At 42.2% G+C, this 461,373-nt stretch carries 403 protein-coding genes, 11 tRNA genes, 3 rRNA genes, 8 pseudogenes, 5 riboswitches and 1 other annotated feature (2 of these 431 only partly in view); of the genes and pseudogenes, 124 read left to right on the top strand and 301 right to left on the bottom strand.

Annotated elements, in window-relative coordinates:
• From NST65_RS03685 to NST65_RS03630, 12 genes are all read right to left on the bottom strand, one after another.
• Positions 1 to 368, bottom strand: partial view of a M14 family metallocarboxypeptidase gene (locus NST65_RS03685; protein WP_111927619.1) — the 5' portion only. Its footprint begins 1,264 nt before the window's first position; the window shows 368 of its 1,632 coding nt (coding positions 1-368); it begins with the start codon at positions 366 to 368; its stop codon lies beyond the left edge, outside the window.
• A 177-nt stretch (positions 369 to 545) separates the two neighbouring features.
• Positions 546 to 1,844 (bottom strand): citrate:proton symporter, encoded by a 1,299-nt coding sequence (locus NST65_RS03680; protein ID WP_065215116.1) that lies wholly within the window; start codon positions 1,842 to 1,844, stop codon positions 546 to 548.
• A 347-nt stretch (positions 1,845 to 2,191) separates the two neighbouring features.
• A complete protein-coding gene (locus tag NST65_RS03675) occupies positions 2,192 to 3,169 on the bottom strand; it encodes a tripartite tricarboxylate transporter substrate-binding protein (protein ID WP_034283665.1) in 978 nt (325 codons plus the stop codon).
• A 3-nt stretch (positions 3,170 to 3,172) separates the two neighbouring features.
• On the bottom strand, positions 3,173 to 3,868 hold the full coding sequence (locus NST65_RS03670) for a response regulator (RefSeq protein WP_024424602.1): 696 nt from the start codon (positions 3,866 to 3,868) through the stop codon (positions 3,173 to 3,175).
• A 3-nt stretch (positions 3,869 to 3,871) separates the two neighbouring features.
• Positions 3,872 to 5,467, bottom strand: a complete 1,596-nt coding sequence (locus tag NST65_RS03665) for a sensor histidine kinase (RefSeq protein ID WP_061110555.1) — start codon at positions 5,465 to 5,467, stop codon at positions 3,872 to 3,874.
• Between the two features lie 140 nt (positions 5,468 to 5,607).
• Complete coding sequence (locus NST65_RS03660) at positions 5,608 to 8,445, bottom strand: exosporium glycoprotein BclB-related protein (RefSeq protein ID WP_342489313.1); 2,838 nt, start codon at positions 8,443 to 8,445, stop codon at positions 5,608 to 5,610.
• A 112-nt stretch (positions 8,446 to 8,557) separates the two neighbouring features.
• A complete protein-coding gene (gene ribD, locus NST65_RS03655; RefSeq protein WP_034282725.1) occupies positions 8,558 to 9,640 on the bottom strand; it encodes a bifunctional diaminohydroxyphosphoribosylaminopyrimidine deaminase/5-amino-6-(5-phosphoribosylamino)uracil reductase RibD in 1,083 nt (360 codons plus the stop codon).
• A gap of 283 nt (positions 9,641 to 9,923) precedes the next feature.
• Positions 9,924 to 11,681: a WD40 repeat domain-containing protein gene (locus tag NST65_RS03650; RefSeq protein WP_081124085.1), complete on the bottom strand. Its 1,758-nt coding sequence runs from the start codon at positions 11,679 to 11,681 to the stop codon at positions 9,924 to 9,926.
• A gap of 4 nt (positions 11,682 to 11,685) precedes the next feature.
• Positions 11,686 to 12,489: an SUMF1/EgtB/PvdO family nonheme iron enzyme gene (locus NST65_RS03645; protein ID WP_081124084.1), complete on the bottom strand. Its 804-nt coding sequence runs from the start codon at positions 12,487 to 12,489 to the stop codon at positions 11,686 to 11,688.
• 32 nt (positions 12,490 to 12,521) lie between these two features.
• Positions 12,522 to 13,247 (bottom strand): GTP cyclohydrolase II, encoded by a 726-nt coding sequence (locus NST65_RS03640; protein ID WP_081124083.1) that lies wholly within the window; start codon positions 13,245 to 13,247, stop codon positions 12,522 to 12,524.
• Between the two features lie 281 nt (positions 13,248 to 13,528).
• Positions 13,529 to 14,185, bottom strand: a complete 657-nt coding sequence (locus NST65_RS03635; RefSeq protein ID WP_034282731.1) for a methyltransferase domain-containing protein — start codon at positions 14,183 to 14,185, stop codon at positions 13,529 to 13,531.
• A 955-nt stretch (positions 14,186 to 15,140) separates the two neighbouring features.
• Complete coding sequence (locus NST65_RS03630; protein WP_034282732.1) at positions 15,141 to 15,488, bottom strand: general stress protein; 348 nt, start codon at positions 15,486 to 15,488, stop codon at positions 15,141 to 15,143.
• A 221-nt stretch (positions 15,489 to 15,709) separates the two neighbouring features.
• Here NST65_RS03630 and NST65_RS03625 point away from each other — a divergent pair, with 221 nt between their 5' ends.
• Together NST65_RS03625 and NST65_RS03620 are read left to right on the top strand one after the other, a co-directional pair.
• Entirely contained in the window at positions 15,710 to 16,087 is a 378-nt protein-coding gene (locus NST65_RS03625; RefSeq protein WP_041108602.1) for a YfmB family protein, read from the top strand.
• Between the two features lie 121 nt (positions 16,088 to 16,208).
• Positions 16,209 to 17,213: an NADP-dependent oxidoreductase gene (locus NST65_RS03620; RefSeq protein WP_098676667.1), complete on the top strand. Its 1,005-nt coding sequence runs from the start codon at positions 16,209 to 16,211 to the stop codon at positions 17,211 to 17,213.
• A 52-nt stretch (positions 17,214 to 17,265) separates the two neighbouring features.
• On the opposite strand, the gene NST65_RS03615 is transcribed toward NST65_RS03620, so the two are convergent.
• The 3 genes from NST65_RS03615 to NST65_RS03605 form a co-directional block, all read right to left on the bottom strand.
• Complete coding sequence (locus NST65_RS03615; RefSeq protein ID WP_065215112.1) at positions 17,266 to 19,686, bottom strand: ABC transporter permease; 2,421 nt, start codon at positions 19,684 to 19,686, stop codon at positions 17,266 to 17,268.
• Positions 19,687 to 19,960: 274 nt separating this feature from the next.
• Positions 19,961 to 20,398 (bottom strand): hypothetical protein, encoded by a 438-nt coding sequence (locus NST65_RS03610; protein WP_039177079.1) that lies wholly within the window; start codon positions 20,396 to 20,398, stop codon positions 19,961 to 19,963.
• Positions 20,399 to 20,552: 154 nt separating this feature from the next.
• On the bottom strand, positions 20,553 to 21,683 hold the full coding sequence (locus tag NST65_RS03605) for a DEAD/DEAH box helicase (RefSeq protein ID WP_044335035.1): 1,131 nt from the start codon (positions 21,681 to 21,683) through the stop codon (positions 20,553 to 20,555).
• Positions 21,684 to 21,835: 152 nt separating this feature from the next.
• Between NST65_RS03605 and NST65_RS03600 the strand changes: the two genes are divergently transcribed.
• The gene (locus tag NST65_RS03600) at positions 21,836 to 23,389 is read left to right on the top strand and encodes an ABC-F family ATP-binding cassette domain-containing protein (protein ID WP_342489312.1); all 1,554 of its coding nucleotides are present in this window, start codon (positions 21,836 to 21,838) and stop codon (positions 23,387 to 23,389) included.
• 228 nt (positions 23,390 to 23,617) lie between these two features.
• Here NST65_RS03600 and NST65_RS03595 read toward each other — a convergent pair whose 3' ends face one another.
• Together NST65_RS03595 and NST65_RS03590 are read right to left on the bottom strand one after the other, a co-directional pair.
• A complete protein-coding gene (locus NST65_RS03595; RefSeq protein WP_070326791.1) occupies positions 23,618 to 24,808 on the bottom strand; it encodes an MFS transporter in 1,191 nt (396 codons plus the stop codon).
• 56 nt (positions 24,809 to 24,864) lie between these two features.
• Entirely contained in the window at positions 24,865 to 25,290 is a 426-nt protein-coding gene (locus tag NST65_RS03590; RefSeq protein ID WP_024424586.1) for a MerR family transcriptional regulator, read from the bottom strand.
• Positions 25,291 to 25,433: 143 nt separating this feature from the next.
• Here NST65_RS03590 and folE2 point away from each other — a divergent pair, with 143 nt between their 5' ends.
• The gene (folE2, locus tag NST65_RS03585; protein ID WP_041116146.1) at positions 25,434 to 26,330 is read left to right on the top strand and encodes a GTP cyclohydrolase FolE2; all 897 of its coding nucleotides are present in this window, start codon (positions 25,434 to 25,436) and stop codon (positions 26,328 to 26,330) included.
• Positions 26,331 to 26,362: 32 nt separating this feature from the next.
• On the opposite strand, the gene NST65_RS03580 is transcribed toward folE2, so the two are convergent.
• The gene (locus tag NST65_RS03580; RefSeq protein WP_342489311.1) at positions 26,363 to 28,246 is read right to left on the bottom strand and encodes an ABC-F family ATP-binding cassette domain-containing protein; all 1,884 of its coding nucleotides are present in this window, start codon (positions 28,244 to 28,246) and stop codon (positions 26,363 to 26,365) included.
• Between the two features lie 132 nt (positions 28,247 to 28,378).
• On the opposite strand from NST65_RS03580, the gene NST65_RS03575 reads away from it, so the two are divergent.
• Both NST65_RS03575 and NST65_RS03570 read left to right on the top strand, forming a co-directional pair.
• Positions 28,379 to 29,452: a glycosyltransferase family 2 protein gene (locus NST65_RS03575; protein WP_111927651.1), complete on the top strand. Its 1,074-nt coding sequence runs from the start codon at positions 28,379 to 28,381 to the stop codon at positions 29,450 to 29,452.
• A 180-nt stretch (positions 29,453 to 29,632) separates the two neighbouring features.
• The gene (locus NST65_RS03570; RefSeq protein ID WP_342489310.1) at positions 29,633 to 31,024 is read left to right on the top strand and encodes an amino acid permease; all 1,392 of its coding nucleotides are present in this window, start codon (positions 29,633 to 29,635) and stop codon (positions 31,022 to 31,024) included.
• A 36-nt stretch (positions 31,025 to 31,060) separates the two neighbouring features.
• On the opposite strand, the gene NST65_RS03565 is transcribed toward NST65_RS03570, so the two are convergent.
• Together NST65_RS03565 and NST65_RS03560 are read right to left on the bottom strand one after the other, a co-directional pair.
• Entirely contained in the window at positions 31,061 to 31,294 is a 234-nt protein-coding gene (locus tag NST65_RS03565; RefSeq protein WP_034282744.1) for a hypothetical protein, read from the bottom strand.
• A gap of 6 nt (positions 31,295 to 31,300) precedes the next feature.
• The gene (locus NST65_RS03560) at positions 31,301 to 31,558 is read right to left on the bottom strand and encodes a hypothetical protein (protein ID WP_003213975.1); all 258 of its coding nucleotides are present in this window, start codon (positions 31,556 to 31,558) and stop codon (positions 31,301 to 31,303) included.
• Between the two features lie 65 nt (positions 31,559 to 31,623).
• Between NST65_RS03560 and NST65_RS03555 the strand changes: the two genes are divergently transcribed.
• Positions 31,624 to 32,103, top strand: coding sequence for an Hsp20/alpha crystallin family protein (locus NST65_RS03555; RefSeq protein ID WP_024424582.1), 480 nt, complete (start codon positions 31,624 to 31,626; stop codon positions 32,101 to 32,103).
• Here NST65_RS03555 and NST65_RS03550 read toward each other — a convergent pair.
• Positions 32,084 to 32,311 (bottom strand): hypothetical protein, encoded by a 228-nt coding sequence (locus NST65_RS03550; protein WP_039177063.1) that lies wholly within the window; start codon positions 32,309 to 32,311, stop codon positions 32,084 to 32,086. The two genes, NST65_RS03555 and NST65_RS03550, sit on opposite strands and share 20 nt — an antisense overlap.
• Positions 32,312 to 32,403: 92 nt before the next feature.
• Here NST65_RS03550 and NST65_RS03545 point away from each other — a divergent pair, with 92 nt between their 5' ends.
• Positions 32,404 to 32,751, top strand: coding sequence for a hypothetical protein (locus NST65_RS03545; RefSeq protein ID WP_046314051.1), 348 nt, complete (start codon positions 32,404 to 32,406; stop codon positions 32,749 to 32,751).
• Positions 32,752 to 32,867: 116 nt separating this feature from the next.
• Here NST65_RS03545 and NST65_RS03540 read toward each other — a convergent pair whose 3' ends face one another.
• From NST65_RS03540 to NST65_RS03530, 3 genes and pseudogenes are all read right to left on the bottom strand, one after another.
• Positions 32,868 to 33,500: a type 1 glutamine amidotransferase family protein gene (locus NST65_RS03540; RefSeq protein ID WP_034282747.1), complete on the bottom strand. Its 633-nt coding sequence runs from the start codon at positions 33,498 to 33,500 to the stop codon at positions 32,868 to 32,870.
• Between the two features lie 74 nt (positions 33,501 to 33,574).
• A complete protein-coding gene (locus NST65_RS03535; RefSeq protein WP_065215106.1) occupies positions 33,575 to 34,537 on the bottom strand; it encodes a YafY family protein in 963 nt (320 codons plus the stop codon).
• 63 nt (positions 34,538 to 34,600) lie between these two features.
• Positions 34,601 to 34,853 (bottom strand): annotated as a pseudogene (locus NST65_RS03530) (recombinase family protein); the annotation flags it as partial.
• Positions 34,854 to 35,069: 216 nt separating this feature from the next.
• Between NST65_RS03530 and NST65_RS03525 the strand changes: the two are divergent.
• Together NST65_RS03525 and NST65_RS03520 are read left to right on the top strand one after the other, a co-directional pair.
• Positions 35,070 to 37,109: a penicillin-binding transpeptidase domain-containing protein gene (locus NST65_RS03525; RefSeq protein WP_065215105.1), complete on the top strand. Its 2,040-nt coding sequence runs from the start codon at positions 35,070 to 35,072 to the stop codon at positions 37,107 to 37,109.
• Between the two features lie 147 nt (positions 37,110 to 37,256).
• Complete coding sequence (locus NST65_RS03520; protein ID WP_034282755.1) at positions 37,257 to 38,495, top strand: MFS transporter; 1,239 nt, start codon at positions 37,257 to 37,259, stop codon at positions 38,493 to 38,495.
• Positions 38,496 to 38,696: 201 nt separating this feature from the next.
• Here NST65_RS03520 and NST65_RS03515 read toward each other — a convergent pair whose 3' ends face one another.
• Genes NST65_RS03515 through rfbF form a run of 5 tightly spaced genes read right to left on the bottom strand, consistent with a single transcriptional unit; the run spans position 38,697 to position 43,478 of the window.
• Positions 38,697 to 39,626, bottom strand: coding sequence for a putative nucleotide-diphospho-sugar transferase (locus tag NST65_RS03515; protein ID WP_065215104.1), 930 nt, complete (start codon positions 39,624 to 39,626; stop codon positions 38,697 to 38,699).
• Positions 39,627 to 40,817 carry a glycosyltransferase family 2 protein gene (locus NST65_RS03510; protein WP_041116131.1) on the bottom strand — a complete coding sequence of 397 codons (1,191 nt, stop codon included), beginning with the start codon at positions 40,815 to 40,817 and terminating at the stop codon, positions 39,627 to 39,629.
• Positions 40,814 to 41,725 (bottom strand): putative nucleotide-diphospho-sugar transferase, encoded by a 912-nt coding sequence (locus NST65_RS03505; protein ID WP_024426658.1) that lies wholly within the window; start codon positions 41,723 to 41,725, stop codon positions 40,814 to 40,816. Before NST65_RS03505 ends, NST65_RS03510 begins: the two co-directional genes overlap by 4 nt.
• A 12-nt stretch (positions 41,726 to 41,737) precedes the next feature.
• Positions 41,738 to 42,709, bottom strand: coding sequence for a GDP-mannose 4,6-dehydratase (locus NST65_RS03500; protein WP_041116129.1), 972 nt, complete (start codon positions 42,707 to 42,709; stop codon positions 41,738 to 41,740).
• Positions 42,710 to 42,713: 4 nt separating this feature from the next.
• The gene (gene rfbF / locus NST65_RS03495) at positions 42,714 to 43,478 is read right to left on the bottom strand and encodes a glucose-1-phosphate cytidylyltransferase (protein WP_034282763.1); all 765 of its coding nucleotides are present in this window, start codon (positions 43,476 to 43,478) and stop codon (positions 42,714 to 42,716) included.
• A 354-nt stretch (positions 43,479 to 43,832) separates the two neighbouring features.
• Between rfbF and NST65_RS03490 the strand changes: the two genes are divergently transcribed.
• Both NST65_RS03490 and NST65_RS03485 read left to right on the top strand, forming a co-directional pair.
• Complete coding sequence (locus NST65_RS03490) at positions 43,833 to 43,982, top strand: DUF1540 domain-containing protein (RefSeq protein ID WP_072367870.1); 150 nt, start codon at positions 43,833 to 43,835, stop codon at positions 43,980 to 43,982.
• 200 nt (positions 43,983 to 44,182) lie between these two features.
• On the top strand, positions 44,183 to 45,262 hold the full coding sequence (locus tag NST65_RS03485) for a DUF3900 domain-containing protein (RefSeq protein ID WP_034282768.1): 1,080 nt from the start codon (positions 44,183 to 44,185) through the stop codon (positions 45,260 to 45,262).
• 63 nt (positions 45,263 to 45,325) lie between these two features.
• Here the strand turns inward: NST65_RS03485 and NST65_RS03480 are convergent, their stop codons facing one another.
• The gene (locus NST65_RS03480; RefSeq protein WP_342489309.1) at positions 45,326 to 46,528 is read right to left on the bottom strand and encodes an MFS transporter; all 1,203 of its coding nucleotides are present in this window, start codon (positions 46,526 to 46,528) and stop codon (positions 45,326 to 45,328) included.
• Positions 46,529 to 46,630: 102 nt separating this feature from the next.
• On the opposite strand from NST65_RS03480, the gene NST65_RS03475 reads away from it, so the two are divergent.
• The gene (locus NST65_RS03475) at positions 46,631 to 47,539 is read left to right on the top strand and encodes a LysR family transcriptional regulator (protein ID WP_065215101.1); all 909 of its coding nucleotides are present in this window, start codon (positions 46,631 to 46,633) and stop codon (positions 47,537 to 47,539) included.
• Positions 47,540 to 47,573: 34 nt separating this feature from the next.
• Here the strand turns inward: NST65_RS03475 and NST65_RS03470 are convergent, their stop codons facing one another.
• Positions 47,574 to 48,053 carry a YbaK/EbsC family protein gene (locus tag NST65_RS03470; protein ID WP_034282772.1) on the bottom strand — a complete coding sequence of 160 codons (480 nt, stop codon included), beginning with the start codon at positions 48,051 to 48,053 and terminating at the stop codon, positions 47,574 to 47,576.
• A gap of 145 nt (positions 48,054 to 48,198) precedes the next feature.
• Between NST65_RS03470 and NST65_RS03465 the strand changes: the two genes are divergently transcribed.
• Positions 48,199 to 49,398, top strand: a complete 1,200-nt coding sequence (locus NST65_RS03465) for an MFS transporter (protein WP_046314073.1) — start codon at positions 48,199 to 48,201, stop codon at positions 49,396 to 49,398.
• A 17-nt stretch (positions 49,399 to 49,415) separates the two neighbouring features.
• Here the strand turns inward: NST65_RS03465 and NST65_RS03460 are convergent, their stop codons facing one another.
• A complete protein-coding gene (locus NST65_RS03460; protein WP_034282778.1) occupies positions 49,416 to 50,147 on the bottom strand; it encodes a MurR/RpiR family transcriptional regulator in 732 nt (243 codons plus the stop codon).
• Positions 50,148 to 50,344: 197 nt separating this feature from the next.
• Here NST65_RS03460 and NST65_RS03455 point away from each other — a divergent pair, with 197 nt between their 5' ends.
• Positions 50,345 to 51,673, top strand: coding sequence for a 6-phospho-beta-glucosidase (locus NST65_RS03455; protein ID WP_024424565.1), 1,329 nt, complete (start codon positions 50,345 to 50,347; stop codon positions 51,671 to 51,673).
• Between the two features lie 34 nt (positions 51,674 to 51,707).
• Here NST65_RS03455 and NST65_RS03450 read toward each other — a convergent pair whose 3' ends face one another.
• A complete protein-coding gene (locus NST65_RS03450; protein ID WP_070326794.1) occupies positions 51,708 to 52,355 on the bottom strand; it encodes a DUF3885 domain-containing protein in 648 nt (215 codons plus the stop codon).
• 113 nt (positions 52,356 to 52,468) lie between these two features.
• Here NST65_RS03450 and NST65_RS03445 point away from each other — a divergent pair, with 113 nt between their 5' ends.
• The gene (locus NST65_RS03445) at positions 52,469 to 52,675 is read left to right on the top strand and encodes a hypothetical protein (protein ID WP_070326795.1); all 207 of its coding nucleotides are present in this window, start codon (positions 52,469 to 52,471) and stop codon (positions 52,673 to 52,675) included.
• Positions 52,676 to 52,685: 10 nt separating this feature from the next.
• On the opposite strand, the gene NST65_RS03440 is transcribed toward NST65_RS03445, so the two are convergent.
• Both NST65_RS03440 and NST65_RS03435 read right to left on the bottom strand, forming a co-directional pair.
• Positions 52,686 to 53,597: an NAD(P)/FAD-dependent oxidoreductase gene (locus tag NST65_RS03440; RefSeq protein WP_111927652.1), complete on the bottom strand. Its 912-nt coding sequence runs from the start codon at positions 53,595 to 53,597 to the stop codon at positions 52,686 to 52,688.
• A 64-nt stretch (positions 53,598 to 53,661) separates the two neighbouring features.
• A complete protein-coding gene (locus NST65_RS03435; RefSeq protein WP_034282786.1) occupies positions 53,662 to 54,099 on the bottom strand; it encodes an Rrf2 family transcriptional regulator in 438 nt (145 codons plus the stop codon).
• A gap of 184 nt (positions 54,100 to 54,283) precedes the next feature.
• On the opposite strand from NST65_RS03435, the gene NST65_RS03430 reads away from it, so the two are divergent.
• Positions 54,284 to 54,655, top strand: coding sequence for a hypothetical protein (locus NST65_RS03430; RefSeq protein WP_046314086.1), 372 nt, complete (start codon positions 54,284 to 54,286; stop codon positions 54,653 to 54,655).
• 113 nt (positions 54,656 to 54,768) lie between these two features.
• Here NST65_RS03430 and NST65_RS03425 read toward each other — a convergent pair whose 3' ends face one another.
• Positions 54,769 to 56,094, bottom strand: coding sequence for a 6-phospho-alpha-glucosidase (locus NST65_RS03425; RefSeq protein WP_111927653.1), 1,326 nt, complete (start codon positions 56,092 to 56,094; stop codon positions 54,769 to 54,771).
• A gap of 17 nt (positions 56,095 to 56,111) precedes the next feature.
• Positions 56,112 to 57,701 carry an alpha-glucoside-specific PTS transporter subunit IIBC gene (locus NST65_RS03420; RefSeq protein WP_335370548.1) on the bottom strand — a complete coding sequence of 530 codons (1,590 nt, stop codon included), beginning with the start codon at positions 57,699 to 57,701 and terminating at the stop codon, positions 56,112 to 56,114.
• Positions 57,702 to 57,849: 148 nt separating this feature from the next.
• Between NST65_RS03420 and NST65_RS03415 the strand changes: the two genes are divergently transcribed.
• Entirely contained in the window at positions 57,850 to 58,614 is a 765-nt protein-coding gene (locus NST65_RS03415; RefSeq protein WP_111927655.1) for a MurR/RpiR family transcriptional regulator, read from the top strand.
• Positions 58,615 to 58,757: 143 nt separating this feature from the next.
• On the opposite strand, the pseudogene NST65_RS03410 reads toward NST65_RS03415, so the two are convergent.
• The 4 genes and pseudogenes from NST65_RS03410 to NST65_RS03395 form a co-directional block, all read right to left on the bottom strand.
• Positions 58,758 to 59,201: pseudogene (locus NST65_RS03410) on the bottom strand (SMI1/KNR4 family protein); the annotation flags it as partial.
• Positions 59,202 to 59,307: 106 nt separating this feature from the next.
• Positions 59,308 to 60,282, bottom strand: a complete 975-nt coding sequence (locus tag NST65_RS03405; RefSeq protein WP_111927656.1) for a tRNA-dihydrouridine synthase — start codon at positions 60,280 to 60,282, stop codon at positions 59,308 to 59,310.
• A 250-nt stretch (positions 60,283 to 60,532) separates the two neighbouring features.
• On the bottom strand, positions 60,533 to 61,912 hold the full coding sequence (rlmD, locus tag NST65_RS03400; RefSeq protein ID WP_111927680.1) for a 23S rRNA (uracil(1939)-C(5))-methyltransferase RlmD: 1,380 nt from the start codon (positions 61,910 to 61,912) through the stop codon (positions 60,533 to 60,535).
• Positions 61,913 to 61,973: 61 nt separating this feature from the next.
• Entirely contained in the window at positions 61,974 to 62,882 is a 909-nt protein-coding gene (locus NST65_RS03395; protein ID WP_024424554.1) for a diacylglycerol kinase, read from the bottom strand.
• Between the two features lie 181 nt (positions 62,883 to 63,063).
• Between NST65_RS03395 and NST65_RS03390 the strand changes: the two genes are divergently transcribed.
• Complete coding sequence (locus tag NST65_RS03390; protein WP_061110519.1) at positions 63,064 to 64,017, top strand: nucleoside hydrolase; 954 nt, start codon at positions 63,064 to 63,066, stop codon at positions 64,015 to 64,017.
• Positions 64,018 to 64,249: 232 nt separating this feature from the next.
• On the opposite strand, the gene NST65_RS03385 is transcribed toward NST65_RS03390, so the two are convergent.
• The gene (locus tag NST65_RS03385) at positions 64,250 to 67,456 is read right to left on the bottom strand and encodes an efflux RND transporter permease subunit (protein WP_111927657.1); all 3,207 of its coding nucleotides are present in this window, start codon (positions 67,454 to 67,456) and stop codon (positions 64,250 to 64,252) included.
• Positions 67,457 to 67,587: 131 nt separating this feature from the next.
• On the opposite strand from NST65_RS03385, the gene NST65_RS03380 reads away from it, so the two are divergent.
• Positions 67,588 to 68,433 carry a TetR/AcrR family transcriptional regulator gene (locus tag NST65_RS03380; protein ID WP_065215092.1) on the top strand — a complete coding sequence of 282 codons (846 nt, stop codon included), beginning with the start codon at positions 67,588 to 67,590 and terminating at the stop codon, positions 68,431 to 68,433.
• Between the two features lie 179 nt (positions 68,434 to 68,612).
• Here the strand turns inward: NST65_RS03380 and gatB are convergent, their stop codons facing one another.
• From gatB to gatC, 3 genes are read right to left on the bottom strand one after another with little or no spacing between them, the layout of a single operon-like run.
• Positions 68,613 to 70,043, bottom strand: a complete 1,431-nt coding sequence (gene gatB, locus NST65_RS03375; protein WP_024424551.1) for an Asp-tRNA(Asn)/Glu-tRNA(Gln) amidotransferase subunit GatB — start codon at positions 70,041 to 70,043, stop codon at positions 68,613 to 68,615.
• Positions 70,044 to 70,056: 13 nt separating this feature from the next.
• A complete protein-coding gene (gene gatA, locus NST65_RS03370; RefSeq protein ID WP_024424550.1) occupies positions 70,057 to 71,514 on the bottom strand; it encodes an Asp-tRNA(Asn)/Glu-tRNA(Gln) amidotransferase subunit GatA in 1,458 nt (485 codons plus the stop codon).
• 14 nt (positions 71,515 to 71,528) lie between these two features.
• A complete protein-coding gene (gene gatC, locus NST65_RS03365) occupies positions 71,529 to 71,819 on the bottom strand; it encodes an Asp-tRNA(Asn)/Glu-tRNA(Gln) amidotransferase subunit GatC (protein WP_024424549.1) in 291 nt (96 codons plus the stop codon).
• A gap of 423 nt (positions 71,820 to 72,242) precedes the next feature.
• On the opposite strand from gatC, the gene putP reads away from it, so the two are divergent.
• Together putP and NST65_RS03355 are read left to right on the top strand one after the other, a co-directional pair.
• Positions 72,243 to 73,724, top strand: a complete 1,482-nt coding sequence (gene putP / locus NST65_RS03360) for a sodium/proline symporter PutP (RefSeq protein WP_034282812.1) — start codon at positions 72,243 to 72,245, stop codon at positions 73,722 to 73,724.
• 161 nt (positions 73,725 to 73,885) lie between these two features.
• The gene (locus tag NST65_RS03355) at positions 73,886 to 74,584 is read left to right on the top strand and encodes an MgtC/SapB family protein (RefSeq protein ID WP_169510856.1); all 699 of its coding nucleotides are present in this window, start codon (positions 73,886 to 73,888) and stop codon (positions 74,582 to 74,584) included.
• A gap of 43 nt (positions 74,585 to 74,627) precedes the next feature.
• Here the strand turns inward: NST65_RS03355 and NST65_RS03350 are convergent, their stop codons facing one another.
• The 6 genes from NST65_RS03350 to NST65_RS03325 all read right to left on the bottom strand — a co-directional run bounded on the left by NST65_RS03350 (position 74,628) and on the right by NST65_RS03325 (position 82,697).
• Entirely contained in the window at positions 74,628 to 75,635 is a 1,008-nt protein-coding gene (locus NST65_RS03350) for a phosphotransferase (protein ID WP_034282815.1), read from the bottom strand.
• A gap of 127 nt (positions 75,636 to 75,762) precedes the next feature.
• Complete coding sequence (locus NST65_RS03345; protein WP_258521799.1) at positions 75,763 to 76,932, bottom strand: CamS family sex pheromone protein; 1,170 nt, start codon at positions 76,930 to 76,932, stop codon at positions 75,763 to 75,765.
• Between the two features lie 42 nt (positions 76,933 to 76,974).
• On the bottom strand, positions 76,975 to 78,981 hold the full coding sequence (gene ligA / locus NST65_RS03340) for an NAD-dependent DNA ligase LigA (protein ID WP_024426682.1): 2,007 nt from the start codon (positions 78,979 to 78,981) through the stop codon (positions 76,975 to 76,977).
• 40 nt (positions 78,982 to 79,021) lie between these two features.
• Complete coding sequence (pcrA, locus tag NST65_RS03335; RefSeq protein ID WP_024426683.1) at positions 79,022 to 81,244, bottom strand: DNA helicase PcrA; 2,223 nt, start codon at positions 81,242 to 81,244, stop codon at positions 79,022 to 79,024.
• A 57-nt stretch (positions 81,245 to 81,301) separates the two neighbouring features.
• Positions 81,302 to 81,994, bottom strand: a complete 693-nt coding sequence (locus tag NST65_RS03330) for a heptaprenylglyceryl phosphate synthase (RefSeq protein ID WP_024424529.1) — start codon at positions 81,992 to 81,994, stop codon at positions 81,302 to 81,304.
• 187 nt (positions 81,995 to 82,181) lie between these two features.
• Positions 82,182 to 82,697 (bottom strand): hypothetical protein, encoded by a 516-nt coding sequence (locus NST65_RS03325; protein ID WP_111927659.1) that lies wholly within the window; start codon positions 82,695 to 82,697, stop codon positions 82,182 to 82,184.
• Positions 82,698 to 83,257: 560 nt separating this feature from the next.
• On the opposite strand from NST65_RS03325, the gene NST65_RS03320 reads away from it, so the two are divergent.
• Complete coding sequence (locus NST65_RS03320) at positions 83,258 to 83,623, top strand: DUF2283 domain-containing protein (protein ID WP_034667492.1); 366 nt, start codon at positions 83,258 to 83,260, stop codon at positions 83,621 to 83,623.
• A 23-nt stretch (positions 83,624 to 83,646) separates the two neighbouring features.
• Here the strand turns inward: NST65_RS03320 and NST65_RS03315 are convergent, their stop codons facing one another.
• Positions 83,647 to 83,877: a hypothetical protein gene (locus tag NST65_RS03315; protein WP_024426686.1), complete on the bottom strand. Its 231-nt coding sequence runs from the start codon at positions 83,875 to 83,877 to the stop codon at positions 83,647 to 83,649.
• Between the two features lie 139 nt (positions 83,878 to 84,016).
• On the opposite strand from NST65_RS03315, the gene NST65_RS03310 reads away from it, so the two are divergent.
• On the top strand, positions 84,017 to 85,597 hold the full coding sequence (locus NST65_RS03310) for an FMN-binding glutamate synthase family protein (RefSeq protein ID WP_044335249.1): 1,581 nt from the start codon (positions 84,017 to 84,019) through the stop codon (positions 85,595 to 85,597).
• A gap of 244 nt (positions 85,598 to 85,841) precedes the next feature.
• Here the strand turns inward: NST65_RS03310 and NST65_RS03305 are convergent, their stop codons facing one another.
• Together NST65_RS03305 and NST65_RS03300 are read right to left on the bottom strand one after the other, a co-directional pair.
• Positions 85,842 to 86,156 (bottom strand): YerC/YecD family TrpR-related protein, encoded by a 315-nt coding sequence (locus tag NST65_RS03305; RefSeq protein WP_024424524.1) that lies wholly within the window; start codon positions 86,154 to 86,156, stop codon positions 85,842 to 85,844.
• Between the two features lie 561 nt (positions 86,157 to 86,717).
• Positions 86,718 to 88,460: an adenine deaminase C-terminal domain-containing protein gene (locus NST65_RS03300; protein ID WP_087976810.1), complete on the bottom strand. Its 1,743-nt coding sequence runs from the start codon at positions 88,458 to 88,460 to the stop codon at positions 86,718 to 86,720.
• 125 nt (positions 88,461 to 88,585) lie between these two features.
• Here NST65_RS03300 and NST65_RS03295 point away from each other — a divergent pair, with 125 nt between their 5' ends.
• On the top strand, positions 88,586 to 88,807 hold the full coding sequence (locus NST65_RS03295; RefSeq protein WP_024424522.1) for a DUF2892 domain-containing protein: 222 nt from the start codon (positions 88,586 to 88,588) through the stop codon (positions 88,805 to 88,807).
• Between the two features lie 30 nt (positions 88,808 to 88,837).
• Here the strand turns inward: NST65_RS03295 and NST65_RS03290 are convergent, their stop codons facing one another.
• From NST65_RS03290 to NST65_RS03275, 4 genes are read right to left on the bottom strand one after another with little or no spacing between them, the layout of a single operon-like run.
• On the bottom strand, positions 88,838 to 90,103 hold the full coding sequence (locus tag NST65_RS03290) for a peptidase (protein ID WP_342489308.1): 1,266 nt from the start codon (positions 90,101 to 90,103) through the stop codon (positions 88,838 to 88,840).
• 14 nt (positions 90,104 to 90,117) lie between these two features.
• Complete coding sequence (locus tag NST65_RS03285) at positions 90,118 to 90,783, bottom strand: 3-oxoacid CoA-transferase subunit B (protein WP_111927662.1); 666 nt, start codon at positions 90,781 to 90,783, stop codon at positions 90,118 to 90,120.
• Positions 90,759 to 91,445, bottom strand: a complete 687-nt coding sequence (locus NST65_RS03280) for a CoA transferase subunit A (RefSeq protein ID WP_025092629.1) — start codon at positions 91,443 to 91,445, stop codon at positions 90,759 to 90,761. The genes NST65_RS03285 and NST65_RS03280 overlap by 25 nt, the downstream gene beginning before the upstream one ends.
• A gap of 12 nt (positions 91,446 to 91,457) precedes the next feature.
• Positions 91,458 to 92,822 carry an aspartate aminotransferase family protein gene (locus NST65_RS03275; protein WP_065215087.1) on the bottom strand — a complete coding sequence of 455 codons (1,365 nt, stop codon included), beginning with the start codon at positions 92,820 to 92,822 and terminating at the stop codon, positions 91,458 to 91,460.
• Positions 92,823 to 93,013: 191 nt separating this feature from the next.
• Between NST65_RS03275 and NST65_RS03270 the strand changes: the two genes are divergently transcribed.
• Positions 93,014 to 94,672: a PucR family transcriptional regulator gene (locus tag NST65_RS03270; RefSeq protein ID WP_111927663.1), complete on the top strand. Its 1,659-nt coding sequence runs from the start codon at positions 93,014 to 93,016 to the stop codon at positions 94,670 to 94,672.
• Here the strand turns inward: NST65_RS03270 and ablB are convergent.
• From ablB to NST65_RS03165, 21 genes are all read right to left on the bottom strand, one after another.
• Positions 94,667 to 95,512 carry a putative beta-lysine N-acetyltransferase gene (gene ablB / locus NST65_RS03265; protein ID WP_111927664.1) on the bottom strand — a complete coding sequence of 282 codons (846 nt, stop codon included), beginning with the start codon at positions 95,510 to 95,512 and terminating at the stop codon, positions 94,667 to 94,669. The genes NST65_RS03270 and ablB overlap by 6 nt on opposite strands.
• A gap of 14 nt (positions 95,513 to 95,526) precedes the next feature.
• A complete protein-coding gene (locus NST65_RS03260; RefSeq protein WP_111927665.1) occupies positions 95,527 to 95,727 on the bottom strand; it encodes a hypothetical protein in 201 nt (66 codons plus the stop codon).
• 111 nt (positions 95,728 to 95,838) lie between these two features.
• Positions 95,839 to 97,113, bottom strand: coding sequence for a phosphoribosylamine--glycine ligase (gene purD, locus NST65_RS03255; protein ID WP_111927666.1), 1,275 nt, complete (start codon positions 97,111 to 97,113; stop codon positions 95,839 to 95,841).
• Positions 97,114 to 97,125: 12 nt separating this feature from the next.
• Positions 97,126 to 98,664, bottom strand: coding sequence for a bifunctional phosphoribosylaminoimidazolecarboxamide formyltransferase/IMP cyclohydrolase (purH, locus tag NST65_RS03250; RefSeq protein ID WP_025092624.1), 1,539 nt, complete (start codon positions 98,662 to 98,664; stop codon positions 97,126 to 97,128).
• Positions 98,665 to 98,679: 15 nt separating this feature from the next.
• Positions 98,680 to 99,249, bottom strand: coding sequence for a phosphoribosylglycinamide formyltransferase (gene purN, locus NST65_RS03245; RefSeq protein ID WP_041108687.1), 570 nt, complete (start codon positions 99,247 to 99,249; stop codon positions 98,680 to 98,682).
• Positions 99,246 to 100,286 carry a phosphoribosylformylglycinamidine cyclo-ligase gene (purM, locus tag NST65_RS03240; protein WP_024424511.1) on the bottom strand — a complete coding sequence of 347 codons (1,041 nt, stop codon included), beginning with the start codon at positions 100,284 to 100,286 and terminating at the stop codon, positions 99,246 to 99,248. Before purM ends, purN begins: the two co-directional genes overlap by 4 nt.
• A gap of 96 nt (positions 100,287 to 100,382) precedes the next feature.
• Positions 100,383 to 101,813 carry an amidophosphoribosyltransferase gene (purF, locus tag NST65_RS03235; protein ID WP_024424615.1) on the bottom strand — a complete coding sequence of 477 codons (1,431 nt, stop codon included), beginning with the start codon at positions 101,811 to 101,813 and terminating at the stop codon, positions 100,383 to 100,385.
• Positions 101,789 to 104,020: a phosphoribosylformylglycinamidine synthase subunit PurL gene (purL, locus tag NST65_RS03230; protein WP_044335226.1), complete on the bottom strand. Its 2,232-nt coding sequence runs from the start codon at positions 104,018 to 104,020 to the stop codon at positions 101,789 to 101,791. Before purL ends, purF begins: the two co-directional genes overlap by 25 nt.
• Positions 104,004 to 104,687: a phosphoribosylformylglycinamidine synthase subunit PurQ gene (gene purQ, locus NST65_RS03225; protein WP_024424510.1), complete on the bottom strand. Its 684-nt coding sequence runs from the start codon at positions 104,685 to 104,687 to the stop codon at positions 104,004 to 104,006. The genes purL and purQ overlap by 17 nt, the downstream gene beginning before the upstream one ends.
• Positions 104,684 to 104,938 carry a phosphoribosylformylglycinamidine synthase subunit PurS gene (gene purS / locus NST65_RS03220; RefSeq protein ID WP_003214349.1) on the bottom strand — a complete coding sequence of 85 codons (255 nt, stop codon included), beginning with the start codon at positions 104,936 to 104,938 and terminating at the stop codon, positions 104,684 to 104,686. The genes purQ and purS overlap by 4 nt, the downstream gene beginning before the upstream one ends.
• On the bottom strand, positions 104,931 to 105,653 hold the full coding sequence (gene purC, locus NST65_RS03215; protein WP_025092620.1) for a phosphoribosylaminoimidazolesuccinocarboxamide synthase: 723 nt from the start codon (positions 105,651 to 105,653) through the stop codon (positions 104,931 to 104,933). Before purC ends, purS begins: the two co-directional genes overlap by 8 nt.
• Positions 105,654 to 105,725: 72 nt before the next feature.
• The gene (gene purB / locus NST65_RS03210) at positions 105,726 to 107,021 is read right to left on the bottom strand and encodes an adenylosuccinate lyase (RefSeq protein WP_008355754.1); all 1,296 of its coding nucleotides are present in this window, start codon (positions 107,019 to 107,021) and stop codon (positions 105,726 to 105,728) included.
• Complete coding sequence (gene purK / locus NST65_RS03205) at positions 107,018 to 108,160, bottom strand: 5-(carboxyamino)imidazole ribonucleotide synthase (RefSeq protein WP_111927667.1); 1,143 nt, start codon at positions 108,158 to 108,160, stop codon at positions 107,018 to 107,020. Before purK ends, purB begins: the two co-directional genes overlap by 4 nt.
• Complete coding sequence (gene purE / locus NST65_RS03200; protein WP_024424506.1) at positions 108,153 to 108,641, bottom strand: 5-(carboxyamino)imidazole ribonucleotide mutase; 489 nt, start codon at positions 108,639 to 108,641, stop codon at positions 108,153 to 108,155. The genes purK and purE overlap by 8 nt, the downstream gene beginning before the upstream one ends.
• A gap of 169 nt (positions 108,642 to 108,810) precedes the next feature.
• Positions 108,811 to 108,912, bottom strand: a riboswitch (purine riboswitch).
• A 79-nt stretch (positions 108,913 to 108,991) separates the two neighbouring features.
• Positions 108,992 to 109,192, bottom strand: coding sequence for an NETI motif-containing protein (locus NST65_RS03195; protein ID WP_012009137.1), 201 nt, complete (start codon positions 109,190 to 109,192; stop codon positions 108,992 to 108,994).
• Positions 109,189 to 109,743, bottom strand: a complete 555-nt coding sequence (locus NST65_RS03190) for a DUF2179 domain-containing protein (RefSeq protein WP_024424505.1) — start codon at positions 109,741 to 109,743, stop codon at positions 109,189 to 109,191. Before NST65_RS03190 ends, NST65_RS03195 begins: the two co-directional genes overlap by 4 nt.
• A gap of 204 nt (positions 109,744 to 109,947) precedes the next feature.
• Entirely contained in the window at positions 109,948 to 110,739 is a 792-nt protein-coding gene (locus tag NST65_RS03185; RefSeq protein ID WP_034623017.1) for a hypothetical protein, read from the bottom strand.
• A 222-nt stretch (positions 110,740 to 110,961) separates the two neighbouring features.
• A complete protein-coding gene (locus tag NST65_RS03180) occupies positions 110,962 to 111,141 on the bottom strand; it encodes a YezD family protein (protein ID WP_024424503.1) in 180 nt (59 codons plus the stop codon).
• A gap of 11 nt (positions 111,142 to 111,152) precedes the next feature.
• The gene (locus tag NST65_RS03175; RefSeq protein WP_166644707.1) at positions 111,153 to 111,314 is read right to left on the bottom strand and encodes a hypothetical protein; all 162 of its coding nucleotides are present in this window, start codon (positions 111,312 to 111,314) and stop codon (positions 111,153 to 111,155) included.
• A 208-nt stretch (positions 111,315 to 111,522) separates the two neighbouring features.
• Positions 111,523 to 112,848: an NCS2 family permease gene (locus tag NST65_RS03170; RefSeq protein ID WP_024424502.1), complete on the bottom strand. Its 1,326-nt coding sequence runs from the start codon at positions 112,846 to 112,848 to the stop codon at positions 111,523 to 111,525.
• A gap of 145 nt (positions 112,849 to 112,993) precedes the next feature.
• Positions 112,994 to 113,095: riboswitch (purine riboswitch) on the bottom strand.
• A gap of 115 nt (positions 113,096 to 113,210) precedes the next feature.
• Positions 113,211 to 114,107, bottom strand: coding sequence for a LysR family transcriptional regulator (locus NST65_RS03165; RefSeq protein ID WP_024426705.1), 897 nt, complete (start codon positions 114,105 to 114,107; stop codon positions 113,211 to 113,213).
• A 100-nt stretch (positions 114,108 to 114,207) separates the two neighbouring features.
• Between NST65_RS03165 and NST65_RS03160 the strand changes: the two genes are divergently transcribed.
• Entirely contained in the window at positions 114,208 to 115,395 is a 1,188-nt protein-coding gene (locus NST65_RS03160; protein ID WP_111927668.1) for an MFS transporter, read from the top strand.
• An 18-nt stretch (positions 115,396 to 115,413) separates the two neighbouring features.
• Here NST65_RS03160 and NST65_RS03155 read toward each other — a convergent pair whose 3' ends face one another.
• Positions 115,414 to 116,859 (bottom strand): DUF4179 domain-containing protein, encoded by a 1,446-nt coding sequence (locus NST65_RS03155; protein WP_041116057.1) that lies wholly within the window; start codon positions 116,857 to 116,859, stop codon positions 115,414 to 115,416.
• Positions 116,828 to 117,373 (bottom strand): sigma-70 family RNA polymerase sigma factor, encoded by a 546-nt coding sequence (locus NST65_RS03150; RefSeq protein WP_041116055.1) that lies wholly within the window; start codon positions 117,371 to 117,373, stop codon positions 116,828 to 116,830. Before NST65_RS03150 ends, NST65_RS03155 begins: the two co-directional genes overlap by 32 nt.
• A 179-nt stretch (positions 117,374 to 117,552) precedes the next feature.
• Here NST65_RS03150 and NST65_RS03145 point away from each other — a divergent pair, with 179 nt between their 5' ends.
• Positions 117,553 to 117,726, top strand: coding sequence for a hypothetical protein (locus NST65_RS03145; RefSeq protein WP_061418171.1), 174 nt, complete (start codon positions 117,553 to 117,555; stop codon positions 117,724 to 117,726).
• Positions 117,727 to 117,771: 45 nt separating this feature from the next.
• Here NST65_RS03145 and NST65_RS03140 read toward each other — a convergent pair whose 3' ends face one another.
• Positions 117,772 to 118,341, bottom strand: a complete 570-nt coding sequence (locus tag NST65_RS03140) for a hypothetical protein (protein ID WP_111927669.1) — start codon at positions 118,339 to 118,341, stop codon at positions 117,772 to 117,774.
• Positions 118,342 to 118,482: 141 nt separating this feature from the next.
• Here NST65_RS03140 and NST65_RS03135 point away from each other — a divergent pair, with 141 nt between their 5' ends.
• The 5 genes from NST65_RS03135 (at position 118,483) to NST65_RS03115 (ending at position 122,305) form a co-directional block, all read left to right on the top strand.
• Positions 118,483 to 119,049, top strand: a complete 567-nt coding sequence (locus tag NST65_RS03135; RefSeq protein WP_029707591.1) for a GNAT family N-acetyltransferase — start codon at positions 118,483 to 118,485, stop codon at positions 119,047 to 119,049.
• Positions 119,050 to 119,797: 748 nt separating this feature from the next.
• Positions 119,798 to 120,727 carry a S8 family serine peptidase gene (locus NST65_RS03130; RefSeq protein ID WP_024424495.1) on the top strand — a complete coding sequence of 310 codons (930 nt, stop codon included), beginning with the start codon at positions 119,798 to 119,800 and terminating at the stop codon, positions 120,725 to 120,727.
• Between the two features lies 1 nt (position 120,728).
• A complete protein-coding gene (locus tag NST65_RS03125) occupies positions 120,729 to 121,577 on the top strand; it encodes an SAR2788 family putative toxin (RefSeq protein WP_111927670.1) in 849 nt (282 codons plus the stop codon).
• A complete protein-coding gene (locus NST65_RS03120; RefSeq protein ID WP_024424493.1) occupies positions 121,553 to 122,023 on the top strand; it encodes a hypothetical protein in 471 nt (156 codons plus the stop codon). Before NST65_RS03125 ends, NST65_RS03120 begins: the two co-directional genes overlap by 25 nt.
• A gap of 72 nt (positions 122,024 to 122,095) precedes the next feature.
• On the top strand, positions 122,096 to 122,305 hold the full coding sequence (locus tag NST65_RS03115) for a hypothetical protein (RefSeq protein WP_024424492.1): 210 nt from the start codon (positions 122,096 to 122,098) through the stop codon (positions 122,303 to 122,305).
• Between the two features lie 809 nt (positions 122,306 to 123,114).
• Here the strand turns inward: NST65_RS03115 and NST65_RS03110 are convergent.
• Positions 123,115 to 123,306: pseudogene (locus NST65_RS03110) on the bottom strand (GMP synthase (glutamine-hydrolyzing)); the annotation flags it as partial.
• Between the two features lie 104 nt (positions 123,307 to 123,410).
• On the opposite strand from NST65_RS03110, the gene NST65_RS03105 reads away from it, so the two are divergent.
• From NST65_RS03105 to NST65_RS03090, 4 genes are all read left to right on the top strand, one after another.
• Positions 123,411 to 124,298, top strand: coding sequence for an AraC family transcriptional regulator (locus NST65_RS03105; RefSeq protein ID WP_111927671.1), 888 nt, complete (start codon positions 123,411 to 123,413; stop codon positions 124,296 to 124,298).
• Between the two features lie 225 nt (positions 124,299 to 124,523).
• Positions 124,524 to 124,788: a binding site (T-box leader), on the top strand.
• A 57-nt stretch (positions 124,789 to 124,845) separates the two neighbouring features.
• On the top strand, positions 124,846 to 126,507 hold the full coding sequence (locus NST65_RS03100) for a 2-isopropylmalate synthase (protein WP_111927672.1): 1,662 nt from the start codon (positions 124,846 to 124,848) through the stop codon (positions 126,505 to 126,507).
• On the top strand, positions 126,508 to 127,563 hold the full coding sequence (locus NST65_RS03095; RefSeq protein ID WP_328699484.1) for an AraC family transcriptional regulator: 1,056 nt from the start codon (positions 126,508 to 126,510) through the stop codon (positions 127,561 to 127,563). It abuts the gene before it with no gap.
• A gap of 18 nt (positions 127,564 to 127,581) precedes the next feature.
• A complete protein-coding gene (locus tag NST65_RS03090) occupies positions 127,582 to 128,091 on the top strand; it encodes a YbaK/EbsC family protein (RefSeq protein ID WP_111927674.1) in 510 nt (169 codons plus the stop codon).
• Positions 128,092 to 128,146: 55 nt separating this feature from the next.
• Here the strand turns inward: NST65_RS03090 and guaA are convergent, their stop codons facing one another.
• From guaA to NST65_RS03065, 5 genes are all read right to left on the bottom strand, one after another.
• Positions 128,147 to 129,688 carry a glutamine-hydrolyzing GMP synthase gene (gene guaA, locus NST65_RS03085; protein ID WP_024424487.1) on the bottom strand — a complete coding sequence of 514 codons (1,542 nt, stop codon included), beginning with the start codon at positions 129,686 to 129,688 and terminating at the stop codon, positions 128,147 to 128,149.
• A gap of 186 nt (positions 129,689 to 129,874) precedes the next feature.
• Entirely contained in the window at positions 129,875 to 132,076 is a 2,202-nt protein-coding gene (locus NST65_RS03080) for a transglutaminaseTgpA domain-containing protein (RefSeq protein ID WP_111927675.1), read from the bottom strand.
• A 9-nt stretch (positions 132,077 to 132,085) separates the two neighbouring features.
• Positions 132,086 to 133,171 carry a DUF58 domain-containing protein gene (locus NST65_RS03075; protein WP_252050200.1) on the bottom strand — a complete coding sequence of 362 codons (1,086 nt, stop codon included), beginning with the start codon at positions 133,169 to 133,171 and terminating at the stop codon, positions 132,086 to 132,088.
• 101 nt (positions 133,172 to 133,272) lie between these two features.
• Entirely contained in the window at positions 133,273 to 134,235 is a 963-nt protein-coding gene (locus NST65_RS03070; RefSeq protein ID WP_048240035.1) for a MoxR family ATPase, read from the bottom strand.
• A 102-nt stretch (positions 134,236 to 134,337) separates the two neighbouring features.
• Entirely contained in the window at positions 134,338 to 135,237 is a 900-nt protein-coding gene (locus NST65_RS03065; RefSeq protein ID WP_024426719.1) for a cation diffusion facilitator family transporter, read from the bottom strand.
• Between the two features lie 480 nt (positions 135,238 to 135,717).
• Here NST65_RS03065 and gabP point away from each other — a divergent pair, with 480 nt between their 5' ends.
• The 3 genes from gabP (at position 135,718) to NST65_RS03050 (ending at position 139,381) form a co-directional block, all read left to right on the top strand.
• The gene (gabP, locus tag NST65_RS03060; RefSeq protein ID WP_024424482.1) at positions 135,718 to 137,106 is read left to right on the top strand and encodes a GABA permease; all 1,389 of its coding nucleotides are present in this window, start codon (positions 135,718 to 135,720) and stop codon (positions 137,104 to 137,106) included.
• 97 nt (positions 137,107 to 137,203) lie between these two features.
• Positions 137,204 to 138,736 carry a multicopper oxidase domain-containing protein gene (locus NST65_RS03055; RefSeq protein ID WP_024424481.1) on the top strand — a complete coding sequence of 511 codons (1,533 nt, stop codon included), beginning with the start codon at positions 137,204 to 137,206 and terminating at the stop codon, positions 138,734 to 138,736.
• A 273-nt stretch (positions 138,737 to 139,009) separates the two neighbouring features.
• On the top strand, positions 139,010 to 139,381 hold the full coding sequence (locus NST65_RS03050; RefSeq protein WP_095407866.1) for a carboxymuconolactone decarboxylase family protein: 372 nt from the start codon (positions 139,010 to 139,012) through the stop codon (positions 139,379 to 139,381).
• A gap of 214 nt (positions 139,382 to 139,595) precedes the next feature.
• On the opposite strand, the gene NST65_RS03045 is transcribed toward NST65_RS03050, so the two are convergent.
• A complete protein-coding gene (locus tag NST65_RS03045; protein ID WP_041116021.1) occupies positions 139,596 to 140,645 on the bottom strand; it encodes a hypothetical protein in 1,050 nt (349 codons plus the stop codon).
• A gap of 73 nt (positions 140,646 to 140,718) precedes the next feature.
• Positions 140,719 to 141,087, bottom strand: a complete 369-nt coding sequence (locus tag NST65_RS03040; protein ID WP_024424478.1) for an RlpA-like double-psi beta-barrel domain-containing protein — start codon at positions 141,085 to 141,087, stop codon at positions 140,719 to 140,721.
• A 209-nt stretch (positions 141,088 to 141,296) separates the two neighbouring features.
• Between NST65_RS03040 and NST65_RS03035 the strand changes: the two genes are divergently transcribed.
• The 3 genes from NST65_RS03035 to NST65_RS03025 all read left to right on the top strand — a co-directional run bounded on the left by NST65_RS03035 (position 141,297) and on the right by NST65_RS03025 (position 143,052).
• Positions 141,297 to 141,971 carry a hypothetical protein gene (locus NST65_RS03035; protein ID WP_070326851.1) on the top strand — a complete coding sequence of 225 codons (675 nt, stop codon included), beginning with the start codon at positions 141,297 to 141,299 and terminating at the stop codon, positions 141,969 to 141,971.
• A 124-nt stretch (positions 141,972 to 142,095) separates the two neighbouring features.
• Complete coding sequence (locus NST65_RS03030) at positions 142,096 to 142,563, top strand: hypothetical protein (RefSeq protein ID WP_070326852.1); 468 nt, start codon at positions 142,096 to 142,098, stop codon at positions 142,561 to 142,563.
• Between the two features lie 138 nt (positions 142,564 to 142,701).
• Entirely contained in the window at positions 142,702 to 143,052 is a 351-nt protein-coding gene (locus NST65_RS03025; protein ID WP_025092751.1) for a DUF4064 domain-containing protein, read from the top strand.
• 30 nt (positions 143,053 to 143,082) lie between these two features.
• Here the strand turns inward: NST65_RS03025 and NST65_RS03020 are convergent, their stop codons facing one another.
• The gene (locus NST65_RS03020; protein WP_024426725.1) at positions 143,083 to 143,517 is read right to left on the bottom strand and encodes a hypothetical protein; all 435 of its coding nucleotides are present in this window, start codon (positions 143,515 to 143,517) and stop codon (positions 143,083 to 143,085) included.
• A 244-nt stretch (positions 143,518 to 143,761) separates the two neighbouring features.
• On the opposite strand from NST65_RS03020, the gene NST65_RS03015 reads away from it, so the two are divergent.
• Complete coding sequence (locus NST65_RS03015; protein WP_024426726.1) at positions 143,762 to 144,298, top strand: hypothetical protein; 537 nt, start codon at positions 143,762 to 143,764, stop codon at positions 144,296 to 144,298.
• Positions 144,299 to 144,408: 110 nt separating this feature from the next.
• On the opposite strand, the gene NST65_RS03010 is transcribed toward NST65_RS03015, so the two are convergent.
• The 6 genes from NST65_RS03010 to groES form a co-directional block, all read right to left on the bottom strand.
• Complete coding sequence (locus tag NST65_RS03010) at positions 144,409 to 145,047, bottom strand: FMN-binding negative transcriptional regulator (protein WP_070326853.1); 639 nt, start codon at positions 145,045 to 145,047, stop codon at positions 144,409 to 144,411.
• 20 nt (positions 145,048 to 145,067) lie between these two features.
• On the bottom strand, positions 145,068 to 145,586 hold the full coding sequence (locus NST65_RS03005) for a GNAT family N-acetyltransferase (RefSeq protein WP_024426728.1): 519 nt from the start codon (positions 145,584 to 145,586) through the stop codon (positions 145,068 to 145,070).
• Between the two features lie 20 nt (positions 145,587 to 145,606).
• On the bottom strand, positions 145,607 to 146,059 hold the full coding sequence (locus tag NST65_RS03000; protein ID WP_041116013.1) for a MarR family transcriptional regulator: 453 nt from the start codon (positions 146,057 to 146,059) through the stop codon (positions 145,607 to 145,609).
• 108 nt (positions 146,060 to 146,167) lie between these two features.
• Entirely contained in the window at positions 146,168 to 146,299 is a 132-nt protein-coding gene (locus NST65_RS02995; protein ID WP_255290936.1) for a hypothetical protein, read from the bottom strand.
• A 138-nt stretch (positions 146,300 to 146,437) separates the two neighbouring features.
• Entirely contained in the window at positions 146,438 to 148,072 is a 1,635-nt protein-coding gene (groL, locus tag NST65_RS02990) for a chaperonin GroEL (protein WP_024424467.1), read from the bottom strand.
• A gap of 54 nt (positions 148,073 to 148,126) precedes the next feature.
• Entirely contained in the window at positions 148,127 to 148,411 is a 285-nt protein-coding gene (gene groES / locus NST65_RS02985; RefSeq protein WP_024426730.1) for a co-chaperone GroES, read from the bottom strand.
• Positions 148,412 to 148,640: 229 nt separating this feature from the next.
• Between groES and NST65_RS02980 the strand changes: the two genes are divergently transcribed.
• The 3 genes from NST65_RS02980 to NST65_RS02970 are packed head-to-tail and all read left to right on the top strand — an operon-like array spanning position 148,641 to position 150,249.
• A complete protein-coding gene (locus NST65_RS02980; RefSeq protein WP_034283019.1) occupies positions 148,641 to 149,375 on the top strand; it encodes a CPBP family intramembrane glutamic endopeptidase in 735 nt (244 codons plus the stop codon).
• Positions 149,372 to 149,566, top strand: a complete 195-nt coding sequence (locus NST65_RS02975; protein ID WP_003213897.1) for a YdiK family protein — start codon at positions 149,372 to 149,374, stop codon at positions 149,564 to 149,566. Before NST65_RS02980 ends, NST65_RS02975 begins: the two co-directional genes overlap by 4 nt.
• Positions 149,567 to 149,622: 56 nt before the next feature.
• Positions 149,623 to 150,249, top strand: coding sequence for an NUDIX domain-containing protein (locus NST65_RS02970; RefSeq protein ID WP_046314200.1), 627 nt, complete (start codon positions 149,623 to 149,625; stop codon positions 150,247 to 150,249).
• Between the two features lie 38 nt (positions 150,250 to 150,287).
• On the opposite strand, the gene tatC is transcribed toward NST65_RS02970, so the two are convergent.
• Genes tatC through moaC form a run of 4 tightly spaced genes read right to left on the bottom strand, consistent with a single transcriptional unit; the run spans position 150,288 to position 152,420 of the window.
• Positions 150,288 to 151,046, bottom strand: coding sequence for a twin-arginine translocase subunit TatC (tatC, locus tag NST65_RS02965; protein WP_098676753.1), 759 nt, complete (start codon positions 151,044 to 151,046; stop codon positions 150,288 to 150,290).
• Between the two features lie 6 nt (positions 151,047 to 151,052).
• Positions 151,053 to 151,232 (bottom strand): twin-arginine translocase TatA/TatE family subunit, encoded by a 180-nt coding sequence (locus tag NST65_RS02960; protein WP_008355689.1) that lies wholly within the window; start codon positions 151,230 to 151,232, stop codon positions 151,053 to 151,055.
• Between the two features lie 27 nt (positions 151,233 to 151,259).
• Entirely contained in the window at positions 151,260 to 151,913 is a 654-nt protein-coding gene (locus tag NST65_RS02955) for a redox-sensing transcriptional repressor Rex (protein WP_008355687.1), read from the bottom strand.
• Positions 151,914 to 151,928: 15 nt separating this feature from the next.
• On the bottom strand, positions 151,929 to 152,420 hold the full coding sequence (gene moaC, locus NST65_RS02950; protein ID WP_024424463.1) for a cyclic pyranopterin monophosphate synthase MoaC: 492 nt from the start codon (positions 152,418 to 152,420) through the stop codon (positions 151,929 to 151,931).
• Between the two features lie 138 nt (positions 152,421 to 152,558).
• Here moaC and NST65_RS02945 point away from each other — a divergent pair, with 138 nt between their 5' ends.
• Positions 152,559 to 154,481, top strand: coding sequence for an ABC-F family ATP-binding cassette domain-containing protein (locus NST65_RS02945; protein ID WP_034283021.1), 1,923 nt, complete (start codon positions 152,559 to 152,561; stop codon positions 154,479 to 154,481).
• Between the two features lie 270 nt (positions 154,482 to 154,751).
• Here the strand turns inward: NST65_RS02945 and tsaD are convergent, their stop codons facing one another.
• From tsaD to NST65_RS02885, 12 genes are all read right to left on the bottom strand, one after another.
• Positions 154,752 to 155,780: a tRNA (adenosine(37)-N6)-threonylcarbamoyltransferase complex transferase subunit TsaD gene (gene tsaD / locus NST65_RS02940; RefSeq protein ID WP_342489307.1), complete on the bottom strand. Its 1,029-nt coding sequence runs from the start codon at positions 155,778 to 155,780 to the stop codon at positions 154,752 to 154,754.
• Positions 155,773 to 156,201, bottom strand: coding sequence for a ribosomal protein S18-alanine N-acetyltransferase (gene rimI, locus NST65_RS02935; RefSeq protein ID WP_024424460.1), 429 nt, complete (start codon positions 156,199 to 156,201; stop codon positions 155,773 to 155,775). The genes tsaD and rimI overlap by 8 nt, the downstream gene beginning before the upstream one ends.
• Positions 156,202 to 156,226: 25 nt before the next feature.
• Positions 156,227 to 156,916: a tRNA (adenosine(37)-N6)-threonylcarbamoyltransferase complex dimerization subunit type 1 TsaB gene (tsaB, locus tag NST65_RS02930; RefSeq protein WP_212052882.1), complete on the bottom strand. Its 690-nt coding sequence runs from the start codon at positions 156,914 to 156,916 to the stop codon at positions 156,227 to 156,229.
• Complete coding sequence (gene tsaE, locus NST65_RS02925) at positions 156,897 to 157,373, bottom strand: tRNA (adenosine(37)-N6)-threonylcarbamoyltransferase complex ATPase subunit type 1 TsaE (protein ID WP_034622161.1); 477 nt, start codon at positions 157,371 to 157,373, stop codon at positions 156,897 to 156,899. The genes tsaB and tsaE overlap by 20 nt, the downstream gene beginning before the upstream one ends.
• Positions 157,374 to 157,386: 13 nt before the next feature.
• The gene (gene thiL, locus NST65_RS02920; RefSeq protein ID WP_342489306.1) at positions 157,387 to 158,364 is read right to left on the bottom strand and encodes a thiamine-phosphate kinase; all 978 of its coding nucleotides are present in this window, start codon (positions 158,362 to 158,364) and stop codon (positions 157,387 to 157,389) included.
• A 272-nt stretch (positions 158,365 to 158,636) separates the two neighbouring features.
• A tRNA-Asp gene (locus NST65_RS02915) sits at positions 158,637 to 158,713 on the bottom strand.
• Between the two features lie 4 nt (positions 158,714 to 158,717).
• Positions 158,718 to 158,794 (bottom strand) — tRNA-Met (locus NST65_RS02910).
• An 18-nt stretch (positions 158,795 to 158,812) separates the two neighbouring features.
• Positions 158,813 to 158,928, bottom strand: a 5S ribosomal RNA gene (gene rrf, locus NST65_RS02905).
• Between the two features lie 61 nt (positions 158,929 to 158,989).
• Positions 158,990 to 161,920: ribosomal RNA gene (locus NST65_RS02900) — 23S ribosomal RNA — on the bottom strand.
• Between the two features lie 182 nt (positions 161,921 to 162,102).
• Positions 162,103 to 163,651: ribosomal RNA gene (locus tag NST65_RS02895) — 16S ribosomal RNA — on the bottom strand.
• Together the 16S, 23S and 5S rRNA genes with 4 tRNA genes alongside form the textbook arrangement of a ribosomal RNA operon.
• A 134-nt stretch (positions 163,652 to 163,785) precedes the next feature.
• Positions 163,786 to 163,859 (bottom strand) — tRNA-Gly (locus NST65_RS02890).
• 11 nt (positions 163,860 to 163,870) lie between these two features.
• Positions 163,871 to 163,947 (bottom strand) — tRNA-Arg (locus tag NST65_RS02885).
• A gap of 369 nt (positions 163,948 to 164,316) precedes the next feature.
• Between NST65_RS02885 and gltP the strand changes: the two genes are divergently transcribed.
• On the top strand, positions 164,317 to 165,567 hold the full coding sequence (gene gltP / locus NST65_RS02880; protein ID WP_024425437.1) for a glutamate-aspartate/proton symporter GltP: 1,251 nt from the start codon (positions 164,317 to 164,319) through the stop codon (positions 165,565 to 165,567).
• 35 nt (positions 165,568 to 165,602) lie between these two features.
• On the opposite strand, the gene NST65_RS02875 is transcribed toward gltP, so the two are convergent.
• Together NST65_RS02875 and NST65_RS02870 are read right to left on the bottom strand one after the other, a co-directional pair.
• The gene (locus tag NST65_RS02875) at positions 165,603 to 166,622 is read right to left on the bottom strand and encodes a S66 peptidase family protein (protein WP_024427786.1); all 1,020 of its coding nucleotides are present in this window, start codon (positions 166,620 to 166,622) and stop codon (positions 165,603 to 165,605) included.
• Between the two features lie 76 nt (positions 166,623 to 166,698).
• A complete protein-coding gene (locus tag NST65_RS02870) occupies positions 166,699 to 167,574 on the bottom strand; it encodes a DMT family transporter (RefSeq protein ID WP_024425435.1) in 876 nt (291 codons plus the stop codon).
• 297 nt (positions 167,575 to 167,871) lie between these two features.
• Here NST65_RS02870 and NST65_RS02865 point away from each other — a divergent pair, with 297 nt between their 5' ends.
• Together NST65_RS02865 and NST65_RS02860 are read left to right on the top strand one after the other, a co-directional pair.
• On the top strand, positions 167,872 to 168,597 hold the full coding sequence (locus tag NST65_RS02865; protein ID WP_046314011.1) for an AzlC family ABC transporter permease: 726 nt from the start codon (positions 167,872 to 167,874) through the stop codon (positions 168,595 to 168,597).
• On the top strand, positions 168,594 to 168,920 hold the full coding sequence (locus NST65_RS02860) for an AzlD domain-containing protein (RefSeq protein ID WP_034284067.1): 327 nt from the start codon (positions 168,594 to 168,596) through the stop codon (positions 168,918 to 168,920). Before NST65_RS02865 ends, NST65_RS02860 begins: the two co-directional genes overlap by 4 nt.
• Before the next feature lie 36 nt (positions 168,921 to 168,956).
• On the opposite strand, the gene NST65_RS02855 is transcribed toward NST65_RS02860, so the two are convergent.
• Together NST65_RS02855 and NST65_RS02850 are read right to left on the bottom strand one after the other, a co-directional pair.
• On the bottom strand, positions 168,957 to 169,619 hold the full coding sequence (locus tag NST65_RS02855) for an O-methyltransferase (protein ID WP_111927684.1): 663 nt from the start codon (positions 169,617 to 169,619) through the stop codon (positions 168,957 to 168,959).
• A gap of 148 nt (positions 169,620 to 169,767) precedes the next feature.
• Positions 169,768 to 169,953 (bottom strand): CsbD family protein, encoded by a 186-nt coding sequence (locus NST65_RS02850; protein ID WP_034284069.1) that lies wholly within the window; start codon positions 169,951 to 169,953, stop codon positions 169,768 to 169,770.
• A gap of 126 nt (positions 169,954 to 170,079) precedes the next feature.
• Between NST65_RS02850 and NST65_RS02845 the strand changes: the two genes are divergently transcribed.
• Positions 170,080 to 170,631, top strand: a complete 552-nt coding sequence (locus NST65_RS02845) for a GNAT family N-acetyltransferase (protein WP_111927685.1) — start codon at positions 170,080 to 170,082, stop codon at positions 170,629 to 170,631.
• A 4-nt stretch (positions 170,632 to 170,635) separates the two neighbouring features.
• Here NST65_RS02845 and NST65_RS02840 read toward each other — a convergent pair whose 3' ends face one another.
• Positions 170,636 to 171,223 (bottom strand): LysE family transporter, encoded by a 588-nt coding sequence (locus NST65_RS02840; protein WP_075622433.1) that lies wholly within the window; start codon positions 171,221 to 171,223, stop codon positions 170,636 to 170,638.
• A gap of 109 nt (positions 171,224 to 171,332) precedes the next feature.
• Here NST65_RS02840 and NST65_RS02835 point away from each other — a divergent pair, with 109 nt between their 5' ends.
• Positions 171,333 to 171,896: an XRE family transcriptional regulator gene (locus NST65_RS02835; protein ID WP_342489305.1), complete on the top strand. Its 564-nt coding sequence runs from the start codon at positions 171,333 to 171,335 to the stop codon at positions 171,894 to 171,896.
• Positions 171,897 to 171,929: 33 nt separating this feature from the next.
• Here NST65_RS02835 and NST65_RS02830 read toward each other — a convergent pair whose 3' ends face one another.
• From NST65_RS02830 to NST65_RS02805, 6 genes are all read right to left on the bottom strand, one after another.
• Positions 171,930 to 172,223, bottom strand: coding sequence for a hypothetical protein (locus tag NST65_RS02830; protein WP_041116804.1), 294 nt, complete (start codon positions 172,221 to 172,223; stop codon positions 171,930 to 171,932).
• A gap of 350 nt (positions 172,224 to 172,573) precedes the next feature.
• Positions 172,574 to 173,626 carry an LLM class flavin-dependent oxidoreductase gene (locus NST65_RS02825; RefSeq protein ID WP_024425426.1) on the bottom strand — a complete coding sequence of 351 codons (1,053 nt, stop codon included), beginning with the start codon at positions 173,624 to 173,626 and terminating at the stop codon, positions 172,574 to 172,576.
• A gap of 17 nt (positions 173,627 to 173,643) precedes the next feature.
• Positions 173,644 to 174,267: a nitroreductase family protein gene (locus NST65_RS02820; RefSeq protein ID WP_070326732.1), complete on the bottom strand. Its 624-nt coding sequence runs from the start codon at positions 174,265 to 174,267 to the stop codon at positions 173,644 to 173,646.
• Positions 174,251 to 174,724, bottom strand: coding sequence for a MarR family transcriptional regulator (locus NST65_RS02815; protein ID WP_041116800.1), 474 nt, complete (start codon positions 174,722 to 174,724; stop codon positions 174,251 to 174,253). The genes NST65_RS02820 and NST65_RS02815 overlap by 17 nt, the downstream gene beginning before the upstream one ends.
• A 109-nt stretch (positions 174,725 to 174,833) precedes the next feature.
• Positions 174,834 to 175,376: a dihydrofolate reductase family protein gene (locus tag NST65_RS02810; RefSeq protein WP_327825469.1), complete on the bottom strand. Its 543-nt coding sequence runs from the start codon at positions 175,374 to 175,376 to the stop codon at positions 174,834 to 174,836.
• A gap of 77 nt (positions 175,377 to 175,453) precedes the next feature.
• Complete coding sequence (locus tag NST65_RS02805; RefSeq protein ID WP_144496834.1) at positions 175,454 to 176,005, bottom strand: TetR/AcrR family transcriptional regulator; 552 nt, start codon at positions 176,003 to 176,005, stop codon at positions 175,454 to 175,456.
• Between the two features lie 149 nt (positions 176,006 to 176,154).
• Between NST65_RS02805 and NST65_RS02800 the strand changes: the two genes are divergently transcribed.
• From NST65_RS02800 to NST65_RS02790, 3 genes are all read left to right on the top strand, one after another.
• Positions 176,155 to 176,778 (top strand): GNAT family N-acetyltransferase, encoded by a 624-nt coding sequence (locus NST65_RS02800; RefSeq protein WP_342489304.1) that lies wholly within the window; start codon positions 176,155 to 176,157, stop codon positions 176,776 to 176,778.
• Positions 176,779 to 176,846: 68 nt separating this feature from the next.
• Positions 176,847 to 177,242 (top strand): VOC family protein, encoded by a 396-nt coding sequence (locus NST65_RS02795; protein WP_024425420.1) that lies wholly within the window; start codon positions 176,847 to 176,849, stop codon positions 177,240 to 177,242.
• Positions 177,239 to 177,778: a GNAT family protein gene (locus NST65_RS02790; RefSeq protein WP_211043804.1), complete on the top strand. Its 540-nt coding sequence runs from the start codon at positions 177,239 to 177,241 to the stop codon at positions 177,776 to 177,778. Before NST65_RS02795 ends, NST65_RS02790 begins: the two co-directional genes overlap by 4 nt.
• On the opposite strand, the gene NST65_RS02785 is transcribed toward NST65_RS02790, so the two are convergent.
• On the bottom strand, positions 177,775 to 178,044 hold the full coding sequence (locus NST65_RS02785; RefSeq protein WP_034284090.1) for a YesK-like family protein: 270 nt from the start codon (positions 178,042 to 178,044) through the stop codon (positions 177,775 to 177,777). The two genes, NST65_RS02790 and NST65_RS02785, sit on opposite strands and share 4 nt — an antisense overlap.
• Before the next feature lie 41 nt (positions 178,045 to 178,085).
• Between NST65_RS02785 and NST65_RS02780 the strand changes: the two genes are divergently transcribed.
• Positions 178,086 to 178,559: a GNAT family N-acetyltransferase gene (locus NST65_RS02780; RefSeq protein ID WP_342489303.1), complete on the top strand. Its 474-nt coding sequence runs from the start codon at positions 178,086 to 178,088 to the stop codon at positions 178,557 to 178,559.
• Here the strand turns inward: NST65_RS02780 and NST65_RS02775 are convergent.
• The 3 genes from NST65_RS02775 to NST65_RS02765 form a co-directional block, all read right to left on the bottom strand.
• Complete coding sequence (locus tag NST65_RS02775) at positions 178,551 to 179,339, bottom strand: GNAT family N-acetyltransferase (protein ID WP_342489302.1); 789 nt, start codon at positions 179,337 to 179,339, stop codon at positions 178,551 to 178,553. The two genes, NST65_RS02780 and NST65_RS02775, sit on opposite strands and share 9 nt — an antisense overlap.
• 140 nt (positions 179,340 to 179,479) lie before the next feature.
• Positions 179,480 to 180,682, bottom strand: a complete 1,203-nt coding sequence (locus NST65_RS02770; protein ID WP_034284096.1) for a tetracycline resistance MFS efflux pump — start codon at positions 180,680 to 180,682, stop codon at positions 179,480 to 179,482.
• A 31-nt stretch (positions 180,683 to 180,713) separates the two neighbouring features.
• Entirely contained in the window at positions 180,714 to 181,319 is a 606-nt protein-coding gene (locus tag NST65_RS02765; RefSeq protein ID WP_342489301.1) for a TetR/AcrR family transcriptional regulator, read from the bottom strand.
• A 419-nt stretch (positions 181,320 to 181,738) separates the two neighbouring features.
• Here NST65_RS02765 and NST65_RS02760 point away from each other — a divergent pair, with 419 nt between their 5' ends.
• Complete coding sequence (locus tag NST65_RS02760) at positions 181,739 to 182,191, top strand: MarR family winged helix-turn-helix transcriptional regulator (RefSeq protein WP_268480586.1); 453 nt, start codon at positions 181,739 to 181,741, stop codon at positions 182,189 to 182,191.
• Between the two features lie 56 nt (positions 182,192 to 182,247).
• Positions 182,248 to 183,159, top strand: a complete 912-nt coding sequence (locus NST65_RS02755) for an alpha/beta hydrolase (RefSeq protein WP_342489300.1) — start codon at positions 182,248 to 182,250, stop codon at positions 183,157 to 183,159.
• Positions 183,160 to 183,177: 18 nt separating this feature from the next.
• Here NST65_RS02755 and NST65_RS02750 read toward each other — a convergent pair whose 3' ends face one another.
• The 7 genes and pseudogenes from NST65_RS02750 to NST65_RS02720 all read right to left on the bottom strand — a co-directional run bounded on the left by NST65_RS02750 (position 183,178) and on the right by NST65_RS02720 (position 189,541).
• Positions 183,178 to 184,326 (bottom strand): type II asparaginase, encoded by a 1,149-nt coding sequence (locus tag NST65_RS02750; RefSeq protein ID WP_111927690.1) that lies wholly within the window; start codon positions 184,324 to 184,326, stop codon positions 183,178 to 183,180.
• Between the two features lie 642 nt (positions 184,327 to 184,968).
• Positions 184,969 to 185,118: a hypothetical protein gene (locus tag NST65_RS02745; RefSeq protein ID WP_157840126.1), complete on the bottom strand. Its 150-nt coding sequence runs from the start codon at positions 185,116 to 185,118 to the stop codon at positions 184,969 to 184,971.
• Positions 185,119 to 185,204: 86 nt separating this feature from the next.
• Complete coding sequence (locus tag NST65_RS02740; protein ID WP_342489299.1) at positions 185,205 to 185,966, bottom strand: SDR family NAD(P)-dependent oxidoreductase; 762 nt, start codon at positions 185,964 to 185,966, stop codon at positions 185,205 to 185,207.
• 166 nt (positions 185,967 to 186,132) lie between these two features.
• A pseudogene (locus NST65_RS02735) lies at positions 186,133 to 186,261 on the bottom strand (MmcQ/YjbR family DNA-binding protein); the annotation flags it as partial.
• Positions 186,262 to 186,362: 101 nt separating this feature from the next.
• Entirely contained in the window at positions 186,363 to 187,256 is an 894-nt protein-coding gene (locus NST65_RS02730; protein ID WP_342489298.1) for an alpha/beta hydrolase, read from the bottom strand.
• Positions 187,257 to 187,449: 193 nt separating this feature from the next.
• The gene (locus NST65_RS02725; RefSeq protein ID WP_065215272.1) at positions 187,450 to 188,889 is read right to left on the bottom strand and encodes a DHA2 family efflux MFS transporter permease subunit; all 1,440 of its coding nucleotides are present in this window, start codon (positions 188,887 to 188,889) and stop codon (positions 187,450 to 187,452) included.
• A gap of 79 nt (positions 188,890 to 188,968) precedes the next feature.
• Entirely contained in the window at positions 188,969 to 189,541 is a 573-nt protein-coding gene (locus tag NST65_RS02720; protein WP_342489377.1) for a TetR/AcrR family transcriptional regulator, read from the bottom strand.
• Between the two features lie 271 nt (positions 189,542 to 189,812).
• On the opposite strand from NST65_RS02720, the gene NST65_RS02715 reads away from it, so the two are divergent.
• Entirely contained in the window at positions 189,813 to 190,541 is a 729-nt protein-coding gene (locus tag NST65_RS02715) for a glycoside hydrolase family 16 protein (protein ID WP_342489297.1), read from the top strand.
• Positions 190,542 to 190,584: 43 nt separating this feature from the next.
• Here the strand turns inward: NST65_RS02715 and NST65_RS02710 are convergent, their stop codons facing one another.
• A complete protein-coding gene (locus NST65_RS02710; protein WP_008346757.1) occupies positions 190,585 to 190,986 on the bottom strand; it encodes a MerR family transcriptional regulator in 402 nt (133 codons plus the stop codon).
• 218 nt (positions 190,987 to 191,204) lie between these two features.
• Between NST65_RS02710 and NST65_RS02705 the strand changes: the two genes are divergently transcribed.
• Together NST65_RS02705 and NST65_RS02700 are read left to right on the top strand one after the other, a co-directional pair.
• Positions 191,205 to 192,254, top strand: a complete 1,050-nt coding sequence (locus NST65_RS02705) for an NAD(P)-dependent alcohol dehydrogenase (RefSeq protein ID WP_111927695.1) — start codon at positions 191,205 to 191,207, stop codon at positions 192,252 to 192,254.
• Positions 192,255 to 192,581: 327 nt separating this feature from the next.
• A complete protein-coding gene (locus NST65_RS02700) occupies positions 192,582 to 193,043 on the top strand; it encodes a CarD family transcriptional regulator (protein ID WP_111927696.1) in 462 nt (153 codons plus the stop codon).
• Positions 193,044 to 193,320: 277 nt separating this feature from the next.
• Here NST65_RS02700 and NST65_RS02695 read toward each other — a convergent pair whose 3' ends face one another.
• Positions 193,321 to 193,524, bottom strand: coding sequence for a cold-shock protein (locus tag NST65_RS02695; RefSeq protein WP_003214229.1), 204 nt, complete (start codon positions 193,522 to 193,524; stop codon positions 193,321 to 193,323).
• A 312-nt stretch (positions 193,525 to 193,836) separates the two neighbouring features.
• Positions 193,837 to 194,343 carry a GrpB family protein gene (locus tag NST65_RS02690; protein WP_111927697.1) on the bottom strand — a complete coding sequence of 169 codons (507 nt, stop codon included), beginning with the start codon at positions 194,341 to 194,343 and terminating at the stop codon, positions 193,837 to 193,839.
• Between the two features lie 808 nt (positions 194,344 to 195,151).
• On the opposite strand from NST65_RS02690, the gene NST65_RS02685 reads away from it, so the two are divergent.
• Positions 195,152 to 196,609 carry a competence protein CoiA family protein gene (locus NST65_RS02685; RefSeq protein ID WP_181566873.1) on the top strand — a complete coding sequence of 486 codons (1,458 nt, stop codon included), beginning with the start codon at positions 195,152 to 195,154 and terminating at the stop codon, positions 196,607 to 196,609.
• 6 nt (positions 196,610 to 196,615) lie between these two features.
• Here the strand turns inward: NST65_RS02685 and NST65_RS02680 are convergent, their stop codons facing one another.
• On the bottom strand, positions 196,616 to 196,831 hold the full coding sequence (locus tag NST65_RS02680) for a cystatin-like fold lipoprotein (RefSeq protein ID WP_309300295.1): 216 nt from the start codon (positions 196,829 to 196,831) through the stop codon (positions 196,616 to 196,618).
• Positions 196,832 to 196,836: 5 nt separating this feature from the next.
• Positions 196,837 to 197,013, bottom strand: coding sequence for a hypothetical protein (locus NST65_RS02675; protein WP_309300296.1), 177 nt, complete (start codon positions 197,011 to 197,013; stop codon positions 196,837 to 196,839).
• A 9-nt stretch (positions 197,014 to 197,022) separates the two neighbouring features.
• Here NST65_RS02675 and NST65_RS02670 point away from each other — a divergent pair.
• From NST65_RS02670 to NST65_RS02660, 3 genes and pseudogenes are all read left to right on the top strand, one after another.
• Positions 197,023 to 197,328 (top strand): annotated as a pseudogene (locus tag NST65_RS02670) (ImmA/IrrE family metallo-endopeptidase); the annotation flags it as partial.
• Positions 197,329 to 197,340: 12 nt separating this feature from the next.
• A pseudogene (locus tag NST65_RS02665) lies at positions 197,341 to 198,448 on the top strand (site-specific integrase).
• Between the two features lie 66 nt (positions 198,449 to 198,514).
• The gene (locus NST65_RS02660; RefSeq protein WP_142675318.1) at positions 198,515 to 198,772 is read left to right on the top strand and encodes a hypothetical protein; all 258 of its coding nucleotides are present in this window, start codon (positions 198,515 to 198,517) and stop codon (positions 198,770 to 198,772) included.
• A 131-nt stretch (positions 198,773 to 198,903) separates the two neighbouring features.
• Here the strand turns inward: NST65_RS02660 and NST65_RS02655 are convergent.
• From NST65_RS02655 to NST65_RS02595, 13 genes are all read right to left on the bottom strand, one after another.
• A tRNA-Leu gene (locus NST65_RS02655) sits at positions 198,904 to 198,987 on the bottom strand.
• Between the two features lie 48 nt (positions 198,988 to 199,035).
• Positions 199,036 to 199,118 (bottom strand) — tRNA-Leu (locus tag NST65_RS02650).
• A gap of 7 nt (positions 199,119 to 199,125) precedes the next feature.
• Positions 199,126 to 199,201: transfer RNA gene (locus NST65_RS02645), tRNA-Lys, on the bottom strand.
• A 30-nt stretch (positions 199,202 to 199,231) separates the two neighbouring features.
• Positions 199,232 to 199,306 (bottom strand) — tRNA-Gln (locus NST65_RS02640).
• Positions 199,307 to 199,326: 20 nt separating this feature from the next.
• A tRNA-Glu gene (locus NST65_RS02635) sits at positions 199,327 to 199,398 on the bottom strand.
• A gap of 9 nt (positions 199,399 to 199,407) precedes the next feature.
• Positions 199,408 to 199,498, bottom strand: a tRNA-Ser gene (locus NST65_RS02630).
• Between the two features lie 4 nt (positions 199,499 to 199,502).
• Positions 199,503 to 199,577: transfer RNA gene (locus tag NST65_RS02625), tRNA-Asn, on the bottom strand.
• 223 nt (positions 199,578 to 199,800) lie between these two features.
• A complete protein-coding gene (locus tag NST65_RS02620; RefSeq protein WP_111927700.1) occupies positions 199,801 to 201,648 on the bottom strand; it encodes a sigma-54-dependent Fis family transcriptional regulator in 1,848 nt (615 codons plus the stop codon).
• Positions 201,649 to 201,751: 103 nt separating this feature from the next.
• A complete protein-coding gene (lpdA, locus tag NST65_RS02615; RefSeq protein ID WP_111927701.1) occupies positions 201,752 to 203,131 on the bottom strand; it encodes a dihydrolipoyl dehydrogenase in 1,380 nt (459 codons plus the stop codon).
• A gap of 16 nt (positions 203,132 to 203,147) precedes the next feature.
• Positions 203,148 to 204,278 carry a dihydrolipoamide acetyltransferase family protein gene (locus NST65_RS02610; protein ID WP_111927702.1) on the bottom strand — a complete coding sequence of 377 codons (1,131 nt, stop codon included), beginning with the start codon at positions 204,276 to 204,278 and terminating at the stop codon, positions 203,148 to 203,150.
• A 17-nt stretch (positions 204,279 to 204,295) separates the two neighbouring features.
• Positions 204,296 to 205,333 (bottom strand): alpha-ketoacid dehydrogenase subunit beta, encoded by a 1,038-nt coding sequence (locus NST65_RS02605; protein ID WP_024427383.1) that lies wholly within the window; start codon positions 205,331 to 205,333, stop codon positions 204,296 to 204,298.
• 19 nt (positions 205,334 to 205,352) lie between these two features.
• Positions 205,353 to 206,330, bottom strand: coding sequence for a thiamine pyrophosphate-dependent dehydrogenase E1 component subunit alpha (locus NST65_RS02600; RefSeq protein WP_111927703.1), 978 nt, complete (start codon positions 206,328 to 206,330; stop codon positions 205,353 to 205,355).
• Positions 206,331 to 206,531: 201 nt separating this feature from the next.
• Positions 206,532 to 207,005 carry a SprT family protein gene (locus NST65_RS02595; RefSeq protein WP_024427381.1) on the bottom strand — a complete coding sequence of 158 codons (474 nt, stop codon included), beginning with the start codon at positions 207,003 to 207,005 and terminating at the stop codon, positions 206,532 to 206,534.
• Between the two features lie 99 nt (positions 207,006 to 207,104).
• On the opposite strand from NST65_RS02595, the gene cmpA reads away from it, so the two are divergent.
• Positions 207,105 to 207,239, top strand: coding sequence for a cortex morphogenetic protein CmpA (gene cmpA, locus NST65_RS02590; RefSeq protein ID WP_008346893.1), 135 nt, complete (start codon positions 207,105 to 207,107; stop codon positions 207,237 to 207,239).
• A gap of 20 nt (positions 207,240 to 207,259) precedes the next feature.
• Here the strand turns inward: cmpA and NST65_RS02585 are convergent, their stop codons facing one another.
• From NST65_RS02585 to acpS, 14 genes are all read right to left on the bottom strand, one after another.
• The gene (locus tag NST65_RS02585) at positions 207,260 to 209,419 is read right to left on the bottom strand and encodes a Tex family protein (protein WP_144496841.1); all 2,160 of its coding nucleotides are present in this window, start codon (positions 209,417 to 209,419) and stop codon (positions 207,260 to 207,262) included.
• A 76-nt stretch (positions 209,420 to 209,495) separates the two neighbouring features.
• Positions 209,496 to 210,095, bottom strand: a complete 600-nt coding sequence (locus NST65_RS02580; RefSeq protein WP_034283944.1) for a PP2C family serine/threonine-protein phosphatase — start codon at positions 210,093 to 210,095, stop codon at positions 209,496 to 209,498.
• Positions 210,095 to 210,883, bottom strand: coding sequence for an RNA polymerase sigma factor SigB (gene sigB / locus NST65_RS02575; protein WP_024427378.1), 789 nt, complete (start codon positions 210,881 to 210,883; stop codon positions 210,095 to 210,097). Before sigB ends, NST65_RS02580 begins: the two co-directional genes overlap by 1 nt.
• Positions 210,849 to 211,337, bottom strand: coding sequence for an anti-sigma B factor RsbW (rsbW, locus tag NST65_RS02570; protein ID WP_034283945.1), 489 nt, complete (start codon positions 211,335 to 211,337; stop codon positions 210,849 to 210,851). Before rsbW ends, sigB begins: the two co-directional genes overlap by 35 nt.
• Positions 211,334 to 211,663, bottom strand: a complete 330-nt coding sequence (locus NST65_RS02565; RefSeq protein ID WP_024425392.1) for an anti-sigma factor antagonist — start codon at positions 211,661 to 211,663, stop codon at positions 211,334 to 211,336. The genes rsbW and NST65_RS02565 overlap by 4 nt, the downstream gene beginning before the upstream one ends.
• Positions 211,664 to 211,722: 59 nt before the next feature.
• Complete coding sequence (locus tag NST65_RS02560) at positions 211,723 to 212,730, bottom strand: PP2C family protein-serine/threonine phosphatase (RefSeq protein WP_024427377.1); 1,008 nt, start codon at positions 212,728 to 212,730, stop codon at positions 211,723 to 211,725.
• Between the two features lie 10 nt (positions 212,731 to 212,740).
• Positions 212,741 to 213,142 (bottom strand): anti-sigma regulatory factor, encoded by a 402-nt coding sequence (locus NST65_RS02555; protein ID WP_024427376.1) that lies wholly within the window; start codon positions 213,140 to 213,142, stop codon positions 212,741 to 212,743.
• Between the two features lie 2 nt (positions 213,143 to 213,144).
• Positions 213,145 to 213,513: an RsbT antagonist protein RsbS gene (rsbS, locus tag NST65_RS02550; RefSeq protein WP_003214235.1), complete on the bottom strand. Its 369-nt coding sequence runs from the start codon at positions 213,511 to 213,513 to the stop codon at positions 213,145 to 213,147.
• Positions 213,514 to 213,517: 4 nt separating this feature from the next.
• A complete protein-coding gene (locus tag NST65_RS02545) occupies positions 213,518 to 214,348 on the bottom strand; it encodes an RsbT co-antagonist protein RsbRA (RefSeq protein WP_098677664.1) in 831 nt (276 codons plus the stop codon).
• Positions 214,349 to 214,465: 117 nt separating this feature from the next.
• Positions 214,466 to 214,816 carry a type II toxin-antitoxin system endoribonuclease NdoA gene (ndoA, locus tag NST65_RS02540; protein ID WP_024425388.1) on the bottom strand — a complete coding sequence of 117 codons (351 nt, stop codon included), beginning with the start codon at positions 214,814 to 214,816 and terminating at the stop codon, positions 214,466 to 214,468.
• A gap of 4 nt (positions 214,817 to 214,820) precedes the next feature.
• Positions 214,821 to 215,102 (bottom strand): hypothetical protein, encoded by a 282-nt coding sequence (locus NST65_RS02535; RefSeq protein ID WP_003214273.1) that lies wholly within the window; start codon positions 215,100 to 215,102, stop codon positions 214,821 to 214,823.
• Between the two features lie 294 nt (positions 215,103 to 215,396).
• Complete coding sequence (gene alr / locus NST65_RS02530) at positions 215,397 to 216,578, bottom strand: alanine racemase (protein WP_342489296.1); 1,182 nt, start codon at positions 216,576 to 216,578, stop codon at positions 215,397 to 215,399.
• A gap of 127 nt (positions 216,579 to 216,705) precedes the next feature.
• A complete protein-coding gene (locus NST65_RS02525; protein ID WP_098677666.1) occupies positions 216,706 to 217,722 on the bottom strand; it encodes an outer membrane lipoprotein-sorting protein in 1,017 nt (338 codons plus the stop codon).
• Between the two features lie 160 nt (positions 217,723 to 217,882).
• Positions 217,883 to 218,248, bottom strand: coding sequence for a holo-ACP synthase (gene acpS / locus NST65_RS02520; protein WP_041116756.1), 366 nt, complete (start codon positions 218,246 to 218,248; stop codon positions 217,883 to 217,885).
• A 94-nt stretch (positions 218,249 to 218,342) separates the two neighbouring features.
• Here acpS and NST65_RS02515 point away from each other — a divergent pair, with 94 nt between their 5' ends.
• A complete protein-coding gene (locus tag NST65_RS02515; protein ID WP_041116754.1) occupies positions 218,343 to 218,948 on the top strand; it encodes a rhomboid family intramembrane serine protease in 606 nt (201 codons plus the stop codon).
• Between the two features lie 54 nt (positions 218,949 to 219,002).
• Here NST65_RS02515 and NST65_RS02510 read toward each other — a convergent pair whose 3' ends face one another.
• The 7 genes from NST65_RS02510 to NST65_RS02480 form a co-directional block, all read right to left on the bottom strand.
• A complete protein-coding gene (locus NST65_RS02510) occupies positions 219,003 to 220,499 on the bottom strand; it encodes a PH domain-containing protein (RefSeq protein ID WP_065215282.1) in 1,497 nt (498 codons plus the stop codon).
• Positions 220,489 to 220,968 carry a PH domain-containing protein gene (locus NST65_RS02505; protein ID WP_024425383.1) on the bottom strand — a complete coding sequence of 160 codons (480 nt, stop codon included), beginning with the start codon at positions 220,966 to 220,968 and terminating at the stop codon, positions 220,489 to 220,491. The genes NST65_RS02510 and NST65_RS02505 overlap by 11 nt, the downstream gene beginning before the upstream one ends.
• A gap of 114 nt (positions 220,969 to 221,082) precedes the next feature.
• Positions 221,083 to 222,582: a DEAD/DEAH box helicase gene (locus NST65_RS02500; protein WP_034283956.1), complete on the bottom strand. Its 1,500-nt coding sequence runs from the start codon at positions 222,580 to 222,582 to the stop codon at positions 221,083 to 221,085.
• A 165-nt stretch (positions 222,583 to 222,747) separates the two neighbouring features.
• Complete coding sequence (locus NST65_RS02495; RefSeq protein ID WP_046313963.1) at positions 222,748 to 223,086, bottom strand: glutamate synthase; 339 nt, start codon at positions 223,084 to 223,086, stop codon at positions 222,748 to 222,750.
• A gap of 127 nt (positions 223,087 to 223,213) precedes the next feature.
• Complete coding sequence (locus NST65_RS02490) at positions 223,214 to 223,906, bottom strand: alpha/beta fold hydrolase (RefSeq protein WP_024427369.1); 693 nt, start codon at positions 223,904 to 223,906, stop codon at positions 223,214 to 223,216.
• A gap of 18 nt (positions 223,907 to 223,924) precedes the next feature.
• Complete coding sequence (gene murF / locus NST65_RS02485) at positions 223,925 to 225,289, bottom strand: UDP-N-acetylmuramoyl-tripeptide--D-alanyl-D-alanine ligase (protein ID WP_111927706.1); 1,365 nt, start codon at positions 225,287 to 225,289, stop codon at positions 223,925 to 223,927.
• An 80-nt stretch (positions 225,290 to 225,369) separates the two neighbouring features.
• Entirely contained in the window at positions 225,370 to 226,452 is a 1,083-nt protein-coding gene (locus tag NST65_RS02480; protein ID WP_041107469.1) for a D-alanine--D-alanine ligase, read from the bottom strand.
• Positions 226,453 to 226,636: 184 nt separating this feature from the next.
• Here NST65_RS02480 and NST65_RS02475 point away from each other — a divergent pair, with 184 nt between their 5' ends.
• Complete coding sequence (locus tag NST65_RS02475) at positions 226,637 to 226,957, top strand: thioredoxin family protein (protein WP_034283964.1); 321 nt, start codon at positions 226,637 to 226,639, stop codon at positions 226,955 to 226,957.
• Positions 226,958 to 227,272: 315 nt separating this feature from the next.
• Positions 227,273 to 227,422, top strand: coding sequence for a Fur-regulated basic protein FbpB (gene fbpB / locus NST65_RS02470; protein WP_065215285.1), 150 nt, complete (start codon positions 227,273 to 227,275; stop codon positions 227,420 to 227,422).
• A gap of 97 nt (positions 227,423 to 227,519) precedes the next feature.
• On the opposite strand, the gene NST65_RS02465 is transcribed toward fbpB, so the two are convergent.
• The 8 genes from NST65_RS02465 to NST65_RS02430 all read right to left on the bottom strand — a co-directional run bounded on the left by NST65_RS02465 (position 227,520) and on the right by NST65_RS02430 (position 236,184).
• Positions 227,520 to 227,855 (bottom strand): hypothetical protein, encoded by a 336-nt coding sequence (locus NST65_RS02465; protein WP_017366657.1) that lies wholly within the window; start codon positions 227,853 to 227,855, stop codon positions 227,520 to 227,522.
• Between the two features lie 117 nt (positions 227,856 to 227,972).
• A complete protein-coding gene (locus NST65_RS02460; protein ID WP_041116743.1) occupies positions 227,973 to 228,740 on the bottom strand; it encodes an ABC transporter permease in 768 nt (255 codons plus the stop codon).
• On the bottom strand, positions 228,733 to 229,644 hold the full coding sequence (locus NST65_RS02455; RefSeq protein ID WP_046313956.1) for an ABC transporter ATP-binding protein: 912 nt from the start codon (positions 229,642 to 229,644) through the stop codon (positions 228,733 to 228,735). The genes NST65_RS02460 and NST65_RS02455 overlap by 8 nt, the downstream gene beginning before the upstream one ends.
• A gap of 127 nt (positions 229,645 to 229,771) precedes the next feature.
• A complete protein-coding gene (locus NST65_RS02450; RefSeq protein WP_034283966.1) occupies positions 229,772 to 231,013 on the bottom strand; it encodes a dicarboxylate/amino acid:cation symporter in 1,242 nt (413 codons plus the stop codon).
• Between the two features lie 76 nt (positions 231,014 to 231,089).
• Positions 231,090 to 231,223: riboswitch (cyclic di-AMP (ydaO/yuaA leader) on the bottom strand.
• A 63-nt stretch (positions 231,224 to 231,286) separates the two neighbouring features.
• Positions 231,287 to 232,309: an AI-2E family transporter gene (locus tag NST65_RS02445; RefSeq protein ID WP_024425375.1), complete on the bottom strand. Its 1,023-nt coding sequence runs from the start codon at positions 232,307 to 232,309 to the stop codon at positions 231,287 to 231,289.
• A 197-nt stretch (positions 232,310 to 232,506) separates the two neighbouring features.
• The gene (gene dctP, locus NST65_RS02440) at positions 232,507 to 233,775 is read right to left on the bottom strand and encodes a C4-dicarboxylate transporter DctP (protein WP_041107478.1); all 1,269 of its coding nucleotides are present in this window, start codon (positions 233,773 to 233,775) and stop codon (positions 232,507 to 232,509) included.
• 124 nt (positions 233,776 to 233,899) lie between these two features.
• The gene (locus NST65_RS02435; RefSeq protein WP_034283970.1) at positions 233,900 to 234,583 is read right to left on the bottom strand and encodes a response regulator; all 684 of its coding nucleotides are present in this window, start codon (positions 234,581 to 234,583) and stop codon (positions 233,900 to 233,902) included.
• Positions 234,580 to 236,184 carry a sensor histidine kinase gene (locus NST65_RS02430; RefSeq protein WP_342489376.1) on the bottom strand — a complete coding sequence of 535 codons (1,605 nt, stop codon included), beginning with the start codon at positions 236,182 to 236,184 and terminating at the stop codon, positions 234,580 to 234,582. Before NST65_RS02430 ends, NST65_RS02435 begins: the two co-directional genes overlap by 4 nt.
• 82 nt (positions 236,185 to 236,266) lie before the next feature.
• Between NST65_RS02430 and NST65_RS02425 the strand changes: the two genes are divergently transcribed.
• On the top strand, positions 236,267 to 237,364 hold the full coding sequence (locus NST65_RS02425) for a DctP family TRAP transporter solute-binding subunit (RefSeq protein ID WP_340891595.1): 1,098 nt from the start codon (positions 236,267 to 236,269) through the stop codon (positions 237,362 to 237,364).
• 26 nt (positions 237,365 to 237,390) lie between these two features.
• Here NST65_RS02425 and NST65_RS02420 read toward each other — a convergent pair whose 3' ends face one another.
• Entirely contained in the window at positions 237,391 to 238,221 is an 831-nt protein-coding gene (locus tag NST65_RS02420) for an EcsC family protein (RefSeq protein ID WP_034283975.1), read from the bottom strand.
• A gap of 155 nt (positions 238,222 to 238,376) precedes the next feature.
• On the opposite strand from NST65_RS02420, the gene NST65_RS02415 reads away from it, so the two are divergent.
• From NST65_RS02415 to NST65_RS02400, 4 genes are all read left to right on the top strand, one after another.
• Entirely contained in the window at positions 238,377 to 238,637 is a 261-nt protein-coding gene (locus NST65_RS02415) for a GlsB/YeaQ/YmgE family stress response membrane protein (RefSeq protein ID WP_024427360.1), read from the top strand.
• Between the two features lie 221 nt (positions 238,638 to 238,858).
• Positions 238,859 to 240,136, top strand: a complete 1,278-nt coding sequence (locus NST65_RS02410) for an Nramp family divalent metal transporter (RefSeq protein WP_111927709.1) — start codon at positions 238,859 to 238,861, stop codon at positions 240,134 to 240,136.
• Between the two features lie 71 nt (positions 240,137 to 240,207).
• Positions 240,208 to 240,777: a GNAT family protein gene (locus tag NST65_RS02405; RefSeq protein WP_034283978.1), complete on the top strand. Its 570-nt coding sequence runs from the start codon at positions 240,208 to 240,210 to the stop codon at positions 240,775 to 240,777.
• A 98-nt stretch (positions 240,778 to 240,875) separates the two neighbouring features.
• Positions 240,876 to 241,139, top strand: a complete 264-nt coding sequence (locus tag NST65_RS02400; protein ID WP_008346966.1) for a hypothetical protein — start codon at positions 240,876 to 240,878, stop codon at positions 241,137 to 241,139.
• A 40-nt stretch (positions 241,140 to 241,179) separates the two neighbouring features.
• Here NST65_RS02400 and NST65_RS02395 read toward each other — a convergent pair whose 3' ends face one another.
• The 18 genes and pseudogenes from NST65_RS02395 to NST65_RS02310 form a co-directional block, all read right to left on the bottom strand.
• Positions 241,180 to 241,404, bottom strand: coding sequence for a hypothetical protein (locus tag NST65_RS02395; protein ID WP_111927710.1), 225 nt, complete (start codon positions 241,402 to 241,404; stop codon positions 241,180 to 241,182).
• A gap of 240 nt (positions 241,405 to 241,644) precedes the next feature.
• Entirely contained in the window at positions 241,645 to 241,998 is a 354-nt protein-coding gene (locus tag NST65_RS02390; protein WP_024425366.1) for a hypothetical protein, read from the bottom strand.
• 14 nt (positions 241,999 to 242,012) lie between these two features.
• On the bottom strand, positions 242,013 to 243,773 hold the full coding sequence (locus tag NST65_RS02385) for a T7SS effector LXG polymorphic toxin (RefSeq protein ID WP_342489375.1): 1,761 nt from the start codon (positions 243,771 to 243,773) through the stop codon (positions 242,013 to 242,015).
• A gap of 192 nt (positions 243,774 to 243,965) precedes the next feature.
• Complete coding sequence (locus tag NST65_RS02380; protein WP_111927506.1) at positions 243,966 to 245,687, bottom strand: pyruvate oxidase; 1,722 nt, start codon at positions 245,685 to 245,687, stop codon at positions 243,966 to 243,968.
• Positions 245,688 to 245,754: 67 nt separating this feature from the next.
• A complete protein-coding gene (locus NST65_RS02375; RefSeq protein ID WP_111927507.1) occupies positions 245,755 to 247,581 on the bottom strand; it encodes an APC family permease in 1,827 nt (608 codons plus the stop codon).
• 113 nt (positions 247,582 to 247,694) lie between these two features.
• Positions 247,695 to 247,839, bottom strand: a riboswitch (cyclic di-AMP (ydaO/yuaA leader).
• Positions 247,840 to 247,908: 69 nt separating this feature from the next.
• Positions 247,909 to 249,996: a cellulose biosynthesis cyclic di-GMP-binding regulatory protein BcsB gene (locus tag NST65_RS02370; protein ID WP_111927508.1), complete on the bottom strand. Its 2,088-nt coding sequence runs from the start codon at positions 249,994 to 249,996 to the stop codon at positions 247,909 to 247,911.
• Between the two features lie 4 nt (positions 249,997 to 250,000).
• Positions 250,001 to 251,269, bottom strand: coding sequence for a glycosyltransferase (locus NST65_RS02365; protein ID WP_111927509.1), 1,269 nt, complete (start codon positions 251,267 to 251,269; stop codon positions 250,001 to 250,003).
• Positions 251,262 to 252,974, bottom strand: coding sequence for a DUF2334 domain-containing protein (locus tag NST65_RS02360; protein ID WP_111927510.1), 1,713 nt, complete (start codon positions 252,972 to 252,974; stop codon positions 251,262 to 251,264). Before NST65_RS02360 ends, NST65_RS02365 begins: the two co-directional genes overlap by 8 nt.
• Positions 252,964 to 253,815 (bottom strand): diguanylate cyclase, encoded by an 852-nt coding sequence (locus NST65_RS02355; RefSeq protein WP_111927511.1) that lies wholly within the window; start codon positions 253,813 to 253,815, stop codon positions 252,964 to 252,966. The genes NST65_RS02360 and NST65_RS02355 overlap by 11 nt, the downstream gene beginning before the upstream one ends.
• Positions 253,796 to 254,878, bottom strand: a complete 1,083-nt coding sequence (locus NST65_RS02350) for a glycosyl hydrolase family 8 (RefSeq protein WP_034283849.1) — start codon at positions 254,876 to 254,878, stop codon at positions 253,796 to 253,798. Before NST65_RS02350 ends, NST65_RS02355 begins: the two co-directional genes overlap by 20 nt.
• 197 nt (positions 254,879 to 255,075) lie before the next feature.
• Positions 255,076 to 256,170, bottom strand: a pseudogene (locus tag NST65_RS02345) (DNA topoisomerase); the annotation flags it as partial.
• 79 nt (positions 256,171 to 256,249) lie between these two features.
• The gene (locus NST65_RS02340; RefSeq protein WP_342489290.1) at positions 256,250 to 257,518 is read right to left on the bottom strand and encodes a hypothetical protein; all 1,269 of its coding nucleotides are present in this window, start codon (positions 257,516 to 257,518) and stop codon (positions 256,250 to 256,252) included.
• Between the two features lie 77 nt (positions 257,519 to 257,595).
• A complete protein-coding gene (locus NST65_RS02335) occupies positions 257,596 to 259,557 on the bottom strand; it encodes a hypothetical protein (RefSeq protein WP_111927513.1) in 1,962 nt (653 codons plus the stop codon).
• A gap of 205 nt (positions 259,558 to 259,762) precedes the next feature.
• A complete protein-coding gene (locus NST65_RS02330; protein WP_111927514.1) occupies positions 259,763 to 260,101 on the bottom strand; it encodes a hypothetical protein in 339 nt (112 codons plus the stop codon).
• Between the two features lie 200 nt (positions 260,102 to 260,301).
• Positions 260,302 to 262,491 carry a DNA topoisomerase III gene (locus NST65_RS02325; RefSeq protein WP_342489288.1) on the bottom strand — a complete coding sequence of 730 codons (2,190 nt, stop codon included), beginning with the start codon at positions 262,489 to 262,491 and terminating at the stop codon, positions 260,302 to 260,304.
• A gap of 72 nt (positions 262,492 to 262,563) precedes the next feature.
• On the bottom strand, positions 262,564 to 263,619 hold the full coding sequence (locus NST65_RS02320; protein WP_024427347.1) for a tartrate dehydrogenase: 1,056 nt from the start codon (positions 263,617 to 263,619) through the stop codon (positions 262,564 to 262,566).
• 98 nt (positions 263,620 to 263,717) lie between these two features.
• A complete protein-coding gene (locus NST65_RS02315) occupies positions 263,718 to 264,650 on the bottom strand; it encodes a DMT family transporter (protein WP_342489287.1) in 933 nt (310 codons plus the stop codon).
• Complete coding sequence (locus NST65_RS02310; RefSeq protein WP_340891575.1) at positions 264,640 to 265,467, bottom strand: AraC family transcriptional regulator; 828 nt, start codon at positions 265,465 to 265,467, stop codon at positions 264,640 to 264,642. The genes NST65_RS02315 and NST65_RS02310 overlap by 11 nt, the downstream gene beginning before the upstream one ends.
• 153 nt (positions 265,468 to 265,620) lie before the next feature.
• On the opposite strand from NST65_RS02310, the gene NST65_RS02305 reads away from it, so the two are divergent.
• Positions 265,621 to 266,295: a GntR family transcriptional regulator gene (locus NST65_RS02305; RefSeq protein ID WP_034283860.1), complete on the top strand. Its 675-nt coding sequence runs from the start codon at positions 265,621 to 265,623 to the stop codon at positions 266,293 to 266,295.
• 129 nt (positions 266,296 to 266,424) lie between these two features.
• Positions 266,425 to 266,721: a DUF3817 domain-containing protein gene (locus NST65_RS02300; protein WP_034664017.1), complete on the top strand. Its 297-nt coding sequence runs from the start codon at positions 266,425 to 266,427 to the stop codon at positions 266,719 to 266,721.
• 61 nt (positions 266,722 to 266,782) lie between these two features.
• Here the strand turns inward: NST65_RS02300 and NST65_RS02295 are convergent, their stop codons facing one another.
• Positions 266,783 to 269,032 (bottom strand): hypothetical protein, encoded by a 2,250-nt coding sequence (locus tag NST65_RS02295; protein ID WP_342489284.1) that lies wholly within the window; start codon positions 269,030 to 269,032, stop codon positions 266,783 to 266,785.
• Positions 269,033 to 269,190: 158 nt separating this feature from the next.
• Here NST65_RS02295 and NST65_RS02290 point away from each other — a divergent pair, with 158 nt between their 5' ends.
• On the top strand, positions 269,191 to 269,409 hold the full coding sequence (locus tag NST65_RS02290) for a hypothetical protein (protein ID WP_041116719.1): 219 nt from the start codon (positions 269,191 to 269,193) through the stop codon (positions 269,407 to 269,409).
• Positions 269,410 to 269,422: 13 nt separating this feature from the next.
• Complete coding sequence (locus tag NST65_RS02285) at positions 269,423 to 269,605, top strand: hypothetical protein (RefSeq protein WP_046313932.1); 183 nt, start codon at positions 269,423 to 269,425, stop codon at positions 269,603 to 269,605.
• 620 nt (positions 269,606 to 270,225) lie between these two features.
• Here NST65_RS02285 and NST65_RS02280 read toward each other — a convergent pair.
• Both NST65_RS02280 and NST65_RS02275 read right to left on the bottom strand, forming a co-directional pair.
• On the bottom strand, positions 270,226 to 270,648 hold the full coding sequence (locus tag NST65_RS02280; protein ID WP_034283831.1) for a pyridoxamine 5'-phosphate oxidase family protein: 423 nt from the start codon (positions 270,646 to 270,648) through the stop codon (positions 270,226 to 270,228).
• Between the two features lie 294 nt (positions 270,649 to 270,942).
• Positions 270,943 to 271,812 carry an SDR family oxidoreductase gene (locus NST65_RS02275; RefSeq protein WP_034283829.1) on the bottom strand — a complete coding sequence of 290 codons (870 nt, stop codon included), beginning with the start codon at positions 271,810 to 271,812 and terminating at the stop codon, positions 270,943 to 270,945.
• A gap of 156 nt (positions 271,813 to 271,968) precedes the next feature.
• Here NST65_RS02275 and NST65_RS02270 point away from each other — a divergent pair, with 156 nt between their 5' ends.
• On the top strand, positions 271,969 to 272,580 hold the full coding sequence (locus tag NST65_RS02270) for a class I SAM-dependent methyltransferase (protein WP_046314021.1): 612 nt from the start codon (positions 271,969 to 271,971) through the stop codon (positions 272,578 to 272,580).
• A gap of 16 nt (positions 272,581 to 272,596) precedes the next feature.
• On the opposite strand, the gene NST65_RS02265 is transcribed toward NST65_RS02270, so the two are convergent.
• From NST65_RS02265 to NST65_RS02255, 3 genes are all read right to left on the bottom strand, one after another.
• Positions 272,597 to 274,684, bottom strand: coding sequence for a transcription antiterminator (locus tag NST65_RS02265; RefSeq protein WP_101677065.1), 2,088 nt, complete (start codon positions 274,682 to 274,684; stop codon positions 272,597 to 272,599).
• Between the two features lie 128 nt (positions 274,685 to 274,812).
• Positions 274,813 to 275,895 (bottom strand): C45 family peptidase, encoded by a 1,083-nt coding sequence (locus NST65_RS02260; RefSeq protein WP_111927519.1) that lies wholly within the window; start codon positions 275,893 to 275,895, stop codon positions 274,813 to 274,815.
• Between the two features lie 88 nt (positions 275,896 to 275,983).
• Positions 275,984 to 276,616 carry a GDSL-type esterase/lipase family protein gene (locus NST65_RS02255; protein WP_111927520.1) on the bottom strand — a complete coding sequence of 211 codons (633 nt, stop codon included), beginning with the start codon at positions 276,614 to 276,616 and terminating at the stop codon, positions 275,984 to 275,986.
• Positions 276,617 to 277,022: 406 nt separating this feature from the next.
• On the opposite strand from NST65_RS02255, the gene NST65_RS02250 reads away from it, so the two are divergent.
• Positions 277,023 to 277,658, top strand: coding sequence for an FMN-dependent NADH-azoreductase (locus NST65_RS02250; protein ID WP_024425558.1), 636 nt, complete (start codon positions 277,023 to 277,025; stop codon positions 277,656 to 277,658).
• Between the two features lie 33 nt (positions 277,659 to 277,691).
• On the opposite strand, the gene NST65_RS02245 is transcribed toward NST65_RS02250, so the two are convergent.
• From NST65_RS02245 to NST65_RS02210, 8 genes are all read right to left on the bottom strand, one after another.
• Positions 277,692 to 278,465: an IclR family transcriptional regulator gene (locus tag NST65_RS02245; protein ID WP_034283816.1), complete on the bottom strand. Its 774-nt coding sequence runs from the start codon at positions 278,463 to 278,465 to the stop codon at positions 277,692 to 277,694.
• Positions 278,449 to 279,495 carry a biotin-dependent carboxyltransferase family protein gene (locus NST65_RS02240; protein ID WP_111927521.1) on the bottom strand — a complete coding sequence of 349 codons (1,047 nt, stop codon included), beginning with the start codon at positions 279,493 to 279,495 and terminating at the stop codon, positions 278,449 to 278,451. The genes NST65_RS02245 and NST65_RS02240 overlap by 17 nt, the downstream gene beginning before the upstream one ends.
• Positions 279,492 to 280,238 (bottom strand): 5-oxoprolinase subunit PxpB, encoded by a 747-nt coding sequence (gene pxpB, locus NST65_RS02235; protein ID WP_111927522.1) that lies wholly within the window; start codon positions 280,236 to 280,238, stop codon positions 279,492 to 279,494. Before pxpB ends, NST65_RS02240 begins: the two co-directional genes overlap by 4 nt.
• Before the next feature lie 18 nt (positions 280,239 to 280,256).
• The gene (locus tag NST65_RS02230) at positions 280,257 to 281,048 is read right to left on the bottom strand and encodes a putative hydro-lyase (RefSeq protein ID WP_111927523.1); all 792 of its coding nucleotides are present in this window, start codon (positions 281,046 to 281,048) and stop codon (positions 280,257 to 280,259) included.
• 5 nt (positions 281,049 to 281,053) lie between these two features.
• Positions 281,054 to 282,271: an NRAMP family divalent metal transporter gene (locus NST65_RS02225; RefSeq protein ID WP_041116696.1), complete on the bottom strand. Its 1,218-nt coding sequence runs from the start codon at positions 282,269 to 282,271 to the stop codon at positions 281,054 to 281,056.
• A 26-nt stretch (positions 282,272 to 282,297) separates the two neighbouring features.
• Positions 282,298 to 283,056 carry a 5-oxoprolinase subunit PxpA gene (locus NST65_RS02220; protein WP_111927524.1) on the bottom strand — a complete coding sequence of 253 codons (759 nt, stop codon included), beginning with the start codon at positions 283,054 to 283,056 and terminating at the stop codon, positions 282,298 to 282,300.
• Positions 283,057 to 283,239: 183 nt separating this feature from the next.
• Positions 283,240 to 283,995 (bottom strand): Cof-type HAD-IIB family hydrolase, encoded by a 756-nt coding sequence (locus NST65_RS02215; RefSeq protein ID WP_024425552.1) that lies wholly within the window; start codon positions 283,993 to 283,995, stop codon positions 283,240 to 283,242.
• A gap of 127 nt (positions 283,996 to 284,122) precedes the next feature.
• Positions 284,123 to 284,392: an excalibur calcium-binding domain-containing protein gene (locus NST65_RS02210; RefSeq protein WP_080769491.1), complete on the bottom strand. Its 270-nt coding sequence runs from the start codon at positions 284,390 to 284,392 to the stop codon at positions 284,123 to 284,125.
• 184 nt (positions 284,393 to 284,576) lie between these two features.
• On the opposite strand from NST65_RS02210, the gene NST65_RS02205 reads away from it, so the two are divergent.
• The 3 genes from NST65_RS02205 to NST65_RS02195 are packed head-to-tail and all read left to right on the top strand — an operon-like array spanning position 284,577 to position 285,535.
• Positions 284,577 to 284,954, top strand: coding sequence for a VOC family protein (locus NST65_RS02205; RefSeq protein ID WP_081123991.1), 378 nt, complete (start codon positions 284,577 to 284,579; stop codon positions 284,952 to 284,954).
• Between the two features lie 25 nt (positions 284,955 to 284,979).
• A complete protein-coding gene (locus tag NST65_RS02200; protein WP_041116690.1) occupies positions 284,980 to 285,273 on the top strand; it encodes a DUF5316 family protein in 294 nt (97 codons plus the stop codon).
• 25 nt (positions 285,274 to 285,298) lie between these two features.
• Complete coding sequence (locus NST65_RS02195) at positions 285,299 to 285,535, top strand: DUF2651 family protein (protein WP_041116688.1); 237 nt, start codon at positions 285,299 to 285,301, stop codon at positions 285,533 to 285,535.
• A 196-nt stretch (positions 285,536 to 285,731) separates the two neighbouring features.
• Here NST65_RS02195 and NST65_RS02190 read toward each other — a convergent pair.
• The 5 genes and pseudogenes from NST65_RS02190 to NST65_RS02170 form a co-directional block, all read right to left on the bottom strand.
• Positions 285,732 to 286,125 (bottom strand): annotated as a pseudogene (locus NST65_RS02190) (RidA family protein).
• Positions 286,126 to 286,351: 226 nt separating this feature from the next.
• The gene (locus tag NST65_RS02185; RefSeq protein WP_111927525.1) at positions 286,352 to 288,100 is read right to left on the bottom strand and encodes a methyl-accepting chemotaxis protein; all 1,749 of its coding nucleotides are present in this window, start codon (positions 288,098 to 288,100) and stop codon (positions 286,352 to 286,354) included.
• Positions 288,101 to 288,199: 99 nt separating this feature from the next.
• On the bottom strand, positions 288,200 to 289,321 hold the full coding sequence (locus tag NST65_RS02180; RefSeq protein WP_111927526.1) for a mannitol-1-phosphate 5-dehydrogenase: 1,122 nt from the start codon (positions 289,319 to 289,321) through the stop codon (positions 288,200 to 288,202).
• Between the two features lies 1 nt (position 289,322).
• Entirely contained in the window at positions 289,323 to 289,757 is a 435-nt protein-coding gene (locus tag NST65_RS02175; protein ID WP_012008933.1) for a PTS sugar transporter subunit IIA, read from the bottom strand.
• Positions 289,758 to 289,852: 95 nt separating this feature from the next.
• The gene (locus NST65_RS02170; RefSeq protein ID WP_034283798.1) at positions 289,853 to 291,295 is read right to left on the bottom strand and encodes a PTS mannitol transporter subunit IICB; all 1,443 of its coding nucleotides are present in this window, start codon (positions 291,293 to 291,295) and stop codon (positions 289,853 to 289,855) included.
• Positions 291,296 to 291,802: 507 nt separating this feature from the next.
• Here NST65_RS02170 and NST65_RS02165 point away from each other — a divergent pair.
• From NST65_RS02165 to NST65_RS02155, 3 genes are all read left to right on the top strand, one after another.
• Complete coding sequence (locus NST65_RS02165; protein ID WP_041116678.1) at positions 291,803 to 293,437, top strand: copper resistance CopC/CopD family protein; 1,635 nt, start codon at positions 291,803 to 291,805, stop codon at positions 293,435 to 293,437.
• A 15-nt stretch (positions 293,438 to 293,452) separates the two neighbouring features.
• Positions 293,453 to 294,067, top strand: coding sequence for a DUF1775 domain-containing protein (locus NST65_RS02160; RefSeq protein ID WP_041106532.1), 615 nt, complete (start codon positions 293,453 to 293,455; stop codon positions 294,065 to 294,067).
• 189 nt (positions 294,068 to 294,256) lie between these two features.
• Complete coding sequence (locus NST65_RS02155) at positions 294,257 to 294,853, top strand: NAD(P)H-dependent oxidoreductase (protein ID WP_034283793.1); 597 nt, start codon at positions 294,257 to 294,259, stop codon at positions 294,851 to 294,853.
• Positions 294,854 to 294,897: 44 nt separating this feature from the next.
• Here NST65_RS02155 and NST65_RS02150 read toward each other — a convergent pair whose 3' ends face one another.
• From NST65_RS02150 to gabT, 3 genes are read right to left on the bottom strand one after another with little or no spacing between them, the layout of a single operon-like run.
• Positions 294,898 to 296,292, bottom strand: a complete 1,395-nt coding sequence (locus tag NST65_RS02150; RefSeq protein ID WP_065215310.1) for an NAD-dependent succinate-semialdehyde dehydrogenase — start codon at positions 296,290 to 296,292, stop codon at positions 294,898 to 294,900.
• Positions 296,267 to 297,655, bottom strand: coding sequence for an APC family permease (locus tag NST65_RS02145; protein WP_034283791.1), 1,389 nt, complete (start codon positions 297,653 to 297,655; stop codon positions 296,267 to 296,269). The genes NST65_RS02150 and NST65_RS02145 overlap by 26 nt, the downstream gene beginning before the upstream one ends.
• 21 nt (positions 297,656 to 297,676) lie before the next feature.
• Positions 297,677 to 298,993 carry a 4-aminobutyrate--2-oxoglutarate transaminase gene (gene gabT / locus NST65_RS02140; protein ID WP_065215311.1) on the bottom strand — a complete coding sequence of 439 codons (1,317 nt, stop codon included), beginning with the start codon at positions 298,991 to 298,993 and terminating at the stop codon, positions 297,677 to 297,679.
• A 109-nt stretch (positions 298,994 to 299,102) separates the two neighbouring features.
• On the opposite strand from gabT, the gene NST65_RS02135 reads away from it, so the two are divergent.
• Positions 299,103 to 300,527 (top strand): PLP-dependent aminotransferase family protein, encoded by a 1,425-nt coding sequence (locus NST65_RS02135; RefSeq protein ID WP_342489277.1) that lies wholly within the window; start codon positions 299,103 to 299,105, stop codon positions 300,525 to 300,527.
• Between the two features lie 31 nt (positions 300,528 to 300,558).
• Here the strand turns inward: NST65_RS02135 and NST65_RS02130 are convergent, their stop codons facing one another.
• Positions 300,559 to 300,870 (bottom strand): metalloregulator ArsR/SmtB family transcription factor, encoded by a 312-nt coding sequence (locus tag NST65_RS02130; protein WP_034283858.1) that lies wholly within the window; start codon positions 300,868 to 300,870, stop codon positions 300,559 to 300,561.
• A gap of 317 nt (positions 300,871 to 301,187) precedes the next feature.
• Here NST65_RS02130 and NST65_RS02125 point away from each other — a divergent pair, with 317 nt between their 5' ends.
• From NST65_RS02125 to NST65_RS02110, 4 genes are all read left to right on the top strand, one after another.
• Positions 301,188 to 302,054 (top strand): TetR/AcrR family transcriptional regulator, encoded by an 867-nt coding sequence (locus tag NST65_RS02125; protein WP_231293950.1) that lies wholly within the window; start codon positions 301,188 to 301,190, stop codon positions 302,052 to 302,054.
• A gap of 16 nt (positions 302,055 to 302,070) precedes the next feature.
• Positions 302,071 to 303,507: an MDR family MFS transporter gene (locus NST65_RS02120; protein ID WP_046313897.1), complete on the top strand. Its 1,437-nt coding sequence runs from the start codon at positions 302,071 to 302,073 to the stop codon at positions 303,505 to 303,507.
• Between the two features lie 174 nt (positions 303,508 to 303,681).
• Positions 303,682 to 305,058 (top strand): aspartate kinase, encoded by a 1,377-nt coding sequence (locus NST65_RS02115; RefSeq protein ID WP_034283784.1) that lies wholly within the window; start codon positions 303,682 to 303,684, stop codon positions 305,056 to 305,058.
• Positions 305,059 to 305,222: 164 nt separating this feature from the next.
• Positions 305,223 to 306,068, top strand: coding sequence for a GAF domain-containing protein (locus tag NST65_RS02110; protein WP_034283782.1), 846 nt, complete (start codon positions 305,223 to 305,225; stop codon positions 306,066 to 306,068).
• 60 nt (positions 306,069 to 306,128) lie between these two features.
• On the opposite strand, the gene NST65_RS02105 is transcribed toward NST65_RS02110, so the two are convergent.
• The 8 genes from NST65_RS02105 to NST65_RS02070 form a co-directional block, all read right to left on the bottom strand.
• Positions 306,129 to 307,463 (bottom strand): MmgE/PrpD family protein, encoded by a 1,335-nt coding sequence (locus NST65_RS02105; RefSeq protein WP_111927531.1) that lies wholly within the window; start codon positions 307,461 to 307,463, stop codon positions 306,129 to 306,131.
• Positions 307,454 to 308,611, bottom strand: coding sequence for an amidohydrolase (locus NST65_RS02100; RefSeq protein ID WP_111927532.1), 1,158 nt, complete (start codon positions 308,609 to 308,611; stop codon positions 307,454 to 307,456). The genes NST65_RS02105 and NST65_RS02100 overlap by 10 nt, the downstream gene beginning before the upstream one ends.
• A gap of 34 nt (positions 308,612 to 308,645) precedes the next feature.
• Complete coding sequence (locus NST65_RS02095; RefSeq protein WP_025093644.1) at positions 308,646 to 309,392, bottom strand: amino acid ABC transporter ATP-binding protein; 747 nt, start codon at positions 309,390 to 309,392, stop codon at positions 308,646 to 308,648.
• A 12-nt stretch (positions 309,393 to 309,404) separates the two neighbouring features.
• Positions 309,405 to 310,079 carry an amino acid ABC transporter permease gene (locus NST65_RS02090; protein ID WP_024427305.1) on the bottom strand — a complete coding sequence of 225 codons (675 nt, stop codon included), beginning with the start codon at positions 310,077 to 310,079 and terminating at the stop codon, positions 309,405 to 309,407.
• A gap of 24 nt (positions 310,080 to 310,103) precedes the next feature.
• The gene (locus tag NST65_RS02085) at positions 310,104 to 310,895 is read right to left on the bottom strand and encodes an amino acid ABC transporter substrate-binding protein (RefSeq protein WP_034283775.1); all 792 of its coding nucleotides are present in this window, start codon (positions 310,893 to 310,895) and stop codon (positions 310,104 to 310,106) included.
• Between the two features lie 21 nt (positions 310,896 to 310,916).
• Positions 310,917 to 311,420 (bottom strand): GNAT family N-acetyltransferase, encoded by a 504-nt coding sequence (locus NST65_RS02080; RefSeq protein ID WP_024427303.1) that lies wholly within the window; start codon positions 311,418 to 311,420, stop codon positions 310,917 to 310,919.
• Positions 311,421 to 311,437: 17 nt separating this feature from the next.
• A complete protein-coding gene (locus NST65_RS02075; RefSeq protein ID WP_034283773.1) occupies positions 311,438 to 312,763 on the bottom strand; it encodes an LLM class flavin-dependent oxidoreductase in 1,326 nt (441 codons plus the stop codon).
• 195 nt (positions 312,764 to 312,958) lie between these two features.
• Entirely contained in the window at positions 312,959 to 314,746 is a 1,788-nt protein-coding gene (locus NST65_RS02070) for a right-handed parallel beta-helix repeat-containing protein (protein ID WP_111927533.1), read from the bottom strand.
• A gap of 263 nt (positions 314,747 to 315,009) precedes the next feature.
• On the opposite strand from NST65_RS02070, the gene NST65_RS02065 reads away from it, so the two are divergent.
• Positions 315,010 to 316,503, top strand: coding sequence for a peptide MFS transporter (locus NST65_RS02065; RefSeq protein ID WP_065215321.1), 1,494 nt, complete (start codon positions 315,010 to 315,012; stop codon positions 316,501 to 316,503).
• 46 nt (positions 316,504 to 316,549) lie between these two features.
• Here NST65_RS02065 and NST65_RS02060 read toward each other — a convergent pair whose 3' ends face one another.
• Positions 316,550 to 317,941, bottom strand: a complete 1,392-nt coding sequence (locus NST65_RS02060; protein WP_258521795.1) for an amino acid permease — start codon at positions 317,939 to 317,941, stop codon at positions 316,550 to 316,552.
• 356 nt (positions 317,942 to 318,297) lie between these two features.
• The gene (locus NST65_RS02055) at positions 318,298 to 318,912 is read right to left on the bottom strand and encodes a dienelactone hydrolase family protein (RefSeq protein ID WP_111927535.1); all 615 of its coding nucleotides are present in this window, start codon (positions 318,910 to 318,912) and stop codon (positions 318,298 to 318,300) included.
• A gap of 313 nt (positions 318,913 to 319,225) precedes the next feature.
• Between NST65_RS02055 and tcyA the strand changes: the two genes are divergently transcribed.
• From tcyA to NST65_RS02040, 3 genes are read left to right on the top strand one after another with little or no spacing between them, the layout of a single operon-like run.
• Complete coding sequence (gene tcyA, locus NST65_RS02050) at positions 319,226 to 320,041, top strand: cystine ABC transporter substrate-binding lipoprotein TcyA (RefSeq protein WP_024424285.1); 816 nt, start codon at positions 319,226 to 319,228, stop codon at positions 320,039 to 320,041.
• Entirely contained in the window at positions 320,028 to 320,720 is a 693-nt protein-coding gene (locus tag NST65_RS02045) for an amino acid ABC transporter permease (RefSeq protein WP_024427294.1), read from the top strand. Before tcyA ends, NST65_RS02045 begins: the two co-directional genes overlap by 14 nt.
• A gap of 12 nt (positions 320,721 to 320,732) precedes the next feature.
• On the top strand, positions 320,733 to 321,476 hold the full coding sequence (locus tag NST65_RS02040; RefSeq protein ID WP_024424287.1) for an amino acid ABC transporter ATP-binding protein: 744 nt from the start codon (positions 320,733 to 320,735) through the stop codon (positions 321,474 to 321,476).
• A gap of 40 nt (positions 321,477 to 321,516) precedes the next feature.
• On the opposite strand, the gene NST65_RS02035 is transcribed toward NST65_RS02040, so the two are convergent.
• From NST65_RS02035 to NST65_RS02025, 3 genes are all read right to left on the bottom strand, one after another.
• Entirely contained in the window at positions 321,517 to 321,801 is a 285-nt protein-coding gene (locus tag NST65_RS02035) for an AbrB/MazE/SpoVT family DNA-binding domain-containing protein (RefSeq protein ID WP_034283768.1), read from the bottom strand.
• A gap of 105 nt (positions 321,802 to 321,906) precedes the next feature.
• Complete coding sequence (locus tag NST65_RS02030; RefSeq protein WP_034283766.1) at positions 321,907 to 322,467, bottom strand: class D sortase; 561 nt, start codon at positions 322,465 to 322,467, stop codon at positions 321,907 to 321,909.
• Positions 322,468 to 322,473: 6 nt separating this feature from the next.
• Positions 322,474 to 326,076, bottom strand: coding sequence for an isopeptide-forming domain-containing fimbrial protein (locus NST65_RS02025; RefSeq protein ID WP_111927536.1), 3,603 nt, complete (start codon positions 326,074 to 326,076; stop codon positions 322,474 to 322,476).
• Positions 326,077 to 326,621: 545 nt separating this feature from the next.
• Here NST65_RS02025 and NST65_RS02020 point away from each other — a divergent pair.
• The 3 genes from NST65_RS02020 (at position 326,622) to NST65_RS02010 (ending at position 328,690) form a co-directional block, all read left to right on the top strand.
• A complete protein-coding gene (locus NST65_RS02020; RefSeq protein ID WP_111927614.1) occupies positions 326,622 to 327,266 on the top strand; it encodes a YitT family protein in 645 nt (214 codons plus the stop codon).
• Between the two features lie 82 nt (positions 327,267 to 327,348).
• Positions 327,349 to 327,936, top strand: a complete 588-nt coding sequence (locus NST65_RS02015) for a hypothetical protein (protein WP_111927537.1) — start codon at positions 327,349 to 327,351, stop codon at positions 327,934 to 327,936.
• A gap of 61 nt (positions 327,937 to 327,997) precedes the next feature.
• Positions 327,998 to 328,690, top strand: a complete 693-nt coding sequence (locus NST65_RS02010; protein WP_111927538.1) for a 4'-phosphopantetheinyl transferase superfamily protein — start codon at positions 327,998 to 328,000, stop codon at positions 328,688 to 328,690.
• Here the strand turns inward: NST65_RS02010 and NST65_RS02005 are convergent.
• A complete protein-coding gene (locus tag NST65_RS02005; RefSeq protein ID WP_111927539.1) occupies positions 328,687 to 330,024 on the bottom strand; it encodes a PLP-dependent aminotransferase family protein in 1,338 nt (445 codons plus the stop codon). The two genes, NST65_RS02010 and NST65_RS02005, sit on opposite strands and share 4 nt — an antisense overlap.
• 130 nt (positions 330,025 to 330,154) lie before the next feature.
• Here NST65_RS02005 and NST65_RS02000 point away from each other — a divergent pair, with 130 nt between their 5' ends.
• From NST65_RS02000 to NST65_RS01975, 6 genes are all read left to right on the top strand, one after another.
• Positions 330,155 to 331,069: a DMT family transporter gene (locus tag NST65_RS02000; protein WP_065215325.1), complete on the top strand. Its 915-nt coding sequence runs from the start codon at positions 330,155 to 330,157 to the stop codon at positions 331,067 to 331,069.
• A 348-nt stretch (positions 331,070 to 331,417) separates the two neighbouring features.
• Positions 331,418 to 331,717, top strand: coding sequence for a hypothetical protein (locus NST65_RS01995; RefSeq protein ID WP_024427284.1), 300 nt, complete (start codon positions 331,418 to 331,420; stop codon positions 331,715 to 331,717).
• Between the two features lie 64 nt (positions 331,718 to 331,781).
• Complete coding sequence (locus NST65_RS01990) at positions 331,782 to 333,206, top strand: hypothetical protein (protein ID WP_111927540.1); 1,425 nt, start codon at positions 331,782 to 331,784, stop codon at positions 333,204 to 333,206.
• 8 nt (positions 333,207 to 333,214) lie between these two features.
• On the top strand, positions 333,215 to 333,904 hold the full coding sequence (locus NST65_RS01985) for an ABC transporter ATP-binding protein (RefSeq protein WP_065215327.1): 690 nt from the start codon (positions 333,215 to 333,217) through the stop codon (positions 333,902 to 333,904).
• The gene (locus NST65_RS01980) at positions 333,861 to 334,394 is read left to right on the top strand and encodes a stage II sporulation protein M (protein ID WP_061110382.1); all 534 of its coding nucleotides are present in this window, start codon (positions 333,861 to 333,863) and stop codon (positions 334,392 to 334,394) included. Before NST65_RS01985 ends, NST65_RS01980 begins: the two co-directional genes overlap by 44 nt.
• 20 nt (positions 334,395 to 334,414) lie before the next feature.
• Complete coding sequence (locus NST65_RS01975) at positions 334,415 to 334,954, top strand: hypothetical protein (protein WP_041116633.1); 540 nt, start codon at positions 334,415 to 334,417, stop codon at positions 334,952 to 334,954.
• 30 nt (positions 334,955 to 334,984) lie between these two features.
• Here NST65_RS01975 and NST65_RS01970 read toward each other — a convergent pair whose 3' ends face one another.
• From NST65_RS01970 to NST65_RS01915, 12 genes are all read right to left on the bottom strand, one after another.
• Entirely contained in the window at positions 334,985 to 335,725 is a 741-nt protein-coding gene (locus NST65_RS01970) for an alpha/beta fold hydrolase (RefSeq protein ID WP_065215329.1), read from the bottom strand.
• 6 nt (positions 335,726 to 335,731) lie between these two features.
• Positions 335,732 to 343,927, bottom strand: coding sequence for a non-ribosomal peptide synthetase (locus NST65_RS01965; protein ID WP_111927541.1), 8,196 nt, complete (start codon positions 343,925 to 343,927; stop codon positions 335,732 to 335,734).
• Between the two features lie 14 nt (positions 343,928 to 343,941).
• Entirely contained in the window at positions 343,942 to 354,075 is a 10,134-nt protein-coding gene (locus NST65_RS01960; RefSeq protein WP_342489268.1) for an amino acid adenylation domain-containing protein, read from the bottom strand.
• A gap of 63 nt (positions 354,076 to 354,138) precedes the next feature.
• On the bottom strand, positions 354,139 to 357,975 hold the full coding sequence (locus tag NST65_RS01955; RefSeq protein WP_342489267.1) for an amino acid adenylation domain-containing protein: 3,837 nt from the start codon (positions 357,973 to 357,975) through the stop codon (positions 354,139 to 354,141).
• A 43-nt stretch (positions 357,976 to 358,018) separates the two neighbouring features.
• Entirely contained in the window at positions 358,019 to 368,713 is a 10,695-nt protein-coding gene (locus NST65_RS01950) for an amino acid adenylation domain-containing protein (RefSeq protein ID WP_342489266.1), read from the bottom strand.
• Between the two features lie 22 nt (positions 368,714 to 368,735).
• Entirely contained in the window at positions 368,736 to 379,448 is a 10,713-nt protein-coding gene (locus NST65_RS01945; protein WP_342489264.1) for an amino acid adenylation domain-containing protein, read from the bottom strand.
• A 145-nt stretch (positions 379,449 to 379,593) separates the two neighbouring features.
• A riboswitch (cyclic di-GMP riboswitch) is annotated at positions 379,594 to 379,687 on the bottom strand.
• Positions 379,688 to 380,055: 368 nt separating this feature from the next.
• Entirely contained in the window at positions 380,056 to 380,859 is an 804-nt protein-coding gene (locus NST65_RS01940) for an ABC transporter permease (protein WP_024424298.1), read from the bottom strand.
• Positions 380,852 to 381,721 (bottom strand): ABC transporter permease, encoded by an 870-nt coding sequence (locus tag NST65_RS01935; RefSeq protein WP_111927545.1) that lies wholly within the window; start codon positions 381,719 to 381,721, stop codon positions 380,852 to 380,854. The genes NST65_RS01940 and NST65_RS01935 overlap by 8 nt, the downstream gene beginning before the upstream one ends.
• Positions 381,721 to 382,812 carry an ABC transporter ATP-binding protein gene (locus NST65_RS01930; protein WP_111927546.1) on the bottom strand — a complete coding sequence of 364 codons (1,092 nt, stop codon included), beginning with the start codon at positions 382,810 to 382,812 and terminating at the stop codon, positions 381,721 to 381,723. Before NST65_RS01930 ends, NST65_RS01935 begins: the two co-directional genes overlap by 1 nt.
• Before the next feature lie 8 nt (positions 382,813 to 382,820).
• Positions 382,821 to 383,906 carry an ABC transporter substrate-binding protein gene (locus NST65_RS01925; protein ID WP_070326677.1) on the bottom strand — a complete coding sequence of 362 codons (1,086 nt, stop codon included), beginning with the start codon at positions 383,904 to 383,906 and terminating at the stop codon, positions 382,821 to 382,823.
• Positions 383,903 to 385,891 (bottom strand): hydantoinase B/oxoprolinase family protein, encoded by a 1,989-nt coding sequence (locus NST65_RS01920; RefSeq protein ID WP_111927547.1) that lies wholly within the window; start codon positions 385,889 to 385,891, stop codon positions 383,903 to 383,905. The genes NST65_RS01925 and NST65_RS01920 overlap by 4 nt, the downstream gene beginning before the upstream one ends.
• The gene (locus NST65_RS01915) at positions 385,881 to 387,950 is read right to left on the bottom strand and encodes a hydantoinase/oxoprolinase family protein (protein WP_070326675.1); all 2,070 of its coding nucleotides are present in this window, start codon (positions 387,948 to 387,950) and stop codon (positions 385,881 to 385,883) included. The genes NST65_RS01920 and NST65_RS01915 overlap by 11 nt, the downstream gene beginning before the upstream one ends.
• Before the next feature lie 367 nt (positions 387,951 to 388,317).
• Between NST65_RS01915 and NST65_RS01910 the strand changes: the two genes are divergently transcribed.
• The 3 genes from NST65_RS01910 to NST65_RS01900 all read left to right on the top strand — a co-directional run bounded on the left by NST65_RS01910 (position 388,318) and on the right by NST65_RS01900 (position 391,078).
• Positions 388,318 to 388,746: a NucA/NucB deoxyribonuclease domain-containing protein gene (locus NST65_RS01910; protein ID WP_024424305.1), complete on the top strand. Its 429-nt coding sequence runs from the start codon at positions 388,318 to 388,320 to the stop codon at positions 388,744 to 388,746.
• Positions 388,747 to 388,873: 127 nt separating this feature from the next.
• The gene (locus tag NST65_RS01905; RefSeq protein WP_046313811.1) at positions 388,874 to 390,571 is read left to right on the top strand and encodes a methyl-accepting chemotaxis protein; all 1,698 of its coding nucleotides are present in this window, start codon (positions 388,874 to 388,876) and stop codon (positions 390,569 to 390,571) included.
• A 120-nt stretch (positions 390,572 to 390,691) separates the two neighbouring features.
• Complete coding sequence (locus NST65_RS01900; protein WP_046313809.1) at positions 390,692 to 391,078, top strand: competence protein ComJ; 387 nt, start codon at positions 390,692 to 390,694, stop codon at positions 391,076 to 391,078.
• Between the two features lies 1 nt (position 391,079).
• Here NST65_RS01900 and NST65_RS01895 read toward each other — a convergent pair whose 3' ends face one another.
• A complete protein-coding gene (locus tag NST65_RS01895) occupies positions 391,080 to 391,886 on the bottom strand; it encodes an AAC(3) family N-acetyltransferase (protein ID WP_034283301.1) in 807 nt (268 codons plus the stop codon).
• Between the two features lie 28 nt (positions 391,887 to 391,914).
• Positions 391,915 to 392,331 (bottom strand): Lrp/AsnC family transcriptional regulator, encoded by a 417-nt coding sequence (locus tag NST65_RS01890; protein WP_181566871.1) that lies wholly within the window; start codon positions 392,329 to 392,331, stop codon positions 391,915 to 391,917.
• A gap of 115 nt (positions 392,332 to 392,446) precedes the next feature.
• Between NST65_RS01890 and NST65_RS01885 the strand changes: the two genes are divergently transcribed.
• Positions 392,447 to 393,211 carry an MBL fold metallo-hydrolase gene (locus NST65_RS01885; protein ID WP_111927549.1) on the top strand — a complete coding sequence of 255 codons (765 nt, stop codon included), beginning with the start codon at positions 392,447 to 392,449 and terminating at the stop codon, positions 393,209 to 393,211.
• 43 nt (positions 393,212 to 393,254) lie between these two features.
• On the opposite strand, the gene NST65_RS01880 is transcribed toward NST65_RS01885, so the two are convergent.
• Entirely contained in the window at positions 393,255 to 393,584 is a 330-nt protein-coding gene (locus tag NST65_RS01880) for a YckD family protein (protein ID WP_024424311.1), read from the bottom strand.
• Positions 393,585 to 393,765: 181 nt separating this feature from the next.
• On the opposite strand from NST65_RS01880, the gene NST65_RS01875 reads away from it, so the two are divergent.
• Both NST65_RS01875 and NST65_RS01870 read left to right on the top strand, forming a co-directional pair.
• Positions 393,766 to 394,638, top strand: a complete 873-nt coding sequence (locus NST65_RS01875; protein WP_041116601.1) for a transporter substrate-binding domain-containing protein — start codon at positions 393,766 to 393,768, stop codon at positions 394,636 to 394,638.
• Between the two features lie 12 nt (positions 394,639 to 394,650).
• Positions 394,651 to 395,328 (top strand): amino acid ABC transporter permease, encoded by a 678-nt coding sequence (locus NST65_RS01870; RefSeq protein ID WP_034283291.1) that lies wholly within the window; start codon positions 394,651 to 394,653, stop codon positions 395,326 to 395,328.
• Positions 395,329 to 395,369: 41 nt separating this feature from the next.
• Here the strand turns inward: NST65_RS01870 and NST65_RS01865 are convergent, their stop codons facing one another.
• From NST65_RS01865 to NST65_RS01845, 5 genes are all read right to left on the bottom strand, one after another.
• Positions 395,370 to 396,668, bottom strand: a complete 1,299-nt coding sequence (locus NST65_RS01865; RefSeq protein WP_034283290.1) for an arsenic transporter — start codon at positions 396,666 to 396,668, stop codon at positions 395,370 to 395,372.
• A gap of 132 nt (positions 396,669 to 396,800) precedes the next feature.
• Positions 396,801 to 398,033 (bottom strand): helix-turn-helix domain-containing protein, encoded by a 1,233-nt coding sequence (locus NST65_RS01860; RefSeq protein WP_034283288.1) that lies wholly within the window; start codon positions 398,031 to 398,033, stop codon positions 396,801 to 396,803.
• 126 nt (positions 398,034 to 398,159) lie between these two features.
• Positions 398,160 to 399,707, bottom strand: a complete 1,548-nt coding sequence (gene pruA / locus NST65_RS01855; protein WP_024424316.1) for an L-glutamate gamma-semialdehyde dehydrogenase — start codon at positions 399,705 to 399,707, stop codon at positions 398,160 to 398,162.
• A gap of 23 nt (positions 399,708 to 399,730) precedes the next feature.
• Positions 399,731 to 400,648, bottom strand: coding sequence for a proline dehydrogenase (locus NST65_RS01850; RefSeq protein WP_101677031.1), 918 nt, complete (start codon positions 400,646 to 400,648; stop codon positions 399,731 to 399,733).
• A gap of 161 nt (positions 400,649 to 400,809) precedes the next feature.
• A complete protein-coding gene (locus tag NST65_RS01845; protein ID WP_041116835.1) occupies positions 400,810 to 401,580 on the bottom strand; it encodes a nucleotidyltransferase domain-containing protein in 771 nt (256 codons plus the stop codon).
• A 92-nt stretch (positions 401,581 to 401,672) separates the two neighbouring features.
• Here NST65_RS01845 and NST65_RS01840 point away from each other — a divergent pair, with 92 nt between their 5' ends.
• On the top strand, positions 401,673 to 401,987 hold the full coding sequence (locus tag NST65_RS01840) for a hypothetical protein (RefSeq protein WP_034283282.1): 315 nt from the start codon (positions 401,673 to 401,675) through the stop codon (positions 401,985 to 401,987).
• 35 nt (positions 401,988 to 402,022) lie between these two features.
• On the opposite strand, the gene NST65_RS01835 is transcribed toward NST65_RS01840, so the two are convergent.
• Positions 402,023 to 402,979 carry an acetylxylan esterase gene (locus tag NST65_RS01835; RefSeq protein ID WP_111927550.1) on the bottom strand — a complete coding sequence of 319 codons (957 nt, stop codon included), beginning with the start codon at positions 402,977 to 402,979 and terminating at the stop codon, positions 402,023 to 402,025.
• A gap of 210 nt (positions 402,980 to 403,189) precedes the next feature.
• Here NST65_RS01835 and NST65_RS01830 point away from each other — a divergent pair, with 210 nt between their 5' ends.
• Positions 403,190 to 403,975: a carbon-nitrogen family hydrolase gene (locus NST65_RS01830; protein WP_111927551.1), complete on the top strand. Its 786-nt coding sequence runs from the start codon at positions 403,190 to 403,192 to the stop codon at positions 403,973 to 403,975.
• Positions 403,976 to 404,166: 191 nt separating this feature from the next.
• Here NST65_RS01830 and NST65_RS01825 read toward each other — a convergent pair whose 3' ends face one another.
• Positions 404,167 to 405,084 (bottom strand): LysR substrate-binding domain-containing protein, encoded by a 918-nt coding sequence (locus tag NST65_RS01825; protein ID WP_111927552.1) that lies wholly within the window; start codon positions 405,082 to 405,084, stop codon positions 404,167 to 404,169.
• 116 nt (positions 405,085 to 405,200) lie between these two features.
• On the opposite strand from NST65_RS01825, the gene NST65_RS01820 reads away from it, so the two are divergent.
• Complete coding sequence (locus tag NST65_RS01820) at positions 405,201 to 405,974, top strand: class I SAM-dependent methyltransferase (protein WP_111927553.1); 774 nt, start codon at positions 405,201 to 405,203, stop codon at positions 405,972 to 405,974.
• Positions 405,975 to 406,196: 222 nt separating this feature from the next.
• Here NST65_RS01820 and NST65_RS01815 read toward each other — a convergent pair whose 3' ends face one another.
• From NST65_RS01815 to NST65_RS01795, 5 genes are all read right to left on the bottom strand, one after another.
• Positions 406,197 to 407,573, bottom strand: a complete 1,377-nt coding sequence (locus NST65_RS01815) for an MFS transporter (protein ID WP_111927554.1) — start codon at positions 407,571 to 407,573, stop codon at positions 406,197 to 406,199.
• Positions 407,574 to 407,693: 120 nt separating this feature from the next.
• Complete coding sequence (locus tag NST65_RS01810; protein ID WP_111927555.1) at positions 407,694 to 408,701, bottom strand: LacI family DNA-binding transcriptional regulator; 1,008 nt, start codon at positions 408,699 to 408,701, stop codon at positions 407,694 to 407,696.
• 77 nt (positions 408,702 to 408,778) lie between these two features.
• The gene (locus NST65_RS01805) at positions 408,779 to 409,726 is read right to left on the bottom strand and encodes a dihydrodipicolinate synthase family protein (protein WP_342489258.1); all 948 of its coding nucleotides are present in this window, start codon (positions 409,724 to 409,726) and stop codon (positions 408,779 to 408,781) included.
• 344 nt (positions 409,727 to 410,070) lie between these two features.
• Positions 410,071 to 410,628 carry a shikimate kinase gene (locus tag NST65_RS01800; RefSeq protein ID WP_003214270.1) on the bottom strand — a complete coding sequence of 186 codons (558 nt, stop codon included), beginning with the start codon at positions 410,626 to 410,628 and terminating at the stop codon, positions 410,071 to 410,073.
• An 85-nt stretch (positions 410,629 to 410,713) separates the two neighbouring features.
• A complete protein-coding gene (locus NST65_RS01795) occupies positions 410,714 to 411,487 on the bottom strand; it encodes an IclR family transcriptional regulator (protein ID WP_024427257.1) in 774 nt (257 codons plus the stop codon).
• Positions 411,488 to 411,635: 148 nt separating this feature from the next.
• On the opposite strand from NST65_RS01795, the gene NST65_RS01790 reads away from it, so the two are divergent.
• On the top strand, positions 411,636 to 412,994 hold the full coding sequence (locus NST65_RS01790) for a hypothetical protein (RefSeq protein ID WP_025092800.1): 1,359 nt from the start codon (positions 411,636 to 411,638) through the stop codon (positions 412,992 to 412,994).
• A gap of 46 nt (positions 412,995 to 413,040) precedes the next feature.
• Here NST65_RS01790 and NST65_RS01785 read toward each other — a convergent pair whose 3' ends face one another.
• The 9 genes from NST65_RS01785 to NST65_RS01745 form a co-directional block, all read right to left on the bottom strand.
• Positions 413,041 to 414,354, bottom strand: coding sequence for an MFS transporter (locus tag NST65_RS01785; RefSeq protein ID WP_111927557.1), 1,314 nt, complete (start codon positions 414,352 to 414,354; stop codon positions 413,041 to 413,043).
• A gap of 45 nt (positions 414,355 to 414,399) precedes the next feature.
• Positions 414,400 to 415,602, bottom strand: coding sequence for a CoA transferase (locus NST65_RS01780; RefSeq protein ID WP_080701232.1), 1,203 nt, complete (start codon positions 415,600 to 415,602; stop codon positions 414,400 to 414,402).
• A 125-nt stretch (positions 415,603 to 415,727) separates the two neighbouring features.
• Positions 415,728 to 416,108 carry a cupin domain-containing protein gene (locus tag NST65_RS01775; protein ID WP_041116575.1) on the bottom strand — a complete coding sequence of 127 codons (381 nt, stop codon included), beginning with the start codon at positions 416,106 to 416,108 and terminating at the stop codon, positions 415,728 to 415,730.
• Positions 416,109 to 416,131: 23 nt separating this feature from the next.
• On the bottom strand, positions 416,132 to 417,892 hold the full coding sequence (locus NST65_RS01770; RefSeq protein WP_111927558.1) for a thiamine pyrophosphate-binding protein: 1,761 nt from the start codon (positions 417,890 to 417,892) through the stop codon (positions 416,132 to 416,134).
• 38 nt (positions 417,893 to 417,930) lie between these two features.
• Positions 417,931 to 418,704 (bottom strand): type I 3-dehydroquinate dehydratase, encoded by a 774-nt coding sequence (aroD, locus tag NST65_RS01765; protein ID WP_111927559.1) that lies wholly within the window; start codon positions 418,702 to 418,704, stop codon positions 417,931 to 417,933.
• Between the two features lie 9 nt (positions 418,705 to 418,713).
• Entirely contained in the window at positions 418,714 to 420,147 is a 1,434-nt protein-coding gene (locus NST65_RS01760) for an aldehyde dehydrogenase family protein (RefSeq protein ID WP_111927560.1), read from the bottom strand.
• Positions 420,144 to 421,001 (bottom strand): citryl-CoA lyase, encoded by an 858-nt coding sequence (locus NST65_RS01755; RefSeq protein WP_111927561.1) that lies wholly within the window; start codon positions 420,999 to 421,001, stop codon positions 420,144 to 420,146. The genes NST65_RS01760 and NST65_RS01755 overlap by 4 nt, the downstream gene beginning before the upstream one ends.
• 317 nt (positions 421,002 to 421,318) lie before the next feature.
• On the bottom strand, positions 421,319 to 422,140 hold the full coding sequence (gene nadE / locus NST65_RS01750; protein WP_087978378.1) for an ammonia-dependent NAD(+) synthetase: 822 nt from the start codon (positions 422,138 to 422,140) through the stop codon (positions 421,319 to 421,321).
• A 198-nt stretch (positions 422,141 to 422,338) separates the two neighbouring features.
• Positions 422,339 to 422,935: an urea carboxylase-associated family protein gene (locus tag NST65_RS01745; RefSeq protein ID WP_034283248.1), complete on the bottom strand. Its 597-nt coding sequence runs from the start codon at positions 422,933 to 422,935 to the stop codon at positions 422,339 to 422,341.
• A 112-nt stretch (positions 422,936 to 423,047) separates the two neighbouring features.
• On the opposite strand from NST65_RS01745, the gene NST65_RS01740 reads away from it, so the two are divergent.
• The gene (locus tag NST65_RS01740) at positions 423,048 to 424,364 is read left to right on the top strand and encodes an amino acid permease (RefSeq protein ID WP_034283246.1); all 1,317 of its coding nucleotides are present in this window, start codon (positions 423,048 to 423,050) and stop codon (positions 424,362 to 424,364) included.
• Here the strand turns inward: NST65_RS01740 and NST65_RS01735 are convergent.
• From NST65_RS01735 to NST65_RS01705, 7 genes are all read right to left on the bottom strand, one after another.
• The gene (locus NST65_RS01735; RefSeq protein WP_034283243.1) at positions 424,359 to 425,117 is read right to left on the bottom strand and encodes a YqcI/YcgG family protein; all 759 of its coding nucleotides are present in this window, start codon (positions 425,115 to 425,117) and stop codon (positions 424,359 to 424,361) included. The genes NST65_RS01740 and NST65_RS01735 overlap by 6 nt on opposite strands.
• A 192-nt stretch (positions 425,118 to 425,309) precedes the next feature.
• A complete protein-coding gene (locus NST65_RS01730; protein WP_111927562.1) occupies positions 425,310 to 425,693 on the bottom strand; it encodes a UPF0715 family protein in 384 nt (127 codons plus the stop codon).
• A gap of 104 nt (positions 425,694 to 425,797) precedes the next feature.
• The gene (locus NST65_RS01725; protein WP_111927563.1) at positions 425,798 to 426,427 is read right to left on the bottom strand and encodes a LysE family translocator; all 630 of its coding nucleotides are present in this window, start codon (positions 426,425 to 426,427) and stop codon (positions 425,798 to 425,800) included.
• 103 nt (positions 426,428 to 426,530) lie between these two features.
• The gene (locus NST65_RS01720; protein WP_111927564.1) at positions 426,531 to 427,721 is read right to left on the bottom strand and encodes an MFS transporter; all 1,191 of its coding nucleotides are present in this window, start codon (positions 427,719 to 427,721) and stop codon (positions 426,531 to 426,533) included.
• 54 nt (positions 427,722 to 427,775) lie between these two features.
• Entirely contained in the window at positions 427,776 to 428,822 is a 1,047-nt protein-coding gene (locus NST65_RS01715) for a Gfo/Idh/MocA family oxidoreductase (RefSeq protein WP_103132600.1), read from the bottom strand.
• Positions 428,819 to 429,685: an HAD-IIB family hydrolase gene (locus tag NST65_RS01710; protein WP_111927565.1), complete on the bottom strand. Its 867-nt coding sequence runs from the start codon at positions 429,683 to 429,685 to the stop codon at positions 428,819 to 428,821. The genes NST65_RS01715 and NST65_RS01710 overlap by 4 nt, the downstream gene beginning before the upstream one ends.
• Positions 429,660 to 430,985 (bottom strand): DegT/DnrJ/EryC1/StrS family aminotransferase, encoded by a 1,326-nt coding sequence (locus NST65_RS01705; RefSeq protein ID WP_056765018.1) that lies wholly within the window; start codon positions 430,983 to 430,985, stop codon positions 429,660 to 429,662. The genes NST65_RS01710 and NST65_RS01705 overlap by 26 nt, the downstream gene beginning before the upstream one ends.
• 109 nt (positions 430,986 to 431,094) lie before the next feature.
• Here NST65_RS01705 and NST65_RS01700 point away from each other — a divergent pair, with 109 nt between their 5' ends.
• A complete protein-coding gene (locus NST65_RS01700; RefSeq protein WP_024424341.1) occupies positions 431,095 to 432,084 on the top strand; it encodes a LacI family DNA-binding transcriptional regulator in 990 nt (329 codons plus the stop codon).
• Positions 432,085 to 432,128: 44 nt separating this feature from the next.
• Here NST65_RS01700 and NST65_RS01695 read toward each other — a convergent pair whose 3' ends face one another.
• The 3 genes from NST65_RS01695 to NST65_RS01685 all read right to left on the bottom strand — a co-directional run bounded on the left by NST65_RS01695 (position 432,129) and on the right by NST65_RS01685 (position 436,390).
• Positions 432,129 to 433,751, bottom strand: a complete 1,623-nt coding sequence (locus NST65_RS01695; RefSeq protein WP_111927566.1) for an L-lactate permease — start codon at positions 433,749 to 433,751, stop codon at positions 432,129 to 432,131.
• Positions 433,752 to 433,794: 43 nt separating this feature from the next.
• The gene (locus tag NST65_RS01690) at positions 433,795 to 434,742 is read right to left on the bottom strand and encodes an L-lactate dehydrogenase (protein WP_111927567.1); all 948 of its coding nucleotides are present in this window, start codon (positions 434,740 to 434,742) and stop codon (positions 433,795 to 433,797) included.
• A gap of 217 nt (positions 434,743 to 434,959) precedes the next feature.
• Complete coding sequence (locus tag NST65_RS01685) at positions 434,960 to 436,390, bottom strand: YfcC family protein (RefSeq protein ID WP_024424344.1); 1,431 nt, start codon at positions 436,388 to 436,390, stop codon at positions 434,960 to 434,962.
• A gap of 153 nt (positions 436,391 to 436,543) precedes the next feature.
• Between NST65_RS01685 and NST65_RS01680 the strand changes: the two genes are divergently transcribed.
• Positions 436,544 to 437,671 carry a M20 peptidase aminoacylase family protein gene (locus tag NST65_RS01680; protein ID WP_111927568.1) on the top strand — a complete coding sequence of 376 codons (1,128 nt, stop codon included), beginning with the start codon at positions 436,544 to 436,546 and terminating at the stop codon, positions 437,669 to 437,671.
• A gap of 48 nt (positions 437,672 to 437,719) precedes the next feature.
• Here NST65_RS01680 and NST65_RS01675 read toward each other — a convergent pair whose 3' ends face one another.
• The 15 genes from NST65_RS01675 to NST65_RS01605 form a co-directional block, all read right to left on the bottom strand.
• Positions 437,720 to 438,442, bottom strand: a complete 723-nt coding sequence (locus tag NST65_RS01675) for an SDR family oxidoreductase (RefSeq protein ID WP_034283231.1) — start codon at positions 438,440 to 438,442, stop codon at positions 437,720 to 437,722.
• 110 nt (positions 438,443 to 438,552) lie between these two features.
• Positions 438,553 to 439,305, bottom strand: a complete 753-nt coding sequence (locus NST65_RS01670) for an alpha/beta hydrolase (protein ID WP_065215364.1) — start codon at positions 439,303 to 439,305, stop codon at positions 438,553 to 438,555.
• Positions 439,306 to 439,412: 107 nt separating this feature from the next.
• Positions 439,413 to 440,294, bottom strand: coding sequence for a glycine betaine ABC transporter substrate-binding protein (locus NST65_RS01665; protein WP_034283229.1), 882 nt, complete (start codon positions 440,292 to 440,294; stop codon positions 439,413 to 439,415).
• Entirely contained in the window at positions 440,294 to 441,139 is an 846-nt protein-coding gene (opuAB, locus tag NST65_RS01660) for a glycine/proline betaine ABC transporter permease subunit OpuAB (protein WP_034283343.1), read from the bottom strand. Before opuAB ends, NST65_RS01665 begins: the two co-directional genes overlap by 1 nt.
• 10 nt (positions 441,140 to 441,149) lie before the next feature.
• A complete protein-coding gene (gene opuAA / locus NST65_RS01655; RefSeq protein ID WP_034283228.1) occupies positions 441,150 to 442,418 on the bottom strand; it encodes a glycine/proline betaine ABC transporter ATP-binding protein OpuAA in 1,269 nt (422 codons plus the stop codon).
• A gap of 399 nt (positions 442,419 to 442,817) precedes the next feature.
• Complete coding sequence (locus NST65_RS01650) at positions 442,818 to 443,912, bottom strand: toxic anion resistance protein (RefSeq protein WP_034283225.1); 1,095 nt, start codon at positions 443,910 to 443,912, stop codon at positions 442,818 to 442,820.
• 14 nt (positions 443,913 to 443,926) lie between these two features.
• Positions 443,927 to 445,543, bottom strand: coding sequence for a YceG family protein (locus NST65_RS01645; RefSeq protein WP_041116552.1), 1,617 nt, complete (start codon positions 445,541 to 445,543; stop codon positions 443,927 to 443,929).
• Between the two features lie 70 nt (positions 445,544 to 445,613).
• Entirely contained in the window at positions 445,614 to 446,429 is an 816-nt protein-coding gene (locus NST65_RS01640) for an HAD family hydrolase (protein ID WP_111927569.1), read from the bottom strand.
• Positions 446,426 to 447,535 (bottom strand): cysteine protease StiP family protein, encoded by a 1,110-nt coding sequence (locus NST65_RS01635; protein WP_111927570.1) that lies wholly within the window; start codon positions 447,533 to 447,535, stop codon positions 446,426 to 446,428. Before NST65_RS01635 ends, NST65_RS01640 begins: the two co-directional genes overlap by 4 nt.
• The gene (locus NST65_RS01630) at positions 447,528 to 448,859 is read right to left on the bottom strand and encodes a phosphoribosyltransferase family protein (protein ID WP_046313743.1); all 1,332 of its coding nucleotides are present in this window, start codon (positions 448,857 to 448,859) and stop codon (positions 447,528 to 447,530) included. Before NST65_RS01630 ends, NST65_RS01635 begins: the two co-directional genes overlap by 8 nt.
• Entirely contained in the window at positions 448,849 to 450,036 is a 1,188-nt protein-coding gene (locus tag NST65_RS01625; protein ID WP_111927571.1) for an HpcH/HpaI aldolase/citrate lyase family protein, read from the bottom strand. Before NST65_RS01625 ends, NST65_RS01630 begins: the two co-directional genes overlap by 11 nt.
• A gap of 99 nt (positions 450,037 to 450,135) precedes the next feature.
• The gene (locus tag NST65_RS01620) at positions 450,136 to 450,915 is read right to left on the bottom strand and encodes a TerC family protein (RefSeq protein WP_034283214.1); all 780 of its coding nucleotides are present in this window, start codon (positions 450,913 to 450,915) and stop codon (positions 450,136 to 450,138) included.
• A 139-nt stretch (positions 450,916 to 451,054) separates the two neighbouring features.
• Positions 451,055 to 451,633, bottom strand: coding sequence for a TerD family protein (locus NST65_RS01615; protein WP_007498343.1), 579 nt, complete (start codon positions 451,631 to 451,633; stop codon positions 451,055 to 451,057).
• Between the two features lie 39 nt (positions 451,634 to 451,672).
• Entirely contained in the window at positions 451,673 to 452,254 is a 582-nt protein-coding gene (locus NST65_RS01610) for a TerD family protein (protein WP_039176267.1), read from the bottom strand.
• Between the two features lie 20 nt (positions 452,255 to 452,274).
• Positions 452,275 to 452,877, bottom strand: a complete 603-nt coding sequence (locus NST65_RS01605; protein ID WP_034283211.1) for a TerD family protein — start codon at positions 452,875 to 452,877, stop codon at positions 452,275 to 452,277.
• A 406-nt stretch (positions 452,878 to 453,283) separates the two neighbouring features.
• Between NST65_RS01605 and NST65_RS01600 the strand changes: the two genes are divergently transcribed.
• Positions 453,284 to 454,276: an LLM class flavin-dependent oxidoreductase gene (locus NST65_RS01600; protein ID WP_034283209.1), complete on the top strand. Its 993-nt coding sequence runs from the start codon at positions 453,284 to 453,286 to the stop codon at positions 454,274 to 454,276.
• A gap of 210 nt (positions 454,277 to 454,486) precedes the next feature.
• Positions 454,487 to 455,527: an acyltransferase family protein gene (locus NST65_RS01595; RefSeq protein ID WP_098677396.1), complete on the top strand. Its 1,041-nt coding sequence runs from the start codon at positions 454,487 to 454,489 to the stop codon at positions 455,525 to 455,527.
• A 20-nt stretch (positions 455,528 to 455,547) separates the two neighbouring features.
• Here the strand turns inward: NST65_RS01595 and NST65_RS01590 are convergent, their stop codons facing one another.
• Positions 455,548 to 456,327, bottom strand: a complete 780-nt coding sequence (locus NST65_RS01590; RefSeq protein ID WP_111927572.1) for a glucose 1-dehydrogenase — start codon at positions 456,325 to 456,327, stop codon at positions 455,548 to 455,550.
• 119 nt (positions 456,328 to 456,446) lie between these two features.
• Positions 456,447 to 456,875, bottom strand: coding sequence for a cell wall hydrolase (locus tag NST65_RS01585; protein ID WP_024424361.1), 429 nt, complete (start codon positions 456,873 to 456,875; stop codon positions 456,447 to 456,449).
• A gap of 526 nt (positions 456,876 to 457,401) precedes the next feature.
• On the opposite strand from NST65_RS01585, the gene NST65_RS01580 reads away from it, so the two are divergent.
• The 4 genes from NST65_RS01580 to NST65_RS01565 form a co-directional block, all read left to right on the top strand.
• Entirely contained in the window at positions 457,402 to 458,463 is a 1,062-nt protein-coding gene (locus NST65_RS01580) for a DUF4352 domain-containing protein (RefSeq protein WP_098677395.1), read from the top strand.
• A gap of 885 nt (positions 458,464 to 459,348) precedes the next feature.
• Positions 459,349 to 460,236: a S8 family serine peptidase gene (locus NST65_RS01575; protein ID WP_111927573.1), complete on the top strand. Its 888-nt coding sequence runs from the start codon at positions 459,349 to 459,351 to the stop codon at positions 460,234 to 460,236.
• Between the two features lie 15 nt (positions 460,237 to 460,251).
• Positions 460,252 to 461,118: an SAR2788 family putative toxin gene (locus NST65_RS01570; RefSeq protein WP_073978645.1), complete on the top strand. Its 867-nt coding sequence runs from the start codon at positions 460,252 to 460,254 to the stop codon at positions 461,116 to 461,118.
• Between the two features lie 16 nt (positions 461,119 to 461,134).
• Positions 461,135 to 461,373: the 5' end (the start) of a hypothetical protein gene (locus tag NST65_RS01565; protein ID WP_025092776.1), read on the top strand. Its footprint extends 313 nt past the window's final position; 239 of the gene's 552 nt are visible here — the first part of the coding sequence; its start codon is at positions 461,135 to 461,137; its stop codon lies beyond the right edge, outside the window.

The following is a 461,373-nucleotide window of genomic DNA, read 5'->3' as shown; positions in this document are numbered from 1 at the left end:
CAGATGGTTGGCTTTTTTGAAAGTGGCGTGATGGAGCGATCCTTTGTAAAGTACAGAGCCGGAATAGATCTGCCTTCAATGGATGTTCCAATCTGTCTCTGCGTGGCGTAAGGACTTTTGCGGACAATGTCTCGTAAGAAAGTTTGTAGCTCTTCTTGGGTCGTAAATGCTTCTCCTTTTTTCTGAAAGGCAGGGGTATCAAACGTCTCGTCAGGCTCAGGGTATAGCTTTTTCACTGAAGCCGGCTGTTCATAACTCTTTCCATAATAAGGAGTTTCTGCATGAGCTGAAGCTGGGCTCACCATCGACAAACTGCCTGCTAAGAGGCATGCAGCAGCAAAAAGAATCGTGCCTTTTCGTTTGGACATGCTATCCTCTCCCTTCGTTGATTTGCATTATAAAGAAAAAAACAGCAAAAGTGTCAGTATTTTTCAAAAATAAATCTTTTGGAGGAACAGGCTTGTCTTTGTCTAGGGCAAATGAATGGAGCCTGGTCGGCAATATGACCTAAAAAAAGTGCCTGCCCGCAGCAGACACTTTTTTATTTACCAGATGGAAATGGCCCCAATGAGAACCGCCATGACGGTCATAGCGACGACTGCCAGCACAGCCCATTTCATCCCAAATTTCTGATGCTGATCCAGTGATACCCCAACAAGTCCAACAAGTAAATGAGTCGATGGAACAAGTGGACTTAACATATGAATCGGCTGACCAATAATAGAAGCTCTGGCAATCTCAATTTTATCGACACCGTATGCTGCCGCTGTTTCTGATAGGATCGGCAGTACGCCGTAAAAGTATGCATCATTCGGCATAAAGAAAGTAAAGATCCCGCTTGTTAATGCGACAATGACTGGAATAAAGCCGCCCAGCTGCTCTGGAATTGCAGATACAATCGAAATCGCCATTTCATCGACCATTTTCGTTCCAGTTAGAATACCTGTAAAAACACCTGCCGCAAAAATCATCGAAGCAATGGCTAAAACGTTTGTTGAGTGAGCCGCAATTCGCTCACGCTGCTGGTCCAAGTTCGGATAGTTCACGATAATCGCCACACAGAAAGCAAGAACAAATAGAACAGTTAAGCTGACTTTACCTGATACAAGCAGCAGCACCAATAACAAAGTCAGCGCCAGGTTAAACCACCAAAGCTTCGGCCGTTTGATGTCATCTTGCAGTGCCGCTGCCATTTCATTTGCATGAATCGGCTGGTCAAGTTCAATCACACCAAGGCGTTTTCTTTCGGCTTTTCCAAGAAAATAAGCAACAATAATCATACTGAAAACCCCTGCACCAATGACTGGAATCATTGGTCCAAATAAAAGTGAAGGATCGACGCCAAGTGCACTCGCCGCTCTAGGTGTAGCTCCTCCCCATGGAATTGTATTCATAATTCCCATGCCGACCCCGGCAATACCCGCTAAAATAATTGGACGGATGCCAAGCAGCGTAAATAGTGGAAGCATCGCTGTTGTTGTAATCATATACGTTGTCGTTCCATCACCATCAAGTGCAACAAGCATCGTCAAGACAGCTGTTCCGACAACGATTTTTAATGGATCGCCTTTAACGATTTTTAAAATTTTCGCCACCATTGGGTCAAATAAACCCGCATCAATCATAATGCCAAAGTACAAAATCGCAAACATGATCATGACTGCTGTTGGTGCGACTTGCTGCACACCTTTGACAATCATGTCTGAAATTTCAGTAAAATGAAAACCTGCAATAAGAGCAAATGCAATTGGTGTTAACACCAATGCCGTTAAAACAGACATACGTTTCGTCATAATCAAAACCATAAATACAATCATCATAAGAAATCCTAAGATTGCTAACATATTGTTCACCCCTTATGTTGTATACGCTTTCATTAATGTGTTGGTATCCCATTTCCAACCCTTTTTGTCATCATATCTGAGGTGAGAATTGAAGTAAATATTATGAATTTTAATTCTTTTTCGGTCGATAAATGCTTTTTGTTCATTTTGTTCAAACATTGGGCTTTTTAATTCCATGAAAAAAACAAAGGGTTTATTTAAGCCCTTTGTCTTCTTTTCAGTGTGATAGAAAACCTTTGCAGTCTAGGAAGGATGAGTACTGGAGCGGAGCGAATATGAGATTCGTGAGCACCAGCACACAGAACCGGCACCGAATGCAAGGGTTTGTCTACACGCTGGAAGCGGTCTCACTCGATCGCTTGTTCTCCTTGTATCAATTGCTCATATTGCCTTAATTGATCTTCCATAAAGACCTTTGCCTCTTTGCTGTTCATATAACGACTTGTCCAGCCCTTTTGCTTTAATCGCTTTTTCCAGGACTTCGTTTTCGTCATTTTTTGAAGAAGCTGATCCCATTCACGAACCTCATGCTGACTCATTTGTTTTGGGCCCATCACACCGCGCCAATGGGAAAAGATGAGCGGAATGCCCTGCTCTTTCCATGTCGGCACATCTTCAAATCCATCTAAGCGCTGGCTGGTTGTCGTCGCTACGAGCTTCAGCCTCTTTTTTTCATAATCATGACGAACCTCTGTAATGGTAGTCGTTGCTGCATCCACCTCATGGTCGATGAGCGCCTGAAATAAATCATCTGCACTGTCAAATTTCAAAAATTGAATGCGATATGGATCAATTCCTGCCATTTCTGCTGCCCGGGCGAATGAGATTTGATCATCATTTCCAAAATCAGGGGCAAATCCAATTTTTAAGGAATCTGGTTTTTTCTTAAGTGCGTGTAACAGCTCCTTCCCATTTGAAAAAGGAGAATCCACTGGGACTGCGACGACCTGCCACTCTTCTGCAAGGATTGCCAGCGGTGTCACATCATTCATCGTCACGTTACTGCTGCCAAGCAAATTACGGCTTAACAATAAGCTTGAATTTAAACTGATATAGTTGGCTTCTCGCTCCATCATGTATGTCCATCCTTTATCCACCGTTCCGCCTCTTTGATAAAGAATGTTCACAGGCCGGTTCACCAGCTTCTCTTGTTCAAGCACTGATTTCATCACCTGAGCCGTTTGGTCAAATCCCCCCTCTGGTACACCCGACACCACAATATATAAGGAGCTTTGCTGCAGGAAAGAATCACCGGCCTTTTTTTCATTAAAGGTGAGCGTCATACAAAGGCAGAGCACGATCACAAAAAGTATTCCTTTTTTCATCTTTTATGACTCCGCTTGTTTGGCAGGGTAATATTTACGTTCAGGTCTGCCAATGATTCCGTATGCAAGCTCTGCCCGGCATTCCCCTGTTGTCACGAGATACTCTACGTACCGTCTCGCCGTTGTACGTGATGCGCCCATCTTTTCCCCGAGTTCTTCTGCTGTAATTCCGCTATTCTCTGATGCCATCAATGTTTTCACTTTATCCAAGGTCAGTGAATTGATGCCTGTAGGAAGATCTCTGTCATCCCTTTGTTTTGGCTCTTCCTGCATCTGCCCAAAAAACAGATCGATCATCGTTTGATTGACTTCATCTTTTGAATTGATGATGTCTTTCTTCTCTTTATATTCGGTTAAAACTTGTGCAAACTTTTGTGCGGTCACCGGTTTGATTAAATAATGAACCACTCCGTAATGAAGCGCATCTCTTAAAAGCGTCGTTTCCGTTGCAGCCGTGATAATGATCACATCTACTTCAGGATAGCGTTCTCTTAAAAGCGGGAGCAGGTTTGTACCGAGCTCATCAGGCATATAGACATCAAGCAAGATGAGATCCACTTGTTCCCTCTGGAGCGCCTCCCACATATCCTTTGCACTCTTTGCCTTTCCAGCGACCTTAAATCCTTCTATCTTTTGTATATAAGATTCATGAATGGCAGCGATTCGAAAATCATCCTCCGCAATGAGTACCTTAATCACCATCTATTCCCCCTTTGTGCCTTTCGGTATGTATACAGTGAAGATGGCACCGCCTTCTTTTTGGTTCGCAACTTCAATCCAGCCCCCAAGCTCGTCCAACACTTCTTTCACATTTGCAAGCCCATAGCCTCGTCCTTCTCCCTTTGACGAATGGCCTCTTGTGAAAATCTGTGAGAGCTCCTCTTCATTCACTCCATCACCTGAATCTGACACTTCTATGATAATATCAAACCCAATATCTGTGATGAACAGGTCTACCTCGCGCTTCTCCTTATTTAATACAGCTTCAAAAGCATTATCTACGAGATTGCCAATGATGGTGATAAAGTGAGATAGGCTTAAATGAGCTGGGAGCGGCTCTAGTGAGCTATTTTCATCAATGTGGAAATGGACTTTTTTCTCAGATGCTTTCCCTAACTTGCCAAGTAAGATGGCTTGTATTTTAGGAGAACGAATCTGCTTCATGAGTAAATCGTGCTGACGGTTTTGCAGATGATATTCTTCTTTAATTAAGTCGATGGCTTCATCGACTTGCTTCAGCTCAAGCAGGCCTAAGATGGCGTACAGCTTATTTGAGAATTCGTGCGTTTGTGCCCTCAGGTCTTCTGAATATTGACTGACCTCTGTTAATGTATCCAGCAGCTTCGTCAGCTCTGTTTTCTCCCTGAAGCTCACAATCCCTCCGAATACTCGATTCTCCTGCATTACTTTTTTCACATTTAAGACATAGGTTTTATCATTGACGACGGTTTCGATGTTAGGTTCAATCGTCTCTGACTTTAAATAGAGAAGAAGTTTGGCATTTGGCAAGACTTGATCAATATGAAGGGGCAGCTCTGATGAGACGCGCAGCATGTGCTCAGCTGATGTATTCATCATCGTAATCGCGCCTTTCTGGTCAAACGCAATGATCCCTTCTTTTATAGCGAGCAGCATCGCTTCTCTTTCTCGATACAACGAAGCTATTTCATGCGGCTCAAGCCCTAATGTATCTTTGCGAATACTCTTCGTTAAAAAAATCGCACCGAATATGCCCGGCAAGAGCACAAGAAGGGCAATATAGCTAAGCTTCAATAGCTGATGAGCTGTCGCTTGATCGATTTCTTTTTTTAAAAATTCGACGGTGACTGTGCCGATAATTTCTTCATGCCCTTCTGTTTCTTTCATAATGGGTGCACTGCCTCTGACAACGGTTTCACCATTAGAATCATCAGTTGATATGGAAGTTCCTCCAAATAAGAGAGTACTTCTTCCTTCCGATACACTGATGGTCTTTCCTACGTCCTCATGATTCGTATGAACAAGGACCTTTCCTTTTCGATTGGTAATGAAGATGGCATGTGCTCTTACTTGCTCCTTCATTTGCTCAAGCACTGCCTGTTCTTCATTTTGGGACGCTGATAGAGCCACCGATGCTTTAATGGGCGGCATATATGATATCGTTCTAGCGGTCTGCACCGCCAGCTGTTCAGCTTGTCCCTGCCTTTCTGATGTCTGCAGAAAACCAAAACAAATGGTTAATAACGCAATGACAACAAGCAAAAGCCCGATAATTAACCCCAAAATTTTCGTTTGTAAAGTGACTTTCCTTTTGCCCATCCTCACCGCTACAACCCCTAATTCAGTAGATTCACCCGAATAGACTCTATGAAAATGATATCATTTTTTCTGACTAAGTTAAGAGAAAATTCTTTCAAACAAAAAAGACGACTCAAAATCGAGTCGTCCCTGTATGCCTATTACGTGATCGATAAACCAGCACTCGCATAGCCTGCTACAGTATTCACTAAGGATAGACCTGTAGCTGATGCGGAGAATACAACAAGCAATCGTGTTTCCGGTGTGACTGGTACATTTAGACCAGTCGCAATACCGTTTGCAATCGCACCCAGCGTTAAAACACCGGTTAAAGCTGGTGCTAATGTGACACTCGCTACTTGAGTGAAACTGTTATTTGGTGTCGGTGAAGCGAATAGACTAGCCGTTACGGTAATACTCGTGCCGACTAAAGAAAGAGCTGCTGTTGTGCTGAAATAGCCTGCAAATGACGTGATCGTCCCAGCTCTCGGAACTGAGAACGCCATGTTGAGTAAAGTGCCTGCAGCGCCTGTTAAATCAATTACTCCGCCTAAAATACTGACACCTGTCGCTGAGTTACCAAATCCGATCAAGCTGGATGTTCCAACAAGACCGCCTGCAATTGTTGTCAGGACAGCAGGTGTACCTGATGCAAACGGAATGATCGCACTCGATCCTGTCACTCCTGTTGGACCGGTGGCTCCTGTGGCTCCTGTACCTGTGACTCCGGTGGCTCCGGTGGCTCCTGTGACTCCGGTGGCTCCGGTAACTCCTGTTGCTCCCGTAGCTCCGGTAACCCCTGTTTCTCCCGTGGCTCCGGTTATTCCAGTTGCACCGGTTGCTCCGGTAACCCCTGTTTCTCCCGTAGCTCCGGTTATTCCAGTTGCACCGGTCGCTCCAGTAACTCCTGTAACTCCCGTCGCTCCTGTGATCCCGGTTGCACCTGTTGCGCCCGTATCACCAGTTACCCCAGTTGCACCTGTGACACCGGTGGCTCCGGTTGGACCAATTTCCCCCGTTGCTCCTGTAACGCCAGTAACTCCGGTTGGACCAATTTCCCCCGTTGCTCCCGTGACGCCAGTGACTCCGGTTGGGCCAATTTCTCCTGTTGCTCCCGTCGCTCCTGTGATCCCGGTTGCACCTGTTGCGCCCGTATCACCAGTTACCCCAGTTGCACCTGTGACACCGGTGGCTCCAGTTGGGCCAATTTCTCCTGTTGCTCCCGTGACGCCGGTGGCTCCGGTTGGACCAATTTCCCCCGTTGCTCCTGTGACGCCAGTAACTCCGGTTGGGCCAATTTCTCCCGTCGCTCCCGTGACGCCGGTGGCTCCGGTTGGACCAATTTCCCCCGTTGCTCCTGTGACGCCAGTAACTCCGGTTGGACCAATTTCCCCCGTTGCTCCTGTAACGCCTGTTGCTCCCGTCGCTCCTGTACCGGTTGCACCTGTAACGCCAGTCGCGCCTGCGGCTGCTAATAACGTATAATCTGGTGACGTATCTGGTGTGCCTGTTGGCGGTGCCGTATTCACGATATAGGTTCCACCTTCATACGTGACCACTTGACCTACTGGATATGTCGGTGCTGCCGCTGGATCAAACGCTGTGACGCCGGCTAAGCCGACTCCCGTCGCTCCTGTGATCCCGGTTGCACCTGTTGCGCCCGTATCACCAGTTACCCCAGTTGCACCTGTGACACCGGTGGCTCCGGTTGGTCCAATTTCTCCCGTCGCTCCCGTGACGCCGGTGGCTCCGGTTGGGCCAATTTCTCCCGTCGCTCCCGTGACGCCGGTGGCTCCGGTTGGACCAATTTCCCCCGTTGCTCCCGTGACGCCAGTAACTCCGGTTGGACCAATTTCCCCCGTTGCTCCCGTCGCTCCTGTACCGGTTGCACCTGTAACGCCAGTCGCGCCTGCGGCTGCTAATAACGTATAATCTGGTGATGTATCTGGTGTTCCTGTTGGTGGTGCTGTGTTCACGACATAGGTTCCACCTTCATACGTGACCACTTGACCTACTGGATACGTTGGGGCTGCCGCTGGATCAAACGCTGTGACGCCGGCTAAGCCGATTCCCGTCGCTCCTGTGATCCCTGTTGCACCTGTTGCTCCCGTATCACCAGTTACCCCAGTTGCTCCCGTAACGCCAGTGACTCCGGTTGGGCCAATTTCTCCCGTCGCTCCCGTGACGCCGGTGGCTCCGGTTGGACCAATTTCCCCCGTTGCTCCCGTGACGCCAGTAACTCCGGTTGGACCAATTTCCCCCGTTGCTCCAGTTGCACCCGTACCGGTAGCGCCTGTAACGCCAGTCGCGCCTGCGGCTGCTAATAACGTATAATCTGGTGATGTATCTGGTGTACCTGTTGGTGATGCTGTGTTCACAAGATATGTTCCACCTTCATATGTCACCACTTGCCCAAATGGGTATCCTGGCGCTGCTGCAGCATCATACGGTACGACTCCCGTTAAACCCACGCCGGTGGCGCCTGTGGCTCCAGTTGGACCTGGATCTCCTGTGACACCTGTTGGCCCTGTACCTGTTTCCCCCGCTGCAGCTAATAATGTATAATCCGCCGACGTATCCGGCGTACCTAATGGCGGTGCTGAATTGACCACGTACGTACTGCCATCGTATGTCACCACTTGACCTACTGGGAAGGTTGGTGCTACTGCTGGATCAAATGCCAAGATGCCTGTTAAACCTACGCCCGTTGGACCGATTGGACCTGCTGGACCTGCTGGGCCTGCCGGACCCGCTGCACCAGCCGGACCGGCTGGGCCTCTTCTTCCTCTCCCGCCTGGCGGACCTTGAATCACACAAACACAAGGATCTTTTCCGCAGCAAGGATTTTTCACTGGTTTCCTTGGCTTTTCTGATATCCCTTTCTTACAACTATCACATTCCCAGCCATCGTCCTTGTACGCATCATACCAGCTTCCTTTTTGGTAGTGGTCTGTCGAATGAGTTGGATATGTCTTACCACATTGCCTACATTTTTTCATGGAATCACCCCCATCCATCGTATTCATCATGACTGGGAATGGTGTATGTACACTTTTATTTTTTAAAATAATCAAAAGACCTTGCACTTTCTTGCACAAGGTCTTTCTTTCATTAAAGTCTCATCGTCATTTTTAAATCTTTTCCTACCATACTATAATCCATATCTACCGGCCGGATGGCTTCTTTTAATGTTTTCGTACCTTCTCCTTCAAAGAAAGTAGGTGCATCTTTCCCTCCAATTAATAATGGTGCCATATAAATAATGACTTCGTTCACAAGGGACGCTTCTAAAAAGGATGCGCTCACACTGCCTCCCGCCTCTACAAGCACCGACATCACAGAGCGCCTTTTCAGCATACGTAACACAGCATGAAGATCTGTCCGATTTTCTCCGCTTGTGACAAATACTTGATGTCCTTTTTGCACCAGTTGATGGTATTTTTTTTGATCGTACTTGTTTGAGGTACAAATGATGGTTTCTGCCATATGATCATTTAAACATTTCGCATGAAGCGGAATCCTTAAGGTGGAATCTAAAATGACACGAATAGGCTGTGTCACGATTGAATCTTTCACAATAAGACCTGCATCATCTTGAATAATGGTTTCGACGCCTGTTATCACAGCATCTGCTTCTTGACGTAATTGCTGCACTTCATTCCTCGCTTCTGTCCCTGTAATCCATTTGCTTTCTTGATGAGCTGTTGCAATTTTCCCGTCTAATGAAATGGCTGTTTTTAATATGACATACGGAAGGTCTGATTGTATCGAATGAAAAAAAGGAAGATTTAAGCTGTCCGCTTCCCGCTTACATACCCCTTCTTCTACTTCTATCCCTGCTTGTTTCAACATCGTGACCCCTTTACCTGCTACAAGTGGATTTGGGTCCCCAGTGGCAATGACCACACGTTTCACCCCGCTCTTTATAATGGCTTCTGAGCAAGGACCTGTTTTTCCATGATGCGAACAAGGTTCAAGCGTCACATATAGATGAGCTCCCTTCGCCTTTTCTCCTGCCATTTGCAGCGCAAGAATTTCAGCATGCGGTTCGCCCGCCTTCATGTGAGCACCAATTCCAACGATTTCACCTTTATTGACTACCACTGCTCCGACAAGCGGATTTGGCGAGGTTTGTCCTTTCATGGCCTTTGCGTTGGCAATCGCTAGCTTCATATAAAAAACATCGTCTTTCATGTAAATCTCCTTTCCTCTCTTTCAAGGGAAAGAACTCCTTCAGGGAATGAAGGAGTTCTATTCTCATGTGCTATATTTTTTCCATCCGTTTCTTTTCAGATCGATCATAGTAAGGCAAGGAATAAAAAAGTTTATAAGATGCTCGTTGTTTACAAAAACAGCATTTGCGACATTCATATTTATTAATGAGGAGCACATGCGGACAATTGAGTACAGACAGACCTTTTTTCATATGTTCCTTGCAAACACTTATCATGAGAATCCCCCGCTTACATTCTTTTTCTTAATGAGAGATTACTTCTTTCGGAAATTGTTCAAATAAGCGTAGTACTTCGGTATGCGTTCCATCTTCTCGAACGTGATAAATCCCGCCGTCATATGAGCTTGCATATACATCATTGCCTAATTGTCTGATGGCACTAATCCCATTTTGGGCAATTCTAATTGGGCCGGTGTTGACATCCATCTCTGGATTCCACACAACGATATAGCCCCAATAATCACCGCTTACAATATAGCCTGAGTCTGTGACTGTGACCGATTTAATCGAATACTGGTGTTCGTTATGCTGGTCTAAAATTCTTCCTGTATGCAAATCAAACAATCTCACATTCTTGTCGCGGCTGACAATGGCGATACGGTCTCGTTTACTATCAATAAAGACATCATTTAACAGCTCTGTCGCACCAATGTACTCCGCTTTTAAGGACAAACTCTTTTTATCTAAAAGACAAATGGTTCCTTCAACTGCTGCTGTGATGATAAGATCTCCTTCTACCTTTAATGCTTTAACTGCACAATCGTGTGCTTTGGAACGGCCGATTTCCTTTAAGTGTTCTGTCGAAATGACATGTACATAACCGCCGTAAGTTCCAATATAAAATTGACGATCCTCCTCGTGGAAATACACGCTGTTGACCGGACCTGTGTTAAGATCAAACGAAACCATTTGCTGTAATGACTCATGAACAATATGCACCTGACTTGCATGGTCTCCCCACGCATAATAGCTTCCATCCCGTGCAACAGCTACTCCATTTGTTAAAACGCCCGTCGATTTGGCAATTTCAATCCCATTTTTTCTGAATTTTCCATCATCGGATGCGGTAATGATATCACCCGCATCAGTCAGCGCAATATCATTGATAGATGGTGTCGCCATTTCGATCTCATCTGATACGACTTTGCCCTTTTCGATCGACCATTCACAATATGTTTTTCCAAAGCTGGCTCCTAGTATTGACTTCTCATCCTCTGTCCAGACAAGTGAGCGCTCCCACTGATATTTATGAGGCAGCAGTGTATCGACTAAATCACCTGTTTCATAATTCCACAGCTTAATTAAATGGTCGTAGCCTGCTGTCAGCAAGTAATTGCCGCTTGGGGAAAAATTCACGCGCTTGACGCCCTGTAAATGGGCTTTGATGATTTTCTTCTCCTGTAAAGTAGCTGCATCGTAAATAATGACGGTGCCATCATCTCTGCCAAGTGCGAATACTTCTTTTTGATTGCTGCCGCTGATCGTATCGAGCTCATAATCAAACGGGCCGATTTCCCCTACAATTTCTCCGGTTTCATACAGCCATACAAGGACATATCCATCATCACCTGTTGTATAAGCTTTATCACCATGTATCCATACAGCTAATACATCTTTGCTATGGCCATGGAATTCTCTTAAAATAGCGCCCGTTTCGATATCCCAGACTAAGCATCTTCTATCTCTGGACACGGATACAAGCAAAGTATCCTGCTTCGCAAAAGCGACGGCTTCTACATCATCTGCATGACCAAACAACGTGCGGATTCGGGTATTTGTGCCTGTATCATACAATTGAATCGTATAGTCTGACGATGCACTCGCTAAATACTTTCCGTTTTCAGAAAGAGATATAGAATTAATGATATGCTCGTGACTGCCAATAAACGTTCCTTCTCCCGTCGCCCGGTTCCACTGATAAATACAGCGGTCATAGCCGCCAGTGTAAACAATTTGGTCGTGCTGAGTTGATAAAACAGATGTAATTGGTCCTCTATGCATGGTTTTACACTCCCACCTTTATATGTTGTTTTTGACGAGTCACTAAACGAAAACCAGTAAATCGAAAAACGGGATCTGGGTGCTTCCCGTGTCTTCTTGCGACTCTGCATAAATCTCCGCCTCTTGCGAAGGAGCCGCCCTTTAAAATGTAGTAATCATTTCCGAGTGTTTCCGTTAAATCATCGACGACCTCGATGCCGCCTTCATATACGTGATATTTGGTGTTGACCCATTCCTCGACGTTGCCTCCCATATCATAAAGACCAAATAAGGATCGGCCCTTTTCGTAATGACGGACAGGGGTCGTTTTTTCAATATTTGATTCGTGCGTATTGCAGTAAGAAGGATCAAACTCATCTCCCCACGGGTATTGATTCCTCGTGTTTCCCCGGGCAGCATACTCCCATTCTTCTTCAGTAGGAATCGAAACATCAATCCCAAGTTTCCCGCTCAGCCACTGACAGAACGAGAAGGCTTCCTCAATGTCCATGCCCCAAGCTGGATGATCTTTTCCTCCGCCAAGCTCTTCGTTCGTTAAACTCTCTGGGTATGTCTGGCCTGTTTCATCACAATAGCTTTGATACAATTCATTGCTGACGACCGTATCTGAGATAAAAAATTCGTTGATATACAACTGATAGGATGGAAATTCTTTGTACAGCCACTTTTGAAATTTTTTCTCACGGCCGTAGGTTGGATTGAGCAGCTTGTCCTTCCAGAATTCTGCTGCCTTTTTCATATCTTCTTCATTACTTCCAATCGTTGCATAGCCGCTTGGGATTTGAATCCAATTGATATCAGGTTTCACGCTTTTCTCCCGCCTTCTTTCAATAAACTCGTCTATTGATTAATTAATTTCTTCTCATCGACCATATGCCCTGAGGCTGCTTTTGCCTTTAAATAGGCTTCATTGTAGAGAGAGGCTTCGACCGTATGATCAAACCGCAAAACAGGAAGACCGTAAGCTGCAATAGAATCGACTTTTTCTGGATTGTTCGTTAGTAAATGCAAAGGTTTCCCTTTGTTTAAATAGTGCAAAACAGCTGCTGCTTCCTCGTAATGCCGATCATCATCCCCGCAGCCGATCAGGCGGTTGGCTTCAAAAGTATCCAGCTGCATCTCCTGTAATTTATACGTCAACGCTTTTGCCATGAGCCCAATAGACCGACCTTCTTGATTGGCCATATACACAAGCATGCCTTTTCCGTAATCGGTGATTTTCTTCAGCGATAATGCAAGCTGTGGACCACAATCACATTTCAGTGACCCAAACACATCCCCTGTTTGGCAGACACTATGGATTCGCACAAGCGGCGGCCGTTCATTTTCAAAGTCGCCAAATAAGAGACAAGAGGAAAAGGTTTGCTGCGCGGTACTCATTTGGACAATAGATTCGATCGTTGGTTTTGTATCCCGTTCAACAGGCGCAAAGGCATACCACTTAAATGGCACTTCTTCATGTTGAATGGAAATTGGCAGATTCACAGGCCCCACGAGCAAATAGTGTTTTTCTTGAAAGGTAAAATGATGAATCATTGATTGTAATTCATCTACAAACTTGTTCATTTGTCTCCCCCCTATTCATCACTGCACCCAAATCGACTCCCATAGCGCAGTGATGGAGTGATGAATATGTGTACGCACTCCCTCAGCTTGTGTGCTCCCGCAGAAAGAAATGGATGTGCAGTGTCTCTCATCGCTTTAGACCTTGTCCTTTTCCAGTACAAAGGAGCAGAAATCTTGGTTCATATGCTTTATTTTCTGTCAGAGCAGCAAACGTCCTTGATTGATAGATGCTCTTTCTTCCCATGAACACCTCTGCTAGCTTTGAATCACTCACCTTTGTACTAGATTTTGACGGCAATGACATGATGCTGGCTTATTCCGGCCTTCGCTTGTAACGGTGATATGGATACAAGCTCAAGACCTGATGTACAAATTTTTTCGCCAAGCTGAGAATCTGAAAATGAAAAATGGAAACGGCCATCTTCTCCGATTAATCCTGTTTTCCACTGTTCTCCCCAGACAACAAGTGAAAAGACACCGCCTTCATGAAGTAAAGAAGAGACCTGTTTTAAATAACGTTCATGATCATCAGGATGTTGATGATGAAAGCAGCCATGATCTAAAATTAAATCAAACTGCATCCCGCGTCCCTGATCCATGGACCATGACATAAAATCTTGATGAACAAAATGGACAGGAACTGTTTCTCTTTTCTGTAACCCTTCCCACTCCTCATGCTCATACAGGTCGATACCGACATATCCGGAAAGCCCGCTTAAATGTTCTAGTGCACGGCCGTTGCCGCACCCGATATCCAGCACAGAAGCAAGTGCATTCTTTTCCCTTGAACGCCATGCCTTTAATGACATCACTGCTGCGTCTGTTAAGGATGGATCAGTAGACCACATATCTGTTCTTTGCTCATAATGCTCTTGGAATGCCATGCGCATCTTTTCTAAATACAATCCACTGTCTTCATGGTACAAAGCCTTTTTCATCATGAAACCTCCTTCAATTCACAATCTTCTTTTCGGGCAAAGGTGGTTTTCAAGCCAAAAACCTTATGATAAAATGAAAGATGGATTTTTTAGGAAAATCTGTTTTTCTGAAAAAGGAGAGAAGCACCCCACATGTTCACTCTTCTTTTTCAGCATTCATCCTCATATGCAGCCGTTCGAAGGCCGCATCGCCTCAGCTTGTTCTCTCTTTTTTTCATATGAGTTCACCTCCTTTACCGTTCGATCAACTCACATTTCTTATTGAAACCGCTTTCTCTTTTTTATAAGGACTTAACGTCTTTTTCAATCTCTTACACTATGCTTTTAGTAGAAAGATCAATCTACTGTTTAGAATGACGATCATTTTTTCTTCAAGTAAACGACGATTTGTTCTGTTCTAGTAGACATTTTTGTACCTAAGAGGCGCTTACGCTTTGGTTCTTGCCACCCCCTTTCACTAGATTATGCTTGGAATAAACCCGCCAGAAATTTAACAACTAATTCCATAATGACTGGATTAAGCCAAATATATTGTTTTTAGTTTATTTTGTCAACAAATTATTTCCTAAACATTAAAATGAATTTCTAATTGAAAATACAGGTATTTTTCGTGGTTTTTTGACCTTAAAACACTTATTTCTACACAAAAATACAACTTAAACCAATAGAACTAAGAAATTTATCTACTAAATTACACAAGTTTTTATTTAATTTTAAATCAAAATAGAAAGATACAATGATTATTTCCCGAATGGTTTTTTGTGATATTTCGACTATTTTTTTTGATTCTCCATGATTTTCATTGGTATAACGGCATTTTCAATTAGAGAGTTTACTATTTATTCCATACTTCTGTATTTACTTATTATCGTAAAAAAGATATATGTCTCTCTTTCAGACATGGAAGCATGAAAAAAAGCCCCTTACAAAAGTAAGAGGCTTTTTCGGTTGGCGTTTACGCCCAGTTTTTCACTTTTTCATGATCTGTGACAAAGAGAAGGACTTTCCCTTCGTCTAAATGTTCTTCAAATGTCTCAGCTTCTTCTTTTGAGAAACCAATTTCATGAATTTTATTGCGGAGCTCATCACCCTTTTTACTAAAGATGTTCCCAACCGCATGTTTGAGTCCAACTTCTCTTGAGCCAATCGTATTGGCATCTGCATTATTTGCAATACGCTCTGTTCGATCATCGTCATGGGACAGAACATAAATGTCCTCTCTTGCAACACCGAGTGCCTTTAATTGCTCTACATCTTTTTGAAGTGTTTCATCATTTGAATACTCTCTTACAACAGGTTTCATTTTATATTCCTCCTTTAACGTCTTACGAATCTTTTACCCGTCACTTTTGACATTAAACCTTCCACGAGCACATCCAATTTTCTTGAAAGACGTACCATGTCTATCGACTTATTTTTGACAAAAATCCTGTAAAAATGACTAAATTTTCTGAATTATTATGTTCAATCCTGTTGATTTGTTGTACAATTCTTATACTGGAGGCTAGAAATGAGGGAGAGCTGATGTATTACTTTTCAGCGGAGCAGCAGTTTAATGCTTGGGTTGTCAGTGATTTGGTGAAACAGCTTTTTCAAAAGTGGAATCCTGAAGAAGCAAATACAAAGCCGCTTACATTGTTTGCCGAACAGCACTTTCGCATCTCAATTGATTATCTCTTTTCCATCATTATTAACATTGGAGATATTGAGTCAATTGAACAAGATCCACAAGACATGTTGTCCTCATACTTGAATATCCTTTTTCCTTTTGTGACGCGCGATATGATGAAAGCCTCCATGCAAAATGCAAACGAATATTTGTTAAAAGAACGTGATGCGGATGTGTATCAGCTGTTTGGCTGTCTCCCGCCGCTCCTCTCTGTATCTTTTCAGAAAAAGTAGTCCCCTTCGACAAGATGGCGGCTGCTTTTTTGTATGTGTTTTGAAAAGACCGTATGTTTTGAACGAAAAGAAGCATCATGTTAATGTAAATCTAGGCTGTAAGTGAAAGGGAGGATTTGACATGAGTCAACAAAAGCAAATTCAATTAGCTAAACGTCCTAAAGGATTACCTACAAAAGATGTTTTTCATTTTGAAACAGTCGATATACCTGTGCCGCAAGATGGGGAGGTCTTGATTCAAACGAAATATGTTTCTGTAGATCCTTATATGAGAGGGCGAATGCAGGATACAAAATCCTATACACCTCCGTTCAAGCTAAATGAAGTGATTCAGGGCGGTGTTGTCGGAGAAGTCATTGAGTCGAAATCGCCTCAATTTGAAAAAGGTGATTTTGTCCTTGGATTCCTTGGATGGCAAGAATACTCCACTGCCAAAGCTGAATCTCTGACTAAAATTGATCCGTCCATTGCGCCATTGTCCTATTATTTAGGGATTTTGGGCATGCCAGGGCAAACCGCTTACTTCGGCCTGCTTGCGATTGGCCAGCCAAAAGAAGGCGAGACGGTTGTCATTTCTGGAGCAGCAGGTGCCGTTGGTTCTGTTGTGGGACAAATCGCTAAGATCAAAGGCGCACACGTCGTGGGAATTGCCGGATCTGACGATAAACTCGCTTATTTAAAAGAATTGGGCTTTGATGAAACGATTAATTATAAAACAACAAATGATTTAGATGATGCCATTGCAAAAGCCTGCCCTAACGGCGTTGATGTGTATTTTGACAATGTAGGCGGCGAGATTTCAGATGCGGTGATGAATCATTTAAACCGTTTTGCACGCATTCCAGTGTGCGGCGCCATTTCTTCTTATAATATTAGCGCAAGCGAGGACATCGGACCGCGTGTGCAAACAAAACTCATCAAAACAAGCGCATTGATGCAAGGCTTCATCGTTGCCAACTATTCAGACCGTTTTGAAGAGGCAGCGAAGGATCTCGCACAATGGGTAAAAGAAGACAAACTCACATATAAAGAAACAATCATAGAAGGCTTTGACAACATTCCTGACGCATTCCTTGGACTATTCAAAGGAGAAAATGTCGGAAAACAGCTTGTCAAAATTTCATAACAAAAAGGACCCTGCCATTTGGCGGGGTCTTTTTTTATTCCATATACATTTATTAACAACCGGTATTTTTTTTGGATTTCTTATCTTGAATAAATAAAAGAAAAGCTAAACCAACTAGAATTGCGCTGACAATGGCATAACTTTTCAACAAAAAGGATATTTTTGTAGAAAGCAGCAAATCTGAACTATAATTCACTTCAATCAGATATATAAAGAGCAAACCTATAAAAAAAGAATACATGAAACATATAAATAATTCTTTAAATACACCCCATAATGTCCAATTAGGTGGTTTCAACGATGATGGTTTATTCACAGAATTGAATTGTTGTTTTTCTCTTAATTTGAAATTCAATTTAGTCATTAACACGATAACTAGATTAATAATAATACTGAAAATTAGAATGTTACTCAGTTTATTAATAAAACTTAGTAGTGAAAGTTGTTTTTCAATTTGTTCATGTTTATTTTCGTGGTTACTCTCCTGATTATTATCATACATTTTCTTAATAGATAATTGTGTCTTTTCATATGCTTTGGCACTTACTTTTTCTTTTAGATAAATGTATAATTCTAAATAACCTTCGAATATCTTTTCCTTTTTCACTAGCCTTTCCGGTATAGCAATAGACAAACCACTGTTCTCTATATGTATACCATTAAAGTTTAAAGTATAACTTTTATTAATAACTTTTCCAACTTTCAAATCCCAATCTTTATATTTAATTTCGTTTTTTTCATCTAAATCTATTCTCTCTAACTTTATACTATCTCCATATTTAATTTTGTCCTCTTTCATTCCATTAATTGAAGGGAAGAACATAAGAATGGAGTCACTTTGATACTTATTTTTCAACTTATATTTACTTGTTAAACTAGTCCACTCTTTTTTATTTAAAACATAGTAGTTCACATTAGGTATTTGCGTCAGCTTCTTTTTTATCGGTAATTTTTTTATTTTATTTTCGAGGTCAATAGGTGTTTGATATGTATCATCTTTTTCACTCATATTACTAACCCAACTTTTTAAATATCGAGATAGATTTCTCTCATTTACAGATAGAGAAGTTCCAATTGTATAAGGAACCTTTTCTATATAATTTATGGTATCATCCTTCTCTAACTTTTCAACATCTCTAAATTTAAACGTGTTTGCTTTTTGATCTTCAATAACGTAATTGTTAACTAAATCATATGCTACTGTTTGTTTTGCAAAAAGACTAAAGTCCGGCTCATTTTTAAGTTTTTTAGGAGTGTTTTCTTCTACTATTAGGTTCGAAATATAATATACCGGTATAAAAATCGACACAATAACAATAATTATTAAATTTCCTTTCCAGGAAAATGTATTATTTTCTACAAACTTCTTTGGAATATTGACACTTTCTTTACCACCATATATCCTATTGAAGAAAGAAGTAGATTGTTTCATAATATAAATAATATCAACACAGAATAATATTATTAACCAAGATAAGATACCTAAAAAATCGACTTGAAAAAAACCATTAATAAAAATATTTGTCAAAAAGAATATAATAGCACCAAAACCTGTTAATAGAATAGCTTGGCTTAATAAATAAAATATAATCTTTTTTTTGTTAAAGCCATATGATTTAAATATTTCTTCAATTTCATTCTCTTGCTTCCTAAAATGAACACTCTTCGTATAAATTAAACTAATTAAAATTATAAATAATGAAATTATAATAAAGGAAAGTCGCAAAGTAGGGATGGATTGTTTAAAAATAAATTCTTCCTCAAAAAATTTAGTATTCAGATACACATTTTCTGACTTATCAAAAAGATCATTTATAACCTTAACTGCTTCATCAAAGTCATGATATTCATTTAGCTCTATCAGTGCACTAGTGTTAAGCTGCGTTTTATTCATTAAATTATTGTTAAATATAACATTAGGATAGCTTGTTTTTCCTATTTTATAGTTATTTGGAGTTGTCCAATTTGAGGAGTAATTTTTTATAACGCCTACTATTTTATAGTATTTTTCTGAGTTGTTTATTTTTATTTTAACTTTTTCTCCAATTGCATTTCCATTAAACGCCTCTTGTAGATATGATTCAATAGTTACTTCGTTATTCCTTTCTGGATATCTTCCCTTTTCAATTATTATATGGCCCATTTCTTTAGCCTGAAAATCCATGGTACCGAAAGTTGCAGGCAATTTAGTATTGTTAAAAGAATTTGTATAGCCCATGTTTTTTATAATACCGTAATGCTTAATACTCTTTTGAGATTTTATATAATCTTCTTCATTTTGATTAATACCATTGACCACTGCATGAAAGGCTCCATACTTATTAGTTGTATTCCTTTCCAACTTTTCAATTAATTTATTTGCTTCTGCCTCACCGAAGGTTATTATAAACATAGATAATGTCATTAAAATGATTACCGACGCTGAAAACCATTTTCTCGATAAAATTGCTTTAAAAGCTAGCTTGAATATCATTCTATGCACCTCGAATAAATAACATCATGTCAATGAAATACTATATTAGTTATAGTATAAAAACAATCATTCATACCTTATCACATTCATACTTTAAATGTAATCTCTTACATTTAAAGTATGAATATATAACTAGTTTATAAATTGAGCTTCTTGTTATTAAGCTAATAAATTATACATACAAATGAAAAGAAGCGAGAGATCTCCTCAATCAATAAATTGAGGCGAACCCATGCTTCTATTGTTATGCCTAATATACTCACTTCTTTAGAAATTACTGTCTAATTTCTCCAGACCCATTTAGGCCAACTCCATCTTTTGTTTGAGTATGTTTCGTTACAATAACTCTATAATTTCCTTCTTGAACCTTGCCAATTGATTTTGTACTTTTATTAGGGGTTTTAAAGTTTTCAGCAATGTATTTCTTACCGAAACCAATAAAATTCTTTTTCTGAACAGCCACACTATAACGGTGTACGCTATTACTGTAATTCCCTGTGATTTTATTATATATTCTAGCATTTGAATAAATCTTTGTAGCTTTATTTTTAAGCTTATATTTTACTGGTCCTTTTACTTCTGCTCTTACTATATCGTTTTTTCCTCCTATAACAAACCTTTGGCTACTTGCTTCTCCTAGATGAGCAAAACTAAAAATAGTAACAAATCCAATTACCACAAGTGCAGTTATTTTTTTAAAATGTTTTTTCAATTTTCCTACCTCCTATATTTTATACATTTATAGATTAATACATTTTTTTCTACATATCAATATATATTCCAAAAAAATTATTTTTAACCAAAAAAAAAAAAAAAACGATCCCGAGATCATTGGATCTTAAGTAATCGTTTTTTCCTGTATTTTTTTATATAGAAAAAATTCTACCTTGCTTATACACAATTTCTTCAAGCGAAAGATTCAGCTTTTTCGCCATTTTTTTCAGCATTGATTGCTCTTGAGGTGTGACAAGGCTGATGACTGCGCCTTCTTTTCCTGCTCGTCCGGTTCTGCCTGAACGGTGGATGTAGCCCTCTTCATTTGGCATATCTGCATGAATCACATATGGCAGATCATCAATATCGATTCCTCTTGCTGCAATATCTGTTGCAAGGAGGAGCGGGAATTCACGCTGTTCAAATGATTTCAAGATCACAGCACGTTCAGCTTTTTTTGCTTCACTATGAAGGACACCAAGGTCGACATGATGGTACGCTAATTTCTCTGCATAAATGCTTAAGTTCGTAATGTCACGCACAAAAACGAGCGCCTGCATGTCCTCAAGCCGTGATAGCTTTTGCAGCAGTTTCACTTTGTCACGCTGATCACATAACAGATAATAGTGACCCACTTTCTGCGCTTCTTCCTCGCTTCTAGCAATTTTCAATACTTCTGGTTCAGATGTCATTTCTTTGATCAGCTGAACGGTTTCTTCTTTCAACGTTGCAGAAAAACAAAGGATTTGTCTTTCTTTTAATGTGGACTTAATGATCCCTTGGATCGTTTTCATATGCTCTGGCACAAGAAGCTGATCTGCTTCGTCTAATACAATCGTTTTGACTTCATGCATTTTCAGTTTCTTGATTTTGATTAATTCTTGTACTCGGCCCGGTGTCGCCACAACGATGTTCGGATGTTTCTTTAGTTTTTCTTGCTGCTTCTTGATGTTCGCTCCACCAATCAAGGAAACCGCTTTGATGTCTGATCCTTGTTTGAACTCTTGCACGACATCAAAGATTTGCATCACAAGCTCTCTTGAAGGTGCCAAGATTAAGACTTGCGGATGCTTGATATTGACATCAATTTTATTTAAAAGCGGCAGTACATACGCAAGTGTCTTCCCCGTCCCAGTTGGCGATTCTGCGATCACATCACGCTTCTCCGTAATCCACTCTGCTGTTTTTTCTTGTATAGCTGTTGGTTTTTCGAAGCCAGCCGCTTGAAAATTTTCCTGAATAAATGGCTTTGCTTCTTTCAAAAATGCCCAATTTTCCGTCATGTCGATCTCCTTTATCCTCATTCAATCTATCCTTTAGTATCTCAAAATCAGCTTTGAAACGCAATTTTTCTTTTGATGCTTTTATCGAGCCGGACAGTTCGATATAATCATGAGAGGCACTAGCCGTTTTGAATCTATTTGAGGTGTAAAAAATGATATTATCTGTTAAAGATTTAAGTCATGGCTTTGGCGACAGAGCCATTTTCCACGAAGTGTCCTTCCGTTTATTAAAAGGCGAGCATGTCGGCTTAATCGGCGCCAACGGTGAAGGAAAGTCAACGTTTATGAATATTATTACTGGCAAGCTGGAGCCAGATGCAGGAAAAGTCGAATGGGCGAAAAATGTCCGTGTCGGCTACCTTGATCAGCATACCGTGCTAGAAAAGGGCAGAACGATCCGTGAAGTCCTTCAGGATGCATTCCATTATTTATTCTCCATGGAAGCCGCAATGAATGACATTTATGGCAAAATGGGTGAAGCCGATCCTGATGAGCTGGAAAAGCTGTTAGAGGAAGTTGGCGTCATTCAGGACGCACTGACAAACAATGATTTCTATATCATTGATTCTAAGGTCGAGGAGATTGCAAGAGGTCTTGGGTTAACGGATCTTGGACTGGACCGTGATGTGACGGAGCTCAGCGGCGGTCAGCGTACGAAGGTCCTGCTAGCAAAATTGCTGTTAGAGAAGCCAGAAATTCTCCTTCTCGATGAGCCGACCAACTATTTGGATGAGCAGCATATTGAATGGCTGAAGCGTTATTTACAGGAATATGAAAATGCGTTTATCCTCATTTCACATGATATTCCGTTTTTAAACAGTGTTATTAACTTGATTTATCATGTTGAAAATCAAGAGCTCTCGCGCTATGTTGGTGATTACGACCAATTTAAACAAGTGTACGAAGTCAAAAAGCAGCAGCTCGAAGCAGCCTATAAAAGACAGCAGCAGGAAGTGGCTGAACTAAAGGATTTTGTCGCAAGAAACAAAGCACGTGTCAGCACAAGAAATATGGCGATGTCCCGTCAAAAGAAATTGGATAAGATGGATATGATTGAACTGGCAGCAGAAAAGCCAAAACCAGAATTCCACTTTAAACCGGCACGTACGTCTGGGAAACTGATTTTTGAAACGAAAGATTTGGTCATTGGTTATGATGAACCGCTCTCCCGCCCATTGAATTTGAAAATGGAACGCGGGCAAAAAATTGCGCTGTACGGTGCTAACGGTATCGGAAAAACGACGCTGCTCCGAAGTCTTCTTGGGGAAATCACACCTATTTCTGGTGAGGTGGAACGTGGAGAATTCTTGCATATTGGCTACTTTGAGCAAGAAGTAAAAGAGCAAAACAGCAATACTTGTATTGAAGAAGTATGGAGCACCTTCCCTTCTTACACGCAATATGAAGTCAGAGCCGCTCTTGCAAAATGCGGATTAACGACAAAACATATTGAAAGCCGTGTGTCTGTATTAAGCGGAGGAGAAAAAGCAAAGGTCCGTCTTTGTAAGCTGATCAACGAAGAAACCAACTTACTTGTTCTCGATGAGCCGACAAACCATTTAGATGTCGATGCAAAAGAAGAACTAAAACGCGCCTTAAAAGAATATAAAGGCAGCGTCTTATTGATTTCTCACGAGCCTGAATTTTATCAAGATGTGGCAACTGAAACATGGAATTGCGAATCTTGGACGACAAAAGTATTATAACGACAAAAAAGCCTTATATCTTCAAAAGATATAAGGCTTAGATGATTGTGACAAAGGGCTAAAATGATCTTTATTTTAGCCCTTTGTCTTCTTTCAGCGTGATAGAAAACCTTTGCAGTCTAGGAAGGACGGCTACCTTTGCGGAGCGAATTTGACATTCGTGAGCATCGGCGCACAGGAACTGACACCGAATGCGAGGGTTTGTCTACACGCTGAACTTTTTTCTAATTAATGACCTGCTTGGATATTCACCAAATGCTTACGTCCAAGGAGCAGAATAATCATGCCTAGAAGAACAACACCAGCCCCGACATAGTAAGGTGTACTTGCTGTATAGGATTCAGCGAGAACTCCGGCAATCCAAGGAGCGATCGCGCCTCCAATAAACCGTACAGCGCTGTAAGAGGATGAAGCAATTGAACGTTCAACCGGTGCTGACCCCATCACAGCTGTCGTGAGCACCGTATTGATCATACCGAGAATTCCCCCAGCAATGACAATTCCGCAGATCACGACCACAACATGAGACGTCCATATTCCAATGCCGAATAAAATCACAGCAAACGAAGCAAACAGAACCACAAGAGAGGTCAATGTCCCAAGTTTGCGATGAATGACCGGCGCGGAGAAGACGGAGGTCACAGCCAAAAATAGTCCCCAACCAAAAAAGACATAACCAAGTCCATGCTCATCAAGATGGAGCACAAATGGAGAATACGCTAAAAGCACAAAGAAACCAAAATTGTATAAGAAAGCGGCAGATGCCATCGTTAAAAGTCCTTTATATTTTAATGCTCCGACAGCTTCGAATAATTTCACCTTTTTTTGAGGCTTTTGTATAGGTGGAAGCATAAAGGTAATCGCTAAAAGAGCAATAAGCATTAACACGGCAACGCCAAAGAAAGGCCCGCGCCAAGAAATTGTTCCAAGCTCACCGCCAAGCAGCGGTCCAACCGATATCCCAAGACCTAGTGCTGCCTCGTATAAAATAATGGCCTTCGCACTTCCCCCAACAGACACACCGACAATGACAGAGAGTGCAGTTGAAATAAATAAAGCATTCCCAATGCCCCATCCGCCTCTAAAGCCAATTAACTCATTAATCGTTGAAGAAGTACCTCCTAAAGCAGAAAAAACAATAATAAAAATGAGTCCTACTAATAACGTCCATTTCGCACCAATCCGGCTAGAAATAAAACCGGTAAAAAACATCACAAAGCCGGTCACAAGTAAGTAGCTAGTAAATAAAAGAGAGACCTGGCTTGGAGATGCATGTAATTGTGATGCAATGGCTGGCAGGATCGGGTCAACGAGTCCTATTCCCATAAACGAAATCACACATGCAAAGGCAACAGCCCAAACGGCTTTTGGCTGCCTAAGCAGACTTGTACGCTGTTTCAACACTTCTTCTTCCTTCATTCCATCAGAACCTTTCCTTCAAATGTTGACAAAATAAAATAAACACGCAGAGGTGTTTATTTTTGTAATTGCTCAATTGCATGAGCCGCTCTTTCTTTCATCGCTTCAAGATCCTTTTTAAAGGATTGAATGGTTTCAAGCTTTTTTGAAATCAATTGATGCTGCACAGTCAGCTGCGCCTCAATATCTAACAGCTTCTCTAATCGTTCCTTCGGATCAAGCGACAGCAAGTAGCCTTCTTTATTCAGCTCTAGCTGCTTTCCGATTTCCATAAACGATTGAAGCTCCTGTAAAGAAAAGCCGAGTACCTCTTTTGCCTGCATCACTTTCTCTAGCTCTTCCATGTCGTCCTCTGAGTAAAGTCTGACTCCGCCCTCTGTCCGCTTTGGTGCTGATAATAAACCAATCTCTTCATAGAAACGAATCGTCCGTTTTGTCAGTCCGCTTCTTTTCGCCACTTGATCAATTTTCATCCATTCCATCACCAGTGCCTCCTGCTCATCAATTCATGTTTTATTATACACCTTTATAACCTTAACGTAAACGTCAAAGTTTTAACCCTTGATTTCCTTCGTGTTTTATCGCAAAATAAATAGGAATAATTACGATTTAAAGGAGGTACTATATGCGCTCATTTCCATCTAAAGAAGAACGGCATCAGCTATTCGGATCTGTACCGCCAAGTCTTGGCACAAAGCCTTGGCAAAAAGAGGACATGACGGACATTCAAAAAACAGAGCAAAACTTTTATTTTCATCTTGAACAAGTCGGGATCTGCCGCATGTCCTATCCGGTGCATATCGTATCTAAAACAGCACCACAACGCCAGACAACTACAGCTGAGTTTACACTGAGTACATCCCTGCCAGCTCATCAAAAAGGCATTCATATGAGCCGTCTCACTGAACAGCTGCACTCGTTTTATGAGAGCAGCAAGCCGCTTAATGTGAATGCCCTAAAAGAATGGACGGCAGCGCTCGCCCGGAAAATGGATCAGCCCTCTGCTTCCATTCAAGTTGCCTTTCCATGGTACATGGAAAAACAGAGCCCAGTCACCGGTCAGTCAGGCTTGATGCATGCGACCGTCCAATATGACGTCCATTTTCATGAAAAGGACGGATGGACCTGTCACGTTGGCTGCGATGCACAGGTCACGACATTATGTCCTTGTTCCAAAGAAATCAGTGAATATGGTGCACATAATCAGCGCGGATCTGTTTCCATTCAAGTAGGGTTATTTGAACAAGCATCGCATCCTGACGACATCAAGGCCGCTCTTTTACATATCATCGAGTCCAATGCGAGCGCACCGCTTTATCCCGTGCTCAAAAGACCTGATGAAAAGAAAGTGACGGAAGAGGCTTATGAAAATCCGCGCTTTGTAGAAGATATCACAAGATTAATTGCCATCGAATTATATGAGCAGCCATGGATTAAAAGCTTTCAAATCGAGTGCCGTAATGAGGAATCCATCCACCAGCATGATGCGTATGCCAAATGCTCCTATCAAAAAAACCTGTAGAGCGATTCTACAGGTTTTTTATTTCCACATCTTTATTCATTCAATTCCTCAATCATAAGCGACAATTCTGTCCAGCGGTCCATTGCTTGTTCTAGTTCTTCCGCAACGGCTTTTTGTTCGTCCATCAGCTCTTGAATTTTTCCAAAATCACTTCCTGCTTCTACAATGCTGGTTTCGAGCTGCTGATGTTTTTCCTCTAATGCCTGTATCCGGTCTTCAATCCCGTCCCATTCAAGCTGATCTTTATAAGAAAGTTTTTTTCTCTTTTTAGGTGCGGCTTCTACTTGTTTCTCAGCAGGCTTTGTCTCTGTCCGCTTCTGCTCTTTTTCCTGTTCCATATAATCGCTGTAAGCACCTTGGAAGTGTGAAATGCGCCCATTTCCTTCAAAGACAAGCAGACGGTGAACCACTCGGTCTAAGAAATAACGATCATGGGACACGGTGATGACGACGCCAGGGAACTGCTCTAAATAATCCTCTAAAATACTGAGGGTCTCTGTATCAAGGTCGTTCGTCGGCTCATCTAAAAAGAGAACATTCGGCTCTTCCATTAAGACCTTCAATAAATACAATCTGCGGCGTTCTCCCCCTGACAGCTTACGAATATACGTCCGCTGCATCGATCTTGGAAAAAGGAACCTCTCCAGCATCTGCTCTGCTGTGACAATAACGCCATCAGACGTCTTGACGATCTCAGCTGTTTCCTTGATATACTCAATGATGGTCAGCTCATCATTCATTTCCTTGTGATCCTGCGTGTAATAGCCAATACGAGCGGTTTGTCCAATGGTCAATTGTCCTGAGGTCGGTTCAATCTTACCCGCTAGACAGTTCAGCAGAGTGGTTTTGCCGACTCCATTCGGTCCGATGAATCCGATACGATCACCCGGCACGACTAAATCTGTAAACCGCTCCACAAGGGTCTGGCCAGCAAATGAAATTGATAAGTCTTCTGCCTCTATCACTTGTTTCCCCAAGCGGTGCGAGCCGATGGCAAAATCAAGCTCTCCCTTCGCATCAGGTCCTTTTTGATCTTTCAGCTCTTCGACTCTGCCGATACGTGCTTTCTGCTTTGTCGTTCTTGCTTTTGCTCCTCGTCTCAGCCATGCAAGCTCTCGTCTAAGCAAGTTTTGACGCTTCGTTTCTTTCACCTGAGCCTCTGCTTCCCGCTCCGCTCTTTTTTCTAAAAAGACTTCATAATTTCCTTTATACGTATAAAGCTGCCCTTGATTTAACTCATAAATCCGATTGACCACCCGGTTTAAGAAATAACGATCGTGCGTCACGAGAATGACAGCACCGCTATATTGGCTTAAGTATCCTTCAAGCCATTCAATGGTGGCATTATCAAGGTGGTTGGTTGGCTCATCTAAAATCAGCAAACCTGCAGGCTGAATTAAATTTTTAGCAATGGCGACACGTTTTTTCTGTCCGCCAGATAATGCATGTACAGAGCGGCTCACATCTTTCACGCCAAGTTTTGTCAAAATCGTTTTAGCTGAAAGGTTCGCATCCCAAGCGTCTTCCTGATCCATACGATTTTGCATGCGCATCAGCGCCTCTTGTTTTGCCTCATTTTGCGGGTCATGCTCTAAATCGGCGAGTGCCTGTTCATACGCCTTCATCGTTTGAATCATTGGTGCCGTTCCAGAAAAAATGTAGTCAAGAATCGTTTCATTTCCGGTCATTTCAGGATCTTGCTCAAGAAATTCGATATCAAGTGTCCCTGCTTTCGTGATGTCACCTTCCTCAAACGATTCAAGTCCCGCGATGACCTTTAGAAGTGTTGACTTCCCTGTACCATTTGGTCCAATCAATCCGATGCGTTCCTTCGGTTCTATATGAAACGAAATATGATCAAACAGCGTTTTCTCGCCATAGGTTTTATATAATCCTTCAACATTCAATAAACTCATTTTATCAGCCCTTACATAGATTCTTCCTTTATTTTAAATCAGCCAGTAGCAGAAAACTAGTTTTAAAAAACCCGCTGCTGAAAAGAATGTTTCCTTTTGATGCTCGATACACTATGAAGAGGTGATCTAAAGATGATAACCATTAGCTTATGTATGATTGTGAAAAATGAAGAGGAAGTGCTGGCGGAATGCCTTTCTTCTGTTCAAGACATTGTCGATGAGATAATCATCGTTGATACGGGATCAACAGATCAAACAAAAGAGATCGCTCATTCCTTTTCAGCAAAGGTGCTGGATTTTGAATGGGTGCAGCATTTTGCAAAAGCACGTAACTTTGCTTTCTCACATGCAGCGAAAGAGTATATTTTATGGCTCGATGCTGACGATGTTCTGCTTGAAGAAGACCGCCAAAAACTGCTTCAGCTCAAGCAGACACTTGATCCCTCAGTGGATGCCGTTTCGATGTTTTATCATGTGGGCTTCGATGAAAGCGGTCAAGTCAATTTCAAATATAGAAGAAATCGCCTTGTGAAGCGTTCCTTAAACTTTCAGTGGTACGGGGCCGTTCATGAGTTTCTTCAAGTGTATGGAAACATCTTTCCAGCAGATATCGCCGTCACACATCAAAAACGCAAGAAAACAACTCTTGGTGAGCCTGGGCGCAACTTGCGAATTTATGAAGACATGCTGGCAAAAGGAGAGGACATGACGTCCCGTGATCTCTTTTATTTTGCCAATGAATTAAGAGACAATGGGCAGCATGTCAGAGCGATTCGTTTTTATCATGAATTTTTAAACACAAAACAGTGCTGGATTGAGGATGAAATTCGCACATGCCAATATTTAGCGGACTGCTATTATGCGGCAGGCTTTGAGGAAGCGGCCTTATCCTCCTTATTACGTTCCTTCTTATATGATCAGCCCCGGCCAGAATTTTGCTGCCGGATCGGGGATCATTTAAAAATACAAAATAAACATCAGGCAGCCATCTTTTGGTATGAGCAGGCGCTGAAGGCTCCTGAAAACGAAACAGCCTTCACACTTACACAATATAAAACGTGGTATCCTCACCTTCAGCTTTGCTACTGTTATTATCAGCTCGGTGACCTGGAGCAAGCCAAAATACATCACCATGCCTCCTCCGCCCATCATCCGACTCATCCGAGTGTGCTGTACAATGAAAAAATATTTGCTGATCAGACATAGATCGTCTGACACCACATCCGCCTTCGATCTCACGGCGGATGTCTCTTTTTATACACTTATTCGGTTGTGACGTTTAACACTTTAGTGATTTAAAGCGTTTTTCAACCAATTGACTAAATTGTCATTTGCGCATATACTAACATTCGTCTTACGAAAAGATTTATCCATTAGGAGGTCAACATGAGTTCTTTATTTAGAAAAAAATCTCTCGACCAGCTCATGCTTGAAAGTCAAACAAAGCGGCTCAGCCGTTCGTTAAATACGTTTGATTTAATCTTGCTTGGCATTGGCTGTGTGGTCGGGACTGGAATCTTTGTCATTACGGGGGTTGCTGCGGCAAATGATGCGGGACCTGCGATTATTATATCTTTTATTTTGGCTGCAATTGCATGCGCCCTTGCTGCTTTTTGCTACGCTGAATTCTCCTCATCCATTCCTGTGTCAGGCAGCGTTTATACGTATTCCTACGCAACACTTGGAGAATTTCTCGCCTATTTAATGGGCTGGGATCTCATGCTTGAATATGTCATTGCGCTCTCTGCTGTAGCAAGTGGATGGTCGTCCTATTTTCAATCACTGCTCAGCGGATTTGGCCTGCACATACCGAAGGCTTTATCAGCTGCACCTGGAGCCGCTGACGGGGCCGTCTTTAACCTTCCAGGCGCACTCATTATTTTGCTCATCACCTTTATCGTCTCAAGAGGCGTCAAAGAAAGCACAAAGCTGAATAACATTATTGTGCTGATCAAAATTGCCATCGTCCTTCTCTTTATCATTTCAGGCTTTGCTTACGTCAAACCTGAAAACTGGACACCGTTTATGCCAATGGGATTTGAGGGCGTGATCGCAGGCGCAGCAACAGTCTTTTTTGCTTACCTCGGATTTGATGCAATCGCCAATGCATCTGAAGAGGTCAAAAATCCGCAAAAGGCAATGCCGATTGGGATTATGGGAGCGCTCGGTGTTTGTACCATTTTATACATCGGGGTTTCCTTTGTCTTAACAGGCATGGTTCACTATACGAAGCTGAATGTTAGTGATCCTGTTGCATTTGCTCTTCAAGTGGTCGGTCTGAATAGTGTGGCGGGTATCATATCAGCCGGTGCCATTATTGGGATTACAACGGTACTCATTGCCTTGGTCTATGCACAGGTTCGCTTAACCTTTGCGATGAGCCGCGATGGACTTATGCCAAAGGTTTTCTCAAAGGTTCATCCAAAATCTCAAACACCTGTTGCCAACACTTGGCTGACAGGGGCAGTCGCAGCATGTATCGTAGGTTTTGTGAATTTATCGACGCTTGCGAATTTAGTCAGTATCGGTACACTTGCAGCCTTTACGGTGATTTCCATTGCGGTCATCATTTTGCGAAAAAAACACCCGAATGTTAAAGCAGCGTTTAAAGTGCCATTCGTGCCTGTGCTTCCAATTATCAGCGCGATCATTTGTATCACACTTGCGACAACACTTTCTTGGGTCACATGGAGAGCCTTCCTCATCTGGATCGCCATCGGTGTTGTTGTCTATTTCACCTATGCAAGACGAAAAAGCCATCTCAATGAAACACATTAGAAAAGAGACACGGGGATTCCCGGTCTCTTTTTTTGCTTAAATCACGCTGTTTTTGACTGAATTTGAGTCCACCATATCTGGATCTAGCACGCTTGAAATCGGAATGACAAGCGGTGAACAATCTCCATTGTCCTCACCAAAACCTTGGTTCATTTTCATTGAGAGAAAATAATCAATCTGCTGATAAGGTCCTAGCGTCAGTGATGCACCCCGATCCATTGCATTGATTTTAAAAGCACCGACATTGACGACTGAGGGTGAGAATAACATCACACGTCACTTCCTTTGAATGGGTTTAGCTGCTGGTGAAAAAGAGGCAGGTGAGTCCACTTGATCTCGATCATCTACATGGCTTTTTGTACCGACAAAACCGCTGGCATCTCCAAAATTCTGTCCGTAACCCTGATTTTTTTTATCTGAGTTTTGCCACTCTGCTAACAAATTTTGTCCGACATTCACCGCCGACGCATTTTCAAAGGAATTAATTTTTAACATGAAAATATTAATATTGATATACGGAGTTGGTTGAACCACAGATAAACCTCCTTTTTATAGGTATATGCAAGCACCCATCAAGTATGTTAACGGGAGGTCTTCACATGGACTTCGAAAAAATGAAGCAGTGGATGGATATTGCCCAGCAAATGCATGGAGATGATTTTTGGAAAATGATCTTCGATGATGAGCAAAGATCCCCCTTTATGGCAAACGGTCCATCTCCATTTACATTCACACAGCAGGATCAGCGGGGTTCAGATGCGTCGTTTCCTCCAATCGACATGGTGGAAACCCATGCAGAAATTCAATATTTAATTTATTTGCCTGGCTACCGAAAGGAAGATGTTCAGGTGTTATCATATGGTGAATATTTGGTTGTGAAAGGACAGCGTTTTTCCTTTTTTAACGAACAGGACTTTCGCCAAAAGCAAGGGAAGTATGGTCCGTTTGAAAAGAAAATCCGCCTTCCAGAAATGATTCTTGGTCAAATGAATGCTGCCTTTAAAGACGGTGTACTTTACATCCGCCTGCAAAAGGATGAAGGAAAAGCGACGGCTATCATCATAGATGACGAATATTGATACTCACTGCGTCTATTTGATCACGATCATCAATTGTTTCAATTGGCAGGATCGTGATCACGCCATCAGCATTCTGTTCCCCAAAGCCATTGTTTCGTTTGATCGTACTGCAATGATTGCGAACAAACGTCGAGCCAAACGTCATAGATGATCCTGTGCCAATCGAATTCGTTTTCATATGGGCAATGTGAATCTGAGTAGGCAGCATATGCTTCTCCCCTTTCTTGTCATCTCTATAAGTATATACGGGGCAGCTTTTCCATAGACTAGAGTAAGGCGGAAGAAAAGGTTGTGGTCTACTTGAAACATTTCATTCAATCACTCTTTAAAAAAATTGAATCCAATCCATCCCCATCTGTCATTGAGCTAGAAAAAAGACTCGCCGCTCTTGAGCAAAAAATGTCTGCACCAGCTGCTCCTGTCTCAGAGGATACACACATCCATATCGAATCCCTGCGCGTGGACAAAATTGACTACCATTTAGAATTTGGGGAGCTTTCTATTGACCAGCTTCAAGGCAGGCTCAATATTGGGGCAACCTATTACACGCCAAAGGACACATGCATCAAAAAATCAACACAAACACCGAAGCCAAAAGAAACAAAAACACCGGTTGTCTCGATTCGATCAAAGCCTTCATCTTCTTAATGTGCTCGGCTTTTTAGTACAATCGGGGCAGTATCACAAACGATAAGACAAGTCCAAAATAAAAAGCTCCACTTCTCTACAAATCAAAGTAGTGAAATTGAGCTTTTTCCGTTACCTCATTTATTTATTGAATTCATCAATCGGAAGAAATATTCAGATTGATGTGTCTTATTCAGGTTATACCAAGAATGTAAGGCATCTGGTGCAAATACTTCTATTTTTTTCAGCACTTCCATTGCAAATTCTAAAGGAGCTATTCCTGATGCAGTAACTAAATTCGCATCAGATACCGCAGGTGCCAACTCATAGAACTTCTCTCCTTTATAGTTAGGACAAACCATTTTAGTATATTCTAAGTTATTACTTGTATGCCTTCTAGTATTTAAGTATCCCATATTCGCGAGCCCGTCAGTTGCACCACAAATTGCAGCAACAATTGTGCCAAGCTCTAAAGCTTGACCAATTCTTCCCAAGATAGGTTGGTGAATTTTTTCACCCCAAGTCGTCCCTCCTGGTAAAATCAAAAGATCTTTGCTCTCAAGATTACATTCTTCAAGGGAAATATCTGGTTTTATGCTCAAACCTCCCATAGTAGTCTTTATTTCTTTATTAACTCCTACTGTAATTACTCTTAAAGGTGCTAAATCTTTTTTGAAATATCTACCTGAGTTTAGTTCAGCGATTAAATATCCATATTCCCAGTCAGACATCGTATCAAATACATATAGATAAACTTTTTTTGTTTGCATCCAATCACCTTCCATTCACAATTGATATAGCTATTATAAAATAACTTCCCTGACAGTTAACGTCAGGGAAGTTATCATACTTGGTAAAATTTTATTAAATCCGACAAAACTTCAATAACTCTTTTCTTAAGACTAATTGGCTCAACAACTTTAATAGATTTATTGTAAGGTAAAAGTAAATAAGGTACATATGTATGTATCATATCTTTTGGAAGAAGAAAAACTGCTTGATCTGAAGTCCGTTCTTGTAAATAATGTCCTAAAAACCAATGTTGGCAAATATCAGCCAATACATTTTTATCCCCATGAATCACCAAAGAAATAATCTCTTCCTTATCTTCTAAAGTTGGTAGGAGACTGTTTATAAAAAAGTCACGTGCTGAAAAATTTTCTTTCTGGTCAAAATGATTTACTGTCAGCATTAGACTTTCAATTCGATCTACTCTAAAACTACGCATATCATTCCTAAGATGACAAAATCCAATCACATACCACTTATTATTCCAATAGATTATTCTGTATGGATCGACACACCTATGATGTAATTGCTTTTCTCCACTTTTATTGTAAAGAATTTTCACCGTGTATGCGTCTGCTATGGCCTTTTCCAACTTCTTTAAAGAAGGTTCCAAAGAGATTGAAGGGGTTCGACTTATTACTTCAAGACTAGTTAAATGTTGGTTTACCTTTGTTTCTTGCTCTTGATTTGAGTGTTTACTAAGTTTTGAAATGGCCCTTTTTAGCGCTTCATCTCCATAATATCCGGCTTCTTCTGCAAAAACAGCAGCGTGAAATAGTGAAGTCATCTCCTCAAAATCAAAAAATAGAGGGGCCTCTATAAAATTGTTCAATAAACTATATCCACCGTTATGTCCTGGTTCTGAAATAATAGGTACACCACTCGTTGAAAGTGTATCAATATAACGATACACAGTTCTTATATTCATCTCTAACTTTTCTGAAATTTGTTTTGCAGTTATTTTTTTATCCGAACGAAGCATCCATAAAATGGATAACAAATTGTCTACTTTAGGCATATAATTCCACCTTTATATGAGTTTTATTTCCGATGATATACTTGTGATTTTTGGTATAACTCATCAATTTCTTTCCGATATCTTTCTAATTGAAGCTTTACACAGATTTGTCATTTCACACATTTGATTTACAATTTTATTTTCCTCTTTATAAAGCTTTACTGCATCATGGTATCTCAAGCAGACCTTAAGCATTGGATAATATCACGTTCTAATTGGCTTACACCCGCCATAAATGTAAATTAAGAATTGGCTGTAAGGATTATCTTCTGATATCTAGCTACGTATCTTTTAAGAATTTTAAATTTGTCTTTTTACTGTGAGTAATACAGGGCTAGGTCTGTACCATAAATGATTTCACCTTTTTCTTCAATAGAGGACTTAGATATTATTAATAAAATTGGGTATCCTAAACGATAAATCACAGGTCGTTTTTCTTATCTATTTAGCTAGGTTTCTATGAGAAACTATACAAATCACGACCAATCACTGTAAAATATAGAGGATCTAATCAAAAATTGAGGTGTTTTCATTGTATACGGGTCAAAAAAAATCATTTTGGAAACAGAAAAAAGTCATCATCTCTCTTCTTAGCATCATCATCGTTGCTGCTGCTTTCTTTTTCTTAAAAGATACTCTTTTCTCAAAAGAAAAAGAGGCTTTAAAAGCCGCTCAAAGCTTTACGAAACATATGGAGAAGAAAGACTTTACGAAGCTGGCAGATGAGGTGACAAGTGCATCTTTGAAAGCCAATGACTTTTCAAAAAAACAACTAGCCGAAAAATACGACAATATTTTCAACGGCATTGGTGCTTATGATCTGAACATATCAAAGCTCAACGTTGAAAAACAGGACAAAGGAAATGGGTATCAATTTTCCTATGATGTAACGATGAAAACGTCTCTTGGCAAGCTGCATAAGCTGTCTTACAAGGGCATTCTCTCCGAAGAAGATGACAAGTGGAAAGTGGACTGGAAACCAAATCTCATCTTCCCGCAAATGGAGAAAGGAGATACCATCAAGGTCAAATCAGACCCTGCTGTCCGCGGAAACATTGTCGACCGAAAAGGACGTACTCTGGCAGAAACAACTGGTGGAAACGCCCTTGGCATCATCCCGGGCAAGCTCGGAACAGGAGAAGAAAAAGAACGCAATATCAAAAAAATCAGCAAGGCTTTTGATATAGAGGAAGAACTAATCAACAATCAGCTGAAACAAGCATGGGTCACAGACGACACGTTTGTCCCGCTCAAATCGATGTTAAAACAAAAGCCAATTCCAAAGGACGTCAATGGCGTTACCTATCAATCAAAGGAAATGCGCTACTATCCATATAACAAAGCCGCCGCTCATCTCACCGGATATGTAGGAAAAGCAAATGCGGATGATATCAAAAGAAATCCAGCATTAAAGGCGGATCAAATCATCGGCAAAACCGGCCTTGAATTCACATTTGACAAAAACTTACGCGGACAAGATGGCGGAAGCATTCTCATCGTCCATGATGAAACAGGCATTGAAGAAACATTGCAAAAATCAGCTCGAAAAGATGGAAAAACAGTGAAGCTGACGATTGATGCTTCTTTACAGAAAAAAGCCTATGATCAGCTGAAAGGTGAAAAAGGGGCCGTCACGATCATGAATCCATCATCAGGTGATCTATTAGCACTTGTCAGCACCCCTTCCTACGATGTCAATCTCATGACAAACGGGATTACACCTAAGCAATATCAGGCATACAGTGAAAATCCAGACCTTCCATTCCAAGCTCGATATGCGAGCCGGTATGCACCAGGGTCCACATTCAAAACCATTACAGCCGCCATTGGGCTGGAAACAGGTGTCACAAAGCCTGACAAAGTGCGCACCATTCACGGACTGAAATGGCAAAAGGATCAATCTTGGGGAAATTATCGCATCACCCGGGTTCACGATAAAGAAAAAGTAAATATGGTCGATGCCCTTGTGTACTCAGACAATATTTATTTTGGACAGGAAGCACTCGAAATAGGCAAAGACACCTACGAGAAAAAAGTGAAAACATTTGGATTTGGCGAAGACTTACACATGCCATTTACAATGAAGCCTGCACAAGTATCGAACGATGGCATTCAATCGGATATCTTACTGGCTGACTCGGCGTATGGGCAAGGCGAATTACTCATGTCACCGATTGAACAAGTACATGCCTATTCTCCATTTGCTACAGGAGGCAAGCTTGTCTATCCTCGAGTGATTCAAGATGAAAAAACAGCTTCACCAAAACAAATCATCAAAGAAGGCTCGGCAAACACAGTGAAAGATGCATTGACTAAGGTCGTGACCAGTCCAAACGGAACAGCCCACTCCTTACAAATCGAAGGAGCGGATATTGCCGCTAAAACGGGAACGGCAGAGTTAAAAAGCAAACAAGGTGCAACAGACGGCACCGAAAATGGATTTTTACTTGCGTTTAATCCTAAAAAAGAAGATTACGTCCTCGTCGGCATGATCGAAGGGGTAAAAAACCGCGGCGGCAGTGGGCTTGTCGTTCAAAAAATGAAGCCTGTGATTGCTTCTTTTTACAAATAACTCTTTAGAGACACAAGCTCAATCAAATGCTTGTGTCTCTTTTTTTCTAAATCATGACAATTTGCTATTGTTTTATAGTTCACCTTATGAATAAAATGAGAAGAATGCAAAAATCAGAAAACAGATAAATGAAGGGAGGAAGTCTCATTGGCCATTGCTGCTCGTACAAAGGATAAACCTCAACATTCTGTTACCGGCTCAACGGTTTATCCCATCTTATTGATTATTGGTATTTGTCATATGCTGAACGACACATTACAAGCTGTTATTCCTGCGATGTTCCCTATTTTGGAACGCTCAATGGGGCTGACCTTTACACAATTAGGGCTGATTGCCTTTACATTAAATATGGTCTCCTCCGTGATGCAGCCTGCTATTGGGTGGTACACAGATAAACGGCCGATGCCTTATGCACTTCCGATTGCTTTATTTTCAAGTGCTGTCGGTATATTCGGACTCGCGTTTGCTCCGTCCTTTGCCACCATTCTGCTTTGCGTTGTCTTTATCGGACTCGGCTCTGCGATCTTCCATCCAGAGGGCTCCCGTGTTGCCAACATGGCAGCTGGTCCAAGACGAGGTCTTGCCCAGTCCATCTATCAAGTAGGCGGGAATACAGGTCAAGCCTTTGCTCCGCTTATCGCTGCATTAATGCTCGTCCCGCTCGGTCAGACAGGCGTGGCTTGGTTTACGATTGTTGGAATGTTGGCGGTTGGTTTCCTTCTTTATATTTCAAGATGGTACGCAGGAAGGCTTCAAACCATTCGGGCCCAAGCGAAAAAAACACCTACAAAAGCGGCTAGATCTGATATTCATCGTAAATCAGCACTCATTGCACTTGGCATTATCGTCTTTCTCATCTTCGCCCGCTCTTGGTATGGAAATGCCATTTCGAATTTCTATGCATTTTATGCGATTGAACAATACGGTTTGACGATTAAAGAATCACAGACTTATATCTTCTTATTTCTCATTCTAGGTGCAATTGGGACATTTTTAGGCGGTCCGCTTGCAGACCGCTTTGGCAAGAAAAACGTGATTTTAGTTTCCTTATTGGCATCCTTCCCGCTTGCCCTGCTGCTGCCATTTGCCGGACCCGTTTTTGCTTATGTTTTACTCGGGCTGATTGGGCTCATTTTGACATCAAGCTTCTCTGTTACCGTGGTTTATGCCCAAGAACTATTTCCCGGGAAAATTGGCACAATGTCTGGTTTAACTGTTGGGCTTGCGTTTGGTATGGGTGCAATCGGATCGGTTGCCCTCGGCTCATTCATTGATGCCTTCGGCTTAACGCCTACCATGATCGGTGTTGCCTTTTTACCGATATTAGGCATCCTAGCCTTCCTACTTCCTAGCGACCAAACCATTTCTAAATGGAATGAATCATAAAAAGAAAACCGCTCAATCAATGAGCGGTTTTTTTCGATTGTTGACAAAGTGCTAAAATGATGTGTATTTTAGCACTTTGTCTTCTTTTCAGCGTGATAGAAAACCTTTGCAGTCTAGGAAGGGCGAGCACCGGAGCGCAGACCTGACAAAGAATGCGAGGGTTTGTCTACACGCTGAAACCGCTCATAAATGAGCGGTTTTTCATCTCTCATAAAAATGCGTGTCAGGCACATGCTTCTTCGCAATAAATCCTTGCTTAAATTCTGGAAATACCTTTTGCACCTGCTTAATCTTTTGATGAACCAAGTCGGCATACGGAATATACAAATGATCCACAAGCTTCTGTTCTTTCATATAGTAATACCAATTAAGGTTAAAGGTATTCTCGTCAATGATCGTAAAGGCAGAAAAATGATAGAACAAGAGTGGACATTCGTCGAGATACATATCTCCTTTTACAACTGAAAGCTTGTAGTTTTCAATGTTCCAAATCGCCGCATTGGCTCCTTTAGATGCAACGATATGAACCCCTTCAAAATCATCAACCCATCTTTCCACATACCGCTGATCTCCGTACGTCTTTTTTTCTGTATCCATTTCTACTGTACAATGGGCAAGACAATTTTCTTTCCATTGCGTGACTGCCTGTATGGCAACATCTGTGTTACGACAGCCTACAAACCCTGTATTAAAGCGGCCAGACAACTCATAAAAATGATAGAACCGCTTGGAATTCATATGATCCGTCAAAAATAAATGAGCGCTTGGATTCTCTGCAAAAATCGCCTCCGGATCATGATAAAAATACAAATCCGTATCCAGATGGGCAAGATAATCCGCATCTGAGGACTCAAGAATTTTGAGCAGAAAAGCAGGCTTTAACGTCCAGCAATACTCATGAAACGTTCGATCTTCTTTTGCCTTTCGCAGCGTATCATCTTCAATGTCCTCAAGCTGTTCATATTGAACATGCGGGTGAGGGAACTCCTTTAATACATTAAAAGCCAAAGGGTCTGCACATAAAACGGACAGCTTAAAGGCATGAGCGTTTTGTTCAAGCGAATGAATCAGCGCCAAAAGCTTAAAAACATGGGTATTCGACACAATGGTTGTAAAGTGATAAGACGCCATTTACAACACATCCACTTGGAACAAATCAACGCGCAACAGCTCTTTCGTCAGCCCTTGAATGGCTTCTACAAGCACCATGCAGCCATACTCCTCACGTGCAAGCTGCGCCGCTTCTGCCAGCTTTTTCAAAGGAACATGCTTGGCTGTCAGCATATCTTTTTTATCCCGCTTGATGCCTACATTCCGCTCTGTGATCAAATGAAGCAGCTCTAAAAAATAGGATAACAGGTCATCAAATGCTGGATTCTCACGCAGCTGCCGAACTTCTTTCACAATATCATTTGTCACAGTGTGAGAAAACGGACCAGAGAAAGCCAAATGGACATCAATGGAATCAATATTGTTATACTTCTCACACATATACAAAATGTTGTATTTGATGTCATCAAATGACGTTAAATTACTTGGATGCTCTTGATGCACACTCATAATATCCTCTCGCAATTCAAAGGAGAGACCAAGCTGATTCAGTCGAATTCCTAAATCATAGTCCTCAAATCCGTACCGAACGATATTTTCATCAAACATCCCTAGTGCCATGACATGCTTACGTTTAACAGAGGAGTTATTTGTAATAAAAAAGCGCCATGGCAGCTCATAAGAACCTAAATCATAGTGGTACGTTTCCAAAATATCTTTCAGAATATCAATAAACTCAGACTGCAAATCGAAGCTTTTCTCTAGAAATGCACCATTTTCGACTTCTTCCAATGATAAAAGAGGCGTTTTGTCCTCCATTTTCCGTTTATACAGTCCTTGCTTTTTCAACCGCTTCATATGATCCTTATCAAAAGCTGTGTAAAAATAGCGATAAATCCGCTTCCAGCACACACCGCAAATGACAAGATTCTCCCTGTCAGCATGAGCCTCTGCATGTTTTTGAATAAATCTCGGTTCTGCCAGCATATCACTGTCATGAAAAATGAGCAGATCCCCCTCCGCCTCGCGAATGGCATGATTACGTCCCTTTGCAATCCCTTGATTGACAGGAATGCGCACTTTTTTAAACGGGAAGTTCACCTCAATATTCTCAAGCATTTCCATCGTGCCATCCGTTGAGCCATTATCAGCAACAATGACTTCAAATGGAATATCTGTTTCCTGAAGCGTTAAAGAAAAAAGGCTTCCCTCTAAACGCTCTTTGGCATTATAGCTTGGAATAATGACGCTTACCTTTGGCTTTTCATTCATGCGTCATCCTCCTCCCGTTTGGCATAGCCGTTAAACAGCGGATCGACCTGCTCCACAGATTCAATCACGTGGCGAAGCACTTGCCGATAGGCTTCTTGAAAAAACGGCAGGTCATTTCGTCCTTTTTCATGAATTTGCTGCATCTCATCCTTGCTCACAATCCGAAAGCCGCTGTAATGATAGCAAATGAGCGGGTGCCCATCCTCCAGAAGAATACGTCCATTCTCCTCCCGATAAGAATGCTGCCCATAGTTCCAATGACCAATATTCACGCCTTTTGTCTCAATATCTTCTACTTTGTCAAACAGTCTCGGCATATGATCTAGATATCCTTGATCGCCAAACTTGCCTTCTCCCGGTGCATTTTTACATTCTTTTAAGCATTCTTCTTTCCACCAGCTGAGGCATTTTCGTCCGGCTTCATCTCCTTTAAAATGCAGAAAGCCTGAGTTATAGCGTCCTAAAAGCTTCTGAAGCATCTTCACTTCCTCTGCATCAAAGCTTGGAATGACAATATCCCCTCTCGAAATTAAAACAGAAGCATTCGGCTGATGTTGAAAAATCACCTGAGGGCTCTCATAAAAGAACAAATCCGCATCAAGATAGGTCACACTCTCTGCCTGCTCCTGTTCAAATAACCACTCAATCCAAATCGGCTTTAAGGTCCAGCAATATTCCGATGCATCCCGTTCCTCTTTTTTCTCCAGCAGCTCTGGTGTTTCGAGCTCCCGTACATGAACAAGATCCACATGCGGAAAATTCATTTGATGAAGCAAATCAAATGCAGCATCATCCATACATAACGTCTTGATGACAGCATCATCTTCTACTTGCTTCAACGATAAGAAAAACGCAATGGCTTGATAAAGTCTTCCACTTGAAAGAACCGTACAATATATGCTGTTCATCTATTTACACCTCTATTTTTGAAAGAATTCGCGGTACCATTCAATCGTCTTCTCTAAGCCTTCATCAATGGAGTAATCAGGCTTCCAATCAAGCAGCTTTCTCGCTTTCTCTGCTGACAAATATTGATGCTTAATTTCATGTGTTCCTTGATTCAAAATACGAGGCTTCAGTTCACTTCCCATTGCCTTTAAAATCTTATCCACAAGCTCTAGCACTGTCAGTTGAATTTCGTTACTAAAGTTAAAGGCTTCTCCCACCAGCCCTTTTTCCTCCATCTTCTCAGCTAGCAGCAAATAAGCCTTCACTGCATCTTCAATGTAGAAATAATCACGAATAAATGTCCCGTCACTTCTAATTTCCGGCGCCTTTCCTTCTAACACAAGCTGAATGGTTTGCGGAATGATTCTGTTGAAATTCAAATCCCCGCCTCCATATAAATTACCGCAGCGTGTAATACAAACTGGAAGACCGTATGTGTTGTAGTACGTATGAGAAATGAGATCTGCACAGCTCTTTGAGACATCATACGGATGTTTCCCGTTTAACGGCATGTCTTCATCATATGGAAGCTGCTCTTGATCACCGTAGGCTTTGTCACTTGATGCCACGATCACTCGTTTGATGAGCGGCTGTCTTCTGCAAGCCTCCAGCACATTCCATGTCCCTAAGATATTCGCTTCAAATGTAGAAACAGGATGTCTATTCGCGACCCCAACAATGGCTTGGGCAGCCAAATGGAAGACGGTGTCAATTTCATATTCTCCTAACGCACGTTCAATCGTCTGCATATCCTCTAATGCGCCTTGCACCACATTCATTTTTTCAAATTGACTGCCTTGATATAAATTCGACCTAGGCACCTGATCACGCACAAGTCCAGTCACGTTTGCCCCTTGATCAATCAATTCCTTAACGAGATAGCTCCCTAACAGCCCTGTACATCCAGTTACAAATACGTTCTTTCCATTCCAAAATCCGCTCATGCTGTCACCAAACCTTCCATGGTTGTTTTCCATCTGTCCACATGTCGTTGATTTCCTTCAGGTTTTTATACGTATCAATTGCTGTCCAAAATCCGTGATGCTCATAAACGGCAAGCTCTCCATCATCCGCCAGGTTTTGAAGAGGCTCTGCTTCAAACACGCATTGATCATCGTCTGTCAAATAATCAAATACCTTTGAAGACAACACAAAAAATCCTCCATTGATCATCCCGATACTGTCTGTCTTCTCAGAGAAGGATTGTGCCATCCCGTTATACACCTTCAGTGTCCCGTACTGGGACTTCTTTTCAATGCCTGTGACAGTCGCAGCTGCTCCAAGATCCTGATGACGTTTCAGCAAATGAAACATATTGATATTAGCCAGTCCATCACCATACGTCATCATAAAGGTCTCATCACCAATGTAATCCTGTGCCTGCTTTAAACGTCCGCCTGTCATCGTATTTTCACCTGTATCTAAAAAGGTGATTTTCCAGTTTTCCGATTTACCTAAAAGCTTCATTTCTCCTGTCGCCATATCGAGCTGCATGCTGTGATGCTGCCAGTCGTAGTTCAGAAAGTACTCTTTGATCTTCTCTCCTTTATATCCAAGCAATAGGATAAATTCGTCTACACCGTAATACTGATAGATTTTCATAATATGCCATAGAATAGGCCGGTCTCCGATCATAGCAAGTGGTTTAGGAAGCGCTTGTGTGACCTCACTCATTCTCGTTCCCTTTCCTCCGCAGAGAATGACTGCTTTCATCTTCTCCCCTCATCTCTCTATGAAGATTTTTGATTAAAACCCTATCTTTATGCGGAAAATCAGTACATGTACCCTCATACTTTGTCCGACATCAGGTTTTGAATCTACTCTATTCATATGTCGAAATGAGAGAGTGTGCCACCTAGCATTTAACTATTTTTACAAATAAAAAAAGAGCGAGATTCATATTCTCGCTCTTCCAAAGTTTAAATTGTATATTTTCAGGGTAGATGGTATGATAAACATGTGCATAATCAGCACAAACAGCCTCTTTCTACAAAGAGACTACTAGATTGAATGAATTCAAGTGGCAGCTTGCTTCATTCTCAATATGAATCACGGAGGTGAATTCCCATGGCACAAAACGTTCTTTGTGAAGTGAACTCTTGCCGTTTTTGGGCTGAAAACAGCTGTACCGCTTCTACCATTAAAATTGGTAAAAACACGATGACTGAAGTGACTCGTAATACTGAAACTGATTGCGAAACATTTGAAACAAAATAATCTATTTTTCTCTGAGATGAAGGAACTGGCAGGTTCCTTCTTTTCTTTTATCATTCTATCAAGAATGATAATTATTATCAAGTGTTTTTCAATAAACATTTCTCGGGAAATAATGACACGATATTTCTCCATTCGTTGACGATTTTCACTCCTTTTTCTATACTCAACATATCCGAAGAAGAAAAAGTGGTGACCAATCAATGGATTTTACGATACGTTTTCTATCATTCTTTGTCGTGGAAATCGAAGGCAAAGATGAACAAGCAAATAAACGGTTTAAACATTATCAAACACTAGATCAAGAAGAATTTGAACAAAGTGAGCTGAAGGACTTTTTAGACGGTGAGTTGAAAAAAATCGTCAAACGAAAAGTGGACAGGCACCCTAAATCTGAACAAGTACCGACCAAAATTGGCCGATTTATTGTAGAACCCGGTCATGAGCTCGATTCAAATCCCAACTACAACCTATTTCATCAAACGAGATTTGCAGATACAAAAGAATTGTTTAATGAATGCAGTGAACAGTTTGTTCGCACATATTTAGATACAAGTGCTGTCAGAGGCGGCGTTTTTTTAGTTGCTTCTGCTGTTCCAAAAAAGTATTTCGATGATTCCTTTGTCTTTATTATGAAATGCGATTTCGAACAGAAAGTGGCTTCTATCGCTGATACATCTACCTTGATTAGAAAAGTCGAAATGGCCATTACGACAAAAAACATGAAATCAATTCAATACCCGTTTATGCCAGAAGAGGGCATGACTGAGGAAGCTGAAGTGAAAATTCATCAATCTTCACACGCTCGTTATTTTGAGGACTTTTTGAAATTCGTCGAATACGGTGAATCCATGCCTGAAATCATGAAATCACAGGTCATGAATATGGTACAGGAACAGGTTTTTGAAACATTACAGGATGAAAGTGAAGAATTAAAGCAGTTTGAAGAGGATCTTGAAATATGGGAAGCGAGTGAAAAGCGAGAAATTAGAGAAACACTCGATACAGAACAGGTCACACAAGCGGCCTCCCATATTGTTGAACAAACCCCTGATATCACAATGAAAATGCGTCTAGGCGAAACGGAAATCAAAGGTCTTCTAGCAGACTTCGGCCAATCAATCCATATTGCAAAGCTCAACAATCGATATGTCGTGCTCGTTGAAGCAGATCAAATCGTCTTCGAAAAGGGAAGCACACCTGTTGAGTTTCATAAACCAAATGGGTTAAAAGAGGTGGTCAGCCAGCTGACGCAAAAAGCCTATGATTCAGATCTAGAATAAAAAAAACATGACTGCCTCTTGCATTCAGCGCATGAGGCATTTTTTTGTATAACGCTTGATTTATTACGCTGGATCAGAAGAAACATGCAGCTCCCTGCCTCTTGCCCACATGCTGACAAGCAATAAGCTTATGATGAGCATCAGCCAAAAGACGCTGCTTGATCCAAAAAACTGAATCATCGTATACCCGCACAAGGGTCCTAAAGCCGCTCCCATATCTTGAACAAAGGAATAGCTTGCGAGGAAGCGGTTTTTATCTGTTTGAGCAGACGCTTTTTGAAAAGCAAGCGTGTCCGTTAATGTCGTTAAGATTGTTGAGAGCAGCTGGATCAAAAGCAGCATCACAAGAAACCAGCCGCTTACCTTCAGCATGACCGCCAGAAAACTGAGACCTCCAAATGAAAGAAACATCCAGCAAAGCGTTCGTTCCTTCATCACAAGCCCATCAAACCATCTGCCCGTTTTCGGTGCTACAAATGGTTCCCACCCCCATCTGAGCGCTTGAATGATTCCACTTAAAGCCGAAGCTCCGATAACAAAGCCGAACAGAGCAAATTCACCATGACCGATCCTTGCTTCAATGACATGACTGAGTGTTGATGCGAATAACCCTTGTATCACAAGTGCGATCAGCATACCTGTCATTAATACTTTTACAACATCCCGTGTAAGCCACCTCTGTTTGATGACTTGATACACCTGCCTCTCTTCTCCCTTTTCAATCTCATCCAAAGAGACATAAAAAATGACCCCTAGTAATGTGAGTAAACCAAAAACTAACGTCATGGACTGGAAGCCCATCAGGCTGGCGAATATTCCGCCAAATAACATGCCGAATAAACTGCCAAGCCGGTAAAGCCCATTATAAATGCCCGTATAATGCCCTTGAGAGCTTTCCTCCATCTCAGCAATTAATCTCATTCCACTCATACGCAATAACGTCCATGCCAGCCCCCAAGCGCAGCGGCAAATCAGCAGCAGCCAAAAACCACTCACACCATATAGCATCGTGGTCACTGAAGCAATCAAAATAGCGATCAATACACCAGTCTTCATTGGGACAAACCGATAGAGCCACCAAACGACAGGCGTTAGCGGGATGCGGATGAATCGGTTAATGGACAGCAGCAGCCCGACCTCCCAAATAGACGATAAACCAATCTCTTTCCAATAAATCGGAAGAACAATATAAAGCATTGAATCCCCAATCAGTGCAAATGCTGTGATAAGCGATATTGACACCACTTGCTTTCGACGATGATCCATTTCTCTTCCCCCTTCGCTATCTTTACAATAAGGGATGCCTTATAATAAATCTAATGAATGTTTTTGATTAAACCATCAAAATAATTGATAGGTGGTGTAAAGTTGAATTTACATGCCCTTCGGATTTTTGCAAAGGTCGCAGAGACAAAAAGCGTTACACAAACAGCAGACGTACTGTCATTGACACAGCCTGCTGTGACGGCTCAGCTTAGAAGCATTGAAAGTGAGATCGGTTTCCGTCTTTTTAAACGAAATGGCAGAGGCATTACACTTACGGAAATGGGGAAAATTCTATACCCTTATGCCCGGCAAGTGTTCGAGGCTGAAAAAGAAGTAGAATATCAGATCACACTTTTAAAAAACGGAAAAAAGGGGCGGCTCCGCATCGCTTCTACCTATGTACCACTTAACTTTTTACTGCCAGATTGGCTTGCTGCCTTTAAAACATCTTCACCACAGACAGAAATTGAATTAAAAAGCGGAAACTCCGCTCAAGTTTTAGAGAGCCTGCTTCAATATGAATCAGATGTGGCCATCGCTGTGATCGAGGATCTGCACCATGAGGAGATTCTCACCTCTCATTTAACGAATTTAAGCTATGATTTTATTGTGCCGGCAGACCATCCGTTGAACGGAAAAACTGTCCCGCTAGAGCGCCTGAGTCAGGAGCCTTTTTTGATGCGTGAAGAAGGCAGTTCCACAAGAGATAAACTCTTTTCTCTTTTTACCTCGAAAGGGATCAAAAAACCAACCGTTGATTTACAATTCAGCGGTGTTCATGAAGCGATTCAAATGATCAAAGCTGGATATGGCATCACACTTGTTCCCCGTGATGCGGTTCATGGCAGTCTCAAGCGGCAAGAAATTGGGCGCGTGTACATTGAAGGCATTGAGATCGTCAGACCGGTTGTTGTGTGCAAACGGGCGAATGATCTTGAAGAAAATAGAACCGTGGATGCCTTCCTGCAAATGAAAGGTATCGGTCCATTTACTACGCCTGCTGCCAATTAAAAAAGTGCCTGCTTCTGAAACAGGCACTTTTTTTCTATTCGGCTGGCTGCACGATGTCAAACGGTACAGCTTTTGAGGCTTTCACTAATTGTTCTGGGGTGATGAGGATTTCATTTCCCCATTCGCCTGCCCCAACACCTAATATCTCCTCTTCTAATAACGAAGCCTCAATAATGGTGCGGAATCCTTCTGGCTGCCAGCAAAACGGCGGAATCGAGCCAATTCGATAGCCCGTCACTTCAAGAACCTTCTCCGGTGAAGCCATTTTAATATTACGGGAGCCGGCGGCTTTCTTTAGTTTCCCTGACTTAATATGCTGGTCAGCACCAACCATCACAAGCAGCTGCTCTCCTTCTCCTGTTTCAAAAATCAATGTTTTAATCATTTGTCTTTCACGAAAACCAAGAGCTGCCGCTACATTTGCTGCTCCCTTCTCTGTTTCGGCAGAAAATGTTTTGATCTCATATGGGATCTCGTGTTTGTCCAAAAAGTCATGAGCCGGTAATTTTTTCAATCGATTGAACCCCTTTCCTTACAATGTCCTTCATTTAGCTTATCACAATCTTCTCATCCTTAAGATGTATTTTTCAATGGAAAGCCTATGGACCCTTCATCACCATGCTATACTAAACTTGTTTTTGAAAAGGAGCCGGTTTGATATGGGAAACAAGTTTTGGTGTTATACAAGCAGTAAAAGCCTTCTCATGCTGAGTGATATTTTATTTGTGATGACGATCACGTTTGTCATTTATCAAGATACACAATCTGTTGCCTATGCGGCTGTATTTCCGCTGATTAGAACAATATGCCAGCTATTGGCTGGGCTCTTCTCTCCTGTTTTAACCGATTACTTTCAAGCTGGCCGCCTATTAAAATGGGTCCCGCTTTTACGTCTTGGGATGCTCATCGTGTTTACAGCCCAATTTCATTTGTTTCAGCAGCACATGGTCTGGTTGTTTAGTGCGCTTATTTTGATTTCCCTCACAGGCGGGTTCATCAGTCCTTTAATGCAGGCCATCATGCCGATGCTTGTGAAAGCAAATCAGCTTGTGAAAGCAAACAGTACAGCCTCCATTTTACATCAAATGATTCAAATCGCCGGCTATTCGTTCACTGGAATGCTCGTCCTATGGATCGGGCCATTTTATTTAATGTGGATCACTTGTGTCATGATTGTGTTGTCTTATCTATTATTCATCCCTGTCTTTCCTCTTCTCAAGCAAGAAGAGACGGTTCGAAAGGCAAATAAGATGAACAGCTTCAAAGATGGATGGACGATCATTTGGAGAAATAAAACGGTGCGCACCCTGACATTTATGGATGTTTGTGAAAATATTGCGGGTGCTGTGTGGATCGGAGCAATTACGCTTGCTTTTGTCACCCATGATTTAAAGCAAGGTGAGGAATGGTGGGGATTTATCAATGCCGCTTATTATACAGGTGCCATCATAGGCGGGCTCTTAGCTGCATGGATGAGTCAGTTTATCCAAAAACAGCTTCTCCTCTTTATGGCAGCTGGTTCATTCATTTATGCAGTGCTGACCATTGTCTATTCACTGAACAGCCTCCCGTGGCTTGCTTTGCTGCTTTGTATTTTGATGGGGCCTGCTTATCAAATCCGAGATGTTTCGCAGCAAACCATTCTTCAAACGGAAACGCCAGTACGTGATTTATCAAAGGTGTATTCGGCTCACTACGTCCTTTCTTCAGTATCGGTCGGTTTGTCTATTTTCTTTGTTGGATTGATTGCAGATGTATACGGGGCGAGGTCTGTGTATTTGCTAGGCGGTCTGTTTGTGCTCGTCTGTTCCGGCATTGCCATCCTTGCTTTTATGAAGCAGAAAAAAGAGAGCAGCTGATGTATGCAGCGGCTCTTTTACTTTTCTTTTAACATCGCAAACATGTCACGGGCCATGGCTTCTAAAATATACACAACTGGCGTCTGTGTGGTGATATTGGCTCTGTGGACCCGTTCATCTGTGACGTAGTAGGCAATATTTAAATCTGAAATGCGCGAAATCGTGCAGTGCTGGTTATTCGTAATACTAATGATTGTGCTGCCTTCTCTTTTTAACTTCGAAATATGATCAATCGTAATACTGTTCTCCCCTGATACAGACAGCACAATGGTGACACTATTGTCTAAATACTGCATATTCATCGGGAAAAACGGATCGTTGATGTAAAATGAAAATTTCTCAAGACTTGAAAAGTACCTCGCCCCATACTGCGCCAAAATGCCAGAACTGCCAGTCCCAATAAACAGCACATTTTTTGCCTCAGCAATGAGCTTCGCTGCCTCCTTAATTTTCCCCTCAAAGTCTCCCTTTAATGTTCGTTCAATAAATTCATATAGAAAGTGCTGTGTGCTTTTTAAAGAAGGTGTCTGCTCTGATTCTAAATACATTTTGAGCTTCACTTTAAACTCTGAAAAGCCATCACAATTTACTTTTCGGCAAAAGCGAAGGACAGACGAGGTGGAAATATGTGCAGCATCTGCAAGGTCTCGAATTCTCATGTACACGACCTTTTCACTGTTTTCCATGATATATCGGTATAAAGCGCTTTCTAGTTCATTAAAGCTGGAAATGACCTCACTTGAAAACATCTGACTTCCCCTTTCTCCAACAACATGTCACAATGTGTTTCTTTTATGTAACAAATCTCTAAATAGGGCACCCTTGCCTAAAGACGCTGAAGTCATTTACGCACGCGATGCTCTCACGATAAGCTATTGATGTACACAATAAAAAAGACTTTTCTCTATTATAACATTGCGCGTTACATTATTCGGAGGTGCAGAGCATGGCAAAAGGATTAAAGGTTGTCACAATTGGCGGAGGATCAAGCTATACACCAGAGCTTGTAGAAGGATTTATTAAACGATACGATGAATTTCCGATTAGCGAACTTTGGCTCGTTGATATTGAAGCGGGAAAAGAAAAGCTTGAGATCGTCGGAAATCTTGCAAAACGCATGGTCAAAAAAGCAGGGCTTCCAATCGAGGTTCATTTAACATTAGATCGCAGGAAAGCACTTGTAGATGCTGATTTTGTCACAACACAATTCCGTGTCGGACTTCTTGAAGCACGTATGAAGGATGAACGCATTCCTTTAAAATATGATGTCATTGGTCAAGAAACAAATGGTCCAGGAGGTCTATTCAAAGGACTTCGCACCATTCCTGTCATTCTTGATATTGTCAAAGATATTGAAGAGCTTTGCCCGAATGCATGGCTTGTGAATTTCACAAATCCAGCTGGTATGGTTACTGAAGCCGTTCTTCGTTATTCAAACCATCGCAAAGTCGTTGGTTTATGTAACGTGCCGATCGGCATTCGCATGGGAATCGCCAAAGGGCTTGGTGTCGACGCAAGCAGAGTCGAAGTCAGCTTTGCTGGATTAAACCATATGGTCTTTGGACTCAATGTATTCTTAGACGGCAAGAGCATCATGGATCAAGTCATCGAAGACATGGCTGATCCAAACTCCAGCATGTCGATGAACAACATTCAAGCGATTCCGTGGGATGCTGATTTCTTAAAAGGGCTTGGCGTCATTCCTTGTCCGTATCACCGCTACTACTACAAAACAAGTGATATGCTGGCTGAGGAAAAGAAAGCAGCAGCAAATGAAGGAACTCGTGCTGAGGTCGTTCGCGCATTAGAAAATGATTTGTTCGAGCTTTACAAAGACCCTGATCTCGACATCAAGCCGCCACAGCTTGAAAAACGAGGCGGTGCCTACTACAGTGATGCCGCTTGTAACTTAATTGCATCCATTTATAACGACAAGCATGACATTCAGCCTGTAAACACCATTAATAATGGGGCTATTAGTGACATTCCAAATGATTCTGCGGTTGAACTCAACTGTGTTATCACAAAAGACGGTCCTAAACCAATTGCTGTTGGTGAAATGCCAGTCGCTGTCAAAGGACTCATTTCTCAAATTAAATCCTTTGAACGCGTAGCTGCTGAAGCAGCCGTGACAGGCGATTACAACACAGCTCTTGTCGCAATGACCATCAACCCGCTTGTCCCATCAGATGCCATTGCAAAAAGCATCCTAGATGAAATGCTAGAAGCACACAAAGAATATTTGCCGCAGTTCTTCAATAAAGTAGAAGCATAAAAAGAAGCCGCACTTGTCGAAAGTGCGGTTTTTCTTATTTCGCTGCAAACACGCGGTCCATCTGAGGGCGATCATAGTCTAATAGCCAGTGCTGTAAGCCTTCATAGACTGGTCTTAAACGCTCTGGATCTGCCGCAATGAGATCACAGCCTCGATCATCATATAAGTGAAAAATCATTTTTTTCGAGAGATTCATTAGGTAAATTTCATAACCATGCTTCCCCTTCAAGATTTGATTCGGTGCATAGAAGTCTTCCTGGCAGATCGCATGGAGAAGCGGACGCAATCGAATGTCTTGCAGCTGGCATTTGAGTGTAAATCTCTCTATTGTCAGTGAATCTTCTATTTCTGGACGTACATAGGTCAAAAGCTCATGACGCAATCGGTAACGCATTTTCCGATTGACATATTTTTGATAAACCAAGAGCTGACGCTTCGTTAATTCATGTTCATGTTCTGTATACACATCCGTTACAAGCAGCATCTCGTCTTCTGGATCAAAAGCATATTTCACAATCTCTAAAGCACGATCCCCCGCTTTTTCTAATACAATCGATTCTTTTCCTAATGACCAATCTGCCAATTCAAACCGAAGCCCAATAGGCCACTCATAAAAAAGCGGCGGCGTGAGGATAAGATGAGGAAAATGACTTTTTAGAAACATATTTGTTTGATCACTCATTTGCTTTCCTTTCACTCGTTTTATTTTTCATTTTACCGTTGAAACATATAGGAAAACAATTGGAAATGAACTGTCATTTCTTATATGATAGAAAGAGATGGAGGTGTGGCCAATTGAAAACATCAAAATGGTTTTTACAAGTGTTCCTTACAGCACTGATCACCATGTGGATACAGGCTGGACTTGATCAAGCGAACATCATTCAGATCACCAATGTATGGGTCGATGTCAGCAGCTGGATCCTGATCTTCTTTGTCATCTATGCACTTTTTGAATGGACAGCTCACGTCTTAGCAAAACGAAAAACCGCTCTCCGCTGAACATCTCTTTTCATAGAGATGTTTTTTCTTGAAACTCTTCTTGCACAAGTTCATGAATGACGCCCATTCCTGCCTGGCTTCCAGCTGCTGCTGCGAGAACTAACTGAGCAGGACCGCCTAAATTATCACCACATGCAAAGACACCACTGACGGTTGTACGTCCAAGAATATCTGTTTCAATACCCGCATTCTTCGTCATTTGACAGCCAAGCTTTTCGGCAAATGGGGCTGACTGCTTGAATTCACTTGCGACAAAACCGCCTTCCCTATTCACTATCTCCCCATTCGCAAGCTGTAGAGAGCGCAGCTGCCCATTGTCATGATCAATCGACACAATTGGCACATCAATGACTTGAATAGAATGTGCCGTCAGAAGCGTCTTGTCTTCTTCAGCTAACATGTGCCCATTCGTAAACACGATCAAATCCTTTGTCCAATTGGAAAGAAGTTTAGCCATGTGCAAGGCTCGCTGATTCTCTGCAATGAGGGCAAGTGCTTTCTCCTTTAATTCCCATCCATCACAGAAAGGACAACTAAACAATGTTTTTCCGTACACATCATGAATTCCTTCGATCTCTGGCAGTATATCCTGCAATCCAGTTGCCAAAATGATTTTTTTCGCTTCGAATGCATCCCCCTCGTGTGTTAGTAACGTAAAGTTTTCCTCTTGCTTTTGTATATCAACAATTCTACATCGGTTGATTTGGATATGAGGGTATTTTTGAAGGTCTGCCTCTCCCGCTTGTCTGATTTCAAACGGTGTCATTCCATCATTTGTAATAAATCCATGTGATTCCTGCGTCACTCGATTTCTTGGCAGCTCATCATCAAATACAACGACCTGCTTTCTGCCTCTTCCTACAACAAGTGCTGCACTTAATCCGGCTGGCCCGCCTCCGATAATGGCACAATCTAATAACATATCAATCTCTCCCTTTTATCAAAGACTTTAAAGACTCTTAATATCTATAATCAGTTCAAAAAAATCACACGTTGAAAAATGGATTTTTTTCTGTTTGCTCAAGTTGGTTCGCAATATCAATTAACCGTTTTTGACTTAATGTCTCCTGCATTTTCGTTTCAACATCCTGCATAACTTGTTCAATCAAACAGCCATCATGAGGCATGAAGGAGTCATGCTCTAAAGAGCAGCGAAATAAATTCGTTTGCCCTTCTACAGCCTGAATGACATCTAAAAACGAAATGTCTTCCTTTCGTTTGATAAGGGTGTATCCTCCCTTTGCACCAGGTGTTGATTCAATCAGTCCCGCCTTCACAAGCTTTGTTAAAATTTTGGATAGATAGGTTGGTGAAAGGTCTTGCATCTTAGCAAGAGGCTCAACGCCAATCGCTTTACCCTTTGGCGCAAGAGTTAAAAACACCATCGTATGCAGCGCATAGTTGGTTGCTTTAGAATATTTCATGAGGAAACTCCTTTCTATCTATTATAGACCTTTTATATCTGTAATTGATCATAGATGATTCAAGAGAAAAAAGCAAGAGTTGTGAATCTGCTCCACTTTTCATTCCACATTTCACATTTCCTTCCGATAATAGAAGTAAGCACGAAATAAAGTTTTGATTGAGAACGAGAAGGAGTGAAGAAAAATGTCAGATCAGCAGCACAATGCAGCACACGAAGAAGAAGAGGAATTTAACGTATACGACATGCTTCCGCCGGCAGGTACAATCATCGGAGAAGCAACAGAAGAAGAAATGGAAGCCGCAGCAGCACTTGAAGTGAGACACGTCGCGTTCATGCGCCTTCAAGATATGTTCATTCAATTTGATGGCTCGTCTTACAAAGACTTATTAAAAGACTTCCAAGAATTCGAATTGGATTCCACAAAGTTCTGGAGAGCCATTGCTAGACGACTTCAAATCCCATACGAATGGCCAATCCGAATCGACCACGCAAACGGCCCTATTTATATTGGTGAAACAGAGGATAGCCGTGAGGTTGAGGAGAGCGCAGAGTAAGGAATGGCGGCCCCCTTTTGGTAAGGGGGCTTTTTGTCTCCATTACAAAACATCGGTTGAAAAAACAAATAAGCAATATGAGCGCTGTCACGCCCATATTGCTTATTCTCGTGTTATGTTAACTCTGGCCAAAATGCTTGATTTGCCACAATTAAGTCGTCTAAAATATCTTTTGCTACTTTAGCACTTGGCACCGTTTTCGATAATGTGATGGCCTGCCATAGTTTTTGATAGGACCCTTCTTCAAATGCTTCTACTACTAATTTTTCTACGCCCACTTGCTGCTCCATGAGACTTTTTTGGAATCTAGGAATCTCTCCAACTACTAATTTTTCTGGACCGCTGCTGCCAACGATACAAGGAATTTCGACCATGGCTGTTGGATCAAAGTTCCTAATGGCGCCATTGTTCTCTACGATCATCAGCATCCGTTCCTTTTTATTAAAAGCAATGGCTCGTGCCAAATCAACAATATAAGAAGCGTGCTCATCAATGGTCAGCTTTGTTTCCTTTGCAGTTCCTTTATCAATGATGGCCTGACATTCACTAAAAACAAAAGCTTCCCGCCCCTCCATCACTTCATTGGCACGCGTGAACTCAATATTTGAATGTGCCACTTCTTCATCTGGAAATAGATAGTATTTCAAATACGTATTCGGTACCGTTTTTGGATCAAGTGCTTGAATATCTTTGGCCTTTTTTAATGTGCTGTTCCAGCTCTTCTGCTGTTCTAGCTCAGATGTTCCATCTGTTGCATAACCATGCTGGCTTACATGCTTAATTACCTCAGGCATTAAGCTATTTCCAGCTTTATCTCGAATATCTGTCCACCAGCCAAAATGATTTAAACCATAGTAATCGACTTCTAGTTCTTTCCGCGAAGATAAGCCTAAATTTTTTGCAATTAATTCTTCGATACCAATTGGCATATCACATATGTTTAAAATCTTGGCATTCGGCCTTAGCTTACGTGTTGCCTCTGCTACTATCGCTGCAGGGTTCGAATAGTTTAACATCCAAGCTTCAGGTGAGTATTTTTCCATATAATCGACAAGTTCTAATACACCTGGAATGGACCGCATTCCGTAAGCTATTCCGCCTGGGCCGCATGTTTCCTGTCCGACGACTCCATGCTTCAATGGAATTTTCTCATCTAATTCACGCATTGCATATTTGCCGACACGAATATGTGCCATCACAAAATCGACTTGAGTAAAGGCTTCTTCTGGGTCCGTGCTTGCCAGTAATCGTACTTCTGCTGCTCGTTCTTTTAACATAATCTCACATGCATCTGCAATCGTCTTTTGTCTAGCTTCATCATTATCATAGAGTTTAATTGTATGAATTGGGAACTCCTCTAGATAGTCTAACAGCATCAAAATGATTCCCGGTGTAAATGTACTTCCGCCTCCAGCGATGGTAATATTAAATTTTTTCATCATATCCAGCTCCTTTTTCAATCTAATGAAAGTTTTGTCTCAAAGGACTCTCTTACTTGCGGTACACTTAAGCCAACAATGATTTGAATGCTTTGACCACTTTTCGCCATGCCGTGTGCCCGTTTATTTTTTGTAAAGTAGTCCCTATCTTTCACCAAGCTAGGGTCAATCACTGTAATACGCAGACGCGTGGCACAGTTTGTCACATCTTTAATGTTTTCTTTACCGCCAAGGCCTTCTAAGAAATAAACGGCTTTCTCTTCATACTCAGACGCATAAACGGGGCCTTCTTTTTGGTCATGACCTTTTTTATGAGCATTCTCATAATCTTGTTTTGTATATAGCCTCGTCTCCTCCTCGTGTTTTCGTCCTGGTAATGGAATATCAAATTTCACAATCATCCATCTAAAGATGACAAAATACACTGCTGTAAAGAGAAGTCCAATCATCGCTTGGATCAGATAAGTCCCTCCATGATTTGAAGAGAGCGGAATCCAGTTCAATGCAGCTATTTCAATAAGCCCGGAACCCATCATTCCAACAACACCAAACATATTCATAATTGTCACCATGGTCGCACCAAGAAGTGCATGTATCACAAATAAATAAGGCGCGAGAAATAGGAATGTAAATTCAAGCGGTTCTGTAATTCCGGCAAATATGGCTGTTAATGTGGCCGGTAATACCAATGCCAAAACCTTTTTTCTGTTTTCTTTCGGTGTAGAAAAATACATGGCTAAAGCTATCCCTAAACAGCCGAACATCTTAATATTCCCATGCAATAAAAATCCGTATGGATAAAGATCCTTCAAATCGGAAGTGGAGGACGCAAATTCATTTAAGTGAGCAATCCAATATGGTTTTAACCCCCCATTTACAGCCGCTGGACCAAACTCAAAAGGTGTATAAATAAAATGGTGAAGTCCTGTTGGAATTAACACCCTTTCCAAGAAATGAAACAGCCAGACACCAATATAACCAGACTGTGCCATAAACCCTTGAAGAGATTGAATCCCCTGCTGAACATAGGGCCATACAAAAGCAACGATAAAAGCAATAGGAATCATCACAAAGAATCCGATGATGACAACAAATACAAGCCCCTGGAAAATTCCAAGCATTTCAGGCAGCTTTTGATCATAAAAACGATTATGGATCCAAATGACGATTCCAGATATCATCACCGCACCAATGATACTTGTATCCAGCGTAGGTATACCCGCTATTTCTTTTACTCCCGCTACGTTTTCGGCACCTTGCGATAAATCAACGCCAAAAGTAGACGGCCAAAGTGTCAAAATAGCATGAATATAATTGTTAAATACAAGATAAATCATCAAAGCTGCGAGCGTCGCACGTGCTTGCGCTTTTTTTGCAAGTGAGATGGGCAATCCAATCACAAAGGCTAATTCCATATGATTGAAAATCGTCCATCCTCCGCTTTCAATCAGTGACCAAACCTTATACCACATCGTACCTTCTCCAGCCATTTCCCCCATAATCGCCGGATTCTTACATAAAGTCGCGAGGCCGACAACAATACCAAAAAACGCGAATAAAAGTACAGGAACTACCATAGCACTGCCAAACCGCTTGATTGCATTCATAAGCATAACCCCTTTGCTTGATCCATAACACCACTGTAAAGGGAGCGCTTACAAAAACCAATAGGTTTGACGTATTTAGAAATCAAGTTGTAACATTAGATTATATTTTCACAGGAAGAAAATATTTTCATGTTGGAGGGCACATCGCATGATACTCGACAAGCTGGTAAATGAATACTTCGAAGACTTAAATAAGAATGACTTGCACATTATTAAAACAATCCATGATCATCTTGAAGAAATGAAGACAATGAAAATTCAAGACCTTGCCCGTTATGCTCATACTTCCATCTCATCCATCCATCGGCTTGCTAAGAAAATAGGGTTCGACGGCTACAGTGACTTAAAGTCTTATGTGAAATTAAATGCTTTCACTGAAGAGACAACACAAGATTTAATGAAGCTGCTCGATCAAGATATCCAGCAGACAAGAAAATATATGGAGCAGCTGGACTTTCATCAATTAAATGTACTGATTGATCGTGCACCGTATATTTATATTTATGGGACAGGAACAGCACAGCTCGATTTGGCCAATGATGTACAGCGGCAGCTATGGTCACTGCATAAGAAATCTCAAGTATTACGAAGCAAGCGGGACTTAACAGATGGAATCATTGAATTTGGTGAGGATGACCTTTTATTTATCATTTCCTTATCAGGTGAATCGAAGAATTTAGATGAAATCATTCAATTGGTGAAAACAAGACATATCAAATTTATCAGCATGACCACTTTAAGGAATAATCTCCTTGCACAAAATGCCATGTTTAACATCTATGTAAGCAGCACCCCGTTTCCCTTATATAACAAAGTGGACAACTCCAGCTTTCTGCCATTTTACATTGTGGCAGATATTATCGTCAGGAAATTTAGTGAGTGGAAAGTGAACCAATTGAATAATAGGACTTAAACATAACTGGTACAGTTTTGGAGAGAGAATCCATATTGCTTCGCAAAAAAAGAGAGACTCTTTTGTCTCTCTCAAAAAATACTGTATAACAACGGTTTTAATGAAATATATCTACTCGCGGCTGCCTTTTCCTTTTCATGTTATTCAGCAGTATAATGCCCAGCAATCAGTTCATCAAACGAATCCGCTAATTTGAAATCCGTCTCATCTTCTAGATCAAAGTAGTGAATCGGCGGCTGCTCCTTTGTTTCTCTATAATCCAATGCAATCCACGTATGACCATCCCCACAAATGAGCACAAGTCCCTCAGGCAATTCCCATTCTTCTATTAAATAATCACTATCCATAATACCTTCATCTTTGGCAATTCCTCTTAAATGATCAAATGACACATGATCCTCTGCCCATCCATTCGGCTGATCTGTTGGAAAAGCATTATGCAATGTATACCCGCCATTTTGTTCGAGAATCAGTTGCTTATATGTATCCGGCAGGATGACGCCTAGCTTCTTTTCCGCTTTTGCAATGCCTTTCTCATTGATTTTCTTAAATGTTTCTTCGCTTTCTCTATCCCAAAATGGTTTCAAACAAAATACCTCCAATTGTTATTTCTATCTCATTTTACCATTTATAATAACTAGTTTAATAGTCCTATTTATAAAAAAAGAGAAGGGTTCCCCCTCCTCTTGTTGGTCATGATTGTTCTTGATTTCTCGCTTCAAATTCATCCAGCATTGCACGCACTTCACCTGTTGATGATGTGTTCATTAATTGATTTCTCAAGAAACTCGCTCCCCTGAATCCTTTCACATAAATCTTAAAGAAGCGGTGCAGTGCCTTGAATGGACGCAAACCTAGTGATGAGTATTGATCATGGAGATCAAGATGTAATCTTAAAAGACCGAGCAGTTCATCACTTGTATGTTCCTTCGGCTCTTTTTCAAAAGCAAATGGGTTATGGAAAATCCCTCGTCCAATCATCACGCCGTCTACTCCATACTGCTCAGCGAGCTTTAAGCCTGTTTGACGATCAGGAATATCACCATTGATTGTCAAAAGCGTATCAGGTGCTACTTCATCACGAAGTTTTTTAATTTCAGGAATGAGCTCCCAATGCGCATCCACCTGGCTCATTTCCTTTCTTGTGCGAAGGTGGATCGATAAATTCACAATGTCTTGCTCCAAAATGTGTCTAAGCCACCCGCGCCATTCATCGACTTCAGTAAAACCAAGTCTTGTTTTGACGCTGACAGGTAATCCCCCAGCTTTTGCCGCTTGAATCAGCTCTGCGGCAACGTCTGGGCGAAGAATCAAGCCGCTGCCCTTCCCGTTTTGCGTAACATTTGGGACAGGACAGCCCATATTAATATCAAGCCCCTGAAATCCTAACTCCGCCATTCCAATGCTCATCTGTCTAAAGTTCTCAGGCTTGTCTCCCCAAATATGAGCAACAATCGGCTGCTCATCCTCTGTAAAGGTTAAACGCCCCTTCACACTTTGAATACCATCAGGGTGGCAATAACTCTCACTGTTCGTAAACTCTGTAAAAAACACATCCGGTCTCGCCGCCTCACTCACAACATGACGAAACACAACATCTGTCACTTCTTCCATTGGTGCTAATATAAAAAATGGCCGCGGTAAATCACGCCAGAAATTTTTACTCATCTTTCATCCAATTCCTCTCATGACATAGTGCCTTAAGGGCATGTCCATCTATAAAGTCTTTCAGCAATTTTTATCATTATATACTTTAATATGAACCGGGCAAAATTGCAAAAAAGGACTTTTGGTGATGAATTGCGCGGCGAAAATATTAATTCCACTTCCAAATATCATTTTTTAGGCCGATTGAACATACAAAAATAAAAACATCCCGATATCGATGTTTTTCACAGAATCGGGATGTCACAATACATTACTGATTAATCACAAGACTTGCTACACATTCTACATGGTTGGTATGCGGAAACATATCCACAGGCTGCACTTCCTCTGTCACATACCCGCCATCTTCAAGAATACACAAATCACGGGCAAGCGTCCCTGGGTTACAGGAAACATAAACAACACGGTTTGGTTTCATCTTTAAAATGGTGTCAAGCAGTGCTTCGTCACAGCCTTTTCTAGGCGGATCGACAACTAGTGTGTCTGCTTTGATACCTTCTTTGTACCAGTTTGGGATGACCGTTTCTGCTTCGCCGACTGCAAATTCGACGTTGTTGATTCCGTTTAAGGCAGCGTTGCGTTTTGCATCTTCAATCGCTTCTGGGACAATTTCAACCCCATATACTCTGCCTGCCTTTTTTGCGAGAAATAAAGAGATCGTCCCGATTCCGCAGTATGCATCAATCACGGTTTCTTCGCCTTGCAGCTCTGCATATTCAAGCGCTTTGTCGTAAAGCACCTTTGTTTGAGCTGGGTTCACTTGATAAAATGAGCGGGCCGAAATGGCAAATTTGATGTCGCCAATCGTGTCATAAATATATTCTTCCCCCCATAAAACGGTTGTTTCGTCTCCGAAAATGACATTTGTTTTCTTTGAATTCACGTTTTGTACAATTGACCGAACATGTGGGAAGCGTGCTATAATCTGCTCAATCACCTGCTGCTTTTGCGGGAAATCAGCCGTTCTAGTCACAAACACAACCATCATTTCACCTGTTGCAATACCGTAGCGAACCATCACATGACGCAGCCAGCCTTTGTGCCGCTCTTCGTTATATGCTTTGATGCCAAACGCATTGCATATGTCTTTTACTGCCTGTACCACTTCGTCGTTTTCTGACTGCTGAATCAAACATTTTTCCATATCAATGATTTCATGGGTACGCTGCTGATAAAATCCTGCAACAAGTCCGCCTTCGCGTTCGCCAATTGGAACTTGTGCTTTGTTTCGGTAATTCCAAGGGTCATCCATGCCGAGTACAGGATGAACTTTTACACGGCTCATATCAAGCTTGCCGATCCGCTCTAAAACGTCCTTTACTTGTTTCTGTTTAAAAAGCAGCTGGCCTTCATAGCTCATATGCTGAATTTGACAGCCGCCGCACTGCTTGTAAATAGGACATGGCGCATCTTGCCTGTGCTGACTTTCCTTTGTCAGCTCCATGAGTCGTCCAAAAGCAAATCCTTTTTTGACTCGTGTGACTTTGATTTTCCCTTGTTCGTCAGGAAGGGCATTCGGTACAAAGACAGGGAATCCTTCAATTTTTGCTACACCTGCACCTTCATGCGTTAAGTCTTCGAAGGTTACATTGTAGTATTCATTCTTTTCAACAGGCGGTTTCATTTTCACCAATTTTATCACCTCATTTGCAAAGAAAAACTTGGCCGCCATCAGGAACCAAGTTCAGTCTTCACCCTATTTTTTCAGCTGTTGCTTTTGGCACAATAAATTCAATATGGCGATACAGGTTTTCAAATTCACCTGGCAGCATGCCGCCGTATTCACCATCTAAATTCAATTGCATTTTATCTTTTACATCTACCTTCACGCGATTCGCTTTTGCGTAGATGACATTGTTATCATGAATATGCTCGCCTCTGAGTGCAAGGCTGACCACTCGAATGGCTTCTGCTAGATTGACCTTCTTTAGAATGATCAGGTCAAACATCCCATCATCTAAAATGGAATCTGGCGCTAGTTTTTCAAAGCCGCCTACTGAGTTTGTGAGTGAAACAAGAAACAGCATGATTTCTCCATGAAACAATTTGCCGTCATATTCAATTTCGACTTCTGTCGGGCGGATAGAAGGAAGCATCTCCATGCCTTTTAAATAATAAGCAAGCTGTCCAAGCATGGTCTTCAGTTTACTAGGCACCTCATAGGTGAGCTCTGTTAACCGGCCGCCGCCAGCAATATTAATAAAATAATGGCCATTGACTTTACCGATATCAAGCGGTTTCGCTACACCCTCAATAATGGCATCTGTCGCTTTCAAAACACCTTCTCGTGGAATTCCAAGTGCTCTTGCGAAGTCATTTGTTGTTCCAACTGGAATAATTCCTAGTTTTGGTCTTTTTTCAAGCGGTGCTAGTCCGTTGACGACTTCATTGATCGTGCCGTCTCCACCTGCTGCTACAATTAAATCAAAATCTCTCTGTGCGGCTTTTTCTGCTGCTTGCGTGGCATCTCCTGCACATGTCGTCGCATGACAAGAAGTTTCATAGCCAGCTTGTTCAAATTTTTGCAAAACCTGCGGTAAATTCTTCTTGAAGAGTTCACGCCCAGATGTCGGATTGTATATAATTCGAGCACGTTTCATTCATCATCATCCTATATTCATTATGCAATCTATTTTCACCACTAACAACCTTTAATTATACTATGAGATTTAAAAATGGCAACAAAACAACCACCTAATATGTGAAATCTCCTACCACATTTCCCGCAGCAAGAAAGCATTCTGATAAGATAAAAGAAAACGCTGTAAAGGATGATATGCGATGAAAAAGCCTGTCTATTTTAATCATGACGGCGGTGTTGATGACCTCGTCTCTTTATTTCTTCTCCTTCAAATGGAACATCTGAAAGTCATCGGAATGTCTGTGATTCCTGCTGATTGTTATTTAGAGCCTGCTCTCAGTGCATCTCAAAAAATCATTGATCGATTCAGCCCTTATGAAATTGAAGTTGCTGCTTCAACTTCTAGAGGCGTCAATCCGTTTCCGAAGGAGTGGCGGATGCATGCTTTTTATGTAGATGCTCTGCCAATTTTAAATGAAAAAGGCACTGTTGATACAAAAGTGTCCAAGCTGCCAGCACACCTTCATCTGATTGAAACGGTTAAGAAGGCAAAAGAACCTGTCACCCTGCTCTTTACTGGTCCGCTCACAGATCTTGCACGCGCTTTAGAAGAAGATCCTTCGATCTCTAATAAAATTGAGAAATTGGTGTGGATGGGCGGCACGTTCCTTGAAAAAGGCAATGTTGAAGAACCCGAGCATGACGGGACAGCAGAATGGAATGCATTTTGGGACCCTTATGCTGTGAGCACTGTCTTTCAGGAACCTTTCCCTATTGAAATGGTCGCACTTGAAAGTACAAATCAAGTCCCGCTTACACTTGATGTACGTCAGCGCTGGGCTTCTCTTCGTTCTCATATTGGAATAGATTTTATCGGTCAGTGCTACGCCTTTTGCCCGCCGCTCATTCATCATGAAACGAACTCGACGTATTACTTATGGGATGTGCTGACAACGATTACTCTTGCATCTACATCATTTACCCGTTCGAAAGAAGTTAATGCGATCGTTTATACCGAGACGCCAAAGCAAGGACGCACCGAAGAGCATCCAGATGGAAAATCAATTCAAGTGATTGACCATGTCGATCGTGATGCCTTTTTCCACGCATTTGAAGAGCTTATGAGAAAAGCTGTTTGTCAGATTTCAAAATAAAAAAAGCCCCGCCAATACACGGGGCTTTCAAATAATTGACAAAGGGCTGAAATGATCTTTATTTTAGCCCTTTGTCTTCTTTTCAGCGTGATAGAAAACCTTTGCAGTCTAGGAAGGACGAGTACCGAAGCGGAGCGAATTTAATATTCGTGAGCACCGGCACGCAGTCCTGACAAAGAATGCGAGGGTTTGTTTACACGCTGAAAGCCCCGCCAATGAGCGGGGCTTCCTCTTATTCTTCTTCTGCGTACTTTTTCTTACGTCTAAACTTGCTTAACATTTCATACACGATTGGGACGATGACCAATGTGAGAAGTGTAGAACTTGTTAAACCGCCAATTACGGTTACGCCAAGTCCTTTTGATACGATCTGGCTTCCGCCTTCAAATCCTAATGCGAGTGGCAGCAGTGCACCGATCGTCGCAAGTGCCGTCATTAAGATCGGGCGTAATCTTGTTGTTCCAGCTTCAAGTAATGCTTCTCTTGTTGAGAGACCTTCTTTTTCTTTATGAATCACGCGGTCAATCAAGACAATGGCATTTGTTACAACGATACCGATCAGCATGAGCAATCCAATCATGGCATTTAAGCTGATGGTTTCTTTTGCTATAAACAATCCAAGCAGTGCGCCAATAATCGTAAATGGCAGTGAGAAGAGAATCGCAAATGGTGCAAGTCCTCCGCCAAATGTGATGACGAGAACGAGATACACAATGGCAATCGCTGCAAGCATTGCAAGGCCAAGCTGTGTAAAGGATTCCTCAATATCCGCACTTACGCCGCCTGTGTCAATCGTTACGCCAGATTTTAGATCAAGCTTGTCGACTTTCTTCTGAACATCCTGCGTTACACTTGAGACGTCGTCTGTTGTCATGTCACCAGACACTTCTGCGTAGATTTTCCCATCACGTTTTGTCACCGTATTTGCTGTCGTACCATCTTTTACTTTGACGACATCACCAATACGGACTTCTTGCCCTGTTGGTGTGGTGATCTTTTTATTTTCTAAATCTTTTTTGCTCTTATATTCATCTTTTTCCGTTTGAAGCTTCACATCAAGTTCTTTGCCGTCCTCTGTGACTTTCGTCAGTGTTGTTTCACTATTTTGAGGTGCAATCGCTTGAGCGATTTGTGAAGCAGTTAGACCTAGTTTCGCTAGTTTTTCTTGATCTGCATTAAACGTATATTCGTCGTATTTCTCAGATAAGCTTGTGCTGACATTTTTCAGGTTTTTCTCATCTTTTAAGATGTTCTCAACATCTTTTACTGTGCCTTCAATATCACTTGCTTTATCCCCGTACACATAGTACGTCACCGTATTGCTTGCACCAGCAGATGAGAAGTCTTGTGATTTCCATTCCCCTTTAGATGCTTTATCTTGCAGAGCTTTGACCACGCGATCTTTTTCTTTATCAAAGTTTGGCGTGTCATCATCATATTGTACGAAGAATAATGCACCGTTAGAGTTACCGCCAACACTTGCTGTCATGGCATTTGAAGAGCCTAGTGAATACTGAACTGTATTGACATGATCACGTTTCATCAAATAATCTTCAGCTTTTTTCGTTTCATCAATTGCTTGCTCTCTCGTTTGTCCAGGCTCTGGCGTGTATGTCACCATGGCCGTTTTCTCTGCTTCCTGTGGTAAGAAGCTGACACCGACAAGTGGTGCTAAGAATAAGCTTCCGACAAGCATAAGAATGGCAATTCCTGATGTGATCCATTTATGGTTGAGTGTCCAATTAAGTACACGTCTATAACCGCCAGCAAGTTTGCTTGGTTTATGTTCTTTTACTTTTTTCGCTGTGCCGTAGAGATTCTTTTTAAATAGACTGTGTGCCATCATTGGAACAATTGTAATGGCGACAAGCAGTGAAGCAAGTAACGCAAACACAATCGTTAGGGCAAATGGGATGAATAGTTCACCAATCATTCCACCTACTAATGCTAACGGTAAGAATACTGCAATAGTCACAATGGTCGAAGACATAATCGGGATAAACATTTCTTTTGTGGCTTCTCTGACGAGTGCCTTGCCTTTTAATGGTTCATCCTTTAATGCCATTCGTCGATAGATGTTTTCTATGACCACTATCGAGTCATCGACAACACGCCCAATGGCGACAGTCATGGCACCAAGTGTCATGATATTTAATGTAATATCCAGCTGATTTAATAATAAAACAGCAATCAACAGAGATAACGGAATGGAAATGACCGAAATTAATGTTGATTTGATATCTCGAAGGAACAACATAATGATAATGATCGCAAAGATTGCTCCGATGATCGCCTTGTTCAGCATTGTGCTGACAGACTCTTTAATCGGTCCTGCTTGATCATATGTGGTACTTACTTTGATGCCTTTGTTGTCTTTTTTAAATTTCTCAAGCTCTTTTGTCACTTCTTCTGCTACACTCACTGTGTTGGCATCAGAACCTTTAACAATTTGCAGACCGATACTGTCTTTTCCGTTCGTTCTAGAGATCGATTCTGCATCTTTTACGACTTTAATATCTGCTATCTCAGATAGCTTGATCGTCGGCAGCTCTACAGATTGACTGCTTGCTGCACCTCCACCTGCTTGCTGCTGACTTGCACTTCCAGCCTGCTGCTCCGCACCTTGCGCACCTGGGTTTTCTGAGCCGTTAGAAGGTGCTCCAGCTCCAGCGCTTCCCGCACCGCCGCCTGCACTTGGTGTGACTGGAATACGCATGTTTTTCAAATCTTTGACGCTTAAAATATTGCCGTCCACGACAACTGATTTTTGTTTGTTGCCAAATGTGTATAGACCTAATGGTACATTCACATCAGAGCCTTTGATCATGTTTTGGACGGTATCTTCATCTAGACCGTATTCTTTCAATTTCTTTTGTTTAAACGAAAATTCTACTTCTTTGATTTGCTGTCCTGAAGTTTCGACAGAAGAGACACCGTCTAATCCTTGAAGTGAAGGAACGAGATCATTTTCTACTTTTTGTGTAAGGTCTTGTAATGATTCTTTATCACCAGAGACACTAAGAGCTAGGATTGGAATCGCATTAATACTAAAGCGTGCGATTTTAGGTTTTTCTGCATTTTCAGGGAAATCGATATTGCTAATCGCATCTTCAATTTCCTTTTTTGCTTCATCCATGTCTTTGTTGTAATCGTACTCGATTTGAATGGATGATGCATTTTCAAATGAATTAGAAGTGACCACGCTGACCCCATTGAGGTTTTGAATCGATTTTTCAATTGGATCTGTCACCTTATCTGATACTTCGTCCGGCGTTGCGCCAGGGTACGTTGTAGAAACCGTAATGACTGGCGTGTTGATATTAGGGATTGATTCTTGTTTCATATTCAATCCGGCATATAGACCAGCAACTGTTACGATAATCGTCATGAGCCATACAGCGAACTTATTCTTTAATACAAAATTGATGATCGAATTCATTATATCCTCCATTTTCCTTTATGTATTGACTGACTGGTCATTCTATATCATAATAAACGGTGATATACAATGCCGTCAACCATTTCACTTGCGTTTGACGTAACATTCTAAAGCTGAAGGGGCCTTATTTCATGAACGAAAAAAAAGAAAAAATCATTAAAGCAAGCATCCAATTGTTTGCGAAAAAGGGTTTTTCTTCTACGACCATTCAGGAAATTGCAGATGAATGCGGAATATCAAAAGGCGCATTTTATTTACATTTCAAATCAAAAGAACAGCTTTTCAACCGAGCGTTTGAATATTATATCGACACTTCGATGCAAACTATCGAAATGATTCGAAAAGAGAATCAGCATCTCGCGCCGAGAGAGATCTTTCAGAAACAAATCGCTGAACAGTTTCAGCATTTTGCTGAGAACAAGGATTTTATCATTCTGATCCTCAGCGAGAACATTATTCCGGAAAACCAGCAGATTAAAAAGTATTCAAAAACTGTGAAAAAGCAAATGAACGATGAAATTCAAATTTCCATCTTGACCACTTATGGACAGGAAATCGAACCATATATAACTGACCTGTCAGTCATGATTCAAGGAATTATCCAATCCTATGTGCAGGTTCTGCTTTTACAGGATCAAATGAAATTATCATTTGATGAGCTCTCATCCTTTATACTCGAACGGTTTGATGATCTGGTTCACGGCTTGCTTCGTTCTCAGACGAAGCCGATTTTGAAGCAAAGCATTTGGGATGATGAAGCGCCGAGTGCTGTTTCCCTTCAAGAGGAGCTTCGCTTGTTAAAGCTTGAGCATCTGCTTTCAGATGATACCGTTGTATCCATTGAAGTGATTGAAGAAGAGCTGGCAAAAGCTGAGCCTCGTAAGCCAGTCATCCAAGGAATGCTGACAAATTTAGAAAAGTGTGAGGAGCCTGCTGTTCTAAGAGCAGTGGAGCAATTGAAGCTGTTTCTTCAGTAACATGACGTTCTGTTTTTCGATTTAGCTCACCTTTCCCCCTTCGAATGTGCACTTTCGCTTATGCTTCATTATAAGAAAAGATTCTCTAAATTGATATACGGCGGTGGTCTGAATCTATGTTAAGACCCTGTCATTTCAAGCAAAAAAACCGCCTGTTTCATCAGGCGGTTTTTTGCGATTTAGCGTTTTTTGATTTCTTCAAGGAGAATCTTGTTCACCATCGGCGGGTTAGCTTGGCCCTTCGATGCTTTCATGATTTGTCCGACTAAGAAACCAATCGCGCGGTCTTTACCATTTTTAAAGTCTTCAATGGATTGCGGGTTGTTATCAAGTGCTTCTGTGACAAGTTTGAGCAGTGCACCTTCGTCAGAAATTTGGACAAGTCCTTTTTCTTTGACGATTGTTTCTGCATCTCCTCCATTTTCAATGAGCTCTTTGAATACCTTTTTCGCAATCTTAGAGGAAATTGTTCCTTTTTCAATAAGCTTGATCATGCCAGCAAGTCCTTGCGGCGTTAGCTTTGTATCGTCCAGCTCTTTTTGAGCAGAGTTTAAGTAAGCAGATACTTCACCCATGAGCCAGTTCGATGCTTGCTTCGCTTCTGCACCTTCTGAAATGGTCGCTTCAAAGAAATCAGACATTTCTTTCGTCAGCGTGAGTACCATTGCATCGTATGCAGGGAGTCCAAGCTCATCGATATAGCGTTTGCGGCGCTCGTCTGGAAGCTCTGGGATCGATGCTCTTACACGTTCTTTCCACTCGTCATCAATGTACAGTTCCACCAAATCCGGTTCTGGGAAGTAGCGGTAATCATCAGATCCCTCTTTGACACGCATCAGGATCGTCTTTTTAGACGCTTCGTCATAACGGCGGGTTTCCTGTTCGATCAAGCCGCCAGAAAGCAATACTTGCTCTTGACGCTTTTCTTCGAATTCAAGGCCTTTTTGTACGAAAGCGAATGAGTTCAAGTTTTTGAGCTCTGTCTTTGTACCAAACTCTTCACGGCCGATTGGGCGAAGAGAAATATTGGCATCACAGCGAAGTGAGCCTTCTTCCATCTTACAGTCAGAAACGCCTGTATATTGAATAATGGATTTTAATTTTTCTAAGTAAGCATACGCTTCTTCTGGCGTGCGAATGTCTGGCTCAGATACGATTTCAACAAGCGGTGTGCCTTGACGGTTGAAATCGACGAGTGAGTAACCGTCGCCTGTGTGCGTCAGTTTCCCAGCATCCTCTTCCAAATGGAGACGCGTAATACCGATTCGTTTTGTTTTGCCTTCTACTTCAATTTCAATCCAGCCGTTTTCACCGATCGGTTTATCAAACTGAGAAATTTGATACGCCTTTGGGTTATCAGGATAGAAGTAGTTTTTACGGTCAAATTTTGTATCTGTTGCGATTTCACAGTTCAGCGCCATGGCCGCTTTCATCGCAAAGTTCACCGCTTCTTTGTTCAGTACAGGCAGTACGCCAGGATAACCAAGGTCGATGACACTTGTTTGCGTGTTGGCAGCTGCACCAAAAGGTGTCGGCGAGCTTGAGAAAATTTTCGATTGTGTTTTTAGCTCTACGTGGACTTCAAGTCCAATTACCGTTTCAAAGTTCATTCTGATTCACCCCTTACAGTTCAGGTTTTGCTTTATGATGATCTGTTGCTTGCTCAAAAGCGTGAGCCACGCGGTACACTGTTCCTTCGTCAAAGTGCTTGCCGATGATTTGCAGTCCTAACGGAAGGCCATTTGCAAACCCACAAGGCACACTGATTCCTGGAACGCCTGCAAGGTTAACAGGGATCGTTAAAATATCGTTTGCATACATGGTTAGCGGGTCGCTTGTCTTTTCACCAATGTTAAATGCAGGAGTCGGCGTTGTTGGTCCTACAATGACATCATACTTTTCGAAAACATCTTCAAAGTCTTTTTTGATCAATGTACGGACTTTTTGCGCTTTTTTATAGTACGCATCGTAATATCCTGAGCTTAGCGCGAATGTACCAAGCATGATGCGGCGCTTCACTTCGTCTCCGAAGCCTTCAGAACGAGTATTTTTGTATAAATCAATCAGGTTGTCTGCATTATCTGTACGGTAGCCATAGCGGATGCCGTCAAAACGTGCAAGGTTTGCAGATGCTTCTGAAGAAGACAGTAAGTAGTAAGTCGCAAGCGCGTATTTAGAATGCGGAAGAGACACTTCTTCCCACGAAGCACCAAGTCCTTCTAATACTTTTAACGCTTGAAGAACAGATTCTTTTGCTTCCTCGCCAACACCTTCGCCAAGGTATTCTTTCGGCACAGCAATTTTCAAGCCTTTGATGTCGCCAGTTAATGAAGAAAGAAAATCTGGGACATCGACATTTGCGCTTGTTGCGTCCATTTGATCGACACCTGCAATTGCTTGAAGAACATATGCGTTATCCTCTACATTACGTGTAATCGGACCAATTTGGTCTAATGATGAAGCAAATGCGATTAATCCGTATCTGGATACACGGCCATATGTCGGCTTAAGACCGACAACCCCGCAGAAAGATGCCGGCTGACGAATAGAACCGCCAGTATCTGAACCAAGTGAGAACGGTACTTCACCTGCTGCAACAGAAGCTGCTGATCCACCGCTTGATCCGCCTGGAACGGTGTTTAAATTCCATGGGTTTTTCGTCGCTTTGTAGCCTGAGTTCTCCGTAGAAGATCCCATTGCGAATTCGTCCATATTTAATTTACCGATTGTGACTGCTTCTGCGTCTCTTAAGCGGTTCACAACGGTTGCATCATAAATCGGATCAAAGTTTTGCAGGATTTTACTTGAAGCTGTTGTACGCAAATCCTTTGTAACAATGTTATCTTTCACACCGATCGGCATACCGAACAATAGACCAAGCTCGTCCTTTTCACCAACCGCCTCGTCCAATTCCTTTGCATACGCACGTGCTTTTTCTTCGTCCAGTGCAAGGAATGCTTGTACTTTCCCGTCTACTTCATTGATTCGTTTATAAGACTCGTCCACTAAATCAGAAACAGACAGTTCCTTTTTATGTAAAAGCTCTTTTAATTCAGAAATTTTGTGATCAAACAGTGACATGTCTCGGGCCTCCTTTAGTCCAAAATTGATGGCACACGAATATAACCGTCTTTATGATCAGGCGCGTTTTTGACGACTGCCTCAATGGAAAGACCTTTATTCGGAACATCTTCTCTCATGACGTTTTTCATTTTTAATACGTGTGTAGTAGGTTCAACGTTTTCCGTATCTACCTCGTTTAACTGCTCTGCAAATGAAATGATGCTATCAAGCTGTTCTGTAAACATCTCAGCTTCTTCTTCTGTAATCGCAAGCCTTGCTAAATGGGCAACGTGCTTGACTTCTTCTATTGAAATTCTTGACATGCAGGTTCACCTCCAAAAATGATGCGTACTCGTGGTCATGATCATAAGTCATATACACTTTATCATATCAAATTTTACTGTTCTAAAGCAACTTTACGAAGGTGCGGTGAAAGGTTCGTTTTCTTGAAAACGTCTTCTTATCAAACCAATAAATGAAATATTCATCAGGTGACTTTTTATTTTTCAGAAAATTTTTACTTTTGTTTATTTTTGTAATCGCTTACATACTGGTTCTTATCACCGATCTGTCCATTTTTTCTTCAAAATGAAGAGGTTTAGGCAGGTTGATCACTTGGGAATACTCTGTTAGGTTAAGTAACCATAGCAGTGAGCGGGACAGTCAAGCAAAAAAGCTGCCATCGCTCTTCTGTATATTTTGATTGAGGTGATGTCAAATTAATACGAAAAAGGTGAGAACACAAAATGAGTATTGAAGTTACAATTTCCTTATCTATTTATTTTATCGGGATGCTTGCCATTGGCTGGTATGCATTCAGGAAAACACATGATTTAAATGATTATATGCTTGGCGGACGCGGGCTTGGCCCATTCGTTACGGCCCTTTCAGCAGGTGCTGCGGACATGAGCGGATGGATGCTGATGGGTGTGCCAGGTGAGATGTATAAAACAGGTTTATCGACAGCCTGGCTTGCGATTGGTTTAATCGTTGGTGCTTACTTGAACTACCTCATTCTTGCACCTCGTTTACGTTCTTATACAGAGATTGCGGATGATGCGATTACGATTCCTGATTTCTTTGATAAACGATTCAAAGGATCATCTGCTTTATTAAAAGCTGTTTCAGCCGTCATCATTTTAATTTTCTTTACGCTGTATACATCGTCTGGGATGGTATCAGGCGGACGTTTATTTGAGTCAGCATTCGGTGCTCACTACATGTTTGGACTGATTTTGACGTCAAGTATTGTCATTTTGTATACATTGTTCGGCGGATTTTTGGCAGTGAGCTTAACGGACTTTGTCCAAGGAGCTATCATGTTTTTAGCATTAGTGCTCGTGCCGATCGTTGCCTTTACACAATTAGGCGGACCTGTTGCTACATTCCAAGATATTCAACAGATTGACCCTAAATTGCTTGATATTTTTAGAGGAACGAGCGTCATTGGCATTATTTCCTTCCTTGCCTGGGGACTAGGTTACTTTGGACAGCCGCATATTATCGTGCGCTTTATGGCCATTACGTCTGTTAAAGATTTAAAACCAGCACGCCGAATTGGAATGAGCTGGATGATTATTTCAGTGATTGGATCACTGTCTGTCGGTTTAGTGGGTGTTGCCTATGTTCATGAAACGGGTATGAATCTTGCTGATCCTGAAACCATCTTTATCGTTTTTTCTAAAGTATTGTTCCATCCATATATCACTGGATTTTTACTTTCTGCCATTTTAGCTGCGATTATGAGTTCAATTTCGTCTCAGCTGCTTGTCACAGCAAGTGCCATGACAGAAGATCTATACAGAACGTTCTTTAGAAAAACAGCATCAGACAAAGAGCTCGTCATGATTGGCCGGATGTCTGTACTCGTTGTCGCTGTGATTGCTCTCTGCCTTTCACTTAACCCAAGTGACACCATTCTTGACCTTGTCGGTTATGCTTGGGCAGGATTTGGTTCTTCATTTGGTCCAGTCATCTTGCTTTGCCTATACTGGAAACGAATGAATCATCACGGTGCCCTAGTTGGAATGATCGTTGGTGCAGTTGTGGTTCTGACATGGATTACAACAGGCCTCAACCATGCCACAGGTATTTATGAAATGATTCCAGGCTTTACCCTTAGTGGATTAGCTGCCATTATTGTGAGCTTATTGACAAGTAAGCCGTCAAAAGCATCAAAACAGCTATTTCACAAAATGGAAGATCATCTTGAAGAAGAAACAAAATAAAGAATTGAAGAGTCATCTGCCCTATGCGGATGACTCTCTTTTTAAATAAAATAAAAAGCTTTTCTTTCTTCAGAAACTGAATAAAATAAGAGTTGTGCAGCCATATGGGCTGTGAGAAGATCATATACATGTTGTGAAACGTACATGAAGTGAAAGGAGCGATACGCATGTTTTGGACAATTGAATGGGATACAGTCTTAAAATTAGCCGTGGCCACCTTAATCGGTCTGATTATCGGGCTTGAACGAGAGCTGAAGAAAAAGCCCCTCGGCTTAAAAACGTGTATTGTCATTGCTGTCAGCTCCTGCGTCTTAACCATCATCAGCATTGATGCAGCCTACAATTTCCCTCGAGTCTCTAAGCTTCAAATGGACCCACTCAGGTTACCGGCGCAAATTATATCTGGTGTTGGTTTTATTGGAGCAGGTGTGATTCTTCGAAAAAGCAATGATGTCATCTCAGGACTCACGACTTCTGCGATGATATGGGGAGCAGCAGGACTTGGGGTTGCAACAGGTGCAGGATTTTATAAAGAAGCCTTCCTCAGTCTTTTCTTTATTCTCATTAGTGTCGAATTCCTGCCATGGCTCTTCCAGCGGATCGGACCGATTCGTCTGCAGGAAAAAGAAATCCGCATCAGAATGTCTCTTTCTGACCGAAACCGCATGACCGATATTTTAAAAGAAATGAAAGCCCTCAATATCCGCATTCATTCTGTACGAATTGATGATTTAAAAGAAAAGGACTATCCGATCATGGAAGTACGTGTACGAGTGCATAAAGACCGCTATACAACCGATGTGTACTTTGATATTAAAGATCTAGAAGGCGTCGTTGGCGTGAAGTGTGATACGGTGTAGTCATAAAAAACCCCTTGCTGTTTGACACAGCAAGGGGTTTCTTTTATCGGGCCAGCTGTTGAAAGTCAAAAGGAGTAATTGGTGTTTTTTGCTCAATTTCCTTTCGAAAACATGACAGCATGGCTTTTTGGTCAGAAGTCATTGTTTGGAGATCAAATGCTTGATGTAAAAGCCCATAAATAAGCATATGACGCAGCATGAGAAAATCAGGGATTGTTGCCAGCCACGCGTCATCAAGCTCATTCTCCTGTCGATAGCCTTTTAAAAAATGACTCATAAATTCTGCCGTAAATTCAGCTTTATCATCATATGGAATCACTGGATACCAAAGAACATTGTATAGCAAAATACTAATATCATTGATAAACCAGTGATATCCAATATCATCAAAATCGAATGCGATAATCTCTCCTTGATGATAATGGAAGTTCCCGTGATGCAAATCGGCATGCACCAGCCCATACACATCCTTCGAAATTCGGAGCTGGTGAAGCTTTTGCATCAGTTCATCTTTTCTTCGCAAAACAACCGTTTGATCAGACGGAATATATTGATCAAGCTTTAATTGCTCCTCTTCATACCACTCTTGACGCTTATAAAGAGGATCTTTTACTTGATATCGTTTTGTTATTTGATGCATTCGTCCTGTATAGGACCCTAACGCTTCAAACAGCTCCCCATTCCAATCTCCTTCATTCACTTTTCTCCCCGGTGCTTTTTCATACACACGGAGTAAAAATGCGCCTCCGGCTTGATCAGGAATGGTTTCAACGTCTTTTCCTCTTGCTGATGAAATCGGCTTTGCTACGGAAATACCATGATGAGACAGGAATCGAATCCAGTCCATTTCTCCTAAAATATATGTGGGTGAACGACGAATGGTATGGGTGATTTTTAATATATAATTCTCCCCATTCATTGCCTTATATTCATACACATAATTTTCTGCATCGGCTAGAAATGTGACTTGGTCAAGCTGAAATTTATACAAGTGAGCCGCTTTCTTTAAGACTTTCTGTTCATCGTATCGTGCTTTTACTTCTTTATGCATGCTGATTCTCCTTTATCGTCTTTTTAAATGTTCTTGACGGTAATCAGCATTATACGAGCATCAACATACCTGCCTTTCTTCTTGGTTTCTACTAATATTTTGACAAGAGTTTGGAAATCCCTCTTATTTAGTCATATATATGAACAGTCGGTTCTTTGTCTTCAGCATTTTTCGTAATCAAGGCTTCTTGTTGATCAGAAGATGTAATGTTGATTTCGATATTGGTACTCTTGTAGTAATCCATGACTTCACCGGTTAAATATTGTGTGAAGGCTACGACTTCCGTTTTTCCATAGAACTGCATTGGAATTTCGATTTTCATTTTTTGCAGGTTGCCGTTTTTGTAAAAGCCTTTTCCTACAACACCAGTGTAATTCGGGAAGTAGTCTTCGACCTTTGTCTTGAAGCGGTCAAATCGCTCTGAATCATCTTTGTAGCTGCTTTTCGCATTATCTGAAGGGAAGAATACATTCTCCTCATCGATCGTATCCCAATTTCCGATATCAGCGGAGCCTGCTTTTACATCCGTTTTGGCGATAAAGTTACCTGGAACGATAGATGATTTTGGTGCTTGCTTATAAAGGGCAATCATGACAGGCACTTTTTGCAGTCCGTCCATTTGACGAATGCGCTTGATCACTTGTTCAGCGATTTTTTCACCCTCTGCCAAAAGTTTCTTTGAATTTTTCGATGAATCGATGGTCACCTCTTGCTGCGGGTCACCAATCTTTTCACGGTAATAATAAACAGAGTTCAGTGCAAGACCAATGACAACTCCGCCAAGCTGTAAGCTGTTTTTGTCTTTTCTAATTAAGTAATTATGCTCTAGCATCGAAGCTAAGTAGATGGGACTATTTTCATTTTTAGACTTTGTTGAACCTGAGTTTGGAAGAGCAGGATTTAAGCCTAGATTCTTAAAGTTTTTATCATCTTTTTCTGCCTTTTTCAGATCACTGCCTGTTTTTTTGCGTGCCAGCCAGCTGAGAACGGTATCCTCATCTAAATGCTGTCCTTCTTGGAAAAGATAGTCGTTTGTATTAAATGACTCTGTTGCAAGGCGCATGAGTCCTGTTTCAAATTCATCAATGTCCAAGCGTGTGTTGAGACGCTCCGCTGTTAAACCTCTCGCAGCTCCTTGTTTAAACGGCAGCACCATTTTGTAATAGGAGTCTGAGATATTGTACATCGGGATGATGGCTGTTTCCTTTGTTTCCTTCGTTTCATCCGTTTTTTGTGTGACCTCTTCCTCTTCCTTTCCCCCAAAAGGTGCACACGCTGACAATACCAGTGTGAGCATTGTCAGCAGCAATAACAACTTTTTCAATAGAAAACACTCCTCTTATTTCTTTAGCTCCTCGAGCATTTTAGCTTCGTCCCAAATTTCAATATTGAGTTCTTCTGCCTTTGTCAGCTTACTCCCCGCTGCTTCTCCGGCAATGACTAGATCTGTTTTTTTACTCACACTGCCTGCCAGCTTGCCGCCTAACGCTTCGATCGCTGCTTTTGCATCGTTTCGCGCCATTTCTTCTAACTTTCCTGTCAGCACAATGGTTTTTCCTGCAAAGTAGGAATCACTTTCTTCTGCTTTTACCGGCTTTGGCCCTGTATAGGTCATATTGACTCCAAGCTCTTTTAGTTCGTTCAGCAGATCGAGTATTTCTTCTTTCTCAAAGTACGTGACGACGGCATCAGCCATTTTTTCACCAATTTCGTCGACTTCAAGTAATTGTTCTTTCGTTGCTTGCTTTAATTGATCGATGTTTTCGAAATGCATCGCCAAGGTCTTTGCCGCTTTTGATCCAATAAATCGAATGCCGAGTCCAAATAGTAAACGCTCAAGAGAGTTTTCTTTCGACTGCTCAATTGAACGCAGTAAATTGTCGACAGATTTTTCGCCCATTCGTTCAAGCTGAATGAGCTCTTCTTTCGTTAAACGGTAAAGGTCGGACACACGAGAGACTAGCTGTTCCTTAAAGAGCTGTGTAATGACCCGCTCGCCAAGCCCATCAATATTCATTGCATTACGGGAAACGAAGTGAATGAGTCCCTCACGTATTTGGGCAGGACACTCTGGATTGATGCATCGTAAGGCCACTTCGCCTTCGATTCGCACCAGCTCACTATGACACTCTGGACATTCAGTTGGCATGTGAAACGGCTTTTCTTCGCCTGTACGCTGATCGACAAGGACACCTGCGACTTCAGGAATAATATCGCCGGCTTTTTTCACAATCACTTGATCAAACAAGCGAATATCCTTTTCTTTGATCAAATCTTCATTATGAAGAGATGCACGCTGCACTGTCGTCCCTGCTACTTTGACAGGCTCAAGAATCGCTGTTGGTGTAATCACGCCTGTTCGCCCAACGCTTAGTTCAATATCAAGCAGCTTCGTTACGACCTCTTCAGCCGGAAACTTGTACGCAACCGCCCAGCGCGGGCTTTTTGCTGTAAAGCCGAGTTCTTCCTGCTGAGCCAGTGAATCGACTTTAATGACAATTCCATCGATTTCATATGAAAAATCGGCACGCTTTACTTTTAATGTTTCAATAAGGTCGATGACTTCTTCGATCGTTTGGCACATCCGTCTTTCTTTGTTTGTTTTAAAGCCAAGTTCGTCGAGAAGATCAAGTCCTGCGCTTTGCGTTTCAACACCAATTTCATCAAGCTCCGCTATACTGTAGACGAATATATCAAGGTTTCGTTTCGCTGCAATTTTCGTATCAAGCTGACGAAGTGAACCTGCAGCCGCATTACGCGGGTTTGCAAACGGCTCTTCTTCGTTTTGTATTCTTTTTTCATTTAATGCTTCAAAAGAAGGTTTTGGCATAAATGCCTCGCCTCTCACTTCAATCGACAGAGGGCGTTTGATTTTAAGCGGGATGGAACGAATCGTTTTGAGGTTTTCAGTAATATCCTCCCCCGTTGTTCCATCTCCGCGTGTCGCTCCTCGGACAAACACGCCATTTTCATAACGGAGAGAAACAGCGAGTCCATCAATTTTCAGCTCGACATTGTATGCGATATCGTCACCGACTGCTTGACGAACCCGGCGGTCAAAATCAAGAAGGTCCTGTTCATTAAACGCATTCCCAAGGCTGAGCATCGGTGTGCCGTGACGCACTTTTTGGAAGGCGTCTAAAACAGCGCCGCCTACTCTTTGTGAAGGTGAATCCGCTGCTTTTAAGTCAGGGTGTTCTTCCTCCAGAGAGATCAGCTCACGCATCCGCGCATCATATTCAGCGTCAGGAACACTTGGACGATCAAGTGTATGATATTCGTAGTTGTATTGATTCAAAATCTGGTGCAGTTCCTCGATCCGGCGTTTCGCTGCTTCTTTATCCATCTGCTTCTTCCTTTCAATTCATCCGTTTTGTCCTATCAGTTTATTGCTTCTCGATTGGTGCAAATGCTGCGAGAAGACGCTTAATGCCTGTAGGGCTTGGGAACGCAATATCAAGCTCTGTACTGTCTCCGCTGCCTTTCACACTGACAACCGTACCAACGCCCCATTTTTTATGGGCCGCTTTATCGCCCACAGCCCAGCCAATACTGCCGCCGCCTGTGTTTTGAATCGTTTGTGTTTGCGGACGTGAGACAGGTCCCCGTCTTTGCGGTCTTTCTCTTGTTTGGCCAAACGGTGTTTTTGTTTCTTTTTTCTCATTTAGGTTGTCCAATAAATCGGCTGGTATTTCTCGAATGAATCTAGATTCAAGGTTCATGTTCGTCCGGCCGAAAAGTGTTCTCATTTTCGCACTTGATAAATAAAGCTCTTCTTCAGCCCGTGTGATGCCAACATAAGCGAGGCGGCGCTCTTCTTCCATCTCTGCATCTTCCATTAATGAACGGCTGTGCGGGAAGACACCTTCCTCCATTCCCATTAAGAAAACAACAGGGAATTCTAGACCTTTTGCGGCGTGAAGTGTCATTAAGATAACGGCATCCTGATCTTCTTCTTCATTCTCATCCAGCTTATCAATGTCTGCGACGAGGGCGAGATCTGTCAGGAAGGTCACAAGTGACTTGTCTTCATTTTGTTCTTCAAAGTTCTTAGTGACGGATAGAAACTCGTCAATATTTTCTAAGCGGCTTTGTGCTTCAATCGTTTTTTCGAGCTTCAGCGCTTCACGATAGCCTGTTTTCTCTAGAATTTCTTCTGTTAATTCAGTGACAGATAAATAGTCCTGCATGTTCGTCATTTGATCAATGAGCTGTTTGAACTCATCAAGCGCATTGGCTGCCCGTGCACTCAGTCCAATGAAATCCACCTGACCAAGTGCTTCAAACATAGACAGGTCATTCATCTCCGCATATGCTGCAATTTTATCAACAGATGTCGCACCGATTCCGCGCTTTGGTACGTTGACAATTCGCGCAAAACTAATATCGTCATCTGGGTTTGCCACTAGGCGTAAGTATGCCAAAATGTCCTTGATCTCTTTTCTGTCATAGAACTTCGTGCCGCCGACAATGTTGTATTGAATGTTGGCTTTCATTAACGTTTCCTCTATGACACGAGACTGGGCATTTGTCCGGTAAAGGATCGCAAAATCGGATAATTTGCGCTTTCCGCTCTGATGAAGCTGACGAATCTTTCCTGCGACAAATTGTCCTTCACCGAATTCATTATCTGCACGGTAATAGGCGATCTTCGCTCCTTCATCATTTTCTGTCCAAAGATTTTTCGGCTTCCGGTTTGCATTGTTTTGAATGACCGTATTTGCGGCATGCAAAATGCGTTTCGTCGATCTGTAATTTTGCTCAAGCAGAATCACTTCACTGGATGGATAATCTTTTTCAAAGGAGAGAATGTTTGTAATATCCGCTCCGCGCCAGCGATAAATAGACTGATCCGAATCACCGACAACACATATATTTTGAAAGCGCTGCGCGAGCAGTTTCACAAGCATGTACTGTGCTCTGTTCGTATCCTGATACTCATCCACATGAATGTATTGGAATTTCCGCTGATAGTGCTCTAATACTTCAGGAATGCGCTCAAACAGACGAATTGTCATCATAATTAAATCATCAAAGTCGAGTGATTGGTTTTTCAGTAAACGCTTTTGATAATCTGTATAGACATCGCTGACCACTTGATCATAGAAATCACCAGCTGTTTTGGCGTATTCCTCTGCGTCAATGAGTTCGTTTTTTGCACTGCTGATTGATCCTAAAATACTGCGCGGGTCGAACTTTTTAGGATCGATATTCCGTTCTTTTAAAATGTTTTTGATGACTGAAAGCTGGTCAGATGTGTCTAAAATAGAGAAGTTGCGATTCACACCAATGCGGTCAATATCACGTCTTAAAATGCGGACACACATGCTGTGGAACGTAGAGATCCAGATGTCATCAGCGCCAGGCCCTAAAATAGCTTGGACACGTTCACGCATTTCACGTGCTGCTTTATTTGTAAATGTAATCGCTAAAATGTTCCACGGAGCCACATGCTTTTCTGCCATTAAGTAGGCAATTCGATGTGTGAGCACCCGTGTCTTCCCGCTTCCTGCTCCTGCCATCAACAATAAAGGACCGTCTGTTGCTTTGACTGCTTCTTTCTGCGCGTCATTCAGCCCTTCTAATAGATGATTCGATATTTCATTCATTCCATTCACCGCCAATTCGAACTTATGTTCTATTTTAACCCGTTTCGTCTTATTTGACTATGATGACTTTTTGACTGCATCCACTGTCTTTAATGCTTCTTTGAAATTGTCATAAATGACGTTTCCTACAACCACGACGTCTGCATGCTGGGAGAAGTCTTTTGCCTGCTTAGCGTTCTTAATGCCGCCGCCATAAAAAAGAACTGTTTCATCAAGCACTGCTTTTGTTTCTTTGACAAGCTCTATGTCTCCAAGCGTTCCGCTGTATTCCAGATAAAAAATGGGCAGCTTCATCAAATGCTCTGCCACTCTTGCATATGCCCTGACGTCATCGATATCCAGCGCTGTATTTGCCTCTGTGAGCTTGGCCGCTTTACAATCTTCATTTAAGATGACATAACCTTCAGGCACAATCTCTTCCATTGACATCAAATCACCGAATTCCTTCATCGCGTCTTTATGAAGCCCAACAATCCAGTCAGGGTGAGAGCTGTTTAAAACGGTTGGGATGAAATACAGATCAAAGCCAGGCACAATCATCTCATGTGTGGAGATTTCGAGCACACATGGCACTAGAAACCGGCGGACCTTTGACATCAATTGAAGCACGTTGTCCTCTGTCACATGATCACTTCCGCCAATCAATATGGCATCCGTCCCAGATTCGCAAATCGCTTCTAGCTGTTCATCGGAAATTTCTTTATTTGGATCGAGTTTAAAGACATGCTTCCACTCGGTAACATCATACATGAAAAACGTTCCTCCATTCGTTTCATTCCATTTAAATATTATAACAAAATCAGTGTCTGCAAAAAATGGGTAACCTCCTTTAGCTAAAAGTTTCATTCTTTTGAAAATGGGTGGCGTGATTTAAAGATTTAGAAACAAAAAAGCAGATGCTTAGCATCTGCTTTCTTAATAAATGAACACAGTTTTTTTATTTTTCAAGTGGAGCAACTTGTGCTGTTGGTGCACCACATAGCAAGAAAAAGCCAAATAATACAGGAGGTGATACCGCAATTCCAGTTAAAGTTAGGAACCCTAGAACACTTAACCATTCACCTTTTTCAATAGCCTTTTGAACCTGATTTAAAGCCCCCTTGGTTATACCAAGAGCATCTTCAAGACAACGTTGAACAGTGTTTTTTTGTGTAGTAGCAATACCTTTTTGTTGATTCATATAGTTCGCAAAAGCGATCATGCCTTCTTTTTGATAAACTGGGTATGAAGCTTTTTCTAATTCCTTTTCGTTAACAACATAACCTACTTCGTCATCAAAAACTAGAATTTCAGTAAAGATATACTCTATTTCAGCTACAGATTTTTCAATTTGTTCTTTTGTTAACCCTTTCAATCCAGCCTCAGGATTTACTAAATTTTCAGCTGATGCTACTGGCACTATTGTTGCAATAGAAAGTAATAAAGCCAATGTGAATACAAATAATTTTTTCAATGTATAAACTCCCCTTTTTCTTAAAATAACCTAACAAAAAACCATAAATTTGATTTTATGGTCATTTTTGATAATAAAATATAGTGTTAGTTTGGTTTTCATTTTAAGGTAGAAATAATTTGTTTTTACATAAATAGTGCTAATTCGACTTTTTTCGCAGAATTATGAGACTGTTAAAACCACAAATGAGATTCCCCAAGTTAATACTCCAAATAAAATAAAATATTTTAGAAAAAGTTCAAAATTAGTGAGCTTCCTCTCATTTCTAGTTTTCTTAAGTCTCCAATAAAAAGCATATGCGCACAACACAAGTACTATATGGCTCAGTTCAGACATTTTTTCAAAAAAATACAAAACCGCCATTTATAATTCATCTCCAATATAGTTAATTTATCCCATTAAAGTATATACAAATATACATTCGTTGCACATCCTGCTATGTTCTTAATTTTAGTTTATTATAATAATTGATATTCTTTAATTTATCTTCGATACCCATTCATAATTTCAAATCTCGTTAATTAGCTACAGTTAAAATTAAAATGAAGCAGGTTACCCCATTGAAAAGAACGATCACATATGAACAAAATATAGACATCGGATACATCTATATCACCCCACAAGCGGAGCATATGAAAATCAAAGAAACCATTGAATTAGATGTCAATGAATGTGTCAATGTAGATATCGATCAAGAGGGCCGAGTGGCTGGCTTGGAGTTATTTGCACAAGAATCCGAAGTGCTGCGGAACGTACCGGTTTATGAGGATGAGCTTTCTTTACGTTTGACGGATCAGGAAATTCTCTCAACCTATCAACTGTCAGGCGTTGAATTCCAATTCTCAACACCTGATCACAATGAGCTGATCGGTTTTACTATTGTCGATCCTCTTCGCTATAACATCACAAGAAAAAAACCGTTTTGATCTTTCAAAACGGTTTTTTCAAACTATTGTCTCGCTTCATTAAAATAATGGACGGATGTCATGGCCCCTTCGTCGACCATTTTGTTGTCTTGGATATCTAATGGATCTGGGTGGCCGGCTTTTTCAGGAATCTTTTCATCTGACCGGAACATGCTTGCCCATTTTTTCAGATGCTGTTTATTTTTTACCGCTAATAACACAGCTCCTCCAACCCCTAATCCTGCAAGTACATACGCATTTGGACGCTTATTCATGTATGTTCCCTCCCCTTATGATCTTATTTGTAAGTTACCCCGCCTTTTCATTTCTAAACGTCACAATATGCTGGTGTGGTTTCTCTTTCATTAAAAAGTGGAATAACAACAGCAATGAAAGAGAAAAGAGGGGATCTTCGTGACAACAACTTTAATTGTCATCGGCGCATTGCTAGTCATTTGTTTGATCATCCCAATCATTCTATTGATCTGGATTTGGATGAGGGATGAAAAACAAGAGGAACATTCAGTTCTGCGAAATTATCCGGTCATTGGAAAGCTGCGGTTTATCTTTGAAAAAATAGGACCTGAGCTTCGCCAATATCTGTTTCTGAATGACCGAGAGGAGCTGCCCTTCTCAAGAAGAGAATACGAGCAGGCGGTCATGTCTGGGAAGTACAAAAGCCGGACGATGGGCTTTGGATCAAAACGTGATTTTGACAAGCCAGGCTATTACATTCGAAACGTCCTGTTTCCAAAGCAGCGAGATGAACTACGAATCGATCAATCAGAAAAAATCAAAACAAAAGTGTATCAGATTGATCAAGACAATTTACTGCGAAGAAGTGAACATTTCAAAGAAGTCGAAGCAAATCCTTACTTTCTCCATCAAGAGGATGTACAAGTCATTGGCGAACACACATGTCAAAAGCCTTTCCATGTGAAAGGACTGATCGGTCAATCTGCCATGAGCTACGGCTCCTTAGGCGACAGGGCGATTACAGCTCTATCCTCAGGATTAAAAATGGCCGGCGGGACGTGGATGAACACAGGTGAAGGCGGGCTTTCTCCTTATCACCTCAAAGGCGGCGCAGATATCATTTGCCAGATTGGGCCCGGTTTATTTGGCGTTAGAACAGAGGATGGCGCATTTTCCTTTGAAGAATTCAAGAAAAAAAGCGAACACGAGGAAGTCAAAGCCTTTGAACTCAAGCTGGCACAAGGAGCAAAAACACGCGGCGGTCATATTGACGGCGAAAAGGTGACGGAAGAAATTGCGAATATCCGTAAATTACCGCCTCACCAATCCATTGACAGCCCAAACCGCTTTGAGATGTTCCACTCCATTCCTGACATGTTTGATTTCATTGAACAGCTTCGGAGTATAGGCGGAAAGCCAGTTGGAATCAAACTTGTTGTCGGACATAAAGAAAATATTGAAGAGCTTGCCAGCTATATGAAAAAAAGCGGAAAACACCCTGATTTCATTACAGTTGATGGCGGAGAAGGCGGTACAGGCGCGTCCTTTCATGAATTGGCGGATTCTGCCGGGCTTCCCATTTTCACGGCACTCCCCATGGTTCATCAAATATTGAAAGAATACGGTGTCAGAGATCAGGTGAAGCTCTTTGCTTCTGGCAAGCTTCTCTCGCCTGATAAAATTGCGATTGCCCTTTCAATGGGAGCTGACTTTGTGAATATTGCCAGAGGTCTCATGTTTTCAGTCGGATGCATTCGCGCCCAAGTCTGCCACACGAATAAATGCCCAGTCGGGGTCGCCACGACTGATCCAAAGCTGCAAAAGGGTTTATCGATTGAAGAAAAAAAATACCGAGTGTGCAATTATATCCTGTCTCTTAGAGAAGGTTTGTTTAACTTATCCGCAGCTGCGGGAATAGAATCGCCTATTCATTTTAATGAAAAACATATTATTTTTAGACAAGAGAATGGCCAGACAAGCGAAGTGCCTATGTTCTCAGGCACACAGCCATCTGTCTAGCTCGAAATGGTGCGGAAACGCACCTTTTTTTATAGACATTTTTCGTATAAAGTTAGCAAGCAGTAGAGATTAAGGAAATCTTCTCAAGTGAAGATGGCATCTCCTATGAGGGATAAAGATGGTTTATGGGCGAGCTAAAGTAAAAAACAGAGGCACTTTATCAGCCCCTGCCCGCCTTTTTTCATAAAAAAACTGCAAACAAGTCCATTTTTCGTAAAAAGGATTGTTTACAGTGAAAGCTGCTTTATTTTGTTTCGTTATTTTCCTGCTGTTCTGCTACGCGGTCAAGAGCCATCGTATAGGCATCGTTTCCGTAGTTCAAGCAGCGTTTGACACGTGAGATAGTTGCAGTGCTTGCACCTGTTTCCGTCTCAATTTTATGATACGTGTTTCCCTCGCGAAGCATACGCGCTACTTCAAGACGCTGTGATAAAGATTGGATTTCATTGATGGTACATAAATCATCAAAGAATCGATAACATTCTTCCAGGTCTTTAAGGGATAAGATGGAGTTGAATAACTGATCTAAGCTTTTGCCCCTTAATTTATCAATTTGCATCTTAATACATCTTCTCCTTTACTATTGCCACACCGCTTCGCACGATCTTCTTCTAAGAAAGCGGTATCTTTCCTGACTAATTTTTTTAAAACCTCAGCAATGAGCTTTGAACAGATCATGACAGGTTTGGGTCTACGCTGAAAATGCCGTCAGGTTCTTTCGTAAGCCGAAGCTTCTTTATCGTAAACAAATTCGACAAGTTCTGTCATTTTCCTTGTATGACAATCTGACAAACTTGTTTGCTTCCAGTATAAAGATGACTTCTGCTTGGTTAGGTCTTCTGCCCTCATATACAGGCTTTGCAGAAAGCTCGGCGAGACCACAAATATGCGCCCCGCCTTGCTCGGGTTATTCAAAATATGTTGGCCGGTCAGCGTAACCGGCAAATTCATTTTACAATTAGAGTACTTCATTCGTCATGTCAAAGCCCTCTGCTTTGTCAACAGCTCCACATAAGATCACGATCACTTACATGGCAGTGAAGAGAACCATGGCTCACTTCTGCCCTATAACAGCAGTCAGAAATGCAGCAAAGATGATACAGCTCCACTCTGTTATATTTTAACGCATTATAGACGGAAAGAGTACAGTTTTTTTCATGACATCAAATATTCCTCTTGGTGTCACTCGAATATACGGCAAATGTGTACTTTGGAAAAAGACAAGTGTATCAATTGGGCAGTCAAATGGATAGCCGCGCTCAATGAGCAGCTCGCGTAATGTTTGTTCCTGCTGAAGAACAGTCTCAAATGGTTCAGCCGATGCACAGCCTGATAATTGCAGCGGGATTTCGTGCAAAATTTCCCCGTTCTCTGTGAGTACGATTCCCCCGCCAATTTCTTTCATCCGCTTATGTGCCAGCATCATATCTTCTTTATTTTTCCCGATCACTAAAATGTCACCCGTGAGCGAAAATGAGCTAACAAAGCCCTGCACTTTATTTGCGAACCCTTTTAGCATCGTATTCACACGCCACTCACCTTTTCGGTCAATCAGGCTAAAGAAGCTTTGATCATGGTCACATGAGAGCTGGTTGATGGAGTTATCAATTTCCACTGTATAAGGCTCCATAATAACGGCATTTCTCATCTTGACACCTAGCGGCATAGAAAATTGCAAATCACTCATCGTGAGGTCGTAGCCTAAATCTAATGGAGCCAGCCCGCCATTTTCCCATTTTGTTTCTTGGAATTGATGCTGGTTCTCGCCATCTAATTTGAGGATAATCCCTTTAGATATGACCGTTTCTGGATTTGGGTTCATTGGATCATCTAAAATATTCAAAGAAGCCAGCCGGCCTGGGCCAACAACGCCTAGTAAATCATCAATTTGATAGTATTTTGCAATGTTAAATGTCGCCATATTATACGCATCAATGATCGGCACGCCTTCTTCAAGGGCAATCGAAATCAAACGGTTAATCATGCCTTCCTCATAAAAGTGAGGAGCAGCACCATCTGTTGTATAGAAAAAATGGTCATAGTGTCTAAAGTCACGCTCATGCAGTTCTCTTAAAATGTTCACTAAATCTGGACGGATGGAAGAATGCCGCAATGAAACATGATAGCCAAGGGACAATCGTTTTAACACATCGTCCGCATTCATCGCTTCATGATCACTGTCCGCGCCAAACAGCTTCATTTTTGTTAGCGTTTTCTCAGAAGCTCCTGGGAAATGCCCTTCAATTCGTTTTCTCTGCTTCTTCGTTTCTTGCATGCAATATAAAATGAGATCATCACCGTCCATCAATCTTGGCCAGCTTGTTAATTCGCCGCCTTGGAGGACGTCAGGATGATCAATCCATTCCTTCCGGTAGTTAACTGGCAGCATCTCATCTTCATATCTGACTTCCGTTTGAAGATCGTATCTGGACCACCAGAAATACTGAAATGGCTGCTTTTTTAATTCACATAGAGTGGAAAGCGCTTTCTTTTCATTGCTTTGCAAAAGAAGAAATAAGTTATCGCTGACCATCGTTGTTGTGCCAAATTGAGACACATATTCTGCAAGTGATTGGGGATTATAAATATGGAACGGATGCGCGTGAGGCTCTATATACCCAGGCACAATGTATTTCCCTTCACAATCAATCACACGTTTAGCTGATTTATTTTGAGGAAGCTCTGCTCCGACATAAACAATTCGATCATCATGTATCCAAATATTTGCCTTCACCCATTGCTTCAAAAACGGGTTAAGCACGAGTCCATTCGTTAAAAGGAGTGTTGGAACTATTTTTGAGTCGACTACATCGATTTGTGTGCGGATGTCATTGTTTCTCCAATTAAAAGTACGTTCGGACATTCACATACTCTCCTTCATTTGTATTAGCCCTATCGTAACATAACGAACTACGTTACGCATTAATGAAACGTTACAATTTCTTGAAATCACACTTAAAATAATTTAAAAAAGGAGATTCACCTTCAATGAAACCTAATCTCGGCTTAATGGAAGCGCTCATTAGAATTGCCTGCGGAATGACGATATGTACTGTGGCTGGATCCTTATATGCTAGAAAACCATGGAGTAAAATGCTGCTTTTGGGCATCATGTTTGGCGGTATGAAACTGGGATCTGGCATTCTTCGTTTTTGTCCAGTGACATATATGTGTGAGCAGCAGGACACACATAAAGAGAAGGCTGAGTAGGCAGCCTTCTTTTTTGTGATCATTTTCATCTCATTCCGCTGCTTCACACCATTCTACAATTGTACCTGCAATAATTTCTGCTGCTTCAATCACATGTTCAATGTCGATGGATTCATTCGGAAAATGGGCAAGCTCCGTTGTTCCAGGTCCAAACACGATGATCGGAATACCAGCCGCCTGTGACAGTAATCCGCCGTCCGTTCCCCAAGGGGCTGCTTCGATCTTCGGCGGCTGCTTCATGACCGCTTCATATTGTTCCTTCAATAAACCTAAAAGCGGATGATCTGTATCGATTGAACCCGGAAGCCACCTTGCACCAAACCATTCGACCTCAACAGGATGTTCTTGGAACCATTCATCTTTTTCTCCGAGTCCTGCCATCCAATTTTCTAATTCCTTCTCTGCCTGTTCTACCGTTTCACCCGGCATCACCCCGAGCCTGCCTTCCATTGTGACAAGGTCTGCTACGGAGGATGGCCAATCACCGCCTTGAATTTTCCCGATATTGATTGGGATCGGGGTTGGGATATGCTGAAACAGCGGCTCAGTGATTCGCTGATTTCTTTTTTCTTCAAGTGCCGCTATATGTGAAAGGACTATCGTGCTCTTTTCAATAGCAGAAACGCCGTGATATCTTGTTCCGCCATGAGCAGCCCTTCCTTTAATATGCAGTCTGAACCATTTAGATCCTTGCTGAATCGGAAAGATTTTCATATGACTTGGCTCTGGAATGATGGCTGCATCTGCTGTATATCCTCTCAGTATGGCTGCAAGGGTGCCTGCGCCGCCGCTCTCTTCTTCGACAACACTATGAAACACGACATCTCCCTTCAGCGGAATTTGTAGCGCATGCAGTGCTTCAAGTGCAAAGAGTAAAGAAACGTTTCCACCTTTCATATCTGTTGCCCCGCGTCCATAAAGTCTCCCGTTTATGATATGCCCGCTGTAGGGCGGATATGTCCATTGTTTGTGATCACCTGCCGGGACAACATCCACATGCCCATTTAATAAAATAGATTTACCTCCGCCTTTACCTTTCAATCGTCCGGCGACATTGGGACTCCCTTTAAAGGAACGCCTCGGGGAATAAAAATACGGGTGGTTCAGCAAGTCATCTCCGCCAATGTCCCATACGTCAACATCAAAGCCAATGGCAGAAAGTTTATTTGCTACGATTTGCTGTACTTCTTGCTCATTTCCTTGTGTGCTGTCACATTGCACCATTTGCTGAAGAAGCGTCACGGCTTCCTCCTTATGCTCTTTCATCCAGTTTCTGATACGTGTGGTTGGCTGCAAGTCGGTCATCCTTTCTACACAACAGATTTGACATCAGGCGCTAAAATGAGCGGCGCCTCTGTCGCCCTCATGACATCTTCCGGCTGAAACGGCGGCATGACTTCACGCAAAATGAGCAGCTGTGATTTGACCTCAATGACTGCCATATCCGTAATAATCAGATCCACACAAGACTTAGCAGTTAAGGGCAGCGTGCAGGCTGCTTTTATCTTAGATTGTCCATGTTTATCAAGGTGGCTCATCACAACCACCACCTTTTTCGCTTTTTGCGCAAGTTCAATGGCTCCACCCATACCCGGCACTCGTTTCCCTGGCACAATCCAATTGGCAAGATCCCCATGACTGCTGACTTCAAGTGCACCTAAAATGGTCATATCCAGCATCCCTTTGCGAATGATGCCAAAAGCGGTTGTGCTGTCCATATATGATCCGCCTTTTGTTAACGTAATAGGAAAACCCCCGGCATTGCACAAATTCGGATCTTCTTCCCCTCGTGCTGGTGAAGCGCCTGCCCCCATAATGCCGTTTTCTGCATGCAGCCAAACGTTGTAATGCGCTGGAATGTAATCAGCCGCAAGGGTTGGGATTCCGATCCCAAGATTCACAATCATGCCATCTTCAATTTCCTGTGCCGCGCGTTTGGCTATGCGGTGTCTTAAATCGATGTCTCCCATGCCCATGTCCAGTTCACTCCTTTTGATTGCACGATCTGGTTCACAAATACGCCTGGTGTGACGATTTCCTCTGGATGAAGCCCGCCCACAGGCACAATCTCTTCTACTTCCGCAATGGTCCAGTCTCCTGCCATCGCCACAATCGGGTTTGTATTCCGTGCACTTTTATCAAAAATCAGGTTGCCTGCTTCATCTGCTTTGAGGGCATTCACAATCGCGATATCCGCAGTCAGTGCAGGCTCAAGAATATACTTCTTTCCATCCAGCTGAACCAATTGTTTCTCATCAAGATTGAGGCTATCCATGCCGACATCTGTCACAATGCCCGCTAAACCCATCCCGCCTGCCCTGATCTTTTCTGCTAGGATGCCCTGCGGGTAAAAAAGAACATCTAGTGTACCCGCCTGCATTTTCTGCCCGGCAATTGGATTTGAGCCAATATGAGAGGCAATGATTTTCTTCACTCTTCCTTCTGTGATCAGCCTGCCAACACCGATTTGCGGGAAGCCTGCATCGTTTCCGATCAATGTCATGTCTTTAATATTGGCTTCTAGGATGGCATCGATCAATGATGGCGGGGACCCCACACCGCCAAAGCCGCCAAACATAATGGTCATTCCGTCTCTAAAATGCGTGATGACTTGATCTAAGTTCGCTGTTTTGTTCATCATCTTTCCTCCCTACATGGCAGATGGGAAAAACCCTCGATTGATGACTTCTTGCTCGACCTGCGTCATTGTCTGCCCGAATAAATGAATCAGTTCATCCATCTCCTGCTGCGTAATGGAAAGCGGCGGTGCGATCATGACCGCTGCACCTCCTACACCATCCTCTCCAGCGCTTGCTGGGTAAACAAGCAAACCATTTTGCTTGGCCGTCTCCACAACTAAATGTGTCATTTGAGCATGAGCAGGAAATGGTGTTTTCGATAATCGGTCTGCGACAAATTCAATGCCAATGAGCAGCCCCTTTCCTCTCACATCTCCTATGATGGAATGATTTGTTTGCAAATCCTTTAAAGCATTCATTAAATATCGGCCAGACAGATCAGCCCGTTCTGAAAGCTGGTGTTTTTTCATATATCGAATGACAGCCAGTGAGACGGCTGCTGAAAGCGGGTTGCCACTATAAGTGTGGCCTGCCATCACAGAGCCCGAACCGCTGAGAATCGGTGCAATCACATGATCTGCTGAGACAGCTGCAGCAATCGGTGCATAGCCGGCGCTCATGCCTTTTCCGAGTACCATAATATCTGGTACGACGCCCCAATGTTCCATGGCAAACATTTTCCCAGTTCGTCCAAAGCCTGTCATGACTTCATCTGCAATCATTAAAATATCGTTTTCCTCACAAACTCGCTTCATCGCCGCAAAATATCCATCTGGCGGAACAAGCGCCGCGCCCGCTGCTCCAACAATCGGCTCTGCAATAAAAGCCGCAATCCTCTCTTTTCCTATACGCTGGATGACGGTTTTAAATTCCTGTACATACCATTCGACCTGCTTGCTTTCTTCCTTTGGCAGCCACGAACGATAGCTGTATGGCGGAGACAGCACCGGGTGTTTTTCGAGCAGTGGTTCAAAGCGCTCTCTCCTTGCAATATGTCCTGACATCGACAGCGCACCGAGTGTGATGCCGTGATAACTCATCCATCTTGAGATGATGTGATTCTTCTCAGCCTTCCCCTGCTCCTGCCAATGCTGAATGGCTATTTTCATGGCGGTTTCTGTTGCCTCTGATCCGCTTCCGACAAAAAAAGACCAGTTCAGGTTCCCTGGGCAGAGCGTACTCAATTCATAGGCAAGTTCTTCCGCTGGTTCATTTGTAAATTGTGATCTGTACGTAAAGCTCACCTTTTCCGCTTGCTCTGTCATGGCATCAATGATGTCTCGTATGCCATGTCCAATACTCGCCGTGACAGCACCCGATGAGCCGTCTAAATATTTTTTCCCGTCCCGATCATATAAATAAATCCCCTCTCCTTTCACAGCCACAGGATAATGCTGATTCAACATCGGTTTGATTAAGTAATCCCGGGTCTCCACTTTGTCATTCCTCCCTCTCTCGTCAGCAGCTGCATCTTTCTTTTTTCATGAATCGCAAGAAAATTTTGTATACTTGTTATAAGATTAGCTTAATCAAGAGGGCAGTCATCCTCCATTCGCCACATGCCCGAATTTCACACACATTTTTTATACATCGTGTATAAGAGTGTTCAAAAGGAGGTCATGAGTCTATGGCGATTCTCGTCAAAGATGCACTCTCGCTCGATATCATGAAGGAAACAAAGCTGCTTGCTGGGGAAAATGGACTGGACCGCCTCATTCAGTGGGTGACCATCGTGGAAATTATCGAAGATACTTCAAGGCTTTCAGAAGGGGAACTGCTCGTCACAACCGGTTTTGGGCTTGCAGACAATCAGGAAAGGCGCACCCGGCTTGAGGAGCTGATTCAATCTCAACGTCTATCGGCCATTGCGATTTATAAAGGCGTATACTTAACGGAAATTCCGGCATCACTGATCGAAGCTGCCAAAAACAGCGGCATTCCACTCATCGAGATTCCTTCACATGTCAACTTCTCAGACATTACAAAAGCCGTCCTAGAGCAAATCGTCAGCAGTCAGCTCCATCAGCTTAAATATTCTTCAGCCATTCACCAAAGACTAACCCATTTAAATGTCAGCAATAAAAATGTCACCCAAATTACAGATGAGCTGGCCCATCTCACTTCGGCGAACATCGTTGTGCTTGATGTTTTTTTACATCAAACAGCAGCTCATCTCATCAAAGATAAAGTGACGTACTCTCCTGCTTTTGGCTTTCTGACAGATCGTGAACCAATCGAAACGACGCCTCTTCTCAAGCAGGCTGAGGAGAAAGGAAGGCTCGTTTATGACACGTGCGGTGCGTTTGTCCTCGCTGCATGTCCGGTGATTGCGATGGGCGATATTTTCGGATTTATTGTATCTTTAAAGAAAAAGGATGCGTGGCATCATCTCGACGCGATTGCCATCGAGCATGCCGGGGCGGTGTATGCGATTGAATGGCTGAAGCAAAAAGCCATTCAAGATACAGAAAACCAAATGCAAGGTCATTTGTTAGATGATATTTTGCAGCAGCAATACACAGAAGAAAGCTATGTGGTCGAACAGGCAACAAAGCTGCAATACGATATGAGCGATGAGCAGGTGGTCATCTACTTTCAATTTCAGCATCAGCACACACAGCTCGATCACCAAATGATGCAGCGTCTATCTCAATTGCTCACGTCGATATTTGAACGCAGACATATTCCTTTTTTACTTAAGACAAGGCTAGATTCCATTTTTGTTCTTACACCAGCAGGAAAAAAAGCGTTTCAAGAAGCGGAGTGGTATCGCGCAGCAGAAGAGTGCCGGAGCACTTGGTCTTATTTTTTTCCCGTCCATCCGATTGTGATTGGCATTGGGAGAGCCTATGACCAGATCGGTCTCTTTTCAAAAAGCGCGAAGGAAGCGCAGTATGCAGCAAGGCTTCTTCCGCTTTTAAAGACAGACGAATGCATCATTCATTATCAGAAGCTCGGCTTATACGGGATGCTGCTTGAAATGAATGAAGCGGGTATGAATTTGCATGACTTTTACGTGGAGCTGTTAAGTCCTTTGCTTTATACGAAAAAACAGGGAGCAGACCTGATCCATACACTCGAAGTGTATTTGGCCCACAATGAAAATATTCAAAAATCTGCGGGGGAATTGTTTATTCATAGGCATACATTAAGCTACCGGCTGAAACAAATTGAAACGAGAACAGGCTGCAGCCTCAAATCCACGGATGATCGAATGAAGCTACAGCTCAGTATCATGGCGTACCGCCTATCTGGTCTGCTTGATCAGATGAGAACCATTTCATGATTCATTCGGCGTTTTCACCCATAGATTCATATCTTCAATTTTGTCAAAAATATAACAGTTGTTTTGGAAACGCCCGGTATACGTATAGCCGAGCTGATAAAACACTTGGTTCATTCCATAGGACAGTGCACGTGCGAGAGAATAAAAGACATAGATGTGCATGGATTGAAGTTCTTTTTCGAGTGCTAGAATCAAATGATGCATGAATCCTAGTTTTCTGTATGATGGAAGGGTCGCACAATCTGTTAATTCCGCATGACCATACGGCGCATTGATTTCAGCGGATGCTGCACTCACAATGTGACCGTCATGTTCAACGGCATAAAAGACGGTCCCTTCCTCCATCACCTTTTGGATGTAATCTGGCTCATTCATTGGCGTAGGATACGTTTCAAAAACGGTATCATAGAGCTTTGCCAGCTTGTGAATATCCTGCGTATCTGCTTTCCTCATCACAAACTCATCCTGCCACGTGCCTTGGTCTTTTTTGAGAGGCTTTTCCTGAATAGACGCAACAATTTCATCTTCCTTCAGCCAATACGGGCTGTTCATCCGATCCTCCGTCAGAAAGAGCGACATGCCGTACGCATCACTTCCAAGAAAATAATGAGAAAACACGCCTTCAAGCCGAAAGCCTTTTTCTAAAAAAAGAGACATATGCTCACGCCTGACTTTCACAATGACCTTAGAAGCCTTGCAGTCTGCCGCTTCCTTAAGAACCGACTGAATCACATCCCGCACCCTGCCGCTGTAGTCATCCAAACGGATTCGCTCATTAAATGAATCAATACAGATCGAGGCAGAAAAACGCTCGTTCGCAAGTTCCTTCAATTGCACCATATACTCATCCTCTCTTATAAATCAGCTAATAAAAAAATCCAAATGGAAAATGAAACAATGACGATACCAGAAAAAATCGACATGATCATATACCGAATGGCTGAGCCTTTTTTGGCTTTGTTTTGCTTTCTCGCTTCATACATGATGAGATTTGAGAACAGTATAAATAAAATAAGTAACACGATTGCAAATAGAATAATTCCTTGAATGACCATGCTGCCTCCTCATAAACTCGTCATCCCATACTACTTCTTCATATTCGAGCATCATCCCTTCTCATGAACAAAAAACACCTTTCCATCTCATCAGATAGAAAGGTGTTTTGATTAAACGTTTTTCCCCGCAGCCTTCAGCGCACGGGCACCGATGTCACGGCGATAAAATAGACCTGGCTGTATGATTTCTTCAACCGCTTCATACACTCTTGATCTTGCCGCTTCAAATGTGTCGTCAAATGCGGTCACATTCGCTACACGTCCGCCATTTGTGACGAATTGATCGTTTTCTTTTTTTGTTCCTGCATGGAAGGTCACGACATCAGAGACAGTCGTTTGCAAGGCACCGATCGGTGTGCCTTTTGCATAGTCTTCTGGGTATCCTTCTGATGCAAGAACCACACTGACAGCCGCAGTGTCTTTCCACTGTAAGTCCACATCTTTTCCATCAAGAATATCGAGGAATACTTGGACTAAATCTGATTCAAGACGAGGGAGAACCACTTGCGTTTCAGGGTCGCCAAAGCGTGCATTGAATTCAATCACCTTTGAGCCTTCTGGTGTCAGCATTAAACCTGCATATAAAATGCCTGTAAATGGACGCCCTTCCTGCACCATCGCGCGAGCTACCGGTTTCACAACATCTTCCACGGCTTTCTGAACCACTTCATCTGAAATTTGCGGAACTGGTGAATAAGCGCCCATTCCGCCAGTGTTCGGCCCTTTGTCATCTTCAAAGGCCCGTTTGTGATCCTGCGCAATCACCATCGGGTACACCTTTTCTCCGTTGACAAAGGCCATGAGTGAAAATTCTTCGCCTGTTAAAAATTCTTCGATGACAACAGATGCACTTGCATCGCCAAACTTTTCATCCTCTAAGAAATCATGCAGACAATCGACGGCCTCTTCAAGCGTCATGGCCACTGTGACGCCTTTTCCTGCGGCAAGCCCGTCTGCTTTAATGACAATCGGCGCACCCTTTTCTTCTACATATGCTTTTGCTTCTTCAAACGAGGTAAAGGCAGCGTAAGCGGCTGTTGGGATATCGTAGTTCTTCATTAAGTCTTTTGCAAATTCCTTTGAGCCTTCAATGACCGCAGCTTTTGCATTCGGTCCAAATACTTTTAGACCTGCTTCTTCAAATGCATCAACGACACCTGCGATTAAAGGAACCTCTGGACCGACAATGGTTAAGCCGATTTCGTTTTCTTTTGCAAAACGAATTAATGACTCATGATCGCCTTCGTCGATTGGTACAAGCTTCGCAGCATCTGTCATTCCATCATTGCCGGGTGCGACAAATACTTGGCTGACAAGTTCACTTTGATTCACTTTCCATGCGATGGTATGCTCTCTTCCGCCTCTGCCGATAATTAATACGTTCACACTGTCATCCCCTTAATGTTTGAAATGTCTAACGCCAGTGAAGACCATGGCGATGCCGTATTCATCTGCTTTTTGAATCGATTCTTCATCACGAATAGATCCGCCTGGCTGAATGATCGCTGTGACGCCTGCCTTTGCAGCAGCTTCCACTGTATCGCCCATTGGGAAGAATGCATCAGAGCCTAGTGCGCTTCCTTTTGCCTTTTCACCAGCTTGCTCAATTGCAATGTTAGCTGAGCCCACGCGGTTCATTTGACCAGCACCGATTCCTGCTGTCATTTGATCTTTCGCAAGGACAATAGCATTTGATTTCACATGCTTGACTACTTTCCAAGCAAGCTTTAAGTCTTTCCATTCGTCTTCTGTTGGTTCTCTTTTCGTTGGAATAGAAATCGTTGCTTCCTCTAAGCCGTACGTGTCAATATCCTGAACAAGCAGTCCGCCATGAACACTTGTCAGCTGTTTTTCTTTTTTCCCAAGATCTGCTTCTACATCTAATGTTAATAGACGAAGATTCTTTTTCGCTGTTAACACGTCAAGTGCTTCTTGGCTGAACGATGGGGCGATGACAATTTCTAAGAAAATCGTATGCAGCACCTCAGCCGTTTGTTTGTCTACTTCACGGTTAAGTGCCACAATGCCGCCAAAAATAGACGTCTCATCTGCTTTGAATGCTCTGTCAAATGCTTCTGCAATTGTTTCTCCTGTACCAACGCCGCACGGGTTCATATGCTTCACAGCAACAGCTGCTGGCTCCGTGAATTCACGTACAATTTGAAGAGCGGCATCTGCATCTTTGATATTGTTGTAGGAAAGTTCTTTTCCATGTAATTGCTTTGCAGTAGCCAATGAACCTTTGGCTGGAAGAGCATTTTCATAGAAAGTCGCCGCTTGGTGCGGGTTTTCTCCATAACGAAGGGATTGTTTTTTCTCAAACGTGACAGTGAACTGTTCTGGCTCTGTTTCGCCCACAAAGTTTGTTAAGTAATCCGCAATCAGAGCATCGTAAGCAGCCGTATGACGGAATACCTTTGCAGCGAGCTCACGTTTTTTCTCGAGTGACACGCCGCCTTCTTTGATTTGCTGGATGACTGTATCATAGTCACGAGGATCGACAATCACTGTGACGTCTTGGTGGTTTTTTGATGCTGCACGAAGCATTCCCGGTCCGCCAATATCAATGTTTTCAATCGCTTCTTCATACGTCACATCGTCTTTTGAGATCGTCTCTTTGAATGGATAGAGATTCACGACAACAAGATCAATCGGCTGAATGCCATGCTTCTCAATCTGTGCCATATGCTCATCGTTTTCTCTCACTGCTAAAAGCCCGCCATGAATGTTCGGGTGAAGTGTTTTGAGTCGTCCGTCCATGATTTCAGGGAATCCAGTGACTTCTGAAATTCCAATGACATCAATGCCGTTCTCTTGAAGAAGCTTATGTGTACCTCCAGTTGAAATCACTTCAACGCCAAGTTCTGTTAATTCTTTCACAAAAGGTACAAGATTCGTTTTATCGGAAACACTGATTAATGCGCGTTTGATCGTCATGCCTTCGTCACCTCATTAAGATAATTCTAAAAGTGATTTGATCACTTTTGGATATAGTGTGTGTTCTAGTTCATGCATTCTTTTTTCAATCGATTCAAGCTCTTCCCCTTGTTCGATGTAAATCGACGCTTGGTCAATGATCGGACCTGTATCCATGCCTTCATCGACAAAATGGACGGTGATACCCGCCACTTTGACGCCTGCTTGATAGGCTTGTCCAATGGCATCCAGCCCTGGGAAGGCTGGCAGCAAGGACGGGTGAATATTGACAATTTTCCCTCTGAATGCTTCAAGTAATGTTGGACCAATCAGTCTCATATACCCAGCAAGGAAAATCCATTCCACTTCATGCAGCCTAAGCTGTTCAATGATCGTTTGTTCAAAAGCGGCTTTATTCGGAAACGCCTTCGGGGTAAAGGCAAAGGAGGGAATGCCCTCTTTCTCAGCACGCTCCAGCACCTTTGCACCCGGTTTATCACAAATCACAATGGCGGCCTCTGCCTGCCACTGTTCTTTTTTTAATGTATCCATAATGGCTTGAAAATTCGTCCCGCTTCCAGAGGCGAAGATCGCAAACTTCTTCATGAGAGGCTTCCACCGCCGAATGTGACACCTTCTCCTTTTTGAACACGGCCGATGAGAAATGCTTTCTCTCCGTCTTCTTCAAGTCCTCTGATCACTTCGACAAGGTCATCTTCTTTTACCGCTAAGACAAAACCAATGCCCATATTAAACACGTTGAACATTTCTTCTGCCTTTAACTGTCCTTTTTCTTGAATAAAGGAGAAAATTGGCGGTACTGGCCATGAGCCGTTATCAATCTCAACGCCAAGCCCTTCAGGCAGCATACGCGGTAAATTTTCAATAAAGCCGCCGCCTGTCACATGTGCCATGCCGTCAATCTTGCCGGCTTTCACTTGTTTGAGAACAGGCTTCACATAAATTTTGGTCGGTTCAAGAAGCTCTTCTCCAAGCGGTCTTGTAAAAGGTTCATACGTTTGATGCAGATCCAGACCAGCGTCTTCCAACAATACTTTACGAACGAGAGAGTACCCATTGCTATGAATTCCGCTTGAGCTGAGTCCAATAAGCAAGTGCCCCTCTTTGATGCTCTCTCCTGTCACGATTTCATCCTTTTCAACGACGCCTACTGAAAAACCAGCAATATCATATTCATCTTCTGTGTAAAGACCCGGCATTTCTGCTGTTTCTCCGCCGACAAGCGCTGAACCAGACTGCTCACAGCCGTCAGCCACACCTTTGACGATTGATTCAATTTTTATCGGATCTGCTTTACCAACTGCTAGGTAATCTAAGAAAAAGAGCGGCTCTGCCCCTTGTGCCAGCACATCGTTCACACACATTGCCACGGCATCAACACCGATCGTATCGTGTTGATCCATTAAAAAGGCAAGCTTTAATTTTGTTCCGACACCATCTGTTCCTGAGACAAGAACGGGCTTTTTGTATGGCAGCTCAGATAAATCAAACATACCGCCAAATCCGCCTAGAGCACCCATGACGCCTGCTCTTTTTGTACGTTCTACGTGTGTTTTCATTCGTTTGACGGCTTCGTATCCTGCTTCGATGTCGACACCGGCGTTTTTATATGCTTCTGACATCCCATTCACTCCTTTTAGCTGCTTCTCTTCCATTTATTTTCAGCAGAATGAAAGAGCAGCATATCAAATCATCTTGACTGCTGCTCCTTTATTCGATTATTTCGTCAGTGCTGTTTCCTTCACATGCGGAAGAACAGTATCTTCATAAATTTCAGTCGGGTATTTCCCAGTAAAGCATGCTAAGCATTGACCGCGCTGCGGATCATCATACTTCCTGCCAATCCCGTCCATTAAACCGTCTACGGATAAAAATGCAATGGAGTCTGCACCGATTTCCTGTCTAATTTCTTCCACTGAATGAGAAGAAGCAATCAGCTCTTCATGTGTGGACGTATCAATTCCATAAAAACATGGATGTGCGATAGGCGGTGAACTAATGCGTACATGGACTTCCGTCGCACCCGCTTCTCTTAGCATCGTCACAATGCGGCGGCTCGTAGTTCCGCGTACGATGGAATCATCCACCATCACGACACGTTTTCCTTCGACGACCCCGCGCACAGCTGACAGCTTCATGCGCACGCCCTGCTCACGCAATGCTTGAGACGGCTGGATAAAGGTCCGTCCGACATAACGGTTTTTAATTAAACCGAGCTCATATGGAATACCTGTTGCTTCGGCATATCCAATCGCTGCAGAAATACTCGAATCTGGTACACCTGTCACGACATCTGCTTCGACATGCGCTTCCTCGGCAAGCTTTTTGCCAAGGTTCTTTCTCGCACTATGCACGTTGATGCCGTTGATATTGCTGTCAGGTCTTGAGAAATAAATGTATTCCATGCTGCACATGCTGCGGTTAATGTTCATGGAGAAGCGTTCAGATTTCAGGCCTTCATCATTAATGATCAGCATTTCTCCAGGCTCTACATCTCGTAAATACGTGGCACCGACAACATCAAATGCACATGTTTCAGAAGCAACAACATACGCATCCCCAAGCATACCAAGTGAAAGCGGACGTAAGCCGTTCGGATCAAGAGCCACAATCATTTCTGTTTCCGTCATAATTAAGAAAGCATATGCGCCTTTAAGCATGGATAGGGCATTTTTGATCTGCTCTTTCAATTCAACATAGCCGCTGCGCTTAATTAAATGAGCAAGCACTTCAGTGTCAGAAGATGTTTGGAATATACTCCCCTGGTTCTCTAGCTGCTGCTTTAATTGCGTTGCATTCACTAAGTTCCCATTATGAGCAAGGGCAAGACTGCCGTTGTTTTGCGAGCGGAAGAAGAGGGGCTGCACATTTTCAAAGCCGCCTCCGCCTGCTGTCGCATACCGAACGTGTCCGATCGCACCTTTTCCTTTCAAATCCTTTAGCTCACCGTTTTGAAAGACTTCCGTAATCAGTCCAAGGCCTTTATGTGCCGTCAGGTTTTCACCATCTGTTGCAATGATTCCCGCACCCTCTTGTCCTCGGTGCTGAAGACTATGCAATCCGTAATATGTGATTTGCGGGGCTTCTTCGTGTCCCCAAACCCCAAAGACGCCACACTCTTCGTTTAAGCCTCTGATTTCAGCAAGCATGGGATCGCTCCTTTCCATGCGCGTTCAAGCTCGTTGACCGCTGCATGAATCCATTGTTGTCCTTCTTGATTTTTGACAGTAAATACCCCATCATTTGTGACCGTTCCAACTTCTTTCGCATCTTTGACAGCCGCAGCAAACGCTTCGCGGTGCTCTGGTTTCACTGTGACGACAAAACGTGACTGTGTTTCACTGAATAATGAAGCTTCGCTGTTTAAATCAATTTGGATATGAGCGCCAAGACCGTCTGTTCCAAATGTACTTTCAGCAAGTGCAACACCAAGACCGCCTTCAGACACATCGTGTGCTGATTGAACAAGTCCGTTTTGAATCGCAGCAAGAAGGGCTTCCTGACGAGTGAGCTCTACATCCAAATCAATTTCTGGTGCTTTTCCGTAAATACGGCCTTCTGTCATCTTTTGAAGCTCACTGCCTGCGAATTCTTCCTTCGTCTCACCAATGACGAAAATCACATCGCCAGCCTGCTGGAACGACTGCGTCGTAATATGAGCTGTATCTTCCACCAAACCAACCATCCCAATGACTGGTGTTGGGTAAATCGCTGTTCCATTTGATTCGTTATATAAAGAGACGTTACCACCGATAACCGGTGTGCTTAGCTTGCGGCACGCTTCGCTAATACCGTCAGCAGATTTTTCAATTTGCCAGAAAATTTCTGGTTTTTCTGGGTTACCGAAGTTCAAGTTGTCTGTTACTGCAAGCGGACGAGCGCCTGAGCACACAATGTTACGTGCTGCTTCTGCGACTGCGATTTTCCCGCCGACCTCTGGATCAAGGTAGAGATAACGTGCGTTACAATCGGTTGTCATCGCAAGGGCTTTTTTCGTTCCACGGATTCTTAAAACGCCCGCATCAGAGCCTGGTGCAACGACTGTATTTGTCCGAACCATGTAGTCATATTGATCATAAACCCATTCTTTACTTGCAATTGTCGGCTGCTGGAGAAGCTGCTTTAACGTGTCGGCTGCATCTGTGATAGCAGGTGCTTCAACTTTTGTTTCTAAAAACTCACGATAGTATGCAGGCTCACTTGATGGCTTGTGATAAACCGGCGCTTCTTCTGCAAGGGCATCAACAGGAAGCTCACATACTACTTCACCTTGATGAAGTAAACGAAGCATTTTATCGTCTGTCACATGACCGACTGATACCGCTTCAAGATCGTATTTTTCAAAAATATCAATGATTTCTTGTTCACGGCCTTTTTCAATGACCAGAAGCATTCTCTCTTGAGATTCAGACAGCATCATTTCGTATGCTGACATGCCTGTTTCACGCTGCGGGATAAGATCTAGATTCATCTCGATACCAGAACCTGCTTTACTCGCCATTTCCGCACTTGAGCTTGTTAAGCCAGCCGCTCCCATATCCTGAATTCCAACGAGTGCATCGTTTTTGATGACTTCAAGGCACGCTTCAAGCAGCAGTTTTTCCATGAATGGATCACCGACTTGAACTGCTGAGCGTTTTTCTTCTGATTCATCAGAAAATTCCTCAGATGCAAATGTTGCACCGTGAATTCCGTCACGTCCCGTTTTGGCACCAACGTACATGACCGTGTTGCCGACACCTTTTGCCTGCCCTTTTTTGATGTCTTCATGGTTGATTAATCCAACACACATTGCATTTACGAGCGGGTTGCCTTCATAGCTTTGATCGAAATGAACCTCTCCGCCGACTGTTGGAATTCCGATACAGTTTCCATAGCCTGCGATCCCTGCCACTACTTCTTCAAACAAGTACTTCACGCGCGGTGAAGTCAGTTCACCAAAACGAAGAGAGTTTAATACAGCAATTGGACGCGCACCCATGGAGAATACATCACGGATAATTCCGCCGACACCTGTCGCCGCTCCTTGATACGGTTCAATCGCAGATGGATGGTTATGTGATTCGATTTTAAATACAACCGCTTGGTTGTCTCCAATATCAACGATTCCAGCGCCTTCCCCAGGACCTTGAAGGACGTGCTCTCCTTTTGTCGGGAATTTGCTTAAAACAGGCTTTGAGTTTTTATAACTGCAATGCTCTGACCACATGACAGAAAAAATGCCCGTTTCTGTGTAGTTTGGCAGCCTGCCAATAATGGATTCGATTAAAGCGAATTCTTCATCACTCAATCCCATTTGCTGATACAATTTCTCTTCTTTAATTTGCTTGTGACTTGGTTCAAGCAGTAGTGACATGAGTGTCCCTCCAATTTTTCACGATAGATTGAAACAATTTAAGTCCGTCTGCGCTGCCTAGTAATGAATCAACCGCGCGCTCAGGGTGCGGCATCATGCCGAGTACATTGCCCTCTTCATTCGTTACACCTGCAATACGATTCACACTGCCGTTAATATCGTCTCCGTAAGTGAAAGCGATTTGGCCGCGTTCAATGAGCTTCGCTAAAGTGTCTTCGTCACAGTAGAAGTTGCCTTCACCGTGCGCTACAGGAATCGTAATGGATTCGCCTTTTTGATAACCGCTTGTAAATTGCGTTTCGTTGTTTTCTACAATGAGTTCAACTGGACGACAGATAAATTTCAAGTCTTTATTTCGTCTCATCGCACCCGGAAGAATGCCAAGCTCCTGAAGAATTTGGAACCCGTTACAAACACCAAGAACAGGTTTTCCTTCCTCAGCTGCTTTTTTCACTGCCGGCATGATGTTTGAGAAGCGGGCGATCGCACCACATCTTAAGTAATCCCCATAAGAGAAACCGCCTGGTACGAGTACACCGTCAAATCCGTCAAGACTCGTTTCGTCGTGCCATACATATTCAACTTGTTCACCTAACTCATCTTGAATCGCATGGTACATATCGATATCACAGTTAGAGCCAGGCAAGACGATCACTGCAAACTTCACTGTGCGACAACCTCCTCCACCTCATAGCGGTAATCTTCAATCACCGTGTTGGCAAGTAATTTTTCACACATTTCTTTGACGACTGTGTCTAAATCACGATCTGATTTTTCAATGACAAGCTCCATGTATTTCCCGATACGGACATCCTTTACTTCCTGATAAGACATACTGTGCAAAGCATGCTGCACGGCACTTCCTTGTGGATCAAGAACGCTCTCTTTTAAGCTGACAAAAATTTTCACTTTATACATGTTTATGGCCTCCAAGTCTTTTGAAAATTTCTTCGTATGCATTCGTTAAGCCGCCCAGGTTTCGTCTGAACACGTCTTTATCAAGCTTTTCGTTTGTATCTTTGTCCCAAAGCCTGCACGTATCAGGTGAAATCTCATCAGCTAGCAAAATACGATTCTCGTGATCTATTCCGAATTCAAGCTTGAAATCAATTAAATTCACATGGCAGTCTGAGAAGATTTGTTTTAACTCTTCATTCACTTGTCTTGTGATTTGTTTCATTTCCTCGACCTGCTCTGGTGTCGCTGCATCTAAAATGCGGATATGATCTTCTGTAATGAGCGGATCGCCGAGCGCATCATCTTTGTAGTAAAACTCAATCAAAGGTGTGTCCAGTTTCGTTCCCTCTGGAATGCCGAGGCGTTTTGACATACTGCCTGCCACCACATTACGTACAACCACTTCAAGCGGAACAATCTGCACCTTTTGAATGAGCTGCTCTGTTTCAGAAAGACGTTTCACAAAGTGATTGTTGATCCCCTTATCATGCAGCATTTGAAAGATTAAGCTCGAAATTTCGTTGTTCAGTCTGCCTTTGCCTTCAATTTCGGCTTTCTTTTCTCCGTTAAATGCTGTAGCTGAGTCTTTATATTCGACATATAAAATATGCTCGTCATCGGTCTGATAGATTTTTTTCGCTTTGCCTTCGTAGAGAAGTTCTTGTTTCACAGTCATTCAGGTTAGCCTCCTAATTTGAATGTTGGCAATTTTCAGGATTGGGCGCCTGGCAAGCAGGCGGCCCATTTCTTACGCAAGACCTAGACGTTCGAAAATCATATCGACATTTTTCAAATGATAGTTGTAATCGAAGCAGTCAGCGATTTGTTCAGGTGTTAAGCGTGACGTGATTTTTTCTTCTGCTTCTACTAATGAACGGAACGGCACTTGTTTCTCCCACGCTTCCATCGCCTTTGGCTGAACTGTGTCATATGCCTCTTCACGTGCCATGCCTGTATCGATTAATGCAAGAAGAACGCGCTGTGAGTAAATTAAGCCAAGTGTGCGGTCCATGTTGCGTTTCATGTTCTCAGGGAAAACCGTTAAGTTTTTCACGATGTTTGAGAAACGGTTGAGCATATAGTTCAGTGCAATCGTTGCATCTGGTAAAATGATGCGCTCAGCAGATGAATGAGAAATATCACGCTCATGCCAAAGCGGTACATTTTCATAAGCTGTCAGCATATATCCACGGATCACGCGGGCAATTCCCGTCATATTTTCAGAGCCGATTGGGTTACGCTTATGCGGCATCGCTGATGATCCTTTTTGTCCTTTGGCAAAGAATTCTTCTACTTCACGTGTTTCACTCTTTTGAAGACCACGAATTTCAACAGCAAATTTCTCAATGCTCGTTGCGACTAAAGCAAGAGTAGCCATGTAATCTGCATGGCGGTCACGCTGCAAGGTTTGGGTTGAAATTGGTGCAGCTTTGATGCCAAGTTTCTCACATACATATTGCTCAACAAACGGGTCGATGTTCGCATATGTGCCAACAGCTCCAGAGATTTTGCCATATTCAATGCCAGCTTTTGCTTGTTTAAAACGTTCTAAGTTACGCTTCATTTCCTCGTACCAAAGAGCAAGCTTCAGGCCAAATGTTGTCGGTTCAGCGTGTACACCGTGTGTACGGCCCATCATGACGGTATATTTGTGCTCTTTTGCTTTTTCTTTTAGTATGTCAACAAATCTCTCAATGTCCTTGAGCAGGATATCGTTCGCCTGTTTTAATAGATATGAAAGCGCCGTATCCACTACGTCTGTCGATGTTAATCCGTAATGAACCCACTTTCTTTCTTCTCCTAGAGATTCAGAGACAGCACGCGTAAAGGCAACCACGTCGTGGCGCGTGTCTTGTTCAATCTCTAAAATACGTCCAATATCAAAGCTTGCATTTTTGCGCATTGTCACAACGTCTTCTTTCGGAATGACGCCAAGCTCTGCCCAAGCTTCACAAGCGAGAATTTCTACTTCAAGCCATGCATTAAATTTGTTTTCCTCTGTCCAGATTGCTGACATTTCTGGTCGTGCGTAACGTTCGATCATTTCCCGTTTCCTCCATCTCTTTCAGTCCATATCTTTGTGATGTTTGTCATCCACTCATCATCGAGCTGTTTCATAAACGTCATATGCCCCATTTTGCGGCCGGCTTTTACTTCATGCTTTCCATATAGATAAAGCTTCGCTTCTTTGAGTAGCTCAGGATGCTCTTTTGGAATGTCCACTTCATCGCCTAATAAATTCACCATCATTCCCTCTGATAAAAGGGCTGTACCGCCAAGCGGCAAACCACATATAGCGCGGACATGCTGTTCAAACTGACTTGTCTCACATAAATCGAGTGTATAATGACCAGAATTATGCGGGCGTGGTGCCAGTTCATTGACGAGCAGCTTTCCGTCATTTGTCAGGAACAGTTCTACAGCAAGAGTACCAACCAGCCCCAGCTTTTCAGCCAGTGTTGTTGCCAGTTCTTTCGCTTTCTCCTGAATGCGGTTCTCTACCCTTGCAGGTACAATGCTTTGGAACAAAATATTATGCTTATGAATGTTCTCAGCGACTGGGAATACTGCAATCTCTCCATGAACAGAACGAGTGACGATCACTGATAGCTCCATTTGGAATGGAACCCAGCTTTCTAAAATACAAGTTCCATGTGTGAGCAGTGCAGCTGCTTCCTGAAGCTGTTCTTTTTCTTTAATGACGTACTGTCCTTTTCCGTCGTAGCCGCCTCTGCATGTTTTCAGCACGGCTGGCAAACCAAGCACGTCCACTGCGTCTTCCAGCTCTTTTTCATCATGAATGATGCGGTAAGGCGCTACTTCACAGCCTGCGTCTACAATTCCTTTTTTCTCGGTCTCACGATTTTGAGTTAAAAGGAGAAGGTCGCTTCCTTGTGGTAAATAGGCTTCTTCCTTCAGCTGATTGAGTGCATCATAATCAATATTTTCAAACTCATAAGTCACCACATCGCTGATGTCTGCCAGCTTTCGAATCGCTTCAAGGTCACTATATGCGGCTGTGATTTCTTTATCGGCAACCTGTCCGCAAGGAGATTGTGCGACTGGGTCTAGAACTGCTGCCCGGTACCCCATTTGCTTTGCGCTGACAGCCATGTATCTGCCAAGCTGTCCGCCGCCAATGATCCCGATGGTTGCGTTTGGAAAAATGGTCTGCTTAGCCAAGCTGATCACTGCTTTCTAGTACAGTCTGTTTTGTCTGCTCTCTTCTTTCTTCAAGGCGAGCTGCGACCTTTTCATCAAATGCTGAAATCATTTGTGCGGCAAGAAGGCCTGCATTTGTTGCACCGGCTTTGCCAATTGCTACTGTAGCAACTGGTACACCGCCTGGCATTTGAACGATGGATAATAAGGAATCCAGCCCGTTTAGTGCCTTTGATTGTACAGGCACACCAATGACCGGCAGTGTCGTTTTTGCTGCGACCATCCCCGGTAAATGTGCTGCGCCTCCAGCACCGGCAATGATGACCTTTAGTCCTTTACCTCTTGCTTCAGTCGCATATTCAAACATCAAGTCAGGTGTCCGGTGTGCGGATACTACCTGTTTTTCGTACGGAATGTTTAATTCCTCTAAGATGTCGCACGCATTTTTCATTGTTTCCCAATCAGATGTACTTCCCATGATGACACCTACAAGCGGCTTCATTTTGTCCCCACCTTTAAGCTGATATTCGATTTTGTATCGTTTGACACGCTTCCCAAACCTAAGCAGCTTGTCAAACGCCGAACAAAAAGGCCCGATTTGCATTGCATTGTTAGGAAGCAACACAAACCGGGCCATGGTAAGCGCTGTTCGCTTTTGAATTGCCATGTCAGTTTTGTTCACTATCCTGCATAGTCCAGTCATTTACGGTAACTGGGTAGAAACTTATGGGCCATATTCCCAAGATTATATGAGGCTCGTGTTTTGATTTCATGTTTATCTTAACAACGGATGTTCATGATGTCAACGGATTTATCGAACAATCTATGAAGTCGTCGTTTTAATGTTCGGATTTAGACTATTTTTCCTTCAAATACGATTTTTTTCCCAATCGGAATGATCTGAATCGACCCATTTTCCTTCTTTTCTTGAAAAATCGGTTCCTCCATTCGACGGACAGGCGAGTAGCCTTCCGCTGCCATCTGGGACAACACTTGATCAATCGTCATGTTGTCTTCCACATAGAATTTTTTCTTCTTTGGTTTTGCGGTCATTCTTTAATTCTCCTTTTCTTCACAGCCTTCACCCAGAAGCCGCCGTGAATCGATTTGGGCTCATATGAAATGATAAACGCCTTTGAATCCAGCGTCTTAATCGTTTCATATAATTGCAGTTCATATTTTCTCGGTGTTAAAATTTGCAATGCTGTCCGGTCTCCTTCAAGACCGCCTGCTACCCAGCTGGTGACACCATATCCTTTTTCTCTCAATTGTCTTGGGAGATCGACATCCAATTCTTTTGTGATCACGTTAACAGTTGTGTAGCCAAGTGCCAGCTTCTCTTCAATTTTCATCCCGACAATGATCCCCATCCCATAACCTAGCGCATACGCAATGACATTTTGTATTTGATCTAAGTTATCTAAAACGATACTTAGCCCAATGACATAAATGAGCATTTCGATCGTACCCGCAAAAGCAGCTGCGTACCGTCTGCCTTTCATCGTTAAAATCAAACGCATGGTGGAAAAAGAAACATAAACAATATTAATCACTAAAATGATTAAAACCATGGTGAACGCATTGGATAAAAGTTGTTGAAGCACGATTCGAACCCCCTGCACTAAAAAATCAAATAAAGCACCCCATATTCTACTAGAGAACATACCTTGATACAATCAAATTTACGCGATCAAAACACATATATCTTTCGACAACAAGGATGGTGTTTGTTACCAAGAGTTTACCCGTTTTTTTCTTTTCTCAACATGAAAACCCCCTTTTTCAAAAAAGGAGGTTTTCAGTGTGTTTTATCCAAATCGAACAGGAACAAGTGATGGAATCAAATACTCCCCGACTATGCCCCAGAGCAGCGCAATGATGACAAGCTCAACCAATAAAAAGACCCAGCCTGCATACATCAAATCTCCACGTACGGCATCATGCTCCGATTGAATCGAGCGAAAGAGCACGACCGCAATCAACTGGAGGCCGACAAACATCATCACAGATATTATGACGGTCACATATGGAATATTCAGCATGGCAAATACAAGCCAAAGGATGGATAAAACCAACACCGGCACAAGCGCAGCACCAAACTTCATGATCACTTCTTTCAGTGATATGTTTCCTTTTAGCATGTACTTTCCGAGCAGCCAGACGGTAAGCATCATCAATGTCAACACAATGAGTGTAAAGACTGCCACTCTCAAAAAGGCGTCACCAAAAGAATAATGAATGCCAAAGCCTAATAAACGGGTCTTTGACGCCTTTAATTGAACATAGTTGCCTAAAGCAAAAAACACGCTGAATAACACAATCGAGATCCAGGCGTACTTCATACGCAATGTTTCCGCTTGATTAATGGCCCGGCTCGGTGATTTTAACATCGCCAGTCCATATGAACCATAACGCTTAAACGCGCCTCCTACACCTTGCAGTATACGCTGGATAGCTGAACGCTCATCATCCGCAGTTTTTGAGGTTCTTCCTCGTTTTGCAGCGCTGCGGCTGAGGCGGGATTGCCTTGTTTCTTGATCTATTGATGACTCTTCGTTTTTCTTTTCAGATGTCCCCTGATCTTGATCTTTCTCTAACATCTCATATCAACTCCTATCCAATCCTTACAGTGCTAAAAGTGCATGAACTGTTCGGATGACTCCTCTTAAAGTAGCGGAGTCTCTCTATTCAGTCAAGATTCCTTGACGTTCATACGAATAGACGGATAAAAGGCAGCAGAGGTTTTAAAATGGAGAGAAAATAAGACAAAACAAAAAAGCTGACGGCCTCCATCAGCTTTTTATCAATGTTGAAATTCATGGTCAACGATATTGACTCCGCTTTCCTTGCTGGACCCGGAGATTCTCCTGATGAGCGGGGAACCGAGTCTTTTTGGTCGTATCAACCTGTGTAATATGTCCATTATGAATGGTGATGACCACTGATCCATAGTCGATCCCTTTTAAGGCAGATAAAATATAATTCAGCTTTTGTTCATCCATCGCTCATCCCCCTATTTTTGTTTTCGCTCTTTTAAATAGAGAACCTCATTTTCCAGCTCATGAATTGTATAATGCATGAGCGCTTCCTGCTTTTCTTCATGCCCCCATAAAAGGAGCTTTTGAATCAGCACCTGCTTTTTACGTTCAATCACCTGTCGAAGCCAGCGTGACAAAAGGCATCTCCTCCCCTTTTGAATGTCTGCAAGAAAAAAAGGCACCCTGAAACCTTCTATTAAAAAAGGAAATCAAAGCGCCTTTGGTGATCCAATCAGCGAATTATGTCTTTTTATCATAAACACATAATTCCTATAAGTCAACTATGTTTTGATTTTTTTAACAAAAAAACAGCAGCTTCTATGAGCTGCTGTTTCAAATGTTCAATTAATGATTTAAGAAAGCAAAATATAGAATAAAGATGACAAACAATCCGTACATAATTGGATGTACTTCTTTCGCTTTCCCTTTAAAGATCATGGTGATCGGGTAGAAAATAAAGCCAACCGCAATACCTGTTGCAATACTGTAAGTCAGTGGCATCATAATCATCGTTAAGAAAGCTGGTACCGCAATTTCAAAACGATCCCATGCAATCTTCGCCAGCGGAGCGACCATCAGTGCACCGACAATGATTAAAGCAGGTGCTGTTACATTCGATGTAACGATGGATAAAAGTGGTGAGAAGAACATCGCAAGCAAGAAGAAAATCCCTGTGACGACAGCTGCAAAACCAGAACGCGCACCAGCAGCAACACCTGAGCTAGATTCAACATAAGATGTTGTTGTAGATGTACCAAGAATAGAACCTACAACAATAGAAGAAGAATCCGCCAGAAGTGCTCTTCCTGCACGAGGCAGCTCATTATTCTTCATTAAACCAGCCTGTGTTGCCACAGCCACAAGTGTACCAGCTGTATCAAAGAACCCAACGAATAAGAACGTTAAAATCACGACAAGCATTTGAATAGAGAAAATTTCTGGTAAGTGAATCAAGGCTTGACCAAAGGTTGGAGACAAGCTTGGAATACTTCCCACAATTTGAGATGGTACTGGCACAAGACCAAAAATCATCCCTGCAATAGCTGTCACAAGCATCCCAATGAAGACACCTGCATTCACTCGAAGTACCATTAAAATGACCGTCACAACGATACCAAACACCGTTAACAGAACCGGACCACTATGAATATTTCCAAGCGAAACGAGCGTATTATCATTATTGGCGATAATGCCAGAGCCTTGAAGACCGACAAACGTAATGAACAAACCAATACCCGCACCAACTGCCAGCTTCAGCTCAGCCGGAATGGCATTGATGATTTTTTCACGGAAACCTGTTAAAGAAAGAGCAACGAAAATCAATCCTGAAACAAACACACCTGAAAGTGCAGCTTCCCATTTGATGCCCATGCCAAGTACAACCGAAAAGGCGAAGAACGCATTCAGACCCATACCGGGTGCAATCGCAATCGGATACCTGGCGATCAATCCCATCAGAATACACCCTGCAGCAGAAGCTAACGCCGTCGCTGTAAAGACTGCCCCCTGATCAATTCGTAATTTATCTGGAAAATCCGGCACAGACACTAATGCAAGTGTGATCGGATTAACAAACAGAATGTAAGCCATCGACAAAAATGTGGTTAAACCACCGATGATCTCTCTGCGGTAATTCGTACCTAATTCATCAAACTGAAAAAACTGTTTCAAGCCAACTGACTCCCTTCATGTCCTTTTGCTTTAGCCTGCCCCATTCACTAGTCAAATAAAAAACGCCCCAACAATTTTGGGACGCTTGACTACCATATGTGAATTCAGACTGTGACATAAAACAAGAACAATGCATGATTTATATCAAACGAGTGTGAATTGACGTAGTCAAGCCATTTACGGTAGCTTGGTAGAAACTTGCGGGCCATATCCCCGCGATTATACGACTTCTATCTATTTGATTTCTGTGTCTATTGTACCAACTTCATTTTTAAAACACAATACGAAAAGCGAACATTTTTCAAAGAAATGTCCGCTTCATTCGTCTTATTACACGAATTTGGAAATTCACATGTAGTTCTTTATACACCCTTCCCCAAATCCTTCTCTTTTGCAAAAACCGCTTCGGCTACATGGAAAAACTCTTTCACTGCCGGCGAAGCTTGAGAGAGCGACGGACAGGCGAGCGCAACCTCACGATGATGAGAGACATTCAGCTGGCGAATATGCACAAGCTGCTGCGTTTTTAAAAATAACTCCGGACCTATCGTGACGCCAAGTCCTTCCCCGACCATACGGGCAATGGTCGTACAATCATGAACTTCAAATAAAACAGCCGGCTTCATTTGCGCCTCTGAAAAAATATCCTCTACATGTGATTGATACATGCCAGTCGGCATAATAAATGGTTCACCCGCCAAATCTGTTATATCCACAATGGGCTGCTGTTCATATCGATGATTTGGGTGATAGGCGACGACCATCTCATCTTTCATAAGCGGCATTAAATCAAAGGCTTCATCCGCATGACCCTTTACAACGAATCCAACATCAATGATGCCAGAATCCAGCCACTCCAATATTTCTTCATACGTTCCCTCATAGAATTTAAATTCGATTTTCGGATGTTTTTTCTGATAGCTCACAAGCAGTTTAGGCAATAAACAAGCAGAGGCACTGGCAAATGTGCCGATACGAATCAGGCCCGTTTCAATATTTTTCGTTAACGCAATTTCTTGCTGGATTTTCTCCACTCTATTTAACACTTCTCTAATATGCGGGAGAAGCGTTTGACCAATCTCCGTCAGCATAATACCTTTTTTTCGGTCACGAATGAATAAAGACACGCCCCACTCTGACTCTAAATTTGCCACTGCATGACTGACAGCTGACTGCGTCATGTTTAATGCTTCAGCTGCTGCTGTAAAACTGCCAAGCTCCACAACTTTTGCGATAATATCAAAGCGAACAAAGCTCATGAGTATTTACTCATCTCCTTCATGAAAAACATCAATTTTACTTATGTTAGCACGGAATTTAAACTAAAGACAACGTATCAACATGAAGGAAGGGTTCAAAATGAAAAACACATCTCATCAGCTATTGATCATTCTTTTAGCTGTCGGTTCATTTGTCACAGGCACGTCAGAATTCGTTGTGTCAGGCATTCTAGATATCATTGCTGTTGATTTACACATCTCTATTCCTGCTGCCGGACAGCTCATCACCGTCTATTCTCTTTTTTATGCAGTAGGCGCTCTCTTTTTAGTCATGGCAACGTCGAAGCTGAATCGAAAAAAGGTTTTGTTATCAGCTATTTTTGTGTTTATTTTAGGCAATATGCTCGCCTTTTTCAGCCATCATTTTGTGCTGCTCCTGCTCTCTCGTGTCATCATGGCCATGAGCGGCGGTTTATATATTGTCGTCGCCACGAATTATGCAGCGCAGATCGCCCCGCCAGAAAAAAAGGGAAGCGCAATGGCGACTGTCATCACTGGATTCACTGTTTCACTCGTACTTGGTGTGCCGATTGGAACATTTCTATCAGGCCACGTGGATTGGCACTATATTTTTCTCATCATTGCACTAGGTACTGCTTGTCTCTTCTTGCTTCTTTATCAATTGCTGCCACGCATAGAGGGACATTCACATCTGCCATTAAAGCAGCAATTACACATTCTTCAAGATCTCAGAGTGATCAGCGGCTTAGCCACGACGGTCTTTTGGATCTTAGGCTACACGATGGTCTTTGCTTATATCTCTCCTTTATTACGACAGACCGCCGGCTTTTCAATTGAAATGACAAGCATGGCCTTGCTCGTCTTAGGCATTTCTGCTTTTATCGGCTCACGCTTTGGCGGCTTCGCCGTTGATCAATGGGGACCAAACCGAACCATCTCGATCAGCATCATGATCCAGATGTTCGCTCTCTTTGCCTTATTCTTTACGCAATTCTCTACAATTAGCGTCTTGATCACACTCGCCATTTGGGGCATCGCCACATGGACAACAACACCAGCGAAGCAATTTTATCTGATCTCCCTTAAACCCCAAGCATCAGAAACCGTGCTAAGCTTTAATACAGCGATTATGAACATCGGCATGATGCTCGGATCGTCAATGGGCGGTGTGATTATACAGTATACAAATGTGACTAATTTAAGTTGGATTGGCGGATTAGCTAGTTTTGTGGCGTTGATGTTGATTCGGTATTCGTTCAATCGTCATCGACTGGTGGAACAACAGACAAAAAGCGAACATGTATAACCATGTTCGCTTTCTTATTTATCGACTAGCTTTTGAAGTTTCTTTTTTGACTGGAATGGTTACCTTTATCGCTTTCTGTGGTGCCAACATGTTCAGTTCAGTCAAATCAAGATAAAGCCCATATTCTTTAAAAGAAAAATGGTTTAATGATAAAGTCTCTAAATTCTTATCATCAAATTCAAAGGTGGATTGCATGGAAGCTGTCTTTAAATTCGTCACCTTCGCATGGTTCCCCTTCAAGTAATATCCGCTTTCATAGTCTGCTTGTGGATCGGGCCATGATTTCATCTTTTCAACATCGCCTAATCCAATGAATTCACCTATATTCTCCATCACATCCTGATCTAATTCTTTTTGATCTACTCCAGTAAATTGATAATCAACAATCACAGAACGGTCTTTTTGCTCTATCTTAATGATTTTGATTCCGATGCCATGGTGTTTTGTTTTGAACTGAACAGGCAGCTTTGTCTTGAGAGGAATGATGTGGCTGTATTCTCGTTCGTATCTCACATCTGTGTAAAATGTCAATTCAGTCGCCTTTGGATTGATCGGCTGATTCAAAATTGTCAAATGATCTTTTCTAGTTTTGTCAGAAGTCAGTTGTTTTTTTCTTAAAACGGTTCCAATCTCAAGCTCATACTCATTCCCTAAATTATCCTTCATTCTATCAATACTAACTCTATCATCTTTGGCAAAACCATTGTAATCAATGGCATATTGAATAGCAGAGCCATTCACTCCATTTTCTACCTTTACGTTTCTTATTTGATAACGTCCATTTAAAATAGACACGTCTTTTTGTCCCGCTAGTAAGGTGGTTTTTTGCTTGACCACAGGTAACTTGAAACGCCAATTCCCTGCAATATCCCCAATCTTCGAAATGACAAGTGGCACTTGCTGACCTTGTTTGATCGTTTGTCCATTTGTATAGACTTCCGTCTGCCCAACATAGCGGCCATCTTTTAATTTTTTCAACTCTGTTTTATCATAATTAAGTTGGAAGTTTCCATCGATTTTTTCTGCATTCACTCTGAACGATACAGAATCTTCTTTTGTATGGAGATTCTCCACCGTAAACGTATAAACAAGCCGCCCGGCATCATAGTACACGCTGTTTACTTTCACAGTCACCCCTCTTGATTCAGCCCCTTCATTGACATGCTTCACCAAATCACTCTGAAAAAGAGACATTCCTACTTTATCGTGAAACATCATATAAAACTGCCCAATAATCGGTACACGTGCCATTGCTGTATTAAGAGAAGGAAAAAGAAAACCTGAAGAAAAATAAAGGACGATGAGAACAATGACAGAGTATATTGGCGTTCTCCAGTTCCATTTGAACCAATGTCTTTTCTGTTCCGCTTTTACATCTCCTATTGCTTGGCGAATCGCAGAGGTTACTTCAACCATTGGTACATCAATCTCATCATAAAGCTTTTTCATTTCTTTTCGTTTCATCGACACTCTCCTCCTTCTCCAATGTTTGCTTTAATAACTTTCTTGCTCGATACAAATGAGTTTTAACCGTTCCTTCAGGCACACCCATCTGCTCAGAAATCATCGAAATTGAATAATCTTGAAAATAAAACAACTGAATGACCACCTGGTATTGCTCATCTAACACTTCAAGTGCATTTTTTAAATCGAGCTTGTCTTCCAAAAAATCATGACGCTCCACGCTTTCGTGTTGCTGTTCAAACGGAACAACATCTTGCTGTTTTTTCTTCATCGCAAAAATTGTATGAATCAAAATTCTCGTCAGCCAGCTAGAAAAATAAGCCGGTTCTTTCAAACCAGATAGATGCTTAAACGCTTTAAATACCGTCTCTTGAACAGCATCTAACGAATCCTCTTTATTTCTTGTGTAGAGAAAAGCCGTTTTATATAAACGCTCCTGATACATCAGCATTAATTTCTCAAATGCCGGGACATTCCCTTTTTGTGCTTTTTTAATTAGACGCACTTGCTTCATCTCATCCACACCTCCTACACCTGTTAGAGCAAGGTTTCTCTCAAACGGTTTCAACAAATGGAAATTTCTTTTCCTTAGCATATGTCGGACAAAAATAGAAAAAGTGAATAACGGGCCGCAAAGAACATGTCGAACATTTGATATAATGGAAGAAATATGTACAAAAAGGAGTAAGTCGATTGTTTCTATTTGAAGAACCCACGTGTACTAGCTGTCAGAAAAAGATAGAAGGAAACGAAGAAGTGTACGTCAAGCTGGTCTATCCAAAGAGACGAGGAATGACAGAGGTAAAGGCTTGGCTCAGGAATGAAGGGGTTTTTTATTGTAAGACATGTTATGGAAAAGAAACATAAAAACAAGCATTTCAATTGAAATGCTTGTTTTTACTTTCTACTTTTTTATTTCCGCTTACTACGAAGTTCAATGAGTGCTAGTTTATTGTCATTGAAAAAGAACTCCAGAATGATACCGTTTGATTGATCTTGATATTGTATACCTTTGCTATACCCTTCGACAAACCAGAGCTTCTTGAATTGATCTCCATATGTTTGTAGCACAGATGAATAATCGTCTCCAATAGTGATTCCCTTAGATGTTTTGAGTTTTTTCTGTTTTGACTGATTGTAAATAGATGTAACTCGATGATGTTGATCAACTGATACTACAAAATCTTGACTTTCTTTTTCCATATAGACCCTCTGTTTAGGATGGGAGAATTGAGTATTCTCCACAAAAGTATGATCTCTCTCAAATTTTTCACCAATCTTAAAATGACCTAGCGATTCATTTGTTAAAGATACAGAGTGAAAATTAAAAAACATAGCCACCCAAACAAATAGTGCGGTTCCTCCTAAAACAGAACCTACAATCACTAACACTTTAGAATGGATGATTCCCTTTTTAAACAAATAGATCGCTAAAGATACGATGATCATCACGATGACGATCATAATTAGAAAAATACCCATTTCAATTATCCTCTTTTGCTTTTAATCGAATTCTGTTTGTGAATTATCCCCGCAATCACATTCTCACATATTATACCAAAGCATTACACAAAATCGACCAGTACAGGTATAATTTAAATAAAATTGCACGAGGAGAAAAATATGTATAGACATAAACTGATATTCCCGCAATCATTTCCAACCATACATACCGAAAGACTAATCTTAAAACAAGCAACAATCGAAGACGCTGAGGATATGCACATCTACTTATCCAATGAAACCGTGTGCCGCTACATGGGCATTGATGCTCATGAAACGATTGAAGACACAAAAGGAGAAATCAAGTGGTATCACGACATCTTCAAAGAACAAACAGGCATCCGCTGGGGCATTTCTCTAAAAGATGATCCTGCGATCATCGGCAGCTGCGGCTTTCTCAATCTAGAAAAACAGCACTGCCGCACGGAAATCGGCTATGAATTACACCACGATCATTGGAGAAAAGGCATCATGAGCGAAGCAATTGCTGCGGTGTTACGATATGGGTTTCAGGAAATGTATCTGAATCGGATTGAAGCGATTATTGATCCAGCAAATACGTCCTCTGTTCAATTATTGGAGAATGTTGATTTTGTTCGAGAGGGTTTATTAAGGGAGTATGATCTTGGTCAGAATGGGTTTGATGATGTGTTTATTTATTCGATTTTGAAGAGGGATTTCAAATAAACTGAATGATTTTTAAACAGAAGCGTTAAAGTGAATGAATTAAAATTGCACAATTACCCAGTAAGAAACCTCTAGTCAAGTTTATGACTAGAGTTTCTTTGCATGGTAACCCTTCTAATTTACTTACAATTCCAGCAATATTCAACACCCTTTCTATAATTATAGTATCAGTAATAGTAAAAATTTTTGAACAAAATGCAGATCCACACTTAAGTAATTACACTATTTCACTTACTTTTCTTTTCTAAGTACAAGATTCAAATAAAAATAGCCTATTCTTTAATCTGTTTTAGTTGGAATAATTCATATTCCAAAAAAAGAGCTTTTGTCCATTTGCAATTTCACTGATTAATTTAGATTTTTCATTTTCAAAATCTATTTTAGTGACATTATTTTTACGTTTACTTGTTTCGCTTTCAATTTTGGAGAACGTTGGACATGTGGAGTTGGAGTGAGGTTACAACAAGTAATGAATAAACTCATTGTGTTATCAGGTCATAGTTGGCAGTGGCAAAACATTTTTAATCAAAAAATCATAGATAATTATTAAGTAAACGAGTCAAGAAGAAGAACTGGCATATTTACAGTAGTACACGCATGGGAAATTTTAAATATATAAGGATATATTACCTTAAATAACATTTACATCAAAATAAATATAGGTTAATATATTCTTGTATTTCATAAAAAGGGAAGGGAGGTATATTCTGTATTAATTCTAAATACTGCATGTGAGAAGGAAGCTTGAATGAAAAAGTCAAAAGCCTTATTACTATTTGTTTCGTGCCTAGTGATTCTTGCAATTGTATTATGTTGGGGACTATCTGGCGATGTTTCTGAGGATAATAGTAAATCATACAAGACAGAGAAGGAAAAAGACCTGCTATGGGGATATAAAGTTATAGGTCATGAAAAACCTAATAATCATAAGAATTATGTCAAAATTGCTATCCTTGATAGCGGTATTAATAAGTCACATAAAGAGTTTAAAGATTTAACTTTTTATGAGTACAATGCTATTAAACCAAAAAAATCTATCGAAGATGATTATGGTCATGGTACAGCAATTGCCGGAATAATCGCTGCAACTGGTGAAGAAATAAAAGGTATTTCACAGAATCCCATTATTTATGATGTCAAGGTACTAAATAAAAATGGCAAAGGAAAAGTTGAAGATGTTGTCAAAGGGATTAAATGGTGTATTGAGCAAAAGGTAGACATAATTAATATAAGTTTCGGATTTGGAAAAGACTACGATGAATTACGAAATGTTATAAAAATTGCTTTAGATAACAATATAACAATTACAGCTGCTTCTGGAAATACATTAGGTCTAACTGTTGAATACCCTGCAAAATATGAAGGCGTCTTATCGATATCCTCACTTAACGAAAAACTAAAAATTGATCCAATTTCAGCAAAAGGAAAAATTGACTTTTCTGCGCCTGGAGTAAATATTAAAACAACTGATATACACGGAGGATATACAAAGGTAAAAGGTACATCCTTTGCAACTGCGTTTGCAACAGGTGCTATAGGCTGTTTGTATTCTAAAAAATACAAATCTAAAGAGAATGTTCATCAAACACTCAAGAAAAATACAGTTGATCTTGGAAAGCTAGGTTATGACAGAGAGTATGGCAATGGGATGATTATTTGTAACAAGGGAGAGAATTAGATTGAAAAAGGTTTTAATAAAAATTCTTGTGTTAACATTGTTTTTGTGTGGAGTTGTTCCTGAATTTGCAAGTGCAAAATCAGGCGAAATTGATTCTGATGCTTTAAGAATAGAAGAGAATGCTAGTAAAGAATATGAAGTGAATGTTGAAAAAGAATTGGGGATAGAGCTAGAACAAGATATGTTAATGGAAGTTAAGGAAAGCCTAGATGAAGTTAATATATCTACTCAGCTTGAAGCTGAGAGTATGAATGTCCAAACTGACATGAAAATTAATCATGAGACAGGTGAAATCACAGTTGATGGTATTACAGAGTTAGAAAATGGGGAAAAAGAAACTAACAAATTCAACGTGTTAATTGAAGAGATTGAAGGAAATGATTTTACAGCAACCTTTGTGGATGATGAAACAGGAAAAGAGTATAAAGTTAGCACCATAGAAGCTCAGTCATCAATTGTTCCAGCAATAATAGTTGGAATTGTTTCTAGGTTTGGTATTCAATATGCTATTAAAAAATACGGAAAGAAGCTAATAATAAAAACTTTTAAAAAACAGGTAATTAAACAAGGTATAAAAAAAGTTGCTAAGTTTTCTGTTAGCAACAAACATCTTAGTAATGCAAAAGGTAGATACAGAAAATTTGATACCAAAAGCAAGAGCACAGTAAATAAATGGATAAAAGAAGCTTTACAATCTAAAAATGTTTCGTTTACTATAAACAATAATAAAAAACTATCCTTTGTCATCACTGCAAATCTGAAAAAGAAAATCGGAACAAAAGGTGAGACAAAAATAAAAATAGTTATAGGTTGGGATGGTAAAATATGGACAGCTTATCCAATCAAGTAGAATTTGATTATATGTTCACATCTGATGAGAAAGATATTCCAAAGAACATGAAGAAAGATCCATCAACAGCTCTAAGAGTAGAGGGAGAGTTTAAAATAGTTATAAATGGCGAAGTATATTTTGAAGAAAATATCGCCTTATTAGAATTTTATGCATCTTTGCACGACTGGATTAAAAAGATAAAGAAAAAAAACAAAGTTACAGAGTATAGATATTACACAATGGAGTATGAGGAAGACGACCCCATTATTTCAGTAATACCATTTGATAATAAGGCTCGACTCACCACTATTTGGGAAACTCAACAGTTATATAATGTATTCGATCTTAATTATATAATTGAACAAATGAAGGTATTACATGAAAACCTTGGACGTGACATTGAACAACATTATAAAATTTCACTAAAAAACTTTATTGGAAATATCCCATTAAGAAAATATTGAATAGAGAAAGGAACTCCTGGTTAGGGGTTCTTTTCAATGTTTTAGTAGGATGTTTTTAGAGGAGGTGTATTTTTGATTTTATATTTCTTAGCTGGTTTTATAGGAATCATAATAGCCACAATTATGCTAGGTATTGAAATCGAAGGATATACATTTTTGACAAGTTTTATTTTAAAGATGTTTGGGATGTCTATATTTGTAGGATCGATATGGCTAATAAATCAAAACAGAGAAGAATGCCCAAAAATAGCAATAAAAATGAAGAATGAAAGCTCATTGTAAAATTCGTCGTTACAAATATCTTTTATACCTATATCTCGAATTGCAAGCGGTCTTCCATCATTAATTACAAAAACCTTTATTTGATTTATTTTAGATAACTCATTAAAAGCATCATCTCTTGAACTGAAATTATGATAAAAATATCTCTTCCTTATTACTATTATCTATAAAAAAAGATTGTTCTATTAATCTTACATGGTAAATATCCCAAACTGTATTTAAAATGGGCTCAACAGTTTTTTTAGAGTACCCTCCAAATATTCTTATCAACACCACTTATATCGGACATTGAGCGTTCCATTAATGCAGTAGTAATATTATAATTGAATTGATTATTTTTAAAAAAATTTAGATAATCGAGAAATTCATTCTTCTGAATATTTTGTCTATAATCATTTAATAACCTGTTTAAATACGTCAAAATATTCAAATCAAAATGTACAACTTTACCAACTTTTATTTTCGGTAATCCCCTCCAATATAATTACTATCAAGAATCCACATTTTTGTATAGTCAGGAGAAATATTTTATAACCGTTAATTTCCCTATTTTTAAAACTTTCATTAATATTTGAATATTTTTATATGATCTGATTTATTAAAAAATTTTTCGAATATGATATTCTTTTCAATTGTATTATCTGCTTTAATTATGAGATCAATAATAATTTTAAGTTGTTCATTCATTGTATCCCCTTCACATCTGATTTTCCTTCAATATCCCTCAACCTACATTTATCTAATTAAATATTTTTTGCAGTTCTGCTGAAACTGTAATTAATCAAAGTGATAGCACCGATACCAATTGTTTAGTCGTATATTCTGGCGTCATCCATGGCACCTTTGTTGTGGATGTCTGGGAGAACCTCAAAATATTGTCAGATGTCTCACTCAAAGCCTAAGATGGAAATTTCTTCGAGTAGAATTAAATCTTATTCCCGGATGATTTCTAGATTTTCTTCAGAAACTCCACCCAGTACACGGATACCCAGTCCTGAACCTAGGACTATAAGGTCCATTCTATAATTGCAACACAGCACAAAAAGTCAAGTTTCCTAAAGAGCATTTCCGCTATACTAAACTCGTAAGGCAAGGAGGTGCTCGGTTGTCCTATCAAGAACATGAGAAAACGATTCAAGAAACATTGAATTATATTGAACAGCATCTGAAAGATGATTTACCGCTTCAAACTCTAGCGAAACACGCTGGTTATTCTAGGTTTCACTTTCACCGTATATTCAAGAAAGTGATTAAGAAGTCAGTTGTCGATTATATAAGGGAACGTCGGATGACCCAAGCGGCGAAGGATTTAATTCATACGGATCAACGGGCGATTGACATTGCATTGCAGTATCGATTTAGTTCACAGGAATCCTTCACTAGAGCCTTTAAGAAGATATATGATATGTCACCCGCACGTTATCGGAGATTACTAAGGAATGTCATTGATAAGGAGGAAACGAATATGGCTGCAAATAAGAACACACCTACTGGCTGGATTATGACGGGAGAAACACCATCTGATTATGAAACAGGTCTGGATGGCAGAATTGTACACAGTGGTACTACCTCAGCTTACCTGAAATCCAAGGATGAAAAAGCTCGAGGTTTCGCGACATTGATGCAGCAAATTAAGTCTGATCGTTACCGTGGAGAACGCCTTCAATTTTCTGCTTTTGTCAAAAGCGAAGATGTGAAAAGTTCAGCTGGTTTATGGATGAGGATTGACCATTCTTCAGGTGAAGTTCTTGCGTTTGACAACATGATGAACCGCCCCATTACAGGAACAAACGGCTGGAATCATTTTAGTGTAGTATTGGATGTTCCAGTCAAAAGTGAAGTCATTGCGTTTGGCATATTACTACATGGACAAGGTCACATTTGGATGGACGAACTTAGTTTTAAAATTGTAGATGAAAGTGTGCCAGTGACAGAACAAAATACTGTGGATCATTTAGAGGATGAACCAGTGAATTTAAATTTTGAAAGCTAGCAGACTGAATTTAAGAGGAGGTTCATTGCCATGAAAAAAATTGGTGCGATTTTATTGTTCGCTATGAATTCACTCACCTTTATTTGTGGCCTCGGAATTTTATTTGGTGAAGAGGATTAAAGATAAGCACCCATAGAACAAAAAAAATCAATTAAAAAAGATATCCCTATCCCTATCCCTATCTCTTTTTTGTAGACTTGGTATAATAGAAAAAATCAGAAAAATGAGAATGCAATGATAAGGAATAGTACTTGCCGAAATGTTTTCAGAAAGTTGCTGGCTGATGAGAAGCAATAACAAAAAAGCAGGGAACTCACCTTAGAGTAGCCTTAGTGAAATGAAAAGTATTGATGTAGTTAAGGTCGGCACCCCACCGTTATATGGGAAGGATATAAGATCAAACAATCTATATCCGAATAAGGGCATGATAATGTTTGTTTATCATGAAACAGGGGTGGTACCGCGTAAGAAGAAGTCTTTCGTCTCCAAGTTAAATCTTGGGGATGAAAGGCTTTTTTTATATTCTATTTTCTAGGAGGAATCGATGATGTTTAACCACAAAAAATACGAAAAGAAATACTTTTTGCCACCGAAGCTTACTTATGATTGGGTGAAGAAAGAAACATTAGAAAGTGCTCCGATATGGTGCAGTGTGGACTTGCGGGATGGTAATCAAGCATTACCTATTCCTATGAACTTAGAAGAAAAATTGGAAATGTTTCAGTTATTAGTAGAGATAGGTTTTAAAGAAATTGAGATCGCATTTCCAGCTGCTTCTGATACGGAGTTTAGGCTGTTACGGACACTGATTGATCATCATATGATTCCAGACGATGTCACAATTATGGTGATCACACAAGCGAGAGAGCATATTATCCGCCGAACCTTCGAAGCCATTAAGGGAGTACCGAAAGCGATTGTTCATTTATATAATTCGACTTCAGAAGCGCAGCGCAGACAAGTATTTAAGAAAACAAAAGATGAAATTAAACAAATTGCCATTGATGGAGCTATTTTAGTAAAAGAACTTGCCGAAAAAACAAATAGTGATATTTATTTTCAATATAGTCCAGAAAGCTTTCCAGGAACAGAAGTTGATTATGCGTTAGATATTTGTAATAGTGTTTTAGATATTTGGAAACCGACACGAGCTCATAAAGCCATCATCAATATTCCGACAACAGTTGAATATTCAATGCCTCATATCTTTGCAAGTCAGATTGAGTATATACACAAAAATCTGTCTTACCGAGACAGTGTGACATTATCTGTTCATCCTCATAATGACCGCGGCTCTGGGGTGAGTGATGCAGAATTTGGTGTTCTAGCTGGCGCAGAAAGAGTCGAAGGTACATTATTTGGTATCGGTGAACGTACAGGGAACGTTGACTTGATTACCTTGGCGATGAATATGTATTCACAAGGTTATGATCCAAAATTGAATTTCAATAACCTAGAAGCGATTCGTAAAAAATATGAAAAACTAACAAGAATCACTGTTCCTGAGAGACAGCCATATTCTGGCGAGATGGTTTTCACCGCATTCTCTGGGTCACATCAAGATGCTATATCTAAAGGTATGAAATATAGAAAGGAAAATAATGTTGATAAATGGGACGTTCCTTATATCCCAGTAGATCCAGTTGACTTGGGAAGGAATTATCAAACAGATGTGATTCGAATCAACAGCCAGTCTGGAAAAGGCGGCATAGGCTATATACTAGAAACAAATTATGGCATTCAACTTCCATATAAAATGAATGAAGCCATGGGTTATGAAGCGAAGAAAGTATCTGATCAGACAAGTAGGGAATTGTCTGTCGAAGAAATATATCATGTTTTTAAAGAACAGTATGTTGATTATCACCCTCATTTCCAGCTGCTTGATTATCAATTTCATAAAGGAGAGAAGCAGGAAGTTACCTTAACTTTGCTGAGAGATGATCAACAAATTGAAATACAAGGAACTGGCACTGGAAGTTTAGATGCCATCAGTAATGCATTAAAAGCATATTTTCATCTCGAATATGTTTTGGAAGTCTATGAACAGAATTCTTTGGGCAAGGATTCCCAAGCAAAAGCCTGTGCACAGATTGGAATTTCATATCAAGGAAACATGCATTGGGGTGCTGGAATTGATAAAGATATTATAGAAGCAACAGTGAAAGCCCTGGTGGTTGCAGTAAATAAACTAGAGGTTTGGATGTAGATGGAAAAAGATAAACTTGAAAAACATGAAGTGATGCAATATTTAAGAGAATATAACGAGCAAGAAATCTTTTATCAACAATACCAACAGAAAAAGCATGACAATCAATCATTGCAATTATTTTTGAAGGATTATGATAAACACAATTTAATGCATAAGCAAATATATATAGAAGAATTTTTGCAAAAAGGGCAGAACGAATTTGAAAAGGAAGATACCATGTGGTTAGGTCAGGAGAAAGATATCGAAGTGAGAAAGTATAGCCGTTTTATGCCTCAATTGTCGGCTATCCATGATTTCTTTGAAATGATCTATGTTCTGGAAAATGAGATGTATGTAGAAGTGGAAGATAAAAAAATGACTTTGAAATCAGGAGATATTGCCTTTATTCCTCCTGACACCATACACAAGCCAATTGTAATGGAGAATACAATCGCCATGCAAATCATGATCCGTAAGAGTACTTTTCAAAAAGTGTTTTTTAAAATGTTAAAAGGAAACAATGTCATTTCAGAATTCTTTTTGAATGCATTGTATATAAAAGAAAATAAAAATATTCTTATTTTCCATAGTCACTTGGATAAACATTTGCTAGACTGCTCTCTTCAACTATTTACAGAAAATTATAATCGGTTTCCTAGTTACCAGTTGATTATGAATAATTTGTTTGAGATATTATTATGTCTCTTATTAAGATTCAAACCAAGTCATATGAACGTAAATCAGGTCAAACAATATCGTGATATACGTATTATTGAAATGCTCCAATATATTCAGCAATGTTGTGAGCATATCACCATCCAGGAGATGGCAGAGGAATTTAACCTTTCACAGTCTTACCTGTCAAAATATATAGCTCGTAAGCTTGGCAAATCATTTAGTGAGATTCGACAAGAAATAAGATTGGAAAAAGCCTGCGAAATGCTCACTGGCAGCAATTCACAAGTAGATCATATTGCGGCAGCCGTAGGTTATCAAAATGTAGAGCATTTCATTCGTTTATTTAAGAGAAAGTATCACCTAACACCACATCAATATCGATTAAATAATAGATAATAAAGAGGAGAAATGATAATGTCAATCAAACAAGTAAAAGATTATTTTAAACAATATGATATGGATACTCGAATTCAAGAATTTTCAGTATCTAGTGCAACTGTAGACTTGGCTGCTTCTGCATTGGGCTGTGAACCTGAAAGAATCGCAAAAACACTATCCTTTCTAGTAAATGGACAAGCTATTTTAATTGTGACCTCTGGCGATGCAAAAGTTGATAACAAAAAATTCAAGGAATATTTTAAAACAAAAGCTAAAATGCTTTCTCCTCATGAGGTCGTTGACTTGGTCGGTCATGAAATTGGCGGAGTATGTCCTTTTGCTATAAAGAATGGCGTTTCTGTTTATTTAGATATTTCACTCAAACGTTTTGAGACAGTCTATCCAGCCTGCGGGAGCAGTAACAGTGCTATTGAACTCACAATAAAACAATTAGAAAAACACTCCGGTTATTCACAATGGATTGATGTGTGTAAGGGATGGAATGATTCATTAACACATGAAGACGGAAGGAAAAAGTGCAGTTAAAAATAAAAAAGAGCTAGAAACCCTTGATACACAAAGGTTTTTAGCTCTTTTACATTTATTCCCATTCTATCGTAGCAGGCGGCTTACTCGTAATATCATACACCACGCGGTTAATATGCTTCACTTCATTGACGATACGAGTTGAGATCTTTTCAAGCACGTCCCAAGGGATTCTTGCCCAGTCACTCGTCATACCATCAATAGAAGTAACAGCACGGATACCGATTGTGTAGTCGTATGTTCTTGCGTCACCCATGACACCTACGCTGCGGATGTCTGGGAGAACCGTGAAGTATTGCCAGATGTCGCGCTCAAGGCCGAAATTGGCAATTTCTTCGCGTAGAATCGCATCCGATTCACGGACGATTTCTAGTTTTTCTTCAGAAATTTCACCTAGTACACGGATACCTAGTCCTGGACCTGGGAATGGCTGTCTCCAGACGATGTCATCAGGAATGCCTAGCTCTGAACCTAAAGCACGGACTTCATCTTTGAATAGCGTATTGAGTGGCTCAATCAATTCGAACTGCATGTCTTCTGGAAGACCGCCTACGTTGTGGTGAGATTTGATTGTTTGTGCCGTTGCTGTTCCGCTCTCAATGATGTCTGTGTAAAGTGTTCCTTGTGCTAAGTAGTCGATTCCTTTTAGCTTGTCCGCTTCGTCATCGAATACATAGATGAATTCGTTACCGATGATTTTACGTTTTTGCTCAGGATCAGACACACCTTTTAGCTTGTTTAAGAAACGATCTTTCGCATCTACTTTAATCACGTTCATGTTGAAACCTTCGCTAAATGTTTTCATAACCCCTTCTGCTTCGCCTTTGCGAAGAAGACCGTGGTCAACGAAAATACATGTCAGCTGATCGCCGATGGCTTTGTGGATCAATACCGCCACAACAGATGAATCCACACCGCCGCTTAGTGCGCACAATACTTGCTTGTCGCCTACTGTTTCACGGATTTTCTGCATTTCGATTTCAATGAAGTTCTCCATTGACCATTTGCCATCGCAATCACACACGCCGAAGACAAAGTTTTTCAATAGGTCATTTCCGTACTCAGAGTGACGAACCTCTGGATGGAATTGAACGCCATAGAAATTCTTCTCAGCTAAGCTCATGGCTGAGTTTGGACAATGTGCACTTGTTGCATCGACTGTAAAGCCTTCTGGTACTTCAACAACGAGGTCACCATGGCTCATCCAAACGACTTGATCAGTCGGAAGGTCTTTGAATAAAGCAGGTGTTCCGTTAATATGGATATCTGCTTTTCCATATTCACGCTGGCTGGCCGCTTCTACTTTCCCGCCTAAATAGTGAGTCATGAGCTGCATGCCGTAGCAAATGCCTAGAACCGGAATGTCTAGATCAAAGATCTTTTCATCACAGCGGAAAGATCCTTCATCATAAACACTGTTTGGTCCACCAGAAAGGATGATTCCTTTAGGTGCCATTTCTTTAATTTCTTCAGCAGTTAAAGTGTGCGGATGAAGCTCACTGTACACACCAAATTCACGAATACGGCGTGTGATCAGCTGATTGTACTGACTGCCGAAATCGAGAACCAAAATCATTTCATTTACTAAATTTGTCATGGTGTCACCTCTATGTCCAATATAGTTTTTTATAAACGCACAGAAAAAATGAGAGGAGAAAACCTGCTCTCAGTGTGAATCACGCTTTTGAAGCGCCCAGACTCACATCCGAACGCTTCAATTTCATGTATTTTAGAAGGTTTTAATATTCACCTATTCTAACAACAGGAAGGTACGCGGTCAAGACTATCTCCTGTTTATTAAATTTTCCCATAACTTTGCCGATTGCTGCCAAAGCGCCGAGGCATCCTCTCGCCGGTAGAGCGCACGTTCATAAAGCTGCGTCAGCTCTGACATATGATGATCTCCATTCTTCTCATCAATCAACGAAGCGAATTCTCTTAGCGTCATACCTGGCTTTTTCTCGATTCCTCTGCGCCCTAGCTGCTTTAATAGAGCTGCATACGCATAGAAGAATGCTTCATCCTCTGGCAGACGTTTCACCTTTCTTACAATAAAGAATGGCAGCCATCTTGTTCTGAATCGATAAAGCATCCAGCTGATGAAACCAAGCAGGACAATAGCTACTGCCGCATAACCTATAACCCAACCAACATGCACCATATTTGGCTTTGCCTGCGCTGTTTGTTCCTTTGGTTGTGCAGGCTGCTCTGTCTCCTGCTGCTTCGGCTGGTCTTGCTGCTGATCTTCACTTGCATCAGAACTAGACTGATCTTCTTCTTTTTGATCATCCGTTTGATCGCTTGAAACAGCTTCATTCGTAAAAGTCTCTGGGTTTGTAAATCCTTTTGTCGGTTCAAAGGTGACCCAGCCTCTGTTTGGAAAATAAACCTCTACCCATGAATGCGCATTGTTATTGGTCACTTCATACACATTGTTTCCATCCATTTGTGTTTCATATAACTGGCCAGACGTATACCCTTTCACCCATCTCGCCGGAATCCCAATCGATCGAAGCATTACAATCATAGATGTTGAAAAATTATCACAATAGCCAATCATCGTATCAAATAAAAATTGATCCACATAATCTTCATTACGACCAGGCACAGCGACATTCTGCGTTTCATATGAAAACTTCGCAGATCCTAAATAATCCTCGATTGCTTTGGCTTTATCATACATATTGTCCTTCGTTTCCGTTAAGCTGTTTGCCAAAGTTTTCACACGCTCTGGAAGTGAAGATGGAAGCTGCAAGTATTCACGGCCAACCTGCTGATTCACCTGCTTCTTTGTCGGTACTTTGATTCTCTGCAAATCCTCCAGAATAAATGTAGGAGATAAAAAGCTGACTTGATAGTTCCCTAAATTTTTGGGTGGGTTTTGCATAGACGGGACAATTTTCTCCGTTTTGCCCATGATTTGCAGCGGAATGTTTTCCATTGGCGTCAGCATGATCGTTCCAATAGGATAAACAGCATGATTAAATCGATAATCCGATTCTATATCAATTCTTGTTTCATGCTCCTCTGTTTTCACTCGCTCAGTAAACCACCGATTCGGCACAGTGTCGTCCTTTAGCCGAGTAGGCTTCGTATCATTTGAAGCATCCTCCCAGCCCTTTCCTGTGTAAATACTTTTTGTTTCTACACGAAAGTATGATGGCTCCTTTCCGCTCCATTTAAAAACAGGTGTGCGGTCCTCACTAAACGGTCCGCCTAGCGCCGAATCATCTGCACTATATCCCACTTTATTCTGCCCGGCTGTCCCATCTTGATTCGTGACCGCCTTAAAAAACGGAACAGGATCGGGCCATTTCGGATCAGACTTTGGCAAAGAAGCACCCAGTGACGCTGATAGAAGGACAAGCGCCAGCATAGGCAAAAACCACTTTAGACGTGTTTTCTGTGACACCCGAACGCCCTCAGCTGAACGCAGTCGATCAAAATACAGCAACCCAAGCAAACAAAAGCCAAATACCATAATACGAACGATTGCAAAAGTCGCATCATATGGCGTAAACGTATCAAGAATCGTGACATACACAATCGTCATCAGTAAAAAGAAAAAGATACGCTGCTGATAGACCACCCAATAATGTAGCAAGTAGACAAGCAGCCACAGCAAAATATAAAACAACAATGTGCGGAAAGACGGGTACATATCACTCCACATGCCCATACTCATTAACGTGATATTATCCTTGATATCAGCAAACAAAGCAGCCGGATAACCTGGCGCTGATTGATAAAAGATCAAATATAAGGCGAGCAAAATCAGTCCAGCACAAATAGGAAACGTCACATACCACTTCAGACGAAAGAACGTAAACAAACACGTAAGCCCGATAAAAATGATGAAATAAGACGTATGGCTCGTCTCTGTAAAATCTTGAAGCGGACGAAGCCACTCCCATAGCAGCAGAAAAGCTACAGCATAATAGATGAACAATTCAAAACGGCTTTGCCGCAGATGCGAATGCAGCATAAATGTTTGTCACCTCACAGTTCTTTCGTGCAGCCGGTCTTCAAATAAAAGGGTGATGCGTATTCCAGAGGCCTTGAGCCGGTCTACAAGCTGTTTTTCTTTTGTCGTGAAATGGTCAACGGCTTTCTTCACTAAAAGCACGGTGATGTTCTTCCTGTTTCGATTTCCAAAGAGACTTGCCGCAAGCTCCTCCTGCAGCTGACCCGTGACGACATATTTTCCTGAGTGCTGGTACTCACTCGCTGCTAACGGTTTATATTCTAGTGCGCGGGAAGGCTGAAGCTGCACCCTTGTTAAATAATAAAGCATGTCCTGTAAATGAAGTTCTCCTTGATCGACTCGAAAGGCATGCTGATCTCCTAGAGGGACAAGACCTGACGGCACTCCTTTTTTCACAGCCGTTTGAAGAACAGATGCCGCAATAGAGACGACTGTTTCAAAAACAGCTTGATCAGTAAAATCAGCAAACACAACAAGGTCCTTTGCTTGATTCTGTTCAAATTCCTTCGTCATCAGCTGGCCTCTTCTGGCCGTCGTCTTCCAGTCCACCCAAGCAAAACGGTCTCCTTGCTGATATTCCCGTACGCCTGTTGTCACATGGGCCGGTTCATTGAACCACGAGTGAACCGCTTTGCCTCCATTTTCACTCACTGACTCAGCAGGCTCTACAGGGATATCCAGCACTTTTGGGTAGACAAGCAGCTTTTTCTCTAACGGAATGATGATTTCTTTTTCAACAAACCCAAACATATCACCCGTTTTGATTCTAACGGCTGTCAAATGATGCTCTCCCCGCATGACATCATTCAATTGATAGGAAAATCGCCATGTTTTCCGAAACCAGGGAAAAAGCATTTGCTTCATTTCAATCTGTTCCTGTAAGTGAAAGGTATCTGGCGGAGCATCCTCTATCATGACGTAAACGTACGGAAATGGATGTGTCCGCTTGATTTCAAGGTCAACGGACAGCACATCCCCCGCCTTTAAGCGTGTTTGCTGTATTGTCCTCTTGGCTGTCGCGCGAAGCGGAACAAGTGCAAACAGCAAAGCATACAAAGCATATGGTAAAAATGCATAAAAAAGGAACCAGCTCACAAACCCTCCCTGAAACATGGCATAACAAAAGGCTGCCGCAGTGAGAATGATGAGCATCATCACCCTTAACCATAATGAAATTGTTACACGATGACGTGACTTCATTGAGTCATCGACTTTTGAACTGGCACGCCAATTTGCTCAAGCATTTGCCGCAGCAGTGTCTCCGCCTTCTTCCCTTCATATGTCGCTTCTGATGTCAAAATCATACGATGCGGTAATGTATAAGGCGCCAAATACTGTACATCATCAGGAATCACATAATCGCGCTGATTCAAAAGTGCATACGCCTGTGCCGCTTTCATCAAGGCGATCGATCCCCTTGGACTCACACCTAGATAAACAGATGAGTGTTTACGCGTCGCTTGAGCAATTTCAACAATATATTCTTTAATGGATGCATCCACATGAATGGTCTGAACAGCCTGCTGCAACGCATGGATATGTTCCTTTGTCATGACAGCTTGGAGCGTATCAATCGGGGATTGCTTCTCCTGCAAGTTGAGCACCTCCAGCTCCTCGAGCATGGTCGGATATCCCATCTGCAGTTTGAATAAAAACCGGTCCATTTGCGCTTCTGGCAGCGGATAAGTCCCTTCATATTCCACTGGGTTTTGTGTCGCCATGACGAAAAAAGGATCCGCAAGCGGCATCGTTTCTCCGTCCACTGTGACACTGCCTTCCTCCATCGCTTCAAGCAATGCTGATTGTGTTTTAGGAGAGGTCCGGTTGATCTCATCAGCTAAAATAATCTGCCCCATGATCGGTCCTTGCCTAAATTCAAATTCATTCGTCTTTTTATTGTAAATCGACACGCCTGTTACATCTGAAGGCAAAAGGTCAGGAGTGAATTGGATTCTCTTAAACTCACAGCCAATGGATTTTGCCAAAGCACGAACCATCATCGTCTTCCCTACACCAGGCACATCCTCGAGCAGCACATGCCCCTTCGCCAAAATCGCAACAAGGCTTAATATCGCAATGTCTTTTTTCCCAACCATGACTTTATTGATGTTATCTACGATTTTTTGTAAATCTGAATGCATCGGTTCATCAAATGCCATCCTGATCCTCCTATCACGTTTCTGTCAAATTTCATATAGTCTAACTTTACCATACAACGTGCATTTACATATAACATCAGCACGTATAAAAAAGAAGCCTTTTCACGATGGGAAAGACTTCTTCTCTTCTTTTGACTTACTTGCCGGCTCCATATGAACATGAGAGTGTAAAATATCATGCTCCTGCTTCATTCTTCGTTCAATTTCATCTGCAATATCATGGCTTTCTGCTATGTTCAAGTTAGGCTCGACCTCAACCACTACATCCACATGGACTGTACTTCCAAGATAACGCGCTTTTATATCCTTTAAATCGCCTACTCCTGGTGTTGCTTCAATGGTCTCTTTATATTTAGACATATCTTTGATATGAAAACCGTCTGTTAACGAATGAGAGGCATCTCTGAAAATCTCCCACGCAGTTTTACAAATAATTAAGCCAATGACAAAGGCTGCTAGCGTATCAATCCATGCCAGCTGAAATTGAGAGGCCATAATTCCTACAAATGTTCCAATACTCACATACGCATCTGATTTATTATCAGCAGCTGCCGCATGGAGAGCCTGGCTATTAATTCGTTTGGACAGATTGCGGTTATAAATATACACACCGTACATCACAACAGCACTTCCTGCTGCTGTCCAAGCCGCGATCATATCCGGCGTTTGATGCTCAGATGAGAAGAACGACTGGCCTGCACTCAGCAAAACTTGAAGTCCAACAAGCATCATGATAAAGGAAGCCACAAGAGACGCAATATTTTCCGCTCTAAAATGACCATACGGATGATCTTCATCAGGCGGCTTTTGAGAAATACGCAGCCCAATCAACACAGCAAGGGATGCAATAATATCCGTCGTGTTATTCAATCCATCTGCTGAAAGAGCCTCTGAATGAAACACATACCCAATAATGAGTTTGACCGCAGATAAGATCACATAGGCAATGATGCTGACCCAAGCACCTGTTTCACCTTGTCTTAATTCGTTATAGCGCTCCATGTCGCCGCGCCTCCTCACACATCACTTTTCTATTATTTATCTTACAAAGCAAAGCCCGTGTGGGTCTACAGCAACATGATTCGCTCATGTCAGCAAAATAGGATAAATAGAAATGTGTTGACCTAAGCAAACTTATTTTTACAAGGTCAAATGACCTCAAGACCTACTCCCATCAACCTTTTTCCAATTCTCTTCGAAATGGCCATATCGTCAAATCACTCTTCTTTGGAAAATTATCAGAATAATTTTATTTTGAGACACAACTTCCCTCCTTCCTTTTTTATGCTATTTTAAAAATAAACAGAGGGAAAAGAGGGAACATAATCTCTCAAATCCTTTCTACTTTTTAACATCATGTTAAGAGGTTTGAAATGTCAGTTTGATAACCTGTCCAATGCTGAATGACAATTCAGTATGATAAAATTTAAAATATTCTAAAAACAAATTCTCTATTCATGAGAAATGTTTGGAGGTAAAGAAATGTCCAACATGACAAACGGTCTTCAAAAAAACCTTAAAACAAGACATATTTCGATGATTTCCATTGCTGGGGTCATTGGGGCAGGGCTATTTGTTGGTAGCGGCGCTGTCATTCATTCTGCAGGGCCTGGATCCATTCTTTCCTATTCTTTTGCCGGACTTCTGGTGATCTTTATTATGAGAATGCTTGGAGAAATGGCATGTGCCTATCCGACAAGCGGTTCTTTCTCACAATATGCGAGCGATGCCATCGGTCCATGGGCCGGGTTTACAATCGGCTGGCTTTACTGGTTCTTCTGGGTGATCGTCATCGCCATCGAAGCCATTGCCGGTGCTGCCATTATTCAATATTGGTATGGAGATGCACCTGTTTGGCTCACAAGCCTTATCCTCACAATCCTCTTAACATTAACAAATATCTTTTCTGTTAAATCTTTTGGCGAATTTGAATATTGGTTTTCATTAATTAAAGTCGTCAGCATCATTCTCTTTCTACTCATTGGTTTTGCATTTATCTTTGGTTTTGGCGGTCATCATACTTCAGGTCTTGCCAATCTAACAGGGAACGGCGGTTTTCTTCCAAATGGATTCAGCTCTGTGTTACTCGGAATCGTCGTCGTCATCTTTTCCTTCATGGGAACGGAGATTGTGGCCATAGCGGCCGGTGAATCAGCAGACCCAGTCAAATCTGTGACGACAGCCACCCGCTCTGTTGTATGGCGTATTATCGTATTCTATGTCGGATCAATTGCTGTCGTTGTCACCTTGCTTCCTTGGAATTCCGCAAGTATTTTAACAAGCCCGTTCGTTGCGGTATTAGAATACATTGGTGTTCCATCAGCCGCTCAAGTCATGAACGTCATTGTCTTAACAGCTGTTCTATCTTGTTTAAACTCCGGTTTGTACACAACGTCCAGAATGCTTTATTCATTAGCAGAAAGAGGCGAAGCGCCGAAACGCTTTATGAAAATCAGCAAACGTGGTGTTCCTGTAGCGGCTACAGTCGCAGGTACCTTCTTTTCCTACATTGCTGTCATGATGAACTACTTTTATCCTGAAACCATCTTTTTGTTCTTAGTCAATGCATCTGGCGCCATTGCTCTTCTTGTTTACTTGGTCATTGCCGTTTCACAATTAAGAATGCGACGCAAAATCGAAAAAGAAAATCCAGAACAGCTCAAAATCAAAATGTGGCTGTTCCCATACCTCACGTACTTTACCATTTTGGTCATTTGCGCCATCTTGGCATCGATGCTGTTTATCGAATCCATGCGGCCACAGCTCATTTTGACGAGTATCATTACCTTTGGCGTACTGGCTGCTTATTTCATCTTTAAACCGAATAAAAAAGTGCCTGCAAATGCGGCGCTTGAAAATAAACACCCTTAATTCTCCCGCTGAAAAGCGGGTTTTTTTATTTTATTCACCTATTTGGATGTCCGCACTTATACTGTATCAAATTGAATTTAAGTGAGGATTAGTCAACATGAACCTAGAAAAATTTGTTGACGAGCTTCCAATTCCAGAAGTCGCGGAGCCCGTCAAAAAGAACCCAAGACAAACGTATTATGAAATTGCTATGGAGGAGGTATTCTTAAAAGTTCATAGAGACCTGCCGCCAACCAAGCTATGGACCTATAATGGCAGCTTGCCTGGTCCAACCATTAAAGCCAATCGAAATGAAAAGGTCAAAGTGAAATGGATGAACAAATTGCCATTGAAACATTTTCTGCCTGTCGATCACACCATCCACTCCGGTCATCACGATGAACCAGAGGTCAAAACAGTCGTTCATCTGCATGGCGGCGTCACACCAGCAAGCAGTGACGGCTACCCAGAGGCCTGGTTCTCACGGGACTTTGAAGCAACCGGTCCTTTTTTTGAAAGAGAGACTTACGTCTACCCAAATCATCAGCAAGCCTGCACATTGTGGTATCACGATCATGCAATGGCACTGACACGACTAAATGTGTACGCCGGTTTAGCTGGGTTTTATTTGATCTCAGATGCATTTGAAAAGTCTTTAGAGCTTCCGAAAGATGACTACGACATTCCTTTAATGATTATGGACCGGACGTTTCAGGAGGACGGCTCACTGTTTTATCCTAGCAGACCAAACGACACACCAGAGGACAGTGACATACCAGACCCATCCATCGTGCCCTTTTTTTGTGGAGAAACAATTTTAGTCAATGGAAAAGTATGGCCGTATTTAGAAGTAGAGCCGCGAAAATACCGTTTTCGTATTTTAAATGCGTCCAATACTAGAACTTACGAGCTGCATCTAGATAATGACGCTACAATCTTGCAAATCGGTTCCGATGGGGGCTTTTTGCCAAGACCTGTTCGCCATCAATCATTTAGCATCGCGCCTGCTGAACGTTTCGATGTCATCATCGACTTTTCAGCTTACGAAAACAAAACGATCACTCTCAAAAATACAGCCGGCTGCGGACAGGATGTGAATCCTGAAACAGATGCGAACATTATGCAATTCAAAGTCACACGTCCACTAAAAGGGAGAGTACCTAAAACATTACGTCCGATTTTCAAACCGCTGCCACCGCTTCGGCCAAGTCGAGCTGATAGAGAGCGTACACTCACACTTACCGGCACACAGGATAAATACGGCCGCCCTATCCTATTGCTCGATAACCATTTTTGGAATGATCCTGTCACGGAAAATCCTCGTCTTGGCAGTCTAGAGGTATGGTCTATCGTCAATCCAACCAGGGGTACACACCCTATTCATTTGCACCTTGTTCAATTTAGGGTTTTAGACAGAAGACCATTTGATACAGAAGTCTATCAATCGACAGGAGAAATCGTATATACAGGACCAAACGAAGCGCCTCCTTTACATGAACAAGGCTACAAGGACACCATTCAGGCGCATGCAGGTGAAGTCATTCGGATCGTTGCTCGTTTTGTTCCATACAGCGGCCGATATGTGTGGCATTGTCATATTTTAGAACATGAAGATTATGACATGATGAGGCCGATGGATATCATTCAGTAAAAATGAAACCACTCTTCCACTAAATGCGTAGAACTTATGAAACTGCTGATTACAAAGGGGCTAACGGACATCCATTCATTAGCCCTTTTATGATCCATTTCAAAATGGAAAAATAAATCGCATGAATCATTCCTTTGAAGAGCGTTCCATACTTAAAAAGTTGACGCAGCAAACCGATAATACTACTATATACCCATTACATCTATCAAAAGGCACATAAGCCATAATGAACGAACAAATGGAAAATTGCGATAAAAAACGGAGGAGTTCAATTTGAATGAAGAAAAAGAGACTTGCCAGGTCAAACAAGAAACAGCGGCAGGTAACAGAGAGAAGCTTTCAATCCATGAGAACGAGAGCATTCGGTCAAACATTGAACAACTAACCATTGAACTCAGTGAACAAAAAGAATTCAATCACTTCATATTAGATGAAAAACAAAAGGCCATCAGCACATTATCTTCCCTCATCACAAAAGGCAATTGTGATGAAGACTTAAAGACTCATTTTGAACAAGCATTACATATCGGACTTTCTGTTATAGAGATTATGGAGATTATTAAACACTGTACAAAGGTTGCTGGTTTCCCTCACTCCATTAATGCCCTGTTTATCTTTCAAAACTTATTAGATGAAAACAAATAAAACAGAGAAAACGAGATGTCAACAATCCTCTCGTTTTTTTATGTTCACTCATACTACTCTTTTTCTTTTCTTCTGTCACATAAGTAAAATATGAAAATAGCCCTCGTATCCCTGCTTAAAAACTGATTTTCCATCTATAAACCCACCATTTCTTCAGCATTTCAAATGACAAAATAAAAAAACGTCCAGTTATATAAATAACTGAACGTTTCCTTTATCGATTGACAGTGAAATTGTTAACGATTCCGCCATCCTTCTCCCAAGCGGCTTCCACTGTTTTCTTCTTCATATTGTATTCAAAAATCGTTCTTACCTTCGCCTTTCGTCCGGTGTCATCCTTTAATTCTTTTGCGTTTTTTGCAACACCTAAGAAATAAACAGACGACCCGTCCGTAGAAAATTGCGGCTGTGCAGCACTTAAAATATGAACATCCTGGCTGTTTTTAACGAGTGTCGTCGTTTTTCCTGTTTCTACATCAAGCATCTTAATCGAGGATATTTCTTTTTCTTTACGAACCTTTACTTCTGTATAAATCAATTTCTTATGATCTGGAGAAAATGAAATATCATTGATCGTTTGTGAGATACGTGCAATGCGTTTCCCCTTCTCACCTGTTTGAAGGGTGATCTTCATGGTCGTTGGTTCAGGATCTCTTCCCTTTTCATTCGCTTCATCGGTTTTTTGATAATCTTCTTTTAAAGAATAATGCTGGATCGCCAAATCATTTGAAGTCGGATCATATGCAAAAGAACTCACCGTATCATCCTTGCTTTTTTCTGGATACAGCTCCTTCATTTTGTGTGTGTTCAAATCAAAAGACGCGACAAAAAATTGCTCTCCAGAATCCTTGTTATACCTTAGAAATAACTTCTTTCCGTCACCAGACAGCCTCATACTGTCGATAGAATCATCACTCGTAAACAGTGTTTTTTCTTCTTCAGATTTCACATTTAATTCCCGAATACTCACCTTTTGCGTGTCTTCATCCGTATACGTGTAATATAAAACTTGTTTCGTAGAATCATAAGCAATCGAAGGATATGCTGTCAGTTTCTCCGTATGAAGCGCCCGATCATGCAAGTAATAAGTATTGTTTAACTTTTGATCTGTAAATGAAACGAGCAATTCGTCTTTTGCATCTTGATTTGTTTTGACTTTTCCTGTATGTTTCGCCTCTTGCCCAGGCTTCATCATGAAGAAAATAACTGCCGCAATCACTGCGACGCCAATGACTGTGATGATCCACCATGTTGATTTTTTCATTGCCTTTCAGACCCTCTCTACAAGAAAAGAAGCCAGAAAATGAACTTTTCCCGCTTCTTTGCATGCCTATGTATTAATAAGTGTAATGCCCTTTTACGACACCTTTACTTGTTTTATACCCAAGTGCTTTGAATGCTTTTGGACTTACGTCTAGTACAGCATTTGGCATTCTGCCTACATCATATTTATATACTGTAATCACTTTATGTGGTTTCGCTTTTGTTGTCACTCTTAGTTTTGTACCTTTTTTCGGTACGTCAAAGCCCATTTTAGTTGCTGCATCCCAATGACCGAGTTTTTTTCCATCTGCGCCTTTTTTGCCGACACCATTGTACCAAGTAATATTGCCGCTTACTTTTTTTGCACTTGCTCCATGTGAGAAACTGAATGCTAAAAATAAACTAGCTACTGTTACGATTGTCGTGATAAGCTTTTTATTCATTAAGAAATCCTCCGTTTTTGGTTTCTGCACTCATTATACATGAAGATGAACCCAGTTATTTTACAGACACATTACAATTCAAATACAAGTTGACCACTTTATGACCGATAAAGTTCATAAATACTACCATAAACAGCCAGAACATTGTAAGCAGCCCCCCTCCTTCATTTTATATAATGAAAGTGAATCAAATTTAAGGAGGAATTTTCATGAAAAAGTGTTTCACCGTTTTGATTGTAAGTTTGGCCTTCGTTTTGATGTTTTCAAGTCTTCCTGCCTCAGCGGCTAGTCCTCGTCACGGCGCCATTGTGACGCAAACAGATGAAGCCAAATGGTCAGGTATCTATGCTGATATTGTCCTGCCGAAAACAGCCACCATTAAAAATGGCTATGCGGACTGGTATCTCGGTCTCGGCTCTGCTGTTGTAGAGAGCGGTATTTCAAAAACGTCTTCTGGCTATAAGGTTTTTCTGGGCAGCGGCTCACAAGGCGGCAGTAAATACTGGAACAGCGAATACGATACAAGTATTAAAGATGGCGCACGGGTCAACTTAAAGCTCATCAACAATGGTGATGGCACGGTGTCACTATATGTCAATGGGAAATTGCGCTATAAGCAGCCTGTTTACAACCCTAGCCGTCTGAAAAACCTTGATGTTGTCAAAATGGTACATGGCGTACAGGATAATGGAACAAACAGCTATTCACAAGCAAGCTTTTCGAATGTACAGCTTCGTGCAAATACATCAGGAAGTGTCTATAAAAATTGGGACGGGTCAATCAAATCGTCACTTTTACGTAAAAATTTAGAATCCGGTGCCGCAGCTCCTAAATTCACCGTCATTTCTTCTATCCCATTAAGTACAAGCCTTTCAGCACAATAAGAAAAAAGCACCCTCCATTGGGTGCTTTTTATTGTTCACAGCTTATCAACACTTCTCTTTTAATCAAAACAAGGATTCGTGGTAACATAAACATACAACATTCGACGAAAAAAGGAGAACGAACGTGAAAAAAAGTCTACTTGTTTTCATGAGTCTAGTTGCAAGTCTCTCCATTCTAGCAGCTTGCTCAAATACGACAAAAGAACAAAAACCAGAATCTAAAGCACTTCCAACGATTAATGAACGCACTCAAAAGGAAACGAAAGAAGTGATGGAGCAGTCTAAGCTCATCAAAGACACTGACATCACCGTTGATCAAAAGAAAAAAATCATTTCTTTAAACGTAACGGCTTCCTCTGATACCAATAGTGATTACGCTGAAGTCATCGGTTTAAACTTTGCAAAAACGCTGGCCATTGGTGCATCAACTGAAAAAGAAAACAATCTGCATAAACCTGAAAATGACAGCCTCGGCGCCCTCTATTCCTTCTATGACCTAAACATCACCGTGAAACAAGAAAACGGCAAGGTGCTGGCAAAGGGAACGAAAAAAACAAATGAAACAAAAATCACTTGGGAAAGAGCCCAATAATTGGACAAGAAAATCCTTTATGGATTTTCTTGTTTTTTTTAACAAAACTATTAACTTTATGAAAAGAATGCCGATTAGTAAGATTGTGTTGGTTCTTAAGTACCAATAATTCTTATTTACATATCGGAGGAAAGTATCATGAAAAGAACAACTGAATTTGTTTTAGGTTTAATTGGAGGTATTTTTGGATTTTTCGGCGCAATGTTCGCTCTTGCTTTCGGAGGAATCGATGCAGCATTTAGCGATTCAGGCACGAGTGAAATTACAGGATTAGGCTGGGCAGCAATGCTTTTCTCTATTCTTGCCATTGTCTCATCTGTCATTGTAAAGAAAAAAGCAAAGCTTGGTGGAATTTTATTATTAGTATCTGCTGTAGGCGGCATTATTTCTATTTCTATGTTCTTCATCCTTCCAGCTGTATTAATCATCATTGCAGGCTGCATGGGCGTGTTTAGAAAAGAGCCTGTCGTCAATAACACAACTGCATAAAAATAGAGAATAAAGCTTGTAGAGATTGCTCTACAAGCCTTTTCTCTCTACTCTTTGTAATTCATATTGAATCGCATCAACTAACTCTATTATGTTTTCATCTGTCCAAAGATCCAACATAAATAATATATCATTCACCATGTGTGACAAATCTTCTTGGCTCATCAATTCTTCTTTGTAAGCAGGGACAACAAAGAAATAGAGTAGATCAGCCAATTCAAGAACGACACGTACATCTTTTTCATCCATGATGGCTTTATGCAAAGAATGAATCAGCCATTTGAGGTCTTCATGAATCTCAATAGGAACATACATCAATTGGTGTATTTCATCGGTATCCCTCTCACTTAGAATCCTCTCAGCAGATTCCTTTGAAAGAGCCCCAACTGTATTTGAAGATATATTCAGAAACAAGAATTCATGTTGATCCTCTCTATTAACCGTCTTGATTGACGAACCTTCCATCTCAATCACTCCCAATCCCTTATAATAATTCTATTATAAGGAAATTTAAGTTCGTTTTAAGTCACAAGAAGTGGATTTTATGTAATTTTAAGCTAACTGGTTTATAAAAAACTCTCCAAAACAATTATTTTCTATTTTTATCATTTTTTGTTGATTTACAAGTACTTTTATCCTATTATAATAGTCATGATCAATATATAAGCACAGGACGCTTATATAAATTAAAAAAAAGGGGATTTTCATTTTGAAGAAATTCTATGCTTTATTTTTAGCTTTAGGGCTGACATTTACACTGGCTGCTTGCGGCTCAACAGAAGATGTGTCTACAGGTGCATCTAAAGAAAAAGAGTCTACAAGCACAAAAACACAATCAAAAAACAAAAAAGACGATGGTTCAAAGAAAATAAATGCGAGCAAACACAAAACAACTGCTCAAGGAATGAAAGTAAACCTTGGCGAGATTAAAATTATGAAGGATAGAATCAATGTTGGGATGAATATCGAAAATACGACAGATAAAGTTCTAAACTTCTATCCAGATCAAGGTAAAGTTGTAGCTGGAAGCATGCAATTAGATGCCAATATGTTTATGACTGATGGTGATATTGGTGGCGAAGTTGAAGGTGGCGTTAAACAAGATGGTGTTATTCAATTCTTAGCTCCTGAGGGCAAAGAGATCAACATTAAAAATATCAAAGAATTAAAGCTGAAATTTGGAAATGTCACAACTGACGATTACATGAATAGTAAAGATGTAACCTTCACAGTTAAAGTAAAATAATTTGTTTCATTAAAGCCCTTGAATGATGAGGGCTTTTTTATTTATCATCACAAAAAAACACTTTCCTAGAAGAAAGTGTTTAAGTAACGTTCTCATTCATTTTTAGCGCTTCATAAGAATAACTGATCTTTCGAGAAGCCTCTTACACGGAACTCTCTTTTCATCGCCTCAGCCATTTCCACTTCACCCTCTGCCTCCAGCTTTTCAATGATGCGGTCATAATCCCTTTCGTGGCGATTTTGGCTTAATTTGAAAGCAGCCTGAACTTCATCAATGATGATTTTAAAACCTACAATGCCTTTCATTTGCTTCTCTAACAGTTCCTCAGACAACGTATCCCATAACACCGGCTGTTCCCTGCGAGTTTCGTATGTCTCCAGCATTGTGGTTAATTCCTTAACCAGTTCCGATTTTTCAAGCAGTTCCGCCTTTCCATAAACATGAACAGCCTGGTAATTCCATGTTGGTACTGCTTCTTTTTCATACCATGAAGAGGATATGTAGGCATGCGGCCCTTGAAAGATGACGAGCGTCTTCTCGCTCTCTTCAAACGTTTTCCACTGAGGATTCCCAATCGCCATATGCCCTGAGATCACATACGAATCGTCAACTTGATGAAAACTCACCGGAATATGTGTCGCAATGGGCTTTCCATTCGATGTCGTCACAACTGTTGCAAATGAATGAGATTGAATAAATGATTTGATTTTCTCTATATCTTTCACTCGAAAAAATGATGGGATATGCATGTACCCTTCCTCCTTTTTGATCAGCTCAAAGTTTTGGTCATAATGAAATCCATTTGCTCTTCGTCCCCCATGAGAAAGGCGTGCACCCCTGTTTGAACAAATCCATGCTTTTGATAGAAAGCGATGGCCGCTCTATTGTGCTCCCACACCCCAAGCCAAACATCCCGTTTATGATGATTTTTCGCAATTTCAATGGCTTGATCGATTAAATATTTGCCTAATCCTTGCTTTTGAAAGGATTGCTTGATATAAATTCTTTCAATCTCTAACGCGTCATCGCCCATCTCTTCTGATTGGGCATCATTCATATTGATCTTCAAATAACCAGCTACTTCCCCATTCACTTGAACAAAATAAAACTGTGAAGAAGGGTGCTGTAATTCCTTTAACAGCTGGTTTAGGTGAAAAGCTGTCTTCACGTAAGCTTCGATATGTTCCACTTTGTTTTGATCCAGAAAGGTTTCTTTAAACGTATTGATCCCTATTTTCTGTAGCTCCTTTACATGTTGTACATTGCACCGAATGAAATTGACGGTCATAAAGTCGCCCTCCTTATTAATTAGTAGCTTCTCTTTATCCCTTTTTTCACATCTTCCCAGTCCTTTTCTATATTCTTTCGCACCCTTAGAAGATACTCATAAATCTGTTCCGCTTCTTCCTCAGAAAACCCACTGAGCGCCACTTGATTCGAATAATCATGTTCTCGTTTGATCATTGGGTAGACCGTTTCCCCTTTTTCAGTTGGAAACAGCTTTTTGATTTTTTTATTCACACGATCCTCTTTTTTCTCAATAAACCCATGCAGTTCTAGCTTTTTGATAGCCCGAGCCGCCGTAGTTCGATCCACCTTAATCATTTCCGCCAGCTTTTCCTGAATGATACCAGGCTCCTCACAAATACGCACAAGATACAAATACTGCCCCTTCGTTAAATCGTACTCTTTAAATTCAATATTACTTATGGAATCAAGCGCGCGAGCAATCACGCCGATCTCCCGCAAAATCTCTTTCATGTACCTCGACTCCTTTTGTTGCATTTACAACAAACAACTAAAATTAGTATAACCAATTAATGTTGTATTTGCAATAAAAAACCCACCCTCCAATTGGAAGTGGGTTTTTTATTTATCACGCTTCTTTGATCCAAACACTCCAAACACAACGGCCAGTGCAACAATAATCGCTACCCATGTAGTGAAGCCCATATGATCACCGCTTTTCTTTTTAAAATACCGTATCGGGTAAAAACCCATGAAATCACTTGCTCTTATTTTAACGGTTGAAAAGCAGTAAAGGTTTCAATTCAGCAGCCCTGATACTTTTTATTGCATGTGATCAAATTCATGAAGACATAACAAAAACCCCTATATTTCAAGGGGTTTTCGAGGGTGTTACATCATTCCGCCCATTCCACCCATGCCGCCCATATCCGGCATTCCGCCGCCTGAGCCGCCTTCTTCTGGTTTGTCAGCAACGACTGCTTCAGTTGTTAGAAGCATTGCTGCTACAGAAGCTGCGTTTTGAAGTGCAGAGCGAGTTACTTTTGTTGGGTCAACGATTCCTTTTTCGATCATGTTTACCCATTCGTTTGTTGCTGCGTTGAAGCCTACGCCAATTTCTTCGTTTTTCAAGCGCTCAACGATAACAGATCCTTCAAGACCTGCGTTGTGAGCGATTTGACGAATTGGCTCTTCAAGAGAACGTAGAACGATGTTCACACCTGTTTGAACGTCACCATCAGCTTCGATTGAAGCGACTTTGTTGTATACATTCACAAGTGCTGTACCACCACCGGATACGATACCTTCTTCAACTGCTGCGCGAGTTGAGTTCAGTGCATCCTCGATGCGTAGTTTACGCTCTTTTAGTTCTGTTTCAGTTGCAGCACCAACTTTGATGACAGCGACGCCGCCAGCTAGTTTTGCAAGACGTTCTTGTAATTTTTCTTTATCGAATTCAGAAGTTGTTTCTTCTACTTGAGCACGGATTTGGTTCACACGTGCTGCAATTTGAGCAGAATCTCCTGAGCCCTCTACGATTGTTGTGTTTTCTTTTGTCACAACAACTTTAGACGCGCGGCCAAGCTGACCGATTTCAGTTGATTTCAGGTCAAGTCCTAGGTCTTCTGTGATTAATTCTCCGCCAGTTAGAACAGAGATGTCTTCAAGCATTGCTTTACGACGATCACCGAATCCAGGTGCTTTTACTGCCACTGCGTTGAATGTACCACGAAGTTTGTTCACAACAAGAGTTGCAAGTGCTTCGCCTTCTACATCTTCAGCAATGAGCAATAATGGTTTTCCTTGTTGTACAACTTGCTCAAGTACAGGAAGGATTTCTTGAATGTTTGTGATCTTTTTATCCGTAATTAAGATGTAAGGATTTTCAAGAACCGCTTCCATCTTATCAGAATCCGTCACCATGTATGGTGAAGCATATCCGCGGTCAAATTGCATACCTTCAACCACTTCAAGCTCAGTTGTGAATCCTTTAGATTCTTCAATTGTGATAACTCCGTCGTTACCTACACGTTCCATAGCTTCTGCGATTAGGCTGCCGACTTCTTCATCTGCTGCAGAAATAGCCGCAACTTGAGCAATTGATTCTTTGCCTTCGATTGGTTTAGAAATCTCGTGCAAGCCTTCAAGTGCTACTTTCACTGCTTCTTCGATCCCTTTACGCACGCCAACAGGGTTTGCACCAGCTGTTACGTTTTTCAGACCTTCACGGATCATCGCTTGAGCTAGAACTGTTGCAGTCGTAGTACCGTCACCAGCTACGTCGTTTGTTTTGCTTGCAACTTCAGCCACAAGTTTTGCACCCATGTTTTCAAATGCATCTTCTAATTCGATTTCTTTTGCAATCGTTACACCATCATTTGTGATAAGTGGAGAACCGAATTTTTTCTCAAGAACCACGTTACGTCCTTTAGGTCCTAAAGTTACTTTTACAGCATCTGCAAGTGCATCTACACCGCGTAACATCGCGCGACGTGCTTCTTCACTGAACTTAATATCTTTTGCCATAATAACGAAACCTCCTCAGTCTTTTTAAAAATTTATCTCAATTTTTTTATGTGATTAGCCAATAACGGCTAAAATGTCGCTCTCACGAAGGATTAAATATTCTTTGCCTTCATATTTCACTTCAGTGCCTGCATATTTTGAGAAGATAATGCGGTCGCCTGTGCTTACTTCTAACGCAACGCGCTCACCACTTTCAAGTACACGCCCTGAACCTGCTGCAACAATTTTACCTTCTTGCGGTTTTTCTTTTGCAGAATCCGGTAAAACAATACCGCTAGCGGTTTTTTCCTCAGATTCAACGAGTTCAATGATTACGCGATCGCCTAATGGCTTTAACATAAGAAACAACCTCCTCAATTTTTATATGTAGTCTTTTTTAGCACTCATCACCAGAGAGTGCTAACACATTTATTATAATAAAGAATGTCTTCTGCAATTTCAAGTAAAAACCTTTAAAAATTTTTACGCTTTCACGATCTTTTTTGATCTCAGATTCTTTCCTTTTCATCGAAAAAGGAGACTTGTGTTACAATAAATCTAGTTCTTTTAGTAAAGGGGTTTTCGTTACTTGAAAAAACAATATTGGTACATCATCTTAACGTATATATTGGTGCAGGTTTCTGCGTTTCCTTATGTGCTCATTATGAAATGGCTGGGATTCATTCAATCACCGATGACTCAAACAGAGCTTTCAAAATTATCAGGAACGTGGACAATCATCAGTTTTTGTATCGGATTGATCATTATTCTGCTCATCCTTCGAACCGTCCCAAAAGCTTCACTGCGAAATGAAGCGCCAGTTTCAATCGGTTCTGCTATCGCATGGATCATTGGCGGTTTCTTTCTTTCTCTCTTTGCACAATCGATTGCGGGGGCGATTGAACAATATGGATTCGGCATTGGCCGTGAGTCAGAAAATACGCAAACCATTTTATCCATTATGGATGCCGTTCCTTGGCTTGTCATTGTCATCGCCCTGATTGGTCCAATCTTAGAGGAAATCATTTTCCGTAAAATCATCTTTGGTGTGATTTATGAAAAAACGAATTTCTTCATTGGAGCACTTGCCAGTTCAGTGGTTTTCGCTGCTGTACACTATGATTTTCCCCATATCTTGCTCTATACCGCAATGGGCTTTACCTTTGCCTTTTTATATGCGAAAACAAAACGAATCATTGTTCCAATCGGCGCTCACATGCTGATGAATTCACTTGTCGTTCTTGTGCAGATTGAGCCAGTGAAAAAAATGATTGAAGAACAATCTCAAACCATGCAAATGATTATTGGAGGCTTTTTCTCATGAGAAACCCAGTCGTATGGGGCATCATTTATTTTGCCGTAGGTGTGGCTTTCACCTATATGGCCATTCAAAACCCAGGTGACATGTGGTCATTTTACAGTATTTTGCTGATGGTGTTTGCGGCCTATAATATCAATATCGCGCTTAAAATGTTTGCCTTCTCTGTCAAACTCAAAAAACAGCAGCAAAAATAAATTAAAAACCATTTTCCACTGTTGGAAAATGGTTTTTTTATGGAGGATGTATCTTCATGGAACATGAAAAACTTCGTATATTCAATGATCAGCATGAAACAATTGGAGCTGCCGCTCGTTCAGTTGTCCACGCCCAAGGCCATTGGCATGAAACATTTCATTTCTGGCTTCTTAAAAAAGAGCATAACACCGTATATCTCTATTTTCAGCTAAGAAGTCCCGCAAAAAAGGATTTTCCTTCTCTGTTTGATATCACCGCAGCGGGCCATCTTCTCGCAGATGAACAGCCTTCTGATGGCTTAAGAGAGGTAGAAGAAGAACTTGGTCTTTCCATCCCTTTTGAGAACCTCACCTTTGCAGGTGTCATACAGGATGAAATCCATATGCCTTCGTTCATCGATCGTGAGTTCTGCCATGTGTACCTTTATATGAATCAAGTTGAGCACATGGAAGTTCATCTACAGAAAGAAGAAGTCGCTGGTCTCTACAGAGCAAAGCTGCTTGATGCGCAGCAGCTGTTAACAGGGACATTTGAAAGAATTCGAATCGAGGGCTTTCAAGTTGATGCAAATGAAGAACGACGTGAGAAAAGCATCGAAGTGGGTGTTCATGATTTTGTCCCGCATGTGCCCGCCTATTATGAGCACCTCTTTCACGCGATCAATCAATTTCTTATACAATAGAAAAAGCATCGTGATCCTCATTGGATCATGATGCTTTTTTATGAAACATAATGTTTTTCTTTCTCCTCTGTTTGCTGCATTTTGCGGTAGGTCACTCTCGAAATGATAATGCTCACTTCATATAAAACGAGCATTGGCAAGGTGACCATGAGGTGAGAAACAAGCTCTGGCGGTGTAATAAGTGCGGCAATGACAAGGAGGACAAAATAGGCATACTTCCGTATTTTTGATAAAAACATCGGTGTGATGATACCAAGTCTTGTGAGAAACATCAACACGACGGGCATCTGAAACAAAAAGCCAAATGGAAGTGTTAACTGCATCAGAAATGTAAAATACTCATGAATCCCAATGACTTGCTCTACATTTAAATCATTCGACATTCGCATCATAAAGTCGACGACAAACGGAAACAAAATAAAATAAGAGAAAGCCACACCGCTCAAAAATAAAAGCAGTGCAATCGGAATGTAAGCAAGTGTCACCTTTCTTTCTTTTTCATATAAGCCAGGACTCACAAACGCCCACAGCTGATATAAAATAACGGGACACGTCAAAACCAAAGCAATGACAAATGCGAACTGCATAAACACGTACAGTGGATCTGTAAGCTTAAATGCGTTCAGCGTGAGTGTTGCCGCTTCATCGGTATTTTGTAAATACACAATGACCGGCTTCGCGAGAAAAAAACCAGCCACCATAAAGGCGACAAAAAACATCGCAATGATCACTAAACGTTTTCGCAGTTCCACAATATGCTCCATAAGCGGCATATCTTTGACATTCATGAAGCTCATCCTATTCTACTGATCTTCTTTTTTCTTTTTTTCTTCCTGATCATCAGCTAAGCCTTTTGTGGCATTTTTGAATTCACGTAGTGTATCTCCTGCTGCTCTTCCTAATTCAGGAAGCTTTTTCGGCCCAAAAATAATGAGCGCTACAATCGCAATCAGAATCAAACTCCCAGGACCGATCGGACCCATTTGCTCCACCCCCTTTACCCCTTTTCGTCAGTCCTCCTGCGTAACAGAGTAATGCTTTAAGAAATACACAAGAGACTGAAGTTCAACCGCCAAATCTATATGATGAATTCGAATGTGTTCCGGCACATTCAATCGAGCCGGCGTAAAGTTAAGGATTCCTTTGATGCCAAGGGCAATCAAACGATCTGTAATGGATTGAGCTGCTACGGCAGGTACTGTCAAAATCGCAACAGGGATATCTCCTACCTCTTGAACATGCTCTTCAAGCTTATCCAAATCATAGACAGGCACGCCGCCTATCTCACTTCCTATTTTACTCTCATTGACGTCAAAAGCCATTGAAATTTTTGTATTATTATTTTTTATGAAATTATAGTGTAAAAAAGCAGTCCCTAAATTCCCGACACCGATGAGCATGACATTGGTCATTTCATCTTGGTCAAGGGTCTTTCTGAAGAAGGTCAAGAGATAATCGACATTATAGCCATACCCTTTCTTCCCAAGTGCACCAAAGTACGAAAAATCTCGGCGAATGGTGGCAGAATCCACTTTGACTGCATCACTAAGCTCTGCCGATGACACCCTTTGTTTTCCTGATGCATGCAGATTTTTTAAAAAACGGTAGTATAGCGGCAAACGTTTGGCTGTCGCTTGTGGAATTTTTGACTGATCTATATTCATATAAGGTCCTCCAACTTAAATATCAGATGCTCTGTGAAAATCACCGTTTTTCCCGCCTGTCTTTTCAATTAGATAGGTAGGACCGATGATCATGCCTTTATCAATCGCTTTGCACATGTCGTAAACGGTCAGTGCACATACTGAAGCAGAAGTGAGCGCTTCCATCTCCACACCCGTACTTCCTTTTGTTTTTACCTGTACTTGTATGTTCAGGATGTGCGCATTTCCGTCTTCCTCCCAATGAAAGGAGATATCCACGCCTTTTAGTGCAAGCGGATGACACATTGGAATGATGGTAGATGTTTGCTTTGCTGCCATGATGCCAGCAACCTGTGCAACAGACAGCACATCTCCTTTTCCAATTTCACGTTGCTCTATTTTATGAAACACTTCTTTTATCATACGAACACTTGAAACAGCAACGGCGGTTCTCACTGTAGACGATTTGTCACTAATGTCGACCATCTTTGCTCTTCCCTGTTCGTTAAAGTGGCTAAATTGACTCATCTTTCAACGCTCCCTCACTCAAATGATACACTATTTTTTCCTATCTGTCTTTCATTTGAATATGGCGATTGTATGTAACATTTGCCGGTTTACTGCTGATAAGCTACACTTAACATATTATAGCAGAGGTGAAGTTACATGATGATTCTACAAGTGAATCAGCTGTCCAAATCGTTTGGCGCTGATACCGTTTTAACGAATATAAAATTGGAAGTCAAAGCAAGGGATCGCATTGCCATTGTAGGTCGTAACGGCGCAGGCAAATCCACGCTTTTAAAAATCATTGCCGGTCAAATGTCTTACGAGCAAGGTGAGATCATCAAACCAAAAGACCTATCGATCGGCTATTTAGCACAGCATACCGATGTAACGTCTACACGTACGTTAAAAGACGAATTATTATCGGTTTTTGATCATTTAAAAGAGATGGAACAAGAAATGAGAACCATTGAGGAGAAAATGGCTTCTTCCACAGGTTCTGAGCTGGATGCCCTTATGAAAACCTATGACAGGCTGCAGCAGGAATTTAAAGATCAAGGCGGCTATCAATATGAAGCAGATGTCCGCTCCATTCTTCATGGACTCGGCTTTAGTCATTTCGAAGATGAGACAACCGTCCAATCCTTAAGCGGCGGCCAGAAAACCCGTCTAGCGCTTGGAAAGCTCTTATTAATGAAACCAGAACTCTTAATTCTGGATGAGCCGACCAACCATTTAGATATTGATACCTTATCATGGCTGGAGCAGTATTTGCAAAATTATACAGGTGCCATTCTCATCGTGTCCCATGACCGCTATTTCTTAGACAAAGTCGTAAACCACGTCTATGAAGTCTCAAGAACTTCGATGAAAAAGTTTGCAGGAAACTATAGTAAGTATCTTGAGCTGAAAGCAGAGCAGCTAGAGCGTGATATGAAACTCTACGAAAAGCAGCAAGAAGAGATCTCAAAGCTTCAGGATTTCGTGGATCGCAACCTGGCAAGAGCCTCGACCACAAAGCGCGCTCAAAGCAGACGCAAGCAGCTCGAACGGATGGATCGTTTAGATAAGCCTTTAGGAGACGAAAAATCCGCAAACTTTCATTTTGATATTACGAGACAAAGCGGCAATGATGTGCTGAAGGTGCATGATCTCGATATTCGTTATGATGAAAAAACACCGCTCCTATCCTCTCTTTCTTTTCAGATTAAACGAGAGGATAGTGTGGCACTCATTGGTCCTAACGGGATCGGGAAATCAACCCTTTTAAAAACGTTAACAAACACATTAACACCAGTAAAAGGCGAGATCACTTTTGGATCTCATGTCACGATCGGCTACTATGACCAAGAGCAAGCCAAACTGACATCCTCGAAAAAAGTGCTCAATGAGCTTTGGGATGATTATCCTCATATGAATGAAAAAGAAATTCGGACATGTTTAGGAAACTTCCTATTTTCCGGTGATGACGTTTTAAAGCCTGTCCATGCATTAAGCGGTGGAGAAAAAGCACGCCTTGCACTAGCAAAGCTGATGCTCCAAAAAGCCAACTTTCTTATTCTCGATGAGCCTACAAACCATCTGGACTTAGATAGTAAGGAAATTTTAGAGAATGCACTAATTGATTATCCAGGAACCATCTTATTTGTCTCGCATGATCGTTATTTTATCAATCGTCTCGCCACGAAAGTATTTGAGCTTTCGCCTACAGAAACAAGAGAATATCTCGGTGATTATGATTACTATCTTGAAAAGAAAAATGAACAACTAGAGCTGGAGGCACTTCAAGAAAATGAACCGCTTAAAATACAAGCTGCACAGCAAGCAGAAAAGGCAAAGCTTTCTTATGCGGAAGAAAAAGAGCTGAAAAAGAAAGAAAGACAAAAGCAGCGCAGAATCGAAGAAATTGAAGAACGTATTGCTGTCATTGAAGAAAAGCTCAGTGAAAATGAAAAGCTTCTATGTGATCCTGAAATTTTTCAAGATCACGAAAAGGTCCAAGACATTCAGACAGAAAATGATACGCTCAATCAAGAGCTGGAATCACTTTTTGCGGAGTGGGAAGAGCTGTCAGAAGCTTAAAGAGTGCCCTAAGGGTACTCTTTTTTCTTTCAATGAAAATTTATTATCCACAACGATACCCACAATAACTTCTTGATTATTCTTAAATACTTTGGACTTATCCACTTTATCCACAGAGTTTTAATCACATATCCACAAAAAAGATCATATTTATACACACCCTCTTCATTTTAAAACAAAATTTTCTAACAATTGTGGATATATAACGTTTACATGTGAATAAATCGCTTTCATCGAAAAATAAAAAACCCCTGTAATCCACAGGAGTTTTCATTCATATGAGACTAGTGATAACCCTGGCTGGCCATTCATCGTCATATCGCCTCTGATTCCTTTTTCAAATGCAACGGTTCCAGCAGCAGCGATCATGGCTGCATTGTCTGTACAAAGAGATAATGGCGGAATAATGACCTTCACGTCTGGCAGCTTCGTAAATGCTGAGGTTAAAGCTTCTCTTAGTCCTTTATTGGCAGCGACTCCTCCAGCTAGAACAACTTGCTTCACACCATAGGCTTCTGCTGCTTTCAATGTTTTCCCAACAAGCACCTCAATGACGCTTGCTTGAAAACTTGCGGCCAAATTCTCTGGGGCAATCGTTTCACCCTTTTGTGACGCATTGTGTAAGGTGTTGATCACAGCTGATTTTAAACCACTGAAGCTAAAGTGATAGGATCCTTCTTCAAGCCATGCACGAGGAAGCTTAATTGTCGGCTCCCCTTCATGCGCTAACCGATCAATGTGAGGTCCGCCTGGATACGGGAGACCCATCGTCCGGGCCACTTTATCGTACGCTTCTCCAGCTGCATCATCTAATGTTTCTCCGATGACCTCAAAAGATCCGTGCTCCTTCATTAAAACAAGCTCAGTATGTCCGCCAGAGACAACAAGAGCTAAACACGGAAACTCCAATTCATCAACAAGCTGGTTTGCATAAATATGCCCTGCAATATGATGAACACCTACAAGAGGAATTTGATGGGCAAAGCTCAGTGCCTTTGCTGCATTGACACCAATCAGCAAAGCACCCACGAGGCCAGGTCCTTCTGTGACAGCAATCGCATCTAAATCCTTAAAGCTCATACCCGCCTGTGCCATCACTTCTTCTAATACGATGGTGACTTGCTCCACGTGATGCCTTGAAGCAATTTCGGGTACAACTCCGCCAAATCGTTTATGACTGTCTATTTGCGAGGCGACCACATTCGCCACGATTTCCTTTCCATTTTTGACAATGGACGCAGCTGTTTCATCGCAGCTTGTTTCTATACCTAATATGAATCGATCTGTTTGTTCACTCATTTATATTCACCCACATGACTAATGCATCTTCTCCATTATCCGTATAATAATTCTTTCGAATAGAAGCTGGTCTGAAACCGAGCTTTTCATAGAGGGATTGTGCTGGTGTATTTGAAACCCGCACCTCTAAAGAAAGATGATCTGTCTTTTTTTCTTTGCAAAATTCCATGACATATCGAAGCAATGCTTCCCCGTAGCCTTTTCCTCTATGCTCAGGGAGAATCGCAATGTTCGTAATTTGTGCATCGTCCATGACAATCCAGACCCCGCAATACCCAACAGGCTGCTTATCTTCTTCAATGAGGAAATAATGGCTGTATTGGTTATGAAGAATCTCATAGACAAACGATTCCTTTTTCCAAGGCGCTGTAAACGAATGCACTTCAATCGTATACACCTCTGGAATATCCGCTACTGTCATTTGTCGTATCTCTGCTATGTGAAGATTATTTTTGTCCTTCAAGCCATTTCACTTCCGCTTCTGCCAAACGAATATAGTTAGGAACAAGCTGATGGACATCTTCAGCAGGACGATCTGCGCCTAAAAATGCAAGCACTGAAGGTCTTGGGTTATGAAATGTCCCCTCTGCCAGTACAGCCGTTTCTCCTAAAATGGAGCGAATGCTCTCTTCATGAAGATGCACATCTTGTCCAAGAAATAGAACAGGCTTTCCTGTCTGCTTCAGTTCATGAAGCCAATCCGTGAGCAGGATATTTTGATCTGGTTCTACCTCTTTGATCTTACCCTTTTCAAACATATATAGTCCGGTATAAACTTGGCCTCTTCTCGCATCAAATAAAGGTGAGATATATCCATCAAAATATTGGCCATTTGCTGCAAGTGTTTCTAAACTCGAAACAGCTGATATCGGGATAGACAGCGTCCACGCAAGTGTTTTTGCGATGGTAACACCGATTCTGACGCCAGTGTAAGAACCAGGTCCTTTTGCTACAACGATTTTGCTTAGTTCGCTTGGTGATACACCACATTCTTTCATCAATGCTTCAACAGTAGGCATCGCTCGGACGGAATGGTTCTTTTTTATATACGTAATGCTCTCCCCAATCACAGTGAAGTCTCTTACAAGAGCAATTCCTAGTGTATGGTTTGATGTATCAATGGCCAGTATGGTCAAATTTTTTCATCTCCTTACAAAGGGTCTCATAACGCTCCCCTTTTGCATCAAACGTGAGATGCCGTTCTTCTTCACGTTCTGTTCTCAGCATTTCAATTTTTAAATAGGAAGAAGGCAATTGAGGTTCAATAAGATGTGCCCATTCAACCAAGCATACACCTTCACCCTCAAAATATTCTTCGAGGCCGATCTCTTCTTCTGCATCTTCCATGCGGTACACGTCCATATGATATAGTGGCAGTCTGCCATCGGTATATTCTTTAATAATTGTAAAGGTGGGGCTGTTGACGATACGGGTAATTCCTAAGCCTTCCGCAAAACCTTTTGAAAAAGTGGTTTTACCTGCACCTAAATCTCCTTCTAATGTCAATACATCGCCTGGCATCACAAGTTTGGCCAATGCAGCGGCAATTCGTTTCGTCTCATCCGCACCTTTTGTCGTCCATGTTAATTTCACCGTTGATGTCACCTCATTTCTTAAAATGATTATATCCTTTTTTCATTAACATTGTTTGTTGATCATTGTCTTTTAACATAACACTGGCTGCTTGATCATCTTTGACTTGTCCAATACGTGTGATCTGAATGCCTTCTTTTTGACATTGCGATCCAAAGCTTTCCCAATCACATTCTGGTATCGTACCAGTTAAAACAAAATCTTCTCCCCCAAACAACACCCATTCAAGCCAGTCTTTGCGCAGCACCTGTAAATCTGGATGAATTGGAAGCTTATCAGCTTCTATCTCGATCATCACACAGCTCGCTTCGGCTATCTCATTCAACTCACTCGCTAATCCATCACTCACATCATTCAAGGTAACCCGCGGGAAACTTGAACAAATGTGTCCAGCAGCAATATGAGGCTGAGGCATTTTATGACGCTTAAGAAAAAAATCAGCATCGACCGCCTTAGAAGGGGCTGCTTCGTTCATTAAGATTGATAACCCAGCAGCTGATGAACCAAGTTCACCTGTGACAAAGACAATGTCTCCAGTCTGAGCACTGTGGCGATAACAAGCTTTTCCCTTTGAAACCTCACCAATGACCGTCACGGTAATGACAAAGTCACTGCGGGTGGCCACTGTATCTCCACCAATCAAATCCATATGATAAGAGTCAGCCAACGCTTTCATTCCCTCGTAAAGCTCCGTAACAATTGTCTCATCACCATGAGGAGGGATCGCAATTGAAACAAGATAATATTTTGGGGTCCCTCCCATTGCAGCGATGTCACTGACATTGACTGCCAGTGCTTTAAAGCCAACTTCAAATGGTGTTGAAAAGTCAAAACGAAAATGAACATGCTCCACCATTGTATCAACACAAACGACCTCTTCACAATGTGAATGAGGTTGATAAACACTTGCATCATCACCGATGCCCATGATCAAAGAGCGCTGATATGTATCTTTTGGTGTGATTCGGCGAATAAGATCAAATTCATCCATAAAAAGACAGCCCCTTCTTGCAATCAATTGGTTAAGTAGACATGAGGTCAAACACATTTAGTATTAGTGTAGCGAATATAAGTCTCAGTTCCAACTAAAAATGATATAAAGAAAGCCTGGTGTGAAAAAACCAGGCTGAGTTGAAATAATCTATCTTTTCTTCTTATATTGTAGCCAAACACATATCATTTCATTGCATCTTGGGTACTTCTAGAAAGAAAAAGACATAAAAAAAAACGAAACTATACGTTTTCGTTTACAAGTCATAAAAATGGCGGTCCGGACGGGACTCGAACCCGCGACCTCCTGCGTGACAGGCAGGCATTCTAACCAACTGAACTACCGGACCATTTTGGTTGCGGGGGCAGGATTTGAACCTGCGACCTTCGGGTTATGAGCCCGACGAGCTACCGAACTGCTCCACCCCGCGATGATATAAAGATAACAAGCTTGGCGGCGTCCTACTCTCACAGGGGGAAACCCCCAACTACCATCGGCGCTGAAGAGCTTAACTTCCGTGTTCGGTATGGGAACGGGTGTGACCTCTTCGCTATCGCCACCAAACCTGATGGAGAGAATGTTCTCTCAAAACTAGATAACAATGTTCAAACTTCACAATAGAATATAGGTTAAGTCCTCGATCTATTAGTATCTGTCAGCTCCACGTGTCACCACGCTTCCACCTCAGACCTATCAACCTGATCATCTTTCAGGGATCTTACTTCCTTGCGGAATGGGAAATCTCATCTTGAGGGGGGCTTCATGCTTAGATGCTTTCAGCACTTATCCCGTCCGCACATAGCTACCCAGCGATGCCCTTGGCAGAACAACTGGTACACCAGCGGTGCGTCCATCCCGGTCCTCTCGTACTAAGGACAGCTCCTCTCAAATTTCCTGCGCCCGCGACGGATAGGGACCGAACTGTCTCACGACGTTCTGAACCCAGCTCGCGTACCGCTTTAATGGGCGAACAGCCCAACCCTTGGGACCGACTACAGCCCCAGGATGCGATGAGCCGACATCGAGGTGCCAAACCTCCCCGTCGATGTGGACTCTTGGGGGAGATAAGCCTGTTATCCCCGGGGTAGCTTTTATCCGTTGAGCGATGGCCCTTCCATGCGGAACCACCGGATCACTAAGCCCGACTTTCGTCCCTGCTCGACTTGTAGGTCTCGCAGTCAAGCTCCCTTGTGCCTTTACACTCTGCGAATGATTTCCAACCATTCTGAGGGAACCTTTGGGCGCCTCCGTTACATTTTAGGAGGCGACCGCCCCAGTCAAACTGCCCACCTGACACTGTCTCCCTGCCCGATAAGGGCAGCGGGTTAGAAGGTCAATACAGCCAGGGTAGTATCCCACCGATGCCTCCACCGAAGCTAGCGCTCCGGTTTCCAAGGCTCCTACCTATCCTGTACAAGCTGTACCAACATTCAATATCAGGCTGCAGTAAAGCTCCACGGGGTCTTTCCGTCCTGTCGCGGGTAACCTGCATCTTCACAGGTACTATAATTTCACCGAGTCTCTCGTTGAGACAGTGCCCAGATCGTTGCGCCTTTCGTGCGGGTCGGAACTTACCCGACAAGGAATTTCGCTACCTTAGGACCGTTATAGTTACGGCCGCCGTTTACTGGGGCTTCAATTCGCACCTTCGCTTACGCTAAGCGCTCCTCTTAACCTTCCAGCACCGGGCAGGCGTCAGCCCCTATACTTCGCCTTACGGCTTCGCAGAGACCTGTGTTTTTGCTAAACAGTCGCCTGGGCCTATTCACTGCGGCTTCTCGGGGCTTTAACACCCTAAGAAGCACCCCTTCTCCCGAAGTTACGGGGTCATTTTGCCGAGTTCCTTAACGAGAGTTCTCTCGATCACCTTAGGATTCTCTCCTCGCCTACCTGTGTCGGTTTGCGGTACGGGCACCTCTCACCTCGCTAGAGGCTTTTCTTGGCAGTGTGGAATCAGGAACTTCGCTACTAAATTTCGCTCGCCATCACAGCTCAGCCTTTACGGGAAACGGATTTGCCTATTTCCCAGCCTAACTGCTTGGACGCGGATATCCAATACCGCGCTTACCCTATCCTCCTGCGTCCCCCCATTGCTCAAATGGTGAGGAGGTGGTACAGGAATATCAACCTGTTGTCCATCGCCTACGCCTTTCGGCCTCGGCTTAGGTCCCGACTAACCCTGAGCGGACGAGCCTTCCTCAGGAAACCTTAGGCATTCGGTGGACGGGATTCTCACCCGTCTTTCGCTACTCATACCGGCATTCTCACTTCTAAGCGCTCCACCAGTCCTTCCGGTCTGGCTTCACAGCCCTTAGAACGCTCTCCTACCACTGTTCGTAAGAACAGTCCGCAGCTTCGGTGATACGTTTAGCCCCGGTACATTTTCGGCGCAGAGTCACTCGACCAGTGAGCTATTACGCACTCTTTAAATGGTGGCTGCTTCTAAGCCAACATCCTGGTTGTCTAAGCAACTCCACATCCTTTTCCACTTAACGTATACTTTGGGACCTTAGCTGGCGGTCTGGGCTGTTTCCCTTTCGACTACGGATCTTATCACTCGCAGTCTGACTCCCAAGGATAAGTCATCGGCATTCGGAGTTTGACTGAATTCGGTAACCCGGTAGGGGCCCCTAGTCCAATCAGTGCTCTACCTCCGAGACTCTTACCTTGAGGCTAGCCCTAAAGCTATTTCGGAGAGAACCAGCTATCTCCAGGTTCGATTGGCATTTCACCCCTACCCACACCTCATCCCCGCACTTTTCAACGTGCGTGGGTTCGGGCCTCCATTCAGTGTTACCTGAACTTCACCCTGGACATGGGTAGATCACCTGGTTTCGGGTCTACGACCACGTACTCATGCGCCCTATTCAGACTCGCTTTCGCTGCGGCTCCGCATCTTCTGCTTAACCTTGCACGGGATCGTAACTCGCCGGTTCATTCTACAAAAGGCACGCCATCACCCGTTAACGGGCTCTGACTACTTGTAGGCACACGGTTTCAGGATCTATTTCACTCCCCTTCCGGGGTGCTTTTCACCTTTCCCTCACGGTACTGGTTCACTATCGGTCACTAGGGAGTATTTAGCCTTGGGAGATGGTCCTCCCGGATTCCGACGGAATTTCACGTGTTCCGCCGTACTCAGGATCCACTCTGGAGAGAATGACATTTCAGTTACAGGGCTGTTACCTTCTTTGGCGGGCCTTTCCAGACCTCTTCGCTTATATCATTCCTTTGTAACTCCGTATAGAGTGTCCTACAACCCCAAGAGGCAAGCCTCTTGGTTTGGGCTGTTCCCGTTTCGCTCGCCGCTACTCAGGGAATCGCATTTGCTTTCTCTTCCTCCGGGTACTTAGATGTTTCAGTTCCCCGGGTATGCCTTCTCATACTCTATGTATTCAAGTATGGATACTACTCCATTACGAGCAGTGGGTTTCCCCATTCGGAAATCTCCGGATCAAAGCTTGCTTACAGCTCCCCGAAGCATATCGGTGTTCGTCCCGTCCTTCATCGGCTCCTAGTGCCAAGGCATCCACCGTGCGCCCTTTCTAACTTAACCATTTCTTACTTTAGAAAGAATCACTATGTGTGATGAACTTTGCATTGCATTCAATGTGAATGTATTACTTATTGTTATCTAGTTTTCAAAGAACAATCCTGTCTCGCTAGAGACATGTTTTGAAGGAATGATCCTTCAAAACTAAACAAGACGAAAACGTACGCTGCTCCATATATCCTTAGAAAGGAGGTGATCCAGCCGCACCTTCCGATACGGCTACCTTGTTACGACTTCACCCCAATCATCTGCCCCACCTTCGGCGGCTGGCTCCATAAAGGTTACCTCACCGACTTCGGGTGTTGCAAACTCTCGTGGTGTGACGGGCGGTGTGTACAAGGCCCGGGAACGTATTCACCGCGGCATGCTGATCCGCGATTACTAGCGATTCCAGCTTCACGCAGTCGAGTTGCAGACTGCGATCCGAACTGAGAACAGATTTATGGGATTGGCTAAACCTTGCGGTCTTGCAGCCCTTTGTTCTGTCCATTGTAGCACGTGTGTAGCCCAGGTCATAAGGGGCATGATGATTTGACGTCATCCCCACCTTCCTCCGGTTTGTCACCGGCAGTCACCTTAGAGTGCCCAACTGAATGCTGGCAACTAAGATCAAGGGTTGCGCTCGTTGCGGGACTTAACCCAACATCTCACGACACGAGCTGACGACAACCATGCACCACCTGTCACTCTGTCCCCGAAGGGAAAGCCCTATCTCTAGGGTTGTCAGAGGATGTCAAGACCTGGTAAGGTTCTTCGCGTTGCTTCGAATTAAACCACATGCTCCACCGCTTGTGCGGGCCCCCGTCAATTCCTTTGAGTTTCAGTCTTGCGACCGTACTCCCCAGGCGGAGTGCTTAATGCGTTAGCTGCAGCACTAAGGGGCGGAAACCCCCTAACACTTAGCACTCATCGTTTACGGCGTGGACTACCAGGGTATCTAATCCTGTTCGCTCCCCACGCTTTCGCTCCTCAGCGTCAGTTACAGACCAGAGAGTCGCCTTCGCCACTGGTGTTCCTCCACATCTCTACGCATTTCACCGCTACACGTGGAATTCCACTCTCCTCTTCTGCACTCAAGTTTCCCAGTTTCCAATGACCCTCCCCGGTTGAGCCGGGGGCTTTCACATCAGACTTAAGAAACCGCCTGCGAGCCCTTTACGCCCAATAATTCCGGACAACGCTTGCCACCTACGTATTACCGCGGCTGCTGGCACGTAGTTAGCCGTGGCTTTCTGGTTAGGTACCGTCAAGGTGCGAGCAGTTACTCTCGCACTTGTTCTTCCCTAACAACAGAGCTTTACGATCCGAAAACCTTCATCACTCACGCGGCGTTGCTCCGTCAGACTTTCGTCCATTGCGGAAGATTCCCTACTGCTGCCTCCCGTAGGAGTCTGGGCCGTGTCTCAGTCCCAGTGTGGCCGATCACCCTCTCAGGTCGGCTACGCATCGTCGCCTTGGTGAGCCATTACCCCACCAACTAGCTAATGCGCCGCGGGTCCATCTGTAAGTGACAGCCGAAACCGTCTTTCATCCTTGAACCATGCGGTTCAAGGAACTATCCGGTATTAGCTCCGGTTTCCCGGAGTTATCCCAGTCTTACAGGCAGGTTACCCACGTGTTACTCACCCGTCCGCCGCTAACATCCGGGAGCAAGCTCCCTTCTGTCCGCTCGACTTGCATGTATTAGGCACGCCGCCAGCGTTCGTCCTGAGCCAGGATCAAACTCTCCGAAAAAGTACAAAACCGAAGTTTTGTTTTTCATCAGCGTTTGACTGACTACCTATGAAGTATCATAGGATTTTTTTATAAAAACTCGAATTAACAGGTACGTTTTGTCTTGTTTAGTTTTCAAAGATCATGTTCAAAAATGGAGCGGGTGATGAGAATCGAACTCACGACATCAGCTTGGAAGGCTGAGGTTTTACCACTAAACTACACCCGCGTGGTTTGTATTGGCGCGCCCGAGAGGAGTCGAACCCCTAACCTTTTGATCCGTAGTCAAACGCTCTATCCAATTGAGCTACGGGCGCTTAATCAGGCGACTTAATTATCTTAACATATCGTTTTTATTAAGTCAACATCTTTTTGAAATTTGTTTGCCGCATGTGTGTGAACGTCTGTGTTTCAAATACGTCATCAGCGACGAATAAAAATATACCATGAATCATATAAAAGGGTCAATACATTTTTCTAAAAAAGTTTCATGTTTTTTAAAATTGATTTTTTCTTAGATCAATAGACATGTAATAGCCCTATTTTCTTCTCTTTCTTCATAATTCCAATGATTCTTAAATAAAATCTTTCTAAATACAAAGGAGGACAAAACATGGCCACATAGAATTTTTATTTATTGGAAAATTCTTAATATTTTTCCAAGCATTTAAAGGAGGTAAGAGATGATGAAAAAGTTTATCGCTTTTCAAATCATGATCGCTTTGGTGATAGGAGCTCTTATCGGCCATTTCTTCCCTGACTTCGGAATGGCCCTCAGGCCAATTGGAGATGGATTCATCAGGCTGATTAAAATGATCGTTGTTCCAATCGTGTTCTCTACCATTGTTATTGGTGCAGCCGGCAGCGGCGGCATGAAGAAAATGGGCAGCCTTGGATTAAAGACGATCATTTGGTTTGAGGTCATCACAACCATTGTTCTTGGGATCGGGCTATTATTGGCAAATGGGCTAAAGCCTGGCGTTGGCCTCGATTTCTCTAAATTAGCTAAGAAAGATATTGGGGAATTAGATGGTTATACGGAGAAGGTCGTTGACTTTAAACAAATGGTATTAGATATCATTCCAACCAATATCGTCGATGTTATGGCTCAGAATGATTTACTTGCTGTCATTTTCTTCGCCATCTTATTTGGTGTAGCGGCAAGCGGAATCGGTAAAGCCTCTGCTCCTGTTCTCACCTTCTTTGAATCAGTGGCACAAATTATGTTTAAGCTCACACAGATGGTGATGGTGACAGCACCTATTGGGGTTCTTGCATTAATGGCTGCTTCTGTCGGCCAATATGGCATTGTTTTATTAATCCCAATGATGAAGCTTGTCGGAACAGTATTTTTAGGATTATTCATTATTCTCTTTGCTTTATTCCCTCTGGTCGCACTGATCTTCCGTTTTAACTACTTCGAAGTATTAAAAATGATTTGGGATTTGTTCCTTGTTGCCTTCTCTACTACGAGTACTGAAACTGTCCTTCCTCAATTGATGGAACGAATGGAGAAATACGGGTGTCCAAAAAGAATCGTTTCCTTTGTGATTCCATCTGGTCTTTCTCTCAATTGCGATGGATCAAGTTTATATTTATCGGTTGCCTGCGTATTTCTTGCACAAGCGTTTGGTGTCGACATGAGTCTGTCACAGCAGCTTTTAATGATGCTTGTTCTTGTGTTAACGAGTAAAGGTATTGCAGCTGTGCCATCCGGTTCACTCGTTGTTCTTTTGGCAACCGCTCATGCTGTCGGTCTTCCCGCAGAAGGCGTTGCCATCATAGCCGGTGTTGACCGAATTATGGATATGGCACGAACAGGCGTGAATGTTCCAGGGCATGCCGTTGCATGTATTGTTGTATCTAAATGGGAAAAAGTATTCCGTGAGTCGGCGTGGGAAGTTCCAAAAGCAGGTGAAGAAACAAAAGGGATGTAATGTGATATGAAGGAAAGGGTTCGCCCTTTCCTTTTTTATGCTAAAAATGTTTGCTTTAGTACGGCTTTTCCTTGAGGATGCAGCTGTACTTCTGCATATGCCCCATTAATCAGCGTCATTTGCGGCGGGACATGCCCACAATCTATGTCGTAAAAAATGGGGATTTGTAATTCCTTTTGTAATTCTTCATATACATCCTGATACTGATACCCTTCAACAGGCACATTTACTGCACTACGCCCAAACATCATACCTGAACAGTGATCAAACCAACCTGCTAGTTTTAATTGAACAAGCGATCTCTTCACGCTTGCAGCATTTAATTCGCAGTTTTCGAAATACCAGAGAATCGGTTCATCTTTTATGAATGTTTTCTGAAAAGTTTTGACGTCCCCATAAGGTGTCCCTGCTAAATGACGTATGACATCAATGCAGCCACCTAGCAGTCTGCCCTTTACCATCTTTTCTTGTTGATCAACCGTATGCCAAGCGGTAGGTTCTGTTAAATGAAAGACATGTTTACTCGGGTTGTCATGCTGCCATTCCTTTTGATACATAGATGAAGAAAACTGGGTTATCTCCGTCTCCCCTTTTGCGGAAAGTGTTCGCTCCCACATGGCAGTCGTTTGATCAAGCTCTTCTCCTCTTAGATCGACTAAGTTCGGTCCATGCGCTGTGGCAATGCCTGTTTTTAATGTGAGCGCCAGCAGGAGTGCACTCGTATCTGAGTAACCTAGAATCCACTTTTTTTGCATGGATGAGAAATCAAGGTGCTCTAACACTTCCATAAGCAGCTGTCCTCCCCATGGTGGGATGATGTGGTCAATCTCCTCACATGTCATCATGTACTGAAGTTCGTTTGCTCGTTCTATCGCAGGGGCAGATTTTGCCTTTTCCTGCTGCCAGACAGTCTCTCCACATATGACATCGTATCCTCTATGTTTCATTCGTTCACATGAAAGCTGAAACATGTCATGCAAAGATGGCTGTACACCTGAGGAAGGTGCTGTGACGCCAATTGTTTGTCCTTTTTGCAAATGCGGAAATTGTATCATTCTGCTTCCCCCCAACCTCTACTCTCTTCCCTGTCCATTTTAAAGAAAATGCCCCTTTTATAAGGGACATCTCTTCTTATTCCTTTTGACGCAGTACAGTATAGACTCCTGCAAAGATACATAGAATCCCAATGAATGAGCGTATCCCCATCTCTTCACCTAAAAGCAGCCAGCCGAGAGCTGCCCCTACGATCGGTTGAAAGAAAAAGAACAGACCGCCGCTCGAGGCATCCATCAATTGAAGCCCTCTATTCCACAAAAAGAATGCTAGAGCTGTTGAGATGATGCCTAGATAGAGAATGCCGCCCCAAATCTCTGGCCTTGCCATCTGCTCCACATCTAGATGAGGTAAGCGAAATAAAACAGCTGGTGTTAAGACAATGAATGCAATGATGATCGCATATGTGGTCGTCACAACTTGAGGGTATTTTCCTGGAACTCGTTTCAGCAAAACAGACATCAGTGCCCAAGTTAAAGCAGCGAAAACTAATGAAAGACCGCCAACAAATTCATCTGAGTGCACTGCGACTGGTCCAATCATGAGCCATACACCTGCTGTAGCAAGCAGGATGGATGCGCACTTTCGAACAGTCATGGCTTCTTTTAATAGAAAGAAAGCAAACAGCACCATAAAAGCAGGGGTCGCAGATGTGATCACAGCCCCCATTTGTGCCGACGTATACATGGTGCCAATTTCTTGGGTCACAATTGATAGGAAATTTCCGATCAATCCGATCATGACAACAAGCGGGATATCTTTTTTATCTAATCGAAAGGAATAGCCCAAGCGCCAAATGGTGCACACCAGCACGATTCCTGCTACAGCATATCTCATCCATACAAGCTCAAGCGGCGGAACCACCGCTACTGTTACTTTGACAACAACGTACATGCCGCCCCAAATACTTGCAGCGATTGCTAGGTAAAGGGCGCCTATATATTTTTCCTTCATCTTTTCCCCTCCGTTACTGGATATATTGATCGCCATATCCACAAACGGAGATCACTCTCCGTTATGGACGGAGGGTGTTTGGTACATCATGTTCAAATAAAGGCTTCCATAGCATTGTCGTCACCTCATTTATTTTTATTTTCAGACTACTTTATAACAAATTCTGGTTGACTTCAATCCTTTTTTGTCACCATTTTTCTTCATATAATAGAAGATAAACGGGTATTGACATGCTGAATTCGTTTTCATATAGTAAGTAAAACTATAGGTGGCCACGGAGAAAAGGAGTAGAGGACGTTGGATATTGAAGCGAGGAAACACATTCCCAGCACGGAACATGAACCGTTTCTTGAGGGAATAAAAGATTGTGTGCCAACCCTGCTCGGTTATATGAGTATTGGGTTTGCCTTCGGAATTGTTGGAATTAGCGCCCAGTTAAGTATATGGGACATTGCGCTTTTATCGATTTTTATTTACGCAGGTGCTTCACAGTTTATTATCTGTGCACTGCTTGTGACAGGGAGTCCCCTTTCTGCTATTATTTTCACCACATTTATTGTGAATCTGCGTCATTTATTGCTCAGCCTGACGCTTGCTCCTCATTTTACACGCTACTCTGTGAAACAAAATATTGGGTTCGGTCTTTTGCTGACTGATGAATCCTTCGGTGTAGCGATGAATAAATTAGCGCAGCAAGGAAAGCTGAATAACAGGTGGATGCACGGACTGAACATAACGGCGTATTTATGCTGGATTGCAGCCTGCATAATTGGCGGCATTTTTGGACACTGGATTTCAAATCCTGAAGCGCTTGGTCTTGATTTTGCTTTATCAGCGATGTTTGCCGCACTGCTAGTCCTTTCGTTACAGACAGTACCCAAAAATAAGTTAACTCATCGCCTGTCGCTTGTCTTGTATATGGTCGTTGCCATGTTTGTTCTGCTTCATTTTGTTCCATCACATGTGGCTGTTCTCATAGCTACTGTACTTGTCGCAACCATTGGGGTGGTGACAGATAAATGATCAGCAGCTTTATGTTATGGCTCATTGTTGGTTGTATGATCGTCACCGTCATTCCGAGAGTCGTACCCTTTATATTTGTACGGAGTATTCAGCTGCCTGAAGTGGTGCTGAAATGGTTATCGTTTATTCCTATTTGTATCTTTGCAGCTTTGATTGCAGAGCATCTCTTCATCCATACAACAACAGGCACAGGCGTCACTATCCACTGGATGTATCTGGCTGTCTTGACTCCTACTGTACTCATTGCTGTTTGGACAAAAAGCTTGTCACTTACTGTTCTTGTCGGCGTCATGCTGATGGGCACTGCTAGATGGTTTTTCTAAAAGAAAAAGCTTAACCACATGTGGTTAAGCTTTGTTTCATTTGACGATTCCGTATACAAATCCATCATAACCTTTTTCCCCAACAGTTTGAATCGCTGTTGCCTCTATTCTCGGCTCTTGTTTGAGTAAATCGAAAAATTCACGAGTTCCTTGTACTCGTTCATCCTCATCAGAGTCATGAAGGACTGCACCATTTCTGACGACATTGTCTGCAATAATGACTGTTCCCTTTTTCGAGAAATCTAACGCCCACTTCAGATATTTCGGATTGTTCGGTTTATCTGCATCAATGAAAATGAAATCGAATGGAAGCGCAGCCTTCTCTTTTAACTGAGATAACGTATCTAATGCCTTTCCTTCCAAAATGCTCACCCGTTCCGATAAGCCCGCTCTGCTGATGTTTTGCTGTGCGATCTGTACATGATGGCTGACAGCCTCTAACGTGATGAGTTCCCCATCCTCCTCAAGAGCACGTGCCAGCCAAATAGTACTGTATCCACCGAGTGTCCCGATTTCTAAAATGCGCTTTGCATTCTTCGTTTTTGCTAATAAATAAAGCATTTTCCCTTGGGCTGGTGACACATCAATTTCTGGCAGACCCGCTTGCTTATTATGAGTAAGGGCTTGCTCCAATACATCATCTTTAGGAATCAACTTGTCTGTGATATACTCGTCGACTTTCTCCCACACGTGCTCCATTTCATCCATCTCCCTTGATTATGTCTTCTCTCTCAAGTCTACATGATGATCGTGAGAGCGTATAATCAATTCTTTTCACATATCTATTCATTTTTTTGATGAAAGACATGTGATGAGAAATACATGAAGCAACCTACTAGTTTCGGTTCTACTCGTTCAGCTTATTTTTGACATCCCCTTTTTTATCTTGAAGCTTTCCTTTTGCTTGATCCTTTTTCCCTTCTGCTTTCAAGTTTTGATGATCGGCTGCTTCACCAAGCTTTTCTTTGACTTGACCTTTGACTTGATTTGTTTTTCCTTTCGCTTTATCCATATGTCCTTTTTCTTTACTCATTTTTTCCACCTCCACGTTTGATACTATTCATTTAGCCTTTTTGAAAGATACAAAACATCTGAGTGTGCGATGTACACGTTTCAGGTATGATAGACATACTGGAAAGAAGGGTGGGTGTTCTCATTAATGATCATCTCTAAAAAGATTTTCACAGTTCGTGGGTTGACCTATCATATTCGGTCCGCTTCAGCGGCTGATGCCAAGCAGTTATCAGCTCTCAGACTGAAAATCGATGGTGAAACAGAATATTTAGACCGTGAACCAGGCGAAGCCTTTCTTGATGAAAAAGCATTTGAGGCTTTGATTCAAGAGGATACTAAACAAAGCCGGCATTTATTTTTGGTCGCTGCTATTGAAGGAAAAATTGTCGGTTTTTCAAGATGCGAGGGCCATTTACTCAAGCGATCTGCTCACAAAGTGACATTTGGCGTCGCCATCCAGAAAGATGCTTGGGGCTATCACATCGGGAAAGAGCTTTTAGCCGCTTCGATCGACTGGGCAGATCAGCAGGGTATTCAGAAGATGTCACTTCAAGTGCTGGAAACGAACAAAAAAGCCATTCGGTTATATGAGAACCACGGCTTTTTGATTGAAGGCGTATTAAAAAACGATAAACGGCTGAATGACGGATTATATTATGATACTGTTGTGATGGGCAGACAGCGGCCAAGCTCCTGACTACTTACATCACATAGCCCCATATCATTGAAATCGCACTGTATATCAGAAGCAGCCCCATCACATACTGGAACGGTTTTTCGTAAGCAGTCAAAAAACGCTTATACAAAGAGCCAAATAAGCTCCAGCTGAATGTACCGAGAAAGCCAATGAGTGCGAGAATCAGCGTCCATATGACATACTGCATATTAGATTGTCCATATGGCAAAACAAATGTTGAAATCACAGTCAATCCATACAAGATCGCTTTTGGGTTGATAAATTGCAGCATCATACCAGGGATAAAATGATTGTAGCGATCAAGTGTTTCGTCATCCCCGCCTTTACTTTTCATGATTTTGACCGCTAAATAAATCATGTATGCAGCTCCGATGAACGCCATAACCCAGCCTATTTTCGGCATCACTTGATAAAGAATGATATTAAAGAAACAGCTCAAACACAAAATAACGAGAAATCCGATCCCCACACCTAAACAAAAGCGAAATGTTTGCTTGACCCCATATTTATTCGTAAAGACCATGGCCATGATGTTGTTGGGCCCTGGGGTAAAGCTGCTAACAAAAGCATAAATCAACATAGATACAATCAAAATGCCGCCTCCCTTATACGTTATATAGACTTTAATTACTTTATTGCGTATGTTGCGTTTTATTGTAACGTTCGGTCTTTATAAAGTAAATAGAGAAAGGAGTTTTTTCATGGAAGACGTACAATCGATTATTTCTAAAAATGTGAGGCTACTTAGAGATCAAAAAAAATTGAGCCTCGAAAAGATGGCAGAATTAACTGGTGTCAGCAAGACCATGATTGGACAAATTGAAAGAGGAGAATCAACCCCTACCATCACGACTTTGTGGAAAATCGCCAACGGATTAAAAGTATCTTTTAGTGAGCTCATTCACTCACCGCAGCCTGAAATCAAGGTAGTACGCAAGGAAGATGCACAGGTTTTAACTGAGGACGACGGCCGATATCGTGTGTACACGACTTTTCCTTTTGATGACCGGGGGAAATTTGAAATGTACCGAGTGGAAATTGATCGAGGCGGGTCACTTCGTGTGAGTGAACACATTGGGGGAACAGAGGAATTGATCACTGTTTTTGAGGGAGTCCTTGATTTATCCATTGGTGATGAACAATACACCTTAAAAGCCGGAGACTCTATTCGTTTTAAAGCGGACCGGACGCACACGTATCAACAAACCGGGGAACAAATGGTCCGAATGCAAATGATTCTTTATTATCCTCATGAAAAAAGCTGACAGGCTTGTCCACCTGTCAGCTTTGCGTTTTATTTAATTAAATCCCGGATCGCGTACCACTGTTCCAGTAAATGTGACACTATATTTTCCTAATCCTAATTCTTTAATAGAGGTTTGTTTTAAAATCCCCACCCAGCCATCCTCTGCATATACAATACTTTCTGGGATGTTTGATGTCGTATATGTTCTTGTTACTGAAACAGTTCGACTGGCCTGAGCCGTTATTTCACTGTTTGTTCGCTCCTTTGCTTCCACTGGAGCAGTTGTGACTCCAGCACCCGTTAAGACAATTGCTCCAACCAAAACAGAAGACATGACCTTTTTCATAAAAAAATCCCTCCCTTTTTTGTTGAACGTATAAACTATACCATAATTTAGAACTTTTGTAAGTTTATTTTTTCATTCTTTTGAAAATTATGATATCATTGTCTTATGCTGGATAGAGCGTGTTACATACTTCTATGCTTTTATCCTCATCTCAATCTAGTGAAACAATTGTGAACGGAGGTGATTTCATGAAAAAATGGCTCATCTGTTTTCAACTTGTTTTCCTCTTCACTTTGACGACCACACCATTTGCTTCTGCCGCCTCATGTCCTACAGTGAAACCATGTGTCATTGATCCTTAAGCATAAGAAAAAGCCGATCAAGCCTATTCTCTTGATCGGCCTTTTTATTTATTTTTGCTCTGCTTCCCAGCGGGCAACCTCTTCTCTTACTTTAGGAGCCACTTCTTTTCCAAATAGCTCAATGGCTTTTAGCACTTGATCATGCGGCATTGAACCAACCGGTACATGAAGCATAAAACGTGTGATGCCTACATTTTTTCTAAGGTGAATAACTTTCTCTGCCACGGTATCTGGATCTCCTACATACAGCGCGCCTTCTAAAGTTCTGGCTGCATCAAACGTAGAACGAGTATAAGGTCCCCAGCCTCGCTCTCTCGCTAATGTGTTCATCACATGCTGTGTAGATGGGAAGAATTGATCTGCTGCCAGGTCTGTTTCTGCCGCAACAAATCCATGAGAATGTGATGCTACAGTTAATTTCTCAGGGTCATGTCCAGCGTGCACTGCCGCTTGCTTGTACAGCTGAACGAGCGGTGCGAACTGTCTAGGACTTCCGCCAATGATTGCGAGTACAAGCGGTAACCCTAGTAATCCAGCACGTACAACAGATTCACGGTTACCTCCACTGCCTATCCAGATTGGAAGCGGATCTTGAACAGGTCTTGGATACACGCCAACATCCTGAATGGATGGGCGATGCTTTCCGCTCCATGTGACACGCTCTGACTGCTGTAATTTGAGCAGCAAATCAAGCTTTTCTTCAAATAATTCTTCATAGTCATCCAGGTCATAGCCAAAGAGCGGGAATGATTCAATAAATGAACCACGGCCTGCCATAATTTCTGCACGTCCGTTTGATAGTCCATCCAGCGTTGCAAAATCCTGAAATACACGAACAGGATCTGCTGATGAAAGAACTGTCACTGCACTTGTCAGACGAATATTTTTTGTTTGTGTGGCTGCAGCCGCTAAGACGACAGCTGGATTCGATGCGGCGAAATCCTCACGGTGATGCTCACCTACGCCAAATACATCGAGACCGACTTGATCTGCTAAAATAATTTCTTCTACTACTTCTCGAATACGCTGTGCGTGACTGACTGTTTTTCCTGTTTGAAAATCGGGTGTTGTTTCAACAAATGTACTAATTCCTAGTTCCATGATGGGAACCCCCTATCTTATAAATATGTCACAAATTCAGAAACTGGTTTTCTATAGCCTCTCGCTTGTCTGCTCTCTACTTTTTCTTTTCCGAGTGTAATCATTAACACAGGAACCAAATCTGATTGAATGTTTAATACCTTTTTCATTGCTTCGGGATCAAAACCGATCATCGGGCAAGTATCCCAGCCTTTATTTTTAGCGGCAAGCATAAACAGCATGGCAGATAATGAAGCATTGCGGATCGCCTCTTCCTTCTGGAAATCGGCTCCTCTCTGCACATAAAAGCTCACGGTCTCTCTGACCATTTCTTCATATTGCTGCGCATTGATAATGCCTAGCATTTTTAGGCCTTCATATATGTTCCCTGCGTGCTCATAAGCTTTTGGATCTCCGAGTACGATGATCGCTGCTGAAGCAGAGTGCACTTTATATTGTCCAAATGCCGCTTCTCTTACTTGTTCTTTCAGCTCTTCTGTTTGGACGACAATATATTGTGTATGCTGTAAGTTAAAAGCGGATGGTGCCAGCTTGACCTCTTCAAATATGCTGTTAAGCTCTTCTCTCGAAATCGAGATATTTGGCAAAAAATTTGATGCGGATCGTCTTTCACGTACCAACGTATCAAAGCTGAGTGTCATCTTGTTTCCCCTTTTCGCGAAGTTGTTTTGCACCTAAACCGATTTTTTTCAGTAATTCAATGAGCTGCTCTTTTTCTTCTTTTTCAATAAAGGCTAGATTTTGTGAAATGACCTCTGTGTGTTTAGGGAAAATGTCGTCAAACAATTGCTTCCCTTTTTCCGTCAGCCGTACATGAAAGACCCGCTTATCTGAAGGCGCACATTGTCTTTTCACCAGTTCTTGTTTTTCTAGTTTGTTCACGACATATGTCATGCTTCCACTTGGGATTGACAGGATGTCGCTAATTTTTTGAACAGGCTGAGGCCCTTTACTGTAAAGCAATTCAAGGATCTGAAAGTTTTCAAATCCGATATCATAACGTTCAATGTCTTTTTGGATATTTGTAAAAAGGGCTTGATAGGCTTTCATCCACACGCGGAATAGCCTTAAATCTAATTCATGATCATGCTGCACCATGGCAACTACTCCTTTTTCAAGAAATCCTAAAACTAGGATAAATTTATCCTAACACTAGGATATTTTCTTGTCAACGAGTTTATTTCATAAAAAAAAAGACCACCTTGATTCAGTGATCCTCTTCTTTTAAGATAAAATGCATTTCAGCAATTTGCTTGTATTGATGTACTCCCTGTAATGAAAACCTAAATTCCAGATCCGCCGGTGAAAATAGAGGAATTCCTCTTCCAATCATGACAGGTACGATTTGAAGAAAAAGCTCATCAACCAATCTTGCTTGTATGCAAGATTGAAGCAGTCCCCCGCCGCCGACAATCCAAATATTCCGGCCTGTTTCATTCTTTAATTTTTTCACAAATGATAAGACATCTTCGCGAATGATATGGGTTCCTTCCAGACTGTCTTGTAAAGTACGTGACATGATATAACATGTCTTTCCTTCATAAGGAAACTCATCTGGTGACAGCTGAAGAACTTGTTCATATGTATTGCGCCCCATAATCAGCGTATCGACTGACGCATAAAAGGTGTCATAGCTCGTTTCTTCTTCGCCCTCTGTCCCTATCAGCCAATCGAGCCGGTGATCCTCTCTCGCTAAATATCCATCGATACTCATCGCCCCATAAAAAAGCAGCTTCCTTTTCTCACTCAATCCCACCACTCCCTCACTTCAAATAAGAACATATATTCTATTTTATCAAAAAGGAAAGACAAAGGCTACATAACTTTTTACGATTTCTGTTCCACCTTGAGGAGAAGCTCGTATAATTTATGCGCGAGCTTGCCGGCATCAATGGTCATTTCTTCGTGAATCCATTCCTCGAGTACACCCACGACACCAGACACGACAAAAGAGGCCTCTATTTGCTCATTCTCTGTAATCGGCCGCTGATCAAGCTGCCACTCTTTCATGATTTTTTCTTTGAAAAATGCTTTGAATTGGTTTGTCGTTGGGCCATTTGGTTTTACAAATAACGTCAACATATATTGATTCTCTTTCAAGTACTCAGTCGTTTTGTTTAAAAAGGAAAGCATATCAAGAGGGTCCTGACTTGGAAAGGTTTCATCATATAATCCCCCGAGCTGATCGAATAGTTCTTTCTCAAGCTGTTCATATAAATCAAACACATCTTGATAGTGCAAATAAAAGGTTCCCCTGCCTAAATCCGCTTTCCTTGATAGCTCTGATACCGTAATCTGCTGCACTTCCTTTTCCTTTAACAGCTCAAGAAAGCTTTCCCGAATGGCTCTTTTTGTTTTGATTGTTCGTCTATCCTTCATGACATCCCCTCCATTGCTGAACAATCAGGCGCCAAATGTCTATTTATGAACAGGATTTCATCCATTGCCGATGTTCGATTGGTTTACTTCTTATTATAATCAACACATGTTCAATAATCTATATGTGTTCAGTAAAGGAGGACCATCATATGTTTCATTTCAGACTTGCTAGAGAGGATGAACTGCCTCAAGTGGCAGAGTTGTTAGATGATTCGTTTCAGGACTATTCATTTTTTGACCTATTATGTGAAAAGGTCAAAAACCGGTCTGCTTTCGCTCGTCAGCTGCATTTGGTCAATACAAAGGTGTATTTTCAGCATCAAATCTGTTTGGTCGGGGTTGAGAACGAAAAAATTGTGACTGCTGCCCTTTTAAAGCATCCGCGTCTTCCTGAACCAGGTGTCATGGATTATGTGCTGTCAGGTGGGTTAAAGCTGCTCTTCACTGGCGGTATATCGGCGATTCAGCATGTGTTCCGTGTGTTAAAAGAGGCCAAAAAAGCGTGTTCTTCCTTAAAGCAGCCTTACTGGTATTTAGAAGCACTTGTCGTGGCAAAAGACCAGCAAGGAAAAAAACTCGGAAGCCGCATGTTAAAGCAATGCCTTTTTCCCTTTATCGCCCGGCAAGGCGGCGGACTGTTCACACTGATGACACACAACGAGGCCAATCGTCAGTTCTACCGGAAAAATGGCTGGATGGAGTTTGATGAAAGGGTACTGCGCGGAAAGGAAATGTCCTTGGAAAGCTGGAGCTATAAAACCGTGATTAAATAAGGTATCCTCGTCAGGTGATGATATAATAGAGTCAGTTCAATCAATGATCATACTTGGAGGAGAGACTGATGATACGACGACTTGATCATATCGTGTTGACTGTACAACATATGGAGGACACCATTCGCTTTTATACAAACGTATTAGGGATGAAGGAAGAAACTTTTGGTGAAGGCCGTAAAGCGCTTCGTTTTGGTTTACAGAAGATCAACCTCCATGAAGCTGGTCATGAATTTGAGCCAAAAGCGGCTCATCCTCTTCCTGGATCTCATGATTTGTGCTTTATCACCGATTTAGACATGGACAGTTTACTGCTGCACCTCCGGAAGCAAGTGGTCCCCATTGAAGAGGGGCCGGTCAGACGCACCGGTACATTAGGTCCTATTGAATCTGTTTATATCCGTGATCCTGATCTGAATTTAATTGAAATCTCTCGATATATAGAGGAGGGTGATCCGTCATGACTCGTATATTTTTGAGACCGATTGAAGAGCAAGATTATCCTGGTATTCAAAGAGGATGCCAGCATGCAGAGACACTTTATATGACTGGCACACGCAAAACGTTCACACTAGAAGAAATCCGCTCCGCCTATACCCGCTTTTTGCAAGATGACAGCAGACGAGATTTCGCTATTTGTCTGCTAGACACGAAAGAGATGATTGGGGATGCGGCGATTGTGGACATTGATCCATTCAATCATACGGCAAGCTTCCGCATTGCGCTTCACGCACCGGAGCATTTTCAAAAGGGCTATGGCACTGAAGCGGTTCGTATGGTTCAAGCATTTGCCTTTGACACATTAGAACTCAACCGTCTTGAGCTTGAAGTCTTTTCCCACAATCCAAGGGCCTTTCGAAGCTATGAGAAAGCCGGATTTCAATATGAAGGAAAAAGACGCCAAGCGCTCTATTTCAACGGTACATACTCAGATGTCATCATCATGGGCATCCTTCGTGAAGAATATAACCACATGATGAATACAGATGCTCCTGTTTAAGAAAAGTCGTCTTTTTTAAAAAATTGAATCCCAGTGACGATGATTAAACAAATAATGGAAGATAGAACGATAGAGACACTCGCTAGACTAAGCGCCATGCCTTCCCATCTTCCAATAAAAAAACTGACAATCAATAAAACCAAACCAAATAAAATCAAGCATATAGGGACAATGAACCCCGCATGGCGCTGCCGGCGTCTTTTCCCTGCCCACCATGAGAGACACAAGACAACGATTGTAAAAAAGGCGGTTTGCAGCCAGAACATGTGATATCAACTCCTAATCCATAACAATGGAGGTACTTCAAATGAACATTAGACCCATTGAGCAAAAAGACAACCCGTATATCGCAGCGATTATCCGCAGCTCACTAGAATCAGCGAATCTAGCGATTGAAGGAACAGCCTACACTGACCCCCAACTTGACCAGCTTTTCGAATACTATCAATCATTGACTCATGCAGCCTATTGGATTGCTGAAGAGCAGGGTGAGATTGTGGGCGGTGTAGGGATTGCTCCATTTACAAATGGAGTATGTGAATTACAAAAGCTTTATTTAAGTCCAAAAGCACAAGGAAAAGGTGCGGGCAAAAAACTGATGGATACGGCGCTGGAATATGCCTCTACATACTACGAAGCGTGTTATTTAGAAACCCGCCGGGAATTAACAGCGGCTATAGGCCTTTATCAGCGGTATGGCTTTTCTCTTCTTTCAGAACCGCTTGAAGGCTCTGAGCATTCTGCAATGGATGCTTGGTATCTCAAAACCTTCTCATCTTGAACCATAAAACAATCGATAGGTTTTGAGCCTCTGAAAGCCTAACTTCTCTGCTAGTTTGATTGAAGCTAGGTGATGGACATCGCAATCCCAGTGCAGTGTCCTCTTTTTTTCAAGACAGATGCTGATCATATGCTGAGCTGCCAGCAGTGCCAAACCTTTTCCTCGATATGTTTCATCTGTCCAAATATCTATCTCCGCACGATCCTTACTTGAAAAAATAGAGACACATTCACTTACCACGTTCTCTCCATCTAAAATGGCAATCCCGATTCCCATTGATAGAAAACGAGCTGTTTCTCCCCAATAGGCTTCGTAATAGCTGGGAGGAAAAGTCCTGCTTGCAGTCATCACCTGCTCATTTGTCCGCTCTACTCTATAGCCTTGATGAGGCTGAGCGGCATGAGAATATGCCTGTGAATAAACGTACGCATGTCTTTCCATTTCATTCAGATGTGACCCAAGACATTTTTTCATCATCGCATCTGTTAATGGATTTGCTGAAAATATGGTAAATCGGCCGTTTTGTCTTTTCTGCCTTTCGTACACATCCACGATAAAGGCTGAGCAGCGTAACAGCTCCGCTTCACTCCTTCCTGCTACATAATAAATGCCGCATGAAGCTTCGAGAAAATAAACAAGCGGATGCGCTTCATTATCTACATAAAGATTTCCTTGAATAAAACCATCCATGACCGCATCTACAAACACTGGATATGCCGGATCAATCTGCCGAATTCCTTTTTTCATTGATGGTGTCTTTTGCCGTTCTAAGAGATGCACGATTTCTCCTCCTTTCCTTCCATTATAAAGAAAAAGCTGCTGACATTCAGGTCTCTTTTCAGCAAAAGGAATTCTTCTGCATCAATAACGCAATTAAAAAAAGAGACCTTAGTTAAAAGGTCTCTTACTTCTGCATGACATTATTCTGCCGCTGCCTCTTCTGACACTTTTCCCTTCCAAATCAGGGTTAAGCCTAATCCAAGAAATAAGACAACACCTGCGAATAGAAATGGGAAGTGAATATTTTGGTCAAATAAGATGCCGCCAAGTGCCGGCCCGAAAATCGTACCTAGGCTTGTGTAGGTGGAGTTCATTCCTGCGACAAATCCTTGCTGGTTGCCAGCGATTTTAGATAAGAAGGTCGTTAATGCTGGACGTAATAAATCAAAGGCAAGGAAAATGACACATGTGACAATCAGAACAACCAAAAAGCCTGAAACAACAGTTGAAACGAAAGCAAGGACAGCCCCGATAATCAGACATAGCTGAATGACTCTTTTTTCTCCTAGGGCATTTACCAGTTTACCAAACACAAGTACTTGTATGATGACAGCCACAATCGAGCTGACGGTAATGATCACGGCAATATCTTTTGGACCAAATCCAAACTTATGATTTGTGAACAAGCTAAAGACTGTTTCATATGCAGATAGTCCAAATGCGAGGACAAACACAATGATAAAGGCGATGAGGTAGCTTGGATGAATTGATTTTTTCAAATCTTTAAAGAAAGTCGATTCTTTCACTTCATTCATTTGCTTCGCTCGCTCTTCTTTTGTTAAAGGCTCCTTCAGCATAAACATAGACGAAATAACGGCAATAAACGCAATCCCTGCCGCAAAGAAGAATGGCAGGCGTACGCCGTATTCTGCAATAAACCCGCCAATTCCCGGGCCAATGATAAAACCGGTACTAATGGCTGCAGAGACATAACCCATCGCCTTTGATCTTTCTTGAACGGTCGTAATATCTGCGACATACGCAGTGACAGCCGGCATAATAAATGCCGCACTAATGCCGCCTAGAAGCCTTGCAACATACAGAACATACACGTGTGTACCAAGACCAAAAACGAGTTCTGATAACGCGAATAGAAACAGCCCAGACACAATCATAATCTTTCTTCCGTAGCGGTCTACCCATCTACCTGCAATAGGTGATGCGATGAGCTGAGCAACGGCAAACGCCGCCACAAGGTATCCCATTGTACTTCCTGTTAGATGCATGACATTCATGAATAGCGGCATGACAGGAATAATGAGACCGATGCCTAAAAACGCAATAAATATATTACTTAATAAAATAACGAGTACTGCTTTTTGCTCACGAATCGGTTTTTGCATGATGTTTGTTTCCCCTTTACTGACTCACTTGTTACTCATGATGGTTGATTCCGTGAATAAACAATGAGATCGCCTCTTTTTGTAACTCTTTCTTCTGCTCGATGGTGTCATTTTTATATAACACGTCTAATCCATAAAAAACGGAAAGTAATATTTTCACTTTTGACTCCACATGCTGGATTGACCAGCTGCCATCTTTGTTTCCTTCAAGTAAGATATCTCTCATCACATCATCAAAATCGACATCAATCTTGTTCAGCCGTTCCATGACTTCGTCTGATGTAAAGGCACTGGCACAAAATTCCTCACTCGCTCTCATTAATGGGTAGTTAATCCCCATTTGACTGAGCAGTTCTGCAAACCCGGCAAGCTTGTCGATAGCTCGGTTCAGTGTTTTCTTCTCCTCTTGCCACGTTTCCATCATCAAACGATGATCCTCTTCCATAATATGAAGAAACAAAAACTCTTTTCCTTTGAAATGATGATAGAGATTGCCTTTACTCACCTCAGCAGCCTCTAAAATATCACGCACGGATGTTTCTGAATAACCTTTTTTCGCAAATAAATCACGAGAAGCGGTGACGATTTTTTGCTTCGTCTTCTCACTCTTTCCAGCCCCGCTTTGTGTACTTTTCATGTGTCACAATCCCTTTCTACCCTGCATTTCTTCATGCAGACTAAATAAAACCGACCAGTTGGTTTATTTTTAATTATAAATGGTTTTTCCTTATAATACAATGAAAAAGTCATCGACTTCATAAGGAGTGATTCATGTGAAAACAAACAGAACAGTCATTTGCGCTATCACCAAAAAGGACTTATATGTATTTTTCTTCTGCGACCTTTTCATGGCTGCTTTGGCGTACTACGTGTTCAAATTCAAACCAACCACATTTTATGAATGTGCAGGGGTCATGGGAAGTATACTATGTCCCTTTTTGATGAAAAAGTGGATATACCGGTGATCTCCTTTCAAATATATTCGTCATTCATTTAATTCTTCTTTATATTTAACTTCACTTAAATATAAAGATTGCCTATAATAGAAGAGAGGTGATGTCATTGGATGAGGAAATCATTCATTACGGTAAAAAGATCATTGAATACTCGAATGCTCTAGGCTCAATTTATGTAGAAGAGTATCAACGATTTTTAAAACATGAGTATGCAAATTTATCAGCCAAACAAGAGCTGACGCTTGAGCTGCTGCGCACGAAAACGAGAACAATCAATGAATTAGCTGATTACTTTTCGATTTCTGCCAGCGCAGCTAGCCAGCTTGTATCAAAGCTTGAGCAGCTCGGCTATGTCAAACGAGAAATTAATCCACATAACCGAAGAGAAATCATTGTTGATTTTGCTCAAAAGGGCCATGACTACCACAAGAATACGGAAGACATTCAATTGCACCTTATTCAAAAATATTATGCAAAGCTTCCAAAAGAAGATTTAAAAACATTACTATCTCTATACGAAAAAATCTATCAGATTGCAAAAGAAGCGCCTTAATACGGTGTTTCTCTCACTGATATTTAAGTTATCTAAACTATTAAGGGGATGAAAATATGCAAAGCATTCATTTACAAGATGGCCGGTACATTGGTTTGACTCAATACGGTGATCTTGAGGGGTTTCCAATTTTCTTTTTTCATGGAACACCTGGATCAAGAGTGATGTTTTTAGATGATGATCCAATCTCTCAAAAGCTCGGCATTCGTCTCATCTGTTTGGATCGACCTGGATTCGGTTTATCCACCCCTCTACCTGACCGCACAATTTTAGACTGGACAAAAGACGTGCTGGAAGTGGCAGATAATCTTGGCATTCAACATTTTTCAGTGATGGGTGTATCTGGAGGCGGCGCATTCGCAGCTGGTTGTGCCTATCAATTGCCGCATCGCGTCCTTTCAGCCGCTCTGATCTCAAGCACAACCCCTTTTCAAGGCGGAAAACCGCCAAAAAGCATGCTAAAAGAAAATAAATTAGCCTTTTTCCTTAGTAAGAAGTTTCCTTGGCTATTGAAAGCAAGCTATCGTTCCCAGAAAAAAATGATTGAGAACAAACCAGAGAAATTTAAGAAGCTGGCCAAAAACGGGAACAAGCATTTACATCCGTGGGATCGGCAATTCCTTCAAACCGATGAGCAGTTAGAGATGATGATGACACATTTATACGAAGCGACTCGTCAATCAGTGGATGAATGTATTCGTGAACCCATTTTACTCTCAAAACCATGGGCATTCGATATGAAAGATATTCAAATCCCTGTTGATGTCTGGCACGGAAAAGAAGATACAATGGCTCCATTTGTAGAAATAGAAAAAATAGCTCAGGCGATTCCAAACGTCAAAACCCATTTTATAGATCAAGCGGGGCACTTTCTTACTGATGTAGACGATATTTGGCGAGATATTTTACTCTCTTTAAAGGAACGTGCTGAACATCAGAAACAATGCATAAAAAAAGACCCAATATGACTTGGGTCTTTTTCTTCATTAATACTGTTCATAATACCTTTGCACTTTAACTGGATCTTTTGTCTTCGTCAGTGCCAGCATCAGCAGAATACGTGCTTTTTGCGGGTTTAATGAATCAGAGGACACAAAGTGATGTTCATCATCCGTTTTTTCGCGGGTGACAATTCCATTCCCCGTACGGCTTGATCTCACAAGAACCACATCTTTTTTCACTGCATCTGTTGCCCCTTTGATGGCTTCTGTAGACATCGTTCCATTTCCTGCTGCAGCCACGACAATCCCTTTCGCACCTGCTTTTACTGCGGCATCATACATATATTTTTGATCATTTTGATAGCCGTATAAAATATCAACTTGCGGCAATTCTTTTATCTTTGATACATCAAATTCACTTTCAGTCGTATGTTTTCTTGTCGGTTCGTTATAAAAGGACACCACTTCACCAGTAACTTCTCCGATGTACCCTTGCTCAAGTGACTTGAAGGCATCGGTTGTGGTCGTGTTTGTTTTCGTAACAAATCGAGCTGATGCAATTCGGTCATTTAATGTGACCATGACCCCTTTGCCCTTTGCTTCTTTGGCTGATGCAATTTTCACCGCATGATACAAGTTAAGCGGACCATCCGCACTGATTGCCGATGCTGGTCTCATTGAGCCAACGACCACCACAGGCTTATCACTTTTAACAACCAGATGTAAAAAGTAAGCTGTTTCTTCAAGTGTATCTGTTCCATGCGTGATGACAATGCCATCTACTTGATCATCTTTTAATAGTTCATTCACTCGCTTGGCTAATTTTAAAAGAAGAGCGTTATCAACATTTTCACTGCCGACATTCGCAACCTGCTCACCCGTGACATTTGCAATATCCTTCAGCTGTGGAACGGAAGCAATGACTTTATCAATGCCGAGTGAACCAGATTTATAGCCCGTCGTATCTGTATCACTGTCTGAACTGCCAGCAATCGTCCCGCCTGTAGCTAATACCTTAATATTTGATAAGGACTTATTCCCTGTTTCAACGACCTTGTTTTTCTCTTTTGTTTCATTGGATGCGTTTTCTTTTTCGCTTTGAGTATTTTCTTGAGTTCCCGTGTTCGCACAGGCTGCTGTCACCAGTAATAAAACAGAAAGAAGGACAGCACCTAACCATTTTGTCATGTTCATTGGATCATCTCTTTTCCTCATTTGATGGATTTCATGGCTAAATCTCTTTCTATAGGCTTTACTTTATACCATACCTTCATTCATCGGCATGAGGCTAAAGATACAGAACCAAATAAAGGTAAAAAGGGCATTATATTAATGATTTATTCAATTCTTATTACCTAAATTTGCTGTAATTAAGTTGAGTATTGAAGGTGGCGTATTTTAAAAATAACTGATGCTTGTTAATGAATTTATGATAAAATATAGTAAATTTTACAAAAAAGGAGTATACATTTTGCATTCGCTTCAACCCTTTTACAAAATCCTAATCACTCTATTCATCAGCTCTATTTTACTCGGCTTGTTTGTCTGCTTATTTCCACCTATTCAAGCTGAGCCTACGTTTCTGATATTTTATATTCCTATCTTTTTTGTTTTTTATTTCGTCTTTGCGGTTCCTTTGCAGTTATTGTTTTCTTTGCAGCCAAAGGCTTTCCATCCTCTTTATTTAGCTGCGTATTTACTGATTGCAATGGTTGTCATGCTCTTTTTCATTGATGGAATTGGGAGTCAAGCGTCTTTACCCATCATCATCATGAGCAGTCTTATCTACTGGACTTGTGATTCTTTGTTTTATCAAAGAATGCATGAAAAAAACACCTAACGCGAAGGTGTTTTTTTCATTAGTTTCTTTAAAGCATTTTTCTCATCAAATAATCGGTATCCATTTTGAGCGATCTTCCTAGGACGTACAAAATCCTTTTCTGTAAAGTGACAAAGGGCAATTTTGTAATGCTTAATCGCCTTCACTTGTTACATTTCTCCTATGCTTGACCACACAGCCAATCATGCCATAAAAAAATCACTGAGGAAATCTACCTCAGTGATGGGAATCGTTATTTCATACTTGTACCAGCATGTGAAAAGATCGGATCTTTCAATTCAAATTCGAATGTCTTTCCGTCCACAATACCGACTGTTTTTTCACTGTCATAAAGCTCAAGCAGACAAGCTGCCATTTCTTTTGATGTATGATATTTCTTGAAATTGCCTTCATATTCAAATTCGTCTACATCCAATGAACGCTTTGCAAATTCTGATTCTGTCGCGGAAGGTGCTAATATTTTTGCCTGTAACTTAGCTCCCTTTTCTTTCAACTCTAGTGCCAGTCCTTCTGTAAAGGCACTCACGTAAAACTTCGTGGCCGAATAGGTGACGGCATTGCCGACGACTGTATAGCCGGCTCGTGAAGAAATGTTAATGAGCTGCGCTCCCTCTACTTGCTCATAATCACGAACAAATAAGGTGGATAGAATCGTTAATGCTTCGATATTCAGATGAAGCATATCCCCTATTTTACTTAAATCTTGTTCTCCTATAGAGCCAAAGTGACCAAACCCTGCATTATTAATGAACGTATCCAGCTCATAATCTGACAATGATTCATAAAATGAATACACTTGCTCTATGTTTGTTAAATCGACTGACTGTATGACTACTTTGATATCGGGATATTGATCATGAATCTTCTCCTTCAATTCTTGGAGTTTATCGAGCCGGCGTGCAGCTAATATAAGATTTTTCCCTCGTGCTGCAAAGGCGAGAGCCGCCTCATATCCAATACCTGAGCTTGCTCCTGTAATGACTGTATAACTCATTTTATATCCCCCTATTCGCGTCTTCTAACTGGTTAAATTATAACGACAGCGTTTCGCTCAAGTCAATTTTGAAGAGAGTCAAAGGGCAGCATGTCTAACTTAGGACAGCTCCTCAGTCATTTCCTTTTGAATCATTTTGGAGGATATCATGTTGAGATTTTTTTGTTCATTTTTGAAAAACCAATTGGTAGGAATGTTCGATTAACTCCTCTACAAATGAGGATGGAATGTCTGCATCAAGGTAAATGGAATTCCAATGAGTCTTATTCATATAGTAGCCAGGGATAATTCCTTGAGGAAAGATATCTGACCCTTTTTACATTCACTTTTTTTTCAGAAACAGTAATAAAAGCACAGGCCCATTGTCTCCTGTGCTTTTGAATCACTCTACTTTTCTTATTCAAACGCCTTCTTCAATTGATCACTCATCAGATGCCAAGCTTCTTCAGCTATGGCTAAATCTCCGGCGTGCGTGAAGCCGTGTGGAACGCCTTTAAATTGTTTGTACGTGACGTCTACCCCAGCTTCTTTTAACTTGGCAGCATATTGTTCGGCTTCTTCAGCCAGCGAATCCCTCTCTGCTGTGATGACGAGAGCTGGAGGCATTTGTGCTAAGGATGAACGATCTGCAAAAACCGGAGAAACGAGCGGATTGTGCGGATCTTGGCCTTGCAGATAGAAGGCATTAAAGAGCCTCGCCAATTCAACTGGGATCGCTTCTTCAAACGCTGGCTTTTGTGCTGGATCAGTGGCTAGATCAAGCGGCGGATAATCAAGCACTTGATAGGCAATTGGGAGTGTATTTCCTCTTTGAATATTCAATAGACAAGCAGCCGTTGCCAAATTTCCTCCTGCGCTATGTCCGCCAATGGCTAATGCATTCCGATCGATTTGAAGCTCCTCAGGATGTTCATACAGCCACTTCAGTACATCGTAGCATTCATGAAGAGCGGCTGGGAAAGGGTGCTCGGGTGCAAGCTGATACTCGACATTGACGACGATACATTGCGCCCGGTCTGCAATGACTGGACACCAGGGATTATCCATTTCAGCACTGCCCATGATAAATCCGCCGCCATGTAAATTCACAAAAACAGGAAGCAGCTGTTTTTGTGTGTTCACTGGCTTAAATACCCACACCTTTGTTTCGCCAGCACTTGTTGGAATGTCATATTCCATTTTGTTCACTTCAGGAGGATTTACTGGCTTTAGTTCCGATTGACTCGCTAATGAACCTTCAGATGGCTGGCGTAATGAAGCAGCGATTTTGATTTGTTCTTCTAAGTTCATGATCTCAGACTCCTATCTTATTCATTTCTTAGTTACTCATTCGTTTCCTTTTCCTCTTTTCCTCCTACCGAATCAACAGCAACTTATATTGGTTCACTTTTTACCTATCTCCCCTTTTTCCCTCTCTTTGAAACAAGCATTGAGCAAATAAAAAAGCACTGCGGCGCTATGTCCTCAGTGCTTTTGATTTCTCTTATGATACTTGCTGTTCTACCTTCACTCGTTTAATGAAGAAAGCAATAATTAAACCAACGATGGTCATTATTACTGCAAAGATAAATGCATGCTGGACGCCATTTGTAAAGGCGAGCAGCTGATTCACCGGATTTGCGGGATCAGACACATTTTCCATAAAGCTGCGGGCGCCTGAAGAAAGGATCGAGATACCGACCGCTGTACCAATGGCTCCTGACACTTGCTGCAATGTATTCATAATCGCTGTACCATGCGGATATAGCTCTGGCGGCAGCTGATTCAATCCATTTGTTTGAGCAGGCATCATGATCATCGCGATTCCGATCATTAATGTAATATGAAGGGTGACAATGAATCCAATCGACGTATTCACACTTAGATTCGTAAAGCCAAACATCGTCGCTGCGACAATGACAAGACCTGGAATGACAAGCCATTTTGGACCAAACTTATCAAATAGACCACCCATGATTGGAGATAGGAGTCCGTTGATAATTCCACCTGGCAACAGCATTAAACCTGCTGTAAATGTAGAAAGCGCCAAGGATGTTTGCAGATACAATGGCAAAATCATCATAGCAGACAGCATCACCATCATACACACTAAAATTAGAAGCAACCCAATGACAAACATCGGATATTTAAACGGGCTTAAGTTCAGCATTGGTTCTTTCATGTTCAACTGTCTTAAAGAGAACACAAGAATCCCAATGACACCTACTACAATTGCCACGATCACATGCATACTGCTCCAGCCGCCGCCTTCACCGGCACTGCTAAAGCCATACACAATTCCGCCGAAACCAATGGTTGAAAGCACAATTGATAAGATGTCGATTTTCGGTCTTGTTGGTTCTGTAATATTTTGCATAAAGATATAACCAAATACGAGTGCAGCCATTAATAAAGGAAGTGAAATCCAGAAAATCCAATGCCACGTCAGCGATTTCAGAATAAGACCGGAGACGGTTGGACCGACTGCTGGTGCAAACATGATCACAAGACCAATAATCCCCATCGATCTGCCTCGTTTATGAGGCGGGATGATGACCAAAATCGTATTAAACATCAATGGCAGAAGCAATGCTGTACCGACTGCCTGCACGACACGTGCTACCATTAAAATACTAAAGACCGGCGCAACCGCCGCAATAAATGTTCCGATGATTGAAAAGACGAGCGATGTAATGAAAAGCTGTCTTGTCGTAAACCATTGAAGAATGAGTCCTGAAATCGGTACGAGAATACCAAGTGTTAATAAATATCCTGTTGTCAGCCACTGAGCAGTCGTCGCTTCAATTCCAAAGTCTAACGTTAAACTTCTCAGCGCCATGTTTAATGCCGTTTCACTGAACAGGCCAATAAATCCAGCCGTGATAAAAGAAATAATTATGGGCAGCGTTCGAATGTCAGAAGCTGCTGCTTTCTGTTTGTTCATATTAAGTTGGCTCCTTTTCTTTTTCAATTTAGATGAACCTTAGGAAGTCAGGGTGGTCAGAAATGAGCCACTTTCATGTCTATTGAAAGACGGATAAAATCTGTTTTTCTGCAGCAAATTGAGCGATTCTTTCGATTGAATAGCCGGATTCATGTATATAAAACATGAGCTCAGGCGTCATTGGAGAGGACATACATAACGTTGTCAGTTCTATATCCTGTATGTTCGCTTCTCCCTTTTCTCTCGCTTCCTCAAGCAAATCACGAATGATTTGTCTAAGTGATTGACTGTAATGACTATCATACACTTTACTTGTCTGCTCTAAATTCCCAGATATTGTAAGTATCCGAATCCAGTCTAGATGGTGACCGACGATGAGATGAATTTCTTCGATAACATAGCGCAAACGTTCACGGACCGGCTGATCACTTATTTTGCTCAAGTAAAGATGCAAAGCTGGGATCAGCTGTTCAAATCTCTCCCCAAGGATAGAAAGGCACAAATCACTTTTATTGGCGTAGCGGCGGTAAAGAGTACCCTGCCCAACACCAGCTGTTTTCGCAATTTTATGCATGCTGACATTTTCTACACCAAATTCTTGAAACAAGGAGAATGCGATCTCTTCAATTTCCTCCCCAATATCCTTTTCCACCATGCTCACCTTCTTTACCTTCATCCACATGTCACTTATCTCTATGTGTTAAATCAAAACACTTTAGGTTTTTCTTAGGACAATTGTCCCGATATTATCTTACGGACAACTGTCCGCAATGTCAATCATTATTTTTTACTTATGATTCTTCTTTCAATTCTATTAAATAATACACGCTGTTTATCATTATTTAGACCGATTTTCCCTTTTGAAAGAATCATGTATGATCAATAAAGAAAGCGCTTCCGTAAAAGGAGAGGAGAATGCGAATATGTACCGTATGAAACGAATGTTGATGCTGCTTGTCACTGGATTAGTCTTGAGTTTGTCCACATTTACTGCGGGTGCCTCGGCACAAACGGGTGGATCGTTTTATGAACCTTTTAACAACTATAATACGGGGTTATGGCAAAAAGCCGATGGATACTCGAATGGAAACATGTTTAACTGTACGTGGCGTGCAAATAACGTGTCGATGACCTCATCAGGTGAAATGCGTTTATCGCTCACAAGTCCCGCCTATAACAAGTTTGACTGCGGAGAAAACCGCTCCGTTCAAACGTACGGCTATGGGCTATATGAAGTCAACATGAAGCCAGCCAAAAATGTGGGGATCGTCTCTTCTTTCTTCACTTATACGGGACCGACTGATGGCACGCCTTGGGATGAGATTGACATTGAATTTCTAGGAAAAGATACGACAAAGGTACAGTTTAACTACTATACCAATGGTGTAGGGAATCATGAAAAGATCGTCAACCTTGGTTTCGATGCAGCGAACTCTTATCACACGTATGCATTTGACTGGCAGCCAAACTCTATCAAATGGTATGTCGATGGACAATTAAAACATACCGCCACCACTCAAATGCCTCAAACACCAGGGAAAATTATGATGAACCTGTGGAATGGTGCAGGTGTCGATGAATGGCTCGGCTCCTACAACGGTGTTACCCCGCTCCACGCACATTATAACTGGGTGCGTTACACAAAAAGATAACTCTATCAAAAAAACCTGTGATTTTTCACAGGTTTTTCTTCGTTTAATTAGAATGAGTTTTCAGCTGATGAGCGAGTTTTTTCTCATGATTGTGGATAATATCTTCATAACTTTCTATTTTGAAATCCAATCGTTTAATGGTCTCTTCGATTTCCTTTTGTTTTTGGACGAGTCTTTCTCGTTCATTGACCAAAATGTTTTTTCGCGAAGATAACGTATGATCATCATCCTCAAAAAATAAGGCTGTATATTCTCTAAGCGCATCAATCGAGAGCCCTGCATTTCTCATACACTTGATAAATTCGATCCATTGAAGATCATCCTCCGTATAATCACGAATCCCATGATCGTCACGTTTGATTTCCCTAATCAAACCAATATTTTCGTAATATCTAAGTGTCGCAGTAGATAAATCGAGCTGTTTTGCTGCTTGTGCTATTTTCATTGTGCCCTCCTTCTTTCTCTTACCTTCCGATCTCCCTTTCCTCATCATCTCCATTTTGAAAAAGAAAGCAAGATGCTTTTGGCTCAATTCTTGATTCAGGAATGTTGTAAAAGCCTGAATTCGTTATCACAGAAGGTTTTCTGTTGACTTATAGTTCACTTTAAGAAGTACAGTATAGAGGAAAGAATCGAATCTTATATTTGAAAGGATGATCAAGAATGTGTCAGACGCACCAATCAAATGTTTTAAGTGTTTCACACGCCAAAGCAAACTTTGAACGGACGACCATTGAACGAAGAGCGCTTCGTCCACATGATATTTTAATTGATATTCAATTTAGCGGGATCTGTCATTCAGATATCCACAGCGCTTTTGATGAATGGGGCGGCGGCATTTTCCCGATGGTTCCAGGTCATGAGATTACTGGGGTCGTTGCAGCTGTAGGGGATGATGTGACGAAGTTTCAGATCGGAGACCGTGTAGGCGTTGGCTGCTTTGTGGATTCCTGCGGCACCTGTGAGTATTGTCAAAATGGAGACGAGCAGTATTGCACAAAAGGGGTCGTCCAAACGTATAACAGCCGTGACTATGACGGGGAGCCGACTTATGGCGGCTACAGTCAAAAAATTGTCGTGACTGAACGATTTGTCGTCAGCATTCCTGATCAACTGCCCCTTGATGCCGCAAGTCCTCTTCTCTGTGCTGGCATTACAACTTATTCACCATTAAAGCACTGGAAGGCAGGCCCTGGCAAAAAGGTTGCTATCGTCGGAATGGGCGGGCTCGGCCATGTTGCTATTCAATTCGCGAGTGCTCTAGGCGCTGATGTGACGGTATTGAGCCGCTCTTTGAATAAAAAAGAAGAGGCGCTGTCATTTGGCGCAAAAGACTACTTTGCTACAAGTGATCCTGATACGTTTCAGACACTAGCCGGTCAGTACGACCTTATTCTCAATACGGTCTCTGCCAACATTAATGTGGATGCCTATTTGTCCTTACTCCGTGTAGATGGAACCTTGGTGAACGTCGGTGCACCGCCTAAGCCGGATCAATTCCACGTCTTTTCATTAATTTCCGGCCGCCGCAGCATTGCTGGTTCACTCGTTGGCGGCATCCAAGAAACACAAGAAATGCTCGATTTCGCAGCTGCTCATAACATTGCACCACAAATTGAAGTGATCAATGCGAATCAAGTTGATGAAGCGTATGAACGGGTGCTGAAAAGTGATGTGCGTTACCGGTTTGTGATTGATATTTCGACGTTATGATCGGATTCCATTTTGAAAGACTAGCTCAATGGCTGGTCTTTTTTTAACATGATTTCCTCATAAACAGCTTTTTACGTTTGAATGACTGGATACGGATATAAAGGCTGGCTCCCGAGCTGTAATTGTGGATATCCTGTTTTTCTTATAGCGAGGAGGATATGTTCAAATGAAAAAAATCACATCCAAAATTCCCACAAAATAACCTCCCTTTTTTAGAACAAAATTTATTGACAACAAATAAATAAACATGTTATTATTGAAAATTTGATTATTTTACCCATAAGTGTGGTACCCTTAAAGTAGATACATTATATGGAGGTGGATGATATGTTTCAAATTGGTGATAACATTGTTTATCCAATGCACGGAGCAGGTATAATTGAAGCCATAGAAGAAAAAGAATTCTCTGATGAAAAACAACAGTATTATGTGATTAAAATGTCAATCAGTCATATGAAAGTAATGATTCCAACACGGAAAATGTCAGGTTCACGTATTAGACCTGTTACAGATATACTGACTTTAAAGAATGTAATGCACATTTTCCAGCATGGCAAATCAGATCAATTACTGACATGGAAAGAACGGCATACAATTAACACAAACAAAATAAAAACGGGTAACATCCAAGACGGTGCTGAAGTTGTGCGTGATCTGATGCGTATGAAGAAAGAGAAAGCACTCAATGCAAGTGAAAAGAAAATGCTGGATGATGCCCATGAATTTTTGCTAAGTGAATTAGAAGTCATCAAAGGAATTACAGAAAAACAAATCAAAAGTTTCTGTTAAGAACCTCTTCCACACTCACCATTTTTGAATACAAGTTCTCTACGAACATGTCCATCCTTCAATTTATTAAAGAAAAAAAGAATTTATTTAGGCAAATTCCGCATATTGTAAATCCAATATGCTATACTGTTGATAAACCTTTGAAGCATGAATTTTTTTACGATTACCTTGTAACACCTCCCTACTTGTACGCTGAGTAGGGTTTTTTATTGAAAAAATGCGTGAAAGCATAAAAAAACAGGCTCTCTACAGAGAACCTGTTTTAAAAGGATGAAGATTAAGCAGTTTTTTGAACGTTAGCAGCTTGAGCTCCACGAGAACCTTGCTCTACGTCAAATGTTACTTTTTGACCTTCGTCTAAAGATTTGAATCCGTCACCTTGGATAGCTGAGAAATGTACGAATACATCGTCGCCTTCTTCACGTTCGATAAATCCAAAACCTTTTTCTGCGTTAAACCATTTTACTGTACCTTGTTCCATGTTTGTTGCCTCCTCGTGCGTATACCACACAATGTATTATACTATCCTTGCCCAAAGTATCCTCAAGACGAAAAGTCTTTCTTCATGCTATCCTTTACGCCGAACAAAAATAATTATTCTTATTGTAGCATGAATCGGAAATAATTGCAATTTAGGATTTAAAAGAACACCACACATGAAATATCGTGACACTAATTAGGCAGGAGGAGCTTAATGATGGAATGATTTTGGTTAAAAAGAAGAAACCCTCCTTTGTAGCGCGTCCCCTTGTGCATAAAATTAGTTTTTTCAGCTCCAAAAGGGAGTCTTCATCTAAATTCTCTCTAAAATCGACTTAACAAAATTTGTTTTTTCCTCTGCATATTTGTGTTTGTCATTTTTATTTTCATTTGATAGGTTAAGTTTAAGCTGTTGGTACTCACTTCTTGCTAGTTCGTTACTTCTAAGGTAATCCCTAAAATTTATTTGTTCGAGTAGATATCTATTGCCCGTTTGATACATATGAATTTGATGTGTACGTGGTTCTCCTTTGCTGAAATAGTGTCTTTCAGGTAACACATTGATGCCTCTATATGAATAACCAATCCCTTGCAAAGCTGTTACGCACTGTTCTCCGTCAAGAAAATGATTGATTTCAATCGCAATATCAATAATAGGTTTCGCACTCAAACCATTTACTGCTGTACTTCCAATATGGTGTACATTCACTATGTACTTTCCGATAACTTCTATTATTTGTTTCTTTTCACTTTCAAATTCTTTGACCCATTCAATAGACCAAGGTACTAAAAAAACTTCCCCTCTTGGTAATCCAAGCATTTTATCACCCCACTTTATGATTTTGTTGTTTATTGGAATTATACGTCACATTGATAGAGAATACCTTACTAATAGTTGTGTAGGATTTAGCAATATAACCTTTTAAACGTTATTAGTATGATTGGACTCTTTTATAATCTCCTTTTTAATACATTGTTTAGAGTAAATCCCATCTGAGAGGCAAAGCCGTTTTTCTTTAAATAAGAGAGATACTCATGTATATCACCTATTACCTAGTTTAAAAAACTTGTTATAATTCTTGATCTTGAAATATCCTAACAAAATCCGAATTTTCATCCTCTTCAATAGCTCCTCAAATAAAATAGTCTCTGTTTAAATTATAGATCTCTCTTGGGTACTCCTATTTTTTAATGCTTCTTCTAAATTCATAGCATACCCCCTGTTATATTCCACCTACCTTATTAACCAATCTAAAAAAATATATTCAACTAATAAATAAACTTTTCAGGCTTTTAGTTCCTTCAATGCCTCTTCTCACTTCAAACGACAAGGATCATTTTCCTGAACGGAATTTTATTTTATCTAAGAAAAATACCACGCAAGAAATCCCCTATTCTTATATTAATGATGTAAATATTCAAATAAATTTTATTGTGTCGGAACACCCTTTATTTTTCAAAGACGAATTACAAAAAGGATATTATATCTACACTTTTGCGGTTTTTTACGGTCATAGGAGTATGGTTACTTGAAATAACACAAGCTTTTTTTCCTAATATCACTTGAAAAATGCTATAATTCGGTTGTAAAAAATAGTTTTTTCCAATTTTTCATTGAGGTGATCTATTTGTTAAGATGTATCACTACTACTGGTGAAGCATTAAATTCACTAACTGTTGAAGAACAAATCGCACGAAAATTATCAAAGAATAAAAGCATTTTATGCCCACACTGTCGTAATTCAGTAATATACAAAAAAGGAAGATCAATAAGAGCTCACTTTGCTCACCATAATTCAGATTGTGTAGTTTCAAATTATGAGCCTGAAACAGTATCACATATCTTAGGAAAAGAAATACTGTTTAACTGGTTAACAAAGCAATTTCCTGATGCAGAAGTACAATTTGAAGTTTATATTCCTGAAACAAAACAAATTGCAGATATCCTTGTAAAACATAATGGCGACGAAAGCCTGGATAACATTCAATGGGCATTTGAATTTCAACATAGTCAATTATCTGTCCGAGACTGGGAGAAACGACATTTATCTTATGAATCTGAAGGTATTCAGGATTTTTGGATACTTGATAAAGCTACCTTTATGAAATTTTCCAGAGCAGAAGGTTTTACTGATTGTCGGAAAAGAAGCAACTTAGAAAAAGAGATTTTCACTAAAACAGGACTCTGTTATTTTTTGGATACCAAAAGTGCAGAGTTAACAATAGACTTTAACTTTAGTAAAACATGGGATACAGGTATATATAATAGGAAAAGAGTTAGTACAGAATATACTTATCATAGCCCCATGGAGCATTCCAGTCATATTGATTCAGTTCGTGTAAGAATCAACGAAGAATTTAAATATGGTGTATTAACGTTTGACAAAATTGAAAAACTAATGGAGGAAAAACTTAGCTGGATACTTGTAAAGCTTAGAGATGCAGAAGAAAAAAAATTTAATGAAGAGCTCCAAAGTCAAGCTCGTAAGAAGAAAGAATATTTAGAGACATTATATGAAAAAGAAACATTAAATAAGATTTGGGAGTTTATTAGAGGAAACAGAGAAGAATTCATTGAGGATATAAAGCAGATGAGTGACGAAGAATTTTATGAATTTCATAAAATAAAATTCGAAAAATTCCTCATGAACCTCCAAGAATATGAGAATTTCGAAAAGAGCGAAGAGTTAGTAAAAAGGTTACTCTCAAAAATAGTATACCGATTTAAAGATTTATATGATATGTCTTTTCTTGCTAATCAAGCTGAACAATCACTTGAAGAATTTTTAAGGCTTATATATCAAGAAAAAATCGAGCAAGTTATCTACGTATATGAAACTTATAAAGAAACCCTAGAAAAGCTAGCATCAAAACATCCTAAATTTGTGAATAAAGATTTAGACAATATAAACTTTAAATTAAAAGTTTCTAGTTCAATACGCAATCCCTCAGCTATTGATTATGCCATTCAATATCATCATGTTAAAAATAAAGATGAAATTGACGATTATATGAAACAAATCAATGATAGCATTATTAATCATGACCCTTTTAAAAGTCTATTGGAATCTATACAAGAGGAGTAGGATGGTCTACTCCTCTAATTTTGTCTCTTTTCCCTTTACTTCCTCATAGTCTGGGGCTTTCTTTAATAAACCTAGTCTATCATTCTCTCCGTTTCCAGGCATGCTATCCATTTCATCATATTTATCACCTAGTTTTTCAAAGTAATCATATGGTGAAAGTTCACGCGAATGATCTTCTGGAAGATAAAAAGCAACTTGAATATACTTTCCCCCATCATACACACGAATTAAAGCATTATTAAAGCATTTTCTCTTGTATATATACTGGTATCAGCGCCCAATTCTTTTGCACTTTTTTTGTCTAGATCAATAACTCCATTAATCGCATCATCATACTTGTTGCCACCACATGCAGTTAAAACGAACATCATCATCAAACTAAGGAAAATAAAAAGGTTTTTCATAAACATTACCTTCAATATCAACAATTTGTAATCGCCCATGAATTAGGGCATTACTTTCTCCATAAAAGATTGAATACTTTCAAAATTGTTAATTGCTATAAAGTTCTAAAAGATAAACTTGAACATCAAGCAAGCCTATTTGCATCAGAATTAATACTGACAGATAAAATGCTTAATGAAGCCCTTCCATATATACAGGGTTTTAGCAAAGAACAAATAGCAGCATACTTCAACGTACCATTATTTGTTACTGATTATAAACTTTCTCAAATTGGCTTATTTAGTAACAGAATCTATTCACACGAAATTGGTTAAAGGAGAAATAAAATGTCTGTAAAAAAACTTGAAAATGGTCAATATCAAGTTGACGTTAGCTTTGGATTTGACCCGATTACTGGAGAAAAAATTAGGACGAGACCAGTAGCCTCAACCAAAAAAGAGGCTTTAGAATTAGAAGCAAAATTAAGAAGAGAATTTCAAGAGGAAAGAGCAAGAAAATCCAGATCAGTAAGCTTTCCGACTCTAATTTCAATTTATTTAGCTAGTTGTGTAATAGATAGTAAACCAAACTATTATCAGAATCAGAAATACATTATAAACAATCATATATCTCATTACTTTTTGAAATCTGATATACAAAAAATCACACATAGAGAAATAACTCATTTTAGAAAACATTTAATGGAAACAGGTCTAAGCAATAAATCGTTTAATAATATAATGACTAGTCTAAGCAAAATTTTTGATACAGCTGTACATGAAGAAATCTTAAAAAGAAATCCGTGTGACAACGTTAAACGATTACCCTTAACAAGAAAGAAAATGAAGTTTTGGAGACCAGAAGAATTCAAAAAATTTATTAGTTTAATTCCTCAAGATCAATTATTGTTTAAAAACCTTTTATACTGTTGCTTTTTTAACTGGACTAAGATGTGGTGAAATGCTCGCCTTGCAATGGAAAGATATTGACAAAATCTTATTAGAAATAGATATACTTAAATCGTGTACCTGGCTTGATGGTCAATTTGTTGTTACTGCCCCGAAAACCAAAAATTCGATTCGACGAGTTAGTATCAATAAAAAATTGCTTAAGCTAATAGAACGTTGGAGAGAAGCACAAGAAGAGTTGTTTAATGAATTAGGTATTAGACATTCACATGACACCTATATCTTCCAATATAAAGATACACCCTCAAGAAAAGATATTTTCAGTCGGAAGATTAAATACTTTTGCAGGGACAGCGATCTTACTCCTATACGTCTACACGATTTTAGACATTCACACGTTGCGTTATTAATAAACCAAGGAGAGGACTATATAACAAATAAAGAACGTTTGGATCATGGTTCTGTTAAAACAACAATTGATGTCTATGGACACTTATATCCAAATAAACAAAAAGAAATGGCTGATAAACTGGATATGTGGATTTAAAAAAAGAATTGTAAATCCTGTTTATTTTTCTACTTAAGTGATAACTCTAAGAATGAAGTATCATTAATGGCTAAAGGAGAAATTACATTGGATTTTACAAATGGTAAGGGTGACAGAAAAGATCTAGTCCTAAAAAGCGATCCAGGGTATAAAGCTCATTGTCCTGAATGCAACTGGGATGGAAATTGCTTTACTAACATCTCAACAGGAACTGCAAAAAAAAATGCTCAACAAGAAGCTAATTCTCATAATAAAAACACAATACATGACAGCGGAAATAGAACTCCGGCAACAGTTGTCTCATGTGTTGGCGGAATAGATTAAAATTGAAATGCAGTTAGACCAATTAAATCCAACTATAACTTACTTTAGGTAAGTGGGCAGTTTGTGGGCAGTAAATCATTTGAAAATAAACAAAAAAATACCAAGGGCGTCAAAACCCTTGGTATAATTGATGCGGCCGAGAGGACTTGAACCTCCACGGGTTATTCACCCACTAGGCCCTCAACCTAGCGCGTCTGCCATTCCGCCACGACCGCGTGTATGATGTGCTCATATATTCATAAGTGCACTGTTTGGAAAAACAATGCGGGTGAAGGGACTTGAACCCCCACGTCATAAAGACACTAGATCCTAAGTCTAGCGCGTCTGCCAATTCCGCCACACCCGCGTGACAATGGTGAGCCATGAAGGACTCGAACCTTCGACCCTCTGATTAAAAGTCAGATGCTCTACCAACTGAGCTAATGGCTCATCTGCTATGCAGAAAAACATATAAAAAAATGGCTGGGCTAGCTGGATTCGAACCAACGCATGACGGAGTCAAAGTCCGTTGCCTTACCGCTTGGCTATAGCCCAACGAATCAAAAAACAAAACATGACCCGTACGGGATTCGAACCCGTGTTACCGCCGTGAAAGGGCGGTGTCTTAACCGCTTGACCAACGGGCCATACAATAATGGCGGAGAAGGAGGGATTTGAACCCTCGCGCCGCTCGCGCGACCTACACCCTTAGCAGGGGCGCCTCTTCAGCCACTTGAGTACTTCTCCATTATGGCTCCGCAGGTAGGACTCGAACCTACGACCGATCGGTTAACAGCCGATAGCTCTACCACTGAGCTACTGCGGAATAATAAGACATGTTTCATTATATCTATGCCAGAAAAATGTGTCAAGAATTTTTAAGTGTTTCATTCCTGTCTCATTAGCGACGGCTTTTATAATTTAACATATACTAATATAACAGTCAAGCCTTTCTTCCTTCCTTTTTGTTTTCTGTTTAGACATGACAGAAAGACCCCGACCTCTAATTGAAAGACCAAGGCCTCCTTGCTGCTGCGCTCTCTATGGGTTCATGACAGCTTATACTTCCGCATCCACTTGTAAAAGGTGCTTCTTGGCACGCCTGCTGACCTCGCTGCTTCTGATACATGGCCCTTCGTTTTGTGAAGTGCGTCCATCACTGTTTGCTTTTGAATGCGTTCCCTAAACGTGAGTTCTTTTGGATTCTCGGTATACTCTGGTAGATGCAGCTTCTGCTTTTTCTGATCCATCGCCTCTAATACCGCCGCATATTGCGATTCACCAATCCATCCTCCTTTAGGAAACAGTACCCTTATATGTTCAAACAGATTAAAAAGCTCTCGTATGTTTCCTGGCCAATGGTACGCTTCAAGCTTACGAAAAAATGATTCAGGAAATGCTGCATTCCATTGGTGTTTCTTTTGGTAGTAACGATATAAATCAACAATGTCTTCTTTTCTTTCCCTAAGCGGCGGGATGTTGATTGGGTAGACATGAAGTCGGTAATACAAATCTTCTCGTATTTTACCTTCCTTCAACAGTTCGTTCATATTTCGGTGTGTCGCTGTAATGATTCTAATATCCAAAGGGATTTCGTGTGTCCCGCCGAGCGGTACGACTTTCCTTTCTTCAATGACCCTAAGAAGCGCCACTTGCATCGCATAAGGGATTTCTCCAATTTCGTCTAAAAAGAGCGTTCCTTTTTGCGCCTGTTCAAACTTCCCCTTTGCTCCATGACGTTTTGCCCCTGTAAAAGCCCCTTCAGAATAACCAAATAGTTCGCTTTCTAACAGGCTTTCAGGTATGGCTCCACAATTAACGGCAATAAACGGTCCTTCATGTCTTTCACTAGCTAAGTGAATCGCTCGAGCGGCCAGTTCTTTCCCTGTACCTGTTTCTCCCCAAATATATACATTTGCATCTGTTTGTGCCGCTCGTTTTATTTTGCTGAGCGTCTGTTGAAATACCGTACTTGTTCCAGATTCCCCGGGAAATTGAGCAAAAGAAACGGTTATATTGCTCTTTGCTGCTTCTTCAAGCGAAAAAGACATCCCAAGCAGCTTTCCGTCCTGTTCTGACTGAATGATCTGCTTGTCCCGTGTAAAAAATGTATCACCCGTGAGCAGCTCAACATCCATTCCATACCAGTCTGAAAATCGGTCTCTAATTGGCTTACTTGCCAAAACAATCTGCTTTTTCTCATTACAGACAACATACGGCTCGTCATCTTCCACCTGCTGGAGACGATGACTGATCAGCTCCATCTCTTTCCTTTTTTGCTGGACCTGAATTTCTCTCTCTATGGCATATGCAACTGTTGAAGCCATCCCAAGCATAAAAGGATGCCTTTGATCCGCCATACAGGAGATATCAATCACTCCTATTATCGTGTCATCTGCATCACGAATAGGGGCCGCTGAACAACTCCAATGGTGGGAAGCGACTGAAAAATGCTCAGTTCCGTTGATCGCTACAGCTTCCCCAATGACCAGTGCCGTTCCAATAGCGTTCGTCCCCACATCGGCTTCGGTCCAGCGCGCGCCCTCCATAAAATTTATTTTTTTCGCTTCTACCAGCGTCCTTTGGCTTCCTGTCAGACTTAGCACATAACCATCTGCATCGATGAGTAAAGCCATCATGTCAGATTCTTTTAATTGCTGACTGATTTTATTTAAGTAAGGAAGAGCGGCATTTAGAAATAGTGAGTACTTCTTTTTTTGAACACTGAATAATTCCTTTTCTAACAACGACTGTCCTTTATCTAAATACGGGTTCACATTTGCCTGTTTACATCTGTGCCATGACTCCATCACTCTCTTATCCAGACGAGACCTATCAAGCAAACCTTCATGAACAAAACGTTTCCAAGTATTTAAATAACAAGGCGTCGGATTCATTCCATCCTCTCCTCTGGGGGCTTTTTATCCATTATAGATAATTATAAAAGCGCTTTCAATTATTGGCTGACCCAGGAAGTCATTCGGATAGAAGGTTTCTCTATCAGCAGTGCACCGCTCGCCCATTTGTTTGCAGCAAGGCTTCGTGTATCGCCTCAGAGAGTGTCGGATGTGCCGCAATAAACTGCTCTAATGTATCAGCTGTCAACTCTGTATGCATCATCACCGCCGCTTGTCCAATCAGTTCTGTTGCATTCGGCCCGATAATGGATACACCTAAAATTTCTTGATATTGCGGTTCGACAATGACCTTTACTTGACCAGCTGGCTGATTTAAAATTAGTGCTTTTCCATTTGCAGAGAATGCAAATGTCCCTATCCGAATCTCCCCATATTGTTTTCTAGCATTCTCTTCATTTAAACCGACACTAGCGATTTCTGGAGACGTGTAGATGCACCTTGGAATCACGTGTTCATTGACCTTTACATCTTCCCCTGATGCATGTGATGCCGCAATCGTTCCTTCATGAAAAGCAGCATGAGCAAGCTGAACGCCGCCTGTCACATCACCGCACGCATAGATATGCGGGAGATTGGTTTGCATATGCTCATTCACGCAGATGCCGTTCCTGTCAAATTCAATGCCGATCTGCTCAAGATTCAGCTCTTCCAGCCTCGGCTTTCTGCCAATGGCGACTAAACAATGATCAGACTGGATGTCACAGCGCTCCCCATGAACCTTCTCAACGACCACTTTTTTTGAGCTTGCATCAAGCTGTTTGACTTTTGCTGATGTCAAAATCTCTACACCTGCTTTTTGAAGCTGATCGTAAAGACAGTTAGCTGTATCGTGATCTTCTTCAGGTAAAATGTGTGCTGCCTGTTCCACCATGACAACCTTTGATCCCATTCTGCTAAAGATGCTTGCAAACTCACAGCCGATCACCCCTCCACCAATGATACAAAGCGAATCTGGTATTGAAGGGAGCGTCATGGCATCCTTACTATCAATGATCCACTCTCTGTCAAATGGGGCGAAAGGTAAAGCAGCAGGTTCTGATCCCGTAGCAATAATGAATTGTTTGGCTTGAATGATTTCAGATTTCCTTTCACTTTCTATCAATAGCTCATGAGCTGAAAGAAATGATGCTTTCCCATTTAACACGCTGATTTTGTTTTTATTCATCAAATAACGAACGCCATCAGTCAACTGCTTGACGACTGACCGTTTCCGCTTTTGAACGGCCTCCCAATGAATAACAGGCTCCTTTTCTGAAAGCTCAATTCCAAAATGTCCAGCTGATTTCACATGCTCGTACATATCAGCGCTTTGCAAAAGTGCTTTCGTTGGAATACAGCCTTCATTCAGGCAGGTACCTCCTAACAGGCCTTGGTCGATTAATACAACCTCTCTGTCAAAACGGGCGGCTGTTATTGCCGCCACATATCCTGCTGGCCCGCCTCCTATAATGACAAGCGTCATTCATTTCACCTTCTTCCTATAAAAGAATGGATACTGGATTTTCTAAATAGGCTTTAACAGTTGATATAAATTGTGATGCCGGCGCTCCGTCCAGCACGCGATGGTCAAATGTCAGACTGAGTGGCAGGATCGTCCCTTTACATAATTCATTCCCATGATAAACAGGCATTTGATCCGCTTTGCCAACGCCAAGAATACCTGCTTCCGGCGGATTCAAAATCGGTGTAAAATGTTCCACACCATAGGCGCCTAGGTTAGTGATTGTAAAGGTAGAGCCTTCAATTTCATCGTGGAGAAGTCTGCCTTCACGTGCTTTTTTGCCATACGATTTGATGCTCTTCGCCAGCTCAATAAGTGAAAGTTTTTCCGCATGCCGAATAACAGGCACTGCCAGCCCGTGATCTAAAGCAGCAGCGATTCCAAGGTGAACATACTCAAAAGTTTCGACTCTATCATTCTGATATTGACTGTTCATTGCAGGATGCTCTAGCAGGGAAAGAACCACTGCTTTGGCTACAAAATCGGTCATGGTTAATTTCATATTGTGTCGTGCTGCGGCTGTTTCGTTCAACTCAGACTGTAATGCTGTCAGCTTTGTCACATCCGCTTTCATCGTTATTGTTAATTGTGCACTTGTTTGCAGGCTCTCCATCATTCGCGAGGCAATGGTTTTCCGCATCATGCTGACTGGCTGATGCTTTGGTTCATTTTGTTGGTTTTCTTTTTCATCAGGAAGTGCCCGAAGCACATCCGCTTTCGTGATTCTCCCATCTGGACCTGTTCCCACTAGTGTATGAATATCCAGATTAGCGCTTTGAGCAATCTTACGTGCCACTGGGGAGATTTTCTTTCTCTCTTTCTTTTGTTTTGGCGGCAGGTCTTTTTCTTTCTTTTCCTCGACCTGTTCATTTCCTTCTCCGATATAGCAGATGACCGTGCCAGGCGGCACACCTTCTCCCTCAGGCACTTTTATATCCAATATGGTTCCTTCTGCAGGTGATTCGATCTCCATTTCAATTTTTTCAGAGTTGATGCTTGCAATGCTTTCCCCTTTATTTACGGTTTCTCCGACCTCTTTATTCCAGACAGATACCGTTCCTTCTCTCATTGACATGCCCAATTTCGGCATCACAACCTCGACAGCCATCTCCCTCTCTCCTTTCTTTAGTTCAAGATCTTGTCATGACTCTTTCCAACCATCTCTAATACGGTGTTCACAACCTTATCAGGTGTCGGCAAATAGATATCTTCAAGCGGTGGTGAAAACGGGACCGGTGTATGAGGAGCCGTCACTTTTTTGATTGGAGCGTCAAGTAAATCGAATCCTTTATCCGCAACCAGAGAAGAAATATCTGCGGCAATTCCGCACCTCGGATTTGCTTCATCTACAATGACAAGCCGATTTGTTTTTTCTACTGAAGTTAGAATGGCCTCTTCATCGAGCGGTGACAAGCTTCTTGGATCAATCACCTCTGCTTCAATTCCACGTGCAGTTAATTGCTCGGCCGCTTCGAGTGCTGTATGAACTTGTTTGCCTACTGCAAAAATGGTCACATCTGAGCCCTCTCTTTTCACATCTGCTTTGCCAAGCGGCAGCGTGTAGTATCGCTCTGGAACATCTCCTGTGATATTGTAAAGCGTTTTGTCTTCAAAAAAGATGACAGGGTCCTGATCCTCGATGGCTGCCAGCAGCAATCCTTTGGCATCGTATGGTGAAGAAGGCACCACTACTTTCAATCCAGGGATGCTTGTAAATAGCGCATACAAGCTTTGCGAATGCTGAGCAGCTGCTCTAAAACCCGCCCCATGTGTCGTTCTGATCGTGATCGGCACCTCTGCTTTTCCGCCAAACATATATCGGAATTTTGCTCCTTGATTCAGCACTTGATCCAGACAGGTGCCGATAAAATCATTAAACATGAGTTCTGCAATTGGCCTTAACCCTGTGGAAGCTGCTGCCATGGCCGCACCTACATAGCCAGCTTCACTAATCGGTGTGTCAAGAACTCGCTCACGTCCAAACTCCTGAACGATTCCTTTCGTTACACCAAGCACACCGCCCCATGCTTCATCATCCTGTAAGTGATCGACATGAGCACCTCCAGCAACATCTTCCCCCATTAAAATGACATCCTCGTCTCTTCTCATGGCAAGTTTAATCGCTTCATTTAATGCACTAGACATGCTGATTTCTCTTGTCATTTTCCTCTCCCCCTTTGATTTATTGATACGAAACATACACGTCGGTCAATAATTCGGTCTGATCTGGATATTCACTTTCTTCACTGAATGTAACGGCTTCATCTATCGCTTCTGCTACAGCCGCTTCAATCTTTGATAGCTCCCCATTCGTCAGCAGCTGCTGCTTGATCAATTCATTTTTAAAAAGAGCGATCGCATCTCTCTCTTCTTGGTGTTCTGTTTTTTCTTGATTGGTTTTATAACGCTGGGCATCTCCTTCGAAATGGCCATAATTTCGATATGTCATGCATTCAATTAATGTCGGACCTTCTCCATTTTTTGCTCGTTCAATTGCTTGTTCTGCGGCTTGATAAACGGCCATCACATCTTTTCCATCTACTTGAATCCCAGGAATGTCATAACCGGCCGCTCGATCCACGATTGATTTGCAGCTTGAAGCATAAGAAAATGGTGTCGCTTCCCCGTACCCATTGTTTTCTGCAATGAAAATGACGGGCAGTTTCCAGATGGCCGCGAGATTGATTCCTTCGTGGAAAGTCCCTTGATTGTTTGCACCATCTCCAAAAAAGCAAACGCTTACATTTTCTGTCTTTTTATATTTGGCTGTGAGGGCTGCCCCGCACGCAAGAGGAAAGCCGCCTCCAACAATTCCGTTGGCACCGAGCATTCCTTTATCAAAATCTGCAATGTGCATGGATCCGCCTTTTCCTTTACAGAGACCCGTGTCTTTTCCATAGATTTCTGCCATCATTCCTTTTAGATCACAGCCCTTAGCTATACAATGACCGTGGCCGCGGTGGGTACTTGTAATACTGTCTTTTTCATTCAGATGAGCACAGACTCCTACGGCAACAGCTTCTTCGCCAGCATAAAGATGGACAAACCCCGGCAAAATTCCTTTTGTAAAAAGCGTGTGCACCCGGTCTTCAAATTGGCGGATTTCCTGCATCTTTTGATACATCCATACGGCTTTTTCTTTACTCAATGCCATTTCCATTTAGTAAAACCTCCTATCCTTTTTTGCTTGCACTTCTATACAAGCAAAAATCGTGCCAACATGAAGACACATGAACACTTAGGTTTTGACCGAATCACACTGATGAAAAAAGAGACAAAATGAGACATGCGTCTCTTTTTGTCTCAATATGTCCACACATCAATTGGAACAAAAAAAAGCATCCCCGTAGAGGAATGCTTATCACAATGAATCGATTGTGCGCAGCCACTTTAATTTTCCTTTGCAGACGCCGCATACATAACGAGAGGTATCAAACCGTCTTTTCCTTATAAAAGACCGGCCGCATCCTGTGCAAATATATTCATGGCGTTTCCCCGCACGGCGCTTATTTTGTACGGTCTTTAGCGGTGTACAAAAACGCGGGGCTCCTACTTGCTTTAATAACGCTTTAAAATCACGGTCGCGATGCTGATAGCCCTTTCCTTCAAGATGCAGATGATAATGACACAGCTCATGCTTGATGATTCCGATTAATTCTTCTCGTCCATGCTCCTCTAGGTATCGGCGGTTTAGTTCAATGTTGTGTGTACCAAGTAAATATCGCCCGCCTGTCGTTTTTAACCGGTCATTAAAAACAGCCTGATGGCGGAATGTCTTGCCAAAGAACTGCTGGGAAATGTGCTCTGTTAACTGCTGTAATTCTCTCTCGTTCAATCAAGATCGTTCCTTTCTATAAAAACCTCGAACGGGACAATTTCCCCTAAGCATACATTGAAGGTACATCCACTGTTTCGATCAAAGGAGGAATGGGCGATGCCCAACTGGCTGAAAAATCAGATGCAGAAGGCATTTTATGAGAAAAATCATTATCAAATCAAATTGCTGAATCAATGCTGGTACTTCTATAGAAAAAAACATTCAGTCACATCAAGGCACACCCCATCCTAAGGTGCGCCTCGTTTTTTTGTTTACTCTGGTTTCAGCATGGTGAGGGCAACGCGGCCTTTTGCCTGGTCAACGGAGTCCACCCATACGGTCACAATGTCACCAACTGATACAACATCAAGCGGATGCTTCACAAAACGGTTGCTTAGCTTGGAAATATGCACAAGCCCATCCTGCTTTACGCCAATATCAACGAATGCACCGAAGTCTACAACGTTTCTCACCGTTCCTTGCAGCTCCATTCCTTGCTTCAAGTCTTCCAATTTCAACACATCTGTTTTGAGCAGCGGTTTTGGCACTTCATCCCGCGGATCACGCTCAGGTCTAGTCAGCTGATCAATGATATCTCGAAGTGTAATGGTCCCAATGTCAAGCTGCTGGGCTGCTTCGTCCAGTTTAACTTCAGCAATCTTCTCTTTTAACTGCTCTGTGCCAAGATCGTCTGGCGTCATGTTGATCATGCGTAAAAACTGTTTTGTTTCTTTATAGCTCTCAGGGTGAATACCTGTACGATCAAGCGGGTCTTGTCCATCTGTAATGCGAAGGAAACCGATACACTGCTCATATGTCTTAGCACCGAGCCTTGGAATATCCTTCAATTCTTTTCTGCTTGTGAATCTCCCAATCTCTTCGCGACGCTTGATGATATTCCCTGCGACGGCTTTTGAAAGGCCTGATACGTATTGCAGCAGCGCCTGTGAGGCTGTATTGACGTTCACACCGACTTGGTTGACGACTGTCTCAACAACGAAGGTTAACGAGCTGTTTAATTGCTTTTGACTCACGTCATGCTGGTATTGGCCCACACCGACAGACTTCGGATCAATTTTCACGAGCTCTGCTAAAGGATCTTGTAATCTTCTAGCGATTGAGATGGCGCTTCGTTCTTCGACTTGCAGATCTGGAAACTCTTCTCGTGCCAGCGCTGACGCGGAGTAAACACTTGCTCCAGCTTCATTCACGATCAAATAAGACACCGGCTGATCCAGCTCTTGAATCAAGTCTGCAATGAATTGTTCTGTCTCTCTTGAGGCTGTTCCGTTTCCAATCGCAATGACTTCGATGTTTGATGATTGAATGATCTCTTTGACTTTTTGTTTCGCTTCCGCTTTTTTCTGCACGGGCGGATGCGGGTAAATGACGCCAATATGATGGACTTTGCCTGTATCATCCACGACAGCTAATTTACAGCCTGTCCGAAATGCGGGGTCGACTCCAAGTACACGCTTCCCTTTCATCGGCGGCTGAAGCAGCAGTTTTCTTAAGTTTTCAGCAAAAATATGAATCGCTTGTTCCTCTGCTTTTTCTGTCAGCTCTTTTCTTATTTCTCGTTCGATGGAAGGCTGAATGAGACGTTTATACGCATCATCGATTGCCGCTTCAATAAACGGTCTCACCGTTGTCTGTCTGCCTTTTAGAACTTGTTTGTCGAGATAGAAGCGAATATTTTCAGCAGGTGGTTCGATGGCTGCCTTTAAAATGCCCTCTTTCTCCCCGCGGTTGACCGCTAGTACACGGTGCGGAACAATCTTTTTGATTGGCTCTTGATAATCGTAATACATTTCATAGACGTTTTTCTCATCGCTTTCGACGTCTTTTCCTGATGTGACCAGACTGCCCTTTTGGTACGTTTCGCTGCGAATCCATTTCCGCATATCAGGATCATCTGCCAGCTGTTCAGCAATGATATGCTGAGCGCCTTCTAGTGCCTCTTCTACACTTGTTACTTCCTTTTCTTCGTTGATAAAAGAAGCGGCCTTCTTCTCGATCTCATCACTTGGCAGCGTGAGTATATATTCTGCCAGCGGCTCAAGCCCTTTTGCTTTGGCTACATTCGCCTTTGTTTTACGTTTTTGTTTGAATGGACGGTATAAATCTTCGACCTCTTGCAGTTTATGAGCTTGTTCAATTTTCTGTTTTAATTCATCGGTTAGTTTGTCTTGTTCAGCAATTAAGCGAATGACTTCTTCTTTTCGGTTCGTGACATTTTGGATATATGTATAGCGCTCTGAAATGGTTTGAATTTGCACCTCATCCAGTGAGCCTGTCTGCTCTTTCCGATAACGGGCAATAAAGGGGACGGTGTTGCCATCCTCTAAGAGCTTGATCACACTTTCAATTTGTTTTGTTGAAAGCTTTAATTCTGTCGCAATTTGTTTCAATAAAAAGTCAGATGTCTTCATACTTTGCATCCTCTCACTGTGTCTTCTCTTTTAGTGTATCAAAAAAACCGGCAAAACAGAAAAAAGGTCAGCTATTTTACGTGAGCTGACCAAGTACATAGGTGAGATCGTCCTTTTTGTCTTGTGTGTATGTTTCAAGCTGTTTGGCGATGTCTTCAACTGAATGTCCATGCTTTAAACACATGCGCATGTTTGGCACATTCAGTCCGTCTGAATACATAATGAATATCGATCCTTTTTCGTATGAATAGGTGTATGTTTTATATTTTCTAGGTTTCCCTGATAAGTATCCTGATGTCGGAAGTGGATAAATATAGTCGCCAGAAGGTGCATTCAAGATAAACCGAATATTGCCAACCGAACAATAGGTAAATTGCTGCTGGGAAAAATTCACCTTTAATATGGCCACAGTGGCCCCGCGTTTATTTTTCATAGCCTGATTGCATCTGTCGATGAGGGCCGCCACATCCTCATGTCCATATTCTTCGACAATTTCGCTGACTAAAGAAGATGATTCATTGGCGTACTGGCCGCTGCCCAATCCGTCTGCTACAGCACAAATTAGTTCTTCATCATCTGCTTTAATAAAAAAACTGTCCCCGCAGCATGGTTTTCCTTCTTTATTCGATTGATAGATAATGGCGTTTACATGCTCATGCTGTTCAATCTGTTTCATTACCCTAGCTCCATAGACGCATCTTCTGATAATGCATCTCGCAGTTTTTTCACTGCCTTCCGCTGAAGTCTCGATACATGCATTTGAGATATGCCAAGTAAATCGCCTGTCTCTTTCTGACTCTTATTTTGCAAGTAAGTCAGATTGATAATCTCTTTTTCTCTATCCGACAGCACATGAAGCACACTCTCAAGCATCATTTTTTGATTCACACGTTCGTAGCCCTCTTCCTGTGAGCCGACAACGTCTAAAATCGTCACAGTACTTCCTTCAGAATCAGCCTCTACGCCTTGGTCAACAGACAGCGCTTGATAGCTTTTGCCCATCTCCATGGTTTCAAGTACTTCTTCTTCTGTTACATCTAAGTATTCTGCAATTTCTTGGACTTTAGGTGATTTCTGTGTCTCTGTTGTCAAATGATCAACTGCCATTTTGATTCTTGGTCCAAGCTCTTTAATCCGCCTTGGTACATGGACACTCCATGTCTTATCTCGTAAAAAGCGTTTGATTTCCCCGATGATGGTTGGAATGGCAAAGGCTTCAAATGATTTACCGACGAGCGGGTCGTATCGTTTAATAGCGCCAAGTAAACCTATCATTCCAACTTGTCTGAGGTCCTCATGAAAGCTTTTTCCTTTAGAATATTTTTTCGCCAGCATATCAACCAAGTTTGTATAGCATTCGACCAGCGTGAGCTGCGCCTGCTCGTCTTGATTGGTTTGATAGCTTTGGATGAGGCGGTCTACTTCATCTTTAGTTAGTTTCATAGTTTTGGATGGTTGTGTCATGGTCAACTCGCTCCCTGTTTAAAAACTTTGTCATCGCCACGGTAACTCCGGAGTTTGCTTGCACCTCGACTTCATCCATCAATGTTTGCATTAAGTATAAACCAAGACCTCCTTCTGCCAATTGATCCACCGTATGAGCAGATGTGTACGGTCCCAAGTCTTCCTGTTTTTGCTTAAAGTCAAAGCTACCGCCTTTGTCAGCGACAATGATTTCTAGACGATCCTCGTAGACAAGAAAGCGAACAGCCACCTCTCCATCTTCGCCGTCTTCACCTTTGTAGGCATGCTGAACTGCATTTGTACAGGCTTCACTGACGGCTATTTTTAAGTCTTCAATTTCTTCATAGACATATCCCATCCGGCTCGCTACGCCTGACAGAGTCAAACGAATGATGCCTACATATTCTGGTTTTGCCGGTATTTTCATCTCGATTCGATCTACTGATTCGTTCATTGTACCCCACCCTCTGACTTTGCAGAAATGTCAATGATGTCCTTTAATCCAGTGATTTCAAACAACCTTACAAGCCGTTCTGACAAGTTCTCAAGCTTTAATGTGCCACCTGCTTTTTGAGCCGCTTTAAACAGCCCAACGAATACACCTAAACCTGTACTATCCATATACGTAACATCCTTTAGACAGATTTCAAGATGCTCTCCCGCCTCAGCTTTAGGCATGAGCGTTTCTCTTAGCTCAGGAGCGGAGTACACATCAATTTCACCGCTGACACTGATTTTCGTTTTTTGATCTATTTGATGCTCTTTTACAGACATATTCATTATGCATTCACCTCGAAATTCTTGTTTCCTAAAGTTTTATATACCCGCATGTTCACTTTCTAAACCTTTCTTTTGAGAACAAGTAAAGTAAAGTCATCGTGCAACTGAAAATCCTGCAGTTTGAGTAAGCTGGCGTAGATGGCATCCACCATTTCTTGAGCTGAGTAGGATAGGTGCTCTGATATGAGTGTTTTGATGTCCTCCCTCTCTAAGAAACCATCCTCTGACTTGGATTCTGTGACCCCATCAGAGAATAAGATCACCATGTCTCCTGCATCCAAATGCTTCTCGTACTGTCTGTAGTCAAATTCTGGTGCGATCCCAAGGACAAGCCCTTTTGCGTCTAAATCGTAAAATGTGTTCTCTTTTTTGCAATAGAAAAAGCCCGGCTCATGACCAGCCGATGCGTATTTAAACTCATGCGTTTCTTTATTATAGCTGCCATAGAACATCGTGATAAACATACTTGGGTCTACGTTTTGCTCGACTACACGATTCAGGGTTTTCAGCACCTTTGTTGGGCCGCTCCCTGACTCTGGCAAGGAATCCATCGCATATTTAATCATCGACATACAGAGCGCAGCCGGGATTCCCTTTCCAATGACATCTGCGATCGCGATATTGATTGTATCGTGATCCGTCACAAAGTGGTAATAATCTCCACTCATCTGTTTTGCCGGTACACTAATTGCACCAATATCAAAGGTATCTCCTTCTGGAATTTTCGTTTCCAGAAGGGTTTGCTGAACATTTGCAGCAATTTCAATTTCAGATTTTATTTCTTGCTGGATGCCTCTGAGTGTTAAATGTTCTTGGTAGGCAAGTCCGTACCCAATCATGACTTCAATTAAGAAGTCTAGTGAATGAAAAACATCTTCCGGCAAATCAGGGTAAAGCTCCTGAATCACTTTTCGGTGAACACTCACTATTTCTTCAGGAGGTATTTGATGCTCAATGGTTTTACGGCTAAATTTTTGAGCTTGATAAAGCGATGTTTCAGTTAAATCACTGATATAACGACTGAGCAGCTGATGGTACCGCTGCTCCATTACCTCCTTAAAATCCATGGTTTCCCTCCTAGCGAAGCCACTTAACAGCTTGTATCTCCGTTCCTTGTTCTGGTGCAGAATCTAATTTAAATTCATCCATCAGCCGTCTGACGCCCGGAAGACCTGCTCCGAGTCCGCCTGATGTTGAAAATCCGTCTTCCATTACTTTACGTATATCCATGATACCCGGCCCCTCATCGGCTGCGATGACTTTGAGTCCACGCTTTCCGCGCTCCATCACTTCTTCTATACAAATCTGACCTTTACCAGCGTATAAATAGATGTTTCGAGCTAATTCTGAAATGGCCGTCGTAATTCTTGCTTGGTCAACTGTTCCAAATCCAAGTTCTTTTGCAACATTGCGCCCCAATTGTCTTGCTGCGACTATGTCCCATTCCGTCAATATTCTTACACAGGATTGGTCTTTCATATCTATTCCCCCAATTCCCGCTTCAGTGTCTCAAGCCCTTGTTCAAGATCTAGTGCTGTCTGAATTTCTTCAAGCGATATTCCAAGTTCAATCAGCGTCACAGCGACTGCCGGCTGTATTCCTGTTAATACAACTTTCGCCCCCATGAGCTTGGACATCGTGATCACATCACCTAATACCTTTGCAATAAAGGAATCAATCATATCAACGGATGTGAGGTCAATGACAACACCGTTTGCTCCTGTTTCATGAATTTTATTCAGCAAGTCTTCTTGAAAGTGGAGAGCTGTTTGATCATCAAGCTCCCACTGTATCGAAATCAGAAGACAGTTATATAGTTTTAAGATTGGAATCTTCGGGTGATTTCTCACTGGGTTATCCCTCCAATGAAACAATTTTTCGATTTGTCATTTCCAAAGCAGTTTGAATTCCTTTTTGAAGGGTATTCTTTGTTGTAACTTGAGATAAATCAATTCCAAGGTTCACAATGGTTTGGGCTATTTCTGGACGAATACCGACAAGCAAGCACTTCGCACCTACTAATCTCACAGCCTCTGATGCTTGAATGATATGATGCGCTACCATTGTGTCAACGACAGGTACACCCGTAATATCAATTAAGACGACTTGTGAGCGATGTTTGACGACACCGTTGAGCAGATTCTCCATAATTTTTTTGGCACGTTCTGTGTCAATTGTTCCAACAAGCGGCATGACGGTAATGTGCTCAAATACTGGGATCAGCGGGGCAGAAAGTTCCTGCAGCGCGATTTTTTGAAGGTTGACTGTTTTCTCCCATGAGATGGAATACTGGTTTAAGATCTCGTTATGAATAGGTGTGATGAATCGATCAATTTGCCAGATGAGGTCATGACTTTCTTCTGTTGTATCTTTGTCATCGTTCATTTTTTGATATAAATGTGAACGGATTTCTGTTAGACCATTTGCCAGTAACTTAAGTGATATACCCATTTGAACAATTTTTAAAGCAAAAGTTTGCACTTTTTCTTCAAAATCTTCAGCATACCCTTCTGAAAGAGATGTAATGATTAATTGAACATATTCCGAACAGATGGTTTCATACATATTGTCGTTCAGCATCATGTCCGTTTCTTTTTCTCCGAGTCGTCTAAAAATGTCCGTCCACTCTTTTTGTAATTCCTCTCGATGCTCTCTTGCAAAAGCTAACACGATATGATTCGACATGTTTTACCCCCTACGTACATAAACAGCACTTCTTTTTAGTCTTTCTTCATTATAACGTTAATAAAAATTGAACACAAAAAAAAGTTGCTCCCAAGAGAGCAACCAAATCTCACCATATTAAAAATCAATAAGAGCCAAACTAACTTGTAAGGCTTCATCAACCTTCTCCATCATCTCATCATCAAGATGTGTGATTTTATCTGTCAATCTTTGTTTATCGATTGTACGAATCTGCTCCAAGAGAATGACAGAATCTCGTTCAAAGCCGTAGCGCTTTGCATCAATTTCGACGTGAGTCGGTAATTTCGCTTTTTGTATTTGGGCTGTTATGGCTGCAACGATAGCAGTCGGGCTGAAGCGATTTCCAATGTCATTTTGAATCACCAATACTGGGCGAACCCCGCCCTGCTCGGAGCCAACAACAGGAGATAAATCAGCAAAGTAAACATCACCGCGTTTAACAATCAAATGTTTAACCCCCGCTGACTAATCGCTCAACTGTATTCTCAGCCTCAAATTCTGCGTATTGTGCCTCTGAAGAGATATTCAGATTAATTTTCGCCATCTCCATGTAGCCGCGTCTCATCGATTCACGATTTTGTCGAATATTGCGTTCACGAATATACGTTTTTGTCGCTCGGTAGATCAATTCATTTCTTGTTACCTTATCCTGCTCTGCTACTCGTTCGATTTCAGACATCAAAGCCTCCGGTAGTCGAATCTTCATTTCGTTTGTTGCGCTGGATTCAGACAAAAAACATACACCTCCACAAAACTTACGGATACCGTTTCGATCCATTCCAAGACTAATCATACCATTATTCAATGCGCAAGCAAAGCTGTTTTTTCATGATTTCTTATTAGAACATGAAGCGGCTGTTCACCCGTAAATCAAAGATGATAATGGAGTTCCTCTTTCACATTATACGCTTTTTTCCGAAAATCATACGGTATTTCCAAAATCTCTAAAAAAGGGAGAATGTTTACGCCTTCTTTGTAGAATAAAAAGGAACGATGTCAGTTTGACGATCGTTCCTGTGAAAGCTGTTTAGAAAAAGCTGGACCCGCCTTGAAGAAGCGGATTCCGCACATGCACCCTTTTGCCGTCCTCTATATAAACTCTTGGGACGCGGTGGCCAATGGAGCAAGTGACTTCATAGTTAATGGTTTCAAGCCTTTTTGCAATTTCATCGACTGATACCATTTCTTCACCTTGTCCACCAATCAAAACGACTGGCTCCCCTGCCGGAAGGTTATCTTTCAGTTCAACCATGAATTGATCCATACATATCCTTCCGGCAATCTTCCGGCGCTTACCGCCAACAAGTACTTCCGTGCCTGCCAGCTTCCGGATCCATCCGTCTGCATAGCCGACTGGTACCGTACCGATCCATGTATCTTGATTAGCTGTATACGTCGCCCCATAGCTGACACTCTCACCCTTTTGAATGAGCTTCACATGGGCAAGCTTTGTATGAAGAGACATGGCTTCTTCCAGCTTGAAAGGAAGTTCATCTTTGATTTCCTCTGATGGTGACAGCCCGTACATACTGATGCCGAAGCGAACCATATTAAACAACACTTCTTTAAACCTCAAACCTGCTGCACTATTGGCACAATGAACGAGCAGCTTTTCCGTATGAAGCGGCTGAAGCAGGGTTTGAAAGGTGTCGACTTGCCGCTCAAAATAGTTCTCATCCTTTTCATCTGCTGTCGCAAAGTGAGTAAATACACCTTCCAGCTGTAAATAAGAATGCTCGCTGACAAGCTTCTTTACTTCATTCACTTCCTCTAACGTTTTCACACCTAAACGGTTCATTCCGCTGTCTATTTTCAAATGAAAACGAATGGGTTGTCCCATCTGCCCTTTCATCATATCGACGACTTCCCTCAGCCAGCTGGTGGAGTAAGCGGTCATGACCACATTGTATCGAACAGCGGTTTTGACATACTCCGGCGGCACAGCGCCGAGTACAAGAATCGGTGCTTTAATGCCTTGATTTCTTAAAGAAATGGCCTCATCTAAAAAGGCTACAGCTAACAAGTCTGCACCTGCTTTGAGGGCAGCTCTTGCCACTTCTATATCTCCATGTCCATATGCATTGGCTTTCACAACAGCCATCAATTGAACATTTTGACCGATATGATCTTTCATATGTGAAACATTGTGCTTGATTGCTGTTAAATTAATTTCTGCCCATGTGTCTCTATAAAAGGCATTTGTGTCCATCAGTCACACTTCCCTATTGAATGATTCAATCCCCTCATATGATACTAAAAATCAAGAATAATGTGAAACAAATCAAAGAAAATCAGCCCTTGCACAGGGCTGATATGTTGTTTTTTAAGGCTCTCGCCTATTTAGCTGACTGGCCTTCTACACTCTTTGCAACCATCAACAGCTCTTCCTTCGATAGATCACTTGAGGAAATTAAATAGTCAACTCCGTCAGATGTCCATGAGAGGGATTGATCTGTCAGAACCCCTACTGTCATGCCAAGATCGACCGGCTCGCCGTTCATCGTGACAGGCGTAGATGCTTCAGCTACTCTCGCTTTTTCCTGGATGAGTGTGAAGGATTTCTTGCCGCCGTAAGTAATCACATAACGCTTCCCAGCATCTGTCGTCATTTCTTTTTCTTCCATCTTCTTCACGCCTTCTGGCATATCAACTGGTGTTTTCACCGCAAAGCTGTCAGATGGGTCTGCACTTGTGGCAACATCCATTTGAGAGAGTGTCATGTTTTTCTTCTCATCAAATGCATCTTTGTCAAAGGATTTATTGAATTCAAAGTGAGAGAATTCCACTTTCACCATTGGCTTTTTGTCGCTATCCAGCACTTTCACACTGGCAGGCGCCATTGTTTTCTTATGAAAGGTAATCTCTTGGGTAGGCAGCATTTGGTTGTGCTGATAATTGGTCTTCGTTTCGAACACATACTTTGACTCTTTCGCTTTGAACTGAGCTGCACTGTCATTTTTAATGTCCTTCACAAGTGATTCGAATAAATAGACCTGACTGCTATTATTCGGCCAATCACTATGGAAACGGAAGCTCTTGTTCAATGAAGGTGTCAGCACAAACACACCATTGCCATTTCTTAAAATGACTTGACTCTGATCCTTTTTCGGATTTTCTAAATAGACACGGTAAAGCTCCGGCTTTTTGTACCAAATTTCTACCTGGTACTCCTGCGGGTCATTTCCTGTCTCAATGGTCATTTTTGCTTTGGCTTTGTATGATGTCATTTCCTCTGCCTTTTTGTTTAAATCTCCAACGATATCCTTCTGAGATTTTTGACCGCATGCGGAGAGAATCAGTACAAAAAGGATTCCCGTTACAAGCAAAACAAAGCTTTTTCTCACCCTTTTCAACCCCTTCGTTAATTGTGTTAAAAGGAAGAAACCGCTTGTTTGACTTTAACAGTACGCCTCAAGAGTTAACTGCGTACCGCGAACCATCAAAGCCTGTTAGCAACTCGCCCTTCCTTATCGCACTACCCAATATATGAAGGGGGGACAAACAATATGCAGACTAGCTTGACAACCTTTCAATTAAAACTTGTGCAGCAGCATATTCCTTTGTATGGGTTATCGACACATGGACCTGATCTCCCTCTGCTTTCTCGCTTTTGATGAAGGGTTTCCCCTTATCGTCTTTTTGAATGTCTATGTCATGAAAGCTTAAATGCTGACCGATTCCCGTTCCGTATGCTTTAGCGAAGGCTTCCTTTGCCGCAAAGCGTCCTGCCAAAAATTCCAGCTGTCTTTTTTCACTGAGTGTAAGAAAGACGTCCTGTTCACTTAAAGTCAAAATTCGTTCCGGTAAACGGGGCTGTCTGCTGAGCACCCGCGAAAGACGGTCGATCTCTACAATATCAATGCCTATTCCTTTGATCATGAGGTACCTCCTATGATACTCGTACTAATTTGAGTGTTCGCTTCATAAACGTGTTACTATAAACTTACCATTATCTAGTCAAAAGGGGTTTGTTATGTTTATTCGAACGGAGAGCTTTCAACAATTTATTAGATCGTATCCAATCGTAACAGCGATCCTTGCTTTACAAATCGGCCTGTGGCTTATATTTGCGGTTCCTATCCCTATTATACAGCTTGGACAGGATCATCTCGTCGGTTTCAATTATGGTGTAGCAGCTGGGGAATGGTGGCGTCTCGTCACACCTATTTTTCTGCACGGGAGTCTCACGCATATTTTATTCAATTCCATGTCCCTTTTCTTGTTCGCTCCAGCGCTTGAACATTTGCTTGGGAAGGTTCGATTTCTAATCATTTATCTCGGTGCAGGATTCATTGGCAATCTCGGAACCTATTGGGTGGAGCCTTTAGAGTATGTACATGTTGGCGCTTCTGGTGCGATCTTCGGTTTGTTTGGGGTTTATCTATACCTTGTCCTGTTTAAACCGCACATGATGGACCGCGGGAATTCACAAGTGATTTTAACGATTCTTGCTGTTTCTGTCATCATGACGTTCGTCAATTCGAACATCAATATCATGGCTCACTTATTTGGATTGATCGGCGGTATGATTCTAGCACCGATTACGCTGCTTTTCCATTCGAAAAAAAGACGCTATTAATCTCATAAAAAATGTCGATCACTCCTCAAGCAGGAGCTGATCGACATTTTTCGTTTAAGACGATTGATTTTTTTCATACGAATACCAATCAAATACACGTGCCGCATCTTCTTCCTCAAGGTGATGCACACCAAAGGAATCAAGCAGCGCAGAGGATTTCACAAAGGTGTGAATACTGGCGACCCGGCCTTTCTTTTGGAAAAAAGATTGCGTCATCGTATAGTTTTGCATTCGTTTTCTCAAGACAATGCCAGTGGTCTTGCCAATTCCTCTTGATGTCATTTGAATCAATGAATCTTTGATTGTATATCCTGATTGTTTATAAGCTAAATAGCCAAAGAATAGAGCAAGCGGTAACGGAATGAGTCCCAAATATCCCCATGGCGGAAAGCGTACCGACAGGATGATACCTACAAGTAACGGCACAAAGCCATATGAGATCAGGTAGCGCTTGAGCGAACGTTTTGGCACTTTTTTCAGCTCTGTTTCTGGTGCTACATGATAATGATCGGTGAATTGTGACAGCAATTCATTTATTTTTTTCTTCCGAATGAGCGGAAATAAGACGGAAGAGGTTTCTTTTTCTGTAATCGAACCTCCTGCACTAACAAGCATCACCGTCGCAAAACCAAAAGGCTCACGGATCATATTCTCTTTGATTTTCACTGCTTGAATTCTCGCAAGTGGAATGGTCATTTGATGTCTCTCGATGAGCCCTCTTGTAATGATGATGTCATTCCCTTTCCGCTTTGCAGCAAAATTCGCATACTGAAGTGCTGTTACCCCAACACTCAAGATCCATGCGATCAATACAGCAAGAAATATCAAAATCGCATAGATTTCAATGCTCGCATGGCTTAAAAAAGAGAACTGCTTGAAGAACCCGTCCAAAGGGAGAATTTCATCTATTTGCGTGTAGATGGCGAGACACCCTGAGATAATGACACCGATACCGCTTGAAGTGGTCGCAGCCAAAAGCAATTCTGGCACACCCATACGATAGGAGACATTGATTTCTTCCTGCATAGGTTTTTGCGCAGTCAAATGGCCATTCAGATCACCTGCTTCATCCGTCATTTCTTCTTCCTGCAAGCTTTTCTTCCGGTTGAAAATCGACTTTTTTAATTGTTCCGCTTCTGCTTTTGTAATCGCGGTCAGGCTCACTTCTGGACCATCCGTTCCGCCTGCCGTTTCGATTTGAACCCGCACTAAACCGAAAATCCGCTGGAAAATACCTTCACTTGTATTGACCGTTTGAATTCGTTCTAACGAGATATATTTTTTCTTTTTCGTAATCACACCCGATTCCACACGAAATTCATCGTCTTCCATCCGGTAAGTGAATCGTCTCCATTCTAAAATGGTAAAAACAGCTTTCCATAAAAGAAGCACACCAAGAATGATAAATGCATAAAAGCGAATGCTTGAATTCGAGTTCACAAAAATCAACACGAAAAAAGGGATAATGAAGTTTTTGATCATGGATACAGCATCTGATATAAAATCAATGAACATCGAAATGGGGTGTACACGTTTTGGTTCAGACATCATCTTCCGTCACCCTTGCTAAACGAGATATGTAATCACGAAGCTCATCTGCCTCTTCTAATTCTAGCGCCGGTATATCATGAACTGTGGCAGCAGTCGAAATTTGAACAGAGGCCAAACGGTAGCGCCTTAAAAGCGGTCCTTGAGATGTATCAACATGCTGAACACGAACCATTGGCACAATTACACGTGTGACGCGAATGAGTCCATGCTGTATTTCAATTTCATTTTCGAATACTTCGTAGCGCCAGATGTGGTGGCGGATTTTTGGTATGAGCCAAATGCCAAAAATGACCTGTAAGACCCATAAACCAGAAAGAATCGCTCCAATCCAATATGGCCATTGAAAATAGTAGCTGGCAACAAATACCCCAATGATGATGAGTAAGAAAATCAATGAGATAATTCCATTTTGAAGACGCCATACCTTTAAACCATTTAAACTAATTTGACGTTGCGGCTGTTTTCTCACATTCTTCCCCCATTCTCATACTTTTCTATCAATATATTACGTAACAAAGCCTAAAAAGTTTCAATTTCAGCCTGTTAAAAAAAGCGAACCCTGCAAAGGATTCGCTCTTGTATGTTAGTTGTTATAAGATTTCTTTTGACGACGATCGTTAGAAGAACGATTGCGGTCATTTGAAGAACGCTTTTTATCACCATAAGATGAACGGGTGTTCTTGCCTTTTCCACGGTAGCCTCCGCCACCGCCGCCGTCTCTGCGTTTAGAAGAGCTGCGGTTGTTACGATGACGTTTAGAAATCATCGGTGCTTCATCTGTTAAACGAACTGGCGTTGCATCCGGCTCTTTTGTCATCATTTTAATCGCAGCTGCAACCACTGTCACAGAATCATGATCTTCCAACAATTCAGCAGCAGCTGTCATATAGAAGTTCAAGTTGTTTTCACTGATGATCGTGCGTAGACGGTCAACTGTTACTTGCTGTTGTCCTTCAATCGCCTCATCTAGTGTAGGTTCTTTCATACGATCCATTTTACGTTTAGTCGTTTGCTCAATCGCACGAAGCATATCTTTTTCACGTGGTGTGATGAATGTCATCGCCATACCTGTACGTCCAGCACGTCCTGTACGTCCAATACGGTGCACGTAGCTTTCTGGATCTTGCGGTACGTCAAAGTTATACACGTGTGTTACGCCTGAGATATCAAGTCCACGTGCTGCAACGTCTGTTGCGACAAGCACATCGATTGAACCCTCTTTGAATTTACGAAGCGCAACCATACGTTTTGCTTGAGTCAGGTCACCATGAATTCCTTCAGCTGTATAACCTCTAAGGTTAAGTGCTTCAGTCAATTCGTCAACACGGCGTTTCGTACGGCCGAAGACAATTGAAAGCTCAGGTGATTGAATGTCAAGAAGACGAGTCAATGTATCAAACTTTTTACGTTCGTGAATATCCAAATAGAACTGTTGGATGTTAGATACAGTCATTTCTTTCGCTTTTACTTTTACGTGTTCTGGGTTTGTCATGAAACGCTCTGCAATGCGCTTAATTGGTGCAGGCATTGTCGCAGAGAATAAAAGTGTTTGGTGTTCACTTGGTACATTTGAAAGGATCGCTTCAATGTCTTCGATGAAACCCATGTTTAGCATTTCGTCTGCTTCATCTAGCACAACTGTTTCAACGTTTTGAAGACGCATTGTACGACGGTTAATGTGATCGAGTAAACGTCCTGGAGTCCCTACGATGATATGAGGATTTTTCTTGAGCGAACGGATTTGACGGCCGATATCTTGTCCACCGTAAATAGGAAGTACGCGTGCACGCTTGTCTTGGCCGATTTTATATAGCTCTTCAGATACTTGAATCGCTAATTCTCTTGTTGGCGCAATGATAATCGCTTGGATATTTGGAGACGCTGGGTCGATTTTTTCTACAAGAGGAATACCAAATGCTGCAGTTTTTCCTGTTCCTGTTTGTGCTTGTCCGATGACATCTTTATTTTGAAGACCGAGAGGAATCGTTTCTGCTTGAATCGGTGTTGCTTCTTCAAATCCCATGCGGTTAATAGCCTTCATGAGACTTTCGCTTAATTGAAAATCTTGAAACGTTATAGTCAATTTATTCAAACTCCTTCTAATTGCTGTTTCAGTAATCTCGTGAATGATCATTAAAAACTGCCCTTTTCTGAAAGGACAGGTCCATTATATACAAAGCCCGAATTACCCTACCTTATATCTTACCATTACACTATTTGTTTTTCAACAAGACAGAAATGGATATATCTACTGTTCTACAATGACAGATTCACCTTCACTTTGATCTCCGTCCATCCATTTCCACTTTTCAAACAGTTGAATTTTTCCGTTATCCAGCTGCTTTGGAGTGGAATTGCAAGTCCCGCTTCTCATGCTGCCGTCCTTGCTTACATGGTGATATCTAAAATGAAGTGTTCCATCCTCATTCACAGTTCCTACAAGTACGCCAGATATAATACTGCCGCCTTGATATGTGCCCGTTAATATATTCCCGTCCTGACGATATTGAAATATGGTTCCTGCTGATACTTCTCCGTTACTCGAATTAGACTGCGGGATAAAGGTTTTTCCGTCATATTGAAACAACCGAATCGACCACCTTTTCTTTCCTATTGTACCATAGGCCTGTCACACATTCGACAAAAATGATGCAAATTTTAACAAGTGGGATTCAATTTATATTAGTTTAGCCACATTTTAGCTTTTCTATATATTAAATTGCTTTTTTTAGAAAATGTTCTACTTTCTCAAACAATTGCTGGGCACATGGCTCATGACAAACATGATGTTTACAATCGGGCAAATAAAACATTTCTTTCTGGCGAGACGGGACTTTATGATAAATAAATTCTGCACTTGAAGCAGGCACAATCCCGTCGCTTTCCCCTTGAACAATTAACACAGGCAGATGAAGCTTCTCAAGCGAATTCTTCGTTTGCTTTACCAGCTTCATAAATTCTATCGCAGCTGACAGCGGCGTGCTTGTGAGCTTATGGCGATATCGATCATATAAAGGGTTTGTATCAATGATCCCTGACAGGGACTCCTTTACCATCTGCCTTGTGTCTTGCATCATTTGTTTTGGGTTCACATATTTAGCCGCAGCACTTAATAGGACGAGACGGGCAACTGGGTACTTCGCTGCTAAGTAAGAAGCAATCATTCCGCCCATAGAAAAGCCGATCAAATACACGGTGTCACAAGTTCGATAAAGGGATAAAAGTTCGAGTTCAGCTGTCGCTATCCATTCTTGATAAAGAATGCCTTTTAACTGAAGCTCATCCCCATGCCCCGGAAGCGTGACAGACTGCACTTCCCAATCTGCCGTCTGTTTTAAATATTGCGCCAGCGGTTCTACTTCATAAGGGGCACCCGTAAAACCGTGGATACATAAACAGCCAATCATTCTGTCACCTTCTCACTTTTATAGTGCAGTAATGACTTCTTCCAATTTCATACCGCGTGAGGCTTTGACAAGCACAACATCGTCAGGCCCTGCCACTTCAGCTAGTTTTTTCTTCAGATCCTCTTTGTCCATAAAGGAGAAGACGTGCTCAGCCCCGAATGATTTTTTCGCTCCTTCAGCAATGAATGCACCTAGACGGCCATACGTCATGACATGATCAATAAATTCCGGCTTGATGTAACGGCCAAGTTCATAATGATACGTTTCTTCTTCACTGCCCATTTCGAGCATATCTCCAAGTACAAGAATACGATTGGCGAAACCGTCCATATCTCCCACAAGATCAATGGCTGCTTTCATAGAAGTAGGACTTGCATTATACGCATCATTAATGACAGTGATTCCTTTGTCTGTTTTAAACAGCTCAAGACGCATCCCCGTCAACTTCGTTTGCATCAGTCCTTGGGCAATTTGTCTTTCATTCAGCCCAAAATGCTGGCCTATAGCAATAGCAGCAAGTGCATTCTTCACATTATGTTTCCCTAATACAGGAATGAGAAAACCCTGGGCATACCCTTCGACTTGAAATTCTGTTCCCTCTGCAAGCTGGTTGATGTGCGTTACCTTGATATCACAGTCCTCTGCTTCTCCAAAGGTTTTTGCACGCTGAGAGAGTGAACTTGCTCTTTCGCGAAGCAAAGGCTCATCACCTAAGTAATAAAAGATGCCGTCTTCTTTTAACCCTTTTACGATCTCACATTTTGCATCAGCAATGGCTTCTCTTGATCCTAAATCTTGCATATGAGATTCCCCGATATTTGTGATGACTGCTGCATCCGGCTCAGCGAGATCTGATAAAAATTCGATTTCGCCTTTTGCACTCATGCCCATCTCCAAAACCGCAATATCTGTTCCTTCAGGCATTGCAAGAATAGTGAGCGGAAGACCGATATGATTATTAAAGTTACCGTCTGTTTTATGAACTTGATACGCTGTTTGCAAGACGGAATGAATCATATCTTTCGTTGTGGTTTTCCCATTACTTCCTGTAATACCGACAACACGAGGGTTTTCTTCTTTTAAGTATGATTTCGCCAGCTGTTGAAGCGCAGTTAGTGTATCCTCTACAAGAATAACCGGAACGCCTTCTGGCGGATTGGCTTCTTTTTGATTCCAAAGAACAGCTGAGGCTCCTAGCTCCACTGCTTTTGAAGCAAATGTGTGACCGTTAAAATGTTCTCCAATAAGCGGGATAAACAGGGCGCCGTTTGATACTTTTCGTGTATCTGTTGTCACTCCGTGAATCTGTTCTTCGCCAAAAGCTTGATTAGATAGGGTTCCACCAGCCATTTGGGCGATTTGTTTCACTGTACGTTTGATCATGATTTTTCGCCTCTCTTTCTCATTTCACGTTTGAAGGAAAAGAGACACTACCTAAGGATAGTGTCTGCTTGCTGCTCACATTAAAAAGTTGTTTTAATGGTTTGTTTTTCTTGATGGCGTTCAATTGCAAGTGACACCAGCTTTTCAATTAACTCTGGATACTCTACACCAGTGTGCTTCCAAAGTAATGGGAACATACTAAATGGTGTGAATCCAGGCATTGTATTCACTTCATTGATCAACACTTCACCTTTTTCTGTAAGGAAGAAGTCTGCACGTACGAGACCAGATCCATCGAGGGCTTTAAATGCCTTAATTGCCATGTCATGAATCGTCTTATATTCATCCTCTGACACACTCGCCGGAATGATCAAATCTGTATCGCCGTCTTCATATTTTGCTTTGTAATCATAAAAATCTGTTTTAGGTGCAATCTCACCAACGACAGAGCATTTCGGCTCATCATTGCCTAATACACCAATCTCGATTTCTCTTCCAACGACGCCTTCTTCTACGACCACACGACGATCATATTGGAAAGCGAGGTCAAATGCAGTCTGCAGTTCTTCTTTGCTGCGGCATTTGCTAATTCCAACACTTGATCCCATGTTGGCAGGTTTCACAAAGCATGGATAGCCCAGTACTTTTTCAACCTGTTCTAAGCTGTCTGGTGTCGCTTTCTCGTAGTCTTTTTTATTGAAAGAAAGGTGCTTTGCTTGTGCAAGTCCTGCTTGTGCAAAAACATCTTTCATCATGACTTTATCCATACCCGCGGCAGACGCGAGAACGCCGTTGCCGACATATGGGATATTTAACAGTTCAAGTAATCCTTGCATTGTGCCATCTTCTCCATTTGGTCCGTGCAGCAACGGGAAGACAACATCAATTTTCTCATCAGCCGATGCAGGCTGTGGAAACATGCTTTCATTTAAAGAAGTTGGTAAAAACGTCTTTGCGTTCTGTTCAAATTGAAGCATTTTGACGTTTGATACTGGTTCAGTGAGTTTTTCTCCTCTTAACCATTCACCCTCTTCTGTAATATAAATTGGATGTATATCGAACTTCTCAGTGTTAAGTGCTTTTGTAACTGCAAGGGCTGTTTGCAGTGATACATTATGTTCGGCTGACTTTCCGCCGTAAATCAATCCTAAACTTATTTTCAATGGATACTCCCCCCACTAAAATTCATCTTTACTATCTTATCACTTTCAAGCAAAAATGCTCTAATTAATTTTTGTTGTTACGTAATTGAAATGATTTGTAAAGGTTGTATGCGCCTCCCGAGCATTTGTATGTCATTCGCCTTTATTTTATATTAAAATGACATTGAAAAGGAGTTGTGACAAATTGAAAAAAATCACAAGTACTGAACAATTCAATGAAATGATTCAATCAGACAAAGAAGTCATCGTTAAATTCTTTGCAACATGGTGTCCTGACTGTACAAGAATGGACATGTTCATTCCAGACATCCTAGAAGCTTATGCTCACCATGAATGGTTTGAAATAAATAAAGATGATTTCCCTGAATTAGCTGAAACGTATCAGGTAATGGGCATTCCAAGCCTGTTAATTTTCAAAAATGGTGAAAAAACAGGTCATTTACACAGTGCAAATGCAAAATCGCCTGAAGAAGTGACAGAATTTCTTCAAGAGCACGTTTCTTAATTGATGAAACGAAGGACATCAGCAAACTCTTGCTGATGTCTTTTTTCTTTTTAAATCTCTTCATAAGACGAGCTGCACAGCCAAAACGTTTCAAATTGATGTTTCACTTACGACAAGTCACGACAAAATTATTTCCTGGGAAAGAATGCAGCGTCGAACCAGATTGGAATATGTCGGTTACGTGAATTTTCTGAATTGAATCTTTACTTCTGACATTTGTCTTTGTATAATGGAATTGCTAATTGAAAATGATTATCAATTTCATCTATGTGAAATCCTATAGACGTCCATTCTTATTAAGGAGCGATGAGTCACATGTCTAAGAAGAAAATTAAAACCTACCAGCAATTGATTGAAGAGAACAAAAAGGCCATCATGCGCGATCCTCAAATGATGGAAAGTATTTACGAAACCATCGACAAAAAACACCAGAAGCAGCTTGCAGCTGCTGGGCGTGAATCATAACTATGAGAGGAGCAGTCATCACTGACTGCTCTTTTGTCTGCTTCAACAAAATAAAAAAGCCGATAAAATCTGTTATTCGATTTTATCGGCTTTTGTTTTAATGTGATTTCGCTACACGGTCCTGCTTCATACCTAAATAAATGAGCATATATGTGAGATAACCCATTGTCATCGTTAAACCACCGAAGAAAAATTGAGAAAAGACAGGTTCCTCAAATGTCGTGACGGCAGCAAGAACGATCCAGCTCGCATATAAATAGACCATGAACCATTTCATATTTCTTTTAAGTGTATACAGAAAGAAAAGACCCGCTAACGAAAAAATCCCCAGCGCTAGTCTGAAATAAACAAGATGATCAAATTGGAAGGCAAAAGACACAAACGAAAACGACAGCAGCAGCAAAATTGGTAAAGCCGTAATGAAATTTTTCACGATAGTGCCACCTCCATGACTCCCTCTTATTATAAGACAAAATCAGCCGGTTATCGTGAAATACAGACTCGTTTTCACAAAGATGTCACGAATTTTTCTTGTTATTTGACACAATTTTTACACATTTACATCACGTTTCCAAAAAAGAATCCAAGCCGATCCAATAAAGAAAACAAAATGCGCCCCTACTATAAATAGAGAAAACAAAATGCTCATCCCATGAAAAGGCGGCGGTCCTTGAAAGCTGTACTGAGTAAAGTCCGTATTCGCGAAAAGGAGTATTTTCCCCCACTGATTTTCTAAGAGAGACATGATCGGCACAAGTGATTTCGCCGCATATAAAACAAAAAACGAGGTCACAAGGGCAACAAGACTGTTTCTAAACAAACTGGAACACATAAAAGCAAAGCTTGCCATCATGATCACTTCCACCCACTGAGATCCAATGACGGCAAACGTATGCTGAAATAATTGCCCTGTTCTTTCATCAAAATCAGTACCGAAGAAAATAAGACCAAATAGAAAAGCCAAAACATAATAAAAAACAAACAAATAAATGACTGTCAGCACAAGTGTGATGTATTTTGACAGAAAAATGTGCAGTCTTGTTTTTGGCCGGATCAATAGAAACTTGATCGTCCTTTTCTGAAACTCTGTTGAGATCAAGGTCGCGCCAATAACAACAGCAAGCACCTGCAAAATAAACACGACGTTCGTGGAATAAGCAAAATAGTTCGCGACTGTGTCTTGTCCGCCAAAGCTTGATATGACTCGTTTTAAGGTTAGAGCCATGGCCAGTTGAAATACAACGATCAATAAAAGAGCAATGAGTGTGATCTTTTTCTTCATGATTTTCTTATGCTCATTCTTGATGAGGTTAAGCATCTGTCGTCCCGCCTTCCGTCCATTTCATAAATGCCTCTTCAATTGACTGCTTTTGAGGCATCAATTCAAGTACATCAAACCCCGCCAGCACAAGCTGTTTGTTCAGCTCTGGCACACGTTCTTTGTTCAGTTGAAGCAGTACACGCGCTCCATTTCGTTCATATGTATAGTCGTGTGCGTCAAGCCATGAGACCGCCTTTTCTACTGGCTGAATATTCATCAGCACCTGCTCTTTCCCCTCCATATCCCGGAGATGAGTACTAGCTTTGATCTGTCCCTTTTGAATGATAATCATTCGGTCACATAGCTCCTCTACCTCATGCAATAAATGCGTCGCAAATAACACCGAGGTTCCTTCTTCCTTTACAAGCATTTGTAAGTGCTCCCGGAATTCCTTCATTCCTGCAGGGTCCAGTCCATTTGTCGGTTCGTCTAAAATGAGCAGGTTCGGCCGATGCAAAATAGCTTGTGCAATCCCAAGCCTTTGTTTCATCCCTAGTGAATACGTCTTGACCTTCTGATGAATGGCATCCTCCAGACGAACTCTTTCCACCACTTCCTGAATGCGTTCCTCCGTCACGCCATCGTGCATCGCTGCATACATTTCAAGGTTTTCAAAGCCTGTTAAATACGAATAAAATTCTGGGTTTTCTATGATCGCACCAACAGATGACATCGCTTTAAGAAAATCCTCATCTTGTGAATATCCATTGATCATGATGTTGCCATTGTTTTTTTTCATCAAGCCAACGATCAATCGAATCAAAGTTGTTTTTCCAGACCCATTGGGACCAAGTAATCCGACAATTTCTCCTTGCCCAATGTCTATAGAAATATCCTGCAAGATCATTTTCCGGCCAATTAGTTTATCGACTTTCTCTACTTTTAAAACAGCAGACTGCAAAGTGGTTCCTCCTTCTGATGTAAAGCCTGTGGCGGCAGTTATGACCGCTCATCCTGTAAAAAGTATATCACGCGAGACAAATCAATCCATGAAAAAAAGGACTGATCCAGTCAGCCCTTCTTGCTTATTACAGTGATAAGTTAGGTGTCGGCGCTTCTTTTTCGTGCTTCTTTTCGGTTTCAGAAACAATCACCGCACATGCTGCGTCACCTGTAATATTAACTACGGTTCTTGCCATATCTAATAAGCGGTCTATACCAAGGATCAGCGCTATTCCCTCAACAGGAAGATTCACGGAATTTAACACCATGGCCAGCATGATGAGCCCTACCCCTGGGACACCTGCTGTACCGATACTTGCTAAAACAGCTGTTAAGACAACCGTCAGCATTTGAACAAGCGTCAGTTCAACCCCATACACTTGAGCGATAAAAATGGTCGCAACACCTTGCATAATGGCTGTGCCATCCATATTAATGGTTGCACCCAGCGGCTGCACAAAGCTTGAAATCGGCTCTGGCACCTTTAAACGCTTTTGCGCTGTTTCCATTGATACCGGCAGCACTGCGTTACTGCTTGATGTACTAAATGCAACAACCATCGCTGGTGAAAATCCCTTAAAGAATGCCATTGGATTTCGTTTAGCTAAGATAGCAATGGTTGATCCATATGTCAGGAAGAAATGCAGGATAAGCGCAATTAACACGACCGAGAAGTAAAGTCCCATCGCTTTCATGGCATCCAGCCCCTGACTGCCGATTGCCGTTGCAATCAAACCGAATGTCCCGTACGGTGCAAATTTCATCACAACACCGACAAGATACATCATTAATTCATTTCCTTGTTCAAACAGCTTCAGCAAGCCTTCCGTTTTTTTACCAAGCATGGCTATGCCAAGACCTAAAAATACACAGAAGACGATAATTTGAAGCATGTCTCCTTCAACTAACGATTGGACTGGATTGGTTGGAATGATGTTGAGTAGTGTGTCTGCCATTGATGGGGCTTCCTCTGCGGAATAATCAGCCGCTTTTGTATCAAAATTGCCGAAGGCTCCCGGCTTGATCAATAAGGCTAATGAGATGCCAATGATGATGGCAAAAGTCGTAGTGAGCAGGAAATAAGTAATGGTTTTTGCGCCGATTCTGCCTAGCTTCTTCGGATCACCAAGGCCTGCTACACCGAGCGTGATCGAAAAGAATACAATGGGCACAACCAGCATTTTAATCAGGTTTAAGAAGATTTGACCTAGTGGTGTAAATAAATAAGGGTCTAACACTTTGAATACATCTGGAGCAAAAAGGTTGAGCAGCAATCCTGTGATTGCACCTACAAACAAGGCAATAATAATTTTCGTCGCCAGCTTCAATAAAATCTCCCCTTCCTCGTCAAAAAGCCCACGAGAGAGTCTTCTCGTGGGCCTGCGTGTCCATACATGTACCACTGTCTACTCTCTTCACGCTGATGAGGTTAGCTGACGGGTTAGGACGAAGAGATGTCCTTTTTTCTCAGATAAGAAAAATTCACCCCAAAAACATGGGTCCCCCATTCCTTTAGAAGGATTAAGCGTGTGGTAATATGATATTTTCATACCATTTATACCTTATTTTTAGAAAATTGTAAACAGGTTCATATGAACTTTTTAATTACTTTCTTCCCTATTTGTCACTTCAAGGATATCTAAAATAAACACAAAGATTGGGATACCGATAATAAGTCCCCAAATGCCAATATAGTGTTCAGAGAAGATCAGCACAATAAACGTGAAGAAAATAGGGAGCTCTGTTTTAGCTGACATGAGCTTCGGATTCAAGAAGTATGCTTCAATGGCATGGATAATGACAATCACCAGCACAATATACAGGACATACATTCCGCCTCCGAGTGTATACGCAATGATGCTGAGTGGAATAAGAGAGATCACTACACCCGCTACTGGGATTAAGCCTAGCAAAAAGACCATGACCGCTAATCCAAATAACTGCGGGAAACCCATAATGCCTAACGCGATGGTCGTTAGCACACAATTAACGGTTGCAATAATAAACTGAGCTTCAAGTACTTTTCCAAACGTTCGGGAAAATTTACGTCCAAAGAAGGCAATTTCATGATAGAACACGGAGATTTTACTCGTTTTGAACTTGTTCATGAATTGAATGAGGCGTTCTTTTTCGAACAGGAAGAACATGCTTAATATTAAGGACATAATGACCTGGATACTGAATGTACTGAAATCGGTTATGTATGTATAGAGGAAATTAAACCCTTTCTCAAAGAAAGCTGATATTTTGAAATCTCCGAATACGTTCGTGATGACGTCAAAGAAGGGTAAATCTTGTGGATGATCTGCAATTTTCTTTCCTAAATGAAATAGCTGCTCTACCTGTTTGGCGATGATTGGCACAAAAACAAATCCGCCAAATGTCAATCCGCCAGCCAGAAGAATATACAAAATGGTAATGACCGATTTCTGTCCTATTTTCAGGAAGCGATTTAAAAAGCCTCTAATGACCTCTTCCAACCGATTCATCAAAAAGGTGAAAATGAAGGTCAAAAGAATTAAATTCATCATTCCTCTTAATAGATATAATGCTGTGGCTAATACTACAAATACTGAAAACCGCTTAACACCGGGTTTTTCGAACAATTTTAAAAATGCCGTCATTACGTTACACACCTGCCAGGACTAAAGTCTATTTTTCATCGTATCTGATATACATTATATCGGATCTTTCTGTAAATTATATAATAAAAGGTCAAAGAGGTCTTACGATTTGTATTAATTTTATTGTTTTTTCTTTTTTACACAAAAAAACCGAACCCATGTAGAACATAAGGTTTCGGTTTTTGGTTGTTTTTATACTAAACAGCCTGCTTCATATTCCGCATTTCCTGAAGTGCTGTTTTGCTCTTCGCTTCGTCAAATTCACCTTCACTCTTCGCGACAACAATTGTTGCGATTCCATTTCCAATGAGGTTTGTAATCGCTCTTCCTTCACTCATGAAGCGGTCAACCCCAAGCAGCAGTGCTAGACCCTCTAACGGAATGACCTGTAGTGCCGCAAGAGTAGATGCAAGCACGATAAATCCGCTTCCTGTCACCCCAGCTGCTCCCTTTGATGTAAGCATCAGAACAAGGATAATAGTGATCTGCTGACCGATCGACAAGTCTACACCAAACACTTGTGCCAAGAAGACGACGGCCATTGATAAATAAATTGAAGTTCCGTCTAGGTTAAAGGAATAACCTGTTGGAATGACAAGACCAACAACAGACTTAGAGCACCCGTAGCGTTCCATTTTATCCATCATTCTTGGCAGCACGGATTCTGAAGAACTTGTGCCAAGAACAATCAAAATTTCATCCTTGATAAACCGCAGATAACCGAGCAGGCTGAAGCCATACATTTTACAAATGATGTTCAGTACAACGAAAATGAACAAGAACATGGTCATATAAACGGAGAGCATCAGACTCGCCAGCGGTTTAATCGATGCCAAACCAAAGTGTCCGATCGTATAAGCCATTGCCCCAAACGCACCGAGCGGCGCAGCACGCATGATATATCCAATGATTTTAAAGAAAACAAGTGACAGCTTATCAAGCCATTCGATGATGCCTTTCCCCTTCTCGCCAAGAGCAGCGAGCGCAACACCGAATAAAATAGAGAAGAATAAGACCTGTAAAATATCACCCTTTGCGAAAGCATCAACCATGTTAGATGGCACGATGTGTGTAACAAATTCCATCCAGTCGATACCCTGTCCGCCATTTTGGGTATATTGTGAGACATCCCCTTTTTCAAGCTTGCTATAGTCAAGACCTGCACCTGGCTTCATGATATTCACAACAAAAAGACCGATGACCAGAGCAAGTGTCGTGACGACTTCAAAATAAATAAATGCTTTTCCCCCAACTTTTCCAACCTTTTTCATATCCCCCATCTTGGCAATACCAAGAACAATGGTTAAGAAAATAATTGGTGCTATGACCATTTTAACGGCATTGATAAAGGTGTCACCAAGCGGCTTCATTTCTTTTCCGACGTTTGGCCAAACCATCCCGACAATGATCCCGATGATGACAGCTGCAATCACCTGAAATGTCAGGTTCTTCAAAAGCCTTTTCATAAAAAATCAACTCCCTCACCCTTTGATGTAAACGCTTAACTGTTATCTGTAGATAAATGATAGCGATTTCATCAAAGGCTGTGAAGCTTATGGACATATCGTACATTTTGGTCTTTTTGGTCTCTTAGTCAGAATGTACGATATATTTATTCACAGGACGTCCAATCCCCCCATATTGCATATCTAATTTCAGCTCGCCTTCTTTGACGAGGAAGTCTAAATACCGGCGTGCCGTGACACGGGCTATGCCAAGTGCATTTGCAACTTCCTCTGCAGACTGGGCGCCTTCCTGCAAGCCCATATAAGCTTTAATTTCGTTCATCGTATGCACATTCAGCCCTTTAGGAAGCCAAGTATCTTCCTGCTTAACAGCAGGCTTTCGTATGATATCATCGAGCATCTCCTGAGAAAATTCTGCTGCGGTTTGGATTTTTGATTTAAACGCCTTATAGCTTTCAAGTGATTCTTTCATTCGTTCAAATTTGAATGGTTTAATAATATAATCCCGCGCACCATTTTGAAGCATGATGCCGATGGTCTCTTTGTCCTTCGCTGCTGAAATGACAATCACATCCACTTTCATCTTCTGTTTTCTGATGTCTTGCAGCGTTTTGACGCCATCCTTTTTTGGCATATATACATCAAGTACCACGAGGTCTGGACGAATCTCTTTGATCAGCTGGATGCCCTGCTCCCCATTTCCAGCGACAGCTGCTACTTGAAAGCCAGGAACACTCATAATGAACTCTTTATTCACTTCTTGCACCATCGGGTCATCTTCAATTAACAGCACCTTAATCTGAGTCATCTGTCTCTCTCCTCTATGGTCATTGGGAATTCGATTGAGAAGGTGGTACCAATGCCGATGCTTGATGTGACCTCTACACTTCCCATCCCTTTGTCGATAATCGTTTTTACAATATACAGGCCATAGCCTGTTCCGCCCTCTTTGCCATGTGTGAAGCCTTTATCGAAAATAGAAGGAATCATTTCTTCTTCGATCCCGGAGCCATTGTCTTCAATTAAAATCGCGAGGACATCCTCCGTTTGATCGATACTAATGGAAATGACTTTTGTGTCTCTTTCTACAGTATCATACGAAGCAAAGGCGTTCTCAATGAGATTTCCGAGCAGCTTCGTCATATCATGCTGATCAAGCCGTTCAGGGAAATCACGCAGACAGCTATGTTCATCTACTTCGACCATGATGCCAAGCTCCTTGCCCCTTCTGATTTTGCTCATCAATAACCCTGAGACAGCATCATGCTCTATGACGCGGTGAAGAAAGTCCGTCACATGTTCCTGCTCCTCTGTCGTTTGAAAGGCCAGATCGAGCGCCTGATCGGCTTTACCCAGCTGAATCAGACCGGCAATCGTATGAAGCTTATTCATATGCTCATGGTTTTGCACCCGCAAACCGTCCACAAAGTTCTTAACCCCTGTGAGCTCCTCCGCCAATTTTGCCGCTTCCGTCCGGTCCTGAAAAATGGCAACTGCTCCGATGATCTTCTTTTTCATCACAATCGGAATCCGGCTGCTCATGATCCGCTTTCCGCTCATATGAATTTCTTCATTGTAGACGGGTTCTGCGCGATCGATAATTTCAGGAAGTCTTGTATCAGACAGCACATCCCAAATATTCCGGCCCACGACATCACCCGTCACGCCAAAAATCTGCTTCGCCTTCTCATTAAAAATGGTAATCATGTGCTGATTATCAATGGCGATAACCCCTTCATTAATAGAGTGAAAGGTTGCAGTGCGTTCCTCTAGCATTCTGACAATCTCATGCGGCTCCAGCTTAAACATTTGCTGTTTAATATGACGGGCGAGCAAAAATGAACCCACAAGCCCAAAGCTGAGCGTCAAGAGGAGGATCATGAGGATATCGCGCTTCATTTCTCCTAATATATCTGCCATACTTGGCAGAGTTCTTCCTACAAGCACAACCCCTGTTTGATTAAATTGATCATCCTTGACTGGATAAAAAGCTCTGATGGCTGTTCCAAGCTCTCCCTCTGCTTCTGAGAAATAAATATGCTCTGCAAAAGCCGGCTCTTCATCAGTTCCTTCTGAGCGCTGGCCAATCCTCGTTTTCACTGGATGCGTTAATCTCACATGATCCATATCCATCACGACAATGTAGTCAGCGTCTTGAATAATCCGAATCTCTTCGATCGCATGCTGTAATCGATCATGTTCCTTTGTCTGATCAGCTAACGCCTGCTTCACCTCATTCATTTCAGCCACAGTTCTCGCCGTGTTCATGAGTCTTTTTCGAAGCTCCCGTTCCTCTGTTTGCTGAATTCCCCCAACAAGGACAATTCCTCCGATTAAAAGGGCGAAAATGACAACGAAATATGTGAGGATGGTAAGCTTCCATCTAATAGATAATTGTTGTAATTTCAATCGATTTCTCATCATTTTTTCACCTGTATCTTTACGAATTCTTCCTCTGTCAAGTATGCTTGACATAAGGGGGATCTGACGCATGAAGAATTTACTCGCTTATACACTTTTGCTCATGATCGGTTTTGTAACCGCTTTATACTTTGGTTTTTATCATATGATGCCAAAATCAGCGACAACCTTTGATGATGAACAGACAGGACTGAAGGACCAGCTTGTGTTCAAATTCAGCCATGTCGTGGCAGACAATACACCTAAAGGACTTGCCGCAAAGAAATTTGCTGAGCTCGTGCACGAAAAATCCGATGGAAAGATCAGCATTCAAATTTTCTCCAACGGAAGCCTTTATTCTGATATTGAAGAAATTAATGCACTCAAAGAGAATCAAGTTCAATTTATCGCTCCGTCTACCTCGAAGCTCGGCATGCTGTCTCCTGAGTGGCTGGCACTTGATCTTCCCTTTGCTTTTTCAAATTACAGCGCGGTTCAAGAAGGCCTGCACGGTGCAATTGGACAAAGGTTGTTTGGCACGCTGCAAAAAGATGGATTAAAGGGAATGGCTTATTGGACAAATGGCTTTAAGCAAATTACCTCTAATAAAGGGCCCATCAAACAGCCGGCTGATTTAAAAAACCAGTCTCTCCGCATTATGCAAAGCGACATGATTGAAAAACAATTCAAACTCCTTGGCGCAAAGCCCTATCAGGAATCATTTAATTCAACGTTTCAGCTATTAGAAACCAAAAAAGTAGACGGTGAAGAAAATACCATTTCAAATATTTATTCAAAAAAATTCTATCATATACAAGACTATATGACGATCAGCAATCACGGGTATTTAGGCTATGTGGTCTTAACAGATCAATCCTTCTTTGACCGCCAGACACCCGAAACGAAACGAATTTTACTTGAAGCCATGGAAGAAACAACGGCTTGGAATGAAAAGCATGCAGAACAGATGAACAAAGATCAGCTGGAGGACATTAAACGTGAATCGCCGATTGCCATTCATGAATTGACGCCAGCAGAAAGACAAAAATGGATGAAAGCCCTTGATCCTTTGTATGATGAAGCCGAAAAAACGATCGGCTCCACCCTCATCAAACAGATCCGCGAACTGCGTGTACGTTATGAACACTCACCTATTCATGCTTTTCAGGAAGAGGATGAGAGCAAATAAAAAAATCCCTTTGATAAGGGATTTTTTTATGCGCCGGACTCACTCTGTTCTTGCTGCGTGAGCTCTTCTAATCTTGTTAAAATTCTTCGTTTTCGGTATTGCATCATGCCTGTTTCGGCAATTCCTTTTAATTGTGAGCGGTTCGAAACGGCACCAAACAAAATCCCAGCAATGGGCACAAGCTGAAACAGTTTCTTCCAGCCAAACGAATCCCGGTAATTATAGACGACCTCACGCCACCCTTGGATTTGAGAAATCATGTTTTCATGCTTCCCTTCGGATGCATGATAGCTTTTCAGCTCTTTTAGAATCGATTTCTTTCCAACGACATCCGCAGAGTTCAGCTGCAAGCATTTAATGATGAAGACCCGCTCCTCTTTGTTTTTAGGATCATAGCCATAGGTGACGGCAATATCCTGCAATGTTTTCAGAGAGAGGCCCAGGACCGCAGGAATATCAGCAGCTAGCGTAAACATTCCGCCGACACCAGTTGTCGCACCTTGTACCGTCGCGAGATTCGTTCTGTTTTTCCCCATATGTTCACTAATGGCATCCATCAATTCGATTGGGGCCTTTCCAATATCCTCTATACGCTGGATGGATTCGCCCTCACACTTCTTTTGAAATTGATGAATGATGCCTTTTTCCGACGTCAAATAGGCACCGCCAGACTGAATGTAATGACCCATTTCATCTAGCAGTACACCGATTTTTTTCTGAATAAAAGCAGGCGTCAGCTTGTCCAGCATTTGAAATGGAAGGCGGCTGAGTTTCTCCCAAAACCATACCTTTTGCTGGTCTTTCTCCCATTTTTCAATCTCCTTTAATTGTGCTTTTAGCCACTCTCTTTCCTCCATGCATATGCCTCCTTAGATGTCGCTGAAGTATTTGTCTGTTATTATACACAATCCTTGTCCATCATACGTATAGAACATTGAAGCGGTTCCGAAAGGTTTTAATCTTTTTCAAAACGGTTATTGCTTAATAAACAAACAAAAGAGGAGTGGTCAACATGTTAGGATTTCTAATTTCATTAGTTGTGGCGATTGTCATCGGTCTCATTGGGAGTGCACTCGCTGGGGGCAGTGTACCAGGAGGATGGATTGGTTCAATGATTGCCGGGTTTGTAGGCGCTTGGATTGGTCATGGATTACTTGGAACGTGGGGTCCTAGTCTGGCAGGCTTTGCGATCATTCCAGCAATCTTAGGAGCAGCGATCTTTGTCATTATTTTAAGCCTGATCTTCCGCAGTGTGGGATCAAGGGTATCTTAAAAAACAAATAACAGAGGAAGCAGTAGGGACACCGTCTAAAAGGCGGTGTTTTTTATGTTGCTCGTTGACAAGGTATCTATTTTTTTCACTTACATATGATAAACAAACCTATTAGTTCAGATAGTTGACTTTTCATGAATATGGGCATATGATGATTAAAAATTGCATCAAGGAAACTTTTTGTGCCCAAGCAAAACTTTGTAGAATCTAGGTGATGACATATGACAAACAAATACATCGAGGCACAGGCACACATGTCAGCGGCAGCTGAGCGTGCACTTGAAGGTAAGGTCAAAGGATTTAGAAGGCTTCTTCCTTTTCTAGGCCCTGCTTTTATCGCTGCCATTGCATATATTGACCCAGGAAATTTTGCCACCAACATTGCGGCTGGCTCTAAATATGGATATCTCCTTTTATGGGTCATTCTCATATCAAATCTCATGGCTTTGCTCATTCAATCATTGTCCGCAAAGCTTGGAATAGCGACAGGTAAAAACTTACCTGAAATCGCACGTGAAGAGTTTCCAAAACCCGTCTCCATCGGTTTATGGATTCAGGGCGAACTCGTCATTATTGCCACAGATTTAGCCGAGTTTATCGGGGCTGCACTTGGTTTATACTTGCTTTTTCGGATCCCGCTGCTTGAAGCATCCATTATTGCAGCTATCGGATCATTTGCGATTTTAGAATTGCAAAGACGGGGATATCGCGCATTAGAAGCCGGCATCACTGGCATGCTGTTCGTTGTCGTGATCGCTTTCGCTGTGCAAACCTTTGTCGCCAAGCCTGATATGGCAAGTGTCGCAGGCGGGCTTTTCATTCCAAAATTTGATGGCGCAGATAGTGTACTGCTTGCAGCCGGAATTTTAGGTGCCACTGTGATGCCGCACGCGATCTATTTACATTCAGCATTAACCCAAAGGAGAGTCGTCGGCAGAACGGAAAAGGAGAAAAAACAGATTTTCCGCTTTGAGTTTTTAGATATCCTTATTGCGATGCTAGTCGCTGGAGCCATCAATGCCAGTATGTTGATTGTGGCAGCCGCTTTATTTTATAAAAATGGTCTCTTTGTTGAAGATCTGGATGTTGCGTTCCAGCATTTTAGCACACTCGCAGGTCCTGTATCAGCTATCTTATTTGGTGTAGGACTGCTTGTAGCCGGACTATCAAGCTCTTCTGTCGGTACATTGTCAGGCGATATCATTATGCAGGGTTTTATTCAATACCGGATTCCGCTGTATGTCCGCCGGCTGATTACTATTATTCCCCCTATTGTGATCATTGCATCTGGGGTGAATCCGACATCTGCACTTGTGATGAGTCAGGTGGTCTTATCCTTTGGTATTGCCTTTGCTTTAATTCCGCTCATCTTATTTACAAGTAAAAAACGAATTATGGGCGAATTAACGAATGCCCGCTGGGTAACAGGAATATCTTGGGTGATAGCAGCTCTTGTTGTCGCACTCAATCTCTTTTTAATTGTGGATACGTTTATGTAAAAGACAGTAGTGATGCTGTCTTTTTCTTTTCATATGGTTATGGTAAAATTCCCCTGAGAGGATGTGGGCACATGTTTTTTTATCAGGATCAAGAGATAGCTATGCGGCTGCTTGAGCCAAGAGACGCAAGAAGTCTATATTTGCTCATCCAGCGGTCAAGAGAGCATTTACGTGAATGGATGCTTTGGGTGGATTCAACGAAAACAGAAGAAGACAGCATGGCGTTCATTCAAGGCGCAATGCAGCAAGCCTTGCAGAACAACGGTTTTCAAGCGGGCATCTGGTCACATGGAGAGCTTGTCGGGATCATCGGCACCCACCAAATTCATTGGATCGACAGGACTGTTTCAATTGGCTATTGGCTCGGAGAAGGCTATCAAGGAAAAGGCATCATGACAAGAGCGTGCAAAGCAGTCATTCATTATTTATTTGAAGATTGTGGACTGCACCGCATTGAAATCAGGGCTGCTGTCGATAACCTGAAGAGCAGACGCATCGCAGAGCGTTTATCCTTTTCGCTTGAAGGCATTTTGAGACAATGTGAATGGCTGGGCGACCGCTTTACGGATCATTGTGTATACGCCCTTTTGCAGCCTGAATATATGAAAGAAAAAACGCATTCTATGAATCAGCCCACGTAATTGTGTCGATTGCATGAATTATTTTACAAAGTGAAGCTTTGTAGTATCGGTTGCGATCAGCATCTGATAAAATAGAAGGAAAAATCGAGGTATGAAGTATGTCTCTTATTATTTTATTTTACTTATGGATTGTCCCTTTATTATTTGGCATTTTCTTCTCATTCTTAACAAAGAAAGCCACCTACAAACGCCGCTTTGTCCCATCATATAGCATGGCAGGACTCAGCATCGTTTTTCTCATTCTGGCACTTGTCTTTTCAGCCAGCCATTTTCTATTCATTTGCGGTATGTTCCTATTTGCCACAACCCTTGTCGGCACAGGCATTCCTTTATTTTTAGCCTTTACAAAAACACCATCATAAACAAAAACCACCTTTTCGCAATGGAAAGGTGGTTTCTTTTTTATTGATTTGGCATTCTGTAAGTCACAGTGGCATCTTGATTGGCTTCAATCGTTTTCACAATGTCTTGAAGGACCTCTGATGCACGATCGTTTGAGTCATACTTACCAAGCGTCTTAACCCAAGTATCGCTTCCTGCGATCATCCCTTCAATCTTTTTGCCGGCTACAGTGACTTCGTGGACATGAACGAAACTTTGCTGGTTTTGTGTGAAAATCCATAGCATGGTTTTGGCTCCTTTTTTGTGGTGATTGGATTAGTTTAACATGTAATTTCCAATTATGAGTGGGTGATTGAGTTTGCAATTGCATTTTCAGTTTAAAAAACCTTGATATTTCGTAAAAAAATCAAGGTTAACATAGTATCGTAATCTTTTAGTTTTTATGTCATCATTTAGACGTTAAAATTACATAGGTTCTTTTACTGGCAAAGCTCCATTCATTATTCTTTTATTAATTGTTCACTTTCACTCATCAGACATAGCATCGTCGTAATCCTGTAATTCTTCCATTATTTCTTTTAATCGCTCAATACTATTGATCAATTCATCGTAAGAAATTTCTTGATAATTAAATATTCCTTCACCATATTCATCACTATCAAAGATTTTCACATCCGCTCCCAAATTCAGTAAAGCATCAACTAATTCCTTTAAATTTTCCATACTATCAATATCATTTGCATCCGTTTCGGAAAAAAAGTCCTTGTTTTCAATCCCACTTTTTATATCTGTAATTCCTAAACCGGTGTACTTTCTTAAAGGTAATACATATTTATTAATTGGACCTTTTGAGCTTATCTTAATAGCTATCTTACTCATATTTTTCCTCCCTATTAAAATTCCTCTAAATAATCTGGATTAACAGGTCTACCAGGTGCATTTTTGCTATAACTTCCTCCATGCCAACCCTTTAAATGTTCTCTTCCAGTCACAGGATAAATTAATTCTCCTCTATTACTGATATGTGGATAATTCATAGCATTGTAAGTATGGTGTCCGATAATGGATTTCCCATTATATTGTGGTTTTTTGCTTTTTAAAATCTCTTGTTTTTGTTCATTAGTCCAATTCCTTGTTGTAGATTCTCCATCTAAAATTCTTTTCTTTTCTTGTTTCCAGAATTCAGTAACCCCTGCAGCCCTTCTTTTGGAGAATCTTTTATCCCATTGATATCGTTTATACTCTTCCTTTGTAACAGTACGATTTTCAATCTTTTCCTTTATTTTCTTCTGCTGATTCCGACTTAACGATTTGTAAGGTGTAACTTTTGTAGTTAAATCTAATTCTACTTTCTGTACCCTCTGAGCAATAATTTCTTCACCTACTGCTACTTTTTTATTTCTCAAAGTTTTTTCTGTACTCTTAATCCCTATCTTCCCATGAAACCCTTTAGCCCCAAACGGCAAAAGCATTCCAAGCGCCGCGTTCATACTTGCTTCCTGCTGTCCTTTCGAGACCTTATTTCCAAACATATCTCGACCTGTAATCGCTTCGCTGAAGCCGTTGGTGGCGGTGAGACCATATAAACCTTTTTGGGATGTCTTTAGAGCATCAAAAGACTTTTGTGATGTCTTGTAAATGTCGACTGCCCTGACCGCGGCTGATGTGGCTTGGGTGGTTTTATAGACAGCTTTTCCGCCTTTGAAAATGCGGCCTGCCCAGCCGACGATTGGGATGTAGCCTGCGGCTGCCATGCCGCCTGCCGCGACTCGCTGGCCTGCGGTGAGTTCCTCGCCTGTGATTGGATCAACGCCTGTTGCGGCACGTTTTGCATCGTTCACGCCGGTCAGTTCATTCACGATGTTTCCACCATAATCGAGGGCTTTTTCATACCAAGGGCGGTTGGCGAGGTCTTCTTGTTCCTTCGCAATCTTTCGGGCTTCTTCTTGTTCTTTTTTGATTTTCAGATATTCAGAAGTTTGCTTCTCAATATCGCTTTTTGCCTTGTAAATTTCGCTATTTTGATACGCTTTCTTGTCAAAATTCATAGGCGAAATCGCTTTTCCGTCATTTGTCGCATTCATCATTTCAGCATACAATGCCATTGTAGCTTGCTGTTCCGTCTCTGACAAAGCATATTCATCTTTTAAATTTTGATCAAGCTCTCTTAGTTCTTTGACCGTCTTTTTTCGTTCATCTTCCGCATCTTCTATTTTTTCATCAAAGGTTTGGCTATCAAATACTTCTAGGGAAATGAGGTCATCAATGTCTTGAAAAATCGTTTTGAGTGCCTTTTTTTGATCCTTCACAATGCTTTTAGCATTCTTGATGCCCATATGTACTGCGTTGTCTAAAAAGTGTTCTTCTACAAAGGTATCGCCGCCAAAGCTCGTATCATCTAGTGTCCCAGAAACACCTTCATGAAAGGCTTTTTGCTTATCAATGAAGCTGATAAACATGTCTACATTTCCAGCGAGCTCTTTATAGAAACTTTTAATATTATCGGCTCCTTTCCCAGTGAAATCATCACCGAGGTTGGCAACACCTTGTAATGCCTTTTTTAAATCTACCATTTGTTCGCGGAGTTCCTGGTAGTGTTTTGCCCTTGTGTCCATGGCACTGGTTAGTGCTTTTGCATCAAGTATCTTACCCAGAAGAAGTCACTCCCTCCATTATTGATCATAAAGTCTATTTTACCTTTCTCAGCGAATTGGAAAAATAGGCTTTAAGTTACAAAAATAATTTCCAAATATTTTTAGAGGGAATAAAACAAGTGATAATTGAAATGTTTTTTCCTTTCAGCAAAAAAAGTCAGTCCTCTTTTGAGAGGACCGACTACATTTTGTTTAGAAAAAGCGTTTTAAACTTTTCTTGAGTGGAGGGATATCCAGCTCGCCTTTTTCAAAGAATTTTTTCAGTAAGTACTTACTAAAACCAGCTGCTTGTGTGTACGTAATTTTCCCAGGTAACGGCGGTTCATTGGTGACAGCAACATCAATAATGACGGGTTTATCTGATTGAAGGGCTGTATCAAAGGCTGGAGCTAGTTCTTCATGTGATGACACGGAGATTCCTTTGCCGCCACATGCTTCTGCGAACTTAGCAAAATCAATATCTTCCAGCTCTATACCATAATTGATGTTTCCTTTTACCTGTTGTTCATATTCGATCATTCCAAGGTTGTTGTTGTTTAAGATCACAACAACGATCGGCAGTTTATATTTTACCGCTGTCACAAAGTCTTGCATGACCATTGTGAAGCCACCATCTCCGCAGACAGCAACCGCTTGACGATTCGGTTCATTTAACTTAGCAGAAATCGCTCCAGGCAAACCACAGCCCATTGTGGCAAGCCAGCTGGAGATGATGAAATCCTGCCGTTTCATTTCGAAATGGCGGGCCATCCATACGGTTACATTCCCTACATCAACAGAAAGAATGGCGTCGTCTTCAACTGCTTCTTCTAGTCTAGCAATGACTTGCTGCGGTTTAAGTGGTGATGTGGCAACGGATTTTTCCTTATCCATTTCTTCTCGCCATTTCATCATATGCTCTGTACAAGCTTCAAGGAAACCACGCTGCTCTTTATATTCAATGTAGGAGGTCAGTTCCTGCAAACCACTCTTGCTGTCACTCACGATTCCTACGTCTACTGGATATCTTTTACCGATTTGATCTGGTTTAATATCCAGTTGAATGGCAGGTGTGTCCTCTGGTAAGTAGTCTCTATATGGAAAGGAAGTTCCAAGCATAATTAAGAGATCACACTCTTCCATCGCTTCATAAGCTGGCTTCGTTCCAATTTGACCTAGGTTTCCTAAAAAGTATGGATGCCTGTCTGGCACAACCCCTTTTGCAGGAAGTGTGATGACGATAGGTGCAGCAGCCTTTTCTGCAAATGAAAGAAGCTCTTCTTTTGCATTTCGTAATCCTTTACCTGCTAAGATGACTGGCTTCTTCGCATTGTTAATTAGCTGTGCTGCCTTTAGCAGTTGATCTTTCTTTGGCCGTACCTCTCCCTCAACATAAAGAGGAGATGTATAAACTGGCTTACGCTTAATTTTTTGAGAAAATAAGTCATCTGATACGGTGAGAACAGCCACCCCTTTATGGGTATAAGCTGCTTTAATGGCTTGATTCAATAAATCAGGCAGCGCTTCTGCTGTTTGTACCTGCTGATTAAAGACAGCGACGTCGTCAAACATCCGCTCTAATTTGATTTCTTGAAATGTGTCTCTTCCTACTTCATTCGACGCAACCTGCCCTGCAATTGCTAAAACGGGTGCGCCATCTGCTTTTGCATCGTATAGTCCATTTAATAAGTGGACAGCACCCGGTCCAGCGATGGATAAGCAGACACCGAGCTTACCTGTTAGTTTGGCATCAGCCGCCGCTGAGAGTGCCGCCACTTCTTCATGTCTCGTTTGTATAAATTGTATTTGGCTTGATTCATGCCTAAGCTCTTCAATCAATTCGTTTATGCTGTCGCCGGGCATTCCATAAATATGTTTTACGCCCCACTCTTCCAGTAGCGCTGTTACTTCTTTTCCTGCGGTTCTTTGCGGCATGTGAGAAAACTCCTTTTTTCTTACTCCATACCACCGCACCCTTTTGATCAAACGTTTCAACTTGCTGCTACTTTTTAAAATGATATGGAAGGGTGGCGACCACAATATCCCGTTTCCATAATAGACGGAATCTTAATAAAAAGGCAGATTGGTTATGCAAGATCGTATGCCATCTTTTTTTCGGGATAAATTGAGGCACAAGCACCATCACTTTATATTGATGCGCATTTGCTTTAGCCTCAACCGTTTCAAGAAATTTATCAAGCGGATGAATAAGACTTCGATAAGACGAATGCAATATCACAAGCCGCACACCGCTGTTCAGTTTTTCCCAATCCGCTTCAATTTTCTTATCTTTTTCTTTATCAAAAGATACATGAACTGCTATGACTTGCTCTGATAAGGATTTTGCATATTGAACAGATTGTTCGACGACACGTGTTACTCCTGCTATGGGCACGATGACCACATTTCCTTTAATCTCAACAGGCTCTGTTTCATTCATTAAACGCAGTTGTTCTCCGACAGACAGATAATGCTTTTTTATGGAATGAAAGATCAATAGCACAATTGGCATGAAAACAAATACTGGCCATACAAGATGGAACTTGGTCAAAATGAGAATCATGAGAACCGTGAAAGAAATCAGTGCTCCGACTATATTGATAGGCATTTTCGTTTTCCAGCCCCGCGGTTTTTCACGAATCCACTTCACACACATACCGGTCTGTGACAAGGTAAATGGAATAAATACACCGACAGCATATAGCGGAATGAGGTGTTCCGTTTTCCCATCAAACAACCAAATGAGCAGCATGGAAGCTACACCTAAAAAGATAATGCCATTAGAATAACCAAGTCGATCCCCTCTTACTGTAAACATGCGCGGCATATATTTATCCTTTGCTAAGTTAACCGCCAATAAAGGAAAGGCGGAAAAGCCGGTGTTTGCCGCTAATATCAAGATTAAAGCTGTGACAGCCTGAATGACATAATAGAAAAATGTACGTCCAAATGTATCTGATGCAATTTGTGATACTACCGTTTCTTCTGGCTTTGGTGAGATGCCAAAACCAAACGCAAGCAATGTTACACCCACAAATAAAACAGCTAGTAATCCACCCATCATCAATAATGTTCTCGCTGCATTTTGTGCAGCTGGTTTTTTAAAGGATGGAATGGTATTTGAAATGGCTTCTACCCCAGTCAGTGCTGAACAGCCAGACGAAAATGCTTTTAATAAAAGAAATAATGTAATGCCAGGTACATGTGTGCCGATCGCTGTATGCTCAGGTGCTGGAGGCACACCTCCTGTTAATAATTTAAAGCCGCCGACTCCAATTAATATAAGGAGTGATATGACAAACAAGTATACGGGATAAGCCAAAATAGATGCTGATTCTGTCAATCCACGAAGGTTGAGCACCATAATCAAAATGACCAATACAATTGAAATCAGCACATGATATGGGTATAGTGCCGGAAAAGCCGATGTGATGGCATCGGTACCCGCTGATATGCTCACTGCTACAGTCAGAATATAATCTACAAGCAATGATCCGCCAGCGACCAGTCCTGGCTTTTCACCTAAGTTTCTGCTAGAGACGACATAAGCCCCTCCGCCTTCTGGATAAGCATAAATAATTTGGCGGTAAGATAAAATTAACGCCATTAAAAGAATTAATACACAACCTGCAATCGGGAGTGAGTACCAAAATGCTGCTGCACTAACAACGGAAAGAACAATCAAGATTTGTTCTGTACCATATGCAACGGATGACAATGCGTCTGATGACAATAATGCCAACGCTTTGATTTTTGATAGTTTTTGTTCTCCTGCTGCCTGTGATTTTAATGGTTTCCCAATTAAAATACGCTTCATCAAACTGTACATGTGATGCCCGCTCCTTTAGTGTCAAAACGATTTAAGTTACAAAAGATGGATCGCCAAAAAGACACAGAGGCAATAGAATGCCCCTGCGTCTATTGTTTAGATCACAGGTTGGTCTTTGCTCTCTTTAACGCTTACGAGGTTAGCTGACGGATTCGGGCGCATGAGACTTTGCCCTACCTAAAAAGGATTCACCCCACGTGGTGTCCTGCACCACCAATGGTTCCCCCGCTCATCGAAATGATTCAGCGATTGGTCTTTTATAAAAGAGATCATACTCCCGTTTAACACCAAAGTAAAGACATTTTTTCAAGGTCTTTTGATCGTTTATCAATCAGTCTTTTTGCGGTTTTTTCGCACGAAATAAATAATCATCACGACCACAAAAATAATCAGTGCAGCGATACATGCAAAGTAAATCCAAGAATCATTGATGCCTTGCTTTTCATCTTTTGGGAGATCATTTGTTGTGCTGCTGACCGTTTGATGATTAGAGAACATGTCTTTGTTTTTGCTCTCGATTGCAACTGTTGCCGTTTCCGTATTTGTTTGCAGGAAATGAATCACTTCATGTGAAAGATCAGCGTCAGCTGCATTCATTCCGGAAAAGACGGTCATTGTTTGTTCTTTATTCCATACAGATGGCTGCGTCCATACAATACGAGCAGTCGTTTCATTGATCATGCCAAAGGAGGATACATCATACTGATCCTTTTTTACTGGAACGATGAGATCGTCTGCCTTTTCTTTTAAAAGAGAGAACGTTTGAATGCCCCCGATGAAAATGAGAGAGTGATCTTCCAATTGATCATTTGTCACATTTGAAGCTTTGATCAAATGATATTGGGCAGCTTCCGGCTGACTAAATGATTCTGTCAGCATCGCCATTTGATTGATGGTTTCTTGCTTGATTTGATCTGGCATGATGATCAATGTTTTTCCTTGCTGCGTTTTTGATGTGAAAGGAAGCGGCCATGCGGCTAAATCCGGTGTATCACTAGTCGTACCTTCTGGTATTTGAAGAGAGCTGTTCTTATCAATGTAAATCCAGCCTTCTTCATCCGTATGTCTGCAGGCTTCCATGTTTTTAAAGCCTGTAGTAACAAATTGCAAATCAATATATTCGTTCTTTTGGAGTATTTGTGAATCTACTAGAATTGACACATGATAGAATCCATTCTCATCTTTGTTTCCTAGTTTTGTTAACGGTACGTCGTGCGGTTCGTTATTGATCATGACTGTTAAGCGTTCCGCTTTGTTCGCTGTATCAGATTTTTTAAATGATAGATTTAGTTTAGCTCCTGATTTTTGATGAGCGATCAATGCCTTTGGATAATAGTAATGATCAGATGCCGTCTTTTTGGTTCCAACCGTGACATCATCACCACCAAAATCTTTTAAACGAATTTGATGAGATGGTTTTGATGTTTTAACAGTAACCTTTTGAAGGAGTAAATCTGTCCCAGTGAGCTGACCTGTCAGTTCTGGTTGAGTCAGGACATTGATTTTTTCAGCAATTGTTTTTGGCTGTTCAGCAGTGACAAATAAAATGGGCTGTTCTTTTTTCTTTCCTGTCAAGGTTCTCACCGCTAATGTGAGCTGATTGCTTGCTGTTTTCATTTTCGCAGCTTGCTCGATCGATTTCACTCGTCCATCCCAGTTTCCTTTTGCTCCCACAGCAATGGTTGGATGAGCAATTTGCTTGAGGTCCTTTTCTTGGACGAGTTTGAGGTCTGCTTGGCGGTCTTTGTTTTTCAACGTCCGGTATACTTTCATAGCCGCTTCTAATTCAGCTGCTTCCGGTGAATTTGGTATCACAATATCTGTTTGTTCTTTCTGATCACCTGTTTGAATGAAAAATGAAGGGAAGCTGTCTAACGTCACGTCTTTCGTTTGAGTTCCTTTGAAATCCAGCTCACTTTCAGGATATACTTTCAGCCAATTGGCAGGTGTCTCTTGGTTGATACACACACCTTCTTTTAACACGCCATAAAATGTGAGCTGAATTTGATGAGAACCTTTTTTCAATTGCGCTTTGTTCAATTTGATTTGAATTGATTTCTTTTGATTTTTCCCTGATACGGGAATGGTCTTTTCAATCTCTCCATCAATCATGACTGTGAACGAAGATGGCGAAATAAGTAATGGTGAAGCCTCTATATTTAATGTAAGGTTGCTAGACTCAACTTTTCCTCTCTCTATTTGATAGGAAAATTCAGTGCGGTCTTCTTGTCCATACAAGGTTACTACATCTTCTGATAATGCTTGCGTTTCCGTTTGACTTCCTTTAGATGAGCGAATCCAGTCATCTTTCACTTGTACTCGATTTGATTGCGCCATTGCTTGACCCGCCATGAAAAAAGGCTGAATGGCAAGGGATATCATCAATATAAAAATCATCCATTTTACCGATTTCAATTTGTCACCCGCTTTTCTTTTGTTGTTGATCGTAACGCTCAGTTTTGTACCATTTCACTTCTTGTTTGAATAAACGGCTCTTTGCCTCTACACATAAGGAGTACACGACTAGCGCAATCCATACTTGAGAATAAGTGAAGTACATGAGCGCCACAATGAGTATATTTTGTTTGGTGAGCTCTGTTTTCTCAATACTTAGTGTAATCATCACTTCTGTTAGAAAGAGGAAGAAGGCCAATCCCCACAGGATCAGTGCAACAGCCCCTACAGATAAGTGAAGGTCAACAAATAGGTTCACGATAAAGATGCCATTTGAGAGCAGGACACCGAAGAAAAATAAGAAATACGTAAAGAAGAAATAAAACAAATCAAAAATCATTCGTTTTCGTTTCAGCTTCATAAACTGCTTTAAAAATTTGAGGACAACATATTGATTGCCTCGAGCCCAGCGCGTTCTTTGCCGCCACCAGACCTTCCATGTCTCAGGCTCTTGTTCCCATGTAATCGCAGCTGGGAAAAATCGAATGACATAGCCAAGGTTATAGACACGGATCGTTAATTCGGTGTCTTCAGCCAACGCATGAACATCCCAGCCGCCAAGCTCTTCTAAAATGTGCCGGCGGATGGCGAAGTTGGTGCCCGGTATTGTCGCAATGCCAAACCACTTCCATCTTCCGCCTTGCGCCATCCATTGAAAGCAGATGGTCTCAATATTAATAAATTTGGTCAGCAGATTTTTGGCTGCATTGATGACCCTGAATTTCCCGACAACAGCGCCTGCCTTTGGGTCATTCAATAAACCAAGAACCAAATGATAGACGGCCTTTTGTTCAGGCATGTTATCTGCATCGTATACGCAGATGACTTCTCCTGTTGAAGCCTTTAAGCCTTCATTCAGTGCAGTTGATTTTCCCTTTCCTGCAAATGGCGGTTTCGTTTCAATCATATGGACATGATCATATTGCTCACTGAATGACTGCACGATGTCCCCTGTGCCATCGGAGGAATTATCATTAATCACAATGATTTCAAGGAGATGTTTAGGATAGGATAGCTGGACCATTGCTTTTAGCGTTTGCCGAATGACAACTTCTTCATTATGAGCAGGAATCAGAATGCTGACGGTCGGCAGTTCTTTCTCTTGTTTCGTCCATTCAGGCAGCACTTTTTCGTAGGTCAGGTAGTGCTGAAAGCCGCCCTGCATGAGAAACATGTGGTATAGGAGCATAATCCAAATCAGTATTAATGAAAGATAAAATAAGACATCAGCCACCTAATTTTCTCTCCTTAAAAATACGTTTTTTCATTGTCAGTCTTAAATACAATGTGTAAAAAGCAAATGCCGCAATAAACAGCATCACCACGACGGTGAGAATTCGCAGCATATTTTCCATGCCGCTTCGTTTAACTGTTGTGGTTTCCGCTCTATTGGATTGTTCTACATGAATATGTCCATCCCCTGATGTTTTGATCTGTACATGTGGTGTTTGGACTGTCTGTTTTGTTTTCTTTAAATCCAGCCATTCACTAGAAGGAATTGCATCCATCTGCGTCATCAGATTCTGCAATCCAGTTATTCCGGATTCCACATCATAGGACAGCCCGATTGCGGCTGATTGAAGATGCTGGATGGATTGAACCTTTTGTTCTGTTAAAATATTTGAACCTTCTTCGTCAGACGCTGGCTCTACTGATTGCTGAGGATATAAAGTCATGCCATGAAGCATGTCGGGTTTCGTCACGAGCGGCGGAGCACCGGCTGTTTTCCAAGTATGATCCGACAGCTGTACCTGTCCAAACAGACTGGACACATGCCTTGATATCACTTCGTAGCCTTGTTGAGATATGGCATCATGCGGCACCTCGAATGCCAGTGGATAGAGACCTTGCTGCGCAAGAAACTCAATGCCTTTTGTCAGTTTTTCTTCTGTATAGATGGTTTCTTGCTGCTGATTCGATTTCGTATAAGCATGGAAGTCTTTTTCATTCGAAAAATGGCTTTCACTTTGCTTCTTCTCAGCTTTTTTAGGGTCATTTGACGTAATGGACTGATCATTCTTTGCATCCCAGAACTCAAAGTCCTGACCAGAATCCTCCGTGCGATACGTACGGCTAAATCCATGGAGAATGATGCTGGCTCCATCGCTTTGCAATTGTTTTAACACTTTTACAAGCTTCGGGCGGTCACTCAGTGTCACTTCATCGCCTGTTGTTCGATCCACCCAAACAGGGGTTACCGCTAATAGAAACGGAATATGCTGAGTGGATACGTATTGTCCAAGCTCAAGCAGCTTCTTTTCGTCAGTGACAGGACTGATGTTCCCAAGCCTTAAGTATTTTGTGGTCAGCTGATTAGAAGAAGGAAGGCGTTTTTCTAGCACTTCTGCAAGAAGCTCGCTGTGCTGCACGACATTTAGGATTCCAATATAGGCGGCACCTTCCTTTGTTTGAATCACAAATGGAAGATCAGCTTTATGTTTTTTCAATAGAAATTCCCTTTGCAAGTCTGCCCCTTGAACCGTTAACGCACTGATCCTTTTCTCTAGCTGACGGTATGCTTTATCATCTGTATATTTGATTTGACTCGTGTGATCTTGTTTGTGAAAAGTAAGCGCGGAAAATGGGCGCAGCTGTTCCGCATTGTATCCAATGGCTATGATCTTCTGTGCTTCGTTCATTACACGAATGGTCTGTTTTGGTAAGGTTCTCTTTATTTCCCCTAGATAGATGACTTGCTGAAATTCGCTTATCTTCTTTTCAGCCAAATGTTCATCAGATACAATCGTCGTCTGTTTTGAAAAATGTCCGGCGAGTAGATCCAGCATATGCACTGCTGGAGTCGTTTCTCCTGATTCTGTTGAATAAACGATCAGGGTATCTGGCTTGGCAAGAGCGTCGGCTGAAGCCATGTATTGAAACGAAAGAATCAAAAAGAGAGCAATCATCAAACAGCATTTCATCAAAGAATTAAAGTTCATTCATCATCATCTCTTTTTCTAGTTCTTCTAAAAATTGTTCTGGCGTGCGATACTCCGAACTGCTTGTTAAATGACAGACATGAAATGTCAAGGTGACTTCACGGCCGTTTAACAGCACATGCTTTTTCAATTTATCCTTTAGCTTCTCAAGGACGACAGAGACATTTTCTTCTGGTGTGTGAGTAAGCAGCAGGCCTATTCGTTCTTCAGATAATCGAAATTTCTTATCGGTTTCTCTGACACTTTCGCGAATCTTGTTACTTAATTGCTGAAATAGGTGCTGCATTTCTTTTTCTCCATATAACGATTTGAATTCAGCTGCATAATGAATGTGAAGAAGGATAAAAACGAATGGCTGTTTGTAGCGTTCTGCCCGTTTCATTTCCTCAGACAATTCCAGCCTCATCCGTTCTGCATTGTCAAATCCAGTGGTCGAGTCAATCGCCACAAATTGTTTCATAGCCTGCTTTTGTTGTTCAATGGTTTGCCGCATCGTCTTGATCCGCTCATGCAAGCTTCCTGCTGAAATCGCGAAAAAGAGGAGGGCTGCGCCCCAAATCACCACATCTTGCAATGTTTGATTGGTAAAGAAGGGGTTTGTGTGGCCAAGCTCTGTAAAGAACATAGCACTTCCTATAAAGAACAACATCAGCAAGGTAAAAATTAATGCTGGTAAGATGCCAAATAAAATCCCGCATCCTAACACGACAAAAGTCAGTGTGATCATCAAAAAGCTCTCTGCATCATGTACGCCAAGGTAGCCCATAAACAAAATAAGACCTGCAAACGTGAGGAGCAGAGAATAATATAAACGATACGTATTACTGAATAACCGATTCATTAAAAAGCTCCCTTTCTGCAATGAGAGGCAATAAATTGTCAAATGAGTGTGTGTCTTTTTCGTTCATGTACCCTCCATAATAATCCTTGAGAGGATCTTGAATTTGTAATTCTTTCATGCGGTCATACACCTCTTTTGCGAATTCCGGTTCGTTTCGTTTAAGAGCATACAAGATGACCAGCGCATATACAGAAGGCGATTCATATGTCACTGCTGGCTGCAATGTGCTCAGTTTATATCTACCGTACAATTTTCCTTCTTTTGTAAAAGTCGTTTTAAGCCATTTCATGATCGCGGACGTATTCACCTTTGCACGATCGGCATGTAGAGCCGTATAGAGTTGATCAATCATATTGATTTCTCGATCAAATGAATAGGCTTTTTTCTTTATGTCATAGGATTTAGGAAAGAATCCTTTTTTTCTCGGTGCTTGTTTTAGAATGGCCAATTGGTTACTCGTCATTTGTTTCGTGAATATTTTGAGGGATTCCAATTCTTTGATTGCTTTTGGGTCTAAATATGAGAGTGTGATTGTGTGTGAAGTTCGATTTGTTGAAGCATCATAATAATCGGACAAGATGCCTCTATACATATTTTTGTCTTTTAACGCTTGTGCGATTTCTTTTGCTGTTGTTTGATATGCTGCATTCTTCCATAAACGATCTGCCTTTTGAAGTGCCGCCACTACCCGTAAATCATCAACCAAGGCATTGGCTTTACTTTTTTGATCAGATTCGATTTGCCAGCTGAGAAGATGATGGTCTAGTAAAAATTCATCTTGCAGGACACCCAATTGTTGGTCAAACGAATTTTGGTCTTTTTTTCGAACAAGATAATCCATCCAAAGCCCCAGCGATTCGGATAAGTAGATGTGTTGCTCTGCAAATGAAGTGCGGATCAAGCCTTGATCTGTCATGAGGTGATGAGTAATAAAATATTCTCCAGGCAATACTGGCTGTGGTGATACTGGATAAGCTGATTCCGTCTGCTGCTTCCAGGTACATCCACCTAGTAGAATGACAATGAGTAAAACAATACCTATGCGATGTATGGGTGTATCCATTCGTGTCCCCTTTCAACTCCCGTTCTCTTAGCATTCCAACGATTTATTATAGATTGTTTCTGTTTAAATTTAAATAAATATTTTATACCAAATTACGAGTCTTTTCGCATAGACATTCCCATTTTCAGAAAAACAATATGTCGATATGCTTGATTACATTGGAAAACCCATGCGTTTCCGCATGGGTTTTTATAATACTATTGATCTAATTTTAATTTCTTTAATTGCTCAGCCAGTGCGTTATTGATTGGTTCTTCCACTTTCTTTTGTTTCTTCATATATTTAGACACATCGTGCTTACTGGCTTTCTTTTGATTGGATTGTGATTTGCGTTTTTCGAAAACAGACAGTTTTTCTCTATGGCCGCACACACAAGCAAAGATTTTGCCATCGCCTTCTCCGCGCAGCTCGAGCTTTTTATGACAGTTCGGGCAGCGTGCGTTTGTTTTCTTCGCCACATTTTTACGGTGGCCGCATTCTCGGTCTTGGCACACGAGCATTGTGCCATGTTTTCCGTTCACTTTCAGCATCAGTTTTCCGCAGTCCGGACAATGGGTGCCAGTGACATTGTCATGCTTAAAGGTTTGGTTCGTCTGTTTGATTTCAGATACGGCTTGTTTTGCATAGGACTTCATTTCACTCATGAATTGAGAAGCCTTCAGCTGTCCTTTTGCGATTTTAGAAAGCTTTTGTTCCCATTCCGCTGTTAACGCAGGAGACTTTAAGTCTTCAGGCACTAAGGAGAGCAGCTGCTTCCCTTTCGATGTGATGAAAATGTCTTTGCCCTTTTTCTCGATTAAGAAACTGTTAAACAGTTTTTCAATGATATCGGCTCTTGTGGCCACTGTCCCTAGTCCGCCTGTTTCACCAAGGGTTTTCACTAAATCCTTTTCCTGATTCTGCATAAATGCAGCTGGGTTCTCCATAGCAGATAGCAGGGTAGCTTCATTAAAACGAGCAGGAGGTTTCGTTTCTCCTTTTGTTTCTTTCAGCTGGCGTACTTCAAGTGATTGCCCTTCGGAGAGTACCGGCAGCTGCTGATCTGCTTCTGATTCCTCTTCTTCATAGGATTCATCATACACGGCTTTCCAGCCGGCTGATTGCACAGTTTTTCCTTTTGCTGTGAATGTTTCACTGCCTATTTTAGCGATTACCGTTGTTTCCTCATATTCAAAAGGGTTCATAAGTACAGCAAGGAATCGTTTGGCAATCAGATCATATAATTTACGCTCTTTATCACTTAATGCACCAGTATACAGTTCTTCCTCGGTTGGAATGATCGCATGGTGATCTTTAAATCAAGAGTAAAAAGTCAAATTTCTTAGTTTTATAAAACTTAATCTTTAAATATATGTACTTGAAGTTATAAAATTAGGCGCCACTTTTAGATTTATCAACCTCATCAATCATTCCCTGCCAAGGCCAATCCATTGTTCTATGTTTTCTATAGAACAATAATTGTCGATCTATTATTAAAACAACCCTCTCTCTATCATTATAGGCTAATACTAATCCTCTATTCTCTTCATCCACCTGTAATTCTTCTATCTTTTCAAGTGCTCTCATTAAGTTAGGTTTAATTATACGTGGTTGCCTGCTATGACAAATTGAGAATATAGAATCAACTTTTATACCTTCTATAAGTTCTTCGTCGGTTAATTCTAAAATAACAGCTAAAGCGTGAGCATATATTTCAGTTGCTGATTCCCCTCTATTACGTATACCTTTCGATACTACTTTTGCAAAATGTTGATATAAAGAATTTAAATCATCAGCTAGTTCATTTGCTGCATCTTTATATAAATTTGCATTACTAATAACCTTTTTAGATTTGTTGTATTCAAAAATATAAGCATTTGATAAAAGGTTGTAAACTAAACTTTGTAAAATCCCTACATTGCCATAAGCATCTCTAACTATTTTTTCTATAATCACCTCAGTAATTTCCACATTCAAAGCTTTTGATCCCAATTCAATAACTTTTCTTAAATCTTTATCGTTCCAAGTAATTGTAAGTTCTTTTGTACGTATTGATAAATCCGAGTTTAATGTGTTCATATATCCACTTTGCGACCATACTCCAATTATAATTACAAAACACTGATAATCCCATAACGCTTTTAAATCATAAGCGAATCTAATTTTCTCAGCTGAGGATAAATAATGAAAATCTTCTATTACCAGTCGACGTTCAGACTCGTTAATTATCTCTGCAATATATCTTAAATCATCTATATTTTTACCAACAAGTTGATACTTTTCACTCCCTCCCACCTCTCCTGCCAATTGAGCTTTCCCAGTTAATTTACACAAAATCTTAAACCCAAAATCCCCTGTAGCTTCTATCATTCCTTTTATTTTATTATCTTTTGTTTCTTCGACCTTAAATTTTATTTCTAATTGAGAAAGTGCATCTATATAGATATCTAAAAGCGTCATACCATGACGACATTGGACAACAACTGCATTAGGTATATTTTCCTTTCTAAACCATGACTTACCACATTTTGATGCTCCATAGAGAGTTATATGCTTTTTCTGACGTAAGATTCGTTGAAATTGAACATCTAATAATTTTCTGTCTACATAAGAATGCTTTAAAATTTCAGGAGAAATTCCAAATACTTTTTCTAAAATCATTAATTCCACACCCTATCTTTATATTAATTATTCAACTTTACTAATCACTATTATTTTAAAAAATCACCCTAAAGCAATTAGTAATACTTTTCTAAAAATGAACGATCGAAATCATTTAAATTAACACCTATATGCAATGTTTGATTGACTTTAATATTTCTCTTGATTTCAAAAAGGCCTAGGGGAAACACTCTTTGTTGATACAATTCTTCAGTTAATTTCACCTGGGGTGGGGAACTCAAGAAATCGAGCATTTTTTGCACTGTTATTTTCCCCTGGTATATATCAAATTTTGTACTAGGATAATTTATATAAGAACCCTTCTCAAAATATCCTAGTGATGGAGGAACTCTATCTATAAACTTAGTAAACGATGATTCGTCAATAATATGAACACCATTAACAAACAAGGGGGTTCCGACCATAGATGTAGTCAATAAGATTCGATGTACTTTATTAGGAACAAAACTTTCATCCAATTTGAGTTGCTCTCTTACAATAGATAAATTTTTCTCAAAAAAATCCGCTATCCTATTTAATTGTGATGTTTCTTTATATAATTTATATAAGTGATTTGCATGTTGTCTTGTTGTATGAGGCTGCACATGTGCTTTACACTCTACAAAGATCAAATCATTATTTAAAATAAATGCTATATCGCATTCATATTCCGTTTCATCAGTCTTTTTATACAACCCTGAATTCTTTATACCGTTCATATCTAACCCTACTTTACTTCTTTTCTCAAATCCTGAACCTTTAAAATCTAAATTAATATTCTTATTAAGGAAATTAGATGCTAGCGCCCTTGAAGCATCTGCTTGAGACGTTAAAGAGGGTAGAATTATTAATTTATCATCAATTTTAACAAATGGACAATCAATTAAATCTAAAGATTTCTTATCGAATGTAAAGAATTCAATAATTTTTTCTGATTCTCCAATTGAGAATCCATTTTGTTGGAAAAACCCTTTCCATTTATAGATTGTTTTACATATACAAACTTTATCAAGATTGTATACTTTTAAAGTTTTTTGTCTCGCTAAAAACTTCTTGCTTTCATTAATTAATATCTGATATGCATGAATCCATTGTTTTAATTGAATTCCATTTATTTTTTCATCCAATAGTGAAGAACCAAAGTATAAAGTAGAAAACAAATAATTTAGACGTGAAGTAATTTGCGATAATATTGTATCAATAGGTACATCACTTTTCCCATAATGTTTTTTTTGTAATTCACCAACTTCACTCAATTGCCAACCCTGACGAAGGTTATTAAACCTCTCATTGGAAATTAAATTATTTAATTCAAATTTATCATCTACAATTTCAAAATATATTTCACTCTTATTATTTACTGAAACATCCACCTCTGAATACTTCCAATATTCAAGTATATCATTCAACTGATCCCAATAATTACTGAAGATTACATGCATTAAAGAAGCTTCGAGAATTCTTGGTGATATATTTCTTTTACTTCCTTTAAATTCATTTTCCTTATGCATGAAATATTTTAGTATCATGCCAGTAGATTCAATTGCGGAATCAAATAAAGCTGATTTTGCCCTATATTTATCCTTATTAGACTCATCCACTAACACATTTTCACTAAATATACTGGAGTCATCAATTAATCTTTTCAAATATAACTCTAAAGAAATTAAATAAGAAACTACTTTATATTTATCATCTATAGTCTCATAATTATCAAAAAAGCTTGTTCGCATTTTTGCAAATCGTTTAAACACAGTGTCAAAAATTAAAGTTTCCTTTCTAAAACCTTCAATTTTTTTTCTATCATCACTACCCAGTTGATTTAATATATGATCCAAAATTTCATTAAATAGTGACTTTTGTTTACTACTATTAAACATATTCACTGATAGACCTGACGCCTTCAACGAAGTTATAACACTATCGACTCCATCTGACATTAAAACTCCATCTAAATATTCAATAAATTTTTCTTTACCTTTCTTTAATTCATTTTCTAACTTATAGAAATTATATCTTTCGGGATTTTCTAAGACCATACCGACCATTCTCCTAGTGAAGATTCTCTTTATTTGTTAATTAATTTACATTTTTCATAAATTATATTCATTAGTTATAACGTAATAAAAGAGTAAAGTCATATATCTAACTCATTAAATTAACTGATGTTATCGTGTTCAATTAAAGGACGCGATTATAGAATATATCCAGTAGAAATGTTAAACTATATTCCAAACCAACATTTTATTTTTTACTATTTTTTCCCTTCAATTGACCCATCTCTATTTGAAAACAGTTAGAACAAATTTTTTTGTATTCTCCTGCCCACGGCTTTATGGGGTAATTTATAGTGGCTTCTCGTTCACCACAACTTTCACAAGTTTCATTTTTTATATACTTTTCATCTTTATAACCCATGATAGCTAGAGCGATAAGTTCACAGTCGTACGTTATACATTCGCAAGTCTTATTGGTTATATCATAGTCAGTGTCTCTGAAGCCTAGAGGTCCAGTTCTTTCTTTTTCGATAGTTATGTATCCTTGTTTGCAGATTGGGCATGTATATTCATTACTCGCTTTCATTTCCTTCATCTCCTCTTAATAAAGATTTTTTTAAAGTATACCATGTTAACTTTTCTGTTTAGGCTTAATCTTTTGAAATATTTCACCGTTTTGCATCACCTGATATAGCGGTCACTTGTAAAACTCCAAAAATTTTAATCAAACTTTATTCCAACAAAAAATAACTGAGCTAGTCAATAAATGATCTAGCCCAGTTATTTTTAATCAAATTTCATTCCTTTTAATAAATCTGCAAAAGGATTATTAATTGGTTCAACTTCCTTTTCTTGCTGTTTTAGATACCTTTGAACACTACGCTTATCTACTTTACCATTACCTTCTTTTTTGCGTCTTGCTTCAAAAGCAGATAACTTTTCACGATAACCACATTTACAAGCGAAGATTTGACCTTCTCCTTCACCACGTAACTCCATTTTCTTTTTACATCTCGGACAACGTGCGTTTGTGATACGTGATACATTTTTTTTATGTCCACATTCACGATCTTGACATACAAGCATTTTGCCTTTTTTTCCATTTACCTCAAGCATTAGCTTACCACAATCAGGGCATGGTTTTGTTGAGATATTGTCATGCTTATATTTTTTGTCATTACCCTTTATTTCTGCCACGATTTCCTTTGTATGTTCTTTCATTTCATTAATAAACACATCTTTTTGCAATTTACCTTTAGCAATCAATTCAAGTTTTTGTTCCCATTCAGCCGTTGTCGCTGGTGAACGTAGTTCTTTTGGTACTAAATTCAGAAGTTGGCGACCTTTAGAAGTAATATATATTTCTTTGCCACCATGCTTTTCAATCATGAAAGAGTTAAATAACTTCTCAATGATATCAGCACGTGTTGCAACTGTACCTAGCCCACCAGTCGATTTTAACGTATCTGCAATCTTCTTATCTCCCGTTTCAAGATACTTTGTAGGGTTTTCCATTACTGACAGTAAAGTCGCTTCTGTAAAACGTGCAGGAGTCCTTGTTTGACCTGAAGTTTGGACTATTAACTTTGTTTTTAATACATCGCCTTTTTCAATATGTGGTAATAATTGCTCCTTCACATCATCCATTGATTCTTCATCATCAAATTTATTTGAATATACTTCTTTCCAACCAGCAATAGTCACTGATTTACCTTTGGCAATGAATTTCTCATTACTGATAGTTGCTTGAACCGTTAATTGTTCATATTCATGTGCTGGCGAAAGTACTGCTAGGAAACGTTTAATAACTAAATCATAAATTTTACGCTCTTTGTCATTAAAAACTGATAAATTCACAAAACCTTCGGTCGGAATTATGGCGTGATGATCGCTTAATTTCGAATCATCGACAAATGATTTATTTGTCTTAATAGGTTTCGTTAAAATCTTGTTAGCAATAGAACGATACTCACCAATACTACAAGCCTTCAAACGCTCTGGAATAGTGGAAACGATATCGCTTGAAATGTATCTGGAATCTGTTCGTGGATACGTTAAAACTTTATGCTGTTCATATAATTTTTGCATCATATTTAAAGTTTCTTTTGCTGAGAAACCAAATAACTTATTCGCATCTCTTTGTAATTCTGTTAAATTATAAAGTCCAGGTGCAAAAGATTTTTTAGACTTACGATCTATCGAGATAACCTTTGCATCTTGTTTTCCAAAAGAGTTTACAATGCTATCAATTTTTTCTTTATTAAAGCTTCGACTATTACCATTTACATCTTGCCATGTTAGTTTAATCGATTCTGTTTGTGCTTCAATTCCATAGTAAGTTTGGGGTTTGAAGTTTTTAATTTCATCTTCTCTAGTAGCAATCATGGCTAAAGTCGGCGTTTGTACTCGACCGCAGTTTAATTGAGCATTAAATCGTGTTGTTAAAGCACGAGTCGCATTTAAACCAATATACCAATCAGCCTCAGAACGCGCTGCTGCTGCATGATAAAGGTTCTCATATGCTTTGCCTGGCTTTAAATTTTGGAACCCTTCTTTAATAGCCTTATCCGTTACAGAGGATATCCATAAGCGTTTAATTGTTTTATTAACTTTCGCTTTTGCAATAATCCAACGAGCCACAAGCTCACCTTCACGACCAGCATCCGTTGCGATAATAATCTCATTAATATCATTGCGATTTAATTGTGATTTTACTACATTAAATTGCTTGCTCGATTGTTTAATTACCGTCAGTTTAAGACGTTCTGGTAGCATAGGTAAATCTTCTAAATTCCATGTTTTATATTTGTTATCATAAGCTTCTGGATCAGCCAGTGTGACCAAATGGCCAAGGGCCCACGTGACAATGTATTGATCTCCTTCTAAAAAACCATTTCCTTTTTTATGACACTTCAATACACGCGCTAAGTCACGTCCTACTGAAGGTTTCTCTGCTAATACAACTGTTTTTGACACTAGATTTCACATCTCTTTCTTCTATCCATCCTTTTATTATAGCAGACGTGGAGATGCGGTTCTAATGACGGATTATTTCTTCAAACGCGTGATAATTTCGTTTGTGATTTCTTGTGTTTGATAAGCCCCGCCGATGTCTGCCGTTAAAAAGCCGTCTGCTGTGACTGACTCGATGATTTCGAGCAGGTGTGTACCTAGTTCTTCCTCTCCGAAATGATCAAGCATGAGTTTAGCGGTCCAAATTTGACCGATTGGGTTGGCAATTCCTTTCCCTGCAATGTCTGGGGCTGATCCGTGTACAGGCTCAAACATGGATGGATATTTGCCATTTACATTGATGTTGGCGGCAGGCGCCACGCCAATACTTCCCATAATCGCAGCCCCAAGATCAGTTAAAATATCGCCAAATAAATTGCTGGCAACAATCACATCGAATTTCTCTGGTCTTGTCACAAAGAAGGCTGAGAGCGCATCAATGTGCTGCGAGTCTGCTGTCACCTCTGGATAATCCTTTGCTACGTCTTGAAACACTTCATCCCAAAATGGCATTGTATGAACAATTCCATTCGATTTGGTTGCACTTGTCACATGCTTTCGTCTTTTTTCTGCTAATTGAAAAGCAAAGCGCATGGCTCTCTCTGTCCCTTTTCTGGAGAAAACAGCATTTTGAATGGCAAGCTGATCTTCCCCTTGATAGATGCGGCCTCCGATTTCACTATATTCGCCTTCACCGTTTTCTCTTACAACAAGAAGATCGAAATCCTTTGGCTGAGCAAGCGGGGAGCGAATACCGCTCAGCTGTTTTGCAGGTCTAACGTTAATCACCTGCTCAAATTCACGTCTAATTTTAATCAGCAATCCCCAAAGCGATACATGATCCGGCACTAAATTGGCATCTCCGACTGCCCCTAAGAAAATGCTGTCAAAGGCTTTCAGTTGTTCCAATCCATCCTTTGGCATCATTTCGCCATGCTCTAAATAATATTCACAGCTCCACGGAAAATCCTGAAAGGTGAAAGACAGACCGCCATGCACATCTGATATCGCTTTCAAAACTCGGATGGCTTCAGGCACAACTTCCTTTCCAACCCCGTCTCCTGGAATTGCTGCAATTGAAACATGCTTCATTGATTTTTCCCCCTTCGTCATCGGTCGACCGTCGACCATTTAATTCGAGTTTACTAGAGAGTGTCTGTTCTTACAATGGACAAAAGACACTTTTTTGATCAAAGCGCCTTTTTATCCTGCATCAGCACACGGGGCTTCTGTTTCTTTCTTCCCGCACTTTTTTTATCTGAAAGCAGCAAACCTCCTAAGGTCAGTACCGTTCCAAGCGCAGACATGAAGGTCAATTTCTCGTGAAGAACGATCATTGAAATGACCATCGTAATAATGGGCACTCCATAAATATACACACTCGATTTCACCACACCGAGCGTTTTCACAGAAAAGCTCCATGTCAGAAAACAAATCGCAGATGCGAAAAGGCCTAAAAACAGCAAGTGGAAGGCAAACGATGGATTCGTCAACCGTTCCCAGTCTAAACGAATTTTAAAATGCCAGATCAGTGGAATCATCCATAGCAGTCCGTAAAAGAAGACACGCCTTGTTACCTGAATGATATGGTAGCCATATTGGTTGATCATCTTCGATAAAATGGAATAGAATGCCCAGACGATGGTAGCCGTTAAAGCTAACGCATCACCGAGTGGATTCAATTGAAACGTGGTCATTCCATTCATGCTGATCAGCACGATTCCCGTCATTGCGATGAAAAAGCCTATGAAAAACCGGCTGTGCAGCGGCTCATCTTTTAATAAAAAATAAGACAATAGAAAAGAGAAGAATGGGACAACGGAGCTGATGACACCTGCATTCGAAGCAAACGTATAAGTAAGTGCGACATTTTCTAAAAAGTAATATAAGACCACACCGCATAAACCTGCCAGCGCAAACATCCCTTCATGCTTTTTATTTCGCACCTTCATGGTGACTGGATAGATGATCACCAGAGCCAAGTACCCTATAAAAAAACGGAAAAATAAAATCTCTGTTGGAGAAAAAGCCGTTAATAATATTTTGGTAGAGATAAAGGTGGATCCCCATAAAAAAATGGTGAACATGGCCGCTAAATGACCAAGCAGCTGTTTATTTTTCATCAGCTGTTACCTGCTTTACAAAAATTTGCTGATACTGCCCTGGCGTGAGCCCAATAAATTCTGAAAAGAAATGACTGAAATGACTTTGATCAGAAAATCCAGCGGAGGCAGCCGCATCTACAGGCTTCACTCCTTGGGCGAGAAGTTCCTTCGCATAGTTCACTCTGACTGTCTGTAAATAACGGTACGGTGTAATCCCTCTGAACTTTGTAAAAGCACGCAGCAATGAATATTTGTTCATGGACACAAGCTCACCTAAGTCATCTAACGAGATATTTTCCGTGAGGTGTGTTTCGATATATTGCTGTACGTCTTGGACTTTTTGTTCGTTGGCATGTGCGGCTGATATTTTTTCCCCTGAGGTATCAGCATAGGCTTCAATCAATTGTTTCATCAAGAAATAGAAGGTTTCCTGTTTATTCAAAGCAGGCGCTTCTTCTGTGATCATTTGATGTAGATCATATAACGGCTTTGTTCGTTCACTTTGTGAAAACACAGGGGCTTTAAAATGCGGCTTGTGCTGAAAGATTTTTTCCAGCACCTCAGCTTCAATATTTAAGCAGCGATAATCGAGTGTCCTGTGATCAATTTGTTCACATGCGTGATTATCATACGGATTGAAAAGAAGGATATCACCCTTTTCAATGATGTATTCTTGATTTTGGCAGATCAAACGTCTTTGACCATCTTCAATAAATCCAATCACATAATATGTATGAAAATGATTCGGGAACTTTTGCATGATGCCATGAAAGCGATACGCCTCTATTTGCAAGTCTTGATCAAAATGTACAGTTCGTTCCTCTTGTGTGTTCATGTCGATCCCTCTTTTCACTGAACTGATCATTAGTGTAGCACACCCTTTTTCTCTTGGATTGTACGATATTGACTTTTCGATGCAGGCTTGCCTAGAGGGAAAAACTTGGATAACATGAGACAAAAGATGATGAATAAAAGAGGGAATGATGGGATGAATTCATTCGAGATGGAAAGACCAGCACCGTATCACATGCAATTTTATGAACAGCTGAAGCAAATGATATTTGATGGCCAGTTTCAGCCAGGAGAGCGCATCAATGAAACGCAGCTTGCCAAGCAATTTGGCGTAAGCCGATCACCGGTAAGAGAGGCGATGAGGCTGTTAGAAAAAGACGAGCTTTTAATCGCGGATCATCGCTCAGGCTATTCCGTCTATACGTTAACAGAAAAAGATGTTGAGGAGCTTTATCAAATTCGGGCGGCCTTAGAAACACTTGCTGTTGAACTTGCCTGTAAGGAAGCCTCGCAAAGAGAAATGGATGAAATTGAGCAGGTTCTCACACAGGCGGACGAAGCGATCAAGCAGCAGCTGCCATCTAAAGAGATCGTCCAGTTACATGAAGCCTTTCACCAAAAAATCATGTTGGCGAGTCACAATGACCGCTTATCCAAACAATTGAATCACGTGAATGCACTCATTCACTATTGCCGCATCTTCCATTTTAGCGGCGGGGCTCGTGCTGAAACCATTCAAAGAGAGCATACAGCCATCTATTCTGAAATAAAAGAGCGCCGCTCCATAGAAGCGGTTCAAGCAATGACAGAGCACTTATTACATGATGTTATGCACTTAAAGCAAGTACTCTCTAAAACAAACAAAGAATAAAGGGCTTTTCCCATTTTTTAAGCATTCCATGAACATATTTTGAATTTTTCGTAGATTTCAGCATGTCCAGACGATCTTTCGTTTATATTAGAAGATGAGAAACTAGCTTTTATACAGGAGGATTTGTATATGCATACAAGTATTAGCCGTCTTCGACAGGCGGGTTTTATTGAGGGTATGTCTCTTTTAACCCTTCTTTTAATTGCCATGCCTCTAAAATATTTTGCGGATATTCCGATGGCAGTCACTATTGTAGGCTCTCTTCATGGCGCATTGTTTGTCATCTATATGCTCGTTTTGGCATATGTGACTTTTAAAGTTCGCTGGCATTTGAAATGGTCCATCGCCGGTTTTTTTGCGGCTTTCATTCCTTTCGGTAACTTCGCCTACGATAAGGTGCTCCGCCAATATGATACAAAAGCTTAATCAAAAAGGGCTAAAACGACATTCGTTTTAGCCCTTTTTTTCCACGCTGGGGAACGCTTTTTTATATCGATGCATATTTCACAATGGCTGCTTGACGCGTCATGTCGTGATACGCCACCCATAATTCATCACCAGGCAAGACGCTAGTGATTGGATCGATTGGCTGTTTCACTTCATACATCATGCCATTTCTCTCAACCTGAATGATTGCTAACGGCAGATTGCCGATGACGCCAGCAAATTCAACATTGGTCACTTTTGCACTTCCTTGTTTCTCTTGCATGAGACCCATTTCTCTATCCAGCTCTTCTTTTTTTGTCTGGATCGTGATTTGAGTGCCGGCTGTGACCTGCATATGATCAGGGATGAATTGGCTGACCGTTTTTGTGATGGACTCATCGCCGTTTGAAACCGACACATCAAGCTGAATAGGCTTTTGTTCATGGATGGCCACTGGATATTGCTTCACACGCTGAATCGTTCCTGTTAACGTCACATCTTTCCCCGATCGATTCCGCACTTCATGGCCATAGGCTGCCATTTTGAGCTGGCCGTTGATATCGACAAGATCGGCTTTTTCTCCTGTTCTAAATTCAAAACCGGCGGCTTGAATCATCGGAATGATATACGTTTTCTGATCTAATTCAAATGTGAGTGATAAGACGGTGCCTCGTCCTACAGTTCCATATGATTCTATGTTTCTTAAAACAGCGCCTTTGATAAACTTTGCCTCGCTTGGCTGCGAGAAGTCACCCTCTTTTAAGAGCATCGCTTTTTTCTTCTTTGGATCATAGTGAATGACAATACGCTGTCCCGGCTGTGGTATCTGGGTGTAGGATACAACCGTTTTAACCGTCTTCTCGATGTTTTCCCCATCATATTGAAATTGAAGCAGCATTTTGACGACTGGCTGTTCGTTGATGTAGGTGCCCGTTTCTTTAACAGACACAATATTGGCTTCTAATGTGACACTGTCCTTTATCTTGTTTCTCCTCACCAGTCTCAAAATCGGCGGCAGGAAGATCGCTAGCACAAATAATAATAGCGGGATCAAGATCCATATCGCCCAGTTAAGAATGAGCGGTCCGCCCTTCATAACATATTGCGTAAAGGTATCAACAGACGTTTGGTGGGCCGGACTGGCGTTTTCAATTGAGATGACCTTTTGCAAAGGAAATTCCTTTAGTTCTTTGCTTTTCGTCTCAAATGCACCCGTTAATTGATTGTCAAATGAATAATAGAGCCAGTCGCTCTTCACATTTTTATTGAAAGAGAGCCCTTCTCTTTGTAAAGATTCATATGAAAACGACTGCAAAAGCTTGCTGGCAGACGTCGCCTTATTCGTGCGATGGTTATAAATATAACCTGTCAGTTTGCCTTTTGCTTCGTCCTTTGCTGTAGAGCCTGCAAGAAGAACTTCTTCTTCATTAAGCTGGTAAATAAAGGTTTGATAAATCGGCTTTGGTGTTGGAACGACTTCCCCAAGCCTTCCCTCTGCATTCACTTTCCTTGCCCTTTTTGGATAGTTAGATTCGACAGCGACTGCAAAGTTTTGTGATGTCCCGATTGTTTTCTCCATCTGCTGCTCCACTTTATCTTTAATGAGACTGAACGGTTCAGCGTTTTTGGAGACATAAACCCCAAGCTGTTGCTTCTCGTTTGAGATTCCGCTGACATACGCATTCTGGTCATTTTTCAAAGCCAATTCAAACATAGGAATTGGCGTCTGCCCTCTAAAGGAATTCATGACAACATCGATAGAAACGGGTCTTGCTGGCAGCTTTAGATCGTTCAGATTGTGCACATGAAACTGACCATCCTTCAGCTCACCGATGACTGCAGCGGCACCGTCCATTTCTCCTGTAAATACGAGCCGTCCATTCCATTGGTATGTATTCGTTTTTAAAAATGAGGGAATCTGCAGGTTATTTTGAACGAGCTCTTTCTTTTCTCCGCTTGGTGTTAGTTTCTCGATCAACAGCTGCCCGTCTTTATTTTTTAAAGCCAGTAAGAGATTGTTTCCTTGAATGGATGGCAGCATTTCATGAAACGTATCACTTTCTGTGGTCCATTCACTAATTCTTTTTCCTGATTGAGGATCATACATTGCAAAATGGAGCTGCTGGTCTTTTGATACAGCACTCACCACTCGTTTTCCTTCATCAAATGTAAACATTCCTTTGACGTCATACTCTGTTACTTTCCCATCTGACAAATCATCTTGGTAATGATTCCACACCAAGACACTGAGAATGATGGCTGGAATAAAGAAGACAATATATCTGAGGAAGATGATTGGTATTCTTTTCACTTGATCGCTTCCTTTCATGAGGTTCCTTAAACTTATACGTCAGTACAGCGAAAATGTTTCATGCTAGAAGAATACCAGCAAAGCCTCTGAAATCCATATTTTACAAACTTTGTTGTTTACGATAAAATCCAATCAGATTCAAAAAAGGAGTTATCTCATTGGATAAGCTATCATCAATCATTCTAGCGGCTTGGCTGCGTGTCCCTCGCTGGTTCAAGCAATGGGTACTCGTATCCATTTCCATTTTCTTTTTTTATATGTGTTTTGTAAAGGGGCTGACTAGCTGGCACACCTTGCCGCCTGTCACATTGCTCTCATGTGTGATTGGTTCCTTCATCATTTGGCTGATGTGGCTTAAGAGGCAAAAAAATAAGTGAAAAGAGGAAAATGATGAAAAAATTGATTCTATATTTTGCGATCTCTTTTGTTCTTCAATTCATTTGGTTTGGTCTTGTGCATCCAAATAGAGGCGTGACACTGCTGGATATGTTCATGTTTTCTATTTTGTTTGCGGTCATGTTCTTTTTTATTGAGCGGATTTGGCGGTATCAGAAAAAAGGACAAAGTAAATGATCATGAAGCTCGCTTTATTCACTCTGATTATTTGTGCATTTATCGGCCTGCTTTTAGTGTCAAACCCTTTTGGGGCGGACGCTATGCGAATGGTTGCGACCTTTGTTTTTCCTTTTCTTGTGCTCATTGGTTTCGGGGTTCTATTGTTTGACCTAATGAAAAAGGCTGCCAAATAGATGGCAGCCTTTTCCTTACTCTTTTCATGCAAATAAATAATCAATGTTTAATCTCCGTTACGGAGTGTATGAATTAAGATTCGATCATATCAGTGTGTCATATGTGTTCCGAGTGAACCTACGTTTGAAAGTAAACGCCATGGAAGTTCTGGATAACAAGACAACGAAAGCCCTACCTCTCATTCGTCCTTACGGCTCCGAAGCCGTGCCAGTGTGAATTGTAAATCAAAACGTCTTTTTTCCATTCTTCCGCTCTTATAGGGGGGCGGTGGCAGAAGGAAAAGAATAAGTTTGTTCGCTTTGACAGCGTCTCGTTCTTATCAAGTAGAAGCTCTATTGCTTCTCATTATGTCATAGAAAAAAGAAAGTTTACTTTCTTTATTTATTTGCTTATTTCAACACTTAATATAAAACTATAACACATTCCCCCTGCTTGCGCAAGTGTTAAAGTGATAATTCTGCTGGTGTACGGCTTCCTTCATTCATATAACGAATGGAGGCTGGGTCAATCTTCAGGATCACTAGATTTGGGTCATCTTTTCCTTTAAACCATTTCTCCATCTCATCAGACCAAAGACGGTCAATCAGTTCCGGATCGTCGGTTAATGTTGCGGTGCCTGCAATCTCTGCATACGTATCACCGAATCCTTCGCCTGAATATCCAATGAGAATATGAACATTCGGGTTTTTTTCAATTTCTTCTGCTTTATGTGTTTCTTTACTCGTTGGTGTATATAACGTCAGCCCTTCATGAAAAAAAGTCATATAGCGGGTATGCGGCTTATCCTGTTCAACAGTCGCTAGTGTTCCCACCTTTTGTTCATCTAACAGGTTTAATACCTTTTGTTTTAATTCTTCTTGAGACATATCGTTTCACTCCTTCAAAATTTCATCCGTATTCGTAGGTTTCCACGACAGCCCATTCATTAAACAAAGAAATGTGTTTTTCATAAAAAGAGACCTTCTGGCTGATGCTATAAAAAACAGGTTCAATGAAGGGAGAAATTGAACATGCATCATGAAACGATGTTTCATTTGAGCTCACTTGTCATTGCGGCAGTTGTTGTAGGCATAATCGTATGGTCTGTCATATCTGTGCAGAAAAATCGCAAGAAATACTAAAAACACCGCCCAATCAAAGCTGGGCGGTGCCGCGGTAGATCATGTATTCATAAAGGAACCGCCATTGACATGAAGTGTCTGTCCTGTCATATAAGACGATTCGTCAGAAGCCAGCAGGACAAAGCAGCCGACATGCTCAACAGGCTGTCCTGGTCTTCCCATCGGAGTTTCTGCTCCGAAGCTTTCCACACTGTCTTCATCAAATGTAGATGGAATGAGCGGCGTCCAAATTGGACCTGGCGCTACACCGTTCACTCGAATCCCATCTTTCACAAGCGATTGTGCCATAGAACGCGTAAAGCCGTTAATGGCTCCTTTTGTTGCCGTATAATCAATCAGCACTGGGTTACCTCTATATGGGTTAATGGATGTTGTGTTAATAATGGAGCTTCCCGGTTTTAAATAATCCAATGCCTTTTTCGTAAAATAGAAATAGGAATAGAAGTTGGTTCTAAAGGTTTGGTGAAGCTGTTCACTCGAAATATCTTGAATACGTTCTTGCGGATGCTGTTCAGCCGCATTATTTACTAAAATGTCTAATTGACCAAAGGCTTCAACTGTTTTTTCTACTGCTTTCTCACAAAAGGCTTCGTCACCGACATCTCCTGCAATCGTTAAGCATTTGACGCCTTCTTGTTCTACACGTTTTTGCGTATCCTCTGCATCCTCATGTTCATTTAAATACACAATGGCAACATGTGCACCTTCCTTTGCATAGGCAACAGATACTGCCCGTCCAATTCCACTATCTCCACCTGTAATCAGTGCCACTTTTCCTTTTAGCTTGCCAGAACCTTGATATGATTCATCCTCAAAGATCGGCGCTGGATTCATTTCTCTTTCACTGCCTGGCTGCTGATCCTGCGTTTGGCGCGGAATGCCATTTGTTAAATAATCACGTAAATCCATGTGTAAGCTCCTCCTTGATTTGTTGATGTATCCTTTCATTACCACCTCATTTTTTCACTCAAACATCATGAAGCTGTATTGATGTGTTCCCGAAAATCAGCATGTTTGAAGAGGGGAAAAATCGGTTACATGATCATCAAAAAGGAGCGTTCTCACATGCTGTCTACTATTTCGAAAACCTTTAGCAGACCAAAAGGCTGGCTCGGAAGCATTGCTGGACTCATTATGGCAAATGAAAATAAAGCATTGAATCAGTGGGCCATCCGCCACTTAGATTTGACAGATGGTGAAAACATTCTGGAAATTGGCTATGGACCCGGCTACAGTATCAAACATATGCTCAAGCATTATCAAGACCTTCACATTGATGGGCTGGATGCTTCTTCCACCATGCAGGAGCAAGCACAGTCCCGCGTCAGCAAACGGGCAAAAGACAAACAGGTTCGTCTGTATGTCGGCAAAATCGAGAAAACACGTCTTCCCGGAGAGCAGTATGACAAAGTACTGTCTGTTAACAATTTTACGATTTGGGATGATCCAAAAACGGGCTTACTCAATCTTTATCACACCTTAAAACCAGGCGGGACACTCGCTATTGTGATGCAGCCAAGAGAAAAAGGAGCTGACGCCAATCGGACAAAAGAGATGGGTGAAAACATATTAAATGACTTGCAGTTTGCAGGGTTTGACGAATTTTCTATTGAGTATGAAGAAATTCGCCCTACCCTTGCTGTCTGTGTCACAGCAAAAAAGCCGAGAAGCGAATAAGCTCTCGGCCTTTTTCTTACCACTTTGCCTCTTTGACAAATTGATAGAAAAGCTGATGTAATTTCTGTTCAATGTTTTCCTTTGTTCCTTGTCCATAAAGCGCCATGCTTTCTTCACTTTCAATGATGGATGAACTGATCAGACTAAACATTTCTGACCCTTCCTTGCCAAGCTCTTGCGGCGCCAGCATCATGAGCATTCTTGACATCTGCTGCTGCCCGCCATCCATGCTTTTAACCTCGTATGCCTGATCAAGATCATAAATATGAAAGATTGGTTCCTTGATGAATGTATGCTTTAAATGGTAAAGAGCAAATTCAGTGCCAGGTATGCCTAAGCCGCCTTGCTGTTCACGTTCCAAAAGGCCGCCCGCCACATCATCTGCATGTATGATAAATCCTTCCTCTTCAAGCTGACGAAGCAGCTGCCTAATGGTTTCATCATGCTGCGGCATCGTCTCTCTTTTTTCGATGGTAAAATGGGACAGGATGCTGCGAATCACAAACATATAATTCGTCACCTGCTCTGCAACCGCCATCATATCAACGGTTTCTTGCGCCAATTCTTCGGGAGGTTCTTTTATTCTTTTTTTCTCGATGATATAAGGAATCTTCCGTTTAATATGAGCCTTCACACGCATGGCATCATCCTCGTTTAAAAGGGGGCTGACCATAATGTAATCGATATGCTCATAGGGAATCGGAACGGTCGAGACAATCATGTCATAGCTTGATGCATCGATTTCCTTTAGCTCCATCAAGGAGGATAGATCGAATTTGGCGATCTCCGGCAATTCTTTTTTCAACCGGGAGGCGAGCATTTTCGAGGAACCAATCCCGCTTGAGCAAACAACGAGCGCATGAATTTTTGTTTCTTCTTTTTTGATTTCAAGCACTGAGCCAAAGTGAAGCACAAGAAAGGCGATTTCATCCTCTGGAAATTCAATCTCAGGAAAGAAACGCTCGACTCCTTCTTCAATCGCCATAAACAGCAAAAAGTAGTCTTTTTTTATTTGTTGTGTGAGCGGATTATAGATTCTCATCTTTTCCTTTAGACGGTTCATGGCAGGCTCAAGATGAGACACGAGCCCCTCATACAATGAATCATTTTCATTGAGATGATAGCCGGTTTTATTTGAAATAAAATCAATGAGCTTTTTCGTTCTCAGCGCTATATCCAGCTCAATTTCATCAATACGGTATTCTGCCCCAAAGCTGCGATTTGCACTGCGAAGATGGATGGTCATATATCCGACCTCCGCTTCAGGAATCTCCACATTAAACATGCGTTCAAGCGCCCTTGCCATTCGAAGTGATGATTCAAATTCCTTCGTCCGCTTTAATTCCAGCAGCTCTTCCTCTTCCATTCGAATGGTTTCCCCAAGCTGAATACGTTCGATAGCATAGGTTAAGTGAACAACAAGTGCAATATAGGCACTATCAGATAATGAGAGTGACAGTCGATCTTTCAAATGAAAGAGCAGCCTTTCTACCTTTAGCAGCTGTCCTCTGCTGACAACGCCAAACACCTTTTCCGTCGCTTTCGTTCGATGTTTGATATTCATTTCAATCGTTTCTAAAAATAATTGAATGTCGAGCCGGTCAACAATGAGATTGCCGACAATTTTTCGTTTTGCTTCCTCCGGCCCTTTTAATTCAATGCCGTACCCGCGCTTGCGGATAAGCTGCAAACCGTATGGAGCAATCCACTCTGTTAGTTCATCTAAATCATAGCTGATCGTCGCATTTGTTACCTGCAAGTCAGCTGCGAGTGTGTATAATTTCACCGGTTCCTTCGCTTCAAGCAGCGCACATAGAATTAAGAGCTTTCGTTCATCTGAGCTATATTCGATTTGATCCTCATTTGACATATGAGCAAGAAGCCGCTGTTTATCCTCCTGTTCGCCGACTGCCTTCAAGCCTTTTCCCGGTTGTTTATCTAATGAAAGATGATAATCTTTCAATATTGGTTTAATAGATTTTAGTTCTCTATGGATCGTTCTAGTACTTACCTGAACAGAATCGGCTATCTCACGAATGGTGACATAACGATTTTGCTGAATGATGTATTTAATGACTTTCTGTTCTCGTGCCGTTATGTACATGAAATGCCTCCTTCTGTATAAATAGGTCTATTGTCACACCTTAATATAAAACGCTTTCAACGAGCGATGCAATCTTAAGTTGATCTGAATTTGGCACAGCAGCTGTGACAAAAATAAACAAGGTAGCATCAGACACTTCTCCAAAATGACGGTCCATAATCCTTTTGATGAAATTGAACCTTTTGTTCTTGAAAAGGCAATGAACCCCCCGCTTTTAAAGAATAAGTCGGATTGTATACTGGAGAGCCAAAGCAATAATCGATTGTGCCTTCTTCCGGACGGAACATGACGGTTCGCATCGTTCCAAACAGCTCCTCATAATTGTGCACAGCCAGACCATCAGGATATTCTGTCTGGAACAGTTTCGCAAGAGAATCACTTGATCGTTGTTCTTTTAACGCTTCCATTAACATATCGTATCTGACAACAGAATGATGTTTGGTCATCCCTTTTGCTGTTTGATCAGCTACCGGATGATTCGTTGCGGCAATATAACCTCTCTCCGGTCTTCTCACTCTTTTTTGACCATCAATGATTTCAATCACAGCCGCCTCTCCTTTTCGATCCGCAAGCATGATGTGAACATTTGAGGCAACGGGCATTTCCTCGATAGAGCGAATGGCTTCCTCGACCGTTTGACAGGTTTCCAGAACAGAGCGAATCACATGATACACCTGCAAACCGGCGACTGCTGGGGGCTTTAAACCGGGTTCATTGCCAACCGGCGGACCGCAAGCAGAGAAAGTTACAGAAAGACCATGCTCATTCATCCCATCAGATCTGCCAAACAAGAGCAGCGACGAGCCTGTATGATATGCCGAGCCTTTTACATGTGTCGTCACAAGACGCATATCATCAAAAATCGGGGAGAAATCATAGTTACGAAGCATGACCGTTTGTTGGCCTGCCGCCATATTCCCCTGCCTCACACAGTGGGAACAGCCTGGCTGAAGATGAGATGAATAGAAAAAGGTCAAATAACGCTCATGTAATTGCATTTCATCACAAAACCCAGCAAACTCTTCATCTAATTGAGGAAGAAAGGGACGGATCAGCTGCTTCGTTTCTTTCACAGCCTGTTGTGTTACCGGTTCTGTTCGAATATATTGTGTCTTTAGCAGCGGGTTCTCCTTAAGCCAGACAGCCTGCTGTTTTCCCACTTCATAAGCCGTTCCAGTCATCTCTTGAAAATATGCACTGATCTCCTCCATGCCTGCACACCTCTTTCGCCTTCGTTTCTTTTATCATATCGAAACCGTCATTTAATGAAAAGGATGAAAAAAACTGCAATCCCACGGATTACAGCTGTTTACAGTATACCTTAAACAATGCTTCTGCCATTGCTTCATACCCCTTAGGGTTCGGGTGAAATTGATCAATCGATAAGTAGGCTCTTTCATGCCCTTCAAACGCTCGGTACACATCCACAACTTCTACATGCGGATTCGCAGCAAGCAAACGAAGTTGTTGATTATATTGCTGAAGCCACCGCCCGGCTATTGGTATTTGCGGAAATGGATTATATAAATTCATGAAATATACGTAGTAAGGCTGATGCTGCCCTTTTTTGATCTGAGCAATTTCTTGAATCATCTTGCTAAAATTCGCCTGACAATGTATGACTGCTTGCAGCAGTTTCTTTTCATCTTCACCTTCTTCATACTGCTGAACAGCTTGAACAAGGTCATTCCCACAGCCTGTGATGGTGATGATGTCTGCTGCTGCAATCGCACGTCTCACCTCTGACCGTTTGAAGAGCTGTAAAATCTGATCAGTCGTTAACCCTGATTTTGCAAATACGGACAGCTCGACCGGTGCATGTGTCTTTTTTTCAAGCATCCACCAAAATCGCTGAACAAATCCTTCGCCAAATAAACGTGCCCCCACCCCAACTGTTAAGGAATCTCCAATCGCAACATAGGATCGTCCCACTCTTATCCCTCACTCTCTCCTGCCTTCTCTTATATATACGAATTCGGAGAACAGTTGCTTGTAGCAGATGACTTAGGGGCATCCATCTATTTTTGAGATGCAGTGCCTTTACAAACTCTTTACTTGCGATATCGAACGATTTTTTGTTCAATAAGAGTAGGCTTTTTACGCTGAAAACTGCGTGTTTACGCGTTCCAGAAAAATTTACAAACTTTTTATCTTGATTTCGAGACTTTATACCTTGACTTCAAACTACATTGTGATTACAATGAAAATATCAGTTTTCATGTAACTGTGCTTGTTACATCTTTTTCATAGCATTCCAATATGATTAAAGATGCCACATATTCAGTGTATCATTGGGATACGCTAAAAAAATAACCGAAACAGAAAGGATTGAATGAACATGGCAAAAGTTTTATACATCACTGCACATCCGCATGATGAAACAGTTTCTTACAGTATGGCTACTGCTAAGGCATTTATCGAATCTTATAAGGAAGCAAATCCAAGTGACGAGGTTGTACATATCGATTTGTACAAAGAAAACATCCCTCACATTGATGCAGATGTATTCGCTGGCTGGGGCAAACTTCAATCTGGCGCTGGTTTCGATACACTTTCAGCTGAAGAGCAAGCGAAAGTTGCTCGTCTAAACGAATTAAGTGATCAATTCGTTTCTGCTGACAAATATGTATTTGTTTCACCACTTTGGAACTTCTCATTCCCACCAGTTCTTAAAGCATACATCGACTCTGTTGCTGTAGCTGGTAAAACATTCAAATACACTGAGCAAGGTCCTGTTGGATTATTAACAGACAAAAAAGCTCTTCACATCCAAGCACGTGGCGGATACTACTCTGAAGGTCCTGCTGCTGAACTTGAAGCAGGTCACCGTTACCTTGGTACAATCGCTAACTTCTTCGGAATTCCTTCTTTCGAAGGTCTTATCGTTGAAGGTCACAATGCTGAGCCTGCGAAAGCAGAGCAAATTAAAGCAGATGCAATCGAACGTGCGAAAGCTTTAGGAAAAACTTTCTAATAACTGCACGCAAAAAGCCAATGATCTTTACGGTCATTGGCTTTTTATTTGTTCAGATGAAAATCCTAATTCCCTCGAAATATCACTGGCGGCTTTTTTCACCTGTTTAATTAAGTAAGGTAAGCGTTCTTTTTGATATCCTGCTTCAAATCCTGCAATGCTAATACCTGCTGCCACTTCCCCCAGATGATTGAAAATTGGGGCTCCAATCGCAGCTGTATAGTTTTCAAGCTCAGAATAGCTTAGCGTATATCCCCGCGCATTTGATTCTTCCAGCATGTTTCTTAGAACCTCTTTATCTGTGATGGTCCCAATTCCGATCTTCCCCAGCTCAATTGAGTCAATATAGGCAAGTCTCTCGCTCTCTGGTAAAAAAGAGAGAATACTTCTCGCACAGGCACCCGCATATAGGGGGGACCGTCTGCCGACGGCGGTGTAGAGACGAACAGGCTGCGTACCTTCAATCTTTTCCACGTAAATGGCTTCGTCGCCCTCACGAACAATGAGCTGTACAGCTTCACCTACTTCATCCCGTAAGCTTTCCATAAATGGTCTTGCAATCCTTCGAATATCAAGGCGGTCCGCCACAAGCTGACCGTATTCAAGGAACATCAAGCCTAATCGATAAACACCCGTTTCTTGCTTTTCTAACAGCCCCATATCAGCTAAAGAGCTCGCCATACGATGAACAGATGTTTTCGGCATACCGGAAAGCTCGATCATTTCATTTAATGTTAATTGATCGTGAGCGATAAACAGCCGCAAAATCTCCATTGATTTCACAACCGTTTTATTTGTGTTTTGCATCTTCTTCACCTTTTCTAAACGAGAATGCTTCCAGCTTGATTCTTGCGGCCAGCTCCCTCAGTTCTGCTTCTTGCTTAAATAACGCCTGCTCTGCATCCTGGTGACCTATTTGTTCAAAATACAGCTTTGCCCCAGGCATCGCCTGTGCAATAAGCGGCAGATCAACAGTTGCTACTTCTCCAATACGCGGGTATCCGCCTGTCGTCTGCCGATCTGCCAGCAGAATAATCGGCTGGCCATCGGGTGGAATTTGAATAGATCCAAAGGCGACAGCTTCTGAGATCAATTCCAGCTTTTCTTTTAAATGAACCGGCTCCCCCTTCAGCCGGCAGCCCATACGATCTGATTGGGGTGTGACCTGATAAGGCTGCTCAAAAAAAGCGGTTTGAGATGTTTCTTGAAAAAAAGAAAGATGCCTGCCTGCCAGCACGCGAATCACTGGCGATTTCCGCAGCGGCAAAAAATGATCATGACTCACTGTCCAATCGGGTGCGCCGTACCCCGCCTGTTTCACTTTATTTTTTAGCCTATCAAACAAATGATCCGCTACGATAGACGGCTCTCCAACAGGCAGAATGTCGCCTTTTTCAAGCGGTCGTCCTTTCAGTCCACCGATTCCTGCTCTGACATAAGTGCTTTTGCTCTGCATGACTGGTTCTACATCAAATCCACCTGCCACAGCAAGATAAACGCGGCAGCCTCTCTTACAAAGACCAAAGGTAATCGTGCTTCCTGATCGAACAAAGAGCGGCTTCCATAATGGTGCCCGCTCTCCATCAATATCAATCTCTACATCAGCACCAGTGACGGCAATGAGCTGATCCTTCTCACATGTGAGCACAGGCCCCCGCCCCATCAACGTCACTTCCAGCACGGCTTCGTTTTCTTGGTTGCCAGTGAGAATGTTGGCGATTCTAAGTGAGAGCGGGTCCATGCCGCCGCTCGTTAAGACACCATACTTTTGATAGCCTTGACGCCCTTTATCTTGAATGGTTGTGTACATCCCTGGCTTGATGACATGAATACTCAACATTCTGCCTCCTTCATGCTGAAAAATTCCTTTTCAGACATTTGGACAAATCTGACCTCGTCCCCTGCTTTCAATAGACTCGGAATTTCATCGTCTGGGCGAAAAAGCGGCAGCGGGGTTTGTCCAATGAGCTGCCAGCCCCCGGGTGTAGAAATTGGATAAACGCCTGTCTGCTTTCCTGCAATACCAACAGAGCCTTTTGGAATGGACATTCTTGGTGTTTCTCTGCGTGGTGCTGCGATCTTTTCAGACAGCCCGCCTAAAAACGGAAACCCTGGGGCAAATCCAATCATATAGACAAGGTACGTGCCCGCAGTGTGAATACGCACGACTTCCTCTGGCGTTAAACCATTGATACGGGCAACCTCTTCTAAATCAGGGCCCAGCGCTCCCCCGTAACAGACTGGAATGTCAACGATGCGGCGCTTTACCTGAACTCCCTCCTGCCATTTGTCTTCAAGAAGTTGTTCAATGTAGCCTTTGACCCATTCATATGGAGACAGGTCATGTGTTTGAAGCTGGGCCGATTGATGAACGGTATAAGGCTCGTAGAAAACAGTCACGTTTGTAAAGGCTTGAACCGCTTCTACATATCCTTCAAATGGGTGCTGTTCAATACATGCAAACAGCTGCTCAACAAGTACATGAATCTCCTCACGTATGTCAGCTCCAGCTTGGATGACGATCGCTGCATCTCCCAGCGGGTGGTAGGTGATGGAATCTTTTATCGTTGAAAAAGCCACTTGAGAACACCTCTCTTTCTACAGTACACCTAGCTTTTGATCTCTTCGATCTGTGATGAACATATGACCGGGTGCATGAGTGATCGCAATATCGGGTTTTGTATGCATGACAATGGCTTGCGGCGTCACACCACATGCCCAAAACACCGGGACTTCTCCTTCTTTGATCACAGATGGTTCTCCAAAGTCAGGCTGACCTATATCGGAAATGCCAATCACCGCTGGGTCCCCTATATGGATCGGTCCGCCATGGACTGATGGAAATCGAGATGTCACTTGAACACTTCTTGTGACTTGATGCGCCGGAATGGGTCTCATGCTGACCACCATCGGGCCATGAAAGACTCCTGCTTTTTCACAAGGTATATTCGTTTGATACATGGGTACGTTATGACCGTCTTCGATATGGCGGACAGGAATGTCATTTAGCATAAGCGCGTGCTCAAACGTAAAACTGCATCCAATGAGAAAGGCAACCATATCATCCTCCCAATAAGCCGTGATATCTGTCACCTCTTCTTCAAGAATCCCTTTTCGGTAAATACGGTACTTAGGAAAGTCCGTACGAATATCCGCTTGAGGCGCCGACCGTCTTGGGACTGGATCACCTGGGTCCAGTACATCAAGCAAGGGACATGCAGCCGGATTCCGCTGACAAAATAATAGAAAATCAAAGGCAAGTTCCTTTTTGACAATCATTAAATTGGCTTGAGCAAACCCCTCTGCAAAGCCAGCCGTTGGTCCTGTGATCTTTTTTTCGCGAATCAATTCTCTCATCTGTGATGGCTCATATGTTTGATAAGTATTCATCTGAATCAACTCCATAGTTTCGGGATTTCATTAATGATGGTATAGCCGCCCATCATCGCCATAATGACCACAACAAATGCACCAGTCACTGTCAAAAAGAATGGATGCCGATAATCTCCGACAATGTCTTTCTTATACGCCGCAACGAGTAATGTGCCAAGGGCGAGCGGCAAAATCAATGCATTGATCGCTCCAACTAATATCAAGATGTTCACTGGTCTTCCGATCGTAATAAAACAAAGGGTCGAGAGGGCAATAAAGCCAATGATGATACCACGCTGGTTTTGCTCAATTTTTGGTGAGAAGGTTTTGAAGAAAGAAACAGATGTGTATGCTGCTCCAATGACGGATGTAATCGCCGCAGCCCACATAATAATCCCGAACATTTTATATCCGATATTTCCTGAAGCTAATTGAAAAACAGAGGCAGGCGGGTTGGATGGATCTATCTGCAAGCCTTTTGAGACAACTCCTAATGTGGCAAGAAAGAGTGCCACACGCATGACAGATGTAATTAACACACCGAAAATAGAGCTTTTCGTCACTTGCGGCAGTGCTTCCTTCCCCTTAATACCTGCATCCAGCAAGCGATGCCCGCCAGCAAAGACGATATAGCCGCCTACCGTTCCGCCCACAAGTGTCACAATGGATAAAATATCAATCGTCTCTGGGACAAATGTTCTCACGGCTGCTTCTCCAACTGGCGGCGCTGTTGAAATCGCCACGTACAGCATCAGGCCAATCATGACAAAGCCTGCTGCCTGCGTAAAACGGTCCATCGCTTTCCCAGCCTCTTTGATCACAAAGATGAGAATGGCAATCACAGCACTGATCCCTGCGCCGATTCGCGGATCGACACCGAAGATCACCTGAAAACCGAGACCAGCTCCAGCGATATTTCCGATGTTAAAGGCAAGTCCTCCAATGACAATCAAAAAGGCCAGCACATACCCGAGACCCGGGAGCACCATATTCGCTATATCCTGACCTCGTTTTTCTGAAACGGCAATGATGCGCCATACATTTGTTTGTGCAAAAATATCTAATAAAATTGAGATCAAAATGACAAACCCAAAGCTAGCCGCAAGCTGCTGTGTGAAGACGGTTGTTTGTGTTAAAAATCCCGGTCCGATCGCGGACGTCGCCATTAAAAAGGCAGCGCCCATCAGCATAGACCGATTCCCCTTTGGTGCCTTCATGTGTTTGACTTTCTCTGTTTTCATGCTGTTTCCCCCTTTGATGACGATTTTTATTGAAAGGCCTTGAGATGAATCCCGGCTTCTTTTAGCTTCGCTGTAATGGTTTTTGCAAATTGAAGCGCATGGCTGCCGTCTCCGTGAATGCAGACCGTATCTGCTTTGAGCTGGATATCTTCTCCTTGAACTGTACGAACCCTGCCTTCTCTCACCATACGAACAACCTGGTGGACGGCCCGTTCATCCTCTTCAATGAGTGCATGTGGTTCGCGGCGGGATGTCAGCGTCCCGTCTGTTTGATACGTCCGATCAGAAAACACTTCATGTGCCACTTGCAGACCTATTCGTTCACCTGCTAACGCAAGTTCACTGCCTGACAGACCAAATAACACAAGGTTTGGATCCACATCATACACAGCCTGCGCAATTGATTCAGATAATTCAGTATTTTCAGCCGCCATGTTGTAGAGGGCGCCGTGTGGTTTGACATGCTGCATCGTGCCGCCCTCGGCCTTGAGAAAGGCTGATAGAGCGCCAATTTGATAGATGACAAGATCATAGGCTTCCTCTGCGGAGATAGCCATTGGACGTCTGCCAAAGCCGGCCAAATCTTGCAAACCCGGATGCGCACCAATTTTGACCCCTTTATCCAGTGCCATTCTAACTGTCTTTCTCATGACCGTTGGATCTCCTGCATGAAAACCGCAAGCAATGTTGGCTGAGGTGACATATTCTAAGATTTGTTCGTCTGCACCGATTGTGTATTGACCAAAGCTTTCTCCCAAATCACAGTTGATATCCACTTGATACATAGAATCCCTCCTTGTTGTTCCGAAATACGGAATATAAAGTCCGAATATTCGAATTTATATTGATTATACCAACTTTGGATAGACTACACATGAAATTGGCAGAAAATATAACATTCGAACTAGGAGAAAACAAAAAAAGCGAGAGGCAAAGTCCTCTCACTTTTTCTTGTAATGAAGTGCACCTTATTTAGACAGCACCCAATGTTGGATGGCTTTTGCAACACCGTGTTCTGTGTTAGGAGCCGTAATCCAATCAGCCGCCTCTTTCACCACTTCCTGGGCATTTCCCATCGCAATGCCTAATCCGGCTTCTTGAATCATGGCCATATCATTGAGGCTGTCGCCAAGTGACATGACGTTGTCCATCGTACAGCCAATGCGTTCTGCTACTTTTGCAAGAGCTGCCGCTTTGTTAATGCCGGCTGCATTCACTTCGATATTCGTTGGACTTGAGTTTGTGATCTCTAGGTGCTTATTTGTTTTCAATGTATTGAGTACTTCCTCACGAACGTCATCATCATGAATATCAAAGCCAAATTTCAGCCATTCATGGTCATGAATCCGTTCAGGGAATTCACCTCTCCACACCTTATCCACAGTCGAAGCCCAGTAATCGGTTTCGTACCTATTTTTTAAATCCCACATCATTTGGACGTGATCAGGATGCAGCAGATCTCGTTCGATCAGCTGAAAATTTGAATCCCAGATTTCACTTCCGTTTGCTGTCACGAGGTAAGACGATAACTTGAGCGGCTCAACCAGCTCTCGGCATGTCATCAGTGTCCGCCCTGTGCTAATGACCACATGGACCCCTTTTGCTTCAGCTTCTTTAATGGCTTGTTTATTTTCCTCTGGAATGATGTGCTCACTGTTTAACAGCGTGCCATCCATATCAATGGCAATCAATCGGATGTCTTTCTTATGAGCTTGTGTTGACAAATTGAGTACCCCACTTTGTATCGATTTTTGAAACTATCTTTATTTTAATATAAAGAGGAAGCTGGCACAAAGGGACGAGTTTGATCCCATAGAAAAAAGACCTTATTACAGGTCTTTTCACATGTGCTTAGCGTTCACACGCAATGCCGTCTTTATCGCGGTCAAGCCGCATATTTTTTTGATAAAGTGCTTTTGATACATAGGGCTTGTACTTTGTTTTTCCGCCTTTGTTTTTCGTGTTTTTGCTTTTTGCTACGCCGCCTTTATATACTTTGTTCAGTGCTTTGCAATTTTTGTAAGACTTGACCGTTTTTGCATCTGCTGTGTGGGTGTCGACTTGTGTAAAGCTTAGTAAAAGACCTAAAGACAAGACAGCCACCATGATTTTTTTCAACATGTAAGATCCCCCTATTTTTTCTAATTTTACAATTTTATCATATGTCACCACTTTTTGTTTTTCAAGACTATTGAGCTAAATATTTTGATTTTTTTGGCATGAAATATACCTTATATCCTATATGGTACAATGAGTGGGAAACCTTTCCGTTTTTGACACGTATATGAAGAGAGGAGTTTTTCACATGAAAATGAAATATACCATTTTATATGTAAACGATGTGGAGGCGAGTATTCATTTCTATCAGCAAGTACTTGGTTTCCCAATAAAATTGAGGGTTGAATCCTATGTTGAGTTTGATACTGGAGACGTGACGTTATCGATTAATTCACGCCAGGATGTCAAAGAAGCACTCGGATTGCCTGTTCCTGATGCAAATCAAGCGTCTCAAACGTTTGAAATTGGCTTTGTTGTGGATGATGTGGAGCAAACGATTGCATCAATGAAGGAAAAAGGGGTTTCGATCATCAAAGAACCTGCAAAAAAACCATGGGGTCAAACGGTCGCTTATGTGTCTGATCCTGATGGTCATTTCATTGAAATATGTGATGCGGTCTCCTAATGGGCTTTGAAGGGAGTGAACCAGAATGAGAAAAAAACATGCTTTTTTCGCCGGTGTTTGCTCAATGATTGTGATTTGCAGCGCCGCTATGATGTTGCAGCACCTTGAATGGATTGGGTTTGTCAGCGGCGGGATTTCTATTATTGGGGTCGTGATGTCTGGGGTGCTAATGGGTGCTTGGACAAGTGGAGAAGAGACACGAGCAGCCTATCATTCTGAAACAAAAGAACACCGAATGTGGCGCCTTGATACGGCTTTTCTTGTGATGATTTTTGCACTTCCGCACATGGCTGCTTCGGTCTTTTATGTTTTGATGTAAACACTTATTAAAAGGAGTTAGCAATATGGCTGTTTTTATTCTATTCATTGTATTTGGCTTTCCTATTATCTCTGTGCTGATTGGCATATTGGGCACGCTCTTTTTGAAGAATGTTTGGATGCCTACTTTGATTGTGCTGTTAGCAAGCTTGATCTTCATGTTCACCTCTATTGGCGGGAATGTATCTTTTCTCATTTGGGTCATCGTCTACACCGTCTTTACGTTCCTTGCTGGATGGATCACAAAGCGGCTCAGCGTGTAGACAAACCCTCGCATTCTGTGTCACGTCTGCGTGCCGGTGCTCACGAATGTCAAATTCGCTCCGAGCCGGTACTCGTCCTTCCTAGACTTCAAAGGTTTTCTATCACGCTGAAAAGAAGACAAAGGGCTAAAATCAAGATCATTTTAGCCCTTTGTCAACAATTTGAAAGAACAGTTTTCACTGTTCTTTTTTTGAATCATATATCCGCACACCATAATTCAATTTCAATTTTCAGCTCCGGCCATCCTAAAGCTGATACATAAGCAATCGTCATTGATGGGTAAGCTGTTTTGAAGATCGTATCCCACTGAGGATATAGATGGTCCCAGTCGATTTCTTCTGTTGCCCATATATTGACCCTTGATCACATGTTCTTCATTCAATCCTTCTGATTCAAGGATTTTTTTAATGTTTTCAAACGTATTCGTTACTTGGTCGTTTAAGCTTGATGGGATCTGCCCATCTATATCTGTCCCTACCTGACCCGATGTAACAAATAATCCCGCACCCTTTGGCACCCTTGTGATATGACTGTAGTGACCAACAGGTTTCGGCATACTTTCTGGGTTTTTTCTCGTGATTTTTTCCATGTTATATCCCTCACTCACGTTTATTTTTCTGCTTGTTTCTTCGTTTGGTAGACAGACTTCACCAATTTCTATCTATCCTAAAAGAAAACAGCAGTGGAGTATCCATAGCCACAAGATAAGGACATTAATATCTTCTTTTTCATGACCGAAACACTCCTTTTGTTTGCGTGAGCAAGGTTTTGATTAACTTCATCGTACCTGACAAGTGATACATCGTCAAAATGATTTACAGACGATAACGCGCAATGTCCTGATTCAATCGCATGCTAAGCTCATTAAGTCTTTCTGCTGCTTTTGCCACATTAGAGATGGCTGTCACTTGTTCGTCTGTGGATGCAGTGATTTCCTCGATCGCCGCCGCATTTTCTTGAGAAACATGTGCTGCGCCGTGCATGGCTTTTGTGATGAGGTCGTTTTGCTCCAGCAGTGTATTCAGCTCTTTTGCCATCGCGTTTGTTTCAACGATGGTTTGTGAAATCAATGTAGAAATGGCATTGAATTCATGTTCTGTAGCATGCACCGCTTCATCCAGCTCGGCAAAACGATCCATTGTATTAGACATGATACCAGCTGTTGTTGTCGTTTCTTCTTTAATGCCTTGGATCATTTGCTGAATTTGAACGGCTGATTGTTTTGTCTGCTCAGCTAAATTCCGCACTTCACTCGCCACAACTGAGAAGCCTTTGCCATGCTCTCCTGCACGTGCTGCCTCAATACTTGCATTCAGTGCCAGTAAATTCGTCTCATTTGAAATGCTTTCAATCGTATCTGTGATTTGAGAAATATCCTGTACTTTTGTACTTAACTGCTCGATTCCTGCTCTAATGCCTTGAGACGCCTGAATCGATTGTTCATTCGATTGTTTTAATTGCTGTACGATTTGCTGGCCCTGCTGTGATGATTGACTCGATTGGTCGGAAATCCGTTTAATTTGATCACTCTGTTCTTTGACATTCTCAATAGATTGATTAAACTGAGTCATTTGTTGATTGGCTACTTCAAGATCAGATGCTTGATGAAGTGTTCCAGTCGAAATGTCTCCGATGGCTCGTCCAATTTCTTCACTGCTGGCTGAGGTTTCTTCAGATATCGCCGATAAATCTGTCGCTGATTCAACAAGCTGACTGCTCGTTTCCTGTAAACCGCTCACCAGTGTTCTGAGCTCTCCTGACATATGGTTAAAGCCTTTTGCCAGCTGTCCGATTTCATCCGTTGTTTCCTTTAAGTTCGTGCGTTCAATATTCCCCGCTGCAATTTCCTTTGAAGCAGCAGTGACTTGCTTGAGCAGTCTGACTTTTCCTCGAGCAGCTAAATAAAAGACGCCTAGGCTCAGAAGGGCGACACCCGCTGTAATGAGAATAATATAGAGCTTCATCTGCTCTAATTCTTTATAAAATTCGTCCTGGAAGACAGCGATACCTACACTCCAATTCCACGGTGTAAACTGGCTCATATAGGCGAGCTTTTCTTTTTCTTCGCCGGTTGCATCGTCCTTATCCATATAGGTCACATAGTGTGCATCCTCACCTTTTGCATTGGCGCCAGCGACCATTTTTTGACGATTGGTCGTGTTATCTGGAATGACGCCGATGTCGTTGACCGGATGAACCTGGGTAGAATAGTCAGTACCATAAGCGATCAGATAGCCTTTATTTTTATAGATAAAATCTGATTTTTGAGATTGGTATCCCTTCCCGTTGTCATTTTTGGGTCCGCTCAAGTAAAGCCGAGCTTGTTCTTGCGCCTGCTCAAGCGTCAGTTCTTTTTTCTCCACACGGTCATTCAATTGTTCAAGTGTGGCCATCGCTCCGCTGACGATGTGCTTTAAATCTGCTTTCCCTGCATCAATTAAGACATGTTTCGCTAACAAATACCCCGTTGTTCCAACTAGTCCACCCGTTAAAATCGTGATCACGATAATGGCAGACATTAATTGAAAAAAGACACTTCTTGACGCAAACGCTTTCTTTTTCATGTACAAATTCCCCCTTACTTTATATATCGTCAAGCAGGGAAAAGTATTAAAAAAGTCATAGAAAAAATCCCTTTCTCACAATGGAAAGGGATTTTCTGATTAATGAGCTGCTTCTTTAAGAATGGCTTGATAAAGATCGTCTGATGGTGAGAGTCCACATACCTCTTCCAGCACACCTTCAATGCCTTTTTCTTTTCTTAATGCCTGCAGACGAACAGCTTCTTCGTCTTCAGTAAAGTCGTAAGCCAAAGCTGCCACAATGCCTTTAATTAAATACTCTGGCTGTCTGATCTTTTTCGCTGGACCGATTAAACGGTCATTTGCTCCAAGCTTTCTAAGCGGGGAACGTGCGACACGCGTGACTTCATCAGAGATAAAGGCATTTTCAAATCGTTTGATGATTTTTTGAATATACGCATCATGTTCTTCTTTTTGAAAACCATATGTGTCGATTAAATAACTGCCCGTTTCGTGTAGTGCACCTTCGACCACTTGACGAATCTCTGGTGTATCGACAGCTTCTTTAATCGTTTGCACGCCTTTCTCGTACCCTACATAAGCAGCTAGTGCATGTCCTGTGTTGACAGTAAAGAGCTTACGCTCAATATAAGGCGTTAAATCTTGTACAAAGGTCGCTCCATCGATCTGAGGAACGTCTCCAATAAAGCCTGTCTCATCAATGACCCACTCGAAAAATGGCTCGACTGATACTTTCAAAATGTCCTCATGGTGCTGAATGGGGACAATGCGGTCAACCGCAGCGTTTGGAAAACCAACTGTGTGTGACAGCGCTTCTTGTTCATCAGCTGTTAAATGAGAGAAAACAGCTTCCTTTAAATGAGAGCTGCCGCCAATCATATTTTCACACGCCACAATGTTGATGATATGATCAGGCTTTTTCTGTTTTAAACCTTCAGCAATCGATGAAGCAATGATGTTCAAAACAGCTGGTCCAACAGCTGTTGTAATGAGGTCAGCTGTTGCAACTGCCTCAGTTAATGCAGCTGGATCTTTTGCGGAATTGATGGCGGACACAGGACCGACTACTTCTTGCTGCTGCCCTGGAGCTGCGAGTTCCACTGTGTATTCTCTTTTTTCATTCAGCTCGTTGATCACCGCTTCATTTACATCGGTAAAAACGAGCTCAAAGCCTGATGCTTTTAACAAAGATCCGATAAATCCTCTGCCAATATTGCCTGCTCCAAAATGAAGTGCCTTCATGTTAGTTCACCTCGTTAAAGATGGCGATCAGTTCATCCTGATCCTTTGCATGAATGATACGCTCTACGTTTTCTTCCTCTGAACAGACAATCGCAATTTGAGAAAGAATATCGAGATGCTCATTGTTTTTACCAGCGATACCAAATACAACTTTGGCAATATTCCCCTCGCCATATTCAACGCCATCTGGAATTTGGATAATGGAAATTCCTGAATGAAGGACAGCCGCTTTCGCATCCTCTGTTCCATGAGGAATGGCAATTCCGTTGCCCATAAATGTAGAAGAAATATTTTCTCTTTCAAACATTTTGTCCACATAATCACTTGTGACATAACCGTTTGCCACTAAGACTTCGCCTGCTTTTTTAATGGCTTCTTCTTTAGAGCCCGCTTGTTCGTTTAGAAAAATATTGTCTTTTGAAAGTACTTGTTTCATGAAAGATCACACACCTTTTTTAGAATGGAAAATCAGAAAACAACCAAAACGGGGAGTTCAATTAGGAAAAATTGGACTCAACCCGTTTCGTCATGTTATTTTTTCAATTTCTCAATCAGCTCATCGTATTTCGGGCTGTTTAAGAAATTATCAACTGAGATATGGACAGCTCCTGGCAGTTTTGCCTTGGCTCTATCTGTTAAATCTTTATGAGTAAAGACCACATCGGCATCATCTGGGATGTTGCTGATGGATGTATTTGTTACATCAATATCTAGCTCTGCCTTTTTGACTTTATTCTTTAAAACGGACGCACCCATCGCACTTGAGCCCATTCCTGCATCACAGGCAAAGATGATTTTGTTCACGTTATCTGGATTGATTTCATCTGGAGATGCTGCTTGCTCGCTTGCTTCAGCACCTTCTTTTTGTGCTGTAAGAGCAGCTGCTGCTGCACTTTTCTTGCCTTTCATGTCTTGCATTTTTTCAGTTGCTGCTGTTAAGTCTTCGTCCACTGCTTTAGACGCTTTCAAAATGACAGAAGCGACAAGGAACGATACAACAGCTGCCACGACAACACCTGCTAGAACAGCAAGGTGGCCGCCTTTTGGTGACATGAGCATAAGAGCGATGATACTTCCTGGTGACGGCACAGCCTTTAAGCCTGCATTTAACAGTGTAAAGGTCAGAACGCCGCTTGCTCCCCCAGCAATAACCGCCAAAATGAGCTTTGGCTTCATTAAGATGTATGGGAAGTAAATCTCATGGATTCCCCCTAAAAATTGAATGACAATCGCACCCGGTGCAGACTGCTTTGCAGTCCCTCTCCCAAAGAACATGTAGGCTAGAAGAACACCTAGACCTGGTCCTGGGTTTGTTTCAAGCAAGAACAGAACGGACTGGCCTGTCTTCGCCGCTTGCTCCACCCCTAATGGACCTAAAATTCCTTGGTTAATTGCATTGTTTAAGAACAATACTTTCGCTGGTTCAATAAAAATACTTGCCAGCGGAAGTAAATGTGCATTGACAATGATATCTACACCTGCCGCAAGGGCTTTATTCAGGCCTAGAACCACTGGACCGATGGCGTAGAAAGCAATGGCGACTAAAATGGCACCTAGAATACCTGCACTAAAGTTATTAATCAGCATTTCAAAGCCTGATTTGATTCGGTCTTTAAACAGCTGGTCGATTTTCTTAATGAGATAACCGCCAAGCGGTCCCATGATCATTGCGCCTAAAAACATTGGGATGTCCGAACCGACAATAACCCCAATCGTAGCGGTTGCACCGAGTACCCCGCCTCGATGGTCATATACGAGCTTCCCGCCTGTGTAACCGATTAAGAGCGGCAGCAAGTAGTTGATCATTGGACCAACAAGTGTATTTAATTGTTCATTTGGAAAATAACCACTTGGAATGAATAATGCGGTGATGAGTCCCCAAGCGATAAACGCTCCAATATTCGGCATGATCATACCGCTTAAATAGCTTCCAAAGCGCTGTACTTTTACTCGAAATCCGCTTTTTTCCTGCATCTATGAAAACTCCTTTCTTCTCTCCCTTTATTTAGGGCTTTATAGGTCAAAAGATATAAGAACAAGATTCAGTGAAGCCCTTATGCCTATCGTAAAACGCTTTCACTTTCTCTTCAATTGAAACTAAATGTCACTTTGTCACATAGTGTGTGACAAAATTGAAAAATGATGTGAAAATACCTTCAGATCCCAATACAAAAGGGGTGAAAAGGTTGATCTGCCGTTGTTTTGAAACAAAATTCATGGGAATTTCACAACTTTCAAATGGTCTCTTCTTGTTTCCTCTTCTTAAATCGAATAGGCTTATAATTGATCAAACCTATTCAATTAAGAAATGTCTGCGCAGACATGACACAGAAAAAGTGAACCATCTTGCTGTTTGTTTCGTTTACCTTTTAAAGAGGGCGGTACAATAGGAAGAGCGGTTTTTTCTGTGACTCACAGTTTACTGCCGCTTTCTTTCTGATACATGAGACATTTTCATAGGTAGAAAGGCGGTTATTCACCTTGTTTAAAAATAGTAAGTGGCTTCTGCTTCTTATGGTCATGTTCGCTTTTTTCATTCCAAAGGAAGCATTCGCTCACGCATACGTCGTGAGCTCGAACCCAGCAGCAAATGAAGAGCTGGATCAGCAGCCTCCTTCAGTCTCGATCACATTTAGTGAAGGAATTGAAAGCGGCTTTCATGCCATTAAGGTGTTAAATGCAAAAGGTGATCGTGTGGATAAAGGAGATACGGTCATTAAAGATCAAAAGATCATGGAAGCAGCTTTAAAAAAGAATTTACCAAAAGGGATTTACACCATTCAGTGGAATGCGGTATCAGCGGACGGACACTCTGTCTCTGGCATGATTCCGTTTAGTATTGGAAAAGCGGATGGCGGTTTTGACCAATTAGAGCAAGGCCAAACGGATGAATCCATAGATATGGCTTCAACTATTGATAAAGCCTTTCTTTATACGTCATTCAGCTTATTCCTTGGGACCATTTTGTTTGGACTGCTTTGGTTTAAGAATACGATTTCACCTGTATTGGAGAAACGAATGAAGCGGCTTTTGACCGTGTCATTGATCATGATGGGCGGAGCACTTGTGTTCCAGCTGCCGATTCAGACAAAATCAGCGGCAGACGTGTCCTTTTGGGGGGCATTTCAGCCTTCGCTTTTACAAGAAACGATTGCGTCCACTTCTGGCGGTAGTCTGTGGATGATGCTTATGGCGTCATTTGTTCTTCTCACCATCTGGACAATTGTGGCGGTGAGAAAAGGGGATTTCTCTTCTTTTCGAGTTTGGCTGTTTCCACTGCTTCTCTTCATAGTGCTTCTTTGGCTGAAGGCACAAATCGGACATCCAGCCGCAACAGACAATAAAATACTCACAACATCACTTGATTTCATCCATCTCATCTCTGCTTCGATTTGGGTCGGTGGTTTAACAGCCATTGTCCTTCTATTGATAAAGAAACTGCCAAATGAAGATGAGCCGCTCATACGGAGTACACTAGCAGCATTTCATCCTTGGGCACTGCTCTCCGTTGGACTCATTGTGTTTTCAGGATTTGTGAATGCGATCTTTATTTTGCAATCGTTTGACGCTCTTTTCCAATCAGCATACGGACGCACCTTTTTAATCAAGCTTGGTTTATTTATCATCATGGGCCTTCTTGGGCTTATGCATTACTTGATGCTGAGATGGGAAAAGAAGCAGAAACGCAGCATTTCCTTACGAGCTGAATGGATGATCGGGATCGCCATTTTGTTATTAACGGCTGTCTTTACCAATATTCCGAGCCCTCCTCCGCCTGCACCAGAGCCCTTCTTTGGCGCAAATCAGGTCGAGCATCGTGATATTGTGTCCTTGAGCATTACTCCGAATGCCCCGGGGAAAAACTCATTCGAAGTGGCATTTACAAAGAAGAATGGCGAAACGATCACTGATATTCAATCTGTGACAGCCAAGATCCATAAGGTGGCTTTATTCGGTGATGAGACACCGAGTGAATTTCAGCTGAAACGATTAAAAAATGGTCATTTCTCTGCTGAAAATCTCTTATTAAATGAAAAAGGCACATGGAAAATTGAAATCCATGCGTTAACTGGTTCTTTTAAGAATATCGATACCACATTTATTAGAAGAAACTAAAAGGAGTTATCACATATGAAAAAATACGTTAAAGCTTTATTACCAATGCTTCTCGCTTCATTTTTATTGGCGATTCCTGTGAGTGCGCACGTAACAGTCAAGCCTGATACATCTGCGACAAATGCTTGGGAGACCTATACATTAAAGGTTCCTTCTGAGAGTGACAGCCCGACGACTAAGGTTGTCGTGACAATTCCTAAAGGCGTAGAATTCCAGCAATATGAGCCAGTACCTGGCTGGAAAACATCAACTGAAGAGAAAGATGGCAAGGTAACAAGAGTGACTTGGGAAGCAACAGGTAAAGGTGTGCTTGCTGGACAATTCCAGCAATTCGTTTTTGTAGCGAAAAACCCTGAAAAAGCAGGTGAAGCTGCTTGGGATGCGTATCAATATTATAAGGATGGAACAGTCGTTGAATGGACTGGCGATAAAGATGCTGATAAACCTCATTCCATCACAAACATTGTGGCATCTAATACTGTAACGGATTCACATGGCCAGGAAAAACCAAAAGAAGAAAAGGCCTCTGAAACAGCCACTGCTTCTTCCTCACCACTTGTCCTTGGTCTGTCCATTGCTGCTCTAGTCGTGGCACTGATTGCACTTGGACTTGCTTTTAGAAAGAAATAAAAGTGTATGAGCGATCGTTTTCTTAGAAACGATCGCTTTTTCTTCCTTTACACATGTACAAATCGCACTGTTTACTTTTATCACGATCAATTATTTTCCATTTTCCCAACTTGTTATTACCAATATAGGATTGAATAGGATAAAGCTGCGTGACATAATGAGACAGATGACCACATAGGAGGCTATGAGATGAACCATGTAATCATATTTGCTCATCCCCAGCAAAGCTTAAATCAAACCTTATTAGATCTTGTTGTGAGCACTCTATTGAACAATGGTCATAAAGTGACTGTTCGTGATGTCTATGCCCTAGGTTTTTCGCCAGAGCTCACCATTGCAGAAAAGGCTGCCATCAAATGCGGTGATGTCCCGATTGCCATTCAAAGAGAGCAGACGCTGATTCAGCAAGCGGATGTGCTGACGTTTATTTTTCCAATATGGTGGACAGGCTTGCCGGCTATGCTAAAAGGATATGTAGAACGCGTCTTTTCTGAAGGTTTTGCTTATCAGATCAGTGAGGATGGAGAGATTGAAAATCTGCTTCGGCACAAAAAAGGTGTCATTATCAACACCCACGATGCACCGAGGACTTTTCTTAATTCCAATAAGATTTCCACCTCCTCCCATCACATGACAACTGATACAGAAGTCTTCAATTTTATTGGCGTTCAGCCTGTCGAACGGCTTTTGTTCAGCAGCATGGAGCAGGCATCTGCAGATTACATACATGAAATTCTGAAAGAAACGAAAGAAACGGTGGATCAGCTTTTCCCGCCTGCTGTTTAACATAAAAAAGACTGCCGAGATTCCTCTGACAGTCTTTTTCACGTTTATTCGTCTAAACCAATGGATACATATTTTGTTTCTAAATAAGGCTCGATTCCTTCGATGCCGCCTTCTCGCCCAATTCCGCTTTCTTTCATACCGCCAAAAGGTGCTTGGACAGCCGATGGACCGCCATCATTCCAGCCAATGATCCCATAATCGAGATGTTCTGAAATGTAGAGTCCGTTCCGATAATTTTCTGTAAAGAAATAAGCTGCAAGGCCAAAAGGTGTATCGTTGGCTAATTCAATTGCCTCGTCTAACGTTTTGAATGTCGTAATAGGTGCCACTGGACCAAAGGTCTCTTCATGCATAATGTTCATCGAAGGGTCCACATGTGTAAGAACCGTTGGCTGGACAAAATAATATGATTTGTCATCGTCGAAATGCGTTTCGCCGCCGACAAGAACTTTCGCCCCTTTATCCACTGCATCTTGAATTTGACCGACAATTTTATCAAAGCCGCGCTTGTTGATAATTGGACCGATGGATGTGCCTTCTTCAAAGCCATTTCCTACTTTCAGCTTTTCTACTTCTTTGCTGAATCTTTGCGCAAATGCTTCATGAATGTCTTCATGCACAATTAAGCGGTTGGCACAGACACAGGTTTGCCCTGCGTTCCGAAACTTAGATGCCACTGCTTGTTTGACAGCTAGTTCAAGATTCGCATCCTTGTCTACGATGAGCGGAGCATGACCGCCAAGCTCCATTGATACGTGTTTGACTGTACTGGCACTGTTTTTGATCAGGTGCTTCCCGACGGGCGTTGAGCCTGTAAACGTGATTTTTCGAATCAATGGACTATCTGTGAAGATTTCACCCACTTCTTTGCCATCTCCCACAACCCATTGCAGTGCATCCTCTGGAATGCCGGCTTCATGACCTAATTTTACTAGTTCTATAGCTGTCAGCGGTGTGTCTTCAGCAGGTTTTACAATAAACGTACAGCCTGCTGCAAGCGCAGGAGCTGCCTTTCTCGTAATCATCGCCGCAGGGAAATTCCACGGAGTAATGGCAGCAACAGGACCAACTGGCTGTTTTGTGACGAAAAGGCGTTTGTTCGTCGTATGTGACGGGATGGTTCTGCCGTAGATTCGCTTTGCTTCTTCTGCGTACCATTCAATATAACCAGCCGCATAGACGATTTCTCCTAATGCTTCTTGATACGGCTTTCCGTTTTCTTCTGTGATGATTTTCGCAAGCCTTTCTTTATGCTCAATCATCAGATCAAACCACTTGCGAATGATATTGGCACGTTCATGCGCTGACGTTTTTGCCCATGATTTAAATGCTTTGTGTGAACGGGAAATTGCGTCTTCGATCTGTTCTTTTGTATGCTGAGCAACTGAAGCAATTTCTTCTCCTGTTGCAGGATTATACACTTTGAGTTCGTTTGTCATGCTCTATCGTCTCCTTCGTTCTTGGATTCATTACATATAGTATATACCCAATGAGTACCCAACCTAAAAGCAATATCCATTCAGCTGGCCAAGATAAGGAGGCCGGCATTCCTGGAAAGTAAAATGAAAGGAAAAGAAGACTCAGTCCGATAGCTAAAACACCTGTCGTCCGCCAATATTTTATGCGATATGGACGCTCCAGCTCAGGTTCTGTTTTCCGAAGTCTCATAAAGGCAATGGATACTATTAAGTACCCGACGATGATTCCGACACCGCCTGCATTGACAATCCATACGAGGGCAGGACGCCCTAATAATGGAGCGAAAAAAGCTAAAGCTCCAAGAAATAAAATGGCATTTGTCGGTGTTTTATACTTTGGATGAATATACGCAAACCATTTGGAAATCATACCTCTTTCCGCCATAGCATATAGAATACGGCTTGCACCGATAATAAAAGCATTCCAGCTCGTCACAATCCCTGCTACACCGCCAATAACCAGCACTGTTCCAAACGCTTGATGACCGAGAAGCTGAACCATCGCATCTGCTGTTGCTAATGAAGAGGCTTCAAGCTGTCCCTTTGACATTCCAGCAGCTACCCCAAAAACAATAAGCAGATAAAAAATGACCGCACTCACGATGGAAATAATCAAGATTCTCCCAATGATTTTTTTTGGTGCGTTAATCTCCGCCGCTACTTGCGGAATGACATCAAACCCAACGAATAAAAAGGGAATCATGACTAACACCGCCATAAGACCGCCAACCCCGCCTTGAAACATCGGCTCAAGGTTTGCAAAATCTCCATTAAATGTTGCGCCGCCTAAAAGGAGAAAACCTGTCAGAATAATCGCCACTGTGAACACGGACTGAAAAATGGCAGCAGGCTTCGCCCCAATGTAATTCAGCGCTGTTAAAAACAATGCACCGCCAGATCCAATCAATACCCACGTGAAATAAACGTCCCATCCCCCTATATTCCATAAGAAGCCAGCATGCTGTGTTGGAATCACATAATCAATGACGGTCGGCAAAGCGACAGCTTCAAACGTAATCACAGACACATAACCAAATAATACGCCCCATGCTGAGACGAACGCTGCTTTCATCCCAAATGCCCGCTGGACAAAAACGAGCCCTCCGCCTGTCTCTGGAATCGCAGACGAAAGCTCAGCATACGTAAGTCCGATAAAGATGACGAGAATACCGCCTATAACGAAAGCAATCACACTGCCTAAAAATCCAGCTGTTAAAATCCAATCTCCCGAAAGTACAACCCAGCCCCAGCCAAGCATTGCACCAATGGACAAAAACAGTACGTCTGACTGCGACATGGTTTTTGCCATTTGTTGTTTTTGCATACAACCATCCCCCTTTGTTGTTTAGCGTGCTTTGAAGGCGTCCTCTATGATCCCTAGTCCTTCGTGAAGCAGCTCATCTGTGATGACAAGTGGTGTTAAGAAGCGAATGACATTCCCATTAATCCCTGCCGTTAAAAGAAGCAGCCCGTGCTCATTTGCATATGCTGCAATCGCTGCGGCTCTTTTCTTATCTGGTGTACGCGTTGTTTGATCTTCCACAATTTCAATTGCCGCCATTGCCCCTAACCGGCGGACTTCCCCAATGAATGGATACGCTGTTCTCCATTCATTGGCTTTGTCCTCAATGACTTGTCCAATATGTTCAGATCGTTGATTCAGTTGTTCTGTTTCAATGATATCAAGGACAGCCAGTGCAGCTACACAGCCTAACGGACTTCCTGCATATGTTCCCCCAAGCTCCCCTGGATCTGCCGCATCAAGCATTTCTTTTCTGCCAACGACTCCGCTCAGCGGTAAGCCAGCTGCAAGAGATTTTGACACAGTAATTAAGTCCGGTACCACATCAAAGTGCTCAATCGCAAAGTATTTCCCTGTTCTTGCAAAACCGGTTTGGATTTCATCTGCAACAAAGACAATCCCGTGCTGCTGACAGAAGGAAGCGACATGCTGAACGAAGCGCTTCGATGGCACAATGAATCCGCCCTCCCCTTGGACTGGTTCCATGACCACACAAGCAACGGTTTCTGGTGCAACGGCTGCGACGAAGAATTGATTGAATTGATCAATGATGTACTCGTCGTAAGCAGCATCGCTTAATCCTTCAGGTTTTTGATAGTAATAAGGGTACGGTGCTTGGTACACCTCAGATGCGAATGGCCCGAAGCCAAATTTATATGGCTTGACCTTGCTCGTCATGCTCATTGTCATATTCGTTCTGCCGTGAAAACCTCTTGTGAACGACACAACGGCCTGTCTTTTCGTATATTTACGTGCAATTTTCACCGCATTTTCAACAGCTTCTGCACCTGAATTAAGAAAAATGGCTTTCTTATCATGATCCCCTGGTGTGAGATGGCACAGCTTCTCTGCCAATTCGATATACGATTCGTACATCATCACGTTGAATCCTGGGTGAATCAGGCTCTCTGCCTGTGCTTTGACCGCTTCCACGACCTTTGGATGTGAATGTCCTACGTTTAATGTGCCAATGGCGCCTGCAAAATCGATAAATCGGTTCCCATCAATATCGAACAGCTCGGCTCCTTTCCCCTTCGCTGCAAGATGACGGTTGCCATTACTCACGCCTCTTGCGACGTATTGATCTCTTTTCCCCTGCCATTCTTCAGTTGAAAAACGGTTTGTTGTCGTTTGACTCATTGTCATCCATCCCCTTTATATCCTTTTTTATTATTCTGAATATTTTTTGGTATGATAGAAAGTACCAATATCATTTTTTTCATGGTATCAGAGAGGATGGAATGATGAGATGCTGACAATTCAACTAGATCAAACAGGGCAAAACGGATATATTTATCATCAAATTTATACGAAAATTAAAGGGGAAATCTTAAACCGCAACCTTCAGCCGCATGATCAATTACCGTCCAAACGAGAGTTAGCCGATACATTAAACGTCAGCGTTAATTCAGTGAATGGCGCCTATCAGCAGCTGCTTGCCGAGGGATATTTATATTCGGTTGAACGCAAAGGGTTTTTCGTGGAATCACTAGAAACGTTTCATGAATCTGGTCAGCTAAAACCCTCTTCTCTTCCTGTAGATTTAAAGGAAGAACCGATTGCACGAGACGACTGGTATTCCTTTTCACATATCTCCGTCGATACAGCGAACTTTCCATTTAAAAGCTGGCTGAAAAGCGAACAAAAGGCGATCCATCTCCACCAAGATGCCTTCGGTGAGCTTCCGCATCCACAAGGTGTGTATGAGCTGCGGGAAACGATTGCCCGATTGATCGGACTTGCACGAGGGGTCAAATGCTATCCAGAACAGCTCATTTTAAGTGCAGGCACACAGTCACTGATCCATTCGTTATCAAGCATTCTTCCGCCTGATCAAATATACGGGTTAGAAAACCCTGGCTACCGCCGGCTCTATCAAATGCTGAAAAACAATCATCACCAAATTGAAACGATTGGCATTGACCAAAAAGGTGTGCGGATGAGTGATATTCATAAGAAACAGCCAAATGTGTTGATCATTACCCCTTCACATCAATTTCCAACAGGGGTGATTATGCCGATTTCCCGGCGCATTCAGCTGTTAAACTGGGCAGCCGATCAGCCAGATCGTTATATCATTGAGGATGATTATGACAGTGAATTTAAATATGGCACAGACAGCATTCCGGCGCTGCAAAGTCTTGACCGATATGACAAAGTCATTTATATGGGCACCTTTTCAAAATCATTGCTGCCCGGCTTGCGACTAAGCTATATGGTGCTGCCTCAGCATTTATTGAGACGCTATAAGGAGGAACAGCATTTTTTCATTCAAACAGCTAATCTTTTTACACAATACACCCTTCTTCATTTTATAAAAGATGGGGCGTATCAACGGCATATTAAAAGAATGAATGGTTTATATGAGGAAAAACGGAAGCAGCTCATTGAAGAGCTCAATACGGTTTTTACTGACAATGTGCGGATTATTGGAGAAAATGCCGGTCTTCATTTTATTGCAGAGTTCCGCTCAAATCGAACGCAGCATGAGATTTTACAGCGAGCGAAGGAAAGAAAGCTGAAAATGTACGGAATGGATCGTTTTACCCTTGATGAGCAATTGCCGGGGCATCAGCCAGGCTTTGTTCCGCTTGTCCTCGGCTTCTCACATATGAAGCAAGAGGATATTCAGCCGGCAGTGAAACGGCTGTATGACGCCATTTTCGGGAAATAAAACAGCCAGCTGCTCTTCACAGACAGCTGGCTTACCACCGCTTTTTATCTATAGCTAGAATCGATGACATGAGTCCAGGAAAAGCGGTCTCGATGTCTTCTTTTCTTAAAGAATAGTAACGGTGCTTCCCGTCAATTCTCACTTTCACGACGCCTGCCTCCCTCAGCACTTTGAAGTGATGGGAAAGCGTGGATTTGGCAATATTCATCTCATACGTGCCGCATGTCCTCTCCCCCGCCTCTGCTAAGCAGCGGACAATTTCTAACCGGATTGGATCAGCCAATGCGTGCAGCACAGAAATCAGTCTCATATCTTCTTTGTTTGGATGGTTTGGATTCGTCATACAATAAATGTATCGTATTTTGTGCCAACATACAATCTCATTCACCTGAAGCTGACGGTCAAGTAACAATATGGCTTCACAAACGTCTATGAGTAATGAGACTGCTTTGAAGAAAGACATTTTGGTCATCGAACTTCACGGCAAAACAAAAATATATACCGCACATGCGGAAGGATAAAATACCTGTCATGCAGACGGGTATTTTTTTAAGTTCATTTTCTTGTCTTAGGGCATTGGTTTTGTTATCATAGCAAAAGTGACCACTCGGTTTCCATTGTGACCCTATGGTTTTGCCGATTCGGAAAGGACTTATGAAGATGAACGAAAAGCAAGAAGAGATTTTGCGGGTTTCAAAGAAATTATTTTCTCAAAAAGGCTATATGAGTGTCTCCATGCAGTCAATTGCCGATGCCTGTAAAATATCAAAAGCGTCTATTTATAAACTGTTTGATTCAAAGGAAGCTCTTCTACTAGAACTGATTAAATACAATCAGCGCAAAATGAGAGAGATTTCCCGCATCATTCATTCAGAAACGACGCTGTCCAAAAAGGAAAAATTCACAAAGAAGATCAAGCTTGAGCTTGAAGAGTTTAAAGAGAATCATAAATTTTTGAACATGCTGTCCTTTGAAGCTTTTTCTCAGCATTCGCCTATTGTCATTAAACACTTACGCGAGACACGCTCCATTATCATGCAGCGGCACAGAGACATTATTTTGAGCACATATGGTGAATCCGTCGCTCCTTATGTCTGGGATCTCGTGATTGTTCTCAATGGATTAATGAGAGAATTCATCTTAATGCTGGCGATTGAGCACAAGAACATCAAATTAGAAAATGCTGCCGAGATGATTATCGGTGTGATGGACCGTGTATCGAAAAAACCTTGCTCAATTGAGCCTGTGTTAACAGATCAGCTGATGGAATCTTATTTGTTTTCCTCACAGGACGGATATGATGAAGAAAAACTTGTCATCTCGTACTTAACGAAGATCAAACAAGAGCTTCACGCACTGTCAAACGGAGAAGAAAAGGACGATCTCCTCTCTGCGTATGAGCTGCTCAATCAAGAATTATCAAAGGATGAACCGAGAACCTTTTTAGTCAGCTCACTGCTCGATTATTTAGGCAAAAACAGCGTTTTATCACAAAACGTGTCACAGCTGAAAAACATCATTTTATAGATAAAGAAGGGATAACATGAACCAATCAACTACATCGTATAATCGATCTGTGATTGTTGGGATTTTCCTCGTTGGGGCATTCGTCGCGATTTTAAACCAAACGCTTCTCATTCCAGCGATCCCGCATATCATGGAAGATTTCAATATTGAGGTCAGCAAAGGACAGTGGCTTACAACAGCCTTTATGCTGACAAACGGGATTCTCATCCCCATTACGGCTTTCCTCATTGAGAAATTTTCAAGCCGTTCTTTAGTTTTAACGGCACTTAGCATCTTTACAGCCGGTACAATTCTTGCTTCATTTGCAACGAATTTCCCGGTGTTACTTGCAGCGCGTATCGTGCAGGCAGCCGGTGCAGGGATTTTAATGCCGCTGATGCAAACGATCTTTTTAACCATTTTCCCGAAAGAAAAACGCGGGCAGGCAATGGGCATGGTCGGACTTGTCATTTCGTTCGCACCTGCACTTGGGCCAACACTTGGCGGCTGGATTGTTGACTCCTTCAGCTGGAAGTTCTTGTTCTATATTGTTCTGCCAATCGGTATCATTGATCTCATTCTTGCTTTCTTCTTAATGAAAAATGTGACGCAGCAAAGAGAGACACGTATTGATGTGTTATCTGTCATCTTGTCGTCCTTCGGTTTCGGCGGGCTGCTTTATGGATTTTCTAGTGTCGGCACGTATGGATGGACGAGTGCGACTGTTCTCATTTCGCTGATTGTCGGCGCTGTGAGCTTGTTCTTCTTTATCCTGCGCCAGTCGAACTTAACAAGACCGATGCTTGAGTTTGGTGTATTTAAATTTGCGATCTTTAGCTTAACAACCTTCCTTGGGATGCTTGTCTTTGCTTTATTGATTGGTACAGAGACGATTCTGCCGCTTTATACGCAGAATGTCAGAGGGCTGTCTGCACTTGATACAGGGCTTATCTTACTGCCAGGTGCTCTCTTCATGGGACTCCTGTCACCGATTATTGGACGGATTTTTGATAAAGTCGGCGGAAAAGGGCTGGCATTAGGCGGTTTTACGATACTCACCGTTACCACCCTGCCGTTTATGCTGCTCACCCTTGATTCATCAATCGCCCTCATTACGGTCGCCTACACGCTTCGCTTAATTGGGGTTGGGATGATCATGATGCCGCTGACAACCGCAGGTATTAACTCTTTACCGCCTCATTTGATCCCTCATGGGACAGCGATGAATAACACGATGAGACAAATAGGCGGTTCCATTGGAACGGCTGTGCTTGTTTCCATCATGAGCACCTCTGCTGCAAATGCAGAATTGGCCAATCCATTAAAATCGGCCGTTCATGGAATGAATACGTCATTCTTCATTTCTGGTCTGATTGCGGTCATTGGACTCGTCCTCTCCTTTTTCTTAAAGGAAAAAAAACGTGAGAATAAAGTGATGAAGCAGGAACTATCTTCCTCCTCGTCTTCTTCATAAGAAAAAGAGCTCGGCATATGGCCGGCTCTTTTTTCATATACTCATACAATATCGTCCTCTCCGAAAACACATTTGTATTTCTAGTAAAGAAAAACCTTGATAATTTAAGGAAAAGAGTTGATAATAGGAACTATTCAATTTGTGAGAAAATTTTTACTATAGGAGATGTATGCATTGAAGGTCGTTAAATTTGGTGGCAGTTCACTTGCATCTGGCAAGCAGCTGCAAAAGGTATTTGACATTGTAACAGCAGATCCAGCTCGAAAAGCAGTCGTTGTTTCCGCACCAGGAAAACGGCATTCAACGGATACGAAGGTCACCGATCTATTAATTAGCTGCGGTGAACAATATTTACGTTTAGGCGAAGCACATGATTTAAAGGAAGCAGTCATCGAGAGGTATGCCTCAATAGCGGATGAACTCGGATTAGGTCAAGACATTATCGATACCATCAGGCAAGATCTAGACACATTATTACAGGCTGATTCATCCCGCCCTGAGTGCTATCTTGATGCCATTAAAGCAAGCGGTGAAGACAATAACGCTAAGCTCATTGCCGCCTATTTCCGCCACCAAGGTGTGGAAGCTCATTATGTGAATCCAAAGGAAGCTGGTTTGTTTGTGAGCGATGAGCCTGGCCAAGCGCAAGTTCTGCCGGAGTCTTATGATCATTTGTACAAATTAAGAGAGCGCTCTGGCATTATTATATTCCCTGGCTTTTTTGGCTTTAGTCTAGCGGGAGACATCGTCACCTTTTCGCGAAGCGGCTCCGATATTACCGGCTCCATTTTGGCGAATGGCCTGAAGGCAGATGTATATGAAAACTTTACAGATGTCGATGCTGTCTATGCCGTCAATCCAACGATTGTTCATGAACCGAAAGAGATTACAGAGCTGACATACCGGGAAATGCGCGAGCTGTCCTATGCTGGTTTTTCTGTGTTCCATGATGAAGCACTTATTCCTGCCTTCCGTGCAGGTATTCCAGTTCAGATTAAAAACACCAACAACCCGTCGGCAAAAGGGACAAAAATCGTAAATCAGCGGGACCATACAAATGGACCTGTTGTTGGAATCGCCTCAGACAATGGATTTTGCAGCATTTACATTAGTAAATATTTGATGAACAGAGAAGTCGGTTTTGGACGAAAGGTGCTGCAAACACTAGAAGAGTATGGGCTTACGTATGAGCATGTTCCTTCTGGCATTGATGATATGACCATTATTTTACGGCAGGATCAGCTGGAGGAGCAGCATATTGAAGAGGAGCTGCTAGACCGCTTGAAGCTCGTGCTTGATGCAGATGAGGTCGTTTTAGAGCGAAATCTCTCGCTGATTATGGTTGTAGGAGAAGCGATGCGTCATAATGTTGGCACAACAGCAAGAGCGGCAAAGGCGCTGTCAAAAGCGAAGGTCAATATTGAAATGATCAATCAAGGCTCTTCAGAGGTCAGCATGATGTTTGGTGTCAAAGCGGCGCAAGAAAAAGAAGCTGTCCAAGCCTTGTATGAGGAATTTTTCTCTATGTCTACTGTCCCTGTCTCTCTTTAATCAGAAGGCTGCCAGATCTTTGGATCGGCAGTCTTTTTTCATCTCGACGATCAGAGTGTTTTTGCGCATTAAAGTGTATCTATTTCTTGTTTGATTTTGTATGATAGAGACACATCAACTATACGTTCCGGCCTATGTTCGGAGCTACAAGGAGTCCTAAAACAATGCCTCGTCAACAACTATTAAAACAGTTTCGCAATTTTCATGATGCTTCTACTAGTATTTTAAACATGATGAGTCAATTCATTGATGTGAATACACTGTTTATTGCTAAAAATGATCAAAACACCAATCAGATTGTAAAGGTGCTAAATCATGACGAGCAGCTTCTTGAAGAAGGAGAAGAACTTCCTTATGAAAAAACATTTTGCAAGCTGGCGGTCGATCATCAGGATACACTTGTGATCCCTGACATTTCGAGGGATGACCGTTCTAAATACTTAGAGGTCACGAAACACCTTCAAAGCGGCTCGTTTATTGGGGTTCCCATTGATTTTACAGATGGGACGAACTACGGGACGATTTGCGGACTTGATTTGAGGCCGAAGCAGTTCACAGAAGAGCATGTATATATGTTTGAAACGATGGCTTCTTTATTAAGCTACGTTCTCGAACTAGACCGTGCTAACCGGCAGATTAAGCAATTGTCTGTACCGATCGTACCTGTTGTTGATGGTGTCGCCGTGCTTCCTCTGCTTGGTGATATCGAAGAGACACGTGCTCAGCATATTTTGGAAACCATTTTACAGGAAAGCTACAGGCTGTCGCTCTCTCATTTGGTCATTGATGTATCGGGAACTAAAAGCCTGAATGAACAAAGCATTCAATATTTGGTCAGCTATGCACAAACACTGAGACTTTTAGGAATTTCGGCAGTTTTAACGGGCATTAAGCAAGACCTTGCTTTAAGTGCGATTCAATCCAATATATCGTTTAAAGACATCACCATCCGGAAAGACTTACCACAGGCACTTGCTCATATTGGATTGACGTTTACCAAGAATGAATAAGTTGTGATTTTGTGACTCCATAAAGAAAGGCTCATCTCAATGGATGAGCCTCATTCGTGATCATACCAAAAGCTGCAAAAAGGAAGAATCGTTCCCCTCTTCTACTGCCTGCCGCATAAGCTGGGCATGAGAATCGTCTGTCACACTGTTTAATTTTTTCATGATATCATCTGTCGATAGCGCGTGTCCGGGTGCTCCCTGCGGAACATCAACACGTTTGCTGATGGTGGTGCCGTCAGATAAGGTGAGCTTCACAATCGTAAAGCGGCCTTTTGGAACAGCATCGGAATGAGGTACAATCGTTTGATCATATCCTCTGCTTACCCGCTTCATCCATGTCCGCATGTCTGATGGAATGTTTTTTTTCGTAAAGGCATCCAGCGTAAGCGTCTGTCCAAACACTGCCAGTGCGATGACGTATTCGACACTGAAACGTCCTTTTTCTCCAGTCAAAGGTGTCTGCTCAATAAGCGCTGCATCTCCGCCTGGCGGGAATATGACATCGACCTGTTTCACCTGCTCCGGCAAGAAAGCCCGCTCTTTCGTTAAAGATTGGATCGCATCTGCTGCATGGTGGGCTGCTGAGCAGAATGGATATACTTTGAACCACAGCCCCGGTGAAACGATACGCCATGTAGAACCATAGCCCTCTAGTAAACGGCTTTCCGCAAGTTCCAGATCTCCATAGAGTGAAAAAAAACCAAGTGCGCCATCAAGAACCGAGTCATTCCCGCCAAAACCTGAACAAGCTAAGTCCATAGACCAAACGGCTGTTTTAGCAGCTAAGCCGGCTTGTAATGGTTTCATATCAGAGCCAAATTGCTTCCGCATTCCGGCTGATTGCGCTCCGGCAAAGCCGATTGCTTTCATCAGTTCTTCTCGTGTGACTTGTTTCAAATAACCAATCGCGCATACTGCCGCAATGGCTCCGAGTGTTCCTGTATTATGCCAGCCCCGCTCATAATGCGCCTTGCCGATGGATTCGCCAAGTCTTGCCATCACTTCAACACCAGTGATATAGGCAGCTAAAAACCGCTCGCCATACCCTTTGCCGTCTGTCAGCTGTGATAGCAGCGCCGGAATGATGACCGCACTTGGATGTCCTCTCACATCTGAGTGCACATCATCATAATCAAGGGCATGGATGAGGTAGCCGTTCAGCATCGCTGCGGATTGGCGGCTCACCTTCTTTCCTTGTCCAATGACAGGAATCTGAGCGGTTCCGCCTTCCTGTTCAACAAGTTGCATCAGCTTCTGAATCCCTTCATCCTCTTTCGCAGCAAGCGCTGATGCCGCAGCGTCTAACAGTGCATTTCTCGCCATTTGAATGGCCCGTTCATCTTGAAGCGGATCAGCAGAAAGCACTGCTTCTGCCAGTTGTTTTGTTAATTCCATGATCGAGACTCCAATGCCCGAACGGCAAGCTCAGCAAAGAAAGCAGCGGAAACTGGAAGTGCGTCTTCATTTAATGTAAACGCAGGGTGATGCCACTCCCTCGTACCACTAGTCCCCATCCATACAAAAAATCCTGGAATACGTTCCTGATAAAGGGCAAAATCTTCTCCGCCCGGTGACTGCTCTGCCTGCACGACATGTAAGTCAAGCGAACCAGCCGTTTCTTCAACCACCTTTGTCAGACGCTCATCATTCATGACAGAAGGCAAATAAGGATGCCATCTTACTTCAGCCTCTGCTCCAAATCCTTCTGCAATTCCGCTGACGATTTGTTTCATAAGCTCCGGAATCATCGCTCTTACTTCAGGCTCAAACGTCCGAACGGTTCCTTCCATCTCAACACGGTCGGGTATGACATTCCATGATGTACCGCCTTGGATGCGTGTGATACTGACAACCGCATGATGCAAGGAGCTGATGCGGCGGCTGACGATTTGCTGAAGGGCGCTTGTGATCTGCCCGCTGATGGCAATGGGGTCTACCGTGTGATTTGGAATACCGGCGTGGCCACCCGTTCCTTTAATATCGATTTCAAACCGGTCCACACTCGCCATCAATGCTTTTTCTCTAATGCCAATCGTGCCAACTGGCAGGTCAGGTTTGTTGTGCATACCGAAAATTGCATCGACTCCATCTAAAACGCCTGCCTCTATGACGTGTTTCGCCCCTTGAGCAACTTCCTCAGCCGGCTGGAACAAAATACGGACCGTTCCTCTGATTTCGTGTTTCCGCTCTTTTAATAAAAGAGCCGAACCAAAAATAGAAGCTGTATGGAAATCATGACCGCATGCATGCATTTTACCCGGTACCTTTGAAGAAAATGGTTCGCCAGATGCCTCTTCAATCGGAAGTGCATCAATATCGGCTCTCAGAGCAATCGTCGGTCCCTCTTGTTCTCCCTTAATTTCACAGACAACACCTGTTTGAAGTGCCGGGATATCAAGTACAGTGATCCCTTCCTCTTCTAACCAGCGGCGCAGTTTCTTTGTCGTTTCATATTCTTCAAACGCCAGCTCCGGATGCTCATGAAGCGCTCGGCGAATATGAATCAAACGTTTGTTTAAAGCTTCATTTCCTACTGATTTCACTAGACACTCACCCCTCTAAAGAATAAAAAGCAGCTTATGCTTCTTCAGCCGCTGCTTCTTTTTGGATAAATCGTTTCGTCCGTTCATTCTTCGTTTCATCAAATAGCTCAGTTGGCGTCCCCTGCTCGATAATATGACCATCCGCCATGAAAATCACATGGTCTGCCACTTCTCTTGCAAACGCCATTTCATGTGTGACGATGATCATCGTTGTTTCTTGGATCGCAATGGATTTAATGACTTGAAGCACACCTGAGACAAGCTCTGGGTCAAGCGCAGACGTTGGTTCATCCAGCAAAATCGCATGTGGATCAACCGCTAACGCGCGGGCAATCCCAATTCGCTGCTGCTGTCCGCCAGATAACGTGACTGGATAGCTGTCAGCCTTTTGTTCTAACCCTACCTGCTTCAGCAGTTTCATACCGATTTCATTCGCCTGCTGCTTCGTCATTTTTTTCGTCACAAGCAATGATTCTGTTATGTTTTGCAGTGCTGTCTTGTTTTTAAATAAATTATAGTTTTGAAACACCATGGCCGTTTGTTGACGCAGGTGATGGGCTTCTTTACGTGAATATTTGGACGCATCGAGCCTCGCATCGCCAATTTCAATCGTGCCTTCATCAGGCGTTTCTAATAAATTTAAACAGCGCAGCAAAGTGGATTTACCGGAGCCAGAAGGTCCGATAATGGCCACAACCTGCCCTTTTTTCACGTCGAGATTGATTCCGTCTAAGACGACAAGGTCGCCGAATGATTTCTTCAAATTGGTGAGCTTGATCATGTCCACACCTCCTTAATTCCGGTAAGGTTTGCTGATTTTTCGTTCAAACAGGTCCTGCAGGAAGCTATAAATGATCGTCATCACCCAATACACGATCCCTACGGCTAAATAGGTTTCAAAGTATTTATAGTTCGCCGATGCAATCATCTTCCCTTGTGCAAACATTTCTGCCACACCAATCGTAAAGGCAAGAGATGTTTCTTTTAAAAGACCGATAAAGGTATTCCCCGTCGCTGGAATTGCATTTCTGATGGCCTGCGGGAAAATAATTCTAACGTAAGACTGCCATCTTGTCATACCGACAGATAAGCACGCCTCCAGCTGCCCTTCATCCACTGAGTTCAGAGCCGCTCTGAAAATTTCTGCTAAGTATGCCGAGTTTTTAATACTTAATCCGATAATGACCGCTGTTAAAGCATCCATTGAGGTCATCGCAGGGAATAGCTGCGGGAGACCAAAATAAATGAGAAAGAGCTGAACCAAGGTTGGAACCGCTCTGAAGAAAGAAATATACAGCTTGGCAAATTGGTATAAAACAGGTATCCGGTTTTTCGTAATGAGAGCGAATACCACACCAATGATAATGGCAAATACCATGGAGACAATCGCCATGAAGATCGTTATCGGCAAGTATTGAAGCAATGTCGGAAACACCGTCACCATATACTGCCAATCAATTTTGTTCATGTCTGCTCTTCACCGCCGCTGTCGTTATTTTTTAATTGGCACTGTGACATCGTCTTTGAAGTATTTCTCCGACAATTTCTTAAGTGTCCCGTCTTCTCTTAATTCTTTGATGGCTTTGTTAAATTCTTCTCTTAGTTTGTCATGCTTTTTATCTTTCGCAAATGGGTAGCCTACTTCTTCATATACAATTGGGTTGCCTACGATTTTCAGCGGCAGACCTGTTTTTTCAATTTGAGCAAGTAATACACTGCGTCCGTTGACATAAGCATCTACGCGGCCATTTGCCACTTCATTTAATACGCCGTCTTGCGTTTCATATGTTTTAATCTTAATTTTCTTGTCCGGGTCTTTGCTCTCTAAGTTTTTAGCATGGTTAGAGCCAAGAACCGCCGCCACTGTTTTTCCTTTTAAATCGTCAAGACCTTTGATGTCGTTGTTGTCTTTTTTCACGATGATTTGTGTTCCTGCGTAAGCGTACGTATCTGTAAAGTTAAATGTTTGTTTACGCTCGTCTGTGATGGCAACTTGGTTTGACACTGTATCGAGCTTACCAGACGTCAGCTGTCCCATCAGTCCGCTGAATTCACTCAGCTGCCAGTCTAGTTTGTAGCCAAGCTTTTTCGCAATGGCTTCTGTTACTTCAACATCGAATCCGACAAGCTTGCCATTGTCTTTATAAGCAAACGGATAGCTTTGTCCTGTAGCGCCTACTTTTAACACTTTTTCGTCTTTGCCTTCACTCTGATTGCCGCCGCAAGCTGCTAAAACTGCCAGCATTGCTGCAAATAGAACGACTAGCCACTTTTTGTTTTTCATGTTTGTAAACCCTTCTTCCTCTTATGGTTGTGTGATATCTGATCTTAATTGTTTTTTGAAATAAACCGTGATATGACCTTTGCCTAAATCTTTTTCTCCTGCTCTGACATAGCCTTTACGCTCATACATCTCTATCAGCCATGGATGCTTATCAGCTGTACCGAGCGACACGTACGGCACCTTCAGTGTATCCCTTAGCACTTCGGTTTCCACCCATTCCAGCAAGGCTGAGCCTGTGCCTTTTTTGGCGGCTGGTTCTGAGGCAAACCACCAGATATGAGGGACGCCGAACGGTCCTGGCTGCTCTCCCCAAGGCATACGGAGTGATAAGGTGGATAGAAGCTCTCCGTTTTCTTCCATCACATAGCAAAGATTCTTTTGTACATTTTTCTGAACGAGAGCGAAATCGGCATGTGCTGCTTGGAACTGGATGCCTAGCTCACGAATTGGCTCGTATGCTCTTGTTGTCAGTTCAAGCAGCGCCTCTATATCTGCCTCTGTTGCCAGACGAAACGTGTATCCCAACGTTAGTCACCTCACCCTTATGTCGTGTAGCGATTTTTTGGCTCTGTTAATCCAAGATTTTCTCGTAAGGTTTGTCCTGTGTAATCGGTTTTGAATAAGCCTCGCTCCTGAAGGATTGGGACGACGCGGTCTACGAACACATCCAGCCCTTCTGGCAAGAGCGGCGGCATGACATTAAAGCCGTCTGCTGCTTCTTCACGAAGCCATGTTTCCATCACATCTGCCAGCTGCTGCGGCGTTCCAATGAAAATATTATGACCGCGTGAGCCGGCAACCGATTGATAAAGCTGGCGAATGGTCAGGTTATCCTTTCTCGCCATATTCATCACGAGATCAAAACGGCTTTTCACCGCATTTGACGTGCTCGGATCAATCTCTGGAAGCGGTCCGTCTAAAGGATACTGAGACAGATCAATCCCGCCTAAGTAATTTTGCAGAATGCTCAGTCCAATCTCAGGAACAATCAGCTCCTGTAATTCTTCATATTTCGCTTGGGCTTCTTCCTCTGTATCAGCAATGATTGGAAAGATACCCGGCATGATGCTGACGTCCTCTCTAGCACGGCCAGCAGCCTCTACTTTCCCCTTCAAGCTTTGATAAAATTCCTTCGCTTTATCGAGATCGTTTTGTGCAGTGAAAATGAGCTCTGCTGTTTTTGCTGCAAGCTTTTGGCCATCTTCAGAAGATCCTGCTTGAATGATCACGGGCTGCCCTTGCGGCGTGCGTGATACGTTGAGAGGACCTCTTACTGAGAAGAACTCACCTTTGTGCTGGAGCTCATGAAGCTTACTAGATTCGAAGAATTCTCCCGTTTCCTTGTTTCTGACAAGGGCGTCTTCCTCCCAAGAATCCCAGAGACCTTTGACGACCTCGACGAACTCTTCTGCCCGCTCATATCGTTTATGGTGTGCTAAATGCTCTTCTCCGCTAAAATTTTTCGCTGTTTCTTCAATAGAAGATGTGACCACATTCCATGCCGCTCTTCCGCCTGATAAATGATCAAGGGAGGCAAACTGCCTTGCAATATGGAAAGGCTCACTGTATGTAGTGGAAGCTGTTGCTGCTAAACCAATGGTTGAAGTAGACTCAGCAATAGATGAAAGTAGCGTGAGCGGTTCAAATCTTGTTAATACGTTCGGATGAGAGGTTTGATTAATGGATAAACTGTCGGCTAAAAAGAGCAAATCCAGCTTTCCTTCCTCTGCCTTTTTCGCTAATTGTTTAAAATAATCTAGATTCATGGCTGCGTCTGGTACTGCATTCGGATGTCTCCAAGAGGCAACGTGATGTCCAGTTCCTGCGATGAATACGCCTAGCTTGAGCTTCCTTTTCGGCTGTGACACTTGTTCTTCATCCTTTCTATATCCTAAATGTATCAAACCGAAGTCCTTAGATACATTTTTCTGATTGAATTAATGGGTTTTATTAATAAAAAAAGGGCAAATGTTGCGAAAAATGAAAAATAATTATTACTATATGCCCTTTTTACAGGATTGTCAACCGCCTTCTGAACCTCCAAAATAAGGGATTTCAAACACTCATGACGGTGTATCAATCTCAATATTTCCGATGAGCCTGTCTGTGGTATGTGTCACCAATTGACTACGCTCCAGCATGTTGTGAGCGATGACAGAATGAGTGGAATTGGCGGTACGGACGGCAATTGCTTTTTGAGGAGAAATATTGATGATGTTATTGCGCAGCACACGGGCTGAGGCGGCCTGGTCAATAAAGATCGCCGTCGGCTGTCCAATCGATCGATTTAAATAGAAACGGTTATCTCCAATTTGTGGTGAACCATTTTTAATATACATCACCACATATAAGGATGTTTCTTCAAAGGAATTATCTTTAATTTCCAATGCCCCCGTCGTGCTGCTGTATACAGCGTAGTTTTGATAGTGCTTAAAGCGATTATGCCAAATGAAAGCCTTTGCATTTCCAGTGACACTGATCGTATACGAAGACCCAAGCTCCGGGTGTCCTTCTTGAATAAAGTGGTTGCCGTTGAGCCCAGCTTCCCCTTCCTGCACCCAGATTCCTCTGCTGAATTCTTTGAATTGATTGTGCTGGATCAGGATATTCGTTCCTCTCACCACGGCCGCATCGATAACAGAGTAGACCGTATTGTTTGAAAAGACGACACTATCCGATTGATAGATACGCAGCGAGGCGCTTCTTTTTCCGGTATTCGTTCCTGATTCAATATGGTTTCCTTCTATTAGAATACGATTCGCCATATAAACGGACACAGCCGCATCTTCAAAAAGACTAATCTTATTGCCTGTAATGTGAACGCTGTCTCCTCTCACATCAATTCCTTTTTCAAACCCCTCAATCATATTGCCAATAATCATTACATTGTTTTCCGTTTGGCCAAGTGAGACGCCTAAGCTCGTAATCCCTGCTTTTGTCACACCTCCTCCTACTGCACGAATCAAATTGTTGGCAATGATCGTTTCGGTGGAGAAGCCATAGGAGATACTGCTATCTGTATGATTGCCTTCAATGATCACACCATAGCCGTTAAAGTTATAGATGGAGCTTGCAGCACCTCCTCTGACGATGTTGTTGCGAATCTGAATATTCAGAGGCTCCTCCATATTAACGGCATTTTCTCCATAGCCTTCAATATCAATGCCCATTCTTGGCTCGACCCCATTTACTCCTGCTCTTTCCAAGAGACAATCCTCCACAATAACCCCATCACAGCCTGTAATCGAAATATTGTTGCGTCTCGAATCTGTGATGGTGCAGCCAGAAATATCAATAGATGAAGCAGGAGAGTAAGGTTCACCCTCTGTCAATAAACCATGGGGACTGACAATGATGCCGTCTCCCGTACAATTTTTTATTTGGACATGATTCACCTCCACATGTGAGGCACCTTCAATACATATCCCAAAGCCCCATTCATGGGTTCTTCGTTCAGCGGGGAGCGGCTTGTATACATGCTCATGACGATCCCCTTCAATACGCCCGCCTCGGATGGTCACATGCTGAACCTTTCCTATATAAAAGGCTGCATACCCCCATGAATCATTTGGTTTTACCTTTATCACAGCGTCTGACGCCATCTCAATGCATATATGACTTGGCACCCGTATACCCGCACCTCGAAAAGGAAAAAATGAATCACCTCTGTACACCGCATCGATTAAATACGTGCCGCTCGGCAGCCAGACATGGGAATACCCCTGTGCTTTTGTCCACTCTAAACATTCATTGAGCTTAGCTGTGCAATCCGTTTTCCCGTCAGCAATTACGCCAAAATCTAGTACATTGACAACAGGTTTTTTTAGATCAGCTTCATTCAATTCCCCCAACCTAAATCACTCCTTTTCACACATGTTCTCTCGTCATCCTATGCATGTGTCAAAGGTTTGCTTGTACATTGCTTCAAATTTTAAATAAATTCTTCAGGAATAACTTTCCGATAATTTTCACTTCAATGAATTTTTCATTTTTTTGAGTCTTTACGCCTATTGAACTAACATTTTCCTGTTTTAGAATAGTTTTATATTGACACAAGAACTATACAAGAATATCATTTTTCTCATATCTCTTTTTTTAAGAAAGGATCTATGCCATGTCTACAATTGATCACGATAAAATTGTTAAAAGTGTTCCTCAAAAAGGGTTTTTTGGACATCCTAAAGGACTTTACACACTGTTTTTCACTGAATTTTGGGAGCGTTTCTCCTATTATGGCATGCGTGCACTGCTTATTTATTATATGTACACAGAGGTGACAAAAGGCGGTCTAGGCTTTGACCAGACGACAGCCAATTCGATCATGTCTGTCTACGGTGCGCTTGTCTATATGTCAGGAGTGATTGGCGGATGGCTCGCCGACCGGGTATTTGGATCATCCAGTACGGTCTTTTATGGCGGAGTTTTCATTATGCTTGGCCACGTGATTTTGGCTTTGCCAAGCGGAGCAACAGCGCTCTTTATTAGTATGGGACTGATTATTATCGGGACAGGTCTTCTCAAGCCAAACGTTTCAAACATTGTTGGCGACCTGTATACAAAAACAGACCCGCGCAGGGACTCTGGATTTAGTATTTTCTACATGGGGATCAACATGGGTGGCTTTATTTCCCCATTAATTGTCGGAACACTCGGTCAAAAAGTGAATTTCCACCTCGGGTTCTCACTCGCTGCCGTTGGGATGCTTGTTGGACTCATTACATTTGTGGTCACAAAAAAACCGAACCTTGGTCTTGCCGGCACGTATGTGACAAATCCATTATCAGCTGCCGAACGTAAGAACTTCAAAATTTACGGTTCATTGGTTGTGATTTTGCTTGCGATTTTTGCTGTCATTGGCATTCAAACAGGCGCACTCACAATTAATCTATTCACTTGGTTTGTCAGTGCCCTTGGTGTACTCATTCCAATTGTTTATTTCATTATCATGTATTTCAGTAAAAAGACGAGCGCAGTGGAGCAATCCAGGGTTCTCGCTTATATTCCATTGTTCCTTGCTGCCGTGATGTTCTGGGCGATTCAAGAACAGGGCTCAAACATTTTAGCAACATATGCAGATCAACGAACAAACTTGAATTTCCTTGGGATGACACTAGCGTCTTCATGGTTCCAATCATTGAACCCAATCTTTATTGTGCTGCTGTCTCCAGTGTTTGCTTGGTTATGGGTCAGACTTGGGAAGAAACAGCCGTCTACCCCGATTAAATTCTCACTCGGTCTTTTGTTTGCAGGGTTATCCTTCATCATCATGATCATTCCTGCATACATGTCCGGTCCGAACACACTTGTGAGCCCATTATGGCTCGTTCTGAGCTTCTTCCTCGTCGTGATCGGAGAGCTCTGCTTATCACCAGTTGGACTGTCAGCGACAACAAAGCTGGCCCCTGCTGCCTTCTCAGCGCAAACGATGAGCCTTTGGTTCCTTTCAAATGCAATGGCACAGGCGATCAATGCGCAAGTAGTCAAACTGTTTGATAAAGTGCCGGAAACCGTTTATTTCGGTATCATCGGATTCCTTGCCATCGTTTTATGCGGTGTGATGCTATTACTGACACCAGTGATTAAGAAAGCGATGAAAGGCGTTCATTGAATCAAAAAAAGAAGCCTCCCGATTGGGTTGGCTTCTTTTTGATGGTTTAAAACTGGATCTCGTCATCTCCATGGATTTGCAGCTTCAGCGGCTCACTTTGTGCCTGATGCTTTTTCACATAGCGGTGATAGACAACATATCCAATGATCATAAGCGGTACACCGACATATAGCCCGATGCGCTGCTCTTGATCAAAGGCAAGACTGACCAATACGATGGTATTCAGTGTAATTGCAATGATCGGCAGCACAGGATAAAGAGGCGTTTTAAATTTTAAGTTTTCCAGCTTTCCGCCTGCTTTCAAGTATTTTCTACGGAAAAGCAGCTGTGATAATGTAATCGTGATCCAGCCTGTCTGGGCACTCATGCCGGCAATGGACACGATCCAGGCAAATACCGTTTTCTCTGCAAAAAACCCGGATAACAGCGAAATCCCTGTAAACAGGAACGTGAGCAGTAAGGCATTCATCGGAATACCGCGCTGATTGACGCGTCTAAACGCTTTTCCTGCCATTCCTTCCTTCGATAAGGAATACAGCATTCTCGTTGATGCATACAAGCCAGAGTTCGCAACAGATAATAAAGCAATGATAATGACAAAGTTCATGATGTCTGCCGCAAAAGGAATGCCCGTTCTCTCAAACACAGTAACAAATGGGCTTTGCAGCACACTAGCTTCCTTCCAAGGCACCATACCGGCTAAGACGAAAATCGATAAGACGAAAAAGACGAGTGTACGCCATACGGTCTGATGAATCGAGCGGGGAACGGTTTTCTCAGGGTTTTCACTTTCACCTGCCGCAATCCCGATCAGCTCTGTTCCTTGAAACGAAAAATTTACTGTTATCATCGTAACCACAACAGCGAGCAGGCCATTTGGAAACAGCCCGTCACTCACAAAATGGCTGAAGTATGGGGCGGGTTCACCGCTCGTTGTTTCAATAAACCCAAACATCGCCGCTCCGCCTACGCCAATAAAGAGTAAAATTGCAATAATCTTAATGGTGGAAAAGAAAAACTCTGACTCCCCGAACGCTTTCGCTGACCGGGCATTTAATAAGAAAAGACAGAGTCCGAATATGAGACACCAAATCCACACATCTACTTGCGGGAGCCAGCGCCTCATCAGCTGTCCTGCTGATAAGAACTCAAGGGCGACCGTTGCTGCCCAGCCGAGCCAATAAATCCAGCCGACAGCAAAACCCGCTGCCGGGCTGACAAATTTCGTCGCATACGTATGAAACGACCCCGACACAGGAAGTGCAACCGACAGCTCACCAAGACACAGCATGGTTAAATACATGATCAATCCGCCCACAATATATGAAAGAACAGCTCCGACTGGCCCTGCTTGTCCAATCGTATAGCCCGTTCCTAAGAAAAAGCCTGTCCCAATGACACCGCCAAGTGAAATCATAAATAAATGGCGGGAGGTCATCGCCCTTTTCAATTGTTCAGGCTGACTTTGTCCAACATCCACAATGATGCCCTCCTTCTTCTAAGATGCTCTGTTATCAAAACATGTCTCCATGTGATTCATTCCATTTTCAAAACAACCTACTAATTATACATCTTTTATAATAAATATGCTCCCTTCTATGGTCACTGTCTCAAAGTCTTTATTTTAGTAATGTTCGCACAACTATGTGGTGGATCTGGTCATTTGATAGGATGCGATATATCTAAAATATTGCACAAAAAAACCAGCTTGAAACTTTATCGTTGCACACTGGTTTCGTTTCATTCTTTTCGAGTCTCATTTTAGACAGTTCTTATGATCACTTTAGTCACAAGTCATTCTGCTTTTAGCAAACACACTTTGATAAATTCATCTATTTTCTGAAAGCAGCGCTTTTTAGATTCAGCGTGAAAGGCCGCAGAATATGAATTGGCGAATCCATGCTCACCCTCTACTATTGTCACGCAAAGCTTTTCCTTTTTCTCCAAAACACTCGCAATCTCCCTTGGATGAAAGGATGCTTCGATCTCCGGGAAAAATAACAGCGTTTTGCAGGCAGGCGCAAGATCGACGTCATCTCTGATCCTCGAACCATAAAATCCAATGATTCCGGTAAACAGCTGATCATTTTGACTGCATCGCCAGGCAATTGTTGCCCCCACACTAAAACCTAGCAGAAATATATCTATCGCGGCATTCTTCGTTTTTAACTCTTTTGCCAGATTCAGTACACTCTTTACCGGCTTATCAAAACCAACTTTATTCATAAAGTAGTCGTAAGCCTCATTTTCACTGACATAAGGGAAGTGCTTCGCCTGTCCCAATAAATGAGGACAATAAACCTCAAAACCAGCTGTGTCGAAATAATGGATCATACTCTTCATATGATCATTTATTCCGTATATTTCGTGTATTAAGATCATGACAGGTTTTTGTTTCGATGTATGCAAATGTTCACACTTCCCTTTTGTTTCTTAGAAGTCAATTGAATCGATTGGAAAATTTCGTTGGGATGATCATAGCATATTTTACCCGAATCGTTTATCTAACGTTCCACCAATCAAATCATCTTAATCATCTTGAACTTGTGATTGGTTTTATTCACCTTTTAACTTGGGTATAGTTCTATCGTTTGTCCGTTCGACCGTTTGAGGGCATAAAGTTGGTGAGATTCGCTCAAGCTAGTTTCAAATGCTTTACTTTTAGGTTGCTTCTCTGTAAGATCATATGTTGTAAATACCAACAAGAAAAGTGGGGAATAAAATGAAAAAAATGTTCTTTGCCATTATTTTAGGCGTTTGTGTTGCATTGATCACGGCATGTGGATCTGGTGCAAGCGACAACGCGAATAAACAATCTGGGTCTAAGGAATCAGGCGACCTTTGGAAATCCATTCAGGATAAAGGTGTATTAACCATCGGAACTGAGGGTACTTATGCTCCTTTCACCTTCCATGACAAAAAGACAGATAAATTAACTGGCTATGATGTAGAAGTCATCACAGAAGTAGCAAAACGTCTTGACTTAAAACCTGAATTCAAAGAAACACAATGGGACAGTATGTTTGCTGGACTGAATGCAAAACGTTTTGACGTGGTAGCGAACCAAGTTGGGAAAACTGGACGTGAAAATCAATACGATTTCTCTGATAAATACACAACGTCTCAAGCTATTGTTGTGACAAAATCAGATAACAACGACATCAAGAAACTATCTGATGTGAAAGGCAAAAAAGCAGCACAATCATTAACAAGTAACTACAATAAACTAGCAACAGATGCTGGCGCTAAGATTGAAGGCGTTGAAGGTCTTGCACAATCCATTCAATTGATTCAGCAAGGACGTGCTGATCTGACGTTCAATGACAAATTGGCTGTATTGAATTACTTGAAAACAAGCGGTAACAAAAACCTAAAAGTTGCATTTGAAACAGGAGATCCTCAAGAAACGTATTTCGCATTCAGAAAAGGTAGCGGCGAAGTCGTTGACAAAGTGAATGGCGCATTAAAAGAAATGAAAAAAGACGGTACACTCGCTAAGATTTCTAAGAAATGGTTTGGTGAAGATGTTACAAAATAACATCCTAGGAGTCGTCATTCCTTGGGATCTTCTTCAGCAATCTTTTTGGCCAATGGTGATGCAGGGGATTTATTATACAATTCCCCTCGCCATCATTGCCTTTATTATTGGTATTTTTATCGCGCTTGTGACAGCTCTTGCTAGAATGTCTAAAATGAAAGCCCTCAGATGGATTTTCTCCATCTATGTGTCGGCCGTTCGCGGAACGCCGCTTTTTGTGCAATTGTTTATTATTTTCTATTTCTTTCCGACATTTAATATCACACTGGATCCATATCCAAGTGCCATTATTGCTTTTTCATTAAACGTAGGTGCGTATGCGTCGGAAATTATCCGTGCATCCGTCCTGTCTGTTCCAAAAGGACAATGGGAAGCAGGTTATTCCATTGGGATGACACATCGCAAAACGCTCGTCCGCGTGATTTTACCGCAGGCTGTGCGTGTATCGATTCCACCGCTCTCTAATTCATTTATTAGTTTGGTGAAGGATACATCCCTTGCCTCCCAAATTCTCGTGGCAGAGATGTTCCGTAAATCACAGGAGATTGCTGCGGCGAACTTGGATCAGATCTTGTTTATTTATATGGAAGCAGCCCTCATCTATTGGGTATTCTGCTTCATTCTATCGCTCGTTCAGCATCAAATTGAAAAACGACTTGATCGATATGTCGCAAGGTAAGGAGGGAACGACATGCTAACAGTCAAAGGCTTAAAGAAATCCTTTGGTGAAAATGAGATTTTAAAGTCGATTGATTTTTCGATCAACAAAGGGCAGGTTGTGGCCATCCTCGGTCCATCTGGTTCAGGAAAAACAACGATGCTTCGCTGTTTAAATGCACTTGAAATACCAAATGGCGGCTCCTTTACCTTCGATGATTTCTCGATTGATTTTTCGAAAAAAAATAAATCAGCTGATCTGCTGAAGCTACGCCGGAAATCAGGAATGGTGTTTCAGGATTATCACCTGTTTCCTCACCGTACAGTGCTTGAAAATGTGATGGAAGGCCCTGTCCAAGTGCAGCGCCGTCCAAAGGAAACGGTTCGAAAAGAAGCCATTCAGCTCTTGCAAAAGGTCGGTCTGGAAGATAAAAAGGATCTGTATCCATTCCAGCTCTCAGGCGGTCAAAAGCAGCGTGTCGGGATTGCCCGTGCACTTGCCATTCAGCCAGAGCTCATGCTTTTTGATGAACCTACCTCTGCGCTTGACCCTGAGCTTGTCGGAGAAGTCTTAAAGGTCATGAAGGATCTAGCGAAGGAAGGCTGGACCATGGCGGTTGTCACACATGAAATCAAGTTTGCCCAAGAAGTAGCAGACGAAGTGATTTTTATTGATGGCGGCGTCATCGTCGAACAAGGTCCTCCAGAGGAAATCTTCAAACGACCAAAGGAAGAACGAACAAAACAATTCTTAAACCGGATTTTGAATCCAGTATGATGAAAAAAGGCTGTTCTCACGTGGTGAGAACAGCCTTTTTTTATATCTCTTTTTGCAGGCGTAGCGCCAGTAAATCTTGCAGGAGCAGTCTCGCTCCCTCTGGACTGATGACCACCCCGCCGGATAGCACCTTATTGGAGTTTGTCACTTCCCCTGTGACGATACAAGGTTTGTCCTGCCAATATGGCTTCATCACAATTTGGTCTTCTTCTCGATAAATCTCCATAAAATCTTGCGGAAGAATTTTTAGCCGTTTTCTTATATCTGTCGGAAGAACAATTCTTCCAAAGTTATCTATATATCTTACATAGTCTTGATTTAACAAATTGACCCCCTCCTGCATCTCTAGATATAGGCAATTCCCTCTCTATCAAGGAATGAAGCGCTTTAATCGGTTAGTGAAAGGATAAGTTGCAGGCTGATCCAGTGCTTAAACACGCTTTCCATATATGATATATCTGTTTGGTGCAGGACCAATGAAAGAAAAAGGATAGCATGTTGTCAGGACAAGTTCTTCCTTTTCCTGTTGTAGTGTAATAATACTTTGATCATCTTTTTTTACAATCTTTGTTTTCTCAATTTCATAGGTAAACCGACCGTATGAAAGCTCAATGACGAGTTGATCCCCTTTCACAAGTTCTCCTGTTCGTCTAAACACAGTATCACGATGCCCAGATAAAACGATTTGTCCCTGTTCATTTGGTAAATTGCTCTCATGATAATGACCAACACCCTTTGCCAAGTCCTCTGCTTCTGTTCCTTCTACAATTGGTAACTCAGCGTTTAACTTTGGAATGTGTAAGAGTCCAATGGTTTCACCAGCCTTTGGAACAAAAGGGGAATCCGTTTCCCCCTTTTGCTGAATGGCTGCTTGTGCAGACTGGAAAGATTGATCTACTTGCCTTTGTCCATCAACGATCCTTATATATCCTATGATCACAAGACAAATACCTGCTGTAATCAATAGAGTTGAGATGATTTTTTGAACCATGGACGATTATCCGTTTCTTTTTCTTCTTTTCCATACAATAAGGGATGCACCTATTAATACAAGGGCAAATCCTGCTAGTAAAAGGTTGTACATTGCTGTTGCAGTATTCGGAAGATGATGACCAGGTGTATCCTGTTGTGGCTCAGAAGGTTGATCTGGATTTGCTGGGACTTCTGGCACATTTGGTGGTTCTACTGTCGTTGAGTTTTCAGGTTTGTCTGGCTCATCTACATTCTCACCCTTCACGACTCCGATATTTTGAATGGTTTTCCCTTCAGATCCTTTGGCAGCCTTCGCTTCAAAGGTCACTGTATGCCAGTCCGTATCTTTGATATCGCCAAATTGACCGGTGACTGTGCCTTTTGTGTAATCTCCGTTATCGTCATCTTTTGCATCTGTGGCAGCTTGTCCATCTACTTTTAACGACCCTTCAACATATTCAAGACCTTCTGGCAGTTTATCTGTGATCACTAGATCTTTGATGATACTGTCTTCTAAACTATTTTTTGTTTTGATGGTGTAAAGAAGGGTGTCGCCTACTTGTACTTCTTTTTCATCGGTATTGCCTTCTGCTTTTTGAGAGATTTCTGATGTTTTTTCTGATTCAAGCTTTGGATCTCTTGGATCAATGTGTGTTTCGGTTGTTGGTTCGTCTGGCGGTGTATTATCGCCTGTTACTTTGGCTGTGTTTTGAATGCTTTTACCTGATTGGCCTTTAGCGACCTTCGCTTCAAAGGTCACTGTATGCCAGTCCGTATCTTTGATATCGCCAAATTGACCGGTCACCGTACCTTTTGTGTAGTCTCCCTTGTCGTCATCTTTTGCATCTGTGACGGCTTGTCCATCTACTTTTAATGATCCTTCGACGTATTCAAGACCTTCTGGCAGTTCATCGAAAATCACAAGATTGTTGACGATGCTGTCTTCTTCAAGATTCTTTGTTTTGATTGTATAAAGAAGGGTATCGCCTACCTGTGGTGTCTTTTTATCTTTGTTGCCTTCTGCCTTTTTCTGAATACTTGCAGCCTTTTCAGATGCTAGTTTTGGTTCACGAGGATAAATTTCTGTTTTCGTTGTTGGATCATCTGGCGGCGTGTTTTCGCCAGTTACTTCAGCTGTGTTTTGAATGTCTTGACCAGCCTGTCCCTTTTCAACTGTCACTTCAAACGTCACAGTATGCCAGTCCGTGTCCTTCACATCACCAAAAGAACCTGTAACCTTTCCATCTGTGTAGTCACCGCTATCGTCGTCTTTCACATCTGTGACAGATTCCCCATCAATTTGAAGGGACCCGGTGACATACTTCAACCCTTTTGGTAATTGATCTGAAATCACTAGATTTTCAACAAGACTGTCTTCTACCGTGTTTTTTGTTTTAATTGTATAAAGCAGGGTATCGCCTACTTCTGGGTGTTTCTCATCTTTGTTACCTTCTGCTTTTTTCTGCAAAACCGCTGATTTTTCTGATTCAAGCTTTGGATCACGCGGATAGATTTCTGTTTTTGTTGTCGGCTTATCTGGCGGTGTGTTGCCGCCTGTGACATTGGCTGTATTTTGAATGTCTTTGCCTGATTGTCCTTTTTCAACCGTCACTTCAAACGTCACGGTATGCCAATCTGTATCCTTAATGTCGCCAAATTGTCCTGAGATGGTTCCGTTTGTAAAGTCTCCGTTATCGTCATCCTTTGCGTCTGTGACTGCATCTCCATTCACCTGAAGTGAATTCGGTACATATGCCAACCCTTCCGGCAGTTCATCTGAGATCACTAAGTTTTCAACGAGACTGTCTTCTATCGTATTCTTTGTTTTAATTGTATAAAGCAGGGTATCGCCTACTTCTGGATGCTTCTCATCTGTGTTACCTTCTGCTTTTTTCTGTAAAACTGCTGATTTTTCAGAAGTCAGCTTTGGGTTACGCGGATAGATTTCTGTTTTTGTTGTCGGCTCGTCTGGCGGTGTGTTGCCGCTTGTGACATTAGCTGTATTTTGAATATCTTTGCCTGCCTGACCTTTTTCAACTGTGACTTCAAACGTCACGGTATGCCATTTCGCATCTTTCACTTCACCGAACGTTCCAGTGACAGTTCCGTCTGTCATATCCCCGTTGTCATCATCTTTTACATCTGTGACTGGATTTCCATCTACCTGAAGTGAATTTGGTACATATGATAACCCTTGAGGTAACTTGTCAGAAATCACAAGATCTTCAATCACACTATCTTCAACAGCGTTACGGGCTTGAATGGTATACAGTAATGTGTCGCCTACTTCTGGATGCTTCTCATCTGTGTTACCTTCTGCTTTTTTCTGTAAGACCGCTGATTTTTTTGATTCAAGCTTTGGGTCACGCGGGTAAATTTCTATGTTTGTTGTTGGTTCATCCGGAGGTGCGTTTTCCCCTTTGACATTCGCGGTATTTTGAATATCTTTGCCTGCCTGACCTTTGCCTACCGTCGCTTCAAATGTCACTGTGTGCCAATCGGTATCTTTCACGTCACCTATTTGACCTGAAACAGTGCCGTTTGTATAATCACCTTTGTCTTGATCTTTTGCATCTGTTACGCTCGTTCCATCCACCTTAAGAGACCCTGAAACATACGTTAAGCTGCTTGGCAGCTTATCTGATATAATCAGATTTTTGACAATACCATATTGCACAGTATTTTTTGCTTTAATAGTATAAAGTAACGTGTCGCCTACTTCTGGATGCTTCTCATCTGTGTTGCCCTCTGCTTTTTTCTGTAAGACAACTGATTTTTCTGATTCAAGCTCTGGAGGATATGGATCAAATTCTGGCTTTACTCGTGAAGCTAAGTCGTAAGATAATGAATCACCTACAGTGCCCATATATGTTGTACTTAAAGTTTTCGCATCAAGTGTAAAAAGAGTTGAATGGCCAATGGAGTCATTTAACCCTGACTGTAATAGCATTTGTCCATTGGGCAAAAAGCTAATCCCCCGAACGCCTCCGTCAATCGTTTTACCATCTGCATTTTTAATCGGAATGACACGAATGACTTCTGCTGTATCAGGGTTCATTTGCGCAATGGCCCCACTGCCATTTGATGCGAACCAAAGATAGCCGTCCTTATCAACGACAAGATCTCCGCCAACGCCAGACCCGATGTCATATCCGACAATTTTTTTAGACGATTTTTGACCCGTAGCTAAATCGTATGTTCCAAGGAAATACTCACCATTAGAAGCATAAGAATAGATATATTTATCTTGATACACAACGGCATTAGAAGCACCTTCTGGTAATTGGGTTACGCTCTCTGCTTGCCCTGATGTCGCATTTATTTTATATAGAGTAGGGGTCGTGCTATTTGCAGTTGCATACACAACATTTTCTCGATCACTTACAGCAACACCATTCACTGCACCCATATCGATTCCTTTCACCTCTACACTAGCTTTTACATTTGTTGGATTATTTCCATCGAGCTGCTGAAGAACCAGTGGCCTACTCCCAATAATATAAGAATCCGTGTTATTGACAACAACCGTCCCAGCGGCTTTCGTAACAGCTGGTGAGACCGTTAATAGATTTCCAACGATCAGCACCAATATAAGAAATAATTGACTCGTTCTTTTTAATAAGTTCATTCTTTGACCTCCCCTTTTTCTCGCTTCATATCGTAATGGTATGTACCAGTTCACCTCCCACACTTTGGTAAAGAATATCAGTAACATTTCAAATGCCTCAACATGACTAAATGACTATTTTCGACAAAAATAGTCATTTAGTAACATACACTTCTCGACGTTTGATTCTCCTATGTTTTTTCCAATAAAATGACCTTTTTTATCGTATACCTCCGCATTTCCCTTTTCCTCCAAACAGGTCTAATGACATGATTTATATACAATCTCTTCTATTTAAAGATAATTATTCTTTAATTGGTGCAGATTATTTTTTTGGGAAAATATATTGAATTATTTTCTTTTTCTCTTAAAATGCGGAAATTAATGGCTTCTTTTGCTAAAAAAAACAATCCGAAAGTCTTGCTGCCTGTTTTGATGTTTTGACCCTTACAATTCGACAAAATTCTTTTTTTGAAGTAAGCGATTACAATTGAGCAAAGCCATTTAAAGGGGAGTGAGAGTATGTTACGATGGAAATCGAGTGTTTAAGAAAGAAGGGAAAGCTTTTGAAGCGGGAACATCTTTTACGTTGGTTTTTTTATTTTGTTGGATTGATCGTATTAGCTTTTGGACTATCGCTGACAGTGAAAGGAAAGATTCTTGGGATTGGTCCTTGGGACGCTTTCCACTACGGACTGTTTCAGCATTTTGGACTCACAATTGGACAATGGTCCATTATCATTGGTGCACTCATTGTGACACTGACTTCTATTTTTACGAAATCATTTCCAAAGATCGGCGCTTTACTGAATATGGTGCTGATTGGCGTGTTTATTGATTTCTTTAATGCGATATTACCTGCGCCACACGGTTATTTTCCGGCCTTATATATATTTATTACAGGTGTTGTTGTTTCTGGATATGGCGTTGGCATTTATGTTTCAGCCAATCTTGGCGCTGGGCCACGGGACTCATTAATGCTGCTCATCTCAGCGAAAACGGGGCTGAACGTACAGTGGGTTCGAAATGGCATTGAGTTAACAGTGCTTTTATTTGCATGGATGCTCGGTGGACCGATTGGCGTTGGAACGATTTTGACTGCGATCTTCACAGGTCTTGTCCTTCGTTTCTCCTTGCCGCAATCAACACGGCTCCTGCAGCTGCTCATTACAAAAACAGCAGAAAAACCTGTTCAAACCCTTACAAGATGAAAGCAAGCCATTCTATAATTAGAATGGCTTTTCTTGTGCTAAAATAAATAAACAGAATATTCACATACTGGAGATGAGACCTATGCAGCTTTTCCACTATCATTACTGGACACCATTTGTTGAAGAGACAGAACAAACATGTCGTTCGCTAGGCTTTGAGGTTAAAGGCCGTTTCACAAAGGATGGCTCCTATCATCCCCCGCTGACATGGGATGATTTTAGAGAAGAGCAGCCGACTTTTCGAATCATCGAAATGAGAAAAGGACAGATCAATATCACATTTGGCTATAGCAAAAAAGTCCTTTTTGATCACATCGGCTTTCTTGTCTCAGACGAAAAATATGATCAACTGCTTGCACAAGCTAAAGAACTAAACTGGCCAATCCAAGCTGGGGAACGGAGAACGTTTCTTACGACACCTCTTCGTTTAAGGCTTGAATTACAGCGCCTTACAGATGTCATTGAAACTGGAACCGATGCGCTGCATGCTATGACAATTGCTGTTCCTGATTTGTCACAGACACCTAAAGTCGATCAGCTGCTATCACCTTTGCATCAGCCCATTCACTGGCAAAAAGGAGAACGGCTTTCCCTGCTTGACGTGATCATGACGGATGTTGATGGAGTTGATACAACTGATCCGAATGGTGTTCACATCGTAAATCGTTAATGGACCCTTTTGCACGCCGCTCTCCAATGGTACAATCAATGTAAAAAATTAGAGGTTTGTTATGAAGATATTTGCTATCCAATTACAACACTTAGATGAAATCAATGAACGACAACAAATAGATCGTCTGAAACCCTTTGTTTCAGCTGAAAAGCGTGCTGCCGCTGAACGCTTTCGTTTTTTGATCGACGCAAGAAGGACCTTGTTAGGTGAAGTGCTGGTTCGTCAAACGATCCATGATATGTACGAGCTGCCTATGGACGAGATCGTTTTTGAAACAGAGGGCAATGGCAAACCTGTCGTCCGGCAGCTTCCTTCTTTTCATTTTAATCTTTCTCACTCTGGCGATTGGGTCGTTTGCGCAGTAGATGATGCACCTGTGGGCATTGATATTGAGGAAATCAAGCCTATTGATCTGGCGATTGCCAAACGATTTTTTTCAGCGGATGAGTATCAGGATTTACTCTCACAGCCGGCAGAACGGCAGGAAGCCTATTTCTTTCATCTTTGGTCAATGAAGGAGGCCTTTATCAAGCTGACTGGAAAAGGATTATCCTATGGGCTTTCGTCCTTTACAGCCCGTCTGTCAGAGGATGGACAGGCTGCGTTGACATTACCTGATCATGAAGCGCCTTGCTTTGTTCAAACATACTCACTTGACCCTGCCTACCAAATGGCGGTATGCACACGAAAACCTGCTGCGACTGAAAGCGTTGAGAGTCTCACTTGCAGCGATGTACTGTCCCGCCTTTAATAACGCGTGCTTTGCTGAAATACCGTCTTTAATAGATCGACTCCGCGTGTGATCTGCTCTTCTTTCACCTGCCAAATGTTCAGCTGAAGAATGGGGTCCTTTTGATAGGCCGACAGGTAATAACGGTCAATTGGCTGAATGGAAACAGATGCCTTTTTCAGCTGCTGAATAATCTGGTTCATGGGAATCGACCGGTCGACACGTAAATGTGTATGGGTAGCCGGCTCCTGTTCTCCCAGCTGATAAGCGCTCTGATCATTTTTTAAACTTGCCACGAGCTGCTTGGAGCGGTTTCGATAGGTCGCCCGCATCCTGTCTCTATGCCGCTCAAACATCCCGCTTTTTAAATATATTTCTAAGGCTGCCTGGGACAGCATGGAGCTGTCGATATCAATCAGCCGTTTGTGTTCGCTAAAAGGCCGAATCAGTTCTTCAGGTAAGACGACCGCTCCTGTTCGCAGCCCCGGAAAAATGATTTTAGAAAAGCTTTTCAAATAAATGACCTTTCCAGCCTGATCGTACGAGTAGATCGGGTCTCTTTTTGTGTCGAATTCTAAATCTGCTATATAATCATCCTCAACAATGTAGACATCATATTTCTCAGCAAGGGCTGCAATCGCTCTTTTTTCTCGTTTTGATAAACTCGTTCCAAGCGGGTTTTGAAATCTTGGCATCGTATAGAAAAAACGAATCTCCTCTTCTCGAAAGATATGCTCTAATTCGATAAGATCGATCCCTTTTTCCGTCCGCTGAATTCCGCGCACAGGCAATTGATTTTTCTCTAAATATTGGAGATATAAGTGATAACCCGGCTGTTCGACTAGTATGGTTTGTTTTCCATTCGGAAAAGGAATGGTGCTTAAAATGGATAAAGCGAGCTGAATACCAGAGGTCATGACGATCTGTTCTGGATGAGCAAACACTTGATAATCCATTAATCGCTTTGAAATGACTGGCAGCAGCGATGGTAAGCCGTTGGCTGTGCCGTAAATAAATAAGTCATTTTGATATAAATCGATCGCTTGGTTGATGCAGTGCTGGAAATCGACATATGGAAACACAACGGGATCAGGTGCAGATGAAGCAAAATCAATCCATGTGCCGTCCTGCTTGCCTGCTCGCTGCTTCGTTTTCACGACATAATAACCGCTTCTTTCTACAGAATATAGCAGATGTTCACGCTCCAATGTATCCAGCGCCTTGATGACAGTGCTTTTACTCACTACATATTGAGCCGCTAAGTGGCGAATGGATGGAATTTTCATCCCAGCACTGTACTCACCAGAATCCATTTTTTCTTTTAAGCTCAAGACAAGCTGATCATATTTCCTCACACCTTTTCCTCCTTGTACCGGTACAGATATCATGTTCTCTTATTGTACACGTTAGATGATCCGATTACGATAGAAGAACAGAACCGGTCAATTCATTTGAAGCATGCATGCTCATGTAAGGAGTCACGTTATGAATATGTCAAAACAAAAAGCGTATGCTGCTGCGATCGCATACGCCTCTATCATTGGCTTTTCCTTTTTGTTTGTCAAAATAGCATTAGAATCAGCAAACCCAATCGATTTATTGGCACACCGCTTTACCGTTTCTTTTGCTGCCGCTCTATTGCTGTATCCGTTTCTACGAAAAAAGTATCGCATATCCATTCAATGGCGTGATCTCATTTATATCGTACCGTTTTCCTTGCTTTATCCTGTTTTGTTCTTTGCTTTTCAAGTGTGGGGATTGATGTATACATCTTCTTCAGAGGCTGGCATCATTCAAGCGACGATTCCCATTCTGACGATGCTGCTGGCAGCCTGGTTTTTAAAGGAACGTGCGACATGGATACAAGTGCTGTTTACCTTTCTTTCTGTGTGCGGGGTGATGCTTCTCTTTGTCATGAAGGGAATTGATGTCAAGCATTCTCACTTCATCGGCTATGTGCTGATTTTACTTTCAGCCCTGTCATCCAGTGCATATAGTGTTTTTGCCAGAGTGATTACAAAACGATTCCATGTGATTGAACTCACCTTTGTGATGACCTTCTTTGGCTTTGTCTTTTTCAATGCCGCCGCGCTTATCCGGCATTCGATCAATGGGTCATTGCCGGAGTTTTTCAGTCCATTTACACAAGTATCCTTTGTATGGTCAATGCTCTTTTTAGGCATTGTTTCATCGCTTCTCACGGCATATTTATCAAATTATGCACTCTCTCAGCTTGAAGCGGCAAAGGTCAGCATCTTTAACAATTTATCCGCGTTTATCACGGTCGCCGCCGGGGTTCTCATTTTACACGAAACGATTGATTGGTATCATCTCCTCGGAGGGGTGCTGGTCATTGGCGGGGTGATTGGCGGGAATGTGGTGAAGAAACAGCATTCATAAGTAAAAGCGGCCTCATTAAAGAGGGCCGCTTTCTTTTTAATGTCTAATCAATTGTTGATTGTCTTGTATAAGCATCTTTTTTCGTCCAAATTAAATATCATATTTAATATAATAAGTAATTTCACCTTGTATTTCATAGCTAGTTACTCAAGTAATGTCATTATCAATATAAAAAATACGATTTAGGAGCTATTAATTCTCGAGTAATTTTACTACCCTTTCTCATTCCATCAAAATACTACTAAATCTTTCGTTACAGAGAAATAAAATACAGTATAAAAAACCCATTTATTAAATATCCTTTTTTTGTATAATATGGGCATATAAGCAAGGGAGGGGGTGTTCATTATGGAATTGAGTTTAAAAAATAGATTTTTTGCAATTGTAGGCTTGAGTCTTATTTTCACTCTAACTCTAACAACTATGATTTTATTGACTCTTGAACCAGTTACACCTTTTGCAAATCTAGTAGCAAACTATCCTCAAATACCTGGCTGGGCTATAACTTCTGTTAGTGCAATTCTAAATGCAGCAGGTACAGTGGGTGCTGTTGCTGCTGTCTTAGGTACTTTTGGACTTGGTGCTATTGCTTCATTGGTCATTAGTTATGCTAGAAAATACGGAGTGAAATACGCTATTTCTTTCTAAAAAAGATTTAATAGAGAAGGTGTAACAGCCTTCTCTATACACCTTTAAAATGGAAGTGTTGTAAATGCATAAATATTTAACATATACAAAAATCTTGTTAATCAATGATTTAAGAAGACATCATCGGAAAGATGCTCTCATTTTTGTATTTTTTGCTTTTTTATACATAATAACACCACTATTACTAGGTATATTAACTCCTTTTTTCTTTAAGGATTTATCAATAATTTATTTATCGCTGTTTATATTTATGTTTACAGTTAATATTGATAAGAGTTTGATGAGAATACTTTTCTCCTCTGATAAAAAACAGATGGCTATTTTAAAAGTTCATCTAGATCAATATATTTTCGGCAAAGATATGAGTAAGTTTTTCAGCACTATTGTGGGTGTATTATTCTTCATTTTAGGGTCTTACTTAGCAAATTTAATTATAAATGGGTACGAGGGATCTTTTACAATAGCAGCTCTGGCCGCCACTTCTTTTATTTTTGGTTACTTACTTAGATTACACGTCTTGTTGCTACTTTCTAATCCAAAGTTTTTCTCAATTTCATCGAGCATTGGTTATATAACTACAGGCCTCATTGCTCTATGGGTATTCACTGTATTTAGATTCAATTTATTAACAAATTCTTTATCTAGTTATTCAATATATTTTATTTTAATCTTCACATTCATTAGTTTATTGTTATTGATGAATTGGAAGAAAAATGTTCGTAATGTACCAATTTTTAATTCCCAAAAAGAATTACAAGAAAAACGAAAAAGAACATCTAGAGAGTTTAATCATATCTTGTTTTATGAAATTACACTTCTCTTGAGAAATCCTCCTATTCAATGGTCAGTATTATTATTTATATTAACATTATCTGGGGGGTTATTTGGTCTCATTCTTTATGGTGTTAATACAAATCAACTTGAAACATTGAATATAGAAAATGATTTTTTATTTATTTTTAGTGTAATTTTTCCAATGATTATTATATCGAATGCCATACAACCATATGTCTCTTTTGATATTGATGGCCCCATTCTTCCTTTGAAACAGAATCTACCTAACTTAGTGAAAAATAAAATTAAAAATAAGATTATTTTATCTATTATATTACACTTGTTTTTTTGTATTTTATATATCATTTTTTCAAGTTTTGTATTAAAACTAGATCAGCCTTTTTACGTGATGATTACTTTAATAAACACTTGCATTCTCGTCAGTATTTGTACTGTCGGTTCTACTGTTGTATTTCCTTATTTTAATTGGGAATTTGTTTATCAAGTTCCAAGTTCTCTTAGTAAATTGACTTTAAATATTTGTTATGGTTTCATTCTAGCTTTATCAGTGATTTCCTCATACAGCACAGTATATCTCATTTTAACAAATTCTGTTATGGCTGCTTGTTCATTCATCATTTTATTTTTAATGATTAAATTTTGGGATAGAACAATCAATAAAAACTACAAATCATTTAAAACATTATTTGAGTGAGGGATTGTATGTTATCAATTCATGGTCTAATTAAAGAATACAAAGAGTCTAACTTTAAAGTTATGATCCCTGAGATGCATTTCCAAGAGGGTAGAATAATCGGACTATTAGGTAAAAATGGTGCTGGAAAAACGACTATTTTAGAAATGGTAGCTGGATTAATAAATCCTGATGAAGGTCAAATATTAATAAATCATAAAAAGCAAAATTTTTCTTCTGTCGGATATATGGAAGACGATCCAACTCTATTTGAAAACTTAACCTGTTTTGAACTTGTAAAATATCAATCTATGCTTGTAGAAGAACCTTTAGAAAATGGACAAATCAAGGATTTATTGAGCAAATATGGATTAGAAGAGCAAATTCACCGCCGTTCCTCTGCTCTTTCAAGAGGCATGAGACAAAGAATGTCTTTTATTTTAACAATATTACATCATCCAAACATTATTTTATTAGATGAGCCATTTACAGGTCTTGATCCTACAAACATGGCTGACATGAAAAAACATTTAAGAAATTTCAGAGATGCCAACAAAATCATTTTGCTCTCCACACATATCATTCAATTTGCTGCAGACTTATGTGATGAAATCCTTTTTATTGATAATGGTAGTATTATTCACTCAGAAAAAAAATCTTCAGGAGTGACTTTTCATGAAGATCAACTCGAAAAGAAATTTTTTGAAAAATTATCTTAAAAATTTTTCAGTTTTTATCATACTATTTTTAGGAGGTTTTAGTTTAAGTATTTTTGCTTCAACATTTATAGATAGTATAGATTTTAAAAACAACATTGAGATTCATAGCTATCTAGAAATTTTTTTAAATAACCTTTTTGTGTCACTCCTAATATTAATATCTGGAATAGTTAGTTTAGGTTTGTTATCTAGCATGATTATTTTTCTAAATGGTTTTTTCCTAGGTGCATTTTTTATATCGTATACCTATATATATGGAATTGATATAGCATTATACTATATTATTTTCCACGCTCCGATGGAGATTGTCGGTTTGTTCCTTTTTTATTTTGTCTCTTTTGATATATCAAGACAGATTATAGGATATATCATATCTAAAAACAAAATTTCATTTAAAACAAAAGGGAAAATCTATGCTAGTCAGCTTATAACCGGCGTTTTCTTATTATTTATTGCTTCGATGATTGAATTTTATTTTATAAAAATTTGATATTGTTAAAGGGTGCTATTATGAAAAAACACATTTTATTAGTATGTATGCTTTCTGGTATAATAGCTTTCATCCTTTCTATAATAAAAATGGATGAAATAAACAAAAACCTACTGGAACTACAACTTGATGGGAATCAAGATGTAATTGAAGTTAGTAAGTGGATAGGTATTTCACTTGCTGTGATTGGAGAAATATTCAAGCCAATGGTTGAGGTTTTATTTTTTTCATTAGTCATTTTTTTAAGTTTTATCATTTTCGGAATAAAAGATTCCTATAAAAATATTTTTAAAAAAGGGATATTAGCTTACTATTACATTTTGCTAGGCAACTTGATTGTTATTATTTTATACCTACTAAAAGTATCTAATGCTGAACGAACGATTACACTTCCATTTTTATGGAACATCAATATTTTCGTCATAGTATCATTTAGTGTGTGGTGCTATTCTTACGTAAAAAATCAAGAAAATAGAAGCTATAAATTTTTCATTCCTTTCGTTTTATTATTCTTATTTTCATTAGCCATATCAGCGTTTTCAAGTATGATTCCTCAGTAAAAAACGACCCTATTGATGGGTCGTTTTTTCTTAATTGTTGATCAATTGCTGCTTGGCTGTAAGCTCAATGACATGTCTCATCTCTTCTGCAAATTGCTCAAGGTGTGTGTTGATATACATGTGGCCTCCATCGAAATTAGTGCGCTCGATGGTTTTTGCCCATTTTAGCCAGCCGCTTGCATCCTGCATGCATTTCTCATCTTGCTTCCCATTGAATAAATAAACAGGTGTGTCGATGATCGATTGATCTGTGTGCTGGAAGGTTTCCAGTGCCCGGTAGTCTGCACGCAAGGACGGTGTAAAGTAATCCATCATTGGTTTGTTCTCTAGTAATTCCTTTGGAATCCCGCCCATTTCGGCAATATGCTGTACAAATGCTTCGTTGGATAAATGCGTCAGCATCTGCCGTTTTGTTTGCGGAGGCTGAATGGCTGAGATCACCACTGCTGCAGGATAAATTCCTTCCTTTTCTAGCAGCTGGGTTAGTCTGTATACCACAAGCCCACCCATTGAATGTCCGAACAGAATAAATGGGCGGTTCAATTTGTTCGTGAGTCCTTCTTTGTACAGCTCTGCCAGCCGGTCAATGCTTGATTCAAGCGGCATGAGATTGGTGCCGTGCCCTGGGGGCTCTGCTGCTGTGATTTCGGCCACGTCTTTTAGCTGTTCAAAGAGCGGACGGTATGAGGCAGAATATCCGCCGGCAAAAGGAAAACAAATAAGCTGAATGAGATCTGATTTTTTTTCAAAGGTTTTCAATAACTGATTCATACGTCTTTACCCCTTTATAATCGTTTGAAGAATCCGTGCAAGTTCATCTGCCTGCGGTCTTTTCATCATGGTGACATGGTCGCCTTTGATGTGGTAATACGAGCACGACTCTTTCGTATAAGCCTCCCAGTCTGCGAACTTCTTCTGGAAATCGCTTGCGTGATCACTGCTTTGGACAATATAAAATGGCACAGGGAATGGTTCTTTTTCTAATTCAATGGCTTGTGACATGATCGTATTATGCGTTTGCATTTGCAAATATTTATCTAAATATTGATCATTCATGAATTGATGAACAACTTCATCCTTTTCTGCCTCTTTGAGAATTTTCTGCTTTACTTCTTGGAAGGTCAATCCTTGTAAAGCTTCTGGCTGAATGCCGACCAGATTCCCCATTCCAAGGACAAGCGCGAGCATTTTCACTTCTTCTTCGTTCATATCGGCATGAAGTGCCTGATCTGCCTCATCTCTTAGCACTGGCACCGTATCTAAAATGATGAGCCCTTTCGGTGCTTTCCCTGCATGGCAGAGCCGCTGATTCATTCCGTAGGCAAGATGCCCGCCCATTGAATGGCCTGCGAGATAGTCAATGCCCGGACGGTAGAACGTCTCAATAGCTTCAATAAAAAGGGTTACAAGCTCCGTGTAATGGAGGAATTGCGGCTCTTCATCCTCATATAGGCCAGGAGACTGCAAGGCATACACAGCACCTTGATGTGTCATGAGCTTAGTAACATCAATATAGCCCATCACCGTTCCACCAGCAGGCGGCGCAAAGAATATTCTCGGTTCGGCTGGATCGCCTTTTTTCAGTTCGATCACGTAGTCCTTCGGAGACCTTTCGACGTTCTCAGCGGCTGCTGGCACTGCGTCCAAATGTGCGGCTAATTGCGCAGGCGCCGGGTGCATGAAAATCCATTTTGGATCAACACGAACACCTTTTTCTTTTAATTTGGCCACAGCCTGAATACTCATAATGGAATCGCCGCCCAGATCAAAGAAGGAATCATGCATACCCACTTGCTTCACACCAAGCACTTCCTTGAAAGCGGCGACAATCCGCTCCTCCGTTTCGGTGACAGGTTTGTCGTCATCATGGGAAAGGGTGATTGTTTCTGTTGGCTCTGGCAATGCTTTTTGATCAATCTTTCCGTTCGTTGTCACCGGCATTTCATCCAGTACGACAAAGTAACTTGGTATCATATAGCCTGGCAGGCTTTCCTGCAAAAAGGCTTTCCAGCCCGGAACAGGGTTTTCTCCGTTTGTTACAAGGTAGGCCGCCAGCCGTTTTGAGCTGCCATACGTTTTGGCGATGACTGTACATTCTTTGATTTGTGGATGCTTGAGCAGGGCTGTCTCAATTTCTCCGCATTCAATCCGGTAGCCTCTAATTTTCACCAGGTGATCTTTTCGGCCGAGATATTCAATGGTGCCATCTGACCGCCATGTACCAAGGTCGCCTGAACGATACAGCTTGTCTCCCTTTAGTTCAGGAAAAGGATTGTCAATAAACCGCTCCTTTGTCTGCTCTGGATCATGAAGGTAGCCTTTCGCAAGGCCGGTTCCGCCGATATAAATTTCTCCTTTGACGCCTGCTGGTACTGGATTGAGCGCTTCGTCTAGTATGACAACAGTTGAGTTCGACACCGGCACACCAATTGGAACTGATTTTGCGCCTGCTGGCACGTGTGTGACTTGATGTGTTGTGGCTAATGTCGTGTTTTCTGTTGGACCGTAAGCATTGACAAGCACACCTTCCATATGCGGCAGTGCCTTTCGTGCATGCTCACTAGACATGGCTTCCCCGCCAACGAGTAATGTGCGGTAGCCTGCCACACTTTTTGGATCGTGCTCCACCAGTCTATTAAATAAAGCGGTTGGCAGACAGTTGGCTGTCACTTGATACGTTTTGATGAATTGCGTTAATTCTTCCATATTCAGTGCTGCATATTTTGGGAGCAGAATCAGCTGACCGCCATTCAGCAGCATTCCCCATAATTCAAATGTAAAGGCATCAAAAGCATAGTTTGAGAGCTGTAGCATTTTGTCATCTGGACCGAGCTTGATATAGTTTGTTTCTCTCACTAAGCGGACAACTCCTGCATGAGGGAGCATCACGCCTTTTGGTGTACCTGTTGAGCCTGATGTGTAATTGACATAGGCGATCTGGTCTTCACCTATAATCGATGATTCTCTTTGATACACTGCATTTGTTTCTCGTATTGGCTTGTCCATGATAATCCTTGTACCTGTAAAGCCTACTAGACGATCTGCAAGATGAGACTGAGTGATAATCACATCGCTTTGCGTATCACGAACGATGAGACGGATGCGTGCATCAGGATATTCAGGTGACATCGGAACATATGCAGCACCAGATTTGATGATTCCTAGTACCGACACAATCATGTCAAAGGAGCGATCAAAAAGCATTGGTACAAGGGAGCCTGGTCCAATTCCTTTTGACTGCAAGTAAGCAGCAAGCTTTGTCGCCTTCTTATCCAAGGCTTCATACGTCATGTGTTCATCCATATAGGACAAGGCAATACGATAAGGATCACGCTTCACCTGTTCTTCAAACAATTCTTGAAGCGTCCGCTTTGGATATGGCGTATCTGTTTGATTTTTTCCTAGAATCATGGCCGCCTGTTCCACTTTGTCCATTAAGCAATAATCAGCAAATGTACGCTCAGGCTGTGCCGTCATGCCATCTAGCACATGGAGATAATAGTTCATATAACGATGAATGGTCTCTTGATCAAATAAATCCGTATTGTATTCCACATGAATCGACAGCTGCTCTTCCTGTTCAAATATATGAAGGGTGAGATCAAATTTAGATACTGTATGATGGACCATCACATGTTCACTTGTCAGCCCTTTAAGGTTTACATCGAGCGAATCGGTGACATACCCCATAGCCGCCTGAAAAATAGGTGACCGGCTTAAATCTCGATCTAACGAAAGGTCATCGACAAGCTTGTCAAATGGATAATGCTGATGCTCAAAGGCTTTTAACGTCATCTCTTTCACGTTTTCCAAGAGATCAGCGAACGTCTCTGCTGTTGAGACGTCCTGTCTCAGCGCAAGTGTATTCACAAACATCCCAACAAGCTTCTCTGATTGCTTGGCATCCCGGCCCGCGATAGGCGATCCAATGATGATATCCGTCTGTCCGGACAGCTTGTGAAGCAGGACGTAGTACGCGGACAGCATCGTCATGAACAAGGTCGTGCCCTGCTTTTTGGACAAAGCCTGCAAGCGGCGGATAAGCGGTTCATCCAGTACAATTTGCTCTGTAGCACCGTTAAATGTTTGAACCGGCGGACGAGGACGGTCAAACGGCAGCTCCAGCACTGGAAGTTCACCTTGTAACGTATTGAGCCAATAGGTTTGGTCTTCTTGATGATGCTTTAATTGTTCATTTTCCCAATGTACATAATCTGTCCATTCGATTTCTAAGGCTGGGAGCTGCGGCGTTTCATCTGCAAGCAGCGCTTCATATGCCACTTCTAATTCCTGAATGAGCAGGCTGAGTGACCATGCATCTGAAATGATGTGGTGCTGCGCGCAAAGGAGATAATACTCCTCCTTGCCCATATCTACTATCGTCCACTGCGCAAGAGGCCCTCTTTCTAAATCATAGACACGTTCTGCCTCTTGCTGAATGAGCTGCTTGAGTCTTCTCGCTCTTGTTTTTTCATTAAATAACGAGAAATTTGCCACTGTCACAGATGGCGGAAGGTCTTCACGAATGAGTTGAACCGGCTTGCCGCCAAGTGATTTAAATACTGCCCGAAGTGCTTCATGCCGTTTTGTTAAAAGACCAATCGCTTTTGTTAATGCTTGAATGTGTAATGGTCCTGTCAGCTTCCAAGCACCTAATATATTGTAATGATGGCTCTTTTCTAATGTGGATAAGAACCAAATACGCTTCTGGGCATGAGACAGTTCATAGCTTGTTTGCTTTTCAAGCTTTGGAATTTCAGCCTCCTGAACGGCTGGCGCCCCTTTGATGTCATCAACCATTTGCGCCAGATGTGCCAGATGTTTGCTTTCAAATAATATTTTTAAAGGCGCCTTCATTGAAAATTCATGATTGATCCGGGAAATGGTTTGAGTCGCTTTTAGTGAATGTCCGCCAAGGTCGAAGAATTGATCCTCTTTGTACACGCGATCTACATCTAAAATGTCCTGCCATATGGCGGCAAGAACCTGCTCTGTCTTCGTTTCTGGTAATTGCTTTTCAAGACTTTGTCCATTTTTGTGATGATTCAGTTTGAGGGCTTCATGATCAATAAAGCCATCTTGTTTTTTCGGTATTTCCTGTACTTGCTGAATGTCCCATTTGCCTGCTGCGGCGCTCGTGATCTCTTCAACATGCACTTCTTTGCCAGGCTGAACGGTGTAAAAAAGCTTTTTCTCAAAGACTGGTATTGGAGCTGGCTGAAGATACCCGGCGATGTCTGGGTTTGCTCCGTCCAGACCAATAAATAGATGCGCTTCATTGAGCCGGACACCTAAACATAATGAATGGAGACCTTGTTTCTTTCCAATCAATTGAAATCCCTTGCGAATGGTGAGAGCTGCTCCGGTATGCCCCTTAGACAAACCGAGATTATCCCACATACTGAAGTTCAAAGAGATTGCTCGTCTTCCTTCTTGAAAGGTGAGAGCGTGCGCGAGTCCATCTAAAAAGCTGTTGGCCGCAGAGTATGCCCCAAATGTTGTGCCGCCAAAAAAGCCATTGACCGATCCAAAAAAGACAAACGGTACTGTCGGATCATACTTAAAGGCTTCCTGCAGGACCCATGCCCCGTCTGCTTTCCCTGACATTTCTTTTGTGAAATCCTCTTCTGACGTATGAGCCAGTGTATACTTGTCCGCCTGCTGAAAATGCTCAGACACATTACCAGCACCGGCCAAATGCAGCACACCCCGGATCGATTGTCCAAAATGCTTTTCTGCTTCATAAATCGCTTGTTCAACGTCACATAAGTTGGTCACATCTGCTTGGATATAAATGACGTCACCAACTTCTTTTAGCTGTGAGAAGGCTTCTTTCTTTTCCAAGCTGTCTTCCAGAGATGTCCGTCCAATCAATACGAGCTTTAAGCCAAATTGGATCATCTGCTTAGACAGCTCAAACCCAATTCCGCCAAGTCCTCCAGTCAATAAATAAAGACCTTCATATTCTAAAAATCCTTCTGTTTGAGGCGCTTCAATCATATTGACTTTTTCCAGCTTTGGTACAAATCTGTCCCCATTTCGGTAAGAAACCTCTGCTTTAATATGAATCGCAGACAATTCTTCCGCAATATGCTTGGCATCCTGTTCTACATTCTCCGCTTCAATATCAAGATGAGACACCTCTGCTCCTTCCCATTCTTGCGGAATGGTTTTTAGCAGACCGACAAGCGTCGTTTTCTCCACATGAAGATCGTCTCCAGGCTTCACAAATTGACCGCCTTTTGTCACAACGACAAGACGGATGGGCTCTTTATTTGCTTGTCGCAATGCTTGATACAAGTACAAAATGGATTGACCCGTGCTGGCATGCAGCTCTTTGAACTGCGCAGGATCCACGATGTCTTCTTTGTCTGACACATTCCACAGATGGAGCATGCGCCCGGTCTTTAGTTCATCTGCTTCAAGTGCGGCAACGAGCCTGACGTAATCCCCCTTGATTCTCGGATTTATCTGGTACATCCCTTTGGACAGACGCAAAAATTCATGCCCTTTTCTCACAGAAATATATGGCTGTTTCTTTTGCTCAAATTGTGTGTAAAGCGATTGATACAGCCCTTTTTCATCCTCGAAAACGAGAACATGGTCAGCAAAAGGCTGAGTTGGACCGATATGCTCCTTAGCCCAAATGCGTTTGAAAAACCAGTCTGGGAGTGTTTGTTCATTTTCAGAAGCAAGATCCAGTGCCTGTTCAATGTCACGGAATGCTCCATCTTTTAGTGCTGCGCCTAACTGGGCACGCTGGATTTTCCCACTCTCCGTTTTTGGAAATTGGTCTTTTTTCACCGGAATGATGTGATCAGGCTCTATTCCGATTTTTCGAATGATGGCCTCTCTCATCTGTTGAATTATCGTGATTTGTTCCTCTATTGAATCCCTTTGTGAGACAAAAAAGACAGCAAGCGTGTCATTGCTTGATTCGGGATTATAAATGCCGTACGCAGCGGCAAAGGTGACTTCAACCCCGTCCACCTCTTCAACAACCGCTTCAATTTCGTAATTCAAATAGTTAGCGCCGTTGATAACAATGATGTCTTTTTCTCGACCTGTCAGAACGAGACGCCCTTCATGAATAAAACCTAAATCCCCTGTGTGAAACCAGCCGTTTTCCGCAAAAACTTCTTGGTTGGCTTCTTCATTTTGATAGTAGCCCATCATAATTGTTGGACTCTTCACTTGCAAGCGCCCAACCTGATCTTCTGGCAGCACCTCGTGATGCTCATCTACAATTCGAATCCATACAGAAGGAATCGGCGTGCCGACTTCTGTAAACGTCATTTTGTTCGGATGATCGTGCGTCACATATTCGATCTCACTTGTTAACGAGGTCTGATCAATCGTCAGCTGTCCATCCTGTTCACTGTTCCGCATAAATTTCTTTGACTGAACAATGGCTGAGGATGTTTCTGACATACCGTAAGCAGGTACCATCGCATGACGGCTTAATCCGTGCTGCCCCATGATATGCATGAAGCGCTGCGTGACTTTCGGAACAACCGCTTCGGCTGCATTCATGATATAAGTCAGAGTAGACAGGTCCCAGCACCCCTTACGAATGTCGTCCTCATATTCATTCATCATGGCAAAAGCAAAGTTTGGTGCCCATGTTCTTGTGACACCGTATGTTTCTACCCAATCCAGCCACACCATCGGCCGCTCGATAAATTGATCGATGGATGGACTAATCTGCTGGCAGCCAAGGTAGACGTCATGTACATGAAACATGACAATTCCACCAACATGATCAAGCGGCATCCAGTTAAGCGACACATCCTCATGTGTAAAGCCGTTTACCTGCTCAAAAGCAATAATTCTAGATAAAATGCTTTGATGATGATGACGGATACACTTTGGAACACCCGTACTTCCTGAAGACAGGAGCTGCAGCACAGGCTCATCCGGCTCCGGCTCATAATGCTGTTCATCTGGTTCATACGCCAGCAATGCTTCAATTGTTAAGATAGGCATGGCCTTTGCTTCAAATGTCTCGCGCAGCCCAGCAATGTCCTCAGCACTTGCTTCATTCGTAATAATGAAAGGTTCATTTTGCAGCTGAAACACGCCCTTCAGCTTATTCACACCTTGATTCATTTCATCATAAACAGGAGGCACAGAGACCGGGGTCGGAATGATCCCTCCGAGAATACAGCCCCAGAATACCGTGATAAAATCTTGATGATCTTTCAATTGAAGTAACACTTGATCACCGTTTGTCAGTCCTGCTGCCCTTAAACCGCACAGAACCCGTTCAGCGCTTGTTAGTAATTCAGGATAGGTTTGGGTCAACGTACGCCCGTCTTCTTTCATATAGGTCACCCCGCGGTCTGGTGACATAAAGGCTGATCGAATCAGCACCTCTGTCAGTGTGACAGGTGTGCCTGGTTTTTTGATCACATCTCCGCCATACACAAGTGCGGGCGGCTTCTCATGGACAGATGATGGTTTTGTTTCGCTCGCTTCACTTTTCGAAAGCGGTACATTCCCTTGGGTACGCTGTCGATCAGGAAACAGATCATCTAAGTGATAGGGCGTTCGTTTTTCTGGCTGACTTTCAATGAAAGCAGCCGCTTCCTCTACACCATCTATAGCTTTGGTGCGCTCTTCTATCTTTCTTAATTCCTCTTGATCTATGATTTCAATTGAAAGCAGTGCCTCTTTGTCGACTGCTCCACTTTCTGTCTTTGGCAAAGAAGGTAATAAGACGAGAGCGGCTGGCACTTCATGAGGATGAAGCGGACCTTTCATCAGATCCTCTCTTGTCAGCAAAGGGTCCTTCGCCTGTGCAAATAGCACAAGCGATAGACTGCCTTCTTGATTTTTCTTCGGAATGATTGCACATTCCTTAAGCGGAAAATGAAGCATCATGACTTGCTCTAATGCTTTGAGATCCATTCGTTTTCCGTTGATTCTGACGATATGATTTGCTGCATGTCCTTTTCGTCTACTCACTAACATCGTTTCTTCTCCTCCTACATCCAATCCAAAATCTGAATCTTGTTTTCTTCAGTCCAAACGCCGACATCCCCTGTCGGATAGAGGTATTCGCCAGTTTGATGTTTGAATGGGTGCGGAATTTTATGCGTCTCCATCCAATCGGCAAGCTCCCCGCAAAGTGCTTTGATGTCCTTTGCGCCGATAAAAATATCTCCAGGAAATCCTACCGGCATGAGCTGATGCGCTTCGCTCAGGACATATATTTCCGTTTCACAGGAAGGATCATGCACACCTGAATAGACCTCTTCTTGATCTGGGTACAGCACGCTGACTTGTGCATTTTTCGCCCAATCGGTGATCATCCGCTCTTTTTCTTCATTCGTGACGATCGTGAAGGAAGAGAGGGGTGTCTCCATTTGTTCTGTCATGGCTTCAAGTGTGTGGATCAGCTGCTGCATCAGCGATTGTATTTGCTTTTCTGTATATTGATTGAAGCGGTATGTGACCCGCAGCTCCAGCGTCTCTCCCGGAACTGCCACAAGGGTCAGGTCATAGTTCGTTTCTTCATGACTCGCAATGTCTAAAATGCGTACTCCGTATGGCTCGATAGATTCAATCGGATAGTTTTCAAACACGACAATACTGTTAAACAATGAATCTCCATTCGGGATGTGGGTCAGCTGCTGAATATTCGGCAGTACGGTATATTCGAATTCCCGCATCTGAAAAACTGTTTCCTGCGTATGTGCCAGCAGCTTGGAAATGCTCCACTCTGGCGTGATCGGCAAACGGAGCGGCAATGTGTTTATAAAGAGCCCTGTCATGCTTTCAACCTGTGGTAAATCCGCCGGCCGTCCTGATACTGTCACTCCGAACACGACATCCTCAGATCCTGAATGAAGATGCAAAAGCAGCCCCCATGCTGTCTGAATCAGGGTGCTCATTGTCACCTTCTGCGTGCCTGTCATCTCTTCGAGTTTCTGCTGCATCTCGGGCGTTAGTTTGATACTTAGCTGATCAACACCTGCTTCTTGATCCGAAGCATGCCCGCCGTCTCCTGGAAGCGGTGTAGCCTCCTCTACTCCTGACATATAACCTTTCCAGAACTCTAGCGCCTTCTCTTGATCCTGCTTTTGCAGCCACTCGATAAAATCTTTATATGGACGTACAGCAGGAAGATCCACCTCCCGTTCATCCACAAGAGAGCGATACAAAGAAAAGGATTCTTCAATAAAACTGAACAAGCTCCAGCCATCAATTAAAATATGATGAAAGCTAAAAACAAACGTGCATGTGTTTTCATCACGATGGAATAAAGCAATACGAATCAGCGGTTCATCCGTATTTTCTAGTTTGAAATCCTTTGACCGATCTGTTTGCAAATATTGCTGAATGGCTTCCTTCTGATCCGTTTCACTCAGGTGGCGCACATCGTGCTGAGTGAGCTGAATACTTCCTTCTAATTGAATCAACTGAACAGGCTCCTTTAGCCCTTCCCAAGCAAATGTTGTCCGCAAAATCGAATGACGCTCTACTAGCAGATTCCATGCCTTTTCATAGGCTGCGCCGTCCGTTAAGCCTTCGAGTGTCATATGCACTTGACCAAAATACGCCTGTGACGCTTGATCTAATAATGCATGAAACAGCATCCCTTGCTGCATTGGAGATAGTGGATACACATCCACTACACCATCTGGAAGCTCATCGATTTGCTTTTGCGTCAGCTGAACCATTGGAAAATCAGATGGCGTAAAGCCGCCTTTTGTCTCTACACAATGCGTCAGAATATCCTTCATTTTTTCTTTGAACCGTTCAGGTAACAGGCGCACCTCTTCATACTGAAGCAGTTCACGATGGATCATAAAATTCATCTGAAGCTGACCGTTCACAACATATCCGTACACATCGATCAAATGCTGTCTTTCTGCTTTTGGATCATGTACAAGTCCATTTCGTTCATCTGCTAAATAAAGATGTGCTTCACCGTATATTTGATCTAACTGTCCAAGATAATTAAAGCTCATCTGCGGCGCTGCCTTTTTGAGTAAACGAGATGCTGTCATGTATTGAAGCAAGCCATAGCCGATTCCCTTTTGCGGCACAGCTCTTAAGGTTTCTTTAACATCTTTGATTTGTCTCTCAATATCGGTTTGAATAAAAGGAATAAAAATAGGATAAGAGCTTGTAAACCATCCGACTGTTCGTGACAAATCCATCTGTTCAAATAAATCCTCGCGTCCGTGCCCTTCTAACGTGATGAGCAGCGGCTTTCCAACGGCTTGCGTGAGTCCGGATAAGAGTAAATCGTTTACCTCTGTTCGGTACGCTTGTGATGCCTGCCTTAGTAAAATATCTGTTTGATCCTTCGTCAATTGAATAGACAAAATCTCTGCATGTTCTTCTATATTGAAAAGTGCAGGTGTTTGAAAAGGAGAACCCTCTTCCTCTTGGCTCGTGAACTTTTGCCAAAAAGGAACCTGCTCTTGTAATTGATCGGTTTGTGCGTATTCATAAAGAGCATCTGCCCACTGCTGATAGGACGCAGTTTTCTTTGCAAGCGCGATTTCCTGCCCTGCCGCAAGCTGCTTCAGTCCATTTAATAGGTCTTCCTGTATGATGCGCCATGAGATTCCATCCATCACAAGATGATGGGCAGCGATAAAGAGTTCAGACGTACCATCACTTGTGTGAAAAAGAATGGCTTTGATTACTTCTCCCCGCTCTAATGACAACGTTTCTTGACAAGCGGCGGTCTCCATGCGGATTTGTTCCAGCGCTTCCTCATGAGAAACACTCGTCAAATCAAAAAAGGTGACACAAGGGGTGATGCCAGGCGCACGAATGGTTTGAATCCATGATCCATCTGCTGTTTTTGTATACATCGCTCTCAGCATATCGTGATGATCGACAATTTTTGAGAGAACCTGTGTCAGCTGCTTTAGCTGTATAGATTGCTTGAATTCCATATGCGCTGATAAATTCCAATAGTCTTGGTTTGTCATTGATTGCTCAAAGAACCATGATTGGATTGGAAGCAGACGAACATCTCCTGTGACAGGCGACTGATCATAGAACGCAGCAGCATCTGACCTTTTCATAGCAAGTGCCAGCTGTGAAATCGTCTGTTTTTCAAATACATCTCTCGGCTGAATGACATAGCCTTCCTGTGCTAAGCGCGCCACCATTTGTATGACAATAATCGAATCTCCGCCAAGCTCAAAGTAGTTATCATGTACGCCAATCGAAGGCGTACCGAGCAGCTGAGTCCACACTTTTTCCAGTACGCGTTCTTCCTCACTGAGTGCGCTGTCAGCCGGTTTCTCCACTTTTTCCTGTTTCCACTCTGGCGGCGGGAGACGTTTTTGGTCTACCTTGCCATTTGCCGTGAGCGGGAGTTCCTCCAGCTCTATTAATAGGCTTGGCACCATATAATCTGGCAGTATTTCTTTTAATTGATAACGAATGTCTTGCGTGGTCATGCTGCCCTTTTGGACAAAATAACCGATCAATCGCTTGTGACCACTCTCATGCTGATGTGGAATGACCGCACATTCTATGATGTCTTCAAAGCGCAGCATGGCGGCTTCAATTTCTCCGCATTCGACGCGGTGTCCGCGAATTTTTACTTGATGATCGATTCTTCCAAGGCAGTCGATGATGCCGTTTGGCAGCCAGCGGCCCATATCGCCTGTTTTATATAAACGCGCTCCTTCTTGGAAAGGATGCGGGATAAATGATTGCGATGTTTTTTCTTCATCTCCAAGGTATCCGAGTGCAAGCCCTGTACCGCCTACGTAGATCTCTCCAATGACACCTTGCGGAACCGGCTGCAGCTGGTCGTCTAGTACATAGGCCTGTGAATACGCAATTGGCTGACCGATAGGAACCGAAGTCTGCCCCTCATCCACTGCCCGAATGTGATGCACACAGGAGAACGTCGTATTCTCAGTTGGTCCATAGCCGTTTAATAGGCCTTCAGGCAGATACGGCAGCGCTTTACGGATATGAGCAGCTGACAAAGCATCACCACCGACCAATAATGCATCGAATCCAGATAAAGCTTCTGGATGTTCCTCTGTTAATCGGTTAAACAGCGGCACTGTCAGAAATCCTGTTGTGATCTTGTAAGATGTCAGCGTATCAGCCAGTGTATCCATTGATAAGATCGTATTTCGATCGGTCAGTATCAGCCTTCCGCCGTTGAGCAGGGCTCCCCATATTTCATACGTAAAGGCATCAAAGGAGAAGCTCGCGATTTGCAAAATACGCGTTTGTTCATCAAGGGTGACATAATCTGTTTCACATACAAGCCGGATGACCGCTTGATGCGGAATTAAAACCCCTTTTGGCTGACCGGTTGATCCTGATGTGTAATTGATATAAGCGAGTCCATCAGGTTTTAAAGCAGCAGACTTGAGTTCTGCCTCTGATAAAAACTCTTCATACCCCTGATCAAGACAAATGAGCTCGGTTTGACTGATCGAGACTTGTTTCAGCCATTCATTTTTTGTCAGTAACAGCTGAATACCTGTATCCCTCAGCATATAATCAATGCGTGCATCTGGATATTCAGGATCAATTGGGACGTAGGCCCCGCCTGATTTCACAATCGCCAGCACCCCAAAAATCATTTCAGGCGACCTGTCAATTAGAAGCCCTACTGGTTCATGCGGCTTCACTCCTCGCTGCTGCAGATAAGCAGCAAGCCGATCGACTTTCTCTTGTAACTCCTGATACGTCCACTGTTTTTCCCCAGATTCGAGGGCGATCGCATGAGGTGTCTTTTTCACCTGCGCTTCAAACCGTTCTGTGATGAGAAGCGGGCCTGCTGGTTGTTCTGTGCTGCCGCTCCATTCATAGAGCAGCTGATCCCTCTCTTTCTCTGGCAGGTAATCCATTTGTCTGATTGGCTGTGCTGGATTTTCACAAATACACGCAAGCAGCTGCTCGTAGTAACGAAGGAACCGTTCCATCGTGTCGTCAGAAAATAAGTCTGCATCATACTCCAGTTTTAATTGAAGACCCTCCGCTCCTTCAAAAACAAACAGGGATAGATCGAATTTGGCCGTATCATTATCTTCAATGGCTAAAACGGATGTCGCCTCACCCATCGGAGAAGCTTCAAGGGGCAGGTTTTGCAGAACAAACATGACCTGAAACAGCGGCTGCCTGCCAGCCTCACGTACAATATTCAGCTCATCTACCACCATCTCAAACGGCACATCCTGATGCGCATAGGCGCCCATTGTTGTTTCCTTCACTCGCTCTAATAGCTCTGTGAAAGCCGGATTGCCGCTATGATCAATCCGAAGTGCCAGTGTATTCACGAAAAATCCGATGAGCTGCTCCATCTCCGTCCGATTTCTCCCGGCAATGACGGATCCAATGACAAACTCATCCTGTGAAGACAATCGATGCAGCAAGGTAGAGAAAGCCGAAAGTAATGTCATATAAAGGGTGCTGTCTGTTTTCTGAGAAAGAGCAGCCAGCTGGTCAGACAGCGGCTTCGACAAGCGGTATTTTTTCGTTTTTCCCCTATAGGATTGAACGGCCGGACGCGTGTAGTCATACGGCAGCATCAACTCTTCCACAGGTACCGCAAATTGCTCCTTCCAATAGGAAAGCTGCTTCTGAAGCGTTTCTCCCGTCAAATACTCCTTCTGCCAAAGTGCGTAATCTGCATATTGAATCGGCAACGGTGAGAGATCAGGCTCCCTCCCTTCGATCATCGCTGTATACCACTCGGACAGCTCCTTTGCGGCAATGCCAATCGACCAGCCATCTGACACGATGTGGTGAATGGACATCAGCAGCAAATGATCTGTGTCTGACAGCCGAATTAGTTTCGCGCGAAAAAGTGCATCATGCTCTAAGCGGAAAGGTGTGCCCGCTTCTTTTTTCGCCCACTCAGCCGCTTTTTGTTCTTTTTCTTCCTGTGATGAAAGATCTGATATATCGACAACCTCAAGCGCTGGAAGAGTCATATGCTCATGTATGATCTGTACCGGTTCATCGCCGTTCATTGCAAAGGATGTTCTGAGTGATTCATGCCTTTGCACCATTTGCTGCAGGCTGCGCTGAAGCACCTTTACATCTAAAGGTCCATTCATCCGAAAGGAAATCGTATTATTGTATAATGGCAGATCAGGCTGTAATTGATAGAGAAACCACTGTCTTTGCTGAGCATAGGACATCGGAAGCTCCTGACCCTTTTCTATTTTCCGTATCGGAACCGCTTCATCGGCTTTGGCATGTGAATCAATCCAGTCGGCTAACTCTCCAAGTCTCGTATGCTCAAAAAGAACAGCGAGCGGCACGTCAAATCCCGTTTTTTGTCTAACAGCAGACAGCATTTGCGTTGCCTTGAGCGAATGACCTCCGAGTAAAAAGAAATGATCACCACAGCTGATGTTTGAGACATTAAGCAGTTCGGACCAAATATGTGCCAAAAATTTCTCCGTCTTAGTTTGAGGTGCTCTGTCCTCTGAACCCTGTCCACTTTCTTCTATTAATTCATTGAAATGCACTTCGTCCGGCATCCCATCCTCTGTTTCTTTCCAGTATTCTTCAGGATATAGATGGACGGAATATTCACCAGAGAGACGAGACTGTATACACGTATAAATGGATTGATACAGCCTTTCTTCAAAAGCCTTTGTTTGATCGGTTTTGAAAAAGACATATACGGCCTGCTCTGTTTGTATTTCCCCTTGTATCATCTCTTGAATTTCCTGCTTCGACCGATCCAGCCCGATATAAATGAGAGGAGCATCTGTCATCAAGCATGCCAGCATTGTTTGAATGCCCGCCCGTTTTGGAATCGGGAAATAACCTCTTTCTTTTAGCATGCCTTTGATCATTGAGCCTTCACTCATTCCGGTCTCATCCCACATGCTAAAGCTAAAGCAATATGGCTTTACAGTAGATGTCAGCCTCTGATAATGAGCAAATTGTTCAACGAACTCATTGGCCGCGCAATAAGCGCCAACGGTCATCCCGCCCTTTAACGTTCGAGCTGACGAGCTGGAAAGGAATAAGACATTGTGCCGTTTAGAGGCTGCTTCATGAAGCGAAATCGTGCCATATACCTTCGCTTCGTACATCGCATGTAATGAAACAGACGTCATGTCACGAAGCAGCTCTTCTTGAATGATGCCAGCGAAATGAATAACGCCATGCAGCCTTTTGCCTAAAGCCGTCTCCTGTTTTGAAATCAGGGTTTCAATGGCTTTTGCGTCAGTAATGTCTACTTTTTCATAAAGAACTGTGCCGCCGCGCTTTTCCGTTAGATTCTCAAGTGAAATCAATACGTCATGCTGCTCCGCAGATAAAGCCTCTCGCGCCTTTCTTCCAACCAGCACAAGATGCGCTTGATAGGATGTCAGCAGGTGCTCACTCAGCATTCGTCCAATGCCGCCAAGCCCGCCTGTCATCACATAAAGCCCGGAAGATTCAAATGGCGGTTTCTTCACCCTTTGTTCTTTTTCTAGATGAAGCGGTGTTAAAAGAGGAGTATAACGAACACCTTCGCGATAAGCAGCGATATGATGGCTTGTGTCATGTGTAAGCTCTGTCATGATCGATGATGCATGAGAACGGCCAGCATCGGGTTCTGTCAGAGAAAAATCAAGACACCGCACCTTGATAAATGGCCATTCATGCTGAACAGCTGTCATCAGTCCTGCTGTCGTTGCTTTCTCCACATCATGTGTTTGATCTTCCGGCAAGTTCATCGCATGAGCAGAGACAAGGGTGATCTCTACCGGCTCCTCATAGGCAGCGATCGCTTTTGTTACATATAAGGCACTCATGCTGCCAGTTTTCTGTGCTTCTTTTGCCAACGCTGCATGAAGTGTGTCTTCTTGAGTTGTGTAGTTCCAAAGGTGAATGATTTGTTTCACCGAAACGCCATACGAACGGAGTGTCTCAAAGAGTTGTTCGTAGTCAGACGGCCGATTCGGGTGGATGATGAAGTGTGTATGTGTGAGTTGTGTGAATGCTTGACCCGGTTCAACCGTAATATACGTTTGTTCATTGCTTGAAAGGGATTTTAATTGATCTGCCAGCCCTAATGTGTCTGCAAAGATCACCATGTTCCCTGCTGTTTGTTTTTCAGCTTCATGAAGCGGAGCAGGTGTCCACTCCTTTTGTAAACTCCAATCAGGCAAGGTGTGTTCATTTTCAAGTCTAATGTCCAGCTCCTTGATGATTTCATCAAATTCGCCTTCCTGCCATCGCTTCTTGAGCTGTGCCCTTTCTATTTTTCCAGAGCTTGTTTTCGGAAAGGCATGCTTCTGGACAGGAATCACACGCGATGCAGACAGCCCCATTTTTGTCGCAATATGGGATTTAATATCCTGACTTGCCCTCATGATATAAGAAGGTTCATACAGCTTCGGTGTAAAAAAGAGAATCAGCTCGTCGGATGCAGATGCTTCCATCCGGGCGGAACAGGCCGCTACAAAGCTCGTTTCGACGCCGGGTACTTCCTCTGCAATGACTTCTATTTCATAGTTGTGATAATTTTTCCCGTTGATGATGATCATGTCTTTTTCTCTTCCGGTTAATGTCAGCCTTCCTTCGTGCAGAAAACCTAAATCCCCCGTGTGAAACCAGCCGTCTGTTTGAAAGACTTCTTGATTCGCTTCGTCATTCTTGTAATAGCCCTTCATTGTCGTCGGCCCTTTAATTTGCACACTGCCAATATGATCTTCGGGAAGAAGCTCATGCTGATGATTCACGATACGAATCGTGATACCCGGAATCGGTCTTCCCAGCTCTGTAAAGCTGACGGTTCCTGTCTCACGTGCCTCCGCTGGTCTTAGCTGCTCTGTGAGTGATGTTTCCTCAAAGGTTAGAACCCCGCTGCTTTCATCTCCCCGCTCTATCGCAAAAGAGAAGACAACGGCTGAAGAGATTTCAGACATGCCGAATGCCGGTCTAATGACGTCTCCCTTTAAGCCGTGCGGAGCCAGCAAGTGTAAAAATCGGTGAATCGTCTTCGGTACGACCGCTTCTGCCCCATTGATCATACAAGTCATAGCAGAAAGATCCCAAGATCCTGACGAAATGTCTTTCTCATAATCATTGATCATCGCAAATGCGAAGTTAGGCGCCCATGTTTTCGTTGCACGGTAGCGGTCCATCCAGTCAAGCCAGCGCAGCGGCTGAGCGATAAAATCATCTGTTCTTGCCCGAACCTGCTCACAGCCCGTGTACACATTGACTAGGTGAAACATCACAATACCGCCAATATGATCTAAAGGCATCCAGTCTAACGACACATCCTCTTGTGTAAACCCATTGGCTGCCACTGTTCCTTTGACATTCGCCAGCACGCTTCGATGAGAATGTTCTACGCATTTGGGCATCCCTGTACTTCCAGACGTTAAGATAAAAAAGACTGAATCATCCGGTGACGCGGGATAAGTTTCTATATCTCTTTCTAAAGAAAGCATCGGCTCAACGGCTGCAACACGTAACTTGTCTGTATGCCACAATAAAGCTAAGCCTTGCACCTCATCAATCAGCGAGTCATCTGTTAAAATGAGCGGATGCTCCAGCAGGTGCCACGCATGATGAAGTTTCTTCACGGAGGCATTCATTTCCCGATAGGTCGGTGCAGCGGACACTAGTGTTGGAACAAATCCGCCTAACACACACGCCCAAAAGGCTGTTACCATCGCATGATTGGATGAAAACTGAAAGAACACAGGATCACCCGGTTCAAGTCCTAATGCCCTCAAACCTGTCAGAACCCGCTCAGCGTCCTCCTTTAACTGCGCGTAGGATTGCGTGAGTTCATTCTTACTATTGACGATATAAGTCAGACCATTTGTCGTTTTTGCCGCCTCTGTTAAGGCGTCCTGTAAGGTTTGGGCTCCTGCGTTAACATCTAGATCCCCTCCATAGGAAAGGGCGGGCGGCATGTCCGCTAAAGCAGGGGAAGCCGTTTGCGTCTGTATCGATTCAGCTGCGGCCTCCTGCTCCATGTGATTGTCGAGAAATAAATGAGAGAGGTGATATGGCCGCGGTCGAATGGTTTTTTCACGAGAAAAAACAGCGAAGCGTTCGATTTCGTTGGTTTGTAAAATGGTTCTCTGTACATCTTGTAAAATCGTATCCATTGTTTCATGTACATTTGGTTCGTTCATAATTGATGGTTTCATATGAGTTCCTTTCCTTTTTTGACAGGCAGGGCTGCCAATATGCACCCCTGCCTGAACTAAAGTTTACAAAACGGCTTCTCTATTTTTTTGATTAATTATCTTTTGGATCAGCTGGGCATTTTGAGCTGCACATTCTTTGTTTTTGAACATGTCAGCGTGCTCACCGTAGCCTTGATAATAGCGATAAGCACCGGTCGTCGCTTCTTCCCAATGATCCATCCAATCTGGAATCTCAATTTGCTCTTCTGATTGGATGAAATCAATATCTGCTTGTATCTTTCCTTGATTCACCCCCTTAACAAATGTTTCATAATAGGCCCTCGTTTTTTGAGCAAGCGCTTCTTGAACAAGCTCTTCTTGGGCAAGTTCACTTTGCTTTGATTGATGGACAATCGCTGCGATATCGTCATCGATGGATCGTCCTTCTAAATCACTTTCTCCAATTTTCTTATAGGAATCGATCATAATGACCTTTTCCACCGTCCGTCCTGCTTGTTCAAGCGATTGAACGAGCTCAAAGGCCAGATAGCAGCCGCCAGAGTAGCCCATCAAAGTCAGCGGTCCTTCAGGCTGAAGGTGCTGAATATGCTGAACGTATTGCGTCATGCGGTGATCAGCTTCAATAAAGTCAAAGGCGATCAAACGAACGCTATCAAGCGTTTTGGCGGCTTCCTGATAGATAAAGCCGTAGCCAGGTAATGGCGGAAGAGCAAAGACTGTTGAAGTTTGAGATTCATTGAATACAAGATAGCCGGCAGCTTCATGATCCTGCTGTTGAATATAACGGCTGATGGCTTCAATTGTCGGCGTCTCAAACAGCAAGTGAATAGGCACCTGAACATCGAATTCCTTCGACACCTTTGATAAAAGCGACATCGCTTTTAAAGAATGTCCGCCAATCTCAAAGAAATGGTCATCTGTACTGATATCATCTCGTTCAAGCACTTCACGCCACATGACAAGCAGCTTTTGTTCTACCTCATTGGCCGGAAGCTTCACATGGCGGTTTCCTTGAGGCGCCTCTGGCTTTGGCAGCTGACGTTTATCAACTTTTCCATTTGGTGTCAGCGGCATTTTCTCAAGTCTGATCAGCTCATGAGGCTGCATGTATGCCGGAAGTTTCTCCTTCAGCCCTGACTTGATCACATCCACTTTGTCCTTCCACTCATCCTCACACGTCATATAGGCGAGCAGTCTTGTATGCTGCGACGAGCCATGCTGATCCGTTATAAGGGCAGCTTGCTTTACGCCTGGATGCATGAGAAGGTGGGCTTCAATTTCTGTCAGCTCAATTCGGTGTCCGCGAATTTTCACCTGATCGTCCACTCTGCCTGCATACTCAATCAGACCGTCTGCTCGAAAATAAGCCAAATCACCCGTACGATACAGCCTTTCTCCCGCAGCAAATGGATGTGTGATAAAGGCTTCTTTTGTCAGATCAGGACGGTTCAAATATCCCTTCGCAAGTCCTTTGCCGCTGAGACAAAGTTCTCCGACCATTCCAATCGGCTGAAGCTGTCCTTGCTGGCTCAATATATAAGCACCCGTTTGGTTAATCGGCTTTCCGATTGGAATAGAATAAGCTTCGATCGGCGGAGCTTCATCTACAGGATAATAGGTGGCGAAAACCGTTGATTCAGTTGGGCCGTAGACATTGATTAGTCTGCCTTTCCCCATGACATCAAAGGCTTTTCTCACATGCTGTACAGATGCACGTTCCCCTCCGAACAGCACCTTGCGCACACTGCGCATCCAATCAGTTTCTTCATCAATAAGAAGATTAAATAAAGCAGTTGGAACAAACATGACAGAAATGCTTTCTCTTTTAATCAGCTCCGTCAGTTCGTGCATATCTAAAATGGTGTCTTTTTTCGGCAGGACAAGCTTTGCTCCGTTTAAAAGCGCACCATATACATCAAAGGTAAAGCCATCAAATACGCTGTTGGATAGCGACAGCAGTGTATCTGTTTCTGAAATGGTTAAGTAGTTCGTATTTTTGACCACCCGGGCAATATTGGAATGGGTTGTCATGATGCCTTTTGGCTGACCTGTTGTGCCTGATGTATACATGATATATGCCGTATCGTGTAAACCTGCTTCCAGCGGCAGATTCTCTGAGCTCATTAGTGAAATCTCCTGATCATCTGCAAACAGATACGTGCCATCAAACGCGAGTCCCTTCGCCTGACCAATAAAGGATGAGTGAGTCAGAAGATGTGTTGCTCCGCTGTCTTTAAGCATGTATTGAATGCGGCTTTCTGGATAATCAGGATCAATTGGCACATAGGCTGCGCCTGCTTTTAAAACAGCAAGCAGACTGACAATGAGTTCAGGCGTTCGATCGGCTAAAATGGCGATGACCGTTTGATGTTCGGCTCCATTTTTTTGCAAATGCCTTGCCAATCGATTGGCCTGTTCATTCAGCTCAGCATATGTCATTGTCTGCTCTTCTGCTGATAGTGCCACTGCATTTGGCTGTTTGCGGACATTATGCTCAAACCATTTCGATAAATACAGCTGGTCATGCTCAAGCTCAGGTGCATTCCATTCCTCAAGAATCAGCTGTTTTTCCTGTTTTGTGACGAATGGGAGTGTATGAACCGATTGATCGGGATGCTTAACCGCCTCATTGATCAATAGGCTGAGCTGTTCCTTTAACTTATGAACAAATTGAGGATCAAACGCTCTTTGGTTAAAGGCAAGCTTCAATAGTAATTCTTCTCCAGGCGATGCGAGCAGATTGAGATCATAGTTTGATTTTTCATAGACATTCATATCCTCCACCGTGAACCCTAACCGTGCCTCTTGCTCGTCCTTCTTTGCAGCTGGGACATTTTCAAACACGACAATATGATCAATGAGCTGCTGCTGGCCTGTCTTTGCTTGAATATCATAAATCGGAATATATTGGTGCGGCTCGGCTGCAAGAGACTGCTGCTGTGTTTCTGACAGGAGCGCACGAAATGTCATGTGATCTGTCAGCTGAATTCTTCTTGGGATGACATTGATGAACAATCCAACCATCCTGTCAACACCAGCCAAATCTGCCGGACGTCCTGACACAACTGTTCCAAACAGCACATCATTTGACCGCTGATACCTGCTCAGCAGAACCGACCAGACTGATTGAAGCGCACTGCTTAACGTCGCATTTTGCTGCAGCGCTAACTCTGATAAAGCGGCCGTTTCTTCTTTGCTCATGGACCACTCAATTTCGCCTAATTCATGTTCATTCGTCTGTTTCCGCTGCTCTTTAAAGGTCGATTGTCCATCAAACCCTGCTAATGATTGCTGCCAATATTGAAGTGATGCTTGCTTATCTTGTTTTTCCAGCCACTTTATATATTCTTTATATGGTTTGACCGGCGCTAACTTGTAAGGGACGTCATGTAAAAGTGCATGATAAATCGCAAATAACTCCTGCACCACAAGTCCAAAGCACCAGCCATCCAGAAGGATATGATGATAGCTCCATATCCAGCGATAGCTGGCAGGGCCCGTTTGGAAAACAGATGCCCGCATGAGAGAATCCTTCGAGAGGTCAAATCCTCTCAGCTGATCCTGTTGTTTGAATTTCTCTATACGTTCAAGCTGTTCGTCTTCAGAAAGATCTTGCAAGTCCACAACATCAAGTGTAAAAGGACGTTCTTTTAGTACAACTTGGACAGGGCGCTTTACTTTTTCGTGGAGAAACACGGTACGAAAAATATCGTACCGCTCCACGATGATATTCATGCTTTTCTCAAGTAAGTCATAACGCAGTGTGCCCTTAACGTTCATATCCATTTGCTCTACATAAAAGCCCTTTTCTTGATGATGGAGGGTATGAAACAGCATTCCTTCTTGCATCGGTGACAGATAATACATGTCTTGAACTTGATCCCTTTTAAATTGACTCATCTATTTCATCCTCCCTTCCTTTTTTATGATTCATCTCGTGTTGTTAAGTCAATTTCTCCTCAAGCATGTCAAAAATGTCGTCCATTTCATCCATTTCAAGGTCAGCCGCAGAGAAGTCACTTGGCGTAAATTCCCGTTCTTGCTGCGCTAAGCAATGAGTGATGATGGATTGAATTTTCCCCTTCAACAATGCCATGAACTGCTGTATCGTCTGTTCTTCATATTCACGTGCACAATAGGAACAAGATAAAATGAATCGATTTTGTTGAACAAGACCACTAAGGTTCAGCTTATAAACAGCTTCCGAATCAGGGCTTGCTTGTCGTCCCATATCATAAGTCGACGGCCCAAAGAGTTCTGTCGTCACTTCCTGATCAATCTGTCCAAGATAGTTCAAGCTGATTTCAGGATGTACGTGCTGCCCTGACGGTTCAGCGGCTGTCATGTATTTTAAGATCCCATAGCCGATTCCTTTATTTGGCACACGCCGCAGCATTTCTTTCGTTCCTTTAATAGCATCAGCTATGGTCTGATCCGGCTTCGCTTCAAGAACAACTGGATACATACTCGTAAACCAGCCAATTGTGCGAGAGACATCCAGCCCTGATAAAATATCCTCTCTACCATGACCTTCAAGCTGCACATGTACATGGGACTCACCTGTCCACTCTTGAACAGCAAGACCGAGAGCACATAAAAGAATATCGTTCATTTCCGTTGTGTACGGCAGATGAATATCGGTCAAAAGACGCTCAGTTTCTGTTTCTGTCAGCTGCATTTGAACTGATTTGGTTTCGGCAACTTTTCTTTTTGTCACTTTATGATCAACAGGTAATGCGGTTAATGGTTTGCTTTCAATTTCTGCCCAATACTCCTGCTGACTTTTTAAAGGCTGTGACTGTGCATAACGTTCAATGGCCTCTGCCCATTCTTTAAAGGAATGAGTTTTCAGCGGCAGGACAAGCTTTTGTCCCTGAACTGCCTGCTGATATAGAGACATAAAGTCCTCTAGTAAAATCCGGCATGAGACACCGTCAATGACTAAATGGTGTGTCACGATGAGTAAATGATCGCCATCTTCTGCATGGAAACAAATCACTTTCATTAACGGACCTGTTTCGAGGTTCAGCTGACGCTGATACTCATTGGAATATGTGGAAATAGCCTTTTTCACGTCGTGCTCTTTTGAGACATCATGAGAAATAATCGCCAGCGGTTCCATGAGCTCCCGCTGGTTGTATTGCAGGATGCCGCCATGTTCCTGCTTGTATACCATACGCAGTGCATCATGATGTGAAAGCAGTTTTTTCATGACTTGTTCTGTAATGGAAAGGTCAAATCCATTTGGTGCATGAAGCATCATCGAGAGATTCCAATGGTGCTGATCGCTGAATGCTCGTTGAAAGAACCAGCGTTGAATCGGTGTTAAAATGGCTTCTCCTTCGACAGGTGATTGGTCAGCTGTCATTTGATCAGCTTCCTCGATATATGGGCGCAGCTCCGCAATCGTTGGGTACTGGAATAGAAGTTTCATATCGAGTTTCCAGCCCGCTTGCGTGAGTCTGCTTGCCATTTGGATGCCTTTAATGGAATCTCCGCCAAGGAAGAAGAAGTGATCGTGAATGCCGACTTGGCTGACGCCAAGGACATCTTCCCAAATGCCGCAAAGCAGTGTTTCCACTTCGTCTCTTGGTGCTTCGTATACCGTTTGATTCGCTTCGATATCAGGTGCTGGCAATGCTTTGAGATCGACTTTTCCATTGGCCGTCATTGGAAATCGGTCTAGCTTTATGATCCATGCTGGCACCATGTATTCAGGCAGTGTGCGTTTCAGGCTTTCTTTTAAGTCCTCTGTATCGTTCTCCGTGATCACGTAAGCGGTAAGGGCGTCCTGATCACCCGCATCTTTGACCGTTGTCACGACCGCTTCTTTCACCGAATCCAGCGTCAAAAGCTGCGCTTCAATTTCTGACAGCTCAATACGGAAACCGCGGATATTGACCTGATGGTCTATTCTGCCGAGATAGATCAGCTCGCCATCCTCTGTCCATTTCACTAGATCGCCTGTGCGGTACATGCGCTCGCCTGGATAAAATGGATCTGGGACAAATCGTTTGTCGGTTTCTTCCGGAAGATTCCAGTAGCCTCTTGCCAGTCCTTTTCCTGCAATGACGAGCTCACCGGGTACGCCTGGCGGCGACAGGTCGTATAAAGAACCCATGATGTAAAAACGTGTATTGGCAATCGCTGTTCCAATCGGAATCGTGCCTTGTTCTGGATCGATGACTCCGCTTGTCGCTACGACTGTATTTTCAGTCGGACCGTAGTTATTCACGAGTTTGTATGGAACAGGCTTTACCTGTTTCAGCTTATCTCCGCCTGTTAGTAAATAACGCAGAGAATGGTTGTCCATTGACATAAACTGCTCGCATAGCTGGGTCGGCAGGAAGGCAATGGTGATGCCTTTTTCATTGAAATAAGCATTGAGCTTGATCATATCGAGGCGAATCGCTTCGTCGATAATGTGCAGCTCTGCGCCGGCGATCCACGTCGGGAACATCTCCCAAATGGAAGCGTCAAAGCCAAAGCCGGCATATTTCGCAGTTCGATCGTCTTTCGTCACTTGGAACGCATCATTGTGCCAAAATGCAAGATTCATAAGGGACTGGTGCTCGACCATGACACCCTTCGGCTGTCCTGTCGTCCCGGACGTGTAAATCATATAAGCGAGATCTGTTGGCCTCACATGAACCTGAATCTCGTGAGCTTCTCCTTCTACCGCATCTTCTATGAACAACACATGACCTGTAAATGAAGGTGGTGCAGTGAGTCCTTTTTGCATTAGAAGTACCTCTGCCCCGCAGTCTTCCAGCATGTAGGCAATACGCTGCGCTGGATAGTCTGCATCAATTGGAACGAATGCCACACCTGCCTTGAGAACGCCAAGAACAGCTGCCGTCATATCAAGGGACGGACGGGTGAGAATGCCGACGCGGTCGCCTGGTTTTGTGCCGTTTGCGATGAGTCTTGAAGCGACTACATTCGCCCGGCTGTTCAGCTCTTTATACGTCCAGCTCGTTCCGCAGAAGACCGCTGCTTTTTGGTGCGGCGCTTCTTGTGCCTTAGCCTCAATCAGGGCATGAACGGTTTGATCTAACGGAACGTTGAGGTCTGGTCCTGACCATTCATTGATCAGCTCTCGTTTTTCTTCTTCAGTTATGAGAGATAGCGCTGAAATTGGCTGATTCAGCTTAGCCAGCATATCGTCTATGATTTTTTCAATATACATGCTCCAGCGCTGAATGGTGCTCTTTTTAAACAGGGCCGCCGCATACTCAAAGCGCAAGCCCACTTGGTCATTTTCTTCAAATACACCGAGCGTTATATCAAATTTTGCATGAACGGTATCTTGCTGCTTTTGCGACAGCTTGAGTCCATTCAAATTCGGTAACGTCAGGTCACGGTCATCTGTTGTCAGCATGACACTAAACAATGGATTGCGGCTCGTGTCTTTCGGAAGATCTAACTGAGCCACCAATTCCTCAAACGGGAATTCTTGATGTTCATAGGCTGACAGGCTGCGATCTTTCATTTTTTCAAGCAGCTGCGCTGTCGTTTCTTCTGGCTGCACTTCGTTTCGAAGAGCCAGTGTATTGACAAACATGCCTGGAACCCGTTCGATCGAAGCATGCGTACGTCCTGCGGTCACAGCGCCTATGACGATATCTGTCTGCCCAGTTAACTTGGAAAGGAAAATGGCAAATGCCGTTTGCATCACCATGTTCAAGCTCACACCTTTTTCCACCATGAGCGTTTTGATGGACTGCACCTTTTCAGCAGACAACCATCTATCGACTCGCCCTCCTTCAAATGACTGAACTTGAGGACGCGGAAAATCAAGGGGCAGTGCTAAGTCTTCCGGCGGCTGTGCATATTGCTCCAGCCAATACTGCCGCTGTTTCTCAAGCAGCGCCTGCTGCTTTTCTTCCTGCTGCCATACCGCAAAATCCTTGTAATGCAGCTGAACTGGCGGTAACGTCTTTTTCTCATACAGCTCTGCGAGTTCTTGAATTAGCAGGCTGCGTGTGACACCATCTGCAATGATATGGTGCATATCCATCATGAATACATATTTCTCATCAGAAAGCTTCGCCACTTTTGCCCTCATTAATGGTGCTTGATGTAATGAGAATGGTGTAATGAATGACTCGACGACAGACTGCTCCTGATCGCCCTCTATTTCATCAACCTCTAATGTAAACGGTACTTGGCGATAGACTTTTTGAACGGGTACGCCGTCAATTTCTACAAAGGCTGTCCGAAGTGATTCATGTCTGTCGATCAAGGCTTGAAGCGCTGCTTCCAGCTGCTTTACATCAAGACTGCCTTCCATCATTAAAACGGCTGGCATATGATAAGTGACTGCTTCTGGATGCAGCTGCTGCAGGACATACATCCGTTTTTGAGCAGAAGAAACGGGATAGAAATCTTGCTTTTCCGCCGGCTGAATGGATGTCACCACCGAAGAATCCGTTTCTTCCAAGTAGGCTGCCATTGCCCGTATGGTCGGTTTTTCAAAAAGGACTTTGAGCGGCACATGCTTGTTCAGCTTTGCTTGCACCTTCGAAATGAGCACCATGCCCTTGAGGGAATGACCTCCCAATTCAAAGAAGTGGTCAAGAACACCTATTTGTTCAACCCCAAGAACTTCTGACCAAATGTCACACAGCGCCCGCTCAAGTTCCGTTTCTGGTGCCACATGCGCCGTACGGTTCATATGCACCTCATGCGGAAGCGGCAGAGACTTCGCATCCACCTTTCCGTTTTGGGTAAGTGGAATGTAATCGACTTTCACAAAGTATGTTGGAATCATATAATCCGGCAGTGTCTCCGCAAGATTTTCTCTAAACGTCAGTGTTCCAATGTGTTCAGTCGCTGTGTAATAGAGTGCAAGCTCCGGCAACCCGGACAGGTGCAGGACTTTTACATAGACTTCTTGAATAGATGCCAGTGCACGTGCGGCATGCTCAATTTCCTGTTTCTCAATGCGATAGCCGCGGATTTTCACTTGATCGTCGACTCGTCCAAGAAACTCAATATCTCCATTTGCATGCTGTCTGACCAAATCCCCTGTGCGATACATTCTCTCTTGAGGATCATATGGATTTTCAAGAAAACGTTCTGCTGTTAATTCAGGCTGATTCAAATATCCTCTCGACACGCCTTCTCCAGATATATAAAGCTCTCCCGGCGCGCCATAAGGGACAAGCCGCTGCTGCTGATTGCATACGAGCGCTCTTGTGTGAGCAATTGGCTGTCCGATCAAAGATCGTTCCTTCAAAGCGTCCAGCTCTTGCGGTGTGATCAGCTTGGTCACTGTACCAATGGTTGTCTCAGTCGGACCGTAATGGTTCATGACTGCTACGCATGGATGCTGCATCATAAATGTTTCAACATCCTCAGGGATCACCGGTTCTCCTCCAAGTACCACCAGGCGTAAAGCATTAAATGAATGTTCCTTAGAATCTGCCATCATATGAAACAGGGATGGTGTCATTTTGATATAAGTCAGCTCTTGTTCATCAATCAACCGCATCAGACGTACAGGGTCTGTATACACGTCTTCACGAGGAACATAGAGTGTCCCCCCTGCTTTTAAAACAGGGAAAATGCTTGTGTAACCAAGATCATATGCATAAGAAGAAAGCAGTGCCGTCCGATCACATTCCTGCAATGTCACCTCATTTATCAGCCAGCTGACATAGTGTGATAGATTACGATGCGTGAGCTGTACACCCTTCGGCTTCCCCGTTGTCCCAGATGTGTAAATGACATAAGCGAGCTGATCAACCGACACTTCCGGCAATTCTAGTGGATGGCTTTGATGCACTGCTTGTTCAACCTGCACCACTTGAATCGACTTATGATTTTGATAGGAATCTGATAGAGACTCATTTGTCACGATGACTTGTGCACCTGAATCCTCTAATGTGTAGCGGATTCGTTCAGCCGGAAAGGCTGGATCAATCGGAACAAACGCTCCTCCTGCTTTCATCACACCGAGCATAGAGACGATGACATAGACAGAGCGGTCAAGAATCAGTGCCACAGTCTGTTCTTTCTCTACGCCTCGTTTTTTAAGTTCACAGCTAAGTGCATATGACATATCCTCAAGCTCGCGGTAGGTGAGTTTTCTTTGATCATCCATGACGGCGATAGCATCCGGTGTTTCCTTCGCCTGACGCGAAAATTGGACATGGAATGGCTCATGACGATTCGTCTGCCCTTCGGTTTTTTTCTCCAGACGCTCTATTTGTTCATGCTGATCTAGTATATGGAGCAAGCCGATCTGTTCCTCTGGATGACGAACCGCCTCACGAATAATCGCCAGGAAGTGAGTTCCGAACCGGCGGACGGTCTCTTCTTTAAATAACGCCGCTGCATAGTCAAAGCTCAGCTTTAATGCTCCCTCGCGTTCAAATGCTTCTAAAGATAGATCAAATTTGACCGAGTGATGCTGAATGGCATAAGGCGAAATGTGCAGATCGCCGAGCTTTAGCGCCGGTACCTCCATGTTCTGCATGTTAAATGACACGCTAAAAAGCGGGCTCCGAGTTGTATCACGGTCTAATGGAAGATATGCAATTAACTCTTCGAGCGGATAGCTTTGATGTGCAAAAGCGTCAACACTTGTTTCTTTTATTTCTTCAAGCAGCTGTAAAAATGTTTTGGTTTGTTCTGGTTTTCCGCGCATCGCAATGGTGTTGATAAACATCCCCGGCATGTCCTGGATATCAGGGTGTGTCCGTCCAGCAACAGGCGAACCCACAATGATATCTTCCTGCCCGCTATAGGAGGCAAGAAGCACTTGAAAGGCAGATAACAAGAACATATACATGGTCGTATCGGTTTTCTGAAGCAGTTCATGAATGCGCTGAGTCGTTGCTTGATCACAGCCAAACATGAATCGTTCTCCAGTAAAATCACGTTCTGCTGGACGAGGATAATCAGTTGGCAGCTCTAAAACCGGTAAATCTCCTTCAAATTGCTTCAGCCAATACGCTTCATGCTCCTTCTGTTTCTCCGTTTCTTCTTCACTTAGCTGCCAGACAGCGTAATCTTTATAATGAAGGGCTCGTTCAGCAAGAGCTTCCCCATCGTAGGCCTTCGCCAAATCTTGAATGAATGTCTTCATGGAGCTGCCATCTGTAATGAGATGATGTGCTTCTAAGGCGAGAAGATGACGATTCTCACTGACTTTCAGCAGCTGAGCTCGCAAAAGGGGTGCTGCTGTTAAATCAAATGGCGATTGACGTTCTGTAAGAAATGCCTCCGCCTCTTCTTCCTTGATGTCATGAACAGGAAGGTCAAATTCAGTCCATTCATGCACCCTTTGGACAATGTCTTCCCCGTTCATATGAAAGCTCGTTCTTAAAATTTCATGTGTTTGGATTAACTGATTAAATGCTGATTTGAGCCGCTGATATTCGAGTGTTCCTTCAAGCGTTAAGACGATCGGAATATGATAATTCGTGCTGTCAGGTTCAAGTGTCTGCAAAATATATAAACGGCGCTGGGCTGGTGATACCGGATATTCGTCCGCCTGCTCTGCTGGCAAAATAGGATGTCCGGCTTCTTCTTGACCATCCTGATCGATGTAAGCCGCTAATGAGCGAATCGTCGGCTTCTCGAAAATCACTTGAATCGGCACTTCCTTTTGAAGCACTTCTTGAACCTTCGCAGACATCATCATCGCCTTGAGTGAGTGCCCGCCAGCCATAAAGAAATGCTCGTCTATCCCAATCGTTTTCCCAAGAAGCTCCTCCCAAATGTCAGCGAGTGCCTTTTCTGTCTCGGTCTCAGGCAGAATGATTTTGATTTCCTCGCGATGCACTTCGTCAGGCTTTGGTAAAGCTTTTCGATCTACCTTCCCGTTCGATGTCAGTGCAAAGGTATCCAGCTTCATCACATGGTGCGGCACCATATAAGCTGGCAGTTTTTGATTGAATACATCTCTTACCTCTTCTTCTGTCAGTGTCCCTGTGAAGTAAGCGATGATTTCCTTTTCATCTGAAGAAAGCTGCTGAACAAGTACAACTGCTTCATCTATGCCCACTTCTTGGTGAAGCACTGATTCAATTTCACCAAGCTCAATACGGAAACCACGAATTTTCACCTGATCATCGGCACGGCCGAGGAATTCAATCTGACCATCTGCACCATATCTAGCCAAGTCCCCCGTTCGATACATCCGTCCTGACGGCTTAAAAGGATCTGCCATGAATACTTGATCAGTCAAATCTGGACGTTTGATGTACCCTCTTGAAACACCATCTCCGCCCACATACAGCTCTCCTGGGGCTCCAATTGGCTGAAGTCTTTGATAGTCATCTAAAATATAAGCTGACGTATGATTGATCGGCTGACCAATTGGGATCGGGCCCATTTCATCTCCTCTTACTTCGTAAATGGTCGAAATGGTTGTATTTTCAGTTGGGCCATAGACATTCAGCAAGGTAATTGATGGATGATGCTTTTTCACAAGCTCCGCACTTTTCACATTGATCACATCACCGCCGGTGAATAATGTTTTTAACCCTTTGAACATTTGCGGCCGCTGCTGAGCGAGCTGATTAAATAAACCAGTCGTTAAAAAGAGCGCTGTGATCTGATGTGTTTGGATAAATTGTTCAAATCGGTGAATATCCAATAAAGTATCACGGTCAACAGGATAAAGCGTCGCCCCATTCAGAAGCGTAGTGAAGATTTCAAGGGTAATCGCATCAAAGCTGACAGCTCCTGTATGCGCCATACGATCCGACGTTTTCAACCCTATTTTTTCCTGAGAGCATGCTAACCTCACAATATGCTGATGCTCAATTTGAACTCCTTTTGGCCGTCCAGTTGATCCCGAAGTGAACATGATATATGCCAATTGAGATGGAGACGTCTCGACTGATAACTCCGCTTGTGAGTGATGAGACATGCCGGTCACATGAACAGCTTTGATGCTTTCATCAACTGGCGGCTGGCTGTCAGCATAGAGCAAAACGGATACGCCGCTGTCTTCAAGCATCCAACGGATTCTCTCCTCAGGCTGAGCTGGATCAATCGGTACATAAGCAGCCCCTGCATGTAAAATGGCTAAAATAGAGATCACCGCATCTGCTGATCGGTTCATATATACCGCGACAGCATCCCCCCGCTGAACGCCGTTTTCTACAAGGCTGCTCGCTAAACGACGGATTTCCTGTCCAAGCTCTTCGTATGTGAATGTTCGCTCGCCTTCGACTAATGCCGGATGGTCAGGCTGCGCCTTGATACGTTCATCGAGCAGCTCAGGAATGGACAGATGCTTCGGATAATCTCGCTCCGTCTGGTTCCATGCTTCAATCTGCTGCTTTTCTTCTTCTGTAATACATGTCACTTCATGAAGACGTACGTCAGGATTGTGAATGATTTGCTTCATGAGGTTGGTCAGATGTTTGGATATGTTTTCAATGATCTTTTCTTCAAAAGCCATCGCATTGTATTTGAATTTCAATGTCCACGTTTCACCAGGATAGACAAGGACGTTGAGATCGAAATTCGTTTGTTCAAATCCGTCCTTTACATCAATGGCAAAACCGAGACGTGCAGACATGGTGTCACCGGACAGCTCCTGATCTAAAGGATAGTTTTCAAACCCAACCAAATGATCAAAGAGTTTTCCTCCAGCAGCCGTTTTCTGCTGAATGTCATAAAGCGGCATAAAGTCATAGTTTTCCGCTTCCAGTGCATGCTGTTGAACCGTTTGAAACAGCTGTTTGAAAGTCTGCTCCTGATCCAATGTCACCCGAACAGGTATCGTATTGATAAACAGCCCTGCCATGCGCTCAATCCCAGACACACTTGGAGGTCTGCCTGATACGACTGTTCCGAATGTGACATCATCTGCTGCATGATAGGTGCCTAAAAGAACGGACCAGACAGCCTGAAAAAGGTTCGGTGCTGTCACTTGGCATTGTCTTGCCGCATCTTGAATGGCTTGTACGGTTTGAGCGTCCCATGTAAACGTCCATTCCTGATGGTCATATTGTCCGTTCGCTTCTTTTTGCTGCAGCAGCCCTTGGTGCTGAACAGCACCATCCAGCCGCTCCGTCCAATAGTCTTCCGCTTCTTGTTTGTTTTGCTTTCCAAGCCACTGGATATAGTCCGCATAAGGCTTACCTTGTGAGCGATCCGGCGTTCGGCCGTTCCGATAAGATTCATAGTAATGAAACAGTTTTTTCATCAAAACACCCATGGACCAACCATCCATAATAATGTGATGGTTGCTCCAAATCAGGTGCCAGTTTGTTTCATTTAATTGAAAAACAGCGACTTTCAACAACAGATCATTCGTTAAGTGAAATCCTTGCTTTCTCACTTGCTTTTTATATTGATCCAATACCTTTTTCTGCTCTTGATGATTCAGATGAGATAGATCTTCTCTATACACATCTATATGACGTTCAGCCAGTACAACCTGACGAGGCTTTTGTAATTGCTGATAGACAAAGGCTGTACGCAGAATGTCATATGTCCGTACGAGTTCATTGAGACTCTTTTCAAAAAGATCGAGATCAAAATCTCCGCTTATTCCAAGCTCAAGCTGTGTGAAATAAGAGGAGGAATTAGGGTCTAGCATGGCATGATACAGCATGCCCTCTTGCATTGGTGTTAAAGGATATACCTTTTGAATTTTCTGCTTGCTCATAAGTCCACCTCTTCATTTTTGCTTAAAATAGATCCATTAGCTTTTCAAGTTCGTCCATAGTGAGATCCTCATCCCCCACATCACTAGGTGTGATCTGACTCTCATCCTGTGATAGACAATGTGAGATCAGTGCCTTCACATTCTTTTCTAAGAGTTCCTTGAACTGTTCGATCGTACGTTCTTCGAATTCAAGGTGATGATAGGAAATCGTCACATGGAGCATGGCTTGTTCTACGAAACCAACAATATCCAGCGCATGAGGTTTCTCGGATTCAGGGCTCAGCGATTGTCCTGCATGCCATGGAGAACGCCTCAATTCACCGCCGCCGATCTGTTCATCAAATTGACCAAGATAGTTAAAGCTGATATCTGGTGTGACTTGAAAATCGATATCGTCCTTCATCTTGTCAGGCGTTAAGTATTTTAAAACGCCATAGCCGATGCCCTTGTTCGGAATGTGTCTGAGTTCCTCTTTTAAATACTTGATCTGATAAGAAAGATCGTCTGCATGCGACATATCCAATAACACAGGATACATACTAGTAAACCAGCCGATCGTCCTTGATACATTAACCGCAGGGAGGATGTCCTCTCTCCCGTGTCCTTCAAGATGAATAAAGTGTCTGTCTTCACCTGTCCACTCTTTCATGGACAACCCTAATGCCGTCAGCAAAATATCATTGATTTCTGTTTGATAGGCTTCATGTACATCCGTCAGCAGACTGCGTGTTTCCTCTTCAGACAATGCAAAACGAATGGTCTGTGTATGAAGCATTCGTTGATCCTCCGTGACATGATCCTTTTGAAGTGGAGGAACGGAATGCGCAAGCACCTTTTTCCAATAATCTCTTTCCGATAGCAGCTCATCTGACACAGCGTATTCAGTCAGCTTCTGGGCATATTCTTGGAAGGAGTGTGTTTTTTCAGGAAGGGTAAGAGTTTCCCCGCGCTTCGACTGTTCATAAAGAGCCATGAAATCTTCAAGGAAAATGCGCCATGACACACCATCAATGACAAGATGGTGTACAGCCAGCAATAAATGATCCCCTTGATCCGTTCGGAAAATGGCAGGTCTCACTAAAGGCCCGTCTGCTAGCGATATACTCGCCTGCACTTCATTTGCCAGCTTTTCTACCTGCTGAATTTGCTGTGACAGCTCTCCTTTTACTTCCACCACATCAATTGCCACATTATTTTCCTCGATTCCTCGATGACGCTGGATGACGCGCCCTTCTTCGAGCGGATACACCATTCGCAAGGCATCATGATGAATCATGAGCTGTTCCAGTACTTGCTGAACGTTTTTCTCATTCAAACCATTTGGCGCATGAAGCATCATCGATTGGTTCCAGTGATGCTGATTCGTAAAGTTTCGTTCAAAGAACCAGCGTTGAATCGGTGTTAAAATGACTTCTCCTTCGACAGGTGATTGGTCGGCTGTGAGAAGATCGGCTTCTTCAATATATGGACGAAGCTCCGCAATCGTTGGGTACTGGAATAGAAGTTTCATATCGAGCTTCCAGCCTGCTTGCGTGAGTCTGCTTGCCATTTGGATGCCTTTAATGGAATCTCCGCCAAGGAAGAAGAAGTGATCGTGAATGCCGACTTGGCTGACGCCAAGGACATCTTCCCAAATGCCGCAAAGCAGTGTTTCCACTTCATCTCTTGGCGCTTCGTATACCGTTTGGTTCGCTTCGATATCAGGTGCTGGCAATGCTTTGAGATCGACTTTTCCATTGGCCGTCATTGGAAATTGATCTAGTTTTATGATCCATGATGGCACCATGTATTCTGGTAACGTGCGTTTTAGGCTTTCTTTAAAGTTCTCTGTATCTGTATCGTTCTTCGTGATTACGTAAGCGGCAAGGGCGTCGTGATCACCCGCATCTTTGACCGTTGTCACGACGGCTTCTTTGACCGAATCCAGCGTCAGGAGCTGCGCTTCAATTTCTGACAGTTCAATCCGGAAGCCGCGGATATTGACCTGATGGTCTATTCTGCCGAGATAGATCAGCTCACCATCCTCTGTCCATTTCACTAAATCGCCTGTGCGGTACATGCGCTCGCCTGGATAAAATGGATCTGGGACAAATCGTTTGTCTGTTTCCTCTGGAAGATTCCAGTAGCCTCTTGCCAGTCCTTTTCCTGCAATGACGAGCTCACCAGGTACGCCTGGCGGCGACAGGTCGTATAAAGAACCCATGATGTAAAAACGTGTATTGGCAATGGCTGTTCCTATCGGAATCGTGCCTTTTTCTGGATCGATCATTCCGCTTGTCGCTACGACTGTATTTTCAGTCGGACCATAGTTATTCACGAGTTTGTATGGAACCGGCTTTACCTGTTTCAGCTTATCTCCGCCTGTTAGTAAATAACGCAGAGAATGGTTGTCCATTGACATAAACTGCTCGCATAGCTGGGTCGGCAGGAAGGCAATGGTGATGCCTTTTTCATTGAAATACGCATTGAGCTTGATCATATCGAGACGAATCGCTTCGTCGATAATGTGCAGCTCTGCACCGGCGATCCACGTCGGGAACATCTCCCAAATGGAGGCGTCAAAGCCAAAGCCGGCATATTTCGCAGTTCGATCCTCGTGTGTCACTTGGAAGGCATCATTGTGCCAGAACGCAAGATTCACAAGGGACTGGTGCTCGACCATGACACCCTTCGGCTGTCCCGTCGTCCCAGAGGTGTAAATCATATAAGCGAGATCCGTTGGTTTGACATGAACCTGAATCTCGTGAGCTTCTCCTTCTACGGCATCTTCTATGAACAGCACATGACCTGTAAATGATGGTGGTGCAGTGAGTCCTTTTTGCATTAGAAGTACCTCTGCCCCGCAGTCTTCCAGCATGTAGGCAATACGCTGCGCTGGATAGTCTGCATCAATTGGAACAAATGCCGCACCTGCCTTGAGGACACCAAGGACAGCGGCTGTCATATCAAGAGATGGGCGGGTGAGAATGCCGACGCGGTCTCCTGATTTTGTGCCGTTTGCGATGAGTCTTGAAGCGACTACATTCGCCCGATGGTTCAGCTCATCATACGTCCAGCTCGTTCCGCAGAAGACCGCTGCTTTTTGGTGCGGTGCTTCAAGCGCCTTAGCCTTAATCAGGGCATGAACGGTTTGATTTGATGGGACGTCTAGGATAGGTCCTGACCATTCGTTCAGCTGTTTTTGCTGCTGCTGTGGTGACAATAATCGCATTTGATCTAACGATTGATCTGGTGCTGACACCATTTGTTCCAGCAAATGAAGGAAATATTCTTTCCACTTTTCAATTGACGTCTTTTGAAAGATAGAACAATTAAAATCAAACACGAGCTCAATTTGATCTGCGGTTTCGTTTCCAGTTAAGGTCAAATCAAATTTGGCGATCTTCTCTTCGAATGGCTGTGGAACAATGTGAAGCCCATCCATTGATAAATCACGAATATCCGCATTTTCCATTGAGAATACCACGTCAAAAATTGGATGGCGGCTTGTATCTCGAACCGTTTGCACCTGATCTACCAATTCTTCAAATGGGTACAGCTGATGCTCGTTTGCCTCTAACACAAGCTGATGCACATTTGACGCAAATTCAGCAGCTGTCTGATGTCCTGCTGGTCTTGTTCTAAGTGCCAGCGTGTTCACAAACATGCCGATCACAGATTGAATATCAGGATGGGTTCTGCCAACAACCGGAGAACCAATGATGATATCCTCTTGTCTTGAAAGCTTGCTTAAAAGAATACTGTAGCCAGCAAGCAGGACTGTATAGGTCGTACTGTTGAGCGCTCTAACGAGTTCGTCCAATTTCGCTTTAAGCGAACCTTCGATTGTAAATGAGACACGATCTCCTGCGAATGTTTGCACTTTTGGCCTTGGCAGGTCTTCCGGCAGTGCCAGTACAGGCAGTTCCCCTTCTAATTGATCCAGCCAGAATGCCTCTTCAGCTGCTTTTTGCGCAGCAGATGCCTCACTTTTTGACCAAACTGCATAATCCTTATATTGAACAGGTAATTCCTCTAGTTTGTCTCCCCGATACAAGGCTGATAGCTCCTCAATTAAAATGCCAACAGACGCACCATCTGAAATGATATGATGCATATCAATCAGTAAATAATGGACATTTACGGAAACGGAAACTAGCCCTATTCTGAGTAAAGGCGCTTTTTCTACATCAAATGGCCTGATAAAGTCATTCATTAATTCCTGTATGTCTCGGCCGTTCTGTTCAATTTTTTCAATGTCTATAGAGACATTTGTTTCAATACGTTGAACAGGTTCATTCTCAACAAAATCAAAGCTCGTTCGGAAAGCTTCATGACGTTGGACTAGCTGATCAATTGCCTTTTCAAATCGTTTTTCATCAAAGACGCCTTCTAGCTTTAAGGCAGCCGGCATATGATAGCTTTGCTCCGCATCAGTCATTTTCTCCAAAACAAACAGTCTTTTCTGAGCAGATGTCACTGGATAATAGGCCGCCTCTTTGGCAACTTCTACTCGCTTGATCTCCGTTTGATCCGCTTGATCAACTGCAAGGGCGAACGCTTCTAATGTTGGGGATTCAAATAAAGACTTCAAAGTGAGCTCCACCTGCATCTCTTCATACAGCCTGTTCAGCATTTTCATGCCGCGTAGCGAATGGCCTCCGCATTCAAAGAAATGATCATGCCTGCCGATTCGCGGCACTTCAAGAACTTCCTCCCAAATGTTCGCCAGCAGACGCTCTGTTTCTGTTTGAGGAGAGGTGTATTCATTTGCCCCCTGCTCACTGAGATCAGGTGCCGGCAGCGCCCGCCTATCGACCTTGCCATTATTCGTCAAAGGAAGCTCGTCTAATTGCATGAAAAATGCCGGCATCATATATACAGGCAGTTCACGTCCTGCTTGCTCGCGCAAATCAGTTAATGAGACAGATCCTTCTGCTGTGAAATACGCACATAACGTGTCATTCGGAGCAGCAATGACGACAGCTTCCTTCACCTGAGGATGCCGCAGCAGCTGGTGTTCAATTTCCCCAAGCTCGATACGCTGTCCGCGAATCTTCACTTGATGATCGATCCGTCCAATGAATTCAATATCTCCATTCGGCAGCCAGCGCGCAAGATCGCCCGTTTTATACATGGTTTCTTCAGGGCGGAAAGGATTGTTGACAAACTTTTCGTTTGTTAATACTGGCTGCTTATAATATCCTTTCACCAGTCCATCACCAGCGACACATAGCTCTCCCGCCACACCCGGCGGCTGAACATGTCCAAACTCATCTACAATATAAACAGCCGTTTGACTCACTGGCTTTCCGATTGGGATGGATAACGCCTGCTTCTCAATATGATTCACAGGATAATATGTGGTGAAAATTGTGCTCTCAGAAGGTCCGTACATATGAACAAGCTTGTCTTTCCCAACTGTCTCAAGTGCAGTCACTACATGAGGCACAGAAGCACGTTCTCCGCCAAACAGCACTTTTCTTACGTTTTTCAGGCTGTCTTTTTTCATATCGATGAGTAAGTGAAAAAGAGCTGTCGTGATCATTAAAATACTGACTTTTTCCTTCTCAATCGCTCCAGAAAGCTCATTCATGTTTAAAATATGATCCTTTGGCAGAACAATGAGTTTCGCTCCGTTTAATAATGCACCAAACACATCAAACATAAAGGCATCAAATACATAGTTTGAGAGGCTCATCACTGTGTCTTCAGGATGAATGGTGAGATAATTCGATTGCTTCACCGTTCTCAAAATGTTCCGGTGTGTCACCATATTTCCTTTAGGCTTACCGGTTGTACCTGATGTATAGGTCAAATTCGCCAAGTCCTCAGGTAAAATATGAGCATCTATAGGGCTGTCTGACTGCTGAGCAATCGCTTGATCTTCTGTTTCTATAATGGTTCCCTCAAATGCAGTGAGCACCGAGCAATGGCGCAGCACTTGATGTGTCAGTAAGAATTGTGCACCGCTGTCTGTTAAAAAGTGCTTCACGCGCTCATCAGGGAAATCGGGGTCAATTGGTACATAGACACCGCCAGCCTTAAGCACAGCCAAAACAGAGAGCACCATTTCATTGGAACGTTCAAAGAATAAGGCCGCTTTCATTCCTTTTTCAAAACCATTTTCACGCAAATAATGAGCCAGCTGATTCACTCGGTCATTCAGCTCTTGATAAGAAAGAACCACATCTTCACATTGCAATGCAGGCTGATGACCATGCTGCTGCACCTGTTTTTCAAACTGCGTCACAATGGTTTCTTCTGCTGGATAAGGCGAAGGTAACGGATTCCACCTATTTAACTGAGCTTCTGCTTCTTGTTCAGACAGTAATCGATAGGATTGAATAGCTTCCTGCGGCGCTTGAACCATCTGCTCCAGCAGATAAACATAATGTTTCATCATCTGCTCTGCCGTACTTCGTTTAAATAGCGCCGTACTGTAATCAAGTACAAAGGATAAACCTTGATCTGACTCCATCGCTTGCAGTGTTAAATCAAATTTCGCAATATGGAAATTGGTTTCTTCAACCTCGACCAGCATGTCTCCAATATGCTGGGCTGCTCCATGATCCGGCGCGAGTGTAAAGACGGTGTCAAACAATGGATGACGGCTAAAATCTCTTGGCACATTCAGCTTTTCAAGCAGCCGTTCAAATGGATATTGCTGATGCTCAAATGCCTGCATCGTCTTTTTCTTTACTTGCTCAATCAGCTGAGACATGGTTCCATTCGGATCTACCTCAGTCCGCAAAGCAAGTGTCTGGACAAACATACCGATCATGTCATTCAAATCTGTATGCACACGCCCTGAAGCCGGTGTTCCGACCACGAATTCCTTTTGACCTGTATATTTGGCAAGCAATGTATAGTAAGCAGAAAGCAAGACTGTATACAGTGTCGTGTGATGGTTTGCTGCAAGCTCCTGTAATTGATTCTTTAACACTTCATCTATTTCTTTGATGACACGATCCCCTGCGAAAGACTGGACAGCTGGACGCTGATAATCGGTCAGCAGCTGTAAAGCCGGAATATCGCCCGAAAATTCTTGCAGCCAAAATGCCTCTTCTTTTTGAAAGCCTTGGTGCTGCTGCCAAACAGCATAATCTTGATATTGAAGCTTCAATGGTGCTTTAACCAAGCCCTCGTAAGCATCTGACAACTCACGCAGCATTAAATCGATCGAAAGACCATCTGAAATCAAATGATGCATATCGAAAAAGAGCAAATGCTCCTGATCATGCAATGACTGCAAACCAATTCGAAGAAGCGGCGCACACTCAAGATCAAAAGGTCTGACAAATTGCTGCATGTTTTCTTCCATCGTACCGCCTGTCAGCTGTTCTATTTGAAAGGACACTGATGAAACGATCCGCTGACGAGGAACACCTTTTATCGTATGAAAAGAAGTACGCAGCATATCGTGACGTGAGATCATCCTGTCAAAGGCTTCAGTCAGCTTCTCAAGCTGCAGAGTTCCTTTTAACCTCACAACAGCAGGCATATGATATGCAGTGCTTTGCTCCAATTGACTCACCATGTAGACGCGCTGCTGTGGAGGCGACAATGGATAATGATCAGCAGCCGGCGCTTTTGGTATCACCGGTTCAGAAGACTTTTCTGCCTGCTCAATATAAGCAGCCAAAGCAGCAATCGTCTGCTGTTCAAATAAAACGGACAGCGGCACCTCCACTTGCAAGTCTCGCTGAACCTGTGTAAGTAAGGTCATCGCTTTGAGCGAATGCCCGCCTCGATCGAAGAAAGAATCATATACACCGATCTTCTCTTGATCAAGAATGTCTTCCCACAAATGAACAAGCTTCGTTTCTATATCGTTTCTAGGTGCCGTATAAACAGCATGAACCGCTCTATCACCTTTTAACGCAGCAAGTGCACGACGGTCGACTTTGCCGCTGACTGTGAGTGGAAAAGCATCGAGTTCTTTGAAATAAAGCGGCATCATGTAAGCTGGAAGCTGATGTTTGATAGCCGCTTGCAGCATGTCAACAGACACACCTTCATGACGAGCTTGATAATAAGCACTTAACGCCTTTTCTCCATCCGCTTCGTCAACCACTAGCACGACAGCCTTATCAACTCCATCTACCTGCTCCATCACAGCTTCAATCTCGCCTGTTTCTATCCGGTAACCCCTTATTTTCACTTGATCGTCCATTCTGCCAAGATAATCAATCGTGCCATCCGGAAGCCATCTGACTAGATCCCCCGTTCGATACATCCGCTCATGCGGAGAAAACGGATCTGCTGTGAATACCTTCTCCGTCAATTCAGGCTGATTCACATAGCCTCGCCCAACACCTATACCGGCAATGCACAGTTCTCCAGCTGCCCCATGCAGCTGTAATTGATCATGTTCATTTAAAATATAAATACGATGATGACCAAGCGGTTTTCCAATCGACACATAGCGCTGTTCAGTTGATTCGCTCAGCTCACTGAGAGCTAGACGATGCACCGCCGCATCCACACACGTCTCAGTTGGACCATACACATTCCACAGAGTAAAATCAGGCTGACTCATACGAACTGCTTCGATGAGTGAACGTGCTGCTTTCGCAGGCAGCGCTTCTCCCCCAATCAGCATGTGCATCAATGACAGCCCGTCCAAATCCGCAGCAAGTAAAAGCTGCACATGCGCCGGTGTTCCATCTGCCGCTTCAATTTGATGTTTTCTGTAATAAGCCGCTAGCTGCTTGCCATTTCTCGTCGTTTCTCGCGGGATGATATGAAGCGTATGTCCAAATAAAAGGGCAGCAAAGATTTGTTTGACCGATGCATCGAAATGGAATGGGGCTAGAAGCGCCATTTGTAGCTCATTCGTCCCTTGATACATCTCATGATGCAAAGCATGGACCAAATGATGCAGCTGAAGATGCTCAATCATGACGCCCTTCGGCTTTCCAGTCGTACCGGATGTATAAATCATGTAGGCTAAATCCTCCGGCGCCGTCTGTTCTACGAGCTCAGGTAGCTGTCCACCATCTAATAATATTTGCTGCTGCACGATTAATTTTTCCGAGAGGGCTGGGTACTCTTGAATGAAAGATTCATCTGTTAACACAATAGAAGCACCTGAATCCTCCACAATAAATTGAATGCGCTCCTCAGGTAATGCCGGATCAATTGGTACATATGCCCCGCCAGCCTTTAGTATGCCGAAGACTGCTACCATGGCATCTGTCTTCCGCTCCATCAAAACAGCAACAGGCACATCACGTGAGATACCTTTCATTTGTAAAAAACGAGCCAGCTTTTCTGCCTGTTGTTGCAGCTCTCCATAAGTAATTGTTCCATTTTCTGCTACAACGGCTGTCCGGTCTGCATATTTGTTGGCTGTCTCATCAAACAGGTGATGAACCGGTTTTGCTGCTGGCCTTTCAAACGATTCTCCTTCAGATAATTGCAGCAGCTCCTTTTGTTCTCCTGCTGAAAGTAAAGGCAGTGTCCCGATCAGCTGATCAGGCTGAGAGACGGCCGCTTCTAGTAATATCAAGAATCGATCAAACATCTTACTCATTTCTTCTTCTGTGAATACATCTGTACGGTAATCCAAATCAATGGTCAATGTATCAGTATCCCAGCGGTCTTTCACATGTATTGAAATATCATTCATTCCGCTCCCGCTAAAAATCGGTTCAGTAATGAACGACAGATTCTCTTTTTTCTGCCACTGCATCACCTGATACTCTAAAGAAATATCAAAAAGGCGTCCTGTAAACCCTTCTCTTTCCCGCAAATCATTCATGAGCAGATTGTAAGGGTACTTTTGGTGACGTAATATCTTCATTTGATCCGCCATGACCTGCTTTACGAAATCAAGAAACGATTGCGACCCTTGAACAGATGCACGCATTGGAATCGTGGATACAAACATCCCAATCATCTTTTTTTCTTTGGCATTCGTCCGGTTGCCCATAAAGGTTCCAAGAACGACATCTTCCATACCGCTAAAACGATGTAAGTAAATATAGACAGTGGACATAAACATTGAAAGCATGCTGACTTTCTGCTCTTCACAAAAGACACGAAGCTTCTCTTTTAAAGAATCTGGAACATCCCCTGAAAATCGCTCCGCATGTAAACTCATCTCGTATCCCTTATGCGGTTTTAACGATGCGAAGTCTGGAATATGAGCAAATTGCTCATTCCAAAAAGCTTGGTCTTTTTGAAAACGTTTAGAAGATTCATAGGTCTGCTCACTCATGATGTGATCAACGAAGGAAATCTCCTCAACTGGCAAGATGTCTACTCCTTGCAGCATGTCATGATATAAGTCAATAATGCGATTTCCCATTAAAATGATGGAAATACCATCCGCGACAATATGATGTGCTTTACAGAACAGCCAGCACTCTTGATCACTGATTTGAAACACCGTAAATTCAATCAAGGGGCTGTCAATCAATGGCATTGGCTCACGAATCTGCTCGTTTGCCCAAGCCCTTACCTCCTCTTCACTCCAGCCCTTTTCCATGCGAATCAGCTGTTTTTCATAAGGTTTGATATATTGAACAGGCTCCTCCTCTTCATCTCGATACACGAGCCTCAGCCGAAGAGAGTCAGTTTGTCGAATGTACGCTTGAAGCACATCGACGACCAAAGAAGGATCGAGACCAGATGCTGATCTCAACCTGGCGAATCCACCCAAATTAGAAATACTTGTACCTGGATAAAATCTTTCCGTGTAGAATACTCGCTTTTGCGCATGTGTTAAGGGGTAATAAACTGTATTCATTCTCATCCTCCGCCTCTTCTATGTTTTCTCCACCAATTTCACCCTGCACCCTCTATATCAAAAGAACCAAGTCTATTTCATTAAAATAGACGGTTTAACAGAAAAGGAGCCCACCCCGAATAAAACGGAGGGACTCCCATTTTCATTCGGTAGCCTGCCGACCTTAGCAAAAAAAGAATCATTTACCTTAGGACATGGCTTTGCGTCTCTATGTTTCCATAGATTTGCCTTTTTCTTCTTTTCTTTTAGATATTTTCTATTTACGTCCACTTTATATGAAAATATTGTTTTTTTCACCGAAAAATGGGTGTAAAGATTCATGCGTCATACCGAAGGGATCCCATGATAATTGACGATATTTACCGAAAATAACTAATAATAGTTGCGTTCAACCGAAAATAATCGACTAAATACCGCAAAAATTTCATATTTTCCCTTAAATTTTGAAAATATGACCGAAAATGTAGGATAGAGGTCTCCTTGCGTTCCCCGCAAATTCTTAAATCTTAAGAACTATATTCCCTAAAAAAATGAATTTTTTTTACTGTAAAAACAACAAAAAAAGAGCTGTCATTTCAAATGACAACTCCTTGTTTCTTCATTATATTTACATCACCTTAGACAGACCAATCGTTTTCTCAATAATGAGCAGCGCAATGATAGAAATGATAATAAATATGACAGATATCGCATTGACACTCGGATCAAAGGTCTGCTCAATGTAATTAAAGGTCCTGACGGGGATTGTAATGGTTTGAGGAGAGGAAACGAACAAACTGATCGATATTTCCCCAAATGACGTCACAGCTGAAAACACCCCTCCTGCAATGATTCCCGGCTTAATCAAAGGCAATGTGACTCGAAAAAACGTGCGAATGGGTCCTGCGCCAAGATTCATTGAAGCCAGCTCAAGCCGCGGATCTAAATTCGAAACACTCACGCCTACCGTTCGAACCACATAGGGAAAACCAATGATGACGTGACCAATGACGAGCGCCCACAAAGACCCTGTAAAGCCCATAGCCGTAAACAAGTAAAGCATCGCAATCCCTAACACCACCTGAGGAATCATGAGAGGTGACAGAATGAAAGCTTGGACAGCCTCCTTTCCCTTAAAGGAAAGCCTTGCTAAAGCATACGAAGCCATTGTCCCTAAAAGAACCGTGAGAGGCGTCACGATGAACAGCAGAATCACACTGATCCGAAGAGATTCCATCCATTCTGGATTTGACACGACCTCATGAAACCAGCGAACAGAGAACGAAGTCGGTGGAAATTCAGGAAAGGCATTTGGACTAAAAGCAGATAGGACGATCACAAGAACAGGTATGGTTAAAAAAAGATAAACCAATGACCCAGCAGTCCAAATCAGGATGGAAAGCAAGCGGTCACCTATTGACTTTTTACGCATGCATCCTCGCCTCCCAACGCTTCAATAAATAGCTTAATAGACTGACTACCACAAGCACACAAACCAATAATGTAAAGGACATAGCTGCAGCAAGAGGCAGATTATACACCTGCATGACCTGCTGATAAATTGACAGCGGCAGCAGCGGCTGCATCCGTCCGCCGACTAACAGCGGGGTGATATAACTTCCTGCTGCCAGTGAGAAGACGATGATTGCGCCAGTCACCATGCCTGGAATGGTCAGTGGTAAGGTGACATGAAAAAAGGTTCGAATCCGGCCAGCTCCAAGACTCATAGAAGCCGGTCTTAAGTGACGATCCATATCGGTTAAGCTTGTTGCGATCGGCAGTACTGCAAATGGCAGCATGACTTGGACATAGGCAATAATGACCGCATTCATATTCCACAGCATCGAGAGCGGCTTCTCAATTACATGTAAATCTAGTAACATGCCATTGATCAGACCATTTTGCGAAAGAAGAACAATCCATGCAAATGTCCGAATCACAACACTTGTCAAAAGCGGCGACACAAGTAGGATATAGAAAAATGCCCGCAGACGCGGATTAGGTGCTTTGACGAGCACGTATGCTGCGGGGTATGCCATCAATAAAGAAATCACCGTTGTCTGCAAAGCCACCCACACAGTACTTCCAATCGCCTTTACATATGCATCTGTCGTGAACACATGAATATATTGAGAAAAGCTATACGTTTGTAATGTATTCATCATCGAATCGACATCGCGAAAACTGAGAACGAGCATCATCACCAGAGGAGCTAGTAAAAATACAACAAGAAACAAACAGGCTGGCAGCAGCATAAACCAATGAAATCGTTGATTCTTTTTCTTGATTCGCATCACGTATGCACCTTCGAATCTAAGAAAACGATATCTTCAGGCTGCCAATGGATATGGACGGTTTCTCCAACTTCAGGCAGCTCGGGAAATGCCGCATCAGAAGCATGGACAATGATTTCACCATGATCAAGTCCCACAACCAAACGTAATGAATGCCCAATATAACTCACATCTGACAGCACGCCTGATACATGGTTCGGCTTTACTTCCTCCCGCTCAGAAGAGATGCTGATTCTTTCAGGACGCAGCATAAGCAGTTGCTTTTCCCTCTTCTCTTGATGTGCCGCAGCCTGCAGCTGAAGGTGCTGACCGTTTGAATGGGTTACATGCGGAACTGTAAATGCCGCATCAGCTGCATTGTACACGGCCTCAAAGATGTTCACCTGTCCGATGAATTCAGCTACAAATCGATTGTTTGGCTGGCGGTACACCTCTAAAGGCGTCCCAATCTGCTGAATTCTTCCCTCTCCTAAAATTCCAACCCGATCAGAAAGGCTTAAGGCCTCCTCTTGATCATGTGTCACAAGAATGGTTGTAATCCCGACATTCCTTTGAATATTTCGCAGCTCTGTCTGCATGTTTTTTCTTAGTTTGGCATCTAGGTTGCTGAGCGGTTCATCAAGAAGGAGAACAGACGGCTGAATCGCCAGCGCTCTTGCAATCGCTACCCGCTGCTGTTGACCACCGCTTAATTGGTGGGGCATCCGTTTCGCAAATGCCTCTAATTGAACAAGAGACAAGCTTTCCATCACCTTCTCTTTGATTTCCGCCTTCTTTTTCTTTTGAACCTTTAGCCCGTACGCCACATTATCATATACAGTCAAATGTGGAAAAAGTGCATAGCTTTGAAAAACCATACCTGTTTTTCTTTGGTAAGGCGGCAAAGCTGTCACATCCTGATCACCAATATAGACGACACCTTTTGTTGGTTCTAAAAAACCGCCAATGATGTTTAATAACGTTGATTTTCCGCAGCCGCTAGGACCAAGAAGGGAGAAAAACTCTCCCTCATTCACCGTAAGACTGACATCGTTGAGAGCGATCTGCTCACCGAAGTGCTGACTGATGTGTTCTAAATGAATTCCACTCATGCGATCACCTATTTTCCTCCGCCTAATACTTCGTTCCATCGATTTGTCCAATTGCCAAGCTCAGAGGTCGCTGTTTCATAATCTACCCAAGTCAGCTTGCTGTAATAATTTTCTCCAACTTTCACTTTCCCCTTAATCTTGTCATTGTATTTCACATCAGAATTCGACATGCCATAATAAGATTTTTCCGAAAAAGCTTCCTGAGCTTCTTTTCCGCTCAAGTAGTTTAATAGTTTGTATGCCGCTTCTTCGTGCTGATTTCCCTTCGTTAAAGCCCAGCTCGCAACAGCTGCAACAGCGCCTTCTTTCGGATATGAGAAACCAATATCCATTCCTTCTTCTTCAAGTGCAAATACTCGCCCGTCCCAATATGGAACAGCCGCGACATCCCCACGTTCTAACAAAGTTTGAATCGATCCTGGGTTATCTGGAAAAGCAGCTACATGACCTTTTAACTGCGCGAGACTTTTAAATGCTTTATCAATATCCTTAGGATTTGATTCTGTCCCCCCTTGCGCATGAACAAGTGCAGAGAAAAATTGCAAACCGGCTGAATAAGTCGGAGATGAAATGGCTACCTTCCCTTTCAGCTGACTGCTCCATAGGTCAGTCCAGCTGTTTGGTTCCTGCTTGACGAGGTCTTTTCTATAAGCAATTCCAAGCTGCCCCATACTAAAGCCTGCTGCATATTGTTTTCCATTAACAGTAAGCTTCTTTTGGACAGAACGGTAAAGCTTTTTGACATTCGGCGCTTGATCTTCATCGATAGGCGCAAGAACGTTTGCTGCGATACCTCTTTGAATCGTATCAGGCTGTAAGATTAGTAAGTCATATGGTGGATTTTTTCCATTTGACGCTTTTAATTTTGTAAACCATTCAGAATCCGCCCCAGAGACGGTTTGCACTTTAATTCCTGTATCTTTTTCAAACTTTTCGAGGATTGGTTTGATATTCTTTTCCCAATCGCCTCCATATACGCCAACAATCACAGTCTGCTGCTGTTTGCCTTGATCCTTTCCATTTCCACCACAAGCGGCCAGCAGTACAACGATTGATAGGATACCTGCAAAAATAGCAATTAATCTTCTATTCATGATTTATTTCCCCCTTTTTGTCCATTCAATTGACAAAGTGCTTGAGTAATATCTTCCTTTGTTAACGGCTCATTTCTATGACTGAAATGTTGATGAACTGCATGTTTATAGTGCGTACGTTCATTAGCCGGATAGGAACGAAGCTGAACGGCCAGCGCACTGCTGGCTTCATCCGTCCATACTTTCTCATAAGCTGCTCTTTGTTCTCCGAAATCCCACACGTCAGTAGATGCAGAAACATCAACCTTTTCTCGCACCCTGCTCGTCTGCTCCTCATCAATCTTCCATTTATTTTGGTCTAAATATACTTTCACACCATATTGCTGCAGCGCTCTCTCTTCACTTAATAGACCTGCTTCCACTTCCTGAAGGACTTTTTCTTTCTTTCGGGCAAATGGATTCCCCCAGCCGCCTCCACTTGGTGAAATCAATTGAACGATATCGCCTTTTTCAAGTCGCAGAACATCTATTTTGGACTGGTCTTGTTTCTCACCATTAGCCGTGGTCAGCTTGACCTCACCAACCGATCCTGCTCGGCCGCCCATTAATCCCCAAGGCTGAAACTTCATCCGTTCCATTCCTCGTGCTGTCACCATTGATTCAGGCTTCATCATTTCAAATTCCAAACCAATCGCATGTCCGCCTCGATTTTCACCAGCTCCACCTGTATTCGGCAGAAGTTCATATCGGTGAACATGAATATCAATATGCTGTTCCAAACTCTCAATTGGGGTATTCTTCAAAAAGCCTGACGAATGATCAATACCGTCCACTCCATCAGTACCATTTTGAGCACCGCCGCCTCCGCCTAATGGTTCGACAACGGACATTTTCCTGCCACCCGTTTGATCATCAGGTACTGAGAGAACCACAATGGCAGATTGACCTGCACCTGCTGCCGGCACCGCTTCAGGTAACAGCTTACCAATGGCGCCTAGCACGACATTGTACAGCCTCATCGTAATCGAATGACGAATCCCGACAGAAGCCGGGTATTCTGGATGCACCAGCGTTCCTTTAGGAGAGATCACGTCAATTGGATACGTTATTCCACCATTAATCGGTATAAAAGGATCCTTACTAATGATGTAATTAATCAATCCTTGATAAAGAAAGGAATGCTTCTGACCATTGGTAACGAGGTTAAAGGCTGTTTTTACTTGCGGATCACACTCAGAAAAATCGAGCGTCAGCCGTTTCCCTTTGATCGTTAGCTTGATTTTCAACCGAATAGGGACGTCTGAGATCATATCATCATCTAAATAATCAGCAAATTCACTCGTCCCATCCGGTATAGCTTCAATGACCTTTCCAGCACGATCCTCGGCTTGCTTCAGCAAGTCTATCATTCCTTGTTTCACTTCGTATTTTCCAAATTTCCCAATCATTTCTTTTAACCGAATATCTGCTGTATTAACTGCTGCAATCATCGCATTAATATCACCATCATTTAGATGACTAGCGCGGCTGTTCGCTCTTAAAAAGGTACGTACGACCTGATTCTCTTTCCCGCCTTCATAAATTTTCACTGGCGGAATTCTTAATCCTTCTTGATGAACATCCGTTGCTGTCGGTGAAATACTCGAAGGCACAAGCCCACCCACATCACTGACATGAACAAAAGACCAAGCATAGCTTACGATTTCACCATCTACAAAAATCGGCTTAATGATATGGACATCTGGAAGGTGAGTCGCCAAACCGTCTGTCGTATAAGGATCATTAGTGATGATAATGTCTCCTGGCTGCATCGGCCCGCTTTCTTCAATCGCTTTTTTTAGACTCAGCCCTAAAAAGATCGTCACACCCACTGTCTTCGGATAAACAAAGAAATCTCCAGAAGGCGTGGCTAATGCTGTCGCAAAGTCAGCAGATTCTTTGACGAAGGTCGTAAATGACGTCCGTTCAATGACATGCCCCATACCTGATGCAATCGCATTAAAATAACTGCGCATCATCTCAAGCTTTGCTGGGTCAGTTCTCATGTAAAGCCGCCTCCTTTGAAATCACTAAGTTACCTGATGGATCAATGCTGCCTGCCCAGTTTGGCAAAATTAATGTTGTTGTATCATCCTGCTCAATAACGGCAGGCCCATTTACAATAGAACCTACTGACAGAGTATCCCGGTTATAAACCGATGCTTCGTATTCTTTTTCTTCAATAAAAATTCGTCTATATTCATATGGTTTCAAAGACTGTCCGCTGCTTTCATCAACAGGTGAAAAAGGCAGCGGAGGCGTCTCGCCTATGACTCGAACGCGTAAATGAGTAAATTCGATTTTTGCCTGATCATCCCTATGACCATATTGACGCTGATGCAATTTGTGAAAGGCTTCAATGAGTTGGTGGATATTTTGTTCCTGCTTTAGCCAATCAATCGATAATGGCAGTTCAATCTCAAATGCCTGTCCCTGATAACGTGCGTCTGCTAATAATAGAATGGATGTTTGATTGATATGCTGAATGTTTTGCTGGCTGACCCAATCAGTCGCTTTTCGCGACAGCTTCTCATAATCTTGTTTTAGTTGGTTGATCGAATAGTCTTGTAAGCATATTTTCTTCGACAGCACCGCATCATGAATAAAGTCAGCAGTCAGAGCACCTAACGCACATAATGTACCCGGACTTGGAGGAACAACCACATTTTTCGCATGAATTTCTCTCGCAAGGAAATTCGCCACAACCGGCCCTGCTCCGCCAAACGCCAGCAAACTAAAATCTCTAGGGTCAAACCCTTGCTGCTCCATCACATTGCTCAATTCTGTGTACATATTGGCTACGGCTACTTGAATGAGCTGGTCAGCCGCTTCTTCAACCGTTTTGTTGAGCTGATCAGCAATTGGCTGAAAAGCCTTTTTCGCCGCAGACAACTGTAATTGTAAATGTCCTCCGGCAAAACGTTCTTGGTTGAGGTAACCGCATATGAGAAACGCATCAGTTAAAGCTGCTTTTTCTCCCTTTCCATACGAAGCTGGTCCCGGGTTTGAGCCAACTGATTCTGGCCCCGCTTTTAGAAGTCCGCCCTGATCAATCCATGCTACCGAACCTCCTCCTGCTCCTATTGAATACATCGCAACAGATGGAAGAATAATTGGGAAGCCTGAAAGCTGATTCGATTGCGCCATTGTAGGCTTTCCATTTTGAATAATCGAGATATCTGCACTCGTCCCCCCAACATCAAAAGTGATCAGGTTGGGTTCACTAGATGATGCTGCAATTCTAGCCGCACCGATGACACCGGCTGCCGGACCAGAAAAGAGAGTCTTCACAGGCGAGGTTGCCGCACTTTCTGCATCCATTAAACCACCATTTGATTGTGTAATGTATGGAGAAATTGGTACACCTTCTTCCTTCAAACGACTTTTCAGTGTTTGCAAATACTGTTTCACCTTTGGTTGAATGTACAAATTAACAACAGACATCACTGTACGCTCGTATTCCCTCATTTGAGGCCATAATTCAGATGAGGTAAGGACTTCTAACTGTGGATAATGATGATTGATATAGGCTTTTGCCTGTAATTCATGAACTGGGTTTTGATAACTATGTAAAAAAGAAATGACGATACCTGCTAGCTTTTTAGATATAGCATGCTGGACTGCATCATCTAACTGCTGCAGATGGAGAGGTTTTTTGATCGTACCATCGTGTATCAACCTTTCAGAGATTGGATATACATGCTTCCGTGGTATCAATGGTTCTGGCAAACGAGAATTGAAGTCATAAGGAATGGGTAGTCGTAAACGTTGAAGTGACAATATATCTTGAAATCCTTCTGTCACAAAAAGGGCTAAATCTGCTCCTTTTCGCTGCAATAATGTATTAAGACCAATTGTCATTCCGTGAACGAGGTATTGAATGTTGGATAGATCAACACCTCTTTTTTTTAGAAGATTTAACCCATTGATAATACCTTGGGCTGGGTCATCAGTCACTGTGGGTGTCTTGAGTTCAGTCAGCTCCCCTGTTGCTTCATTTATCAACGATAAATCAGTAAATGTTCCGCCTATGTCTATTCCGAGCCGGTATGAGACATCCGCCATTTGTACTTCCCTCCTACAATGTAATTAGAATCATATTTTGATAAATTACGACATTTTTTGATATTTGACTCCATATTATTAAAGCAGATCGGTCTAGTCAATTTTATTTTTTTGAAATTTCTGTGTGTTAAATTCTTGAAATTAGCTCAAAAAGCAGTGATAAAGCCATTTTGGATGAGCATAATCGTTTTATGATCTACAAAATTAAAATTTTTATGAATTTCTACAAAAATGAAAAGCATGAAATCTTGTAAAATCTGTTTTTTGAATTTTAAAAGACGTTTTTTCAAAACCAGGGGAAATTGGTAAGTAATTCTGCTATACTTCTGTTTACAAAATACGCAAACAAGAAAGAGAGCCAGCACCTATGAAACTTCTTAAAATGATTCTCTTGCTTTTATTGATTGTTATTGGTGTAGCAACAGGCTATATCCAGCTGGAGCAAGGGAAACAAGAGACAGCGAATTCATCTTATGACAAAACGATTCATTTTCCATCAGACCGCTATCCCGAAACAGCCAAGCACATAGAAGAAGCCATTGATGAAGGTCATTCGTCCATTTGTACAATTGACCGTAAACATAGTGATGAGCAGAGGGATCGATCATTACATGGCGTTCCAACAAAGCGCGGGTATGATCGTGACGAATGGCCAATGGCGATGTGCAAAGAAGGAGGCACAGGAGCTTCTGTCAAATATGTACGCCCTTCTGATAATAGAGGCGCAGGCTCGTGGGTAAGTCATCAATTATCGGATGATCCAGACGGCACAAGAATCCAATTTATCATCGATTAGCAGCCTTTCCCTTTTCTATATTAAAAAAATTTTCACATGACTGCATGCAGGTATTTTAAACACTTTTTTCATGCCGATAATCCTTAAGGAGGGATACCCTACCTTATACCTAAAGGAGTTAAAAAGCATGAAGAAAAAGGGAAAACTGAGGCTCGGTGCCAAAATTTTGCTGATCTTTTTAAGTGTCCTCATCATCTTTTCCGCAGTTGTTGGTTATGTGGTGAATCGCGAGATGACAGAAAACATCAAGCAAATGGCAACTGAAAAAGCAAAAGGTGATTTAAAACTAGGCTACGCCTACCTGAATGAAAAAGTAGAAGGCTCGTGGCAGATTAAAGAGGATAAGCTATTCAAAGGAAATACGCAAATTAATGATCATGACACATTGGTTGACCAATTAGCCGAATATACCGGTGATACCATCACGATTTTTCAAGGAAATACCCGCGTTGCTACGAATGTCATGTTAAACGGGAAACGAGCTGTAGGTACAGAAGTCTCTCCTGAAGTGAAGACCACTGTTTTAGATAAAGGAGAAAACTATTACGGCACAGCAAATGTTGCCGGGAAAGACTATCAAACGGCTTATATGCCGATCAAAAATGAAGCAGGCGAAACAATTGGTATTTTTTATACTGGCGCCAATCAAAGCATGATTTCACAAATGCTTCAGTCATTCTATATACAATTTGTCATCGTCCTTTTGTTAAGTCTGATCGTTTCGGTCATCATTATTTCTATTTTCACTAAGCGGATTCAGGCACGTCTCAAGCATATGGCTTCTGCCATTAAGAGTGCAGGCGAAGGTGATTTAACCATCAATGTGACGGATACTGCTGGTGATGAATTGTCTGATCTGGCTGGCCATTTCAATAAGATGCGTGAAAAACTAAATCAAACCATTCTAAATGTCATGAACACGTCTGAATTAGTGGCCACATCCTCTGAGCAGCTGTCAGCTAGCGCAGAAGAAACGAGTGCAGCATCAGAAAAAATCACCTACACGATTCAAGAAGTGGCACAATCTTCAGAAGAACAGTCCGCTCAAATGACAGCTAGTGAGCACAAAATGATTCAAGTATCAAACGAGCTGGCAAACATCACTGAAAATGCAGGACAAATGGCTTCAAGAAGTCACTCCGCACAAGAAGTGGCCCAAAAAGGTGTACACAATATCGGTGAAGTTCATTCACAAATGACGTCTATTGCCAAATCAATTGAAGAAAATGGTACAGCGATTCAAGCATTGGAAACACGTTCAGCTGAAATCGATCATATTTCCAAAGTCATTACAGATATCGCCAGCCAGACAAACCTGCTAGCTCTTAATGCAGCAATTGAAGCAGCACGGGCAGGTGAGCACGGAAAAGGATTTGCTGTTGTCGCAGACGAAGTGAGAAAGCTCGCAGAAGAATCTCAAGCATCATCAAACATGATTTCCCATCTCATTTCTGAAATACAAAAAGAGATGACTCATTCGACGAATGCCATCAAACGAGTAAGAGAGGAAGCGGCTCAAGGGGCTGTCCTTATCTCTCATACAGAGGAATCATTTCATGATATCCAGCAGTCGATGAGAGAAATGGCGAATGGCATTAAACATTTATCAAGTGCATCACAAAAAATCGCAGCTTATACAAACGATGCGAAACAGTCTTTTGCGTCTATTACAGAAGGCGTGAAACGAACGAGTGAACATTCACAGCAAGTAGCCGGTTTAACAGAAGAACAATTTGCTGCAATGGAAGAAGTAACAGCTTCATCAGAAGCGCTCGCCCATTTAGCAGGAGATTTAAAAGCAATGGTCTCGCAATTTCACATCTAGATCCCACAACAAATAGCGCAAGACGGCGACAATCGTCTTGCTGCCTAACTTTCTCCTCAAGAATCACTCTTTCAACCATTCACGTTCCAACAAAAATTCTTAAATAAAGGAGTTTTTTATATGAATCACTTAAATCAAGCCTATTCCCTATCTATCTCCTACCACCAAATCACGGTATACACCGGAAGCGAAACACCACCTGTTATTGATTGGACAGATGAGGACATTCTTCAAGGATTTGCAACAGGAGATCAAGGAGTTTCCTTTGAAGGAATCAATAATGGAAAGGCGTCTATTATTGTGACATTAAATAGCGATGAGCCCCAAGTCTCGGTTGATAGAGCTATAACAGTTCCCTTTACGCTTACAAATGATCAAGTTTATATCACAAGCGTCATGGCCCATGTGCTGTCTTTCTCCATTCCAAAAGGAAACTATCAGCTTACCTGCTACACCTCACAGCAGCCTGATCAAGACGTTTATTATGTAAATTTCCAAACAGTGTAGATTACGACTGATCGTATAGATCAAGCCACTTTTCCGCATAGTCTACCGATTCTCTCATGGGCAGTAAATATGAACTGGCAAGTCCAACTTGATTGTGCTGATGGATGCCTCCTGATTGCAGAAAATCACGGCCAATCTGTTCAAATAGTTCTTCTCTTGTGATGATATCTTGGTACTCTTTCCATACCCTCCATCCATTCTCTAAAATAGGGGCTCCTCTTGTCATGAGGTCCTGCTGAGGAATTCGGTATTCAGCTAGATGAAAAGCTGTCATGCTCTCAAATGATGCACCAAGCAGCAGCACTTGAGCATGAAGATCATACATGCGGCCAAGAGGCGAATGCTCTCCTAATCCAAAGGAAAGCGCATGGTGTTTCAGAATTTCATGTTTTCTTTTCCCCCAGGCTGTGAATGAAAAATTGGGATGATTGCTTCTCGCCACACCTGGGTATTTCCAAAATGTTTCTGCCACCTTTCCCATTGCTGATGGCGTCGTGTAAGCTGGGTCAAATGCAGGCATTGTTTCTTTGATCGATTTCCACCATGAGTAAGGAACAGGCGGATCGATCCAATCGGCGGGATCAGAAAGCTCTAACGTTTGTGCCGGCATAATCAGTGTCCCCTCTTCTGTTAAGGTTTCCATCAATGCTTGTATGACGGCTACAGCGCCTCCGTTTACCCAGCCGATTGATGATAAAGATGAGTGAACACATAAAATCATGCCCTTTTTCACACCAAGTTGAACCAAGTCTGCTTTGATTCTTTCCTTTGTCATCGGCTCAGCTTGATTTTCGATTAATTTTTGCATCGTTCCTTTTCCTCCTGCGTCTCTTCTATTACTGATGAATGAGACGTTTAACCGCAATAGACAGTTTGTAATTTGCGTAATTCGTCAGCTCCGTTAAAAACTGATCAAGTTCATCATGACTGGAGAAATGTCCTTCAGCCATATAACAGCTCTCACCACTTATCTTGAACAAATTCTTGATTTCTTCCTTTTCATATAGAAACGACAGAAGTGGTTCATGATGATGATTACGGGTATACAGCTGCAAAAAGGTTTGAATCGTCTTTTGTGTCTGCCAATCAATTGAAATGGTATATGCTTCAATCACGCCTTCTTCTTCTAGCTTTAACACCCGATTTGCAACAGCTTGGCCGGTTAAATGAACTTTTTCACCTAGAGCTTTCATCGTTAATCGGCTGTTCTTTGATAGTTCTTTTAAAATATTCATATCTGTTTGGTCTAGCATTGGCTCACCTCTTTCAAAAATCAAGCCCTTCCGATGAAAGACTTTCATGATCCTCTGTCACATAGAACTCTTTTAATATACTGTAAACTTAATGAGAAAAAAAGGAGGCCTTTTTATGAAAATTACACTCATTCGCAATGCTACTTTATACCTTCACTATGGTCATTCAACTTTTTTAATCGATCCCTTTTTAGCAGCAAAAGGAACATATCCACCGTTCCCTCATACAGCCAATCAACATTTGAACAATCCTATTGTGGAGCTTCCTGTAAATATAGATTTAGACAGTCTGTTACACCCAGATGCTGTCTTACTCACTCATTTACATGTGGACCACTTTGACGACGAGGCCAAAAGAAAATTAGCTCAAGATGGGCCAATTTATACTCAATCGGAGAAGGATCGAAAAGAAGTTGAAGAAGCTGGATTTCAGCATGTCACATGCATTGAAGATGAAATGGACATTTGCGGCGTTCATATTAAACGTACAGGCGGACAGCATGGGACGGGAGAAACGGCGAAGCGGATGGGTCAGGTGAGCGGTTTTGTTTTCTCTCACCCTGATGAACCTACCCTTTATATTGCAGGTGATACCGTTTTGTGTGATGAACCGAAAGAGGTTGTGAATACATGCAAGCCAGACGTCATTGTGGTCAATAGCGGGGCTGCTCAATTTTTAGAAGGCGATCCGATTACAATGACCAAGGAAGAGATTCTAGACGTTCACCGTTCTCAGCCAAAAGCTCAAATTGTCGCCTGTCATCTTGAAGCTGTGAATCATTGCTTGTTAACAAGAGCTGCTTTAGAGGCTTACATTCAAGAGCATCATGCAGATCAAGCCATTTCTGTCCCTCAAGATGGGGAAAGTCTCACCTTCTGATCAACAATAAAAAACCGGCACTTCGCTGCCGGTTTCATCATTATCATGGGCGATGGTGCTGTGGTTTTTTCAGCAATGGAACAAATCCGTTCTTTTTCAAATGAGTGTAATGCTCATCCATTCGTTTCGTGATGTGTGTGCCTTGTTCCTTTGTTAACACGCCGTACTGTACATATTTCTCAATGACTTCTTTTCGCTTAGAAAGAATTTGCTGCTCAAGGATTTCAATTTGTTTTTGTTGTTCTGCTGTTAATTTCACTTGATGTGTCACCGGGCGCTTTTCCATTTGAGGTGTTTCTCCATGAGCCGTTTCTATATGAAAACCAAATAACAGCATCATCGACAAGATGATCAAACTACTTATTTTTTTCATCATTGTTGTTCCCTCCTTTATTCGCCTTTATTTTGCGCTCACTTTCCTTTTTTATACATTATATCAACACGCAAATTGCTTATAATATTCTTACTTTTTCACTTTTCTTCTGAAAACGTTGTCCTTACAGAAAAAGCGTGCTATGTTTTGTTTTGTATAAAAAATAGAGGAGGATTCTTAAATGAGTCGTTTTTATCATAAAAAACCTATATGGATCATGCTTGTTGTATCTGCTTTCATCCTTATCATGTCTGCTTGCAGTCAATCAGGCTCATCTCAATCTGGGGACACAAAGTGGGATGAGATTAAAAAGAAAGGGAAAATCGTGGTTGCAACTTCAGGCACCCTTTATCCAACTTCTTATCATGATACTTCTAATGGCAAGGATCAATTAACTGGCTATGAAGTAGAAGTCGTCAAAGAAGCGTTTAAACGTCTTGATGTGAAAGTGGAATTTAAAGAAATGGGCTATGATGGGATGCTGAGCGCCATTAATTCTGGTCAAGTGGATGCTGCTGCAAATGATATCGACATCACAGATGACAGAAAAGACAAGTTTGCCTTTTCTACCCCTTATAAATATTCCTACGGAACGGCTATCGTACGAAAAGATGATTTATCTGGCATTAAAACTTTAAAAGATTTAAAAGGAAAGAAAGCAGCAGGGGCTGCCACAACGATTTACATGGATGTTGCTCGTAAGTACGGTGCAAAGGAAGTCATTTATGATAATGCGACAAACGAGCAATACTTAAAGGATGTTGCAAACGGCCGTACTGATGTCATTCTAAATGATTATTACTTGCAGACACTGGCTCTTGCTGCATTTCCTAAATTAAATATTACGATTCACCCTGACTTGAAGTACATGCCGAATGAACAAGGTTTTGTTATGAAGAAGGACAACAAAGAGCTTCAAAAAGAATTGAATCGTGTATTAGGCGACATGAAAAAAGACGGAACAATGAAAAAGATTTCTGAGAAATTCTTTAATCATGCAGACGTCTCTAAGAAAATTGATGCTGATGTCGAAGATGTCGACATTTCCAAATAAGGAGCCGCAATCGTGGGAGATATTCATTTAGAATATATATTTAATCCTGCACTGGCAAAGGCGTCATTTCCATTTGTTATGAAAGGCATCTGGCTGACGCTGCTCATTTCCTTTGTGAGCATGTTTTTTGGTACCATTCTTGGCTTTTTTATCGCTCTTGCCAGAATGGCGAATTCTTGGATTCTTCGGCTGCCTGCACGGCTGTATATCTCATTCATGCGAGGCGTGCCCATTCTAGTGATTTTGTTTATTCTCTATTTTGGGTTCCCCTATATCGGCATTGAATTCACAGCGGTCACTGCTGCCATTATTGGGTTCAGCTTTAATAGTGCTGCCTATATTGCAGAAATTAACCGGGCAGCCCTCTCCTCTGTTCCAAGTGGACAGGTGGAAGCCGCTAAATCATTAGGTCTCAGCTATTGGCAAACGATGCGTGGTGTCATTTTGCCTCAATCCGTCCGCATCGCCCTGCCGCCATTGACCAATGTCATGCTCGATTTGATCAAAGCTTCCTCACTGGCAGCAATGATTACTGTACCAGAGCTCTTCCAGCAAGCAAAAATTGTAGGCGGACGAGAATTCGATTATATGACCATGTATATTTTGGTCGCACTCATTTACTGGGGTATTTGCAGTGTCGTCTCATTGCTTCAGGACTTTTTAGAAAAACGCTATGCGAAATATCTGTAGCAAAAAAAGAGCAGATCCATGAGATCTGCTCTTTTTTCTTTTTAATGAATGAGCCATAACCATACATATAACCCGAGTAAAGTGAGAATCAAGGTTGGAATGGTCAGGATGATTCCGGCTTTCATGTACGCTCCCCAAGAGATATGGACGCCTTTTTTCTTTAAGACATGAAGCCACAGCAATGTCGCCAATGAGCCAATTGGGGTCATTTTCGGTCCAAGGTTGGAGCCGATGACATTGGCATAAATCAGTCCGTCTCTCATGACACCTGCTGTATCTGTATGTCCAATCGCAATCGCATCAATTAAAACGGTCGGCAGATTGTTCATCACAGAGGACAGCACTGCGGCAAGCACGCCCATAAACATCGTTCCTGCAAGCAAGCCATGTGAAGCCCCTTGCTGGATCCATGCCGCCAATATTTCTGTAAGACCGACATTTTTCAGTCCATATACGACGACATACATGCCGATCGAGAAAAACACAATGGACCACGGCGCTTCTTTGATCACTCGCTTTGTCGCCACTTGCGGACTTCTTCTCGCCAGCCACAAGAAAGCAAGGGCAATCCCGCCTACGATGATGGACACTGGAATACCGATCAGCTCCCCCGCAAAATAACCAACAAGCAGACAGCCGAGCACATACCAAGACAAACGGAACATACGGATATCTCGAATAGCTGATGCCGGTTCCTTTGCCTGAGACAGATCGTAGGTTTTTGGAATAAGCTTTCGGTAAAACACATACAGAACCAGCATGCTCGCTCCAAGCGACACAAGGTTTGGCACGAACATATTCGCTGTATATTCTAGAAAACCAATATGAAAATAGTCGGCTGATACGATATTGACCAGGTTACTAATGACAAATGGCAAAGAAGTTGTATCTGCAATAAAGCCGCTTGCCATCACAAAAGGAAGCACCATGCGCTCATCCAGCTTCAACGCTCTCACCACAGATAAAACGATTGGGGTCAAAATCAGTGCCGCTCCATCGTTGGCAAAAAAAGCAGCCACAACAGCGCCTAGCAATGTTAAATAAATAAACATGCGGACACCGTTGCCTCTTGCGGCTTTTGCCATATGCAGTGCAGCCCATTCAAAAAAGCCGATCTCATCTAAAATTAACGATATGATAATAATGCCAATAAAGGCAAATGTGGCGTTCCATACAATTTGCGTGACTTCCCACACATCGCCCAGATGAACGACGCCAAAGGCAAGTGCAAGAATGGCGCCTCCACACGCTGACCATCCTATGGTGACACGTCCTGGCTGCCAAATGACAAGGACGAGGGTCATGATGAAAATCAAAATGGCTAAGGTGACTGATCCCAAAGGTGGCCCCCCTTTCACTTTTCTCATAAAATCTTTATCTATCATACAACGAAATGCAGCCGTTGTATGCCATTTTCGCATTTCACATGAAAATCCGCAGGTGATCCCGTGCACCTGCGGATTCCATCATCATTATTGATCTTTTTTCATCAGCATCAATTCAATAAATAACTCACACCGCTGGCTAAAATGACTTAAGTCGATCGAGGTCATGTCAAAAATTTGTTTCATTCGATAGTTTAATGTATTTTGATGAATAAACAACTGCTCCGCTGCTGGCTTTAGCTTGCAGTTATTCAATAAGTAGACTTCCAGCGTTTTTAAAAACGAGGTTTGACTCTCGCGGTCTTTTTCCTTCAAGCGTAACAAATCTGGATTGAAGTCGTTTTTCTTTTTTTGATGGCTGTAAATGGAATCTAAAAACCGGAAGACCCCTAAATTCTCATAATCATATGGAATCAGTTCTTGTCCTCCGACAATTTTTACTGCCTTGACGACCTCTATCGCTTCAAATCGACTTGTACTCATTTTCATGACATCACGATACTCTCTTCCCATCCCGATATACAAAGGGGAAGGATGTGCATGCGTTTTTGATTGCAGATGTGCGATGACATCAGCCGCAGTCGCTTTCGGTGAGTGCCGGTCTGACAGGCTGCCTAATATAACGACAATATCTGCTTGAACCGAATAGACGTGATTCACCTTATCCTCTAGCTGCAAATACGTTCGAATGACATCCTTCACATCTTCTGCCGTCTCACTTTTGTTATCGGCAGCGTGCACGACCATGACGGTAAATACGGCTGGCAGTGGAATGCTTAAGTTCTCAGCCTCCCATTTCAGCTCTTCTTCTGTATAAAAATGATCATCCATGACCTTTTTGAAAAACTCTTCAATCTTGCCTTCCTTTTTCTCAAGCTGTTTCTTATTCTTATAAATCACTTTTCCAACCTGAAAGGAAGCTTCGTGTAAAAATTGCAGCTCCTCCTGAGAGAGGGAGTCCTCAATGTCCTGCACCCAAATAAAGCCTACTACCTCTTGTTTATGCTTGGCGCTCACAGCCACCCGCCGATTAAATCCGAGCTCGTCATGGCCGCTCACATAAAAAGGCTTTGACTCCTTGTGAAGCCGCTCAATTACCCCTGTTTTCTTTAACCAATCGACCACAGATCCCGGACATTCCTTGGAGAAAATCGTTTGCTGATTGACTGGGTCAAACTGCTGAATGCTGTAAGAATTATAAGCAAGGAGCTGACACTCTGTGCTTTCTAAAATGACTGGTTTTTTTAAATATCCGCTAATAAATGCAATTAATTTATCGACATCAAAAAATGTATGAAGCTTTTCTAATATCTCTTCCATCCCGATTGCTCCCTGATTAAGTGATACATTTATCATACTTCTTTCCAGTCAGATTTGTATAGAAACAAGTCGCAGGCAGGCAAAAAAAGCATGAACCCATCAGTGCAGGTTCATGCTTTTTCCATATTAAAACATTTCACTAATCGTTTTTGCCTGCATGTGCAGAGCTAGGTAATCTGGACCGCCTGCTTTTGAATCCGTTCCTGACATTTTGAAGCCGCCGAATGGGTGGTAACCAACGATGGCACCTGTGCAGTTACGGTTAAAGTAAAGGTTCCCTACATGGAACTCCTGCTTCGCACGGTTGATGTGATCACGATTGTTCGTAATGACAGCACCTGTTAAACCGTATTCTGTGTTGTTGGCTACCTCAAGTGCCTCATCAAAGCTAGAGACTTTCGAGAAAGCCAAGACTGGTCCAAAAATTTCTTCTTGCATTAAACGGGAAGTTGGCTCAAGATCTGCAAAAATGGTCGGGTGGATAAAGTATCCTTCCGAATCATCACTCGTTCCGCCAGTGACTAAGCGGCCTTCCTGTTTGCCAACCTCGATATAATCCGTGATCTTGTCAAAGGACGCTTGATCAATGACAGGTCCCATGTAAACATCCGCAGAAAGTGGATTGGCTGTTGTTTTCGTTTCTGTGATTTCCTTCACTCGCTCAACCACTTGGTCATACAGCTTCTCGTGAACGACAGCCCGAGATCCAGCTGAACATTTCTGACCTGAAAACCCGAAGGCTGATGTGAAAATGGCATTAGCCGCTAATTCAACATCTGCATCCTCATCAACAACCACTGTATCCTTACCGCCCATTTCAGCAATGACACGTTTTAAATGCTGCTGGCCTGGCTGCACTTTTGCCGCGCGTTCAAAGATACGTGTCCCTACTTCTCTTGATCCAGTGAATGTAATCAGGCTTGTTTTCGGATGATCTACTAAGTAATCCCCGACCTCTGCTCCGCTTCCTGGTACAAAGTTGACAACACCCTTTGGAAGACCGGCTTGCTCAAGCTCCTCCACAAAACGGGCTGCAATGACAGGCGTCGCACTCGCTGGTTTTAAAACAACTGTATTCCCAGTGACGATTGGGGCTACTGTTGTTCCTGCCATGATCGCAAACAAGAAGTTCCACGGCGGAATCACGAGCGTCACGCCAGTTGGTGTGTATACATATTGATTGCGTTCGCCTTCGCGGCTGTTCACTGGTTTGCCTTTCGCCAGCTCCAGCATTTGACGGGCATAATATTCTAGGAAGTCAATCGCTTCTGCTGTATCTGCATCCGCTTCATTCCAAGGCTTACCTGCTTCTTTGACAAGAAGGGCTGAATACTCATGCTTTTTACGGCGAATGCTTGCCGCAGCTCTGAATAATACGCCAGCTCTTTCTTCTGGAGACGTGTAGCGCCATGTTTCGAATGCTTTCGCTGCTGCTTGAACCGCTTGTTCTGCCTCTTCCTTGCCCGCCTTTGATACGGTTCCAACCACTTCATCCTTTTTCGCTGGATTGATCGAAACAATCTTGTCTTTCGTTTCGATTCTTTCTCCATTAATCACGAGCGGATAGGTTTGACCAAGTGATTCTGTTACTTTAGCTAATGCTTGTTCAAACGCTTTGCGGTTTTCTTCCTGGCTAAAATCCGTGAATGGTTCATGTTTGTAAGGTGTTGTCATGTTTGTCACGCTCCCGTTTCAAATTATTTTCTCGTCATCCCTTTTAGAGCAAAGGCAATGTTTGCCGGCCGTTCTGCAAGACGTCTCATGTAGTAGCCATACCACTCTCGTCCATACGGAGTATAGACTCTCATTTGATAGCCTTCTTTCACAAGTGCCTGCTGCGTTTCTGATCTCATGCCGTACAGCATTTGAAATTCGAACTGACTTGTCTGTATATTGTGTTTTTTCACAATATTTTTCGTGAACTCAATCATTCGATCGTCATGTGTCGCAATGGCTGTATAGTTTCCTGAGAGCAATTGCTTTTCGATCAGCTTTTGATAATTCTGATCGACGTCTTTTTTGTTTGGATACGCCACTTCGGCAGATTCCTTATAGGCACCCTTTACAAGTCTTAAAAATGGCTTCAGCTTATTTAGGTCATCAAGATCCTTTTCTGTTCTGTACAAATACGCCTGCAAGACCGTACTGACATACTCATATTGAGATTTCATCTCTTTAAAAATGTCCAGCGTTTTTTGACAGCGCTGTTCATCCTCCATATCGATTGTCACCATGATACGGTGCTTCTCTGCCGTATCTAAAATACGTTTCATATTGCGATACACAAGGTCGTCGTCAATATCCAGGCCAAGTGATGTCATTTTGAGTGACACGTGGGAATTGAGTCCCGCCTCTGCAATCCTCTGAATGGTTTGAATACACTCAGTCGTCCGTTCATTGGCAATCTCTGCCTTTGTGACAAACTCACCAAGGTGATCAACTGTCACAGCCATTCCTTGGTCATTTAATCGCTTGATAACAGGGATGGCACTCTCAAAGTCCTTCCCTCCAATGATTTTCTTAGATGCAACAGCACTTCCCCAATTACGAGCAATATGGTTCAAGAGACTGCTCTTTGACAAAAACAAGAAGAAATTTCTTGTGACCGACTCCATAAAGGGCACCTCCCACTCTTTGTAAGCTATGTCTTTATTGTAAAGCTCATAAGCTGTCCGCTACAATATTTGAAGATGACAAAAATTCTGACTTTTTTTGTGGTTTTATCACAATAAGAGATAAAAAAGAGCCTGCCGCGATCCGGCTGGCTCTTCCCTGCTTACGCCCACACCTCATCAAGGGTAGACTGCAGCAGCTCATTTAATTCTTGCATCAGGTTGTCTTTCGGCTGATTGTAGCTTTTCACCAATTCATCAAATCGCGCGATCTCTTTGTCGATAAATGGATGGACATAAGCGAGGCGGTTCTCTACATCCATTTCTTCGCCGTCCATTTTACGTTTGAGCAGCTCATGGATTTCCGCTAAAAGCGGACCTTCCTCCACTAGTTCCTCGAGCAGTTCATGAAAGTCCATCGGCGGAACCGTCCGGTAGCGTTCAATCCACTGGCAGGCAAGCAGTGGACGAAGTACATAAAAATACTTCTTGATTCGCACCTGCTCTCCTCGTAAATGCCGGCTTTCATTCCGCTTCGCCATATTGAGGTAATGATACATCAATGCTGCAGGATAAAACGCTCGATCCTTTAATTCTCTTAGCTGCTTTGCCAAAGAGAAGGATTCAGCATAGATGATGTCAGAAGACAGCCATTCCATGATGGACGGATTCGATTTATTGAATAAGCGAAGTGCCTTTCTAAGCTCCCAGCCGCTTATATCAAGCATGTCATCAATCGGGCGTTCAATGACATCTCGGTGCTCTTCCATCGCCCAATACCATTCTTTTCGAGGAACATATAAAAAACGAACATCATAATCACTATCAGTCGAGGGGAATCCCCATGCTCTGCTGCCTGATTCGACCGCGAGGCAAATCTTTACATCATACGTTTCTTCAATGATTTTCAGCTCTTCCTTGATTCTCTCTCTCATCATCCATCAACTCTTTCTATAGAATCCTGCATGACTTCTTCACGTTTTGGGAAAATACGAATAAGACATATATGAAAAAGGAGTTGGATCTCATGTCTATATCTCGCATCATGAAATGGATCACCGGGATTTTTGAAGCCTGTCTTGCCATCCCTGTCATTGGAGGACTATTTGTGATCAGCAATGGCTATACACCGCTCATGGTCATGCTTATTCTGCATATTATCACACTCGTCTTATCGAAGCGAGACCAAGGACCAGTGATTGGAAGCATCATTGGGATTATCACATCGTGCCTTGCCTGGATTCCGATACTTGGATTCATCCTGCATATCATCACAGCTCTTGCCCTTATTATCACCGCGTTAGTACCTGATGAAAAAACGAGACAAAATACGAGTTATTAAAAAAGAGGCCCTCATAGAGCGGCCTCTTTGTTCTTTTATTTGAGCAAGTGCTTTTGTAAGAAGGAGAGCTTCTCTGTTTGAAAAGCCGGGATAAACTCGTGTCCAAAATAGCGGTATACCTTCAGGTCTTTATCTGTTTCTAAATGGTTGTATGCCGCAAACACAGTAGATGGCGGGGTAATTTTGTCAATCAGACCGATCGCCATCAATGTTGGCTGTTTGACCCATCCAGCTAAATTGATTAAGTCAAAATAGCTTAATGTCTCAAATGCCTTTTCTTCCACTTCCGGGTCACTATTTCTCCGAAAGTACGAATTGATTTCTAAATAAGGCTGCTCCAATGCCGCATCCACTGCACGCTCAAAGTTTGATAAATAAGGGTAATCTGCCGCGACGACCTTCGGAATATCTGAAAGGGCTGCAGCTGCTACCGCTAATGCGCCTCCCTGGCTTCCACCAATTACGCCGATCCGGTGTTTATCCACTTCAGGGAAGGACTGAATGACTTCGAGTGCACGAACCGCATCTAAATAAACACCGCGATAATAGTAGGTCTCTTTTGATAAAATGCCTTTTGTCATCCACCCCAAAGCGTGACCGCCTGGTGTCACTGTCTGATCTTCACTGCCGCCTTGACCGCGGACGAGCATACCAAATGTGGCATAGCCGTGGAGCGCCCAGTTGACGATGTCGTGAATGCCGCCGTCATAGCTGGCATTATAGCCATGAAAACGAACGAGCGCTGGATGCGGGCCAGTTTGATCAGGTACAGCATAAAAGCCTTCAATTTTAGAATGTCCAAAGCTTTGATACGTCAGGTGGTACACCCTGACGCCTTTCACTGGATAGTCATACGGTTCAAGTATTGGCTTTGCCTCCACTTGGCGCAGTTCTTCGAGTGATTTCTTCCAAAAATCTGAGAAATCAGGGCGTGCTGTTTTCTTTGGTTTATATTTTTTTAGCTCTTCAAGTGGTAAATCGTACAATTGCATATCCGAGTATCCCCCTTTGTTTATTCATTATATGTATCATAACACCGATTTCTTGAGTGAGAAAGCCATTTAACAAAACCTTCTGACATTTCTATTGGCAAAGATGATGGAAACCTTTATGATAAAGAAACTGGCCTTGAAGACTAAAATAAACCATTACATACATTCATGATTTTCACATGACATATAGCAAATAAAGGAGGAACTCGTATGAAAATCGCCCTTGTCCAAATGGACGTACAAATTGGAGAACCAGAAGTGAATTTTAAAAAAGCAGCAGCGTTTTTAGAAGAAGCGGTTCGCGAGCAGCCTGATTTGATCATTTTACCCGAAATGTGGAATACCGGCTACGCCCTTGAACAAGCCGATCAGCTTGCGGATGTAAACGGTGAACGCACAAAACAGCTCTTTTCCTCCTTTGCCCGCAAGCATCAAGTGTATCTCATCGCAGGCAGTGTATTAAATAAGCGGACAGAAGATGAAAATATCACCAACACGATGTATGTCTTTAACCGCCAAGGGGAGCTTTTGTTAGATTATGATAAAATTCATTTATTCCGCTTAATGGATGAGCATAACTATTTAACCGCTGGTGATCAGCTTGGTTTATTTGACTATGGTGAAGATGTGACGATTGGTGCAATGATTTGCTATGACCTCCGTTTCCCACAGCTTTCCAGAACACTTGTGAACAAAGGAGCGAAGGTGCTCGTCAATACGGCGCAATGGCCGTCAGCAAGAGTGGACCATTGGCGCAGCCTGCTCATCGCAAGAGCGATTGAAAACCAGTCATTTATGATTGCTGTTAACAGAACAGGCACAAGTAGAGACACGGAATTCCCTGGACACTCTATGGTGATTGATCCACTCGGCCGCATCCTGCTTGAAACAAGCGATGACGAAGATATTTATTATGCGGAAATTGATCTTCAGCTAGTGGATGAAGTCAGACAGCAAATTCCGGTTATGACGGATCAGCGTCTGGACTTATATTAAAAAGCAGGGTGCTCCCCTGCTTTCAGCGTGTAGACAAACCCTCGCATTCGGTGCTCGCCCTTCCTAGACTTCAAAGGTTTTCTATCACGCTGAAAAGAAGACAAAGGGCTAAAATCAAGATCATTTTAGCCCTTTGTCACCATCTTAAAGCAGGGTGCTCCCCTGCTTTTTGCGTTTAATTAAACGTTTGTTTAAGCCTTCCCTTGATTCTGATAAAGGTCCATGAAGGCTTGAGCGGCTTTCGTTAAATACCTTTCTTCCACATATGCAAACACAAGTGTGCGGGTGGGGCATGAATCAATGTGTAAATAAATGACCCCGTTCCTATCCTCTTGTGCCACCATTTTCGGCACAACGGTCACCCCTAGTTCGTTTTTGACCAATGCCTGTGCTGTTTGAATATGACTTGTTTCAAAAGCCGCTTTTGGCTGAAAACCGTGATGACGGCACAGCTCCATGACCACTTGCCGAAAACCGTATCCCTCTTTCAGCATAATAAATGGGGTACCTTCAAGAAGCTGAAAGGAAACGATTTCGTGACCGGACTCTTTTTGGCCTGCTTGCTTGATAATCTCGTTCAATTCCTCTGATAACCATGGCTGAGCAGCTTGCGGAACTGCAAGAAGGAGCGGCTCTGTCAGCATTTGTTTCGTTTTCAATGATTCATGCTCGACAGGCATAGATAAAATAGCCAAATCCAGTTTTCCAGCCAATAGACGTTTTTCGATCTCACGAGGAGACTCTTCTATCAGTTGAACGTGAACATGAGGATACGTTTGACAAAAGGTTTTTAATAAACCGGGCAAGACATAGCCCCCAGTCACTGCTGGCGCTCCAATGTTCAGCTCTTTCCCGATTTCATAAGCTGCTTCTCCCATTTCACGCAGCAAATCATCTCTTTCCTTCAAAATATTCTCAGCCCTTTTAATGAATCGTCTCCCTTGAGGTGTGGGCGTTACTTGTCCATACTTTCGAATAAATAGCGGTGTGTCTAATTCCTCTTCCAGCTTCTTCATTTGCTGGCTTAAAGAAGGCTGTGCAATATGAAGTTGATCCGCTGCTTTTGTAAAACTTTGCTGCCGGTACACTTCCATGACATATTCCATCATTCGTATATCCACTTTCATCACCTCATAGGTTTTAACTATCCATGTCATATCTTTTATGTCTTAGACAAATAACAGAAGGAATTCTACGATAAAGAGACCACAAAGGGGGAAAAGAAATGAATCCATATGCTAAAACCGAGAACCAATTTTCACAAAATGCCGAGAACTATCGAGATTCACCTATATTTGCGGCCGGAGAAGAGCTGGAATGGATGAAAACAACTGCAAATGCGAAGGGACATGAGCATTTACTTGATATTGGCTGCGCGGCAGGACATACCGTTTTTTCCTTTTCAGACGTTATCTCTAAAGGGGTCGGCATTGATGTCACGCAAAAAATGATCGAGATTGCAGCAGCACTTGCGGAAGAACGCCGCCTGAACCACATTACTTTTGAGCAGGCAGCCGCAGAAGCATTGCCCTTCTCTGATGAATCATTTGATTTAGTGACGTGCCGATTTGCTGCTCACCACTTTCCAAACCTTCCGGCAGCCATGTCTGAAATCAGCCGAGTCTTAAAAAAAGGCGGCCAATTTCTGCTCGTCGATCATTATGCACCTGAAAACCCTGCACAGGATTCATTTATTAATCACTTAAATAGACTGAGAGACCCTTCTCATGTGCGGGAAAGCTCGTTATCAGAATGGAAACAGCTCTTCGCTGACAACCAATTGACTCAGAAAGAGATTCGTTCCTGGGATCTTCATATTGATTATCAGGACTGGATTATACGTGGACGCACGCCAGAGAATACTCAAAAGGAGATCGTTTCCCACCTTCAAGCCGCAGACCCTGACACAAAGCAGCTGTTTCAGCTTCAATTCGATGCACAGCATCAGCCCATTTCTTTCTGTTTAAAAGCTTCACTGATTCAGGGAATCAAGAATTGACCTTATAGAAAAAGTCTACCATTGTCGGTAGACTTTTTTAATCTTCACTGTCTCACAGGTATTGCTTTTCATGTTCGTGACACGTCTCTCCTTACGACAAGGAGTGCTAGATCATGTTTCTATTATATGATAAATGAACGAAGATAGGTGAGGCATTTTAGATCCTCTGAATAAAAAAAGAACCTACCCTCTTTGGAATAAGTTCTTCACTGCACGCGTCACTTACGGTGCAATATCCTCTAATACTTTCTCGCGCGTTTCTATCATTTTAAAAGCAAGAATTGCTCCCACTACCGTCATACTTGCAAAAAGAATAAAAATAGTTGAAACACCGCTTACCTCTAAAATAAAACCTATCATAATAGGAGCGATCGCTGAGGCCAGCCTAAGCCACGCTGTAGCAAATGCCGTTCCAATCACCCTCATACGTGTCGGATAAATTTCAGGTGTATATAGATAGAGGAGAACTGTAATTGTCCCCATCATTCCGTAAGCAGCAGACCCTAAATAGATGACGCTTTCTGGTGAAGTCGCTCCGCTGATCCATAAAGCCGTTAATAAAACACCTGTTAATACAAATGCAATGGTTGCCCAGCGCTTTCGTCCTACTTTATCAATTAAAAACGCACAAGCGAATACCCCTATGGTCTGTAAAATATTTGTGAGAGATGCTGCCCTTAATGAATCTCCGACTGGCAAATGGTAAACCGTATTATAAAGACTTGGTAACCAGTTATTTAAACCATTCGATACAAAGTAGGCAGAAAACCATAGTCCCCATACGACCAATGTTCTTTTACGGTAAAAAGTTGAAAATAGCTCTTTCCAGTCGCCTTTTTCAGTACTGCTGGATACTTGATTTGCGACAGGCATTCGTTTGTCAGTACTGGCTTCAATTTCTTCAATAATTCTTTCGGCTTCATCTAACCTGCCTTTCGAAATAAGCCACCTTGGCGATTCACGCAGCATGAAAAAGAATACAAAGACGATTAAACCTCCAATGCCTCCAATCAAGAACATCCATTTCCACCCAAAGCTAGGTACAACGAATGCACCAATTTGAGCTGAGATCATTAATCCTAATGGAAAAATCATCTCATAAAGCATAAAAAATCTCCCTCTTCCTTGGGCTCGGGACAACTCATTAATATATGAGGCTGCTACCGGCACCTCTCCTCCAACTCCAATCCCTTGAATAAAGCGGAAAATAAAAAGGGCCATAAAATTACCTGAAAATACACATGCGATACTCATAATAGACATGAGAAATACCGTCCATTTTGCACTAAATACACGGCCGCGCCTTTCTGCTAACCACCCAAAGACAATAGCACCAATCGCTTGTCCTATATAACCAGACCCAATAAGAAGACCAATCTGTGCAGGTGATAAATTCCACATGCCGATGAGGACCGGGAGAACAAACGCTAAAGATAGCGCATCAAAAGCATCAAAAAAGGTAGCAGATCCCATAATGATCCGAGGTTTTAAATGCCACCTCGAAAAAGGTACACTTTCCATCCTGGTCAATAGTTGTGAAGCTCTATCAACAACTTGCTCATCATGAGAATTTGAATTTCCGCTGAGTTCTAACGTCATGGTATCTCCTCCTTATTGGAGGAAATGATGCAAAAGTACATGCCGAAGAGCGCTAAAGAAATCGCTTACATTTTAAATCAAGAGAAATTCTCAAGCGATCTTACGAGTTTTCAGCATCTATCACATCTTTTTTGGCGTTCCAGTGGTGCCCCGATCTATATAATACATAGGGAAAATATGCTCCATCGCCTCTAACTGTTGTCCTTCCAACAACTGTGTTAGTAAAGAAACAGCTTTTCTTCCCATTCCAACTAAATCAACATGAACAGAAGATAAAGAAGGGGTTAGAAAACTTGCAATGGGCACATCATCGGCACCAACGACAGACAAATCATGAGGTATTGACACATTTGCGTTTTCTGCCGCTTTCATGACCCCTATCGCCAAAAAATCTGAAGAGCAAACAACTCCAGTCATGTGCTGGTTTCCTTGGAGAAATTGAGAAACCACTTCTACTACCTTTCCCCCATCAAATTCATCTAACTCAAACACAAGCTCTTTGTTCATTGTTAATCCTAAACGTTTCAGTGTGCGCTCATACCCCTTGTAATATCTCACACTATGCATCGAACTCATTGGACCATTGACCAGCCCAATGGTTCGATGACCTTTATCAAATAAGGCCGTTACAGATTGACAAACACCTTCTTCATCATCTGGCCTGACACATGGAAATGGTGAATCCTCTAAGTAACTTCCGACAACAATAATGGGAATAGCCAAACTTTTTAACCAATCCATGCTCAATTCTTCATTTCTTGGAGAAAATAAAATGGCACCATCTACAGCCTGCGTCTCAAGTAACCGCTGCTGCTGAACAGATGTAAATGACATCAGCATATTGAATTCGGTCTCATCTAATTCCTTCGCTATTCCATCTAAAATCGTTGAAAAAAATGGATTATTCAAAATATATGAACCGCGGGGAACCACTACAGCAATATTCCCAGTCTTTCTTTTCACGAGCCCTCTCGCTCCTAAATTAGGGCGGTAGCCTAACTCATCAATCACTTGTTTGATTCTTTCAGCCGTTTGAGCACCTACTCCTGGTTTACCACTTAATACTCGGGAAACAGAGGCTATAGACACTCCTGCTTTCAATGCTACATCTTTAATACTTACTGACACATTTCATACCTCCGGGAGTCTGTTGTTTTATACCCTATTATAACCTGACTCACCTTCATCATGAAATCAATGGTCTGTTATCTACTGACGTTTTCCTTAAGCAAACCAACACTTTGAAGGCCCTGGCGAATCTCTTCTTTTTCCTTTTGAGTTAAAGGTAATACCGGCTTTCTAGCAAGCGAACTGCTGATCAAGCCTCTCTGGAACATCGCTTCCTTCATTCGCAGATGAGAGGTAGATGAAGGTTCATCCATTTTATATACAGCATGCTTTAATTCAAAGATTCTATCGTACACTTTATTAGCTGCTGCAAGGTCTTGTTTTTCCACACATTTCACAAGTTCAGCGATCAAATCTGGCACAAAACAGCCGAAACCGACAAGCACCCCATCAATCCCTTGAACTAATGTTGGCAATAAATATTCATCGTGACATGTGAGCAGCGATACATCTGGTGCATGCTTTTTCAATGCGCGCACATCGACTTCATATTGCGCCATGTCTCTTTGACCAATTTTGAATGAGACAACATTTTCAATTTCCGACATTTCTAGTAATTGATTCGTTGTATATGAGGTTTTTGTCCACGTTGGATATTGATGGACGATGATTGAAATGTCAATCGCTTCTGCAACATCTTTAAAGAATTGGACAGGTGATTCAGGCTGCATACCGAATCTCAGCCATGAATGCGGCGGCATGAGAAGGATACCTTCTCCGCCAGCTTCTTGAACTGCTTTTGCATGCTGGATTGCTTCAATTGTCCCTTCAGCTGAAACCCCTGAAATGACAGGTACTTCCCCTTTTAATTCGTCGGCTGCAATACGCACAGCTTCAGCTCGTTCATGTGGCAGCAGGGTCATAATCTCGCCCGTATGTCCATTGACAACGATCCCGTTAATCCCTTCGTGCTCCGCCACCCAGCGAACAAGCTTGCGAAATGCAGGTTCATCAATTGAATAGTCATCTTTAAAAGGAATTAAGACAGCCGGGAATACACCGCTCCATTTTTTTTTATTCTTCATCAACAAATTCCTCCCCATTCGATTATAGTAAACGTTTACCGTAAGCGTTTACGTAAACAATCATAGAATGTCCTCACGGAAGTTGTCAACATTATTTTCTAAAGATTATAATAATTCAAAAAACTCTTATTGAAATTTAGATACTATTTTATTTTTCCGAAAAAGAAAATGATCTATATCAAAAACCTCATCATCATGAACTGATTGAAGGAGGATCACCGCTTTTTCCAAACGGCTGCACACCAAAAAAAGGATAAATACATTTTGGTTGTCAAAGCATCATCATATGTACGAAGGAAAAGAATTCAATAGAAAAAAAGTCTACCCTCAACGGTAGACTTTTTTTATTTCGAATATAAATCCCAGCCAAGCTTGAGTGTGTCCACAATATAATTGGCGACTTCCTCAGCCTCTAAATGATCTGTTTCCACTCTTGAGTTATGAAGAGAATAAATCTCCCGGCGCTCTTCAAACAGCTCTTTCATCTCATCAAGCGTCCGGTTGTGAAGAACAGGGCGGTTTTCGATTAAAATATCAAGCCGCTGCTTCCAATTCTCCCACGATAGATCAAGGAAAAGAACGGTACAATGCTTCAAGCAGGCGCGTTTGATTTCTTCCTGTTTGAATGCACCCCCTCCAAGGGAAACAATCTTGAGCTGTGTATGTTCACATAAATCGACGATATAATCCTTTTCAGCCTGCCTGAAGAATGCTTCTCCTTTTTGCTGAAACATCTCTGGAATCGTCATGTTGTACTTTTTCTCAATCTCCTGATCGACATCAATAAAATCTCTATATAGCTTTTTGGCAACCAGCTGCCCAATGGTTGTTTTCCCAACACCCATAAAGCCAATGAGGACAATATTCCGCTGTCTTACAGGAATTTCTCTATTGATTTTCATGGTCGTGACACGTCCTCCCTACGACAAGGAATGCTACATAATGTTTCTATTATATGATAAATGGAGCGCGAAAAGATAGGCAATCTTAAAAATTGTGTTTGACGACGTAGCCGAGCTGTTCAGAAAGCCGCTGTGCCTGTTCTTTCACTTTTTGTTGCAGCTGAGGAATGACTTCTTCAGTAAACCGATGGGTTGGACCAGATATGGATAAACAGGCTTTCACTTCACCATGAATGTTAAAGATTGGTGCCGCTACTGCCGCAGATCCTACCTCGCGTTCATCGATGCTGCAAGAAGTATATGTGTCAAGAATATGTTTACGTTCCTTTTGCCAGTCACCCTTCATCACATGATCAGCCTCAGACGCTAATACTTTTTGTTGAAATTCTTCACTTTGAAATGCCAATAATACCTTTCCGCCTGCACCTGCGTACAATGGCAGCTTTTCACCAATCTTGACAAGATGCCGAATCGATTGCAGCCCTTCCGCTTGTTCAATACAAACCCTGCTTGTTGAATCCAGTACATACAGGTTGACGGTTTCCTTTGTTTCATCACGAAGTGAGTACATGAGTGGCTTAGCCAGTTCCCTCAATTTAATGGACTTCCCTGCAATGTATCCGAGGAGATAAAGCCTTTGACCCAATCGGTATTTCATTGTTTCTTGATTCTTCTCCACAAAATGATTCATTTCAAGTGCCTTGAGCAGTCTCGTTGTCGTAGACATTGCTAAATTCATCTCTTTTGAAATATCCGTTAGCGTCAGCTCTTGACGTTCTTCACTAAAACAATACAGAATATCCAAAGCACGCTGAACTGTACGCAGTCCTGATTCTTCTTTTGACTTTTTATCAGCCATATTCACTTTCTCCTTTTCCCCTTTGATTTCTTATCGACATCAACGATCGATTTTGCTATAATCCATTTTAAACGTTCCACTAAAAGAAAACAAATTCCACCAGACGGAATAAAATCAATTGAAAATATTTGATGGAGGAGATATTTGAATGTACCTGCTCGTTTTTACACTTCTTATCAGTCTATATATTGTTCATCAACTATTTCCTGCTCCTATACTCTCCTATTTTGTTGGTCTGCTGGCCGCTGCTTCGCTCACCATTTCTTTTAAGAAAGCAAGCGGGCTTTATTTGAAAACAGGCGCTGTATTTCTCATCATTGGGTTGTTCTTATTCTTCTTATCCGGCCAGCCATTGCACACGTTTTTTCTTCACTTTCATTCCATGCTGGGCTTGCTTTCTCTCTTTTTCATGCTGCCTTTTATTCATTCTCTCATACATGTTGGACATTTCGATACACAATTAAATAAACTGCTCACACTGCATACAACGAGCTCAAACCAGCTTTATCGCAAGAGTTCATTTGTCACTCATATACTCGGCATGTTTTTAAATATCGCGACGATTCCCTTACTCTATACATCGCTCAAACCGTCGCTTGAATCCCTAAAAGAACAAGTGAAACAACATCTTTATACACGCAACCTCTTAAGGTCATATGCATTATGTTTAAGCTGGAGTCCTGTTGAAGTGCTGGTAAGCGTCACCATTGATGCAACCAAACTAAAATATTATCAAATTGCACCTATTACTTTTGGTTTAATGGTCGTCGTACTGGCGATAGATTGGATGCTTTTTTCTCGTCAAAGCAAACGATTACCAAACATCATTCAGTCTTCAGAAACAAACGCCAATCCTCATCGAATTAAGCGAAAAACCCTTCAGCTCGCTTTCATGCTGCTAGGTTTTATGACAGTCGTCTCACTTGTCGATGCATGGATTGGGAAAGGCTATTTATTCGCTGTAGTACTGACGATTATTCCATTTGCTCTATTATTCTCTTCTGTTATCAAAAAAAGAAAACAATATATCGCTGTCTCTGTGCCTCATTGGAAAGAAAGAACCCGTCAGCTCTCCAACTATATGTGTCTATTTTTAAGTGCTGGCTTCTTTGTCGATATGCTCCTTGCGACAAACAGTATGCAGCCGATTCAAGCATTTATTGTCAGTATATCAGACCATGCCATTTGGGTTTATTGTGTCATTGGGTTGTATTTTCTGATCACCGCCCTTTGCGGTTTTCACCCGCTCGTCTCACTTGCTTTGTTAGTGAGTATGATGGCACCAGTCATCCATGAACTGCCTGCTCTTCCCATTGCCATCATGCTGATCGTTGCTGGCACATCAACTGTTATGTTTAGCCCTTTTAATGTTTCTGTCTCCCTATTAGCTGATTTGATGAAGGTCAACCCTTACCGTATCACTCGCTGGAATATATGGTTTGCCAGCCTTTATATCAGCATGGGTATCGCATGTGCAGCGATCATCACCGTTATCTTTTATACATAAAAAAGAGAACTCATCCTTGAGGCTTGAGTTCTCTTTTGCTTTCTCTCTATGGCTTTAATTGAATACGTTCAATTTTACCTACGATAAAGATGTACGACAATGCCCCGCCTAAAGCAACTAAACTGACGAATAAAATTCCTCCATTGTAAGAGCCTGTCGCCGACACGATGAATCCGATAATCAGCGGAGTGATGATCCCAGCTAAATTAGCAAAAAAGTTAAATACGCCGCCAGCCAGCCCAACCATTTCCCGCGGTGCCACCTCAGACAGCATCGTCCAAGAGATATTAGACAGTCCTTGCGCAAATGAAGCGATGGATAAAATGGTCAGCACAAGCGGGATATTTGTTGTAAAATTTGCTAAAACAATGGTACTCGTCATTAGCAAGCCAACCACTACTGGCAGCTTTCTTGCTACATTCACTGATACGCCCTTTTTAAGCAGCCAATCAGATACATAACCTCCAAACAAGACCCCAAAGAAGGCAGCAATATAAGGAAGAGAAGCAGCAAAACCTACCTTGAGAAACGCCATATTTTTCGCCTCTGCCAAATAGGTCGGAAACCATGTTAAAAAGAAAAAAAGGGTAGACGCAACAGAGAATTGGCCAATATAAAGCCCGATCAATTTACGATATTTTAGAAGGGCGGCAAAGTCCGCCCATTTCAGCTTCTCCTGTGATGCGACTGTCAGCCCATCGCCTTGCCGGATTAATTCTAACTCATCTTCATTTATCTTCGGATGCTCTTTCGGTTCGTGATAATACTTGTACCAAAAGAAAGCAAATATGATACCGAGCGCACCTGCCGTAATAAAGACGGTTCTCCAATCGAAAGTCGTCATGATCCAAAATAGAAGAGGTATCGCAAAGGCAAGACCCACATACTCTCCAGCAGTATAAACACCTGTTGCAAAAGCCCGTTCCCGCCTTGGAAACCATGTGGTGACAATACGGTTATTTGCAGGAAAAGCGGGAGATTCTGTAATCCCAATAAACAAACGGCAGCCGAATAAAAAGGCAAAGCTGTTCGCAAACGCCTGTAAGCCTGTGAAAATAGACCAAGTAACGAGTGATATCCCATACGTTACCTTTGAGCCAAATTTATCGAGAATAAAACCGCCTGGTATTTGCATCGCTGTATATGTCCAGCTAAATGCCGAAAAAATCAAGCCTAATAAGGCAGGATTTAATTGCAATGAAGATTGAATCGCAGGAGCAACAATGGATACACTGGCTCGATCAATATAATTAATAGCGGTAATAAAAAACAACAGAATCAATATGCCAAAACGGGCTTTCGTTGGTTTCACATATGCGGGCTGCAATTCATTCCCCTTCAGTTCTGAATGCACTTTCATAACCATCCTCCTTTGTTTCCGCAGCGTGCGGTTCGGTTGAGCGTATTAAATTACCCCTTTTTCTTCTAACTGCTTACACTCTTCTTCTGTTAAGCCAAGCATATTTGTTAAAATCTCATAATTATGTTCGCCTAAATCAGGTGCAATGTGACGGATACTTCCAGGTGTTTTTTCAAACTTCGGAATGATCCCAGGCACCTTCACTTTTCCAAGACGAGGGTGATGCACCTCGACGATATTCTCTCGTGCTTTAAATTGTGGATGCTCAAAAATATCTCGAATACTTAAGATTGGGCTCACAGGTACGCCATGTGTATCTAAAATTTCTAATACGTCATCCCTTGTTTTCGACGCGATCCATTGCGAAACGATCGCATCCATTTCTTTGTTATGCTTCAGCCTGGATGCATTGACCGCAAATTTTTCATTCTCTAGTAAATCTAATCGATTCATCGCCTCTGCCAATCGATTGAAGGTCGAATCTGTACTCGTCACAAGAACCAAATAATGACCATCCTTTGTCTCATAGGTACCGGCAGGGCTTGAATGTCCGCTTAGCCCCGGTGAACGCTCACGCACCTTCCCAAGCTTGTCATATTCTGCAACCAAAAACTCTAACATACGAAACACAGATTCATAGAGGGCCAAATCCACCATTTGCCCAGTTCCTTCTGGATGTGTATCCCTGTAATACATCGCTGTCACAGTAGCAAACGCCACGTAGATGCCAGCAATATAATCAGTGAGAGAAAAGGAAGGGCTGACTGGATGCCGGTCTGGAAACCCTTGAATATATGTAAAGCCGCTAAACGCCGTCGCTGGTGTTCCAAATCCGGCTTTGTCCTTAAACGGGCCCGTTTGACCATAACCCGATACACGAATCATAATTAAACGAGGGTTGATTTCTTTTAACACATCGTACCCAACGCCCCATTTTTCCAGTGTTCCAGGGCGGAAATTTTCAATCAGCACATCGACCTGACCCGCAAGCTTTTTAAAAATGTCCTTTGCTTCGTCTTTGTGCAGATCCAGTGTAAGGGATTTCTTATTCCGCGAGAGACCTGACCATCTAAGTGGTTCTCCATCTGCAAAAGGGCCGACATGCCGCAGCGTATCGCCTTTGCCAGGAATCTCGACCTTGATGACCTCTGCGCCAAAATCCCCTAGAAGCACCGCGCCATAGGGTGCAGCAATCATCGTAGAGACGTCTAATATTTTTATTCCTTCGAGCGGTGTATTCATATTCATTGCTTGACTCCCTTTCATTCAAGTGATGAAGGGCTAAAATCATTCCTAATTTTAGCCCTTTTCATCTTTCTGATTGACCCGGAAAGCCCTGATGATCCAAAAGGAGGGCTTACCGGTGCAGGTTTTTAATCCTTTGGAAGCTGCCCTTGCGGTGTGTAGAGCCAAATGAGCCATAAAGGTTCATCTCCTGTATTGACATGCTGGTGCGGAACACCGTCTGGAATGAACATGAAATCATTTTGTTTAAAGGACTGCCTTTCTCCATCACAAATGACTTCGCCAGATCCTTTAATCACATAATCAAATTCCTCTGAACCCGGGTGATTGTGCACTGAACTTGCTTCCCCCGGTTCAAAAATGGTGAGACCCGCCATCATATGCTCTGATCCAACAGTATCAGGTGTAATGGTTTGAAATACCTTTCGAATCATTTGCTCCTCTGGACGATCTAAGCCTAACCATAATGGGTTCCCATCTTGAAACGGATTCAATACTTTAATTTTCATTGTTAATTCCTCCCTCGTTCTGATTAATTCACGCTGACATGTGAGCGCTTTGAATTTGGTGAATAAATGTCATTAATATTCCAATGTCCATCCGTAGGAACAGGATCATTTTTCATCGCTACATCAATAACGCAAGGCTCCTGAGAAGCAATGGCTTCAGCTAAAGCTTCTTTGAATTCAGAAGCAGAGGTGATTTTAATCCCCTTCATTCCATAACCTCTCGCAATGGCAGCAAAATCCGGTGAATAGCTTTCTCCACCTTTTCTGAAAACAGTGCCGTACGTCGTTTCATAGTGCGCCATTTGCAAACCGGCTATTGTTCCAAATGCACTATTATTCATCACAATCCACACAACAGGAATGTTCTCTTCAACTGCTGTTGCAAGAACGGATGGATTTTGACCGAAGCCGCCGTCTCCAACGAGTGACACAACAACACGGTCAGGCTGGGCAATCTTTGCCCCAAGTGCGGCAGGGGCTCCAAATCCCATCGTTGCAAAGCCGCCTGGCGTTAAAATAGTACCTGGCGTGAGCACAGGAAATTGCTGTCCGACCCCATTTTTGTTCCAGCCAACATCCGTTGTAATAAAGGCATCTGGCGGCAATACTTCCCGTACTTCCTGCAAAATACGCTGCGGCTTCATTGGGAAGGATTCATCTTGAACATTCGTCAGATTGCTAGCCTGAAAATCCTTACGATATAACGCAATTTCCTTTTTCAATTCAGGACGATCCAGCCCTTTTGGCAGTCTCTCTCTCGCCACTCGATTGAGTACAGTCAAGGCTTGCTTAAGATCGGCTACTGCTCCAATTTCAACAGGATAGTTACGTCCAATTTCATTCGGGTCAATGTCAATATGAATGAGCTTGGTTGATGGGAAACGGAATGTATAATCTGATTCCCACGAGCTCGCATCAGCTTCAGCAAAACGGGTGCCTAAAGCCAATATATAATCTGCTTCTTTGCACTGATCATTGATAAATTTTGTCCCCCAAAACCCTGTCATTCCAAGAGTCATTGGATGATCATCCGGCATGGCTCCTTTCCCCATCAAAGAATGGGCGACAGGGATACTCAGATGATCAGAAAATGCCTTTAATTCTTCAGCTGCATCAGCTAAAATAATGCCTCCCCCTACATATAAGAGCGGTCTTTCTGCCTGCAGCAATCGATCCAATATCCGATTGGCCGTTTGATCATCAATAGAAGGTTTTTCAATGGTGTGTGTATGATGGTTGATTTGTTCAAACAAGGACACATCTAGGTCCTTTGAGAACACATCCATTGGAACAGAAATAAGCACCGGGCCAGGACGGCCGCTTTCAGCTAACTGAAATGCTTTTGATAAAATCTCTGGAAATAATTCTGGAATATCGACTCGCCATGCTCTTTTCACAAACGGCCGGTAAATTTCGTATTGAGAGGCATCGGAATGAAGATTGATCTCTTGATGTGGGTGCTTTCCGTAATAATGACTTGGGACATCTCCTGCAATGACAACCATTGGAATGGAATCAAGTGCTGCATTCGCTACCCCTGTTGCCGCATTGGTGAGTCCGGGTCCTAGATGACTGAGAACAACAGCCGTCTGTTTCTTTGCCCGCGCATAACCATCAGCTGCATGTGCCGCTATCTGTTCATGCCTGACATTGACAAATTGAATCGAGCTTTTTTCAAGCGCTGATAAAAAAGCAATATTCGTATGACCGCAGAGACCGAAAATATGCTCGACTCCCCGATTTTCTAAGTACTGAATAACCTGTGTAGAAATATTCTTCTTCATGTTTCTCTCCTCTCACGGTGCAGCTATGAATCTGCTACTCACTTATTCTTTGAAAACACAATAGATAGAACATTGTTCAAATCCTGTATCGCCACTTGCCCGGGAGCTGAGCTTTCTTTCCCTACAGCAAAGGTCATGACAGATCCAAAAAGTCCGCCAATCATTCTTGTAAAAGCCCCGTATTCTCCCATTGCCATTGAAATAACGGGAATTGACAGCTGCTTTTTCGCATGGCTGGTCGCCGAGAGCAGTGTTAATGCATCGTCATAGGAATGCGGCATCACTGCGATCTTTGCGATGTCGGCGCCGACTGATTCTGCATTGACGAATAGCTGCACGAGACGATCTACCTCAGGGGTACGCTGGAAATCGTGATACGACACAATCAAGGTGATCCCATTTCTTTTAGCCGCCTGACTGACTTGCTGTATGTGTGTCACATCATGCATCAATTCATAATCAACGGCGTCCACAAGCTGAGTGGAACAAAGCTCGGCAAGCAGAGAAACCTTCTCAGATTCTGAGAGTGATATACTTTCGCCGCCCTCCTTTTCAGAGCGAATCGTGAATAAAAATGGGATACCCTTTGCCTTTTCTACCATTCCCTTAAGAGTTTCTATCACTTGTTCCTTGTCATGAAGGTGATGAAAAAAATCCGCCCGCCACTCTATCACATCAGGATTTTTCTCAGTTAACACCTCGACCTCATGAAATAATTCTTCCTTTGTTTGTCCGATGAGCGGCGTACAAATCATTGGCTGACCGCCTGCCTGCACACTTTTTACCTTTTGCTGAAATGCATTCACATCCATACGCCCCTTTCACAAACCCTGTGGAAGCACGACCATTTTGGTTTCGGTCATCTCCTCAATGGCGAAACGCGGACCTTCTCTTCCAAGGCCACTTCGCTTAATCCCGCCATAAGGCCAATGATCCAGTCTAAAATTCGATGTCCCATTGATGACAACCCCGCCAGTTTCAAGCTCTTTTGCTGCGTGTAACGCCACATCCAGCTGATTCGTAAAGATCCCTGCCTGCAAACCATATCGACTATCATTTGCTTCTTTAATGGCCTGCTCCAGCTCCTCATAAGGGAGAATGCTGACAACTGGCCCGAACACTTCCTCACAGACGACCTTGGCCTGTTTCGGAGTGTTTAGCAAAATAGCCGGTGTGATGCTCGCTCCATTTCTTTTCCCCCCGCATAAAAGGTGGGCACCCATGCTCTCTGCCTCTTGTATCCATGCCTCAACACGCTTTGCCGCCTGGACATCAACCATACAGCCGATATCACTCTCACTGGACAGCGGATCTCCAACGACAAGCTGCTCTACTTTTTGTTTTAATACCTCAGTAAACGACGGCATCATTTGCTGATGGACATAAATTCTTTGAACAGAAATACAGCTTTGACCGGAATTACTAAAGCCTGTTTTGGCACACATGGATGCGGCTTGTTCAATATCTGCATCGTGATGAACAATCGTCGCGCCATTCCCTCCGAGTTCGAGCAGTACCTTTTTCAATCCCGCAGAGGTTGTAATGTGTTCGCCTCCGGCAGCCCCGCCGGTAAAAGAGATGAGATTCGTTCTTTCATCAGTGACTAACTGTTTCCCGGCCTCGACCCCGCCAATCACAAGCTGCAAACCAGCCTCAGGAAATCCTGCTTCGAGAAGGAGTTTGACAAATGCTGTGGCAACAGCTGATGTTTGCGGTGCGGGCTTCAAAATGATGACATTCCCTCCCGCAAAGGCCGGACCGACTTTGTGACAAATTAAGTTGAGCGGTGCATTAAAAGGGGTAATCGCCAGCACAACTCCGACTGGTACTTTAAATGTCATGGCCATTGCTCCCTGTCCGCGTGATGATACATTGCCAGGAATGGTCTCACCTATTAATCGATTCGCTTCTTCCGCAGACTGCGCCAGCGTCTCAATTGATCGCGATACTTCATCTCTTGTATTTTTAAGCGGTTTGCCTAATTCCAGCGAAATCAGTTTTGCAAAATGGTCTTTTTGTTCTTCAAGCAAGGTGGCTGCTTTTGTTAGAAGCTTTGAGCGTTCGATTGCCGATATTTCCGCTATTTGTTTTTTAGCCTGCTGCGCAATAGAAAGTGCCTCTTCTATGTCTTCTGATGAGGCGAGATAAGATGTTCCGATCCTTTCTCCTGAGTAAGGATTGATGATATCTGTTTTGACACGACCGGTATCCTGCCACTCGCCGTTTATATATGACAACGCTTTTAAACCACTCAAATTTTTTCTCCCTCCTTCAAGTGCCGCGTTCCATGTCCTGCATAACGAACCAATCTTTCTTCATTCGGACAAGGTCCTTTCACGAGGGCTCCCTTTGTGAGCTCCTCATATGCATGCGCCACGATGCCCATTCCTCTGGATAAGGAAAAAATGCCTTTTGCTGCTTCTGCTGGAATGTTTAATTCACATTGGATGGCAGCAGATACACCATCTATATTCATCGTGATTTTCTTCCCTTTCAGTTGTTCAAGCTCATGTCTAATCGCTTCGGCCAACCGTAAATATGTGCCGCTGATAAGACCTTGCTGGACATATGTGTGACTCAGGTCATATAGACGTCTCACCCTCGGATCATCATCATGAAGCTGATGGCCGATTCCTGGGATTTTTCCCTTGCGATTTAACCATGTTTGACACACTAGCTTTGCCGCAGACTGTACATCCTTTTGTTCATCGTAGACCGCTTTGGCCTCGTATAACATACGCATGGCCTTCTCTCCGGCTCCGCCATGAATGTCACCTAATAGATTCACCCCTGTTGCAACAGAGGAATTAAACGAAATGCCGCAAGTCACCGCCATTCTAGCTGCTGCAATAGATGGCGCTCTTGGTCCATGGTCCGCACCTGCGACAAGAACACTTTCAAAAAGAGCTGCTTTTGAATCATCCAATAATTCACCAACAAGCAGTAAATAGAGCATTTGTGGATACGACAATTCACCAATCAGTTCTTCAATCGGATACCCTCGTAGTTCAATTGAATTTTTTTGAATATGACTAATCTCAGTCTCCCACCATGCGCCTCCCTCTTTGTAAATTTCCAGTGCACTTCGATTTTTCATTGTGTGAATCATTCCTTTAGCTTCTTATTTGGAGGTGAATCACCCCTTTATTCCATTCAGTGGAATCTGATTTCACTTTTCGGAATGTGGTTTCATTGTAAGCGCATTCTTTTTGTTCGTCAATTATTTTTTCTGAAAATACTGTCAATAGAAGTGAAATTAAGTGAATCGAACTAATTATGTCTGTTTTTTTTGATCAAAAAAATCGATATTTAGTTAAATGGACTTAAGTATATCGTTCTACTAATTTAATGAATTTTTGGTTATTTTGTCAAATCCACTTGAAATTCGACATAAAAAAACCTCTCCATCATCGGAGAGGTTTCTTTTTATTTCCACCAGTCATCAAACATGGAAGCGGGTACTTGGCGTTTATGCTCTGATTGAACATAACGCTTTTCAATCGCTTCTGCTGCTTGATCTGAGACTGATTTTCCTTCTAAGTAATCATCAATTTCATTGTACGTAATGCCGAGTTCTGTTTCATCCGTTTGCTGAGGTTTATCATCCAGCAGATCGGCTGTTGGTTTCTTTAAATACAGGCGCTCCGGTGCTTCTAGCGCTTCGAGTAGCGCCCGTCCTTGGCGTTTTGTCAAACCTGTGAGCGGGAGAACATCTGCACCGCCATCACCATACTTCGTGAAGAAGCCGGTTACTGCTTCAGCTGCATGATCTGTACCGATGACAAGCAATCCTTCCTCACCACCGACAGCATATTGCGCGATCATTCTCATGCGTGCTTTGACATTCCCTTTATTAAAGTCAGACAATGGGCCGCCCGTTTCCTTTTGATATTGATCACTGAATGCTGACACGGCAGGTGCAATATCATATTTCCACGACTTGTCTGGCTGAATAAATGATAGGGCGAGCTGTGCATCATCTTCATCCTGCTGCACACCATGCGGAAGGCGTACCGCAATAAAGACCGCATCCTCTTTTCCTTCTTGACGAAGCTCACTGACAGCAAGCTGTGCAAGACGTCCGGCAAGCGTTGAATCCTGCCCGCCGCTAATACCGAGAACAAATCCTTTTGCCCCGGTTTTTTTCAAGTACTCTTTTAGAAATCCAACCCGTTTTTCGATCTCCTGCTTTGGGTCAATTGAGGGCTGCACATGCAACTCTTGGCTGATCTTTTTCTGCAAACTCATACACTTTTCCTCCTAAGCATCCTCTACATGAAGAGAACAGGTTTTACTCCCAATTCATTGATTTAATAACGTTTTTTGAATCTTCATTATACCATGTTTTCATCAAGAACATTTTGTTAGACGTTCCCCTATTTCTTAGATAATCAAACATTCACAAGTGAAAAAGACCATGTCTTTTTTGACTGGTCCTTTTCTTTTTTAATCGATTTCTACCCGTATGGATGTACAGCTTGATCCATTACACTTCCCAATATCAGCAGGACATGCAGACACGGCCACAATGAGGTCCATTTCAGCCCGCAGGCGAATGTAGTCACCGGGCAGCGATTTTGGCAGCTCGACAGACAGCTTTCCTTTTTCATCAATGACTGTATTCATAAAGGCATTAAAAGGATAGTACATATCCTCCTTTGGAATCCCAAAGGGCTCAAAGGCAGTCCGCAAATTGTCGTAGCATGTATGCATGACCTCTAAGTGCGTCCGGCCGTATAAAAGCTGATACATCTCTTGCCGGCAGGCGGGCATGTATAAATCATGGCATTCTACTGTATCTTCAATGATCGTAAACATTGGTTTATATAAATTAGAATAAAGCTTATCGCCTTTTTTCACTTTAGACGAGAACAAACTGTCCATCGTCGCACCTTGGTCAAATTTTTCATAAAAATCTTTTTCATGATAGGCCATCACATCTGCTACTTGCTGGCCTTCGACATCAACCACTCGCATACATTGGCCTTTTCCTAAACGAAAGCCGAGTCTACCCTTTGGTAAAATGACGTGTTCTCCGTTCATCACATGCACTCCTTTCCATGACAGTATGCCCAAAATGTCCCCTTGATCATGTATAAAAAAAAGAGGCGGTCACAAGCTAATGTCATTGAAATAGAAAGGTGTTGCACTTGCATTGAAAGAAGAACAATCTTTATCTTGGTGGCAGCTTTCTCTCATCGGAGTCGGCTGTACAATTGGCACTGGGTTCTTCCTTGGTTCCAGCATCGCCATTACAAAATCCGGTTATTCCGTCTGCATCTCTTTTTTGCTTGCTGCAGTCGGAACATATCTCGTCTTTAAACATTTAGCTGCGATGACAGCTGATAATCCTGATAAAGGGTCATTTTGTTCCTATGCTCGTAAAGCATACGGACGCTGGGCAGGGTTTAGCAATGGCTGGGTGTATTGGTTTGCAGAAATGCTGATTACAGGAAGTCAGTTAACCGCCATTTCTCTGTTTACCCGCCACTGGTTTCCTTCTGTTCCGCTTTGGGTGTTTTCTGCGATTTATTCCGCTCTTGCCCTGCTCGTGATTATCATTGGGCTTTCTTCTTTTCAAAAGACAGAAAATGTTCTTGCGGTACTGAAAACAGCGGCGATTTTTCTATTTATGATTCTTGCGGTGCTTGTATTATTCGGCATTTTGACAGAACATAAACCGACCCTTCATCTGCCTAACAAGGATCACGAATGGATGCCTCTTGGTCCACTTGGTCTTTGGAATGGATTGATTTACGCATTTTATGCATTTGGGGGAATTGAAGTCATGGGGCTGATGGCGGTTCATTTAAAGGACCCGAAGGATGCGGCAAAAGCTGGACGTGTCATGCTGATCATTCTAGCAGTCATCTATATCGTCTCAATCGGACTTGCTCTCTTGCTTGTCCCAGTGACAGCCTTTAATGAGAACAGCAGTCCATTTATTACTTCATTAGAGCCGTTTCATTTATCGATCTTTCTTCATATCTTTAATGGCATTTTCATTATTGCTGGTTTTTCGACATTGGTTGCCTCTCTCTATGCGGTCACAACGCTGCTCGGCACAATGTCAGAGCATCAGGATGCACCTGCTTGTTTTAAACAAAAAGATCCATCGCATGTGAGATGGTCTTCGATTATCTTAACTGCTGCTGGCTTAATTGTCTCAATTTTGCTTGCACTCTTTTTGTCCAAACACATCTACGAGCATCTCACAACAGCAGCCGGTCTTACCCTGCTGTACACATGGATTTTTATTCTGTTCTCAAGTAAAAAGCTATCCAAGCCATCCACCCGCCAAACGTGCGAAATGATTCTTGCGCTGCTCTTAATTGGAGCCGCTGTATCAGGCACATTAACGGAGGCAAGCGGACGACCTGGCTTTTTTATCAGCCTTGGGATCATTGCAGTGATTGCCATCATGGTGCTATTTATGAGGAAAAAGTGGAAGCAGGATCAGACCGCATCATAATTTCATCATGTTTTTTAATGCAGTAAATGGACATTTGGCGGAGGCTGGTTTCTCCGCCTCTTCATCTGGGAGAAAGTATTGCTTCCATTCATGATTGGTCGGATCCCCGTACCATTTTAATGATGGATGAACACTGACCTCATCATATGCTTTGAGCCGCTTGCGAACGAGCTGGCTCATTTTTTGTCCAAACTTGGTCGATCCATTCATTTTCTCAAACACCCACCTAGGCTGAAATGCCATCAAGAGATAAGGGAAGTGGCGGCTTTTTCTGAGCTTATGAGCAGGTGTGGAACACAAAATAAAATACGCCTCACCATGGAAGCAATACTCCCACTCATGATGATGAGTATCTAATGGGATCTCCTCAGGCCACGGTTCTTCATCTTTATGATGCAGCCGCTGAAGCAGCGACCAAAACTGCTGCTCAAACTCTTCAAGCGAACTTTCCTGTAAGTCCTGCGGTGTTTCAAAAAAACAGATAAATGAAGCATATTGACCGGTTTCTTTCGCACAGCCTTGATATTCTCTCAGCAGCTGGGCTAATTCATCAACCGCTTCCTCTTTCCTAGGGTCACCGACAAACCCATAGCGTAAATGATCGAGAAAAAATCCCTGTCTTCCGGGTACACATGGGAATGTATCGGCTTCATCTCCTACCATCTTGCCAAATCGTGTGAAAGCATCCTGCTTCCATTCTTCTAGTGATCGTAGATTTTGATCAAGGCAACTTTTTGCATACAGCTGGGCCATTTCCTTCCACCTCGTTTTAGCGTCTTCTTCATAGCCTATGAGGTGGAAATGGCTGTGGTGACTGTCCTTCCACGACTTTCCTTGTGCATGTCAGGATGGGAGTTTCCGTTCAAATTGAGCAGGTATTTGTTTCTTTTATTCTATTATGTATGAACAAACTAGTGTAAGTTAATAGAACACCTTTCGTCATTCCTATGATCGGTTCTTCATCAAAAAGATGGAATCCAGCACCCAATAAATAAGGGCTGCGCAGAAGCTAAACAGATAGACTTTATAGCTGATGAACACAACAAGCCCATAATCAATCCATAAAGCCAAAGCCGAACACACCACCCATGCCGCAATAAAATAAATCAGTAAGTCACGGCTTCGAAACCTCTTAGGATGCCGGTGTAAAACAAACTGAATCGGTGCAGCAAAAATGACATAAGCGAGCAAAATGAACAGACTGGTCATCTCCACATAACTAAAGCCCACTTCAGGCGGCATGAATAAAAACGTATAAACGAATGTTGCAGTGATGACTGATAAAATCAGCATACACACATAGTTGAATACTGGCAGAAACATACGCATAGCAAAAGCTCCTTCAAACCATTTTATATTCCACCATTATTCAAGAATGTGTTATGTCTGTCAATCCTTACAAAAAAACAGACTGAATGTGTCAGTCTGTTTCTCTACCCAATCAACGCCATGATCCCTTGATACCCAAAATAGGCGCCGAAACCAAGTAAAGATAGACCTGCCAGAACAGATAAGCCATGTAAAACACGTTCACTTAAATAACGCCTAAACGAACTAGCAAGCAGCGCCATGCTGAAATCCCAGATCAGCATGCCGATAAAAATAGCCATACTGTACATGAGCATTTGGGAAGCTCCATACTTTTCGATCGTATTGGCTAAAATGCTGCCGTAGATGCCAAGCCAAAACAAAATACTGAGCGGATTAGATAAAGAAATGATAAATCCGCTCATGAACGACTGGCCAAATGAAGTGTTTCCGCTATCCTTTTTCGGACTTTCCTGCAAATTGATTTTACGCAGACTTTCAATGCCGGTATAGGTCAGAACGAAAAAGCCGAACAGCCACAAAAAGGTCTTTACAAGAGGTGCAGTCAAAAGCTGGGCGACACCAAAATAGATGAGAAGCATATAGACAATATCCGCAGCCATAGCCCCCACACCAAATATCCACGCATGCCAAAATCCACTTTTAATCCCTCTGTCAATTTGGGCTGCATTGACTGGCCCAACAGGCGCTGAAAGTGACAACCCTAAAAAGATATAACCAAAAAACACTGCCACATAGACGTCCTCCTTTTGATGCTGACTTGTACATGTTATTCAAACTTTCTGCGTTTTAGTACAAGTCCTTTGTCATCATTTCAGGTGGACCACGGGGAGCCGCTTAGCGATCTGCTTTCAGTGCCGACTGCTGCGCATGTACCGTTTCTTTTTTCTTAGAACGATTCATTTGAATCGCAGCTGCAAACAGAAGAACAGCTAAGAAGGCAAATACAAAGACGGCACTTGCCGCTCCTGCCCATTCTAGACTAAATCCAATCAAAAAGGACAAGCAGGCTCCGCCTAAGCTTGCGGCTGCAATAAAATAACTCGTCGCCTCATCGATGGCATTTTCAATCATTAAGGCAGATGCTGTCAGTGCGATTGGGAACATGCCAGCTGCACAAAGGCCGATGAAAAAGATGAGGATCAACTGCGCAGCGATGTGGGTTGTCAGAGCAAATACCACAAGCAGCAGAATCATCAGAGATGCGCTTAGCTTTAAAAAACGCAGCGGATGCAGCTGATCGGCTTTTCTCGCAATCACGGTTCTGCCGATGACGATCGCTGTCCAGAAAGTAGAGACCGCAAAGAGGCCCCAATTTTCTCCCCCTTTTTCCAGCATGATCGACGGCAAAAAATTCGCAAAGTTCGTTTCAATCCCTGCGTAGAAAAAGGCAAAGCAAATCATGATCACCACAATCATTCGATTATTTCGATCAACAAGCAAGGACGGTTTCCTCGTCCCTTCTGTGGAAGGAGCATCCATCTGTCCGTGAGGCAGTTTGTTCATAAAAACAAGCCAAAGCATAAGGAAAAATGTCAGCGCACCCACCTGAAATAAAAACACATACTGCCATGTCTGTTCTGTGACAGTCAGCAGAATCACTAGCGGGAATAACAGCGCACCTAATCCAAAAAAGACCTCCATGATACTGATTCGCTTTGCACTATTTGCCATCGAAATGACATATGCACCAGCTGTTGTCTCAAGACTGCCTGCGCCGCTCCCAAGAAAAAAACCTGCCAGCACAAGCGTTGTCCAGCCCGGCACCAATAGCCCCAGCAGAAGTGAGCCGATCATCAGCAAAAGACCCATGGTCAGCACAGCGCCATAGCCTTTTTTTCTCACTAGAATGGGGGATAACAGAACGCCTGTCAAAAAACCAATAAACTGAAAAAAAATTAAAGATGATAATTCCCCGGGGCCTTTATCGTAACTCGACAGCAAATAAGGCGTTAAGCTGCCAAAAAACACATGAATGGTCCCAATAAAAAAATAAAAGACACAGCCAAAATAAAATACCTTTTTCATCTTTTCACTTCCTCTAAAAAGGAGCGGAGTCATGACATCCTCCGCTCCACCTCTTTAATATGCCTGGGCAGAGACGACTGCCTCTTCCCTCTCAAAGCATGTATTGAGCGCAGCCTGTGCGCGATAACCATCTTCAAAATCAGCGACCTTCATATGAGATGGGTATGGATCAGTATTCACCCAATGCATCAGCTGATCGCGGAATGTATCGGACCATCCGTAAAATTCATTTGGCGGATCTGTCAGCAAAGTTTGCGGCATTTGATGACGCTCCACACACAATCCATCACTGATCTCATATTCGTTTTTCATGTTCGTATGGTATTTGAATACCTTGTCATGACCAACGACTTCTACACTAAATCCACATTCCTCAGGCTGCGTGCTTTTGGATGTCACTAAATGAAAGAACACTTGATTCTCCATCTGCCCAAAAATTTCGGTATGATCATCCACCTGAACCTTTTTCTCTTCTTTTTCCTTTACATGTGTCAGCATCTTGGTGTTAAGTGATTCTTTCTTCATTTCACTGCCAAATAAGTACCACAGCATATCAATCAAATGAATGCCAAGATCCCCTAGTGCACCGCTCGTACGCAGACTTTCACCGCTGTCTCTCCATGAAAAAGTCTTTCTTCTAAGGGCACTGTTTTTCTTAAAATGAGTTCTGACAGTTAAAATGCGGCCTAATTCACCGTTGGCAATCAAGTTCTTCAATATATTCACAAAGGATAAATAACGATAGTTAAAGCCCATACTGGCTTGAACTTGGAACTGTTTGGCTGTCTCCACCATTTCCTTCGCTTCCTTCAGCGACACAGCCATCGGTTTTTCACATAAAATCGGCTGTCCTGCTCTTAGCGACTGAAGGGCATGGTCCTTGTGACAAAAATTAGGGGATGCAATGATCAATCCATCAGATGCATCTGCCAGTGTCCCGATACTTGAATACACACGTCCGCCGTACTGTTTAATGAATCCCTGTGCGACCGACTCATGCAAATCATAGACACCGGATAATTCTGCACCTTTGATCGTTGATAATGCTCTTGCATGTGCTTTTGCAATATTCCCTGCTCCAACAATTCCAATTTTCTTCATGAATGTGCCTCCTCATGTTTATACATCACTGTTTTCAGTGTTTCATAGATTCCTTTTGCATACCCATGATGACAAATTTGGTGATGGTGCCGTTTGGCTTCGGCTGTCGCATTTTGGACAAGGAAGCCGTGTGTGACGGATTGAAGCATCCGCAAATCGTTCCCGCTATCACCAAAGGCAAAGCCTTGATCTTTCGATAAATCATATTGGTTCAGCATAAAACGGACAATTTCATCCTTCCCTGTTCCGACTGGTAAAAAGTCGACATCATAGCAATCCGCAGGATCTCCAGCAAGCGGGTTGCATTTGTTGATGTTGACTGCCACGCCTCGCTCTTTAGCCAGTGTTTGGATAAATGATAGATGATAAAGATCTGTCCGTTCATCCTGCTCCTGATAATAGAAATTCTTCTTATACCCTGAACTGCCCAGCTGCGTTTGCGGTCTAAGGGAAATGCCCTTTTCTCGGATGGTTTCCAGGATGTCATCAATTTTTTCATCTGAAAAGCCCTGTGCATCCAGCCGCTTCATCCACTCTGCATCTGGCTGTCCAAAATGGGCATCCGACGTATATACAATCTCAGTCCCTAAGTTCGATGCAATGAAATGCGGGAATTGATGAAACCCGCCTTTTTCCATTTTGCTCGTGACAGAATCGAGGCTGCTTCCCGTCACCCAGCCCAGCAAGAGCTGTCCCGCTTCACTCTTTTCTGCTACAAAGGCTTCCAGCCGCTTGACATCCTCTCTCTGCTCCTCTGTCATTCCGTGAGAATAATACGTTTCATCAAAATCACAGAAGACGATCCACTGCGGATTCTTCGGCAGATTCAGCAGTTTTTTATTGAATGGAAGACTTGATAACATGATGAACCCCCTCGATGACCTTCTCCTGATCTTGCAGCGGCATTCCTGGATAAAGCGGCAAGTGAAGTAATTGCTGCGCAGCTTTTTCCGTGTGTGGAAGTGTCGTTTGTCTATATTTTTGAGAAACAAGATTTGTTTGATGCTGATGCGATAGAACCGGGTAATAGACATCCGTCTCTATGCCCATTTCCAGCAATTTCGATGCCAGTTCATCTCGTTCTCCCTTCAGCACTCTAATCGGGAATAGATGCCATACATGATCATCTGTCAGCGTCGGGAGCTTCATATATCCTTCATCCTCAAGCGTTTGCAGCTGGTCAATGTATCGCTTGGCTAAGTAAAAACGTTTGAAATTTTGCAGTCCTAAATACTTCATTCGTTCGAGTCCAATCGCTGCCTGCAAATTATCAATTTTCGAATTAAAGCCATAGTCACTGCGTTTGACATTTTTCTTTCCAGCTTCAAAGCCGTGATAGCTGATCTCCATGCATTTTTCCGCTAAGGCCTCATCATTTGTAGCGATGGCTCCTGCCTTTCCGCAGACCCCAAGGTTTTTGTATGGATTAAAGCTGAGAACAAGTCCATCTCCATAAGCGCCAAGGCCGCTGCTGCCAATCGCCTGACAGCCGTCTTCAATGATTTTCAGTCCATGCTGTTTCGCAATCGCCGAAATCTCCTTCATATCCGCTTGCTTTCCATATAAATGAACCGGTAGAATGCATACCGTTTTATCTGTGATATGTTTCTCTATTTCACTCGGTGAGAGGCAGTAGGTTTCAGGATCAATATCGGCATATACCGGAACAGCCCCAATGGCAAGCACTGCATTTTCTGTTGCAGCAAAGCTATTGGCCGGCAAAATCACCTCGTCTCCTGGATGGACGCCTGCTGATATGAGACTGATCATTAATGCATCTGTTCCACTTGACGTGGCAATGACATATTTTTTCCCTAAGTACTCAGCAATCGCCTTTTCAAATGTCGGAATATATGGCCCTGAAGTAAAACGGCCAGAGCTCAATACTTCCTTCAGCACCTGCATAATATCATCGATTTCATCTTCTGAAATCAGTTTGTCAACTGGCAGAAACGGTATCTTTTTTTCCTTATTTTGTTTATAATGGAAGAGAATTTTTTCCAAACCTGTGCGCTCTATATCTTGCTCAAGGAACGTCACCAGCTTTTCATTTGCTAGATGCTTTTCAATTGAATCGGCCTTTACTTGAACACCTTGATTGATCATATCCAGCAAAGGAAGATAATCCTTGCTTTTACCTGATATCTTCGTCAATATTTGCATACCATTCCCTCCAATTAATCAATTCCTTTTGTTAATATTTAACTTGTTTCACATTGTAAATGATGTTATCGATTTCAGAACAATAACTTTGTGTAAAGGATTTGTTAATATGTGTACAATTTATGAAATTGCCAAACGCTGCGGGGTTTCAACCACCACCGTTTCCAGAGTGCTAAACCATCACCCATATGTGTCAGAAGAAAAGCGGCAGCTCATTTTACAGGTGATGAAAGAAATGGAATATACACCGAGTTCAGCAGCCCGCACACTAAGGTCACATCAGACAAAAACCATTGCTGTGTCTGTTCCAGCTGTGGACCATCCTTTTTTTGCACAATTGATTAAAGGCATTTCAAAGGAAGCACTGGATCAAGGATATAAAGCCATCGTGCTCCAGACGTTTTATCAAGAAGCATTAGAACTTGAAGGGCTTCAATTATTAAAAAGAAAAGAAGTCGATGGGGTTATATTGGGTGCGTTAGAAAATACGTGGGAGAAAATTGAGCCATTTTTAACGAACGGCCCCATTGTCATGGCAAATGAATATCACCAAACAGCAAACATCCCGATTATTGGATACGATGAACGGGAAGCCGCCTATAAAGCGGTGGACTATTTGATTCGGTCGGGGCGAAAATCGATTGGGTTTTGCTTTGATACAGAAAGCAGTGAAGCGCAGAAACAAAGGAAACAGGGCTATCTTGATGCACTCTCTGCTCACGGTTTGCCGCTGCAAGATGATTGGCTGTTTGGAGAGGCTTTTACCATTGAAGACGGCTTTCGCTTAATGGAGGTCATCCATCACATGAAGGAAGCGCCTGATGCCATTTTCACCGGCAATGATCAAGTCGCAGCAGGACTCATTAAACAGGCTATTTCATACGGCTATCAAATCCCCGGGGATCTAGCGGTCATCGGCTATGACAACCAAGACATTTGTGAGGTGACAGCTCCAACGATCACCACAATTGACATACCGATCGTAGAGCTTGGCCAGCGGTCTGTACAGCAAATGATCGCACTCCTGCAAGATCAAAAACCATTACAGCGCGAACATATCCAGCTGCCTACCCGGCTCGTGACAAGAGAATCTACATAAAGAAAAAGACTGAGATCTCTCTCAGTCTTTTTTAGTCTATCAACCTATACAAATTGAGCGAGAATGAATGTCCATATACATACCATACCGAGCAGGATGAAGCTGTACTTCACGGTCTTTTTGAAGAGCTCAGATTCTTTCCCTGTTTCTCCAACAGCTGCTGTAGCGATAGCGATTGATTGTGGAGAAATTAATTTCGCCATCACACCACCGGTCGTATTCGCCCCAATTAACAAACCTGCCTGTGAACCGATTTGAGAAGCAGTGACCGCTTGAAGGTTACCGAATAAGGCGTTGTTACTCACGACAGACCCCGTAATAAACACGCCGATCCAGCCAAGCACCGGGCTGACAAGCGGGAACAAATCGCCCGTTTTGGCAAGAGCAAGTCCAATCGCTGAACTTAGTCCAGCAAAGTTCGCTAGGTTGGCAAAGCCCATAACAAAACAAATAGTAAGAACAGGAACCCAAAGCTCTTTCACCGCTGCTTTTAAGCAGACAGCGCCTTCTGTTAATGTAATATGTCTGCTAAACAGCCCTGTCAGCATGACCGCAATCAGAATGGCGGTCCCCGTTGCACTGATGACATCAATTTTAAAGATCGCATCAATAGGTGTTTCCGTTTGTGCAATTGGTGGTAATTTCACAATTTGCTGATGTAAAAATGGCATTTTCACTAAAATGGTCGTCCAGTTAAGCGGTCCTCCTACAGCAAACAATGCTTTAAATGCCGGCAGACTCCATACCGTAATAACAGCAGTTAAAATATAGAACGGAGACCATGCTTTCAGTATTTCAACGCCGCGATACGTTTGTTTCTGTTCAATATCTGGCGCTCCTTCTTCACGATAAATGTGTTTTGGCTGCCATTTCCGAAGAAATAAAGCCAAAACTCCCATACTTGCTAGGGCAGAAATAATATTGGCAAGCTCAGGACCCATCGTCACCATTGTGACAGCTTGCAAAATGGCATAGGTACCACTCACAACAAGCAAGGCTGGCAGAGTTTCTTTGATCCCTTTCAATCCATCTACAATCAGAATGAGGAGGAACGGAATACAGAATGAAATAAATGGGATGGTATATACAAGGGTTTGAGATAACGCAAGCGGCGTCATATTGCCCATTTGCGCCCCTGTAATCACCGGGATGCCCACCGCCCCAAATGCACCAGACGCAGCATTGGCAATTAAGCAGAGCATCGCAGCTTTCAGCGGTTTAAACCCAAGCTCTGTTAAGAGAGCGGCACTGATCGCAATCGGTACACCAAACCCAGCAGCACCCTCTAAAAATGCGTTAAAACTAAAACCAATTAATAAGAGCTGTAGACGTTGATCTTGAGAGATTCCTGCAATACTAGATCGAATGACATCGAACTTACCAGATTTCACGGCAATTTTATAGAGCCATACCGCCATGATGACGATATATCCAATCGGCCACAGCCCATTAGATATACCGAGCAGCACAGCAGATAATGCTTTTTCAACTGGCATATGAAAGAAGAAAACAGCTGTTACAAAACTGACGATTAAGGTAAAACAAGCGGCTAAAACACCTTTTAGCTTAAAAACGGTTAATGCAAGAAGGAAAAACAAGATTGGGAGCATTGCCACCAATGCACTGACGAATTCATTACCAAACGGATCATATATTTGCTGCCACATAGTGATTCATCCTTTTCTGCTCAGATAGGTTGCTTTTAATTGATTAAAAATGAGGAGCCAAAATCTCTTTTAACACATTTACACTGTGTGCAAATTTTTCTTTCTCCGTGTCGTTCAGTGCAAGCTCCATCACTTCTGTTGCACCATTTCGATTCACAAGGGCTGGTGCACCAATGTAGACATCTTCTGCTCCGTACTCTCCATCTAAGTAAGTGCTGACAGTTAAAATGCTGTTTTCATTGTGCAGGATCGCTCTTGTAATGCGGGCTAAACTCATTGCTACGCCGTAATAAGTGGCGCCTTTTTTCTCAATGATTTGGTAAGCAGCATGACGAACATTTTCCATGATTTCATCTAAGTCTTCTTGTTTGTATTGCTCATTTCTCTTCATTAATTCTGTAATTGGTACACTTCCGATATTCGCATGACTCCAAACAGCAAGCTCTGTATCTCCATGCTCGCCAATGATGTACGCATGCACGTTGTGTGCCGCTGCGTCAAAGTACTCACTGAGCATGTATCTAAATCTTGCCGTATCAAGCGTCGTACCACTGCCAATCACTCGTTCTTTTGGAAGACCACTGAATTTCCAAGTCGCATATGTCAAAATATCGACTGGGTTTGTGGCCACTAAGAAAATACCGTCGAATCCACTTTTCATCACGTTTTCTACAATGCCTTTAAATATATTTAAATTTTTCTCAACAAGGTCAAGTCTTGTTTCACCTGGCTTTTGGTTTGCACCAGCACAGATACAGACGATATCTGCATCCTTACAATCCTCATAATCTCCATACCATGTATTCACAGGATGCGGGGCAAATGCTTTTCCGTGGTTTAAATCCATCACGTCACCCATTGCTTTGTCTTGATTCAAATCGATGACAACCAATTCATCTGTGATTGCTTGATTTATTAATGTAAAGGCATAACTGCTGCCGACGAAACCTGCTCCAATAAGGGCTACTTTGTTTACTTTTTCGTTTGTCATTTATCTCATCCTCCTGAGTAAAACTAGGCTGTTTTTCTTATGTGAAGTATTTCACATTCATATTGTGCAACATTTCACAAACTTTTGCAAGGGGACTGCTCAAAAAAAATATGTAGCGAATTTGTGAACACATTTATTGTGCTTTCAAAGCGCCCGCTCCATACATATTTCCACAAGAAAAAAGCTGCCAAACGCTCGTCGGCAGCTTCCTACATATTTAATAAGGTCCCCAGTTGATCATGACCCCGATACAAATAAATACAAGACCGATGACAAACCAAATGAGGGCAAGCGGCACCATAAAACGCAGCCACTTTACATAAGGAATACCACTTGCAGCAAGCACAGCCATCAACACACCGGAAGTCGGATTGATACAGTTGACTACCCCTTCGCCAAGCATCACTGCTTCTACAGCTACCTGTCTTGTGATACCCATTAAATCAGCGAGCGGCGCAAGAATCGGGATAAAGACAACAGCTTCTCCTGATCCTGATGAAATCAAAAAGTGAAGAAGCGCACTCGCAATATACATCCCGATCGCACCAGCGATTGGACTAAAGCCTGTCAGCATACTCGCCAAGCCGTTGACCACTGTATCAAGCAGCTTCCCATTTTCTAAAATGACCGAAATACAGCGTGCCATCCCAACAATAAGTGCGCCGTAAACAAGGCTTTGGCACCCGATAATAAACGTTTTCGCAATATCATTGGCCGCTAAACCGCCGAGCAGTCCAGCAGCGATAGCCATAAAAATGAACACACCCGCCATTTCCTTATCGGTCCAGCCAAGCTGAAGTGCGCCATATAAGAAACCTCCAAGTGACAATCCGCACACTGCTAAAATCAGCTTATGTCTGCCAGTAAATGCAGGCTTGTCCACAGATTCCGCATCGGCTCCGCCAAGCCCCTTAGCAGGAAACCATTGATCGCCAAGAATGCTTCCCTTTTCTTTATTCTTCAGACGTCTTGTATATAAATAGATGTACACAATACTAGAAATAAGAAAACAAAGATAAATAATGACACGCAGGCCAATTCCGGAAAAGATCGGCAGCTCTGCAATCGTTTGTGATAAACCTAATGGAGATGGAGATAAAATCGTTGCGTTAAATCCTGCATAACAGCCGATGTATATGACAGCCGCTCCTGCTACAGCATCCCATTTCAAGGATCGTGCTACAATGATGCCGATTGGAATAAACCCAATGACAGAGTTCACGACAATTCCGGTCGTTCCAAGGACTGAAAATAATCCCCCAACAATACAAATAAACAATAATTGCTTCGTTTGAAACCGGCTGATGACATGGTGAATCATCCCGTTAATAGCACCTGTCTTCTCCAGAATGGCAATGGTTCCGCCCGTAAATAGAATCAGAAAAATAATAGAAGAGGACCCTACCATTCCTTCTTGTATCGCTGTAAAAAAGCCAACTGGACTCACTGGTGATTGATCAATACGGTGATAGCTGCCAGGAACGGCTGTTGTGATCTCCCCAGATGTCTTTCGGTCAAACTCACCCGCTGGTACAAAATACGTTGCTATCGTACAAATCAGTGCAATCATAAATAAGAGAACATACGCATCTGGCATTTGAAGTTTTCGTTTTTGTTTCTCTGGTGCTGATACTGTCGCAGTTTTCATGTGTCAAAACCCCTTTGTCCCGATCGGAATTTCACTTAATTTTCAGAATAATCAAATGATGTGTTATATTATAAACACTGTTGATATTTAAGAGCAATATTATTTCATTAAAATAATGTTTTGGCAGATTATCTGTCAGCAAGGAGGCTTCTCATGACAACTTTGACAAACGAAATGAAACAAACCGTGACAGACATCTTTGAACACTTGCATGCCCACCCAGAAATCAGCTGGGAAGAAACAGAAACGACCGCTTATATTGAAGATATATTGAAAAAATTGGGCTGCAAAACTCAAACATTTGACGACTGTACAGGGGTGATCGGTGAAATTGGAGAAGGCGCACCAGTGGTCGCTGTGAGAGCTGATATTGATGCACTTTGGCAGGAAGTAGATGGTGAGTTTAAAGCCAATCATTCATGTGGCCACGATGCACACATGACGATGGCTCTTGGCACCTTCATGGCATTAAAGGAAAAAGAACGACCGAACGGCACGATCCGTTTCATCTTTCAGCCTGCTGAGGAAAGAGGCGGCGGTGCGCTGAAAATGATTGAAAAAGGTGTGCTCGCAGATGTCGATTACTTATATGGCGTACATGTGCGCCCAATTCAAGAAACATTAAACGGACGCTGCGCGCCTGCTATTTTGCACGGATCAAGTAATCATTACGTCGGCACCATTATTGGCGAGGAAGCGCACGGTGCACGCCCACATCTTGGCGTCAACGTAATAGAAGTGGCTTCAACTCTTGTGCAGAGACTCGCGCATATCCATGTCGATCCAAGAGTCGCGCATTCTGTCAAAATGACCAATATACATGCTGGCGGGGGCAGCTCAAACATCATCCCAGGGAAAGCTTCTTTTACATTAGATGTAAGGGCGCAAACAAACGAAGTGATGGATGAGCTAGAAAAAGAAATTGAAAGAGCCGTTCATTCTGTAGCGGATGCCTTTGGCGCTTCCATTACACTTTCAACAGACCATCGTCTGCCTGCCGCCACCTTAAATGAGGAAGCTGTCCAGATCATGTCTCATGCAATTGAACAGGTTTTAGGTAAAGAACAGCTTGATCCCCCGATTGTCACAACAGGTGGAGAGGACTTTCACTTTTACGCAGCAAAGCTTCCGCATATCAAATCCACGATGCTCGGTTTAGGCTGTGATTTAAAGCCCGGTCTTCATCATCCGTATATGACCTTCGACCGCTCTGCTATCTTTACTGGCATTGAGATTTTGACCGAGGCTGTCTATCAAACACTCCAGCAGCATTCATCATAAATGAAAAAGCCACCCGCCTTCTCTTCAGGGCGGGTGGTCTGCTTTATATTACGCATTCAGATCTGCCATGGCTGGAACGTTGATTTCTTTCACGCAAGATACCCTTGATAAATGAATCACACATCTCGCAAGCTCCACAATATCCTGAACAGGGATTCTCGTTTCATCATAAAGAGTGATGGCCTTTTCGGCTCCATCTTCATACGGAACCTCCGCCGCAAGTTCTCCTGGATTGATACAGGTGACGGATATTTTATCTTTCCTCACATGCTCTCTCAGTGCATTCACAATTCCGCGCAGGCCAAATTTAGATGCAACAAACGAGACCTGCGGCAGGTTCGTATGATCGAGACCCGCCGTTGAGCCAATGACGATGATTTTTCCATTCTCCGATTTCCTTACGTGAGGAAGCAGTGCCTGGATGTACGTAATGGTTGAGGTGACATTCACATTGATTAAATGTGCAATATCCTCTGGCTGATCGTGATCAAAGGAATAATCGTCTTCAAAGCCTCGTTTTTCCCATAAACCGACGTTATAGATGAGTACATCAATCGTCTTGTTCTCAAGTGCTTCGAGCATATAAGGGATATGTGTTTGGCTTGATAAGTCGATTTTCAGCCAAATTCTATGTACACCGTCATCTATGTTCAAACTGCTTGGTTCACTTCGCGACACAATCCAAACTGTATCTCCACTTGATGGAAGACCCTTTACAAAAGCATCTCCTAAGCCTTGACTTGCACCGAATATGATATAGTTTTTACTCATAGCTCCTCCTTCTAGGACACACAAACTGTAAGCGTTTTATACCTATATCATACAGATTCTAAGAGACCGGCGCCCCTTTTATGCTCGTCTTCACTTATTGATTGGCGCAGCTACTGGATTTCCTTTAATTCGACTGGTAATGCACGTGCCTCTATAAAGTTTATGACCATTTCTGTAAAAAGTTCTTTCTTTTCAAAAGTAAATGTATGCCCAATACCGGGAACAACGACGCCTGTTGCCTTCGGATGTGAATTCGTTATTTTTTTTGCTGACCGTTTCATGATGCCTTTTTCTTTTTCTCCCACTGTGACAAGAATGCGTGCCTTCGCTTGCTGAAACGTGTCTGGGAGCTTGTAATGGAGGTTTTCCTGAAACATCGTAAGAAGGGTTTTCTTTTGCAGATGTTTCGATTCCGCCGCATAATGATGCAGTACATGTTGCGGGAGCCCCATCTTTTCGGCTTGGAGCTGAATAAACCAATCTTTCTTTAATAATGGATACGTCAGTGGCAAAAGGGGCCTCACCATGAAGTGGAGCCATGGCAAAGGCATCACAAGAGCGCTATTGATAACGGCTATGTCTACGATATCCGGCTCTCTTGATAACACATCAACGGCAATCTGCGCACCTAAAGAAAATCCAATCAGAATCACTTGACGGCCATTCGCGTTTTCCTTGATCCATGAGATGACTTCACGGGTGCTTTCATTCATTGAAAATATCTGTTCTTTTGCTCTTGTCCCGTGTCCAATGAGATCAGGGGCAAAGCATTCATACGTGTTTTTCAATATTTCAACCTGCTCCTGCCACATCCAGCTGCTTACTCCTCCACCATGCAGAAAAATCATGATTGACTTATCCATCGCCCGACAACTCCATCCTTCTATATAAGAAAAAAGCAGCCGCTTTTTGAGCAGACTGCTTTTTCAACATGCTCCCTTCTATTATAAGGGAACCACTACATCATTGACTATTTTTTCAAATCCTCAATGGAGTTTACGTTCTTCATATATGTCGGGACAACTAGCCCCATTCGAAGACCTTTCATACTTGTACCAAGGTCATCATATTTTCCTTTAAACTTCGCTGCATACGTTTTATGCGTATTTGGCAGCCAAGCGGATAATGATGCATCCGCACTTCCGGTTGCAATTGCTGTCCACATCGGACCTGCTTCAACCTGAGTCAAAGTTACTTTAAACCCGAGTTCACGCAATACTTCTGCTGCAACATTGGTACTTGCAATCTCACTATCCCATGCAACGTAGGCAAGATTCACTTTTCCACCATTCGACTTTTTCACGCCTTTTGTCCATTTCGCTACTTGGTCTTTATGTTTTTTCACATATTTTAAGGCGGCATCCTTTGGTTTCACACCATCTTGGATATCAATCATGACTTCGCCCATGTCATCTTGAGACCATTTAAACTGACTAAGCATTTTAGCTGCTTCCGGCTGATCCTTCGCAAAGCCTTTACGTGAAATCGTATGAATTTCTTCCGCTTCACCGTAAGATTTTTTTGGATCATCTAAATATTTTAAATCATAGCGGGAAAACATCCAGTGTGGATTCCAGCCAGTGATAATGATTGGTTTTTTACGGTCGTATGATTTTTTGAGCGTTGCCGTCATGGCTGCACTTGATGCAGACACAACCGTCCAATCCTCTAAGCCATAATCCTTTTTGGCCTGATCGGTTAGGGCCATAATACCTGAACCCGGATCAATCCCAATAATCGTTTTATTGACCTGCTGTGCTGCACTTGCATTTGAATCCGATTGTGCACCGCAAGCGGCTAGTAAAAAGACGAGCAGGGCGGTCATCCCAATGTAGAGAGACTTTTTCCACATTAAGCATTCCCCCTGGTTTTTTTCGTTTTAATATTTTGTGTAATACGGTCGAGTGTAATCGCCACAATAACAATGGCAATACCTGCTTCAAAACCAATACCTGTTTTCAGCTGCGTTACCGCACTATATACTTCTGAACCAAGTCCTGGTGCACCTACCATTGCGGCAATAACGACCATGGATAGAGCCAGCATGATACTTTGGTTAATACCAGCTAAGATGGTTTTTGTTGCAAGTGGAAGCTGAACTTTGAATAAACGCTGGAATGTCGTTGAACCAAAAGCTTCAGTTGCTTCAATTAAATCCGCTGGTACTTGTTTAATACCGAGAATGGTCATACGAATCGTTGGCGGCATGGAGAAAATAACCGATGCCACAACCCCAGGAACAACCCCAATGTTAAAGAAAAAGATCGCTGGTAATAGATAAACGAATGCAGGCATTGTCTGCATTAAATCTAAAATAGGTGTCACAATTTTACGCACAGTTTCCTTCTGTGATGCCCAAATACCGATCGGAACCCCGATCACGATAGAAATGACCACAGCGGTCAGAACGAGCGCAAGTGTTTGAAGCATTGGATGCCAGTAGCCTAAATAGTCGATCAGTAAAAATCCAATAAGTGTGAAAAGAGCAACTCCTCTTGTACTGATCCACCAAGCAATGCCGGCAAAGATAAGGGTTAAAATAATGGATGGAATGACGCCAAGTGCAGCTACAATTCCATTTACTGTTCCAGCTAATCCATTTGTGATGCCATCAAAGAAACCACCAAACGTTAATGTTAACCAGTCAACAAATCGATCGATATAATCCGCGAACGGAATTCTAGGTAAATCACTCATACTAAACATCTTATTCTACCTCCTGTGCAGAAGGCTCTTGTGTCTTAATTTCCTCTAGCTTGTTAGAAGACATGTTGATATATTCATCATTACCTGATAATGCACCAATCAATGCACCTCTGACCACAATGCCCTTCATTCTGTTTTTCTCATCTACAACTGCAATTGGAATGTTTGCCGCATCAGACACTGCATCAAAGATTTCTGTTAAATACGTTGATTCCAATACTGTGGTAAATTCTTTATCAAGAACAGTTTCAAGCGACGCTCCCGTTTCTGCTGCTTTTTTCGCTGCTTGTGCAGAAATAACACCTAATAAATGCTTTTTCTTATCTACTGCATAGATAGACGAAATCCCAAGGTTTTTCATGAGCGTAAGCGCAACACGGGCTCCTTTATCGATCTGAACTGTTTCTGCACGTTTCATAATATGACCAGCGGTTAATACTTTAGAAAGGTCAACATCTTCAACGAAGCGTTCAACATATTCATTCGATGGGTTCATCAGAATTTCTTCTGGTGTTCCGATTTGAACGATATTTCCGTCCTTCATGAGTACAATGCGGTCACCAATACGAAGCGCCTCATCTAAATCATGGGTAATGAAAATGATCGTTTTTCCTACAGATGTATGAAGCTCAAGCAATTCATCCTGCATATCTTTCCGAATTAATGGATCTAGTGCGCTGAATGCTTCATCCATTAATAAAATGTCAGGGTCATTTGCTAAAGCACGTGCCAATCCAACACGCTGCTGCATACCACCACTTAATTGATTTGGGTATTGCTCTTCAAAACCTTCAAGTCCAACAAGCTTTAAAGATTCAAGCGCTTTTGATCTGCGCTCTTCTTTATCTACACCTTGCAATTCAAGACCATACTCTGTGTTCTCAAGAATTGTACGGTGCGGGAACAATGCGAAGTTTTGGAAAACCATGCTGATCTTTTTCCGTCTGACTTCACGCAATTGATCCTTTGACATATTTGTTATCATATCCCCATCAATATATATTTCACCGGAGGTTGGTTCGATTAACCTGTTTAGCATCCGCACAAGTGTGGACTTTCCGCTCCCTGATAGCCCCATGATGACAAATATCTCGCCGTCATAAACATCAAAATTTGCTCGATTGACACCAACAGTTGCGCCGGTCTCTTTTAGGATTTCTCTTTTTGTTTTCCCTTTTTCAAGCATTTGAGATGCTTTTTTAGCATTTTTACCGAAAATTTTAGATACATTATTTATCTTGATTTTGATATTTCTCTCTTCAGAATTCATATTTTCCCTCCAAATTAGCATCTTTATAACCGTAACATAAGCGTTATGATGCGAACAATCTTTAGAATTCGCTTATTTCCCCACAATATGTATGAATTCCATATAGAGGTCTGGTCATTAGAGTTTATACGCCGTATTACTCGTAAATCCTATAGAATGCTTCATAAACTACATATTTTACGGGGTATTTCCTCTCATCAGACAATATTTTACTGGAAATTCCTAATTGTACTAAAAAATAAGTCGAATCCTCGTTATAGCGTTTTTTTGAATCATGGGCGAACCATTCCCCTGAACAGGATTTACCCGAAAATGGTCACATAAAAACCTTTTTTCTCAAATTTTATTTAAATTCATAAAAAAACTGCCTGCAACTTTAGTTACAGACAGCTTGTTTTTTTAGGACTCCAGGGCAGCCCGCTTAATATTATCTTGAAGCTCAAGCATACGTTTTGTTCCATCTTCGCGTAATCGCTTGTTCTCTTCTTCGATCTGTTTCGTCTCTTTCATCCCTTGTACAATTGTATTAAAGGAAGATTCGATCGTTTCAATGTCGATGCTTGGACGGCCAGATAATTTGGCAATCTCCACACTTTGACTTGAAATGTTTTCAGCATTTCGTTTCAGCATTTCATTTGTTCTTCTATCCAGCTCACTCATAGAATCAGCCACAAGCTTTTGTCTCTTCGCTGTAACAGCTTGAATGATCCCATTTTTGAAAATTGGAATCGTGATGATGAAGGCAGAGTTGATCTTCCCGATTAATTTCGTATTCCCGCGCTGAAGCAAACGGATTTGCGGTGCTGTTTGAAGCGCCACCATTCTTGCCATATCAAGGTCATACACACGCTCTTCAAGCGCTTGAATGCCATTACGAAGCGTATCAAGCTCCATCTGCGCCAGCTGGTTTCCACTAGCTGCTTTTTCTTCATATGAAGGAACCAATTGCTTTAATTCTTCGATTTTCATTTGACCGGCTACGACATACTTTTCAAGCTCCATATAGTATTGAATGTTATGCTCATACATTTCTTCAAGCGTCACAGTCGATTTGGTCATTTCATCTTTATATTTACTAATTTCTACATTAATTTTTTCAATCTCTGCACCGAGGGTTTGATATTTACTAAAAATCTTTTCAATCATGCTGCCGCCGCGCTTAAAGATTTTTGACAACAAACCACCCTTCGGTTCGTCAAAATCATTTTTATCAAAGCGATCCATAATCTTGCCAAGCTGCGTCAGCATTGTTCCTGAGTCAGTGACACTTGTTGAACGCATCATTGAAAGGATACGATCAGAGAACTTAGAGATTTCAACGGCCGGCTGTTTTCCGTATTCAAGAAGTTCAAGCTGATTTTTCGCATCGATCTGTCTCGCAATATTTTGCACTTCTGGTTCATTTCGAAGCTGAACGCGAATATCGTCTGCTTTCTCAATCGTGATTTCCTCTTTATCAATTGAAATGATGTCATTTCCGTTTGTATTTGTCATAAGCTTTGATCTCCTTATCGGTTTTTAATGGATTGAAATAACTTTCTAACGATGGACGGCTCTTTAAACTCCTGGTTCATGACCATCTCATCAAGCCAATGAGTATCAAATAATTGGTCATCGATATACCGTTCGATACACTGATATCCCGCCGGATGATATACGAAGAGATCCACACCCATTTCATTTAGGAAAATCAGGGCGGCCGCATCAGAGCGAGTCAGCTCACCATTATATTCCGTATGGTATAAAATCACTTTCGGTACGGTTTGTGCGTAATCAAAGGTTTGAATCAGTTCAATGAGATCCTGGCTTAAATGCAGAACCTGCTTGAATAAATAAATACGGACATCTAATTCGGTTTCATTGCCTTCTTTTAATAGCTTCGGATGCTGACAGATTCGAGATATCGCCTCTGCAATCGCACGCTGCGTACCCTCATATAGATGAGAAAACTGCCACACATTGCTTTTCATTAATAAGTCAGGATCAATCTCTCCAGCAGAAGAAAGTGCATGCTGATAATGAAATTGATAATTCGATGTCACTTCTTTCGTAAAAGGAAAATGGCGAATGGTCTTCGTCTCTTTCCCTTCCATTAACGTGTGAATGCGATCCCAGTATTCACGCTTGTCTCGTGTGACACCCATCATTTTCGCAAAGAGATTTGGAATCTGTATCGTGTCCCGGTCTGCTTTGAAATTGGGGCGGATAAAGGATCGTTCCTTTGCAATTAAAAACAGCTCATCATACGTTGTCTTGAGTGTAATGGAATGAGGAGTATGATCTCTGAATTGCCACGGCTTATAGAGCATTGAATCTTCCGTGTGAAGCACCTCTTCAAGCTCTCTTGTCGAGCGGTACGCCACCGTTGATTTCCTCTCAGGCTTTTCAGCAGGGAACGGCTCAAGCTTTGAAGTTCCCGGGTACTGATCAATAAAAGTCAGCTTTTCTTCTGGATCTAATTCGCGGAACGAATCCTTGCCTTCTGGATGAAATAGGACAACATCACAGCCAATCAGCATGACATAGTAAAGAAAATAAAGCTGACTTTTATTCGCCTCTCCATACCAAATGACAGCCGGCATTTTTTCTTCGATATTGACTTCCTTCAGCCATGGACCTAGATGATTATTTGAAAACTTCACGACATCCAGCAGGACCCGGCGGAAATCAGGATGCTGAAATCCACCCTCGTGCAGCTGCTTGAAATGCTCAAACACCTTGATCAATGAAAGACGGATATGCCGGTTCATCACAGGGTTTGGATGGCGTACAATCAGCTGTTCACCATCTAAAAAAGCCACAAAGCGATTTACGGACAATCCCTTTTCTTCTTGGTTAATCAAATGAATACGCTGCAGTGCTTGAAAATGCTCCGGCTCAATATGGCGATTGAGTGTTTCACTTAAAATATGCATGCCGTCTGTTTCGTATAATTCATGTAAATAAATAAAATAATCGGTTGCATCATGCGGAGTTCCAAGGACCCGGGCGGCGAGACGCGGCAAGGACAACGTATGCTCGTCCTTTACATAACCGTCTCTTTCAGGGAGCGGCTTTTTCAGCACGTTTTTCCAGGCTTCCTGCTCCGCCCGTGTATGGGTGACATTGATTTCTTTATAACTCACGCCGCTCCTTCCTTTCTCCTATATTTTCTCGAAAGCTACTACTATCATATCATTCAGCCTTCTACTTCTGCTATCGAATCGAAGGCTTTTTTACGTTCATCATATGCTTGATGACACAAGCGGTGATTTCATCTGCTGCGGCCATGCCAGATGCTGCTGTCGGCTCAAGTTCTGGATGAAAGCCGAGAACTTCTCCATGTCTTGGGGCAAAGCCCATATCTGACTGACGAATGAGCCCCGCATCTAACAGGGAATCACCCGCACCATAGACGTATTTTAGCTGCAGCCTGTCCTTTAGAAAAGCAACAGCATCCCACTTATTAAGCGGCTGTGGAATAAAATAAAGCTTCCGCCCCTGAAGAGAAACCTGCCAGCCTCTCTCCTCGCCCCACAGCTTCAATTCAGCAAGCGGAATGTGAGATAGATACTCCTCTTTCATAATCAAATAAAGGAATCTTCCCTCTGCTGTACGGGTACGCTTCACCCATGCCGCAACTGGAAGCTCGGAGATCGCCCTCAGCATCTCTCTGACTGGCATACACTCCCTAAGTCTCTCATCAACAATGGCCTGCCAATCCTCAAGCGGCTTGCCATGATGAAGAATACAGCCCCCGTTTGTTGTGACAGCATACTCCGGTTTAAGCTCTTGCTCAAAGAAGGTGATTCGTTCATACTGTGCAGTTGTTCTTGTCGTCACTGGAATGAACCAGCCTGATTGATGAATCGTCTGCAAAGATTTTTTCGTTTCAACAGACATATAGGAAAGCGGCCTTTCGTCCAGCACCTCAACTAAATCGTACTCTCCTTCATACGCATACTGCTCAAGCACTCGATGTGAGTAAATCAGCGTCCGGTCTAAATCACTGGCAAATGCATATGTCTTCATGACGTTTGCTCCAGTGGACGAATTAATCCACAGCACGTGTAGGACATATTGGCATATTCAATGACAGGAACACCTCTGTCCTCAGCCAAAAGCAAAATATGCTTCAGCTTCTCCTGAGATCCAGGCTGAATTAAGATTTTCCACGGGATTCTTCTAAGCAGCACGCGGGTCGTCTCACCAACACCCGGCTTAATCAAATGGGTATTTTCAATTTGAAACTCCTGACCGATTGCTTCAATGGATGCCATTCCCCGCCAATCTGCCGGCGTCCCCTGCGTAAGGATGGTTTCTGCTTTCTCTTGTACATTTGGTTCAAGGCTGGAAAATGCTTCTTCAATCGTATCCACATACAGATTGGACACATCCTCATCGAGCAGCTCTTTATAATACTTTGCCCCATGGAAATCATCGGCATTGATCCAGCGGTTGTTTAGTACCGTACGACTGACAAGTCCAGACACCGTCGAATTCAGGCAGGCACTTGGAATGAGAAAGTCCTCTCTCGTTCCGTATACATGTGTACAATAGCCGGGGTCTGCCAGCACAGCCAGCTCACTCGAGAGACGTACACCATACTTTTTTTCAAAATCAAAAACAGCTTTTTGGAGCTCTTTCGAAATCGCACCTTTTCCAGTCCATCCATCGATAAAAGCAATTTCAAAACCTGGATGTACTTTCAGCATATAATGCAGTGCATTCTCGTCTATTCCGCGGTCGCGAATAATAGAGATGCTGTAATGAGGCAGATCGACACCATACGTCTTTCGAATATATCGTTTGATCAGCACCCCGATCGGTGTCCCCGCACGCGCCAAACTGCAAAGCACGGTTTGGAAGCCTCGCTTCTTCACAATCTGTTCTGCTACAACAGCTACTGCTTCTGCTACCTTTTCCTTACTTTCTTCAAGAGATTGATAGAATAAAGTCATATAAGATGCCGTTGGTTTGTACTCAATTGGCAGCATTTCTGAATAATGTGCACCGCTCTGAATTGAACGCTCCCGCTCTTCTGTACTTTTCTCCATCTCAATAGAGGATAAATCTTTGAGTAAGAAGGTTACATCCTGCTCTGGATAGCTCCCCATCTTTGTATACACATTAGCCATTCACCTTCACCTCGTCTGATAAAGTCACAATATGCACATGCTTCACATGCCGCTCAGCAAATAAGTGAACAAGCGGAAGCAATGCCTCCTGAGAAACCTTTTTCTCAAAAAAGAGAAATACATCATCATATTCACCTTTTGGAATGTTGTACACGTAGTGCTGAATTCGGGCATCCTCTGGATTCATAAAGGTAAACCCATTTTGGACAGCGTATCCATCCTTTTCGACTGGGTGAATAGGACTTCTCGTTGTTGAATGAAAGAGAACACCTTGCCCCATGTGTGCAGACAGTCTCATCGGCACATACATCAGCTCACCTGTCCCTAAGCAGAGTGTTTGTTTTCCTTTGCGTTCCTGCCGCAGCCTCAATCCCGCTTCAGCAGCTGCTTGGTCGAGCGCTTCCGTATCTGCTGCCTTTAAACCAAAACGGCCCGTTTCATGTATATATGGCGAATGACCCGCCGAATTCGCTGCATGAGAAAATGAATACGGCACTTGCTTAAAGAAAGATTGAAGAGAGTGAAAAGAGAGACTTGGCTGATTCTCTTGCTCCGCAATCTCATACGAATAAGCTGGCTCATCGAGCGTTTTGCCTCGAAAAATCATCTGCCCTTTTAATAAAGACAATGATGTAATGTGAATTCCAAGCTCTTCTTCAAGCTGGCACATGGCTTTCTCATGCTCCTCCGTCCGCCAGTCCAAAATGGAAAGAATGGTATAAGAATGCCTCGGGTACTTTGCATGAAGGTCACGAATGATGTTGATATTTGTACGGCCTGTCGTGACTTCATCATCTACTAACACGATGGGGCGGTCTGTGCGAAGTAATGCTTCGTCTGCATAACAAAGCTGATCTGTTGCATGCGAATGTTCTTCTTCAAATACCAATGACGGATCAAGACCCAGCAGCTGTTCACGTGTCGTATGAATGTATGATGCGCCTTCTATCACATCATACACACCATGTCCAAGGGCTGTTGCCGTTTCCGCAAAGCCGATGACGACAGGCACATTGCCAGCTGAAAGCTTTTCTTCTTTGAGTGTTTCATAGGCTGCCGTTAACACCGTGTGATCATCCGTCTTGAGTGCCTCGACGATAAGATCTTGGTGCGGGGGCGTCTTTCCCGTTTGCGCTTTGGCATATGCCATCGCTAAAAGACCCGAGACAAGAAGCGGTTTTACTGGATGAACAGGAATATGCTTTCCAAGCACCTTACTAACGAATAAAAAGGCTCTTTTTTTGTTCACCCTTGCCGCCATCTCAAAAAGATGCTCTTTTTCCAGCTGAAGCGCACCTTCTTTGAGGTCAAGCTCAACCTCCATATGTTCCAAGATGTTCAGCGTATGCCGCTTCTGATTCTGTGAGTATGTCGATATAGCTTCTATTTTCATGAAACACCCCGTAAATGTCTGACTTAATTAATATGTGCTCTGCCCACCTGTAATGGGGCTTCGTTTCATTCATCTTATTAGAAAAGGCACTCTTCATCACGCCAACTGTACCGTCAGCATGTTCCAGAATGCTTAATGCATCCAAGTACTCTTCCTTTGTCACAACGTACATGCTTTGAACTGGCTTGAGATGTGTTGGATGGATCACTGTCTTTCCATGTATGCCGTTGGCTACATCGAGTCTTGTCTCTTTGAGTAAACCTTGTACGTCATCGAATTCAGATAAGGGCAGCTCACCGCCCTTAGAGAGCGCACGGATGAAAGGTTTTTGCTCCTTTCGTGCAGGGCCAAAATGCTCCCATACAGCACCTGATACAACAAAGGAACGGCCAAAATAATTGATAATATCTGTGATCAAATCAGCAATCAATCTGATTTCATAAATGGTGGTGTCGCGATCACGGCGAATGCCATATAGGCCGCAAAGATCCGTTGCCCCAATACGAATATTCAAAATATATTCTTCATCATTCAGCATGATCTGCTTTAACTCAGACAGCACCGTATATCTTGTTTCTTTTTCTAATAAATCGGGTGTTTCCAAAATGGGCATACCGTACAGCGTTGTCTTCGTTTGTGCGGACGCCTGTTTCAAGCTGTCCAAATAATCCTTCGCATTATGAATAGAACACTTTGGAAATACAAAACCCGTCAATAAACGAAGAGATGAACCAAGCAAAGCTGCCATTTTGAGGAGCTGCTTCGGCGAACGAACCCGGATAAATAAAAGCGGCATTTGTTCAGCCATTTCAGGTGTATGCGTTAATTTGTCCGACAGTTTGGCGAGTTGTACCACTAGATTCTGTTCAGCCATTTCCACTTCTTGATCACCGATGGCATCCTCTAAACAAAATACAACAGAGCAAAGCGCTTCATATTTCTGCGACAGCAGCATGTCTGCTATATCCTGTCTTGTCGCAGGCATATACAAAGTAGCACCTAATGCATGCGCAAGTAAGTGCCTTGGCGTCATCAAATGCATCGCCCCCGGCCGTTTGAAAAAAATATCACGCTGCCTCGCCTCTGATAAAAACTGAAAATACCGCATGCTGTGCCACCTCCTGTTGTTGAGAGAAAATCGAACAAATGACTTGATGATTCAAAAAAGGATGGAGCCGCTAATCAACTCCATTCCTTTTTGATCGTCCTATTCTTCTTTTGAAGCCGCAGCTTCGTTTGTCACTTCTTGATGTTTCTTCTTATTGATTTTATGAACAATAAACGTTCCGATAAATGCTAGGATAATAATCGCAAAGAATACAAGATGCGGGATTTCAATGTGAGCAGCACTCAAGCCCATTTTGATCGCAATGATCCCGATGAGAATAAACGCTGTATTCTCGAGCTCTGGAATACGGTCAATGAGAACAAGGAATAACTGCGCGACTGTACGCATCATGAGAATTCCAAGCATTCCGCCTAATAGTAGAATCCATACTTCCTCAGATACAGCGAATGCTGCAAGAATACTATCAACCGAGAAGGCAAGGTCCATAATTTCAACAGAAATAACGGTTGCCCAGAACACACCAAAGACACGAACCATCCAGCCTTCTTTTTTCAGTTCCTTCGCTTCATCATCGCCGTCACCTAACCAGAAGTGCTTAATAACAAGCCATGCTAAGTAAGCAGCTCCGAGGACCTTAATCCACCAGAACTTAATAAGCAGCATCCCTACGCCAATGAATAGAAAACGGAAGAAATAAGCGCCAATTAATCCGTAGGTTAATGCCTTTTTACGCTGCTTTTCTGGTAAATGTTTCACCATTACAGCTAATACAAGTGCGTTATCTGCAGATAACAATCCTTCAAGCACGACAAGCGTCCCAATAAGCCCCCAAGAGACAGGGTCTGTTAATACCTCTGCCCACATATGCCAATCAAAAAACGAGGCATATGTATCCAACATATGTTTCAAAATGTCCAACTGGTTTTCCTCCTATAAGTGTAGAAGCATCAGCAGGCTTTCGCCTGCTGCTATTCTTGATCGCTGTTTCTTTCTCACTTAGGAAAGGCCCTCATATGAGCTTTTGACAGCACCTCTTGAATTGATTTGTTTCTCTTATTTACACTTCTAACCCATAATTTTGACAAAGAGCTGCAAGTCCGCCAGAGAATCCGCTTCCGATCGCGTTAAACTTCCAATCACTTCCGTGTCGGTACAATTCACATACCACAACAGCTGTTTCAATTGAGAAGTCTTCCCCTAAATCGAAGCGAATCAATTCTTCCCCGCCCTCTTCATTTACAACACGAACAAATGCATTAGAGACTTGTCCAAAATTTTGGCTGCGCGCCTCTGCATCATGGATCGTAACTGTAATTCCGATACGATCAATGTTAGCAGGAATTTTCGAGAAATCAACGAGAATTTGCTCGTCGTCTCCATCTCCCTCACCTGTACGGTTATCACCTGTATGAGTGACACTGCCGCTCGGATGCTGAAGGTTATTATAGAACACAAAATCTGTATCTTGCTGACAACGATTATTTGCATCCACCAAGAAAGCCGAAGCGTCCAAATCAAATTCGGCTCCGCCAGAATATTTATTCGTATCCCAGCCAAGACCGATCATCACTTTCGTCAGCCCTGGGTTGGTTTTGGTTAAATCGACACGTTGTCCTTTTGAAAGCTGAATCGCCATATTCGTATCTCTCCTGTCTTTGAAAATAGGAAGTTATCGTTATCCGATATCTAAGCCAAAGTCCGTTGCAATGCGGGCAAGACCGCCTTGATAGCCTGATCCGACAGCTGAGAATTTCCATTCCCCGCCATGACGGTATAATTCACCTACAATAATGGCTGTCTCAATTGAGAAATCCTCTGCCAAATCGTAGCGAATGAGTTCTTCATTCGATGCTGCATTTAAAATACGTACATATGCGTTAGACACTTGTCCGAAATTTTGACTGCGTGCTTCTGCATCATGAATCGTAATGACAAATGAAATCTTCTCAATACTTGCTGGTACAGCTGCAAGGTCAACATTGACCTGCTCGTCATCTCCGTCCCCTTCGCCAGTGCGGTTATCGCCTGTATGTACGACACTTCCGCCTCCGCCAGTTGTTTGGTTGTAAAAGACAAAGTCAGATGGAGAGCTTGCTTTACCTGCCGCATCTAAAAGGAATACACTTGCGTCTAGATCAAAGTCATGTCCGCCGTCATACTTATTGACGTCCCAGCCAAGACCGACGACTACTTTTGTTAAACCCGGATTCGTTTTTGTTAAATCAATTTTTTGGCCTTTCGCTAAAGAAATTCCCACTAGGAACCTCTCCCTTCTGTTTAAATATAGTTTCTCGTAATATCGGCAAGCTTCGCATCATTTGTACCATTTCCAAGCGCCGCAAACTTCCACTCATTCTCGTGGCGATAAAGTTCTCCGACGATTAACGAAGTTTTTCCTGCATAGTCATCTTTTAAATTATATTTCACTAATTCTTGATTGTTTGAACGATCAACGATGCGAATGTAAGCATTTTGAATCATACCAAAGTGTTGGTTTCTTCTAAGGGCATCATAAATGTTGACGACAAACACCAATTTATTCACATTACCCGGCACCTTGCTCAAGTTGACGAGGACTTGTTCATCATCTCCGTCTCCTTCACCAGTCAGGTTGTCACCTGTATGCTCCACACTGCCGCATTTGCTTTTTAGGTTGCCAAAATAAATCAAATCTTTATTTTCCGTAAACTTATCATTTTTCAGCATGAGCACTGAAGCATCACAGTCAACATCAGCGCCGCCTCCGCCGCCAAACAGCTTCCCTAAAAATCCGCCGCCTTTTGATACAGGGTCCCAGCCAAGTCCAACAAGAATATTTGTTAGCCCTGTTTTCCCTTTTGTTAAATCAATACGTTGACCTTTTTCTAATGTAATCGCCAAATCAATCACTCCTCCAGCATAATAAAAATCTATTTATTAAGCGATGGACCCTATTAAAATCATCATACATGAAAATTCGACAAAATTCATGAAATGACATTGGAGCCTCTTACTCTTTTTTCTATTTACTAGTATATACGATCTATGTTCAATATAGGTTTCAAACACTTTATATTTTTTTAACGAAAGATGCACATTGGAAATGGTTCATATCGTTAATGAAGTGTTTCATGTGAAACATTGTCGAAAGTTCCCGATGAACAGCTCTTGCTGATAACGAGTGTATTGATGTGGTTTCATATGTTGATATAGAAAAGATAAAAGCAAAGGATAAACCCTTTCGTTTCCTTCCACCTATGGATTTCTTTATACTTATATTCAGCATGTTGATGAAAGGATGTTGATGATGCCATCACTTCATATATTAGATCAAGTCGCCATTCCTAAAGGTCAGACAGCGCAGGAGACATTGATTCACACAACGCAGCTGGCTCAGCTGGCTGAAACGCTTGGATATGAACGCTATTGGTTTGCTGAACACCACAGCACAAGAGGGCTCGCTAGTACAGCGCCTGAAATATTAATGGCTCATATTGCGGCTCATACATCAACCTTGCGTACCGGATCTGGCGGCATTTTACTTCCTCAGTACAGTCCTTTTAAAGTAGCAGAGGTCACGCGGCAGCTTGAAGCCCTTTATCCTGGACGGATTGAGATCGGAGTCGGCAAATCTCCGGGCGGGATTGAAAGGACGAGACTCGCTTTGACGGACGGCGTGCATAAAGACCTGTCTCAGTTTGACCGCCAGCTGAAGGACCTTCTTTTTTACTTATCAGACAGCCTGCCTTCTGGCCATCCGCATGCAGGCGTGAAAGCTGCTCCGCTTGTTGATGCTCATCCGCCGGTTTGGCTGCTTGGGCTGGGAGAAAATAGTGCCATGCAGGCGGCGGAGCTTGGAATCAACTATATTTTTGGCCACTTTATCCATCCTGCACGCGGCACACAAGCATTTGAGACGTATCGATCACACTTTTCTCCATCCGTCTTTTCCAGCCAGCCACAATCTATGTTTGCCATCTTTGTCATCTGCGGTGAAACCGATGAAGAAGCAGACAGGATCGCCAGCAGTACAGATTTATGGCTGCTGCGTGTTGAAAAAGGACTGGACAGCCGCGTTCCTTCTATAGAAGAAGCAAATGCCTATCACTACACCACACAGGAAAAGGAAAAAGTGCTGCAAAACCGCCAGCGGATGATTGTCGGCTCAAAGGAAACGGTGAAAGAGCAATTACAGATCTTGATGGACCGCTATCAAACGGATGACATCATGATTCTGAACAATTCCTTTGATCCGATTGAAAAACAACGTTCCTTCAAGAGAATAGCAGAATTATTTTGAAGCCAGCTTTCCAGGCTTCTTTTTTACATTGTCATAAAAAATGGGAAATGTAACATCAAGATGTCAAAATCCTTCCGTCTGTCATCTGATCGCAAATGTGTCTTCTAATCGTTAGCGAACTGTAAACGCATAAGAGGTGTACCTTTTATATAGTAGAGGTATATATTCAATGACCGGTTTACGCCGCTGAGAAAGAAGGAGATGACAGACATGAAAAAGAGACTCGATTGGGTAGATGCAGCTAAAGGAATTGGCATTCTGCTCGTGGTCATGGCGCATGTGCCCATTCCAGATTCGCTCAAGCAATTCATTTACTCTTTTCATATGCCGCTTTTCTTTTTACTATCAGGCATGATGTTTCGATCATCCTCATCCCCTGCTCTGTCATTTATTCAGAAAAAAGCCAAAAGCTTACTCTTGCCCTATCTCTATTTCTCCATCATTACGTATGTATTTTGGTTCTCTGTTACCCGCTTCTTCGCATTCAAGGGACAAACGGATATTGACCCTTTCGTTCCGTTTACAGGTATTTTCATATCCAATGCAGATGAAGCAAGACTCACACATAACCCAGCGATTTGGTTTTTAACAACGCTCTTTTTAGTGGAAATTTTATTTTTCTTTATGCATCGTCTTTCTAAAGGAAAACCCGCTGCCGTGATCTTGCTGACTGTTCTTTGCGGAGGTGCTGGATATGCCTCTACCTTGCTTTTAGATCAAAGTCTTCCTTGGAACGCCAATGTCGCCTTGACGGCTGTTGTGTTTTATTCAATTGGATTTTTAGCAAAGCAATGGTTTGTGGAATTAAAAACAGATCCAACCCTTCTTTTATGTACAGGTCTGCTTGTGCTGACGGCTTACATGCAGAGCTTTAATTCACGGATCGATATGCGCGTCAACGACTACGGTGATCTCTTTATTTTCTATGCATGTGCTCTACTCGGTTCAGCTGCCGTGATTTATTTAAGCTTTAAATTGAAAACTTCCCCTATTTTGACGTATCTAGGGCGAAATTCTATTGTCATTCTTGTCTTGCAGTTTGCCGGCATCGATATCATGAAAGCATTTGTTTTTTATGGACTTGGTATCAATATTGCTGATACAGCACAGCTCTCTTGGACACTTTTTTATACGATCGGCACATTGCTGCTCATGGTGCCATGTATCTCCTTCCTGAGCAAGTATCCGATGCTGCTCGGCAAAACAGCCAAAGCCGCACAACGCTACGGACAAAAAACATCCGCCGGATGAACAGGCGGATGTTTTTTGGATTAATCATTGATTTGAGAAGGATAAAGTGTCATTCCGCCATCCACAAATAAGGTGGTGCCTGTGATATATGCCGCTTCCTTAGAAACGAGGAATGCAGCAGCGGACCCAATCTCCTTCGGTTCACCAAAGGTTCTCATCGGAATTTTCTCAAGCTGCTTTTGTTTTTTCAATTCATCCTGTAAATCATCATTCGATTCGGTTGCCATGGTACCCGGCGCAATCGCGTTGATTCGAATACCTGCTTCGGCATAATCAAGAGCCAGCGTCTTCGTCATCATATTCATTCCGCCCTTTGAAGTGGAATAATGAACATTGAACGGGCGCGGAATTTCCTGATGGACACTGGAAATGTTTAAAATGGACCCTTTGATGTCATGCTCCATCATATAGGCGATCGCAGCCTTTGCGCCTAAAAATGCACCTGTGATATTCACATCGATGACGTTTTGCCATTGCTCCAGCGTCATCTCATGCGGCAGCGCTTCTTCGCCGTTGAAGCCTGAATTATTGACGAATACATCTACTGTACCGAAATGCTCCAGTGCTGTATCCATGATGGCTTGGATGCCTTCCTCTTTGGAGACATCTGCGTGTACTTTCACCGCCCCACCTCCGTGCTTCTGAATGGCTTGTACGGTCTCTTCAGCTCCATCTTCATCGCCTTTATAGTTCACAACCACATTCATTTCCTCTTGTCCAAACCGCAATGCGATCGCTTGTCCAATTCCTTTTGAAGAGCCTGTGACAATGGCTGTTTTCCCTTTTAAATCTTGATACATCTTTATTTCCTCCATTCACGTGCTTCATCTTGTTGATACACAATGGTTACCCATTTTGGAAAAAACAAAAACACAACCCTCTGTATTCGTACTCTAAGAGGATTGTGCGTTTCATCAAGCTAAAAGGTGTTATAGACATTTTCACACGTTTCGGCGGTTGGCTGATAAAAGCAATGCGACTTATACCTTGCCACAAACGGCTGATTGTACCAAGTCGCCGGACAATCGCCAGGCGGTTTAAAATACCAAAGGCTGAATTTTGCCGGCCAAAAACGTTCTCCGTTAATATTTCTCCGCGCAAGTGTTTTTTCCGTTTCTCGTGCTCGTTGATAAAAGTAACCATGCGTGACCGCTTCGAATGCATGCTCCTGATAAATCATTTGTGGAATCGTACGCAGCCCTTTAAAGTCAGAGCAGTTGGCACGCAAACGATTGATGCCCACGTTTCCTACGAGCAGCATCCCTCGCCTCCCTTCACCTTCTGCCTCTGCTCTCAGCAGTCTGGCCATTAAATCAATATCAGAGCTTGTCGCTCTTACCACTGCCATATATCCACCTCCAGTTCGTTTCTCTTTTATTTTATGTAGTGTTTCTGTGTAGATGACTGCCATTTTTACATGAAAAAGCATGTTCAGTGTCGGCAGCCTGTCTAAATTTGCTGGACATGTGTCTCGCTGCCAACAACACTCAAACCAAGTGACCATATACATAACAGGAAGAAATATTCATTACTATATACTCATTTACAAGTCATAAAAATCCTTCTAATTGCGACATCATCTTCAAAAACAGTCATTTGAACCTATTCAATAATCCGACTCAAAACCTTAAAATATAAAATGTTGAGTTTCTACAGGAGATATCAAATAATAAATTACAAGCTTCTCCTCTCAACTTAGTGTCATTTTTACTAATTGAAGCCAATCAACCTCGAAACGCACTGAGGTATTGACAGTACTTTCGCTTCATTCTACAGTAAAAAACATACAGTATTTTTCTTTTTGTGCAAAAAGAATGATATGAACTACAGCTTTCCAATGAAATTCACCATAAACCCGAGGAGGAAAACACGCCATGTTTAAAAAGAAATTATCCCTGTTTCTTCTGATCTTGTGTGTCACTGTTGTCGCTGCTGCTTGTAGTGGTGGTAAAGACAAAACAGCTGCGAAAGAAAACGATACAAAAAAATCTCTTGATGCAGCAGAGGTAAAGGTAGAAAGTGCTGAGTACACATTACCACCTCAATACGATACATCTGTACAGGATGATCAGTATGTACTAAAAGTGAATGTATCTGTAAAAAATATCAGCAAAGAGCCTCTCAATGTTGATAAAAGCAACTTCACGCTCTACCAAGATGACGCACAGGTATCTACGATCTCTCCAGATGACTACAACGAAGTATTATCTTCAAGCTCTTTAAATGCAGACAAAGTCACAAAAGGCGGTCTTTTCTTTGTAGTTGATAAAGAAAAAGACTATCAGCTTGTGTACACAGAGCCAGGCAGTGGTTCTAAAAAAGATGACAAAACACTAGAATTCGATATTAAAGGTAAAGACTTAATGAAAAAAGCAGATACACTTCAAGCATCTGCAAAAGCTCTTTCTTCTTATATTGATGTGATGATTTTTGGTAAGAAAAACGACGATTTCGAAAAACTAACAGGTGATAACAAATCAACTGTTGTGAACGAATTTGATAAATCATTCAAGCAAGGTTACATCACTTCATCAGGTATTTCTTCTAGCTCAGCGAAGGACGAAAACCTTGATAAGCTTTTAAAAGCAGTAAAAGAAACATTAGCTGAAAAATCAAAAGTATCAACAAAAACAAAATCCATCAGTGGTGATAAAGCTGTCGTGACTGTGACTCTTACACCAATTGATGCAAGCCCGCTTGTCGATCGTTTGAAAGAGAAAGCGACTGAGTTCTACAGCAAAAACCGTTCAGCTTCTTACGATGAAGCTCAAAAATACTTACTTTCGATTTACCCAGATGAGTTTAAAAAATTAGGACCATCATCTACTGAAGAAACAGTAGAAGTCAACATGAAGAAAAATGATATCGACCAATGGAAACTTGATTTGAACGATTACAAAACAAGCTCATTAGTTGAGAAATTCATCAAGAACTAAAGGAAAACCCCCGATCCCGGGGGTTTTTTGTTATGATTTATCATCTGGTTTGGCGAACGTGACCCCCCTCTATCATAAAAAGCCAGAATATAGTCAAGTTATCTTATCCTTGACAACATTTCTTTCTATAATCAGTGTTCCTTTCTTTAGCTTGATCACTATGAGATATTCAATCCTGATTATTCTTTTTTGTACTTAAGATTTTTTTCTGCTTATTTGTGTTAAAGATGAAGTGTAAACTCGAAGTAAAAAATACTCCCCATTCTTCATTTCTATTGAACTATATTATAAATACAATTTATGTCCTAACTCATTATAAAAGTAAACCATCATTTTCATTCACCCTCTCTTTTTTCTATTTAAGTTATTCCTTAATAAAATTCTTCGAAATATAAATAATTCCATTTTTATAAAACATTCAAAAAAAGGTCCTATATGCTCATTTTAAGGTAATTTTAAACTTTTTATCATTATTATTATGCTAGAATTAGTAACCACATCAAAGAGAAAATTTACCATGGAAAATGATCTTGTCTAATAAAATGTCTTGGCTTCTGAAACCTTCGAATGTATAGATACTAATGTGAACTAAATAATATTGTTTATCCAACAATTCAAATCTCGAAAATGAAATATTAATAGACCTACTATAAGTTAGTTGACAGAAGAGGAAAAAAGTTATGTTATCAATTACTCGATTAACAAAAAGAGTTACCTGATGTTGTCGAAAAGATCTTTTTTAGAGATACATTAGTAATATCTATCATGGAAATTCAGAAACATACCAAGACTTATTGGGGGGTACGATCGATTATTATTAAAAAAAGAATCATAACTTAAATAAAAAAGGCTAGGAGGAAATGATTACTGAAAGAGTGAGAAAATATGATTGATAAAATTCTAAAGTTAAAGAAATGGTTCATTTTATTTGTTTTTATAATGGTGATTTTATACTTTGGAGTGTTTAGTTTTTTGCTAAAAGATGATTTGAAAAATGAAACTAGTAGTACGAGAGAATTAAATGAAAAAATTAAAGTCGCGGTATTAGATAGTGGAATAAATAAGAATCATAAAGATTTAAAAGGTAAGGTTGTAAAAGAATTTAATCCGATAGATTCATCCATTGAGTTTGAAAATAAATTAAGTCATGGTACATCAATTGCAGGAATAATTACAGCAAACAATACTGACAGTGAAGTTACCGGGGTTACACAAAATGTCGAACTATATTCTGTTAAAGTGATCAAAAATGATGGAAAGATTGAAAGACAGGGTTTTTTAGATGGTTTTAAATGGGCTATATCTCAAAATGTAGATATAATTAATTTAAGTTTAGGTTTTCAAAAGGATTTTCCCGAATTAAGGGAGTTAGTGGACGATGCCGTAAAAAAAGGGATTATTATTGTTGCTGCTAGCGGTAATACTTATGGTTTAAATAGTCAATTTCCAGCTCGATACGATAATGTTATTTCTGTCGGGGCAATTGATTCAAAGAATAAAGTACCACAATTCTCTGCTATAGGAAAAGTTGATTTTTTTGCCCCCGGTGTTAATGTTTTATCGTTAAATAATAAAGGAGAAAATTCTGTTTATACAGGATCTTCTTATTCGACAGCTTACATAACGGGCGTAATTGCCGATTATCTTTATAAAGAGAAAATTAATAAAGATGAAAAGAGCTTTTCACAGGTTTATACCTATCTGGAGAGTTCATCTACGGAAATGCTGGATAATAAAAGTAAGATTATTCAGGATTTCAATTTTAAAAAATAACGGAGGAATTATTATATGTGGTTAAAAGTTAAAAGTAAAATTATAATATTACTGGTGTTTTTCTTAGTTGCTAGTCTATTTCCAAACAATCATACCAAGGCAGAAGAAATTGATAATAATATGATTGTTGATGAAGAAGTTGTTTCAGAGATGTTAGAAGATAGTTTATCTGAAGAAAATATTTCTGTTGATAATTTTGAAATATCAAATGATGAATTGGTTTTAGATACTTCAATGAATGACGCGGAAGGAAATAAGGTTGAAGCTACTCTCAATGTAGAACCTGGTGCAGATAGTTTTAATTTAACTACAAGAGAATTCAATGAAGTTGGTGAAGAAATATCAAAGGAATATGAAATAAAAATTAACCAATTTAAAGACGATGAGTTTGAAGCGACTTTTGAAGATGTTGAAACAGAGGAAATTTTCACCTATAATTCAGAGGAAGGTACAGCTTCATTCGCCTTTTTAATACCGGTGGGAATAGCAATAACACCTGCAGTTATGACTGCTTTATTTCATACTGGTGCAGTGATTGTTGTTGCAGGAGCTGGTTATGTAATTGCTACAGAAGCCAACAAGCACAGGTCTAAAAGCAAAAAAAAATATAATCATTATGAAGCTGTTATCCGAGGCGGAGTATATGTTGGAAAAGGACTAAGTAAATCGCAAGCAATCGCTAGAATGAAGTCAAAAAAGGATATTTGGTCTATTTCTTCTAGTCAAGCAGAAGTTGTTGCAGCTGGAGCTAATACAAAAGGTAAACCATTTAAAGAAGTAGATAGATACAAAGGTAAGCCGAAGAAAGGTTATTATTATCACTGGCATCCCTATAAAAGAACTCCAAAGGCTCATTCATTCTACGGAGGTCCTGTTAAATAGTTAATAGAGGTGAATAATGTATAATTACGAAAAGCTATATAAACAATATTTATATAAAAAAGATCAATTGATTTTTACTAAAGAACAAGTCGTTGAAATGATAACGTCTAAATTTAAAGCTAGAGAATTTTCAAAAACAAAGATTTTAGATTTAGTAAATGATGATCACTTTGAATATACTAAGATATATAAATGTTTTGTCATTGATGATCCGAGTATATTGATTCAATTGTTTTCGAATGAGGAAAAAAAGGA

Origin of the sequence: Bacillus sp. FSL P4-0248 (assembly GCF_038593305.1) — a bacterium.
Taxonomy (GTDB): domain Bacteria; phylum Bacillota; class Bacilli; order Bacillales; family Bacillaceae; genus Bacillus; species Bacillus safensis.
The sequence above is the reverse complement of the archived record's forward strand: the minus strand, read 5'-3'. Positions and strand labels throughout refer to the sequence as shown.

Excerpts from the sequence above, each read along its gene's own strand:
- NST65_RS01580 (WP_098677395.1), top strand. The coding sequence starts at position 457,402 with ATGTTTAAAAAGAAATTATCCCTGTTTCTTCTGATCTTGTGTGTCACT.
- NST65_RS03045 (WP_041116021.1), bottom strand. The coding sequence starts at position 140,645 with ATGAAAAAATCAACATGGTGGATCATCACAGTCATTGGCGTCGCAGTG.
- murF (WP_111927706.1), bottom strand. The coding sequence starts at position 225,289 with ATGATCAAACGTACAGTGAAACAAATCGCCCAAATGGCTGGTGGAACC.
- NST65_RS01735 (WP_034283243.1), bottom strand. The coding sequence starts at position 425,117 with ATGGCCCAGCTGTATGCAAAAAGTTGCCTTGATCAAAATCTACGATCA.
- NST65_RS03315 (WP_024426686.1), bottom strand. The coding sequence starts at position 83,877 with ATGAATAAGCGTCCAAATGCGTATGTACTTGCAGGATTAGGGGTTGGA.
- NST65_RS02860 (WP_034284067.1), top strand. The coding sequence starts at position 168,594 with ATGATCAGCAGCTTTATGTTATGGCTCATTGTTGGTTGTATGATCGTC.
- NST65_RS02610 (WP_111927702.1), bottom strand. The coding sequence starts at position 204,278 with ATGGCTGTCGAGGTTGTGATGCCGAAATTGGGCATGTCAATGAGAGAA.
- NST65_RS01940 (WP_024424298.1), bottom strand. The coding sequence starts at position 380,859 with ATGCGTAAAAAGTCAATAGGTGACCGCTTGCTTTCCATCCTGATTTGG.
- NST65_RS03095 (WP_328699484.1), top strand. The coding sequence starts at position 126,508 with ATGGAAAAAGATAAACTTGAAAAACATGAAGTGATGCAATATTTAAGA.
- NST65_RS03565 (WP_034282744.1), bottom strand. The coding sequence starts at position 31,294 with ATGTTATTCTCACCCTCAGTCGTCAATGTCGGTGCTTTTAAAATCAAT.
- NST65_RS02820 (WP_070326732.1), bottom strand. The coding sequence starts at position 174,267 with ATGACACTCAGCTTTGATACGTTGGTACGTGAAAGACGATCCGCATCA.
- NST65_RS03020 (WP_024426725.1), bottom strand. The coding sequence starts at position 143,517 with ATGGAAGGTTCGTCAATCAAGACGGTTAATAGAGAGGATCAACATGAA.
- NST65_RS01640 (WP_111927569.1), bottom strand. The coding sequence starts at position 446,429 with ATGAAGACATATGCATTTGCCAGTGATTTAGACCGGACGCTGATTTAC.
- moaC (WP_024424463.1), bottom strand. The coding sequence starts at position 152,420 with ATGAGTCAATTTAGCCACTTTAACGAACAGGGAAGAGCAAAGATGGTC.
- NST65_RS02040 (WP_024424287.1), top strand. The coding sequence starts at position 320,733 with ATGCTAACAGTCAAAGGCTTAAAGAAATCCTTTGGTGAAAATGAGATT.
- NST65_RS02150 (WP_065215310.1), bottom strand. The coding sequence starts at position 296,292 with ATGACAAACGAACTCAAAGTGTATAATCCTGCAACAGGAGAAGAAATT.
- NST65_RS02160 (WP_041106532.1), top strand. The coding sequence starts at position 293,453 with ATGAAAAAATACGTTAAAGCTTTATTACCAATGCTTCTCGCTTCATTT.
- NST65_RS02045 (WP_024427294.1), top strand. The coding sequence starts at position 320,028 with ATGTTACAAAATAACATCCTAGGAGTCGTCATTCCTTGGGATCTTCTT.
- NST65_RS01720 (WP_111927564.1), bottom strand. The coding sequence starts at position 427,721 with ATGAAAAAGGTATTTTATTTTGGCTGTGTCTTTTATTTTTTTATTGGG.
- NST65_RS01900 (WP_046313809.1), top strand. The coding sequence starts at position 390,692 with ATGAATCACTTAAATCAAGCCTATTCCCTATCTATCTCCTACCACCAA.
- NST65_RS03490 (WP_072367870.1), top strand. The coding sequence starts at position 43,833 with ATGGCACAAAACGTTCTTTGTGAAGTGAACTCTTGCCGTTTTTGGGCT.
- NST65_RS01945 (WP_342489264.1), bottom strand. The coding sequence starts at position 379,448 with ATGAATACAGTTTATTACCCCTTAACACATGCGCAAAAGCGAGTATTC.
- NST65_RS03580 (WP_342489311.1), bottom strand. The coding sequence starts at position 28,246 with ATGAGTTTATTGAATGTTGAAGGATTATATAAAACCTATGGCGAGAAA.
- NST65_RS02875 (WP_024427786.1), bottom strand. The coding sequence starts at position 166,622 with ATGATACAATTTCCGCATTTGCAAAAAGGACAAACAATTGGCGTCACA.
- NST65_RS02850 (WP_034284069.1), bottom strand. The coding sequence starts at position 169,953 with ATGAGTAAAGAAAAAGGACATATGGATAAAGCGAAAGGAAAAACAAAT.
- NST65_RS02285 (WP_046313932.1), top strand. The coding sequence starts at position 269,423 with ATGAAAAAATTGATTCTATATTTTGCGATCTCTTTTGTTCTTCAATTC.
- NST65_RS01960 (WP_342489268.1), bottom strand. The coding sequence starts at position 354,075 with ATGAAACCATCAATTATGAACGAACCAAATGTACATGAAACAATGGAT.
- NST65_RS02945 (WP_034283021.1), top strand. The coding sequence starts at position 152,559 with ATGATGATTCTACAAGTGAATCAGCTGTCCAAATCGTTTGGCGCTGAT.
- NST65_RS02170 (WP_034283798.1), bottom strand. The coding sequence starts at position 291,295 with ATGCAGGAAAAAAGCGGATTTCGAGTAAAAGTACAGCGCTTTGGAAGC.
- NST65_RS02110 (WP_034283782.1), top strand. The coding sequence starts at position 305,223 with ATGCCTCGTCAACAACTATTAAAACAGTTTCGCAATTTTCATGATGCT.
- NST65_RS02425 (WP_340891595.1), top strand. The coding sequence starts at position 236,267 with ATGAAGAATTTACTCGCTTATACACTTTTGCTCATGATCGGTTTTGTA.
- guaA (WP_024424487.1), bottom strand. The coding sequence starts at position 129,688 with ATGACAAATTTAGTAAATGAAATGATTTTGGTTCTCGATTTCGGCAGT.
- NST65_RS03345 (WP_258521799.1), bottom strand. The coding sequence starts at position 76,932 with ATGCTCACACTGGTATTGTCAGCGTGTGCACCTTTTGGGGGAAAGGAA.
- NST65_RS02280 (WP_034283831.1), bottom strand. The coding sequence starts at position 270,648 with ATGTCTCAAGAAGAATTAAAACAAAAGGTATTAAACCTGTTAGATGAA.
- NST65_RS02095 (WP_025093644.1), bottom strand. The coding sequence starts at position 309,392 with ATGATCAAGCTCACCAATTTGAAGAAATCATTCGGCGACCTTGTCGTC.
- NST65_RS01745 (WP_034283248.1), bottom strand. The coding sequence starts at position 422,935 with ATGAACGGAGAACACGTCATTTTACCAAAGGGTAGACTCGGCTTTCGT.
- NST65_RS02175 (WP_012008933.1), bottom strand. The coding sequence starts at position 289,757 with ATGAAACAAGTACTTTCAAAAGACAATATTTTTCTAAACGAACAAGCG.
- NST65_RS01585 (WP_024424361.1), bottom strand. The coding sequence starts at position 456,875 with ATGGCAGTGGTAAGAGCGACAAGCTCTGATATTGATTTAATGGCCAGA.
- sigB (WP_024427378.1), bottom strand. The coding sequence starts at position 210,883 with ATGACACAACCATCCAAAACTATGAAACTAACTAAAGATGAAGTAGAC.
- NST65_RS02435 (WP_034283970.1), bottom strand. The coding sequence starts at position 234,583 with ATGACTCAGATTAAGGTGCTGTTAATTGAAGATGACCCGATGGTGCAA.
- NST65_RS02230 (WP_111927523.1), bottom strand. The coding sequence starts at position 281,048 with ATGAATACTTATCAAACATATGAGCCATCACAGATGAGAGAATTGATT.
- gabP (WP_024424482.1), top strand. The coding sequence starts at position 135,718 with ATGTCCAACATGACAAACGGTCTTCAAAAAAACCTTAAAACAAGACAT.
- NST65_RS01840 (WP_034283282.1), top strand. The coding sequence starts at position 401,673 with ATGTCTATATCTCGCATCATGAAATGGATCACCGGGATTTTTGAAGCC.
- NST65_RS02315 (WP_342489287.1), bottom strand. The coding sequence starts at position 264,650 with ATGAAAAATAAACAGCTGCTTGGTCATTTAGCGGCCATGTTCACCATT.
- lpdA (WP_111927701.1), bottom strand. The coding sequence starts at position 203,131 with ATGACGCTTGTCATTATAGGAGGCGGGCCAGCAGGATATGTGGCGGCA.
- NST65_RS03150 (WP_041116055.1), bottom strand. The coding sequence starts at position 117,373 with ATGAAGCAAGTGCGTCTAATTAAAAAAGCACAAAAAGGGAATGTCCCG.
- folE2 (WP_041116146.1), top strand. The coding sequence starts at position 25,434 with ATGCGCTCATTTCCATCTAAAGAAGAACGGCATCAGCTATTCGGATCT.
- gatA (WP_024424550.1), bottom strand. The coding sequence starts at position 71,514 with ATGTCACTGTTTGATCACAAAATTTCTGAATTAAAAGAGCTTTTACAT.
- NST65_RS02245 (WP_034283816.1), bottom strand. The coding sequence starts at position 278,465 with ATGCAAAACACAAATAAAACGGTTGTGAAATCAATGGAGATTTTGCGG.
- NST65_RS02000 (WP_065215325.1), top strand. The coding sequence starts at position 330,155 with ATGAATATGTCAAAACAAAAAGCGTATGCTGCTGCGATCGCATACGCC.
- NST65_RS02275 (WP_034283829.1), bottom strand. The coding sequence starts at position 271,812 with ATGGATTTACGTGATTATTTAACAAATGGCATTCCGCGCCAAACGCAG.
- NST65_RS03035 (WP_070326851.1), top strand. The coding sequence starts at position 141,297 with ATGAAAAAGTGTTTCACCGTTTTGATTGTAAGTTTGGCCTTCGTTTTG.
- NST65_RS03420 (WP_335370548.1), bottom strand. The coding sequence starts at position 57,701 with ATGAATGCAATCAAGCGGTTTGGCAGTGCTATGGTAGTTCCTGTACTT.
- NST65_RS02825 (WP_024425426.1), bottom strand. The coding sequence starts at position 173,626 with ATGGAACTAGGAATTAGTACATTTGTTGAAACAACACCCGATTTTCAA.
- NST65_RS03140 (WP_111927669.1), bottom strand. The coding sequence starts at position 118,341 with ATGGGTATTTTTCTAATTATGATCGTCATCGTGATGATCATCGTATCT.
- NST65_RS03295 (WP_024424522.1), top strand. The coding sequence starts at position 88,586 with ATGAAACCTAATCTCGGCTTAATGGAAGCGCTCATTAGAATTGCCTGC.
- NST65_RS03675 (WP_034283665.1), bottom strand. The coding sequence starts at position 3,169 with ATGAAAAAAGGAATACTTTTTGTGATCGTGCTCTGCCTTTGTATGACG.
- NST65_RS02405 (WP_034283978.1), top strand. The coding sequence starts at position 240,208 with ATGTTTTTTTATCAGGATCAAGAGATAGCTATGCGGCTGCTTGAGCCA.
- NST65_RS02955 (WP_008355687.1), bottom strand. The coding sequence starts at position 151,913 with ATGAATATAGATCAGTCAAAAATTCCACAAGCGACAGCCAAACGTTTG.
- NST65_RS01820 (WP_111927553.1), top strand. The coding sequence starts at position 405,201 with ATGAATCCATATGCTAAAACCGAGAACCAATTTTCACAAAATGCCGAG.
- gatB (WP_024424551.1), bottom strand. The coding sequence starts at position 70,043 with ATGAACTTTGAAACGGTAATTGGACTTGAAGTCCACGTAGAGCTAAAA.
- tatC (WP_098676753.1), bottom strand. The coding sequence starts at position 151,046 with ATGAGCTTCATGAATGTCAAAGATATGCCGCTTATGGAGCATATTGTG.
- NST65_RS03330 (WP_024424529.1), bottom strand. The coding sequence starts at position 81,994 with ATGTATGATGTTACCGAGTGGAAGCATGTCTTTAAACTCGATCCAAAT.
- NST65_RS03620 (WP_098676667.1), top strand. The coding sequence starts at position 16,209 with ATGAGTCAACAAAAGCAAATTCAATTAGCTAAACGTCCTAAAGGATTA.
- NST65_RS01675 (WP_034283231.1), bottom strand. The coding sequence starts at position 438,442 with ATGAGTAAAAACTATATCATATTCGGTGCAAGTCAAGGCTTAGGAGAT.
- NST65_RS02155 (WP_034283793.1), top strand. The coding sequence starts at position 294,257 with ATGAACCATGTAATCATATTTGCTCATCCCCAGCAAAGCTTAAATCAA.
- NST65_RS02340 (WP_342489290.1), bottom strand. The coding sequence starts at position 257,518 with ATGATTTTAGAAAAAGTATTTGGAATTTCTCCTGAAATTTTAAAGCAT.
- NST65_RS02580 (WP_034283944.1), bottom strand. The coding sequence starts at position 210,095 with ATGAAACAGATTGAACAGCATGAGCATGTAAACGCCATTATCTATCAA.
- NST65_RS02715 (WP_342489297.1), top strand. The coding sequence starts at position 189,813 with ATGTACCGTATGAAACGAATGTTGATGCTGCTTGTCACTGGATTAGTC.
- NST65_RS01795 (WP_024427257.1), bottom strand. The coding sequence starts at position 411,487 with ATGGCTGATAAAAAGTCAAAAGAAGAATCAGGACTGCGTACAGTTCAG.
- NST65_RS03430 (WP_046314086.1), top strand. The coding sequence starts at position 54,284 with ATGTCAGATCAGCAGCACAATGCAGCACACGAAGAAGAAGAGGAATTT.
- nadE (WP_087978378.1), bottom strand. The coding sequence starts at position 422,140 with ATGAGTTTGCAGAAAAAGATCAGCCAAGAGTTGCATGTGCAGCCCTCA.
- NST65_RS01990 (WP_111927540.1), top strand. The coding sequence starts at position 331,782 with ATGCATAAATATTTAACATATACAAAAATCTTGTTAATCAATGATTTA.
- NST65_RS01625 (WP_111927571.1), bottom strand. The coding sequence starts at position 450,036 with ATGCGGTATTTTCAGTTTTTATCAGAGGCGAGGCAGCGTGATATTTTT.
- NST65_RS03065 (WP_024426719.1), bottom strand. The coding sequence starts at position 135,237 with ATGGAGCGCTATAACGAATTAAGACAAGGTGAAACAGGTGCTTGGGTC.
- NST65_RS02560 (WP_024427377.1), bottom strand. The coding sequence starts at position 212,730 with ATGGATTTTAAGGAGGTAATGGAGCAGCGGTACCATCAGCTGCTCAGT.
- NST65_RS03505 (WP_024426658.1), bottom strand. The coding sequence starts at position 41,725 with ATGAACAGCATATATTGTACGGTTCTTTCAAGTGGAAGACTTTATCAA.
- NST65_RS03070 (WP_048240035.1), bottom strand. The coding sequence starts at position 134,235 with ATGGCATTTGATGAACCGATGCATTCAGATTTACAAAAAATCGTAGAT.
- aroD (WP_111927559.1), bottom strand. The coding sequence starts at position 418,704 with ATGGATGTGAATGCATTTCAGCAAAAGGTAAAAAGTGTGCAGGCAGGC.
- NST65_RS01950 (WP_342489266.1), bottom strand. The coding sequence starts at position 368,713 with ATGAGCAAGCAGAAAATTCAAAAGGTATATCCTTTAACACCAATGCAA.
- NST65_RS02205 (WP_081123991.1), top strand. The coding sequence starts at position 284,577 with ATGAAAATGAAATATACCATTTTATATGTAAACGATGTGGAGGCGAGT.
- acpS (WP_041116756.1), bottom strand. The coding sequence starts at position 218,248 with ATGATCAAAGGAATAGGCATTGATATTGTAGAGATCGACCGTCTTTCG.
- NST65_RS01880 (WP_024424311.1), bottom strand. The coding sequence starts at position 393,584 with ATGAAAAAAATAAGTAGTTTGATCATCTTGTCGATGATGCTGTTATTT.
- NST65_RS02855 (WP_111927684.1), bottom strand. The coding sequence starts at position 169,619 with ATGGAGCACGTGTGGGAGAAAGTCGACGAGTATATCACAGACAAGTTG.
- NST65_RS03660 (WP_342489313.1), bottom strand. The coding sequence starts at position 8,445 with ATGAAAAAATGTAGGCAATGTGGTAAGACATATCCAACTCATTCGACA.
- NST65_RS01685 (WP_024424344.1), bottom strand. The coding sequence starts at position 436,390 with ATGAAAACTGCGACAGTATCAGCACCAGAGAAACAAAAACGAAAACTT.
- NST65_RS02565 (WP_024425392.1), bottom strand. The coding sequence starts at position 211,663 with ATGAATATGTCTGTAAAAGAGCATCAAATAGATCAAAAAACGAAAATC.
- NST65_RS01845 (WP_041116835.1), bottom strand. The coding sequence starts at position 401,580 with ATGAGAGAGAGAATCAAGGAAGAGCTGAAAATCATTGAAGAAACGTAT.
- NST65_RS01905 (WP_046313811.1), top strand. The coding sequence starts at position 388,874 with ATGAAGAAAAAGGGAAAACTGAGGCTCGGTGCCAAAATTTTGCTGATC.
- cmpA (WP_008346893.1), top strand. The coding sequence starts at position 207,105 with ATGCCCAACTGGCTGAAAAATCAGATGCAGAAGGCATTTTATGAGAAA.
- groL (WP_024424467.1), bottom strand. The coding sequence starts at position 148,072 with ATGGCAAAAGATATTAAGTTCAGTGAAGAAGCACGTCGCGCGATGTTA.
- NST65_RS03155 (WP_041116057.1), bottom strand. The coding sequence starts at position 116,859 with ATGAAACGAAAAGAAATGAAAAAGCTTTATGATGAGATTGATGTACCA.
- NST65_RS02555 (WP_024427376.1), bottom strand. The coding sequence starts at position 213,142 with ATGAAAGACCAATCCTGTGTAAGAATATTGACGGAATGGGACATAGTC.
- NST65_RS03635 (WP_034282731.1), bottom strand. The coding sequence starts at position 14,185 with ATGAAAAAGGCTTTGTACCATGAAGACAGTGGATTGTATTTAGAAAAG.
- NST65_RS03570 (WP_342489310.1), top strand. The coding sequence starts at position 29,633 with ATGAGTTCTTTATTTAGAAAAAAATCTCTCGACCAGCTCATGCTTGAA.
- opuAA (WP_034283228.1), bottom strand. The coding sequence starts at position 442,418 with ATGAATTCTGAAGAGAGAAATATCAAAATCAAGATAAATAATGTATCT.
- NST65_RS03575 (WP_111927651.1), top strand. The coding sequence starts at position 28,379 with ATGATAACCATTAGCTTATGTATGATTGTGAAAAATGAAGAGGAAGTG.
- NST65_RS02125 (WP_231293950.1), top strand. The coding sequence starts at position 301,188 with ATGAACGAAAAGCAAGAAGAGATTTTGCGGGTTTCAAAGAAATTATTT.
- purM (WP_024424511.1), bottom strand. The coding sequence starts at position 100,286 with ATGTCAGAAGCATATAAAAACGCCGGTGTCGACATCGAAGCAGGATAC.
- NST65_RS02400 (WP_008346966.1), top strand. The coding sequence starts at position 240,876 with ATGTCTCTTATTATTTTATTTTACTTATGGATTGTCCCTTTATTATTT.
- NST65_RS01705 (WP_056765018.1), bottom strand. The coding sequence starts at position 430,985 with ATGCAAATATTGACGAAGATATCAGGTAAAAGCAAGGATTATCTTCCT.
- NST65_RS02330 (WP_111927514.1), bottom strand. The coding sequence starts at position 260,101 with ATGAAAGCGAGTAATGAATATACATGCCCAATCTGCAAACAAGGATAC.
- NST65_RS02870 (WP_024425435.1), bottom strand. The coding sequence starts at position 167,574 with ATGAAGGAAAAATATATAGGCGCCCTTTACCTAGCAATCGCTGCAAGT.
- NST65_RS01830 (WP_111927551.1), top strand. The coding sequence starts at position 403,190 with ATGAAAATCGCCCTTGTCCAAATGGACGTACAAATTGGAGAACCAGAA.
- putP (WP_034282812.1), top strand. The coding sequence starts at position 72,243 with ATGAGTATTGAAGTTACAATTTCCTTATCTATTTATTTTATCGGGATG.
- rimI (WP_024424460.1), bottom strand. The coding sequence starts at position 156,201 with ATGACAGTAGCGGATATTCCAGAGGTGTATACGATTGAAGTGCATTCG.
- NST65_RS01790 (WP_025092800.1), top strand. The coding sequence starts at position 411,636 with ATGTACCTGCTCGTTTTTACACTTCTTATCAGTCTATATATTGTTCAT.
- NST65_RS01925 (WP_070326677.1), bottom strand. The coding sequence starts at position 383,906 with ATGAATAGAAGATTAATTGCTATTTTTGCAGGTATCCTATCAATCGTT.
- NST65_RS02830 (WP_041116804.1), bottom strand. The coding sequence starts at position 172,223 with ATGAAAAAGGTCATGTCTTCTGTTTTGGTTGGAGCAATTGTCTTAACG.
- NST65_RS01780 (WP_080701232.1), bottom strand. The coding sequence starts at position 415,602 with ATGAATATGAATACACCGCTCGAAGGAATAAAAATATTAGACGTCTCT.
- NST65_RS02380 (WP_111927506.1), bottom strand. The coding sequence starts at position 245,687 with ATGCCGCAAAGAACCGCAGGAAAAGAAGTAACAGCGCTACTGGAAGAG.
- NST65_RS02065 (WP_065215321.1), top strand. The coding sequence starts at position 315,010 with ATGTCTACAATTGATCACGATAAAATTGTTAAAAGTGTTCCTCAAAAA.
- NST65_RS02995 (WP_255290936.1), bottom strand. The coding sequence starts at position 146,299 with ATGGGTTTTTACCCGATACGGTATTTTAAAAAGAAAAGCGGTGATCAT.
- NST65_RS03425 (WP_111927653.1), bottom strand. The coding sequence starts at position 56,094 with ATGAAAAAATTTAATATTACCATCGCTGGAGGCGGAAGTACATTTACA.
- NST65_RS03455 (WP_024424565.1), top strand. The coding sequence starts at position 50,345 with ATGGCAAAAGGATTAAAGGTTGTCACAATTGGCGGAGGATCAAGCTAT.
- NST65_RS02760 (WP_268480586.1), top strand. The coding sequence starts at position 181,739 with ATGTCATTGGATGAGGAAATCATTCATTACGGTAAAAAGATCATTGAA.
- NST65_RS02845 (WP_111927685.1), top strand. The coding sequence starts at position 170,080 with ATGATCATCTCTAAAAAGATTTTCACAGTTCGTGGGTTGACCTATCAT.
- NST65_RS01915 (WP_070326675.1), bottom strand. The coding sequence starts at position 387,950 with ATGGCGGATGTCTCATACCGGCTCGGAATAGACATAGGCGGAACATTT.
- NST65_RS01590 (WP_111927572.1), bottom strand. The coding sequence starts at position 456,327 with ATGTATCAAGATTTAAAAGGGAAAACAGCCATTGTCACAGGCTCTTCA.
- NST65_RS02390 (WP_024425366.1), bottom strand. The coding sequence starts at position 241,998 with ATGAGTAAGATAGCTATTAAGATAAGCTCAAAAGGTCCAATTAATAAA.
- NST65_RS01825 (WP_111927552.1), bottom strand. The coding sequence starts at position 405,084 with ATGATGGAATATGTCATGGAAGTGTACCGGCAGCAAAGTTTTACAAAA.
- NST65_RS01785 (WP_111927557.1), bottom strand. The coding sequence starts at position 414,354 with ATGAAAGTGCATTCAGAACTGAAGGGGAATGAATTGCAGCCCGCATAT.
- NST65_RS01670 (WP_065215364.1), bottom strand. The coding sequence starts at position 439,305 with ATGGATAAGTCAATCATGATTTTTCTGCATGGTGGAGGAGTAAGCAGC.
- NST65_RS02090 (WP_024427305.1), bottom strand. The coding sequence starts at position 310,079 with ATGAACAAAATTGATTGGCAGTATATGGTGACGGTGTTTCCGACATTG.
- NST65_RS02260 (WP_111927519.1), bottom strand. The coding sequence starts at position 275,895 with ATGGAGGAGATCAGTGCATATTTTCAAGAGATGACTGGAACGGCTTAT.
- NST65_RS01935 (WP_111927545.1), bottom strand. The coding sequence starts at position 381,721 with ATGCGAATCAAGAAAAAGAATCAACGATTTCATTGGTTTATGCTGCTG.
- NST65_RS02210 (WP_080769491.1), bottom strand. The coding sequence starts at position 284,392 with ATGTTGAAAAAAATCATGGTGGCTGTCTTGTCTTTAGGTCTTTTACTA.
- NST65_RS03485 (WP_034282768.1), top strand. The coding sequence starts at position 44,183 with ATGGATTTTACGATACGTTTTCTATCATTCTTTGTCGTGGAAATCGAA.
- opuAB (WP_034283343.1), bottom strand. The coding sequence starts at position 441,139 with ATGAGTGATTTACCTAGAATTCCGTTCGCGGATTATATCGATCGATTT.
- purF (WP_024424615.1), bottom strand. The coding sequence starts at position 101,813 with ATGCTTGCTGAAATCAGAGGCTTAAACGAAGAGTGTGGCGTCTTTGGG.
- NST65_RS03550 (WP_039177063.1), bottom strand. The coding sequence starts at position 32,311 with ATGCTGCCTACTCAGATTCACATTGCCCATATGAAAACGAATTCGATT.
- NST65_RS03285 (WP_111927662.1), bottom strand. The coding sequence starts at position 90,783 with ATGGGCATGGGAGACATCGATTTAAGACACCGCATAGCCAAACGCGCG.
- NST65_RS02620 (WP_111927700.1), bottom strand. The coding sequence starts at position 201,648 with ATGAATCCGACGCCTTGTTATTTAAATACTTGGAAACGTTTTGTTCAT.
- NST65_RS03180 (WP_024424503.1), bottom strand. The coding sequence starts at position 111,141 with ATGGATGAACAAAAGCTGAATTATATTTTATCTGCCTTAAAAGGGATC.
- NST65_RS01875 (WP_041116601.1), top strand. The coding sequence starts at position 393,766 with ATGAGTCGTTTTTATCATAAAAAACCTATATGGATCATGCTTGTTGTA.
- NST65_RS02835 (WP_342489305.1), top strand. The coding sequence starts at position 171,333 with ATGGAAGACGTACAATCGATTATTTCTAAAAATGTGAGGCTACTTAGA.
- NST65_RS01690 (WP_111927567.1), bottom strand. The coding sequence starts at position 434,742 with ATGACAAACGAAAAAGTAAACAAAGTAGCCCTTATTGGAGCAGGTTTC.
- NST65_RS02305 (WP_034283860.1), top strand. The coding sequence starts at position 265,621 with ATGAATTCATTCGAGATGGAAAGACCAGCACCGTATCACATGCAATTT.
- NST65_RS03395 (WP_024424554.1), bottom strand. The coding sequence starts at position 62,882 with ATGAAACGTGCTCGAATTATATACAATCCGACATCTGGGCGTGAACTC.
- NST65_RS02410 (WP_111927709.1), top strand. The coding sequence starts at position 238,859 with ATGACAAACAAATACATCGAGGCACAGGCACACATGTCAGCGGCAGCT.
- NST65_RS01730 (WP_111927562.1), bottom strand. The coding sequence starts at position 425,693 with ATGCGTATGTTTCTGCCAGTATTCAACTATGTGTGTATGCTGATTTTA.
- NST65_RS03280 (WP_025092629.1), bottom strand. The coding sequence starts at position 91,445 with ATGAACAAAACAGCGAACTTAGATCAAGTCATCACGCATTTTAGAGAC.
- purS (WP_003214349.1), bottom strand. The coding sequence starts at position 104,938 with ATGTATAAAGTGAAAATTTTTGTCAGCTTAAAAGAGAGCGTTCTTGAT.
- NST65_RS02335 (WP_111927513.1), bottom strand. The coding sequence starts at position 259,557 with ATGGTCTTAGAAAATCCCGAAAGATATAATTTCTATAAGTTAGAAAAT.
- NST65_RS03640 (WP_081124083.1), bottom strand. The coding sequence starts at position 13,247 with ATGAACAAGTTTGTAGATGAATTACAATCAATGATTCATCATTTTACC.
- gatC (WP_024424549.1), bottom strand. The coding sequence starts at position 71,819 with ATGTCAAGAATTTCAATAGAAGAAGTCAAGCACGTTGCCCATTTAGCA.
- NST65_RS02600 (WP_111927703.1), bottom strand. The coding sequence starts at position 206,330 with ATGGAAATGGCATTGAGTAAAGAAAAAGCCGTATGGATGTATCAAAAG.
- NST65_RS02120 (WP_046313897.1), top strand. The coding sequence starts at position 302,071 with ATGAACCAATCAACTACATCGTATAATCGATCTGTGATTGTTGGGATT.
- NST65_RS02185 (WP_111927525.1), bottom strand. The coding sequence starts at position 288,100 with ATGAAAAAGAAAGCGTTTGCGTCAAGAAGTGTCTTTTTTCAATTAATG.
- rsbW (WP_034283945.1), bottom strand. The coding sequence starts at position 211,337 with ATGAACGAATCAGTAGATCGAATCGAGATGAAAATACCGGCAAAACCA.
- NST65_RS03165 (WP_024426705.1), bottom strand. The coding sequence starts at position 114,107 with ATGAGCTTTGTTCGCTTTGATATTATCGCAAAAGTTGTGGAGCTTGGC.
- NST65_RS02510 (WP_065215282.1), bottom strand. The coding sequence starts at position 220,499 with ATGATGTCTGAACCAAAACGTGTACACCCCATTTCGATGTTCATTGAT.
- NST65_RS02010 (WP_111927538.1), top strand. The coding sequence starts at position 327,998 with ATGAAGATATTTGCTATCCAATTACAACACTTAGATGAAATCAATGAA.
- NST65_RS01755 (WP_111927561.1), bottom strand. The coding sequence starts at position 421,001 with ATGATTCACACAATGAAAAATCGAAGTGCACTGGAAATTTACAAAGAG.
- NST65_RS01635 (WP_111927570.1), bottom strand. The coding sequence starts at position 447,535 with ATGGCTAATGTGTATACAAAGATGGGGAGCTATCCAGAGCAGGATGTA.
- NST65_RS02690 (WP_111927697.1), bottom strand. The coding sequence starts at position 194,343 with ATGCTTGGATTACCAAGAGGGGAAGTTTTTTTAGTACCTTGGTCTATT.
- NST65_RS03390 (WP_061110519.1), top strand. The coding sequence starts at position 63,064 with ATGAAAAAGCCTGTCTATTTTAATCATGACGGCGGTGTTGATGACCTC.
- NST65_RS02030 (WP_034283766.1), bottom strand. The coding sequence starts at position 322,467 with ATGGTTCAAAAAATCATCTCAACTCTATTGATTACAGCAGGTATTTGT.
- NST65_RS03405 (WP_111927656.1), bottom strand. The coding sequence starts at position 60,282 with ATGAGTAAAAATTTCTGGCGTGATTTACCGCGGCCATTTTTTATATTA.
- NST65_RS02375 (WP_111927507.1), bottom strand. The coding sequence starts at position 247,581 with ATGTACAGTTTGATGAAGCGTATTTTAATTGGGAAACCATTAAAATCA.
- NST65_RS02585 (WP_144496841.1), bottom strand. The coding sequence starts at position 209,419 with ATGAAGACATCTGACTTTTTATTGAAACAAATTGCGACAGAATTAAAG.
- NST65_RS02675 (WP_309300296.1), bottom strand. The coding sequence starts at position 197,013 with ATGAAAAACCTTTTTATTTTCCTTAGTTTGATGATGATGTTCGTTTTA.
- NST65_RS01980 (WP_061110382.1), top strand. The coding sequence starts at position 333,861 with ATGAAGATCAACTCGAAAAGAAATTTTTTGAAAAATTATCTTAAAAAT.
- NST65_RS02700 (WP_111927696.1), top strand. The coding sequence starts at position 192,582 with ATGTTTCAAATTGGTGATAACATTGTTTATCCAATGCACGGAGCAGGT.
- NST65_RS01630 (WP_046313743.1), bottom strand. The coding sequence starts at position 448,859 with ATGGAGGTTGAGCTTGACCTCAAAGAAGGTGCGCTTCAGCTGGAAAAA.
- purB (WP_008355754.1), bottom strand. The coding sequence starts at position 107,021 with ATGATCGAACGTTACGCACGACCAGAAATGTCAGCAATCTGGACAGAG.
- NST65_RS03590 (WP_024424586.1), bottom strand. The coding sequence starts at position 25,290 with ATGGAATGGATGAAAATTGATCAAGTGGCGAAAAGAAGCGGACTGACA.
- NST65_RS03555 (WP_024424582.1), top strand. The coding sequence starts at position 31,624 with ATGGACTTCGAAAAAATGAAGCAGTGGATGGATATTGCCCAGCAAATG.
- NST65_RS02225 (WP_041116696.1), bottom strand. The coding sequence starts at position 282,271 with ATGAAAACAGAGAAAGTCAAACACATGAAGGCACCAAAGGGGAATCGG.
- NST65_RS01995 (WP_024427284.1), top strand. The coding sequence starts at position 331,418 with ATGGAATTGAGTTTAAAAAATAGATTTTTTGCAATTGTAGGCTTGAGT.
- NST65_RS02800 (WP_342489304.1), top strand. The coding sequence starts at position 176,155 with ATGTTTCATTTCAGACTTGCTAGAGAGGATGAACTGCCTCAAGTGGCA.
- groES (WP_024426730.1), bottom strand. The coding sequence starts at position 148,411 with ATGTTAAAGCCATTAGGCGATCGCGTAATCATTGAACTCGTTGAATCT.
- NST65_RS03460 (WP_034282778.1), bottom strand. The coding sequence starts at position 50,147 with ATGTTTTCAAGTGAGGTCATTTCCAGCTTTAATGAACTAGAAAGCGCT.
- NST65_RS03380 (WP_065215092.1), top strand. The coding sequence starts at position 67,588 with ATGAACGAAAAAAAAGAAAAAATCATTAAAGCAAGCATCCAATTGTTT.
- NST65_RS02695 (WP_003214229.1), bottom strand. The coding sequence starts at position 193,524 with ATGGAACAAGGTACAGTAAAATGGTTTAACGCAGAAAAAGGTTTTGGA.
- NST65_RS02355 (WP_111927511.1), bottom strand. The coding sequence starts at position 253,815 with ATGAATCGGTTATTCAGTAATACGTATCGTTTATATTATTCTCTGCTC.
- NST65_RS01815 (WP_111927554.1), bottom strand. The coding sequence starts at position 407,573 with ATGACGTTAGAACTCAGCGGAAATTCAAATTCTCATGATGAGCAAGTT.
- NST65_RS01710 (WP_111927565.1), bottom strand. The coding sequence starts at position 429,685 with ATGTTATCAAGTCTTCCATTCAATAAAAAACTGCTGAATCTGCCGAAG.
- NST65_RS02015 (WP_111927537.1), top strand. The coding sequence starts at position 327,349 with ATGCAGCTTTTCCACTATCATTACTGGACACCATTTGTTGAAGAGACA.
- NST65_RS02960 (WP_008355689.1), bottom strand. The coding sequence starts at position 151,232 with ATGGGTCCGATCGGTCCTGGGAGTTTGATTCTGATTGCGATTGTAGCG.
- NST65_RS01570 (WP_073978645.1), top strand. The coding sequence starts at position 460,252 with ATGTGGTTAAAAGTTAAAAGTAAAATTATAATATTACTGGTGTTTTTC.
- NST65_RS02085 (WP_034283775.1), bottom strand. The coding sequence starts at position 310,895 with ATGAAAAACAAAAAGTGGCTAGTCGTTCTATTTGCAGCAATGCTGGCA.
- NST65_RS03300 (WP_087976810.1), bottom strand. The coding sequence starts at position 88,460 with ATGTCCGAACGTACTTTTAATTGGAGAAACAATGACATCCGCACACAA.
- NST65_RS02755 (WP_342489300.1), top strand. The coding sequence starts at position 182,248 with ATGCAAAGCATTCATTTACAAGATGGCCGGTACATTGGTTTGACTCAA.
- NST65_RS01910 (WP_024424305.1), top strand. The coding sequence starts at position 388,318 with ATGAAACTTCTTAAAATGATTCTCTTGCTTTTATTGATTGTTATTGGT.
- ablB (WP_111927664.1), bottom strand. The coding sequence starts at position 95,512 with ATGGTGCAATTGAAGGAACTTGCGAACGAGCGTTTTTCTGCCTCGATC.
- NST65_RS01965 (WP_111927541.1), bottom strand. The coding sequence starts at position 343,927 with ATGTTAGTGAGTAGACGAAAAGGACATGCAGCAAATCATATCGTCAGA.
- NST65_RS02730 (WP_342489298.1), bottom strand. The coding sequence starts at position 187,256 with ATGAACTTAGAAGAACAAATCAAAATCGCTGCTTCATTACGCCAGCCA.
- NST65_RS02975 (WP_003213897.1), top strand. The coding sequence starts at position 149,372 with ATGAGAAACCCAGTCGTATGGGGCATCATTTATTTTGCCGTAGGTGTG.
- NST65_RS01985 (WP_065215327.1), top strand. The coding sequence starts at position 333,215 with ATGTTATCAATTCATGGTCTAATTAAAGAATACAAAGAGTCTAACTTT.
- NST65_RS02740 (WP_342489299.1), bottom strand. The coding sequence starts at position 185,966 with ATGAGTTATACAGTCATTACAGGAGCAAGCTCAGGTATTGGATATGAG.
- NST65_RS01970 (WP_065215329.1), bottom strand. The coding sequence starts at position 335,725 with ATGAATCAGTTATTGAAAACCTTTGAAAAAAAATCAGATCTCATTCAG.
- NST65_RS01595 (WP_098677396.1), top strand. The coding sequence starts at position 454,487 with ATGAAAAAGAGACTCGATTGGGTAGATGCAGCTAAAGGAATTGGCATT.
- NST65_RS02545 (WP_098677664.1), bottom strand. The coding sequence starts at position 214,348 with ATGTCGAATCATATCGTGTTAGCTTTTGCAAGAGAGCATCGAGAGGAA.
- NST65_RS03040 (WP_024424478.1), bottom strand. The coding sequence starts at position 141,087 with ATGAATAAAAAGCTTATCACGACAATCGTAACAGTAGCTAGTTTATTT.
- gltP (WP_024425437.1), top strand. The coding sequence starts at position 164,317 with ATGAAAAAGTTTATCGCTTTTCAAATCATGATCGCTTTGGTGATAGGA.
- NST65_RS02180 (WP_111927526.1), bottom strand. The coding sequence starts at position 289,321 with ATGAAGGCACTTCATTTTGGAGCAGGCAATATTGGCAGAGGATTTATC.
- NST65_RS03120 (WP_024424493.1), top strand. The coding sequence starts at position 121,553 with ATGGACAGCTTATCCAATCAAGTAGAATTTGATTATATGTTCACATCT.
- NST65_RS02970 (WP_046314200.1), top strand. The coding sequence starts at position 149,623 with ATGGAACATGAAAAACTTCGTATATTCAATGATCAGCATGAAACAATT.
- NST65_RS03540 (WP_034282747.1), bottom strand. The coding sequence starts at position 33,500 with ATGCAAACAAAAAAAGTTTATCTATATGTATTTGATACGATGTCTGAC.
- NST65_RS01920 (WP_111927547.1), bottom strand. The coding sequence starts at position 385,891 with ATGAGAACTGACCCAGCAAAGCTTGAGATGATGCGCAGTTATTTTAAT.
- NST65_RS02725 (WP_065215272.1), bottom strand. The coding sequence starts at position 188,889 with ATGAACAAACAGAAAGCAGCAGCTTCTGACATTCGAACGCTGCCCATA.
- NST65_RS03630 (WP_034282732.1), bottom strand. The coding sequence starts at position 15,488 with ATGAAACCTGTTGTAAGAGAGTATTCAAATGATGAAACACTTCAAAAA.
- NST65_RS01600 (WP_034283209.1), top strand. The coding sequence starts at position 453,284 with ATGCCATCACTTCATATATTAGATCAAGTCGCCATTCCTAAAGGTCAG.
- NST65_RS01860 (WP_034283288.1), bottom strand. The coding sequence starts at position 398,033 with ATGGAAGAGATATTAGAAAAGCTTCATACATTTTTTGATGTCGATAAA.
- NST65_RS02660 (WP_142675318.1), top strand. The coding sequence starts at position 198,515 with ATGGCTAAAGGAGAAATTACATTGGATTTTACAAATGGTAAGGGTGAC.
- NST65_RS02705 (WP_111927695.1), top strand. The coding sequence starts at position 191,205 with ATGTGTCAGACGCACCAATCAAATGTTTTAAGTGTTTCACACGCCAAA.
- NST65_RS02130 (WP_034283858.1), bottom strand. The coding sequence starts at position 300,870 with ATGACGAATCCAAACCATCCAAACAAAGAAGATATGAGACTGATTTCT.
- NST65_RS03055 (WP_024424481.1), top strand. The coding sequence starts at position 137,204 with ATGAACCTAGAAAAATTTGTTGACGAGCTTCCAATTCCAGAAGTCGCG.
- NST65_RS02790 (WP_211043804.1), top strand. The coding sequence starts at position 177,239 with ATGACTCGTATATTTTTGAGACCGATTGAAGAGCAAGATTATCCTGGT.
- NST65_RS03510 (WP_041116131.1), bottom strand. The coding sequence starts at position 40,817 with ATGAATGAAAAGCCAAAGGTAAGCGTCATTATTCCAAGCTATAATGCC.
- NST65_RS03600 (WP_342489312.1), top strand. The coding sequence starts at position 21,836 with ATGATATTATCTGTTAAAGATTTAAGTCATGGCTTTGGCGACAGAGCC.
- NST65_RS02310 (WP_340891575.1), bottom strand. The coding sequence starts at position 265,467 with ATGAACACACAAGAGGAACGAACTGTACATTTTGATCAAGACTTGCAA.
- NST65_RS03195 (WP_012009137.1), bottom strand. The coding sequence starts at position 109,192 with ATGACCGCAAAACCAAAGAAGAAAAAATTCTATGTGGAAGACAACATG.
- NST65_RS03090 (WP_111927674.1), top strand. The coding sequence starts at position 127,582 with ATGTCAATCAAACAAGTAAAAGATTATTTTAAACAATATGATATGGAT.
- NST65_RS03515 (WP_065215104.1), bottom strand. The coding sequence starts at position 39,626 with ATGGCGTCTTATCACTTTACAACCATTGTGTCGAATACCCATGTTTTT.
- ligA (WP_024426682.1), bottom strand. The coding sequence starts at position 78,981 with ATGGATAAAGAAGCAGCGAAACGCCGGATCGAGGAACTGCACCAGATT.
- NST65_RS01930 (WP_111927546.1), bottom strand. The coding sequence starts at position 382,812 with ATGAGTGGAATTCATTTAGAACACATCAGTCAGCACTTCGGTGAGCAG.
- NST65_RS03010 (WP_070326853.1), bottom strand. The coding sequence starts at position 145,047 with ATGCATATCCCATCATTTTTTCGAGTGAAAGATATAGAGAAAATCAAA.
- NST65_RS03305 (WP_024424524.1), bottom strand. The coding sequence starts at position 86,156 with ATGCAAATTGATAAATTAAGGGGCAAAAGCTTAGATCAGTTATTCAAC.
- NST65_RS02780 (WP_342489303.1), top strand. The coding sequence starts at position 178,086 with ATGAACATTAGACCCATTGAGCAAAAAGACAACCCGTATATCGCAGCG.
- NST65_RS01650 (WP_034283225.1), bottom strand. The coding sequence starts at position 443,912 with ATGACAAATACAAACGGAAATGACATCATTTCAATTGATAAAGAGGAA.
- NST65_RS02350 (WP_034283849.1), bottom strand. The coding sequence starts at position 254,878 with ATGGATACACCCATACATCGCATAGGTATTGTTTTACTCATTGTCATT.
- NST65_RS03260 (WP_111927665.1), bottom strand. The coding sequence starts at position 95,727 with ATGGTCATTCAAGGAATTATTCTATTTGCAATCGTGTTACTTATTTTA.
- tsaD (WP_342489307.1), bottom strand. The coding sequence starts at position 155,780 with ATGAGTGAACAAACAGATCGATTCATATTAGGTATAGAAACAAGCTGC.
- NST65_RS01835 (WP_111927550.1), bottom strand. The coding sequence starts at position 402,979 with ATGCAATTGTACGATTTACCACTTGAAGAGCTAAAAAAATATAAACCA.
- NST65_RS02420 (WP_034283975.1), bottom strand. The coding sequence starts at position 238,221 with ATGGAGGAAAGAGAGTGGCTAAAAGCACAATTAAAGGAGATTGAAAAA.
- NST65_RS01680 (WP_111927568.1), top strand. The coding sequence starts at position 436,544 with ATGACAACTTTGACAAACGAAATGAAACAAACCGTGACAGACATCTTT.
- NST65_RS02250 (WP_024425558.1), top strand. The coding sequence starts at position 277,023 with ATGGCAAAAGTTTTATACATCACTGCACATCCGCATGATGAAACAGTT.
- NST65_RS03480 (WP_342489309.1), bottom strand. The coding sequence starts at position 46,528 with ATGGATCATCGTCGAAAGCAAGTGGTGTCAATATCGCTTATCACAGCA.
- NST65_RS03130 (WP_024424495.1), top strand. The coding sequence starts at position 119,798 with ATGAAAAAGTCAAAAGCCTTATTACTATTTGTTTCGTGCCTAGTGATT.
- NST65_RS01665 (WP_034283229.1), bottom strand. The coding sequence starts at position 440,294 with ATGTGGAAAAAGTCTCTCTACATTGGGATGACCGCCCTGCTCGTCTTT.
- purC (WP_025092620.1), bottom strand. The coding sequence starts at position 105,653 with ATGACTGTGAAACAAGAACTTCTCTACGAAGGCAAAGCGAAAAAAATC.
- NST65_RS02060 (WP_258521795.1), bottom strand. The coding sequence starts at position 317,941 with ATGACCTCCCGCCATTTATTTATGATTTCACTTGGCGGTGTCATTGGG.
- purE (WP_024424506.1), bottom strand. The coding sequence starts at position 108,641 with ATGAAGCCGCTTGTAGGTGTCATCATGGGAAGTACATCTGATTGGGAA.
- NST65_RS01850 (WP_101677031.1), bottom strand. The coding sequence starts at position 400,648 with ATGGAGTCGGTCACAAGAAATTTCTTCTTGTTTTTGTCAAAGAGCAGT.
- NST65_RS02360 (WP_111927510.1), bottom strand. The coding sequence starts at position 252,974 with ATGAACTTTAATTCTTTGATGAAATGCTGTTTGATGATTGCTCTCTTT.
- NST65_RS01615 (WP_007498343.1), bottom strand. The coding sequence starts at position 451,633 with ATGGCGATTCAGCTTTCAAAAGGACAACGTGTCGATTTAACCAAAACC.
- NST65_RS02025 (WP_111927536.1), bottom strand. The coding sequence starts at position 326,076 with ATGAACTTATTAAAAAGAACGAGTCAATTATTTCTTATATTGGTGCTG.
- NST65_RS02765 (WP_342489301.1), bottom strand. The coding sequence starts at position 181,319 with ATGAAAAGTACACAAAGCGGGGCTGGAAAGAGTGAGAAGACGAAGCAA.
- NST65_RS02710 (WP_008346757.1), bottom strand. The coding sequence starts at position 190,986 with ATGAAAATAGCACAAGCAGCAAAACAGCTCGATTTATCTACTGCGACA.
- NST65_RS02770 (WP_034284096.1), bottom strand. The coding sequence starts at position 180,682 with ATGCAAAAACCGATTCGTGAGCAAAAAGCAGTACTCGTTATTTTATTA.
- NST65_RS03465 (WP_046314073.1), top strand. The coding sequence starts at position 48,199 with ATGGGAAACAAGTTTTGGTGTTATACAAGCAGTAAAAGCCTTCTCATG.
- NST65_RS01800 (WP_003214270.1), bottom strand. The coding sequence starts at position 410,628 with ATGAAAATCAATAGAGAAATTCCTGTAAGACAGCGGAATATTGTCCTC.
- NST65_RS02220 (WP_111927524.1), bottom strand. The coding sequence starts at position 283,056 with ATGTATCAAGTGGATATCAACTGTGATTTGGGAGAAAGCTTTGGTCAA.
- NST65_RS02815 (WP_041116800.1), bottom strand. The coding sequence starts at position 174,724 with ATGGTGCAGCATGATCATGAATTAGATTTAAGGCTATTCCGCGTGTGG.
- NST65_RS01575 (WP_111927573.1), top strand. The coding sequence starts at position 459,349 with ATGATTGATAAAATTCTAAAGTTAAAGAAATGGTTCATTTTATTTGTT.
- NST65_RS03000 (WP_041116013.1), bottom strand. The coding sequence starts at position 146,059 with ATGAAAGAGATTTTGCGGGAGATCGGCGTGATTGCTCGCGCGCTTGAT.
- NST65_RS01775 (WP_041116575.1), bottom strand. The coding sequence starts at position 416,108 with ATGAAAATTAAAGTATTGAATCCGTTTCAAGATGGGAACCCATTATGG.
- NST65_RS03440 (WP_111927652.1), bottom strand. The coding sequence starts at position 53,597 with ATGTTATTAGATTGTGCCATTATCGGAGGCGGGCCAGCCGGATTAAGT.
- gabT (WP_065215311.1), bottom strand. The coding sequence starts at position 298,993 with ATGAGTCAAACGACAACAAACCGTTTTTCAACTGAAGAATGGCAGGGG.
- purN (WP_041108687.1), bottom strand. The coding sequence starts at position 99,249 with ATGAAGAAGTTTGCGATCTTCGCCTCTGGAAGCGGGACGAATTTTCAA.
- NST65_RS01695 (WP_111927566.1), bottom strand. The coding sequence starts at position 433,751 with ATGTGGCAGCAAATATATGATCCGTTTGGTAATGAATTCGTCAGTGCA.
- NST65_RS02320 (WP_024427347.1), bottom strand. The coding sequence starts at position 263,619 with ATGAAGCATGTTTCAATTGCAGCAATTCCAGGAGACGGGGTTGGAAAG.
- NST65_RS03135 (WP_029707591.1), top strand. The coding sequence starts at position 118,483 with ATGTATAGACATAAACTGATATTCCCGCAATCATTTCCAACCATACAT.
- NST65_RS02200 (WP_041116690.1), top strand. The coding sequence starts at position 284,980 with ATGAGAAAAAAACATGCTTTTTTCGCCGGTGTTTGCTCAATGATTGTG.
- NST65_RS03665 (WP_061110555.1), bottom strand. The coding sequence starts at position 5,467 with ATGGGCAAAAGGAAAGTCACTTTACAAACGAAAATTTTGGGGTTAATT.
- alr (WP_342489296.1), bottom strand. The coding sequence starts at position 216,578 with ATGGACACAAATGCCTTTTATAGAGACACATGGGCAGAAATTAATTTA.
- NST65_RS02805 (WP_144496834.1), bottom strand. The coding sequence starts at position 176,005 with ATGAAGGATAGACGAACAATCAAAACAAAAAGAGCCATTCGGGAAAGC.
- purH (WP_025092624.1), bottom strand. The coding sequence starts at position 98,664 with ATGACGATCAAACGCGCATTAATCAGTGTTTCCGATAAAACGAATCTT.
- NST65_RS01770 (WP_111927558.1), bottom strand. The coding sequence starts at position 417,892 with ATGAAGAAGAATATTTCTACACAGGTTATTCAGTACTTAGAAAATCGG.
- NST65_RS01715 (WP_103132600.1), bottom strand. The coding sequence starts at position 428,822 with ATGAAGAAAATTGGAATTGTTGGAGCAGGGAATATTGCAAAAGCACAT.
- pruA (WP_024424316.1), bottom strand. The coding sequence starts at position 399,707 with ATGACAACACCTTACAAACATGAACCATTCACGGATTTTAGCCAGGAA.
- NST65_RS02445 (WP_024425375.1), bottom strand. The coding sequence starts at position 232,309 with ATGACGGCATTTTTAAAATTGTTCGAAAAACCCGGTGTTAAGCGGTTT.
- NST65_RS03535 (WP_065215106.1), bottom strand. The coding sequence starts at position 34,537 with ATGCCTAAAGTAGACAATTTGTTATCCATTTTATGGATGCTTCGTTCG.
- NST65_RS02785 (WP_034284090.1), bottom strand. The coding sequence starts at position 178,044 with ATGTTCTGGCTGCAAACCGCCTTTTTTACAATCGTTGTCTTGTGTCTC.
- NST65_RS02270 (WP_046314021.1), top strand. The coding sequence starts at position 271,969 with ATGCTGTCTACTATTTCGAAAACCTTTAGCAGACCAAAAGGCTGGCTC.
- NST65_RS03100 (WP_111927672.1), top strand. The coding sequence starts at position 124,846 with ATGTTTAACCACAAAAAATACGAAAAGAAATACTTTTTGCCACCGAAG.
- NST65_RS02490 (WP_024427369.1), bottom strand. The coding sequence starts at position 223,906 with ATGATTGGCTGTTTATGTATCCACGGTTTTACGGGTGCCCCTTATGAA.
- NST65_RS03415 (WP_111927655.1), top strand. The coding sequence starts at position 57,850 with ATGATACTCGACAAGCTGGTAAATGAATACTTCGAAGACTTAAATAAG.
- NST65_RS03605 (WP_044335035.1), bottom strand. The coding sequence starts at position 21,683 with ATGACGGAAAATTGGGCATTTTTGAAAGAAGCAAAGCCATTTATTCAG.
- NST65_RS03350 (WP_034282815.1), bottom strand. The coding sequence starts at position 75,635 with ATGCATAAAGAAGTAAAAGCACGATACGATGAACAGAAAGTCTTAAAG.
- NST65_RS02300 (WP_034664017.1), top strand. The coding sequence starts at position 266,425 with ATGCATACAAGTATTAGCCGTCTTCGACAGGCGGGTTTTATTGAGGGT.
- thiL (WP_342489306.1), bottom strand. The coding sequence starts at position 158,364 with ATGGATGAATTTGATCTTATTCGCCGAATCACACCAAAAGATACATAT.
- NST65_RS03625 (WP_041108602.1), top strand. The coding sequence starts at position 15,710 with ATGTATTACTTTTCAGCGGAGCAGCAGTTTAATGCTTGGGTTGTCAGT.
- NST65_RS01975 (WP_041116633.1), top strand. The coding sequence starts at position 334,415 with ATGAAAAAACACATTTTATTAGTATGTATGCTTTCTGGTATAATAGCT.
- NST65_RS02265 (WP_101677065.1), bottom strand. The coding sequence starts at position 274,684 with ATGTACATAACGGCACGAGAACAGAAAGTCATTAAATACATCATTCAG.
- tcyA (WP_024424285.1), top strand. The coding sequence starts at position 319,226 with ATGAAAAAAATGTTCTTTGCCATTATTTTAGGCGTTTGTGTTGCATTG.
- NST65_RS01700 (WP_024424341.1), top strand. The coding sequence starts at position 431,095 with ATGTGTACAATTTATGAAATTGCCAAACGCTGCGGGGTTTCAACCACC.
- NST65_RS03615 (WP_065215112.1), bottom strand. The coding sequence starts at position 19,686 with ATGATATTCAAGCTAGCTTTTAAAGCAATTTTATCGAGAAAATGGTTT.
- NST65_RS01805 (WP_342489258.1), bottom strand. The coding sequence starts at position 409,726 with ATGAAGAATAAAAAAAAATGGAGCGGTGTATTCCCGGCTGTCTTAATT.
- NST65_RS01955 (WP_342489267.1), bottom strand. The coding sequence starts at position 357,975 with ATGAGTCAATTTAAAAGGGATCAAGTTCAAGACATGTATTATCTGTCA.
- NST65_RS03080 (WP_111927675.1), bottom strand. The coding sequence starts at position 132,076 with ATGCTGCATTCGCATCTGCGGCAAAGCCGTTTTGAATTGTTCATCTAT.
- NST65_RS02195 (WP_041116688.1), top strand. The coding sequence starts at position 285,299 with ATGGCTGTTTTTATTCTATTCATTGTATTTGGCTTTCCTATTATCTCT.
- NST65_RS02605 (WP_024427383.1), bottom strand. The coding sequence starts at position 205,333 with ATGACAAGAGAAATCAGCATGTCTAGTGCATTAAATGAAGCGATTAAA.
- NST65_RS02145 (WP_034283791.1), bottom strand. The coding sequence starts at position 297,655 with ATGCAAAAACAACAAATGGCAAAAACCATGTCGCAGTCAGACGTACTG.
- NST65_RS03185 (WP_034623017.1), bottom strand. The coding sequence starts at position 110,739 with ATGTTAGAGAAAGATCAAGATCAGGGGACATCTGAAAAGAAAAACGAA.
- rfbF (WP_034282763.1), bottom strand. The coding sequence starts at position 43,478 with ATGAAAGCAGTCATTCTCTGCGGAGGAAAGGGAACGAGAATGAGTGAG.
- NST65_RS03435 (WP_034282786.1), bottom strand. The coding sequence starts at position 54,099 with ATGAAATATTCTAAAGCAACCAACTATGCGCTGCATACGATGGTGTTT.
- NST65_RS02135 (WP_342489277.1), top strand. The coding sequence starts at position 299,103 with ATGCTGACAATTCAACTAGATCAAACAGGGCAAAACGGATATATTTAT.
- NST65_RS03680 (WP_065215116.1), bottom strand. The coding sequence starts at position 1,844 with ATGTTAGCAATCTTAGGATTTCTTATGATGATTGTATTTATGGTTTTG.
- NST65_RS01895 (WP_034283301.1), bottom strand. The coding sequence starts at position 391,886 with ATGCAAAAATTAATCGAAAATCAAGCTGAGCCGATGACAAAGGAAAGA.
- ribD (WP_034282725.1), bottom strand. The coding sequence starts at position 9,640 with ATGAAAGACGATGTTTTTTATATGAAGCTAGCGATTGCCAACGCAAAG.
- NST65_RS02105 (WP_111927531.1), bottom strand. The coding sequence starts at position 307,463 with ATGGAATTAACAAAACAACTGGCAGAAGCAGTGCTTTCTGCTGATCCG.
- NST65_RS03160 (WP_111927668.1), top strand. The coding sequence starts at position 114,208 with ATGAAAAACACATCTCATCAGCTATTGATCATTCTTTTAGCTGTCGGT.
- NST65_RS02795 (WP_024425420.1), top strand. The coding sequence starts at position 176,847 with ATGATACGACGACTTGATCATATCGTGTTGACTGTACAACATATGGAG.
- NST65_RS02395 (WP_111927710.1), bottom strand. The coding sequence starts at position 241,404 with ATGCTATGGATTTTCACACAAAACCAGCAAAGTTTCGTTCATGTCCAC.
- fbpB (WP_065215285.1), top strand. The coding sequence starts at position 227,273 with ATGTCTAAGAAGAAAATTAAAACCTACCAGCAATTGATTGAAGAGAAC.
- NST65_RS02750 (WP_111927690.1), bottom strand. The coding sequence starts at position 184,326 with ATGAACATGACAAAATGGTTAGGTGCTGTCCTTCTTTCTGTTTTATTA.
- NST65_RS02460 (WP_041116743.1), bottom strand. The coding sequence starts at position 228,740 with ATGCTTAACCTCATCAAGAATGAGCATAAGAAAATCATGAAGAAAAAG.
- NST65_RS03385 (WP_111927657.1), bottom strand. The coding sequence starts at position 67,456 with ATGAATTCGATCATCAATTTTGTATTAAAGAATAAGTTCGCTGTATGG.
- NST65_RS03500 (WP_041116129.1), bottom strand. The coding sequence starts at position 42,709 with ATGAGCGGATTTTGGAATGGAAAGAACGTATTTGTAACTGGATGTACA.
- NST65_RS03650 (WP_081124085.1), bottom strand. The coding sequence starts at position 11,681 with ATGCATAGAGGACCAATTACATCTGTTTTATCAACTCAGCACGACCAA.
- NST65_RS02415 (WP_024427360.1), top strand. The coding sequence starts at position 238,377 with ATGTTAGGATTTCTAATTTCATTAGTTGTGGCGATTGTCATCGGTCTC.
- purL (WP_044335226.1), bottom strand. The coding sequence starts at position 104,020 with ATGTCACTACTGCTTGAACCAAGTCACAAGCAAATTAAAGAAGAGAAA.
- NST65_RS02515 (WP_041116754.1), top strand. The coding sequence starts at position 218,343 with ATGTTTATTCGAACGGAGAGCTTTCAACAATTTATTAGATCGTATCCA.
- NST65_RS03025 (WP_025092751.1), top strand. The coding sequence starts at position 142,702 with ATGAAAAGAACAACTGAATTTGTTTTAGGTTTAATTGGAGGTATTTTT.
- NST65_RS03270 (WP_111927663.1), top strand. The coding sequence starts at position 93,014 with ATGGCGATTCTCGTCAAAGATGCACTCTCGCTCGATATCATGAAGGAA.
- NST65_RS03005 (WP_024426728.1), bottom strand. The coding sequence starts at position 145,586 with ATGACCGTCAATTTCATTCGGTGCAATGTACAACATGTAAAGGAGCTA.
- NST65_RS03450 (WP_070326794.1), bottom strand. The coding sequence starts at position 52,355 with ATGAGTGATCAAACAAATATGTTTCTAAAAAGTCATTTTCCTCATCTT.
- dctP (WP_041107478.1), bottom strand. The coding sequence starts at position 233,775 with ATGAAAAGGCTTTTGAAGAACCTGACATTTCAGGTGATTGCAGCTGTC.
- NST65_RS01885 (WP_111927549.1), top strand. The coding sequence starts at position 392,447 with ATGAAAATTACACTCATTCGCAATGCTACTTTATACCTTCACTATGGT.
- pcrA (WP_024426683.1), bottom strand. The coding sequence starts at position 81,244 with ATGAATGAAATATCGAATCATCTATTAGAAGGGCTGAATGACGCGCAG.
- NST65_RS01890 (WP_181566871.1), bottom strand. The coding sequence starts at position 392,331 with ATGCTAGACCAAACAGATATGAATATTTTAAAAGAACTATCAAAGAAC.
- NST65_RS03595 (WP_070326791.1), bottom strand. The coding sequence starts at position 24,808 with ATGAAGGAAGAAGAAGTGTTGAAACAGCGTACAAGTCTGCTTAGGCAG.